321 protein-coding genes, 9 tRNA genes, 5 rRNA genes, 1 pseudogene, 1 riboswitch and 4 other annotated features (2 of these 341 running past the window's edge) are annotated in these 461,373 nt (G+C 41.8%); of the genes and pseudogenes, 176 read left to right on the top strand and 160 right to left on the bottom strand.

The features are described 5' to 3' along the window. A protein-coding gene (locus tag HZL42_RS01925) for a PLP-dependent aminotransferase family protein (RefSeq protein ID WP_219054024.1) crosses the window boundary here: on the bottom strand, positions 1-863 show its 5' portion. 322 nt of this gene lie to the left of the window's left edge; only the first 863 of its 1,185 coding nucleotides appear in the window; its start codon is at positions 861-863; its stop codon lies beyond the left edge, outside the window. A 148-nt stretch (positions 864-1,011) separates the two neighbouring features. Further along, positions 1,012-1,617: a nitroreductase family protein gene (locus HZL42_RS01920; RefSeq protein WP_219054023.1), complete on the bottom strand. Its 606-nt coding sequence runs from the start codon at positions 1,615-1,617 to the stop codon at positions 1,012-1,014. A gap of 169 nt (positions 1,618-1,786) precedes the next feature. Here HZL42_RS01920 and HZL42_RS01915 point away from each other — a divergent pair, with 169 nt between their 5' ends. After that, the gene (locus tag HZL42_RS01915) at positions 1,787-2,110 is read left to right on the top strand and encodes a multidrug efflux SMR transporter (RefSeq protein ID WP_219054022.1); all 324 of its coding nucleotides are present in this window, start codon (positions 1,787-1,789) and stop codon (positions 2,108-2,110) included. A gap of 39 nt (positions 2,111-2,149) precedes the next feature. Here HZL42_RS01915 and HZL42_RS01910 read toward each other — a convergent pair whose 3' ends face one another. Both HZL42_RS01910 and HZL42_RS01905 read right to left on the bottom strand, forming a co-directional pair. Continuing rightward, on the bottom strand, positions 2,150-2,803 hold the full coding sequence (locus HZL42_RS01910) for a hemolysin III family protein (RefSeq protein WP_219054021.1): 654 nt from the start codon (positions 2,801-2,803) through the stop codon (positions 2,150-2,152). Positions 2,804-2,909: 106 nt separating this feature from the next. Then, on the bottom strand, positions 2,910-3,251 hold the full coding sequence (locus HZL42_RS01905) for an aggregation promoting factor surface protein (RefSeq protein WP_219054020.1): 342 nt from the start codon (positions 3,249-3,251) through the stop codon (positions 2,910-2,912). Between the two features lie 226 nt (positions 3,252-3,477). Here HZL42_RS01905 and HZL42_RS01900 point away from each other — a divergent pair, with 226 nt between their 5' ends. The 6 genes from HZL42_RS01900 (at position 3,478) to HZL42_RS01875 (ending at position 9,691) form a co-directional block, all read left to right on the top strand. Next, positions 3,478-4,386 (top strand): ABC transporter ATP-binding protein, encoded by a 909-nt coding sequence (locus HZL42_RS01900; RefSeq protein WP_219054019.1) that lies wholly within the window; start codon positions 3,478-3,480, stop codon positions 4,384-4,386. Then, positions 4,386-5,135: an ABC transporter permease gene (locus HZL42_RS01895; protein ID WP_219054018.1), complete on the top strand. Its 750-nt coding sequence runs from the start codon at positions 4,386-4,388 to the stop codon at positions 5,133-5,135. The genes HZL42_RS01900 and HZL42_RS01895 overlap by 1 nt, the downstream gene beginning before the upstream one ends. A gap of 137 nt (positions 5,136-5,272) precedes the next feature. Beyond that, a complete protein-coding gene (locus HZL42_RS01890; RefSeq protein ID WP_219054017.1) occupies positions 5,273-6,028 on the top strand; it encodes a hypothetical protein in 756 nt (251 codons plus the stop codon). Between the two features lie 67 nt (positions 6,029-6,095). Further along, positions 6,096-6,545 carry a MarR family transcriptional regulator gene (locus tag HZL42_RS01885; protein WP_219054016.1) on the top strand — a complete coding sequence of 150 codons (450 nt, stop codon included), beginning with the start codon at positions 6,096-6,098 and terminating at the stop codon, positions 6,543-6,545. 255 nt (positions 6,546-6,800) lie between these two features. Then, on the top strand, positions 6,801-8,168 hold the full coding sequence (locus HZL42_RS01880) for an amino acid permease (RefSeq protein WP_219282832.1): 1,368 nt from the start codon (positions 6,801-6,803) through the stop codon (positions 8,166-8,168). Between the two features lie 164 nt (positions 8,169-8,332). After that, positions 8,333-9,691, top strand: coding sequence for an amino acid permease (locus HZL42_RS01875; RefSeq protein ID WP_219282831.1), 1,359 nt, complete (start codon positions 8,333-8,335; stop codon positions 9,689-9,691). 50 nt (positions 9,692-9,741) lie between these two features. On the opposite strand, the gene HZL42_RS01870 is transcribed toward HZL42_RS01875, so the two are convergent. The 10 genes from HZL42_RS01870 to HZL42_RS01825 all read right to left on the bottom strand — a co-directional run bounded on the left by HZL42_RS01870 (position 9,742) and on the right by HZL42_RS01825 (position 136,032). After that, positions 9,742-10,161 (bottom strand): hypothetical protein, encoded by a 420-nt coding sequence (locus tag HZL42_RS01870; protein WP_219054015.1) that lies wholly within the window; start codon positions 10,159-10,161, stop codon positions 9,742-9,744. A gap of 1 nt (position 10,162) precedes the next feature. Beyond that, entirely contained in the window at positions 10,163-11,398 is a 1,236-nt protein-coding gene (locus HZL42_RS01865; protein WP_219054014.1) for an MFS transporter, read from the bottom strand. 164 nt (positions 11,399-11,562) lie between these two features. After that, the gene (locus tag HZL42_RS01860; protein WP_219054013.1) at positions 11,563-37,959 is read right to left on the bottom strand and encodes a DUF5776 domain-containing protein; all 26,397 of its coding nucleotides are present in this window, start codon (positions 37,957-37,959) and stop codon (positions 11,563-11,565) included. A 205-nt stretch (positions 37,960-38,164) separates the two neighbouring features. Continuing rightward, positions 38,165-65,305: a DUF5776 domain-containing protein gene (locus HZL42_RS01855; protein ID WP_219054012.1), complete on the bottom strand. Its 27,141-nt coding sequence runs from the start codon at positions 65,303-65,305 to the stop codon at positions 38,165-38,167. A 204-nt stretch (positions 65,306-65,509) separates the two neighbouring features. Beyond that, positions 65,510-81,061 carry a DUF5776 domain-containing protein gene (locus HZL42_RS01850; protein WP_219054011.1) on the bottom strand — a complete coding sequence of 5,184 codons (15,552 nt, stop codon included), beginning with the start codon at positions 81,059-81,061 and terminating at the stop codon, positions 65,510-65,512. A gap of 156 nt (positions 81,062-81,217) precedes the next feature. Beyond that, positions 81,218-107,332: a DUF5776 domain-containing protein gene (locus HZL42_RS01845; protein ID WP_219054010.1), complete on the bottom strand. Its 26,115-nt coding sequence runs from the start codon at positions 107,330-107,332 to the stop codon at positions 81,218-81,220. A 227-nt stretch (positions 107,333-107,559) separates the two neighbouring features. Beyond that, complete coding sequence (locus HZL42_RS01840; RefSeq protein WP_219054009.1) at positions 107,560-132,060, bottom strand: DUF5776 domain-containing protein; 24,501 nt, start codon at positions 132,058-132,060, stop codon at positions 107,560-107,562. A gap of 239 nt (positions 132,061-132,299) precedes the next feature. Then, complete coding sequence (gene ade / locus HZL42_RS01835) at positions 132,300-133,976, bottom strand: adenine deaminase (RefSeq protein WP_219054008.1); 1,677 nt, start codon at positions 133,974-133,976, stop codon at positions 132,300-132,302. Positions 133,977-134,101: 125 nt separating this feature from the next. Next, complete coding sequence (locus HZL42_RS01830) at positions 134,102-135,121, bottom strand: NADP-dependent oxidoreductase (RefSeq protein ID WP_219054007.1); 1,020 nt, start codon at positions 135,119-135,121, stop codon at positions 134,102-134,104. A 32-nt stretch (positions 135,122-135,153) separates the two neighbouring features. Continuing rightward, positions 135,154-136,032: a LysR family transcriptional regulator gene (locus tag HZL42_RS01825; RefSeq protein ID WP_219054006.1), complete on the bottom strand. Its 879-nt coding sequence runs from the start codon at positions 136,030-136,032 to the stop codon at positions 135,154-135,156. Positions 136,033-136,172: 140 nt separating this feature from the next. Between HZL42_RS01825 and HZL42_RS01820 the strand changes: the two genes are divergently transcribed. From HZL42_RS01820 to HZL42_RS01805, 4 genes are all read left to right on the top strand, one after another. Then, the gene (locus HZL42_RS01820; protein ID WP_219054005.1) at positions 136,173-137,792 is read left to right on the top strand and encodes a malolactic enzyme; all 1,620 of its coding nucleotides are present in this window, start codon (positions 136,173-136,175) and stop codon (positions 137,790-137,792) included. A gap of 158 nt (positions 137,793-137,950) precedes the next feature. Continuing rightward, positions 137,951-139,291: an NAD(P)/FAD-dependent oxidoreductase gene (locus tag HZL42_RS01815; RefSeq protein WP_219054004.1), complete on the top strand. Its 1,341-nt coding sequence runs from the start codon at positions 137,951-137,953 to the stop codon at positions 139,289-139,291. An 83-nt stretch (positions 139,292-139,374) separates the two neighbouring features. Next, on the top strand, positions 139,375-140,703 hold the full coding sequence (locus tag HZL42_RS01810) for an NAD(P)/FAD-dependent oxidoreductase (RefSeq protein ID WP_219054003.1): 1,329 nt from the start codon (positions 139,375-139,377) through the stop codon (positions 140,701-140,703). Between the two features lie 103 nt (positions 140,704-140,806). Continuing rightward, the gene (locus HZL42_RS01805; protein WP_219054002.1) at positions 140,807-142,483 is read left to right on the top strand and encodes an alpha-glucosidase; all 1,677 of its coding nucleotides are present in this window, start codon (positions 140,807-140,809) and stop codon (positions 142,481-142,483) included. A gap of 41 nt (positions 142,484-142,524) precedes the next feature. Here the strand turns inward: HZL42_RS01805 and HZL42_RS01800 are convergent, their stop codons facing one another. Further along, entirely contained in the window at positions 142,525-143,547 is a 1,023-nt protein-coding gene (locus HZL42_RS01800) for a YeiH family protein (protein WP_219054001.1), read from the bottom strand. 116 nt (positions 143,548-143,663) lie between these two features. Between HZL42_RS01800 and HZL42_RS01795 the strand changes: the two genes are divergently transcribed. After that, positions 143,664-144,482, top strand: coding sequence for a LysR family transcriptional regulator (locus HZL42_RS01795; RefSeq protein ID WP_219054000.1), 819 nt, complete (start codon positions 143,664-143,666; stop codon positions 144,480-144,482). A gap of 84 nt (positions 144,483-144,566) precedes the next feature. After that, positions 144,567-145,385 (top strand): DUF975 family protein, encoded by an 819-nt coding sequence (locus tag HZL42_RS01790; protein ID WP_219053999.1) that lies wholly within the window; start codon positions 144,567-144,569, stop codon positions 145,383-145,385. 57 nt (positions 145,386-145,442) lie between these two features. Here the strand turns inward: HZL42_RS01790 and HZL42_RS01785 are convergent, their stop codons facing one another. Continuing rightward, positions 145,443-145,712 (bottom strand): hypothetical protein, encoded by a 270-nt coding sequence (locus tag HZL42_RS01785; protein ID WP_219053998.1) that lies wholly within the window; start codon positions 145,710-145,712, stop codon positions 145,443-145,445. Between the two features lie 271 nt (positions 145,713-145,983). Between HZL42_RS01785 and HZL42_RS01780 the strand changes: the two genes are divergently transcribed. Continuing rightward, positions 145,984-148,635: an HAD-IC family P-type ATPase gene (locus HZL42_RS01780; RefSeq protein WP_255552528.1), complete on the top strand. Its 2,652-nt coding sequence runs from the start codon at positions 145,984-145,986 to the stop codon at positions 148,633-148,635. A 77-nt stretch (positions 148,636-148,712) separates the two neighbouring features. Further along, on the top strand, positions 148,713-149,405 hold the full coding sequence (locus HZL42_RS01775) for a DUF975 family protein (protein WP_219053997.1): 693 nt from the start codon (positions 148,713-148,715) through the stop codon (positions 149,403-149,405). A 35-nt stretch (positions 149,406-149,440) separates the two neighbouring features. Here the strand turns inward: HZL42_RS01775 and HZL42_RS01770 are convergent, their stop codons facing one another. The 4 genes from HZL42_RS01770 to HZL42_RS01755 form a co-directional block, all read right to left on the bottom strand. Further along, entirely contained in the window at positions 149,441-149,767 is a 327-nt protein-coding gene (locus tag HZL42_RS01770) for a hypothetical protein (protein ID WP_219053996.1), read from the bottom strand. After that, the gene (locus HZL42_RS01765; RefSeq protein WP_219053995.1) at positions 149,755-150,216 is read right to left on the bottom strand and encodes a VanZ family protein; all 462 of its coding nucleotides are present in this window, start codon (positions 150,214-150,216) and stop codon (positions 149,755-149,757) included. Before HZL42_RS01765 ends, HZL42_RS01770 begins: the two co-directional genes overlap by 13 nt. A gap of 89 nt (positions 150,217-150,305) precedes the next feature. Then, positions 150,306-150,734 (bottom strand): universal stress protein, encoded by a 429-nt coding sequence (locus HZL42_RS01760; protein ID WP_219053994.1) that lies wholly within the window; start codon positions 150,732-150,734, stop codon positions 150,306-150,308. Positions 150,735-150,764: 30 nt separating this feature from the next. Next, positions 150,765-152,372, bottom strand: coding sequence for an Nramp family divalent metal transporter (locus HZL42_RS01755; protein ID WP_370629277.1), 1,608 nt, complete (start codon positions 152,370-152,372; stop codon positions 150,765-150,767). A gap of 228 nt (positions 152,373-152,600) precedes the next feature. Here HZL42_RS01755 and HZL42_RS01750 point away from each other — a divergent pair, with 228 nt between their 5' ends. The 3 genes from HZL42_RS01750 (at position 152,601) to HZL42_RS01745 (ending at position 155,095) form a co-directional block, all read left to right on the top strand. Then, positions 152,601-153,980, top strand: coding sequence for a class II fumarate hydratase (locus HZL42_RS01750; RefSeq protein WP_219282828.1), 1,380 nt, complete (start codon positions 152,601-152,603; stop codon positions 153,978-153,980). Positions 153,981-154,001: 21 nt separating this feature from the next. Then, positions 154,002-154,130, top strand: a complete 129-nt coding sequence (locus tag HZL42_RS08945; RefSeq protein ID WP_255552527.1) for a hypothetical protein — start codon at positions 154,002-154,004, stop codon at positions 154,128-154,130. Between the two features lie 182 nt (positions 154,131-154,312). Next, positions 154,313-155,095 (top strand): GH25 family lysozyme, encoded by a 783-nt coding sequence (locus HZL42_RS01745; protein WP_219053993.1) that lies wholly within the window; start codon positions 154,313-154,315, stop codon positions 155,093-155,095. A gap of 96 nt (positions 155,096-155,191) precedes the next feature. On the opposite strand, the gene HZL42_RS01740 is transcribed toward HZL42_RS01745, so the two are convergent. From HZL42_RS01740 to HZL42_RS01675, 14 genes are all read right to left on the bottom strand, one after another. After that, positions 155,192-155,662 (bottom strand): NlpC/P60 family protein, encoded by a 471-nt coding sequence (locus HZL42_RS01740; RefSeq protein WP_219053992.1) that lies wholly within the window; start codon positions 155,660-155,662, stop codon positions 155,192-155,194. Between the two features lie 196 nt (positions 155,663-155,858). Further along, positions 155,859-156,089 carry a PspC domain-containing protein gene (locus tag HZL42_RS01735; protein WP_219053991.1) on the bottom strand — a complete coding sequence of 77 codons (231 nt, stop codon included), beginning with the start codon at positions 156,087-156,089 and terminating at the stop codon, positions 155,859-155,861. A gap of 11 nt (positions 156,090-156,100) precedes the next feature. Next, positions 156,101-156,808: a CPBP family intramembrane glutamic endopeptidase gene (locus HZL42_RS01730; RefSeq protein WP_219053990.1), complete on the bottom strand. Its 708-nt coding sequence runs from the start codon at positions 156,806-156,808 to the stop codon at positions 156,101-156,103. A 188-nt stretch (positions 156,809-156,996) separates the two neighbouring features. Next, complete coding sequence (locus HZL42_RS01725; protein ID WP_219053989.1) at positions 156,997-157,824, bottom strand: energy-coupling factor transporter transmembrane protein EcfT; 828 nt, start codon at positions 157,822-157,824, stop codon at positions 156,997-156,999. Continuing rightward, the gene (locus HZL42_RS01720) at positions 157,817-159,523 is read right to left on the bottom strand and encodes an ABC transporter ATP-binding protein (RefSeq protein WP_219053988.1); all 1,707 of its coding nucleotides are present in this window, start codon (positions 159,521-159,523) and stop codon (positions 157,817-157,819) included. Before HZL42_RS01720 ends, HZL42_RS01725 begins: the two co-directional genes overlap by 8 nt. Before the next feature lie 2 nt (positions 159,524-159,525). Next, positions 159,526-160,083 carry an ECF-type riboflavin transporter substrate-binding protein gene (locus HZL42_RS01715; protein ID WP_219053987.1) on the bottom strand — a complete coding sequence of 186 codons (558 nt, stop codon included), beginning with the start codon at positions 160,081-160,083 and terminating at the stop codon, positions 159,526-159,528. A gap of 127 nt (positions 160,084-160,210) precedes the next feature. After that, on the bottom strand, positions 160,211-160,612 hold the full coding sequence (locus tag HZL42_RS01710; protein WP_219053986.1) for a DUF3021 domain-containing protein: 402 nt from the start codon (positions 160,610-160,612) through the stop codon (positions 160,211-160,213). Next, positions 160,609-161,064 carry a LytTR family DNA-binding domain-containing protein gene (locus HZL42_RS01705; protein ID WP_219053985.1) on the bottom strand — a complete coding sequence of 152 codons (456 nt, stop codon included), beginning with the start codon at positions 161,062-161,064 and terminating at the stop codon, positions 160,609-160,611. Before HZL42_RS01705 ends, HZL42_RS01710 begins: the two co-directional genes overlap by 4 nt. Further along, positions 161,054-161,929: an ABC transporter permease gene (locus tag HZL42_RS01700; protein ID WP_219053984.1), complete on the bottom strand. Its 876-nt coding sequence runs from the start codon at positions 161,927-161,929 to the stop codon at positions 161,054-161,056. The genes HZL42_RS01705 and HZL42_RS01700 overlap by 11 nt, the downstream gene beginning before the upstream one ends. After that, positions 161,929-162,819, bottom strand: a complete 891-nt coding sequence (locus HZL42_RS01695; protein WP_219053983.1) for an ABC transporter ATP-binding protein — start codon at positions 162,817-162,819, stop codon at positions 161,929-161,931. The genes HZL42_RS01700 and HZL42_RS01695 overlap by 1 nt, the downstream gene beginning before the upstream one ends. A 175-nt stretch (positions 162,820-162,994) precedes the next feature. Continuing rightward, positions 162,995-163,321, bottom strand: a complete 327-nt coding sequence (locus HZL42_RS01690) for a carboxymuconolactone decarboxylase family protein (RefSeq protein WP_219282827.1) — start codon at positions 163,319-163,321, stop codon at positions 162,995-162,997. Next, the gene (locus HZL42_RS01685; RefSeq protein WP_219053982.1) at positions 163,318-163,755 is read right to left on the bottom strand and encodes a cupin domain-containing protein; all 438 of its coding nucleotides are present in this window, start codon (positions 163,753-163,755) and stop codon (positions 163,318-163,320) included. Before HZL42_RS01685 ends, HZL42_RS01690 begins: the two co-directional genes overlap by 4 nt. A 14-nt stretch (positions 163,756-163,769) precedes the next feature. Continuing rightward, positions 163,770-164,177: a MerR family transcriptional regulator gene (locus tag HZL42_RS01680; RefSeq protein ID WP_219053981.1), complete on the bottom strand. Its 408-nt coding sequence runs from the start codon at positions 164,175-164,177 to the stop codon at positions 163,770-163,772. Positions 164,178-164,470: 293 nt separating this feature from the next. Further along, entirely contained in the window at positions 164,471-166,027 is a 1,557-nt protein-coding gene (locus HZL42_RS01675; protein WP_219053980.1) for a glycosyltransferase family 39 protein, read from the bottom strand. Positions 166,028-166,152: 125 nt separating this feature from the next. Between HZL42_RS01675 and HZL42_RS01670 the strand changes: the two genes are divergently transcribed. Beyond that, on the top strand, positions 166,153-166,884 hold the full coding sequence (locus tag HZL42_RS01670) for a gamma-glutamyl-gamma-aminobutyrate hydrolase family protein (protein ID WP_219053979.1): 732 nt from the start codon (positions 166,153-166,155) through the stop codon (positions 166,882-166,884). Between the two features lie 106 nt (positions 166,885-166,990). Continuing rightward, complete coding sequence (locus HZL42_RS01665) at positions 166,991-167,437, top strand: hypothetical protein (RefSeq protein WP_219053978.1); 447 nt, start codon at positions 166,991-166,993, stop codon at positions 167,435-167,437. A gap of 119 nt (positions 167,438-167,556) precedes the next feature. On the opposite strand, the gene HZL42_RS01660 is transcribed toward HZL42_RS01665, so the two are convergent. Further along, positions 167,557-168,246 (bottom strand): class I SAM-dependent methyltransferase, encoded by a 690-nt coding sequence (locus tag HZL42_RS01660; RefSeq protein WP_219053977.1) that lies wholly within the window; start codon positions 168,244-168,246, stop codon positions 167,557-167,559. 104 nt (positions 168,247-168,350) lie between these two features. Further along, positions 168,351-169,004 carry a YdhK family protein gene (locus HZL42_RS01655; RefSeq protein ID WP_255552524.1) on the bottom strand — a complete coding sequence of 218 codons (654 nt, stop codon included), beginning with the start codon at positions 169,002-169,004 and terminating at the stop codon, positions 168,351-168,353. 170 nt (positions 169,005-169,174) lie between these two features. On the opposite strand from HZL42_RS01655, the gene HZL42_RS01650 reads away from it, so the two are divergent. After that, entirely contained in the window at positions 169,175-170,155 is a 981-nt protein-coding gene (locus HZL42_RS01650; RefSeq protein WP_219053976.1) for a hypothetical protein, read from the top strand. 44 nt (positions 170,156-170,199) lie between these two features. Here the strand turns inward: HZL42_RS01650 and budA are convergent, their stop codons facing one another. Both budA and HZL42_RS01640 read right to left on the bottom strand, forming a co-directional pair. Then, positions 170,200-170,910, bottom strand: a complete 711-nt coding sequence (budA, locus tag HZL42_RS01645; RefSeq protein WP_219053975.1) for an acetolactate decarboxylase — start codon at positions 170,908-170,910, stop codon at positions 170,200-170,202. A gap of 130 nt (positions 170,911-171,040) precedes the next feature. After that, positions 171,041-172,147 (bottom strand): C40 family peptidase, encoded by a 1,107-nt coding sequence (locus HZL42_RS01640; protein ID WP_219053974.1) that lies wholly within the window; start codon positions 172,145-172,147, stop codon positions 171,041-171,043. A gap of 270 nt (positions 172,148-172,417) precedes the next feature. Between HZL42_RS01640 and HZL42_RS08940 the strand changes: the two genes are divergently transcribed. The 7 genes from HZL42_RS08940 to HZL42_RS01610 all read left to right on the top strand — a co-directional run bounded on the left by HZL42_RS08940 (position 172,418) and on the right by HZL42_RS01610 (position 173,328). Continuing rightward, the gene (locus tag HZL42_RS08940; protein ID WP_255552523.1) at positions 172,418-172,546 is read left to right on the top strand and encodes a hypothetical protein; all 129 of its coding nucleotides are present in this window, start codon (positions 172,418-172,420) and stop codon (positions 172,544-172,546) included. Positions 172,547-172,672: 126 nt separating this feature from the next. Beyond that, positions 172,673-172,744, top strand: a tRNA-Asn gene (locus HZL42_RS01635). Positions 172,745-172,789: 45 nt separating this feature from the next. Next, a tRNA-Asn gene (locus HZL42_RS01630) sits at positions 172,790-172,861 on the top strand. 45 nt (positions 172,862-172,906) lie between these two features. Further along, positions 172,907-172,978: transfer RNA gene (locus HZL42_RS01625), tRNA-Asn, on the top strand. Positions 172,979-173,022: 44 nt separating this feature from the next. Further along, positions 173,023-173,094: transfer RNA gene (locus tag HZL42_RS01620), tRNA-Asn, on the top strand. A 44-nt stretch (positions 173,095-173,138) separates the two neighbouring features. Continuing rightward, a tRNA-Asn gene (locus HZL42_RS01615) sits at positions 173,139-173,210 on the top strand. 46 nt (positions 173,211-173,256) lie between these two features. Beyond that, positions 173,257-173,328, top strand: a tRNA-Asn gene (locus HZL42_RS01610). Positions 173,329-173,380: 52 nt separating this feature from the next. On the opposite strand, the gene HZL42_RS01605 is transcribed toward HZL42_RS01610, so the two are convergent. From HZL42_RS01605 to HZL42_RS01595, 3 genes are all read right to left on the bottom strand, one after another. Next, the gene (locus tag HZL42_RS01605; RefSeq protein ID WP_219053973.1) at positions 173,381-173,632 is read right to left on the bottom strand and encodes a hypothetical protein; all 252 of its coding nucleotides are present in this window, start codon (positions 173,630-173,632) and stop codon (positions 173,381-173,383) included. A gap of 82 nt (positions 173,633-173,714) precedes the next feature. Beyond that, complete coding sequence (locus HZL42_RS01600) at positions 173,715-174,080, bottom strand: TIGR02328 family protein (protein ID WP_219053972.1); 366 nt, start codon at positions 174,078-174,080, stop codon at positions 173,715-173,717. Further along, positions 174,049-174,459, bottom strand: coding sequence for a YbgA family protein (locus tag HZL42_RS01595; protein ID WP_219053971.1), 411 nt, complete (start codon positions 174,457-174,459; stop codon positions 174,049-174,051). The genes HZL42_RS01600 and HZL42_RS01595 overlap by 32 nt, the downstream gene beginning before the upstream one ends. 254 nt (positions 174,460-174,713) lie before the next feature. Between HZL42_RS01595 and HZL42_RS01590 the strand changes: the two genes are divergently transcribed. Both HZL42_RS01590 and HZL42_RS01585 read left to right on the top strand, forming a co-directional pair. After that, complete coding sequence (locus HZL42_RS01590; RefSeq protein WP_219053970.1) at positions 174,714-175,070, top strand: hypothetical protein; 357 nt, start codon at positions 174,714-174,716, stop codon at positions 175,068-175,070. A gap of 23 nt (positions 175,071-175,093) precedes the next feature. Next, a complete protein-coding gene (locus HZL42_RS01585; RefSeq protein ID WP_219053969.1) occupies positions 175,094-175,957 on the top strand; it encodes an aldo/keto reductase in 864 nt (287 codons plus the stop codon). Positions 175,958-176,007: 50 nt separating this feature from the next. Here the strand turns inward: HZL42_RS01585 and HZL42_RS01580 are convergent, their stop codons facing one another. Next, positions 176,008-177,408 (bottom strand): flavocytochrome c, encoded by a 1,401-nt coding sequence (locus HZL42_RS01580; RefSeq protein WP_219053968.1) that lies wholly within the window; start codon positions 177,406-177,408, stop codon positions 176,008-176,010. Between the two features lie 138 nt (positions 177,409-177,546). Here HZL42_RS01580 and HZL42_RS01575 point away from each other — a divergent pair, with 138 nt between their 5' ends. The 6 genes from HZL42_RS01575 (at position 177,547) to HZL42_RS01550 (ending at position 184,827) form a co-directional block, all read left to right on the top strand. Continuing rightward, on the top strand, positions 177,547-177,990 hold the full coding sequence (locus tag HZL42_RS01575) for a CopY/TcrY family copper transport repressor (RefSeq protein ID WP_219053967.1): 444 nt from the start codon (positions 177,547-177,549) through the stop codon (positions 177,988-177,990). Between the two features lie 107 nt (positions 177,991-178,097). Beyond that, a complete protein-coding gene (locus HZL42_RS01570) occupies positions 178,098-180,161 on the top strand; it encodes a heavy metal translocating P-type ATPase (RefSeq protein ID WP_219282825.1) in 2,064 nt (687 codons plus the stop codon). Positions 180,162-180,392: 231 nt separating this feature from the next. Further along, the gene (locus tag HZL42_RS01565; protein ID WP_219053966.1) at positions 180,393-181,421 is read left to right on the top strand and encodes a CAP domain-containing protein; all 1,029 of its coding nucleotides are present in this window, start codon (positions 180,393-180,395) and stop codon (positions 181,419-181,421) included. Between the two features lie 209 nt (positions 181,422-181,630). Continuing rightward, positions 181,631-182,974, top strand: a complete 1,344-nt coding sequence (locus HZL42_RS01560; protein ID WP_255552522.1) for an aspartate aminotransferase family protein — start codon at positions 181,631-181,633, stop codon at positions 182,972-182,974. 20 nt (positions 182,975-182,994) lie between these two features. Beyond that, entirely contained in the window at positions 182,995-184,449 is a 1,455-nt protein-coding gene (locus HZL42_RS01555) for an APC family permease (protein ID WP_370629276.1), read from the top strand. Positions 184,450-184,647: 198 nt separating this feature from the next. After that, complete coding sequence (locus HZL42_RS01550; protein WP_370629275.1) at positions 184,648-184,827, top strand: helix-turn-helix domain-containing protein; 180 nt, start codon at positions 184,648-184,650, stop codon at positions 184,825-184,827. Positions 184,828-185,587: 760 nt separating this feature from the next. Here HZL42_RS01550 and HZL42_RS01545 read toward each other — a convergent pair. The 3 genes from HZL42_RS01545 to HZL42_RS01535 form a co-directional block, all read right to left on the bottom strand. Further along, positions 185,588-185,758 (bottom strand): hypothetical protein, encoded by a 171-nt coding sequence (locus HZL42_RS01545; RefSeq protein ID WP_219053964.1) that lies wholly within the window; start codon positions 185,756-185,758, stop codon positions 185,588-185,590. A 202-nt stretch (positions 185,759-185,960) separates the two neighbouring features. After that, the gene (locus HZL42_RS01540) at positions 185,961-186,824 is read right to left on the bottom strand and encodes an NAD(P)-dependent oxidoreductase (RefSeq protein ID WP_219053963.1); all 864 of its coding nucleotides are present in this window, start codon (positions 186,822-186,824) and stop codon (positions 185,961-185,963) included. 102 nt (positions 186,825-186,926) lie between these two features. Then, complete coding sequence (locus HZL42_RS01535; protein WP_219053962.1) at positions 186,927-187,778, bottom strand: hypothetical protein; 852 nt, start codon at positions 187,776-187,778, stop codon at positions 186,927-186,929. Positions 187,779-187,917: 139 nt separating this feature from the next. Between HZL42_RS01535 and HZL42_RS01530 the strand changes: the two genes are divergently transcribed. Beyond that, positions 187,918-188,472, top strand: coding sequence for a TetR/AcrR family transcriptional regulator (locus HZL42_RS01530; protein WP_219053961.1), 555 nt, complete (start codon positions 187,918-187,920; stop codon positions 188,470-188,472). 211 nt (positions 188,473-188,683) lie between these two features. Here HZL42_RS01530 and HZL42_RS01525 read toward each other — a convergent pair whose 3' ends face one another. From HZL42_RS01525 to HZL42_RS01490, 8 genes are all read right to left on the bottom strand, one after another. Then, positions 188,684-189,157: an S-ribosylhomocysteine lyase gene (locus tag HZL42_RS01525; protein ID WP_219053960.1), complete on the bottom strand. Its 474-nt coding sequence runs from the start codon at positions 189,155-189,157 to the stop codon at positions 188,684-188,686. A gap of 36 nt (positions 189,158-189,193) precedes the next feature. Next, entirely contained in the window at positions 189,194-190,063 is an 870-nt protein-coding gene (locus HZL42_RS01520) for a MetQ/NlpA family ABC transporter substrate-binding protein (protein WP_219053959.1), read from the bottom strand. A gap of 13 nt (positions 190,064-190,076) precedes the next feature. Beyond that, the gene (locus HZL42_RS01515) at positions 190,077-190,748 is read right to left on the bottom strand and encodes a methionine ABC transporter permease (protein WP_219053958.1); all 672 of its coding nucleotides are present in this window, start codon (positions 190,746-190,748) and stop codon (positions 190,077-190,079) included. Next, positions 190,738-191,778, bottom strand: coding sequence for a methionine ABC transporter ATP-binding protein (locus tag HZL42_RS01510; RefSeq protein ID WP_219053957.1), 1,041 nt, complete (start codon positions 191,776-191,778; stop codon positions 190,738-190,740). The genes HZL42_RS01515 and HZL42_RS01510 overlap by 11 nt, the downstream gene beginning before the upstream one ends. A gap of 57 nt (positions 191,779-191,835) precedes the next feature. Beyond that, positions 191,836-192,050 (bottom strand) — a binding site (T-box leader). Between the two features lie 6 nt (positions 192,051-192,056). Beyond that, positions 192,057-193,202, bottom strand: coding sequence for a 5-methyltetrahydropteroyltriglutamate--homocysteine S-methyltransferase (locus tag HZL42_RS01505; protein WP_219053956.1), 1,146 nt, complete (start codon positions 193,200-193,202; stop codon positions 192,057-192,059). A 58-nt stretch (positions 193,203-193,260) separates the two neighbouring features. After that, positions 193,261-193,492: a binding site (T-box leader), on the bottom strand. 80 nt (positions 193,493-193,572) lie between these two features. Beyond that, entirely contained in the window at positions 193,573-193,866 is a 294-nt protein-coding gene (locus HZL42_RS01500) for a DUF3923 family protein (protein WP_219053955.1), read from the bottom strand. A 5-nt stretch (positions 193,867-193,871) separates the two neighbouring features. Next, positions 193,872-195,023, bottom strand: a complete 1,152-nt coding sequence (locus tag HZL42_RS01495) for a PTS sugar transporter subunit IIC (RefSeq protein ID WP_219053954.1) — start codon at positions 195,021-195,023, stop codon at positions 193,872-193,874. 301 nt (positions 195,024-195,324) lie between these two features. After that, complete coding sequence (locus tag HZL42_RS01490) at positions 195,325-196,287, bottom strand: NAD(P)-dependent oxidoreductase (RefSeq protein WP_219053953.1); 963 nt, start codon at positions 196,285-196,287, stop codon at positions 195,325-195,327. A 268-nt stretch (positions 196,288-196,555) separates the two neighbouring features. On the opposite strand from HZL42_RS01490, the gene argF reads away from it, so the two are divergent. From argF to HZL42_RS01465, 5 genes are read left to right on the top strand one after another with little or no spacing between them, the layout of a single operon-like run. After that, positions 196,556-197,593: an ornithine carbamoyltransferase gene (gene argF / locus HZL42_RS01485; RefSeq protein WP_219053952.1), complete on the top strand. Its 1,038-nt coding sequence runs from the start codon at positions 196,556-196,558 to the stop codon at positions 197,591-197,593. A 21-nt stretch (positions 197,594-197,614) separates the two neighbouring features. Beyond that, a complete protein-coding gene (argC, locus tag HZL42_RS01480; protein WP_219053951.1) occupies positions 197,615-198,643 on the top strand; it encodes an N-acetyl-gamma-glutamyl-phosphate reductase in 1,029 nt (342 codons plus the stop codon). A gap of 11 nt (positions 198,644-198,654) precedes the next feature. After that, entirely contained in the window at positions 198,655-199,842 is a 1,188-nt protein-coding gene (gene argJ / locus HZL42_RS01475) for a bifunctional glutamate N-acetyltransferase/amino-acid acetyltransferase ArgJ (RefSeq protein WP_219053950.1), read from the top strand. 5 nt (positions 199,843-199,847) lie between these two features. Beyond that, positions 199,848-200,573 carry an acetylglutamate kinase gene (argB, locus tag HZL42_RS01470; RefSeq protein WP_219053949.1) on the top strand — a complete coding sequence of 242 codons (726 nt, stop codon included), beginning with the start codon at positions 199,848-199,850 and terminating at the stop codon, positions 200,571-200,573. A gap of 12 nt (positions 200,574-200,585) precedes the next feature. Continuing rightward, a complete protein-coding gene (locus HZL42_RS01465) occupies positions 200,586-201,716 on the top strand; it encodes an acetylornithine transaminase (RefSeq protein ID WP_219053948.1) in 1,131 nt (376 codons plus the stop codon). Between the two features lie 57 nt (positions 201,717-201,773). On the opposite strand, the gene HZL42_RS01460 is transcribed toward HZL42_RS01465, so the two are convergent. The 5 genes from HZL42_RS01460 to HZL42_RS01440 form a co-directional block, all read right to left on the bottom strand. Beyond that, the gene (locus HZL42_RS01460) at positions 201,774-202,196 is read right to left on the bottom strand and encodes a hypothetical protein (protein ID WP_219053947.1); all 423 of its coding nucleotides are present in this window, start codon (positions 202,194-202,196) and stop codon (positions 201,774-201,776) included. 95 nt (positions 202,197-202,291) lie between these two features. Then, positions 202,292-203,185, bottom strand: coding sequence for a tyrosine-protein phosphatase (locus HZL42_RS01455; RefSeq protein ID WP_219053946.1), 894 nt, complete (start codon positions 203,183-203,185; stop codon positions 202,292-202,294). A gap of 113 nt (positions 203,186-203,298) precedes the next feature. Continuing rightward, positions 203,299-203,529: an SHOCT domain-containing protein gene (locus HZL42_RS01450; protein ID WP_219053945.1), complete on the bottom strand. Its 231-nt coding sequence runs from the start codon at positions 203,527-203,529 to the stop codon at positions 203,299-203,301. A 55-nt stretch (positions 203,530-203,584) separates the two neighbouring features. Further along, on the bottom strand, positions 203,585-204,283 hold the full coding sequence (locus HZL42_RS01445; protein WP_219053944.1) for a hypothetical protein: 699 nt from the start codon (positions 204,281-204,283) through the stop codon (positions 203,585-203,587). 212 nt (positions 204,284-204,495) lie between these two features. After that, positions 204,496-206,310 carry a DUF262 domain-containing protein gene (locus tag HZL42_RS01440; RefSeq protein ID WP_219053943.1) on the bottom strand — a complete coding sequence of 605 codons (1,815 nt, stop codon included), beginning with the start codon at positions 206,308-206,310 and terminating at the stop codon, positions 204,496-204,498. Positions 206,311-206,662: 352 nt separating this feature from the next. Between HZL42_RS01440 and HZL42_RS01435 the strand changes: the two genes are divergently transcribed. Both HZL42_RS01435 and HZL42_RS01430 read left to right on the top strand, forming a co-directional pair. Then, entirely contained in the window at positions 206,663-206,989 is a 327-nt protein-coding gene (locus tag HZL42_RS01435; RefSeq protein WP_219053942.1) for a helix-turn-helix transcriptional regulator, read from the top strand. Continuing rightward, positions 206,979-207,590 (top strand): cation transporter, encoded by a 612-nt coding sequence (locus HZL42_RS01430; RefSeq protein ID WP_219053941.1) that lies wholly within the window; start codon positions 206,979-206,981, stop codon positions 207,588-207,590. The genes HZL42_RS01435 and HZL42_RS01430 overlap by 11 nt, the downstream gene beginning before the upstream one ends. A 3-nt stretch (positions 207,591-207,593) precedes the next feature. Here the strand turns inward: HZL42_RS01430 and HZL42_RS01425 are convergent, their stop codons facing one another. Continuing rightward, a complete protein-coding gene (locus HZL42_RS01425) occupies positions 207,594-208,175 on the bottom strand; it encodes a TetR/AcrR family transcriptional regulator (RefSeq protein ID WP_219053940.1) in 582 nt (193 codons plus the stop codon). A 131-nt stretch (positions 208,176-208,306) separates the two neighbouring features. On the opposite strand from HZL42_RS01425, the gene HZL42_RS01420 reads away from it, so the two are divergent. Continuing rightward, positions 208,307-209,749, top strand: a complete 1,443-nt coding sequence (locus HZL42_RS01420) for an MDR family MFS transporter (RefSeq protein WP_219053939.1) — start codon at positions 208,307-208,309, stop codon at positions 209,747-209,749. A gap of 13 nt (positions 209,750-209,762) precedes the next feature. Then, positions 209,763-210,554 (top strand): DUF4811 domain-containing protein, encoded by a 792-nt coding sequence (locus HZL42_RS01415; RefSeq protein ID WP_219053938.1) that lies wholly within the window; start codon positions 209,763-209,765, stop codon positions 210,552-210,554. Positions 210,555-210,591: 37 nt separating this feature from the next. Here HZL42_RS01415 and HZL42_RS01410 read toward each other — a convergent pair whose 3' ends face one another. The 4 genes from HZL42_RS01410 to HZL42_RS01395 all read right to left on the bottom strand — a co-directional run bounded on the left by HZL42_RS01410 (position 210,592) and on the right by HZL42_RS01395 (position 214,139). After that, positions 210,592-211,110, bottom strand: a complete 519-nt coding sequence (locus HZL42_RS01410; RefSeq protein WP_219053937.1) for a GNAT family N-acetyltransferase — start codon at positions 211,108-211,110, stop codon at positions 210,592-210,594. 15 nt (positions 211,111-211,125) lie between these two features. Then, positions 211,126-211,563 carry a GNAT family N-acetyltransferase gene (locus tag HZL42_RS01405; RefSeq protein ID WP_219053936.1) on the bottom strand — a complete coding sequence of 146 codons (438 nt, stop codon included), beginning with the start codon at positions 211,561-211,563 and terminating at the stop codon, positions 211,126-211,128. A gap of 254 nt (positions 211,564-211,817) precedes the next feature. Next, positions 211,818-213,221, bottom strand: coding sequence for a glucose-6-phosphate isomerase (locus HZL42_RS01400; protein WP_219053935.1), 1,404 nt, complete (start codon positions 213,219-213,221; stop codon positions 211,818-211,820). Positions 213,222-213,245: 24 nt separating this feature from the next. Further along, positions 213,246-214,139 (bottom strand): ROK family protein, encoded by an 894-nt coding sequence (locus HZL42_RS01395; protein WP_219053934.1) that lies wholly within the window; start codon positions 214,137-214,139, stop codon positions 213,246-213,248. Between the two features lie 241 nt (positions 214,140-214,380). Here HZL42_RS01395 and HZL42_RS01390 point away from each other — a divergent pair, with 241 nt between their 5' ends. Then, on the top strand, positions 214,381-215,277 hold the full coding sequence (locus HZL42_RS01390; protein ID WP_219053933.1) for an ROK family protein: 897 nt from the start codon (positions 214,381-214,383) through the stop codon (positions 215,275-215,277). A gap of 37 nt (positions 215,278-215,314) precedes the next feature. On the opposite strand, the gene HZL42_RS01385 is transcribed toward HZL42_RS01390, so the two are convergent. Further along, a complete protein-coding gene (locus HZL42_RS01385; protein ID WP_219053932.1) occupies positions 215,315-216,505 on the bottom strand; it encodes an amidohydrolase family protein in 1,191 nt (396 codons plus the stop codon). A 483-nt stretch (positions 216,506-216,988) separates the two neighbouring features. Here HZL42_RS01385 and HZL42_RS01380 point away from each other — a divergent pair, with 483 nt between their 5' ends. Continuing rightward, on the top strand, positions 216,989-218,344 hold the full coding sequence (locus HZL42_RS01380; protein ID WP_219053931.1) for a glutamate--cysteine ligase: 1,356 nt from the start codon (positions 216,989-216,991) through the stop codon (positions 218,342-218,344). 44 nt (positions 218,345-218,388) lie between these two features. Here the strand turns inward: HZL42_RS01380 and HZL42_RS01375 are convergent, their stop codons facing one another. The 3 genes from HZL42_RS01375 to HZL42_RS01365 form a co-directional block, all read right to left on the bottom strand. Then, the gene (locus HZL42_RS01375) at positions 218,389-218,745 is read right to left on the bottom strand and encodes a MerR family transcriptional regulator (RefSeq protein WP_219053930.1); all 357 of its coding nucleotides are present in this window, start codon (positions 218,743-218,745) and stop codon (positions 218,389-218,391) included. Beyond that, on the bottom strand, positions 218,745-219,488 hold the full coding sequence (locus HZL42_RS01370) for an SDR family oxidoreductase (RefSeq protein WP_219053929.1): 744 nt from the start codon (positions 219,486-219,488) through the stop codon (positions 218,745-218,747). Before HZL42_RS01370 ends, HZL42_RS01375 begins: the two co-directional genes overlap by 1 nt. 75 nt (positions 219,489-219,563) lie before the next feature. Beyond that, positions 219,564-220,088 carry a GNAT family N-acetyltransferase gene (locus tag HZL42_RS01365; RefSeq protein ID WP_219053928.1) on the bottom strand — a complete coding sequence of 175 codons (525 nt, stop codon included), beginning with the start codon at positions 220,086-220,088 and terminating at the stop codon, positions 219,564-219,566. Between the two features lie 164 nt (positions 220,089-220,252). Here HZL42_RS01365 and rpmJ point away from each other — a divergent pair, with 164 nt between their 5' ends. Together rpmJ and HZL42_RS01355 are read left to right on the top strand one after the other, a co-directional pair. Further along, entirely contained in the window at positions 220,253-220,369 is a 117-nt protein-coding gene (gene rpmJ, locus HZL42_RS01360) for a 50S ribosomal protein L36 (protein WP_219053927.1), read from the top strand. A gap of 68 nt (positions 220,370-220,437) precedes the next feature. Further along, entirely contained in the window at positions 220,438-221,790 is a 1,353-nt protein-coding gene (locus tag HZL42_RS01355; RefSeq protein ID WP_219053926.1) for an NAD(P)/FAD-dependent oxidoreductase, read from the top strand. A 68-nt stretch (positions 221,791-221,858) separates the two neighbouring features. On the opposite strand, the gene HZL42_RS01350 is transcribed toward HZL42_RS01355, so the two are convergent. Beyond that, positions 221,859-222,653, bottom strand: coding sequence for a zinc-ribbon domain-containing protein (locus HZL42_RS01350; RefSeq protein WP_219053925.1), 795 nt, complete (start codon positions 222,651-222,653; stop codon positions 221,859-221,861). A 29-nt stretch (positions 222,654-222,682) separates the two neighbouring features. Continuing rightward, positions 222,683-223,510, bottom strand: coding sequence for a zinc ribbon domain-containing protein (locus HZL42_RS01345; RefSeq protein WP_219053924.1), 828 nt, complete (start codon positions 223,508-223,510; stop codon positions 222,683-222,685). A gap of 277 nt (positions 223,511-223,787) precedes the next feature. Between HZL42_RS01345 and HZL42_RS01340 the strand changes: the two genes are divergently transcribed. The 3 genes from HZL42_RS01340 (at position 223,788) to pnuC (HZL42_RS01330) (ending at position 227,997) form a co-directional block, all read left to right on the top strand. After that, positions 223,788-225,128, top strand: coding sequence for an NAD(P)/FAD-dependent oxidoreductase (locus tag HZL42_RS01340; RefSeq protein ID WP_219053923.1), 1,341 nt, complete (start codon positions 223,788-223,790; stop codon positions 225,126-225,128). Positions 225,129-225,440: 312 nt separating this feature from the next. Beyond that, positions 225,441-227,075, top strand: coding sequence for a peptide ABC transporter substrate-binding protein (locus HZL42_RS01335; RefSeq protein ID WP_219053922.1), 1,635 nt, complete (start codon positions 225,441-225,443; stop codon positions 227,073-227,075). Between the two features lie 157 nt (positions 227,076-227,232). Next, on the top strand, positions 227,233-227,997 hold the full coding sequence (gene pnuC, locus HZL42_RS01330) for a nicotinamide riboside transporter PnuC (RefSeq protein ID WP_219053921.1): 765 nt from the start codon (positions 227,233-227,235) through the stop codon (positions 227,995-227,997). A gap of 76 nt (positions 227,998-228,073) precedes the next feature. On the opposite strand, the gene HZL42_RS01325 is transcribed toward pnuC (HZL42_RS01330), so the two are convergent. From HZL42_RS01325 to HZL42_RS01315, 3 genes are all read right to left on the bottom strand, one after another. Further along, positions 228,074-228,991, bottom strand: coding sequence for an NAD(P)-binding domain-containing protein (locus HZL42_RS01325; RefSeq protein WP_219053920.1), 918 nt, complete (start codon positions 228,989-228,991; stop codon positions 228,074-228,076). A gap of 48 nt (positions 228,992-229,039) precedes the next feature. Further along, positions 229,040-229,519: a 23S rRNA (pseudouridine(1915)-N(3))-methyltransferase RlmH gene (gene rlmH, locus HZL42_RS01320; RefSeq protein WP_219053919.1), complete on the bottom strand. Its 480-nt coding sequence runs from the start codon at positions 229,517-229,519 to the stop codon at positions 229,040-229,042. 367 nt (positions 229,520-229,886) lie between these two features. Next, positions 229,887-231,254 (bottom strand): aspartate ammonia-lyase, encoded by a 1,368-nt coding sequence (locus HZL42_RS01315; RefSeq protein ID WP_219053918.1) that lies wholly within the window; start codon positions 231,252-231,254, stop codon positions 229,887-229,889. A 174-nt stretch (positions 231,255-231,428) separates the two neighbouring features. Here HZL42_RS01315 and HZL42_RS01310 point away from each other — a divergent pair, with 174 nt between their 5' ends. Continuing rightward, positions 231,429-232,190, top strand: coding sequence for a MetQ/NlpA family ABC transporter substrate-binding protein (locus HZL42_RS01310; RefSeq protein ID WP_219053917.1), 762 nt, complete (start codon positions 231,429-231,431; stop codon positions 232,188-232,190). Positions 232,191-232,242: 52 nt separating this feature from the next. Here the strand turns inward: HZL42_RS01310 and HZL42_RS01305 are convergent, their stop codons facing one another. From HZL42_RS01305 to yycF, 7 genes are all read right to left on the bottom strand, one after another. Beyond that, positions 232,243-232,578, bottom strand: coding sequence for a hypothetical protein (locus HZL42_RS01305; protein ID WP_219053916.1), 336 nt, complete (start codon positions 232,576-232,578; stop codon positions 232,243-232,245). A 170-nt stretch (positions 232,579-232,748) separates the two neighbouring features. After that, complete coding sequence (locus HZL42_RS01300) at positions 232,749-234,017, bottom strand: S1C family serine protease (protein ID WP_219053915.1); 1,269 nt, start codon at positions 234,015-234,017, stop codon at positions 232,749-232,751. Between the two features lie 98 nt (positions 234,018-234,115). Beyond that, a complete protein-coding gene (locus tag HZL42_RS01295; RefSeq protein WP_255552519.1) occupies positions 234,116-234,928 on the bottom strand; it encodes an MBL fold metallo-hydrolase in 813 nt (270 codons plus the stop codon). A 26-nt stretch (positions 234,929-234,954) separates the two neighbouring features. Next, positions 234,955-235,779, bottom strand: coding sequence for a two-component system regulatory protein YycI (locus HZL42_RS01290; RefSeq protein ID WP_219053913.1), 825 nt, complete (start codon positions 235,777-235,779; stop codon positions 234,955-234,957). Between the two features lie 12 nt (positions 235,780-235,791). Continuing rightward, positions 235,792-237,096, bottom strand: a complete 1,305-nt coding sequence (locus HZL42_RS01285; RefSeq protein ID WP_219053912.1) for a YycH family regulatory protein — start codon at positions 237,094-237,096, stop codon at positions 235,792-235,794. Beyond that, positions 237,086-238,942, bottom strand: coding sequence for a cell wall metabolism sensor histidine kinase WalK (gene walK / locus HZL42_RS01280; protein ID WP_219053911.1), 1,857 nt, complete (start codon positions 238,940-238,942; stop codon positions 237,086-237,088). Before walK ends, HZL42_RS01285 begins: the two co-directional genes overlap by 11 nt. Before the next feature lie 31 nt (positions 238,943-238,973). After that, entirely contained in the window at positions 238,974-239,675 is a 702-nt protein-coding gene (gene yycF / locus HZL42_RS01275; protein WP_219053910.1) for a response regulator YycF, read from the bottom strand. A 271-nt stretch (positions 239,676-239,946) separates the two neighbouring features. Between yycF and HZL42_RS01270 the strand changes: the two genes are divergently transcribed. Next, positions 239,947-240,019: transfer RNA gene (locus HZL42_RS01270), tRNA-Lys, on the top strand. A 357-nt stretch (positions 240,020-240,376) separates the two neighbouring features. Further along, complete coding sequence (locus HZL42_RS01265) at positions 240,377-240,595, top strand: hypothetical protein (RefSeq protein WP_219053909.1); 219 nt, start codon at positions 240,377-240,379, stop codon at positions 240,593-240,595. Between the two features lie 186 nt (positions 240,596-240,781). Here HZL42_RS01265 and HZL42_RS01260 read toward each other — a convergent pair whose 3' ends face one another. Then, positions 240,782-243,319: an excinuclease ABC subunit UvrA gene (locus tag HZL42_RS01260; RefSeq protein WP_219053908.1), complete on the bottom strand. Its 2,538-nt coding sequence runs from the start codon at positions 243,317-243,319 to the stop codon at positions 240,782-240,784. Between the two features lie 154 nt (positions 243,320-243,473). Between HZL42_RS01260 and HZL42_RS01255 the strand changes: the two genes are divergently transcribed. The 3 genes from HZL42_RS01255 (at position 243,474) to HZL42_RS01245 (ending at position 245,469) form a co-directional block, all read left to right on the top strand. Continuing rightward, a complete protein-coding gene (locus HZL42_RS01255; RefSeq protein ID WP_219053907.1) occupies positions 243,474-243,929 on the top strand; it encodes a LytTR family DNA-binding domain-containing protein in 456 nt (151 codons plus the stop codon). After that, a complete protein-coding gene (locus HZL42_RS01250; protein ID WP_219053906.1) occupies positions 243,916-244,350 on the top strand; it encodes a DUF3021 domain-containing protein in 435 nt (144 codons plus the stop codon). The genes HZL42_RS01255 and HZL42_RS01250 overlap by 14 nt, the downstream gene beginning before the upstream one ends. A gap of 129 nt (positions 244,351-244,479) precedes the next feature. Next, complete coding sequence (locus tag HZL42_RS01245) at positions 244,480-245,469, top strand: D-alanyl-D-alanine carboxypeptidase family protein (protein ID WP_219053905.1); 990 nt, start codon at positions 244,480-244,482, stop codon at positions 245,467-245,469. Between the two features lie 46 nt (positions 245,470-245,515). Here HZL42_RS01245 and HZL42_RS01240 read toward each other — a convergent pair whose 3' ends face one another. The 16 genes from HZL42_RS01240 to dnaA form a co-directional block, all read right to left on the bottom strand. Next, positions 245,516-246,181 (bottom strand): triose-phosphate isomerase, encoded by a 666-nt coding sequence (locus HZL42_RS01240; RefSeq protein ID WP_219053904.1) that lies wholly within the window; start codon positions 246,179-246,181, stop codon positions 245,516-245,518. 90 nt (positions 246,182-246,271) lie between these two features. Continuing rightward, positions 246,272-246,601, bottom strand: coding sequence for a hypothetical protein (locus tag HZL42_RS01235; protein WP_219053903.1), 330 nt, complete (start codon positions 246,599-246,601; stop codon positions 246,272-246,274). A gap of 144 nt (positions 246,602-246,745) precedes the next feature. Further along, positions 246,746-247,234 (bottom strand): GNAT family N-acetyltransferase, encoded by a 489-nt coding sequence (locus HZL42_RS01230; RefSeq protein ID WP_219053902.1) that lies wholly within the window; start codon positions 247,232-247,234, stop codon positions 246,746-246,748. A 140-nt stretch (positions 247,235-247,374) separates the two neighbouring features. Beyond that, a complete protein-coding gene (gene dnaB, locus HZL42_RS01225; protein ID WP_219053901.1) occupies positions 247,375-248,757 on the bottom strand; it encodes a replicative DNA helicase in 1,383 nt (460 codons plus the stop codon). 91 nt (positions 248,758-248,848) lie between these two features. Continuing rightward, complete coding sequence (rplI, locus tag HZL42_RS01220; protein ID WP_219053900.1) at positions 248,849-249,301, bottom strand: 50S ribosomal protein L9; 453 nt, start codon at positions 249,299-249,301, stop codon at positions 248,849-248,851. Between the two features lie 54 nt (positions 249,302-249,355). Continuing rightward, positions 249,356-251,401 carry a DHH family phosphoesterase gene (locus tag HZL42_RS01215; RefSeq protein ID WP_219053899.1) on the bottom strand — a complete coding sequence of 682 codons (2,046 nt, stop codon included), beginning with the start codon at positions 251,399-251,401 and terminating at the stop codon, positions 249,356-249,358. 106 nt (positions 251,402-251,507) lie between these two features. Continuing rightward, on the bottom strand, positions 251,508-251,744 hold the full coding sequence (gene rpsR, locus HZL42_RS01210) for a 30S ribosomal protein S18 (RefSeq protein WP_219282822.1): 237 nt from the start codon (positions 251,742-251,744) through the stop codon (positions 251,508-251,510). Between the two features lie 50 nt (positions 251,745-251,794). Beyond that, positions 251,795-252,382 (bottom strand): single-stranded DNA-binding protein, encoded by a 588-nt coding sequence (gene ssb / locus HZL42_RS01205; RefSeq protein WP_219053898.1) that lies wholly within the window; start codon positions 252,380-252,382, stop codon positions 251,795-251,797. A gap of 43 nt (positions 252,383-252,425) precedes the next feature. Beyond that, positions 252,426-252,716, bottom strand: a complete 291-nt coding sequence (gene rpsF / locus HZL42_RS01200) for a 30S ribosomal protein S6 (protein WP_219053897.1) — start codon at positions 252,714-252,716, stop codon at positions 252,426-252,428. Between the two features lie 219 nt (positions 252,717-252,935). Beyond that, positions 252,936-255,431, bottom strand: coding sequence for a DNA gyrase subunit A (gene gyrA / locus HZL42_RS01195; protein WP_219053896.1), 2,496 nt, complete (start codon positions 255,429-255,431; stop codon positions 252,936-252,938). A gap of 79 nt (positions 255,432-255,510) precedes the next feature. Beyond that, positions 255,511-257,454: a DNA topoisomerase (ATP-hydrolyzing) subunit B gene (gene gyrB, locus HZL42_RS01190; RefSeq protein ID WP_219053895.1), complete on the bottom strand. Its 1,944-nt coding sequence runs from the start codon at positions 257,452-257,454 to the stop codon at positions 255,511-255,513. A gap of 14 nt (positions 257,455-257,468) precedes the next feature. Continuing rightward, positions 257,469-258,584 carry a DNA replication/repair protein RecF gene (gene recF / locus HZL42_RS01185; protein WP_219053894.1) on the bottom strand — a complete coding sequence of 372 codons (1,116 nt, stop codon included), beginning with the start codon at positions 258,582-258,584 and terminating at the stop codon, positions 257,469-257,471. Further along, positions 258,584-258,811: a S4 domain-containing protein YaaA gene (gene yaaA / locus HZL42_RS01180; RefSeq protein ID WP_219053893.1), complete on the bottom strand. Its 228-nt coding sequence runs from the start codon at positions 258,809-258,811 to the stop codon at positions 258,584-258,586. The genes recF and yaaA overlap by 1 nt, the downstream gene beginning before the upstream one ends. Positions 258,812-259,027: 216 nt before the next feature. Next, complete coding sequence (locus tag HZL42_RS01175; protein WP_219053892.1) at positions 259,028-260,128, bottom strand: Xaa-Pro peptidase family protein; 1,101 nt, start codon at positions 260,126-260,128, stop codon at positions 259,028-259,030. A 33-nt stretch (positions 260,129-260,161) separates the two neighbouring features. After that, complete coding sequence (dnaN, locus tag HZL42_RS01170) at positions 260,162-261,295, bottom strand: DNA polymerase III subunit beta (protein ID WP_219053891.1); 1,134 nt, start codon at positions 261,293-261,295, stop codon at positions 260,162-260,164. 230 nt (positions 261,296-261,525) lie between these two features. Beyond that, on the bottom strand, positions 261,526-262,881 hold the full coding sequence (dnaA, locus tag HZL42_RS01165; RefSeq protein ID WP_219053890.1) for a chromosomal replication initiator protein DnaA: 1,356 nt from the start codon (positions 262,879-262,881) through the stop codon (positions 261,526-261,528). A gap of 473 nt (positions 262,882-263,354) precedes the next feature. On the opposite strand from dnaA, the gene rpmH reads away from it, so the two are divergent. From rpmH to lepB (HZL42_RS01125), 8 genes are all read left to right on the top strand, one after another. Next, positions 263,355-263,489: a 50S ribosomal protein L34 gene (gene rpmH, locus HZL42_RS01160; protein WP_219053889.1), complete on the top strand. Its 135-nt coding sequence runs from the start codon at positions 263,355-263,357 to the stop codon at positions 263,487-263,489. A 68-nt stretch (positions 263,490-263,557) separates the two neighbouring features. Then, entirely contained in the window at positions 263,558-263,926 is a 369-nt protein-coding gene (gene rnpA, locus HZL42_RS01155; protein ID WP_219053888.1) for a ribonuclease P protein component, read from the top strand. Then, the gene (gene yidC / locus HZL42_RS01150; protein WP_219053887.1) at positions 263,919-264,755 is read left to right on the top strand and encodes a membrane protein insertase YidC; all 837 of its coding nucleotides are present in this window, start codon (positions 263,919-263,921) and stop codon (positions 264,753-264,755) included. Before rnpA ends, yidC begins: the two co-directional genes overlap by 8 nt. 110 nt (positions 264,756-264,865) lie before the next feature. Then, positions 264,866-265,624: an RNA-binding cell elongation regulator Jag/EloR gene (gene jag / locus HZL42_RS01145; RefSeq protein WP_219053886.1), complete on the top strand. Its 759-nt coding sequence runs from the start codon at positions 264,866-264,868 to the stop codon at positions 265,622-265,624. 189 nt (positions 265,625-265,813) lie between these two features. Further along, on the top strand, positions 265,814-267,211 hold the full coding sequence (mnmE, locus tag HZL42_RS01140) for a tRNA uridine-5-carboxymethylaminomethyl(34) synthesis GTPase MnmE (protein ID WP_219053885.1): 1,398 nt from the start codon (positions 265,814-265,816) through the stop codon (positions 267,209-267,211). Between the two features lie 69 nt (positions 267,212-267,280). Continuing rightward, positions 267,281-269,206 carry a tRNA uridine-5-carboxymethylaminomethyl(34) synthesis enzyme MnmG gene (gene mnmG, locus HZL42_RS01135; protein ID WP_219053884.1) on the top strand — a complete coding sequence of 642 codons (1,926 nt, stop codon included), beginning with the start codon at positions 267,281-267,283 and terminating at the stop codon, positions 269,204-269,206. Between the two features lie 137 nt (positions 269,207-269,343). Further along, complete coding sequence (gene lepB, locus HZL42_RS01130) at positions 269,344-270,000, top strand: signal peptidase I (protein WP_219053883.1); 657 nt, start codon at positions 269,344-269,346, stop codon at positions 269,998-270,000. A gap of 121 nt (positions 270,001-270,121) precedes the next feature. Next, complete coding sequence (gene lepB / locus HZL42_RS01125; RefSeq protein WP_219053882.1) at positions 270,122-270,766, top strand: signal peptidase I; 645 nt, start codon at positions 270,122-270,124, stop codon at positions 270,764-270,766. Between the two features lie 41 nt (positions 270,767-270,807). Here the strand turns inward: lepB (HZL42_RS01125) and HZL42_RS01120 are convergent, their stop codons facing one another. Together HZL42_RS01120 and HZL42_RS01115 are read right to left on the bottom strand one after the other, a co-directional pair. Then, complete coding sequence (locus HZL42_RS01120; RefSeq protein ID WP_219053881.1) at positions 270,808-271,107, bottom strand: hypothetical protein; 300 nt, start codon at positions 271,105-271,107, stop codon at positions 270,808-270,810. 21 nt (positions 271,108-271,128) lie between these two features. Then, positions 271,129-271,968, bottom strand: a complete 840-nt coding sequence (locus tag HZL42_RS01115) for a helix-turn-helix domain-containing protein (protein WP_219053880.1) — start codon at positions 271,966-271,968, stop codon at positions 271,129-271,131. Between the two features lie 304 nt (positions 271,969-272,272). Between HZL42_RS01115 and HZL42_RS01110 the strand changes: the two genes are divergently transcribed. From HZL42_RS01110 to HZL42_RS01090, 5 genes are all read left to right on the top strand, one after another. Further along, entirely contained in the window at positions 272,273-272,695 is a 423-nt protein-coding gene (locus HZL42_RS01110; RefSeq protein ID WP_219053879.1) for a hypothetical protein, read from the top strand. A gap of 131 nt (positions 272,696-272,826) precedes the next feature. Further along, on the top strand, positions 272,827-274,143 hold the full coding sequence (locus tag HZL42_RS01105; RefSeq protein ID WP_219053878.1) for a C1 family peptidase: 1,317 nt from the start codon (positions 272,827-272,829) through the stop codon (positions 274,141-274,143). 21 nt (positions 274,144-274,164) lie between these two features. Then, positions 274,165-275,490, top strand: coding sequence for a C1 family peptidase (locus HZL42_RS01100; protein ID WP_219053877.1), 1,326 nt, complete (start codon positions 274,165-274,167; stop codon positions 275,488-275,490). A gap of 87 nt (positions 275,491-275,577) precedes the next feature. Beyond that, a complete protein-coding gene (locus HZL42_RS01095; protein WP_219053876.1) occupies positions 275,578-275,775 on the top strand; it encodes a DUF6440 family protein in 198 nt (65 codons plus the stop codon). A 24-nt stretch (positions 275,776-275,799) separates the two neighbouring features. Continuing rightward, the gene (locus tag HZL42_RS01090) at positions 275,800-276,162 is read left to right on the top strand and encodes a DUF1516 family protein (RefSeq protein WP_219053875.1); all 363 of its coding nucleotides are present in this window, start codon (positions 275,800-275,802) and stop codon (positions 276,160-276,162) included. Between the two features lie 27 nt (positions 276,163-276,189). On the opposite strand, the gene HZL42_RS01085 is transcribed toward HZL42_RS01090, so the two are convergent. Further along, positions 276,190-276,843 (bottom strand): hypothetical protein, encoded by a 654-nt coding sequence (locus HZL42_RS01085; RefSeq protein ID WP_219053874.1) that lies wholly within the window; start codon positions 276,841-276,843, stop codon positions 276,190-276,192. A 115-nt stretch (positions 276,844-276,958) separates the two neighbouring features. On the opposite strand from HZL42_RS01085, the gene HZL42_RS01080 reads away from it, so the two are divergent. The 3 genes from HZL42_RS01080 (at position 276,959) to cls (ending at position 279,686) form a co-directional block, all read left to right on the top strand. After that, positions 276,959-277,276 carry a toxin-antitoxin system HicB family antitoxin gene (locus HZL42_RS01080; RefSeq protein WP_219053873.1) on the top strand — a complete coding sequence of 106 codons (318 nt, stop codon included), beginning with the start codon at positions 276,959-276,961 and terminating at the stop codon, positions 277,274-277,276. A 17-nt stretch (positions 277,277-277,293) separates the two neighbouring features. Beyond that, the gene (locus HZL42_RS01075; RefSeq protein ID WP_219053872.1) at positions 277,294-278,118 is read left to right on the top strand and encodes an SPFH domain-containing protein; all 825 of its coding nucleotides are present in this window, start codon (positions 277,294-277,296) and stop codon (positions 278,116-278,118) included. Positions 278,119-278,240: 122 nt separating this feature from the next. Then, on the top strand, positions 278,241-279,686 hold the full coding sequence (cls, locus tag HZL42_RS01070) for a cardiolipin synthase (protein ID WP_219053871.1): 1,446 nt from the start codon (positions 278,241-278,243) through the stop codon (positions 279,684-279,686). Between the two features lie 91 nt (positions 279,687-279,777). Here the strand turns inward: cls and HZL42_RS01065 are convergent, their stop codons facing one another. The 5 genes from HZL42_RS01065 to serC form a co-directional block, all read right to left on the bottom strand. Continuing rightward, positions 279,778-280,584, bottom strand: a complete 807-nt coding sequence (locus HZL42_RS01065; RefSeq protein ID WP_219053870.1) for a manganese catalase family protein — start codon at positions 280,582-280,584, stop codon at positions 279,778-279,780. A gap of 565 nt (positions 280,585-281,149) precedes the next feature. Further along, positions 281,150-281,788, bottom strand: a complete 639-nt coding sequence (gene pyrE, locus HZL42_RS01060) for an orotate phosphoribosyltransferase (protein ID WP_255552517.1) — start codon at positions 281,786-281,788, stop codon at positions 281,150-281,152. Between the two features lie 5 nt (positions 281,789-281,793). Beyond that, positions 281,794-282,507, bottom strand: coding sequence for an orotidine-5'-phosphate decarboxylase (pyrF, locus tag HZL42_RS01055; RefSeq protein WP_219053868.1), 714 nt, complete (start codon positions 282,505-282,507; stop codon positions 281,794-281,796). A 177-nt stretch (positions 282,508-282,684) separates the two neighbouring features. Beyond that, a complete protein-coding gene (locus HZL42_RS01050) occupies positions 282,685-283,845 on the bottom strand; it encodes a phosphoglycerate dehydrogenase (protein WP_219053867.1) in 1,161 nt (386 codons plus the stop codon). A 14-nt stretch (positions 283,846-283,859) separates the two neighbouring features. Then, on the bottom strand, positions 283,860-284,942 hold the full coding sequence (gene serC, locus HZL42_RS01045) for a 3-phosphoserine/phosphohydroxythreonine transaminase (protein WP_219053866.1): 1,083 nt from the start codon (positions 284,940-284,942) through the stop codon (positions 283,860-283,862). A gap of 380 nt (positions 284,943-285,322) precedes the next feature. Here serC and HZL42_RS01040 point away from each other — a divergent pair, with 380 nt between their 5' ends. The 5 genes from HZL42_RS01040 (at position 285,323) to HZL42_RS01020 (ending at position 289,822) form a co-directional block, all read left to right on the top strand. After that, entirely contained in the window at positions 285,323-285,946 is a 624-nt protein-coding gene (locus HZL42_RS01040) for a histidine phosphatase family protein (RefSeq protein WP_219053865.1), read from the top strand. 11 nt (positions 285,947-285,957) lie between these two features. Further along, positions 285,958-286,422: a PH domain-containing protein gene (locus HZL42_RS01035; RefSeq protein WP_219053864.1), complete on the top strand. Its 465-nt coding sequence runs from the start codon at positions 285,958-285,960 to the stop codon at positions 286,420-286,422. Then, positions 286,412-287,866, top strand: a complete 1,455-nt coding sequence (locus HZL42_RS01030) for a PH domain-containing protein (RefSeq protein WP_219053863.1) — start codon at positions 286,412-286,414, stop codon at positions 287,864-287,866. The genes HZL42_RS01035 and HZL42_RS01030 overlap by 11 nt, the downstream gene beginning before the upstream one ends. A 146-nt stretch (positions 287,867-288,012) precedes the next feature. Continuing rightward, positions 288,013-289,245: an MFS transporter gene (locus HZL42_RS01025; RefSeq protein WP_219053862.1), complete on the top strand. Its 1,233-nt coding sequence runs from the start codon at positions 288,013-288,015 to the stop codon at positions 289,243-289,245. Positions 289,246-289,366: 121 nt separating this feature from the next. Continuing rightward, positions 289,367-289,822: an ASCH domain-containing protein gene (locus tag HZL42_RS01020; protein WP_219053861.1), complete on the top strand. Its 456-nt coding sequence runs from the start codon at positions 289,367-289,369 to the stop codon at positions 289,820-289,822. A gap of 38 nt (positions 289,823-289,860) precedes the next feature. Here HZL42_RS01020 and HZL42_RS01015 read toward each other — a convergent pair whose 3' ends face one another. The 3 genes from HZL42_RS01015 to HZL42_RS01005 form a co-directional block, all read right to left on the bottom strand. Further along, entirely contained in the window at positions 289,861-290,730 is an 870-nt protein-coding gene (locus HZL42_RS01015) for a GRP family sugar transporter (RefSeq protein ID WP_219053860.1), read from the bottom strand. Between the two features lie 91 nt (positions 290,731-290,821). Continuing rightward, entirely contained in the window at positions 290,822-291,367 is a 546-nt protein-coding gene (locus tag HZL42_RS01010) for a GNAT family N-acetyltransferase (protein WP_219053859.1), read from the bottom strand. A 6-nt stretch (positions 291,368-291,373) separates the two neighbouring features. After that, entirely contained in the window at positions 291,374-292,255 is an 882-nt protein-coding gene (locus HZL42_RS01005; RefSeq protein WP_219053858.1) for an N-acetylmuramoyl-L-alanine amidase, read from the bottom strand. A 156-nt stretch (positions 292,256-292,411) separates the two neighbouring features. Between HZL42_RS01005 and HZL42_RS01000 the strand changes: the two genes are divergently transcribed. From HZL42_RS01000 to HZL42_RS00980, 5 genes are all read left to right on the top strand, one after another. Continuing rightward, positions 292,412-293,314, top strand: coding sequence for a metal ABC transporter solute-binding protein, Zn/Mn family (locus tag HZL42_RS01000; protein WP_219053857.1), 903 nt, complete (start codon positions 292,412-292,414; stop codon positions 293,312-293,314). Positions 293,315-293,316: 2 nt separating this feature from the next. Further along, the gene (locus tag HZL42_RS00995) at positions 293,317-293,985 is read left to right on the top strand and encodes a metal ABC transporter ATP-binding protein (protein WP_219053856.1); all 669 of its coding nucleotides are present in this window, start codon (positions 293,317-293,319) and stop codon (positions 293,983-293,985) included. Further along, positions 293,979-294,776: a metal ABC transporter permease gene (locus tag HZL42_RS00990; protein WP_219053855.1), complete on the top strand. Its 798-nt coding sequence runs from the start codon at positions 293,979-293,981 to the stop codon at positions 294,774-294,776. The genes HZL42_RS00995 and HZL42_RS00990 overlap by 7 nt, the downstream gene beginning before the upstream one ends. 72 nt (positions 294,777-294,848) lie before the next feature. Beyond that, a complete protein-coding gene (locus HZL42_RS00985; protein WP_219053854.1) occupies positions 294,849-295,493 on the top strand; it encodes a hypothetical protein in 645 nt (214 codons plus the stop codon). A gap of 24 nt (positions 295,494-295,517) precedes the next feature. Further along, positions 295,518-296,807, top strand: coding sequence for a GH25 family lysozyme (locus HZL42_RS00980; protein WP_219053853.1), 1,290 nt, complete (start codon positions 295,518-295,520; stop codon positions 296,805-296,807). 114 nt (positions 296,808-296,921) lie between these two features. Here the strand turns inward: HZL42_RS00980 and HZL42_RS00975 are convergent, their stop codons facing one another. Together HZL42_RS00975 and HZL42_RS00970 are read right to left on the bottom strand one after the other, a co-directional pair. Then, entirely contained in the window at positions 296,922-297,317 is a 396-nt protein-coding gene (locus HZL42_RS00975) for a VOC family protein (protein ID WP_219053852.1), read from the bottom strand. A gap of 24 nt (positions 297,318-297,341) precedes the next feature. Further along, positions 297,342-298,352 carry a zinc-dependent alcohol dehydrogenase family protein gene (locus HZL42_RS00970; protein ID WP_219053851.1) on the bottom strand — a complete coding sequence of 337 codons (1,011 nt, stop codon included), beginning with the start codon at positions 298,350-298,352 and terminating at the stop codon, positions 297,342-297,344. 453 nt (positions 298,353-298,805) lie between these two features. On the opposite strand from HZL42_RS00970, the gene HZL42_RS00965 reads away from it, so the two are divergent. Next, complete coding sequence (locus HZL42_RS00965; protein WP_219053850.1) at positions 298,806-299,186, top strand: CrcB family protein; 381 nt, start codon at positions 298,806-298,808, stop codon at positions 299,184-299,186. After that, entirely contained in the window at positions 299,186-299,536 is a 351-nt protein-coding gene (locus tag HZL42_RS00960; RefSeq protein ID WP_219053849.1) for a CrcB family protein, read from the top strand. Before HZL42_RS00965 ends, HZL42_RS00960 begins: the two co-directional genes overlap by 1 nt. Positions 299,537-299,566: 30 nt before the next feature. On the opposite strand, the gene HZL42_RS00955 is transcribed toward HZL42_RS00960, so the two are convergent. Beyond that, positions 299,567-299,794, bottom strand: a complete 228-nt coding sequence (locus HZL42_RS00955) for a hypothetical protein (RefSeq protein ID WP_219053848.1) — start codon at positions 299,792-299,794, stop codon at positions 299,567-299,569. A gap of 216 nt (positions 299,795-300,010) precedes the next feature. Here HZL42_RS00955 and pnuC (HZL42_RS00950) point away from each other — a divergent pair, with 216 nt between their 5' ends. Then, on the top strand, positions 300,011-300,733 hold the full coding sequence (gene pnuC / locus HZL42_RS00950) for a nicotinamide riboside transporter PnuC (protein ID WP_219053847.1): 723 nt from the start codon (positions 300,011-300,013) through the stop codon (positions 300,731-300,733). Between the two features lie 25 nt (positions 300,734-300,758). Further along, on the top strand, positions 300,759-301,385 hold the full coding sequence (locus HZL42_RS00945; RefSeq protein ID WP_219053846.1) for a deoxynucleoside kinase: 627 nt from the start codon (positions 300,759-300,761) through the stop codon (positions 301,383-301,385). A 54-nt stretch (positions 301,386-301,439) separates the two neighbouring features. On the opposite strand, the gene HZL42_RS00940 is transcribed toward HZL42_RS00945, so the two are convergent. From HZL42_RS00940 to HZL42_RS00930, 3 genes are read right to left on the bottom strand one after another with little or no spacing between them, the layout of a single operon-like run. Continuing rightward, on the bottom strand, positions 301,440-302,381 hold the full coding sequence (locus HZL42_RS00940) for a metal ABC transporter substrate-binding protein (protein ID WP_219053845.1): 942 nt from the start codon (positions 302,379-302,381) through the stop codon (positions 301,440-301,442). Between the two features lie 21 nt (positions 302,382-302,402). Continuing rightward, entirely contained in the window at positions 302,403-303,242 is an 840-nt protein-coding gene (locus tag HZL42_RS00935; protein ID WP_219282821.1) for a metal ABC transporter permease, read from the bottom strand. After that, on the bottom strand, positions 303,239-303,976 hold the full coding sequence (locus tag HZL42_RS00930) for a metal ABC transporter ATP-binding protein (protein WP_219053844.1): 738 nt from the start codon (positions 303,974-303,976) through the stop codon (positions 303,239-303,241). Before HZL42_RS00930 ends, HZL42_RS00935 begins: the two co-directional genes overlap by 4 nt. Positions 303,977-304,236: 260 nt before the next feature. Here HZL42_RS00930 and abc-f point away from each other — a divergent pair, with 260 nt between their 5' ends. Continuing rightward, positions 304,237-305,754, top strand: a complete 1,518-nt coding sequence (gene abc-f / locus HZL42_RS00925) for a ribosomal protection-like ABC-F family protein (protein WP_370629274.1) — start codon at positions 304,237-304,239, stop codon at positions 305,752-305,754. 46 nt (positions 305,755-305,800) lie between these two features. Here the strand turns inward: abc-f and HZL42_RS00920 are convergent, their stop codons facing one another. Next, a complete protein-coding gene (locus tag HZL42_RS00920; protein ID WP_255552515.1) occupies positions 305,801-307,111 on the bottom strand; it encodes an NCS2 family permease in 1,311 nt (436 codons plus the stop codon). Between the two features lie 123 nt (positions 307,112-307,234). Then, positions 307,235-308,185, bottom strand: coding sequence for an aldo/keto reductase (locus HZL42_RS00915; RefSeq protein WP_219053842.1), 951 nt, complete (start codon positions 308,183-308,185; stop codon positions 307,235-307,237). Between the two features lie 144 nt (positions 308,186-308,329). Between HZL42_RS00915 and HZL42_RS00910 the strand changes: the two genes are divergently transcribed. From HZL42_RS00910 to HZL42_RS00890, 5 genes are read left to right on the top strand one after another with little or no spacing between them, the layout of a single operon-like run. Next, positions 308,330-308,917 (top strand): NAD(P)H-binding protein, encoded by a 588-nt coding sequence (locus HZL42_RS00910; protein WP_255552514.1) that lies wholly within the window; start codon positions 308,330-308,332, stop codon positions 308,915-308,917. Beyond that, entirely contained in the window at positions 308,917-309,273 is a 357-nt protein-coding gene (locus tag HZL42_RS00905) for a hypothetical protein (RefSeq protein ID WP_219053841.1), read from the top strand. The genes HZL42_RS00910 and HZL42_RS00905 overlap by 1 nt, the downstream gene beginning before the upstream one ends. A gap of 52 nt (positions 309,274-309,325) precedes the next feature. Beyond that, complete coding sequence (locus HZL42_RS00900; protein ID WP_219053840.1) at positions 309,326-312,916, top strand: PD-(D/E)XK nuclease family protein; 3,591 nt, start codon at positions 309,326-309,328, stop codon at positions 312,914-312,916. Next, positions 312,903-316,673 carry a helicase-exonuclease AddAB subunit AddA gene (gene addA / locus HZL42_RS00895; protein ID WP_219053839.1) on the top strand — a complete coding sequence of 1,257 codons (3,771 nt, stop codon included), beginning with the start codon at positions 312,903-312,905 and terminating at the stop codon, positions 316,671-316,673. The genes HZL42_RS00900 and addA overlap by 14 nt, the downstream gene beginning before the upstream one ends. A gap of 20 nt (positions 316,674-316,693) precedes the next feature. Next, a complete protein-coding gene (locus HZL42_RS00890; RefSeq protein ID WP_219053838.1) occupies positions 316,694-317,155 on the top strand; it encodes a hypothetical protein in 462 nt (153 codons plus the stop codon). 34 nt (positions 317,156-317,189) lie between these two features. Here HZL42_RS00890 and HZL42_RS00885 read toward each other — a convergent pair whose 3' ends face one another. Together HZL42_RS00885 and HZL42_RS00880 are read right to left on the bottom strand one after the other, a co-directional pair. After that, on the bottom strand, positions 317,190-317,750 hold the full coding sequence (locus HZL42_RS00885; protein WP_219053837.1) for a biotin transporter BioY: 561 nt from the start codon (positions 317,748-317,750) through the stop codon (positions 317,190-317,192). Between the two features lie 112 nt (positions 317,751-317,862). Next, on the bottom strand, positions 317,863-318,822 hold the full coding sequence (locus tag HZL42_RS00880) for a biotin--[acetyl-CoA-carboxylase] ligase (RefSeq protein ID WP_219053836.1): 960 nt from the start codon (positions 318,820-318,822) through the stop codon (positions 317,863-317,865). A 124-nt stretch (positions 318,823-318,946) separates the two neighbouring features. Between HZL42_RS00880 and HZL42_RS00875 the strand changes: the two genes are divergently transcribed. From HZL42_RS00875 to HZL42_RS00860, 4 genes are all read left to right on the top strand, one after another. Beyond that, positions 318,947-320,410 carry a sucrose-6-phosphate hydrolase gene (locus HZL42_RS00875; protein ID WP_219053835.1) on the top strand — a complete coding sequence of 488 codons (1,464 nt, stop codon included), beginning with the start codon at positions 318,947-318,949 and terminating at the stop codon, positions 320,408-320,410. 97 nt (positions 320,411-320,507) lie between these two features. Further along, positions 320,508-320,599: riboswitch (TPP riboswitch) on the top strand. Between the two features lie 117 nt (positions 320,600-320,716). Continuing rightward, positions 320,717-322,036, top strand: coding sequence for an LLM class flavin-dependent oxidoreductase (locus HZL42_RS00870; protein ID WP_219053834.1), 1,320 nt, complete (start codon positions 320,717-320,719; stop codon positions 322,034-322,036). A gap of 15 nt (positions 322,037-322,051) precedes the next feature. Continuing rightward, a complete protein-coding gene (locus tag HZL42_RS00865) occupies positions 322,052-322,561 on the top strand; it encodes an NAD(P)H-dependent oxidoreductase (protein WP_219053833.1) in 510 nt (169 codons plus the stop codon). An 87-nt stretch (positions 322,562-322,648) separates the two neighbouring features. Next, positions 322,649-323,266 (top strand): L,D-transpeptidase, encoded by a 618-nt coding sequence (locus tag HZL42_RS00860; RefSeq protein ID WP_219053832.1) that lies wholly within the window; start codon positions 322,649-322,651, stop codon positions 323,264-323,266. A gap of 31 nt (positions 323,267-323,297) precedes the next feature. Here the strand turns inward: HZL42_RS00860 and HZL42_RS00855 are convergent, their stop codons facing one another. The 5 genes from HZL42_RS00855 to HZL42_RS00835 all read right to left on the bottom strand — a co-directional run bounded on the left by HZL42_RS00855 (position 323,298) and on the right by HZL42_RS00835 (position 329,443). Beyond that, positions 323,298-323,489: a hypothetical protein gene (locus HZL42_RS00855; protein ID WP_219053831.1), complete on the bottom strand. Its 192-nt coding sequence runs from the start codon at positions 323,487-323,489 to the stop codon at positions 323,298-323,300. Continuing rightward, positions 323,482-324,474: a Ppx/GppA family phosphatase gene (locus HZL42_RS00850; RefSeq protein WP_219053830.1), complete on the bottom strand. Its 993-nt coding sequence runs from the start codon at positions 324,472-324,474 to the stop codon at positions 323,482-323,484. The genes HZL42_RS00855 and HZL42_RS00850 overlap by 8 nt, the downstream gene beginning before the upstream one ends. A gap of 3 nt (positions 324,475-324,477) precedes the next feature. Further along, complete coding sequence (locus tag HZL42_RS00845; RefSeq protein ID WP_370629272.1) at positions 324,478-326,613, bottom strand: RNA degradosome polyphosphate kinase; 2,136 nt, start codon at positions 326,611-326,613, stop codon at positions 324,478-324,480. Continuing rightward, positions 326,610-328,148, bottom strand: coding sequence for an exopolyphosphatase (locus HZL42_RS00840; RefSeq protein ID WP_219053829.1), 1,539 nt, complete (start codon positions 328,146-328,148; stop codon positions 326,610-326,612). The genes HZL42_RS00845 and HZL42_RS00840 overlap by 4 nt, the downstream gene beginning before the upstream one ends. Positions 328,149-328,273: 125 nt before the next feature. Beyond that, positions 328,274-329,443, bottom strand: coding sequence for an acetyl-CoA C-acetyltransferase (locus HZL42_RS00835; RefSeq protein WP_219053828.1), 1,170 nt, complete (start codon positions 329,441-329,443; stop codon positions 328,274-328,276). A gap of 452 nt (positions 329,444-329,895) precedes the next feature. Between HZL42_RS00835 and HZL42_RS00830 the strand changes: the two genes are divergently transcribed. The 6 genes from HZL42_RS00830 to HZL42_RS00805 all read left to right on the top strand — a co-directional run bounded on the left by HZL42_RS00830 (position 329,896) and on the right by HZL42_RS00805 (position 336,443). Continuing rightward, a 16S ribosomal RNA gene (locus tag HZL42_RS00830) occupies positions 329,896-331,471 on the top strand. An 88-nt stretch (positions 331,472-331,559) separates the two neighbouring features. Continuing rightward, positions 331,560-331,633 (top strand) — tRNA-Ile (locus HZL42_RS00825). Between the two features lie 35 nt (positions 331,634-331,668). After that, positions 331,669-331,741 (top strand) — tRNA-Ala (locus HZL42_RS00820). Between the two features lie 173 nt (positions 331,742-331,914). Continuing rightward, a 23S ribosomal RNA gene (locus HZL42_RS00815) occupies positions 331,915-334,829 on the top strand. Positions 334,830-334,900: 71 nt separating this feature from the next. Next, positions 334,901-335,017, top strand: a 5S ribosomal RNA gene (rrf, locus tag HZL42_RS00810). The 16S, 23S and 5S rRNA genes sit together here with 2 tRNA genes alongside, the layout of an rRNA operon. A 154-nt stretch (positions 335,018-335,171) precedes the next feature. Then, on the top strand, positions 335,172-336,443 hold the full coding sequence (locus tag HZL42_RS00805) for a dicarboxylate/amino acid:cation symporter (protein WP_219053827.1): 1,272 nt from the start codon (positions 335,172-335,174) through the stop codon (positions 336,441-336,443). A 522-nt stretch (positions 336,444-336,965) separates the two neighbouring features. Here HZL42_RS00805 and HZL42_RS00800 read toward each other — a convergent pair. The 3 genes from HZL42_RS00800 to zwf all read right to left on the bottom strand — a co-directional run bounded on the left by HZL42_RS00800 (position 336,966) and on the right by zwf (position 341,681). Next, the gene (locus HZL42_RS00800) at positions 336,966-338,510 is read right to left on the bottom strand and encodes a multicopper oxidase family protein (RefSeq protein ID WP_219053826.1); all 1,545 of its coding nucleotides are present in this window, start codon (positions 338,508-338,510) and stop codon (positions 336,966-336,968) included. Positions 338,511-338,650: 140 nt separating this feature from the next. Beyond that, positions 338,651-340,075: an NADP-dependent phosphogluconate dehydrogenase gene (gndA, locus tag HZL42_RS00795; RefSeq protein ID WP_219053825.1), complete on the bottom strand. Its 1,425-nt coding sequence runs from the start codon at positions 340,073-340,075 to the stop codon at positions 338,651-338,653. 130 nt (positions 340,076-340,205) lie between these two features. Beyond that, positions 340,206-341,681, bottom strand: a complete 1,476-nt coding sequence (zwf, locus tag HZL42_RS00790; protein ID WP_219053824.1) for a glucose-6-phosphate dehydrogenase — start codon at positions 341,679-341,681, stop codon at positions 340,206-340,208. 277 nt (positions 341,682-341,958) lie between these two features. Between zwf and HZL42_RS00785 the strand changes: the two genes are divergently transcribed. The 3 genes from HZL42_RS00785 (at position 341,959) to HZL42_RS00775 (ending at position 345,291) form a co-directional block, all read left to right on the top strand. Continuing rightward, positions 341,959-342,741 carry an Ig-like domain-containing protein gene (locus HZL42_RS00785; protein WP_219053823.1) on the top strand — a complete coding sequence of 261 codons (783 nt, stop codon included), beginning with the start codon at positions 341,959-341,961 and terminating at the stop codon, positions 342,739-342,741. 93 nt (positions 342,742-342,834) lie between these two features. Beyond that, on the top strand, positions 342,835-344,010 hold the full coding sequence (locus HZL42_RS00780; protein WP_219053822.1) for an MFS transporter: 1,176 nt from the start codon (positions 342,835-342,837) through the stop codon (positions 344,008-344,010). A gap of 54 nt (positions 344,011-344,064) precedes the next feature. Continuing rightward, positions 344,065-345,291, top strand: a complete 1,227-nt coding sequence (locus tag HZL42_RS00775; protein ID WP_219053821.1) for a zinc ribbon domain-containing protein — start codon at positions 344,065-344,067, stop codon at positions 345,289-345,291. Between the two features lie 40 nt (positions 345,292-345,331). On the opposite strand, the gene nrdI is transcribed toward HZL42_RS00775, so the two are convergent. Together nrdI and HZL42_RS00765 are read right to left on the bottom strand one after the other, a co-directional pair. Further along, entirely contained in the window at positions 345,332-345,805 is a 474-nt protein-coding gene (nrdI, locus tag HZL42_RS00770) for a class Ib ribonucleoside-diphosphate reductase assembly flavoprotein NrdI (RefSeq protein WP_219282817.1), read from the bottom strand. 72 nt (positions 345,806-345,877) lie between these two features. Then, positions 345,878-347,251 carry a hemolysin family protein gene (locus HZL42_RS00765; protein ID WP_255552512.1) on the bottom strand — a complete coding sequence of 458 codons (1,374 nt, stop codon included), beginning with the start codon at positions 347,249-347,251 and terminating at the stop codon, positions 345,878-345,880. Positions 347,252-347,426: 175 nt separating this feature from the next. Between HZL42_RS00765 and HZL42_RS00760 the strand changes: the two genes are divergently transcribed. From HZL42_RS00760 to HZL42_RS00745, 4 genes are all read left to right on the top strand, one after another. Continuing rightward, positions 347,427-347,774, top strand: a complete 348-nt coding sequence (locus HZL42_RS00760) for a hypothetical protein (RefSeq protein ID WP_255552511.1) — start codon at positions 347,427-347,429, stop codon at positions 347,772-347,774. Positions 347,775-347,908: 134 nt separating this feature from the next. Further along, positions 347,909-348,331: an Hsp20/alpha crystallin family protein gene (locus HZL42_RS00755; RefSeq protein WP_219053820.1), complete on the top strand. Its 423-nt coding sequence runs from the start codon at positions 347,909-347,911 to the stop codon at positions 348,329-348,331. A gap of 175 nt (positions 348,332-348,506) precedes the next feature. Continuing rightward, the gene (locus HZL42_RS00750) at positions 348,507-349,739 is read left to right on the top strand and encodes an ammonium transporter (protein WP_219053819.1); all 1,233 of its coding nucleotides are present in this window, start codon (positions 348,507-348,509) and stop codon (positions 349,737-349,739) included. Between the two features lie 81 nt (positions 349,740-349,820). Beyond that, positions 349,821-350,135: an SWEET family sugar transporter gene (locus HZL42_RS00745; protein WP_255552510.1), complete on the top strand. Its 315-nt coding sequence runs from the start codon at positions 349,821-349,823 to the stop codon at positions 350,133-350,135. Positions 350,136-350,209: 74 nt separating this feature from the next. On the opposite strand, the gene HZL42_RS00740 is transcribed toward HZL42_RS00745, so the two are convergent. Beyond that, the gene (locus HZL42_RS00740; protein ID WP_219053818.1) at positions 350,210-351,058 is read right to left on the bottom strand and encodes an aldo/keto reductase; all 849 of its coding nucleotides are present in this window, start codon (positions 351,056-351,058) and stop codon (positions 350,210-350,212) included. A 130-nt stretch (positions 351,059-351,188) separates the two neighbouring features. Here HZL42_RS00740 and HZL42_RS00735 point away from each other — a divergent pair, with 130 nt between their 5' ends. After that, the gene (locus HZL42_RS00735; protein WP_219053817.1) at positions 351,189-353,537 is read left to right on the top strand and encodes an HAD-IC family P-type ATPase; all 2,349 of its coding nucleotides are present in this window, start codon (positions 351,189-351,191) and stop codon (positions 353,535-353,537) included. A gap of 156 nt (positions 353,538-353,693) precedes the next feature. Continuing rightward, complete coding sequence (locus tag HZL42_RS00730) at positions 353,694-354,332, top strand: HD domain-containing protein (RefSeq protein WP_219053816.1); 639 nt, start codon at positions 353,694-353,696, stop codon at positions 354,330-354,332. On the opposite strand, the gene HZL42_RS00725 is transcribed toward HZL42_RS00730, so the two are convergent. Together HZL42_RS00725 and ybaK are read right to left on the bottom strand one after the other, a co-directional pair. Further along, positions 354,329-355,078: a hypothetical protein gene (locus tag HZL42_RS00725; RefSeq protein ID WP_219053815.1), complete on the bottom strand. Its 750-nt coding sequence runs from the start codon at positions 355,076-355,078 to the stop codon at positions 354,329-354,331. The genes HZL42_RS00730 and HZL42_RS00725 overlap by 4 nt on opposite strands. A 2-nt stretch (positions 355,079-355,080) precedes the next feature. After that, the gene (ybaK, locus tag HZL42_RS00720; RefSeq protein ID WP_219053814.1) at positions 355,081-355,581 is read right to left on the bottom strand and encodes a Cys-tRNA(Pro) deacylase; all 501 of its coding nucleotides are present in this window, start codon (positions 355,579-355,581) and stop codon (positions 355,081-355,083) included. Between the two features lie 118 nt (positions 355,582-355,699). Here ybaK and HZL42_RS00715 point away from each other — a divergent pair, with 118 nt between their 5' ends. Both HZL42_RS00715 and HZL42_RS00710 read left to right on the top strand, forming a co-directional pair. After that, the gene (locus HZL42_RS00715) at positions 355,700-356,422 is read left to right on the top strand and encodes a GntR family transcriptional regulator (RefSeq protein WP_219053813.1); all 723 of its coding nucleotides are present in this window, start codon (positions 355,700-355,702) and stop codon (positions 356,420-356,422) included. Positions 356,423-356,648: 226 nt separating this feature from the next. Continuing rightward, entirely contained in the window at positions 356,649-359,045 is a 2,397-nt protein-coding gene (locus tag HZL42_RS00710; protein ID WP_219053812.1) for a phosphoketolase, read from the top strand. A gap of 65 nt (positions 359,046-359,110) precedes the next feature. Here HZL42_RS00710 and HZL42_RS00705 read toward each other — a convergent pair whose 3' ends face one another. Further along, positions 359,111-359,977: an RluA family pseudouridine synthase gene (locus HZL42_RS00705; RefSeq protein WP_219053811.1), complete on the bottom strand. Its 867-nt coding sequence runs from the start codon at positions 359,975-359,977 to the stop codon at positions 359,111-359,113. Between the two features lie 97 nt (positions 359,978-360,074). Here HZL42_RS00705 and HZL42_RS00700 point away from each other — a divergent pair, with 97 nt between their 5' ends. Then, the gene (locus HZL42_RS00700; RefSeq protein ID WP_219053810.1) at positions 360,075-360,476 is read left to right on the top strand and encodes a hypothetical protein; all 402 of its coding nucleotides are present in this window, start codon (positions 360,075-360,077) and stop codon (positions 360,474-360,476) included. A gap of 15 nt (positions 360,477-360,491) precedes the next feature. Continuing rightward, entirely contained in the window at positions 360,492-360,974 is a 483-nt protein-coding gene (locus HZL42_RS00695) for a hypothetical protein (protein WP_219053809.1), read from the top strand. A 32-nt stretch (positions 360,975-361,006) separates the two neighbouring features. Here the strand turns inward: HZL42_RS00695 and HZL42_RS00690 are convergent, their stop codons facing one another. Next, the gene (locus tag HZL42_RS00690) at positions 361,007-361,726 is read right to left on the bottom strand and encodes an SAM-dependent methyltransferase (protein WP_255552509.1); all 720 of its coding nucleotides are present in this window, start codon (positions 361,724-361,726) and stop codon (positions 361,007-361,009) included. 135 nt (positions 361,727-361,861) lie between these two features. Continuing rightward, entirely contained in the window at positions 361,862-362,299 is a 438-nt protein-coding gene (locus HZL42_RS00685) for a helix-turn-helix domain-containing protein (RefSeq protein ID WP_219053808.1), read from the bottom strand. 132 nt (positions 362,300-362,431) lie between these two features. On the opposite strand from HZL42_RS00685, the gene HZL42_RS00680 reads away from it, so the two are divergent. Together HZL42_RS00680 and rny are read left to right on the top strand one after the other, a co-directional pair. Next, positions 362,432-363,115, top strand: coding sequence for a type 1 glutamine amidotransferase (locus HZL42_RS00680; RefSeq protein ID WP_219053807.1), 684 nt, complete (start codon positions 362,432-362,434; stop codon positions 363,113-363,115). A 50-nt stretch (positions 363,116-363,165) separates the two neighbouring features. Continuing rightward, entirely contained in the window at positions 363,166-364,767 is a 1,602-nt protein-coding gene (gene rny / locus HZL42_RS00675) for a ribonuclease Y (protein WP_255552508.1), read from the top strand. A gap of 45 nt (positions 364,768-364,812) precedes the next feature. On the opposite strand, the gene HZL42_RS00670 is transcribed toward rny, so the two are convergent. Then, a complete protein-coding gene (locus HZL42_RS00670; RefSeq protein ID WP_219053806.1) occupies positions 364,813-366,366 on the bottom strand; it encodes a bifunctional UDP-sugar hydrolase/5'-nucleotidase in 1,554 nt (517 codons plus the stop codon). A 284-nt stretch (positions 366,367-366,650) separates the two neighbouring features. On the opposite strand from HZL42_RS00670, the gene spx reads away from it, so the two are divergent. Beyond that, on the top strand, positions 366,651-367,049 hold the full coding sequence (gene spx, locus HZL42_RS00665) for a transcriptional regulator Spx (RefSeq protein ID WP_219053805.1): 399 nt from the start codon (positions 366,651-366,653) through the stop codon (positions 367,047-367,049). Between the two features lie 73 nt (positions 367,050-367,122). Beyond that, on the top strand, positions 367,123-367,926 hold the full coding sequence (locus HZL42_RS00660) for a Cof-type HAD-IIB family hydrolase (protein ID WP_219053804.1): 804 nt from the start codon (positions 367,123-367,125) through the stop codon (positions 367,924-367,926). Between the two features lie 39 nt (positions 367,927-367,965). Here the strand turns inward: HZL42_RS00660 and HZL42_RS00655 are convergent, their stop codons facing one another. Next, complete coding sequence (locus HZL42_RS00655; protein WP_219053803.1) at positions 367,966-368,928, bottom strand: nucleoside hydrolase; 963 nt, start codon at positions 368,926-368,928, stop codon at positions 367,966-367,968. Between the two features lie 107 nt (positions 368,929-369,035). Here HZL42_RS00655 and HZL42_RS00650 point away from each other — a divergent pair, with 107 nt between their 5' ends. Beyond that, positions 369,036-370,106, top strand: a complete 1,071-nt coding sequence (locus HZL42_RS00650) for a PrsW family intramembrane metalloprotease (RefSeq protein WP_370629268.1) — start codon at positions 369,036-369,038, stop codon at positions 370,104-370,106. Between the two features lie 33 nt (positions 370,107-370,139). Here HZL42_RS00650 and HZL42_RS00645 read toward each other — a convergent pair whose 3' ends face one another. Beyond that, positions 370,140-370,934 (bottom strand): alpha/beta fold hydrolase, encoded by a 795-nt coding sequence (locus HZL42_RS00645; protein ID WP_219053802.1) that lies wholly within the window; start codon positions 370,932-370,934, stop codon positions 370,140-370,142. Positions 370,935-371,007: 73 nt separating this feature from the next. On the opposite strand from HZL42_RS00645, the gene HZL42_RS00640 reads away from it, so the two are divergent. Continuing rightward, positions 371,008-372,021, top strand: coding sequence for an NAD(P)/FAD-dependent oxidoreductase (locus tag HZL42_RS00640; RefSeq protein WP_255552507.1), 1,014 nt, complete (start codon positions 371,008-371,010; stop codon positions 372,019-372,021). On the opposite strand, the gene HZL42_RS00635 is transcribed toward HZL42_RS00640, so the two are convergent. Both HZL42_RS00635 and HZL42_RS00630 read right to left on the bottom strand, forming a co-directional pair. Then, positions 372,018-372,764 carry a potassium channel family protein gene (locus tag HZL42_RS00635; protein ID WP_370629288.1) on the bottom strand — a complete coding sequence of 249 codons (747 nt, stop codon included), beginning with the start codon at positions 372,762-372,764 and terminating at the stop codon, positions 372,018-372,020. The two genes, HZL42_RS00640 and HZL42_RS00635, sit on opposite strands and share 4 nt — an antisense overlap. Before the next feature lie 56 nt (positions 372,765-372,820). Continuing rightward, positions 372,821-374,914 (bottom strand): LTA synthase family protein, encoded by a 2,094-nt coding sequence (locus HZL42_RS00630; protein ID WP_219053801.1) that lies wholly within the window; start codon positions 374,912-374,914, stop codon positions 372,821-372,823. A 223-nt stretch (positions 374,915-375,137) separates the two neighbouring features. Here HZL42_RS00630 and HZL42_RS00625 point away from each other — a divergent pair, with 223 nt between their 5' ends. Next, the gene (locus HZL42_RS00625; protein WP_219053800.1) at positions 375,138-375,422 is read left to right on the top strand and encodes a hypothetical protein; all 285 of its coding nucleotides are present in this window, start codon (positions 375,138-375,140) and stop codon (positions 375,420-375,422) included. Positions 375,423-375,458: 36 nt separating this feature from the next. Beyond that, positions 375,459-376,112 (top strand): histidine phosphatase family protein, encoded by a 654-nt coding sequence (locus HZL42_RS00620; protein ID WP_219053799.1) that lies wholly within the window; start codon positions 375,459-375,461, stop codon positions 376,110-376,112. Between the two features lie 84 nt (positions 376,113-376,196). On the opposite strand, the gene HZL42_RS00615 is transcribed toward HZL42_RS00620, so the two are convergent. Continuing rightward, positions 376,197-376,667 carry a C40 family peptidase gene (locus tag HZL42_RS00615; protein WP_219053798.1) on the bottom strand — a complete coding sequence of 157 codons (471 nt, stop codon included), beginning with the start codon at positions 376,665-376,667 and terminating at the stop codon, positions 376,197-376,199. A 227-nt stretch (positions 376,668-376,894) separates the two neighbouring features. Here HZL42_RS00615 and HZL42_RS00610 point away from each other — a divergent pair, with 227 nt between their 5' ends. After that, positions 376,895-377,359: a MerR family transcriptional regulator gene (locus tag HZL42_RS00610; RefSeq protein WP_370629267.1), complete on the top strand. Its 465-nt coding sequence runs from the start codon at positions 376,895-376,897 to the stop codon at positions 377,357-377,359. 51 nt (positions 377,360-377,410) lie between these two features. Here HZL42_RS00610 and HZL42_RS00605 read toward each other — a convergent pair whose 3' ends face one another. Further along, positions 377,411-380,107: an MMPL family transporter gene (locus HZL42_RS00605; protein ID WP_219053796.1), complete on the bottom strand. Its 2,697-nt coding sequence runs from the start codon at positions 380,105-380,107 to the stop codon at positions 377,411-377,413. 26 nt (positions 380,108-380,133) lie between these two features. Continuing rightward, positions 380,134-381,027 carry a magnesium transporter CorA family protein gene (locus HZL42_RS00600; protein ID WP_219053795.1) on the bottom strand — a complete coding sequence of 298 codons (894 nt, stop codon included), beginning with the start codon at positions 381,025-381,027 and terminating at the stop codon, positions 380,134-380,136. Between the two features lie 190 nt (positions 381,028-381,217). Here HZL42_RS00600 and HZL42_RS00595 point away from each other — a divergent pair, with 190 nt between their 5' ends. From HZL42_RS00595 to nhaC, 4 genes are all read left to right on the top strand, one after another. Continuing rightward, the gene (locus tag HZL42_RS00595; RefSeq protein ID WP_255552505.1) at positions 381,218-381,916 is read left to right on the top strand and encodes a glycoside hydrolase family 73 protein; all 699 of its coding nucleotides are present in this window, start codon (positions 381,218-381,220) and stop codon (positions 381,914-381,916) included. A gap of 92 nt (positions 381,917-382,008) precedes the next feature. Continuing rightward, complete coding sequence (locus HZL42_RS00590) at positions 382,009-382,770, top strand: TerC family protein (protein WP_219053794.1); 762 nt, start codon at positions 382,009-382,011, stop codon at positions 382,768-382,770. Next, entirely contained in the window at positions 382,760-383,083 is a 324-nt protein-coding gene (gene trxA / locus HZL42_RS00585) for a thioredoxin (RefSeq protein WP_219053793.1), read from the top strand. The genes HZL42_RS00590 and trxA overlap by 11 nt, the downstream gene beginning before the upstream one ends. 318 nt (positions 383,084-383,401) lie before the next feature. Beyond that, complete coding sequence (nhaC, locus tag HZL42_RS00580) at positions 383,402-384,790, top strand: Na+/H+ antiporter NhaC (RefSeq protein ID WP_219053792.1); 1,389 nt, start codon at positions 383,402-383,404, stop codon at positions 384,788-384,790. Positions 384,791-385,256: 466 nt separating this feature from the next. On the opposite strand, the gene HZL42_RS09055 is transcribed toward nhaC, so the two are convergent. Next, entirely contained in the window at positions 385,257-385,394 is a 138-nt protein-coding gene (locus HZL42_RS09055) for a hypothetical protein (protein ID WP_370629266.1), read from the bottom strand. Between HZL42_RS09055 and HZL42_RS00575 the strand changes: the two genes are divergently transcribed. Together HZL42_RS00575 and HZL42_RS00570 are read left to right on the top strand one after the other, a co-directional pair. Continuing rightward, entirely contained in the window at positions 385,393-385,956 is a 564-nt protein-coding gene (locus HZL42_RS00575; RefSeq protein WP_370629287.1) for a LysM domain-containing protein, read from the top strand. The two genes, HZL42_RS09055 and HZL42_RS00575, sit on opposite strands and share 2 nt — an antisense overlap. A 143-nt stretch (positions 385,957-386,099) precedes the next feature. Then, positions 386,100-386,954, top strand: a complete 855-nt coding sequence (locus tag HZL42_RS00570; protein WP_219053791.1) for an SDR family oxidoreductase — start codon at positions 386,100-386,102, stop codon at positions 386,952-386,954. A 598-nt stretch (positions 386,955-387,552) separates the two neighbouring features. Here the strand turns inward: HZL42_RS00570 and HZL42_RS00565 are convergent. Next, on the bottom strand, positions 387,553-388,947 hold the full coding sequence (locus HZL42_RS00565) for an aspartate aminotransferase family protein (RefSeq protein WP_219053790.1): 1,395 nt from the start codon (positions 388,945-388,947) through the stop codon (positions 387,553-387,555). A gap of 359 nt (positions 388,948-389,306) precedes the next feature. On the opposite strand from HZL42_RS00565, the gene HZL42_RS00560 reads away from it, so the two are divergent. Together HZL42_RS00560 and HZL42_RS00555 are read left to right on the top strand one after the other, a co-directional pair. Continuing rightward, positions 389,307-390,713: an APC family permease gene (locus tag HZL42_RS00560; RefSeq protein WP_255552504.1), complete on the top strand. Its 1,407-nt coding sequence runs from the start codon at positions 389,307-389,309 to the stop codon at positions 390,711-390,713. Positions 390,714-390,800: 87 nt separating this feature from the next. Further along, on the top strand, positions 390,801-391,193 hold the full coding sequence (locus HZL42_RS00555) for a tautomerase family protein (RefSeq protein WP_219053789.1): 393 nt from the start codon (positions 390,801-390,803) through the stop codon (positions 391,191-391,193). Between the two features lie 304 nt (positions 391,194-391,497). Here HZL42_RS00555 and HZL42_RS00550 read toward each other — a convergent pair. Next, positions 391,498-391,644, bottom strand: a pseudogene (locus HZL42_RS00550) (GMP reductase); the annotation flags it as partial. Positions 391,645-391,777: 133 nt separating this feature from the next. Here HZL42_RS00550 and HZL42_RS00545 point away from each other — a divergent pair. Beyond that, entirely contained in the window at positions 391,778-393,712 is a 1,935-nt protein-coding gene (locus HZL42_RS00545) for an ABC transporter ATP-binding protein/permease (RefSeq protein ID WP_219053788.1), read from the top strand. A gap of 71 nt (positions 393,713-393,783) precedes the next feature. Here the strand turns inward: HZL42_RS00545 and HZL42_RS00540 are convergent, their stop codons facing one another. Together HZL42_RS00540 and HZL42_RS00535 are read right to left on the bottom strand one after the other, a co-directional pair. Then, positions 393,784-394,743: a GMP reductase gene (locus HZL42_RS00540; protein ID WP_219053787.1), complete on the bottom strand. Its 960-nt coding sequence runs from the start codon at positions 394,741-394,743 to the stop codon at positions 393,784-393,786. A 44-nt stretch (positions 394,744-394,787) separates the two neighbouring features. Next, positions 394,788-396,083, bottom strand: a complete 1,296-nt coding sequence (locus HZL42_RS00535; protein ID WP_219053786.1) for an adenylosuccinate synthase — start codon at positions 396,081-396,083, stop codon at positions 394,788-394,790. Positions 396,084-396,313: 230 nt separating this feature from the next. Here HZL42_RS00535 and purB point away from each other — a divergent pair, with 230 nt between their 5' ends. The 8 genes from purB to HZL42_RS00495 all read left to right on the top strand — a co-directional run bounded on the left by purB (position 396,314) and on the right by HZL42_RS00495 (position 407,252). Beyond that, positions 396,314-397,612: an adenylosuccinate lyase gene (purB, locus tag HZL42_RS00530; RefSeq protein WP_219053785.1), complete on the top strand. Its 1,299-nt coding sequence runs from the start codon at positions 396,314-396,316 to the stop codon at positions 397,610-397,612. A gap of 87 nt (positions 397,613-397,699) precedes the next feature. Beyond that, the gene (locus tag HZL42_RS00525; RefSeq protein ID WP_219053784.1) at positions 397,700-398,056 is read left to right on the top strand and encodes a nuclear transport factor 2 family protein; all 357 of its coding nucleotides are present in this window, start codon (positions 397,700-397,702) and stop codon (positions 398,054-398,056) included. A gap of 27 nt (positions 398,057-398,083) precedes the next feature. Next, positions 398,084-400,039: a protease pro-enzyme activation domain-containing protein gene (locus HZL42_RS00520; RefSeq protein WP_219053783.1), complete on the top strand. Its 1,956-nt coding sequence runs from the start codon at positions 398,084-398,086 to the stop codon at positions 400,037-400,039. 114 nt (positions 400,040-400,153) lie between these two features. Further along, positions 400,154-402,166 (top strand): glycoside hydrolase family 68 protein, encoded by a 2,013-nt coding sequence (locus tag HZL42_RS00515; RefSeq protein ID WP_219053782.1) that lies wholly within the window; start codon positions 400,154-400,156, stop codon positions 402,164-402,166. 27 nt (positions 402,167-402,193) lie between these two features. Beyond that, positions 402,194-404,203: a hypothetical protein gene (locus HZL42_RS00510; protein ID WP_219053781.1), complete on the top strand. Its 2,010-nt coding sequence runs from the start codon at positions 402,194-402,196 to the stop codon at positions 404,201-404,203. A 133-nt stretch (positions 404,204-404,336) separates the two neighbouring features. Beyond that, positions 404,337-404,570: a binding site (T-box leader), on the top strand. Between the two features lie 75 nt (positions 404,571-404,645). Then, positions 404,646-405,461 (top strand): MetQ/NlpA family ABC transporter substrate-binding protein, encoded by an 816-nt coding sequence (locus tag HZL42_RS00505; protein ID WP_219053780.1) that lies wholly within the window; start codon positions 404,646-404,648, stop codon positions 405,459-405,461. An 18-nt stretch (positions 405,462-405,479) separates the two neighbouring features. After that, the gene (locus tag HZL42_RS00500) at positions 405,480-406,562 is read left to right on the top strand and encodes a methionine ABC transporter ATP-binding protein (RefSeq protein WP_219053779.1); all 1,083 of its coding nucleotides are present in this window, start codon (positions 405,480-405,482) and stop codon (positions 406,560-406,562) included. Next, complete coding sequence (locus tag HZL42_RS00495; RefSeq protein ID WP_219053778.1) at positions 406,563-407,252, top strand: methionine ABC transporter permease; 690 nt, start codon at positions 406,563-406,565, stop codon at positions 407,250-407,252. 56 nt (positions 407,253-407,308) lie between these two features. Here HZL42_RS00495 and HZL42_RS00490 read toward each other — a convergent pair whose 3' ends face one another. Then, positions 407,309-408,247, bottom strand: coding sequence for an alpha/beta hydrolase (locus HZL42_RS00490; protein WP_219053777.1), 939 nt, complete (start codon positions 408,245-408,247; stop codon positions 407,309-407,311). 28 nt (positions 408,248-408,275) lie between these two features. Beyond that, positions 408,276-409,058 carry a tyrosine-protein phosphatase gene (locus HZL42_RS00485; protein ID WP_219053776.1) on the bottom strand — a complete coding sequence of 261 codons (783 nt, stop codon included), beginning with the start codon at positions 409,056-409,058 and terminating at the stop codon, positions 408,276-408,278. A 187-nt stretch (positions 409,059-409,245) separates the two neighbouring features. Between HZL42_RS00485 and HZL42_RS00480 the strand changes: the two genes are divergently transcribed. The 5 genes from HZL42_RS00480 (at position 409,246) to HZL42_RS00460 (ending at position 411,945) form a co-directional block, all read left to right on the top strand. Then, positions 409,246-409,842, top strand: a complete 597-nt coding sequence (locus tag HZL42_RS00480) for a TetR/AcrR family transcriptional regulator (protein WP_219053775.1) — start codon at positions 409,246-409,248, stop codon at positions 409,840-409,842. A gap of 1 nt (position 409,843) precedes the next feature. Beyond that, entirely contained in the window at positions 409,844-410,752 is a 909-nt protein-coding gene (locus HZL42_RS00475) for an ABC transporter permease (protein ID WP_219053774.1), read from the top strand. Then, positions 410,740-410,916 carry a hypothetical protein gene (locus HZL42_RS00470; RefSeq protein WP_219053773.1) on the top strand — a complete coding sequence of 59 codons (177 nt, stop codon included), beginning with the start codon at positions 410,740-410,742 and terminating at the stop codon, positions 410,914-410,916. The genes HZL42_RS00475 and HZL42_RS00470 overlap by 13 nt, the downstream gene beginning before the upstream one ends. Positions 410,917-410,920: 4 nt before the next feature. Then, positions 410,921-411,616 carry an ABC transporter ATP-binding protein gene (locus HZL42_RS00465; RefSeq protein ID WP_219053772.1) on the top strand — a complete coding sequence of 232 codons (696 nt, stop codon included), beginning with the start codon at positions 410,921-410,923 and terminating at the stop codon, positions 411,614-411,616. Positions 411,617-411,696: 80 nt separating this feature from the next. Beyond that, positions 411,697-411,945, top strand: coding sequence for a hypothetical protein (locus HZL42_RS00460; protein ID WP_219053771.1), 249 nt, complete (start codon positions 411,697-411,699; stop codon positions 411,943-411,945). Positions 411,946-411,990: 45 nt separating this feature from the next. Here the strand turns inward: HZL42_RS00460 and HZL42_RS00455 are convergent, their stop codons facing one another. Then, the gene (locus HZL42_RS00455; protein ID WP_255552503.1) at positions 411,991-412,380 is read right to left on the bottom strand and encodes a hypothetical protein; all 390 of its coding nucleotides are present in this window, start codon (positions 412,378-412,380) and stop codon (positions 411,991-411,993) included. A gap of 72 nt (positions 412,381-412,452) precedes the next feature. Next, entirely contained in the window at positions 412,453-413,850 is a 1,398-nt protein-coding gene (gene rlmD, locus HZL42_RS00450) for a 23S rRNA (uracil(1939)-C(5))-methyltransferase RlmD (RefSeq protein ID WP_219053770.1), read from the bottom strand. A 123-nt stretch (positions 413,851-413,973) separates the two neighbouring features. Here rlmD and HZL42_RS00445 point away from each other — a divergent pair, with 123 nt between their 5' ends. After that, positions 413,974-416,061, top strand: coding sequence for a hypothetical protein (locus HZL42_RS00445; protein ID WP_219053769.1), 2,088 nt, complete (start codon positions 413,974-413,976; stop codon positions 416,059-416,061). 53 nt (positions 416,062-416,114) lie between these two features. Here HZL42_RS00445 and HZL42_RS00440 read toward each other — a convergent pair whose 3' ends face one another. From HZL42_RS00440 to HZL42_RS00430, 3 genes are all read right to left on the bottom strand, one after another. Continuing rightward, entirely contained in the window at positions 416,115-417,344 is a 1,230-nt protein-coding gene (locus HZL42_RS00440) for an MFS transporter (protein WP_219053768.1), read from the bottom strand. Between the two features lie 87 nt (positions 417,345-417,431). Beyond that, positions 417,432-418,010, bottom strand: a complete 579-nt coding sequence (locus tag HZL42_RS00435) for a TetR/AcrR family transcriptional regulator (protein WP_219053767.1) — start codon at positions 418,008-418,010, stop codon at positions 417,432-417,434. A gap of 185 nt (positions 418,011-418,195) precedes the next feature. Beyond that, on the bottom strand, positions 418,196-418,639 hold the full coding sequence (locus tag HZL42_RS00430; protein ID WP_255552502.1) for a GNAT family N-acetyltransferase: 444 nt from the start codon (positions 418,637-418,639) through the stop codon (positions 418,196-418,198). Between the two features lie 266 nt (positions 418,640-418,905). On the opposite strand from HZL42_RS00430, the gene HZL42_RS00425 reads away from it, so the two are divergent. After that, entirely contained in the window at positions 418,906-420,849 is a 1,944-nt protein-coding gene (locus HZL42_RS00425) for an ATP-binding cassette domain-containing protein (RefSeq protein ID WP_219053766.1), read from the top strand. A 44-nt stretch (positions 420,850-420,893) separates the two neighbouring features. Here HZL42_RS00425 and HZL42_RS00420 read toward each other — a convergent pair whose 3' ends face one another. Together HZL42_RS00420 and HZL42_RS00415 are read right to left on the bottom strand one after the other, a co-directional pair. Beyond that, on the bottom strand, positions 420,894-421,787 hold the full coding sequence (locus HZL42_RS00420) for a LysR family transcriptional regulator (protein ID WP_219053765.1): 894 nt from the start codon (positions 421,785-421,787) through the stop codon (positions 420,894-420,896). Positions 421,788-421,800: 13 nt separating this feature from the next. Next, positions 421,801-422,409 (bottom strand): SGNH/GDSL hydrolase family protein, encoded by a 609-nt coding sequence (locus tag HZL42_RS00415; RefSeq protein WP_219053764.1) that lies wholly within the window; start codon positions 422,407-422,409, stop codon positions 421,801-421,803. 266 nt (positions 422,410-422,675) lie between these two features. On the opposite strand from HZL42_RS00415, the gene HZL42_RS00410 reads away from it, so the two are divergent. The 16 genes from HZL42_RS00410 to HZL42_RS00335 all read left to right on the top strand — a co-directional run bounded on the left by HZL42_RS00410 (position 422,676) and on the right by HZL42_RS00335 (position 444,268). After that, complete coding sequence (locus HZL42_RS00410; protein WP_219053763.1) at positions 422,676-423,506, top strand: phosphopentomutase; 831 nt, start codon at positions 422,676-422,678, stop codon at positions 423,504-423,506. Between the two features lie 105 nt (positions 423,507-423,611). After that, on the top strand, positions 423,612-424,865 hold the full coding sequence (locus HZL42_RS00405; protein WP_219053762.1) for a NupC/NupG family nucleoside CNT transporter: 1,254 nt from the start codon (positions 423,612-423,614) through the stop codon (positions 424,863-424,865). Between the two features lie 143 nt (positions 424,866-425,008). Next, positions 425,009-425,689, top strand: a complete 681-nt coding sequence (locus HZL42_RS00400; protein ID WP_219053761.1) for a helix-turn-helix domain-containing protein — start codon at positions 425,009-425,011, stop codon at positions 425,687-425,689. A 131-nt stretch (positions 425,690-425,820) separates the two neighbouring features. Further along, a complete protein-coding gene (locus HZL42_RS00395) occupies positions 425,821-427,848 on the top strand; it encodes a hypothetical protein (RefSeq protein ID WP_219053760.1) in 2,028 nt (675 codons plus the stop codon). A gap of 142 nt (positions 427,849-427,990) precedes the next feature. Then, a complete protein-coding gene (locus tag HZL42_RS00390; protein ID WP_219053759.1) occupies positions 427,991-430,627 on the top strand; it encodes a glycoside hydrolase family 70 protein in 2,637 nt (878 codons plus the stop codon). 12 nt (positions 430,628-430,639) lie between these two features. Beyond that, on the top strand, positions 430,640-434,635 hold the full coding sequence (locus HZL42_RS00385; protein WP_219053758.1) for a glycoside hydrolase family 70 protein: 3,996 nt from the start codon (positions 430,640-430,642) through the stop codon (positions 434,633-434,635). A 354-nt stretch (positions 434,636-434,989) separates the two neighbouring features. Next, on the top strand, positions 434,990-435,718 hold the full coding sequence (gene rsmG, locus HZL42_RS00380; RefSeq protein ID WP_219053757.1) for a 16S rRNA (guanine(527)-N(7))-methyltransferase RsmG: 729 nt from the start codon (positions 434,990-434,992) through the stop codon (positions 435,716-435,718). A gap of 14 nt (positions 435,719-435,732) precedes the next feature. Beyond that, positions 435,733-436,512, top strand: coding sequence for a ParA family protein (locus HZL42_RS00375; RefSeq protein ID WP_219053756.1), 780 nt, complete (start codon positions 435,733-435,735; stop codon positions 436,510-436,512). Then, on the top strand, positions 436,502-437,380 hold the full coding sequence (locus HZL42_RS00370; RefSeq protein WP_219053755.1) for a ParB/RepB/Spo0J family partition protein: 879 nt from the start codon (positions 436,502-436,504) through the stop codon (positions 437,378-437,380). The genes HZL42_RS00375 and HZL42_RS00370 overlap by 11 nt, the downstream gene beginning before the upstream one ends. Positions 437,381-437,395: 15 nt before the next feature. After that, positions 437,396-437,584 (top strand): DUF951 domain-containing protein, encoded by a 189-nt coding sequence (locus tag HZL42_RS00365; protein ID WP_219053754.1) that lies wholly within the window; start codon positions 437,396-437,398, stop codon positions 437,582-437,584. A 24-nt stretch (positions 437,585-437,608) separates the two neighbouring features. Further along, positions 437,609-438,709 (top strand): redox-regulated ATPase YchF, encoded by a 1,101-nt coding sequence (gene ychF / locus HZL42_RS00360; protein ID WP_219053753.1) that lies wholly within the window; start codon positions 437,609-437,611, stop codon positions 438,707-438,709. A 15-nt stretch (positions 438,710-438,724) separates the two neighbouring features. After that, positions 438,725-439,477, top strand: coding sequence for a DUF1129 family protein (locus HZL42_RS00355; protein WP_219053752.1), 753 nt, complete (start codon positions 438,725-438,727; stop codon positions 439,475-439,477). A 187-nt stretch (positions 439,478-439,664) separates the two neighbouring features. Further along, positions 439,665-440,804, top strand: coding sequence for an IMP dehydrogenase (locus tag HZL42_RS00350; protein ID WP_219053751.1), 1,140 nt, complete (start codon positions 439,665-439,667; stop codon positions 440,802-440,804). A gap of 252 nt (positions 440,805-441,056) precedes the next feature. Continuing rightward, positions 441,057-441,746 carry a response regulator transcription factor gene (locus HZL42_RS00345; protein ID WP_219053750.1) on the top strand — a complete coding sequence of 230 codons (690 nt, stop codon included), beginning with the start codon at positions 441,057-441,059 and terminating at the stop codon, positions 441,744-441,746. Between the two features lie 18 nt (positions 441,747-441,764). Continuing rightward, positions 441,765-442,994: a cell wall metabolism sensor histidine kinase WalK gene (locus HZL42_RS00340; RefSeq protein WP_219053749.1), complete on the top strand. Its 1,230-nt coding sequence runs from the start codon at positions 441,765-441,767 to the stop codon at positions 442,992-442,994. A gap of 2 nt (positions 442,995-442,996) precedes the next feature. After that, entirely contained in the window at positions 442,997-444,268 is a 1,272-nt protein-coding gene (locus HZL42_RS00335) for a D-alanyl-D-alanine carboxypeptidase family protein (protein ID WP_219053748.1), read from the top strand. A gap of 110 nt (positions 444,269-444,378) precedes the next feature. Here HZL42_RS00335 and HZL42_RS00330 read toward each other — a convergent pair whose 3' ends face one another. Next, on the bottom strand, positions 444,379-445,569 hold the full coding sequence (locus HZL42_RS00330) for a cyclopropane-fatty-acyl-phospholipid synthase family protein (protein ID WP_219053747.1): 1,191 nt from the start codon (positions 445,567-445,569) through the stop codon (positions 444,379-444,381). Between the two features lie 141 nt (positions 445,570-445,710). On the opposite strand from HZL42_RS00330, the gene HZL42_RS00325 reads away from it, so the two are divergent. The 4 genes from HZL42_RS00325 (at position 445,711) to HZL42_RS00310 (ending at position 450,010) form a co-directional block, all read left to right on the top strand. Then, positions 445,711-446,352 carry a hypothetical protein gene (locus tag HZL42_RS00325; protein ID WP_219053746.1) on the top strand — a complete coding sequence of 214 codons (642 nt, stop codon included), beginning with the start codon at positions 445,711-445,713 and terminating at the stop codon, positions 446,350-446,352. Between the two features lie 16 nt (positions 446,353-446,368). Beyond that, positions 446,369-447,451, top strand: coding sequence for an AI-2E family transporter (locus HZL42_RS00320; RefSeq protein ID WP_219053745.1), 1,083 nt, complete (start codon positions 446,369-446,371; stop codon positions 447,449-447,451). Between the two features lie 63 nt (positions 447,452-447,514). Further along, a complete protein-coding gene (locus HZL42_RS00315) occupies positions 447,515-448,207 on the top strand; it encodes a 2,3-diphosphoglycerate-dependent phosphoglycerate mutase (protein WP_219053744.1) in 693 nt (230 codons plus the stop codon). Positions 448,208-448,288: 81 nt separating this feature from the next. Then, positions 448,289-450,010: a hypothetical protein gene (locus HZL42_RS00310; RefSeq protein ID WP_219053743.1), complete on the top strand. Its 1,722-nt coding sequence runs from the start codon at positions 448,289-448,291 to the stop codon at positions 450,008-450,010. Between the two features lie 43 nt (positions 450,011-450,053). Here HZL42_RS00310 and HZL42_RS00305 read toward each other — a convergent pair whose 3' ends face one another. The 4 genes from HZL42_RS00305 to HZL42_RS00290 form a co-directional block, all read right to left on the bottom strand. Then, positions 450,054-450,944: a polysaccharide deacetylase family protein gene (locus tag HZL42_RS00305; RefSeq protein ID WP_219053742.1), complete on the bottom strand. Its 891-nt coding sequence runs from the start codon at positions 450,942-450,944 to the stop codon at positions 450,054-450,056. Then, on the bottom strand, positions 450,925-451,236 hold the full coding sequence (locus HZL42_RS00300) for a hypothetical protein (RefSeq protein WP_219053741.1): 312 nt from the start codon (positions 451,234-451,236) through the stop codon (positions 450,925-450,927). Before HZL42_RS00300 ends, HZL42_RS00305 begins: the two co-directional genes overlap by 20 nt. A 2-nt stretch (positions 451,237-451,238) precedes the next feature. Beyond that, on the bottom strand, positions 451,239-452,453 hold the full coding sequence (locus HZL42_RS00295) for a glycosyltransferase (protein ID WP_219053740.1): 1,215 nt from the start codon (positions 452,451-452,453) through the stop codon (positions 451,239-451,241). A 209-nt stretch (positions 452,454-452,662) separates the two neighbouring features. Further along, positions 452,663-453,121: a MerR family transcriptional regulator gene (locus HZL42_RS00290; protein WP_219053739.1), complete on the bottom strand. Its 459-nt coding sequence runs from the start codon at positions 453,119-453,121 to the stop codon at positions 452,663-452,665. A 175-nt stretch (positions 453,122-453,296) separates the two neighbouring features. Here HZL42_RS00290 and HZL42_RS00285 point away from each other — a divergent pair, with 175 nt between their 5' ends. From HZL42_RS00285 to HZL42_RS00265, 5 genes are all read left to right on the top strand, one after another. Next, a complete protein-coding gene (locus HZL42_RS00285; protein ID WP_219053738.1) occupies positions 453,297-454,769 on the top strand; it encodes an MDR family MFS transporter in 1,473 nt (490 codons plus the stop codon). Next, positions 454,769-455,566, top strand: coding sequence for a DUF4811 domain-containing protein (locus HZL42_RS00280; RefSeq protein WP_219053737.1), 798 nt, complete (start codon positions 454,769-454,771; stop codon positions 455,564-455,566). The genes HZL42_RS00285 and HZL42_RS00280 overlap by 1 nt, the downstream gene beginning before the upstream one ends. A 44-nt stretch (positions 455,567-455,610) precedes the next feature. Beyond that, positions 455,611-455,811, top strand: a binding site (T-box leader). Positions 455,812-455,866: 55 nt separating this feature from the next. After that, positions 455,867-457,126, top strand: a complete 1,260-nt coding sequence (tyrS, locus tag HZL42_RS00275) for a tyrosine--tRNA ligase (RefSeq protein WP_219053736.1) — start codon at positions 455,867-455,869, stop codon at positions 457,124-457,126. A gap of 414 nt (positions 457,127-457,540) precedes the next feature. Beyond that, positions 457,541-459,116 (top strand): 16S ribosomal RNA (locus HZL42_RS00270). Positions 459,117-459,336: 220 nt separating this feature from the next. Next, a 23S ribosomal RNA gene (locus HZL42_RS00265) occupies positions 459,337-461,373 on the top strand; it runs 878 nt beyond the window's last position.

Raw genomic sequence — 461,373 nt, 5'->3', positions numbered from 1 at the left:
GCCTGCATATCATATGTTTCCATGTAGCGAGCAATAACAAACTGGGTAAGGTTATCAGTATGCACATCTTCAAATTGCTTTAGTAAAAGCATCTTCGCAATTAATTCTGGAGCGGCACTGGCCCACCCTAATCGTAGCCCGGGTGCTAAAATCTTAGAGAATGTTCCCGTGTAAATCACTCGACCATTGTGGTCAAGGGAACGAATTGGTGGGATGGATTCGCCTGCGTATCTAATTGCACCGTATGGATCATCTTCAACCACTAAGACGTCATATTCATCGGCGAGTTCAACTAACCGCTTTCTCCGGTCCAATGACATCGAATTACCGGTCGGATTTTGGAAGTTGGGAACTACGTAAACCAACTTAGTTTCAGGGTTTTGCTTCAAAGTGGCTTCTAAGTCATCCATCTTCATCCCGTGTTCATCAACGTCGACCCCAACTGTTTCTGCTCCATAGGTCTTAAAAACATCTAAGGCACTCAAATAAGTTGGGCGTTCGCTGATGACCTTGTCACCAGGGTTAATCATCATTTCAGCAATTACATCCAGTCCCTGCTGAGACCCAGTCGTAATCAACATATTTTGGGGGTCATCGTCCAAGCCACGGGTCTTCATGTACTTAGCGATTAGCTGACGAAGGTGTAAATTTCCTTGCGCAACGCTATATTGAAGAACGGTTTGGCCGTATTCATCAAGAACAGCTTCCGCGGCGGCCTTAATCTCCTTTACTGGAAATAGCTCGGGCGCGGGTAAGCCCCCTGCAAATGAAACGATGCTAGGCTTGCTGGCAACGGTCAATACCTCCCCAAAGGGGTTATCATTCGTCAATGGCACTCTGCTTGAAAAGTTATACTTTGTCATTTTAATCCTCCTAAATTGAATCAATTTCATGTTAAACCAAATTATATTACATTTCTTCAATTATTACTATCTTTTTTCATAAAAAAAACCAGAATATTTAAATTCTGGTTTTTCCTAATTATTTATGGGTTAATAATTTAATTAACGATTACTTGAAGACACGGAATCTTTGGCTATCTTCCATGAATTCCTTGTCGCCAGCTGGTGCTTCAATGGACCCAAAGTCCATTTCGGCACGAAGACGCCAACTCTTAGGAATATCGAATTCCTTAGCAATGTCTTCATCAATTAGTGGGTTGTAATGTTGAAGGTTAGCACCAATTCCGTTTTCAGCAAGGGCAGTCCAAACTGAGTATTGAGCATTTCCTTGGGCTTGTTCTGACCAGTCGTAGAAATTATCCTTGTAAGATGGGAATTGTTCTTCTAATCCATGAACAACATCCATGTCAGTGAACCAAAGGATTGTTCCAAAGGCCCCCTTAAAGCCATCGATCTTAGCCTTAGTATTCTTTTCAAATGCTTCGTCACTGCCCATGACCTTCTTTAAGTTATCAGCAACGATGTCCCAAACCTTGTCTTGGTACTTGCCAAAAGCAAATACGGCCCGAGTGGATTGGCTATTAAAAGCCGAAGGAGCTTCCTTAATTACTGATTCAAGGAATGGTACTAATTCTTCTGGTGATTGGCTAACGTCCCGTCCTAATGCGTAGATTGTGCGACGTTTCTTTTGTAAATCTAAAAATTCGTTTTTCATTATGGGTTCCTCCCTAGATGGTTAATAATTTAATTGATGAATCTATCATAACACACATACTTACTTTTTGTTAGTGAAAAGCACTAAAAAGTTCAATTCTTTTTCTGGCAAGGTTTTCTAATTTTGTAATATAATGAAAATGTTATGATAATTAAGGAGCCATGCAATCATGTACTACTATTTGTTTTTATTCCTAGCAATTGTGGGTGAAATGATTGGAACCAACTTACTAAAGGCTTCAATGGGCTTTTCCCGTTGGCTACCAGCATTGGGAGCTATCGTTTCGTTCTCATTATGCTTTTATTTCTTATCCATTGCAATGATTAAGATTCCGCTTAACGTGGCATACGCAACTTGGAGCGGGGTTGGATTAATCCTAGCCACCATCGTGTCAGTCCTGATTTGGAAGGATCAAATTACCCTCATTACGGTACTGGGATTAACACTAATTATTGCTGGAGTGGTAATTCTAAACCTATTTGAACCGAAGTAAAAAGCTTTGGTCGCAGTCACTCTGTGATCAAAGCTTTGCTTATACATAAAAGTAAATTGAAAAATACATTAAAATCGTCCCCAGGAGTACGAATAGGTGCCAGATTACGTGCCCGAATGGAATCCGCTTAAAACTATAAATAACTGAACCAGCGGTAAATGCAATCCCGCCCGCTAACAGGAGATTAAATCCCGTCCAACCAAGCCCTTGAATTAAGCGGTGAATCCCTAGCACACAAAACCACCCCATTACAACATAAATTACGGTCGAGGCAACCCGGTACTTTCCCATCCAAATCGACTTATAAACAATTCCTGAGATAGCCATTAGCCAAATTACAACAAAGATCATCCAACCGAGTTTCCCACCAATCGTCACCAGCGAATATGGGAGGTAGGTCCCAGCAATCAAAAGGTAAATTGCCGAATGGTCAAAAATCTGAAAGACGTGCTCGGCCTTAGTAAAGTACAGGCTGTGGAAGAGCGTTGATGCAAGGTAAAACAAAATTAACAGTCCCCCATAGATCGAAAAGGTCGTGATTCGCATTGCACCACCCCGGTGGACACCATGCACAATTAAGACAATTGCCGCTGCAATGCTCAGCCCTACCCCGATTCCATGGGTGATTGCACTCATAATTTCATTTATCAGTAAGTATTTTTTATTGCTTAAAAAGGCAGGCACTCTTTTCATTATGAACCCCTCTTAAAATAATCATTTGGATTAATTATACTAAAAAAGGAACCATGTTTATTAATAAACATGGTTCCTTAAGGTTTTATTTAAAGATTGGTAAAGATTAATACCAGTTGTGTGATAACCAATGACGCTTCGCATTTGTCCAACTACCATAACGGCTAAGAACGTAATTATCAGCAACTTTTTCTTGGTTAGCAGCTGAGTAGTTACCATGAAGTAACCCAACCCCCAGTTGGTATTTACCATAATACTTACCATTTCTGGCAGTGTATGAGTTTTTGGATTCACGCCATGCAATCCACTTTTTAGCAGCAGCGTCACTCTTGGATAAGTTAGAAGTAGCGGCACTTGCTGTTTGTTGAGTAGCTTCTGAAGTAGCAACGAACGCACCAAACATTGATACGGTAGCTAGGATTGAGTAAACAAATTTTTTGATTAGCATATAAAAACGAAATTCCTCCTTGGGATTAGTGGGTATTAGTTTAATTAATTTCTTTTTTCCTCGTTTGTTTCAATGGTTACTACTTTACAATAGTAATCTTACGCAACGATTATCAAAATATTACAGATTAATTACATGTTATTACGATTGTGAAATAAAAGGGTTGCTATTTAAAATCAGTATGTTATAGTTAGTTACATAAGTAATTAACCAAAGGAGAGGTATAATGGCAGTTCTAAAGATAACCAATTTAAGTAAGAACTATGGTAGAAAGCACGTTTTACATAACGTCAGCTTTGAAATTCCGAAGGGCCAAATTTTAGGATTAATTGGACCTAACGGAGCTGGAAAGTCCACAATTATGAAGACAATCGTTGGATTAACTAGCTACTCATTGGGTGTAATTTCCATCGATGGCGAAGAATTAAGTAAGAATAACCGCAAGGCGTTGGCCAGTGTCGGAACGATGATTGAAACTCCAGCCCTCTATGACAATTTAACTGGAGTGGAGCATCTACACCTATATAATGAAGGATCGACTACCAATGAAGAAATTCAAGAAATCATGGAAGAGACCCAAATTGAAAAATTCGCAAAGAATAAAGCCAAGAAATACTCACTGGGAATGCGGCAACGACTAGGAATTGCAATTACGTTACTTAATCATCCCAAATTATTGATCCTAGACGAACCAATGAACGGGCTCGACCCCCAATCTACCCATGACCTCAGAGATTTACTATTGAAGCTTGCGAATCGCGGCATTAGCATCCTCATCTCCAGTCACCTATTAGATGAACTATCCCGGATTGCCGATTCGTACGTTGTAATTAACCATGGTCGGGTCGTTAAGCAAGCTTCGGCCAATGAATTTATGGGGACTGATAAACAATTAATTAAGTTTGAAACTGATAACATGGCCCAAACCGTTTCTGTCTTGACAGATGCTGGAATGAAAGTTCATGTAAACGATCGTAAAGTGGAAGTTCCTGATACTGATGACGCTTTAAATCGGTCATTAGTAGCCCTAGTTAATGCCAATATTAAAATTAATGACGTCCAGAAATCACAAGCTGACTTAGAAGAATCACTGTTGAAGCTACTAACCGCTGATAATCAAAAGGAGGAAAAATAATGCTAACGCTATTAAGACAAGAAGGCTATAAAGTCATTAAGGGCAAGGCACTGTGGGTTTCGTTAATCCTACTATTTGGATTCCAACTACTAATTGCCATCGGTACCAAGCAGTTTAACTTTATGACCGAGAAACAATTCATCACTTCATCCGGAGCATCGGATGACATAATTGAAATCATGATGGTTGTAATCGCAAGTACGATTATCACAAACGAGTTCGTTCACAAAACAATCAAAAATCTACTCTCTAGGCAGTATTCACGCCTGCAGGTGTTCCTTAGTAAGCTGATTACCCTGGTCTGGATGTACGTTGTGCTCGTCTTTGTGAACTACCTCTTCACGTTAGTCTTGAAGGCCATCTTCTTTAGCTCAACTGAAGTGACTGCTCATATGATTCACCAAACCGTCCACTATGGAATCGGACTAACGCTATATGTATTTATAATTACTAGCTTTGTAGTATTGATCAGCAACGTTGCCAAAAGTTCTGGAGCGTCAATTGGAATTGGAGTGGCGTCCATATTTGTAACCCAAATCCTAGCGACCGTGATTTCAATCCTCATTGCTAAAGCTTCATGGGTAAAGTACAATCCGTTCAACTTCTTCTTGGTTGAATCCCAATACAAGACGGCAGCAATTAAGCAATTAACCTCATTGAACCTAAATGCAATGACGGTGGGGACCTTGCTTTATGGACTATTATTTTTAATCATCGCCTACATCATTTTTAATAAACGTAATATTTAATCGTGACATAGCTTAAACCATTTCATAATAATGATTTAAGCTTTTTATTTGCCGTCTAATCACTATTGACTGGATACTAAAAAGTGATAAACTCTAAATATTATATTAGATTTTACCAGGATCAGGAGGTCCACGTTTTGTTAACTGCAATTAAAGAAACGTTTGCCAAAAAGGGCAAGCTCACTCTTATCTTCGGTGCGCTATTAGCACTTTACATTATTGTTGTAGCTGTATGGGGAGCATTTGGGAACTTAATCGATGCTGATAACTTCTTTCAGGCATTGGGAACCGCAAACGTCATCATTGGACTATTAATGATGATTCTCGCAAGCCTGTCATTTGGTAGTCGTGATACTCGTGAATTCCTTACCGCACTAATTGATCGGGGACATCATAAAATAACCGTCTTCTTTGCCCAGATTATTGTCTTAGCGCTTTCGTATGCTTTTTTCTTAATCCTAAGCGTGCTGTTGGTAATTGGAATGCAACTCACCGTCTTTAAGGGCCAGGGAATGAGTTCGTTTACCCAGTTCAACATCGTAATTTACGGAAATATGATTCACATGTTTATAATGAGCACGATGATTATCTTCTTTATGGTGATGTTCAGGGGCATTAAAGGTCGCCTAGCAGCAATCGCTACTGGAATTGGAATCAATTATGGTGGATTAGGAATTGCCTGGATTGGCTTTTTATTTGTTTACCACCACCGGTTCTTAAAATGGGAACCATTTAACTTCTTGATGGTTGAAAATCAACTAATCAAACCCATTAACCACACTTTAACCAAATTATATCGCCCCGAAGCAATTTCTGGGAGTTTAATTTACGGAGTTATATTCACACTTTTGGCATTATGTCTCTTTTTGTATATGAAGCCGATAAAGCGTTAATCTAATCCTTTTTTCTGGTATAATTAATAGTAATTTCTGATTTTAATTACGCTAGGAGGAAATAATTGTGGACTTTAGTATCGATTTAGACAAACAACTCTGTTTTCAAGTATCGAGAACCCATCAATTGTACAATAAGCTATACCAAAAACCATTAAAACAGTTTAACTTAACGTACGTTCAATACATTACGTTACTAACCCTTTGGAAAAAGGATGGCGTGACCGTAAACACCTTGAGTAAAGAATTAGACCTTACTAATGGGACCCTTACTCCCCTACTTAAACGGCTTGAAAAAGCTGGTTGGATCACTAGAAAACGTGATAAGCAAGATGAACGGAGATTAATTGTTTCCCTTACCCCACATGGGAAGGAACTGCAAGGTAAGATTACTAATTGTACTGAAATGTGTCTAAACGAAATGGGTTATTCTCAATCAGAATTTCTAGATGCCCTCCATAACATTCAAGACATCCAGAAGCGCCTGCAAATTGCAATTGACAAGCAAGATGAATAATTAAGTGTTCCCTCGGGAACGCTTTTTTTTTGCAATTTTTTCAGTTTTTTCCGTACTATTTAATTAATATGTTTAAATTTATTCGTTTTTAGGATAGAATAGAAATGTTGAGTTTTAATTTTGTAGTTTTTATGGGCTTGACTTAATAATAGCTTTTCTTGTAAGATACTATTACAATTTTTAAAAATTTTTAAAGAAGGTGTAAATGTGTCAGAAAAAAACGAAGAACTAGAACGTAAATTAGCTCCTCGTCATATGCAAATGATTGCCCTAGGTGGGACAATCGGGGTTGGACTGTTTATGGGAGCTTCCTCCACAATTAGTTGGACCGGTCCTTCCGTACTGTTAGATTATGCAATCGCTGGGGTCTTCTTATACCTCATTATGCGGGCATTGGGTGAAATGCTATATGTCCATCCCGTTACCGGTGCGTTTTCACAATTCGCAACCCTTTACATGCATCCTGTCTTTGGTTACCTTACCGCCTGGAGTAACATCTTCCAGTGGGTCTTGGTTGGAATGAGTGAAGTGATTGCCATTGGGACCTATTGCCACTTCTGGTGGCCAAACCTACCCGGCTGGGTTCCTGGAGTGGTTGCAATTATCAGTCTTTGTCTAGCAAACCTCTTCTCCGTGAAATCATTTGGGGAATTGGAATACTGGTTTGCGCTAATCAAGGTGGTTACAATCGTATTGATGATCGTTGCCGGCCTTGGGGTGATCATCTTCGGATTTGGTCACAATGGCCATCCAGTTGGGATTAGTAACCTTTGGAAGAACGGTTTCTTCGCTGGTGGAATCAAGGGCTTCTTATTCGCCCTTGCCATCGTGCTTGGTTCTTACCAAGGGGTCGAATTAATCGGGGTGACTGCTGGGGAAGCTGATAACCCTAAGAAGTCAATCGTCGAAGCCATCCAGTCCACAATTGGCCGGATTTTGATCTTCTATATCGGAGCAATCTTCGTAATTGTTTCCATCTATCCATGGGATAAGATTGGAACGCTCGGTTCACCATTTGTATTGACGTTCTCTAAGTTAGGAATCACTGCTGCTGCTGGAATCATTAACTTTGTGGTATTAACTGCAGCCCTTTCTGGTTCTAACTCAGCAATTTACAGTTCTAGCCGGATGACTTACCTGCTCTCAAAAGAAGGCAAGCTTCCTAAGAAGTTCCTTGAACTTACCAAGAGTGGGGTGCCGCTTTACACGGTGTTAGCCGTTTCCGGTGGAATCTTCATCGGGGTTATCCTAAACGTGATTCTCCCTTACTTTGTTAAGAACGCTTCTGATATCTTCGTGCTAGTATACAGTTCTAGTATCCTTCCCGGAATGATACCATGGTTCGTAATCTTGGTCAGTGAAGTGCGCTTCAGAAAGATGCACCCTGAAGAATTAGAAAACCATCCATTCCAAATGCCGCTTTCACCATACACCAATTATATTACCCTCTTCGTATTGTTCATTACTTTGATTTTCATGGTAATTAACAACGATACTAGAATTCCGGTAATCATTGGTGCAATCTTCTTGGTAGTAATGACGTTGATTTACTTTGCAAAGTATAATAAAACTGATTTAGAAGAACGCCGGAAGAATCAAGGCAAAGAAATATTTGATAAATAAACATTTAATTAATAACGGCGCTGGGTTTCCAGACCGTTATTTTTTGTTTTTCATTGACAAATGAACACTTGTTCAGTAATATTGAACTGTTGACTTTATTCGAGGAAGTGTTAATTGTGTCAGAAAAAGATTCAAACTTAAAGCGGGGGCTCGCCCCTCGCCATATGCAAATGATTGCATTAGGAGGAACAATTGGGGTCGGCCTATTCATGGGATCATCATCCACGATTGGCTGGACAGGCCCCTCAGTATTAATTGACTACGCAATCGCTGGGATTTTCCTGTATTTAATTATGCGTTCACTGGGTGAAATGCTATACGTACATCCAGTTACCGGATCATTCGCCCAGTTTGCCAATAAATATATGCATCCCGTATTCGGTTACCTCACCGCATGGAGCAATATTTTCCAATACATTGTGGTCGGAATGAGTGAAGTAATTGCAATTGGGACCTACTGTAAGTTTTGGTGGCCAAGCTTGCCTGGCTGGATTCCAGGGCTAGTGGCAATTGTTTCGCTAGCCATTGCTAATTTAATTTCGGTAAAGGCCTTCGGTGAACTGGAATACTGGTTCGCCATGATCAAGGTGGTTACAATCATCCTAATGATCATCGCTGGACTCGGGGTAATTATCTTCGGGTTCGGTCATAATGGCCACCCGGTCGGCATTAGTAACATTTGGAAGTACGGCTTCTTTACCGGTGGCATTAAGGGCTTTTTCTTCGCCCTCGCCATCGTCCTGGGTTCATACCAGGGAATTGAGTTAATCGGGGTGACCGCTGGAGAAGCAGAAAATCCTAAGAAGTCGTTAATCGAAGCCATCCAATCAACGATTGGGCGGATTTTAATCTTCTACATTGGAGCAATCTTCGTAATTCTAAGTATCTATCCATGGGATAAAATTGGTGAAATTGGTTCCCCATTCGTGGAAACCTTCGCAAAGCTAGGAATTACCGCAGCTGCCGGAATCATTAATTTTGTGGTATTAACTGCTGCGCTTTCCGGTTCTAATTCTGGAATTTACAGCGCAAGTCGGATGACGCTCTTGCTTGCCGAAGACCACAAGCTCCCAAAGCGGTTCTTAAAGATTAATCGCCACGGGGTTCCCTTCTACGCAGTCGGGGCCATTTCACTAGGAATCTTCATCGGAGTAATTTTAAACTTCGTATTGCCAATCTTCTTTAAGGATGCGGGTGAAATATTTGTAATGGTTTATAGCTCGAGTGTGCTCCCTGGAATGGTGCCATGGTTCGTAATTTTGATTAGTCAAATTCGATTCAGACAGCTCCATCCAGAAGAAATGAAGGACCATCCATTTAAGATGCCCCTCTCACCATATACGAATTACATTACCATTTTCTTCTTGGTATTAACACTCATCTTCATGTTCTTTAACAATGCAACTAGGGTTCCGCTAATCATCGGAATCATCTTCTTGGCAGTAATGACCATTATCTACTTTGCTAAGTACAATCAAAGTGACATTGAAAAAGCAAAAAAGAGCAGTGACGATTTATATTAATTCAAAAAAATAGGTCTCCCTTTTATTATTAGGGAGGCCTATTTTTGAACTTATTTAAGTGCTTTTAATTCTTTTTCATATCCGTCAACCATCACCAGTGAATCTGAATCCTGATGGTTTTCAAACTTCCGGTGGAGCTGGGCAATGAACAATTCAATGTAATAACCAACTGACATTTCCCGATGAAAATGTTGCTCAGCCGCTTTACGAACCCCTTCAAAATCAGCTAAATAGGCGTCAATTGCATGATCTAGATATTGATCATACGGTTCTTCGGCATCGTAGGTATCAGAGTCTGGATGATAAGATGCATGTTTAGCAATGTAAATCCCCTGATTTTCGGACTTATACTGACTTTGATATAGTAAGTCGTGTAATTTAGCCTTATCCACATTAATAGCGGGCATAGCCATTAAATCCACTGGTAATCCACTGTCTGCTAATTCCACAATTCTTAAATTCTTCGCCATATTAGCGTTCCTCCTTCGGATGGGGATTCTTAGAATTCCAACGCAGTTCGGGAACCCGCCACATAATTAAGATTAGTACAATCAATAGCATTGCAGCATTAAATATGAAGACGCCCCCATAATCAAAGATGTTGGAGATTAGTCCTCCAATCATCGAACCAACCACGGCCCCCATCGCTTGAGCCGCCTGGTTTAAACTGAAGACCATCCCCGTCAACGAGCTTGGGGTTTCCTTCGCTAGCATTGTCTGGATCGTGGGATATACCGCAGCGTTAGCGGCCCCCACTAGGAACCGTAAAACTCCCAAAATGATAATACTAGTCGTAAACGCCTGGGGGAAGTACAACAACCCAGAAAATATAATCCCCAGGATCAATACCCGGTTCGTCCCGTGGGTATCACCCAAGCGACCCCAGATTGAGGACGTAATAAACATCGAAATTCCAGGGAGCGAAGCAATTAATCCCGCCACGATCGTCACCGGACCCTGGTTATGCATTAGTTGTTTTACCAACAAACTAATAATTGGATAAATGGAGAATAGTCCGGCTTGCACGATCACCGTGGCTAACAGCATCCAAATCACAAAGTGGGGCTTTGGAAAACCCTTCAATAGGTGTAAATCAAACAGCGGCGTTTTGGCCCGCTTAGGATCCGGCTTAAAGGTTTCCTTGACCATGAACCAGGTAATGAAAAACGAAATCAATAGGAATCCAGCGGTAATAAAGAACGTGATCCGAATGTTAAAAATTCGGGCTAACACGCCCCCTAGAATGGGACCAATTAAGTTCCCTCCTACATAGCCAGTCGTGATAATTCCCATGGCATAACCAGCATGCTCCTTCGGAGTTTCAGTCGCCACCAGGGCCGTTGAATTGGGAATCACCCCCGCAAAGAACCCCTGCAAGATTCGCAGAAGCACTAACTGCCAAACACTAGTTACCAGTCCCATTAGGCCCAATGTAATTGCAGAACCCAGGGCGGTTTGTAAAACCATTCGTTTACGTCCATGCCGATCAGCAAAACGCCCCCAGATTGGTGCGGTCACCATTACCACAATAAACGATGCCGCGTATACCAAACCGCTCAACATTGATAGTTCCCCCTTGGAATAATTACCAAGGTCACTCACGTATAGCGATAAGAATGGGATTACTTCACTAAAACCCATTCCATCAATAAAAGTACCAAACCATAGTACCCATAAATTCTTGCGCCAAGAATCAGACTCAGTCATCTGAAGGATACCCTCTTTTCTAAAATATAATGATTATAAACGTTATTATAGCACACTCAAATTATTAACAATAGAAAAGGCCCACATTGAGGGCACAAAAAAACTCCATGAATCCAGAGTTTTAATTCTGAATTCATGGAGTTTTTAAATTGATTAACTAGGCATTAAACAAACTTCACAAATTTCTTGTTACTTGTGATGTACTTGCCGTTTCCAACATAGAAACGAGTCAAGCCCTTGTATTTAACAACCCGGTCAACGTGAAGCTTGGTTCCGCGCTTGTAGAACTTGCCATTAGCAGAGCTAAATGTCTTGTTTCCGTGAGCCCGGACTCCCTTACTGTTGATTACCTTAACCGTCTTCGAGTTAGCACTGGTCATATCAGCTTTCCGGTAGTAAGCATCAACGATGTACTTCCGGTTAGCAGTTACATAACCCTTCACTTCATTATTACTCAAATGACTCTTGACGTAGTAACGAACTAGGCCACTCTTAGAGATGGCAATCTTAGTGATCTTGAATTCACTAATCTTGTTACGGGCCTTCTTAGCGTAACCCTTAACTCTACCGTCCTTAGTAAATGTTGCCTTACCGTAAACGTAAAGTCCCTTAGTGTTGTAGATATATTGAGGAGCCTTCTTCAACTTAGCGTTGAATTCCTTAACGTATCCATACTTGTAACCAGCTGATTCACCAGCTAAGGATGCCTTAGCATAGAATGAAGCCTTCTTAGCAGCAGCCTTACCAGCAGCAACTTCCTTGAGGTAAGCAGTCCGTCCAGCTTGATATGCCTTAGCATAATCAGTTTCGTAGGCTGCAGCCTTACCGGTGAAGTCCGTCTTAGCAGTCTTACCCTTATAACCATCACGGTAACCATCATAAGCACCTTGGTAAGTTGGTTGACTAGTGTATTCAGGATCCTTCTTGTAATCACCCTTAGCATCGCTTACCCCTTGACTGTAGTAATCACCAGTTTCGGAAGCAGCAGATGCAGCAGAACTGGATGCATTAAAGATAATCTTAGCAGCAAGGATGATCGTTTGATAATCACTTGCGGCCCGACTAGCAGCAGAACTGGCAGTGGAAGTTGCAGAAGTAATTACTGAGTTAGCTGATGATACTTGAGCACCAGCGCTAGCGGCAGCAGATGCAGCAGCGGATGCATTGGCAGCATAGCTACTACCAAGTGCGTAGTCACCACGTGAGTAAGCAAGTGAAGCAGCAGAGTTAGCTGAGTTTGCAGCAGATGCAGCATTGTTGGCAACCGTAGCAGCTGAACTTGCAACCACAGCAGCGGAGTTTGCAATTGCAGTAGCAACGCTAGCTTGACTGTTAGCAATTACAGCATCGGCAGAAGCAGATGCAATTGTTACAGCAGCTGAACTTGCTAATGATGCGTAACTTGCTACTTGTGAGTTAGCAGTGTATTGACTTGCTAAGCTCATTGCGTCACTAGCAGCTTGTTGAGCTGAACTAGTTGGAAGTGATGTTAATGAAGTACTTGAACTAGCAGCAACCGAGTAACTATTAGCTAAGTTAACCCCAGCACTAACGTTACTAATCAAGTTAGCAACCACGCTAGTAGCGTTATTTGCAACTGATGCATATTGACTAGCATTGTTGCTTGCTTGATGGGTTACGAAGTAAACAGCACTTTCAGCACTAACTGCGGTTGAAGCAGCGGATACGACAACTGAAGCAGCGGAAGCATTTACACTTTGGGCAACCGCAGCAGTTGATGCAGCAGAAACCGCAACGCTATTTGCAGCAGATGCATTGTTGTAGTAGCTATTAGTTGCACTATTAGCAGAACCAATCAATGCGTTCAATGAAGCAACAGCTGAAGTATCACCGTTAGCAGCAGCTTGTGAAGCAGCGGAAGCTAATGAAGTAGCCAACGTAGCTTCTGACTTAGCACTACTATTTGCAGCAGATGCAACCACATTTGCGGAGTTAGCAACACTAGCAGCACTTTGGGCAGCAACATTAGCATTGTTAGCAACAATTGCGGCTGAAGCAGCAACTGATCCTGCTGATGAGGCAACGCTATTGTAGGATTGAGCCGCACTATTTTGTGGTGCGCCTGAAGCCATACTATAAGCAGCAGCGGCAGCGGAACTAGCAGCACTACTTGCTGATTGAACTTGTACGTTAGTAGCACTAACTGAACTAGCAATTACAACGGCAGCAGAATTAGCAGCAGCAGCACTAGCAGCCTTAGATGTAGCAGCATTACCTTGGGCAGCAGCGTTACTTCCAGCAGCTGAAGCAGATTGAGCAGCAGCACTTTGCGCGCTAGCAGCACTAACCGCAGTAGCATTAGCTGAATTTGCTGTCGATAATGCGGCACTAACCGCAGCAGCATCGTTAGCAGCTCTTACTGAAGCACTGGATGCTAATTGAGTTGCAGTTGAAGCGGCCTTAGATGCATCGTTTGCTTGTGATGTAGCAGTTGAAGCACTAGCAGCGGCATTGGATGCAACCACATTTGCAGAATCAGCAGCTGAATTGTTTCCAGCATTAGCGAAACTCTTAGCAGCAGATGCAGCAACACTAGCAGCACTATTTGCGGAACTAACAACAGCACTTGCGGAAGTTGCTGAAGCAGCAGCAGCACTGGCAGCAGCCTTAGCTGATTGAGCAACTGAGTTAGCAGTTGAAGCATCAGCAGTAGCTGAGCTTGCAACTACGGATGCTGAAGTTGCAGTTGAAGCAGCTGACTTAATAACCGCATTGGATTGGTTAGCAGCAGCAACGCTATTAGCTTGACTTGCGGCACTAGCAATTAGTGAATTACCAGATACAGCTTGACTAGTTGATGAGCTTGCTTGACTTGCGTACTTAGAGGCTAATGCAGCGTCGCTATTGGTACCACTAGCAGCAGTACTTACAGCCGTATTAGCGCTATTAGCAGTAGCAGTTGCTGAGTTAGCACTAGCTGAAGCTTGACTACCATTCTTAGCAGCATCAGATGCAGCAGTTGAAGCAGCGTTAGCACTGGTAATTGCAGCGGATGCGGCAGCGGCATCATTAGCGGCTCTTACTGAAGCACTAGATGCTGATTGAGTTGCGATTGAAGCAACCTTAGATGCATCGTTTGCTTGGGATGCAGCGAGTGATGCATTAGCAGCGGCATTCGATGCTGCAACGTTTGCAGAAGCGGCGGCAGATTCATTTCCATCGCTAGCAAAGCTCTTTGCAGCAGATGCAGCGAGTGATGCAGCATTCGATGCGTTGTTAGCACTTACACTAGCAGCTACGGCAGAAACAGCTGCAGCACTGGCAGCAGCCTTAGCTGATTGAGCTTGTGAGTTAGCAACTGAAGCATCGTTAACAGCAGCACTAGCAACTGATGCAGCTGAGTTAGCAACTGATGCAGCTGATTGAACCACCGTGTTACTTGGGTTAGCAGATGCAACGCTATTAACTCCGGAAGCAACACTTGAAACAACCGTGCTTGCACTTGCAGTCGCACTGGTAGAATCACTAGCTTGACTTGCGTACTTGGATGCTAAGGTAGCATCGCTATTTGCACCACTTACAGCATTACTTGCAGTGGCAGTCGCACTAGCAGCACTAGTGTTAGCGGCATTGGCTGAACCGTCAGCAGCAGTCCCGTTCTTAGCAGCATTCGATGCTGCGTTATTAGCGTCAGCAGCTTGACTAGCAGCAGTGGCTGCAATTGATTGATCCCGGTTAGCCCGAGTAGCAGCGTTCGATGCAGCATTTGCGGCATTGTCAGCGTCGTTAGCAGCAGCTGAAGCAATCTTTTCTTGTGCAGCCGCACTATTAGCAGCGTCAGCAGCATCGGCACGAGCTGCGGACCGTTGTGCAGGAGTTTGAGTCGAGTCAGCAGCAACAGATGCAGCTGATGAAGCCTTTTGGTAAGCGGCAGATGCAGCAGATTGAGCAGCACTTACAGTTGATGATGCCGAAGCGATTGCTGTAGAAGCACTTCCTACGATACTATTAGCAACGGATGCATCAGAAGCCGCATTTGAAGCAACTGCTGAAGCAGATTGAGCCGTAGAGTTAGCACTCGCAATTACTGAGTTCTTAGGATGTGCGGATGCTTGGGATGCAGTAGCCACAGCTGCTGAACTTGCACTTGCAGATGCTTGGCTAGTAGCATTGAATGCCCCATTAGTGGTACTTGAAGCACTGGTTACGTTAGCGCTATCTGACTTAACATCTGAAGCGTGACTATCAGTAGCAGAATCAGCATTAGAAGCCCGCTTCTTACTTTGGTTAGCATCGTAGCTGGCGGCTCTGGATTGTGCATCGGAGGCAGCAGATGATGCAACCGAGTTTGCTGAGCTAGCAGTGTCAGATGCTGATTGAGCAGTTGAGTTTGCAGATGATGCAACTGAGTTTGCGGAAGCAGCAGCACTATCAGCAGCTTGAGCAGATGCATTTTGAGCACTGGCTTCATTAGCAGCTGATTGAGCTTGACTGTTGTAACTATCAGCAGCAGCACTGTTACCAGCAACGGCAGCAGCTGAAGCTTGACTTGCATAACTAGTTGCGGTGCTAGTAGCAGCAGCGGCTGCAGAACGAGCAGTGGAAGCACTCGTCGAAGCATTAGTTGCTGCAGCGTTAGCAGCAGAAGCAGCTGAGTTAGCAACTGAGGCTGCATTATTAGCACTTGTAGCTTCATTAGCAGCTGATGATGCAACGGAAACGTCACTCGTAAGAGCAGCGGAAGTTGCAGGATCAGTTGTGTTTTCAGCAGATGCTACGGACGATGCTACGGATGATGCAGTTGAAGCATCGTTAGCTTGTGAACTAGCAAGACTAGCATCAGCGGAAGTCTTAGCAGCAAGTGAACTAGCTGCGCTAGCATTGCTTGAAGTAGCGCTACTGTTATTAATAGCACCGTTATTAGCAGATGAAGCTGCTTCATTAGCTGATTGAGCTGAACTTGCGATTGCAGAGGCCTTAGCAGTTTGTGAGTTTTGCGTTTGCACAGCACTACTCAAATCACTAACAGCACTGTTTGCATCGGAAGCAGCCTTAGAAGCAACTGCTGAATCAGACAATGCCCGTGAATCAGCACTGGATGCAAGATCAGTAGCAGACTTAACAGCAACAGCAGCGGATGAAGCATTTACACTAGCGGTCTTGGCGTTGGATGCAGCCTGAACAGCAGCACTAGCGTATGAGTTTCCACCAGCGTAGTCCTTATTAGCATAGGCAGATGAAGCAGCAGCACTAGCGGAACTAGCCTGAGCAGCAGCCTTTTGAGCCAATGAGTTTTGAACGCTTGCGGTGTTATTAGCAGCATCAGCAGCAGCTTTAGCTGATTGAGCTTGGCTGTTAGCAGTTGAAGCATCAACAGCAGCTGAAGAAGTAACAACGTTTGCTGAGCTAATCTTAGCAGCGGCAGAACTGATAACCGTGTTGCTTGGGTTAGCAGATGCAACAGCAGTAGCTGATGTTGCTTGGCTACTTACAGCAGATGCATTAGCACCAGTTCCGGCATTAGCAGAGCTTGCTTGACTAGCATAACTAGATGCGAGCTTGTCGTTCGCAGCAGCATTGGATGCATCAGTAGATGCCCCGCTTGCGTAAGCACTCGCAGCACTATTAGCATTGGATGCGGCACTGTTACCAGTAGTTGCGTTATCAGAGTTAGCTGAGCTTGCGGATGAAGCAAAACTACCAGCACTGGATGCAACGACAGCAGCACTATTAGCAACCGTTTGAGCACTTGCAGCCTTGGAAGCAGCTGCTGATCCAGCAGAAGCAGCATTTGCTGCAGCCTTGGAAGCATTATCAGCATCGCTAGCAGCTACAGCAGCACTTGCTGCAGCCTTGGAAGCAGCGTCTGCGTGAGACTTAGCAGCTGACATGTTACCAGCAGCAGAAGCAGCATTTGCTGCAGATTGTTCATTAGAAGCAACAACTGAGTAGCTGTTAGTAGCATTGTTTGCTGATGAAGCAACTGCGTTAGCACTGGATGCAGTACTTGAAGCAACCCATGCAGCGTTGGAAGCATCATTAGCATCCTTAGCAGCACTTTGCGCAACTGAGTTGGCTGATGAAGCAACAGAAGCATCGCTAGCGATTGATGAATCATTCGGGTTAGCAGATGCAGCACTAGCTGCCTTGCTTGCAGCATCAGATGCAGTTGAAGCAGCAGTTGAAGCAGCGTCATTAGCGGAACTAGCAACTGATGAACTACCATCAGCATTCTTACTGCTTACAGCAGCGCCAGATGCAGCTTGGCTAGCGTCAGCAGAAGCACTGCTTGCAACTGGTTGAGCAGCCCCGGCTTCATTTGAAGCAGCAGAGTTAACGCTAGCAACTGATGAGTCAAGAATAGTAGCAACACTTGCGGCATTTGAAGCAGCATTGCTAGTAGTGGTCTTAGCACTAGCAGCAGCTTGTGATTGGGTAGTTGCGTCTTGAGCATAGCTAACGGCAGCATTTGCATATGAAGAACCATTAACTGCAGCTTGTGAAGCAGCGGTAACAGCTGAACTGGCTAAGCTAGAGTTAAGTGAAGCATTTGCACTATCACCATTTTGAGCAAAACTGTTAGCAGCATTAGCGTAAGATTGTGCTGCATCAGAAGCTGACTTAGCAGCAACGTACTGACTTTGCGCATTTTGAACAGCAGTGCTTGCGTTAGAACTAGCAACTACGGCTCTGGATGCGGCTTGTGATCCAGCAGCGCTTGCGGATGAGCCAGCAGCAACGTATGAAGCAACTGAACTAGCAACACTTGCAACGTTTGAATCAGTTGGGTTAACTGAAGCGATGCTTGCTACTAACGAACTAGTTGAACTCAATGCGGTCGTGTCAGGAGCAGTAGCAGATGCACTTGCAACAGCATTTCCGGCATTATTGTTAGCTGAACTAGCAGCAGAATTAGCAGCACTAACGGCAACACTTGCAGAAGATACATAACTACCAGCAGATGGAGCAACCGTAGCAGCATTTTGAGCACTGTCTAATGCTTGACTAGTAGCAATTGCATTATCTTCAGCAGCCTTAGCAGCAACTGCTGCTGAACTGGCTAATGATGAATCAATTGCAGCCCGGTTAGAAGCTGATTGAGCTGAACTAGCAGCAACTGAAGCATTGCTTTGAGCAGCAGAAGCATCTGCATTAGCTACTTGAGCAGCGTCAGCAGCACTTGATAATGCTGATGAAGCACTGGAATCAAATGGATTTGCACTGGCCAAGCTCTTTGCAAGTGAGTTAGCATTGGATGCCTTATCGGAAGCAGCACTAGCAGCACTCTTAGCTGATTGAGCAGTAGAGTTAGCAGTTGAAGCTTGGGCCGAAGCAATTGAAGCATCGTTAGCAGCTGAACTAGCAGCGTTATTAGCAACACTGGCAGCGTTATTAGCAGCAGAGATAGCAGCATTGCTTGGGTACTTGGAAGCAATTGAGCTTGTTACATTAGTAGCTGAACTAGCAACGCTTCCGGAAACCATTGCTTGTGAAGTGGTTGGTACAGCACCACTTTGTGCAGATGCTGCAATTGAAGCATAGCTTGAAGCGGCATTAGCGTTAGAAGCAGCATTGTTATCAGCAGTACTTGCCCGATTAGCATTTGGTGTTGGATCAGATGGGTTCAAGCTAGCAGCTTCTGATTGAGCATTAGCAGCGGCTGAACTACCGTTAGCAGCAGCGGAGGCCCCGGCTGAAGCAGCGTTGTTGGCAGCTGAAGCAGCTGAAGCAGCTACTGATGATGCGCTATTAGCCTTTGAACGAGCAGCTGAGGCAGCATTGGATGCATCGGCTGCACTGGATGCTTGTTGAGAAGCAATTGCGCTAGCAGATGCAGCAGCTGAGTTATCACCCTTGGCAGCAGCACTAGATGCAGCATTAGCAGCTGAACGAGCAGCTGAGGCAGCAGCACTACCAGCAGCATTAGCTGAGTTAGCAGCATTCATTGCAGCACTAGCATCGGAACTAGCGGAGTTGAATGTTGAGCTAGCACTTGATACTGCAGAACTAGCGGAGCTAGTAACAACAGCAGCAGATGATACAGCACTAGCGGCACTAGAAATTACTGGATCGTTTGGTTGACCAGCCTTAGACGCAGCAGCACTAGCACTGGTAACCGCGTCATTAGCTGAACTAACAGCGGATGAAGCAGAACTAGTTGAACTACCAGCAGCGCTTACGGTTGAGGAAGCACTAGATACTCCAGGAGCAACGTTAGCAGCGGAAGCATTCGAATTAGCAACTGAAGCAGCGCTAGATGCCTTCTTAGCATCACTATCGGCACCGCTTGCATATCCACCGGCAGCTGAAGCTGCAGATGAAGCATTGTTAAATGCGTTCGTTGCGTCAGTGGCAGCGCTAGAGGCAACAACTGAAGCAGAACTAGCAGTAACGGCAGCGTTGGATGCATTCGTTACGGCTGAACTTGCAGCAGCAGAATCAGCTTGGGCCTTAACAGTAGCGGAACTGGCATCGTTAGCAGCTTGACTGGCTTGCCGAGCATAACGATCACCTGCAGTGGTGCTGCCAGCAGCATAAGCTGAAGATGCAGCGGCACTAGCTGAAGATGCAGCAACGGCAGCTGAGGATGCAATTGAGTTTTGCTTGATTGCATCATTCCCAGCTGAATCAGCAGTCGACTTAGCAGCTTGAGCAGCACTATTAGCAGATGCAGCAACTGAATCAGCAGAGTTAGCAACTACATTTGCAGAGTTAGCAACTGAGGCAGCACTACTAATAACGGCATTCGATGGGTATTGAGAAGCATAGCTATTGGCAGCGCTAGCATCACTGTTAGCAACACTAGTTGAACTACCAGCACTATTGTTAGCATCACTAGCAACCTTAGCATAACTATCAACCGTAGATGCATTAACACTCGTTGGTGTAACAACGGCACTAGTGACCCCGGCAGCGGATGATGCAGCGCTAGATGCGGATGCAGCAACGCTATTCCCTGCTGAAGCAGCAGCGGATGCATTAGAAATCTTAGCCCCATTCATGGAATTAGCAACACTATCAGCATTGGAAGCATCCGTAGCAGCAGCTGAGGCAGCATTAGCAGCGTTAGAACCTGCGATAACGGCATTGGAACCGTCAACAGCAGCACTAGATGCAGCTGCAGCTGCTTGACTACCCTTTGCAGCAGCGGAACTAGCCTTCGCAGCGGCTGAGGCAGCAGCGGAAGCAGCACTAGATGCTAATGCACTATTACTTGCCTTCGCAGCGGAGGCTTCAACAGCAGATGCAGAAGCGTAGTCACTGTTAGCTGAACTAATATCGTTATTAGCACTTGAAACAGCATTAGCAGCGGAACTAGCAACACTAGATGCGCTAGATGCGGTTTGTGAAGCAGCACTAGCAACTGATGAAGCAGATTGGGCAACTGAGTTAGCACTAGCTGCCTTGGCAGCGGCAGATGCAATTGATGAGTTACCAGGGTTCAATGATGCAATTGCGGAAGCATCAGCAGAATCTAATGCAGCATTATTAGCGGCAGAACTAGCAGCTGAACTAGATACGCTAGTTACTGATGATTGTTGGCTAGTTGCCGTACTTGCTGAACTAGTAGCTGAAGAAGCATTTGAACCAGCGGCACTAGCTGACGAAACGGTCGTTGAAGCGGAGCTGTTCACACCATTAGCACTGGAGATTCCAGCAGAGATAGCGCTAGAAGCTTGCGCAGCAGCATTCGTTGCATCACGAGCAGCATTGGATGCCATTGATTCATCACTAGCAGCCCGCAGTGCAGCACTAGTTGCCTTTTGAGCAGCGGAGTTAGCAGCATTGGATGCGATGTTAGCACTTGACAATGCATTATCAGCATCAGATGCAGCAGCAGCAGCTTGGCTAGCTAGAATAGCAGCCGATGAACCTGTAGCACCCTTCGCAGCAGCGGCATATGAATTAGCTCTAGATGCAGCCGTACTTGCAGCAATTGAAGCATTCGTTGCACTAGCAGTTGCGCTATCAGCAGCAGACTTAGCACTTGTGGCATCACTAGATGCACTCGTAGCATCAGCAGATGCGGAGTTAGCAACTGAGCTTGCGGAGGCAACAACTGAACTTGCGGAAGCAACGATTGGGTTGTTGCTGTTGAGGCTATTTAAGCTGTTTACATATGAAGCGGCTGAGTTAACAGCGTTAGTTTGGTCACTAGCTTGGCTAGATGATACGCTAGCTTGACTGGACTTAAGTGAAGCGTCGGTGCCGTTATTGGCAGCGGATGCATTCGCACCAGCAGCAGCAACGCTATCAGCATTCGCCTTGTCAGCAGCATTTTGAGCAGCAGCGGCATAACTATCGTTAGCACCACTACTTACTACGTTAGTAGCACTAGATACAGCAGCAGCAGCAGAACTCATTGCGCTGGTTGCTGAGTTGAAGCTCTTTGTAGCATCATCAGCAGCAGCGGCAGCATTAGAACCATCGCTATTAGCAGCAGCAGCAGAGGCAGCAGCATTCTTAGCAACCTCAGCTTCAGAACTAGCAATTGCAGCTTGACTGGATGCAGTGGATGGATCACCACCAGCAGCAGCACTCGATGCAACAGAACTAGCTAATGAAGCAGCAGCAGCAGCGGAATTGGCAGCTTGGTTAGCGCTTGAAACCGTAGCTGAAGCTGAATCAGCCTTACTCTTAGCTGATTGAACAGTTGAGTTAGCAACTGAAGCAGCGGAACTGGCAGCTGCTTCATTAGCAGCTTCAGAGGCAGCCTTAGATGCAGCTGATTGAATAGCAGTATTGCTTGGGTTTTGACTAGCAGTTGATTGAGCAGCAGAGGCAGCTGATTGAGCTGAGCTAGCAGTTGACTGAGCTGAACTAAATGCACTGGATACACTGGATGCAAGTGCACTTACTGAACTAGCCCGGGTTGAAGCGGTGCTGGATTCAGGAGCAACTGTTGAAGCAGCACTAGATGCAGCAGAACTGGCGGAACTAGCAACGGAGTTATCATTTACGATTGCGTTACTAATTGCAGCCGCATTATCAGCAGCAGACTTAGCAGCAGCGGCAGCCGAACTAGCAATTGAAGAATCAGTTGCAGCCCGATCAGATGCAGATTGGGCAGATGCAGCAGCTTGTGAAGCATTGGCTTCAGCACTAGATGCAGCGTTATTTGCTGAGGCAGCAGCGTCAGCAGCGGAGCTGGCAGCTGATGAATCGTAAGGTTGCGCACTCTTAGCAGATTGAGCAGCAGCGTTGGCAGCGTTGGCAGATGCAACCGCGTTACTTGCAACAGTTGAGGCAGCAAGTGCAGAGTCCTTAGCAGCACTAGCTTGGTTAGCAGCAACTGAAGCATCAGTATTTGCAGAGGATGCAGCTTGGCTAGCATTTTGAGCGGCACTGTTCAAGCTGTTAAGGGCTGAATTACTTGGGTAGTCACTAGCAATTGAACTTGCAGTTGATGCGGCCTCACTAGTTGCGCTAGTTGAAACACTAGTTTGACTACTTTGGGTTTGAGCACCAGCGTTAGCGGATGATGCAACGGATGCATAACTATCAGCATTTTGAGAATGGGTCGCAGCATTTGCAGCAGCGTTGGATGCCCGTGCTGGGTTCAATGAAGTGTCTGAAGAATCAGCATTTGCAGCCTTAGATTGAGCATCGGCAGCAGCAGAACTGGCAACTGCATTTGCTGAGTTAGCTGTAGATGCGGCATCCTTAGCAGCACTAGCAGCAGCAGCGGCAGCAGATGATGCACTTTCAGCCTTAGAACGAGCGGCGTTAGCATCACTTTCAGCTGAAGTAGCAGCGCTAGCTTGTTGTGAAGCAACGACACTAGCTGAGTTAGCAGTTGATGAATCACCCTTAGCAGCAGCAGATGATGCAACGCTTGCGGCATTGGATGCAGCATTCTTAGCAGATGCAGCAGCAGAATCAGCAGCACTAGCAGACTTATTAGCGTCACTAGCATCATTATTAGCAGTAGAAGCAACTGTATTAGCAGAACTTGCTACGCTGTTGGCATTAGATGCAACAACGGATGCGGAAGCAACCGTAGCAGCATCGTTTGCGATTGATGAATCTGGCTTACCTGCCTTAGAAGCAATTGCATTCGCTTGTGAAACAGCAGCGGCAGCACTATCAACACCAGACTTAGCATTCGATGCCACACCAGCAGCAGAACTAGTTGCGGAAGCATCACTTGAAGTTCCAGCAGCCTTACCACTAGTAGCATTTGATTGTGAGCTAGCAACTGAAGCAGCACTAGCAGCCTTAGATGCGTCACTACCAGCACCACTTGCGGCACTGTTAGCACCACCGGCAATGCTATTAGCATTGGATACTGCGTTCGCAGCGTCACTAGCACCCTTAGAAGCAACAACAGATGCTGAAGCTGCAGTTGAGGCAGCGTTAGAAGCATTCGTTACAGCAGCACTAGCAACTGAAGCATCTGATTGGGCCTTGGTAACGGCTGAACTAGCATCGTTAGCAGCTTGTGAAGCTGTCCGGGCGTACTTGTCACCATCCTTGGTGTTTCCAGCAGCATAAGCTGAAGAAGCAGATGCGGATGCGGCAGAGGCAGCGGAAGCAGCGGACTTAGCAACTGAGTTTTGTTGACTAGCATCACTAGATGCAGCGTCAGCTGAAGCCTTAGCAGCTTGTGCAACACTATTTGCACTAGATGCAACACTATTTGCAGAGTTAACAACTGAGTTAGCAGAACTAGCTACGGATGCGTCACTAGCAATCGCAGAGTTGGCTGGGTATTGAGAAGCATAACTATTTACGGTTGAAGCAGCACTACTTGTGAAGCCATTAGCACTTCCTGCCCCACTGTTAGCATCACTAGCAGCCTTAGCGTAGCTATCGGCACTGGATGCGTCAGTACTGGTAGCACTGGCAATTGGATCAGTGGTCTTAGCGGCAGATGAAGTAGCACTGGATGCACTAGCGGCAGTGCTGTTACCAGCACTAGCAGCACTAGCAGCTTGTGAAGAAGTAACACTGTTTAATGAATTAGCAGTATTGTCAGCGGAACTGGCAACTCCAGCGGCTGAATTGGCAGTCGAAGCAGCAGTAGATGCCTTGGCAGCAGCAGATACCCCAGCAGACTTGGCAGCGTCAGCTTGCGCAGCAGCATTACTTGCAACTGAAGCGCCTGATTGAGCCTTGGCAGCAGCGGAAGCAGCCGCACTAGCAGCACTAGCAGCAGCGGAACTGTCGTTAGCCTTGGCAGCGGAGGATTCAGCAGCGGATGCGGATGAGTAATCAGTATTAGCTGAGCTTACATCGGCATTGGCACTAGCTGCAACTGAATCAGCACTGGATGCTACGGATGAAGCAGAAGCAGCATCCTTAGAAGCAGAGTTAGCGTCACTAGATGCTGAACTTGCAACCAAAGCAGCACTAGATGCTTGCGCAGCAGCAGAGGCAATTTGTGGATTCGTTGGGTTAGCAGATGCAATGGAAGCAGCGTCTGCACTGTCAATCCCAGCACTATTAGCAGCAGAACTAGCTTCGGAGCTGTGGCCACTAGCTTGTGATGAGGTCGTGTTAGTTGCCTTGCTATCAGCATCTGCATTAGCAGCAGCATTCGATGCAGTAGTTGATGCTGAAGGAACAACTGAACCGGCAGAGCTTACCACACTGGTAGCGCTTGAGATGCCAGCTGCAACGGCACTAGATGCTTGTGCAGCAGCATTCGATGCCGTTTGCGCAGCACTGGATGCAAGTGATTGATCAGAAGCAGCCCGTTGTGCAGCACTGGTTGCCTTTTGAGCAGCAGAGTTAGCAGCATTAGAAGCAGTATTGGCACTTGATAACGCAGCGTCTGCATCGGAGGCAGCAGAAGCAGCTTGGCTAGCTAGGCTAGCTGCTGAATTACCAGTTGCATTCTTAGCAGCAGAAGCATATGAATCAGCCTTAGATGCAGCATCACTAGCAGCAGTAGAAGCTTGTGCAGCAGATGCAGTTGCACTATCAGCGGCACTCTTCGCGCTGGAAGCATCACTGGATGCACTTGTGGCATCAGCAGATGCTGATTGAGCAACGGAGTTCGCGCTGGATACAACTGAAGAAGCACTAGCTACAACTGGGTTAGCACTATTGTTACTGTTCAAGCTATTAACGGTTGCTGAAGCGGCACTAGCCGTTTTAGCAGCATCACTAGCTGCACTGGATGATACACTGGCTTGTTGAGACTTGAGTGAAGCATCAGTCCCATTGTTGACAGCAGAACCATTCGCACCATTAGCAGCAATACTATCAGCCTTAGCTTTAGCAGCAGCATTGGAAGCTGCTGAAGCGTAACCGGCGGCAGCAGCATTGGATGCCGCTGAATTAGCACTATTAATTGCTGAAGTAGCAGCACTCATTGCGCTAGTTGCTGAGTTGAAGCTCTTTGTAGCATCATCAGCAGCAGCGGCAGCGTTGGAACCATCGTTATTAGCAGCAGCGGCAGAGGCAGCAGCATTCTTAGCAACCTGAGCTTCAGAACTTGCGATTGCAGCTTGACTAGATGCAGTGGATGGGTCACCACCAGCAGCGGCGCTAGATGCTGCAACGCTAGCTAATGAAGCAGCTGAAGCAGCTGAATTGGCAGCTTGGTTAGCGCTTGAAACCGTAGCTGAAGCTGAATCAGCCTTACTCTTAGCTGATTGAACAGTTGAGTTAGCAGCTGAAGCAGCAGCACTAGCAGCGGATTCATTGGCAGCTTCACTGTTAGCAACGGAAGCAGCACTTTGAATAGCCGTGTTGCTTGGGTTTTGGCTGGCCATTGATTGGGTAGTAGCAGCATTGGAGCTGGCAGCACTAGCAGCTGAAGTAGCAGAACTAAATGCACTGGATACACTGGATGCAAGTGCACTTACTGAACTAGCCCGGTTTGAAGCGGTGCTGGATTCAGGAGCAACGGTGGATGCAGCGCTGGATGCAGCAGAACTAGCAGAACTAGCAACGGAATTATCATTTACGATTGCGTTACTAATTGCAACAGCAGCATCTTGAGCAGACTTAGCAGCAGCAGCAGCAGAACTAGCAATTGAAGAATCAGTTGCAGCCCGATCAGATGCAGATTGGGCAGATGCAGCAGCTTGTGAAGCATTGGCTTCAGCACTAGATGCAGCGTTATTTGCTGAGGCAGCAGCGTTGGCAGCGGAGCTGGCAGCTGATGAATCATAAGGTTGCGCACTCTTAGCAGATTGAGCAGCAGCGTTGGCAGCGTTTGCAGATGCAACTGCGTTACTTGCAACAGTTGAGGCAGCAAGTGCAGAGTCCTTAGCAGCACTAGCTTGGTTAGCAGCAACTGAAGCATCAGTATTTGCAGAGGATGCAGCTTGGCTAGCATTTTGAGCGGCACTGTTCAAGCTGTTAAGGGCTGAATTACTTGGGTAGTCACTAGCAATTGAACCTGCAGTTGATGCGGCATCACTAGTTGCGCTAGTTGAAACACTAGTTTGACTACTTTGGGTTTGAGCACCAGCGTTAGCCGATGATGCAACGGATGCGTAACTATCAGCATTTTGAGAGTGGGTCGCAGCATTAGCAGCAGCATTGGATGCCCGATCTGGGTTCAATGAAGTGTTAGCTGAGTCCACACTGGCAGCTCTGGATTGAGCATCAGATGCAGCTTGACTAGCAACTTGATTGGCTGATTGAGCAACAGAGGCAGCAGACTTAGCAGCACTGGCAGCAGTCGATGCAGCATTCGATGCGCTATCTGCGTTTGAACGAGCAGAGTTAGCGTCACTAGTAGCTGAAGTAGCAGTACTTGCCTGTTGTGAAGCAACCACGCTAGCTGAATTAGCTGTTGATGAATCACCCTTGGCAGCAGCAGATGATGCAACTGCGGCAGCAGAGGAAGCAGCAGACTTAGCAGCACTGGCAACGGCGCTAGCAGAGTTAGCCTTCGTGTTATCAGCATCAGCGGAAGCCTTGGCTGAAGAAGCGGCATCATTTGCAGCGCTAGCAACTGATGAAGCAGTTGAAGCAACGCTAGATGCAGAGTTTATTACAACTGCATCGGAAGCAATTGATGAGTCTGGTTGACCAGCCTTAGAAGCAATTGCACTCGCTTGTGAAACAGCAGCGGAAGCACTATCAACACCGGATTTAGCATTTGATGCTACGTTAGCAGCGGAACTAGTAACAACGGAGTCACTAGTTGCTGAACTAGCTTGACCACTAGTAACAGCTGATTGGGAACTAGCAGCTGAAGAAGCGCTAGCTGCCTTAGCAGCATCACTTGCGGCACCACTAGCAGCACTATTAGCACCACCAGCAACGCTGTTAGCATTTGATAATGCATTAGAAACGTCTCCAGAAGCACTAGCAGCAGCGCTAGATGCTGAAGTAGCTGTAGATGCAGCTTCAGAGGCAGTTGCAACGGCTGAACTAGCTACTGAAGCATTTGATAATGCTTCAACAGTTGCGGAACTAGCATCAGTGGCAGCTTGAGAAGCTGTCCGGGCGTACTTGTCCCCGTCCTTGGTGTTTCCAGCAGCGTAGGCAGATGAAGCAGCACTAGATGCTGAAACGGCTGCGGAAGCAGCGGACTTAGCAACTGAGTTTTGTTGACTAGCATTACTGGATGCGCTATCAGCAGCGGACTTAGCAGCTTGCGCAACACTATTTGCACTAGATGCAACACTATTTGCAGAGTTAGCAACTGAGTTAGCAGAGCTAGCTACACTTGCGTCACTGACAATCGTAGCATTAGATGGGTATTGAGAAGCATAACTATTAACTTGTGAATTACCACTGTTAGCAAGGCTAGTTGAATTAGCAGCCCCACTGTTAGCATCACTAGCAACCTTAGCATAACTGTCAACACTGGATGCATTAGCACTAGCGGAGCTAGCTAGTGGTGCAGTGGTGCTAGCAGCTGAGCTTGTGAAACTAACGGCACTGGCAGCAGTACTATTACCAGCACTTGCAGCACTAGATGCATTAGTGGAGTTAGAACTGTTAAGTGAGTTAGCTGTGTTATCAGCAGAACTTGCAACCCCAGCAGCTGAATTAGCAACGGAGTTAGCACTGGATGCCTTAGCAACAGCAGAATCCCCTGCTGACTTCGCAGCGTCAGCTTGGGAAGCAGCATTACTTGCAACCGAAGCCCCTGATTGAGCCTTGGCAGCAGCGGAAGCAGCCGCACTGGCAGCACTGGCAGCAGCGGAACTATCATTAGCCTTAGCAGCTGATGATTCAGCAGCTGATGCTGATGAGTAATCGCTATTAGCTGAGCTTACGTCGGCATTGGCACTAGCTGCAACTGAGTTAGCACTGGATGCAGTGACTGAAGCACTAGCTGCAGTTTGTGAAGCTGAGCTAGCATCACTAGCTGCTGACTTAGCAACACTTGCAGCACTTTGTGCTTGACTAGCAGCGGATGCAATTGAAGAGTTGCTTGGGTTGGCAGATGCGAGTGAAGCAGCATCTTGACCATCGATGGCAGCACTGTTAGCAGCAGAGCTAGTTGCAGAACTAAGGGCACTAGCTTGGGATGAGTCTGCATTAGTGGCAGAACTAGCGTTGTTAGCATCCTTAGCAGCACTAGATGCGGTAGTAGATGCAGATGGCAATACTGAACCTGCAGAACTTACTGCACTGTTAGCACTGGAGATGCCAGCTGCAACGGCACTGGATGCTTGCGTAGCAGCGTTAGAAGCAACTTGTGCAGCGCTAGATGCAGCAGCTTGATCAGAAGCAGCCCGTTGTGCAGCACTAGTTGCCTTTTGAGCAGCAGAGTTAGCAGCATTAGAAGCAGTATTGGCACTGGATAGTGCAGCGTCTGCATCGGCGGCAGCAGAGGCAGCTTGGCTGGCTAAGCTTGATGCAGATGGTCCTTGGGCTGACTTAGCAGCGTCAGCGTAGGATTGTGCGGCAGAGGCAGCATTGGATGCAGCAGTCGATGCCTTAGCAGCGGATGCAGTTGCACTATCAGCAGCACTCTTCGCGCTGGAAGCATCACTGGATGCACTTGTGGCATCAGCAGATGCTGATTGAGCAACGGAGTTCGCACTGGATACAACTGAAGAAGCGCTAGCTACAACTGGGTTAGCACTATTATTACTATTCAAGCTGTTAACGGCTGCTGAAGCGGCGCTCGCATTCTTAGCAGCGTCATTAGCAGCACTGGATGATACGCTAGCTTGGCTAGATTTAAGCGATGCATCGGTCCCATTATTAGCAGCAGAGCCATTAGCACCGTCAGCAGCAGTACTATCGGCCTTAGCCTTAGCAGCAGCATTAGCGGCAGAAGAAGCATAGCCAGCGTTAGCAGCATTAGCGGCATCATTAGCAGCATTTTGGGCAGCTGCATTGGCAGCTGAAGCAACTGAAGAAGCCGTGGATGCCTTTGCTGAAGCATTACTTGCATCGTCGGCAGCACTAGCTGCATCGGCATTAGCATTCGATGCAACACTGGCTGCGGATGATGCAGTCGTAGCAGCAGCTTGTGCGGACTTAACTGCAGCGGATGCAGCGTCTGAGTTGCCAGAAGCAGCAGCTTCACTAGCAGCTGCGGATGCAGAACGAGCAACAGATGCAGCAGAACTTGCAACCGTATTGGCACTAGCAGCAGTGGAACTATCAGTATCAGCCCGACTCTTTGCTGATTGGGCTGCTGAATTAGCAGCGGATGCGTCAGAAGATGCTGAAGTAGCAGTTGATGCAGCAGAATTTACCACACTATTAGCACTCGAAATAGTTGCATTACTTGGGTTAGCAGATGCGAGTGACTTAACCGTATCTGAGAACGAGTTTGCAGATGAAGCATTTTGACTTGTTTGTGAGTTGTTAGATGCAGTGCTAGATGCAACCACACTAACTGAATTAGCGTGGGATGCAGCATTAGATGCATCAGCAGATCCATTAGCAGAACCGCTAGCGGCACTGGATGCTTCGCTGGATGCCTTATCAGCATTTGCAGCAGCTTCACTAGCAGCACTGTTAGTTCCTGAGTTAGCAGCTGACTTAACCGCATTATTGGCATCATTAGCAGCATTTTGGGCAGCTGCATTGGCAGCTGAAGCAACTGAAGAAGCCGTGGATGCCTTTGCTGAAGCATTACTTGCATCGTCGGCAGCACTAGCTGCATCGGCATTAGCATTCGATGCAACACTGGCTGCGGATGATGCAGTCGTAGCAGCAGCTTGTGCGGACTTAACTGCAGCGGATGCAGCGTCTGAGTTGCCAGAAGCAGCAGCTTCACTAGCAGCTGCAGATGCAGAACGAGCAACAGATGCAGCAGAACTTGCAACCGTATTGGCACTGGCAGCAGTAGAACTATCAGTATCAGCCCGACTCTTTGCTGATTGGGCTGCTGAATTAGCAGCAGATGCGTCAGAAGATGCTGAAGTAGCAGTTGATGCAGCGGAACTTACCACACTATTAGCACTCGAGACAGTTGCATTACTTGGGTTAGCAGATGCGAGTGATTTAACCGTATCTGAGAACGAGTTTGCAGATGAAGCATTTTGACTTGTTTGTGAATTGTTAGATGCAGTGCTAGATGCAACCACACTAACTGAATTAGCGTGGGATGCAGCATTAGATGCATCAGCAGATCCATTAGCAGAACCACTAGCGGCACTGGATGCTTCGCTGGATGCCTTATCAGCATTGGCAGCAGCTTCACTAGCGGCACTGTTAGTAGCATTTCCACCATTAATGGCGCTGTTAGCATCACTCGCTGCAGCACTGGCTGCTTGTGCAGCGTTTGAAATTACTGCGGAAGCACTAGCTGCCTTAGATGCAGCACTTGATCCAGCGGAAACTTCATTATCAGCTGCCTTGCTAGCGTTTTCAGCAGCATTTTGATAGGATTCAGCGCTACTTTGAGCTGACTTAGCAACAATCGCAGCACTAGCAGCAGCACTTGTATCTCCATTGGATGCAGCAGTACTAGCAACAACCGCAGCGCTAGAAGCGGTATTCTTAGCGTCATTGGCAGCACTAGCAGCAGCATTTGCAGCAGAGGCGTACGAACTAGCAGCAGCACTGGCTGAATTAGCAGCACTCGAAGCATCATTAGCATCACTAGATGCCGATGCGGCAGTACTGGCAGCCTTTGAAATCGCTGAAGAAGCACTACTTACAACTGGGTTGCTAGCATTACTACTATTTAAGCTATTGATTGAACTTTGTGCTGAAGTAACTGAACCCATTGAATCCTTAGCAGCGCTAGATGCAGCACTAGCTTCGCTAGAGTACTTGTTAGTAGCAGAAGAGGCACTATCAGCTCCACTAGAATCATTTGAAGCAGCATTATTAGCAGCACTAGCGGCAGAGCTAGCAGCATTTGCAGCACTATTGGCATCAGTTGTAGCATTATCACCATTAACAGCATTATTAGCAGCACTGGCTGCGTCATTTGCAGCTTGTGCAGCATTAGAAATTACTGCGGAAGCACTAGCTGCCTTAGATGCAGCACTTGATCCAGCAGTAGCAGCATTGTCAGCTGCTTTGCTAGCGTTTTCAGCGTCATTTTGATAGGATTCAGCACTATTTTGGGCTGACTTAGCAGCATCAGCGGCTGCACTAGCGGCAGAAGTATCTCCAGCAGCAGAGGCAGAATGAGCTTCTGAAGCTGCCTTAGATGCAGCATCACTAGCTGACTTAGCAGCAGATGCAGCACTATTAGCAATCGATGCTTGGTTGCTAGCTTCGACAGAAGCTGAATTAGCAGCACTGGAAGCATCATTAGCATCACTAGATGCCGATGCGGCAGTACTGGCAGCCTTTGAAATCGCTGAAGAAGCACTACTTACAACTGGGTTGCTAGCATTACTACTATTCAAGCTATTGATTGAACTTTGTGCTGAAGTAACTGAACCCATTGAATCCTTAGCAGCGCTGGATGCAGCACTAGCTTCGCTAGAGTACTTGCTAGTAGCAGAAGCGGCACTATCAGCTCCACTTGATGCATTAGATGCAGCATTGTTTGCTGAGGTAGCAGCCTTAGATGCAGCAGTTGCTGCACTATCGGCTGCAGAAGCGGCACTTGAAGTTCCACCAGCAATACTATTAATCACGTCATTAGCTTTTTGAGCATTATTATTAGCACTAGTTGCACTATTAGCAGCACTAGCAGCGGCATTTGATGCAGCAGAGGCATCAGAAGCAGCACTAGCTGCGTCTGAGTTAGCATCAGAAGCTGATTGAGCTGCAGCGGAAGCACTATTAGCTTGGTTACTTGCCTCACTAGCAGCACTAGCTGCTGCTGATTGATCACCACTAGCTGCAGCTTCACTGGCAGCAGCGGAAGCGGAAGCAGCCTTAGATGCAGCTTCACTGGCAACTGAATTTGCAGTTGACGCCTTAGCATTATCGCTATCAGCCCGACTCTTTGCTGATTGAGCTGCAGAACTTGCAGATTGCGCTGTAGAATTTGCAGTCGAAGCAATTGAATTTGCTGAACTTACTGTTGATGCAGCACTAGAGATAACTGAATTTCCAGGATTAGCAGATGCAATTGATTGTGCATTGCTGTTAGCTGACGAAGCATCTTTAGCTGCAGAACTAGCAACTGAGGCATTAGAAGAAGCCCCTGATGCGTCAGCACTGGTTGAATTTGCGTGCGATGCAGCATTAGATGCATCTGAAGCACCATTAGCAGAACCAGTGGCAGCACTGGATGCAGCTTTAGATGCATTAGCAGCATTGGAACTAGCACTATTCCCAGTACTATTAGCAATACTAGTGGCAACTGAGTTTGCATTAGAAGTAGCATCAGAAGCAGCACTTGCGGCAGCACTGGCAGCCTTCAGGTTATCAGCAACAACTGATTCAGCAGAAGAAGCCTTTACGTTAGCAGCAGATGCAGCAGAAGTGTAAGCATTCAAATTACTATCAGCAGTTGAAGCATCGTTGCTTGCGGAGGAAGCAGCAATTAATGCTGTTTCAGCAGAGGCACTATTACCGGCTGACGCATAACTTTGGGCCGCTGATAATTGAGCTGCAACCGTTGAGACAGCAGTAGAAGCACTAGCAGCTACAGATGACGCGTTACTTTCAGCAGCATCAGCAGCTGACTTAGCTACTTGTGCATCCGAATTAGCAGATGAACCAGCTAATGCAGCGGATGACAAAGTAGCAGAAGCTGAAATTGCAACTGATTGATCATTCTTAATATCTGCATTGGATGGATAAAGACTAGCAATGTTGCTGACACTGGTAAAGTCTGAGTCAACAGCAGCCTTATTAGAGTTGATTGTGCCATCTTCAGAACTGGCCTTGTTTGCTAATGAATCAGCACCAGATGCTTGGAGACTCGTATAAGCTGAACTAAGTGCAAATGCGGCAATTGCAGCGCTCATTTCATCTGAAACTGCCTTAGATGCAGCTAACGAACCATCGGTATTAATTGAAGTAACGGCGGATGATTGGCTGTATGCAATTGCTGCAGCTGAAATAGCTTTAGCAGCATAACTAGAAGTAGCATTGTTGACAGACGTTTGAGCAGTGGCACCAGAAACGTTCGCAAAATTAGTTGCTGCTGAAGAGGCTAAGACTGCATACGAACTAGCAGCGCTTGAAGCCGCAAATGCAGATGCAATCGCATTGCTTGCAGCAGCACTGGCAGAATTAGCTAGTGATGATTGTAGACTGGCATCTTTATTAGCTGCACTAATGACAGAAGCAGCCGAGCTAGCAACTGCCGAATAACTAGAGTCCTTGGCAGTATTACTACTATCGCTAGCTAGTGATTGAGCGGAGCTATTAAAGCTAGCAACAACGTCAGATGCAGAAGATGCGACACTGGAGTATGAAGTCATATTATCAGCAACTGATTGTGCCCCAGCAGCATATGAACTAGCACTAGCAGATGCTGAAGTAGCAGAGCTAGTGTATGAACCAGTGTTGTCAGGAGCCTGAGCATTTTGAGTAATGGTCCCGCTAGCAGTAGTACTATTATTTGTAATTGCTGAAGTAGCAGGGTTATGAGTGGTATTGGTAATTATAGTATTGCCGTTACTATTGGCAAGTTCTGTTTGGTTATTAGTAACTTCATATTGCGCATTAATCTTAACGTCAGTTGGAGTAGCACTAACGGCATTCAATGCCCGAGTATACTTGTAGGTATAAGTGCCGTCTGAACCAGACGTAAAGTCTGAAACTGGGATTGCAACGGTATAAGCATTCCGGTAGTCAGCATCAGAAATCCCCGAAGCCAATGAAGCTTGTCCAGAATCCACTAACATGCCATTGCTATCAGTTGCGGCACTCGCTGGATTATCATTGGTGCCTGGTGTTTCATCCTTATTGTTAGTGGTTACACGTACATAAACATAACCACTTTTATCAGAATCTGAATTAACATTCGTAAGCTCTAAATTAGTAACTACAGAATATCCAGTTAAGGAATTGCTACCACTAACCAAGTATGGTTGCCCACTGATGTAAACGGTTGGAACGGCATTAAAGGCCAAGTACTTAGTGGAGGTGTTATTGAATGGATTTAAAACTGAATCAGGGACAGTGGTTCCATCTGCTTTATAAGCTAATAGATTCCCGGTATTTTGTTGGACTTTAACCATGTATTGTGGTGTCGTATCCTTACTATTATCAACCTGCCCTAGAACTGAGTAGGCAGTGATTTTCCCAGGATTATTGAAAATCGTTCCAACTCCGTTACCACCCTTGTCGTTGTTTAATCCATTTAAACTGAAGACAATGTTAGAACCAGGGTTATTGATCACAACGGATCCACCATTATTAAGGAGCGTCGTCCCAGTAGTAGTAGTAGTCCCATCGGTATAAATTTCCAAGTTCCCACGGTTTTGAACGTTTAAGTTCCCGGAAACAGTAAGTAAGTTCCCACTGTTAAAGTTGGTGGCATTGGAGTTAGCGTGGGCGATTAAGTAACCACCATTTTGAACGTTAACGTTCCCGTTTAAGTTCGCGGGATTCTTATCAGCCGGATTCCCATTATATTCAAGATCCAGGGTTCCACCATTAATGTTAACAGTTGATCCACCATAGGTGAAAATAGCGGAAGATAGGTTAGTACTATTAGCTAATCCTGGTCTAATTGTTAAATTAGCCCCCTGATTAATATTAAGCGTACTACTGGAGTTAAGGAGCATTAACCCTTCATTAACAGGACTGGCACCGTTTAACCCAACGTCTTCACCACTAGATCCTTGTGGAACTAGGTACATGTATGAACCATTATCCATGGTTAAGTTACCACTCAGTTCAATTACGTTCCCATTATTAGTAGTCCCGTAGTAACTGGCATTCGGTAATAATTCCATACTATTAGTCTGGATATTTTGTTGATTGGTCCCACCTAAAGTGACTTGTGTCTTATAAGGACTCTTATAAGAAGCTTCACTAAGTGCATTCACACTACCATCAATAACTAACTTTACAGAACCAGTATTTGAATTAAATAGTTGAGAACCTTCAAAGTTAATGTTCCTCATAATCATGGTTCCAGTACTACCAGTTTTCAAGTTAATCGGACCATAGTAGTCATATGCATAAACTTTACGCATGTTTTCTAGGGTCACAGAACCTGGATTAGATAGAGCTCTAGTAGTAGTCCCAAAGTCAACCACATGGTTTTGCCCGTTAAAAATTAAATTAACTCCATTATTACTAGCATAGTCAAGTTCTCCATTATTACCTAAGTTAATATCAGCAGTAAACCGTAGTTCATGGGTTCCACTTGAGCCATTATTAGAACTAACAAAGTTACTGTAATTAGAATAAGCATTCGTACTATCAACAAAGACAATATTTTGGTTATTAACCTTATTTGCTACGTCATTGTAACCATATGAGTAATTATTGCTTGGTGAGTTAGTGAGGGCACTAACTTGGAAAATATTTCCCTTTTGGTTACTACTGATGGCGGCAGTTGCCCCTTGGTAGGCTTGGATATAAGGATTATTACTATTAGCTGACTGAGTGGCACTCGTTAATACGGATGAACCATTTAGTCCATTCCAACGCCCAGTTTCAGCATCATAAGCCCCCTGCCGACTAAGCAAGAAGTCAATTGCGTAGTTATAAGCTAAGCTTTGGTCTGGAGCAGCAGTGTTAATTCCAGTTCCAGCTAAATTACCAGTAGCTGAAGACTGCGCATTAACCCCATTCGATGCCTGAGCGGAGTCACTAGGTGAGTTCACAACGGTGGCACTCTTCGAAAGATCAACAGAACCACTCGTTTGATTAATGGCATTCGTGTTTGAGCCATAAGCAGCCGCACCGGATAAGGTCCCAACGCCAGAGTTAGCACTACTGTAGGTCGTAAATGCATTAATTGTAGCATTGTAACCTTGCACGTAGAACGCATTACTTGCGGTAAATGAATCGGTCGTATCAGTTGCGGACTTCAAATCATCTGGATGGAGTGAGTTCCATGCAGCCACTGCTCCGGCATTGGTAGCGTAGTAGGCCATAATCCCACTATTAAAACCACTATCAGAACCACTAGTTGCAGAAGCACCATTGAGTGCAGCTGAAGTAGCAGCAGAGAACCCGTTGCTAAATGCAGAGCTGTATGAACCATACGCACTATTTGCAGAAGCGACCGCACTTGCGATGTTAGAGTCGCTACCAGCGTATGAATACGATGATCCATTTGAAGAAGCCGTGTATGCAGCTGAATAAGCCGAGCTATAATTTACGGATGCGGTATAACTAGCTACCCCACTATTGAAGTTAGTATCAGAGCTACTAGCAACTGTCTTGCCAGCTTTAGCTGCAGATGCAGCTGCTGAGAAACCAGCACTAACGGCAGCACTAATTTGCGCGGCAGTGGATGAAGCAGTATCATTCGTTCCTAAACGAGTACTTAATCCATTCGCAGCGGCAACTGAAGAGTAGTATTCTGAAACCCCAGCATTAAATGCCGAGTTAGAATTGCTAGCTAATGAGGTCCCTGCTGCATCAGCAGATGAAGCCGCAGCAAAACCAGCGCTGGTGTCATCAGATGATGCTGAAGTAGCAGCTTCGGATGAATCGAATTCCAAAACACCCTTATTGAAGTTATCATCATCACTAATAGCTACACTAGTGCCGTTAGCCTTTGCTAATGAAGCCGCAGCAAAACCAGCGCTTTCAGCTGATTTTGCTGAAGCACTGGAATCATCGCTACTGGAAGAACCACTCTTACTATCAGAAGAGCTTGCACTGCTACTGTCAGCAGAACTAGCATCGCTGCTCGTCTTACTATCAGCAGAGCTGCTACCACTAGTACTTGAACTAGTAGTACTACTATCAGCAGAGCTACTACCGCTAGCACTTGAACTAGTAGTACTACTATCGGCAGAGCTACTACCGCTAGCGCTTGAACTAACGGTACTGCTACTATCAGCAGAGCTACTATCAGCTGATGAGTTAACAGTACTTACTGAACTGGAACCAGTTGAACTAGATGAAGCGGTGCTATCACTAGCACTAGTGGTACTATAACTAGTATCACCATCATCGCTGGTACCATATGTACCGTTAGCGGCAGCCTTTTGACTCACATTTGAATCAGAACTATTCGCATCTGCTTTAGCAGAAGTGGATTGTCCTAAGACTGTTCCTCCACCAAGTAAAGCCAACATGGATAGCGAAACGACTACCCATTGCTTCTTTACCTTGCGGAGAACTTTTTTATCATTCACTTTATTAAATTTAAATTTATTATAAAGCATAAAGTATCCCCCTTAAATATTGACAGGAATTATAGACATTGAACAAATAATCTAGTACATAATCTACACCACTATATTTTATCACTTATTTAATAATAATTCATATATTAGCCTTTAGTTTCATTAAATTCATTTAAAAAAATAGGCTGTTGAAAGCCGATTTAAAATCGATTTCAACAACCTATTTTTTATTATTTAGGGGTAGTTAGATAAACTTCACAAATTTCTTGTTACTTGTGACGTACTTACCGTTTCCGATGTAGAAACGAGTTAAGCCCTTGTAGTTTACTACCTTATTAACGTGAACCTTGGAACCGAGCTTATATAGCTTCCCATTATTAGAACTAAAGGTCTTGCTACCATGAACCCGGATGCCCTTACTATTAATTACCTTAACCGTATTAGACTTAGCACTCGTCATTTCACCCTTACGATAGTAAGCGTTAACGATGTACTTCCGATTAGCAGTTAGGTAACCCTTGATGTTCGTGTCACTTCCATGACTCTTAACATAGTAACGAACCAGACCACTCTTGGAAAGTGAGATCTTAGTTACCTTAAACTCAGAAATCTTGTTTCGAGCCTTCTTAGCAAAGCCCTTCACAGTTTCACCCTTGCTAAAGGTAGGGTTAGTGTGAACGTAGAGTCCCTTTACATTGTAGATGTAAAGTGGGTGCTTCTTCAACTTCGCATTGAATTCCTTAACGTATCCAGCCTTGTATCCAGCAGACTTACCAACTAAGGATTCCTTAGCATAGAAGGTAGCTGAATTGGCTGCAGCCTTCCCAGCAGCAACCTGCTTGAGATAAGCAGCATGCCCCACTTCGTATGCCTTGTTGTAGTCAGTTTCATAAGCAGCAGCATAGCCGGTGAAGTCCTTCTTAGCACTCTTACCCTTGTAAGCATCCCGATATCCATCGTAAGCCCCCTGGTAAGTTGGTTGGTTAGCATATTCAGATGCCTTCCCACTACCAGCCTTAGCAGCGGCTAATCCTTCATCGTAATAGTTAGAATCAGCAGCAGACGAAGCTGATGAACTTGCACTAGATTGACCTGAGAAGATGATCTTAGCAGCAGCGATAATCGTTTGATAATCACTGGCCGCCCGGCTAGCAGCAGAACTAGCTACGGACGTTGCTGATGAAACTACCGAGTTAGCACTTTGTAGTTGTGAAGCAGCAACGGCAGCACTAGATGAGGCAGTAGATGCAACGGAGGCATAACTATTACCAAGTGATTCTTCACCACGTGAGTAAGCTAATGAAGCAGCATTAGCGGCTGAGTTAGCAGTAACGGCAGCACTATTGAATGCAGCAGCAGCAGCCGATGCCACGGTAGCAGCGCTATTAGCGACTGCTGTAGCGACACTTGCCTGGCTGTTAGCAATGATTGCATCTGCAGATGCAGAAGTAATCATTACAGCAGCCGATTGAGCAGCTGAAGCATAACTAGCTAATGAGGAGTTATTAGAAGTCTTAGCTGCAAGACTAACGGCTTGGCTAGCAACTTGTTCAGCAGAACTAGTTGGTAGTGAAGTTTCAGAAGTACTGTAGCTAGCAGCCACTGAGTAGCTGTTGGCCATGTTTACATTCGCACTTGTTAAGCTAATGCTTTGAGCAACATAACTAACTGCAGTGTTAACTGACGATGCGTACTGACTAGCCAAGTTAGGCAGGTTAGTAATGTACTTAGCACCAGAAAGTGCACTTTGCGCAGCAGAGTTTGCGGAGGTAACCACTACAGATGCAGATGTCGCAACTGATTGAGCAACACTAGCGGCAGCAGCAGCGGAACTAGCAATCGTGTTGGCAGCTGAAGCAGCACTGTTATAAGCACTAACAGCACTATTAGCTGAATTAATTTGGGAATTCAACGAAGTAACTCCTGCATAATCACCAGCACTGGCAGCCGAAGCAGCTTGACTTGCAAGTGATGAAGCCACCTTAGCTTCTGAGCTAGCTTGACTATTAGCAGTCGAAGCTTGGGCATTAGCTGAACTAGCGACACTCTTAGCTGATTGAGCAGTGGCGTTCGCACTAGTAACTTGACTAGCAGCAGATGATGCAACCACAGCATCTGAAATAGCTTGGCTAGCATATGATTGGGCACTGGAGTTTTGTTGTGCACCAGATGCAATCACTAAAGCAGACGTAGCAGCGCTTTGAGCAGCACTCGATGCGACCTGTGCTTGTGAATTATTAGCACTAACCGAACTAGCAATTACGGTTGCGGTCGAGTTAGCAGAAGCCGCGCTAGCAGCCTTAGCAGAAGCAGAGGTATTCTGAGCAGCAGCATTAGATGCAGCAGCGGATGCTGATTGAGCATCAGCACTTTGCTTATCTGCAGCAGCATTGGCAACTGAGTTAGCGAGGGAGGCAATTGCAAGTTGGTTATTAGCAATTGCATTATCACTAGCAGCCCTTGCAGAAGCGCTGGATGCCGATTGAACAGCAGTTGAAGCGACCGCAGAGGCATTGGATGCAGCTTGAGCAGCGGAACTAGCTAAGCTTACCTGAGCAGCAGCAGAGGCGTTTGTAGCGGATGCAGCTGATTCATTTCCGGCACTTGCGTCGCTCTTGGCAGCAGAGGCATAACTAGCTGCAAGTGAAGCAATAGAACTAGCAACAACCGCAGCGTTACTTGCTGAATTAGCAGCGGAACTAGCAGTACTCTTAGCTGACTGAGCCTGTGAATTTGCAATATTAGCATCACTAGTTGCTGAGTTCGCAACGGAAGCAGCGGAACTGGCAACGGAGGCTGCCGAGGTAATTACCCGGTTGGCAGAGTGAGCAGCAGCAGTACTGCTAGTTTGAGCAGCATAGGAGTTAACCTTAGCGGTTGTCGAAGCAGCTTGGCTAGTTGAAGCACTGGCTTGACTAGCATAACTGGATGCTAATGAAGCATCGTTGTTAGCGCCACTGGCATCACTAGCGGCCTTACTGTTATTAGTAACGGCAGCTGATGAGGATGCATCAGCACTTGAGGCTCCCTTGCTACCTGCAATCACTGCAGAACTAGCAGCTGAATCAGCAGAAGTAACGGTTTGAATAGCACTTGAAACAACGGCTGCGTCACTAGCAGCTCTTGCAGAAGCACTCGCAGCTGATTGAACCGCAATCGAAGCAACATTAGAAGCACTAACGGCTTGAACAACAGCAGAACTTACTAGGTTAGCAACACTATTGGCAGCTGAATTAGCACTGTTAGCAGCTGATTCAGATCCAGCACTGGCGTAACTCTTAGCAGCTGAGGCATAGCTAGCGACAATTACTGCATTGGAGCTAGCAGCAACACTGGCAGCATTAGCTGAGGCAGCGGCAGCACTAGCAGCAGCCTTAGCTGATTGAGCTACCACATTGGCTACCGCAGCATCTGAAGTAGCGAAGCTAGCTACTAATGCAGCTGACTTAGCAACTCCAGCAGCTGAGGCAACTACTTGGTTGGCTGAGTTTGCAGATGCAATGCTACTAATCTGGTTCGTGGTGCTATTAACAGTACTATCACCACTAACCGCTTGACTATTAGATGCACTAGCCTGACTAGCATACTGGGATGCCAAGACAGCGTCAGCATTGGCGCCACTAGCAGCACTGGATGCTAATGCGTTATCACTATTAGCCTTCGTTGCAGTGGAGTCAGCGTTTGAAGCGTCTTGACTACCAGCTGCAGCAGCGGAGTTAGCAGCGGAGGTAGCGGAGGTAACGGTTTGAAGCGCATTGGAAACCACAGCAGCATCGCTAGCAGCTCTAGCAGATGCACTGGCTGCGGATTGAACCGCAGTTGATGCAGCCTGACTTTGAACGACAGCAGTTGATGCGGCAGCACTAGCAGCAGCAGCTTGTTGTGAAGCGACGACGTTGGCACTAGCGGCAGCAACGGAGTCCCCTGCTGAAGCAGCACTCTTAGCAACTACAGCGGCGGATGCAGCAGCAGATGCGGCGGTGCTTGCGTTGGCACTAGCGGTGTTAGCGGAAGCAGCAGCATCACTAGCAGCACTCTTAGCCGATTGGGCAGCGGTGTTAGCTTCGCTAGCATCAGTGGTAGCAGAACTAGCAACTACTGATGCAGAGTTAGCAACGGAAGCTAAACTGCCAATAACGGTGTTAGCTGAATGAACAGCGGCAACGCTATTGATTTGAGCAGTCGTACTAGTTACTACGCTATCGTTAGATGCGGCTTGACTATTAGATGCACTAGCTTGGCTAGCGTAACTAGCAGCCTTAGCAGCAGCAGCGTTAGCTCCACTCGCAGCAGTTGAAGCAGCAGCGTTGGCACTGGCAGCTTCTGATGAGGAAGCACTAGCACTGGCAGAACCTTGGTCGCCTGCATTAGCGGCGGATGAAGCAACCGCATTGGCAGAACTAGCTAATGTGGCAGCATCAGTAGCAACCTTAGCGTCGCTTGCGGCTCTCACTGAAGCACTGGAAGCGGAGGCAACGGCAGTCGATGCAGTTTGACTATCAACAACTGCTTGGGATGCAGCTGCACTAGCATTAGCTGCTTGAGATGCAGCAACTGAGTTAGCAATTGAAGCTGACTTAACATTTCCAGCAGCAGCATAACTATTCGCACTAGCAGCAGCTGATGAAGCAGCTTGCGCCGCTGTTGAAGCTGTTTGAGAAGCGCTATTAGCATCAGCGGCAGCGGAACTAGCAAGGCTCTTAGCTGATTGAGCATCCGCATTAGCAGAGTTGGCATCAGTATGAGCGGAACTAGCAACGGAAGCAGCGGAGCTAACCACTGCAGCAGCCGAACTAACCACTACGTTGCTTGGATGTGCTGCAGCGTAGCTATCTGCAGAGATAACGTCGTTGGCAGCAGCGCTATCAGCGTTAGCAGCGATGCTAGTGGAAGAACTAGCTTCACTGGCATAACTAGCAGCCTTAGCAGCATCGGAGTTAGTGCCACTCGCAGCGTTCGAGGCCGCCGTATTAGCACTGGCAGCTGCGGATGAGGAAGCACTAGCACTGGCAGATCCTTGGTCCCCTGCGTTAGCGGCGGATGAAGCAACCGCATTGGCGGAGGTAGCAACGGAAGCAGCGGAAGCGGCAACTTTGGCATCACTTGCAGCTCTCACTGAAGCACTAGCTGCGGAAACAACGGCAGTCGATGCAGCTTGACTTTGCACAACCGCAGTTGATGCAGCAGTACTTGCATTGGCAGCTTGTTGTGAAGCCACGACGTTAGCACTGGCAGCAGAAGCACTATCTCCAGCGGAAGCATAACTCTTAGCAGCGGAGGCAGCGGAAGCAGCAGCAGTGTTAGCACTAGCGGCAGCAGCACTGGCGTTGTTAGCTAAGCCAGCAGCAACACTAGCGGCAGCCTTAGCTGATTGAGCGTCCACATTAGCGGAATTGGCATCGACATGGGCAGAACTGGCAACGGAAGCAGCCGAGTTAACAATTGCAGCAGCCGAACTAACCACAGTGTTGCTTGGGTGGGCTGAAGCATAGCTGTTTGCAGAACTGGCGTCGTTAGCAGCAGTACTATCCGAATCAGCAGCAGCACTAGTGGACACACTCGCTTGACTAGCATAACTAGCAGCCTTAGCGGCATCGGAGTTGGCACCACTTGCAGCGTTGGAGGCCGCCGTATTAGCACTGGCAGCTGTGGATGAGGAAGCACTGGCACTGGCAGAACCTTGATCCCCTGCGTTAGCGGCAGATGAAGCAACCGCATTGGCGGAGGTAGCGGTCGTCGCTGCATCAGAAGCAACCTTAGCATCGCTTGCAGCTCTCACTGAAGCACTAGCTGCGGAGACAACGGCAGTCGAAGCAGCTTGACTTTGCACAACCGCAGTTGATGCAGCAGTACTTGCGTTAGCAGCTTGTTGTGAAGCTACAACGTTAGCACTGGCAGCAGAAGCGCTATTTCCAGCTGATGCGTAACTCTTAGCGGCTGATGCAGCAGCTGATGCAGCATCATTTGCACTCGCAGCAGCAGCACTGGCGTTGTTAGCTAAGCCAGCAGCTACACTAGCGGCAGCCTTAGCTGATTGAGCATCCGCATTAGCTGAATTAGCATCAGTGTGAGCGGAACTAGCAACGGAAGCAGCGGAGTTAACCACTGAAGTAGCCGAGCTAACTACTGAGTTACTTGGGTGAGCTGAAGCATAGCTATTTGCAGAACTGGCGTCGTTAGCAGCCGTACTATCTGAGTCAGCAGCAGCACTAGTGGATGCGTTAGCTTGACTAGCATAGCTAGCAGCCTTAGCGGCATCGGAGTTAGCACCACTCGCAGCGTTGGAGGCCGCTGTGTTAGCACTGGCAGCTGCGGATGAGGAAGCACTAGCACTGGCAGAGCCCTGGTCCCCTGCGTTAGCGGCGGATGAAGCAACCGCATTGGCTGACGTAGCAATCGTCGCTGCATCGGAAGCAACCTTAGCATCGCTTGCGGCTCTCACTGAAGCGCTGGATGCGGAGACAACGGCATTCGAAGCAGCTTGGCTTTGAACGACAGCCGTGGATGCAGCAGTGCTTGCATTGGCAGCTTGTTGTGCGGCTACAACGTTAGCACTGGCAGCAGAGACGCTATCTCCAGCGGAAGCGTAACTCTTAGCGGCTGATGCAGCAGCTGATGCAGCAGCATTTGCACTAGCGGCAGCAGCACTAGCGTTGTTAGCTAATCCAGCAGCTACACTAGCAGCAGACTTAGCTGATTGAGCATCCGCATTAGCGGAGTTGGCATCAACATGAGCAGAACTAGCAACGGAAGCAGCGGAGTTGACCACTGAAACAGCTGAGCTAACCACTGTGTTGCTTGGGTGAGCTGAAGCATAACTGTTTGCAGAACTGGCGTCGTTGGCAGCAGTGCTGTCTGAGTCAGCAGCAGCACTAGTGGATGCGCTAGCTTGACTAGCATAACTAGCAGCCTTAGCGGCATCGGAGTTAGCACCACTCGCAGCGTTGGAGGCCGCCGTATTAGCACTGGCAGCTGTGGATGAAGAAGCACTGGCACTGGCGGAACCTTGATCCCCTGCGTTAGCGGCGGATGAAGCAACCGCATTGGCGGAGGTAGCAGTCGTCGCTGCATCGGAAGCAACCTTAGCATCGCTTGCAGCTCTCACTGAAGCGCTGGATGCGGAGACAACGGCAGTTGAAGCAGTTTGGCTTTGAACGACAGCATTAGAAGCAGCAGTACTTGCATTAGCAGCTTGTGCGGCAGCGGAAGCATTTGCGTTAGCAGCTGCAGATTCATCCCCATCACTAGCGTAACTCTTAGCAGCGGAGGCATAACTGGATGCCAGACTGGAAGCGTTAGCAGCATTAGCACTTTCAACTGCAGCTGATTGAGCAGCATCACTAGCAGCACTCTTAGCTGATTGAGCATCCGAATTAGCGGAGTTAGCATCAGCATGAGCGGAACTGGCAACGGCAGCAGCAGAGTTAACCACTGAAGCAGCCGAGCTAACCACTGTGTTGCTTGGGTGAGCTGAAGCATAGCTGTTTGCGGAAGTTGCAGCAGTGGAAGCTGTGCTGTCCGAGTTAGCGGCAGCACTAGTGGATGCATTAGCTTGACTAGCGTAACTAGCGGCCTTAGCGGCATCAGTGTTGGCACCACTAGCAGCGTTGGAGGCCGCCGTATTAGCACTAGCAGCTTCTGATGAAGCAGCAGCGGCACTTGAATCATCCTGAGTCCCAGCGTTAGCAGCGGCACTAGCAGCAGCATTAGCACTAGCGGCTTGACTAGCAGCCGTCGAGGCAATCGATTGATCGTTGTTGGCCCGACTAGTAGCAGCGGAAGCATCGTTAGTAGCGTTGCTTGCGGCAGCGGCAGCATTGGATGCAATTTGTTCTTGAGCAGCAGCACTATCAGCATCGGCGGCAGCACTAGTTCTAGCAGCATTCCGTGATTCTGGTGATAGGCTTGGGTTACTTGCATCAGCAGCGGCACTAGATGCAGCACTCTTAGCAGCAGAAGCTGCAGTTTGAGCTGAACTAATTGCAGCTGAAGCAGAGTTAACTACTGAAGATGCGCTGGATACAATTCCATTCGCAGCACTAGCATCAACAGCAGCTTGACTAGCAACTACTGAAGCAGAGTTAGCAGTGGAGTTAGCACTAGCAATAACTGAATTCTTAGGATGAGCTGAAACTTGAGCCGCGGTTGCACTAGCAGCGGCACTGGCACTAACTGAATCCTTCGTAGTGTTAGAAACAGCAGCACTGGTTGCAGCAGAATCACCACTAACCGCGGAGCTGTTGCCAGCAACAGCGGTAGCATAACTATCGGTTGCGGAATCAGCATTGGAAGCCCGCTTATTACTTTGATCAGCATCGTAACTAGCTGCTCTAGATTGAGCATCCGATGCAGCACTCGATGCAATTGCTGAAGCTTGACTTGCGGCACTCGATGCAATTGCAGCATTGGAAGCAGCAATTGAAGCAGTAGAACTGGCACTGGCTACAACGTCATCTGCACTTTGCGCAGCACTATTTTGAACATCAGCTGAGTTGGCAGCAGACTTGGCTTGCCCATTATAACTATCAGCAGCGGCGCTATCTCCGGCGGAAGCAGCGGAAGCAGCTTGACTAGCATAGTTGCTAGCAGCACTGTTTGCTGCGGTCGCATTACTTCTGGCAGTCGACGCAGCGCTGGAGGCAGCATCAGCGGTAGATGCAGCACTCGATGCTTGGTTGGCCGTTGAAACAGCCGATTGAGCAGCAGCACTGGCTACACTAGCAGCAGATGAAGCAACCGTTGAATCACTAGCAAGGGCTGAAGCAGTTGATGAATCAACTAGACTTTCTTGGCTAGCAACCGATGAGGCCACTGCAGAAGCACTTTGTGCATCGTTTGCTTGAGAACTAGCAAGACTAGCCACCTTCGCATTTTGAGTCGCAATCGAACTAGCAACACTGGCGTTATTAGAAGTAGCAGCGTTGTTCTTACCAGCACTAGTGTTAGCGTCAGAAGCAATACTTTCAGCAACTGATGCGGAACTAGCGATTGATGAAGCAACACTAATTTGTGAGTTTTGAGTTTTAACAGCTTGACTAATTGCAGCACTGGCGGCAGATGCAGATGCAGCAGCATTGGATGCTGCACTAGAATCGGCCTGTGCTCTTGCCGCAGCACTTGATGCAGAATTAGTTTGAGATTGAACAGTGACAGCAGCGGAAGCAGCAGTTGCACTAGCAGCAGAAGCACTATTAGCAGCTTGAACCGCTGCACTTGCATAGCTGTTTCCAGCTGAGTAGTCCTTAGCAGTATAAGCTGAAATTGCATTGGAGTTAGCAACCGAAGCATCACTAGCTGCCTTTTGAGCGAGTGAGTTTTGGTAACTAGCTGTGTTAGTAGCAGCGTCTGCATTGGACTTAGCAATCGATGCTTGAGCATTGGCAATTGAAGCGTCGGATGAAGCACTGGATGTAACTACATTTGCAGAGTTAATTACGGAAGCAGCTGAACTAACAACAGCGTTACTTGGGTTAGCTGATACAGCGCTACTTGCGTATTGACTAGCTGCATTAACTGCGGAAGAAGATACTACTGTTTGTGAATTAGCAACTGAAGCTTGACTTGCATAGGTAGAAGCCCATGAATCATTAGCAGCCGCCTTAGATGCACTTACGGAAGCCCCACTTGCATATGATGGTGCAACTGAATTAGCACTCGATGCAGCACTAGTGTTAGCAGAAGCAGCAGCTGAGTTAGCATTACTGCCCTTATTAGCATCACTACCTGCAGCAGAAGCAACTGCGTTTGCTGATTGAGCAACGGAGTTTGCAGCACTAGCAGCGACGGCGGCGTTTGAGGCGTCCTTAGCTGCTTGAGCGGCAGCAGCGGAGGCATTGGTAGCAATCACTGCTTGAGCAGCAGCGGCAGCAGCGGCACTCGACGCAGCATCAGCATTGGACTTAGCAGCTGACATGTTTCCAGCAGCAGAAGCAGCATCAGCAGCCTTAGCATAACTCAATGCAGCAGCAGAATCGTTGCTGGTTGCGTTATTAGCAGATGAAGCAACGGAGTTCGCACTATTTGCCGTTGATGATGCAGTAAACGCATCACTAGATGCACTGAGTGCAGTTCCAGCAGCACTCGATGCTACCTTAGCAGCAGATGAAGCAACGGAGGCATCACTAGCAATTGTTGGATCAGTTGGGTTGTTAGATGCAGCATTAGAAGCGGCATTAGCAGCATTTTGAGCACTAGTTGCAGCAGAACTGGCAGCATCGTTATCGGAACTAGCAAGTGAAGAACTGGAATTGGTTGCGGAACTGTTAGCTACGGTTCCTGATGCAGCAGAACTAGCAGTTGATGATGCACTCGATGCGAGTGGTTGAACGGATGCAGCTTCACTAGATGCAGCCGTATTAACAGTAGCAACGGAAGCAGCTAGGCTAATCTTCACATTGGAAACAGCATTAGCAGCACTATTGGTAGCGGCCTTTGCTGAAGCAGCATTTTGTGATTCAGTAGTTGCTTGTTGAGCAGCAATCACTGCTTGGTTAGTATACGAGGAACCATTGGAAGCAGCTTGACTTGCAGCAGAAACTGCTGAAATTGCTTGGCTAGCAGCAGTGGAAGCATTAGCGCTATCCCCATTAGCAGCATAGCTATTTGCAGCCTTAGCATAACTTTGGGCAGCACTAGATGCAGTGACCGCAGCGGCATATTGAGAAGATGCCAATTGAGAAAATGAATTTGCATTCGAACTATCGCTAGCAGCATTAGCAGCAGCCGTTGATCCAGCAGCAGATGCATTCGAAGCATTTGCTGAATATGAAGCAACGAGAGCAGCATCAGAAGCAACTGAAGAATCAGTTGGGTTAGCAGATGCAATGCTGTTAACGACTGAACCATTAGCACTCAAGTTAGCAACATCACTACCGGTTGCGGCAGAACTAGTTGCAGCATTGGAAGCATTGGAAACAGCAGAACTAGCAGCAGCACTACCATTAGTTGAAGCGGTAGAAGCAGCACTAACGAAATTATCAGCTCCAGCAGCAATGGTTTGAGCATTCCCAGCACTAGCAACGGCTTGACTAGCAGCAATTGCACTAGCAGTGGCAGCACTAGCAGCGGAAGATGCATCAGCAGCAGCCTTGGAATCGGCAGCAGCCCGAACTGAAGCACTGGTAGCCCGACTATCAGCATCTGAAGCAGCTGTTGAAGCCGCTTGAGCACTAGATAATGCAGTATCAGCGTTTGATGCAGCGGAAGCAGCTTGACTAGCAAGACTCTTAGCACTATCACCATGAGCGTTAGAGGCAGCAGAAGCATATGAATTGGCCTCTGAAGCAGCCGTTGAGGCAGCAGTAGAAGCAGACACCGCGTTGGAAGAAGCAACGTCAGCATCTGACTTAGCCTTAGATGCATCAGCAGAAGCGCTGGTTGCATCGGCGGAAGCAGAATTAGCTGCTGAACTAGCTGAGCTAACCACTGAAGAAGCACTAGCAATTACAGCGTTACTACTGTCGTTACTAAAGATACTATTAACAACGGAAGCAGCTGCGTTAACCCCACTGGTTGCTACACTGGCTTGGCTAGATGAAACATTCGCTTGACTAGACTTAAGTGAAGCATCATTAGCAGCATTAGAAACGCTTGCATTGATTGAGCCAGCGGCGCTACTATCACCCTTGGCACGATTAGCATCACTACCAGCATCTGAAGCTTCACCACTATCAATTGTGTTCCCAGCTGAATTTTGGGCGCTGGCAGCAGCACTGGCAGCTGCAGATGCATTGGCTGAATCAGCAGATGCGGCAGCAGAGGCCGACTGAGCAGAACGGTTTGCATTGTTAGCAGCTTGGTTTGCGGCAGCAGCGGAGTTAGAAGCAGCAATTGCATCTGAAGCATAGGATTTAGCAGCAGAGGCAGCACTAGAAGCAGCAGCTGAATCTCCAGCTACGGAAGCAGAACTAGCAGCGCTTGATTCCAAAGCAGCATTGCTAGCAGCATTTGATGCAGCAGTCGAAGCAGCAATTGCATTACTGCTTGCAGCTGAAGCAACTACAGATGCTGATTGAGCAGCTGAATTTTGAGCACTGGCATCCTTAGATGCGGAAGTGGCAGCTGAAGTAGCACTTGCAATCGCTGAAGCAGCGGCTGAAAGTGAACTATTGGATGGGTTAGCAGAAATCATTGAGTTAACCACTGAAGCCGCCGAGCTAGTTGCAATTGAGTTACTGTTAACAGCTTGTGATGAAGCAGCAACACTGTTAGCAGCAGCTGAAACCGCAGTTGCGGCAGAACTTGTGTTGATCGTTTCAGATGGAACTGGGGTTGCAGCACCACTTGCCACGGCATTAGCAGAACTAGCAACACTACTGTCGTTAACAACTTGACTAACGTTAGCTGACGCAGTTTGCGCAGCTGAAGCAGCAGCTGAAGCAGCACTTGAAACCACTACTTCGGCACTCGATGCAATGCCTGCTTGTGAACTAGCAACTAATGCAGCACTTGATGCTGAATCACGAGCTGCACTGGCAGCTGAGTTAAGACCCTCAGCTGCCTTTTGAGCAGCAATCGCATTAGATGCATCGGCAGAAGCAGATGCAACATTTCCGGCATTCGCATCAGATTGAGCCGCAATGGCAGCAGAGGATGCAACTGAAGATTGCACACTAGCAGCACTGGCAGCTGAAGAAGCGGCGATTGCAAACGAACTAGCAGCTGTCGATGCTGAATCTGCAGCGCTGGATGCATTGGTAGCATTCGTAGATGCTGAATTAGCAGCCGTTGAGGCAGCACTAACCACACTAGCAGCACTACTTACGACTGTGTTGCTAGGGTTAGCACTTTGTAAGCTAGCCACCGTACTAGATGCGTTAGTGACAGAGCCCATGGAATTATTAGCAGCATTCGATGCAGCTTCAGCATTGCTAGAAGCAAGTGATGCATTGGATGCAAAACTACCTGCTCCATTGGCGGAACTTCCGGCAGTTACCCCTGCTGAGCTAGCAGCAATTGAAGCTGCCCGAGCAGCACTTTCAGCTGAAGTAACGTCATCATATCCACTTCCATTAATGGTGTGAATGTAGTTATTTGCTGATTGAGCAGCAGAGTTAGCTGTAGATGCATTGGTGCTTGCTGATTGAGCAGCAGCACTCGCACTACTCATATCGTTAGCAGCAGACGAAGCATCCTTGTTTGCGGCACTGGCATCAGCGGCTGCAGAAGTAGCAGCTGAGGCAGCTTCACTAGCAACCTTAGATTGAGTAGCAGCAGTTGAAGGATCACCGTTTGATGCAGCATTTTGAGCAGCAGCGGAAGCAGATGCGATTGCACTGGCAGCACTGGATGCTACTGAGTTAGCACTAGCAACCTTGGCACTATCACTGTTAACCCGTGATTGAGCTGATTGAGCAGCAGAATTAGCACTCGATGCAGCACTCGATGCAACTTCAGCACTCGATGCAGCAGTTGACGCAGTGGTAGCGGCTGATTGCATTGCTGAGTTATCAGGATGTTCACTGGCCATTGAGGCAGCAGCGGAGGCAGCGGAGCTAGCAGCGTCCGCACTATTACTTGCACCAGTACTACTGTTTGCTACACTGTTAGCCACAGAACTCATTGAGCTTGCAGCTTGGGAAGTGTTAGCAGAATTGCTTGAAATTGCATTTGAAGCCGTAGATGCCTTTGCAGAGTCGCTGGCAATGCTATTAGCAGTGTTAATAGCAGCACTAGCAGCTTGCGCAGTGCTTTGAGCGGCACTGGCAGCTTGCGCAGCGGAGCTAGCAATTGATGAATCAGTAGCAGCCCGATTTGAAGCTGATTGAGCAGCTGAGGCAGCGGCTGAAGCATTATTTTCAGCATTCGATGCAGCACTATTAGCGTTTGCAGCGGCACTGGCAGCTGAATCAGCAGCACTAGAGTTATATGGACTAGCACTGGCAGCACTGTTTGCTGCAGCATCAGCGCTATTTGCTGATTGAACAGCAGCGGCAGCAGATGCAGCGGCAGCAGATGCAGATGCATTTGCAGCACTGGCCTGACTAGCAGCAGTCGAGGCATCAGCACTAGCTGAAGCAGCGGCAGAACTAGCTTGAGTCGCAGCACTATTAGCGTTTGAAATTACTGAGTTGCTTGGGTAATTGCTTGCAATTGAACTAACAACTGCTGAAGCTGAATTAGTAGCAGAAGTAGATGAACTAACTTGGGAACTAGCATTCTGAGTCCCACTATTTGCAATTGAGGCAGCACTTGCGTAGCTACTTGCATTGTTAGCGTGGGCAGATGCGGCACTGGCAGCGTTAGAAGCCCGGTTAGAATTCAATGAAGCATTTGATGAATCAATCTTTGCAGACCGACTTTGTGCATCAGCAGCGGCAGAACTTCCAATAGAGCCTGCAGAACTAGCAACGGATGCAGCGGAACTAGCAATTGAAGCAGCAGTAGAAGCCGCATTAGATTCACTATCAGCAGCTGAACGAGCGGCATTCGCAGAATCCGCAGCATTTGAAGCGATAATTGCTTGAGAAGAAGCAACGGATGCAGCGGAACTTGCGGTAGAAGTATCACCAGCAGCTGCAGCACTCGCAGCTTGGCTAGCAGCAGTAGAAGCCGCTGCCTTAGCACTGTTAGCAGTAGCAGTTGCAGCATTTGCAGAAGCAACCGCACTTGTCACTGCGGCACTCGCAGCACTAGCACTATTAGTAGCATTAGATGCAACTGAATTGGCACTCGATGCAACTACGGAAGCTGAGCTAGCGATGGATGCATCAGACGCAATCGAAGCATCACTAGAATGACCAGATAATGCAGAGTTTGCAATTGAATTGGCACTAGCGGCATCAGAATTAGCATTGGATGCAATTGTGTTAGCACTAGATGCAACACTAGATGAGATTGATGCGTTTGAGGCATCATTAGAAGCAGCTGAATTAGCATCGTTAGTCCCATTACTGTCGGTTGCAGCCTTAGAAGCAGCAGTAGATGCGGCACTCGCAGCACTAGCGGCACTAGAAGCGTATGAATTAGCAGCATTAACTGCACTAGTTGCCGAGTTCAAAGCCCCATTAGCAGCGTTAGCAGTATTGGAAGCCACAATGGATGCTGAAGTAGCAATGGATGCAGCGTTAGATGCGGTGGATCCGGCAGCGGAAGCAGCAGTTGAATCAGCTTGCGCTGCGGTAACAGCTGAACTAGCGTCAGATGCAGCTTGAGTTGCGCTCCGGGCGTACTTATCACCATCAGAGTAACTTCCTGCTGCGTATGCAGAAGAAGCAGCAATGCTGGCAGCCTTAGCAGCAGATGCAGCAGAAACGGCAACTGAATTTTGTTGAACAGCATCGTTGGAAGCGGAATCAGCAACCGATTTAGCATTTGAAGCAACTACATTCGCACTAGATGCAACAGTATTTGCTGAGTTAACAACTGTAGTTGCTGAGCTTACGACGCTATTAGCGCTAGCAACAACCTTATTTTGTGGGTATTGAGAAGCTAAGCTATTTAGTTGAGTTGCATCATTTGAAACAACGCTAGTTGAACTCCCGGTTCCACTATTAGCGTCGCTAGCAACCTTCGCATAGCTATCCGCATTGGAAGCAGCAGTGCTGGTGGCGCTAACAATAACGGAAGTCGTGTTAGGAGCAAGTGAAGTCGTAGCACTAGCTGTTTGAGCAGCATTATTACCAGAAGTAGCATCAGATGAGTTAGCAGATGAAGTGGCACTACTCTTAGCATTGGCATCACTATCTGCAGAACTAGCTACGGCAGCGTTTGATGCAGCGGCACTGGCGGCACTTGAAGCAGCGGCAGCAGCCTTTGAACCAGCATCCTTAGCACTAGCAGCTGCAGCAGATGCGGCACTAGCTACGCTCGCAGCGGATTGAACCCTTGCAGCAGCACTGGCAGCAGCACTGGCAGCACTGGCAGCTGCAGAGCTGTTATTAGCTTGGGCTGCGGAAGATTCGGCAGCGGATGCAGATGCAAAGTCGCTATTTGCTGAACTAGCAATAACATTTGCGCTAGCTGCAACCGAGTTAGCATTCGATGCAGTTGAAGAAGCACTAGATGCAACTTGGGAAGCTGAACTAGCGGTGTTTGCGTTGGATTTAGCAGCACTGGCAGCTGATGAAACTACGCTAGCATCTGAAGCAAGTGAAGCATCAGATGGGTTAGCAGAAGCAATTGAGGCAGCATCTTGTGAATCAATTGCAGCACTATCAGCAGCTGACTTAGCATTAGAGTTAGCACTACTTGCAACTACTGAATCATTGTTAGTAGCTGAACTTGCATCACTGGTTACCCCAGCAGCATTTGAAGTTGCAGTTGATGCTGAAGGAATGACGCTCCCTGCAGAACTAACTACACTATTAGCACTCGAAATTCCGGCTGAAATAGCATTCGAAGCATCACTAGCAGCGTTTGAAGCCACTTGAGCAGCACTAGAAGCAACTGACTGATCAGAAGCAGCTCTTTGAGCAGCACTAGTGGCACTTTGTGCAGCTGAGTTTGCAGCATTGGAAGCGTTATTTGCACTCGTTAATGCAGTATCAGCATTCGCAGCAGCAGATTCTGCTTGACTAGCTAATGACGAAGCTGTGTTCCCCTTTGCAGATGCGGCCCGGGATGCATATGAACTAGCCGTTGAAGCAGCGGTGGAAGCAGCAGTTGAGGCAGCCTTAGCACTAGCAACGGCAGCATCAGCAGAAGTCTTAGCGGCACTAGCAGCACTATTAGCAATCACAGCGTCAGAAGATGCTGATGAAGCAACAGCAGAAGCTGATGCAATTGCAGACGAAGCGCTGGATACCACTGGGTTAGCACTATTATTGCTGTTTAAGCTGTTAACTGCAGAAGAGGCAGCATTAATTGAACCGGCAGCATTACTAGTAAGTGAGTTTGCTGAACTTGCATCAGCAGAGGCCTTGGATGCGGCATTGGAGTTTAATTGTGCAGAACTATATGCCTGTCCTGCAGCGGTACTATCTTGTCCCGCCTTGGCAGCAGCTGAGGCAGCGGCAGATTGATTCCCACTATCTAGCGCATTGGAAGCAGCTGCAGCGGCCGATGAAGCATCGTTAGCAGCCTTGGATGCAGCGGTACTGTCGCCGGCAATTGCAGAATTAGCAGCATCAGCAGCCTTACTTGCGGCTTCAGCAGAAGCACTTGCGGAGTTAGCAGCGTTACTATCGGCAGAAGCTTGGCTTGCATATGAAGCAGCAGTGCTGGCAGCAGTTGAAGCAGCACTGGTGTCCCCTGCCTTAGCAGCGGAACTAGCAGCTACGGATTGAGCAGCGGCCTGACTGGCAGCATCAGCGGCGGCTGAATTAGCAGAACTGGCCGTAGAACTAGCAATGGAAGCAGTCGTGCTTGCTGATTGGGCGATTGAGTTTTGATGTGATGCGTCAGCACTCGCAGCACTCGCAGCTGAATAAGCACTACTTACAACCGAAGTGGCACTGTTAACGGCACTATTACCAGGATTATTGGATGCCATTGAAGCAACGGAATCCTGAGCATTGGAGGCGCTGGTCGTAGCTTGTGAAATGGCACTGTTAACTGAACTAACGACACTAGCAACTGATGAAGCACTCGCAGCGCTTGAAGTTGCAGAACTAGCCACTGATGGAACGGAACTAGCAGTAGTTGAAGCAGCGGTGGAAGCGTTCGCTGCAGATGAATTAGCAGCATTCCCACTAGCAACGTTAGCAGCGGCAGCATCAGCAGCGGCCTTAGCAGCAGCGTTGGCGCTAGATGCAACTGATGAAGCTGTGTCTGCCTTAGCAGAAGCTGTATTAGCGTCAGAAGCGGCACTGGATGCATCTGAGTTAGCACTAGATGCATCATCAGCAGCACTTTGGGCAATGCTTGCTTGGTTACTAGCAGTTGAAGCAGCAATGGATGCCGCAGCAGAATTACCATTAGCAGCAGCGGAGCTTGCAGCTATCGACGCAGAACGCGCAGCAGAGGCAGCAGAACGGGCAACACTATTGGCACTGGATGCCTTAGCATTATCTGAACTAGCCCGGGTATTAGCAGAGCTTGCAGATGCATTTGCATTCGAAGCATCGACAGAAGCTGAACTTGCAGCAGCACTTGCAGCACTGGCTACTGAATTAGCACTGGAGACAACAGTATTAGATGGGTTAGCAGAGGCGATTGATGCGGTCGTGCTTGCGTATGAAATTGCACTAGAGGCGTTATTGCTAGTTGCAGCAGTAGAATTAGCAACGCTAGCAGAGGCTGAAGCAACGGAGTTCGCGTGGGAGGCAGCATTCGATGCGTCAGCAGATCCATTAGCAGAACCAGTTGCAGCACTAGATGCTTCAATAGAAGCCTTGTCTGCATTATCAACAGCAGTAGATGCAGTACTATTGGCAGCTGAACCCGTATTGGTATTGGCAGCTGCAGATGAAGCAGCAGCACTAGCAGCTTGCGCAGCATTAGCAATTGCAGTAGATGCACTGGCAGCCTTAGATGCAGCAATAGATCCGGCAGCAGCTTCACTAGCAGCGGAGGCAGATGCAGCGGAGGCAGCACTGTTATCAGCATCAGCGCTAGTTTGGGCGTTTTCAGCTGAAGTAGCGGCAGCACTAGCCCCAGAAGCATCTCCAGCAGAAGCCTTAGAATGGGCCACGGCGGCAGCAGAACTAGCAATTGAAGCTTGGGTGCTGGCATCAGTAGCAGCTGAGTTAGCAGTAGCAGCATATGAACTGGCAGCGGAACTGGCAGAATTAGCAGCACTGGATGCATCGTTGGCATCCTTAGAAGCAGATGCAGCGGTTGATGATGCACTTGCAATTACTGCGGAAGCGCTACTTACTGCAGTATTGCTTGGGTAAGCGCTTTGCATGCTGTTAACTGCACTCGAGGCATCCGTAATTGAACTAATCGATTGAGCAGCCGTGCTTGATGCAGCACTAGCAGCCTTAGAGTAACCATCAGCAGCAGATGAAGCGCTAGTGGCTCCACTAGATGCGTTTGAGGCATCATTAGCAGCAGCGGAGGCATCACTCTTAGCAGCGCTAGCGGCGCTATCCGCAGCGTTAGTAGCCTTGTCACCATTCGCTGCATTCGCTGCATCTTGAGCCGCCTTTTGAGCAGCAGCATTCGCACTGGCTGCAACTGAAGAAGCAGTGGCTGCCTTTGCGGAGGCAGCATTCGCACTAGCAGCAGCGGAGGCAGCGTCAGAATTCGCATTAGATGCGTCATTTGCAGCACTTTGGGCACTGGAAGCTTGTTGACTCGCAACGTCGGCAGCACTTTGGGCAGCAGATGAATTCCCATTCGCAGCAGCTACACTGGCAGCTGCGGATGCAGAACGGGCAGCACTGGCTGCGTTGCTTGCAACAACGTTAGCACTAGCTGCTTTTGCGTTGTCTGAATCAGCTTGCGATTTAGCAACTGAGGCAGTAGAACTGGCATTATTGGCATCGTTGGATGCGGAACTAGCTACAGTAGCAGCAGATTGAGCCACGGAGTTAGCACTTGAAACCACCGTGTTACTTGGATTTGCAGACGCAATTGAAGAAGCCGTATTAGCGTACGACTGTGCAGATGAAGCAGCTTCACTAGTGGCAGTGCTAGAACTAGTAACACTGGCAACATCTGAAGCAACGGAGTTTGCGTGGGAGGCAGCATTCGATGCATCAGCAGATCCATTAGCCGAACCAGTAGCAGCACTGGATGCTTCACTAGATGCCTTGTCAGCATTGGAAACGGCAGTGGAAGCTTCGGCGTTAGCCCCTGATCCAGCCTGGGTATTCGCAGCAGCGGTACTTGCAGCTTCACTAGCAGCTTGGGCGGCACTAGCAATTGCGGAGGAAGCACTAGATGCCTTTTGGGAGGCAGCCTTTCCGGAAGCCACTTGAGAATCAGCAGCGGTACTTGCGGCTTCAGCAGTTGAACTATCGGCCTCGGCTGATTTTTGAGCGGTTTCAGCAGCGGAAGCAGCGGAACTAGCTAATGCCGTGTTTCCAGCAGAGGCAGCAGAGTGTGCAATAGAAGCAGCATTACTTGCAGCGATACTTTGAGCATTAGCATCTGAAGCAGCAGAACTAGCAGTTGAAGCGTAAGAACTAGCAGCAGCACTAGCCGAGTTAGCGACACTGGAGGCATCGGTGGCGTCCTTAGTAGCAGCACTAACTACCACAGCGGCACTAGAAATTGTAACAGCAGCACTACTTACGGTTGCATTACTTGGGTATTGACTCGTCATTGCGCTGATTGAATTTTGTGCGGAAGCAACTGAAGTTGCTGATTGAGCAGCAGTACTAGAAGTAGCACTGGTTTCAGATGAGTAGTTATTTGCAGCTGTGTTAGCACTGGTAGCCCCACTAGTAGCATTGGATGCTGCCTGATTGGCAGCGGATGCAGCTATACTGGCAGCCTTAGCGGCAGAATCAGCAGCATTAGCAGCAGAATTCCCATTATTAGCAATCGAAGCGGCAGCAGCATCAGCAGATTGAGCAGCAGCATTGGCACTGGATGCAACTGATGAAGCTGTATTAGCTTTCGCAGAGGCAGAGTTAGCATTAGATGCAGCTGAAGAAGCATCGGCATTCGCACTCGATGCGTCGGTAGCAGCATTGGATGCTACGATGGCTGCGGATGCAGCTTGACTAGCAGCGGTCGATGCCCCAGCTGAATCACCGTTGGCAACGGCTTGGCTAGCTGCAGTTGAAGCAGAACGGGCAACGCTGGCTGCGGAACTAGCAGTATTATTAGCAGTAGATGCTTTTGAATTGTCAGAATCAGCTTGACTCTTAGCAGCAGATGCAACTGAACTAGCGCTATCAGCGTCCTTAGATGCAGAGGCAGCATCAGAGGCAGCAGAATTGGCAACGGAGGCAGCACTCGAAATGGCTGGATTACCGGAGTTTGCATTAGCAATGGATTGTGCATCATTAGCATATGAGTTAGCAGATGATGTGTCATTACTAGTAGCGGTACTAGAATTAGTAACACTGGCAACGTCTGAAGCAACGGAGTTAGCATGGGATGCAGCATTCGATGCATCAGCAGATCCATTAGCAGAACCAGTTGCAGCGCTAGATGCAGCAATAGAAGCACTATCGGCACTCTTAACAGCGTCGCTAGCGGTATTATTAGCAGCGGAACCACCATTTACGTTAGCAGAAGCAGCAGAAGCAGCTGAGGAAGCAGATTGAGCAGCACTCGAAATTACTGCGGAATCACTTGCTGCACGGTTGGCAGCACTCTTGGCCTTTTCAGCTTCACTGGATGCAGCGGAAGCTTCTGAAGTAGCGTTACTACTGTCAGCAGATGCTTGAGCAGCAGCTGATTGGGCAGTTGAGTTAGCAGCACTGGCAGCATTGGCATTCCCAGCATTAGCAGCTGAAGAAGCATCAGCAGCAGCTTTAGATGCAATTGCAGCTTGCGAACTAGCATCAGCAGCAGCTGAACTTTGTGCAGCAGCATGTGAACTAGCAGCTGCGCTGGCAGAATTAGCGTCACTTGATGCCGAAGTAGCATCATTGGCAGCAGAACTAGCAGTTGATGCAGCACTTGAAATTACCGCAGATGCACTCTTGACAGCTGCATTACTTGGGTAAGCACTGTTCATGCTATTTGCAGCATTTTGGGCTGGAGCAATCGATGATGCAATTGATGAACCAGCGGCTGCAGAGTCTGCACTCGCAGCAGAAGATGCACTCTTCGCAGCATCGCTGGCACTATTAGCACTTGATGATTGTGTAGCAGCACCAGAAGCATCAGCAGCAGCCTTAGCTGCAGCAGCAGATGCGGATTGAGCATCAGTAGTAGCAGAGCCCGCAATTGAATTAATCGTATTATTTGCAGATTGAACAGTGTTATTTGCTGATGAAGCAACTGAGTTAGCACTGGATGCAACAACGGATGCACTCGATGCGATTGAAGCCTGAGAACTGGCATCGTTATTAGCGTTGGATGCGTCATTTGCAGCATTAGAAGCATTTGATGCTTCACTAGCAGCGGTACTTGCTTCAGCACTGGCGGTTGAATGATCACCAGCAGCAGTAGCAGATGATGCGGCAGCAGATGCGGAGTCAGCAGCAGACTTGGCAGCACTAGCGGCAGCATTTGCAGATGAAGCCTTAGCATTATCACTATCAGCCTTACTCTTAGCATCTTGAGCAGTAGAATTAGCATTCGATGCAACACTAGCAGCAGAACTAACTACTCCGGTGGCAGAAGATGCGACACTAGCGGCGCTAGAAACTGCTGAATTCCCTGAATTAGCAGCAGCAACTGACTGGGCATTACTATTAGCAGAAGATGCAGCGGCAGATTCTGAATTAGCTGACGAATTATTAGCTGATGCACTAGATGCATCAACACTAGCGGAATTAGCTCGTGAGGCAGCATTCGATGCATTTGATGAACCCCCATTAGCAGCAGTTGAGGCAGCATTAGCAGCACTGGATGCAATTGAACTAGCACTATCACCAGTACTTGCAGCAATACTACTTGCAACAGAACTAGCATTAGCTGCAGCAGAGTTGGCAGCAGTAGCAGCAGCACTGGCATTCTTTAGGTTTAAAGCAACCACTGATTCAGCTGACGAAGCCCAACTATTAGCAGATGATGCAGCTGAAGTGTAGGTATTAAGATTATCATTAGCAACAGAAGCAGTTGAACTTAAAGTTGCAATTGAAGATAGCTCAGATTGAGCAGCTGAACTATTTCCGTTTAATAGGAACTGTTGTGCAATTGAAGTGGCAATTAAAGCAGCTGAAGTAGCACTTGAAGCAACCACATAGGCACTGCTTGCGCTACTTTGCGCAGCGTCGGCATTGGACTTGGCTGATTGGGCATCCACATTAGCAGATGAACCAGCTGAAGCAGCAGTTGACAAAGTAGCTGAAGCTGAAGCAGCAACTGATTGATCATTAATAATATCTGAATTGGATGGGTAAAGACTGGCGATACTATTAACACTGGTAAAGTCTGAATCAACGGCAGCCTTGTTGCCATTAATTGTGCTATCTTCGGTGCTAGCTTGACTGGCTAATGAGTCAGCACCAGAAACTTGGAGACTCGTGTAGGCAGAGCTAAGGACAAACGCAGCAATTGCGGCACTCATTTCGTCAGAAACCGCCTGGGAAGCAGCAAGTGAACCACTGGCGTTAATAGAAGTAACCGCTGATGATTGATTGTATGCAACGGCAGCTGCCGAAACGGCCTGGGAAGCATAAGTTGAAGCTGCATTATTAACTGAGGTTTGTGCAGATGCTCCTGAAACCAGTGTGAAATTATTAGCTGCACTGGAAGCTAAGCTAGCGTAAGAACTTGTAGCAGAGGATGCCGCAAAGGCAGATGCAATTGCTTTGCTAGCCGCAACACTAGCGGAACTGGCTAATGATGATTGTTTAATGGCATCGCTATTAGCAGCACTAATGGCAGCAAAAGCGGAGCTCACCGTAGTAGAATAACTAGCATTCTTAGCAGTTGTACTACTATCACTGGCTAACGATTGTGCGGAACTATTAAAACTAGCAACCACAGTAGATGCACTTGAAGCCACACTAGAGTATGAGGTCATATTGCCAGCAACTGATTGAGCCCCAGTTGCGTACGAACTAGCAGCAACTGATGCAGAATTAGCGGAACTATTGTAAGAACCGGTACTATTAGCAACTTGTGCATTTTGAGTAATCGTTCCACTAGCAGTACTACTATTATTTACAATGGATGTAGTAGCTGGGTTAAGGGTACTATTGGTAGCGACTGTACTACCACCACTATTAGCAATTTCAGCCTGGTTATTAGTAACTCCATATTGAGCATCGATTTTAACATCAGTTGGCTGTGCAGAAGTGGCGTTTAAAGAACGTGTGTAGGTGTAAGTGTAAGTTCCATTGGAATTAGATGTGAAGTTTGCGACTGGAATCGCAACCGTGTATGCATTCCGATAGTCAGATTCAGAAACCCCGGAAGATAAAACAGCTTGGTCAGGATCAACTAGCATCCCACTAGTGGTAGTAGCAGCACTAGCCGGATTATCACCAGAGCTTGGCGTTTCATCTATCCCATTAGTCGTTACCCGAACGTAAACATATCCATTATTGCTGTTAACATTAGCTAATTCAAGATTCGTAGAAACTGAAAACTTACTCAATGAACTACTATTGACAACTAGGTATGGTTGCCCACTGATGTAAACAGTTGGAACGGCATGGAATGATAGATACTTGTTATTAGCATTGTCAAATGAAGTTAACGTGTTATCAGCAACCTTTTGACCTGCCTGGTTCATAACTGAAATTACACTTCCTCCGTTACCGGAAGTAGTATCAATTTTAACCACGTATTGTGGTGTAGAATCGGTAGTCCCATCAATTTGACCAATAACAGAATAAGCAGTAATTGGCGTAGTGTGGAAGAAGTTACCAGCACCTGGTTGAGTTGAATCATAGGTTAACCCAGTCTTACTAAAGATAACGTTATTCCCAGGATTATTGATGGTAACGGTACCAGTATTATCAAGCAATGTCATTGCCTTATTAGTATTAGCACCATCAGCATAGATTAATAAATTCCCACGGTTTTGAACGTTCAGGTTCCCAGAAAGGGTAACTAAGTCGCCACCAATATTGCTAGCATTATTAGTAGCATGAACACTAAGGGTTCCTCCATCTTGAACCATAACATTACCGGCGATAGAAATAGGGTTGGTATCAACTGGGTTATTATTATAAGTGACGTTTAGTGAACCACCGTCAATATTAACGTTCCCACCAGAAGCAACATAAAGCGCAGATGATGCCCCGTTTCCAGGAGTAATATTTAAAGTGGCCCCCTTCCCAATCGATAGGTTAGAGTTATTACCAGTTAGCAATAGTCCTCGAGAACCCCTTGCTCCATTACCAGAATAGTAATTTTCAGGACTTCCATTGGCTAAGTTTGTATTAGGAACTAAGTTCATGGTAGCTCCTTGGTCTAGCTTAAGACTTCCCCCTAATTCAATATTATTTCCATCTTGAGTTTGCCCATAGTAATATGCATTTGGCAATAACTCCATGTTAGTAACTTGGAAGTTTTGTTGCGTAGGTGCGTCAGTGATCTGATTGGTTCTAAATGGACTTGTGTAGTAGTATTCACTAATTACACTAACCCCACCATCAATGTATAGGTTAGGCAAATTAGGTCCATAGAATAACTGAGAGCCCTCAAAATTAAGGTTTCGATAGGTTAAACTTCCCGAAGTTGAATTATAAAGGTTAATTGCACCATATTCATTGGTCCCATACAGCTTAGCGAAGTTTTCAATCGTTAAACTCCCAATATTGTATGGGTTCTGGTGCATTTGGTATAAATCAGCAATATGATTTTGCCCGTTAACAACGATGTTAAGATTGGAATTAGATGGAGCGTAAGAACTAGCTGAAGAGTACTTATAGTCACTAGTGAATTTAATCGTGTTCGTTCCACTGTTACTAAGCGCAAGAATCGAATCCAACGTTCCATTAGGAGTGTTATAAGTAATAAAGTAATTATTTTGATTATTAACCTTATTGGCAACATCATTATAACCATATTGGTAGTTATTAGTAGTGCTGCTCTTTTGCGAGGTCGTTAGGGCCGTAACACTTGAAAGGTTAGTGTGTGACTGTTCATTAGTAATCGCAGCATTCGCCCCAAGGTAGGCCTGAATATATGGATTATTAGTATTCGTGGAAGTATTCAAAACGGTGTAACTTCCGTTACCATCGGCCCCATTCCAACGCCCAGTTTCAGCATCATACGCCCCTTGACGACCCAAAAAGTAATCAATCGCGTAGTTATAAGCTAGGCTTTGGGTTGGTGCTGCAGTGTTAATTCCAGTTCCAGTTAAGTTTCCGGCAGTACCGCTCTTAACGTTATTTCCAGAAGTCGCCTCAGCACTATCACTTGGCGAATTTACTACTTGTGCTGAGTTACTACGGTTAACAGAACCACTGGTGTAACTAGTGGTTTGACCTAGGCCACCAGAACCATAAATTGCAGAACCAGATTGAGTTCCGGCACTAGCGTTTAAGCTATTGTAAGTGTTGTAAGCATTAATAGTAGCATTGTACCCTTGAACGTAAAATGCATTACTGGTCGTAAACGTATCAGTAGTATCATCAGCTGACTTTAAGTCATCTGGATGAAGGGAGTTCCAAGCAGCCACCGCTCCGGCATTGGCAGCGTAGTATGCTTGAACCCCATCTGAGAATCCACTAGCACTTTGTGAAGTAACACTGGTGCCAGAAAAGGCAGCGGTCGAAGCAGCTGAAAGTCCACCAGCAAATGCTGAACTGTATGCACTGTAGGCGCTAGATGCAGAAGCAATCGCACTTGCAATTGCAGTGGAAGTAGCGGAGTTGCTATTGCTGCTTGCTGAATAAGAGCTTCCATTTGAAGCTGCTGAATAAGCTGCAGCATATACGGAACTAGCAACTGAAGAATTATAGCTATTTGCATAACTAGCAACCCCACTATTGAAGTTAGCATCGGAACTAGTAGCAACTGAAGTGCCAGCTTTAGCTGCAGATACAGCTGCTGAGAAACCAGCACTAATGGCAGCGCTAATTTGGGCGGCAGTGGATGATGCAGTTGCACCAACTGTCATCCTTACACTTAATCCATTCGCAGCGGCAACTGAAGAGTAGTATTCTGAAACCCCAGCATTAAATGCAGAGTTAGAATTGCTAGCTAATGAGGTCCCTGCTGAATCGGCAGACGAAGCTGCAGCAAAACCAGCACTCATTTCATCAGCTGACGATGAAGCAGCAGCTACGGATGAATCAAATTCCAAAACACCCTTATTGAAGTTATCATCATCACTGATTGCAACACTAGTACCATTTTTATTAGCTAAAGAGGCAGCAGCAAAACCAGCGCTTTCAGCTGACTTGACTGCTGCACTTGAATCATTACTAGTCGATGAACCACTATCAGCACTGTCTGAAGAAGTTACAGAAGAACTGCTATCCTTGCTATCAGAGCTAGCTGAACTGGTTGCTGAACTTGAACTAGCACTACTGGAGCTAGTACTATCAGCACTACTGCTGGTCTTAGCATTAGAACTAGCTGAACTAGTTGATGAGCTTGAGCTAGTAGTATCATTACTACTGCTGGTCTTGCTATCGGAACTAGCTGAAGACTGACTACTGGAACTAGCTCCACTAGTAGCCGTGGAAGTGTTACTAGTAGTACTTCCGTCTGACGCACTAGTGGTGCTATTAGATGTGCTAGTTGTCGATAATGAATCACTTACGTTTTGATCATTACCACTAGCAGAATCTGATCCATATGTAGAGCCAGTATTTACATCGGCTTTAACTGTGATGGCCTTCTGACCAACCAGTGCCGAACCCCCTAGTAAAGCTAACATGGATAGGGAGACAACTACCCATTGCTTCTTCACTTTCCGGAGAATTTTTTTATCATTTACTTTATTAAATTCAAATTTATTATAAAGCATAAGGACATCCCCTTCGATATCTAAACATAATTCATAGGACGAGTTAATTTATAATTCAACCCACTTATACATATTGCTAGTGTACCACTTATTCAATTGATAATCATTGATTTAATTCTATTAGTTTAATAAAATTTTAATGATTAAAAAAGGGAATCAATCCGTTATTTTATCCGGATTGATTCCCTTTTAATTATTAGTGAATTAAATCAATTGAACTAGCTTTTTATTACTGGTAATGTAACCACCATTTGATATTTCAAACCTAGTTAGTCCCTTGTAGTTAACTACTTTGGTAACCGTTAACTTAGTTCCTGGTTGGTAATATTTACCATCCTTCGTATCAAAAGTAGTCCGATCATGCACTCGAATCCCCTTCTTACTAATTACCTTAACGGTTGCTTGTGCTTTCTGCATATCATGCTTATCGTAATACGCCTGTTTAATGTAATCACGATTAGCAGTCATGTAGCCCTTAACCGTTTGATCGGCTAGGTGTCCCTTGACATAGTAGCGAACCAAGCCCCGCTTATTAACGGTAATTCCTAGCACCTTAAACTCATGAATTTGGTTTTGGGGTTGCTTAGCGTAGCCCTTAACCCGCTTCCCCTTACCAAAATCAGCCTTGGTGTGTAGATAGAGACTCTTCGTATTGTAAATATATAACGGTGCTTTCTTTAGCCGCGCGTTGAACTTCTTAACGTACCCATCACGGTAACCAACCGAACGATCAACTAATGATGCATCAGCATAGCGCCCTGCATTCTTAGCAGCGGCACGCCCTAGGGCAACTTCCTTAATATAGTCAGCATGTCCTACCTGGTAAGCCTTAGCGTAATCATTCCGATAAACCGCCGTCTGTCCAGCAAAGTTCGTCTTCGCTGTCCGGTGGTTGAACCCATCTTGATAACCATCATAAGCAGCTTGATAGGTTGGCTGACTTGCCATTTGCGGATCACGTTTAACTTTGGCCTTAGCATCGTTTAACCCATCTTGATAGAAGTTTCCAGCACTAGCGGCAGCTGAGGTAGCCGCAGAATTAGCACTGAAGACTACCTTAGCCGCTAAAATAATCGTTTGATAATCACTAGCAGCACGAGCAGCAGCAGCACTTGCCATCGATGCAGCAGAAACTGCAATGGAGTTATAACGTTCAACGTCTGCATTCGCACTCGCTGCACCAGTAGCTGCGATTGAAGCCTCGTGGGCGTAACTATCGCCTAACGCGGCATCTCCCCGATTATAAGCAGCAGCTGCTGCTGAATTAGCAGAGTTAACAGCAGCGACCGTATAGTTCGCAATCCGAGCGGCAGAGGCAGCCGCAGTTGCTGCACTGTTAGCAACTGCAGTGGCCGCCCCTGCAATTTGGTTAGCGATTACTGCATCGGCAGAGGCAGCTGAGATCGTTATGAAAGCAGAACTAGCAATTGTTGCATAGCTAGCTAGTGATTGGTTATCTGGATATTGACTAGCTAAACTAATGGCTTGGCTAGTTAATTCCTGAGCAGAATTAGTTGGGAATGCCGTTTGCGAGGTACTACTGCTGGCGACAATTGAATACTGCGTAGTAACACTAGCTGCCGAACTAGCAATCATAGCAGCCTGAGAAACATTTGGATTAATTTCAGCAGTATTCGATGCGTATTGGCTAGCTTGATTAGTCAAATGAGTCACTTGATATGCTAATGCAGCTGCACTTTGCGCAACTGAATTGGCAGAACTAGCTACAACGGCAGCCGCGGATGCCACCTGTTGAGCACTAGCAGCAACACTAGCTGCGGACTGGGCACTATGCTTTTCAGCACTAGCAACATGATAGTAGCTATTAATGGCAGAAGTAGCGGAACTTAACGCTGAGTTAAGTGACGTTACCGCACTCGAGTTTCCGTCAGCAGCAGCGGATGACACAGCTGAAGCAAGTGACTGGGCTGATTGAGCCGCCGTACTTGCCTGACGATTGGCACTCGCCGCAACCGAGTTGGCAGCACTAGCAGCTTGATTAGCACTTTGCGCAGTTGCATTCGCGCTACTTGCCACCATTGCGGCAGAAGAAGCAACTGAATTAGCTGATTCTGCAACCTTTGCAGCGGACTGCGCACTTCCGTTTTGTGGGGCACCAGAAGCAATTGCACTAGCAACTGCAGTGGCAGAGCCAGCAGCACTATTATTAGACTGCGTATTCGAGTTATCCGAATTAACGGCGTTGGTATTAGCTGCAGTGTTGGCATTAGCTGAAGATGTCCCTGCAGCTTCACTTGAAGTTGCATTACTGATGCTAGTGGCCTGACTATTAGCAGAGTTAGCAGACTTAATAGCGTTACTCTGGGCATCCGCAGCTGATTGAGCTGCAGATGCAGCGCTATTTGCAGTCGATAAGGCCACCTTTACGATTGCAGCATCACTCGCAGCCCTTACGGAAGCACTGGAAGCTGATTCAGTTGCAACGCTAGCGGCATTGCTAGCAGCAACAGCTTGACTAGCAGCTGAAACGGCAGTAGCGGCTTGACTAGCGGCAACAGCATTAGCACTAGCTGCTGAAGTCGAGTCTCCATCATCCGCATAGCTTTGCGCTGCTGAAGCAGCAACATCCGCATTTGAATTTGCAACCGCAGCATTACTAGCAGCTAAAGCGGCAGCACTTGCGGCAACGCTAGCAGCGGCTTTAGCAGCAGCAGCCTGTGAATTGGCGATATCTGCATCGGAAGTTGCAGAACTAGCCACTGATGATGCGGAGTCTGCAACCGATGCAGCGGAACTTACGACTTGGTTCTTGGGATGACTGGATAAGATGGAATTAGCCTGACTAGTTGCACTGGCCACTCCAGAGTTATCACTGTGGGCCGCACTCGTTGAATCATTAGCTTGGCTAGCATACTTAGCAGCTTGGTTAGCGTCATTAGCGGCTCCACTGGCGGCTTTAGATGCGACAGCATTGGCACTGGCTGCGGTTGAAACGGCAGCGCTGGCAATAGCGACACCTTGATCACCATCTTGAGCAGCGGAACTAGCCACAGAATTGGCGGAACTGGCAGTTGCGGCAGCGGAACTGGCCACGGTCGCGGCACTGGCGGCTTGACTAGCCGCACTAGATGCAACTTGGCTGGCATTAGCAGCAGTTTGGGAAGCAGCTGCGGCAGAGTTTTGCGCTGCCTTAGCACTATCAGCGGCAGCTGATGCGACCGAATTAGCACTTTCAGCGCTCGCACTATCCCCGGTAACAGCGTAGCTCTTGGCAGCGGATGCGGCGGAACTAGCAACGGAGTTAGCGGAACTGGCAGCGGAACTCGCGGCACTTGCTGATTCAGATGCTGAATCGGCAGTTGACTTAGCTGATTGAGCGGTTGAGTTGGCAGCGCTGGCTGCGGAATGAGCAGAGCTAGCAACTGAGGAAGCAGAGTTTACTACTGAATCTGCGGAACTAATTACCTTATTCTTTGGATGATCAGAGAAGACGCTATTAGTTGCAGATGCATCACTGGATGCGAATTGATCATCGTTGGCAGCATTGCTAGTGAATGAACTGGTTTGGGCTGCACTTTGAGAAGTTTGCCCTTGATTACTGTTGGTGCCACTAGCGGCACTCGTTGCGGCAGTGTTAGCGCTGCTTGCAGCTGATGACGAATCATCGGCGCTGCTGATTGCCTGTTGTTCAGCGGATGCTGCGGAGTTAGCAACTGAGGTAGCGGAACTGGCAGTTGCCGCTGCGGAACTAGCTACGATTGCAGCACCGGCAGCTTGACTAGCGGCATTGGATGCAACTTGGCTGGCGTTAGCAGCGGTTTGAGAAGCAGCTGCGGCAGAGTTTTGCGCTGCCTTAGCACTATCAGCGGCAGCGGATGCGACTGAATTAGCGCTTTCGGCACTGGCACTGTCCCCGGCAGAAGCGTAGCTCCTGGCAGCGGATGCGGCAGAACTGGCCGCGGAGTTGGCAGCACTGGCTGCGGAACTAGCAGCACTTGCCGATTCAGATGCTGAATCGGCAGTTGACTTAGCTGATTGGGCAGTCGAGTTGGCAGCGCTGGCTGCGGAATGAGCGGAGCTGGCGGTGGCGGCAGCAGAGTTTACCACCGATGCAGCGGAACTAACTACCTGGTTCTTTGGATGGTCAGAGAAGACGCCATTAGTTGCAGATGCATCACTGGCTGCAGATTGATCATCGTTAGCAGCATTGCTAGTGGATGAACTCGTTTGAGCCGCACTTTGAGAAGTTTGCCCTTGATTACTGTTGGTGCCACTAGCGGCACTCATTGCGACAGTGTTGGCACTGCTTGCAGCTGATGACGAATCATCGGCGCTGCTGATTGCCTGTTGTTCAGCGGATGCTGCGGAGTTAGCAACTGAGGTAGCGGAACTGGCAGTTGCGGCAGCAGAACTGGCCACGGTCGCTGCACTGGCAGCTTGACTAGCGGCATTGGATGCAACTTGGCTGGCGTTAGCAGCGGTTTGGGAAGCAGCAGCAGCAGAGTTTTGCGCTGCCTTAGCACTATCAGCGGCAGCGGATGCGACTGAATTAGCGCTTTCGGCACTAGCACTTTCCCCAGCAGAAGCGTAGCTCCTGGCTGCGGATGCGGCGGAACTGGCCGCGGAGTTGGCAGCACTGGCTGCGGAACTAGCAGCACTTGCCGATTCAGATGCACTATCGGCAGTGGACTTAGCTGATTGGGCAGTCGAGTTGGCAACACTGGCTGCGGAATGAGCAGAGCCAGCGGTGGCGGCAACAGAGTTTACCACCGATGCAGCGGAACTAACTACCTGGTTCTTTGGATGGTCAGAGAAGACGCTATTAGTTGCAGATGCATCACTGGATGCTGATTGATCATCGTTGGCAGCGTTGCTAGTGGATGAACTCGTTTGAGCCGCACTTTGAGAAGTTTGCACTTGATCACCATTAGCGCCACTAGTGGCACTCGTTGCGGCAGTGTTGGCACTGCTTGCAGCTGATGACGAATCATCAGCGCTGCTGATTGCCTGTTGTTCAGCGGAAGCTGCGGAGTTAGCCACGGAATTGGCGGAACTGGCAGTTGCCGCTGCGGAACTAGCTACGATTGCAGCACTGGCAGCTTGACTAGCGGCAGTGGATGCGGCTTGGCTGGCGTTAGCAGCAGTTTGGGAAGCAGCTGCGGCAGAGTTTTGCGCTGCCTTAGCACTATCAGCGGCAGATGATGCGACCGAATTAGCACTTTCAGCGCTCGCACTATCCCCGGCAACAGCGTAGCTCTTAGCAGCGGATGCGGCGGAACTGGCCGCGGAGTTGGCAGCACTGGCTGCGGAACTAGCAGCACTTGCCGATTCAGATGCACTATCGGCAGTTGACTTAGCTGATTGGGCAGTCGAGTTGGCAACACTGGCTGCGGAATGAGCGGAGCTGGCGGTGGCGGCAGCAGAGTTTACCACCGATGCAGCGGAACTAACTACCTGGTTCTTTGGATGGTCAGAGAAGACGCTGCTGGTTGCGGAAGCATCACTGGCTGCAGATTGATCATCATTAGCAGCATTGCTAGTGGATGAACTGGTTTGGGCTGCACTTTGAGAAGTTTGCCCTTGATTACTGTTGGTGCCACTAGCGGCACTCGTTGCGACAGTGTTGGCACTGCTTGCAGCTGATGACGAATCATCGGCGCTGCTGATTGCCTGTTGTTCAGCGGATGTGGCGGAGTTGGCCACGGAATTGGCAAAACTAGCTACAGCTGAGGCAGAGATTGCCACAACTGCATCACTAGCAGCCCGAATAGCGGCACTGGATGCAGCTTGGTTTGCTGCAGAAGCAGCTTGTGAAGCTAGCGCAGCTGAAGTAGCAGCGGCACTGGCGACTGATGCCTGAATGGAAGCAACCGTAACGGCGCTGGCTGCGGAATCCTCATTCCCCTCACTAGCGTAACTCTTGGCTGCGGATGCTGCAGATGCTGCGGCAACGTTTGCCGAACTAGCGGTTGTACTAGCAGAATTAGCAACTACAACGGCTGAGCTAGCGGTAGCCTTAGCACTTTGTGCAGCATCGTTGGCAACTACCGCATCGGAAGTAGCAGCACTGGCAACGACTGACGCTGAACTAACAGCGGTGGCGGCAGCACTAATCACTTGGTTTGCTGAGTGAGCAGCAGCAATGCTATTGGTAGTACTTGTGATTCCACTAATAATGGCGCTGTTACTACTGGTAACGCTAGTGGATGAACTGGCTTGACTAGCTGCCTGATCAGCTTGATTAGAAGCATTGGCCGCACTAACTGCAGCAGTTGATCCCGTTGCATTCGCGCTAGCAGCAGCTGCAGCTGCTGAATCAGCAGCAGAATCATATTGATTTCCAGCGTTCGCAGCATTTTGAGCAGCTTGTTGAGCATCCTTTGCTTGCTGAGCAGCAGTAGCAGCAATTGATTGATCCTTCGTTGCCCGAGCGGCAGCCTGATCTGCAGCACTCGCAGCATTACTAGCATCATTGGCAGCTTGCGATGCTACTTTTTCTTGAGCAGCAGCCTGATCTGCAGCATTCGCAGCAGCAGATTTGGCTGTTTCCCGTGCTGCTGGTGAAAGATTTGGATCACTAGCAGCTGCAGCAGCACTACTGGCCGCGTAGTTAGCAGCATTCGCAGCAGCTTGAGCAGAACTAGCTACTTCAGAAGCGGAACTAACGGTGGTAGAAGCACTTGCCACAATTTGACTAGCTAAACTAGCATCTGCACTAGCTTGACTTGCTACTATGGCTGCTGACTGGGCTGTTGAATTAGCAGTAGCAATAACTGCATTCTTAGGATGGTCAGAAACTAACTGATTAGTGGCAGTTACAGCACTGTTTGCAGCGCTAACGGTTTGGGAAATTGCACTAACGGCCTGGCTAGTGGTGGTCGCATCACTAGCAACATCGGTACCGTTAGAAGCAATTGCGGCACTATGGCTACTGGTAGCAGAAGCGGCATTGCTTGCCCGTTGCTTGCTCTGGTTAGCATCATAACTAGCAACCCGTGATTGTGCATCTGATGCAGCGCTGGATGCCAATGAATTAGCTGAACTGGCAACGCTTACGGCAGTCTCTGCACTTTGCACGGCGTTAGCAGCAACCATGCTTGCATTTGCAGCAGCACTATCGGCAGCCTGAGCACTAGCATTTTGAGTTGCAGCGCTATTAGCAGCGGTCTGCGCCTGTTGATTATAACTATCAGCAGCCGAACTATCCCCAGCTACCGCTGCGGCAACTGCTTGGCTAGCAAAACTAGTGGCAGCTGTAGTTGCCGATTGGGCTGCAGAACGGGCAACTGAGGCACTAGTTGATGCTAAATTAGCAGCATTGTTAGCACTGGTTGCAGCCTGGTTGGCCGCACTAGCATTATTATTAGCAGCGTCAGCTTGGTTGGCAGCAGCAGTAGCTACAGAAGCATCACTGCTTAAGGCGGATTTAGTGCCCGAATCAGCAGATGGTTCCAAGTTCAAAGCAGAATTAGCAATGCTGACCGCATTGTGAGCATCAGAAGCTTGCGAACTTGCTAGGCTAGCAGCAATGGAAGTTTGTGAAGCTAGCGAGCTAGTGGCACTGGCGTTACTAGACGTAACCGCACTGTTGGTTTCGGCGTGATTACTTGCAACGGCAGCAGAACGATTAGCAGCAACGGCAGCACTAGCAATGGAATCAGCAGCACTTACCTGGTTGTTCTGAGTGGAGACAGCCGTATTCAATTCGGCAGCCGCACTTGATGCAGCAGTGGACGCCTGGGCAGCGGTTTGCGAATCTGTTGTTGCACGCACAGCGGCACTGGATGCCAAGTCAGTTGCCGCCTTAATCGCACTCGCTGCAGCACTCGCTGCTTGACTAGCAGCTTGGGCGTTGCTGGCATTCTGAATAGCAGTATTAACGTAGCTATTGCCGGCAGCATAGTCCTTTGCAGCATATGCAGAGTCAGCTTTAGAGCTAGCAATGGAAGCATCAGTCGCTGCCTGTTGAGCTAGTGAATTTTGCACGCTAGCAGTGTGACTGGCAGTAGTCGCTGTCACCATTGCAGCAGCGGCTTGTTCGTTAGCAGTTACCGCATCAGCAGCGGCACTGGCAGCTACAATATTAGCAGAATTAACCTTAGCAGCGGCACTACTAATCACCGAATTGCTGGCATTAGCACTCGCAACGGAGTTCGCTGAAGTTGCAACTTGGTTAACGGCACTCGCAGATTGACTAGCGCCCGTATTGGCAACGCTAGTTGTATTAACATCGCTAGCAGCTTGTTGATCATCCGCATCAGCATTCGAAACACTAACGGAAGCCCCACTAGCGTACGAGTGAGCAGCTGAATTAGCACTAGAAGCTGCAGAACGATTAGCAGCGGCGCTAGCGGCATTCGCTTGGCTGTCCTTAACCGCCTCGTTTTCAGCACTTGTGGCAACGGAATTTGCTGATTGGGCAACATCGTTCGCACTTTGGGCCAACGATGCAGCACTGGAAGCGTCTACAGCAGCTTGACTGGCTGCAGTGGATGCATTTTCTGCAACGGTTGCTTGGGCAGCCGCACTCGCAGCTGCATTGGAAGCGGCATCAGCATGGGACTTAGCGGCAGACATGTTTCCAGCACTAGCTGCCTGAGCAGCAGCTACTGATTCACCTGAAGCAACGGTCGCGTAGCTATTGGTAGCAACACTAGCACTTTGCGCAGCTGAATTAGCACTATTGGCGGTTGAAGATGCCGTCCAAGCCGTTTGGGAAGCCTGGTTGGCAACCGTAGCAGCACTGCTTGCTACCACAGCAGCTGAAGAGGCCACCGTAGCAAGGCTTGCAATTGTGGAATCAGCTGGGTTTTCTGCAGCTGCTTGACTAGCTCCAGTGGCAGCATTCTGGGCACTTCCAGCAGCCATTGAGGCTGAACTGGCAGCTGAACTAGCAACTGAAGAACGCTTATCAACCGCTTGTGAATTATCAGCAGTTCCTGCAGTAGCTTGACTAGCATCATTGGTAGCTTGTGATGCCACTGGTTGGGCAACGCTAGCTTCACTATTCGCAGCCGAGTTAACAGCAGCTACTGAATTGACAAGGCTCACTTGCAATTGAGCAGCCGCATCTGCAGCTGATTGGGTAGCTGTTTTAGCACTTGCGGCACTCTGTGATTCAATCGTTGCTTGCTGAGCCGCACTTACGACTTGGTTAGCATAGGAAGACCCATTGATGGCGGCTTGGGAAGCAACAGCAATTGCTGAACTAACTAGACTAGCGTTTTTTGAAACCGTAGCACTATCACCATTTTGAGCCGCACTGGAGGCAGCGGTAGCGTATGACTGTGCAGCAGCACTCGCACTGGAAGCTACTTGGGATTGACTTGCGGCTTGTTGAGCAGCAGAACTGGCGGTCGAACTTGCAATTGCAGCCTGAGCAGCAGCGTTCGATCCAGCAGCACTCGCACTAACGGCAGCGGATTGATAAGCAGCCACCGAACTAGCGATGCTTGCGACCACTGAATCAGTGGCGTTGGCTGATGCGATGCTAGCTACTACTGAATTAGTGGAACTTAGGGCTGCGGTATCACTGGCAGTTGCTGAAGCACTATTAGCAGCATTGACCGCATTAGAATTAGCAGATGGAACGGTCGCACTAGCGCTACTATTAGCAACGGAAGCTGCGGTTACGTACTTAGCAGCCGTATTAGCATCGCTTTGGGCGGCACTCGCGTTCGCAATTGCCTGAACAACGGCAGCGGCACTCGCTTGGGTAGCACTAGCGACCGAATTAGCACTTGCCGCAACTGAACTGGCGCTGGCGGCAACACTAGATTGAGTTACAGCGTTACTGGCAGCAGTTGAAGCAGCGGAATTGGCATTCGTAGCTTCATTCGCAGCACTATTTGCCACGCTAGCAGCGGAAATCGCCGTACTCAATGCGACTGATGCAGCAGAAACATCCCCATTCACAGCCGCTTCACTAGCAGCTTGGCTAGCACTACGAGCAACAGCAGCAGCGGAACTAGCCACTCCATTGGCACTGGCAGCCGTAGAACTATCAGTATCAACCTGGTTCTTAGCTGACTGAGCGGCACCATTGGCACTGGCAGCAGCGCTAGCAGCCGATTGAGCAGTTGAAGAAGCCCCGTTGACAACCGTATTTGCACTGGCAATGATTGAATTATCAGCATTTTGGGCTGCCATTGAATTAACGTTTTGGGCGATCGAACTAGTGGCAGCCGCCGTTTGACTGGTTGCAGTATTGCTATCATTAGCCCCGTTGGCAGCATTAGAAGCGGTTGTAGAATTACTTGCAACCCCGTTAGATACACTAGTAGCAGTATTGGAAGCAGCATTAGCATTCATAGCTGCACTAACAGCCCCGCTACTGTCACTGTTGACCTGGCTGACGTTTGAAGCAGCTTCACTAGCAGCCTGACTGGCGGCAGTTGCAGATGCTGAAATTGCTACTGCCATGTTAGAAGCAACGGTACTAGCAGTAGCAGCAACTGATGCTGCGGATTGAGCGCTAATTCTGGCGGCACTAGCCGAACTATTGAAATTAGCTGCGGCACTGGCAGCATCCTTAGCCACTGAATCAGCACTCTTAGCGGTAGCGGTATCTCCGGTACTAGCAGCCGCATTAGCAACAACAGCTGCTGAACGAGCAATGCTAGCCTGGGTACTTGCCGCCTGCGCAGCCGCATTAGCACTAGCGGTATTAGCACTCGCAACCGCACTAGCAGATTGGGCTTCTACGTTAGCGTTACTTTCTATCACGGCGTTAGAATTAGCAGCCGTAGTAACACTAGCAATTACACTAACTGCGCTGCTAACGATAGCATTACTTGGGTTAGAACTTTGCAATTGGTTCGTAGCTTGTTGGGCAGTACTAATTGAACCCATCAAACCACTAGCTTGACTAGCCGTTTGTGCCGTTTCACTAGCATATTGACTTGCCATTGTAGAAGCACTATTAGCACCACTGCTTGCATTCGTAGCGGCGTCGTTTGCCTGACTGGCACTAATCGATGCCTTGCTAGCGTACTGGTTAGCTTCATTGGCAGCACTTTGCGCATCCCCAGCAGTGGCATTAATAACCGCATTCGCAGATTGAACTAATGAGTTAGCACTGGATGCCACACTAGTTGCACTAGCGGCAGTTGAAGAAGCATTAGTGGCATCATTGGCAGCCGCAGCGGCATCAGCATTCGCATTCGAAGCGGCAACTGATGCGGCAACTGCAATTGATGCAACAGAAACAGCCGTACTTGCGGCAATTGATGCGGCAGATGGATCCCCATTTAAAACGGCAGTAGAAGCAGCGATTGATGCAGCAATCGCAGCCGAAGTAGCACTTGAAGCAACTGCATTGGCACTAGCAGCAGTGGAATTATCATTCGCAGCGCGGCTATTTGCGGATTGGGCAGCCGAATTTGCACTGGCTACTTGACTAGCAGCATCACTAGCAACCGTCGTCGCGGAATTAGCAACCGAAGCAGCTGATGAAACTACCGAATTCGATGCATTACTTGAAAATGCAGATTGGACCAGACTGTTCGTTGATTGGGCAGCATTCGCATCTGAGGTCGCGGAATTATTATTATCCGAAGCAGTGGAAGCAGCGGCACTAGCTAATGCTGAATGGGAGGCAGTATTAGAAGCGTTAGAACTCCCGTTAACAGAACCAGTAGCAGCACTTACTACTGCATTGGATGCACTTGTGGCAGAAGCAACTGCGCTAGCGGCAATTGAATTAAAGTTATCAGCTAGCAGTTTATTATAAGCGGTTGTAATTGAAGCCATTGCTTGAGCAGCTGATTTTTCATCATTCAATGCTTTTGAAGACGCTGTCGCCCCAGTCATATTAGCTGAAGCCGCAACATTTGAATATGAAGTAGCCAATGATGCTACACTAGTTGCCCTACTTGCTGCACTCGAAGCGGCAGAGTTAGCTGAATTTTGTAATGAAATGGCCGATGCTAACGGGTAAACACTACTGGCACTGCTAAACTGAATCACTGTATTAGCCGCAATTGATGCATATGAAGATGCTAAAACGGCTTGACTCATTGCATTCGCAATTGCAACACTGGCGGCTGAACTCGCGGAGTCAGCAATTGATGACTGTACGTTAGCATCCACACTATAGCTACTAATTGAAGTAGCAGCTGATTTAACCAATGATGCGTAGGTAGCATCCTTAGCCAACGTAGCAGAATCATTAGCATATGACTGCGCAGTTGAGTTATAGCCACTTACCGTATTTGCAGCAGAATCGGCAACACTAGCATATGAACTTAACCCACTTGACGCCTGGTTAGCAACATCATTGGCACTGGTGTTTGCGGATTGAGCAACGCTATTGTACTTGCCTGTATTATCAACAACCACCACGTTTTGGGTAATCGTCCCAGGAGTTGAGTCCGTACTATTACTAATTGCTCCTGGTGACGCCGGATTATGCGATTTATTGATAATTTGGGTTTGGCTACCATTATTTTTAACTTCAATACTATTATTAGTAACTTCATACTGAGCAGTTACGATTACATCAGTTGGCACTTGGGTAGTAGCGTTAATTTGATGCGAGTATGAGTATGAATACAATCCGTCACCAATATTAGTAAATGCAATCACTGGAATTGCAGTTGTATAGGCATTCCGATAGTCAGCATCTTTTCCATTCCCGGTCGGTTGATCACTATCCATTATCATTCCACTGCTATTAGTTGTAAAATTAGCTGGATTATCCCCACTGGCTGGTTTTTCATCCTGACCATTCGTTTGCACCCGAACGTAAACATATCCGTCAGTGGAGTTCAGATTGGTCAACTGTAGATTAGTGGTGACGTCATACTTGGAATTAGCTGTGGAATCATTCTTCAAAACGGGCGTACTGTTAATATAAACGGTTGGAACCGCATCAAACGCCAAGTATTGGTAAGTTAAATTATTAAAGTTATTTAGCGTTTCATCAGTAACTTCATTATTAATCGGATCCCAAACCGTAATGATATTGGAATCACTCTGTCCATCACTAGAGATTTTAACCATATATTGTGGACGACTATCAACTTGGTCATTAGCTTGGCCGATAACTGAATACGCTGTAATTGGTGTCGTATTAAAGAATCGTCCGGCTCCATTCCCACCTTGGTCATTGTTTAAGCCATTCTTACTCAAAATAACTGATTTTCCAGGGTTACTAATCGTAACGTTCCCACTGTTGTTCATTAAATACATGTTTTTATTGGTATTGGCACCATCAGCATAAATTTGCATAGTGGCTAAGTTAGTAATTGATAGGGACCCACCCTTTGCGATGGTAAACAAGTTCCCGCCAAAATTGGTAACGTTTGTAGTCGCGTGAACGACAATTTTACCGCCATTTTTAACATAAACATTCCCTTGAATTAAGGTTGGGTCAGTATCAGTCGGATTGTAATCGTAAATAGAATTTAATGATCCACCGTTGACTGTCACCGTTCCACCTGAATTAATAATCATCGCATTGGCACTGGAATCCCCAGGAGCAGCAGTTAGACTTGCACCCTTATTGATGTTAACGTTCCCACTCACTACTAATCCACGATCACCACCACTAGCGTTTTCACCGCCACGACCACGGGGAACTAAGTACATACTAGCACCCTGGTCTAAGACTAGGTTGCCCCCTAATTCAATATTATTCCCCTTTTCAGTTTTACCGTAGTAGTAAGAGTTAGGGAGTAATTCCATGTTAGTAACCTGGATGTTTTGTTGATTATTATTGTCGGTCTTATAGCCATTGGTATTGAACGGACTCGTGTAACTACCTTCACTGATAACACTAACCCCACCGTCAATATAGAGATTGGGTAGACTAGGGCCATAGAACAACTGGGAGCCTTCGTAGTTCATGTTTCGGTAGGTCAAACTACCAGAAGTAGAATTCCAAAGGTTAATTGGACCGTAAACATTAGTTCCATACATCTTAGCAAAGTTCTCAACTGTTAAACTCTTGATGTTGTATGGATTCTGGTGCATCCGTTGCCAATCAACGATGTGATTTTGTCCATTAATAATCATGTTCATGTTCGCACCAACGGCTGTGTTACCAGTGGAAGCAGTATAGTTAAAATCGCTAGTAATCCGAAGCTCACTATTGCCGTTAATGTAACTACGCGAAAAGAACTTATCAATATTTGAATTGGTAGTATTATAAGTCACAAAGGCAATATTTTGGTTATTGACCTTATTTGCAACGTCATTATAACCATACTGGTAGTTGTTAGTGGTACTGCTCTTTTGATCACTAGTTAAGTTAGTAACGCTAAAGAAACTGCCAGTTTGTTCATTGTTAATCGCATCCTGGGCCCCATTGTAAGCCTGAATGTATGGATTATTAGTATTATTAGTCGTGTCCAAGACGGAGTACGCTCCGCTTGCAGTCGCTCCATTCCACCGCCCAGTTTCAGCGTCGTAAGTCCCTTGACGGGTCAGAAAATAGTCTACAGCGTAATTGTAGGCCAAACTTTGATCAGGAGCAGCGGCGTTCACTCCCGTTCCAGATATCGTTCCAGATGTACTAGACTGCACATCATTGCCAGAAGTAGCCTCAGCACTATCACTTGGTGAATTAACAACCTGGGCGGAGATGTTTTTATTGACGGAACCACTGGTAACGCTAGTTTGTTGCCCAAGGCCGCCAGAACCATAGATTGCAGATCCCGATTGAGTTCCGGCGCTGGCATTTAAACTACTGTAAGTATTAAATGCGTTGATGGTTGCATTGTACCCCTGAACATAAAAGGCATCCTTGGTGTTGTACAAACCAGCAGAGTCTGCTGACTTGGTATCATCAGGATGAAGGGAGTTCCAAGCCGCCACCGCTCCTGCATTTGTGGAGTAATAAGCAGTGATCCCGCTAGTATACCCAATGGAAGAATTAGTCGTGACGGTGGTTCCGGCAATTGCTGCAGATGAAGCAGCGGTAAAACCACCACTAAAAGCCTTGACGTAGGCGCCATAAGCAGATTGTGCTGCTGAAACCGCACTTAAGAAGGTTGCATCACTGTTCCCACTGGTGGCAAATGATGAACCAATTTGCGCAGCAGAATAAGCCGCTGCATATGCAGAGCTATAAACTGAGCTTTGATTAGTGGCAGTCGTGTTATTATCATTAACGGCATCCAAATTGATTCGATCACTAATTCCATCACTATCGGTATTTAATAGGATCAACCCACTGGTCTGGGTTGCGGAGCTGCTAGTAGCGGTGGAGGTCCCACTTTTACTATCGCTGCCGCTAGCATCCCCACTGCTGGTAGTGCCATTTGAGATAGTACCAGATGCTGAAGAACTAGTGCCACTACTCGTTGTCGAACTACTAGTGGTAGTACTAGCTGCGCTCGCATTATTAGAACTACCTACCGAACTACTAGTGGCGACACTTGATTTGACATCAGTGGTAGCGTTACTGCTTGAGGCACTCACACTCGTGCTGGTCACAACACTACTAACTGAGTTCGAATCGGTACTGCTAGTGATGGAAGGACTACTAGATGTGCTTACTCCGCTTAACGTAGCCGAAGTCGATGAAGTACCATTATCAGCATCCTTTCCACTAGCTGCAATTGAGCTAACTGACGTCGTTGCTGAACTATTTGTGGTCGTGCCAGCTGATTCGGCTTGGGAAAGTGAAGTATTTGCATTAACGTCCGCATCCGCCCGTGCTTCCCGCTGGGTAAATGCAGTTCCCCCCATTAAAAATAGCATTGATAGTGATACGACTACCCATTGCTTTTTAACTTTACGGAGTATCTTTTTATCATTTACTTTATTAAACTGAAATTTATTATAAAGCATCCAAATCCCCCCATGTTCATAAACGATTATTAATAATATAAGTTTACCACTTACTAATTTGATAATCATTGATTATATTTAACTATCTGTTCAATTAGCCCAAAAAAAGAAATCAAACCGCAAGCATGTGGTTTGATTTCTTTTTTGATTTAAATCTTAAACGAATTTAACGAATCTCTTGTTACTGGTAATGTAATCACCACTACCAATGTAGAAACGCGTTAATCCCTTATAATTAACAATCCGACTAACCCGAACTTCTTTGCCTCGTTGATAGTGCTTACCAGTGTTAGAACTAAAGCTTTTATCACCGTGAACCTGAATCCCCTTCGAGTTGATTACCTTAACCTTCTTACTTTTAGCGGTAGCCATTTCTTGCTTGCTGTAGTAGGCATTAACCGTAAACTTACGATTAGCAGTAATGTATCCACTTACAGCCTTACTTGATAGCTGGCTCTTAATGTAGTAACGAACTAAGCCGCTCTTTGATAGTGCAATCTTAGTAACCTTAAATTCAGAAGCCCGATCAAGTACTTTCTTAGCATAGCCCTTAATCCGACCAGCATGTGTAAAGGACGCGGTCTTATACAGGTAAATGCCCTTGGTATTATAAACGAATTGTGGATGACGCTTGAGCTTTGCATTAAACTCACTCACATATCCATATTTATAACCAGCGGATTTTCCAGCTAATGATGCCTTTGGATTAGTAAGTTTCTTAGCCGCAGCTTTTCCACGAGCAACCTCTGCCTTATAAGCCTTTTGACCAGCTTGGTATGCCTTTCCATAGTCAGTTTCATAAGCGGTTGTTTCGCCAGTAAAATCATTCTTGGCAGGTTTATTCTTATATCCGGCTGAATAACCATCAAAGCCAGCTTGATAAGTTGGTTGATCAGCGTAAGCAGCGTTCTTCTTTGACCCCCGCTTAGCATCTGATACCCCTTCGTTAGAGTAATCAGCTGAAGAGCTAAAAATCATCTTAGCAGCATAAACAATGGTTTGATAATCGCTAGCGGCCCGACTTGCAGCGGAACTAGCAACTGAAGTAGCAGCTGCATTAACTGAGGTGGCACTGTCAACTGTAGAAGTAGCAAGCTTGGCAGCGGAAGCGGCTGAAGCAGCAATTGAAGCGTAGCTATCACCGGCAGAACCATTTCCCTGCGAGTAAGCAACTGCAGCAGCTGAATTAGCGCTACTAGCAGTTACGTTAGCGTTATTAGCAAGCGTTGCAGCAAACCTAGCTACCGAAGCAGCAGAGTTAGCGACGCTGGTAGCAGAACTGGCAATGCTATTAGCAATTGTAGCATCAGCTGAAGCCGAAAGAATGGTCTTAGCGGCAGAGCTTGCCAATGAAGCATAACTAATTGATGATTCATCAGCACCAGACTTGCCTCCCTGACTAATAACTTGACTAGCTAGCTGAATTGCTGAACTAGCTGGCGTCACCGTTTCAGAATTACTATAACTAGCGGCACTAGCATATTGGGTGGCACTTGATACGTTCACGGTCACTAAGCTAACGGCTTGGGAAGCATAACTAGCGTAAGAACTAGCTAACGAAGCGTATGGTGCAGCAGAATTAACTAGGCTAGATGGAGTTGCAACACTAGCAACCGCCACCGGCTGTGCAGATGATGACGATACCGGCTTGTTTTTAACCGTCTCATTAGCAGCATTATTGGCTGAAGTAGCAGTCGAAAGAGCCGCACTAACAACCACAGCGTCACTAGCAGCACGGGCAGATGCACTTACTGCTAATTGAGCAGCATTCGATGCAACTGCAGATTCACTTACGGTCTGAGCAGCCGCAGAACTAGCCACATTGGCTAAACTAGCTGCTTGAACGTTCGCACTATCAGCAGCTGATTGCGACCCAATGGTTGCATAGCTACTAGCAACCCTAGCGTAACTAGATGCCAATGCAGCTGTGGACTGCGCAGTAGCACTAGCTGAAATAGCAACCGCAGTCGCAGATTGAGCTACGTCCTTAGCTGATTGGGCAACCGAATTAGCGCTAGCGGCATCCGCACTAGCTGAATTAGCGGTCGCAGCCGCTTCATTTGCAACCACCGCAGCAGAGGAAATCGCTACGTAGGTTGGGTTAGCAGCTGAAACGATACTTGTGGCTGACGCTAACGAGTTCACTAGGACCGTGTTTGAGCTAACTTGACTAGTTGTTCCACTGGTTTGGCTAGCAGCTGTAGTTACCAATGAAGTAGTAGGATTAAATCCACTAGTGATCTGGGTACCGACTGCGCTGGCACTTGCTGCCTTGACGTTGGTAGAACTAGCACTTGCAATTGCTTGACTTTCATTAACAACGGCAGTCGAAGCAGTTGAGTTGGCTAGGTCCACAGCAGACTTAGCAGCGGCAACCACAGCGGCATCACTAGCTGCCCTAGCAGAGGCAGTGGCGGCAGTGCTAATTGCTGAAACAACGGTAGCAGAAGCAGAACCTGCTTGGGTAGCAGCAACGCTAGCACTATTAGCCTGAGCAGTAGCGGAAGCATTAGCATTGGCAGCGGAAGATTCATTCCCCGCACTTGCATAGCTCTTGGCAACTAACGCATAGCTATTCGCAAGCAAGGCAGCGGAACTAGCCGCTTCACTCGCAGCCTTAGCCGAACCATCAGCGGTAATTGCTAGTGCCTTTGCGGACTGAGCAACGCTATTAGCCTGGCTTGCATCATCATTAGCTGACTTAGCAGTTGCTGAAGCAGCGTTAGCAACTAAAGCAGTTGATTTAATAACCTGGTTAGCTGGGTAGGCTGAAGCAATGCTATCTACCGTAGAAGTAACGGTTGCGACATCACTGTTAGTGTTAGAAGCAATGAGGTTTGAAGCACTAGTTTGACTTGCATATTGAGATACAAGGGTGACATTTAAATTAGCATCACTAGTTGCTACGGAAGCAACGCTGTTCGCACGATTGGCTTCAGCGGTTGCTGCATCAGCACTAGTATCATTATTAGCCCCGTTAGCAGCAGCAGAACTAGCTGCCACGTTGGCACGATTAGCTTGATCAGATGCAGTGGTGGCAATTAGTTGGTCCTTGTTAGCCCGCCCAACAGCATTAAAACCATTGATTGCGGCTTGGGAGGCGTCAGCAGCTGCAATCGAAGCAATTCTTTCCTGTCCAGCAACGCTATCAGCAGCAATGGCAGCGATTGACTTAGCATCACTCCGCGAAGCAAGCGGCAGTCGTTGGTCTCCGGCATTCGATGCATTGACGGCAACGAGACTGTAGATACTGGAAGCTGCGTTTTGCGCGCTTTTGATAACAGAGGCAGCGGAACTAACGACGGCAGAAGCACTGGATACGATTCCACTAGCAACCACAGCATCAGACAAAGCATCAAAAGCAATTAATGAAGCAGATTGGGCAGCTGCATTCGCACTGGCAATAATTGAGTTCTTAGGGTGGGCTGATAGTTGCGTATTAGTAGCAATTGCGGCCTGCGAGGCAGCCTTAGAAGCATCATAGGCAGCACTAGCAGCAAGTTTCACATTTGCCAAATCACTGGCAACTGATTCTTTGTCCACCGCAACGTCACTCGCATGACTATTGGTAGCGGAGGAAGCATTGGAAGCGCGCTTCTTACTCTGACCAGCATCATAACTAGCAGCTCTGGATTGCGCATCGGAAGCGGCACTAGATGCCACGGCCGACGCTTGACTAGCAACACTAGAAGCCTGGGTTGCGGATGATTCAGCAGCAGCAGCACTTCGACTGGCAGCACTCGCAATATAATCAGCAGATTGGGCTTTATTATCTTCAGCAGTTGCGGTATTCGCAGCCGTATTAGCTTGATCATTGTATTGATCAGCAACGAGACTGTCACCGTTCAGAGCAGCTGAAGTAGCTTGACTAGCCAACTGATCAGCAGCGTTTTTAGCTGACATGGCAGCACTTCTTGCATTCGAAGCATTGGTAGAAGCCTGCGTTGCCACGTTAGAAGCACTATCAGCAATCGATTTAGCATTATTGGCAGCGGAATTGGCTCCAGCAGCACTTGCAGCAGCCTGTGAGGCAACTGCAGTATCCCGGTCGAACTCAGCCTTAGTTGCCGAATCAGCCTTATTTTCTTGAACGGCAACGGATGATGCAATGCTAGCAGCATTCATTGCATCGCTAGCCTGAGAGCTAGTAAGGCTAGCAACTAACGCCACTAAGCTGGCAATTGAGTCCGTTAAACTAGCATTGGTGGAAGTAGCAGAATTATTCTTACCAACGCTAGTATTAGCAGCCTCCGCCTGACTTTCAGCCACAAATGCAGAACTAACAATCGACGCAGCAAAGCTCGTCTGAGAATTTTGAACCTTCACGGCGACATTTAAAACATCAGCAGCAAAGCTAGCGTTAACCGCGGCATTCGATGCAGTTGCTGAATTCAACTGCGCTTGTGAATTAGCACTAGCTGCAATATCAGTAGCTGAGCTAACGACTGCATTGGCTGCAGCAGCGCTGGCGCTAGCAACCGAAGCAGTTGAAGCAGCCCGCACTGCAGCTGCAGCGTAACTATTTCCAGCCGAATAATCCTTAACAGCGTAAGCGGAAGCAGCAGCTCCACTAGCTGAATTAGCCGCTTGCGAAGCAACTTGAACCAATGAGTTTTGGGTGCTAACTGCATTAACCGCAGCATCCACATTTGACTTAGCGGTAGAAGCTTGTTGATTAGCGGCATTCGCAGCTACAACAGCATTCGATGCATCAACATTCGCAGCGGCAATCTTATCAACTGCCAAAGCAACAGCTTTATTGCGTGGATTAGCAGCTGCCACCTTAGCAGCAGAACGATTAACTTCACTGACGTATGCTAAAGAGGCAATTGCTCCATTAGTAGCAACACTAGCTTCACTCGAGTCATTAGCTGCTTGTTGATTATTAGCACTTGCTTGAACGGAGTTAACCGAAGCGCCACTTGAATAAACTGGTACTACTGAATTAGCACTGGATGCAGCAATGGTGTAAGCAATGGCATTCGAAGAGTTAACGAGACTATTCTTAGTAGCATCATTTCCTGCAGCGATTGCAATTGAATTCTCTGATTGGGCAACCGAATTAGCCGAACTAGCTTGGTCAGCAGCATTTGATGCATCCTTAGCGGCCTGAACTGCTGCATCCGAAGCATTATTAGCAACCACTGCTTGAGCATTAGCAACAGCTGCCGCACTAGATGCAGCATCTGCATTTGATTTAGCTAATGACATATTACCAGAAGCTGAAGCAGCATTCGCAGCATTCGCATAGCTCAAAGCAGCAGCAGAAGCGTTAATCGTTACGGAATTAGCATATGAAGCAGCATCATTAGCGCTTGAAGCGGTGGATGAAGCTAACCGGGCGTTACTTGATGCAGTCTGGGCAGTATCAGAGGCACTGTTGGCTACTGATGCGGCACTGGATGCAACCACTGCATCACTAGCAATCACTGGATCGGTTGGGTTGTTCAATGCTGCTTGAGATGCAGTAGATGAAGCAACCGTTGCATCAGATGCCGCATTCGATGCAGCATCATTATTGGAACTAGCAATCATGGAACCTGCAGCGGCAGCAGAACTGCTAATTGTAATGGCAGAAACAGCATTGCTGGTCCCAGATGCAGCACTTGCTGCAATTGGTTGCGCAGCGGCAGCTTCATTGGATGCAGCTGCATTAACTTGGGCGACTGAATTGGTAAGGGCATTTTGAATACTATTTACGGCATTCGCAGCACTGTTAGTTGCGGTCTTTGCTGAAGCAGCATTTTGTAATTCAATCGTTGCTTGTTGAGAGTAGCTGATGGCATTACTGTTTGCAATTGAACCATTTACAGCAGCGCTCGATGCAGCGGAAACTGCTGAATTAGCCTGACTAGCAGCAATTGAAGCGTTAGTGCTATCGCCACTAGCGGCATAACTAATTGCAGCGTTCGCATATCTTCGGGCAGCATTCGATGCAGCCACTGCAGATGAATATTGACCAGCAGCCTGTTGAACAGCCAAGTTAGCACTAGCACTATCATCCGCTGCATTCGATGCAGCAGTTGATCCAGCGGCAGAAGCATTTGCTGCATCATTGGCGTATGAACTAACCAGGCTTGCAACGGCAGCAACCGAAGAGTCAGTTGGATTAACTGATGCAATGCTATTAACGATGACACCGTCACTGCTTAAGCTACTAATATCAATAGCAGTAGCAGCAGAACTAGTCTCTGCATTAGTAGCGTTAGTGGTAGCTAACTTAGCAGTAGCAGCAGCAAAACTACTGGATTGCTTAGCGCTATTGACGTAATTAATCGCGGTCGAAGCATTCGTTGCTGCAGCATTGGCACTTGCAACAGCTTGACTAGTAGAAATTGCAGTTGCAACCGCAGAACTGGCAGAATCGGCAGCAAGCGAAGCTGCATTAAGGTCAGCTACCGCCCGTGCAGAAGCACTAGCAGCCCGAAATTCTGCTGAAGAAGCAACAATAAAGGCAGCTTGGGCACTGGCTAATGCAGAAGCAGCAACGAGAGCAGCAACGAAAGCTTGACTAGCAAGTTGCTTAGTATTAGCTCCGTGGGCCTTGGATGCAGCAGCAGCATAAGAGCTAGCTTCTAGAGCAGCAGTGGATGCGGCACTCGATGCGGAAACAACACTTGCAAAAGCAGCAGCAGCAGTGGACTTAGCATTATCAGCATCAACTGAAGCACTGGTTGCATCAACTGAAGCAGCGTTAGCAACCGAACTAGCTACACTAACTACTGATGAGGCACTAGCAATCACAACATTCCCACTATTATCATTGAAAATGCTATTAACAACCACCGTATTTGAATTTACCCCAGTGGTTGCTTCACTAGCTTGAATTGAGGAAGCACTTACTTGACTGGACTTTAATAAGGTATCATTGGCAGCGGTTGAAATGGTGGCGCCAATTGAACCAACAGAAGTACTATTTCCACTAGCTTGAATCGCATTGCTACCAGCTTCAGATGCTTCACTGCTATCAATAGTGCTTCCGGCAGAACTTTGGGCACTAGCCGCAATGGATGAAGCTGCACTTGCTTCAACAGAAGCATTCGCAATCGCAGCTGAAGCAGCAGCAACCGATTGCTGAATCACAACGACGTAAGAGTTAGCAGCAAAGGCAGAATTAGCAGCAGTAATCGCATCAGATGCGTATGATCTTGCAGCAGATGCAGCTAAGTCAGCAGTACTGGTATCTCCAGCAATTGAAGCTGATCTTGCCAATGTAGATGCAGATTCCGCACCCACAGAAGCAACTGAGGCTGCAATTGAAGCTGAAACTCCATTACTATTAGCAATTGAAGCTGCAACCGAGGCAGACTTGGCAACTTGGTTTTGAACACTAGCGGTATTTGATGCCGCGGTGGCATTATCAGTAGCACTAGCTACAACAGAGGCCGCAAACGATAATAAACTATTAGCTGAATTAGCTGAAATCATTGATTGAACGATTAGGGTAGCCGTACTAGTTGCATCAGAAGCATCAGAAATCGCTTGCGATGAAGAACTAATGCTATCAGAGATACTTGAAACCGCTGTAGCAACGGTACTCGTCCTTATCGTCCCAGATGGAACCGAAGCAACAACGCTAGCAGCAATCGCATTATCTTCACTGGCAGCCGTGCTAGCAGCAGCTAGGTAACTAACATTATTAATGGCTTCAGAAGCTGCACTAGTAGCTACCTTAGCAGCAGCAGCAACAATCGACTGAGCACTAGCCGCAATCATTGCCTGTGTAGCTGCAACTGCTTGAGCACTAGCTGCAGAATCACGTGCAACGCTGGCATTTAAATTAAATTGATCAGCCGCATTTTTAGCAGTAACAGCATTTGAAGCTGCAATCGAAGCAGCGTCTACATCCCCAGCATTGGCAGCTGACTTAGCAGCAGCAGCAGCAGTAGATGCAATTGAAGACTGAGAATTTGCTGATTCAGTTGCTAAATTAGCGGCGGAAGCGAATGAACTAACAGCTGCACTAGCAGCATTGGCAGAACTATTAGCCACACTAACATTAGTTAATGCAGTATTAGCATAACTGGATGCAGAACTAATCAAGTTAAAATCATTGCTTACAACTACGTTTTGGGGATTATTACTGGAAAGTTTACTAATTGTATCATTTGCAGAATTAACTGAATCCATTGATTCACTAGCACTCTGGAACGATACTGAAGCCGCATTAGATGCTTTAGCTGCATCAGCAGAGTAGCTATTAGCACCATTCGAAGCCCAGCCAGCGTTATCACCAGCATAAATAGCTGCTAGTGAAGCAGCCATTGCGGCGCTTTCTGCTAATTTAACGTCAGCATACCCACTTCCATTAATAATATGGATAAAGTTATTTGCAGATTGAGCAATACTGTTAGCAACTGAACCGCGATCACTAGTGGAGGCAACAGCAACGCTAGCCCCACTGATATCAACGGCGGCACTAGCAGCATCGTTATCAGCACTGCTTACGGAAAGCACAGCTGCTGCTGCTTCAGATGCAGCAGCACTTGCAACCATTGATTCCATAGTAGCAGTTGAAGAATCACCATTTGATGCAGCATCTTGCGCAGCAGCGAAAGCGGATGCAATTGCACTGGATGCACTGGATGCTAATGAATTAGCACTAGCAACCGTTGCATTATCAATATTAAACCGTGATTGAGCAGATTGGGCAGCAGCATTAGCCTTATCAGCAGCAATTGACTCGTTAGCGGCACTGGAAGCAGCTCCCCTAGCCTTAGAAGCAGCGATGCTCATAGCTGAATTATCTGGATGTTGACTAGCAATGGAAGTAGCAGTGGAGGCAGCTGAAGAAGCCGCATCAGCACTGTTACTTGTTTCAGCACTACTGTTTGCAACACTGTTAGCGACTGAATTAATTGAATCAGCAGATTGTGAAGCATTAACAAAATTACTTGAAATTGCAGCTGAAGCTCCAGATGCCTTTGCAGAATCACTGGCGATTCCATTAGCCGTATTAATGGCTTCATTTACGGCTTCAGCAGTACTCTGGGCAGCAATCGCAGCACTAACGGCAGAATTGGCAATTAGTGAATCAATATTTGCACGATTAGAAGCAGACTTAGCAATTGATGCAGCTGTTGATGCGTTGTTAACAGCTACGGAAGCAACGTTATTGGCAATTTCAGCAGCACTAGCTGCGCTATCAGCAGCGATCGAATTGTGAGGCCGATTATTCGCAAATGAACTAGCAACTAAATTGGCAGAATTAGCAGAATTAACAGCATCACTAGCAACTAATGCAGCAGAGTTAGCAACAACACTAGCATTGTTAGCTTGATTGGAAGCCATTGAAGCATCTGAATTAGCTGATATCGCAACTGAATTAGCTTGGCCAGCAGCACTAACTGCGACAGAGAGTACTGAGTTGCTTGGATAATTTGAAGCAATTGAATTGACAACCGTGTTAGCCGAGTTAGTGGAAGTTGCAATATCATTAATCTGAGCGCTAGTAACTTGCATCCTAGCTTGGGCAACCGATGCAATTTGAGCATAACTATTAGCATTAGATGCGTTAGTTAATGCAGCTGAGGCGGCATTGTTAGCTCGATCAGCATTTAATGTAGAATTCGATGAATCAACCTGAGCGGCCCGACTCTGTGCATTAGCGGCGGCTAAACTACCAACTACCCCAGCAGAGCTAGCGATAAACGCAGCGGAATTAGCAATTGAAGCAGCTTGAGATGCAGCATTCGATTGAACGTTGGCATTCGAACGAGCAGCCCTAGCGGCAGATGCAGCGGAAATAGCAATAATGGCTTGAGCAGAAGCAACCGCTGCAGCGGAACTAGCGGTTGCCGAATCACCGGATGCAGCAGCTACAACGGCTGTCCTGGCAGCTTGAGATGCAGCTTGATTTGCATTGGTAGCATTAAGCGTATCATCATTAGCTAATTTAGCGGCACTGGCAGCACTAACTGCTGCTAGTTGGGCGGTGGAATTAGCATTCTGTGCAGTATCGTTGGCACTCAGCGCATCTGCACTTGCGGTATTTGCAAGTGCTACATCAGATAGAATTGAAGCATCATTGGAATGCCCAGATAGCGCAACGCTTGCAATTGAGGCTGCACTCGAGGCGTCGACTGCAGCTTTACTAGTCGTCTTATTAGCACTAGCAGCAACACTAGAAGCAGTCGCTGCATCGGATGCATTACTCGAGGCCGCTGAACTAAATCCACTAGTGACGCTTTGATCGTTAACGGTAGATAAGGCGGCAGCGGAGGCATCATTGGCAGCGTTAATGGCAACCGAGGCGTAAGAATTAGCAGCGCTAGTAATTGCAACTGCAGAAGTTAAGGTTGCATTAGCACTCTTAACTGCATTAGCGGCAACGACTGATGCCGAATTAGCAGTTAAAGCAGCAGCAGATGCACTCACAGTTGCTGAAACAATCGCATTAGAGTCGGACTGAGCCTTAGATACTGCTAAGGAAGCAGCAGTAGCGGTAAGTGAAGCTTGTTGCGCTAACTTATTTCCAGTAGCATAATCACCATTTGCATATGCCGATGAAGCAGCAGCTTGAACGGCAGTAACGCTAGATTGGAGCGAACTTATAATTGCGTTTTGGTTAGCCACATCAGCAACTGCGGAATCAGCAGTTGACTTTGCAGCAGAAGCAACAAAATTAGCGCTGGATGCAATTATACTTGCAGAGTTAACAACACTGGTTGCAGAACTAACCAAGGTAATGGCATTTGAAATCACCTGATTTTGTGGTTCCTGAGCAGCAAAACGATTTAAATCATTCATATCACTAGCCGCAATGACTGCAGCAACCCCTGCTCCACTGTTAGCATCGCTAGCAGCTTTAGCATATTCATCAATGGCACTTGAATTCGTGTTGCTAGTAATTAGTTTAACCGTATTAACGGCTGTTGATACAGCGCTTACGGCATTAGCAGCTGCCCTATTTCCAGCACTGGATTGTGCAGCATTTTCAGCAGAAGTAGCGCTGCTCTTGGCAATCGCACTTTCATCAGCTGCACTAGCAACGCTAGCGGCTGATGAAGCATTACTAGCAGCAATGTTAGCAGCATTAGCAGCCTTGGATCCAACTAGCTTAGCAGTTGAAGCAGCTAAAGATGCCGCACTTGCAACACTCGCAGCTGAATTAGCTTGAGCAGCAGCTGATATTGCAGCACTAGCAGCACTAGCGGCATCAGAGCTATTATTAGCTTGAGCAGCAGATACTTCAGCAATGAATGCAGATGAAAAATCAGCATTAGCTAATTTAGCAACGCTATTTGCACTTGATACGGCCGAGTTGGCACTAAAGGCGGTTGAAGAAGCACTAGATACCACTTGGAAACCAGATCTAGCAATATTAGCCTGTGAATTAGCCACTTCGGCAGCTGACGATGCATCATTAGCGTACGAAGCAAGAGAATCATCGGATGGATTTGCAGCGGCAATTGATGCGGCATTTACATAATCAACATTAGCATTACCAGCAAAGGAGCTAGCATTTGAACTAGCTTCTTTTGCACTAACATAGTTAAGGCTAGTTGATGAGCTAGCATCAATAGTTACGCCATTAGCATTTGAAGTAACATTTGCGGCAGTCTGAACAACAATCCTTGCAGAACTAACCACACTGTTAGCACTAGAAATGCCGGCTGAAATAGCATTAGAGGCTTTAATAGCAGCAACGGATGCGACTTGAGCAGCACTGGAAGCAACCGATTGATCAAAAGCAGCTCTTTGGGCAGCACTAGTGGCACTTTGCGCAGCTGAGTTCGCAGCATTCGAGGCATCGTTTGCATTTGCCAGTGCACTATTAGCACCATCAGCAGCTAATTTGGCTTGAACAGCTAATGATGAGGCAGTATTTCCACCTGCAGATAGTGCTTGAGCAGCATAAGAAGATGCATTTTGAGCGGCATTAGAAGCAGCAATGGATGCGGCCTTGGCACTATCAACAGCAGTGTCTACAGCAGATTTAGCAGCACTCGCAACATTATTAGCAACCACCGCATCAAAAGATGCTGATGAAGCAACAGCGGATGCAGATGCAATTGCAGATGAAGCACTAGATACCACTGGGTTAGCACTATTATTGCTGTTCAAACTATTGACTGCAACTGAAGCAACGTTAACCGAGTTATTTGCATTGTTGGTGAGCGAGTTAGCTGAACTAGCGTCAGCAGAAGCCTTGGTAGCAGTATTAGGGCTCAATTTTGCTGCACTGTATGCCTGACCAGCAGCACTACTGTCTTGGTCTGCATTATCAGCGGCGGTTGAGGCAATCAAGTGGTTTTCCAAATCTAATGCATTGGAAGCTGCTGCTGCTGCTGATGAAGCATCATTAGCAGCATTGGATGCAACGGCACTATCGCTAGCAATCGCAGAGTTAGCGGTATCGGCAACTTGACTTGCAGCTTCAACAGAAGCGCTTGCTGAGTTAGCAGCGGTACTGTTGTCCGTAGCTTGACTTGCGTATGAAGCAGCCGCGCTGGCAGCAATGGAAGCCGCGCTAGTATCCCCTGCCTTAGCAGCAGAACTAGCAGCTGTGGATTGGGCAGCGGCTTGACTTGCCGCATCAGCGGCAGCTGAATTGGCAGAACTGGCAGTAGAACTAGCAATGGAAGCAGTAACGCTTGCAGATTGGGCAATTGAGTTCTGGTACGATGCGTCAGCACTCGCAGCACTCGCAGCTGAATAAGCACTATTTACAACGGAACTAGCACTTTTAACGGCATTATTACCAGAATTATTAACTGCCATCGAAGCATTGGAATCCTGAGCATCAGAAACGCTATTCGTAGCTTGGGAAATGACACTGTTAACTGAACTAACGACACTAGCAACTGATGAAGCACTTGCAGCACTTGAAGTTGCGGAACTAGCCACTGATGGAACGGAACTAGCGGCAGTGGAAGCAGCGGTGGAAGCACTTGCTGCAGATGCATTAGCAGCATTCCCACTAGCAACGTTAGCAGCGGCAGCAGCCGCAGCCGACTTAGCAGCGAACTTAGCACTGGATGCGACTGATGAAGCAGTGGCAGCATCTGCTGAAGCTGTTGTAGCAGCATCGGCAGCACTGGCGGCATCAACATTTGCATTAGATGCAACGCTAGCAGCAGTTTGGGCACTGTCAGCTTGTTGGCTCGCAACATCAGCAGCGCTCTGAGCAGCGGATGAATTACCACTAGCAGCTGCTAAACTAGCGGCGGTGGATGCAGAACGGGCAGCACTGGCGGCAGCATTTGCAACAACGTTAGCACTGGAAGCAACGACGTTGTCTGAGCTAGCCCGGGTATTAGCAGCATTTGCGGATGCATTTGCATTCGAAGCATCAATGGAAGCTGAACTAGCAGCAGCACTAGCAGCGCTGGCTACAGAATTAGCACTGGATACAATTGAATTATCTGGATTAGCAGAAGCAATTGATGCAGTCGTCACTGCGTATGAAGTTGCAGCAGCGGCATCACTGCTGTTTGCAGAGCTATAATTAGCAACGCTTGCAGCGGCTGAATCGACGAAGTTCGCGCGGGAAGCGGCATTGGATGCATCGGTAGAACCATTAGCTGCACTCGATGCGTCAGCGGATGCCTGGTTAGCTCTATTGACAGCGTCAGAAGCCTCCGCGTTAGCCCCAGCTCCAGCAGCAGTATTATCAGCAGCAGCACTTGCAGCTTCACTAGCAGCTTGCGCAGCACTATCAATTGCAGAAGAGGCACTAACAGCCTTGGCTGCCGCAACTGATCCAGCTGCGGCCTCATTATCAGCAGCTACAGAAGCAGCGGAGGCAGCACTGTTTTCAGCAGCAGCACTATTTTGGGCGTTTTCAGCTGAAGTAGCAGCTTCACTAGCACCAGATGTGTCACCAGCAGAAGCCTTAGAATGGGCCACGGCGGCAGCAGAACTAGCAATGGAAGCTTGGGCGCTGGCAGTATTTGCAGCAGAGTTAGCGACAGCAGCATATGAACTAGCAGCAACCCTAGCGGAGTTAGCAGCGCTGGAGGCATCGGTAGCATCAATAGATGCGGATGCAGCAGTTGATGAAGCACTTGAGATGGCAACAGCAGCGTTACTTACAGCAGCGTTACTTGGGTAAGTACTCTGCATACTGTTAACTGCACTCGAGGCATCCGTAATTGAACTAATCGATTGAGCAGCCGTGTTGGAGGCAGCACTTGCGACTGAGGAGTAACCATCAGCAGCGGTAAAGGCACTAGTGGCACCACTAGCCGTGTTAGAGGCAGTGTTTTCAGCAGCCGTTGCAGAATCCTTAGCAACCTTGGCAGCGGCGTCAGCATTGCTAATGGCAAGTGTGCCGCTACTTATATTGGCAGCGGCTGATGCAGCTGCATCACTAGCAGCTTGGGCAGCGCTGGCAATTGCGGAAGAGGCACTGGCTGCCGTTTCTGAAGCAGCCTTTCCTGAAGCCACTTGAGAATCAGCAGCGGTACTTGCGGCTTCAGCAGCAGCACTGTCGGCCTCGGCTGATTGTTGAGCATCTTCAGCAGTGGAAGCAGCGGAACTGGCTAATGAAGGGTCCCCAGCAGAGGCAGCGGAATGCGCTACGGATGCGGCAGAACTAGCAGCAACACTTTGAGCATTAGCATCCTGGGCAGCGGAACTAGCAAGCGAAGCATAAGAACTAGCAGCAACGCTGGCTGAATTAGCGGCACTAGATGCATCGGTAGCGTCCTTAGTAGCAGAAATAACTACCCCAGCGGCGCTAGCAATCGTAGCAGCAGCAATACTTACGGTTGTGTTGCTTGGGTATTGACTCGTCATTGCGCTGATTGAATTTTGTGCAGAAGCAACTGAAGTTGCTGATTGAGCAGCCGTGCTTGATGCAGCATCTGTTTCAGATGAATAGCTGTTTGCAGCAGTGTTAGCACTGGTGGCTCCACTAGATGCGTTTGACGTAGCATTATTAGCAGCAGCTGCGGCTTCACTAGCAGCCTTGGCAGCGGCATCAGCATTGTTAATGGCATCTGAACCACTACTTATATTGGCAGCGGCTGATGCAGCTGCATCACTAGCAGCTTGGGCAGCGCTGGCAATTGCGGAGGAGGCACTGGCTGCCGTTTCTGAAGCAGCCTTTCCTGAAGCCACTTGAGAATCAGCAGCGGTACTTGCAGCTTCAGCATTAGCACTAGCAGTTTCAGCAGCTTTTTGAGCAGTTTTAGCTTCATTAGCAGCAGAACTGGCTAATGAAGGATCCCCAGCAGAAGCAGCGGCGTGCGCAACGGATGCGGCAGAACTAGCAGCAACACTTTGAGCATTAGCATCTGAAGCAGCGGAACTAGCAAGCGAAGCATAAGAACTAGCAGCAACGCTGGCTGAGTTAGCGGCACTAGATGCATTGGTGGCGTCCTTAGTAGCAGAACTAACTACCACAGCGGCACTAGCAATCGTAGTAGCAGCACTACTTACAGTCGCATTACTTGGGTATTGACTCGTCATTGCGCTGATTGAATTTTGTGCAGAAGCAACTGAAGTTGCTGATTGAGTAGCCGTGCTTGATGCAGCATCTGTTTCAGATGAATAGCTGTTTGCAGCAGTGTTAGCACTGGTGGCTCCACTAGATGCGTTTGACGTAGCATTATTAGCAGCAGCTGCGGCTTCACTAGTAGCCTTAGCAGCAGTATCAGCATTGTTAACAGCATCTGAACCACTACTTATATTTGCAGCTGCAGATGAAGCAGCAGCACTAGCAGATTGCGCAGCATTAGCAATTGCAGTAGATGCACTGGCAGCCTTAGATGCAGCAATAGATCCGGCAACAGCTTCACTAGCAGCGGAGGCAGATGCAGCGGAAGCAGCACTGTTATCAGCATCAGCGTTAGTTTGGGCGTTTTCAGCTGAATTAGCGGCAGCACTAGCCCCAGAAGCATCTCCAGCAGAAGCCTTAGAATGAGCCACGGCGGCAGCAGAACTAGCAATTGAAGCTTGGGTGCTGGCATCAGTAGCAGCAGAGTTAGCAGTAGCAGCATATGAACTGGCAGTGGAACTGGCAGAGTTTGCAGCACTAGATGCATCAGTGGCATCCTTGGATGCGGATGCGGCAGTTGATGATGCACTTGCAATTACTGCGGAAGCGCTACTTACTGCAGTATTACTTGGGTAAGCACTCTGCATACTGTTAACTGCACTCGAGGCATCCGTAATTGAACTAATCGATTGAGCAGCCGTGCTTGATGCAGCACTAGCAGCCTTAGAGTAACCATCAGCAGCGGATGAAGCGCTAGTGGCTCCACTGGATGCGTTTGAGGCAGCGTTGGCAGCAGATGAAGCGTCATTTCTAGCAGCTGAAGCAGCAGTATCTGCAGCACTAGTGGCCTTATCACCATTCGCGGCGTTAGTAGCAGCAGACACAGCTAAGTTAGCAGCAGCATTCGCACTGGATGCGACTGATGATGCAATGGCTGCCTTTGCAGATGCAGCATTTGCACTAGCGGCAGCAGATGAAGCATCAACATTGGCATTGGATGCGTCAGTGGCAGCACTTTGGGCATTGTCAGCAGCATATTTAGCAACGTCAGCAGCACTTTGGGCAGCGGATGAATCACCATTCGCAGCAGCTACACTGGCAGCAGCAGAGGCAGAACTGGCTACAATTGCTGCGGAGCTAGCAACATTATTAGCACTAGCTGCCTTTGCACTGTCAGAATCGGCTTGAACCTTGGCATCCGAAGCAGCAGCACTGGCACTATTTGCATCGTTGGATGCAGAACTGGCTACAGTAGCAGCAGATTGGGCCACGGAGTTAGCACTTGAAATCACCGCATTACTTGGGTTCGCCGATGCGATTGAAGCAGCAGCAATAGCGTAAGATTTAGCGGATGAAGTAGCTTCACTAGTGGCATTACTTGAATTATTAATATTGGCAACATCTGAAACAACGGAGTTTGCGTGGGAGGCAGCATTCGATGCATCAGAAGCACCATTAGCAGAACCGACTGCGGCACTGGATGCTTCAACGGATGCCTGGTTAGCTCTGCTTACAGCGTCAGAAGCTTCATTGTTAGCACCTGATCCAGCTTTAACGTTATCAGCAGCAGCTTGAGCCGCCTTTTGGGCAGCAGCATTCGCACTGGCTGCAACTAAAGAAGCAGTGGCTGCCTTTGCAGATGCAGCATTCGCGCTAGCGGCAGCAGATGAAGCATCAAAGTTTGCATTGGATGCGTCAGTGGCAGCACTTTGCGCACTGTCAGCAGCAGACTTAGCAACATCAGCTTCGCTTTGGGCAGCAGATGAATTCCCATTCGCAGCAGCTACACTGGCAGCTGCGGATGCAGAACGGGCAGCACTGGCTGCGTTGCTTGCAACAACGTTAGCACTAGCTGCTTTTGCATTGTCTGAATCAGCTTGCGATTTAGCAACTGAGGCAGCTGAACTGGCATTATTGGCATCGTTGGATGCGGAACTAGCTACACTGGCTGCAGATTGAGCCACGGAGTTAGCACTTGAAACCACCGTGTTACTTGGATTTGCAGACGCAATTGAAGAAGCCGTATTAGCGTACGACTGTGCAGATGAAGCAGCTTCACTAGTGGCAGCGCTAGAACTAGTAACACTGGCAACATCTGAAACAACGGAGTTTGCGTGGGAGGCAGCATTCGATGCATCAGCAGATCCATTAGCCGAACCAGTAGCGGCACTAGAGGCTTCACTAGATGCCTTGTCAGCATTGGAAACGGCAGTGGAAGCTTCGGCGTTAGCCCCTGATCCAGCCTGGGTATTCGCAGCAGCAGTACTTGCAGCTTCACTAGCAGCTTGGGCGGCACTAGCAATTGCGGAGGAAGCACTAGATGCCTTTTGGGAGGCAGCCTTTCCGGAAGCCACTTGAGAATCAGCAGCGGTACTTGCGGCTTTAGCAGTTGAACTATCGGCCTCGGCTGATTTTTGAGCGGTTTCAGCAGCGGAAGCAGCGGAACTAGCTAATGCCGTGTTCCCAGCAGAGGCAGCAGAGTGTGCAATAGAAGCAGCATTACTTGCAGCGATACTTTGAGCATTAGCATCTGAAGCAGCAGAACTAGCAGTTGAAGCGTAAGAACTAGCAGCAGCACTAGCCGAGTTAGCGACACTGGAGGCATCGGTGGCGTCCTTAGTAGCAGCACTAACTACCACAGCGGCACTAGAAATTGTAACAGCAGCACTACTTACGGTTGCGTTACTTGGGTATTGACTCGTCATTGCGCTGATTGAATTTTGTGCGGAAGCAACTGAAGTTGCTGATTGAGCAGCAGTACTAGAAGTAGCACTGGTTTCAGATGAGTAGTTATTTGCAGCTGTGTTAGCACTGGTGGCTCCACTAGATGCGTTTGACGTAGCATTATTAGCAGCATCTGCGGCTTCACTAGCAGCCTTGGCAGCGGCGTCAGCATTGTTAACGGCAGCTGAACCACTATTTATGTTTGCAACAGCTGATTTCGTAGCGGCAATGGCTACTTGGGCAGCTCCAACAACTGTGGAAGAAGCACTAGTTGCTACGGTAGCAGCACTCTTAGCCTTGTTAGCCTCACTATTGACAGCTACTGATGCTGCATTCGCACTACTGATATCAGAATCAGCTTGCACTGATGCTGAACTAGCAACCATGTAAGCTGACACAGCTGTCGATGCATCTCCAGCATCGTCAGCGACGCTTGCTGATGCTGATGCACTGGCAGCCAAACTAGCAGCACTGGAAGCTGCAGCAACAGCAGTGCTATGAACTAATGCATACGAGCTAGCAGCAATACTGGCTGAATTAGCAGCACTAAGTGCTGAATTAAAAGTGGTGACGGCAGCACTTGCGGTAGATGAAGCATTAGAAATGACCGTAACAGCACTATTAATAGTCGCGTTACTTGGGTTAGCACTCTGCATACCACTAATGACACGCTGAGCTGCAGTAACTGAAGCCGTAACTGTCGAACTTAATGCAACAGAATTACCACTAATTTGACCTGCCGTACTAGCGGCAACGTTATTATCGCTATTCACACTTGTTGCTTCATCACTAACGGATGAAGCACTACTAGCGACAGAGCTAGCAGCATCAGAAGCAGCACTAGCAGCTTCATCAGCAATATCATTAAGCATGATTTTATTGGTAAATTGAGCAGTTGAGCTAGTACTTACTACAACTCTGGATGCAGAGGCTGCAACTGAAGAGGCGTTTAAAGCATCAACAGCGGCTGAACTAGCATCAACATTAGCATTGCTAGCATCGGTAGCGGCACTAGTGGCCACACTAGCAGCTAAAATTGCAGCGGAAACAGCACTTGCGGCAGCAGATTGATCACCATTTGCTGCAGCACTTGCAGCAAATACAGATGCAGAAGTTACCGCTACCATGGCAGAACTAGCTAACGAATTAGCTGATGAGGCCTTATTATTATCCGTAATGACCCGACTATTAGCAGCGGAAGCCTTTTCTGTAGCATTCGAGGCATCACTAATAGCATTGCTGGCCTTGATTAGTAATGCATTATTACCCGTACTGTTCTCTTCAAGTATGGTATCTGTAGGTAATTTTAATGCCAGTGAAGTAGCATTACTAATCTGATTCGACATCGCTACATAATTAGCAGATGCTGATGCAGTATTATTTGATGTACTTGTAGCTGCTGAACTAACAACAGTCGCATGCGAGTTAGTATTAGACGAGATATTGGAGCCAGCCAAAGAGCCAATTGCCGCACTCGAAGCCAATACGGATGCACTTGAAGCTTGGTTGAGTGCTGAATTTAAGGAGTTATTAATATTTATAATAAGATTAGATTCTGAAGAAGCGACAACCACAGCCGAACTAGCTGATATTGCAGCTCCAACAACTGTGGAAGAAGCACTAGCTGCTACGGTAGCAGCACTCTTAGCCTTGTTAGCCTCACTATTGACAGCTACTGATGCTGCATTCGCACTACTGATATCAGAATCAGCTTGCACTGATGCTGAACTAGCAACCATGTAAGCTGACACAGCTGTCGATGCATCTCCAGCATCGTCAGCGACGCTTGCTGATGCTGATGCACTGGCAGCCAAACTAGCAGCACTGGAAGCTGCAGCAACAGCAGTGCTATGAACTAATGCATACGAGCTAGCAGCAATACTGGCTGAATTAGCAGCACTAAGTGCTGAATTAAAAGTGGTGACGGCAGCACTTGCGGTAGATGAAGCATTAGAAATGACCGTAACAGCACTATTAATAGTCGCGTTACTTGGGTTAGCACTCTGCATACCACTAATGACACGCTGAGCTGCAGTAACTGAAGCCGTAACTGTCGAACTTAATGCAACAGAATTACTACTAATTTGACCTGCCGTACTAGCGGCAACGTTATTATCGCTATTCACACTTGTTGCTTCATCACTAACGGATGAAGCACTACTAGCGACAGAGCTAGCAGCATCAGAAGCAGCACTAGCAGCTTCATCAGCAATATCATTAAGCATGATTTTATTGGTAAATTGAGCAGTTGAGCTAGTACTTACTACAACTCTGGATGCAGAGGCTGCAACTGAAGAGGCGTTTAAAGCATCAACAGCGGCTGAACTAGCATCAACATTAGCATTGCTAGCATCGGTAGCGGCACTAGTGGCCACACTAGCAGCTAAAATTGCAGCGGAAACAGCACTTGCGGCAGCAGATTGATCACCATTTGCTGCAGCACTTGCAGCAAATACAGATGCAGAAGTTACCGCTACCATGGCAGAACTAGCTAACGAATTAGCTGATGAGGCCTTATTATTATCCGTAATGACCCGACTATTAGCAGCGGAAGCCTTTTCTGTAGCATTCGAGGCATCACTAATAGCATTGCTGGCCTTGATTAGTAATGCATTATTACCCGTACTGTTCTCTTCAAGTATGGTATCTGTAGGTAATTTTAATGCCAGTGAAGTAGCATTACTAATCTGATTCGACATCGCTACATAATTAGCAGATGCTGATGCAGTATTATTTGATGTACTTGTAGCTGCTGAACTAACAACAGTCGCATGCGAGTTAGTATTAGACGAGATATTGGAGCCAGCCAAAGAGCCAATTGCCGCACTCGAAGCCAATACGGATGCACTTGAAGCTTGGTTGAGTGCTGAATTTAAGGAGTTATTGATGTTTATAATAAGATTAGATTCTGAAGAAGCGACAACTACAGCCGAACTAGCTGATATTGCAGCTCCAACAACTGTGGAAGAAGCACTAGTTGCTACGGTAGCAGCACTCTTAGCCTTGTTAGCCTCACTATTGACAGCTACTGATGCTGCATTCGCACTACTGATATCAGAATCAGCTTGCACTGATGCTGAACTAGCAACCATGTAAGCTGACACAGCTGTCGATGCATCTCCAGCATCGTCAGCGACGCTTGCTGATGCTGATGCACTGGCAGCCAAACTAGCAGCACTGGAAGCTGCAGCAACAGCAGTGCTATGAACTAATGCATACGAGCTAGCAGCAATACTGGCTGAATTAGCAGCACTAAGTGCTGAATTAAAAGTGGTGACGGCAGCACTTGCGGTAGATGAAGCATTAGAAATGACCGTAACAGCACTATTAATAGTCGCGTTACTTGGGTTAGCACTCTGCATACCACTAATGACACGCTGAGCTGCAGTAACTGAAGCCGTAACTGTCGAACTTAATGCAACAGAATTACTACTAATTTGACCTGCCGTACTAGCGGCAACGTTATTATCGCTATTCACACTTGTTGCTTCATCACTAACGGATGAAGCACTACTAGCGACAGAGCTAGCAGCATCAGAAGCAGCACTAGCAGCTTCATCAGCAATATCATTAAGCATGATTTTATTGGTAAATTGAGCAGTTGAGCTAGTACTTACTACAACTCTGGATGCAGAGGCTGCAACTGAAGAGGCGTTTAAAGCATCAACAGCGGCTGAACTAGCATCAACATTAGCATTGCTAGCATCGGTAGCGGCACTAGTGGCCACACTAGCAGCTAAAATTGCAGCGGAAACAGCACTTGCGGCAGCAGATTGATCACCATTTGCTGCAGCACTTGCAGCAAATACAGATGCAGAAGTTACCGCTACCATGGCAGAGCTAGCTAACGAATTAGCTGATGAGACCTTATTATTATCCGTAATGATCCGACTATTAGCAGCGGAAGCCTTTTCTGTAGCATTCGAGGCATCACTAATAGCATTGCTGGCCTTGATTAGTAATGCATTATTACCCAAACTGTTCTCTTCAAGTATGGTATCTGTAGGTAATTTTAATGCCAGTGAAGTAGCATTACTAATCTGATTCGACATCGCTACATAATTAGCAGATGCTGATGCAATGTTAATTGCCGTACTTGAAGCTGCTGAATTAGCAATCACCGCACTCGAAGCCAATACAGACGCACTCTTAGTAGCACTAACAGCCGAAGCAGCAATGCTATTAATCGCTGATCCATTAACGGCATTCGATGATACTAGCAACGCGGCATCACTAGCCGCATTGGAAGCAGCAGTTGAAGCATTACTAATTGCATTGAAAGCTGATTCGGCAGCAACGTTAGCACTACTTATAACTGATGAATCCAATTGAACACTCGAAAACGCAGCACTAGCCAATGAAGCATAGGTGCTGGCTTGCGAAGCATCACTATCAGAAGGTTTAAAGTCATCAGACTTAGCCTCTGAATTATCATTAGATGTAACGTTATTTGCATATGAAGAAGCTAATACAGCATAACTGGCTACTGCACTAGACTTAATAGTGTAATCAGAAAGTGCACTGGAGGCAGCAACTGAATTAGACTGTGCAATTGTATTTTGAGAGGCAACCACCGAAGAAGCAGATGAAATAGCAGCAACGGCACTTGCCATTGAACTAGCATCGCTAGCCGCCTTTGAATCACCATTGCTAGCGGATGAAGCGAGTGCATTAGATTGACTAATAACTAAGGAGTACTGACTATTAACCTTGTTATTAAATGAAGAAACTGATTTAGCAAATGCATCAGTGGAGCCAGCTTCATTACTAATCGAGGTCCCATTTGCACTACTGAAACTAGCCATACTAGATTGAACAGCAGTAGCAGAATTAGCAGCCGAATTGGCCGAGTCAATCGCTGGTTGATTGATCAATGCAATTGCATTTGCATCTGCATTCTTTCTAATGTCGGAGTATGGGAGCGTATCAGTGCCAGTTGATAGTGTTGAAGTGGTTGGGTTAATGATAGATCCCGATTGAGTAGCATTATTCCCACTAATCGTTGAATCTTGGATTTCCGCTTGGATGGTTGAAACGAAGTAATGGGCAGTAACTGCAATTGAGTTTCCAGTAGTTTGTAGCTGACTAGCTGGAAAATTATATGAAAATGGAATTACCTGTGCGTCGCCCTTACTTTTATCAATTGTAACTGGAATTTCATATGTGTATGTGTTCCCATCACCAGACAATGGATCGGTAGTAGTATCATTAACAACCCCATTATTTTGTAACTGTTGAACCCCATTTACAACCACATTGATATAAATTGGTTTATTGGTTAAATTATCGGGGATTTCGGATACATTGTTAATACTTAAATGCCCATTAACTTGATATTGGTCAGTACCATTTTTCTGTAAATTCAACGGACCTTCAAAACTAGCAGATGGCGATGATGCAAATGCAAGGTACTTAGAATTAGAAATTGAAGTATTTGATCCACTTAAGTTTTCAAACTTCTTATCAACAGAATTGTAGTATTGAATGGTTCCAGAGGTTGGGATATTAACGGCGTAATAAGCCCCTTGGGTATTGCCATTATTGTTAACACTAACTGAGTATGCATTAAAAGGAGCATTAGAAATCGTCCCCTGACTACTCTTTTGAACATAGTCAGAGTGCGAAGTATCCAAATCAAAAACGACCGTTTTACCAGGGTTATTAATTGTAACCGTTGAATTATTACCAGTATCCAAAAGGGTGGGGTTGCTGGTCCCATCGGAAAGTAATTCTAGATTTCCTTGGTTAACAACGTTTAAGTTAGCATTATCAGCCAACTTCAAAGCATATGGGTCCCCAGTTCCGCTAACGTTATTAACTGCAATATGAACTAACCCACCAGTTTGAGAAGTAATCGTCCCAGCAATGTAGGTTAAAATATTTCCATATGTGCCTAAGTTATTCCCATTAACGTTAAACTGTCCATTATTTTGAACGGTTAAGATTCCTTCAACATCAACTGGATAGGCAGCAGGAGTACTATTTAAATTAACGTTAACCTGCCCACCATCAATATACATATTAGCACCAGAGCTAATGTACATTGCACTAGTGCCTGAGCCGCTGTTTCCAGAGTTAGCAGTGTTCCCGTTAGGATCTGATGACGGATTAATGTTAACAGTTCCATAAACATGCACGTCACCCTTAGCGTAGAGTCCTTGGGCACGAGAACTATTAGAACCATGGGCAATGTTAGGCCCACCATTGTCATCACCACGAGGGGTTAAATTAACCGTTGCCCCCTTTTCAACTGTAAAACCACCACCGAGTTCCAAAACGTTTCCATCATAGGTTTGCCCATTATATGTCGCACCAGACTGAACCGTTAAGGAGTTAACTTGCATGTTCCGTTGATTTTGATCGGCAGAAGCAACTCCACTATAGCTAGTGGTATCACCAGGGATATTAGTTGGCGTATAGGTATTAACAGAAGAAACGCTAACTTGATTTTGAATGTAGATATTGGAGCTTTTTGCGTATAGTGCTTGGCCACCAACATAATTTATATTGTTCAAATAGATGGGGATATTAGCCAGCGATGCCTGACCGTTATCGCTAATAAATCCATAGCCACTGGTCCCAAAAACATTTTGATTTTGAGCAGTAATGGATTTAACATTTTGAATGTCATAACCTACCCCCATATAATTAACCGATGACCAGGTTTTGTTATCAGATTGAAGTCCATTAATTACAAAATCCTTTGTAGCATCGTTTTTATTAACCTGGACGGTAGTATCACTACTGGTATAACCAGCATCAGCATCCTTCAAACTAATGCTATTCAATAGGTTAACGTGATAAACATTCGGATTTTTAATCGCCTGGTCAAATTCTTGCGCGGTTGTGACGTTAACAGTGGTATTGGTAGTCGTTCCAGCATTTTGGCCAGCAGAGTCTGCCAACGCATAAGCAGTAGAAGTAGCTGAATACTGACTATTTAAGGTAACGATTGCATTGCTAGCAATCACCTGAGCGTTACTCATTAATGAAAAATAACTAGCATTTCGGTTTACTAATGAATCAACATCTGATTGATAAAAACTATCGTTACTCCCATTTAATTTAGAACCATAGGAGCTAGCTTGGCTCCCTTCTGAACTACCTTCGGCGTAGTACGATTGTGCAGACTGATATGCATCAGTAAAGACGGAAGCAGTGCTACTCATTGCAATTGCTGAATCCAATAATCCCGCACTATTACTTACGTATGTACTGTAAGAAGAAGCAACTACGCTCATGGATGAAATTGCGGAACTCCAGGCTGACATTTGACTAACGTTGTTGGTAACAGAGGAAAGAGAAGCGGTCAACGAACTAACGCTAGCAGTGTCACCGATTCGATCTGTTAATTGATTGGCAGATGAACTAGCAACAGAATTCTCATAGCTTTGAACCCCACTATTAAAATTAGCATCAGCACTTGATGGCACTGATGAACCAGTTTTAGCTGCTAAAGCGGCTGCAGAAAAACCAGCACTAAAAGCGTTACTTGCTTCATAGCTATCTGCGCTAGAAGCATTTGAACTATTAGTGCTGCTTGAACTATTAGTGCTATTTGAATTTACTAACGATTGATTTTCATTTGTGGAACTACTAGTTGCATTGGCGCTACTTGATGTAGGCTGATCAGCAACTGATTCACCATTTCCGGATTGCGATTGTTTATCGTTAGATTTACTCCCTGCATCACTGCTACTTGACTGAACACTACTAGTGGAACTACTTGAGCTGCTAGTAGCTGATTGCGCGTCACTGGATTGGTCACTAATGTTACTCCCAGTGACCGTAGCTGAACTACCTGAACTAACCAAGCTATCTGAAGCGCTGGTAGTTGATTGATTATTTGTAGTAGCGGAACTACCTGATCCAGAATTATCTGAAGAACTAGCCTCAGTGGTGGCCCCACCGTTTAAGTTAGTTACCTCATCATCATCATTACTAGAACCATATGTAGAACCCATATTAGCATTAGCTTTAACCGTTGTTGTCTTTTCACTAATCGCCACTCCACCAAGCAAAGCTAGCATTGATAGAGAAACTACCACCCATTGCTTCTTTACTTTCCGGAGAACTTTTTTATCATTTACTTTATTAAACATTAACCGATTATAAAGCATCACGACATCTCCTTTAAATATCTCTAAAAACCGTTTTAAGTAATTATTAGTTAGATCTTATAAAACTTAATAATATATACAGAATTAGTGTACCACTTATTTAGTAGATAATCATTAAATTTAAACTTACTAACTGTACTTTTATTCAATAAAAAAATAAGGGAATCAAACCGCAAATTATGGTTTGATTCCCTTATTTAATTTAAATATTAAACGAATTTAACAAACTTCTTATTACTGGTAATGTACTTACCATTTCCAACATAGAATCTAGTGATTCCCTTGTACTTAACAATCCGCTTAACGGTTAGCTTAGTAGATTTCTTAACGTAAGTAGAAGTCTCCCGGTTAAACTTAGTATCGGAATGAATTCTAATCCCCTTACTGTTAATTACCCTTACTTGCTTAGTCGTTGGCGTGCTTTGGTAGTAAGTGTTGACAATGTAATTCCGGTTAGCAGTGATGTAGCCACTGTACTTAGTGGATTTACCCTTGTTATCCGTAATTGCATCAATATAGTAACGTACTAATCCAGATTTAGCAATCGTAATCCGTTTGATCTTGTACTGGATTGCCTTAGTTCTTGGTTGCTTAGAGTGAAGAATCTTCCGAAGCGACTTACTGAAGTTAGCACCCTTGTATGAGTAGATTGCCTTAGTAGCGTAAATATACTTAGGATACTTCTTCAATGATTTGTTGTAAGCCTTAAGGTAGCCATCACGATATCCCTTAGAACGATTCTTAAGTGAAGGAGTCGCAAGATAAGTGGTCTTAGCCTTTTCTTCACCAATAGCAACTTGTTTCTCGTACTTAACGTAACCAGCACTAGCTCCGGAAGCATATGCTCTTTCATATTGAGTAGCATTGCTTGCTAATGATGCTGGTTTCTTACCATTATAACCAGCCTTACTACCAGATAGGTAACCAGTTCGTCCAGCAACGTATGCACTATCAGAAGCAAGAGCTGAATTATTAGTGTTACTCTTAGCATCACTAATTCCCTTCAAGAAGTTATCGTCAGCAGCACTGCTATTGGCAGCAGATGCAGATGAGTTTGCTGATGAACTTGCTGAAGAAGTTGCTGATGAAGCAGCTGAGGAACTAGCTGATGATGCAGACGATGACTGACTAGCAGAAAGTAATTGGGTTGCTGATGAAGCAGCAGAAGTAACCAAGTTAAGTTCATAACGAACTGTGTTAGCAGCACTAACGGCAACGCTAGCAGCACTACTTGCAACTGAAGTAGCATAATTGAACTTGCTGTACGCTACTGAAGCATCGTAGTTGGCACTAGCAGCAACACTAGCGTAACCACGGAACGTGTTAACGTAGCTATCACCCAATGCGTAACTACCAGCTGCGTAAGCACTAGAAGCTGCCGCGTAGGCACTGCTTGCGTTTGAACGAGCCGTAGATATAACTCCGTTAGCATTTGATAGTGCACTGGCAGCACTAGCTGCTTGACTAGTGTAAGCAACGGCTTGACTCGCAGCACTATTAGCAACTACGCTGGCTGAATTTACAATTACGTTAGCACTATTGGCAGCGCTAGTTAAACTGTTAATTTGAGCATTTGATGCGTTTGCTGATTGATAAGAGTTCAACTTAGCAATTGCGGAAACAACCATCGAGTGATCAGAATTAACTTGGTTCGCAGCTGATTGAGCTACTGATCCATAGTTATAAGCACTCACTAATGACTGCCCAACTGCTGAGCTCATTGCACTAACTTGACTACTGTAAGCACTAACGGCTTGATTAGCAGATGCTAATGATTGTGCCCCACTATTAGCGCTGGCAATTACAGCAACTTGAATAGTAGCAGAGGCAACTTGTGCTGCTGCAGATGACGTTAACGCAATTGCAGAGACACCCGTTGCAGCATAACTAGCGGCAGCCTGACTTGCAGCAGAAGCAGCCTGACTGTTTTGCCGTGCAACAGATGCTTGCCCAGCAGCAGCAGAAGCAGCTTGACTAGCGACTTGACTGTACTTCGTAGCATTAGTCGTATCCCCTAGTGCAGCGTAGCTATTGGCAAGCGAAGCGTTATCAGCGTTCACCTTTGCAAAACTACTTGCAGCACTGGCGGCAGAGTTAGCAGCACTAGCCGCTTGACTCGCCTTTGCTAATTCACCTTGGGCAGCACTATTAGCGCTAGTAGCAACTGCATTAGCAGAACTAACCACTGCCAATGCAGAGTTGGCAGCTGATTGAGCAGCACTCATGCCAGGTACGGAAGCATTGTTGTTAGCAATTGAATTAGCAGTGGCAGCACTACTATTAGCAGTTTGTGCAATACTATTAGCAGTTTTGGCAGCGCTATTAGCTAATGAAGCGGAGGAACTAGCATGGTTAGAAACGCTAGCATTTCCACTGTAGTCCCGATTAGCACCGGAAGCAGCAGCACTCGCATCGTTCGCAGCGGTTGAAGCAACGGAAACGTCACTAGCAACCGACTTATTATTGTCTGAAGCGGCACTGGCAGCAGATGAAGCACTTTGCAATGCTGATTGAGCAGCATCATTAGCTGATTGAGCAGCACTATTAGCTAAACTAGCAGCTTGAGAAGCTTGGGTAACTAGGTTCCGAGCAGCACTAACTGCGGATGAAGCAGAATCAGCTTCATTCGCCTTTACAACTGCAAGGCTAGCGGCAACACTAGCTGTTTCTGGATCAAAGTTCTTAGCAGCAGCGGCAGCGGCATCAGCGTATGAACTAGCAGCATCCCGCGCGTCATTTGCAACCTTTGTTTGTTGGTCAGCAATTACGCTAGCTGATGATGCTACTGAAGCAGCAGCACTTGCGGCCTGAGTAGCTGAATTAGCTTGACTAACGGCTGAGTTAGCAACACTAACCGCACTTAAAACAGATTGGTTTTGTGGATGTGCTGATAGAATTTGTGCAGCAGCACTTGCAGTACTAGTAGCACTTTGTGCATTGCTCTTAACAGCACTAACTGCTGAATTAATTGCACTAGCAGAACTAGTAATTGCTTGACTATCACTACCAGCAGCACTTGCAGATTGCTTAGCTCGTTCAGCAGCATCAGAAGCTAACGATGCGCTAGAACCAGCGTTGAAACCATCAGCAAGGAGTTGAGCATCACCCACCGCGGACTTAGCCTTATCAGTGGCACTAGCTGCAACAGAAGCAGCGTTAGAAGCAATCACAGCGTAACTAGCTGCGGCAGAACTAGCAGTTGAGGCAGCTTGACTATTAGCTTTCGCAATTGCAGCCTGATCAGCAACAAAGTTAGCGGCTTGACTCGCAGCCAAGCTGTGCGCAGTTGCACTCGCAGTATCACCTTGGGCAGCATAGCTATTGGCAAGTGAAGCGTTATCGGCATTCACCTTTGCAAAACTACTTGCAGCATCCCGAGCGGAGTTCGCAGCACTAGCCGCTTGACTCGCCTTAGCTAACTCACCTTGAGCAGCACTGTTAGCGTCAGTGGCAACAAAGTTAGCGGAACTAGCAGTTGATAATGCGGCAGAAGCGTCCAGAACCGCTTGGTCCATTCCTGAGACATTAGGATGCTTCGTAGCAATTGAGTTAACTGCATCGTTAGCAGAACTAGTTACAGCCATGGCACTTGAAGTAGTGGTAGCAGCACTATTAGCTAGCGAAGCAGAAGAACTAGCGTGGTTGGAAACGTTAGCATTACCACTGTAATCACGGTTAGCTCCCGAAGCAGCAGCACTAGCGTCATTTGCAGCGGTACTTGCCCGTGCAAAGTCGCTTGCAACGCTGCTAGTGATCGTTCCAGCGTGTCCTGCAGCGGAGTTAGCACTATCCAATGCAGCGTTAGCAGCTTCAGAAGCAGCAGCAGCGGCAGATGATGCTTCACTTGCCTTTTGAAGGGCTTGCTCAGCAGCACTCCGGGCGGAACTAACTGCAACAGAAGCAGCAGCAGCTTCATTTGCCTTATCAATTGCAAGGCTAGTAGCTACGCTCGCGGTTTCTGGATCGAAGTTCTTAGCAGCCGATGAAGCAGTTGCTGCGTATGAACTAGCAGCATCCCGCGCATCATTAGCCACCTTCGTTTGATCTTCAGCAACTACACTTGCGGATGATGCTACAGCTGCAGCTTCACTGGCAGCTTGACTAGCAGAGTTAGCAGCACTAGCCGCTGACTTAGCAACACTAGCAGCGCTGCTAATCGTCTTGTTTTGTGGATTTGCAGAGAGCAATTGATCCACTGATGATGAGGCACTTGCCACGCTCTGGGCGTTATTGGAAGCAACGTTAGAGGCTGCATCAATCGCAACTGAATCACTACCAATTGCTTGGCTGTCATTGCCAGCAGCGCTGGCAGACTGCTTAGCCCGTTCAGCAGCAGATGAAGCTAAAATTGCACTTGACCCGGCATTGAAGCCATCAGCAAGTAATTGTGCCTCATCGGCTGCGGACTTAGCACGGTCAACAGCACTGGTAGCCATTGTTGAAGCATCGTTCGCTAGGTTTGCATATCCTTCAGCAGCTTGGCTGGCTGAAGAAGCAATTTGACTATTGTTCTTAGCAATATCTGCTTGTGCCTGAGCTGAATCAGCAGCCTGACTAGCCGCTAGGCTGTGGGCAGTAGCACTCAACGTGTTTCCTTGAGCAGTGTAACTATTTGCAAGGGATGCGTTATCAGCATTCACCTTCGCAAAGCTACTTGCTGCATCCCGCGCTGAATTAGCGGTACTTGCAGCTTGGCTAGCCTTCGTTAATTCACCTTGAGCGGAAGAATTAGCAGCACTGGCCACTGAGTTAGCTGACTGAGCAATTGAATTTGCAGCACTAGCGTTACTCAATGCTTCACTCATCCCTGAAACTCCAGAATGCTTAGTAGCAATTGAGTTTGCAACGGAGTTAGCAGAACTAGTAACCACTGCAGCACTCGCAGTGGTTGTAGCAGCACTACTTGCAAGCGAAGCTGATGAACTAGTATGGTTACTTTCTGATGCAGTTCCGCTGTAATCACGGTTAGCACCGGAGGCAGCAACACTCGCATCGTTTGCAGCAACACTTGCCCGTGCAGAGTCACTAGCAACACTAGTGTTGGTTCCACCAGCATGGCTAGCGGCTGAATTGGCACTGTCCAATGCTGCGCTTGCTGCAGAGTTAGCGGCAGAAGCAGCGGCAGAAGCGTCATTTGCACTTTGTAATGCCTTTTCGGCATCAGCCCGAGCTGAACTTACCGCAATTGAAGCGGAGTTCGCAGCAGATTCCATTGCGATTGCATTACTAGTTGCAACACTAGCCGTTTCTGGATCAAAGTTACCAGCAGCAGATGAAGCTAATGCTGCATAAGAACTAGCCGCATCGCGAGCAGAGTTGGCAACCTTAGTTTCTTGGTCAGCAACTACACTTGCGGATGAAGCAGCAACCACTGCAGCACTCGCAGCCTGAGTTGCAGCACTCGCACTGTTAACAGCTTGGTTAGCAGCACTTACAACACTCGCAACAGAGCTGTTTTGTGGGTGCGCAGATAGTAATTGAGCAGTAGATGAAGCAGCAGCTTCAGCACTTTGTTTGCTAGCATCAGTAGCAGTAGAAGCGGTGTTAATTGCTGAAGAAGCATTTGTGATTGCTTGACTATCATTTGCAGCGGAACTAGCAGCTTTAGATGCATTCTCAGCTGCTTCGGAAGCCCGCTGGGCATTAGAGCCAGCGTTGAAGCCATCAGCAAGGAGTTGAGCATCTGAAACAGCGTTGTTAGCCGTAACCGCAGCACTAGCGGCTACAGAAGCAGCATCAACTGCATTCTTAGCATAGCTTTCTGCGGCAGCACTCGCAGCTGAAGCAGCCTGACTATTAGCCTTTGCAATCGATGCTTGAGATGCAATAGAATCAGCAGCCTGACTAGCAGCTAAACTGTAAGCAGTAGCACTTAAAACGTTACCTTCTTTTGCAAAACTATTTGCAAGGAACGCATTGGCAGAGTTTGTAACTGCGTAACTTTCTGCAGCAGACTTAGCAACATTCGCATTTGAAGCAGCTTGACTGGCCTTCGCTAATTCTGATTGAGCAGCTGAGTTGGCAGAACTAGCAACCACTTGTGCTGAGCTAGCGATTGAATTAGCAACGTTTGCATCGCTAACCGCCTTACTCATTCCAGAAACAGATGCGTGTTTATCAGCAATTGAATTTACAGTGTTAAGTGCTGAGCTAGTGGTTGCAGATGCACTATCAGCATTTACAGATGCACTAGCTGCCAAGGAAGCGGAAGAACTGGCATGATTACTTTCAGTAGCAGTCCCGCTGTAGTCACGGTTAGCACCAGAAGCAGCAGCTCCCGCATCGTTCACAGCAGCATTTGCCCGATCAACATTACTATTAACAGAACTATTTAAATCACCAGTAGTATTAACCACGTCCTGGGCAGATTGAAGGGCCTTTTCAGCAGCATCATTTGCAGCACTCGCAGCGTTGGATGCGTCAGTAGCAGATTGCGCAGCCTTTTCAGCATCAGCTCGTGCAGACTTAACGGCATCGGAAGCACTAGCCGCAGATTGGGCCTGAATTACTGCTTGGCTAGTGAGGTAATCAGCAGTAGCTGGGTCGTGGTCGTCAGCAGCTGATTGGGCTAATGAAGCGTAGTAGCTAGCTGAGTCCTTAGCCGTTTGAGCAACTTGGTTTTGTTGATCAGCAACGGAACTAGCACTCTTGAAGGCATCCTGAGCAGCGCTAGCAGCTTGGCTTGCGGTGACTGCTTGACTAGCAGCAGAGTTGGCAGCGGAAGCAGCACTAGCGATGGAACTATTCTGTGAGTTTGCTGAGAATAACTGACTAGCTTGGCTGGCAGCATTAGCAGCTTGACTAGCATTGCTTGAAGCAGCACTAGTGGCCGTGCTTACAGCACTAGATGCATCGACAACCGCTTGATTATCAACAGCAGCGGAACTAGCAGCCTGCTTAGCCTTTTCAGCAGCATCAGCTGCTTGCTTAGCACTAGCATTAGCATTAAAGTCATCGGCAAGTGATTGGGCAGCACTTGTGGAACTAGATGCGTCATTTGCAGCACTGGAAGCGACTACGGCAGCTGAGACAGCAATTTGAGCGTAGCTATCGGCAGCTGAGCTAGCAGCAGAAGCGGCATTACTCTGGTCCTTAGCAGTGGATGCAAAACTTTCAACATTTGATGCAGCCTGGCTCGCAGCCTGGCTGTACTTAGTAGCGTTTTCAACGTCACCAAGTGAAGCGTAACTATTTGCAAGTGAAGCGTTCGTTGAATTAACAACCGCAGCACTAGCAGCACTATCACGAGCAGCATTAGCTGCAGAAGCTGCATCGCTAGCCTTACCCAATTCAATTTGAGCATTTGAATTAGCAGCACTAGCAACCGTATTAGCAGAATTAGCAACACTGGAGGCTTGGGTAGCAGAGTTAACCGCAGAAATTACGCCTGGAACATTGGAAGCGCTATTCATTAGACTATCAGCTGACTTAACAGCACCACTAGCAACGTCATTAGCATTAGCAGCATCATCAGCAGCACTACTTGCAAGTGAAGCAGATGAACTGGCGTGGTTACTTACACTAGCGGTTCCACTGTAATCACGGTTGGCACCGGAGGCAGCAGCGTCAGCATCGTTAACCGCATTGCTAGCTTTCGTAACATCGTTTGCAACGTTACTGTTAGTACCACTAGCCTGGCTTGCAGCAGAAGAGGCAGCATCCTTAGCCTTACTTGCAGCATCGTTAGCAGCACTCGCAGCATTGGATGCATCGGTAGCAGATTGGGCAGCCTTTTCAGCATCTGCCAATGCTGATTTAACAGCATCAGATGCAACACTAGCGGCCGATTCTTGTGCAATTGCAGAATTAGTCATTTCTTCAGCAGTCTTAGGATCGTGGTTATCAGCAGCTGATTGCGCTAAGGAAGCATAATGACTGGCTGAATCACGTGCACTGTTAGCAGCACTAGCTTGTTGGTCAGCAACAGCACTTGCAGACTTGGCAAGCGAAGAAGCAGCATCAGCAGCTTGACTTGCAACAGCAGCTTGACTTGCAGCATCATTAGCAGCCTTAGCAGCACTAGCAACGGAACTGTTTTGTGGGTTCGCTGAAGCAATTTGATCAGCTTCAGAAGCGGCATCCTTAGCACTTTGAGCACTGGAAGCAGTGGCTTCAGAAGCCTTAGCAACGTTGTCAACTGCGCTTGTAATGGCTTGGCTGTCAGTTCCAGCTGAACTAGCTGAATTTTTAGCATTTTCAGCAGCCTCGGAAGCCCGTTGAGCACTTGACCCAGCGTTAAAGTCATCGACAAGCGATTGAGCATCCTTAACAGCATTAGTTGCATCAGTAGCAGCACTATTAGCAACGCTAGCAGCATCATTAGCAGTTTGTGCATAGCTAGCTGCAGCTGAACTAGCAGCAGAGGCTGCATTGCTTTGCTCCTTGGCAATTGAAGCCTGAGTTTCAGCAGCATTTGCAGCGGCACTAGCAGCTTGACTGTACTTAGTAGCGTTTTCAACGTCACCCAGCGCAGCATAACTATTTGCTAATGAAGCGTTCGACGCATTGCTTGCAGCAGCAGCAATTGCACTATCACGGGCAACGTTAGCATCACTGGCAGCTTGTTGCGCCTTACTTAATTCAGCTTGGGCGTTCGAAGTCGCAGCACTAGCGGCAACGTTAGCAGAACTAGTCTTAGCATAAGCATCACTGGCAGCAGCAACAGCAGAACTCATTGATGGGACGCTTGAGTTTTGAGCAGCAATACTATTAGCGGATGCTAGGGCTTTGCTTGCACTTTGGTTATCTGCGCTAACTGCAGCCGAAGCACTATTTGCCAATGAAACGGATGAACTAGCATGGTTGCTTTCAGTAGCAGTTCCACTGTAATCTCGGTTGGCACCAGAAGCAGCGGCACTGGCATCTACAACTGCGTTAGAAGCCCGTTCAACATCATTAGCGACATTACTATTAGTATTCACGGCCTGGTTAGCAGCATTTTCAGCAGCCTTCAATTGATCAGTAGCATTAGAAGCAGCGGCAGAAGCAGCGGAACTTGCAGAGTTAGCATCCTTAGTAGCCTGATCAGCTTCACTTCTAGCAGCGCTAGCGACACTAGATGCTTGGCTAGCAAGACTCGCTTGTTCAACTGCAGAGTTAGCAAAATCAGCAGCTGCGGACGAGTCATGGTTCTTAGCAGCGGATGCAGCTTGACTTGCGTACGTACTAGCAGCGCTCGAGGCAGCGCTAGCAATACTTGACTGTTGGTTAACGGTGCTGTTAGCAGCACTAACCTTATCGTTAGCTGAACTAGCAACACTTGAAGCGGAGTTAGCAACACTTGAAGCGGAGTTAGCAGCGCTAGCAGCACTTGATACAGCACTATTATTAGGGTGCTTAGCAAAAATATCGTCAGTCTGACTAGCAGTAAGTGAAGTGCTATCACTATTAAGGGATGTTGCCTTGGAATCATTTGAAACAGCATGGCTATCAGCAGTCACTACATTACTATTTGAGGAAACAGCAGAACTAGCCAGACTAGCTTCATTAGCGGCGTTTGATGCCCGTTTAGCACTTTGGTCAGCATCAGCAGATGCAGCAAGATCTTGAGCCTTTTCAGCAGCACTGATTGCTGCACTCTTGGCAGCGCTGGCAGCATCATTGAAGTTACTTGCTTGACTAGCGTAGCTACCAGCAGCATTACTATGATCAATGGCGGCCTGACTAGCAGCACTAGCTTGGTTAGCAGCTTCAACTGCACTATTTGCAGCTTGACTAGCAGCAAGACTGTAAATATTAGCATTTAAGCTATCACCACGGTTAGCAGCATCAATAGCAGCAGATGCAGCCGTTGATGCAGTGGTTGCGTACGAAGTAGCATTGCTTGCAGCAGAACTAGCCTTAGAATTAGCGTTCGAAGCTAGAGTAGCTTCTGATTGGGCATCTTGGTTAGCTGAGTTAGCCGCACTGGCAGCACTTGAGGCAGCCTGATCAGCATCCTTAGCAGCTTGCACAGCAGAACTCATGCCATCAACTTCACTATGCTTAGCAACAGCTTCGGAAGCTTCAATGGCTTGGTTGTAAGCTGAGTGAGCATCATTTGCACTTTGCGAAGCGGCCGTATCGTTTTGACTGGCAATTGAGGCAGAGTTAGCTGCATTAGAAGTAGCTTGGTTGGCACCACTATTAGCGGAACTAGCTTGACTGGCAGCATTAGAAGCCCGACTATTGTTGTCATTTGCTTGACTGATGGTAGCACTTGCTGAGTTTGCCGCACTAGCAGCAACTGAATTAGCAGAAGCAGCGATTGAAGCTTGACTACTTGCACTGTTAGCTAATTCTACAGCAGCGTTAGAAGCACTAGCGGCGGAATCAGCAGCAGCACTAGCCTGAGCCTTGTGATCAAGTACAGCTTGGGCAGCACTACTTGCTTGATCTGCTAATGAAGCAGCAGCGGTCTTATCTTCTTGCTTAGCAGCTTCATTGGCTTTCGAAGCATAATCATTTGCAACACTAGCAGCTGAACTGGCAAGCTCTGCTGCACTAGATGCAGCTTCGAATGCAGAACTAGCGGACTTGGCTTGGTCATTAGCACTACTCATTGCTTGGCTAGCAGCTTGGTTAGCACCACTAGCAACTGATGCAGCAGAGCTAATCACACTGTTTTGAGGATGACTAGCAGCTTGATCAGCAGCTTCAGAGGCAGCACTCGATGCAGTTTGTGAGAAACCACTCGTGCTAGCGTTAGTTTGATCAGTTGCCTTTGAAGCCGTTTCAGCAGCTGATGCGTATTTATCTGCATCGGTAGCTGCATCAGTAGCTAAACTAGCAGCTGAGGAAGCCCGGTCTCCATTTTGACTTGCATCGATGGAGCCTGCCAATGATTGAGCGGCTTGGGCAGCAGACTGGGCAATTGAGTTCGCCTGACTAGCAGCCGTACTTGCTTGCTTAACCTGGTCTGCTTGTTGACTAGCCACTACACTTGCAGAATTAACGGTGCTTAATGCTGAACTAGCAACGCTAGATGCAGCATTAGCAGCATCAGTATTACTCTTGACTGCACTACTGTACCGGTCAGCAGTTGATTGGTCCCCTGCTTGGGCAGCACTAATGGCCTGACTAGCAGCACTTGATGCAGCATTGTAGTAACTAGCTGCAGATTGGGCAGCGGTGTTGGCATTACTGTTAGCAACGCTGGCGTCTTGGAATGCACTATCGGCAGTAGACTTAGCGGCACTAGCCTGACTAGCAGCATTAGATGCATCAACAGCAGCACTATTGGCAGTGGAATTAGCAACACTGATGGCAGAGTTATCGCTATAACTATTTGCAACCCCACTAGCAATAGAAGCAGCCTTAGAAGCTTCTGCAGCAGACCTGGCAACATCACTAGCATCATTTGCAATCGAGTTAACCGTATTGCTAGTAGCGTTAAATGACTGACCAGCTTGTTGTGCCTGGCTAGCAGCTTGGGAACTAGCACTAGCAGCTTGATCAACGTCATCATTAACACCATCAGAAGTTTGAACAGCTGAGCTAGCAGCATTATTTGCCACATTATAAGCACTTTGCGCTAATGAAAGGGCATCGTCAGCAGCGTTAGAAGCACTAACGGCCTGACTAGCAGCAGAAGCAGCATCAGCAGCCGCTTGACTAGCGGCTGAAACAGAACGTTTTGTTTCACTAGCGTAGTGACTAGCTTGATCTGCAAAGCTAGCTGCAGTACTTGGATCGTTAGCTAGCGCAGCTGAACTAGCCTGAGCAGCCAATGAGTCGGCGACTTCAGCATTTGAAATCGCTAATGAAGTTGCTTCGGCAGCCTTACTATTGGCGTTACTTGCAGTGATGCTAGCTTCGTTTCCAGCAGCGTATGCGGAACTAGCTTGGGAATTAGCAGCACTAGCAACCTGAGCAGCGCTTGAGATGGTAGCGTTACTTGGGAAGTTAGAAGCTAAGTCATCAATTGCTTGTGAGTTTTGAGCCACACTATCAACAACTGGGTTTAATTCACTGACCGTATCATTAGTTAGTGAAGTTGAACTATCAGCCTTACTTCTATATTCGTCAGTAACGTCTGCATTGCTGTGGGCAGCATCAGCAGCATTACTTGCCCGATCACTACTTTCGTTGGCATTAGCAGAACCCGCTTCTGATTGTGCAGATTGAACGGCATTACTCATTGCCTCGGCAGCTTGACTTATTGCAGATGCAGCGGATGCAGCTTCGCTAGCGTAACTAGATGCAGCTTGACTAGCAGTTGTCACTGCATTAGAAGCAGTTTGAGCAACGTTAGATGCACTCATTGCTGAGTCAGCAGCTTGACTAGCAGCGGTGCTAAAGCTATTAGCGGCTGATTCATCACCAGCTAATGCCGCTGAGTTAGCAGCACTAGCGTTAGATGATGCATCGGCAGCATATGAGTTAGCATCGTCTTGAGCATAAACAGCAGCATCTGCAGCAGATTGGGCAGCACTTAACGCTGAATTAGCGTTACTGTTGGCAGCAGAAGCAGTATCAGCGGCTTGACTAACAACAATTGCATTGCTGCTAACGACTGATGCGTATGAACTCATTGATGGAATGTCATATTTAGCAGCATTGCTAATGACATTTTGCATGTCCACAACTGCTTGACTAGCAACCGTAGATCCATTATTAGCAGCAACAACCGCCTGACTGGCCTTATCGCTATCACTAGCGGTTGAGAGGTTCGTATCAGCAGCATTATTGGCAGAGTTAGTAGCACTATCGGCAGCAACGGAAGCTCGTTGTGCGTCGGAATCAACACCATTATTCAACTTATTAATTGAATCAACTGCAGCACTAACTGACTGAGCAGCAGCCTTAGCCTTATCAGCAGCTTGACTAACAACAATTGAAGCTGAACTAGCTTGGTCAGCAGCTGAAATAGCACTGGAAGTAGCACTATAAGCAGAATTAGAAGCTACTTCGGCACTTTGTTGGGCCAGTGAAGCTTGGTCAGCAGCAGATGCGGCAGCAGAAAGATCACCATTACTTGCTGCAACGCTGGCTTGAGTAAGGTAACTAGCAGCATTAGATGCTGCGGAGTTTGCAATCGAGGCTTGTTGACTAGCAGTATCCTTAAAAATGGATGCAACCGCACTGGCATCATTTGCACTTTGTTGAGCAGAACTTGCTTCGCTTGCAGCAGTGGAAGCAACCGCAGCGTTACTATTAATTGCACTGTGGTTTGGATATTGACTAGCAAAGCTATTAGCATCTGCAGCAGCATTTGAAGCAGCGGTATTATCTAATGCGGCACTGGATGCAGCATTACTTGCATTCTTGGATGCAGTTGCAGCTTTATCAGCATCAACGTTAGCTTGATTAGCTTGATCCTTAGCAGTCGAAGCTGCATCTGAAGCCCGGTTTACACTAGCATCAGCGTCTGCAGAAGCAGCAATTGAATTGGCATCGTTAATCGCCTGGTTTGTAGCATCACTAGCGGCACTGGCAAGCTTAGCTTGATCAGCAGCACTTTGCGCAAGGTCTTTGATCGTAGAACTAGCACTGTTAGCAAGACTTTGGGCAGCATCAGCGGCATTAGACGCAATTGCAGCACTATCAGCATTTTGCTTAGCAACTGAACTAGCGGATTGAGCAGCTGATAAATCACCATTGTTATTTGCTGAAAGCGCAGCTGAAGCAGCACTCGATGCTAACGCAGCATAACTATCGGCATTTGATTTCGCCTGACTAGCACTAGAATTAGCATTGTCCATCTGGGTAGTTGCAGATTCCACCCCACTATTGGCACTAGCAATCGCATTTGAAGCTGAACTAGCAACACTTTGAGCACTAGCAATTACAGAAACTGCACTGCTCATTCCTGAATGAGCACTTAAACCTGCACTGGAAGCCATTGAAGATGCAATTTGGGCTGCACTAGCAGCACTATTAATGTTGTTAACTGTATCCGAAGCAGCATGACTATTATCAACTACTTGGTTAGACGATGTTTGTGCGTTGTTAGATGCAGACTGAACGGCAGTATTGTCATCATTAGCTGAACTAGCTGCAGCACTGGCCCGATCAGCATCACTCTTAACCCCATTTACTAATCCATCAGCAGCTGAAGCAGCTGAATTGATTGCAGAACTAGCAGCATTAATTAAATCAGCTGCAGAACTAGCAACTGCTAAATCACTATTAGCCCGACTAGCGGCGCTAGCAGCAATTACGGTAGCATTACTTGCATCAACGGCAGCTTGGCTAGCTAACTTTTCAGCAGCAACGGCTGAATTAGCAGCGGCAGCGGCAGCATCTGCATCGTTATTTAAAGCAGCTGAACTAGCCGCATGGTAGTAACTTTGAGCATTGATTTGAGCAGTGAAGACAGCACTCGAGGCAGAATCAACAGTTGCCTTAGCTGAAGATGCAATCGAATTAGCTACACTTGCATCACTATTAGCCCAACTTGCTTGGTCCACTGCATGACTAATTGCTACAGTCGCCGAATTAATGATTGGATTGTTTGAATATTGATTTGCTTGCGAATTGGCAGATTCAGCAGTTGAAGTGATTACATCATTAATTGAAGTAACCGCTGAACTAGCTGAACTAGCATTGGAGGAGGCACTGGAAGCTGCAGAAGAGTTTACATTAATTGTAGAACTGTCCTTGACAACTGCATTCGAAGCGTTACTTGCCCGTTTGACACTTTGGTTCGCATCTGCGGATGCAGCAAGTGATTGAGCATCATCAGCAGCAGAACTGGCAATAACTGCATTATCGATTGCTGACTGGTATGCAGAATTAGCGATTGACTCAGCAGCGGATGCACTACTATTCGCTTGATCCGCTAATTGATAAGCACTAGATGCCCCGGAAGCTGCAGCTTCAGCGGAGTCAGCAGCTTGGCTAGCAGCCGTACTATAGGAATTAGCAGCCGCACTATCACCACGATTATTAGCATCAATGGCAGCAGACGCAGCAATCGATGCATTGTTAGCATAACTAGCAGCACTAGAACTAAAGTTTTGTGCATCCTGAGTAGCACTACTTGCAGTACTAGATGCCTTTTGAGCATCGTTATTAGCTGAATTTGCAACAGAAGCAGCAATGGAAGCCTGTTCGGATGCACTAGATGCAGCTGAAACTGCAGAACTCATTCCAGAAACATCTGAATGACCAGCGGCAGCTGAGCTAGCAATTGAAGCAGCTTCGCTAGCGGCACTGGACGCATCTCGAGCCTGTTCAGCAGCTTCATTGGCATTACTAGCTGCAGCGTAAGCGTTGCTAGTTGATTCTGAAGTTTGCGCATTTTCACTTGTTGCCTTATCAGCGTCACTCTTAGCTGATTGGGCAGCACTGGAAGCTCTGTTAGCATCGCTAGTGGCGTTCTTAGCAGCATTCGCAATGGAATCAGCAATTGATTGAGCGGCTGAACTAGCACTGAGCGTCACAGAGGTAGCTGAGCTGATCGTCTGAGCAGCTGAACTAGCAGTGGAGGCAGCATTCTTACCATTAACTAAGGCCGCATCTGCCGTTGAGGCAGCTTCAGAAACCTTACTGTATGCATTAGCAGCATCATTAGCAGCATTGGTTGCAGTTTGGGCATAGCTATTTCCAGCAGCAAAGTCTGATTTAGCGTATGCTTCTGATGCAGCTTGACTAGCTGCAGTGGCTGTGCTATTAGCTGAGTTTGCAATTGAGTTTTGGTAGCTAGCAGTGTTTGTTGCAGAGTCCACAACTGACTTAGCAATCGAAGCTTGTTCACTAGCTGATTGAGCAATCACACTAGCACTATTTGCAGTTGAATAAGCATCGCTAGCACTTTGGGCAACCGCACTTAATGCCGGATTGCTTGGATAGTTACTAAAGTGGGATTGAACATCACTATTAGCACTGGCAGCAACACTAGTTGAAACAGTCGCAAAGGAACTAGCATCACTGGCATTTTGTGAGTATTGGTTAGCAGCGCTTACAGCACTACTATTAAGTGAGTTGTAAATTGAATTAGCTTGATCTGCATTTGATGAGGCAGAAGTGGCTGCATTACTTGCGGCACTGTTTCCTGATTGAACATCATTAGTGGCGCTAGAAACGAAGCTGTTAAGGTCACTTGCCGTTTGTTCAGCAGACTTAGCAGTTGAAGCAGCCTCAGAGGCAACTGATTGAGCTGAACTAGCTTGACTAGCCGCACTAGAAGCCTTTTGGTTTGCGGAACTAGCGGCATTGCTAGCATCCTTCGCAACTTGAGCAGCAGAGTTAGCGGCATTTGCAGCATCTTCTGCGGCAGAAGCATGTGAGGAAGCAGCGTTACTATCACCCTTGGCAACGGCTTCTGAAGTAGCAGCATTTTCGCTAGCAGCAACGGATGCTGCAGAACTGGCAGCATTGTTAGCTGAGTTAGCAACGTCAGCTGCGGAGCTCGCAGTTGAATAAGCGTTGGAAGCATCATTAGAAGCTTGGCTAGCAACGGTTGAAGCAGATTGGGCATTACTATTAGCTGAACTGGCAACACTAGCAGCGGATGCAATTTCAGAATTATTAGGGTTATTAGATGCAAAGTTACTTGCATTTTCAGCAGCATTTGATGCTTCAGAAGCAAGCCCACTGGTTACCCCGTTATTAGAACTAGCTTGACTATTTAAGTCCTTAGCTGAATCAGCATTTTGATTCGTTCCTGGAGTTGATCCGGAACCATTAGTGGCAGCACTAGCTTCGCTCGCAGCGTTCGATGCAGCTGATGCAGCTGATGATGCCTTATTGCTATCACGGTTTAAACCATCAGCAATCGCTTGTGAAGCAGCACTAGCAGCATTCGACGCTGTCTGAGCAGCAGAACTGGTAATGTTGTTTTGGCTTTGAGCATCTTGAGCAGCACTAGTGGCTGTTTGAGCAGCAGAGTTAATCTTGTCAGTGGCAGATTGAACTTGATTAGCTGCATCACTAGCAGCATTCGATGCAACTGCAGCATTCGATGCAGCAGTTGATGCAGCTGATTGGTCACCACGGTCAGCAGCCTTTTGAGCTTCACTAGCGTAAGACGAAGCATTGCTTGCTGCTTGGCTCAAAGCAATGTTTGCGGAACTAGCCGCTTCACTCGCAGCATCTGCATCCAAACTAGCTTGATTAGCGATACTAGATGCTTGAGAAGCCTTGGCAGAAGCACTAGCAGCTTCGCTAGCGGTATTACTAATAGCAATAGATGCACTAGAGACAGTCGGATTATTGCTATTAAGCGCATTTAAGCTACTTACAACGCTAGTAGCACTATTAACAGTTGCTGTATTTGGCGTTGTAGCGGCAGAAGCTGAACTAGCTTGGGATGAGGCATCCTTAATTTGTGTTAAATCATTTTGAGCATTGCTAATTGCATTAGAAGCATTTTGACTATTTTGAGCAGCTTGGGAATTAGCTGTTGAAGCAGAGTTAGCATAACTAGCTCCACTTCCAGCATTATTTAAAGCATTGTCAAATGCACTTTGCGCCGCATCACGAGCTGCACTGGCTGCGGAACTAGCATTATTGGCCTTGTCTAATGCAGAACTGGCAATCGATTCTTGTGCAGCAGCCTGTGAATTAGCTTCACTAGCTTTAATTGCTGCAGAACTAGCACTACTTGCAACTAATGATGAAGCATCAGCAATTGATGATGCTAGGTCAATATTACCGCTAGCAACTGCGTTAGAAACAGCTACTGAAGCGCTAGCAGTGTAAGAAGCAGCGCTTGAAGCAACGGATGCAGCAACAGATGCAGCTTGGGAATAATCCGCAGCAGACTGCTTAGCTTTATTAGCATCGTTAACTGCTTGGGAAGCTTCAGAGTCAGCCTGAGTAGCAACACTATTAGCAGAGCTAATCGTGCCAGCAGCGCTCTTAATTGTTTCATTATTTGGATTATTAGCAACCATTGAGTTTACGTTATCTGAAAGACTAGCAGTAGCACTGTGGTCACTAAATACGGATGGATAAACATCACTAGTAGAAGTTGCTAACTGAGCAGTTGAATCAGCATGTTGACTTGCACCTGACGCATCGGATGAACCAGAAGCAGCTAAACTAGCAACACTATTAGCAACCGAGGCAACGCTACTAGCCTTGCTAGCCTTATCATTTGCGTTATTATTAGCTGCATTGACAGCGTCACTAGCAGCATCTTGCGCGTCCTTAGCAGCTTGCGCAGCGGCAGAACTAGCAGAAGAAGCATTGTTATAAGCAGAACTAGCTTGATTATTAGCATTTTCAGCTGCACTGTAAGCATCATTAGCTACACTAGCAGCATTACTTGCATCAATTTCAGCAGAACTAGCTTGGTTAGCGTAGCTGTCAGCTGCGGAGTGATCACCGGCTAGGGCAGCACTAGAAGTTTGAGAAGAAGCTAATGAAGCTCTTTGTGCAGCTTCACTCGCCTGACTAGCAGCAACGGAAGCGTTTGAATATGCAATTGCTGCACTACTTTTAGCAGTTTCAGCCTGATTAGTTGCATCAGATGCAACACTAGCGGCAGAACTAGCAACTGAATTGGCGGAACTAGCCTTGCTATTAGCTGAGGAAACGGCCGAATTATCAGGATGGGTAGTTACCAGACTATTAGTAACCTGGTTAGCATCGTTTGCAATCACAGCATTGCTATTGGTAGCAACGTTATCATTAGCCACTGCGCTAGCGTATGAGTTAGTGGAATCTGAGAACTGACTAGCTCCAGCAGCGTTAGAAGAACCAAATGCTGCATGGCTAGCGGCACTATTTTCACTAGTTGCTGCTGAGTTAGCAGAACTAGCTTTACTATTAGCAGAACTATTAGCCCGTTCGTTAATCACATCAAGCGCAGAGCTTGCGGTCTTAAATGCATTAGAAGCGTTAGTTTCAGCCTGAGAAGCAGCTAATGCCTGTTGCTTAGCAGTATCACTAGCTGCTGCTGCAATTGCACTAGCGCTTTGCGCACTGGCAGCCGCAATACTTGCTTGAATTACAGCTCCACTAGCAATTGATGCGTATGATTGAGCAGCTACATGATCATTAATGCTTAGCGCTGATGATGCTAAACTAGCCGCACTTTGAACGGCACTAGAGGCATCATTAGCACTTGCATAGTATGATGATGCAAGTGATGACTGGGTAACCGCTTCATCAGCAGCGGATTTAGCACTAGTAATTGCAGCAGAAGCACTCTTAGCAGCATCGTTAGCACTACTGAGGGCATCAACAGTTACCTTAGCAGCACTCTGAATTACATCGTCAGATGGGTAAACGGAAGCAACTGATTGTGCTTGAGAGTTCTTGTCGTTAGTTTGAACTGCATATGAACTAGCTGCATTTGAAAAGTCAGAAACAACCACAAAGTCTGACTGGGCAGAACTAGCATTACTATTTGCACTGGTAGCAGCACTACTTGCGACATTAACGTAAGAGCCGGCCTGACTATTGTATCCAGACAGAGATACTTCTAAATCACCAGATTGGCTATTAAGAGCGTTCACCCGATCATTAATCTTATTCAATGCATCATTAGCTGCATTAGCTGCATCTTCAGCATCCTTAGCAGCTTGTTGAGCAACGGAATTTTGTTGACTTGCATTTTGATTAGCTGTAGAAGCTGAATTCTGAGCATCCTTAGCACTCCCCGCAGCATTACTTGCGTTACTTGCAGCGGTACTAGCTAACGATGCGTAGGAACTAGCAAGTGAGTGATTGCCATTACTGAGGGCTTCATGAGCTGCATCTGAAGCAGCCTTAGTAGCACTATCTTGTGTAGCAGCCTCAGACGCATAGGAAGCAGCGATTGAAGATTGGGTTGCGGCCTCATCACGCGCACTTTGGGCAGCACTTAAAGCATCACTAGCAGCTTTGCTTGCGTTTGATGCCTTATTAGAGGCACTGCTTACTTGTTGATAAGCACTACTAATTACGGCGTCGCTTGGATATTGACTGGCGATTGATTGGGCATTAGTAGCGGTACTACTAGTGTCGGCTGCAAAAGAACTCGTCTTATTTTGAGCAGCAGCGGTACTATCGGCATTGATCTGGGCAGAACTAGCCTCTTGACGAGCACCATCAGCAGCACTACTTCCATAAGCTGCATAACTAGCAGCGGAAGCGGCAGATGATGCTTGAGAGCTAGCTGAATCCAAAATCCCGGTATTAATTTCCTTTACCCGATCAGCAGCTTGGCTAGCAGCATTACTAGCTGCTTGGGCAGCGTCAGAAGCTAAACTTTCGGCTGAACCAGCATTAGATTGTGCAATACTAGCAACGTTAGCTGCAGTATTCGCTGCATCGTTAGCCTGATTAGCTGCAGTAGCGGCATCGCTAGCACGAGCAGCAGCGGATGATGCTTGAGCGGCGTATGAACTAGCTAATGCATGGTCACCATTTTGCACTGCCTGGTCAGCAGCAGCAATTGCTGATCTAGTTGCAGAATCTTCATTAGAAGCAGTTGCTGCATGGCTAGCAGCAACTGAAGCCTGGCTATTAGCATCGGCTTCGGCACTCTGTGCTAAACTAGCAGCGCTTGATGCAGCTTGTGATGCAGCATTTGCATCAGATTGGGCACTGTTAACTACACTTAAGGCACTATTAATAACAGCGTCACTTGGGTAGGCGCTGGCCATCGATGAAACCTGTGAGTTATCTGAACTAACTTGGGTAGCATAGCTACTAGTTTGCCCACTTTCGGTCACTGCACTACTTGCGTAGTTAACAGCGGAATTAGCATGTTGGCTAGCTCCATCAGCTCCAGACTTACCAACTGCTGCATAACTAGCGGTTGAAGAGGCTAGGGATGCAATTGAACTGGCGTCGTTATTGCTACTACTAATTAGCGTAGCTGCTTGAGAAAGAGCCTGCGAAGCTGCTTGACTTGCTGCTTGACTTGCAGAAAAGGCAGTACTACTTTGTTGGTTAGCACTATTTAAGGTATCGCTGGCAGCCTGCGAAGCTGTATTAGCACTAATAATTGCTTGTGATGCAGCTGAAGCAGCTGAACTAGCAATGCTTGCTGCATTTTGTGCTGATTGCAATGCTGAGGACGCTTGAGCTGAGTTCCCAGCAGCAGAATAACTAGCAACTGCACTAGAAGCATTAATCGCACTCTGCTTGGCAGCATTAGCACTATTAACAGCACTCAATGCCGCTTGACTAACTGCGGATGCAGAATCTGCAATCGACTTAGCAGCAGAACTAAGCGCCGTTGCCTGACTGGCAGCACTAGCAGCATCTAGCGCTGCTTGACTAGCAACGCTATTGGCACTACTAATTACTGCATCACTTGGGTGAAGCGATGCTAAACTAGCGGTAACGCTAGCAGCAGAACTGGCCCCACTATTAGCAATTGCTACCCCATTTGATGCTGATGAAATTGCAGTTGAGTCAGGAGCAACACTACTTTCAATCGATTGAACCTGACTTTGTGCATTTTGGGCATTAGATGCAGCTAAAGAAGCGTCCCTAACGGCCTCACTGGCAGCAATGTTATAATCCTGTGCAGTTGCTGATGAGAATAGGCTGGAAGCGGTGCTATAAATAGAGCCTACCGAACTAAGTGCATTGCTAGTATTAGCAGCTGCCTGTGATGCAATCGAACGTTGCACGTTAGCAGATGATGCTGCCTTCGAAGCAACTGAGTCGGCAGACTTAGCTGCTGCTTCTGCTGACACTGCTTGACTGGAAAGCGCCGCATACTGACTATCATCCTTAACCGAAGCAATCACACTAGCCAAACTGTTGGCAACTGAAGCAGCTGAACTAGCAATGATTGCCTGACTACTTGCTGCATCAGCTAATTGACTCGCAACTGATTTAGCAGAAGATGCTGATGAAGCTTGAACGCTAGCCGCACTTTGGTAACTATTAATAGTGCTTTGGGCACTGCTTAATGCTGATGATACGGATGCATAGTCACTTCGATTAACAGCATTGCTATTTTGATCTAAGTCACCAATCAATGCATCTAATGAGTCTGAGTATTCGTTAATTGCATTTGAATTTAAGCTAGTTTGCTCATTAAACTGATCGGCACCACTATAGGTCTGGGTTACCCCATGGGCAGCTTTGCTGGCTTCTGCAGCGTGGCTACTGGCATCGTTAGCGTAACTAACTGCTAAGCTAGCGTTAGAACCGGAAGTATCCTTCTCTGCATTGTCAGTAATGGTCCCAGAATTACTCCCAGTGTCCGCAACGTCAGGCGTTTTCCCAGGGTTATTAATGGTGGTTTCAGTTGACGTATTCTTACCACTATTCTTGATGGTATTACTTTGGTTAGAAACCCCAAATTGTGCTGTAACCGTAACCGAAGTTGGCAGAGTTGCACCAGCCGCGTTTAATGGTTCAACAAGCGTGTAGGTGTAACGACCATCAGCCTGTTTAGTAAAAGCAGAAAGTGGCAGTTTAATCGTGTATTGATTGGAATAACCAGAATTTCCGGAAACCGTACTTGATGCTGGTTGGTATGGGTTGGTAACCATTCCACCATTACGAACTTCGTTCTTACCATTAGTAGTAACCCGAACATAAACTTCCTTTGATGAAGCTGGTAAATCACTTAAATTAGAAGGAATATTAGCTAAAATCAGCTTAGTAACCACATCGTATCCGGAAGAAGCATTATTAACGGTGGTTCTAAGGTTTGAATTACCGTTAAAGAACACACTTGGTACGGCAGAAAACTTAAGGTAGGTAGTCGTACCGTTACTAAATCTACTTAATACACTATTAGTAACTTCTTTCCCAGATGCATCTAGCACTTTAACGTTGTTATTATTAACGCTAACGTAGAATTGAGCAGTACTATCAACATCCTTATCTACTTGGGTCACAACTGAATAAGCGGTTAACGGAATTTTAGCAAATAAAGTTCCGGCCCCCGTTGTATACTGATTGTCGACCCCGTTTAAACTAAAGATAACCCGATTACCAGGGTTATTAATCAAAATACTCCCTTGATTACTCAATAACGTAAATTTAGAGCCAGTCGCTCCATCGGTCGAAATTTCAGCATTCCCATCATTCAGAATGTTCAAGTTCCCGGAGATGCTAACTAGCGAACCGGAATTAGAATTAACGGCAGAACTCCCGTGGGCAATGAAGGTCCCCCCGTTGTTAACGAGCAGCGTCCCAGCAATAACATTTGGTGTCGTAGAATTAGGATTATCAGTGTGTTCAATGTCTAAGACCCCGTTATTGGTAACGGTAATGTTCCCGCTAACGTTAATCCCAGAAGCATTGGCTTGGGGCGTTATGTTTAACTTAGCGTTGTCAATTGTCACGCTAGCACCACTACGAACGATTAAACCTACAGAGTTGGTTCTATCAACTGTATTTTCAGGCGATCCGCTACCATTCTTAGGCGTTAGGTTCATTGTCGAACCCTCGTTCAACGTTAGTCCACCAGATAAATCAATTACGTTCCCCCCGAAGTCATACCCGTTATAGGTACTGCCCTTCATTAGGGACATTTGCGATATTTGGAGGTTTTGTTGGTTAACGGAGCCATCAGATCTAGAACCTTGGGTATTAACCGTCTGGAAATCAGAACCGTTGATGACACTAGTGTATCTTCCGACGGAGTTAACGTTTACGGTTCCAAAAACCTGGACGTTGGCGTTGGTTGCATTAACCAATTGTGATCCGGTATAGGTGATGTTGGAATAGTTAATCGTTCCAGCTTTATTGGTCCCGCTAGTTCCGATTTTCACCGGCCCATAGTAGTTGGTCCCGTACATGGTAAGATTCTTAACCGTTACAACAGCATTAGAATCTCCACCATTGAATCCATAACCAGCTGCCCCAAAATCAATTGAGTGGCCCTGACCATCAATGGTGATTGATGACTTACTGCTCAGGTTAATATTTGTCCCACCAGTACCCTTATTTCCAAAGTCATTCGTCACCTTAATCACACTGACGTTAACACTTCTCATGGCAGCATCAAAGGCACTCCACGTTCCCACGTAGGCCACGCTTCCAGTTTCAGCAGGAAGACTGCTGTAATCAGCACTATCAGATGTGCTTGCTGCCCGGTCAGTCAAACTATTAGTAACTACGTCTGCATCTGATACTGATTCAACATCGAGCGCCCGGGTAAGCAAATCACTAGCACTATCAAATTCTGATGAACCATCCGCACTAACAACCACTGCTGATAGCTGGTTTATACTAGAAGAGGTATCGCTAGCAGAACTTGCGTTATTACTAGCGTCAGCACTACTGCTGGATGTGGCTGATTGAATAGCTGCTGATTCGCTATCAGCTGAGCTACTTTCAGAGTTATTGCTATCACTGGTGCTATCGTTATTGCTAGAAACAACTGAAGACACGTTAGCTGAATCTAATTGTTGTTTTAAAGCGCTAATCGCTGCACTGTCATCATCTGAAGAAGACGATTGAGCAGTAGAAGATACACTGTCCCCCTGAGCTGATTGCGCACTAACGGTAACGTCCGCAATTGAACTTTCAGCAGCAGAACTATCAGTTGCTGAACTAGAACTAGCTGTGCTATTAGAACTAACTGATGCTGACGATGAATCTGCACTCGTTACGGTCGCACTGGTGTTACTTGCAGAAGATGAGTTTGCGCTTTGATTTCCAGATGAAGATACTGAATCAGCCGAGCTGGATTCATTATCATCATTTGAATTTAAGTAAGTTACACTGGCATTTGCGTGTGCAGTCGCTTTTTCACCATAGACTGTCCCCGCACCAAGTAACGTAAACATGGATAGCGAAACAACCACCCATTGCTTTTTAACTTTCCGAAGCACTTTTTTGTCATTTACCTTATCAATTTGAAATTTATTATAAAGCAAAGTTATAGCTCCTTTCTTTTTTCGATAAATCTTTTCCAATTTAAATATCGATTCGAATCCTTTTAATTTGCGTACTTAATTTTATCATTTTATTGCTAGTTTGACTATACAAACAGTTCAAAAACCCTATTCTCATTCCAAAAATCATAAAATTAAATTTAAATTTATAATTTTTATTAAAGATAATAAATAAAAATAATGAGCAGGGTTAAATATTCTTATCAATATTTTAATCTTTATTAATTGCTTTGTACATGAATAAATTTTTGGTTTGCAAAATCATACAGACCTTGATCAGTTAACTTAATCGTTGGAATAACAGTCAGGGTTAAAAATGATAGCGTAATAAACGGATTAAAATCAATTGGTTCGCTGATTTGATGATAGGCCTTTGTAACCGCAGTTAAACCTGCGCTAGCTGATTTCCAGTCCTGACTAGACATTAGTCCCGCTACTGATAGCGGCATTGTGGCTAGTGGCTTTTGATCATCAACAACGCTAATGCCACCACCAACTTCCGTCACTTCCTGGATGGCGCGGTAGATGGCATCATCGTTGGTCCCGACCACTACTAAGTTATGCGAATCATGGGCAATTGTGGTCGCAACGGCCCCCGCCTTCAAATTAAATCCATGTACTAAACCAACCCCAACAGTTCCCAGGTCGTGATGCCGTTCAACTACCACCATTTTTAAAACATCATGATCTAAATCTGCAATGAAGTGCCCATCAGCTACTGGGACTTCTTGGATTAAATGGTCGGTCTCAATGTGGTTATTTTGAATGCCAATCACATTACAAATCGGGTGTTCACCCTTCAGTGGTAGCACTAAATCTGTCTTGTTAACGTGATGGTGCATCGTGTTTGCACTAAATTTTAACGGTTTCGTTTGTAAGTCAGCCTCAGTAATAAATTTACCGTCCTTCATGACCCGTTGAATGTCAACCTTATATGGATCACCAATCACAATTAAATCTGCAACCGCATTCGTGGCAAGGGATCCTAAGTTAGTAATCCGATGGGCAATCGCTGCATTATAGCTCGCCATCGTGTACGCCGTTTCCGGACGAATTCCGGATTGAATTGCCAAGCGGATACAATGGTCAATCCCCCCTTCTTCGAGGATCGTGTTCACAAACTTATCATCGGTACAAAATGAAAACTGATGAGCGTTGCCCTCGTTAACCACTGGAATCGTATTCAAAAGGTCCCGTTCCACGGTCCCCTCACGTAAAAAGATATTAAATCCCTCTGCCAAGCGGTCCTTAATTTGTTGCATGTCAACACTTTCGTGGTCGGTGTTAATGCCAACTTGTCGATACGTATCCAACATGGTACGGGTAAATCCAGCGCCATGCCCATCAACTTGATAGCCTAGACTAAGTGCGTCGTTAATCTTTTGCATAATCCCAGGTTCACGGTTTAAGACGGCGGGATAATCCATTACCTCGGCCAATCCCTTGACCTCTGGCTCGTCGTAAAGTGGTCGTAAGGAATCTGCATCTAACGTTGCGCCATTATTTTCAAATGGAGTTGCAGGAACCGAAGATGGTAACATTACATTAACGGATAGTGGCGTTTGGCGGGCGTCGTTAATCATGTACTGCACCCCAGGAATTCCAACAACATTGGCGATTTCATGCGGATCAGTAAAAATAGTCGTTGTTCCCTTAGGCAGGATGACCTTCGCTAATTCTGACGGAACCACCAATGAACTTTCAACGTGAACGTGGCTATCAATAAATCCGGGAACAACATATTGTTGTTCAGCATCATACGTCTTTTTAGCAGTTAGTGGTTGATCACCAGTGGCAACGATTCTCCCATGATCAATCCATAATTGGTTCGGTTCAAAACGACGGGCAAAAACATTTAAGATGTTAGCTCCTTGTACCAGTAAATCAACAGTTTTCATTTTTAATCCCCATTCCAGCAATGATTAACGCTTTAGCATTTATTTAATAATTATCAGCCATTCAAAAAACGTTGTCAACAAGCGCCATTGCGGCAAAATAAAAACACCACTTTTACAAAGTAGTGTTATCTTTCTTCATTATATTGGCCGTCAAAATCCATTGTTAGACAAATCTTACCATTAATTGAATTCTTAATTGCGTATTTTATTGCATCTTGAATGTAGCGGATGGAAAAGTTGGCATCAATTTCCGGATGCAAGACATTTCGCTGAGCAAGGTTAGCCACCTTCCAAAGCCAGTCCGGACGGACAAAGAGGTGTTCAAAATGTCCCTGGTACCATCGAAAACCAACTTCCATCATGTCGCCAAACGGATTGGTAGCAATTTCATTTTTGCCTTGGTGCACTTCAACGTAGTAACCATTAGGAGTTAAGAAACGTCGAATATAGCTGGGGGAGCGATGGCCGTTAATGATAATAATACTATCAAACTTCCCCTTTAACTGCTTTTGCCAATGTGGTTTCGCCTCGATTAAATCTTCAAAGAAGTACTTGGTAGCAAAGCTCATCCCATCTGGATAACAAACTCCAGTAACATTGGCCCCTAGCGACTGGGCATACTGAAGAGCAAACAGCCCGACTCCACCGGTAATCCCAACAATCAAGACCCGCTTATTCATTTCAATCTTTGCCCCATTCACCGCTGTGACTGCAGTTCCAGCAGCCATCGGTAGGGTGGCACAATCTTTAAAGCTTAAATTGGACGGTGTAAAAGCAACGTTTCTTTCGTCTGCACACACATATTCAGACCATGCCCCATACTGAAAATTATCGGTAATTCCAAAGACCTTGTCGCCAACTTGAATATCCTTAACATCGGCACCAACCCCATCAACAACCCCCGCAAAGTCACAACCAAAAACCTGGTTTAACGATGGGTCAATAAACCGGCTTAAAAAACGTTGTCCAATAAAATGACGGGGCTTTTTATTAAATTGTTTTTTAAATGGAACGTAATCTAAATAGTTAATTGACGAGTTCTTAACCCTTACCAAAACTTGATTCGGTTTTGGTTCCGGCCGCCGAATCGATTGAATTTTAAGACCGTCTAACATCCCAGGTTGAGTATATACGACACCCTTCAAATTTTTCACCTCCACTATACATTGGGTTTGCGTTAAATTAAAGCCGCTCGAATTTGATTTAAAATCTCAGTTTGCAATTGATTAAATTGATGTGATTCGCGATAGACAATGCTAGTTACGAATTGGGGGACGTCTCGGTCAAGCAATTTTACCTTCACGACATCTGAATTAGAATCGGACATTAGGGTACTAAAAAAGCCAATTCCAACGTTTTCCCTAATCATATTAATAATGCTGTGAATCCCGCTTGATTTAAAAACGACATTGGGCCGAAAATGGCTCCGCTTTGCCATTGAACTAATAACTTGATTATGGATAAACCCACTTTTAAATAAAATAAAATCCTCATGTTTCAAATCCTTGAAGTAAACGCCATTTCCATTTGCCAACCGATGCTGCTTAGAAACGTAAATTGCAAAGGGCCGGCGGTCAAATTCCTCAGAAGTGATGTTGGATTCTGCAAGTGGGTTAATCGAACCTAATAATGCCAAGTCCAGTTCCCCATTCTTTAAGGCGGTTAAGGTCGCTGCAGAGCCTAGCTCCACGGCTTCAATTTTATTCAATAACCCATGTTGCTTTAATTTGGTGGAAACCACAGCAAAATAACGATCTTCAATAGTGGGTGGTAATCCCAACCGCAGCTTGGCATCTTTAAGATGCTTAATTTCTGAACTAGCCAACTGCCCGTGTTTTATAATTGCCCGAGCATGTAAAAGAAGCTGCTCACCACTATCCGTAATGGCTAAGTTATGACCACGACTACGTAAGATTAATTTACTATCCAACTCTCGTTCAAGTCGTTGAAGAGCAAACGTAATCGTGGGTTGGCTAACTTTAAATTTATATGCTACCTTTGAAAAATTTTTAATTTCAGTCAATGCAATAAAATATTCTAAATCACGTGTATTCATTTACATCCCTCTCTAGTAACGTTTCTCACTTGATTATAAAAATATTTTATCATATTTTAAACTTTTGACTATCTAATATTGACAGGTTTAATATGAATTTACAAATAAATATTTTAGCATCTTTTAGAGGAGGATTTGCAATGGGATATAACATTTTAAACGATCCATTCAAAAACAAAGGAACTGCCTTTACAATGGCGGAACGAAAGGAACTGGGCATCACCGGATTGCTGCCCCCATTCGTTCAATCATTGGATGAACAGGCAGATCAAGCCTACGCTCAATTTAAAACTAAGCCTTCCAATATTGAAAAGCGGATTTTTTTAATGACCCTATTCAATGAAAATCGGGTGCTATTCTACAAGCTTTTTAGTCAACACGTAGTGGAGTTCATGCCCATTGTTTATGATCCAACCATTGCTGAATCAGTTGAAAACTATAGTGAGTTATTTGTTCAACCTCAAAATGCAACCTTCCTATCAATTGATGATCCAGAATCAATTGACGAAGCGTTAAAAAATGCTGCTGGTGACAGGGACATCCGACTGATTGTTGTTACCGACGCCGAGGGCATCCTAGGAATTGGTGACTGGGGGACGAACGGAGTGGACATTGCAGTTGGAAAACTAATGGTTTACACTGCCGCTGCTGGTATCGACCCATCACAAGTTCTTCCCGTTGTATTAGATGCCGGGACAAACAATGAACAACTATTAAACGACCCCCTCTACCTAGGTAATCACCACCGCAGAATTTACGGTGATCAGTACTATCAATTTGTTGATCAGTTTGTGAAAAGTGCTGAACGCCGTTTTCCAGATATGTACTTGCACTTTGAAGACTTCGGCCGTTCTAACGCTGCTAAGATCTTGAATCAGTATAAAGAACAGTACACCATTTTTAACGATGACATTCAAGGAACTGGAATCATTGTCCTTGCTGGTATCTTAGGAGCCCTCAACATTTCTGGTGAAAAATTAACCGACCAAAAATACCTCTGTTTTGGAGCTGGAACCGCTGGGGCTGGAATTGTTTCTAGGGTGTGTGAAGAGTTTGTTCAACAGGGATTAAGTGAGGAAGAAGCTAAAAAGCACTTCTACCTGGTTGATAAACAAGGACTATTATTTGATGATGACACCACCTTAACCCCTGAGCAAAGACCATTCGCCCGCTCCCGTTCAGAATTTAGCAATGCTGATGAATTAACCAACTTAGCAGCGGTAGTGAAGGCCGTTCACCCTACCATTATGGTCGGCACTTCCACTAAGCCCGGTTCCTTTACCGAACCCATCATTAAGGAAATGGCTGCTAATACTGACCGGCCAATCATTTTCCCCATTTCAAACCCAACTAAATTAGCAGAGGCCAAGGCCGCCGATCTATTAAAATGGACGGATGGCAAAGCCCTAATTGGAACCGGAATTCCAGTGGATGATATTGAATATAATGGGGTGACCTATCAGATTGGACAGGCCAATAATGCACTAGTTTATCCAGGACTTGGATTGGGTGCAATTGCTGCCACTGCAAGTGTTCTTAACGATGAAATGATTTCAGCGGCTGCCCATTCGCTCAGTGGAATTGTTGATCCAACGCAACCAGGAGCAGCCGTCTTACCACCAGTTTCTAAACTAGCCGTGTTCTCAGAAACGGTAGCCAAGGCCGTTGCTAATAGTGCCATTAAACAGGGGTTGACCCGTGAAGCCATTTCAGATGTTGATAAGGCAATTCAAAATACGAAATGGGATCCCAAATACTAAGCTAATGGATTCATAAAGGACTCGGCTGGATAACCGGGCCTTTTTTTGGTATTAAATGAGCAAATACTTTGTACGCTACTAAACTAAATGCTAGAATATCATTGTACTAAAAATGTAAAGTAAAAATTTGCATAAAAACTTAATTGGAGGCTTTTTTTATGGCTACAAATTACGATTATGATGTTCTTTATTTAGGTGCCGGTCACGGTACATTTGATGGTGCAATTCCATTAGCAGGAACTGGTAAAAAGGTTGCTGTTGTTGAAGCAGAAGCAATTGGTGGAACTTGTCCTAACTGGGGTTGTAACGCTAAGATTGCTTTAGATGCTCCAGTTGCTTTAACTCGTGAACAAGAAAGAATTAAAGATCAATTAAACGGTGAACAACTTACAATTAACTGGACTGCCAATATGGCACGGAAGCACTCCATCATTGATGTCTTACCAGGTGCCATTGAAGGACTGATGACAAGCGCTGGAATCGACGTTATCAAGGGTTACGGTAAGTTAACTGATCCTCACACCGTTGAAGTTGACGGCGAAAAGAAGACCGCTGACAAAATCGTAATTGCCACTGGATTAACTCCACACAAACTTAACATCCCTGGAACTGAATTAGCTCATAATAGTAAAGACTTCCTCGCATTATCACACCTTCCAAAGCGCATTACCATTGTTGGTGGTGGATACATTGCAATGGAATTTGCAACCATCGCTAACGCTGCCGGTGCTGACGTTACCGTAATGCTTCATAGTGATGTTGCACTTCGTCCTTTCTACCAACCATTCGTTAAGAAGGTCTTAGTTGACTTACAACGTCGTGGCGTTCACTTTGTTAAGAACAGTAACGTTCGCGGATTTAAGAAGGATGGCGACGCTCTTGCTGTTGAATACGGTGAAAACGATACCCTTGCAACTGACTGGATCTTAGATGCAACTGGTCGGATTCCTAACGTTCATGGCCTTGGCCTTGAAGAAGTTGGTGTTAAGTTTGATGAACGTCATGGAATTGACGTTAATGACCACCTTCAAACTAGTGTTGAAAACATCTACGCATCTGGTGATGTTATTAACAGTAAGCAACCTAAGTTAACGCCTACTGCAATCTTTGAATCCACTTACTTAACTGGATTACTATCAGGACAAAGCGATGCTCCAATCGACTTCCCTGCAGTTGGTACAAACGCCTTTACTTCACCACGGATTTCAGAAGCTGGGGTTTCAGTTGCTGATGCTGAAAACGATGATAACTACAAGGTTGTTAAGACCGACTTAAAGGATGACTGGTACTACCAAGTTGATAACGATGCCATTGCAGAACGAGCATTGGTATTTGACAAGGAAGGCCACTTAGTTGGTGCTTCTGAAGTTAGTTCCCATGCAGTTGAATCAATCAACACATTATTACCAGCAATTGAATTTAAGTTAAGCAAGGAACAAATCGGGCGGATTATCCAAATCTTCCCATCTGTTGCTAGTGATGTATGGGCAACCATCTAATCTTAAATTTAATTAATTAATAACCACTTAAAAACGAGGTGCCTTTGCACTTCGCTTTTTTGTATCTTCAGGAGGAATGCTAAATGGCAAATTATGACTATGATGTATTATTTATTGGTGCCGGCCACGGATCTGACGGTGCCCCCCTACTTGCCAAAGCTGGCTATCGGGTTGCCAAGGTGGAAGCCGAACGGGTCGGTGGTACCTGTACTAATTGGGGCTGTAACGCAAAGCTGGTTTTAGACGGTCCCGTTGAGTTGACCCGGCAACAAGAACGGATGGCAGAGGTAGTTTCTGGAAGCTTAACGCCAGATTGGGCCGCCAACATGCGCTATAAGCATGCCGTAATCGATCCCCTCGCCGATGGACTAGCGGACAAGTTCGTTAAGATGGGGATTGACATGCTTCATGGGTGGGCAACGCTGGTTGATCCTCACACCGTAAGTATCGATGGCCAGACTAAGACCGCTGACAAAATTGTTATCGCAACGGGCTTGCACCCCAATCAAATTGATGTTCCCGGGACTGAATTAGCCCATAACAGTAAGGACTTTTTAGCACTCGACAAACTTCCTAGTGACATTGTGATTATCGGCAGTGGCTACATTGCAATGGAATTTGCAACGATTGCAAATCAATTCGGTGCCCACGTTACTGTGATGATGCACGGTGACAAGGCCCTGCGTAAATTTTATCAACCATACGCTCAAGCCGTGGTAGACGATTTAAGTGCCCGGGGCGTTGACTTCATCTCCAATGCTAACGTCAGCGGCTTTGCCAAGGATGGCAACCAGTTGACCGTTAAGTATGGTGATGGACAATCCACAACTACCAACTGGATTTTAGATGCAACCGGCCGGGTGCCAAACGTTACTGGCTATGGATTGGCAGAATTAGGAATTGATTTTGACCGCCATGGAATCAAGGTTAACGACCATCTCCAGACTAACATCCCTAACATCTTTGCGGCTGGTGATATTACCGCTACAAAGTACCCTAACCTTACCCCATCCGCAACCTTTCAATCTAAGTACATTGCCCGTTTCATCAGTGGCGACACTTCCGAGCCAATCGAAGATCCTGTCATTCCGTCGGTAACCTTTACCTCCCCACGAATTGCTGAAGCTGGGGTTTCAATCGCTGAAGCTGAAGCAAGTGATCAATACCAGGTTGTTTATACCGACCTAACTAAGGACTGGTTCAGACAAGTTGATCACCAACACCTCGCAAAGCAGGCCCTCGTGTTTGATAGCCAAAAGCGGCTCGTGGGGGCTACTGAAATGAGCGAACAGGCTGATAACGCTATTGATTCGCTGTTACCAGCAATCGCACTGAAAATGAATCAGCAACAAATTCAATCCATCATTCCCCTCTTCCCATCAATTACCCACGAGGTTTGGAAAAAGTTGTAGATTAATAATTAATGTAAGCGCTTAAGACGTTTAATTTGAGCCATTTTCTACAACTATGCTAAAATAAAAGCGTGATTATATCTAGCAAGGAGGATTTTAAATTATGTCAAAAAACGATTGGTTCAAAGATTCAGTTGTTTATCAAATCTACCCAATGAGTTTTCAAGATAGTAACGGTGATGGAATCGGTGACCTTAAGGGAATCGAAAGCCGGCTTGATTACATTAAAAAGTTAGGGGCCAACACCATTTGGTTAAACCCAATTTACAAGTCCCCAAACAAGGATAATGGGTACGATATTGCTGATTATGAAGCAATTCAACCAGCATACGGAACCATGGATGACTTCGATTCCCTCCTAAGTGCAATGCACGAAAAGGGAATTAAGTTACTAATGGACTTGGTGGTTAACCACACTTCCGATCAACACGAATGGTTCCAAGAAAGTAAGAAGTCCCGTGATAATAAGTACTCCGACTTCTACATCTGGCGGGATCCAGTTGATGGCCATGAACCTAACAATTGGGGATCAAACTTCTCTGGTTCAGTTTGGACATTCGTACCTGAACGGGGTCAATACTACCTTCACTGTTTTGCAGAAGGTCAACCAGATTTAAACTGGGCAAATCCTGAAGTTCGGGAAGCAGTATTTGATTTAATGCGTTTCTGGCTTGATAAGGGCGTTGACGGCTTTAGAATGGACGTTATTAACTACATCTCTAAGCCTGAAGGCCTCCCAGATGGCACCGTTCCAAAGGGTTCTGAATTTGCTCCATGTGAACCCATGACTACTAACGGTCCCCACTTGCTTGAATACCTAAATGAAATGAACGATAAGGTGCTTTCCAAGTACGATGTGATGACAGTTGGTGAAATGCCATCTACGAACCCTGAAGATGCCGTTCGTTATGCTAACTTGGACGGTAGTGGCTTGAACATGATTTTCCAATTCGAACACGTAAGCCTCTCATTTAGTGCTGATAAAGCACTCGGTAAGTGGAACGACGCTCCGGTTAAGCTAACCGAACTTAAGCACTCGCTTTCTAGATGGCAAGAAGGGCTTGATGGTAAGAGTTGGAACAGTCTCTACTGGAACAACCACGATCAACCACGGGCCGTTTCCCGCTTTGCGAACGATGAACCAGAATTTAGAGTGCGGGCTGCTAAGATGCTCGGTACCACCCTGCATATGCTTCAAGGAACTCCTTACGTCTACGAAGGTGAAGAATTAGGAATGACTAACGCCCACTTTACTAGCATTGACCAATACGAAGACATCGAATCAGTTAACGCTTACAAGCAGTTAGTTGACCAAGAACACCTCGTTAGTGCTGACAAGATGCTTAGCTTCCTTGCTTCTCGGTCTCGTGATAACGCCAGAACCCCAATGCAATGGGATAATAGTAAGTACGCTGGCTTTACCGATGCTGCTAGACCTTGGTACCGACTAAATGCTAATTACCCTGAAATCAACGCTGCTGACGAATTAGTGGATTCCGATTCCGTTTTCTATTACTACCAAAAGTTAATCCAACTTAGAAAAGATAACGATATCATTAGATACGGTAGTTTTGAAAAGTTAGATCCAGAAGACGATGAAGTTTTTGCATACAAGCGCCACTATAACGATTTAACCTTGGTATCGATTAACAACTTCACCGCTGAAGATGTTTCTCGTGACTATCAAGTTCCAGCAGACGCCCAGTTATTAATTGGCAACTATGCTGATGACCAAGGGTCAGACTTACGCCCATACGAAAGTAAAGTTTACCTATTCTAATTTAGAACGTAAAAAAAGGCATTCAACCGAATGCCTTTTTATTATGCATGAATTAATAATTTAATGAGAACTAATGCAGCTACCACTTGAATGGCTCCCACTCCTAAACTGTAAATGGCAAATCGTTTGCCGGCCTTCAAAAAGGCTTGGAGGTTTAGCCGTAATCCAATTGCTGCCAATGCAATAATTTCACACCAACTACTTAGGAAATGGGCGGTTCCACCAATCAACGTTGGTAAATGAACCAAACTATTTGCAATGCAGAAAATCAAAAACCACATCACATACCATGGTAGGAAATCAATTTTATGCTTCTTAACGTCCTGCTCAACTTCTTCAACCACTTGCTTTTCGCTCACGTTGTGCTGATGAATTTTAGCAAACACCATTACGATTACCACCAACATGATAATCCGCATAATTTTGAATAGCGTTGCAAACTCAACGGTAGACTGGTTAACCATCGTGGCACTGGCAATTACCTGCCCCACTGATTGAACGGTTCCCCCGATTAAAGCCCCCCGGGTCATATCAACGTTACCAAAAACCACCGTTCCTAAAATTGGTAGCAAAATCATTAATACGGTCCCCATGAGGTTAACTAGGGTGATTGCCATTCCGGCATCCTCATCACTAGCATTAATCACCGGCTTAATGGAGGCAATGGCAGAAGATCCACAGACCGCATTTCCACCGGCCATCGAAAGGTAGATACCATCTTCGAAATGCAACCACTTCCCAATCATAATCGCCGCCACAATTGTAATACTCATCTGAAGAACTATGAATAATAATCCGGTCCAGTGCAGTTTAATAATCGTTTGGAAGGTAATTGTTAACCCCAGTAACATTACTGAATATTCTAGTAGCCGTTTTTCAGCAAACTTAGTTCCGGCACTTAAAACTGGTTGTTTAATGAACGTGTTCCCTAGGATAATACCTAAAATAATCGAGATTGTTGCCGCGCCCACATCTGGAATTATTAGTGTTAAAAACTGACTTACAATCGCTACTATTAAGGCCACCGCGAATCCCGGCGTCCGTTGCTTAATTGTATTTACCATCTTTATCGTCTCCCGCAATCATTGAATAACTAAATTATAACAACCCGCTTTTAATTAGAGAAGTTAATAATTATAATAGTTACTATTACTAAATCGAATTAAAAGGTGGAACCAAAATGTTTAAATACTTTCTTGCATTCCGGGCGGTATATGAGAACCGTAACTTCTCGCTAGCCGCCAAACAAATTTTTGTCTCGCAGTCGTCAGTCTCCCAACAAATCAAAAAGTTAGAGGAACTGCTGGGCGCCAGGCTTTTTACTCGTAACTCAAGAAGCCAGGTAACCCCCACCGGGCTTGCTGATCAACTCTATAATTCAGGGGTTAGTATTTTTGAAAAAGAGCAGGCCCTGCAAAGACAGCTCACCAATCATCACCCCCATCGAATTCAGTGCCGAATCGGTATTTCCAACACCACCGCTGACGTAGTGATCGCAAACGTGTTAAAGCAACTAAAGTTAAGTGCTGCCGTCAGCCTTAAGCTAACGGTGACTAACTCGACTAGAATTGCGGAGCAAATGGCTAACCACCAGCTAGAATTTGGCTTAATTGAAAAAGCAATTGTTACCCCCGGAATTGAACGGACTGCTTTTCACACCGACATCTTAGTGCACGCTGGTAACTTTACTAGTGACACTTGGCTGGAACGCGAAAACGGTTCGGGAGTTTATCATTATACAGAGGAATTCTTTAAGCAACGCAATTTGAAGCCCATGAACCGAATTATGATTGATAATAATGACCTGATTGTCCGTTGCTTAGCAGCTGGAATTGGGCAGTCGATTATTTCTAAAGATGTTTTACCAGTTGGCATTCCATTTGAGCCCCTTGATAGTAATTTTGAACGCCAGTTTTTCTTTTTAAACCGCCCTAGCTATCCATTTCACGAGTTAAGTGAATTAAAAAACCGGTTAGTTGAATTACTCCGGGTGAATTAGAAACCCCTGATAATTATTAAGATTACTTTAAATTGTCCGTTAAGTTCGTTATAATTAAACGGTACTTATTAAGGAGGAATTATTTTGAAATTCGCAGATTTAAAATCAGAAGCCAAGGCCCAGTTGAATCCACACTATGGGTTCTTCCTGCTCCTTTTGATTCCAACATATGCTGTAAGCGGATTGAATGCTTGGCTTTGGTCTAGTCAGGCTAGTCAATTATTTAGCTCAATTCTTGTTGAAAATAGTAACGTTGCCAACGGCAGCATCAACAACGTTAACAGTGTTAATACATCCAACTATGTTAATAATGTCCTATCACTGCTTGCAACCTCACTATTGCTTAGTGCGATGTTCGTGATGATCAAGGCGATGCGGGGACAGGAAAGCGACTTCACCGGAGGATTCTCCAAGGCGTTCAACATCTTTACCAAGGGTGATTATTTCTTTGGCGCCTTCGTGGTCGGATTGTTGAAAAACATTTACATTTTACTATGGTCAATTTTATCAACTGTAATTTCAGTGATTGCCATCGTATGTGCAGTGTTACTTGTTAAGCAGGGAATCCTGTTCGCAATCCTGTTGTTCGCTGGAATCCTAATTGCAATTGCGACGATGGTTCTTGTATTTGCAAAGCAGTTAGCCTATTCCCAATCTCAATACATCTTTAGAGATGCAATCGATAGCGGTAACCCCATTGGATACAATGAAGCAATTACAAAGAGTCGCAAACTGATGAATGGACACAAGGGAGAATTATTCCTGTTGATCCTAAGCTTTATTCTCTGGTACTTGCTAAGTGCAATTACCCTTGGCATTGCTGGCGTTTTATATGTTACGCCATACACCAAGTTAACCTATGCTAACTACTATGTAAAATTAGTGGATTCAGAAAATAAATAGTTTCTATCATTAGATAGTAAAAAGGCCAACCCACTGGGTTGACCTTTTTTAATTTAACTATTTAACGTTAGTTTGGCTCGGGTTACTTGAACGGTTCACCTTATTTGCATTTCCTTGATTATGAAATTGGCTTAAGATCGCTAATTTCTTAGACATGTTAAAGTGGCTCATTCTTTGGGGCCGACTGTTTCTTTTAGTCCGACCAAATTGACGAGGTTGCCCTTGGTAAGTCGTTGCTGCGTGAACACTAGTAGTACCCTCAAAAACCGGTGCAACAGCCAATGGCAATGCAAGTAGTAAGCCGATTAATAGTCTCTTTGATTTCATAATTGTACGCTCCTGTATTTTTAATACCCTTATTTTAACAGTAACCATTACTAAAGACCAGCTATTTTATTAAAAATATCTTAAATGTATACCAAAAGTTCATTATTTCTGGTAAGATTGTGTTTACTATTAATAAGGAGGTGTAGCACATGGATAGTGGCCCTGATCTCTTGAGACCAAGGTATATCATTGCTCTTCATTATTTTCTCATTGAGTAATCACTTCAAGGTAGCGATTCACACTTTGATTTATACTTAAGGAGATTAATATTATGAAGGATTTTAAATTAACTGACGAGGAAATTCAGAATAAGTATCAGATTAAAGATTTTGAAAGCGGACTGACAAGCTCACAAGCAAGTGAACGATTAGCCCAAAATGGACCCAATGAACTTCAGTTCAAAAAGGACTCCAAATTAAAGCTATTTCTGCGCCAATTTAATGAAGTCATTATCTATGTACTAATTCTTTCTGCCATTATAACCCTGTTGATGCGTCACTATTCTGACTCATTGATTATTACGTTAGTGGTACTAGCTAACGCCATCATTGGTTATTATCAGGAAGCAAACGCCTCAAACGCATTGGACAAAATTAGATCGATCTTAGCAACTAACTCGACGGTTTACCGTGACGGCAAGCGAATCGACATCCCCACTAATGAAATCGTGGTCGGTGATGTTGTCTTCCTTGAGGCCGGCGACCGGGTCCCAGCAGACTTAAGATTAGTTGATACCGATAACTTAAGAATTCAAGAATCCGCCCTCACTGGTGAATCGGATTCAATCGAAAAGGACGCTGCGGTCATTACTGAAGACCACCCGTCACTAGCTGAACAAGCTAACATCGCCTTTTCTTACACTTCCGTTACTTCTGGAAGTGGGACCGGGGTGGTAATCGCGACTGGGAATGACACCGAAATCGGTCAAATTTCACAGGAAGTTAATAACACGACCGAAAGAAAGACCCCGTTAATGAACGAATTGGACCAACTTGGAAAGTGGGTCTCATACGTAATCATGGGGGTTTCCGTAATCCTGTTCTTAATCGGGCTTTATTTCGAAACCTACTCTGTTTCAGTCCTCGCCTTAGCCGTGGTTGCCATGGTTGTGGGTTCAATTCCTGAAGGCCTTCCCGCTACGACTTCCGTGGTCTTATCACGAGGCGTTAGCGATATGGCTAAGAATAAAAATACGATTGTAAAGAGTTTGCCGGCCGTTGAAACACTGGGTTCCGTGGACGTCGTAGCAACTGATAAGACGGGGACGTTAACCCAAAATGAAATGACTGCGACGGACGTGTTGCTACCAAGTGGGACCTACCACGTTACCGGAACTGGTTACCAACCAGATGGCCAAATCCTAGATGATAACGACCAACCGGTAAAAAGTAAGGAGCTTCAGTTATTCTTAGATGCTGGATTTGAAGCTAACGATACGACCCTAAACCGCGAAGATGGTCGTTGGGAGATCAACGGTGAACCAACCGATGGAGCCTTCTTGACCCTATACCACAAGGGAACTCAATCAATGGACAATCCACAGTACCAAGAAGTGGACTTGCTACCGTTCGATTCCGCATTTAGATACATGGGGAAGGTCGTCGTTAACCCTGCTGGTCAGAAGTTCCTATTCGTTAAGGGGGCTCCTGATAAGGTGTTAGCACTAGCTAAGAAGACCGATCCAAACTTTGATACCCAGGCTTGGGAAGATAAGGTTCACGCCCTTTCTAAGACTGGAAAACGGGTCATCGCAGTCGGTTACAAGCCCGTTGCTGATAATGTTAATGAAATTAACCACGAGTTAATTACCTCTGGAATTCAATTCCTAGGGCTAGCCGGAATTATTGATCCACCCCGTGAAGAAGTTGTTCAAGCCCTGAAGGAAATGAACGCTGCCGGAGTGGAAGTTAAAATGATTACTGGTGATAACCCTGTAACCGCTAAGGCAATTGGTGAAAAACTAGGCTTAGCTCCTGAAATTCACGCTATTACGGGTGCTGAACTTGATCAATTAAACGATGAAGAGTTCACCAAGGCCGTATTAGAAAACCAAGTATTTGCTAGAACCACTCCACAGAACAAGCTCCAAATTATCAAAGCCCTTCAGGCTGCCGGCAAGGTAACTGCCATGACCGGTGATGGAATTAATGATGCCCCCGCTCTGAAGCGAGCTGACATTGGGGTTGCGATGGGAATCAAAGGAACTGACGTTGCCAAGGATTCTGCCGATATGGTGCTAACCGATGATAACTTCGGAACCCTATCGACGGCCATCCGTGAAGGCCGCCGAATTTACGATAACATCAAGAAGAGTATTCGATTCTTGCTTCCAACTTCATTCGCTGAAGGATTAATCATTGCCTTTACAATTCTGACTAAGAACGACATGCCGTTAAATGCGACCCAGTTACTCTGGATCAACATGGTTTCCGCAATTACAATTCAATTCGTGTTCATCTTTGAACCAGCTGAAAAGAACATCATGTTGAAAAAGCCACGGGATAACAATAGCTCCCTGCTAAGCAAGGCTGACATGGTTCGAATGGCCTACATTTCTTCGGTAATGGCCATCTGTGGAATCGTCGTCTTTGACGCCTTAATTGCTGGTGGTTGGAGTATTGAAGTGGCAAGTACGGTTGTGGTGAACGTAATCGTGTTCGGTAAGATTTTCTACCTATTCTACATTCGAACTAGTGAACCACTATTCTCCAAGTCATTCTTTAGTAACCCCGCTGCATTCTGGATCATTGGATTAATGATCTGCTTCCAATTCATATTAACTTACGTTCCATTCATGCAAGACCTATTTAAAACGGATGGGATGCCACTATCTGGATGGTTAATTTCAATTGCTGCCGGAATCGTGGTCCTCGCCCTTTCCGAAGTTGATAAGCTGGTTTCTAAACGACTCAAAATTGACTAATTCAAAGGACTAGTGAGCAAACGCTCGCTGGTCCTTTTATGTTAAAATATTAGTAAATTAAACTTTTGGAGGAAACCATGAATTTTTCAACGTTAAAACAAAATGCAAATCAAGAATTTCTGAAGCATTTTAGTTTCTACTTTATCTTATTTTTACCATACCTGATTCTGCAGTCGATTGGCGGATTGCTATCAAGTAAAACTTCCAGTGATTTAACAAATGCAATCGCTAATGGAACCAACGGCTTAGCGGACGTTTATAGTCGATGGGAAATTAACCTATCCTATTTAATTTTATTCCTGATTGCAATCGTTTCAGCTGGGATTTCACTTCAGGTTTTAAGCATCATTCGGCATCAATCTGATCATCAACACCCGTTTGATAAATCAACTAAGATCTTTAGTAGTCCAATGCTATGGGGATTAATTGGTACCATTTTATTACAATTCATATTCATCATTTTGTGGATGTTCGTCCTAATCGTTCCTGGGCTTATTAAATCCTTTTCATATTCACAGGCAATCTACATCTACCGTGATGCCTACGTAAGTGGTCAAAAAATTACGCCCCTTCAAGCCATTACCAAAAGTCGTCAAATGATGAACGGGCATAAGGGCGAATTATTCATTCTCCAATTAAGCTTCATTGGATGGTTCTTATTAATGGGAATTGCTAATTCATTTACAATTATCCCAATCCTAGGAATCTTCGTGTTGCCGTATTTCCAAATTACAATGGTCAATTACTACGACCAATTAAGACAACTATAAAATATAAAAAGTGTTGAGTAACTGGGTGCGCCCAATCACTCAACACTTTTTTTAATTACTTGACCCTCAGCGGTAACTTGAAAGGTCCCAATTTCACCATCAGCCCCGGCTTGAACGGCCTGCCGATCCAATCCCTGAACAATAAATACTAGTGATGCTGGATCAAAAGCAATTGGCACTAAGATTGCATCATTCTCCGCTAACTTTAAGTGTTGCAGCAAAGCACGCTCAGCATCGTTAAATGATTTAACTGGATGCTCACCAGTTAAATTCGTTGACGGCCAAAAGTAGCCAAATTCTCCCCGATATTTCACCTTAATTAAATTGTGGTGCCGTTCTAATACTTGAATTAATTCTGCCATTGTTTAATTCCCCCAATAATGAGTTTAGTGAGGTAGTAACCAATCACCACCCCTAACAAATTTGAAATTACGTCATTAATATCGACAGTTCGTTGAAAATTGGCTAGGTTATCCAGAAATAGTTGCCCAAATTCAATGAATCCACCAGTCAACGCTCCTAGCCCGACCACTGCACTAATCGTCATTGGATGCGGGTTCAATCTCATCACGAATCCACCTAGTGGAATCGTCATCGCTACGTTCAACCAAAAACCCTCGGTAAGCAGCTCTTGAAATGGCATGTAAACAATTTGGGCATGTCCATAGGTAAACGATGATAGCTCCGGATAACTGCCCAGTTGAACTGCAATCGGAAAACGGGGAGTAAAGCAGAGAAGTGCAACTATCATTAGATAAATAACTAATAATCCCTGTGTTACTCGTAGCTGCCAATGATTTAAATTTGTCATTCTCATCAGCTCCTTTACTTTAAACCCAATTATAAACAAAAAGGATCACCATTCCATAACAGAATGATGGTCCTTGAGATTAATTTAAACTATCTAATTACCATTACTGAAGTTGGTGAGTACTTCGCCATGTAAGCAGCTTGACTTCCAAAGTGACGGGCAATTCCCTTCTTGGATTGAGAACCAATCACTAGTAGATCTGGTTCAACATGGGGAATTACATCCTTTACGATTGTTTCACCGGCATCACCGGAGGCAACAATTGCTTGAACGTCCTTAACCCCAGCTTGCTTAGCTTGTTCAACATACTTTTGCATATGTTCTTCTAAGTCTTTCTTTTCACCGTGCATGTAGTCCCTGGTCAACGCCTCATAAACGTTAATTTCTTCAGTTTCTAAAACGGAAACTAGAATTAACTGTGCATCGTCGCGTTTGGCTCGTTCAATGGCATACCGAAAAGCTAAAATTGCGTCGTCGGAATCATCAACTCCGACTAAGATTCTTTGAAATTGATCCATTAATTACACCTCTTATTTAAAGTTGGTTAATTATGCGTTGCCCTTTTGTTGTGATTCTTCAGCACTTTTTGCTGATAGCACCCGTTTATTACCAAAGTAAAATTCAACTAGGGTCCAAATCAATAGTGCTAAGATAAAGAAGTCTAACGTGTAAGCAATTCCGTTAGCTAAGTGGGTTTGTGCAGTAGTAATCTTATCACCAAAGAATCCAGCAACTGCAGATGGTAGTCCGTTTAGGTTCAAATAAATCAATCCTAAAACTGAAATCCATCCTAAAAACTTAACCCAAAGCGTATTTTTGAATTCATTTCCCATTTGATGCTTATTATCAGTCATTAGAATCAATGGCAACATTGAGAATGGTAATGCTAATGCTAAGAAAATTTGCGAATTTTCCATTAAGTTGTTCAATGCGGTATGTTCCTGTAGTTCTGATTCACCACTGGTAAGTGACACACAGATAAGCACCGGAACCACTGAAATTAAACGGGTAATTAACCGCCGGAGCCATAATGGCATCTTCATGTGAATAAACCCTTCCATGATTACTTGACCAGTTAGGGTTCCAGTAATCGTGGAGTTTTGCCCGGATGCTAACAGTGCAACGGCAAACAAAGTTGATAGAATTCCTGACTTAGCAACACTAATCAAGACTGGGTTACTTAAGGTGGAAGTGTTGTTCAAGGCGTCAAACAATCCGAAGAATGATGAATCCTTAACGGCACCGGTCTTAAATACGGCAACCCCCATGATTAATAGTAATGCGTTAACGAAGAATGCGAAGGTTAATTGGATGTTAGAGTCCCAAGTCGTAAACTTGATTGCTCTTGCAACGTCCTTCTTATCCTTTGGATCATAATCACGAGTTTGTGAGATGGCTGAATGTAAGTAAAGGTTATGCGGCATAACGGTTGCTCCAATAATTCCCAATGCTCCAGCATAAGGAGTTAAGCCATCAGAAGCTTTTCTAGATTGTGAAAGCGTATCAGCAGTTGGAATCAAGCCCTTGAATACGCCACCCCAGTCAGCGTTTGACAATGCCACTTGGTAAGCAAACACAACTAGGATTACTATGATTAAACAAACAACAATTGCTTCAATCTTTCTAAACCCAATCTTAGTAAGTAAAAGTAATAGTAAAACATCAAAAACAGTAATGAACACTGAAACTACCAATGGAATATGGAATAACAGGTTCAATGCAATCGCACCCCCGATAACTTCAGCAATATCGGTTGCCATGATTGCAAACTCAGTCATGATCCATAAAACAATTCCAAGCGATTTGGAGGTTCGGGTTCGGATAGCTTGCGCCAAATCCATTTGCGTTACAATTCCAAGTTTAGCCGCCATGTATTGTAGCAACATCGCAATCAAACTTGAAATCAAGATAATCGACATTAGTAGGTATCCAAAATCTTGACCACCAGTGATTGAGGTCGACCAGTTTCCAGGATCCATGTAACCAACAGCAACTAGTGCTCCTGGTCCGGAATAGGCAAACAACGTCTTCCAGAATCCCCAATCTCTAGGTACTTTAACGGTATGGTTAATTTCCTCCAACGAAGGACCGTTAGCGTAGTGAATCATACTTTGTTTTTCACTCACGTGAAACTCCACCTTTCTGTAAGGTATCATTTTAGGATTGATACAATTTGAAAATATATAAATTTTTCTTAACCAATGAATATTGTACACTAATTTAAGAATTTTTAAAGTCTTTTTTAGGTCAGTCTAAAATTTTAATTTTTTTAGTTAACAATTTCACTAAAACTGATTAACTATTTAAATTTAATTTAATTCAACGTAACTTTTGACATCCTTTTAAATCCCTAATTATAATTAGAAGTAAAGTAATTGAAGGGACTGTTGAAGTTGGAATATCGGATTGAAAAGGATTCACTTGGGGAAGTCAAAGTCCCTAAGGATGCCCTCTGGGGCCCGCAAACTGAACGGAGTCACAATAATTTTAAGATTGGCCAAACCATGCCATTGGCAGTGGTAAATAATCTCTTGCAAATTAAAAAAGCGGCTGCAATCGTAAACCATGAAATTGGTAATTTAAGTGCAGATAAAGCTGCGTTAATCAGTAGCACCGTTGACCAAATCCTAGCAACTGATCACCAATCGGCATTTCCACTGGTTGTTTTTCAAACTGGAAGTGGGACCCAAACTAACATGAACGTCAATGAGGTGATTGCTCACATCGCTAACCAAAGGGCTGGGGCTGCCAGCATTCATCCTAACGACGACGTAAATCAATCACAAAGTTCAAACGATACCTTTCCAACCGCAATGATGATGGCAGCCACCCAAGCCATTGATAAGTTGATTCCAGCAATTGCTTCATTAATTGAAGCCCTTCAGAAAAAGGAAGCTGAGTTTAAAACGGTGGTTAAAATTGGGCGGACCCACCTCCAAGATGCCACCCCAATTACGTTTGGTCAGGAAATTAGCGGTTGGGTCAGCGCACTAAAACACGATCTCGACTACCTCAAAACTAACCGGGCAACCCTTTTGGAACTACCAATTGGTGCCACCGCGGTCGGCACCGGACTCAACACGCCGAACGGATTTGACCAGGCGATGGTGGCACAACTAAGCAAGCAAACCCAGCTTCAATTCACAGTCGCCCCTAATAAATTTCAGGGATTAGCTAATCATTCTGGAATTACAATGGTGCATGGAATCCTAAAGACGCTTGCAACCGACCTAATTAAGATTGGTAACGACGTCCGGTTCCTTGCTAGTGGTCCTAGGGCTGGTTATGATGAACTGAACATCCCTAGTAATGAACCCGGTTCATCAATCATGCCCGGCAAGGTTAACCCTACCCAAGTAGAGGCGCTCACCATGGTCAGTGCCCAGGTGATTGGCCACGACACAACGATTAACATCGCTAACAGTCAGGGAAACTTCGAAATGAACGTTTACAAACCCATTATTATTTACGACTTCTTAGATAGTAGTAACCTATTAACGGAGGCAATCGAATCGTTCAACCATCATCTTGTCCAGGGGCTAACGGTGAACCAATCTAGAATGACCGAATTACTGGATAATTCATTGATGTTAGTGACCGCCCTTAGTCCCCATATCGGCTACGAACGAAGTGCAAAGATTGCTCAAAAGGCTCAACATGATGGTTCAACCCTCAAGGCTGCCGCCCTCGCAAGTGGAGTCACCGAGGCAGAATTTAACCAGTGGGTCAATGCGCGTGCAATGACTAACATTGATAGAAAATAATAAGGAAATGTGGTATTAAGATTGAAATACTTTGCCGGTAAAAATCAAGAACACCGCGCTAAAAAGATTGAAGCTAAGGATCGAATTCAAAGCTTTTTATGGGCTGCCCTCGTCACTGGAATCGTCTTTTTATGGCGCTATATTGAATAGTTCAACCAAAGTAAGCATCCAAAATGACTGGATGCTTACTTTTTCTTAATAATTTTCAGAAAAAATAAAACTATTACCAACAAGTTACAATCTGGTTGAAAAACGATTGCAGGCGTTTTTTAGCTGGATATTAATGGTAAACTACTCTATAGGAATTAAAATAATATGGAGTGAGAGTAATAATGAAAAAGTTAAAAATGTTTTGCAGCTTGGTCGTAGTTTTAGGGCTCGCCATTGTTGCACCGTTCTTTACAACTACCGCTAACGCGGCTAAACCGGTATATGACCTATCTGAATGGCAAGGAAACATTACAGATAGTCAGGCAAAAAAACTAAAGTCTGAAGCAGAGTTTCTAATCCTGCGGGTTCAATACGGGTCTAGTTATAAAGATCGCGTATTCCAAAACAATGTAAGGATTCTTTCTAAATATGGCGTTAAGTATGGAGTTTATAGTTACAGTCTTTATAAAAACGCTAGTGGCGCCGCAAATGAAGCTTCCACGTTAATTAAAGCAGCACCCAAGGCATTATTCTACGTTAACGATGCCGAATCAAATAACGTTACCTCAGGTAGTTTAAACGGTGCCACCGTTGCCTGGGCTAATCGTGCCCGGCAGCTAACTAGTCGGCCAATTGTTCTTTACAGTTATCAATCATTCATGGGTAACTTCACCACTGCTAAGAGTGCCTATGATGCAATTTGGTTAGCTAGCTACACTTCAGTTAAGCCAAGCACAAATTACAGCTATGCATTGTGGCAATATACTGACAAGTATTATAGTGCCGCCCTCGGTAAGCGGGTTGATGCTAGCAAGTTAACCGGCACCAAGTCACTCTCATTCTGGTTAGGCGGTAGCACCACTTCTAGTACCGCTGGTGAATCGACTTCTACTAAGCAGGTCAGCACATCAGTTGACAAATCAGTTAAAAATCCACACGTGGTTAGATTAAATAATGCTCAATAATTAATAAACGGATGCTAATGATAATTGGCGTCCGTTTTTAGTTTACAAAAAAATGAGACTGAATCAATCAGTCTCATTTTTAAATTGGCATTTTAATTATGGTCTTGAGTACCCAACGATTGTCCACCAAGGAGCATCAATTTTTTCGGTTACCACACCGTTATTCTGAGCATCGATCATTTCACCATTTCCAATGTAGAAACCAACATGTGAAATTGAGGTTGCGTCATCTCCAAAGTATACCAAATCGCCCTTTTTAAGATTACTCCGGAGAACCGGGGTCGTGGTGTTATATTGACCTTGGGCAGTCCGAGCAAGGGTTACGTGTGCTTGTTCGTATATGTACTGGGTAAATCCTGAACAATCGAATGAAGTTGGTCCAACTGCACCATAAACATATGGTGAGCCTAGCTTTGATTCAGCAACTTTATAAGCTCGACTAACTGCTTTTTTACTTGCAGCGTTTGCCGATGATTCATGACTGGCATTAAATCCTGTAAAAATAGTTACGGACGCCAGTGGAACTAAGATTAATTTTACTAGCTTTTTATAGTTCAATCTATTCATCCCCAAATAAATGATATTATTATTAATTAATTTTTATTATTTTTAACTGGTTTCATTATAGGAAAGAAATAATACTAAAATAAAACAGAACTATTACAAGCTAATTGCATATTTGTTACATTAATGTAACAAAACCATTTTATGAAACAAAACCCCCATTAACGTATCATTAATGGGGGTTTTGAGGATTTAGAGACTATTTATTTGAATCAATTTCTTCCGCATCAATATCCCTACGCTCAGGTTGGTTTGGGATAATAAGTGCTGCAATAATGTAGAGTACTAAGCCGGGCATTCCAAAACTAAAAATGGTCAAAGCGGAGTAGATCAAGCGAGTCCAGGTCTTATCCCAATCAAAGTAATCAGCAATTCCTCCTAGTACCCCTGCAAAGATTCGATTATTGGATCGATATAACTTCTTATTCATTTTTTACCCCCTCATTTAATTAAAACTATAATAATACTAATTGAAGCTAATGTGTTGTTTAACATATGAAAGAAAATATTGGCCTTCAACGTCCCTGTTTTACGATAAATAAACACCATTCCAGCACCCATTCCACCGTAAACTAAAAATAAAAATGGGTTACTAAAAGCATGTGCAGAGGCGAACGCCGCCCCACTTACCAACATTGGCCAAATTAGTTTTGCGTTTGGAAATAATCCATCAACAATCATTCCACGAAAAACAAGTTCTTCCAAAATTGGTGATAGAAATATTATCCCAACCATCATAACACATAGAACCAACGAGTTTGATGATAATAAACTCTGAATCGCAACGTTATTACTGGATTGGGACTGATGAAAAATAACCGTCGATAATCCTACCATCGCCGTGCTAAAGAAATAATACAGCACGTATACCCCAATGGCAACTACGATGTCATTCCCGGTCAGTTTGCCCAGCGGCTTTGGATGGTACTTTTTATAAAAGTGCCATGCCGCACCAATCAAAAGCGCGTAACTAGCAAAATATATTAGAATCAACAATCCTTGTTGTATTGGATGGTGAGCCTTAGCCAGGAAAATAACCGGAAGTTGAACAAATTCAATTAGAATTACCAAAATAACAATGTTTAAAATCCGGTTGAAATATTTCAAACCACTTTTAAATCGCGTTTTAAAACTTAAATTATTTTTCATCTAAAAACTCCTTATATGACTATTATAATTGCCATTAATATCATAGTCGTTCCCATTATCGGACGCAATATTTTAGTAACCCGCTAGGATCAAATAAATTTAGAATGGTTAGCAGCAAAGCAGCACTACCAATCATTGCCATAATAAAATTAACAGCCACCCCGCAACCAGAGTGACTGTGTTCAATCCTATTTAAACGGGTTAAAGAAACGACTGCCATCAATGTGGAAAAACCAGCCGCCAATAATAACGATTACGATTGTTGCAACCCAGACTAAGTCATCGTTTTTAGTCATCGGGCGTTGCATATACCAACTCCGCTTTTTATTTCTTCCGAAACGGCGGAGTTCCATCGCCTGACTGATCGTATCAATCTTAGCAATACTAGTGAAAATCAACGGCATAATAATGTGCACTGCTCCCGTTAGTCGGGCCATCAACTTGCCCTTCTTGGAAATTTCATATCCCCGTGCTTGTTGCGCCCGACTGATTTCTTGGTAGTCGTTTTGCACGTCCGGAATATACCGTAACGCCAGTGATACCGAATAGCTGATTCGATAGGAAACCCCCAGCCGGTTTAAACTAGCTGCAAATTCACTCGGGTTAGTGGTGATTAAGAAGATTAGCGCTAGTGGCACGGTTACAAAGTACTTCAGTGCCAGGTTAATCTCATAGAATAGTTGTTCTTGGGTTAATGCATAAAAACCACTCCCAAAGATTACGTGCTTGGTCCCGTAAATAGCCACCCCATTTTCTGGTGAGAAGATATAAATCATCACTAAGTTCAGGAGTGAGAACGCAACAATTAGCTTCACCACCAGGCGAATTTGGGCCCATTTAATGTGTGATTGCTGCAATAGGACCAATGATAGCACCAATACCAAGCAGATAAAGCGGGTGTCATAACTGACCATTGCAATAATTGAAACCAATAGGAAGAAAAAGAGTTTACTGCTTCCGCTTAACCGGTGGATCCAGGTGTTTTGATGGTCATAACCAAACAGATTGTTATTCATGGCTAGCACCCCCTAATTCAGATTCGATTACCAGATCCGTAAAGGTCTGCGGATTTAAATTAAAGCGGGTCGCCAGTTGATATAGGCTGGTTGGTCTTAGATCAGCCTGTTGGCAAAGATCAGTATCAGATAGGACCGCCACTGGATTCGTATCTGCCAATATTCCTTGATTCCCGAGTACGACCGTTCGATTAGCATACTCTAGCATTAAGTGCATATCATGGGTAATGGTAATTAAAGTGGTTCCCTGCCGGTTAAGTTGGGTCAAGAACTGCATCATTTCAGTGTAATGCCGGAAATCCTGTCCGGCGGTGGGTTCATCTAAGATAATAACTGCAGGTTCTAAAATAAGAATACTTGCAATTGTTACCCGTTTCTTCTGTCCAAAGCTAAGTGCTGCGATTGGCCAATTCCGGTATGGATACAGCCCACAAATTTTTAAAATGGCGTTTACCCGGGACTCAATTTCTGCATCACTCACCCCACGCAGTTTTAGGCCCAGTCCTACCTCAGCTTTCACCAAGACCTGACTGATCATCTTATCGGGATCCTGCATTACATACCCGATGTGGTCAGCACGCTCCTTAATCGAATCGTTCATCAATGGTTGCCCATTCAAACTAATCTGACCACGATTGGGCGTCAAAAATCCGGTAATCAGCTTACTAAGCGTTGACTTCCCAATTCCATTCTGGCCCACCAGCGCCAAGTGGTCCCCCTGATTAATGGTTAAGTTTAAGTCCTTAAACAGTGGCTGTTGGTCGGCAAATCCAAACTTAAGATTTTGAATTGACAACAGTGGTTGGCTCGCAGCATGCGGCTGCTTTGGATCACCAGTAGCCAGTTTTGCTAATTGCTGTTCAAGGTGCGGTGCTGCGAGTTGCTCCACATCATCCAAATGCGTTACCTGGTTTAAATCAACGTTGGCGGCCTTCAAAGCCTCAATGTACAGTGGTTCGCGAAGCCCCAATTTCTGCATTACATCACTTTTCAGAATTGCATCCGGGGTATCGTTGGCAACGATTTGCCCATCGTTCAACACAATTAAGCGGTCCACGGACTGGGTGAGCACTTCTTCTAAACGGTGTTCAATGATTACAACCGTCATTTTAAATTCTGAGTGCAGTTGGTCAATTAACTTAATCGTTTGGTAACCAGTCGCCGGATCCAACGCTGCTAATGGTTCATCAAAGAGCATGATGTCGCCCTCATCAATCAATACGTCACCCATCGCAACCCGTTGCTTTTGGCCACCGGAAAGACTTTGGGGGGCTTGGGTCAGATGGTCCTTTAAATTTAGGTAGTCCGCCCATTGGTTTACCCGCTGATGCATTTCGGGAACCGGCGTATCATCGTTTTCCATCCCGAACGCCATGTCTTCAGCCATCGTTAGCCCCACGAACTGGTCATTCGCATTTTGCAGCACCGTCCCGACCTTAAGTGAAAGGTCGAAGACACTCGATTGAGCAACGTTGATTCCGTCTACGGTAACGGTCCCGGTTAAATCCCCCCGGTAGTTATGTGGAATAATGCCGTTAATTAAGTTTCCTAAAGTTGATTTACCAGAGCCGGAAGGCCCCACGATTAATACCTTTTCGCCGGCGTTAATCGTCAGATTAATATCCCTTAGAGTGGGCTCTGCTTGGCTATAGTATTGGAAACTAACGTGGTCAAACTTAATTCCAGATTGTTCACTCATCGTTAATCCTCCTTTCGTAAGCTGCCCTTTTTAAGCTTGGTTGCAGCATATGAAGCAAGCAGGATTGTTCCAATTACCCCGGTGGATAAACTATTGGTGATGGTGGAAACAAATCCCTGTAAGAACACCTTATTAGCTGGTTCAGCGTAAATTAAAATATCACCCATCGGCGCAATCAACGACCACGCAATCAGGTTGATCAAGACTTGCCAGACGTTATAAAGTACCATCTTTTTGGTGGTGAACATGCCGTCTTCAATTCCAAGGTGGTTATGTAGGACCCCCATTCCGAGGCCCACAAATCCGGTCGAAATGACCCAGCTCCACCATGGCATTCCGTACATTGTGAAGTCGGTCAGTGCATGGCCTAAAAAGCCCATGAATAGTCCAGCAATCGGCCCAAAAAGGACCGCAGCAAACCCTAAAAAGCCGTATGATGTATCAATATTGGTGTTAGGGACTCCACTTGGAATTGAGACCCACCGCTTCAATAAAAAGACAATCGCAGTTCCGATTCCAATCGCAACCACCGTTCGAATGCTTAAGTGTTTTCTATTCATTTTATCCCCCATCGCAATTAGAAAAACCCGCTCCTTTGATTTAAGAAGCGGGTCGCTCTAACTATCAAGTCTTTAAGAAAGTTTTAATATAATGATAGCTAGTTACTATTTAAAAGTCAATTTAGGATTAATGGTGGTTTTGCTTCCGCTTTTGAATCAGGCGGTTAATATCACTGGCATCGCGAGAATAGATTTTGTATTGCACGATTACGATGAATGCATAAATAATCGTAACCATAATAAAGTACGAAAACCAATTATCAATCCAGTGGTTGTACAATCCAGTTACAATCACTAAAAAGCTGGTGCCCAGGTAATGAATAATTAATTTAACTAGGTATGGGCGGTGGCTATACCGAAAAATCATTGAGATTTCACCAATCAAGAAACTCATCAATAAATTACTTAGTACCTCTGACCGGGTAATAACGAATTGCCGGTAAGCAGTTATAGACAGTAAAAAAACGAATGAACCAATGCACATCCCAATCAATCCAAATCGAACGCAATCTTTGATTATTTTTTTCACATTCGCAACCTCGCTTTCAACTCTGGTAGGTACTTTCGACTGACGTTCAATTTTATCTCATGGTCTAAAAATGCAGTCATGTTACCGGAAAAGCCTGCCTCTAGGGAATTTAAATGGTCAATGTTGATTGCGGTTCCACGGGCAATTTGGATAAATCGATCGTCGTTGATCTTGGCTAGAATCCTTTTCAACTGACCATGAAATGAGTAGTCATGGCTCAAAGTTGCAATCGTTAAATCGCTACCGAAAACTTCAATTGAAACAATGTCGTTTAAATTCACCATTTCGACCCGGTCGTCAATCGATAATGGTAGCACCGAGGCCGAATGGGTCTCTAGCTGGGCAAGCCGATTGATCAATGCAACCACGTCAGGCGTTAACTGGTTAGCGCTTACTAATAATTTAATTTCATCTGGTGATAATTGATCATCTTGATGAAAATCAACGTGCATGGCCCGCCACTTCTTTCGTTCTGAGATAGTTTGCTAATAATAACAATACAATAAATATTAATAAGAAACCACCTAAAACGAGAAAAATGTCTGTCATCGTTAGTTGAGTACTGCCAACTTTCAAATCGATGCCAAGCGCTAATCTAAAGCTCTTTAGCTCAGAAGTTGGGAGGTGCTTGAATGAATCATGAAGTTGTTGTTTCATTACAACGTCCCGAAACGCTGCTGAAACGTAAGGGGCGGGTGTAAACTTCATAATCGTTTGGGCAACGCTAGGCATGGTGCTGATTGGAACGTACACACCAGCCATAAAACCAGAAACCGTCCCAATGATTGAAGAGATGGTCGAAACTGATTGTTGTCTATTGATAAACGAGTAAATCAAAAGGTTAAGGGCGGTCCAAACCAAACTACTGAAAACAGCAATTCCTAAGATTGCGGCACTTTGGTCCCAGGCAATGCTAACCCCATCCGCAATTTGAAAGTAAAAGCTCATGATTAAAAAGGCAATGATTTGGTTTAGGGTCCCAATTAGAACCGCGCCCACTAGGTAACCAGTTTGAATTTGTAGCGTTGATAAATCAGTCATTTCAAGGTCATTCAAGCGGTGTTGTTCACGGTCAATCACCATTTGACTGATTGCCGCTCCAATTGAGGTCAATCCGGTTACTGATAGCGTCCCACCAATCAACCACGGATCAAGTAGTTTGCCCGCACCAGGAACCGCTCGCCAACCTTGTTGCATGCTATTTTTCAAAAATAGTAGGTACAATACAAATGAGATTAAAGCTGCAAAGACGGAGAAGAACACCACGCTCCGGTTGGCAAAATAAATTGATAGGTTTCGTTTAATTAAGTTAATCATTAGCGAATCTCCTTTCCAGTCAAAGCAACAAAGATATCATTCATGTCGCCCCGTTTGAGCTCCATTTCTTGAATGAACGGCTGCGCTGCATTCAAGAATTGAATCGTCGCATTCACATCTGGGACCATTATTTTAACCTTGTTTGCTTCGGCGGTCGTCGGCCAATCCTTGTTAACCAGCGCCTTCACCTTTGCAACATCACCAGTCGTAATTGTTAAAACGTCCTTAGCGTACTTGGCCTTAAGGTCATCCACGGTGGCATTAGCAATGATTTCCCCGTGGTCAATTACGTAGACGTAATCAGCAATATTAGCCTCTTCCAGGTAGTGGGTGGTTAAAATAATCGTAAGTTGGTATTCAGCTCTGAGTTGGTTCAAAACTGCCCAAATCTTATTTCGAGTTTGAATATCCAATCCAGTTGATGGTTCATCTAAAAATAATAACCGGGGTTTATGTAACAAGGCGCGTGTGATATCAACCCGCCGGCGTTGCCCACCCGAAAGCGAACCGTACTTTTGCTTAGCAATCGAAGTAATATCAAACGCTTGCATTAGCCGGTTAATAAAATCATAATCAACGTTTTTGTACATTCCCGCCCGCCACATCAAGTTTTGCTTAACGGTCAGGTCGCGGTCTAAAACGCTATCCTGGAATACAACCCCAATTTGGTGCCGGTATTCGTGGTTACTGGGCTTCAGCCCGTCCATGCTAATCGTCCCTGACTTAGGCCTGGTAATTCCAGTCAGCATGTTGATCGTGGTGGATTTCCCCGCTCCGTTTGGACCTAAAAATGCAACTAATTGACCAGTTTCGATGGTCAAGTTAATGTGGTTAACGGCAATTTTACTGCCGTAACGCTGGGTTAAATCACTTACTTGTAATAGTGCCATTGTGCAATCCCTCATTTCGATTTATTGTGGTTATTATAGCTTTTAAATCAGTATTTAAGGGGGCATTCATAATAAGTGGTTCAAATTAGCAAATAAGTGGTTCCAAGGGGCAAATAAAAAAGCGGCGACTGCCAAATTCGGCTTCTGTCTCCACTTTCATTCGATTAATATTCAATTATTTCGTTGCCCCATATACTTCCTTCGCAATTCCAAATGCTGACCATGCTTTTGGCCAACCAACGTAAAAGGAGAGGTGGGTAATCATTTCATAAATTTCAGATTGGGTAATTCCGTTTTGCTTTCCAATCGTCATGTGCGCCTTTAACTGGGCGAAGTTGCCACCAGAAATCAACGCGGAAATGGTAATCATGCTCCGGTCATGGGCGGATAGCTTATCGGTCCGCGACCAGACTTCCCCGAATAAAACATCATCGTTCAGTTCAGCAAACTTAGGCGCAAAGTCCCCTAAATTATCGTGTCCAGCGGTTTGTTTAGCCATTATGCATTCTCCTTTCCCTGCTTAAATGCAGTTGCGAATTCTTCATCTGAAACGGGTTCGAGCCATTCAGGAGTTCCAGTGGTAATTGCCACGTGGGCAAACCAACTATCAGGAGTTGCACCGTGCCAGTGTTTTACCCCATCATGGGTTACGACCACGTCACCTGGGTGCAAAAGTTGGGCGGGCTTGCCAGCTTCTTGATATAATCCTTCGCCACCGGTCACTAACAAGATTTGGTAACCATCATGATGGATGTGCCAGTTGTTTCGACAACCTGGTTCAAAGGTAACATTTCCAACTCCAACGTTGACTTCCTTTTCAGGACTAACCAATCCGTTCAAATAGCTTTGACCAGTAAAGTACTTTGCGTATGCATCGTTCTTGGCCCCTAATCCAAATAGGCCACCGTTTTGTTTAACATCTTCATTTTTTGCCATCATTAAACATCTCCCTAATTATTAAAGCGTTGTAAGTAGTGTTCAAAATCTTCTGAGACCGTATGATTGAGCTTGCCGTCATACCAATCAATCTTATGGGATAAAACAGTTAAATTGGCCTGCATTTCACGGATTTGAGCCAGACTCCGTTCCTTTACCGTTGCCAAAAGTTTCCGGCGTTGGGCAATCGTACCATCGCCTTGCGCCCGGAGTTGAACGTAGTGCTTAATCTCTTCCATTGACATCCCAGTTCCCTTAAGGTGCAGTAAAAAGCCAATCCACTTAATATCTTGATCGGTATAGTAGCGCCGGTCATTTCCATCCCGGCTCGGAATAATCAAACCCTCTTTTTCGTAGTATCTCAGAGTATAGGTGGTTAACCCCACCAAGCTAGCGAATTCGCCAATTGAGTATTTTTGCATCGATGAACTTCCTTTAATCAATTGATTAACTATAATTTACTCCTTAGAGTTAACTTTAAGTCAAGGAATAATTCAACTTTTAGGGTAACATGCCTTCGCTTCCCGGTTGATTGATCCCAACACTAGCCCGATTATCAAGATCTTGATCGTTAAATAATTTCATAATGTAATCAGCAATTACTTAATAACAATACTGTATTCCTTATAGTTAACTAGAGGTCAAACCATTTGCATTTATCATTTTGAAATGGCGCGCAACAAAACAGCCCTCTTCATATGAAGGGGGCTGTTAATTAATCGTTTCGTTCGTAGAGGTAGTACTTTAAGCGGTACTGTTGAACGGACGAAGTATACTTTAATACGGTTGCTGTATCCACTAGGTGGTAGTGGCGTTTGAGCGTCTTATTCTGCAGTTTCTTTAACGACCGGCGTGTTGCAATCCCAGGTTGATCAGGGGGCAACGAAATCGTTAAAACAAATTTGTTCTTTAATGATTTTAATTGCTTTGCCTGGGATTTCTTCATCGGCGGATAGGTTAAGTTATTTTGAACGAAGTACTTATTGTTAGGCAACGTTCCCAGCACGGTGTACAAGCTAACGTCAATCGTCCGGTACGCCAGTAGCGAACGGTCGTTACTTCGGTTGATTATCCGTGCAAACCGGGTTTGGTATGGCTCGGTTTCACGATGACTCACGCTATAAATTTCGTTATGTGGAAAAAAGCTAGAGTAGCGATAATTCTGATTCGTAGCAACGATGCCCCAAAGTGAAATTACGACTAATAAGCAGATTAAAAATGGGTTTTCGACTGCTAACTTGGGCAGCCCGGTTTGGAGGATAAAACCCACCAGAGCCAAAATGAAAATGCCAAATACTGATATCAAAGTGTAATAATAGGTCGCAGTAACCTTCACGGTAATAATGGATAGCGCCTCTAAAATCAGACTCACCATTAAAATAACCTTCACGGACCATTTAATCCGGGGGACTAGCATAATTGAAGCTAGCGTCACAACAATCATAATTTCAACCCACAGCGCAACAATATCCGTTTGCGGAAGTTTGATCAACTGGGTTAAGTCAAAATTACTGTGTTGGTAGTACTTAACGTTAAACCAGAAGTAGACCTTCAACATCACTGCGAGACTATGGTGGGCATGGTAGAGCATTAACGTAGGGGCCGTAACTAAAACAAACCCAAGCAGGCCCCAACCCACTAACTTAAACAAGTCCCTAAAGCGTTTTTGGAATAGGTAGATGATGCTTAATCCGAGTCCAATTCCAAACCAGGGGAAGAGGAAGGTGTACTTAATCCAAAATGCAATTCCCACGAAAATCCCCTGAAACAGCAGGGTCCACCACGAGAAGTGCAAATCCTGGTGTTTAATCAACTGGTAAATCATCAGCAGTAAGAATGGAATGACGATGCTTTCCGGCGTGTCTCCATGTTGAAAGAAATACTCATTAAACATTAGTGGAATGATGAATAATGCCAGTGGATAAGCTAACCGCCTGCGCATGAATAGCCTCAGGATAAAGTAACTAATGGTTAAGTCAAAAAACAGCAGCAGCGATTCTAAAATATAGATCAAGATAAACGAATGGTAGCTCACCAACGCTGCTAGTGAGTATAGCAGGTAAATCAGTGGACCCCGGTTATCAAATAAATTTTGATACGGCATCAAGCCGTGCAAGAAACCCTTTCCCACGGTCATCATAATGTTCGCATCTGGGGAAGGATTCACCGCGTATAACGGTGAAGAAGTAGAAAGGAATAACATCACTAGAAAGCTTAACAACAGCGTTCCAATGATTGTTGGCCAGTGTAGCCGTCTTTTTTGTTGTTTCATTAGTATAGCGCTCCAAATTTTAATATCAATTCTATTATAATCTAAAAGAAGCTGGATTGTCTTTACTTTAATGGAGATGGTCTTATAATTAATTGAGAATACATACATTGAAGGGGATTATTAAAATGAGAATCGGAATTACAGCAGATGTTAATATGGGGCAAAGCGACACTTTTAGAATGACCAGAGCACACATTGCGCAACGGACGTTGGTGAACGCCTTGATACATAACGGGATTACCCCGATTGTATTTCCAGTTGCTAAGCCAGAAATGGCTGCGGAACTACTGGAAGCGGTGGATGGCGTTATTTTTACTGGGGGGCCAGACGTTGCACCAATTTTTTATGATGAAGAGCCAACCGTTAATACTGGTATATCATACCTGCCCCGTGATTATTTTGAACTTCAATTAGTGAAAGATGCTGTCAAGATGCATAAACCGATCCTGGCAATTTGTCGGGGGCTCCAGGTAGTAAACGTCGCCTTAGGTGGAACGTTGTATCAGGACTTAAATAGTCAGTTCAAGGCGACCGAACAGCCGTTGATTCAACATACCCAACGGGCGAAGGTATTCATGCCCACCCATCATGTTGCCGTTGATAAAGATAGTGCGATGGGCAAAAGTGTTGGCGTGCACCCATTAGTGAACTCCATTCATCACCAAGCTGCTAAAAAAGTTGCCCCATTGTTACACGTTACCGCTACTGCTCCGGATGGGGTTATCGAGGGCTTAGAAAATGCCGATACATCAATTCAATGTGTTCAGTGGCATCCTGAAAACATCTGGAAACACATGCCAGAAGAAAATCAATTGTTTGTGGACTTTTTCGAACGCGCCCGTAAAATGAGTCGTTAATTTTGAAGCAATTCATGACTAACTGTCCGGTTTCCCAATATTGGTCAATGATTCATTGATATAATATACACTTTCTTGTATAATTTGCTCTTGTAATATATAAGGAGTGTTACCCATTATTCAACCCGATAAAGATGTCGAAACATACCAAAATAAACACATTAAAAGAATTAAGGCCCTCCAAATTGGATATTATCTAATTGCAATATGGATTATTCCTAGTTACATGGAGTTTCTCCATGTAGGTGGAATGCGGCTGCCGATAATATCAGTAATTCTATCTGTTCTACTGGCTACCTTTGCAACTACCCACAGACAATACCTAACTAAGGCCGGGGAACGGGTATCCGGAACATTTATCTTTACATGGATCATTACTTGTATTATTAACCTAATCATTAAGTTATTAACTGATATCCTGTTATACGATGTCAGCACTCAGAACCTAGACTTTCAAATTGGTTCATTAATTGGCCTTGGCTTTTTCACCATTGTGATTTCATATGCTATTGCAATTCTAATTTTTTATGAACCCAACCACTTAAAAAGATAACCGTCAATATTGACTAATTCGAATATTAATAGTATGATAATATCAGAAAGACAAACATATGTTCGTTTAGATAAATAAAAAAGGTGATTTCCCTCCCCCAAGGAAAATCACCTTTTTTATTATTTAATTGCACTCACATCTACTTTTAAAGCCACGTAGCCAAATTTAAATTTAAGTTCGGGATCAGCAATGTACACCTGAAATCCTGTTTTTTTACTGAATTCCACTGCATACTTATGGATTTGACGTTTAGTATTAACCATTAAAATACTGCCATTCCCGTCCTTGCTAATCAAGCGTGCAACTTCATTACAAATCGCTTGTCTTTTTTTATGACTATTAACCGTTAGTTCAGTTTGTTTAGAATAACTCCCAGTAATCACATCAAAGCTGTCATTTGGGAATGGAAGGCTTCTGATGTCACCACGCATAACATTGACCCGACTACCGACCCCACGCTTATAAACGTTATTTCTAGCGTGGTTCCCACTTGTCTGGTATTGATCTTCAATTCCAGTAATCTGGCCATTCAATGCTGCCCTAGCAAGTCTAACGGTTGAATAACCAGTTCCAACACTCAAATCTAATCCGCGTCGAACTTGTAATAACGCCTGATCAGTTAATAAACTGTTAATAATTTGAAACTTTCGAATCGTTTTAAATACCGTTAGAATGGTAATTAATAAAAATAATCCAGAAAGCCACCAGAGGTGCTTAAAGTCAACAGCTGCTATCACCACTGCAGAAACAATTCCGATGTAGAACCAATACTGGTCATCTACCCCGTACCTCAATAAATTCGTTATCATTCTTAATCACTCTCGTTTATAATTTTATAAACTTATCATACCAAATTATTTACAATTGCACCAAAAAAGCCACTGTAAAAGTGGCTTTTAAATTAAATATTAAATTATTTAACACTGGCTAAATCTGATTGAGCAAGCCATTTGTGGTTCTTATACACGGTACTACTATTGGTAGCTTTAAAGGTTACCATGTAAGCAGGACCCTTTTTAATTGAAACAATTTTACCCTTAGCACCCTTCATGCCGGTCATGTGATCGGCTTCAACGGTAATTTTTGAACCAACCTTAAGTTGGCCCTTTTTAGAAGCCTTAATCTCTTTAGAGACCACGTACTTGTGATTCTTAACTTCCTTCCCACCATTGGTAGGAGTGTAATCAATAGTGTAAAGATCAGTATTGTATGCCCCCACAACCGTAGCAATTGCACCCTTCATTCCTGACATGTGATTTGCTAGAATTTTTACCTTAGTGCCCTTCATGTACTTGGCATTCTTAGCCATCATAAGTCCCTTAGGAGCCTTGCCACCATTGGTCTTCATCATCATTCCGCCCATATCCATGCTACTCATGTTGCTCATACTGCTAGAGCTATCCATGCTCATTTTAGATGAAGAATTCATTGACATTGAGGAACTCATCGACATTGAAGAAGTCGTCTTCTTAGCTCCGTTGCTCATTGCATTAACTCCGACTGGAACCACCAGTAAAGCTGCAACTGCAGCTGCAGCAATTCCAAGAATCATTTTATTATTTTTCATTGAAACCCACTCCCATAAATGATTAATTTAATTTATGTTTACCATTGTAGACCAATCAACGTGAACTTGCAAATAGGTTGTACACAAACAATTTAAAATAGTCCCCCTTAGACGTGAGGTAGTATCCATGTTAGAATGAACAGGCAACACAAAAAAATGGAGGTATTTATATGAACTACAAAAATATGTTAGTGGCACTAGCCGCTACTGTAACACTAGGAGTTACCCCTGCATTATCAAGCGTAAACGCGAATGCAGCAAGTACTACCAAGACTACTACTAGTACTAAGACACCCAAGAAGACCCCTAAGGCATCATCCAGTTACTGGACGAAAAACCAAGCCTACGTTTCAATTGTTAAAGATACTAAGGTAAATAAAGCTAGTATCAAGACTGTTAATAAGCAAAACACGCTTGTTATGTCAAAGAGTACCAAAACACTAAAGAAGGGTACCAAGATTTATGCTAGAAAGAATAATGGCGCTTGGATTCTATACACCATTAATAGTAAAAATAAGGTATCTTACTACGTAACTACCAATTCTAAGCTAGTTAACTCCACTAGCTGGTTAAAGCTAGTTCCAACAACTACTGATAACACTACGAATAATAGTAGTAACAATAATAATACAACTAGCAATAAGAAAGTTGTTACTGTCAAGGGTGCTTATAAGACTGCAGATACCGACTATTACCAAGGCACTGACTACGGAACTGCTTTCTTCTCACCAGACTCAAAAGCATATTCAGCAAACGGAGCTACGCTAAACCCTGGTGATAAGGCTCAAGTTAAGGTTGTAACTACTGGATCATCAGCATCTTACCAACTTGAACTAGGTGGTCAAACGGTAACGGTACCACAATCAGATACATTCAAGTTTACTAACATTAACGTATTCCCTAGCCAGTCTAGTTCATCTAGTTCTAGCACCTCTTACCCAGTATACGTTTCAACTTACTCACCAGATTCTTCTGATGCCGTTGTTTCAAAATCATTTAAACTTCAAAATGGTACTAGATGGGTAACTATTGATAGCCTTTCATCATCCAGTCCTAAGACTATCCACATTTACATTTACAATTCTAGCACTAGCAGTTGGGACCAAACTTCAATCAACTCTAGTAACCAATTGGTTTATGATTACCAATAAAATTAATAAAGCGCTGATGGCATCGCCATCAACGCTTTTTTTGTTTATTCAGATTCTTTAATCGCTGCTTCAATATCATCCTTCGAAAAGTCATGGTTTTTGAATTCAGCATTATTAGTTGGTAGTGATTGATCTAAATTATCAAAAACTTGTAATTCAACATCACCAGTAAAACCAGTAAAGTCCAAAATGTGACCACCTTGAGAATGGTCGTCAGCTAGGAAATGACTGTGGAAGCCACCCACTGCTGCCCCGTTAAATAGTTGCGGAGCGTAGTATGCGATTACAGTCCCACTCTTATCTTCACCATCAAACACGTGTTGCTTACTTGCACATTGGGCAAGCGTTGGGTATGGCTTACTTTGCTTATAAACAGAACGGGTCTTCATTGTTTTGAACGTTCCATGAAGTTTAACTGAGAAGAAAACGTTTTCCAATCCCCCAGCACTAAGAATGGTCTCGGGGAATTTAGCAAAGTCTAAGTCAGAAAGTTGCTTAAATGGCTTATAATCAGCGAAATGCAGGTTTCCGAATGGTAACGTAAAGCTACTATCTAGTTCATTAACGTTTCCAGACCCATCAATTTGGTAAGGCGTCCCATCGACAACGATTAATTCACCATCAAGGCCTTCACCGGTTCCAATCCCGGTGTCGCCATGTTTCATAAAATCATCCATTTTAATGGTTCCATCGAATAATCCAGGAACTAGAAGGGCTAACGTCCCATGTTGAAATAAAGTTTTGGTGTCTTTCATTCTTAATCCTCCTAATTTAAACGCCTATAAACAAAGGCTGTTCTTTTATTGTTTCATAAATTACAGTAAGATACAAAAATTTAAACCATCAGCAATAAAAAACACCGCTCAATGGCGGTGTTTTTTAGTCCTAAACAATCCGTCTCACAACGTGATTGAATCGTCTTGACCAATGTGGATCTTGTAAACTAGAAATACCAACTCCGTGGGTATCAGTAGATGGAGAATCATTTAAGAATAATCCCCGTCCTAGATAAATTCCAACGTGACAAAAAGCCCCTTCCTTCTTATCGTTAAAGAAGAAAATATCCCCACGTTTCATAGCCTTATAGTTGACCGAGCGGCCTTGGCTAGCCAATGTATATGTCGTTGTTGATCCAACTGGACCAACGTAAACGCCAGCCTTGGCATAAATGTACCTAATAAATGATGAACAGTCGAAGCGCCGCGCAGCAATACTAGCGGCAGTTCTTCCGCCCCCCCATGAATATGGCGACTTTCCAATTAGTGCTTCGCCAGCTTTAATTGCTTTTTCAATTTTAGCATTCCCACTGCTTAAGCCACTAAGGTTAAATTCCATGTATTTACCATCAATATAGTAATTAGTTCCATCCTTGGTTACACGGAAATAACCTTCTTTTTTATTAGTGTATTTACGGTAATTAACGGTTAACCACTGATCAGTTAGGCCAAGGCTACTTGCGGTTCCTAGCTTTTCAGCCCCGTTAGTTTTGGCTGGTGCAGAATAAACGGGAGCAGCAGCATTCGTAACCTTCATTTTTTCGTTCATACTACCCTGTTCTTTAACGTATTCTTTCGCTTTATTAACCGCGTTAGACTTATAGGTCGTTTTTTGAACATTTTGGCTAGTAATTTCACTTAGCTTATACGACTTAGAGTAGGTAACGTTTGCACTCGCTTTTTGAGTCGTAGCACTGGTAGCAGTATCTTGCTGACTACTATTAGCTGAAGAACTGGCTTTTTGAGTCGTAGCACTTGCGGTCGTACTATTTGCAAGTGAATTTTCATTAACGGTTGAAAAATTACTCGAACCGCTAGTAGCTACGCTAGAACTACTACTTGCAGAACTATTAGCTTGAGAAGCACTAGTCTGTAAATTATTGGCGGCACTGGTGGTATCAGCTAACGCATGGGTCCCATCCACAGCCATCGCCCCCATCAAAGCTAGGGTTGTAATTGATAACGTGCAGAACGCACGTTTAAGTTTATAATTCAAAATAATGATCACTCCTGTAATTATCGAACATATAATGTAAATATTATATAATGCACAATATAATCTAATAAAGCTTAATTTTACAATGTAATCAGAATGTAACATCTATAATTAAAAGCGTTAATTATCATCAACCAAAAAACTAGCTTGGAAATATTCGGCTCCAATCAGTGTAAGTGAAAAAATGATTACACTAAAATAAGCCTTGACATTCATTTCTAACCATATTATTATATAAACATAAATTAAACGAGATAAGGAGGCGTAACCATGTTAAAGGCAAATATGATGTCAGCATTTTCATCATCAAATAATAATACCAATTCAAATTACAATAATAATAATCGAAATAATAATTGTAATTCGTATGGGTATTTCTTTAGCGTGGTAGCCGCCTAAAAATAACTTGTATCCATACTCAAGTAATCGAAAGTGTGGATACCCTTTTAAATTCTGTAATACCAAAAGGACCCGCATTTCAGCTTACTTAAAGAATGCGAGTCCTTTTCTTTATATCAAATTTATTGCCCCGTAGTTCAATGGTAGAATACCGCACTGTTAATGCGTAGGTTGTTGGTTCGAGTCCAACCGGGGCAGTCGCTCTTCCCCACCTGGGAAGGCAATTAATTTAATATTTCTTTTTGCCCCGTAGTTCAATGGTAGAATACCGCACTGTTAATGCGTAGGTTGTTGGTTCGAGTCCAACCGGGGCAGTCGCTCTTCCCCACCTGGGAAGGCAATTAATTTAATACCTCTTTTTGCCCCGTAGTTCAATGGTAGAATACCGCACTGTTAATGCGTAGGTTGTTGGTTCGAGTCCAACCGGGGCAGTCGCCCTTCCCACCTGGGAAGGCAATTAATTTAATACCTCTTTTTGCCCCGTAGTTCAATGGTAGAATACCGCACTGTTAATGCGTAGGTTGTTGGTTCGAGTCCAACCGGGGCAGTCGCCCTTCCCACCTGGGAAGGCAATTAATTTAATATTTCTTTTTGCCCCGTAGTTCAATGGTAGAATACCGCACTGTTAATGCGTAGGTTGTTGGTTCGAGTCCAACCGGGGCAGTCGCCCTTCCCACCTGGGAAGGCAATTAATTTAATATCTTTCTTTTTGCCCCGTAGTTCAATGGTAGAATACCGCACTGTTAATGCGTAGGTTGTTGGTTCGAGTCCAACCGGGGCAGTAAAAAATCCCATGCTATTGATCTCAGGCATGGGATTTTTGTTTGCGATTGTTTATTTAATTGCGTTCAAAGCATGGGTAAAACAGTTTAAAGAGCAGTTGATTTCAGCCTTAATGATTGAGTAGTTGTAATCAACGTCCTTTTCTGTAATCTGATCCAATGGGGTTTCATTAAGGAAATTAACGAAACGGTCAATATCCTTAATTACATTACTTTTTTCATTCGTTCCATCTAAGGCGTTAATGATGTGTGAACGAGTTCTCCGTAATGAAGTTAATACTTCTGCTTGTCTTAATTGATCCATTATAAAATCCCCTTTCATAACTATCCTTGTTACATTATAAATAGATATGAAGATTTATCAATTAATTAGCACACAAACTATTTTAGAAGAATTTGATTCCCTTATCCCAAAGATTTTCCAAACATTCAGTCAGGTAGTTATTATCATGTTCTGGATAAATAGGCTTAGTTAACGGAATTGCTTTTAAATCTACATATGGATCACAATTACTCCCCCGATAATTAGGATCAAACCATCGTTTGTCCGGATAATAATCACGGGAAAGCATTTCCTTCATTACCAATTCATGAAACTGGAATAACTTATATGGAGAATAATTAAAAACGTAGTCCACAGTAGCGTGCTTCTTCCCCCAGCCATTTCCGCGAAGTGCACAGAGTTCACGGTGCTGGCCAAGTAGCTGTTGACGAGGTAACTTATGAATTAGATTTTGATGCCATAGTCTCATTGGGATAACTCCTTAATTCTTGAATAATTCTTGATGATAGTAGATACGGATCCTGATACTTATCAGTCATGGTTACTAAAAAGGGGCCTAACAAATCATTAGTCGGAGTCAGCTGCTCAAGTAACTGCAGATACTGTTTCCGTTCTGATTGTGAAGCCACCCGCTTAAAGTAACCCCAAATATGCTGATAAGCAGTAGTTAACGTTGCTCGAGTGGGCTGTTGGTCAACTAAGGACGCTAATAGCTGCTGATACTCAGCCTGACTTTCATCCGTCCACTCATTATTGCGGGCTAACTCGCGGATGCGATTATAGGCATGCTGCGAACGAGCCATTACCCAGTATTTATTATGGGCCCATTCACTTTGCCATTGTTTCATGTGAAACACCCTTTCAATTTAAATCGGTAAAAAAATAACAGGTAATAGTGACTTAACACCGTTTACCTGTTATAACCCTTAGCCGATATTATCGATTCGTTTGTTACTATCTCTATCATAACTGATTTTATTAAAATGTCAAACTAAATTCGCCCTTTTTTATTATTTAATGGTAGAATTCATATTAATATAATCTCGTTTGGGTCTGTGATAAACTAAAGATAAATTCAATCTCAAATAGTAAGGTGATAAATATGTCATACAATGACGATGATTTTGATAACGTTGATGATTTAAACGACGTTTTCGACGAAGATAATTATGGTGATGAAGACTCAGACCCGCTTGAAGATTTAAGTGGCGATGGCAATCGGATGATTGATGATAACGCCCCAGATGATAATAATGACAATTGGGATGATAATCTCGATGACACTACTGATGACTTTGATACTGATACTGCGGATGATGATGACCGTGATATCACAGATGACATTGGCGAGGATACCGCTGAAGATCGTGATGATTACGATAATCCAGTGGATGACGACCCAGATGATTCAGACGATCAAAACTTTGATGATCCAGACGAAACCGATGCCTGGAATTAATTATTAGTGGAGGAATGAGTATAATGGAATACTTTGAATTAAATGATGGTAACAAGATGCCCGCAGTTGGGTTTGGAACTTATAAGTTAACCGACCCTGAGGAAACCCCTAACACTGTTGATGCCGCAATCAGCGCCGGTTACCGTTTAATCGATACCGCCCGGGTTTACACAAATGAAGCCCTAGTTGGCAAGGGGATTAAACAAAACGGAATCCCTCGTGACCAATTATTCGTTACTTCAAAGGTATGGATTAGTGATAACGGCTATGATAAAACTAAGCAAGCCATTGATAGTTCCCTCGAAAAGCTTCAATTAGACTACCTCGACCTTTACCTCATTCACCAACCATATGGTGATAACTACGGTTCGTGGCGTGCAATGGAAGAAGCTCAAGCTGCTGGTAAAATTAAGTCGCTAGGGGTTTCTAACTTCCCAGACTATCAAATTACTGATTTAGCTCAATTTAACAAGGTTAAACCAGCAATCAACCAAATTGAAATTAACCCTTGGAACCAAGAAAAAGCTACGGTAGACTACCTGAAGAGCTACGGAATTCAACCTGAAGCATGGGCTCCATTTGCTCAAGGTTACGACCACATCTTTACTAATCCCACCCTTTCACAAATTGCTGAAAGTCATGGCAAGGGGGTTGGGCAAGTAATGCTTAGATGGCTATTCCAACGTGGCATCGTTTCAATCGCTAAGAGTGCTAAACCAGCAAGAATTAAGGAAAACGTCGATGTATTTGACTTTAACCTTTCTGATGATGAAATGAAACAAATTAGTGAGCTTGACCGTAAGGAAGGCGTTTCAGCTGACCATACTGATCCAAAGACAGTGCTTCGGCTTAGCAAATATACAACTAACTTAAACGGTTTGGACTAATCAAATCAACCCAAAAACGTGGATTCCGCAATTACGGAACCCACGTTTTTTTATTTCCTTAATTTTTGAATATAGCGATAGGTTTGTTGACCAGCTTGACGCCCAAAAATAACCGTTTCAGCAATGGAATTCCCACCAATTCGGTTATAACCATGTAATCCACCGGCAACCTCGCCACCCGCAAACAGACCACTAATTACATCTCCATCATCAGCTAGTACCTGGGTCAAATGGTTTACCTTTAAGCCCCCCATGGTATAGTGCACCGCTGGCGCAATGTGAATCGCAAAGAATGGCTCGTGGGTTAACTGCCGATCCATTCCAGTCGTGCGCCCAAACTGATGATCGGAATGGCTGGCAACAGCTTGGTTCCAATCCTGAACTGTTGATTCAAGCGTTTTGGCATCGACCCCAATGTGAGTCGCTAATTCTGATAAACTAGGGCCGTGCACCACTAGCCCAATCGAATCATAAAACTCAATCGCCTGCGCATGTTCCCGAACCCCCTGGTCTAAGATTAAATAGGCACTTTGTTCGGGCAACTCATTAATTGCTGCGGTAACGTTTTTACGGGTCGCCAACTCATTCACGAATCGATTGCCGTTCGCATCAACTAGAATGGCGCCCTCCCCCCTGACCGCTTCGCCAATTAAGAACGCATGGTCCGTATCCTGTTGAACGGTTGGGTGCACCTGAATTTTATCCATGTCAACCAGCGCTGCTCCAGCAGCAGTTGCTAACTTCAGTCCATCCCCAGTTGCTCCTGGTTGATTCGTAGTCCGATAATGAACGAGGTCGGGGCGGTACCGCTTAATAATCTGCTTACTGGCACCAAAGCCACCGGTAGCAAGAACAACTGCGTCCCCAGCTACCTGCTTTTCACTTCCATCCACTAACTGGACAGCAACCCCGGTGACCTGTCCGTCATTCTGGTTAATCTTTTGCACGTCAACCTGCGTAAAGACTGGAATTTGGGCCGCTTGAATCAACTTTAAAAACGAAGTGACCAGAAAGTTACCAATTGGTGCCATGCTACTAGGCCGGTGGGTCCGCTTGGTTCCCATTCCACCAGTTATGGTTATATCATCTAATTTGATGCCGTGATCAGCTAACCAGTCGATTGCCAATGCCGCATGCGTGGTAAAGTAGCGTAGCAACTCCTGGTTATTCTGTCGATCACCACCGTTGAAGGTATCATTATAAAACGCATCAAAACTATCAACGACATGATGCTTCAACTGAACTTCCGTCTCAGCAGCATTCATCCCGGAAGAAGCCCGGTTCGTATTACCACCCAATCGTTCCATTTTTTCTAAAATTACTGGACGCAAACCTAGTTCATGAGCTTGAAGTGCCGATACTAATCCGGTCGCTCCTGAACCAACCACAATTACATCGTATTTAGCCTTAAGTTCATTAATTGGGGTTGGGTTAAAAATTTCCTTTCCCATTCCATTGCCTCCTAATTCCAAATATTATCCCTATTTTATATTAAATCCACTGAAATTGCTGGTTAAGCGTTTTAGTTTACATGTGTAAACCGCAGTGTTATATTATACATAGTTAATTCACAAATGGAGAGTGATTTTATGAGTGATAACGTTAGCATCACGGATTCAGAGTGGTGCGTAATGCGAATCGTCTGGACACTAGGGCAGTGTACTAGTCGCCAAATTATTGATGAAATGGAAAGTAAGAACGATTGGAAACCATCCACTACAAAAACTTTAATCACCAGGTTGAAGAACAAGGGGTACCTAAATACCAAAAAGCAAGGTACAGGTTATCTCTACTCACCTAACATTAGTGAGAAGGATGCAATGAACGCCGTTTCAGTATCGTTATTTAATAACATGTGTGAAATGAAAGTTGGTAAAGAAATCGGTACCATTATTGATAATTTTGCCATTAGTAAAAGCGATATTCAGCTGTTAATCGATAAACTAACGGCGAAACAAAAAGATGCTCCTGAAAAGGTAAATTGCAATTGCCTCGAAAATCAATATAGGAAATGCGGAGATGATATGAAATGAGTGACAAAGATATGAAGGGCATGAAAATGAACGGTAAGAACATGAATGACATGGACATGCACAAAGATGGTCATCACATGAACATGCATAAGGACGATCACAAAGCCATGGGCAACATGGATATGAGCCACATGGACATGGGCCACGGTGGCCACGACATGAGCGGTATGAACATGAGCGGTGGTGGCATGATGATGATGCATGGTGGCCACATGATGAACATGGGTAACCTCAAGCACAAGTTTTGGGGATCCTTTGCATTAATGATTCCCATTTTAATCATGTCACCAATGATGGGAATGCGACTGCCATTCCAATTCTTCTTCAAGGGCTCCGACTGGATCGTTGCCATTCTAGGAACCATCCTGTTCTTCTACGGTGGGAAACCATTTTTCAGCGGTGCCAAAGGTGAACTAGAAGCTAAGCAACCCGCAATGATGTCGTTAATTTCAATGGGGATTTCCGTTGCGTACGTTTACAGTATTTACTCGGTAATTCATAATAATCTAACCAACAGCGGAACGATGGTCAGCAATTTCTTCTGGGAATTATCAACCTTAATTGTCATCATGCTATTGGGCCACTGGATTGAAATGAATACGATCATGAATGCCGGATCTGCAGTCGATAAGCTTTCCAACTTGTTGCCTAACACCGCAAGTGTTAAGCAATCAGATGGCAGCTTTAAGAGCGTTTCGTTAACTGATTTGCATAATGGCGATATGGTATTGGTCAAGGCTGGTGAAAAAATCCCAGCTGACGGAATCATTACCGATGGTAGCGGCAAGGTCAATGAATCACTGGTAACTGGTGAATCGCGGAGCGTTGAAAAGAACGTCAACGATAAGGTCATCGGTGGTTCCACTAATGATGATGGTAGCATCCAATTCAAGGTTACTGGAACTGGTGATTCAGGCTACCTATCTAAGGTTAAGGACTTGGTTTCTAGCGCCCAAAATAGCAAGTCCAAGAATCAAAACCTAGCTGATAAGGTTTCTGGATACCTGTTCTATGCTTCCCTATCAATTGCAATTGTTGCTTGGCTAATCTGGAGTTTGGTAAGCGGGGTCTCATTTGCAACCACCACTGCCGTAACCGTCCTAATCATTGCATGTCCCCACGCTTTGGGACTGGCAATTCCACTCGTTGTTTCACGAACCACTTCACTAGCGGCAACGAACGGCCTGTTAATCAGAAACCGAGACGCACTTGAAGGCACCAAAAAACTAAAGTACGCTCTCATGGACAAGACTGGGACCTTAACCCAGGGGCAATTCAAGGTCAACTTAGTGAAGAGTCTTTCAGATCAACTTTCTGATGACGACGCTCTTAAGCTAATTGCCAGTGCTGAACAAACTTCTAGCCATCCACTAGCCAGTGGGATTCTGGCTGCAGCTAAGGCTAAAAACCTGCAGTTAGAAACGGCCGAAAACGTTAAGCAAATTACCGGTGCGGGGCTAGAGGCCAACATTAATGGTAAGCAATACCAAGTGGTTTCCAGCAAGTACCTAACTGAAAATCAAATTGATTTTGATGAACAAAAATTCAACCAGGTGGCATCCCAAGGAAATACGGTTAGCTACCTAACCGCTGACGGTAAGGCCCTCGCGCTGGTTGCCGAAGGGGATCAAATCAAACCCGATTCAGACAAGATGGTCAAATATCTGATTTCACAAGGGATTCAACCAGTAATGCTGACTGGTGATAATCAACAAACTGCTGATAAGGTAGCTAAAACGTTAGGAATCACTAAGGTTGAAGCCAACTTAAAGCCAGAGGATAAGCAAAAGCTAGTTACCAAGTACCAACAAGCTGGTGCCGTAATGTTCATTGGTGATGGGGTCAACGATGCGCCAAGTTTGGCCAAGGCCAACCTTGGGGTCGCAATTGGTTCTGGAACCGACGTTGCAATCGACTCAGCTGACGTTGTCTTGGTTAATAGCGATCCTAAGGACGTAATCGCCCTACTGAAGCTCGCCCGTTCATCAGAAAATAAAATGGTGGAAAACCTTTGGTGGGGAGCTGGATATAACATTATCGCCCTCCCATTAGCTGCTGGAATCTTAGCGTTTGCTGGGATTATTCTAAGCCCAATGGTTGGTGCCATCCTAATGTCATTGAGTACCGTAATCGTTGCTATTAATGCGATGACGCTTCACATTGAGAAATAGAGCGTTTTTGCTTGATGTTTATCATAAAATGTTTAGTATAGAACTAAACAGGACATTTAATATACCGACAAAAATGTAGCCTACCACCACTGGTGGTAGGCTACATTTTTGATTCAAAATATCAATAACTACAATCAATAATTAACTGCAAAATTTCGAAATTAAACTTAAATTACGTTATACTAAGCACAGTTGGAAAATATAATTTATCTATATTAAGGAGTCTTTCATATGAAATCCAATCATTTTTTAATTGCTGGAGCGACGTTACTATCATTGCTGGCTGGTAGTCAACTAACTGCCAGTGCTAAAGTAACTACAACTGTTACATATCAAGCTAAGACTAAGACAACTACCCTGTACAAGAGCCTGCCCACTTCTAAAAAGAGCAAGGGGACTAATAACTACAAGCTTTCAGGATCATTTAAATTGGAATCAACTGCGAAGACGCGGGGAATTAAATACGCCCTCCTAACCCAAAATGGTAAAAAGGTTGGTTGGGTTAGACTCAGCTCCCTTTACAAAGTCACCACCAAGACTACCACTACCGATAAGGTGAAGAAGACCCCAAGCAGCACCAGCAAATCTAGCGATGGGACCACGGCCTCTTCAACCCCTACTACTAGCACTAGTACGGGTACTACCACCCAACAAAATACTGCTAATACCACCACTAATACCGATCCAAATGCATCAACTGCCATTGCTAACATGGACTACTCACGTTCTGCAACCAATAACCCATCTAGCACGGTTCAGAGCCTAATGAATCAAACCAACGTTGATTGGAACGACTCTAATACCCTTTCAGCAATTGCGCAATCAGCGTTGAATCAAGTTAATAGCGCACGAACTGCAGCTGGATTACCAGCATTAACCATTAACGACCAACTAACTAAGATTGCTCAACTAAGGGCACAACAAATCTCATCTAACTTTGATCACTGGGATGCAAGCGGCCAATTAATTGCATATGACGATGCACAGCAATTAGGCCTAGACGTTAGCAGCCATTCCAGTTCACTATCCGAAAACCTAGGAAAAAGTTTCTACACTGATGGCGACACTCCAAACACGGTCAGCAATAAAATCATTGGTGCCTTCCAAGCAGAAGGCCCCGAAAACGGTGATGGCCAAGAACATGGTCACTATGTAAACGATATGGATTCAAGTAATAAACAAGTTGGAATCAGCGTCTACAGTGTGGCAGGAAGCAATGATATTTACCTAGCTATGGAATTCGGGAACTACTATAAATAATTATAAATGTTTCAATATTAAACAATCCAAGTTGCTCAATTGCAGATTGGATTGTTTTTGTATCAGGATTTATAATTTAAGCAACCGCTAAATTACAAAAAGAGATTGACATTTAAACTAGTTAATATATAATTAGAAACTGATTAGAAAAAAGCTTATTTTAATCCATATCACATTTTATGGATAAAACACTAGAGGAGTTGTTAAATATGTCTAATGAAAATAAGCATTTAACTAAAGAAGAACGTAAATACTTTGCCAAGGGTTCTCGAATCAAATATTTTGATATCGTAATTGAATCTGGCAAGGGTGCGATTCTAACTGATGCTGATGGAAATAAGTATATCGACTTTCTATCGAGTGCTTCCTCTACAAATACCGGTCACTCACACCCGACGGTGGTTAAAGCAATTCAAAATCAAGCTGCGAAGTTAATTCAATATACACCAGCTTACTTTGCAAATGAACCGGCCACTAAGCTAGCTAAACGGCTTGCGGAAATCGCACCAATTGATGGCCCTGCCAAGGTTACCTGGGGTAACTCTGGATCAGATGCTAATGATGCAATCATTAAGTACGCAAGAGCCTATACGGGTCGACAATACATAGTTAGTTTTACTGGCGCCTACCATGGTTCCACTTATGGTTCCATTACTACTTCTGGGGTTAGCCTTAATATGACCAGAAAGATCGGTCCAATGTTACCAGGGGTAATTAAAGTTCCATTTCCTAGTCCTTGGTATAAAAAAGATGGCGAAACGGAAGATGAATTCATCGATCGGATGTTCGATGCCTTTAAGTTACCATTTGATACCTACTTACCGGCAGATGAAACTGCTGTAATCGAATTAGAGGCCATCCAAGGGGATGGTGGTTTTGCTAAGGTGCCCGAACGCTACTTAAACCAAGTTGCTGCGTTTGCCCGTGACAACGGCATTTTATTAGCAATCGACGAAGTTAACCAGGGAATGGGCCGGACTGGTAAGATGTGGTCAATCGATCACTTCCCTGAAGTCCACCCTGACTTAATTGCGGTTGGGAAGTCAATTGCCTCCGGTCTGCCATTAAGTGCAGTTGTGGGTCGGAAAGAAATTATCGATTCACTGGACGCTCCTGGAAACGTATACACTACCGCTGGAAACCCAGTTACGACAGCTGCTGCTAATGCTACCCTGGATGTGATTCGCGATGAGAAGCTAGTTGAACGAAGTCACGACTTAGGTTTATATGCCGAAAAGTACTTCAAAGAATTGCAAAAACAATTTGACTTCATCGGCGATGTTCGATTATATGGCTTAAATGGCGGAATTAACATTGTTGATCCTAAGACCGGAAAATCAGATAGTAAGGCTGCAACTAAGTTAATCTATCGCATTTTTGAATTAGGAGCCATCATGATTACTGTACGGGGGAATATCTTACGATTCCAACCACCGTTAGTAATCAAGAAGGAAGAACTTTACGAAGGTCTTGAAATTATTAAGCATGCCATGCAAGACCTTAAAAATGGTAACATTAAAGATTCAGCCGAACTTAATGGCATCGGCTGGTAAAATTAAAAGGAGTTTTGTGTATGTCAATTTGGAAAAAAATGAATGAAAAAGTGGACTTCCGCTTTTATCAACAGAAGGATAAAGCCCTTGAAAAGAAGCTAACCGTTAAGGACTTCTTGGCTTTAGGACTTGGAACCATCCTTTCAACATCAATCTTTACGCTGCCCGGAATTGTGGCTGCATTGCATACTGGTCCAGCGGTTGTGTTCTCGTATTTAGTTGCCGCCGTGGTTGCTGGTTTAGTTGCTTTGAACTATGCTGAAATGGCGTCATCACTACCATTTGCTGGATCTGCTTATTCATGGGTCAGCGTGGTATTTGGAAAGTTTTGGGGCTGGATCGTCGGTTGGGCGTTGCTAGCTGAATACTTAATTGCCGTTGCCTTCGTGGCGTCTGGACTATCAGCCAATGTGCAAGGATTAATTTCCCCATTAGGCTGGAAGTTACCAAACGCACTTGCATTTGGACTAGGAACTAACGGTGGGGTGGTTGATATCATCGCCGTTCTAACCGTTGCAATTGTTTCCTTCATCCTATTCTTAGGTGATGACAAGAGTTCCAAGGTTGCAAACCTATTGGTTGTTCTAAAGTTACTTGCCATCGTTACGTTTATCGTTGTTGGTGCTACTGCCATCAAGGCTCAAAACTACGTTCCATTTGTTCCTGCTCATAAGCCAGGAACTTCCTTCGGTGGTTGGCAAGGAATCTACGCCGGGGCTTCCACCATCTTCCTATCCTACATTGGATTTGATTCAATTGCTTCTAACTCTGCTGAAGCAAAGAACCCTAAGAAGACAATGCCACGTGGAATCATCGGTTCACTAATTATCGGTACCATCTTCTTCGTTTTAGTATCATTAGTATTGGTTGGAATGTTCAAATACACTAACTACGCTAACAACGCTGAACCAGTTGGTTGGGCATTGAGACAACAAGGTCACGTTATCATCGCCTCAGTGGTTACTGCAGTTGCCGTTCTTGGAATGTTCACTGCATTGATTGCCATGATGATGGCAGGTTCACGGTTGATTTACTCATTCGGTCGTGACAAGATGCTTCCTAAGGGTGTTGGTAAGCTTAACAAGAACCACTTGCCAAGTACTGCTCTTTGGATTATCACGATTGTTGGAATCGTAATGGGTGGGGTCTTCCCATTCACCTTCTTGGCTGAATTGATTTCAACTGGGACTTTGATTGCATTCATGTTCGTATCACTTGCAATGTACCCACTTAGAAGACGTGAAGGTAAGGACTTGCCAGTTGCTCCATTCAAATCACCATTCTATCCTGTCTTCCCTGCCCTTGGTTTCTTGGGTTCTCTTGCAATTTTCTTGGGACTAGATGCTGATGCTAAAATTTATTCAGTGGTTTGGTTTATCATCGGGGTAATCATTTACTTCACTTACAGTATTACCCACGCTAACTCAGCAATTCCTGATCAACGGGATTCTGAAACTAGTGAAGAAGTTAAATAGTTAATTTATAGGGGCCATCACATTTTTAATGTGGTGGTCTTTTTATGTATAATTTACTTTTACGGAAAGAAGATAACGCGCCCAGTATCTAATATTTAAAATTAAAAAGAATTGAACCAGTTGCTAATCGGCATTGATTCAATTCTTTTTTAGTTTGTTTGTAAGTTCATTAAAATCATCGTTATGATTATAGATATAATGATTTTAAAACGACAGATGTCATCAAAAGAACTCGCAAATAAAATTGGAATTACTCCGGCTAACTTATCCATTTTAAAGAATAATAAAGCTAAGGGAATTCGTTTTGAAAAGCTCACTAAGATTTGTGAAGCTTTAGATTGCACCCCAGGTGACATTATTAAATACGAAAAGGAATAATCAAAAAGTCACCCGTAAGATTTTTAGTAAATCCTACGGGCGACTTTTTGATCTAATTTCCTAGCAAATATAACGATAAACCGGTTAGCGCTAACCCTAAAATCGTTACCCAAATACCAGTTTTAATTATTTTACCGCCAATTCCATCCCAAGCTGGTTTGTTTCTCAACGCGCGAAATTTAAACAGCGACCAGCCCACACTGAGCATGATGATTCCGAATAGTAGGACTAGGTATGAGATGATAATTGCAATACTTTTAAAGTGATCGATTATAAACCATTCCCTTATTGTTTAATAGTGATAGTTTAACATAGCTAATTTAAAACTATTCAATATCACCAACCTTAAGTCTTAATTGCATAGGAAATTATTGCTCCTAACCCAATCGTTAAATCTAATGATGAGTACTGGAATCAGTTTTAATGGCCAAGTTAAGATTTAGACCTAGCCCTGAATTCCATGATCATCAGTTATCTTACTAACTAAGCGATTACAGGGAATTTCACATTAGAGATACTCCTAAGGGATGTAAATCAAATCCATTGAATGATATTATAGTCACTTATTCTATTAACTATGGTGATTTAATTGTAACTGCTATCAACATCGGAACTCATGATAAAATGTTTGGGGATAATTAATTTAATAAAAAAGTCGTCCCAACCTTTTGGTGAAGTTAATTGGGCGACTAATTCATTAGTTTGCTTTTAGTTAAATAAGCCACTGCTCTTAACGCAGCTTGCTAATTAAGGAATCAAATTAATTACTACCAGCTTTAAATTTTTCCTTTAGGAGTTTAAAGCCCTTTATTAAAATTGCAAATGATAGAAACATTGCGACGAGCTTAACGAATAAATTACTAGATCCAGAAGATACTAATGCAATATTTATAAGCAACATTAATCCTAAAATAGCCTTATCTTTTTTCAATTCTATCACTCCAATAAAAATTAAAATCATGAAATAGTTAAGAGAATTCATCATTAAATAGAAATTGAGTACTTAAATAACAATCAGCCACACAAAAAATATTTTTTAGACCATTAATAAATAATAATTGGTATGACGAAACACCCATAACATTTAACATTCATTACTATTATAGTATAGGAAAAAATTATTTTAATTCAACCTATTTCTCATACAACTTCACTAACCCCTGGGTTCCATCGTTTCCCAGGTTCATTTGATCAACCATCTTTTCATAGAGTTCCTTGGCCTTTTCAGTAGCTGGTAGTGGCACATCCATCTTTTCAGATTCTTGCAGGGCAATCCGCAAGTCCTTCAAGAAGTGCTTAGCAGCAAACCCTGGCTTGAAGTCACCAGCGAGGATTCGGGGACCATAGTTATCAAGGCTCCAGTTATCACCACTACCTTGGGAAACGGTCTTGACCAATGCGGAAAGATCCAAGCCAGCTGACTTCCCGTAGGCCAACATTTCGGATAATCCGGTCATGGTTCCCGCAATCATAATTTGGTTGGCCATCTTGGTGTGTTGACCCTTTCCGTGACCCCCAAACAAGTTTACGTTGCTACCCATGGCGCTCAAAACCGGCTTCATTTCATCAAAGACAGCCTGTTCGCCACCAACCATGATGGTTAAAGTCCCGTTCTTCGCGCCAACATCTCCACCAGAAACGGGAGCATCCAACGTCTTAATTCCCTTAGCATCAGCAGTTTCAGCAATCTGAACTTCTAAACTAGGTTTGCTGGTGGTCATTTCAATCAACGTTTGCCCCGCTTTAGCAGACTGGAACAATCCATTATCACCATAGTAAACTTCCTCCACGTCCTGGGGAAAGCCCACAATCGTTAGGACTACGTCAACTTCAGCTGCCAATTCTTTTGGTGAATCCGCCCACTTAGCCCCAGCATTCATTGCATCCGCGGCGTGCGCCTTGGTCCGATTATAAACGGTTACATCATAATGATGCTTAATTAAATTGAGAACCATGCCGGTTCCCATAACCCCGGTTCCAATAAATCCAATTTTCATTTCAATGCCCTCTTTAATTTATTTAATGTCCATATTATATGCAGGTAAATCCACTAATTTCAATTAAAAAGGCCGCTCCCAATCACGGGCGCCGCCTAATTATTATTTCTTCATATCTTTTTTAAGTTTCTTAAGGACCGTTTTAAAAATCATTTTTTGGAAGAAATTAGGTTGCTTCTTAACGGCGAAATGAAGCCCGTTATTAAATTCAACCATCAAGTGCCACTTATGACCTTCCAAGATTTCCTTTGGTGCCGATTGAGGAAGAAAGACCCCTAGTTTAACCTTCATCCCATTCGGCTTGTTCTTCAATTGGTGCATTCCAACGATCGTAGTATTAATGCCACTATCAGCTAAGAAAGTATCTCCAGCCATGATTAAATCATCGTCCGCATCGGGCGTAATTGGGTATTTCTTAATTGCTGCTGGTTGTAAATCCAAGTAAGAAGGATCCTTGTACATCCCAAAGGTTTCCATGATTACTTGGCGACCGCCCTTTTGAGCATCAAAGTAGTAGTGTTCTGGATGAATCATCGATGGGAGGTAGAGGTTGTTTTCCTTTGCCAATGATTGGTTGAATAACATGAATTGAATCAACGAGATGTTGTCAGTTTCAACTTCCACGATTGCTTGTTGGAGGGGTTGATTAGGATCCGCATTCTTAGCGATAGTCTGCCACATTTCATCACTACGTTCAATTTCAGGTTTGAAAAGTTCCAATGTCTTAGGCTTACCAATTGATTCTCTCGTTTGAGCTAGTGCTAGTTTAGCATCATCCAAACTAAGGGCCTTCAGTTCGCTCAATGATTGCTTCTTACCATTCAAATTAATATCAATGCCCTTGGAAGCAAATACATCGAATACATGGTGGTAACGACTAAGTTCCATGTCTAAAATTTCTGACTGTAAAATTGTCCGCCCGTCAACGCTGAATTTAATTGTGTAATCTGCCATTTTGCAAAACCCCTTGTCTGTTGTTAGTTGATGATTATATCTTAAATGATGAATTCAGCTTCAACAATGGTTAAAATTGTCCGCTGCATTACTTAAGTAATATAATGGTGGTATCTATTACATAACTGGGAGGATTCAAATGGACTTAAGAGTAAAACGCACCCTTCGTGAAATTGAAAATAGCTTTATTGATTTGGTAATCAGCATCGGTTTTGATAAGGTTACCGTTATTCAAATTGCTAAGAATGCAGAAATCAACCCGAAAACATTCTACGATCATTTTCAAGATAAGTATGACCTAGCCAAACATATTGGTGATAAGTTTATTGAAGAGTATTTTGAAATTGTTCAAAATCACTTTAAATCAATTGAAACTAACTCTGATGCAGACCGAGATGCCGTCGTCAGCATTGTTAAATCAATGATCAACGATAATTCACTCCGTAAATCATTTTTAGCGTTACAAATGATTAAGGTGGAGGATATCGACATTAATCTAGAAATGAAAAAGATGATTGCAGGAGCTTTGAATTCACGGCACGTCTCTAACGACCCCCTCGTAATTGAACTAATGGCGGTCATAGTGTTGAAGGCCATTAGCTACTACATCCAAAATCCGGAAACGTTTTCGGTTGAACATCAACTGGAAGTGATTAAGGAGCTCCGTGCCATCCTAGGATCATTCAGTGAATAGCGTTATCTAACTAAAAAGATGAACCCCGCACCTAAGTCGGACCGGGTTCATCTTTTTTACTTTCGTTTACATTTATTGTGCGTTGGTTTTTTTCGAAATACAAACTTAACCAGTGCTAGGTATGCCACCCAAAAAGCAACAATTAAAAATGTTCGAAAAATATAGTTGTCAAATAGTGCCATCCCCATCACTCCTAAGTTAAGTTAGTCAATTAAATCGTTTTTCGAACGTATGGGTCGGTACTAATCTTTTGCTCTAAGATAGTATTTGCCCATGCCTTAGCTGAAAATAGCGAATGATCACGCCAATTTCCACAACTTTCTGCAGTCGTCCCTTGAACGTCCTTCCATTCCACGTTGTTAGCAATTTCTTCTAATGAACTCTTCAATGCCTTAGCAACGTCTTCGGTGGAATGTGAACCCCAAGTAATTAAATGAAAACCGGTCCGACAACCAAATGGCGAACAGTCAATCACACCGGTCAAGCGGTCACGAAGTAATCCTGCCAGGAGGTGTTCAATCGTGTGTAATCCAGCGGTTGGAATTGCTTCTTCATTAGGTTGTACTAATCGTAAATCGTAGTTAGAAATCACGTCACCGTGTTCCCCAGTTTCTTCAGTAATTAAACGAACGTATGGTGCTTGAACCTTAGTGTGATCAAGGGTGAAACTTTCTACTTTAGCCATAAATAAATCAACCTTTCTATTTTTAAATATATTAAATTAGTAATTAAATGCTGGGACATCAACGCCCTTGTATTCTTTCTTAATTAAATCATAAACAGATTTAGAATTGTATGCTTTAACCACCTTCTTAAATGTAGCATTGTTCTTTTCTGATTCACGAGTTACCAAAACGTTAATCCAAGGCTTGTTGTATGGGTCCTTAAGGTCTGGTGCAATTTGGAAAATAGAATCCTTTGCTGGGTTCATGTGGTTAGCTTGCACATAGTTAGCATTAGTAATTCCAGCTGCAAAGTTTGGTAATAACTTCAAAATTGCAGCAGGGTCAACTTCAATAATTTTGAGGTGCTTAGGGTTGCTAGTAATGTCAGTTAAGGTTGGTGAATATCCCTTTTTAGGGTTGGTTTTGATTAAACCAGCTTTCTCAAGTACTTTCAAAGCCCGACCAGCATTGGTAGGATTATTGGGAATCGCTATCTTATCGCCATCCTTTAATTCCTTAACGCTCTTGATTTTCTTGGAGTAGATGTTCAATGGCTGGATGTATGTTTGACCAATCACAGCAAACTTATAGTGCTTCTGTTGTTCTTCTTGCTTTAGAAAGGCATAGTGTTGGAATGAGTTAATGTCAATTTGCCCATTGGAAGTAGCTTGATTCAACGCATCCCCATCACTAAAGACCTTTACCTTTGCATAGATATGTTCCTTAGCTAATTTCTTATTGATTTCCTTCCAAATTGGGATATCGGTGGAACCAGTAACACCAATATTAACGACCTTTGTCTTACTATTATTAGAACTACTGGACGATGAATTCCCTTTTCCTGAGAAAATGATAAATCCTAAAATAACTACTAATACTCCAACAATACTTAAGGATGTCCACTGTAATCGTTTCTTTTTACTCATTTGCTTACATCTCCTAATGTTTTAGTGTTTCAGATATTAATGTTCCTAAAATTTGAACGATTGTTACGATAATCAAAAGCACGATAATACATGCTAACGTAACGTCGAATTGGTTTTGTTGATAACCATATTGAATAGCAAAGTTTCCTAAGCCTCCTCCACCAACAACACCAACAATGGCTGTCAAACCGATTAAACTAACAATAGTCGTGGTGGTCATTCTGGTTAATCCAGAAATACTTTCATGTAAGTAAATTGATCTGATGATTTGAAAATTAGTTAACCCAATTGCCTCGCCAGTTTCAATTAAACCAGAATTGGTATCGTTCAGTGCTGATTCAATTTGTCTGGAAAAGAAGGGGGTGATTCCGATTACTAGTGGGAAAATCGTCCCACGAACCCCAATTGCAGTTCCTGAAATAACGGTCGTCAATGGAATCAGGGCTACAATCAAAATAATGAATGGAATTGATCTAAAGAGGTTGATCAATTTATCAATGATGTTCCAAACAACCCGGTTAGGTGAGATTCCATCCTGTTGGGTAACAACTAAGATAATTCCTAATAATAAACTAACTACGAAGGAGATTAATCCAGCGATAATTACCATTTCAATCGTTTCTAAGATTGACTCTGTAAATGCTTGCCAGTTTGCAGCAACGTTTGGGAAATACTTATCTAGCATGATTAATCACCTCCACTTCAACATCTTTTTGTTGTTGTAAGTATTGTTCAGCTGAATCAACAGCCGCCTTGTCACCATCTAAGACGATAATCAAACCACCCAGTAACTGCTTTTGAATCAGTTTGATATCACCAATAATGATGTTGGCATTCACGTTGAATTGTCGTGAAATATCTGAAATCAAAGGTGTTACCGTCTCACCGTCCCGATAACTCAATCTAATCAACTTCTGTCCAGGTCTCAAATTAATGGTGTCGACAAGTTCTTGAGAAATCTTCAAGTTTGAAGTCGTATTAATGAACTTCTTCGTCAACTCTTCCTTCGGATCAGAAAAGACCGCATAAACATTTCCTTGTTCAACGATGCTTCCCTTATCCAAAACTGCAATATCATCACAGATTGATTCAATTACGTGCATTTCATGGGTAACAATTATAATCGTAATCCCATAGTCCTTATTCAACTGCTTTAGTAAGGTCAAAATTGAATCGGTCGTTTCAGGATCCAAAGCACTAGTTGCTTCATCACAGAGTAGTACTTCTGGGTCATTGATCAACGCACGTGCAATCGCAATCCGTTGCTTCTGGCCACCTGATAATGATGATGGGTATGCAGAATATTTATCTGGTAACCCGACCAAGTCCAAGAGCTTGCGGACCTTACTTGAAACCTCTTCCTTGGAAAAACCCTGGTACTTAATTGGTAAAGAGATATTCTCAGCAATCGTTCTTCCTGGCATCAAGTTGAACTGTTGGAAGATCATACTGATTTTGCCGCGCAAATTTAATAATGATTTGTGGTCTAACTGATTGACTATTTGATCATTGAACGTCACTGTACCATCAGTTGGTTTTTCTAAGCCGTTAATACAACGAATTAAAGTTGACTTACCAGCTCCACTATAACCAATCACTCCGAAAATCTTTCCCTTCGGAATTGAAAGGTCAATATCTTTTAAAACATGGTTAACACCTTCATCAGTATCAAAAGATTTATTAACTTTTTTAAAATTAATTACACCTGTTGCCATTTACTCACCTTCGTTTACTAGCAATTAAAAAACGCCCCCAGGTTCATATTTAATGAACCTAGGGGCGTAATTCATACGCGGTACCACCCTACTTAATGATTCTTTTGACCACCATCTCTTTCGTTGGTAACGCGTTCGACGCGTCGTTAACTTACTTAATCGCTCGTTAACAATTATTGATCCAGGACCATTTTCACTAACCCTTCCGTACTACTTTCCATCAACAGCAGCTTTCTGTAACGGGGCAATTAGTTACTCATCCCTTCAGTGAATGCAAATTAATTTTGGACCGTTTGCCAAACCTCATCCGCAGTATCGATTACTAACTTAATCTTCTTCCATTGTTGCTTTTCAGTTAAGTGATTGCCTTCTTCAGTTGAAGCAAATCCACATTGGGTGCTTAATGATAGGTTTTCCAATGGCACGTACTGGGCAGCTTCGTGGATGCGCTTAACCAAGTTAACTGAATCTTCTAATTCTGGCTTCTTACTAGTTACCAACCCTAATACAACTTCCTTACCAGGGGTAACTTCCTTTAATGGTGCGAAGTCACCTGAACGGTTATCATCGAATTCCAAGTAGTAGGCGTCAACGTTTTCTTCAGCGAAGAGGGTGTGGGCAACTGGTTGGTAACCGCCACTAGCTGCCCAGGTCGAAGCATAGTTTCCCCGGCAAACGTGGGTGCTAATCCGGAGGTCGTCTGGAAGATTCTTAATCGCTTCGTTATTGAAGCGTAGGTAGAGCTTTTGAAGGTCTTCAATATCATCGTAATTATCCGTCATTGTCTTCCAAAAGTTCTTATCAGCAAGCATGCCCCAAGTACAATCATCCAGTTTAACGTCCCGACAACCAACTTCGTATAGGGCAATGATTAAGTCATGGTAAGCCTTTCCGATATCTTGAACCAATGCTTCGGTATCCTTCCCATAGAACTTTTCTAGTGCCGCAATATTTTCAGGTCCCCGGACAAGTTCAGCGTATAGCTGTGCTGGTGATGGAATACTTTGCCGCGCAACGATTGAATCGTCATCCTTAGTTAAGTTGTAGAGGAATTTGTATGCTTCCAAGTCAGGATGGCTGGGGTTGAACTTAATTTTGCCTTCCACTTGTGCAGAATCATTTCGCGTCTCAACATCATGGAAGATGTAGCCGTGTTCCTGCTTAGTATGCTTGATGCCCTCGAAGCCCCAGAACGTATCGAGGTGCCAGTAACTCCGCCGGAATTCACCATCGGTCACAATCTTTAGGCCGACTTCCTTTTCCTTAGCAACTAATTTTGTAATTTCTTCGTTTTCAACCTTAGTTAGTTGATCATGATCAATTTCATGGTTTTCAAAGTCTTTTCTAGCATCTTTAAGTTCCTTTGGTCTTAAGAAACTTCCGACGATATCGTAGTGTAGTGGTTGTCCGTTAAATTTTGGCATATTGATTAGCTCCCCTTCAATTAGTAATTCAAATAAAAAATCCGCTTCTAGTTTTAAAACTAGAAGCGGATTTCCGCGGTACCATTCTATTTCGATAATTGTTTACACAATTATCCTCACTAACGTCTAACAACGTGTGCAGTGAATAATGGTTGCCACCCCATCGGCGTTTAAATATCAACGCCGCCAAATTACAGGCCATCTTCGTGATTATCGAATCGACCTACTCACAGCAAATGTAGGCTTTCTGAACCATCTTTAATCATTACTCTCCTGATCATCTTGTTTATTTGAATTCGTTTTGATTAATTGATTACATTTTACGAAGTTCATGTGTGAATGTCAACACTTTTTCTAATTAATTTTTAATTTATTCATGACGAAGATGGTAATGCCCCCCCACTAGCATTAGCATTAATATCGAAAAGCCCAGTCCTTGAGACCACTTTCGTCGTTTAATTAAATTAGTCCAAAATTGGAAAAAGAACTCAATTATTTGAATGATTGCCATAAAAATTGAAAGGATTGCCACCGATGCCATCTTAATCGTCGTGGTTTGTTCTACGCCACTCCCGTCATATTTACGGGTTAGCAGTAAATACATCCCCACCAAATAAACGATGATTTCAATTCCATGGAAAATATCTCTGAATTTATTATTCATTTTCATTATTTAATTTCCTGCTTCAAATCACTCGCTGAATATAGTTTAAGGACCCTTGTGAATAGTAGGTTGACTAATAATCCTGCTATGACGGGCACAACCAACCAGGTAATTAACGACGCCCCCATTCCAATCGTATGGGTAATAAACTTTTGCTCACTTTCGTTAACTAACATGGATTGAATTGGCGACACTAGACCAATCCACCCAAATCCAGCCGAGGTAGGCGTTCCTTGAACGTCGAACAGCGCTACTGGGATTGCGGAAATGGCTGCTGAAACCATGAATGCCAAGATCATCACTGGCTTTTTGAAAATCGAGGGCATCATTCCCTTCATTGCTCCCAATAGGATTGCAATGGTCGTTCCGGGCTTATTAACAAAGAGCGAGTTCACTAGTAATACCACCGTGGTTGCAACGACCCCAACTCCAGCGGCACCAGAGCCGAGACCCGCTAGTGAAATCGAAAGCGCAATCCCCACCGTTGAAACTGGCGTGATAATGATGAACGAAAACGCCATCGAGATCAAAATGCTCATCATTAGCGGTTGGAGCTTGGTAAACGTTTCGACAACGTCCCCTAATTCACTGGTAATTAAGCCCACTGCGGGGGCAATGTTTAACCCCAATAGCCCAACCAGTCCCCCGATTAGTAGCGGGGTAAAAATAATCGCAACCGAACCAAAGCCATTTAAATACCGCGCCACCAGTTTAACAGCGATTACAGCAATTGAGGCGACCAACATGGCATTAATAATATCACCAGAGCCGTTCGCAATATACACGGTGCTTGCAATCGGATTTTTGACGTTTGTAATCGGATTAACAAAACCAGGTTGAGCTAACGCCCATTTAATAGAACCAGAAGCCACCCCGGTTGCAATCATAATAGTCCCAATATCCAACGGCCGCATTTTAAACTGACTTGCGATTGCCATTCCAATCAACAGTGGAATGAAGGAGCCAAACAGAACTAAAATGGAGTTGAGTTGAATTGCCCAGGTAACGCCATCCTTAATCAGCGGCGCTAGAATATACTTAAGAATTGCAGATGGTAAGACCCCAATTAAGATTCCCTGTGCAGATCCGTTCAAGACCTTAAAGAGAAAGTCCTTGATTGGATGTACCTGCTGCTGTACGGTTGCCTCTTTATTCATTAAATAATCCCCCTAATCCACCTTACATTGTGAATAAAATAACATTGTACACTAATATAATAAATTATCACTCTTAAACATAAATCAAAACAAAGTGAAATCATCAATTAATCGTAATTAGCAAATTGATAATAATTTCACAACATGTAGCAATTATATCACTTTCACTTTGAACTGACTATGTTAGTAATTAATAAGTAAGCCTAACCTAACCAACAAGTAGTCAGTAATAATTAACTAATCGCTAAATTAAAATAAGCTCCTTCAGGAAATTCCCGAGGGAGCTTATTTTTTGTGGTTATTAATAACCCTTATCATAATTTACTTCATTAATTACAACTGTTCCATCCTGTTTAAATTGAGCCGCATTTTGATTCAAGATCTGTAATGCTTCTTCTAAATATTCAGCATGAATTCCTGAGATGTGGGACGTAATTAACACGTTATCGCGATGCCATAGTGGATTATCAGCTGGTAGTGGCTCTGGATCAGTAACGTCTAATCCAGCTGCGCCTAGCTTCCCGTCATCAATCGCGGCCAAGAGCGCATCAGTATTGGTACTAGGTCCCCGTCCAATACTGATAAAGATTGGCTGGTTAGTCAGGGCTTCAAAAAAGGCTTGGTTAAACATTCCCGTGGTGGCCTTCGTCAAAGGTAAGGCGTTAACAATAATGTCAGCTCCGGTAATTTGAGGCGTCTGTAAATCAGCGGTACTAACGGTGGCCTTAAACCCTGCTGCCGGGTGCCCGCTATGGTTAACCCCTACCGTTTCAGCGCCAAAGGCTTCAAGTAATTCAGTAATCCGACTTCCGATGTGCCCAGTTCCAAAGATTGCCGCCCGTTTGCCCTTAATCATGTTCAAGCTGTGGGTTGGTTTAATCCAGCCTTGTTTCCGTGCGGACTCCACTAGGAACCGGTACTGGCCCAGAATCATTCCAATTGTTGATTCTGCAATTGGTTCCGCATGAATTCCGTTCACCGTAGTTAGTAGGATTTGCTTAGCTTGCAATTCTTTTAATGGGTAGTAATCCACTCCTGCTGACAAAGCTTGAATCCACTTTAAGTGCGCCGTTGGGCTAGCTAGAATTTGATTTAAAACTTTCTGATCGTATCCAATCATTACGTCAATTTGATCTAAATCAACATCTGGAGAATCAAATTCATAGTAGACTTGATTTCCCGCCAGAGCCTGATCAGTATCAAAAATATGTTTAATTTGTTCATTATTAAAGTTTTCATTTGATATTGCGACTAAAATATTCATTCTATTTCACCTCAAAATTAATTTACGCCCATTAAATATTGCATGCAATTATTTTGATTCAATTATCAACTATTCATTATTAAGGAAATTATTAGGTCTATAAATGCATATCTAAGCATATATATACAAAATAACTAAAATAAACAGAATAAAAATACAAAAATAGGTTGAACAATCAATTGGAGAGTGTTAGTATAATGGATATAAATACGTAATAATAACGTTATATACATAATAAATGTATATCAAATCTAATGGAGGAATCAATATGCAAAATCAATTTAACTTCTTCTCAAACCAATTTCACGGTAAGAGCATCCTTGCCGAAACCGATTTAACCCCTAGTGAAATGAACTACCTAGTTGACTTTGGACTACACTTAAAGGCTGAAGCAAAGCAAAATAATTATACAAAATACTTAGAAGGTAAGAACCTTGCCCTCATTTTTGAAAAAAACTCCACTAGAACTCGATCTGCATTTACTACCGCTGCATTTGAATTAGGTGCTAACCCCGTTTTCTTAGGGAAGAATGATATTCACCTTTCCCATAAGGAATCAGTTGCTGATACTGCCAAGGTCTTAGGCAGCATGTACGATGGAATTGAATTTCGTGGTTACAAGCAATCAGACGTTGAAACGCTAGCTAAGTATTCTGGCGTTCCAGTTTGGAATGGATTAACTGATGAATGGCACCCTACTCAAACGATTCCAGATTTAATCACCATCAAGGAAAACTTCGGTACTTTTGATGGCGTTAAACTCGCCTACCTTGGTGACGGTCGAAACAACGTTGCTCACAGCCTCCTTGTTGGTTGTGCAATGGTTGGAATCGACGTTGCCATCGTTAGTCCAGAAGCCCTTACCCCAGCAGATGATATTATTAAAATCGCTAACCAATATGCCCAACAAAGTGGCGCTAAGATTGAAATTACTTCTGATCTTGCAAGCGGCTTAAAGAACGCTAACGTGGTTACCACTGACGTTTGGGTATCAATGGGTGAAGATAACTGGAAGGAACGAATCGACCTCTTAAAGCCATACCAAGTTAACATGGCTGCCCTTGAAATGACTGGTAATTTAGATGGTAAGTTAATCGTAATGCACTGCTTACCAGCATATCACGACTTAAATACAGAGGTTGGTCAGGAAGTATTTGAAAAATACCACCTCAGTGAACTAGAAATTACCGACGAAGTTTTCAATAGTAAGTACGCCCGTCAATTTGACGAAGCCGAAAATAGAAAGCATGGAATCAAGGCCATCATCGCCGCCACGCTCGGTAATATGTATATCCCGCAAATTTAGAAATCGAAAGGTTGTTTTAAAATGAACGTTGCAATTATTGGAATCACCGGTTACGCAGGAATGGTCCTCTTTGGCCTTCTTCAGAAGCACCCCGGCATCATTAAGATCAATATTTACCAACATGATATTGAAGAATCCATTCCATTGAAGACGCTGGCACCTCAATATGAATACTATACTAAGGCTGTTAAGCCATATGATGCCCAAAAAATTATTGCTGAAAACGATGCCGTTTTCTTCGCTACCCCAGCTGGAATCACTTCGAAGCTTGCCAAGCCATTCTTTGATGCCGACTTTCCAGTAATTGACCTTTCAGGTGACTTTAGATTAAAGGACCCTAAGGAATACGAACACTGGTACCAAAAACCAGCCGCTCCTCAATCAGAACTAGATAATGCATACTACGGATTAGCTGACATTACCCCTAACCCAGGTAAGAACTACGTTGCTAACCCGGGTTGTTACGCTACCTCAGTTCTATTGGGCCTTGCCCCACTGGTTAAGGCTGACATCGCTGATTTGGATAACATCGTTATCGATGCCAAGTCAGGATTATCAGGTGCCGGTAAGAAATTATCAGATTCCAGCCACTTCGTTCAAGCTAACGACAACCTCCAGATTTATAAACCTAACGAACACAAGCACATTCCAGAAATTATGGCAATGCTCAAACAATGGAATCCAAAAATCGACCACATTCAATTTATGACCACCCTAGCACCATTTAACCGGGGCATCATGAGTTCTATTTACGTTAAGATTAAGGATGGCGTTGATGAAGCCACCATTAAGAAGGAATTTGATAACCTGTACCACGACCACCCATTTGTAAAGGTTTCACAAGACACCCTCCCAACGGTTAAAAGCGTTGTTGGAACCAACGAATGCCACATTGGACTCAGCTACAATCCTGTTACTAAGTACCTTCTGGTCGACAGTGTAATTGATAACATGATCAAGGGCGCAGCTGGTCAAGCAATTCAAAACTTCAACCAACTTTTTGCCTTTGATGCTGACTACGGGCTTAAATTAACGCCAGTATTACCATAGGAGGAGCTCAGATGAAAATTATTGAATTTAAATGGCCTAAGGGCTTTAAATCCGGTGCCGTTCACGCAGGATTTAAGGATGATAATAAACTCGACATGTGCTGGCTCGTTTCTGACGAGCCATGTGCCGCTGCTGGGGTCTACACTAAAAACCAATTTCAAGCTGCCCCAGTAATCGTTACTAAGCAAAACATCAACCAAAACCATGAGTTAAAGGCCGTTGTTGTGAATAGCGGAAATGCTAATTCATTTACTGGTAACCAGGGAATGAAAAACACTCACACTGAAGCTCAGATGGTTGCCGATCAACTCGGGGTGGCACCAGACCAAATCGGGGTTGCCTCCACTGGAATCATCGGTAAGCAACTCCAGATGGACTTAATCGAAAATGGAATTGATCACCTTACGTTATCTGATAGTACGGATGCTCCAGAAGCCATCATTACTACCGATACCACTTCTAAGAAGGTCTGTGTAGAAACCACCATCGACGGTAAAGCCGTTACCATTACTGGTTTTGCCAAGGGTTCTGGAATGATTCACCCAAACATGGGAACCACCCTTAGTTTTATTTCTACCGATGCTAATATCGATGGGGAAACCCTTCAATCAATCCTGAGCGACAAAATCATAAGTTCCTTCAACCAAATTACCGTTGACGGCTGTATGTCAACTAACGACATGGTAATTACCCTCGCCAATGGCGCAGCTCAAAACGAACCACTCACGACTACCCACCCTGATTTTGCAGAATTTGAATCTGCATTCAACTACGTTCTAACCGGCCTCGCAAAGCTAGTGGCCCGTGACGGAGAGGGATCATCTAAATTAATCGAAGCGGATGTCTTCCACGCCGCTAACCAAGAAGACGCTAACCACGTAGCGAGAGCGATTGTGGGTTCAAACCTAATTAAGGCCATGATTTTTGGTGAAGACGCTAACTGGGGGCGGATTGTTCAAGCCCTCGGCCAAACCGAAGCCAAGATTAGCTTAGACCACCTCGCAATTAGCATTGAAAATACAACCATCGTTGAAGATAGCACCATTCAAAACTTTGACATGGACGAACTTAGAAAGCAACTTGGCAAAGATGAGGTTAACATTACCGTTGACCTTGCCGCTGGTGAATATAACGGCGTTGCCTGGGGTTGTGACTTAACTTATAAATACGTTGAAATTAACGCAGCATACGAGGAGTGATGACAATGATCGTAATTAAAATCGGTGGGAACATGGTTAAAAATTTAACCCCCGCCTTCTTCGAATCAATTAAACAGCTACAAGCCCAGGGTGAACAGATCTTAATCGTTCATGGTGGCGGGAATTTAATCTCAGAATGCGGTAAGTTTGTTGGTCAACCAGCCACCAAAATCGATGGAATTCGGGTTACCGATCAACAAATGATGGCAATTACTGATAACGTTTTAACTAAAATTGTTCAACCAGAACTACATAATCAATTTACGGCCCACTCAATTGATAGTACGATGATGAACGATGGCGACTACCCATTCCTAATCGGTGATTACATCGATCAAGCTACCTATGGTGAAGTGGGTGCAATCAATGCAGTTAAAGCAAATTACATTGACGTAATGACATACCAATCCGTTGGATTATGCGCTCCCATTACCCTCGGCCCAGCCGGTCAAAAGTTAAATGTAAACGCCGATACAGCGGCAGAAGCAATTGCTAGTTTGATTCACGCTGATCAACTCGTCTTGTTAACTGACGTTCCCGGCGTAATGTTAGACGACCAAGTCCTAAACCAATTGGACTGTCAGACCGCAACGAAACTATTCGAAACCAAGAAGTTGGTTAACGGAATGGTTCCAAAGGTTAAGGCTGCATTTAAGGCCCTCGACAACGGGATTCAAAATGTTTCAATTACTAACGACCTCAGTAAGGTCGGCACTGCAATCGTTCACTAGGAGGAACCATTAATGACTAAATTAATTCACACATATGCTCAATTCCCCATCGAACCAGTTGATGGGCATGACTACCATTTAATCGATAAAAACGGTAAGGAATACGTTGATTTAACTGCTGGGATTGGGGTTTGTAACCTCGGTTACAGTAATCAACCCGTTAAGGATGCGGTAAAAAAGCAAATTGACCACGTCTGGCACATCTCCAACCTATACGAAAACAGCAAGGCTGAAGAAGTGGCTGAAAAGCTTTGTCCAGCTGGCTACCTCGCCTTCTTCTGTAACTCTGGAACTGAAGCAAATGAAGCAGCTATGAAGTTAGCCCGGAAAGATACTGGTAAGTCTAAGATCGTTGCCTTTAACTACGGTTTCCACGGCCGGACTTACGGATCATTGTCAATGACCGGCTACCCGCACATCAAGGATGGTTTTCAAGCATTAGTCCCAGATATTCAATTTGAAGAATATAATGATGATGCTTCACTAGCTGCCATCACTGCAGATACCGCGGCCGTAATATTGGAAGTCGTTCAAGGTGAAGGTGGCGTTAACGTTGGTAATAAAGAATGGCTCCAAGCAGTTCAAGCTAAGTGTCATGAAACTAACACCCTCTTAATCGTTGATGAAGTACAATCTGGAATGGGACGGACTGGTTATAAGTTTGCCTTTGAACAATTTGACCTCCAACCTGATATCATCACGGTTGCAAAGGGCCTCGCTAACGGACTGCCAGTTGGTGCAATGTTAGCTAAGGAATCCGTTGCCAAGGCGTTCCAACCAGGTGACCACGGAAATACATTCGGTGGTAACAAAGTGGTAATGGCTTCTGCTAGCGCTGTGTTAGATCAACTTAACCCTGAATTCTTAAAGACGGTGCAAGCTAAGGGCGATAAATTAGCGGAACTACTCAATGCTGAAATTCTTCCATTGGACCACGTTAAGAACATCACTGGGAAGGGCTTAATGATTGGAATTCACCTCACCGATGATGTAAAGGTTGGAGACGTAATCAAGACCCTTCAAGATAACGGGGTCTTAACCCTTTCAGCCCGTGGCAATACCTTAAGATTGTTGCCACCACTAATTATCGATGAAGCGGCATTAAAGGATGCGGTTGCCAAGATAAAACAAGCAATTGGATAAAAATTAAAAGCATTGTGAAGGAGAGTTCCTTCACAATGCTTTTTTAGGATTAATGGATTATTTAACTTTAGAAATCCAGTAGGTATTATAAGGATTTTTCTCGTTTTTAATACTAGGGTTAATTATCCATTCATTTGGATTCTTTTTAGAATATGGCTTAATTCCGTCTCCCTTGTAAATTTGAAAACCACCTGGAACCGTAATACTAAAACTACCCTCTATAATACTTCCCTTAGGAATAATTTTACTTTTAGTAGCATAAACATTTTGATTATTATCAGCTTTAATATCATAGGCACGAATTGGCTTAGAAGTCTTAATAGTCCGGTCTTTACTTGTCCAATAATGGCTGGTACCATTATTTTTTCCCTGCTTAACTTTATGATAAGTGCTGTTAGCACTAACAAATAAGTTAGTGGTTATGCTTAAAAATCCTAATAGTGTAGTACACGTTATTAACTTTATTACGAATTTTTTCATTTTTAACTCCTCCAACGATATATAATCATTTTAAATATAATCCTACTAAAGCAAAAATTCCACTAATACAATATATTAGTAGAATTCAAAATAGATTATTTCGTTAAGTATTTGCTTTGGAGTTTTTGAATATCAGCGTTAGTTAACCCAAGCCCCTTCTTAAGGTAGCCCATCATTGAACCGTACTTCTTTTCAGCCAGTGAATAAGCCTTATCTAAGTATTGTTTTTCAACGATGTCATTGTAGTATTCGTTCTTGAGTTCCTTTTTGGAAGCCCCGTTCTTCTTCATTTCATCTAAATCAGCCTTAGTTGCGGCAGCTCGGTACTTGTTAGAAAGTAAGTAGTCCTTGTAGATAGTCTTCTTATCGAACCCGAGCGCGGTTAAAATCAACGCCGTTGCAAATCCAGTCCGGTCCTTACCGTAACTACAGTGGTAGAGGACGGCCTTATTTGCAGGGGTGCTTAGGAGTTCATCAAATAGCTTCCGGTATTCAGTCCGCCCCGTTTTGTTAACGAAGTAGGTGTAGTAAAGAATCATTCCCTTTTCTCCGTCCTTATTGAATACCTTGATGTCTTCTTCGTTTTCCTTATCAGAAACTACCGGTGCCTTTACATACTTAACACCCTTGATTTTAGGATCCTTAGCCTTAGCAACTTCCTTTGGCGTTCTGAAATCAACGTCAACAGCAACCCGATAGGTCTTAGTTAACTTGTTAATGTCGGCCTTAGTTAATTTATTTAACTGGGCACCCCGAATTAACATTTTAGATTTGATGGTTTGACCCTTACTATTTGTGTAACCACCGAGGTCCCGAACGTTCACGGCACCGGAAAGCTTAATCTGCTTACCGGCTTGCTTCTTCAGTGCGCTAGTGGAACTTGCGTTAGCAGTCGTGGTAACGACGTTAGTTAATGCTGGGGCGAGGCTCCCAAATAAAGTTAATGATGTTGCTGATATAAAAACAAATTTTTTGAATGGCTTATTCATTACTAGTTTCACTCCTAAGTTATTATGGTGTAATTATAACTGAACAGCTTAAATTTAAGGTAAAGGGTATGTAAAAATTATGTATTAAAAAAGACGGGTTCCCCCGTCTCAGATTAAATCTTATTCTTCAAAATTCTTTGCTTGGATTGTTGATAATCTTCCTTATCAATTACACCAGAGTCAAGCAATTCTTTTAAGTGTTTCAGTTGGACATCGTTGTCATCACTATCATTAATAACGTTTAACCGATGATTAACGTTTTGAGCTTGCTTGTGCTGATGCCTGCTAGCCCTCCAAATATAAAGTCCGAAGAGGATTACTAAGATTATTACTACGTATACCATTAAATAAACTCCCCCTGTTCGTTTATATTATATATGAATTCACACTAAGAGTGAATTAAAAATCTTCATTCTCATAGCACTGATAAATATCGTTGGGACTCATTGAGTCAACATCAATTTCTGACTCGTAATACCATGCTAAGTTCATTGCAATTGTGTTAGCAATTTGCTTTTCCAATCCACTGGCACTGGTAAATTGGTACTTATGCCAGACCTGATTCAATAGGTTGATTGTGGCTGAATCTAGCTCATAGTCACACTGGGCAGGTGGTAGCTGTTGGTATTTACCATGATTATCCTTAATCCACCTAAGTTTTCTAAGACAGTTCGGTCCCTGGGCAGAAACTTTAATCTGGCGACTAAACAACAGCCGTTTAATCTGATCTTTACTCTGGTTATTACAGATTAGATAATCAACGAACGCCAGGTAAATCAAGTAGTTCAACTTACGGTGGCTAATACTAGCCTTACTCAAAAAGAATTTGGCAATCTCAATTGAAGTGCTAGCATAGTAAGGTCGGTATGGAAATAAACGCCGCTTAATGTAATTATCCTCATTCAGATCCGCCGTTTTGACTTCCCCAATTTCGGATAGTGGAATCCTAATCACACCATCCCTTGCTTTTAACGCGTAAGCAGATAGCACGTAGGATGGGACGTTAACCCCATCCGTGCCTAGTGCCAAACTATTCGGCAATGAAATTAGCCCGTCATCGTTCATTAAAATTAGCACGTAACTATTAGCCGTTCGCAAAATGATCCACCCTTTCATCAAATCACAATGAAACCAACCGTTTAAAAAACAGGCGTTTAATTCCGCCTGATCATTAAATCAACTCTGTTTAATAGTAGCCGATTATTCATACTATTATTATAATCAGCACTAGTATAAACAACAACTGAAAAGCGGTGCGTTTTAATCATCCTCTGATGCTATAAAAAGGGTTAGGACTCTGCTTATTAATTTTAATCCCGTTTCAAGTGATCTTGTTGGGTATGATTGGCACTAATTTTATGAAAGAAATCGTTATTCGGGTTTAGTCCGGCAACGATTTGGTCAGCCATTTTGTATGCTCGATTATCAATAAAATTATTAACGTTTTCAAATTGCTTTTCATCTAACTTATGAAAAATGGTTTCAAATTGTGATTCCGTAAAGTAATCGGATTGTTTTCTCAGTAACCGGTAGTCAACGGTATCCGCATCCTTATTGAACTCGTATAGTGTTTTACTACTCTTACTGTTGTTTAATGACTTGGGTAAAAACATTCCATTCCCTAAACTACTAAGGTGCACGACACTAGGGCCTGCATCATTTTCTAAAATTCTAGCCTTTGGGATAACGTGCTCAAATTCATAGTCCTCACTTGCTGATAAACCATTTGCTAGGTAGGTCCGGTTAGCATGAATTGTAATTAAGGTTTGAATTTCCTTGCTAAACCGCTTTTTAATTCCGGGATTGTCAGAAATCCAATTGTAAAAGACCGTTTTAAATTCATTCTCCGGGATTGGCTTGGTGTAATTTCGTTTACTATTGGAGCGGTAGTAGCTAAATAATCGTTGATCACCATGTGCGTTCCATGCCATCGCAACGTAATCATAGACATAATATGAAGGAATATTTTTCATGGAGCTCTGAATATAACTATCATCCCGATCCCACAATGCTGCAAAGTAGGAGAGAATCTTAAAAGTCGTTGAAATGCCATTTAAGTACTGATTCTTTTTCGCCTTTTTATGCTTTCCAAACGCGATATTTTGCTTCAATAGCTCGTCAAAAGGAGCGTTAATCACCTTCGCTAATTTATCCAACTGGGTTAAGATTTCAACTACATTGGCTTGAATTTCACTGTTTTTATTATGGATGGTCGCGATTTTCTTATTATCGGTGTTAGTAATAATGCCAAGTAGGCCAAATCCCATTTCATTGACCAACTTCGGGGTTTCAGAAAGTAGTGACGGCATTCTATTAACAACCAGCTTTCCAATTGAACGGGCAAACTCAGCGAGGTTAATTTCACGGTTCATGGTAATTTCATCTTCTGAAAAGTTTTCAATATCAAATGAACCATCGTTCTTAAGTTGATTATAGTATTCCTTGACTGAGTTTAAAATCGTGTCCCCCAGCTCAAAGTGACTCGGGATTTTAATTTTCTCATCCGACCACGAGGCGTTTAGCACCTCATATTTAGTAAGGGGCACCCCACCACGGTTAAGATTCTCGTAGACTTCTGGTAGATCAGCCTCATCTCCCGTGAATTCAATCACCGGAATTAACAGGGTATTTAAATGAATATAATCGTTGATTACATCCTTAAATTCACCGATAAGGTTCCGGATGCGTTTTCTATCAACTGGGTGGCTATCTTCACTCTCCAAGCTGTCGGTCCAATCTGCCACTTCAAAATCATCATCAAGTATTTGATCAAACTGCTTTTCGTTAATTTTATTCAAATGATTAGTTAATAGGACTTCATTAATCCGGTTCAACATTTCGATATATTCATGCTTGTTTAATTCTTTCCAGTAGCTAAGCCGGTGTTGTTCAAAGTCACGAATCGTTGATAGTCTTTGTTGCCCATCTAACAGTCGATAGGCCTGCTTATTACCATTTACTGGGGAAACCAACAGTGCTCCGAACGGGAAGTTTTTATGAAGCGTCTTTAGGAGGTCTAACTTTTTTTGTTTATTCCAAACTAATGAACGTTGAAACTTAGGCACCTTTACATACTTAAGCTGTTCTGCATATGATAGATTATTATAATTGTAATTATTTTTCATTCAGTTACCTTCTCTAATGGTTCTATTATGATAATTATGGATCGATTGTCTTTGTTTTGTTTACTTAAATTCTATCAAAGTTAGATCTGGAGCGCTAGATCAGGAATTAAAATTATTATCGCAACGAAGGCACGAAAAAAAGGCCAAGCCCCACTAGTGAGAACCGACCTTAGACATACCATGAATTAATATTTGTCCTGTATTAACATACTGGTATACCAATAATGATACTATATTTTTTCCATAAACGAAAGGAATTAAGGCAATGTAAAGTTCTTTTAATATTCTTTCAGAAGTTGTTTTGCAATTGTAATATTTTTATGATAAGTTAATCATATGAGGAGTGATTCATATGAATTCTAAATTTAAAATTGATCAACAACACCTTTTAGAGGTTCAAGATATTTTCAAAATGCTCAGTAATATTAACCGGCTCAAAATTCTCTACCTATTAGATAACGAATCTAAAACCGTTAACGAACTGGTGGAATTATTGGGATTAGAGCAATCGGCGGTTTCCCATCAGCTAAGAATTTTGCGTGATTTTCAGCTCGTTAGTGTTAAACAAGTTGGTAAAACTAAGGAATACCGAGTTGATGACCCCCATATTTTTGATATCATCAATGAAGCAGTTGAACATTCAGATCACGTTATGAGAGGTGCTAACCATGGAGAATAATAATAGTAGAATTGCTAAAAAAGCATTGGTCGTTGAAATGTTTTCAATTAGTTGGATGTTAGTTGAATTTCTAGTTGGCTTCATTGCAGGTATTAAGGCCCATTCAATATTATTAATTGCATTCGGACTCGATAGCATCTTAGAAGTAATTGCTGGTTCCATCTTAATTTGGCGTTTACGCAAGGAATTTAATGGTAATAATGTAACTGGAATTAAACGCGCGGAAGAGCAAGCTGAGAAATTAATCAACTGGATTCTAGTGCTTCTTTCAATCTACATAGTTGCTAATTCAATATTTAACCTTGTTACACGTGAAACATCTGATCGCAGTACCAGTGGAATCATCATTTCAATTGCTTCTTTAATCATCATGCCGATTTTAATTGTTTTAAAGCGGCGCCTGGGCCATCAATTAAATTCAGAAGCATTAATTGAAGAAAGTATGTGTAACGTTACCTGTGCAGCCCTAGCTGCAACGGTCTTAATTGGGATTGTCCTGACCCAGTTATTCAATCTCTGGTGGGCCGAATCAGTTGCCGCTTTAGGAGTGGCATTCTTAATTGCGAAGGAAGCCGTCCCAGAATTAATCACAAAGGATTAATTCTCACAGATTCTGAATTTCGTTATTCCGAATCGTTAATATGAAATTATAAATATCTTCCTTGGAATAATCATCATAGTTGTCAACCCACAGTTTGATGGTAGCAATAATAGCTCCAAAACTGTAGTAGGCAAACAGCTTCCGATCGATTTTCTTACGGTTAGGTAGTAAGTAATCCCATGATTCGTATGTCATCTTTAAAAATAAATCAATTAGCTTGTAACTAAAACTGGAGTCACTTTTATTGCTCAAAAAAAATGAAATGATTTCGTGATTATCATCAATAATCGTTAGGAATGTTTTTAAAGAAAACTGTTGTTGGTCCGTCATCTTTAGATATCTTAATTTTGTACTGACCATTTGATTATGATAATCATAAATGCGATTTAAAATCATGTTTTCAGACTTTTCAATTAAGTCATCCTTATCAATAAAATGACGGTAGAAGGTACTCCGATTAATATGAGCCTCTGCAACAATGTCACTAATCGTAACTTTATTTAATCCCTTTTGCTTTGCAAGGTTAATCATGCTATTAATAATCAGATTATCGGTTTGGGTTATTTTATTTAAGTATTGTGCCATAAATCCACCTCTACGGTTAATTTTATTCATTAAATTCTAAAATGCAACAAAATGAGTTATTTTGCTGATTGTAATCAATCTAAGTGAAACATAGAATAATGAATGTAAATATTGATATAAGGAGAAAAGTTATGAATAAAGTGAATAAAGAAGCTAAGAGTAGCGGAACTGGAATCATTTCTGCAATCTTACTAATTGGGACGTTTGCCTGTGTCCTCTCACAAATGTTATTAACCACCGCACTGCCAAAGTTAATGACAGCATTTGATATTAATACATCAACTGTTCAATGGTTAACAACTGGATTTTTGATGGTTAATGGAATTATGATTCCCATTTCTGGGTTCCTGGGTCGGAGAATTAATACCAAGTGGTTATTTATCGGTGCAATGACTGTGTTCTTAATTGGTTGTATTATCTCATACGTTGCCCCTAACTTTGCAACCCTATTTATTGGCCGGATCGTGCAAGCCTTCGGGACTGGGATCATGATGCCACTGCTACAAACAATCATGTTCTCCCTTTTCCCACCTGAAAAACGGGGGGCTGCGCTAGGGTTAGTCGGAATTGTGGTTGGGGTTGCTCCTGCTATTGGGCCAACCCTTTCCGGATGGATCGTTGATTCATTTAACTGGCGGGACCTATTTGGAATGGAAATTCCAATTATCATCGCCGTTATCATCCTCGGGCTTATTTTTATGCGGCCCGTCCTTCCTACCACTAAGGAAAAAATTGACCTTGTCTCCATCCTATTATCAACAGTTGGATTCGGGGGCTTACTATACGGATTTTCATCGGTTGGAAATGACGGCTGGGGATCTGCAAAGGTAATTTCATCATTAGTTATCGGTGCCATCGTGGTTGCTATTTTCGTTTGGCGTGAACTTAAAATTAAGAAACCATTCTTGGAAATGCGGGTATTTAAATACACTCGCTTTACCCTTGGAACCATCCTAAGTACAATCATGATGATTGCCATGTTCGGAGTTGAAACCATTTTACCTATCTACCTCCAAAACGTTCACGGACTAAGTGCCTTAGACTCCGGTTTAACACTATTAGTTGGGGCCCTTATGATGGCTTTAATGAGTCCAATTACTGGGAAGGCATTTGATAAATTTGGTGCTAGACGATTAGCAATGGTCGGAGTATTGCTCCTGACCGTTGGAACGATTCCATTTATGTACCTAAACGCTACCACTCCAGTAATGTTCATCGTATCATTCTACACCCTCAGAATGATTGGAATTGCAATGGTATTGATGCCCGTTACTACTTACGGAATGAACGCCCTTCCTAACGATTTAATTTCTGATGGAACCGCTGCTAACAATACGGTTAGACAAATTGGTGGTTCAATTGGTTCTGCCATAATCGTATCAATCCTTTCCAACGTTACCTCAAATGCAAAACCTGCACACCACCTGCTAACTGAAAACCCAATTGCATATAAGGTTCAAGCCATCAGTGCCGTAATTGATGGGTACCACGCTGCCTTCTTATTCGCAGCCGTATTCTGTGTGTTGGGCCTAATCGTAACGTTCTTCTTAACTGATAAGAAGAAAACTAAGTAGGGAGGAATATTAAATGATACTAGTTACACTATTAATTGGTGTATTTGGAACGTTCATTAGTTTTGTGTACGTAAAAAACATTCCATTGAGAGCATTGTTAACTGCAATTTGCTTGGTCATTCTATTTGGTTCCACCTGGGCTTCCATCGCAAATGATAATAACCACTTCATGATGGAAAAGAAAAACACCACCAGTTCAAGAACCATCTATGCCACCAATAGTAACAACGGACTCAACCTAATGGTATACCAAAACTTAGGGACCCAAAAGAAGCACACCGTACAAACTTACAAAAAGACCAAGAATCAAAAGACCCCTAGCCACACTCAAGTTGATGAGTTTACCACTAATAAGATCAAGTACGTAAGTGGAAATAAGGCCACTTTAAAGACCACTACCACTAACTGGGAATTTACTAAAGCTGGTAAGTTCTGGTTTGGGATTAACGACTGGAAACTGGGTAATGATAAAAGCGACTTTAAGATTGTGAAGCGAGTGAACACCTTCTCAATTCCAAAGCGCTGGATTCACCTATCCAAAAATCAAGCGCAACAGCTTAGCAAGGAACTAAAGAAGTCTCAATCTGGTGCCAGCGCTAAGCAACAACAAGCAGCCATTAAGCAACAAGCTCAAACTTTTGTCCAAGCTAAGGTGAAGGCAGCCGTAACTGCAAATCCTAAGCTAGCTACTGACAAATCTGCCCAACAAAAATTAGCTAAGCAAGCTGCTGCTGAGTTCCAAGAACAACTAGTTCAAAAGAAAGTTACCCAAATCAAAACCATGCTTAAGTCAATTAAAGAATAATCAAAAAAGGATGTGCAGATTGCACATCCTTTTTTAGTTATAGATTTAATTCGTATGCTAGTCGCTTGGGGTCGTCAGGATGATCTACTTCGATAATGCCACGGTATTTAAAATTAAAGCCCTTCCCGACTGCCTGCATCGCCTTGTTTAACCGGTGGGTGTCAAAGCGAATGTTTTGGATCCCGTTAAGTTCAGTAATGGTAATTAAATTGGACATGAAGTAGGAACTCAGGTGTTGGCCCCGAAACTTACTCGAAATCGCAATTCGATGAATGGTTGAATATTGTTCATTAGGATTTTGCCAAGCGCCGTCAATATCTAAATATGTCGGTTCCTCAGTAAACATCAATGAGGCCGTCCCCGCAACTTCACCATTATCAATCAAAACGTAGTTAATTCCATTTTTAATATCCGCTTGTAGCGTCGATTCATATGGATAGCCGTCTTGCCATTGTGAACTACCACTGGCCTTCAACAATTGCTTAGCCTCATCGATTACCTGCATGATTGATGGTAAATCAGCTAGCGTACCCTTACGAACATAAATATCAGCCATTAATCATTCCCCCAATTATTCCCTTACCATTGTAATGTGGGGCGTTTGCGCATGGATAAAAACATCCCCCTGGGTCTTGAACCCAAACTTTTCATAGAAGCCCTGTTTATCAGCTTGTGCGGTAATCACAATCTTTCGCTTCCCTGGGAAGACCAGCTCCATTTGGTCTAACAAGTAGTCCATTAGTTGCTTGCCCATGCCAGTCCCACGAACGGAAGGCACGGTTAGAACCCGACCAAAGTCTAAGGTCCCATCCACTTCATAAAAACGAGCGTAGGCAACTAATTTTCCTTGAGCATCAAAGCCCAGAACGTGATAAGCAGTTAGGTCCTGTTCATCTGCATCCACCGTCGTTCGATTTTGTTCCACACAGAACGTTTCAGCTCGAATATGGTACATTTCCCAAATCTGGTGGTTCGTTAGTTCATCAAAGCGTTTGCAAATCCATTTCATTATTAAAACCTCTTTCTATTAGTTAAATTAGTCAAATATTTGAAAGAGGCTTTAACACCGCTCGGACCCGATCAATTACAATTACAATCACGTTCATCTTTTTCGCAATGATTAATCGATGCAGCATCTTTAATTGCATTTGACCAGCCCCCTTCTTAAATTATTATTTGTATTATAGCGCAATTCCCCACCCTTGCATATCAAAAAAACCAGCTAACGAATTCATTAGCTGGTTTTTAGTTCAGAAGCGATAACTACTTAGCAGCATCTTCTGATTCTTGACTCTTAATTGATTGTTTCTTATTTTTAGCAGCAGCATTAATTTCAATTTGGTGCTTTAATTCTTCGTAACCAGGCTTACCAAGAAGTGCAAACATGTTCTTCTTGTAATCTTCAACCCCCGGTTGGTTAAATGGGTTAATGCCATTTAAGTATGCGGAAACAGCAATTGCAAATTCAAAGAAGTAGATTAATTCACCTAAACTATATGCGCTTTGGTCCTTCACGTTCACAACCATGTTAGGAACGCCACCATTGGTATGAGCAAGAATCACACTTTCAAAGGCCTTCTTGTTAACGTAGTTCATCGTCCGCCCTTCAAGGTATTCAATTCCATCACCATTGTTACCAGTCTTTGGTACATCAACGTCAAATGATGGTTGTTCGATTGTTACAACGGTTTCCATTAGGTTCCGAATTCCTTGTTGAATGTATTGACCTAGTGAATGCAAGTCGGTTGAGAAGTTTGCGGAACTAGGGTAGATACCCTTATTATCCTTTCCTTCTGTTTCACCAGCTAGTTGCTTCCACCATTCTGCTAGGAACCGTAAGTTTGGTTCATAGTTTTCTAGAATTTCATTCGTATAGCCCTTCCGATAGAGGATGTTCCGATAGGCTGCATATTGAAGAGCGCCGTTTTCAGCAAGGGGTTTCTTAGTGTAGAAGGATTGCGCATCAGCAGCCCCCTTCATTAAGTCTTCGATATTAGCACCAGAAGCGGCAATTGGTAATAGCCCAACTGGACAAAGAACGGAATAACGACCCCCAATTCCATCAGGAATAATGAATGATTCATAACCATTTGCCTTTACTTCTTGTCTCAAAGCACCATTCTTAGCATCAGTAGTAACGTAAATCCGCTTCTTAGCAGCTTCTTCACCGTACTTTTCAACTAGTAATTTTCTGAAGACCCGAAAAGCAATTGCGGGTTCAGTAGTGGTCCCAGACTTAGAAATTACGTTAACTGAGAAGTCCCGGTCACCAATTAGCTTTACTAGGTCATGAACGTATGAGCCACTGATTGAGTTTCCAGCAAAAATCACCTGTGGAAATTCACGTTGATCATCTGGAGTGGATTCATAGAAATTATCATGTAGAAAATCGAGCGCCATCTTAGCTCCAAGGTATGAGCCACCAATTCCAATTACTACAAGTACTTTGGAGTCAGATTGAATTTGTTTTGCGGCTTTTTGAATCCGGGCAAATTCTTCCTTGTCATAATCAGTAGGGAGGGTTAGCCATTCACGCATTTGGCTTTCAACCCCAGTTCCGTTAACTAATTCATCCCGTGCCGTGTCGAGCATTGGCTTGATTTCCTTTAGTTCGTTTGGTTCAACAAAGTTAGCTAATGCTGATTCATCAAATGATACATTTGTCATAATAATCACCTCATAGTTATTGTATTAAATTTTAACGATGTTTTCTTTGTAGTATTGCTTAAGGGCTAGTGAGAAGTTCCCAACGGTTGCTGAACCATTATGTTCAACCTTTGGCATTTGAATGTATTCGTTCAAATCACCCACTGCAACGTAATCGTTGAAGATGTTCTTAAAGTGAACCCGTACCATATCGAGGAATGCTTCACTAACGACACCACCACCAAAGATAATTCTTTCGGGACGAATGAATAATGTAGCTTGAACTGCAGCTTGAGCAACGTAGTAAGCAACGTAGTCCCAGGAAGGATCAGTTAGCGGAACGTCCTTCCCTTTTTTACCAGTCCGCGCATCAAAAGTGGGCCCAGCGGCAAGTCCTTCCAAACAGTCGCCGTGGTAAGGACAAATTCCCTTAAAGTCCTTGTCTCCTTCAGCACGCTTCATCTTAACGTGACCAGCTTCAGGGTGGCCGATGTAGCCAAGAAAATGACCATTATTAACGATCCCGGCACCAACCCCGGTTCCAATCGTGTAGTAAACTAACGAATGAACTGGATTGTGGTTCTTAATGGAAGTAATGTATTCACCATATGCTGAACCATTAACGTCGGTTGTCCAGTACATTGGAACGTCGAAGTACTTCTTCATTGTTCCGAGAAAGTTTGTATTTGACCAATGCTTCTTAGGGGTATCGGTAATGTAGCCAAACTTGGGATTATCAACTCTGACTTCAATTGGTCCAAACGATGCAATTCCAATTGCCTTGATTTCAGGAAACTTCTTAAAATATTCCACACATTGGCCCAGGGTTTCCTCTGGAGTCGTTGTTGGAATGTGAATACTATCTTTAATTTCAAAATCTTCATTGCCGACCGCACAAACAAATTTAGTTCCGCCAGCTTCAATACTTCCAAATAGCATGATAACCACCTCACGTTGGTTCAATTTTTTATAGTAAATTAAATGCAAATTCATAAAATTCATAGAAATTTATTTTTCTACAATTACAAGATAGCATTACTTGAAAGCGTTTTCAATAAAAAAGGCTTTTTTTTTTGCTATTTTTATAATTTTAAGTCAAAAGGATTGAAAGCGCTTTCTCAATGTGCTATTTTTAGAGTGTAAAAAATTAAAATTAACCTGTGAAAAGAGGGACCGTCTCATGTTATTGGGAAGCATTGAATTTCGTGATGATGAAGTAACTTGTGCCGTTGGCGATGGACACGTAAATATTAAAGATAAAGTTGATTTTCCACTATCAAGTCCTAAGGAAACGCTAAGTAAGGTTGTTAAGTACTTCCAAAATTTTGATCAAGTAAAGGCAATTGGGGTTTCTTCATTCGGTCCCCTAGAACTCCGTAATTACTCATCTAAGTATGGTTATATTATGGATTCTTCACGTAAAAACTGGTCAAACATTAACCTACTCGGAACTTTAAAACAATACATTAAAATACCAATGTCGTTTACTACCGATGTTAATAGTACCGCTTACGGTGAATACATTGACTCAATCATCAATGATAAACCCGTTTTATCATTGGTTTACATTACGATTAGTAAGGGGGTTGGAGCTGGAATCGTTAATGACGGGGACTTAATTGGTTATCAAGGTAGTCCTGAAATTGGCCATATTTATCCAGAACGCCATCCAGATGATCAAACCTTCCCAGGAACCTGTCCATACCAAGGCGATTGTTTGGAAGGCTTAGTTTCAGAACCCGCATTTGAAGCCCGGTTCGGGAAGAGCTACAAGGAAATTTCGATGTTCAACCCCATCTGGGATATCGTAGCTTACTACATTGCTCAATCAGCAGTGCAAGCAACCCTCCTGATGCGTCCAGAAAAGATTATTATTGGTGGTGACATCATTAATGAAGTCGAACTTGAAAAAATAAAGGTTCAATTTAATAAGCTTTTGGATCACTACGTTGACGTAGGTCCAATAGATGACTACTTGGTCCTACCATCAAGCTCCAACCGGAAGCTTTCCATCGTTGGTAACCTATCACTGGCTAAGAAAGCCTACTATTCAGAAGCAGATTCATATAGTGAATAACCCAAAAAAAGACTGAATTTTATTCAGTCTTTTTTATTTAAAATTCTTTAACTCCATTTTTATAAACAGCCTTATCAACTTGTTGAACGGCCTTTACATCATCCAGTGGGTTATTATCTAAGATGATAAAATCAGCGAATTTACCAGCTTCAATTGAACCGTAATCGTGGTCGATTCGCATCAATTCAGCTGAAACATACGATGTATGAAGCGCATCAAAGTTGGTGAAATCTTCCTTTTCTACTAACAATTCCAATTCTTTAGGGGTTGTGGTGTCGAAGTAATTAAATGGGGTTCCAGCATCGGTTCCCAATGCAATCTTGGCCCCCATCTTGTAAGCCCGTTTGATGTTTCCATAAACTGCATCCATTGCGTTATCCATCTTTTGGTGTTCCCACTTTGGTAGGTCCTTAGCCCCAAAGGTAACCACTGACCAAGTCGCAACAATGGTTGGCACAATGTACATTCCGCGTTCCTTAACCTCTTCCACTTGTTTTTCAGTTAAGTAAAAACCATGTTCAATGGAATCAACCCCCGCATCAATTACGTTTTGAATTGAAGGATTCCCTTCAGCATGGGCGGCAACAATCACGTGCTTATTATGGGCTTCATAAACAGCAACCTTCATTTCATCAACCGTGAGTTGGGCCTCATCCATCGCATCACCGGGTGACATAACGCCACCACCGGCCATGATCTTGATACAGTCAGCACCGAGCTTAAAGTCTTCACGGACCTTTTTGCGCATTTCATCTTCAGAATCAACAATATAACCACCGTTTTCGTAGTCACCATGGCCACCAGTCATCGTAAACGCCCGTCCGGATGCCATCATGTTTGGAACGTGCTTGATTTTCCCCTTTTTAATTAGTTCATTTAGGGTAATGTCAATTCCGTACGTACATCCACATTGCCGAATGTAAGTGCACCCAGATTTAAGTAGCTGTTGAAGAAAGTGAATTGCATCCACTGCGGTTTCAGTAATATTACGACCAACGTTTCCATCACTGGTTTCCGGATCATTTGTGATATGGGTATGTGCATTTATCAAACCAGGCATTATGTACTTACCTTTAATATCAACCACTTGATCGGTAGTTGGTACGGCACCATCCCCAGTATCAACAATGCGTCCAGTTTCGTTATCAACCACCATCCAAGCATTCCGATGAATCGTGTTATTAACCCCATCAAAGATATTTGCATTTATAAATCCAGTTTTACTCATCGTTATTAAAAGCTCCCTTCTAAGCAAAAAGCGCCCATTAGCAATAACGCTAAGGGACGCTCAATACGTGGTACCACCCAAACTCAAACCATCCTCACAGACGATTTCTTATCAGGACCAGATGATCCTGCCGTGTAATAATGGTCACCACCAGTCCACCCTGCGTAGTGAACGTCATAATCAATATTTAAGTCGTTAATTCTAACGCCCTCTCAGGTAACGGAATTCGCTTCTTAGAAATGACGATCGACTCAATTTAATTAATGGATTTTATTTAATGTTTACTTCAGTCTTAATGTTTAGTATTTTATAGTGTCGCTGCCAATAAGTCAATCTAATTAATTAATCGTGGTAAAACTATTAAAATCGTCCACAATATAATATAATTAATTGTAATCCATAGATTAGATAAATTAATTTTACTTATATTGAATCTAGGAATATGATTAACGTAATTATACGCGTTTAAAGGGAGGAATTACTATGTTTAGTAAAATTGGCCAAGTTATTTTTGATAATGAAGCTGTTTCTAAAATTTCCGACTTTAAGATGGGCCTTGAAGTTGAAATGGATCGGGCCGATGAAACTGGTCACCTAAGCGTTGAACCATACCCCAATACAATTGGTGATGAAATCACGAACCCATGGATCACAAACGACTTTCTAGAAGCCATGTCCGAAGTCGTTACCCCACCAGCAAATAACGCCATTGATGCTGTTCACTACCTATACAGTATTAATACAGCATTAAGAACTGCATTGTCACCTGGTGAGATCTTATGGCCACTATCAATGCCCCCAATTATGCCTAAAGTTAAGGATAAGTCCTTAATTGCCCATACCACACCTAAAAAGCAAAAATACTTTGAAACCTGGTTAAAAAAGCACAGTATTTCCGAAGGAGCTCCTTGTGGAACCCACGTCAATTTAAGCATTAGTCCCCATATCATTAGAATTATTCATGAAAACTTTCCGAACCGATTTAAATCGGAACAAGAGGTTAAAAACTACTTATACATGACAATCGCACAAGGTTTTATTAGATACCGGTGGTTAATCACATATCTCTTTGGCGCAAGTCCCATTGCAGAAGAAAATTATTTTGATAATGAAAACCGTCCTAAGCATCCGGTACGGAGCTTACGGCAAAGTACCAGTTTCGGGTTTGGAGCAAAGTTTTTTGCTGACTATACGAATCTAGACTCATACGTAGATTCGATGAATGAAGCCGTTAAGAATAAGACCTTGTTAACCACTGCTGAAGGACAAGGCCCCGTTAGATTACGTGGTGATAACGATCTAGATAAGATGAAGCAGTCTGGAATTCAATATATTGAACTACGGATGCTCGATCTGGATCCAAGCAGTTCGATTGGAATTAGAACTGGAACGATTCGGTTCTTACGGCTGATGGCAACCTACTTTATCATGACCCCTTCATTAAAGCCAAGTGAGGTGGTTAAGACATTGAATCGGGCAAATGAAATGAACGATACAGTTGCCCTCGAAAAGCCCGATGAATGTACCTACCGGACTCATGCAACATCATTGATTCGGCAATTAAAGTTCTTTGTTAACTCTATTCAAGCTGGTCCTGAATACCAAGAAATTATTCAGGATATGGGACTACGGGTTAAGTACCCTCAATTAACCCCAAGTGGTCAGCTTCAGGAAAAAATTAAGGATAACTCACTAGTTGAATACGCAGTTAAACTAGGTAGTGATTACCAAAACGGTGCGCTACAAGCATTAAGACCGTTCCGTGGTTTTGAAGATAATGACCAACCGAGTGCCGAAGATTTAAAGGAATATCTATTTGGCGGTAGCTGGGAAGTATAGCAATTAAAAATAGAGTGTGGAGCAAAATGTTCTCCACACTCTATTTATTTACCAAATAATTCATCATAATGCTCTAATTTATAACTTAGCATTTGCTTCGCTTCATTTAATGAATCAATTTGATGATCAATATTGTAGATTTGATCTCGAATGATTTTTTTTCGTTTACCTAATGTTGCGGGACCCTGTTTAAATAGTGCTAGATAATTTTGCAGGGCGGCAATAGACATCCCGTTATTCCGCATGCAAGTAACGAATTTTAATTGTTCCAAATTATCATCATCGTAATTACGGTAACCACTGGCGTCCTTTTTAACGTTCGTTAACAAACCAATCCGTTCCCAGTAGCGAAGGGTCTGGGTGGTAATTGAGAATCGCTTTGCGACTTCGGTAATCCGCATTAGATGCTTTGCCCTGTTGGCCGGACGATAATTTCATTTACATCAACGGTTTGTGGCTGGCTCATCATGAAGATTGCAGCGTTAGCCACGTCTTCTGGGCTCAATGCCATATTTTTGTCTTCAGCCATCTTTCTTAAACCAGCTTCGATATCCTTGTTACCAACACTATCAAAGAGGTTCGTATTAACCGCTCCTGGTGACACAATTCCAGTCTTAATGCCATTACCATGTTCTTCTTGACGGAGCCCTTCCATGATTGCCCGAACGGCAAACTTAGTTCCATTATAAGTAGCTGAACCAGGGTATAAAACATGCCCTGCAACTGAGTCGGTTGCCATAATCAATCCATACCCCTGCTTGTGCATGTATGGAAGACTAGCCTTAATTCCATTTAAAACCCCGATGATATTAGTATCCACCATTTGTTGCCAAGAATTTGGATCACTGTCAGCAATCGTATCTTGAGGCATAATTCCAGCATTATTATAGATGATATCTAATTTTCCAAATTCATCCACCGCTGTTTTAACCAGTGCTTCAACTTGGGCTAGTTTGTAAACATCGGTAACCTTAGTAACCACGTTTTCTGGATGACTAGTGGATTGTTTCAAAGCGGAGAGTTTTTCGTTATTCCGTGCACCAATCACTACTTTAGCGCCTTGTTCAACCGCTAACTTAGTCGTAGCAGCACCCATTCCAGAGCTTGCCCCCGTAATTACAATTACCTTATCTTTTAATGTCATATTAGTATGGCCTCCTTAACTATTTGGTAATAGCATAAACCTTATAGTTAACTATAGCGCAAATAAAAAGAACCATTAAATTGATTTAGCCATTAAAATATCCCGTTGTCGATCTGAGCCAACGATAAAATCGTGGTCGCCAAATGGTTTAAATCCTTTGTGGTCGTAAAAGCCCTTGGCAGCTTCGTTATGTTCCCAGACGCCTAACCAGATTTTATGCTTGTGGTGTTGCTTAGCTTCTGCAACTGCCTTATCAAGTAATTGGCCCCCAAGCCCCTGGTGTTTGTAGTTAGCATCGATATAAATCCGCTCGATTTCTAGAGCCTCTGGCCCCATGTCTTCGGTTTGGGCGCTATCCATATTTAATTTAAGGTATCCAGCAATGCTCTGGTCGACCCTAATAAAGTAAAAAAATGAATTTGGATCTTGAATTTCACGCGTTAATTTATCGATATTATAAGCTGCTTCAAGATACCTAGCCATATCCTTAGGTGTATTATCCGCACCAAATGTATCAGCAAAGGTATTCCGACTAACCGTTTGTAATTGTCGAACATCATTTACCGTGCATTGTTCGATTAAAGCCTCGATATTAAACATCTCCAATCTATTATATTATTATATCAAATTTTGTTACTAAAATAACCACTCTAAATTTGGTGTGAGCTTTTTAATTGTAGATTTGATTACGGTTGTGTTAATATACTTAACAAATACAAAAAGTAAGTACACGATGGATTTGTTTTAAAGGGGGCTATTAAGCAATGAAAGTTAAAGCATCTGTTAAAAAACGGGATGAAAATAGTCAAGTGGTTCATAGAAAGGGCCACGTATACATTATTAATAAGAAGAACCCTAAGCTAAAACAACGGCAAGGTTAGGGATTAAACGACTGCTAGATCAATAAGATTTAGCAGCCATTCTTTTGGAAAGAGAAAGGAAGCTTAGAATGAAAAAATACGATGTTATCTTTATTGGGAGTGGCCATGCTACTTGGCACGGTGCTGTTAAACTAGCCAAAGCTGGTAAATCGGTTGCGCTTGTTGAAGGGGACAAAATTTTTGGAACCTGTACCAACTACGGATGTAACGCCAAGATCCTATTAGACGGTCCTGCAGACGTTATCCACCAAGCAAATGCATACCAAAACACTGGATTAACAGGCGAATTAAAGATCGATTGGCCTAGTTTAATGCAATACAAACACAAAATTTTGGATTCAGATCCCGACCACAAGGCGATTAGAGAAGCATTTCCTAAGATGGGAATTGATATCCTAAATGGCTGGGGCCAAATTAGTGACCCCCACCACGTTAAAGTTGGCGACGATGAATTTGAAGCTGACTACATCGTCATTGGGGCTGGACTTCGCCCCGCTAAATTAGATATTCCAGGAAAGGAATTCCTTCATGATAGCCGTGACTTCCTCGATATTCCTGAAATGCCAAAGCGGATTACGTTTATTGGAGCTGGGGTAATTTCATACGAATTTGCCGACCTTGCCCGGGCTGCTGGGGCAGAAGTAACCATCGTTCATCGATCGGACAAACCGCTCAAGGCCTTCTATTCTAAGTACGTACAAAAGCTAACTAAGCAACTTAAAAGCCACAGGATTAACTTTGAATTCAACCAAAACGTTGAATCCGTAACTAAAGCTGAAGATGGCCTCGTAGTCAAAACCGATGCAGGGAAGGAAATCTCAACAGACTACGTGCTTGATGCAACCGGTCGAATTGCTAATTACGAACAACTGGGCCTAGCTGAACTAGGTATCAAGGCCGACTCTGCCGGAATTGAGGTTGATGACCACCTAAGAACTAGCGTTGAAAATATTTTTGCTAGTGGAGACGTAATTAAGAAGTCAATTCCAAAGCTCACCCCTACCGCAGCATACGAATCTAACTACATTGCTAAGCAAATCATTGGCGAATCTAGCGAAGCAATCAATTACCCGCCAATTGCCGAAGTTCTATTTTCACTACCACGGCTTTCTCAAGTGGGGGTTAAGGTTGAAGACGCTAAGGATGACGACCGTTACCAAGTTAAGACCATCCCATACGGCATGCTTGTTTTTGAAACTAAGAACGAGCCAAGGGCCGAAGCTACGGTTGTTTTAAACCAAGCAAACGAAATCGTGGGCGCCACAATTTTAGGAAACCAAGCCGTTCAATTGGCGAACCTATTGGCAGTCATGATTAGCAAACACATGAAACCAGAAGATGTGGATGAAGAAATGATTATGGCATTCCCAGACGAAAGTTTTGGGCTATTCCAGTTATTAAGTGGTGGCTTACCAGGATAGTCATTATTGGTAATCAAAAAGCACTTTCCAATTGATTTTTGGAAAGTGCTTTTGTGTTGTTAAACGAATTATTCATAATAATCAGATGCTGCTGTATGGGAACCAGTTAATGTTTGAATCATCAATTGGCCGTTATCATTTTCCATCTTACCATGCCAATCAAACACTTGGATGTGATCCCGTTCCCCGTTAGTATGTGAGAAATCATACTTAACTTGGAAGTTTACATCGTTGCCACGAGTCGTGAGATTTTGAACATTCATCGTTACAGAGCTAATACTATCACTACCGTTCTGGCCTTTCACCCAGCTTGCTAATTGTTGGTAACCAGAATTTCCAGTTCCTCCGACAAAGTTACTAGCAATATCACTAGCATCGCCATCACCTGAAATATCATCAGCTGCAGAGCTAAACACCCCACTTAAAACATCATTGGCATCGTTAGCTGAAATCGTGGTATTAGAGGCACTACTTTGTGAATTGGATGCCGAGCTAACGCTGGCTGCAGAACTACTACTTGCAGAAGATGTACTAGCGGAGCTGGAACTAGAACTACTCTTAGCTGACTGTTGATTTCCTGGGGTTAAGACCAACTTGTAAGCAGCAAAGCCACCCACAGCTAGTAGTAACACGATAATCGCAACCAATGAAATCACTAGTTTGTTTGCCTTCTTTTTCGGTTGGGTACGCATTTGGCTCTGGTCATTAACATTGCTATTTGCACCAGCATCGTTGCGTTCAGCGCTATCATAAATATGATTTGGCTGTGGTTGATCAGCTACGTCTTTAAATTGGTAACCACAATTTGGACAAAATTCAGTATTATCAGTAACTTTGGTGCCACAATTTGGACAAAATTTCATTTGTAATTCCCCCTCTTATTCAAATAAAGTTAAAATGCAATTCCAACTGATATAATCATAATTAGCAATGTTTCAACAAACAATCCAATTAACACTGCATAAATCCGGTCTAATCCATTTCTTTCATTGGTAGAGAAAATGGAGAATAGGAATGCGATTAAGTAACCTAATGAAACAATTGATAATAAGATTGATGAGAAAATTACAAACACGCTTAACGTAAAGAAAATTAATGCTAACAGTTCAATTAACAAGACGTAATTGGAATAGGATGCGAATTGATTAATGAAGTTCCATAAGGAAATTCGATCCTTATAAAACGCCTTTCGAATTGCAAATGGAATTAAAACCGTTATTAATAGTGCTAACACTATGTAGACAAATAAGTGAATAAAAACTGATGATACAATATTCCCATACTCAGAACTGCCGGTAATTGTTGATAGTGATGAAGTCGCATCCAGTCCGCTAGTTGCTCCACCCAAGATTCCACCGGCCATCCTAAGTCCAAGTGCAACGAATGCACGGAACCCTTGGATAATATTCAAGGCAATCAATACCAATGAAATAATCAACGATGTAAGTCCAAAAAATTTATGGGAACTATCATTCAACGCAGTTGGGTGTTTTAAAGTATCCTTAAACCATTGAAAGTAGTTCTTCGAGAAACGCTTTGCCTCTTTGGTTTTCTCATCCCAATGCTGATTTGATTGCTGACGGGATTGAGATTGTGATTGCTTGTTTTCAGGATTACTCACCACTGAGTCATTGCTTGGGTCAATAAATTTATACCCACAATATGTACAAAATTTTGAATTATTTTCAACTTGTCTTCCACAATTTGGACACGTTTTCATTATTTAAAATTCCTCCAAAAAAATTAATATATTCTAATTTTAGTTGACAATTTAATTTTATTCAACATTTAATTAATAAATCAATTTTCCTTCTCAGATTTTAGCAGGAAAGCATAATATAGTTAGGGACATAACTTGTGTACAAACTATTTTATGATATTATAAGAATTGAAATAGAAGGGGAATCATCCCCCGATTGTTATTAAAAACAAAAACAGAAGCGCTCTTGGTAACGCTCCTTTTTTGTAGCAAGTTATCGATTTAAGGAGGAATTGCAATGCAAAATCCGCAATATGACTACGATGTAATGTTCATTGGGGCCGGCCATGCTTCAGATGGGGCTTCCCTACTGGTTAAAAACGGCTACAAGGTCGCTAAGATCGAAGCCGAACGCGTGGGTGGCACATGTGCAAACTGGGCTTGTAACGCCAAAGTTGTCTTAGATGGGGCCGTTGAATTAGCCCGGACGCAAGAACGGTTAGCCAAAATTGCTCAGGGTAATTTAAAGCTTAGCTGGGACGCTAATATGGAACACAAGCATCAGGTAATCAGACCACTTGATAAGAACATGGAAAAGCGGTTCGTTAACGCTGGAATTGACGTTATTCGTGGTTGGGCAACATTAGTTGATGCCCACACTGTTGATATCGATGGCAAGAAATACACTTCAGATAAGTTCGTTATCGCAACCGGGTTACACCCTAATAAGTTGAACGTTCCTGGCGTTGAACTAACCCATGATAGCAAGGATTTCTTGGACTTAGAACCGCTTCCAAAACACATGACTATCGTCGGTTCAGGATACATCAGTATGGAATTTGCTACGATTGCAAATGCATTTGGTAGCAATGTCACCGTCATGATGCATGGCGACCGGGCACTGCGTAAGTTCCACCAGCCATACGTTGAAAAGGTAATGGCTGATTTAACTGACCGGGGCGTTCGGTTCATTAAGAACGCTAACGTAAGTGGATTTACCAAGGATGGCGACCAGTTATTCGTTGAATATGGTGATGGCCAAAAGCTAGCAACTGATTGGATCTTAGATGCAACCGGTCGGAACCCTAACTTAACTGGCTACGGACTGGACGAATTGGGAATCGATTATAGTGACCGGGGCGTTACCGTTAATGGTAAGCTGCAAACCAACGTTGCCAACATCTTTGCTGCTGGGGACGTTGCCAATACCGATCAACCCAAACTAACCCCAACCGCAACCCACCATTCTAACTACATTGCCCACGTCATCATGGGTGACACTAACGCAGATATGAAGCCATACGTGGTGCCAACGGTAACGTTCACATCCCCACGAATCGCTGAAGCCGGGGTTTCAATTGAGGAAGCTAAGGCTAACCCTGACAAGTACCAACTAGTCGAAAGTGACGTTACAGGGGCCTGGTTCCGCCAAATCACTCAGGATCAAATCGCTGATCAAGCGTTGATTTTTGACCACGATGACCACCTTGTTGGTGCGACCGAAGTTAGTGAAGAAGCCGAAGATTTCATTAATGGGGTTCTTCCTGCCATCGCACTGAAATTAAACCGGGAACAACGGGAACAACTAGCACCCCTATTCCCATCAATTATGCATGAGGGTTGGAAAAACTTAATTTAATGAAAATAGAGGGTTGCTTTAATTAATTCTTAATGATATATTAATAATAATTTAAAACGAACGGAGGAAATATTGCTATGTCATTTAAATTCGCCAAAACTGAATGTTTGATGTGTTCAATTTTAGTCGACATTGACGGTAGCAATGTTTCTAAAATCTTTTTGTGCTAGTTTTGTGGATTAGTTGAACACAGTTTTGAATTAGGACAATTGAGAATATTTAGAAGGGTTCCGTTGGATGTCGCATTGCGATATTCAATGGGCCCTTTTTTGTTTGTTAAAATTAATTTATTGATATTGGAGTGAGAGATTTATGGAAACCCGTTTCAAGCAAGTTAGTAAGTTAGGATTAACCGCAGTCGCTGCAGCTTTGGTGCTTGCAGGCTGTGGAAGCACTAAAAACTCATCAGATGCAACTTCAAAGAAGACCCTCAACTGGATGAGTCCGGCATCAATTACCACTTTGGACCCATCCAAAGCAGTTGATCAAACTAGTGATCAAACGTTATACAACAGTAACCAAGGGTTATTAGTGCTTGCCGGTGAAAATAAAGTCGCCCCTGGAATTGCAAAGAGCTACTCCGTTTCAAAGGACGGCAAGACGTATACGTTTAACCTCCGCCATTCTAAATGGAGTGATGGCAAGCAATTGACCGCCCAGGACTTTGTTTATGGAATTCAAAGAAGTGCCAATCCTAAAACTGCTTCTCAAATGGGGTATTACCTTGGCAACATTACTGGATACGACCAGATTCAAAATCAAAAGGCCGCATTGAGTACCCTAGGGGTTAAGGCTGAAGGAAAGTACAAGCTGGTCTTCCACCTGGTAAAACCACAGACCTACTTTAAGACATTGGTAACCCTCCCGATTTTCTACGCCCAGAGTGAAGCTGCCGTTAAGAAATATGGCAATAGTTACGGGACCACCAGCCAAAAGATTGTGTCAAACGGACCATTTACGGTTACTAAGTGGACCGGAAGTAACGACAAGTGGACACTAAAGAAGAATCCATACTACTGGAACGCCAGCGCCACTAAGTTGAACAACATCAATTATCACGTGGTGAAGGATCCCCAAACCGGTTTGAATCAATACCAAACTGGTAAGTTAGACGAACTACAACTCTCCGGTAAACAACAGGTTAAAAACTTCAAGAATAGCAAACAACTAGTTACCCGGCCTACACTTTCAATGAACTACCTCTCAATCAACCAGGCAAAGGCTCCTGCATTTAAGAACTGGAAGCTTAGACGCGCCCTCTCGCTTGCAATTAACCGAAACCAACTGGTTAACGACCTTCTAGGTGATGGATCGCTAGTTGCTAAGGGATTCGTCCAAGAAAACCTTGCTTCCCGAAATGGAAAGGACTTCGCAGATGCATCCTACGTGCCCGCAGCCGCAAGCTACAACCTCAAGCAGGCTAAGCAACTCTGGAACGAAGGGTTAAGAGAACAGGGCCTCAAAACGGTTAGCGTTTCAATCATGAACAGTGATGATGACGCTAGCAAACAACTAAATGAGTTCCTCCAAAGTCAGCTTGAAAAGCTCCCCGGTTTGAAGGTAACCAATGAACTCCTTCCCCACACTACCGCATCTGGCCGCTCACTTAAGTCCCAATACCAGATCAGCGTCTCTGGTTGGAACCCATCAATTACCGATCCGGTTTCACCATTACAAACTAAGGTCTCCACTAATCCGATTAACACGTCCAAGTGGTCAAATAAGCAATACGATGAACTGGTTAACCGTTCTAAGGATCAAGATGCAAATAATCCTGCTAAGCGCTGGGACGACCTCGTGAATGCTGAAAAGATTATCATGCAAGACCAAGGGGTAATCCCACTCTACCAAAAGAGTATGCCTGAAGTTATCAAATCCAACGTTAAGGGAATTAAATACTTCCCGAACGGACCAATTTGGGATTTCGCAAATGCATATGTAAAATAACCGCCCCGTTCAAAACGCCGCTAATTTAACATTAGTGGTGTTTTTTATTTGTCTGCAATCATGTATAATTAGTACCAATTAATTTGCTGTAATTTTAATTACACAACCAGCGTTGCTTCCGAACACGGCTGGCTAAAAACAACAAGGAGATTTTTATATGCAAACACTTGGAATCACCTCATTTTGGAATGGCGTTCGCCGCCTTCCGAATGATTTAAAGGTCATTTTTGACCCCCAGCGAATTATTAACGAGTTGGTATCGCTCCGCCCGTTTACCCTAATCTTATTAGTGTTGATGACCATTACTAACATGATTGTCTTCATCTTTGCTAAGGATTTTTCATGGCTCGGGTGGGTTGGGTTAGCAACCACCATCTCAACGGTTATCAACCTCATCCTAGTTGATCAGGGTCGCATCACCAATTACTTTTGGGGATTAATTAGCGTCACCGTCTGGCTCATCATTGCCGCTGTGAACCATCTAATTGGCGACATTGCCGCCCAGTTATTTTATTGGATCATGCAATTTGTCGGGTTATCAGTTTGGAACGCTGAAATAAATCACCAATCAGACAATCAGGAATTAACTGCTCGTAAAATGACATTCGTCCAGGGAGTCTGCTGGGCAATTGTATGTATCGTTAGCTACCTGATTGTCCTCCACTTTAGCAAGGCCCTAAACGGGACCCAAATTTATTTGGACGCCGCCCTCCTTCCACTAGGAATTGTGGGGCAGATTCTAATGACGTATGGGTACAGCTCCCAGTGGGTGGCATGGATCATTTTAAACGTCATCAGCTTAGTCATCTGGTTTAATCAATTCCAGGCCCTTAGCCCCGCATCCACCACCATGCTAGCCCTCCAGATAATGAAGCTTATCAACTCCATTTATGGTTACTGGCTCTGGCGGCATAACGAATAATCAAGTTTCAACAGCAAATTAATTAACTTTAATCAAACTAAAATAGCCACCAGATTAAGTTCTGGTGGCTTTATTGTTAATTTTTAAACTTATTAAAGTTATCGGTAATAAATTGAGCGGACTTAGCTAATTTATCGTGCTCATCAGCGGTTAAATCGATTGGCACGTCTTCAATGATTCCATGCCGACCAACAATTACTGGGTATGACATGTAGTTATTGAAATCAGGACGATAGTTTGAAACCACCACTTCGGTATTTCCGTCGTTTAAAACGATGGTGGCTAACCTAGTTGCGGCAGCAGCAATTGCGTAGTTTGTGTAGTTCTTCCCGAAGAATACTTTATCCCCATCAATGATTGATTTTTTAGAAAGGGCCTCTAAATCCAAGTGCCCATCTTGATTTAATTCCGCCATTGAATGTCCCCGGACAGATACCGTTGACCAAGCTGTGAACTGTGAATTACCGTGTTCACCAAGGTTAAATCCATTTACTGAACGGGGATCAACATTAAATTCCGCCCCCACAATGGTTTTCATCCGGGCAGAGTCAAGCATCGTTCCAGTTCCAAAGACCCGTTTTTTATCAAAGCCAGTAAACTGTTGATAAGCTTGGGTGATAACGTCACAGGGGTTGGTAATCACAATTAGTACTCCTGAATAGTTAATCTGCTTTAAATTGGCACTGACCTGCTTAACCTGTTTAATATTAAACGCCAGCTCACCAAACCGATCACCATCTTCCTCAACCCCAATGTTCCCCAATGCAGAAATAACAATATCCGCATCGCTTAGTGCTTGATAATCATTCATAATAATGTTGGTTTTAGTGGCTAGGTTTGGCATTGCCTGAAGGTAATCCAACCCGTCCGCTTGTAATTTCTTCTCATTTGTATCAATCAACACTAGATCATCAACCAATCCAGAAACGATAATCTGGTGGGCAACGGTTGATCCAACGTGTCCTAATCCAATAATTCCAATTTTTCTAGCCATGAAGTCAGCTCCTTAACGTCTAATTGGATTCATTATAGAACAAACTAGCTACTTATGGTAAGGAGAACCCGCATTAATCATAAAAGCCCGGTAAATTTGCTCTGTTAAAACCAACCGCATTAACTGGTGGGGCAACGTGAACCGGCCAAATGAAATCTGGGTATCTGCCCGTTTTAGAACTGCAGCGGAGAGGCCTAATGAACCCCCAATTACAAACGTAATGTCAGAATGCCCGTAAGTGGTTAGCTGGTCAATTTCCTTTGCAAATTCCTCAGAGGAACGTTCCTTCCCTAAGATTGCCAATGCGTATACATATTCTCGATCACTGATTTTCCCCAAGATTCGAGAACCTTCCTTTTCAATCACTTCATCCATTTGCGCCTGACTTAAAGATTCAGGAGCCTGTTCGTCTGGTACTTCAACGATTTTAAACTTACAAAACCTAGAAAGGCGCTTCGCATATTCTTCAATCCCAGCCTTAAAGTACTTCTCCTTTAGTTTGCCAACAACGACTAATTTAACGTTCATTTTTTATACATCCCCTTCTAGTTATCCACAGAAATTTATCAACCTGTGGATAACTTGTGGATAACTCTGCCTGTATTTAGTATGTCTCCTATCCACAATCCCTATATATTGATTGTGGATAAGTGATAATGTTTTAATAGCTCAATTATGAATAAACACTGATAAATCAACGTGAAACCTAGTTGTTTCACATTTTATCCCTTGATAATTCACAAGTTAATTATTTTAATTCTTTGTAACCACTAGCATATTTTACCATTTTAGAAAAATTTTTTCACAAACAATTGGGGTTAATCACTAGAATGAATATTTAAGCGCAAAAAAAGAACCAATCATTCTGATTGGTTCTGATAAAGCTTTAGTTTAATTATTTTTCATCATTAGTTAGTACGGCTGGTGAAAAGAGATGTTCAATTTCATCAACTGGGAGGAGGTTTTCTTCAATTGCGATGTTTTTAACTGACCGGTTCTCAGCAAGCCCCTTTTTAATCAGGTTGGTGGTGTTTTCATACCCAATCTTAGGACTTAGAACCGTAGCTGTAACGGCTGAATTATCGACATCACTCGCACATTGTTCAACGTTAACCTTAAGTCCTTTCAAACAGTTATCAACCAGTGTCTTGATTGCTCCAGTTAGGTGTTCCTCACCGGTTAAAATACTCTTGAACATAATTGGTTCGAAAGCATTTAACTCCAATTGACCAGCTTCAGCAGCCATGGTAACGGTCGTATCAAACCCTGCTACTTCGAACGCAACCTGGTTAACTACTTCTGGAATAACCGGGTTAATTTTATCAGGCATGATTGAGGAACCAGCCTGACGCTTTGGTAAGGCAAGTTCATTTAATCCAGCCTTAGGACCGCTTCCCAAAAGACGAAGGTCATTACTTACCTTGGAAAGATCCAAAGCCAATGTCTTTAACACTCCGGAGAAGGTAATAAAGTGGTCACTATTTTGAATTGCATCGATTAAGTCAGTGTCAGTACTTAATTGCAAGCCTGAAACAACGTTCAACGCATCAACGACGTGCTCTTGGTAATACTTAGTAGTATTAACTCCAGTTCCAATGGCGGTTCCACCAAGACTAACGGTAGTTAGCTCATTCATAGCTGCCTTAATTCGTTTAAAGTCCCGGGTAAATAGTGTTGCATAAGCATGGAAGCTCTTCCCATATGTAGTAGGAACGGCATCCTGCAACTGAGTCCGACCAACCTTAATGGTGTCACTGTATTCTTCGCTTAGCTTAGTAAACTGGTCAATTAGGCGTTTTACCTGATCACAAAGTGGCGGTAATAATTTTAACATTGCCATCTTCCCAGCTGTAGGATAGGTATCGTTAGTAGATTGACTCTGGTTAACGTCATCATTTGGGTGAACCTTAACCTCTGGATGCAGACGCATTGCAACATTTGCAATTACTTCATTCGTGTTCATGTTTGTAGATGTTCCGGCACCACCCTGAATGGATGGAACGATAAATGCAGATTGATCACCATCATGTAATAACTTATCACATGCATCGACAATTGCGGCTGCTTTTGCCTGATCCAAAGTTCCAGCATTGGCATTCATTTGAGCAGCTGCTTTCTTGATTTCAATGTAGCTTTCAATTAGTAATGGGTCCGTCTTTTCCTTTGTTATCGGGAAGTTTCCCACTGCCCGTAGTGCATGAATTCCATATAAAGCATCGTCAGGTACTTCCATTTTGCCAACACAATCTTTTTCAATCCGCATCTAAATGCATCTCCTTAATTCACCTTATGTTATAAAACGTTACATTAAGTATACATTCCTAAAAATATTTGTCAATATGAATGCTCACATTTATGTTAAAATATTGGTATCAATATTTTAACTATCGAGGGAACTACTGTGAAAAAAACGATTAGATTGACTAGTATTTTAATTATGTTTTTACTTATCATTACTAGCCTAGCCGGTTGCGGTAAAAAATTAACCCGCGTCAAAATGGGCATTATTGATACGGACGTTAAAATATGGCAGCCAACGGTTCAAAAACTAAGGCGCCAGGGGATTGATTTGGAGCTTACCCAGTTCAATTCATACGGACAGCCAAACAACTCCCTGTTTCATAATGAAATCAATATTAATGCATTTCAAACTACCGCCTTTTTAAAGGCCTGGAACCGTGAAAATAAAGGAAACCTGGTCTCAATTGGGAAAACATACGCAGCTCCAATGCGAATCTATTCTAATTCAATTCACCGGCTTAGCCAGCTTAAAAGCGGTGATACCATTGCCCTACCAAATGATGATGCCAATAAGGCCCGAGCACTACGCTTACTTCAGTCAGCTGGCGTACTCAAATTAAACCACGCGAATGTTCCACAGGTAAGCGACGTCACTAAAAATCGGCATAAATTCCGTTTCTTCACAGTTGATGCAGCCCAAACGGTTCGTGATATGAGTGATTCCACCATTGCGGTCGTTAATAATAACTTTGCTATGGAAGCTGGGCTAAGTCCTAAAAAGGCCCTCTATTCAGAAAATCCTGCTAAGTTAACTGATGCCGATGTAAACGTAATTGTAGTTAATAAGCAGGATCGGCATCAAAAAATATACCGTAAAATTGTGCGCGCGTTCAGAAGTACTGCTAACAAGAAATACATTCAAAAGAAATCAGTCGGTTCTAATATTCCAAAGTGGTAAAAAATAACCATTCCTAGAAAAATAGGAATGGTTATTTTGATTTAACTATTTATTAAGCAATTGGGTCAACGGTGCCGTGATCATCTACATGATCACCGTGGACATGTTGGAGGCGTGCATTAACAATGTAATCTACATGGTCACCATGAATTACCTTTTGGTGGCCGCAATTATCATTATGAATTTCAGAATCAATTACAACTGATTCTTGGTCTGGGTTGTTACTATCTACTGCAATTTCACATTCATCAAAATGGTCACCATCACGATGATGTAAGTGCCCATTACTTTCAACAAAGTCTACATGCCCGTTGTGTAATAACTTTGTATGACCACACTTCATTGAATGTACGTGTTCGCCGTTTGTTTCCGCAACTTTATGTTCCATCAATATCTCCTCCTTGAATATAACAGTTCATAATTAACATATAAACATATGTTTATATGTTAATTATATTATATGTACTAATTATCTAAAAGTCAATGTAAATAAAAAATGGTTCGATAACCAATTAGTTATCGAACCACTTCTTTCCTTACTATTATAAATGATATTTTTTATTTTGCAGAACTACTACTACTGCTACTATTCTCGTTCATCTTCAATTGAGAAGACTGTTCAGTTAGCTTAACATTAGTAGTCTTCTTTTCACCATCACGGTAATAGGTAAGTGAAACCGTATCACCTAGCTTGTAAGTGTAAAGAATATTTCTAATTTGATCCTGGTTGGTAATCTTCTTACCACCTAATTCGGTAATTACATCGTACTTCTTAAGTCCAGCATTAGCAGCTGGGGAATTAGAATTGACGGTCATAATTGCTGCACCGGAAGTAACGCTATCTGGTAACTTCAAGACTGACTTCCGATCAGCACTAGAAACGTTTGAAATATCAACGTATTCAATTCCTAGTGCGGGCCGAACAATTTTACCACTCTTAATCAACTGGTTAATGATCTTAATCACTTCGTTACTTGGAATGGCAAAACCAATTCCTTCAACGCTGGTTCCAGAGGTATCAGAGGATAACTTCATTGAATTAATCCCGATAACTTGTCCCGCGAGGTTAATTAGCGGTCCACCAGAATTTCCAGGGTTAATTGCAGCATCAGTTTGAATAACAGAAGCATAGTTTCCAGTTGACTGACCACTTTCAGTTGTTAATGGGACCTGTCTGTTTTTCGCAGAAATAATCCCTTGGGTCAGTGAAGATGCATACGTTGTCCCAAGTGGTGACCCAATTGCAAGGGCGGTTTCCCCCACTTTAACATTGTCAGAATCGCCAAAGGAAGCAACTTGAGTTACCTTACTGGAACTAATTTTAATCACTGCTAAGTCGGTCACTGAGTCTCGACCAACAATCTTAGCCTGCATTTTTTGACCGTTACTTAAAATAACCTGCAGGGCTGATGAACCAGCAACCACGTGATTATTAGTAACAATATAGGCAGTGTTACCACTAGTCTTATAGATTACTCCAGATCCCTCACTACTAGTCTGTAAACTGGACTTAGATGAGCCTGAAGAACCACCAAATAACGATGCAAAAGAGTCACTAGATGAGCTAACTTTTTGCAAATTAATTACTGAAACTACTGAATTTTTAACCGTTTTGAAAGCCGTTTCAGCTTGGGTTTGGACGTTCACTTTTAGGTTGCTATTTTTAGTGGTCCCGCCTGAATTGGAACCAACTGGGGCAGCCACTTCACTGCTAAGGGGGTTATAGTCTTGAAAATATGAGATTCCACCATAGGCGATCCCACCACCAACTAACCCCGTTACTAATGAAGTAAGCCCAACTTTGAATAGTAATGATTTAGATTTCATAGTCAGCGCGTTAGTATAACGCTTCCTCCCTTGTTTTTATGAATATCATACCTAATTTTTAATTGAAAATGACGCTTTTTTAACGGATTTTTACCATCTTATAATTTTATTAACTTTGTAGGTTCACAAATATCCGTATCATACAAATTAAAATCAACATCAACGTTTAGTCCTCGATCAGTTAAAATTTCGGAAACTGTTTGATGGGCAACTAACTTAGTATTATTGTGATGGCTACGGTGTGTAAGAAAAACTGCCTTTGTATCATCACCGATCACATTGGCTAATACCTCTGCTTCATCTTCATTAGACATATGTCCAGTATCACATAAAATCCGCTGCTTTAACGGCCATGGATACGGACCGTTCATTAACATTTCAACATCATAGTTACACTCTAAAGCGAACGCAGTTGAATCTGCAATGTAATGTTGAATTGATTCTGAAATATATCCCGTATCAGTAATTAAGACGAATTGCTTAGCTCCCTGTTTAAATACATAGCATTGTTCCAGCGCTGCATCGTGAGAAACTCCGAAACTTTGAACTGTTATGTCACCAAACGCTTGAATCGTCCCAACTGGAAAGACTACCTGTTGATTAGCTGGAATGACCCCGAGTGAGTCCGGAAGTGAATCCCAAGTCTCCTGATTGGCAAATACTTTAATTTTCGGGCAGCGTCTTGCTAAAACACCGACCCCCTGGGTGTGATCGGAATGTTCATGTGAAATAAATAACATGTCAATATCATCAATCGACCGCCCAATTTTTTTCAATAGCTTTCTAATTTTAATTCCACTTAATCCAGCATCAAGTAAAATTTGGTGCTGGTCAGTTTGGATATATGCAACATTTCCAGAACTTCCACTAGAAAGAATGGAAACCTGAAGTGAATCTAAATCTGTATTCAATTTAATCACGCGTTCCTAATTAATTTCTACATATTCTCAACCGCACTCTTGGAATTTTCATCATCAATAATTGAGCCACTAAATGCATTAATACACTTAATTTGAACACTAGATGAATTGGATGTTTTATATGCAACCACCCAAGTTGGAATGAAGATATAGTTTCGCTTTACCGAAATATATTTAGTATATGATAAACTAGTCCATTCAATTTTAGAGTTATTTGGGATTTCATTGTATTGGTAGAGTGCACTTAACGCTTGTTCCTCAGAAATGGTTTGTGCTTTTTCACGCAACGAAGTTAGGTTATTTAAATAGGTCTGGGTATAACTTTCCAGTCGCTTATCTCCATTATTATCACTAATGCTGAATCGAATCTCACCATAGCTGGAGTAAACCTGTGATCCATAGGCTTTTTGGGAATAAACAATTGTAGAGCTAGTGGATAACTGACTATTATATTGGTATTGATCTCCGTTAATCACAAACGAATCGCTCTGAATTAATTGATTTAACTTTTCTTCCGGATGGGATGAGTACATTGCAATTGGACGCTTAAAAGTACTTTGTAGCGTATACCCTGAAAAGTGGGTGGTTTGATTTTCCAACTGCCCCACCGATTGTCTAATTAGATTATCACGAGCCCCAGAAAGGTAGTAACCAGTCCCATGGTTCTTAGTTGGCGTTTTAAGCGTAATTTGATCATTCCGCATCTCCTTAATGATGTTGGAATCACCAGAACCATCAGTTTGTGACTGTGGATTAATATTTTGGTTCATAATGGAAAATAACATGATATCAATAATCACAAAGGTAATTAGAAAAATAATCTGAATTCTTTTAAAGTTCATTTTCTACCCCCACTATCGATTAGCCAAAATATCATTGTAATTAAGCCATGTGTTTCCATAACGAATGTACCAAGTTGGAATTAAATTCACTAAAACATCGGTCTTAGAGCTTCCCTGCCAGCTATACCCTAGCTCAATTCCATTAATCTTATTCGTTTTATACCCCATTAACTTTAGACTCTTTAAAACGTCTTCAGTACTTGGTAACTTAACATCGGGGACCCCACTAGGAACTGGAATTTGAAGGCTCGCCAATGAGAATTGGTATCGCAAGGAAGAATGGTCAACAACCTGCATTTTAATAAAACCGGAATTAATGTTGTTAAAAATCGGGAATCCTTCAACGTAGCCACGATAAATCGTAGTTTGATCATCTTGGTTATACCCAAAGAACTTAACATTATCCAGCGAAATCCCTGAGTTAAGTAGGGCACTATAGTTATTGTATAGTAATTGATTCAAGTCACTTGGAATTGACTTAGGCCGTTCATCGACATACTTAACATCATTATTGTTATAGAAGGTTAGTTGCTTAGAGTCCTGGTCATTATAAACGGTCCCATTACTCCGGTGTTTAATATTGAAGTTTTGCGATTCTCCCATTAATCGAATCACATAGTAATTTTGTTGTTGAACGTTCACTAAATAAGCATACTGTGGCATTGCCTGATCCTTTTTAAAGTAGATCAACGGACGATTGTTAAATAACTTAGTGGAAACGTTAATCCGCTTCATCTTAGTATCCAAGAAATCATTTAAGCTCTCAAGATTATGCCGCTTTACAGAAACCGTATAGATTTTGTAATCATCATCCCCCAGTAGATAGATGTGCTGTGAATCATCCAGTGGAATCACAATCCGATTCACATTATGGTTAGGAAACTTACTGAAGCGCTTGTTCATAAATTCATTTAAAATCGGCATTGAAACCGCACTAGAGTAATTCAGCACGTAAGAATCAGGCCGCTGAATCATTTTCAGGTACTTATTCTTTGAACCCTCACTGGTTGATTGTAACTTGACGTTTTGGAAGTTTTGAATATCTTCCTTAATTTCACCAATTAAGTTAATCGACTGGTTAACCAGTAGGTGTTGCGACCCACTTTTATCATTATGCATCAATTGAGTTGGCGAATACACATCATAAATAGGCTTATTATTTAGCTGGTTCTTAATATTAGTCCCTGCACTACTGGAAGCATTGTTTTTATAATGCGATGGATTTAGCCACAATGATCCAGATAGCACAATACTAATCACGACTGCAGAAGTTAATAGTGTAGGTAGTAAGTACCTTCCTAAACGGTTAATTCTCATCCCATAAATCCTCCTCCATTGGTTCATAAGGGAGCGAAATAAAGAACGTCGAACCCTTACCATCCTCACTTTGAACCCAAATTCGGCCGCCCTGCGCTTCAATCACTTCCCGTGAAATGGAAAGCCCTAATCCAGTTCCACCTTGCGCTCTAGAACGGGCTTTATCCACCCGATAGAAACGGTCAAAAATATGGTCAACCGCATTTTTAGGGATTCCTAACCCCTGATCAGCAATACTTAAAATAACTTGATTGTGGGTTTCATAGAGTGAACATGTGATTTCACCACCATCTGGTGAATACTTCATCGCATTATTCATAATATTATCAATTACCTGGGTAAATCGATCCGCATCAATCTCTACCCAAAGGGTTTGCTGGGTAAATTTACGAATGATTTTATAGTTCTTGCTAACGTCAATCCCCCGTTCGGTCTTATTACCATTCTTAATGATCATGTCGAATTGGTTCAAAATGTAATTAAATAGTTCGTTTAGGTTAATCATTTCCTTATTGATCTTTTGGGTTCCAGAATCCATCCGTGAAAGTGTAAGCAGGTCGTTAATCATCCTAATCATCCGATCGGTTTCATCTTGCGCCACCTTTAAAAATTGTGGGGCAATTTCCTTATCCTGCCATGCACCATCCTGAAGTGCCTCAATGTATGAATGAACGCTGGTTAACGGGGTTCTTAGTTCGTGTGAAACATTAGAAACGAATTGTTTCCGATCCTTATCGATTTTTTGTTGTTCGGTAACGTCACGCAGAACACAAACCAATCCACTAATGAACCCAGATTCCCTTTGGATGGAGGTAAAATGGGCATGCAAAATTAAATCACGCCCCTCTTGGGTGTAATCAAGCGTTACTTCTTCTGGTTGTTCTAGCAGTTGTCTTAGTGAGTATTGATCCTGAATCCCCAAAATATCAAGAATTGAATGCCCGATAATGTGTTCTTCCGCAATATCTAAAAACTTGGCAGCTTCATAATTGGCAATAATAATGTTTCCGCGGCGATCAGTAGCTAGCACCCCATCGGTCATGTTTGACAGCACTGAATCAAGCCGGCGCCGTTCTGATTCGGTTGTTTCTTGCGATTCTTCAACTTTTACGGAAAGGTTATTAACCGCCATTGCTAGTTGACCCAATTCATCTTTTCCATAAACCTGAACTTGCCCGGAGTAGTCCCCCCGTGCAATTTGGAGGGTCTGCTTCTTCATTTCGTCAATTGGCCGTGTAATCGCCCGTGAAATCACAATTGACATTAAAATCCCAAGGAGGACCGCAATCGCAGCAGCTGCCAAATAGATGATCGTAATATTATTAATTGTCGTATAAACCGGATTTAGACTCGCCCGAATGTAAATTGCTCCTACTACATCCCCATTTTGGCTTCTTAATAGTGGGGTAATTTTAATAAAGTACTTATTACTATCAGGCTGAATCGTCTTTGTAACCGTCTTATTATTATGAATTGCATCTTTAATTCCAGAATCAACTGATTTTTGACCGACAATTGATTGATTATTAACCTGGTTAGTTCCCCTGATAATCCCCTTACTATCAACGACTTGAACCTGATCATCATTACTATTATCAACATCAGAAAGGAGTGAACGAATCACAGAGTCAGCCTTCTTAGTATTAGTCTTAGAGAGCTGATTAGTTAACGAATTATTAACATAGGTCGGCAATTGGAGTTGGTTTTCAAACGTTTGCACATTTTTCTTTTCTAGTTGGGTAACAAAAACCCCACCCACAATTTCCAGTGTTACTAACAGCATTAAAACGAACACCAATGCCATTTTAAAATCAATTGATTGAAAGAACTTGAATCGCTTATTCAAAACAGGAATACCCCTTTAACAGCTAGTCTCCCTACTCGTTTTCAGAATTTCTAAGGTAGTAACCAACACCACGCCGGGTTACTAACCATACGGGATGACTAGGATTATCTTCAATTTTTTCACGTAAACGTCTTACCGTTACGTCAACGGTGCGGACATCACCAAAGTAGTCATATCCCCACACCGTCTGTAATAAATGTTCCCGGGTCATAACTTGCCCGATGTGTTGTGCTAAATAGTGTAATAATTCAAACTCACGGTGGGTTAATTCAATGCTTTCGCCCCGCTTGGTAACCGAGTAAGCTTGCGGATGAATAACAAGATCCCCAATCTTGATGTCTTGATTATCATCATCTGAAGAACTATCATTTGCAGTTTGCCGGCGAAGATTAGCTTTAACCCGGGCGACCAATTCCCGATTGGAAAACGGCTTAGTAACGTAATCATCAGCCCCTAGTTCGAGGCCTAACACCTTATCTAGTTCAGAATCTTTTGCAGTTACCATGATGATTGGGGTGTCATGATTCTTCCTAACTTGCCGGGCCACCTCTAGTCCATCAACCTTAGGTAGCATTAAGTCCAAGATGATTAAATCTGGATTTTCTTCGTCTACCTTTTCGAGTGCTTCTTCACCATCATAAGCTACTGAAACATCGTAGCCTTCCTTCACCAAGTTAAACTTCTCGATATCAGTAATTGGCTTTTCGTCATCTACTACAAGTATTTTTTTCATATTTAATTTACCTCTTAAAAACGATTTCTAGTTGGATTAATTTCTCTTTATATTAATTGTTTCTTGTTTGCGATTTCTTTTAGGTTAGAACAGCTAATCTTAGATTAGCTTCAAGATAAATTATATCACGGACATACCCTTTGTTCATGGTATTCAAATTGAATTAAAGAACTTTTTTAAACTTTTTTTGAAAAAAGGGTTGCCAACACCTTGAGTAAATGATATTATATAAATCGTTGATATTTAAGAGATATCAAAAAGCAAGTCTTATGGGCAGTTAGCTCAGCTGGCAGAGCAACGGACTCTTAATCCGTGGGTCCAGGGTTCGATCCCCTGACTGCCCATCATTTAAAAAACAGCTTACAATTTTATAATTGTGAGCTGTTTTTTTATTGTGCACACTTTCTATTATCTAAATCATAGCAGCATTATTTCAAGAATGCACGAAAAATTAAAAAATAGTGAATGATTAAAATTAGTAATTATCTTAGTCACTCACTTAGTCATTAATTTTATAAATATAATAAATACTATCGTGGGGGGGGAGTGGGATGTAAGGTTACTCAATTAATTTTGGGTGGCCTTTTTATTTTGCCTAAATCAAGAAGTGTTATAGGAAGTCCACTACCAATTATGGTAGCAAACTGGTTTTTGGATTATGATTAGGTAGCTACATAATCTTTTATTGGAAGTGTTTTATAATGAAAAAAATTATATTGTGTTTACTAGCTGTTGCTAGTCTATCAGTTACAACACCAGTTATTTCTCATGCTTCATCAATTAACGGCTATTGGCACAACAGTGATTTAAAAGTTTATATTAGTGGTAATCACGCTACTGCTAATGGCTATTACGCTAAAATTAAAAAGACTGGATATAATAAATGGGTAAGCATATATAATAAGAAAAATCCTGGATAATCTTTTGGCCTTCATAAATTTGGGAACGTATTAAAGTTCCGTTCAGGACTAGATAAAGAAACACTATATAAATAACTTAAATTCAAAAAGCCCCCTAATTTAAAAAATCAGGGGGCTTTTTGGTATGAGTAAAGATAAAAATATAATGACTAACATTGGTAGATAAACAATATGAAATAAATCATTTTATAGTAAATGATCCAACTTCATCCGTTTAGCCAAGTAAATTCCAGTCTGACTATCATTAGCCCTTGCAATATCAGCAGGAGTCCCAGTAGCAACCACCTTTCCACCAAGGTTACCGCCCTTAGGACCCAAATCAATTACATAATCAGCATTCATAATTACGTCTAAGTCGTGTTCAATTACCGCAAGCGTTGCACCCTTATCGATTAACTGTTGAAAAACCTGGTTCAAAACTTCAACATCCTTAGGGTGAAGTCCGACCGATGGCTCATCGAAAACGAAGAGTGTATCATCCTGCTTACGTCCCATCTGGGAAACCAATTTAAGTCGTTGGGCTTCACCACCAGACAGAATTGGCGTACTTTCACCTAAAATTAAGTATCCTAAGCCCATTTGATCAAGTGCTTCTAAGGTGTTTAAAATTTTAGGTTCGGCTTTGAATACCTGCTCGGCTTCAACAACTGACAACCCTAAGATATCAGCAATACTGTATTCATGCCACTTTACAGCCAACGTATCTGGAGCGTAACGCTTCCCGTGGCAAACTGGACAAGTCATCGTCATATCTGGAAGATACTGGACATCAAGTGAAATCGTCCCAGTTCCCTGACAGTTAGGACAAGCCCCATCCTTAACATTGTAAGAGAAATGCCCCTCATTCCAGTGGTGCCGTTTAGCCAACGGAGTGCTGGCAAATAATTTTCGAACTGAATCCCAAATCCCACAGTATGTCGCCACTGTAGACCGGACGTTTTTACCGATGGGGACTGAATCAATTTCAATTACCCGACTTAACCCGGCGCTGTTAAATTGATCAATGTAGTCCGGAAGCGGTTGATCATTAGCTTGCCGTTGCATTGCGGTTACTAGTCCACCCATTACCAATGTCGACTTCCCAGCACCAGAGTAACCAGAAAAGACGGTTAACCGGTTCTTTGGAATCTTAACTCCAACATCGCTTAGGTTATGCCGCTTGGTAATGTGGAGGTCGATTTGCCCATGTTTAAAAATCTCATTTTCGGGCGCTTGGGGCCGTTCAATAATTTTCCCCTGGCCCTTTAAAAATGGCGCAATGATTGAATTGGGTTTTTGCTTAACTTCAGCTGGTGTTCCATAATCAATCACCTGCCCACCAAGGCGTCCTGCCTTGGGACCAATTTCAATGATGTAATCGGCGGCCGCAATAATATCAATATTATGGTCAACGACAACAAGCGAATTTCCCTGACTCACCAATTGATGCAAGATATTAATCAATCCGGCTACGTTAGCTGCATGTAGCCCGACTGATGGTTCATCCAGTACGTATAAAACTCCGGTAGTTTGACTTCGTAACGTTCGCCCTAGTTGAATTCGTTGTAACTCACCAGTTGACAGTGTATTCCCCGCTCTAGACAAGGTTAGGTAATCCAACCCCAGATCGTAAAGCGGTTTGATGGAACCCTTAAATTCGTTGATTAAGCTGGTTGCTAGTTCGTGCATATCATTAGGAAGTGCCTTGGCGAGCTGATCCATAAACGGAATTAAATCCAGCAACGACATGTCACTTACTTCCGCAATGTTTTTCCCCATTAGTTTGGTCTTGTAGACATCCGGATCAAATCGGGCCCCATGACAACGGGGACAGGTGCCAAACTCATAAAAGCGGTTTAAACGCTTAATTGAACGCGGATTTTTAGTCGTCTTCATGCTATCTTCAACCGCAGCAAATGCATTTTCATACTTAGCGTTTAAATTAAATACCCGTCCGGTTCGTGATGGCATGCTAATTTGATATTTATTGGCAGGGCCGTTAAAAACCAAGTCCTTTTCATGATCAGTTAAATCCTTAAAGGGAATGTCAATACGAATGCCGACTTCACGGGCAACGCTAGGCATAAAGTTTCTTCCTGGTAAATGCCATGAAGCCACCGCCCCCTGTTCAATGGTTTCATTTTCATCTTCAATCAGCGCAGACTTCAAAATTTGGCGGACCTTTCCAGTTCCCTGGCACTCCTTACATGCCCCCTCTGCGTTGAAGGCGAACGACTCCGCACTAGGGGCCGCAAATTTCACCCCACAGGTAGGACACTTGATTTTACCCATCTCATGGCCCTGAACATCCATCGCCTGAGCAACCTTAATTGTTGGTGGAACTGTGTGGCCATTTGGACAGGTATAGGAACCCAGACGGGAAAACATCAGCCGCAAAACATTCAATCCCTCTGACATTGTACCGACCGTGGAACGATTTCCCGGCACGGTTGGCCGTTGGCGGAGCGCAATTGCTGATGGTAGGTATTCAATTTTAGTAACGTTAGGATGGGCATCTTGACCAATTCGCCGGCGTGTATATGTAGAAAGGGCATTCAAATAACGCCTAGCTCCCTCTGCATACAGGGTCCCCATCGCAAGTGAGGATTTGCCTGAGCCAGACACCCCGGTAATTGCGACAAAGGCGTTCAGTGGAACTGATACATCAATGTTTTTTAAGTTGTTGACCTTGGCACCATAAACCTTAATATCGTCAGGAATGGTTTCCTTATGTTGAATTGACATTGTTAATCGACCTTCTTTATTTTTATCGTAACACATTGAATGAAAAAGCAGTCAAAAAAGGTTAACCAAATATCAGCAATAATCAACCGATTATTTAGAATTGATTTAAATTGGAATTAAAATGGAATAGTCTATTAATCAAGGGGGTGCAAAAATGGAAATCAAAATCAACATATCGAAGCAATTTAAGATCCCATTCATATCAATTAATTCTGCCGAACAAACCAGTGAAATTAATTCCGTATATGAAAATATTCAAATTATTAATAATTCATGGCAACTAAGGGGAGCATTATCTGATAAGCTAAAAACAATTTATTTATATCAGATTATTAGTTTTCACACTGAAGGATCAAAAGTTGTCTGCGAAACTTGGCATGATACTTACCAGGTTCAATTTAGAATCTATGAACTAGCCAATAAACTTCCAGCAAATTTATTCATTCAAATTTCTAGTTCAGAGATTGTGGCAATCAGTTGTATAAACAACCTTGAATTAACTAAGTCTGGAAGCTATAAGGTTTACTTGAAAAATAAAAGAATTACCTATACTTCTAGAAGGTACGTTAAAAAAATAAGGGAGCATCTTTTAAACAATGAAATTAATTAAACTAATTTTCAATGGATGTGTGATTGGCATTTCGATCGGCTTTATCATCGCACTATTCTTTTCATTAGTAGCTGGAAGTTCACAATTCGAACCATCCGCACCAGTTTTCACAAGCAAGTTTACATCAAATGTCAGTGCAACCATGGTTTCACTATTTCTCTGGGTATTAATGGGGTTAATATTTCAATTCTCATCATTAATATTCAAAGCTGAAAGATGGAGCATTACCAAGCAAAGTATTATTCATTTCTTGATTACCTATTCATCATTAACCGCTTTAGGAACGATTGCTGGTTGGTTCCAATTCATCCCGCTTATCTCATATACAATTACATTTATAATTATCTACTTAGTAATTTGGATAATCTCAATGAAAGTTGCTAAGCAACGTGTTGATCAAATTAACCATTTAATTAAATAAAGCAATCACGGTTATGAATTTAATATTTCATAACCGTGAATTTTTATTTACAAAATTATAACATTCCTAAAAATTAACTAAATTAAGCATATGATTAAGTTGATTACATACTTTTTAGAGGTGAATTTAATGTCTTATAACCATCGTTTTAAACAATTGGCAATTACCCTCGTAACAACAGTTACGTTTGGGGCGGTTGCTTCAACTTCAATTGTAAATGCTAGCTACACTCCTGACTATTACGCCAGTGATTCAACCACTCAACTGGGTCAAAATCGGCTAATCACTTCCGCAACTGCACTGGGGCAATTAAAGAATAACGCCCGGGCGGCTGCAGCAATGGATGCTGAGAGTGGTCAATTCGTTTACTCTAAGAATGGTACTACTAAATATGCCATTGCTTCCACTACTAAGTTGCTCACTTTATACTTAGCAATTCAAAAAGCCAAGAAGCTTAACCAATGGGGCCACTTAGTTAGAATTTCCGGGAGCCTCAGCAGAATGAGTAAGAGTTCTGACTTAGGAAACTTCAGAATGAACACTGGTAGTAGATATACTGTTAGAAGTCTTTACAAGGCGGCCATAATTGCTTCATCCAATAGTGCTGCAATTGCACTTGGCCAATACGTCGCTGGTTCTAATAGTAAGTTTATTAAAATGATGAACAAGCAGGCTAGTGCATGGGGAATTGCTAGCCAAGCCCATTTTGTATCCGCGTCCGGGTTGGAAAACTCAGATCTTTATCGGTACGGATTCAAGGTTGGTAGCAGGGGTGATTACAATAAGGTTAGTGCTCGCGCTTTAACAATTATCGCTCAACACCTCTTGAAATTGTATCCATCAATCGTTAATCAAGCTAAAGTTCGTTATGCTACATTAGATGGGCAGACCCTTAAAAATGAAAATGAATTGCTCCCGGGTGGCAAAAATTATCACTCATCACTTAAAGTTGATGGTTTAAAGACCGGTTACACCCCACTCGCTGGCTATTGCTTAGTAAGTACCAGTAAAAAGGGAAACCACCGATTGATTCTTACCACCCTTAACGATAGAACCGGATCTAAGGATCAAGCGAAAATGATTGCAGCAATTTACAAATACTCATCCCTTTTTAACTAAATTAACGCCAAATTAAAAGAGCTTCCCTTTTGGGAAGCTCTTTTAATTATGATAATGGTTTTAAAATGGTATCTAGTTGATCAAAAGTCTTGAAGCGATCGCCAATCAAAACGCCATCAATGCCAAGTTTCTTAGCTAATTCGGCTTCACGTGGTTCCACGTGTCCCCCTAGTACCAAACGATACTTAACGTTATCGTACTTAGATAGAATCTTTTTTAATTCTTTAAAGGTCCGTTCCGCGGTTTCATCCGTGTATAAACGCTTGCCTTCAAGGGTTGATTTAATGGATTCCCATGAAATAATTACTTCATGGTTACTTAGGTCTAAGTCCCCAACAATTTTATTAAATTCTTCTTCAATCCCGTCTTCATCGTTTTGTGAACCCATACAGATAATGGGAATAATTTTATGACGAAGGGCATTTTCCAATTTATTATGGATAATGTCATATCCTTCATGAAGCTGAATCCGCCGTTCTAAGTGCCCTACAAAAGCATACTTAATTCCTAGGTAGTGGAGTTCATCAGCTGATGGCTCTCCAACCGTTCGCTTAGTAATCGTAATGTTTTGGGATGCTTCTTGGAAGTTTTTAAAGTGATTAGGCTGTAACATAACTGGTGAAATAATCAAATCGGGTGCGAAAGTATGTTGTTCAACATCTTCCATCATTTTTTGTTGTTCTCTAACTGGCATTAAAGTCTTAAAATTCATAATACATAGCATATTAAATTACTCCCTTAATTATGGAAAATCCTTAATACACTAATGATAGCACATCTGTATAGGTTACAGATAATATTTTCACTTATGAATTGCCCAGATAACAAGTAGAATCACAATTAAAATCAAAAAAATATTTCGTTTGGTATGACCACCATTGTTCTTAATAATCCAATTGTTGATTACATATAGGTTCAACTGCCGCGCTAAGTTAGGGTGGTTATTGAGTAACCACCGCCATCCAATATAGATTATGTATAAAACTAATAAGACTAATGCTCCATAAAATACTAGCCATGCGGCAACAAATATTAATGCAATCAAGATTATAATTACTAGCGCCGTCCCTAAGCAGCTAAAGAAGAAAGATAATCCACCAAAAAGTAATAACAATAATAGTAGAACAATCATTTTTTCACCACCGTTTCAATTCATTTTACAATAACCACCAGTAAAATAGTAGCAATCCACTAATTAAATGCGTTCTAGAGCCAATATTACAAAATAAAAATAGGAATCAATGCTGGACTAGCAATGATTCCTACTTGGTAATGATTACATATTTTTTTGCATTCCAAACCATTCGATGCCACCAAAATTGGAATTTGAGCGGCCAACAAGGCCAAAGCCATGTTTTTCATAAAATGGAATTAAACGTTCCCGACAATCCAGAATTAAGCCGGATAGTCCTGTTTGTTTAGTTAACTCTTCAAGCTGTGCTAATAACTTAGTCGCAATTCCCTTCCCTTGGTGGTCAGGTGAAACTGCTAGGCCTAAAATCCCAACGTATTTATCATTCGGCTTTTGATCTAAGTCCTTAGAATAGCTATCGTTGTTTAGTAGGTTTTCACTAGTGGTCCGTCCAATAATCATCCCCGCCACTTCACCGTCAATATCAGCGATAACGGTCGTTTTAGCAACGTGATTGATTAAGTCAACAAACTCATCTTCGCTAAGCCGTTCTTCCGGTTCGAAACAACTTTGTTCCACGTGTAACATTCCGTCTAAATCATCTTGAGTCGGTGGTCTAAATGTAATTTGCATATGGTAATTGCTCCATTTCTGTTAGTTGATTAACTTTAGTTTAACAGAACCACCCACTAAAAATATACTGTATTTAAACATCCTTAACTATTCAAGCTCAATTGTAAATCAAAAAAGACGCCCAGAATCAGCGCCTTAGTTTATTGTCCATCCTCCATGTACGAGATGGAGGAGAATTTATTATGCGATTTAACAAACAACAGCTTAACCGTTCCACGAGCTCCCGAACGGTTCTTTTCAATAATTACTTCAACTTCACCGATGTCATTGTTACCATCTTCTTGACCACCATTACTATCGGCATCGTCACCATCCCGTTCATAATAATCATCCCGATAAAGGAAGGCAACGATATCGGCATCCTGTTCAATTGATCCTGATTCACGAATGTCGGAAAGAACCGGCCGCTTATCCTGGCGTTGTTCAACCCCCCGGGATAATTGGGAAAGCGCAATTACTGGCACTTCTAGTTCGTTCGCTAACTTCTTCATCTGTCGTGAAATTGCAGAAACTTCCTGTTGGCGGTTTTCCCGATTGCCCCCTTCAATTAGTTGAAGGTAATCAACCACAATCAGACCTAGGTTACCCTTTTCCTTAGCAAGCCGCCGACTCTTTGCTCTAATCTCTGACATTCGAATTCCAGGTGTGTCATCAATGTAAACACTAGCGTTTGAGAGGCTCCCCATTGCAACCACCAAGTTGTTCCATTCATCGTTAGTTAAATTCCCCGTCCGTAAGTGGTTCGCATCAATGCTTCCTTCGGCACAGATCATCCGGTTAACTAACTGTTCGGCCCCCATTTCCAAACTGAAAATAGCAACCGTTTTATCCGACTTAGTAGCAACATTTTGGGCAACGTTTAACGCAAAGGCGGTCTTCCCCACGGCAGGCCGGGCGGCCAGGATGATTAACTCCCCTCCGTGTAATCCCGTCGTAATATCGTCGAGCCGCTTAAACCCAGTTGATAACCCGGTAACGGTGTCGGTATTTTCAGAAAGGCGGTTAACTTCATTAAACGACTCCTTTAAAACATCGTCGATTGCTTTAAATCCGGATTGATCACGATTATCAGAAACACTTAGAATCTTAGTTTCAGCATCGTCTAACAATGAAGTAATATCATCATTATTATTGTAACTTTCGGTTGCAATGCTAGTCGCCGTTTCAATTAACTTTCGAGCCACCGCCTTGTTATGAACAATTTTTGCATAGTAAATGATATTAGAGGCCGTCGGAACGGACTGGGCTAATTCAGTTAGATATGGAACGCCTCCGACATCTTCCATTTGGTGGTTGGACTCTAAATAGTTACTAATGGTTAACAGATCTATTTTTTCATCCCGATCACTAAGGGTTTCCATCGCCTGAAAGATAATCCGATGAGCATTTTTGTAAAAATCATCAGACTGCAGCTGTTCCATGGCATCTGGTAACGATTCCGTATCCAGGAAAATCGCCCCTAATACCGCCCGTTCAGCATCGATATTCTGTGGAGGGACTTGACTCATTACTTCATTACTCATAGGATTCCTCTTTTTTATTTTTAATCAAAAAGGACTGGAGCGAAAGGGCTCCAGTACGATTTTTTACCAGTAATATTAACGAATTAAATGATTATTTTTCACCAACGTGTACTCTAATCGTAGCAGTTACGGTTGGGTGTAGCTTTACAGGTACATTTGTGTAACCAAGTGAACGAATGGGGTTGGATAATTCAATCTTTCGCTTGTCCAATTTAATATTAAATTGTTGGTCTAGCGCTTGGGCAATTTGCTTACTTGGGATGGAACCGAATAACCGACCGTCAGAACCAGCCTTAGCAGTTAACTCAACAACTGTTTTATCATTTTCCAAAGTCGTCTTAAGTTCCTTAGCATTAGCAAGTTCTTCTGCTTCGTTTTTAGCTTCAGCTCTTTGTTCAGCCTTAAGCTTCCCAATTGCAGAACCAGTAGCTTCCTTAGCCTTACCATGCTTAATCAAAAAGTTTTGTGCATATCCTTGTGGGACATCCTTAACTTCGCCGCGTTTTCCCTTGCCGCGAACATCTTCTAAGAAGATAACTTTCATTGAGAATCCACTCCTTTTTAGTGCCCTTAAATTAAAAGTCACACTCTTTAAATCTTACTCATCTATTTTATCATTACTATCCGAATCCGTCTCGTCTGAAAGAACATCTTTAATCGTTTCCACCAAGATTGGTTCAACTTCAGATACTGTCTTATCATTAATTTGGGTAGCCCCACTAGAAAGGTGGCCACCACCACCGAGTCGTTCCATAATAATTTGAACGTTAACGTCACCATTACTCCGGGCAGAAATCCCAACGGCTCCGCTTGGCCGCTTCGTTGCAACAAATGAGGCCTCTACGCCAGCCATGGTTAAAATCGAATCAGCTGCTTGAGCAGCAGTGACTGGATCGTAATCATGATCATCCTCACCAATTACTAGCGCAATATGGCGGTCCTTATCAATAAACTTAACCAGTGAAATCAAATGGTTTCTGGATAAGTAATCATCAACGTTTTCCTCCATAAACTGCTGCATTTCTTCAGAATCAGCTCCCGCTGATCTTAAATAGCTAGCTGCATCGAAAGTTCGCGTTCCAGTTCGCATTGAGAACGATTTGGTATCAATGAAAATCCCGGTCAACATGGCAGTCGCCTCTAATTTATTAATTGGCTCAGCATCTTGAGATTGATATTCAAACATTTCAGTAATTAATTCACAGGTTGATGACGCATATGGTTCAATGTAAACCAAAATTGGATTTGGTGGGAATTCCTCACCCCGACGATGATGATCAATAATAACCACCCGGTTAGCTAGTCGCTTATAGAGATCCTCTGAAATACTCATTGACGGCTTCGAATGGTCAACCATAATCAATAGACTATTATCGGTTGCCTTTTGGATAGCTTCCTCAGGGGTAATAATTGAGTCGTATATTTCAGGATAATCCTTACTGGTCTCAATCAACCGTTTTACATCAGAATGAAGTTGTGATTGATCAACCACAATCCAGCATTGCTTATTATTCATCTTAGCAATTCTTCTGATCCCGAAGCAAGCTCCAATCGCATCCATATCAGGACGCTTATGGCCTTGAACAAAGATTTGATCTGATTCTTTCATGATTTCTTGTAACGCTTGAGAAGTCATTCGAGCTCGAACCCGCGTCCGCTTTTCCATTGGGTTGGTCTTTCCACCGTAGAAACGGGCCTCTTGGTCCTTGGCCTTAACAACAACTTGGTCCCCCCCACGGCCTAGTGCAAGGTCCAAATCGCTTTGGGCCTGGTCAGCTAAGTTGTTTAGGTTACTATCATCATAAGCAATCCCAACACTCAACGTCAATGGGAAGTTTTGCTTTGAGGTACTTTCTCGAATTTTATCCAAAATCTTGAATTTATCCTCTTCAATTTCCCTCAACGAACTGGCGTAGGCAATAATCATAAAGTGATCATCGTCAATTTGCTTTAAGTACATCCCGAATTCACGCGCCCATGAAGTTAATTCATTCGTAACGTAATTCAACAGATTCGAAATTTCCTGATCGGTCATTGACTGTGTAATTTCGTCATAATTATCCAGGAAAATCTCCCCAATTGAGACCTTTTCGTTATTATAACGTTCCTGAATGTCGTAGTACTTAGTAACATCCATTAAGTAAACAGTATGAAATTCCTTTTGAACCAGCAGTGAAAAGTGATGGTGATTCCACGTCACATCGTTAGGTTCAGTAGCGCTCCAATATTTGGAAATCAATGAATTCAAGCCAGGAGCCACATCAACGACTGGCTTCCCTAGCACATCTTGATCCCCAAAGTATGGTTGTAAGTATGGGTTTACCCACTCGATTTTTTGGTCATTACTTAGAATCATGACCCCCATTGGCATCTCTAACATCGTTTCACTTTCACCACGGTGAATTCGATACGATAAATCTGAAATATATTCATCCCGGTTAGCACTTAGGTGGTTCAGGAGACTAAATGTATATGCCAACCCTAAACAGACAATTGCCAACAGGATAACTCCAGTAATACTACTGTAGAGAAATGCGATTACGGTTCCTAAAATCGATAATACGGAAGTAAATAAAGTTACCCACCTTAAATTCTTATTCCTAAGAAATGGTGGAATATTCTTGAATGAAAATTTTTTATTCATTATGATACCTCTTATATTTTGAGATAACTATATTTTATCACAATCTGATTTTGATAGTAAAAAAGGAGCAGGACCAATTGATCCCACTCCTTTTTCAACTAATCTATTAGTCTTCGCTTACAAAGGCCATTAAGCCCATGATCCGAGCACGCTTGATAGCAGCAGTAATTTTACGTTGGTTCTTAGCGCTGGTACCAGTAACTCGACGAGGTAAAATCTTACCACGTTCTGATGTAAAGCGGTTTAATAAAGCTACATCCTTGTAATCGATGTAATCGATGTGGTTAGCAGCAATGTAATCTACTTTACGACGACGACGTCCGCCTCTTCTTTGTGCCATTATTTTCACTCCTCTACGATTTATTTTTTCAGGTTTACGATTTTAATTTTAAATTAGAATGGTAAATCATCGTCAGAAATATCAATATTCCCGTCATCTTTATTATCGGAGAATGGATTTTCATTATTCGAACCATTATTAGGGGTCGGATTATTGAAAGGCTGGTTTTGTTTAGCACCGTTATTGGCGTTGCCACCGCCACCATTTCCGGTATTAGGGAAGTTATTCATATTACCGTTATTACGAGGAGCATTGTTGTTATTCATTCCTCCGTTACCGAAGTTATTCACACTCGCTGCCCCACCACGTGAGTTAGCAGAGTTCCGTGATTCTAAGAATGAAAAGTTTTCAACAACAACTTCTGTTACGTATACACGGTTTCCCTGGTTATTTTCATAACTCCGGGTTTGAATCCGGCCGTCAATGCCGACTAAATTCCCCTTGTGTACATAATTTTTGAAATTTTCAGCTGACTGTCCCCAGATGACACAATTGATAAAGTCGGCTTCTCGATCACCGTTTCCATTTTTAAAACGACGATCAACAGCTAGTGTAAAACTACCAACAGCTCTGCCGCTTTGGGTGTATCGCAATTCTACATCCCGGGTCAAACGACCAGTTAATGTGGCTCGATTAATCATGCTGAAAAACTCCTCTCAATATTTAAAAAATTAACTATTTTAATTATCTTAAAACAGTCATTTGACGTAAGATTCCATCACTGTACTTGGATAAACGATCAAATTCTTGTAATGCTTCGTACTTGTCAGTAGTTAAGTTAACAATGTGGTAAGTACCTTCATTGAAACCGCCAATTTCGTAAGCAAAACGACGCTTTGACCAATCCTTTGAGTCAATAATCTTAGCACCATTATCAGTCAAGATTTTGTCAAAACGATCAACTAATTCCTTCTTAGCTGGTTCGTCTAAATCAGGCCGAATGATGTAAGTAATTTCATATTTCTTTTCTTCCATGAGTTACACCTCCTTGTGGTCTTTGGCCCCATAGCCAATCTATGGAGCAAGGAGAACATTAGCACATAATATGCCAATATTCACAAATAAAAATTATAGCATGTTTGTTCCTATTAATCAATAAATTATAGTAACGAGATGAAGAATTGCGATTACTAAGTTAAAATACGTAATCAAATAAAAAAACGGCGCACGGCCGCTTTTTATTTTTAAATTTTTTTATGATTCGGAATTATCATCAGACTCGGGTTCATCGGATTCATCTTCCTTATCAACCTTTGCCATTGTAGCAACCTTAGAATCATTATCCATTCTAATTAGATGTACCCCTAGGGTTACCCGGCTACTTTCAGACACGTTGTTAGCGTCAAAACGAATCGTGACCCCTTTATCAGTAATCAACATAATATCCTCATCACCATCAACGGTTGCTAATCCAGCAATCGGACCGTTTTTAGCACTGATTTTGGCAGTCTTGATTCCTTTTCCACCCCGCCCCTTAATTGCATACTCGTTTGCAGGGGTCCGTTTTCCATATCCCTTTTCAGAGATAACGAAAACGTAACTATCGGGAGTCAATACATCGGCACCAACTACGTAGTCATCAGGATGGAGGTTGATTCCCCGTACCCCACTGGCAGTTCTTCCCATTGAACGGACATCCTCGGCCTTAAAGCTGGCGGCGTATCCCTGGTGGGTTCCAATAATGATGTTATCATCCTTATTAACAACTGAAACGCGAATTAATTCATCATCATCCTTAAGACTAATTGCCTTTAGCCCATTACTTCGAATGTTGAAGAATTCATCAATTGAAGTCCGCTTCGAACGCCCTAGTAAGGTGGTAAAGAAAAGGTACTTATCTTGATCCTTAGCCTTAGCAGATACGTTAATTACTGCTTCAATCTTTTCTTCGGGTTTGATTCCTAACAAGTTGATAATTGGAATTCCCTTCGCCGTTCGACCGTATTCTGGAATTTCATAACCCTTCATTCGGTAAACCTTCCCGGCGTTAGTGAAGAATAGTAGGGTATCATGGGTTGAAGTCGCAACGAGGTGTTCAATAAAGTCATCATTATGAACCCCCATTCCTTGAATTCCTCGACCACCACGGTTTTGGGTCTTAAAGTCAGAGGTTGGTAGCCGTTTTACGTAACCGTTATGAGTCAACGTTACCATTACGTCTTCTTCAGCAATTAGATCTTCATCCTCAATGCTCAAAACTTCCCCAACCAGTAGTTCAGTCCGGCGTTCATCACCAAATTTATCCTGAATTTCAAGTAATTCATTATAGATAATTTGATTAACCTTTTCGCGACTAGCTAAAATGGCCTTAAATTCTTCAATATCCTTCAAAAGCTTTTGGTGTTCTTCTTCCACCTTTTCGCGTTCAAGACCAGTTAACCGAACTAGTCGCATATCAAGAATTGCTTGGGCCTGCTTATCTGATAGATCGTAGTTATCAATCAACTGGGCCTTTGCAATTGCACCAGTTCTGGATTCTCTAATAATCCGGATAATTTCATCAATGTGGTCCAGCGCAATTAACAGTCCCTGCAAGATGTGATCACGGTTTTCAGCACGCTTCAAATCATGTTCAGTCCGCCGCTTGATAACTTGAACTTGATGTTCAAGGTAGTTTTGCAGAATTTCCTTTAAGCTAAGCACCTTAGGCGCTCCATGAACGATTGCTAGCATGTTAAAGCTGAATGAAGTCTGAAGAAGGGTTAGCTTGTAGAGGTTGTTTAAAACCACTTCCGCACTGGCATCCCGCCGCACGTCGATGGTAACTCGTAATCCTTCTCGGTCGGATTCATCCTTAATATCGGTAATTCCATCAATTCGCTTTTCACGAACCAAGTCAGCAATTCGTTCAATTAACTTCGCCTTGTTAACCATGTATGGCAGCTCCGTTGCAACGATTTGTTGATGGCCCTTAACTTCTTCAATGTCGACCTTAGCACGTAAGACAATTGTCCCTTTTCCAGTTTCATAGGCTTTCCGAATTCCGGATTTTCCCATTACAACTCCCCCAGTTGGGAAGTCGGGTCCTGGGAGGGCCTCCATTAAATCAGCAGTGGTTGCATCAGCGTTACCCATTAAAATATGAATTGCGCTAATCACTTCACTTAAATTATGAGGTGGAATGTTCGTTGCCATCCCAACCGCAATCCCTGAGGCCCCGTTTACTAATAAGTTCGGGAATCTTGATGGTAACACGGTTGGTTCCTTTTCAGTTCCATCGTAATTATCTTGGAAATCAACGGTATCCTTATTGATATCCCGAAGCATTTCCAATGAAATTTTGCTTAGCCGTGCTTCCGTGTAACGCATTGCGGCAGCTCCATCCCCATCGACAGACCCAAAGTTTCCGTGTCCATCAACTAGCATGTAGCGATAACTAAAGTCTTGGGCCATTCTTACCATTGAACCATAAACCGCAGAGTCCCCATGGGGGTGATACTTACCTAGCACATCCCCAACCACTCTGGCTGATTTCTTATATGGCTTATCAGGAGTAACCCCTAATTCATGCATATCATAAAGAATTCTTCTGTGCACCGGCTTAAGCCCATCCCGTGCATCTGGTAACGCTCTGGCAACGATAACACTCATTGCGTAATCTAAAAATGAAGTTTTCATTTTTTTAGATAAATCAATATCAGTTATGCGGTGATTTACAATCTCTCCGTTTGCCACTTTATTTGCCTCCATTCATGATTTATTTTGAATTATTGTTACACGTGAAACATTTTTGAAGTAATCATTTGAATGTTACACGTGAAACATTCTGTTAAACATCCAAGTTTTCAACAAACTTAGCGTTTTCTTCAATGAATTTCCGCCGTGGTTCAACTTGGTTCCCCATTAACATTGCAAATACCTGGGCAGCGCCAGCAGCGTTTTCTGAATCAACCCGTAATAAATGCCGATTATCTGGATTCATGGTTGTTTCCCATAACTGTTCAGGATCCATTTCACCAAGCCCCTTGTAACGTTGAATCTGTGGCTTTGGTGATCCTGGTAACTCGCTTAATAACTTGTGTAACTCCTGATCAGTATCAATATACCGTTGTAATTTACCCTGCTTTAAGCGGTACAAAGGTGGCTGGGCAATATATACGTATCCAGCGTCAAGCAGTGGCCGCATGTAGTTGTAAATTAAAGTTAATAGCAGCGTTTGAATATGAGCTCCATCAACATCGGCATCGGTCATGATAATTAGTTTATGGTAGTGAACTTTAGAAATATCAAAGTCATCCCCAAAACCAGTTCCCATCGCCGTGAATAGTGAACGAATTTCTTCATTTGCTAAAATCCGATCCATACTGGCCTTTTCAACGTTTAAAATCTTCCCCCGAATTGGAAGAATTGCCTGGGTCAATCTAGAACGCCCCTGCTTAGCAGATCCACCAGCGGAGTCCCCTTCGACGATGAACAATTCTGAAATTGCGGGATCATTACTGGTATTATTAGCCAGCTTCCCAGGAAGGTTACTAATTTCTAACCCACTCTTTTTCCGGGTAACTTCACGGGCCCGCTTAGCAGCAACCCGTGCTCTAGAAGCAATTGAACCCTTTTCAACAATCTTTCTAGCAATGCTTGGGTTTTCCAATAAGAACCGATTAAAATGTTCACTAAAAATCCGGTCGGTTGAAACCCGGGCATCAGAATTCCCCAACTTCGTTTTGGTTTGGCCCTCAAATTGTGGATCTGGATGCTTAATGCTAATTACGGCGGTTAATCCTTCTCGAACATCATACCCAGTTAATTTAGCATCCTTTCCCTTAAGGAGGTTGTTTTTACGGGCGTAGTCGTTGATTACACGTGTTAAAGCTCGCTTAAATCCTTCTTCATGGGTTCCACCTTCAATGGTGTGGATATTATTGGTGAAGGTTAATAGATTACTGTGGTAATCATCGGTGTATTGGAGGGCCACTTCAACGTTAATGTCGTTTTCATTACCTTCTACGTAGATTGGTTCATTAAATAAGGTATCCTTATTTTCATCTAAGTATTCAACGTAGTGCTTAATTCCACCTTCATAGTGGAAGTCGTGTTCGATTGGCTTTTCCGGACGGTTATCACGAATCGTAATTCGAAGCCCCTTGTTTAAGAAGGCTAATTCACGTACCCGGTTGGTTAATGTATCCATATCGTAGGTAGTTGTTTCGGTGAAGATATCTGGATCAGGAACAAAGTGCACCTTAGTCCCGTGGTCTTCTTCAGAGGTGGTGCCGATTTGCTTCATCTGATCTTGAACGTGGCCACGTTTAAAATCGATGTAGTAAACTTTACCACCCCGTTTAACGGTAACATCCAATTCTGTTGAAAGGGCATTAACAACTGATGCCCCCACCCCGTGGAGTCCACCAGAAACTTTGTATCCGCCACCGCCGAATTTTCCACCGGCGTGCAAAATTGTAAATATGGTTTCTAGCGCAGGGCGTCCGGTCTTGGTCATGGTATCAACAGGCACTCCCCGTCCATTATCGGTAACGGTAATGCTGTTATCCTTTTCCACAGTCACGTGAATTGTGTTCGCAAAACCAGCCAGAGCTTCATCAATCCCGTTATCCACAATTTCCCACACTAAGTGGTGTAATCCTTGAACGCTTGTGGATCCAATGTACATCCCTGGTCGCTTTCGAACTGCTTCCAGCCCTTCTAGGACTTGAATCTGACTAGCATTGTACTTTTCAGCCTCTTTTTCACGGCGTTTTTCTTCGTCAGTCACCTTGAACTCCTCCTTTAATCAACCCTTAAACTACCATCATTAATTTGAAACACCTTTGGATCATGAATTAAATCCCTAGCAATTCCACTTAAACTAGTCGTTGTTAAAAACGTTTGAACCTTATCTTGAATTGCCTTTAACAAGTGGGTCTGCCGATTATCGTCTAGTTCTGATAACACGTCGTCCAACAATAATACTGGATATTCACCAGTTTCTGCCTTCATTAAATCAATTTCAGCTAATTTAACGGATAATGCAGTTGTCCGTTGTTGCCCCTGGGAACCAAAGGTCTGCACATCATTATGATTAATTTGAAACTTTAAGTCATCCCGATGTGGCCCTAACACAGTAGTCCCCATTCTAATCTCACGATTTCGCTCAGATTGAAAAGCATTTTTTAATCCCTCGTAAATACTATCAACGGAGTGGAGTTGGGTTTGCTTTAATGCAGTAACGTACTTAAAAGTCAACTGTTCTTGATTTTGTGAAATTGTTGAGTGAATTGCACTCGACCAGTGCTCAAGCTGTTTTAGTAACTTGAGTCGCTGATAGATAATTTCAGAACCATAAGCTGATAATTGGTCAGATAAAACGTCCAGGTAAACCAAGTCAGATGCCCGTTTAATTTGCAGTAACTTGAGATACTTGTTTCGTTGCTTTAAGACCCGTTGATATTGGACGGTATTGTATAAATACTGGTTACTCATTTGTCCAAATTCAATATCCATAAACCGTCTCCGGACCTGTGGAGAACCCTTCACAATTGAGAGGTCTTCCGGCGCAAACAAAATTACGTTTAACTGACCAACATAGGTGGAAAGCTTTGCTTGTTCGATATGATTAACCTTAGCGCGCTTTCCCTTTTTGCTAAGGTCTAATTCTAAATTCAACTGTCCAGAATCCTTTGTAATTAGGGTTTTTAGCTGGGCATTTTGGTGTTTCCATTGAATCAGATCAGAATTATTATTGGTGCGATGGCTCTTAGTAAGGGCCAAGACGTAAATTGACTCCAGGAGGTTTGTTTTCCCCTGGGCATTATTCCCCAATAGGACATTCACTCCTGGGGCAAAATTAATATCCACATGTTCATAATTTCTAAAATGATTCAATTTTAGTTTTGAGATTTTCATTAATCATCCTGCTTTGCTCGAATGAAGAACATCCCTACATCTGGGATTGAAACGTTATCACCATCGTACAACTTCTTTCCACGACGGTTTTCTGGTTCATCGTTTAGTAACACCGTATTTTCACGTAGGTACCACTTGGCCTGACCACCAGAGCCAACGATTGTCTCCTCCTTTAACATTTGTCCCAATGTTATATACGGAGTGGAGATAAAAACAGTTTTTTTCAAATTTTCACCCCTCTTTTACAATCCTTATTATAACCTTAAAATGATAAAAAGTACACTTTAATCACATTATCAGGCGTTCTCAGCAATTTTAAGTGAATTAAATGTAATTAGTCTAATAAATCATAAATCGCCTTAAATCGTAAATTTTGGCTGAAATTACGCAAAAAAGAGTGGAACTGAAAATTTCAGTTCCACTCTTTTTAACTTTAATTCTTTTTACTTATCAACATAGGTTAATTCTTTTGAGGTGTGTGTAAATGGCTCAGCACCATTTTCAGTAACATGAACACAATCTTCAATTCGAACTCCAGCAACGTTTGGAATGTAAATTCCCGGTTCAATTGAAAAGCACATTCCCGGCTGTAATTCCATTTGGTTTCCTTCCATGATCGATGGAAATTCGTGTTCACTCATTCCCATTCCATGACCAAGCCTGTGGATAAAGTATTTCCCGTAACCAGCATTGTCAATAACTTCTCTAGCAACGGCGTCTAATTCTTCAGCAGTAATCCCCGGTTTAGCTGCATCCATTGCCTTTAGCTGGGCTTCTAGACATACCTTGTAGATATCTAATTCCTTATCAGTAGGTTTACCCACGGCAACGGTTCTAGACGCATCTGAGATATACCCATCATGAACTGTTCCTAAATCAAAGAGTACCAATTGATTGTTTTGCACCTTAATTTCACTAGTATCCCCATGTGGATTCGCTGCGTGGGCCCCGGCTTGAACCAGGGTATCAAAACTCATGTTACTAACCCCGCGCATCTTTAACTCGTATTCCAGCTTGGCTGCAATGCTCATTTCAGTTACTCCTGGTTTAACAGCAGCAAAGCCTTGTTCAAAGGCAAAGTCAGCTTCCCGACCGGCGGCATCTAACTTCGCAATTTCATCGGCAGTCTTAAATAGCCGCATGTTGTTGATAAATGAAGTGACGTCAGTATCAAATGAAGCTCCAGGCAGTACTTGTTGTAAGGCTTCTTCCCTTGCAACTGGTAAATATGCCTTATCCAAAGCAACCCGTTTAGGATTAGCCACCCGTTTTTTAACTTGGTCGGCAATCATTTCCCATGGATGTTCATGATCCAGATACCCGTAGACGGGATGACTAAAGCCGGTCCCCTTAATTACCTCAACTTCTAGCGCTGGTGCAAACATAAATGGTTCCTGATCAGCAAATACAACTAGGGCCAAAACCCGTTCAACTGGATCACTAAAGAATCCGGTTAAGTATTCAATCGTCTTTGGATCACTGATATATGTGAAATCAACACCCTGGTCAGCAGTCCACTTTTGAACTGATTCTAATTTTGACATTTAAACCACCCCACAAAAGAATTTTTTCAAACCCTAAAAGGTCCGAACTGGTGTTACTAATTGGATAAAGCTATCGCCATCTTCAGTTGGCTTTAAGGTAAACGGTCTTAAAGCAGATGAGAATGAAATTTCAATCATCGTCTTCCCAAATGAGTGCAAAGCATCCTTAACGTAATCAGGGTTAAACGAAATTTCTAATTCATCACCAGTTACTGATTCAGGTTCTAATTCTTCTTCCACAGTCCCAACATCAGGGGAATCACCAGTAATTTCAATTCTACCATCACTTGGGGTAATCGTTAATTTAACCACGTTGTTTCTAGAAGCGTGGGAAAGTAATGATGCCCGTTCAATTGATGCAAGTAAGGTTGGCGCTTCTAATTGAACTTGAGTAGTGGACTCTTCTGGAATCAAACGGGAAGTATCAGGGTAGTTTCCTTCTAACAACCGTGAGTAGAAGAACGTATCCCCAAAGATAAATAGCACTTGATTTTCAGCAATGCGCATTTCAAGGTCTTGGTGTTCTTCAATCATTCTCGAAAGTTCATTCAAACTCTTTCCAGGAATAATAAAGTTATAGTCCCGATCGCTACCAGAGAAGTTAATTGACCGTTGGCTTAGTCGGTGACTATCGGTTGCGACTGCCAACAGTTTTCCCGCACTAAGTTCAAAGTGGACCCCAGTTAAAATGGGCCGACTTTCCTGGGTGGAAACCGCAATTACCGTTTGGCCAATAATTTCCTTGAAGATATCCCCAGAGAAAGTTACTGAGTCGTCAGTATCAATTTCTGGAAGGTGTGGATAATTACTTGCGTTTAAGCCGTTAATTGTGAATTCTGATTGTCCAGACTTAATGGTGGTCTGTAAATCGTTGCTAACTGATAAATCCATTTTTTCATCTGGTAACTTTCTAACGATGCTAACGAAGAATCCAGCAGTTAAAACGACTGAACCTTCTTCTTCAATCACCAGTTCGTTTTTAGCATCATCAATTTTAATTTGGGTTTCAATTGAGATGTCAGCGTTACTACCAGTTAGAATTAAACCTTCGCTATCAGCAGTAATTTTAATTCCAGTTAGGATGGGAATGGTGGTTTTTGAAGAAATTGCTCTTGATACAGTATTTAAACTTTGGATAAAAGCAGATCTTTTAATCGAAAATTTCATTTTTGAGTTCCTCCTGCTCTACAACAATTAATTAATTATATAAATAGTAGTAATAAGCGTTGTGGATAAATGGGTTATTTTGAGCTTAATCACTTGCTATTACTGATATTAAGCTTGTGGATAGCTTGTGGATAACTGCGAATTTCTGTGGATAATGTGTGGATAAGATCTTTTCTAAATAAAACACATGTTGAAATTATAACATTATTTTACCGGCTAAAAAATTAAAACTAACGAAGGATTTCTGTTTTTAGATCAGCCACTTCGTCCTTTAGTTGAGGATCGTTATTATCGAGAGCCCGTTTAATTTTATCGTAAGCATGAATAACGGTAGTGTGATCCTTTCCACCAAACGCCTTTCCGATTTTAGGAAGGGAGGTTTTAGTGAGTTCACGAGACAGATACATTGCAACTTGCCGAGGGGCAACAATTTCCTTATACCGTTTCTTGCCTTTAATATCATCAACTGAAACATCATAATAAGATGCGACTTTTCGGAGGATGTCATTAATATCAACAGTGCGTTCGATTTTATTTGAAAAATCAAGCCCTGCCATTGCGTCTTCCACCAATTCGGTATTAATCCGCAGTCGGTTCCCCTTAAATTCAGAGTACGCTTTTACCCTGGAGAGAGCACTTTCTAGCTCCCGAACGTTAGAATCAACCTTTTCGGCTAGGTATTCCAATGCTTCATCCGTTATTGCAATGTTGGAATACTTCGCCTTACTTTGTAGAATCTTGGTTCGAGTCGCTACGTCAGGTTCATCAATACTGACTGCAAGGCCCCAATTAAATCTTGAAACTAAGCGATCTTGTAACTTTGCAATTTCATTTGGGAGCCGATCAGAAGTCATGACAATTTGTTTGCCATCCTTGTGTAAGTCATTGAAAGTGTGAAAGAACTCTTCTTGAGTTTTATCCTTACTGGAGAAGAATTGAATGTCATCTACCAATAAAAGGTCGACATTTCGGTACTTCTCTTTGAAGCGTTCCATTTCGCTACCACCATGAGCATCCTTTTTGACCGCACTCACAAATTCATTTGTAAATTTCTCGCTAGTAATAAATACGACGTTTTTGGTCGGATCCTGTTCTAACATGTAATTTCCAATCGCTTGCATTAAATGGGTCTTTCCTAATCCCACCCCTCCATAAATTAGGAGTGGATTATAGGTAGTCCCTGGATCCTCTGCAACAGAAAGGGCAGCCGCTTGGGCAAACATATTGGGCTTACCGACAACGAACTTATCGAAGGTGTAGTTAGGATTTAATTGATTATTTTTTTCTTCAATCGGTGAATTTCTTTGGCGTTCTGCTTGTTCTTGTTTTTCATCGTTAACTTGGTTTTCAGTTACTAAAATAGGAGTAATGTCATTTCCAGTAATTTGAAAAGCATATTCGATTACTTTACTAGTGATGTTTTTTTGCCAATATTCAACGTGTAAATCAGAAGGAAGTTGAAGCGTTAATCGATTATGATCCAACTTGATTGGTTTAACGTGATCAAACCAAGTTCGATAACTGACTGGGGTAAAATCATCTTTTAAAAGGGAATTAATTTCATTCCATAATGAATTAGCATCCAAATTGATTGCCTCCTTTCTTAAAAATACAAAAATTATTTTAGCATTAAAATAATGAGTTTTCCACAGGGTTATTAACAGTATTAATTTGTTTCACAACTTGTGGAATTCTTTATTAACACCCTGTGGATAAAATAAAACCACTGGGGTTTTTAAGGTACTTATTAACAACAATTGTGGATAAAAAAATACTGTTCAAGATTGATAAATAAGGGTTTATAAAAACATATCCACAGCTGTGACTAATTTTATTAACAGGGTGTGTACATGTTAATAACGGTGTTGATAACCTGTTGATAAATGAATACGATTTACTGGTCAAAATGTTGCGTAACATTTTTTATCCACAATTCCTGGATAAAAAATAATAGCGGTTTAATTAAATAACTATTTAAAATTGAAAATAAGTGTGTTATTATATTTAGGAATTGTATTTAAACTTAATAGAAATAGAACAAGTCTAAGGAGGGTTAGTAATGAAGAGAACTTACCAACCAAAGAAACGTCATCGTGCTCGTGTACACGGTTTCCGTAAACGGATGTTAACCAGTAACGGACGCAAGGTGTTAGCACGTCGTCGTAGAAAAGGCAGAAAATCATTGTCTGTATAGATCACTGACCATTCAGTGGTCTTTTTCATTATTTATGTATATTTTGAATCGTTACTTGGAGATGAATTATGCGAAAATCATATCGCGTTAAAAAGGAAGCTGACTTCCAGACGGTATTTGAAAACCATAACTCAGTGGCTAACCGGATGTTTGTTATTTATCAAATGGCCAAACCTAGCCAGCCTCATTTTCGAGTTGGGATTTCTGTTGGTAAAAAAATTGGGAACGCAGTTCATAGAAACTGGGTTAAGCGTCGAGTTAGACAATCATTGTTAGAATTAAAGCCATGGTTACGTAGTGACATTGATTTTCTAGTGATTGCCCGACCCCATGCATCTGGCCAATCGATGAAAGCCATCAAGTATAATTTGATTCATGTTTTAAAATTAGCAAATTTACTTAGTCCTGATTATAGTGAGGATCAAAAAATTGAATAAAAAACTAAAAAAATACTTAACGTTAGCTTCAGTTTTTAGTTTAGTTTTCCTATTGAGTGCATGTAGTACCACTCCCATTACTAATCACAGTACTGGAATTTGGGATGGCGGAATTGTTTTAAACTTCTCCCGTGCAATCATTTGGCTATCTAAAATTTTCGGGTCTAGTTATGGAATCGGAATTATCGTTTTTACGATTATTATCCGAATCATCATTTTACCTTTGATGATTTTCCAAACCCGAAGTATGAAGAAAACACAAGAAATTCAACCACAATTAAAAGCATTACAAAAGAAGTATTCATCAAAAGATACTGAAACAATGCAAAAGTTGCGTGAAGAACAACAAAAGCTTTATTCAGAAGCTGGAGTGAATCCAATTGCTGGTTGTTTACCATTAATTGTTCAATTACCAGTTATTTACGCACTTTACCAATCAATTTCTAGAACTGAGATTTTAAAATCAGGTCAATTCTTGTGGTTAAGACTTGGTGATAAGGATCCATATTTCATATTACCAATCCTAGCCGCCCTACTGACGTTCGTCAGTTCATGGCTTGCAATGAAATCCCAACCTGAAAAAAACAGCATGACGACTGTAATGACATTCGGGATGCCATTAATTATTTTCTTTACCGCTTTAAGTGTTCCATCCGCCCTATCACTTTACTGGGTAATCACTAATGCTTTCCAAGCAGTGCAAACCCTAGTATTGCAAAATCCATGGAAGATCCAACGTGAACGTGATGAAAAGGAACGGGCTCAAAAGGAACAGGAACGAAAAGTCGCAAAGGCAATTCGGAGAGCTAAGAAGAGCCGTCGTAAATAAAGTTAAACCTTAATTAAAAGACACCAAATCTACGGATTTTGGTGTCTTTTGTTGTTATTGTTGTGCTATTATTATAATGTTAAGCAAAAATTAATGGGGGATTCATATTCATGAATACGTTTACCGGAAAAAATGTTGATGAAGCGATTCAAAACGCACTCAACAAACTAGCAATCGAAAAAAATCAAGCAAACATTAAAGTGATTCAAACCGAAAAAAAAGGATTTCTGGGCTTTGGCAAGCGCGATGCAATTGTTGAAGTTACGGTAATCCAAGAACCAGAAACTAAAACACCTAAGTCAGCTGCTGATGATCAAGATATTAATACTAAGGCATCAAATGCAGCAAAGTCAGCTAGTATTGAATTTACAAAATCAAAGGATGAAGAAGCTGAACCAGAAAATGATGCTGAAGATACTAAGCAAGCAGTTACAAATTTACAAAATTATTTAGATGCAATCGTTACTCAGCTAAGCATTCATGCTACATCAGAAGTGGTTTTTAAAAATAGTAAAACGATTAAGATTAATTTTGATACCAAAGAAGAGGGACTGTTGATTGGGAAACATGGTTTAACGATTAACGCACTCCAGACTTTAGCAGAAATTTATTTAAATCGATTAGGAATTTACCATGTTGTGGTTGAATTAGATACTGCTAATTATCGGCAAAGGCGGTTAGATATTTTAGAAAAATTGGCTGAAAAAACAGCTCGGGATGTCGTTGCAGAAGGCAAACCAGTTTACTTAGATCCAATGCCATCATTCGAACGAAAGAAAATTCATAAGACGTTAGAGAATCACCAACATGTTAGAACTTACTCGGCTGGACGTGAGCCATACCGCGCCGTTGTGGTAGTTCCCAAGTAATAAGATAATTAAGCCGCTAAATTGACAAACCGTTTATATCACTATATGATATAAATGTTATTTGTCGTGTAAAAATTAATATAGCTAGATAAAGTAGTGAAAGTGCTTTGTCCACGTGTGTTAAGGCGTGGAGTGGGCACTTTTTTTGTATTGTAAATCGATTTTGAATTATGGAAAGGAAGTCATCATATGGCATTAACAACAACTGAATTTGATACCATCGCTGCGATTTCAACCCCCCCTGGTGAGGGAGGAATTGCAATTGTACGGGTTAGTGGTGAAGATGCAATGAAGGTAATTACCGCTATTTACCGTGGGAAGGATCTAAACAAAGTTGCGAGCCATACCATTAACTACGGTCACATTGTAGATCCTGCCAACCATAATGAAACCGTCGACGAAGTCATGGTTTCTGTAATGCGGGCCCCCAATACCTACACCAAAGAAGACGTAATTGAAATTAACTGTCATGGTGGAATTGTTGCGACCAACCGAATTTTACAAATTGTGCTCAGTAACGGAGCCCGGATGGCAAATCCAGGTGAGTTTACAGAACGAGCATTTTTAAACGGGCGGATTGATTTATCACAATCGGAAGCAGTTATGGATTTGATTGAAGCTAAAACCGACCAATCGATGAAAGCAGCTTTGAATCAATTAGATGGGAACCTTTCCCATTTAATTCGGAATCTTAGACAAGCTATTTTAGATGTATTAGCAAATGTTGAAGTGAACATTGATTATCCAGAGTACGATGATGCCGAAACGATTACTACTAAGTTACTCTTGGATAAAGCGAAGGAAGTTCGGGCTAGTGTCGAACAACTATTAAAAACTGCCAAACAGGGAAAGGTCCTTCGGGATGGTTTGGCAACCGCAATTGTCGGTCGCCCAAACGTTGGAAAGTCCAGTATCTTAAACCATTTATTGCACGAAGACAAGGCAATTGTTACCAATGTTCCTGGAACCACTCGCGACGTTTTAGAAGAATACGTTAACGTTAGCGGAGTGCCATTAAAGTTGATTGATACTGCTGGAATTCGTAAGACTGACGATCAAGTTGAAAAAATTGGGGTCGAGCGGTCACGAAAGTCAATCAACAGCGCAGATCTCGTGCTCCTAGTTTTAAATTCGAGCGAACCATTAACGGCGGAGGATCGAGAGCTATTAGCACTAACTAAGGATACGAAGCGGATTGTAATTTTGAATAAAACCGATCTACCAATGGCGATTGAATTATCCGAAGTAAAGCAACTGGTTGGCGATGAAAACATTATCTCCACTTCCGCAATGAAGGCTGACGGACTTAGTGCATTAGAGCAACGAATTGCGAAACTCTTCTTCGAAGAAGGAATTGAAAACTCCCAATCAAACGTAATGGTTACAAATGCTCGCCACATTAGCTTGTTGAACCAAGCCCTTTCAGCATTGGATGATGTCATCAATGGGATTGACAGTGGTATGCCGGTGGACTTAGTTCAAATCGACATGACTAGATGTTGGGAACTCCTGGGTGAGATTACAGGGGATAGTTATAACGACGAGTTACTAGATCAGTTATTTAGCCAATTTTGTTTAGGAAAATAATTGTGGATAAGTGTAAAAATGGAATTAAATGGAAAATAATTAACATGTGGATAACTTTTGGAGGCAATTATGAGCGAAATTTTTAGTCATGTAAAGCAGACCTACCAGGGTCCCGATTACGATGTGATCGTAGTTGGAGCCGGCCATGCTGGCTGTGAAGCAGCCCTAGCAGCTGCAAGAATGGGAAATCAGACTTTATTATTAACCATTAATTTAGAAATGGTGGCATTCATGCCATGTAACCCATCAGTTGGGGGCCCTGCTAAGGGCATTGTGGTCCGGGAAGTGGACGCTCTTGGTGGTGAAATGGGTCGGAATATCGACAAGACCTATATTCAAATGCGGATGTTAAACACTGGAAAGGGTCCCGCAGTGCGGGCCTTACGTGCACAAGCGGATAAGCATGCGTACCACCGGGCAATGAAGGAAACAATTGAAAACCAACCTAACTTGACGTTGCGGCAGGGAATCGTTGATTCCTTAATTACGGAAGATGGGGTTTGTAAGGGCGTAGTTACCAATACTGGGGCTAAATATAATGCCAAAACGGTCGTTTTATGTACTGGAACTTCCGCCCGCGGTAGAATTATTATCGGGGAACTACAATACTCCTCAGGGCCTAATAACACCCAACCAGCCCTAGAACTTTCTAAGAACCTAGAAGACCTTGGATTTAAACTAAAACGGTTTAAGACTGGAACTCCACCACGGGTTGATGGAAATACGATTGACTTTAGTCAAACCACCGAACAACCTGGGGATAAGGAAGTGAACCACTTTAGTTATGAAACTCCAGATAGTCAGTATCTTGAGCTTAAAAATCAACTTTCCTGTTGGCTAACTTATACAAATGAAAAGACGCACGCCATTATTCGGGAGAACTTAGATCGGGCTCCGATGTTTAACGGAACGGTGGAAGGAATCGGGCCTCGTTATTGCCCTTCAATTGAAGATAAGATTGTGCGATTTGCTGATAAGGACCACCACCAGGTCTTCCTAGAACCAGAAGGAAGAGAAACACAGGAATACTACGTCAATGGAATGTCGACTTCGATGCCAGAAGAAGTTCAACAAAATATGATTCATTCCGTTGCCGGAATGCAAAATGCAGAATTGATGCGTCCAGGATACGCAATTGAATATGACGTTGTGGATCCATACCAACTGAAGCCAACTTTTGAGACAAAAGTAGTAAAGAACCTTTATACTGCTGGTCAAACAAACGGGACTTCTGGATATGAAGAAGCGGCTGGTCAGGGGATGTACGCTGGAATTAATGCGGCTTTACGGGCCCAGGGGAAGGATCCATTAATCCTAAAGCGTAACGAAGCCTACATTGGGGTAATGGTGGACGACTTGGTTACCAAGGGGACCAACGAACCATACCGGTTGCTAACCAGTCGGGCTGAATACCGGTTATTATTACGGCATGATAATGCTGACATGCGACTCACTGAAAAGGGTTATGAATTGGGATTAATTTCAGAAGAGCGTTACCAAGCATTCCTAGCTAAGAAGGCTGCTGTGGAGGGTGAAATCGAACGGTTAAATAAGATCCGAATTAAACCTAATGATGAAGTGAACCAGTTCATCCAAGAACATGGGGATAAACCCCTTCAAGACGGTGTCTTGGCGTCAGTATTCTTACGGCGGCCGTATGTAACTTACAACATTTTGAAGCGGTTCATTCCTGAACCAGCTAAGCCACTCGGCCGGCGGGTAATTGAACAAGTTGAAATTAGAACTAAGTATGCGGGCTACATCAAAAAAGCCGAGGAAAACGTTGAAAAATTAAAGAAAATGGAAGCTAAGAAGATTCCAGAAAACATTGATTATGATGCGATTGACGGATTGGCAACTGAAGCGCATCAAAAGCTAAAACAAATTCAACCCCATAGTATTGCACAGGCCTCTAGAATTAGTGGGGTGAATCCTTCTGATATTGCAATCTTAAGTGTTTACATCCAACAAGGTCGAATTGCTAAAACTAAATAAAAATTTGAAAGCCATAATGATGGGTAACCACCATTGTGGCTTTTTAATTTTTTCTTATGAAAACTAAAATTATTACTGGTTCTTAAAAAAATGTTATATATTATGTTTAATATTACATAAGTATAGGAGTTTTAAAGTTGAAAGAGAAAAATAGGACGCTTCAGTTTTTGATTGATTACGTAGTTCCCGTTGTCATTGTTTTTGTGATTTATTTTGTTTTAAACACCTTCGTATTTGGTCGGGTACGGGTCAGTGGGCCTTCAATGCAGCCCAACCTAAATGATAAGCAAGCATTGATTGTATGGAAAATGGCACCAATTAAACACCAAAGCGTCGTTATTTTTGATGCTAACGGAGTTGATCCCAATGCTACGACTAGTGATGATTACTATGTAAAACGGGTTATTGGGATGCCAGGGGATAAAGTGGCATTTAAGGATGGCACCGTCTACGTTAACGATAAAAAGGTGCCTCAAACCTTCATTAGTAAGTATGAAGCCACGACTGGAACCCAGGTGCAAAATACTGCTACTGGGATTCCGGCCTTTAAGAATTGGGATCTGAAGAAGCTCTCTAAGTACTGGAAGGTGGATCAAGGTGCCGTTACGGTTCCTAAAGGAAAGTACTTTGTGATGGGGGACCACCGGAGTGTCTCTAACGACAGTCGTTACTGGGGCTTTGTACCAAAGGATAAGATTATGGGGGTTGCCAATGCGTATGGTTGGCCATGGCCATTTAATAAGTACAATACTGATAGTCAGGAACGACATAACGTTAATTCATTAGGATATTAAACACCAAAACCGTTGGGAATCTTTCCCAGCGGTTTCTTAAGAAATTGTCTATATCGCAATGCAATCTAATAAAATGTTATAATATGATTAATTTTTAAAAAATGAAACAGGGGACATTATTGTGAAATCAGAAAATAGAGTACTTCAATTCATCTTTGACTACATTGTACCAATCATTGCGACCCTAGCGGTGCTATGGTTAGTTAACAATTTCTTAGTTTCAAAGGTACGGGTAAGTGGGCCCTCAATGGAGCCTAACTTAAGAAATAACCAATCGATTGTTGTTTTACGCCAGGCTAAAATTAAGCACCTAAGTGTAATTGTGTTTAATGCCACTGGTGAGGATCCACAGGCATCTGGGAATCCAGATTACTATGTTAAGCGGGTAATTGGACTCCCAGGGGATAAGGTAGCGTTTAAAGCCGGAACCATTTATGTAAATAATAAAAAGATTCCCCAAACGTTCATTAATAAGTACCAACGGACTAGTGGAACCCAAGTTCCAGCCTATAAAATTACTAACTGGGATATTAAAAAGCTAGCTGCTAACTGGCCAAAGAATAAGCAGGCGGTAACGGTACCAAAGGGTGAATATTTTGTTTTAGGGGATCATAGAAGTGTTTCCAATGATAGTCGTTACTGGGGCTTTGTACCTAAGAATAAGATCATGGGAGTTGTTCACGTATTTGAATGGCCATGGCCATTCAATGGGAACAATACTAACAAGCAACAACAGAAAAATATTAATTCATTAGCATATGAATAAAAAAATCAGCCAATCAATTATTGATTGGCTGATTTTTTGACTTATTTAATATTTAATTTCATTAAAACATTTTGCATAATTGAATTGAAGTTAGCCTCAGTGAACTGACCTTGCCAGATGGTGGTCCCCTTAGAATTAAGGACCTGGTAATCATCAGAATTAACTACTGGTGCGAGGATTACCTCAATTTTTTGACCATTCCCCTGGAAATTTTCTATGGCAACCCGCCATGTTTTATGATCCGCTTGTGCTAATGATTGGACGGATTGAGTGGTCATTAAATCATTATTTTTAACAGCTTCTTCAGCATACATACGAATGTGTTGTTTGATGTTAATCATAATCTAATCACCAGTCCTCATCTAAGCGTTAATACTTTCGAATCCATTGTATTCATTGAATAGACTAGCGAATTGTTGGTACTTTTTAATTAGTCTAGGATCTAACTTTAATTCAGTTCCAGCTTCGAACGCAATGTTGAATAGTGAATTCATAAAGTAGGTGGTGTGAAGTTGGTCATTTAACTGAATCCCGATTTTAGCAATTTTCATTGTCTTTTTGAAATCCTTTGTTAAAACATAGTACTTAGCAAGTTGGTTGCAAATGAAGATGACCTGAATGGAGTTATAATCAATTTTGGATGTTAATTTATAATTATTAATGAATCCATCTGCAATGTCAAAATAATATTCAGCTTTGCTGATTTTATCAATCTTTTTGTATGAGTCACCCTTAACTGTGTATGCTAAGGTTGTGTAGACATTATCCTTAGCACTATGGGTACTAGCTAATACCTTATCACATTCAAAGATGGCGTCTTCAAATTGACCCTGACGGAACTTGAAGAATGCAACGATAAATTGGTATTGAACCAAATCTTCGTCTTCGATTTGGGACTTAGATAACTTTTTAATGCTAGCCTCAATTTGCTTAGCTTCATTATCATTGTAGCTATATAATGAACGTTCGATGCTTTTTAACTGTTCATTTAAGTCACTATCTGGTTGACTAAAATCAGAAAAAACATCATTTAAAGTTAAATCAATTCTTTGACATAACTTGATTAAAATTTTAGTGGTAGGAGGAACGTTGTGCTTTTCAATTTTACTGATCGTATTTTGAGTACAAATATCATTTGCTAAATCAGTTTGAGTGATGTTCTTCTCCTTGCGTTGTTGAGCAATTTTACTTCCTAAAAACATATTTATACCTCTCTCATTAATCCATATTTTTACTAAAAAGTTCTCAACTTTCAATAAAGAAAGTTTTCATTCATTCATCTATCATTCACAAATTAATATACTATCACAAATATGAAATAAATAACATGCGAAAGCAAGCACCTTTATAAATTTTTTTGATAATCTTTATTTAATATAGATAATATTTAGAAATATGTTTCAAAAGTTTGTCATAAACCTACAAAACTAACATATAATAGTAATTATTTTTAAATTATGATGTTATAATCAAATATGTATTATATTGAGGAAAGGATATGATTTCATGAAGATGATTGATACAATTGAAAGTGCTGTTGACGCTGTTAAGAAAAACAGTAACTACAGTATTTCAGACTTAAAAATCATCCCTGAAACACCTTATTGGGCTATGGTAGGACTTGTTAACGATGGTGACTGTGAAGTTCAATTCCAAGTTCATAATGACCACCAGGTACGGGTTTTGATTCCACTACAATTGGAAGATTGGGGCGTTTTTGATATTAGCGACTACCCTGAGTTATCCACTGTGGAAAACTATTTTGAAAAATTGCCTAATCATCGGGTTGATGGTAGTAACTTTAAAGTTTATTACTATCGTCCATACCATTGTTTAACAACTACGGTTAATTTAAATGATGTTAATTTAACTGAAGTGATTGAAAAAATGATTAGTACTTTTGATGATATTGATAAATCAAATGACTAGTTGATGGTTATAAGAAGGCTCCTTTTAGGAGCTTTTTTTATTTACCATTATTTATTTAATCATTTTACTTTAAACCAATCTATATTATTATTATAGACAAGACTAAATTAATTAAGAGGGGGGAATGACTAATGGCAAATGAATTAACTGCAAAGGAACTATCCTATTTGAAGGATGACTATTTACGGCAACCATTAGCTGATGTTGTTTCAAGGGCAATCCAGGAAAATGGAATTAACAAGACTGCCATCGATAGTCAATCTAAGGTTAGATTAAATCCGACGTTCTCAATTGATTTAAAAGCAAGTGAAAACGATAAGATTACCGACCAAAAGCAAGCTGGCTTTTGCTGGATGTTTGCACTAATGAACGTCTTACGTCATGAATTCGTAAAAAAATATAACGTAAAGGGATTCGAGTTATCCGCTAACTTTCTATTTTTCTGGGATAAAATTGAACGAGCCAATGCATATTATTCGCGGATTATCAGGACTGCTACCAAGGATACTAGTGATCGTGAAGTATCCTTATACTTATCATATCCAGACGATGATGGTGGCGAGTGGGACATGGCAGTTGCACTTGTTCAAAAATACGGAGTGCTACCTGATTCTGCCTTTCCAAGAACTTCGATTGCTAACCGCACTGCTGAATTTAACAGTGTATTGTCACTTAAGTTACGTCGTGACGGAATGAGACTTCGGAAGTTAATTAATAGTGGCGTTGAACCATATGGAATTAATGCGTTACGTAAAAAAATGTTAACTGAAGTTTATCGGATGGTCGCAATGAGTATTGGAGTGCCACCAAAGACGTTCGACTTTGAGTACCGTGATGATAAGGGTGAATACCACATTGACCAGGCCATCACACCAAAGGACTTCTATGAAAAATACTTTGATGTTGACTTAGACCAATACATTTCAGTATGTAATTATCCCCATCGTAAGTATAATCAATTATATCAACAAACCACTGCTGATAATGTGATTGGCGGTCCGCATATCCACTATTTAAACTTGCCAATGGAAAATTTAAAACGAATGGCAATTCAACAACTTACTGATGGTGAACCAGTTTGGTTCGGAAATGATGTAGGGGCTCAATCAGCAAATAAGCCAGGGCTATTGGATAGCAATTTATACCATTGGGATCGGCTATTTAATATTGACTTGGATATGACTAAAAAGCAACGTTTTGACTATGATGAGGCACAGGCTTCCCATGCAATGACGCTTACTGGTGTTGATATTATTGATGGACAACCAACCAAATGGCAAGTTGAAAATAGCTGGGGGAGTAAGGTTGGTGAAGATGGATACTTTACCATGTCAGATGACTGGATGGATAATTTTGTCTATGAGGTTATTATTAAGCGTGAGTACCTAACTGAAGAACAACAAAGAATGCTTACCGAAAAACCAGTTGAATTAGAACCATGGGATTAATAGTAATTTGGAGGAATCGCAATGACAGAAATTAATAACGAATTAAATGCCGAGGATATCGCTGCCCTTGAAGCTGATTTTGCAAAACAACCACAAGCTGATGTAATTTCACGGGCAATTCAACAAAATGGGATTAACAATGCCGCTCGGGATCCCAAGTCAGTAGTGCGGACGAACCACGTTTTTTCAGTGGAAGTCAAAACCGGCGGGGTTACTAATCAACGCCAAAGTGGACGGTGTTGGCTATTTTCATTAACGAATAACCTTCGCCATCAATTTGCTGAAAAATACGGGGTAAAAGATTTTGAACTTTCCCAAAGCTACCTCTTTTTCTGGGATAAGATTGAACGTGCCAACATCTTCTATGACCGGATGATTAGTACTGCTAATTTACCAACCACTGATCGGACGGTGGATTTTTACCTTTCAGGCCCTGGCAACGACGGTGGTCAATGGTCCATGTCTGCAGCGTTAGTTCAAAAATACGGGGTGGTTCCACAATCAGTTTTTCCAGAAAATAACGTAACTAAGAATACCCGGGACTTGAACTCAGTCTTGAACTTAAAGCTACGTCGAGATGGAATGCAACTACGGGACTTAGTGAATGATGGGGTTACCGATGAAGAACTTGCTAACACTAGACAAAAAATGCTTAGTGAAGTTTATCGGATTGTTGCATACTCAATTGGAGTGCCACCTGAAACATTTGACTTTGAATATCGGGATGATAAAAATAATTATCACTTAGATCAAGGCTTAACTCCTAAGGAATTTTTTGATAAGTATTTTGATGATAATTTAGATGATTACATTGTGCTTACCAATGCGCCTGATAAAAAGTATAAAAAACTTTACAGTCTTCCAAGTCAAAATAACGTGGTGGGTGGTAAGCCAATTCAATTTTTAAACCTACCAATGGAAGTTTTAAAGGAAACTGCAATTAGTCAATTAAAGGATGGAATGACGGTCTGGTTCGGAAATGACGTTGTTGAACAATCAGCTCGTAAGGATGGAATTTTAGATGCTAATCTTTACCATCGGTCCGAACTATTTAACGTGGAACTTTCAATGAAAAAGGCTGACCGGTTTAATTACCATCAAGCTGAAGTTTCCCATGCAATGGTATTGACGGGGGTTGATTTAGTTGATGATAAGCCAACCCGCTGGAAAGTTGAAAATAGCTGGGGTGAAGATAACGGTGAAAAGGGTTACTTTACCATGGCTGATAGCTGGATGGACGATTTTGTTTACGAAGTGGTTGTAAACAAGAAGTACCTGTCTGAAGATCAACAAACACTTTTGAAGCAAGTTCCAGAGCCACTGGAACCATGGGATTCACTAAGCTAAAGAAATAAAAGCGTATAATCTGTTAAATCCAGATTGTACGCTTTTTGTGGTAAAATGGTTAGGAAAGACAACTTGGAGGCGACTTAATTGGCAAAACGCTTTAAATTATTGGAAGAATCCTTTACTGGCGTTTCAGTATACGTTGACCGTGAAACCGGAGTTGAGTATGGTGGATACGGAAGCTCTCTGATTCCATTGCTTGATGCAAATGGATCAGTGAAAATTAATGCTAAAACTGCTGAAAAGCTATTAGCGGATAAGCGCCGTAAAACAAAGGATAACTAAAAATAAATTGTTGGGGGAATTATGATGGTCCTATGGCTTCATGTTATCTTCGCTTTGATCCTATTGATTTCTACCGTAATGGCATTATCATTGAAGAGCGGAAATCAATTTTATGTAATGTTAGACCGATTCTGTTACTTAATTTTTATCGTTAGTGGAATTATTTTATTTCCACATGCGTGGAATCGATCACCGATTCTTGCGATTGCGAAGGTAGTTGCAGCAGTTGCATTAATCGGAATTTTAGAGGTTTCATTTGCAAAGCAGAAGCGTAACCAGCTCACTAAACAGTGGATTAGCATTCTAGTGGTATTAGTGATATTAGTGATTCTACTAGGGGTTATCATTGCTGGTGGACATCCATTTATCAAACCAGATATGAAATAAAAAAAGCACTCTCTAATGAGTGCTTTTTTAGCCCCGTTTAATAACGGCAACTCCTTTGTTATCGGGCATTTCTTCATTATTAAGGAGAAATACATTGCCACCAAATCCAATAACGGTAATTGCGAGGTCATTTAGGATGTGATTTTTAGCTTCCTGAGAAGCAGCGGTATTAATAATCAAGGCATCGATTCTACCAGCTGGGGCCAATTTAACGATATCATCCAACTTATCGCTAGTGAGATCCATCTGGCTGGCTTCATGGTAGTGAACCTTGATGTTTTTAATTGCAGCATCAAACAGGTGGTGGGATCTTTGAATGTGCTTAAATTGAGTATCCACAATTAATTCAATGATTTTCATGGTATCATCCATAACGATGGTTTCATTAACTTCATGGTTTAATTTAAAGACCTTCAAAATGGTGGGTCCAACATAGATGGCGAGGCCCTTGGTGCTTCGTGCTCCTAACATTCTAGGCACCTTCATTTTGTCAAATTTAGCTTGGTATGGCGACCAATCATTATCAGGGTATTTATTTTTAAACGAAAGTCTGACCCGATTACTTAAATTAGTTACGAAATCACGGTTACGAACATTATCTAGTGGAACGAAAATTGAAATAAATGGTCCTGGTTGTGATTCAAGCGTCAACATACTGCGTAATTGTAAATTAGTAGCCATTGCTTATCCTCCAAGTCTAATAATTATTATAATTTAGTATATCACGATTTAGATTTTGGTTGTAATAATAATAGTTAATGTGATAATGTTACACGTGAAACAATTGAGGGGGATGTTGGAAATTAAATTTACAGTTGATTTGGATGCCCAACTAGCTGATCAAGTTAAAAGGGCTGCTGATGTTGAACATCGCACCGTTGATGAATATATCAAAAACGTATTGAGAACAACGGTCAAAAGTGGTACTTTAGAGCAACGTCAGTTTGTGGGCCGCACCATTAGTGGTCGTGAAATTAACGAAAAGAGTCGGTTAGTATTAATGCAAGGGATTTACTATCGCTATGATTTATTAAATGAATCCCAACCATCTGATTCTGCAGATTATGAGGTAGTCGGAACTAACGGCAATGTTTTATTACTGCGCCAAAAATAGTAGAGGAGCGAGTCAAAATGCCATTTGGATTAAAAATTGTGAAACAAAATTGTGAAGGGCTAGTTGAAACCCTAGGTAAGTATAGCCGAACCGTTCAATCTGGATTAAACATCTACATACCGTTTTTACAGAAAATTAGAACGGTCAGTCTAGCAATGAAACCACTCTCACTTAAGAAATATTCAATTATTACTGAAGATAATGCTGAAGTTTCTGCTAGTGTAACTTTGAATTACCATGTTACAGACTCCGCTAAGTACCAATATGAAAATACGGACTCCGTTGAATCAATGTCCCAGCTAGTCCGAGGCCACCTTCGTGATATTGTTGGCCGAATGGATTTAAACGAAGTGTTGGGCTCAACTGCTAAGATTAACCAAGATTTGGCTGAAGCAATTGGGGACCTAACGAATACCTATGGAATTAATGTTGATCGAATCAATATTGATGAATTAACCCCATCAGTTGCAATTCAAGAGGCGATGGATAAGCAACTAACTGCGGATCGAGAACGAAAGGCAGAAATTTCCAAAGCTGAAGGAGATGCGCAATCCATTCAATTACGCACCAAAGCTCAAAACGAGGCCTTAATTGCAACTGCCAATGCTAATGCTAAAGCAACTCGAATTAAGGCGGATGCTGAAAAATATCGAATTGACACCATCCAATCTGGATTAACTAATGCTGATGCTAAGTATTTTGAAAATCAATCAATTAACGCATTTGCAGAACTAGCTAAGTCAGATAGCAATCTAATTGTGACCCCGCTTGATCAAGCTGATCAATACGGACGAATGGCTAGTTTAAAAAAAATCTGGGACGCTAGCGATTCTAAAAAGTAAGGGTACAAAAAGTGGATTATTATCTCAATAATCCACTTTTTTGAATTAAAAACCCTTAATATTTTGCCTTATGAGAGTATAATTGGCAATATTAAATGATTAGGAAGGTGAGGAAAAACTAGATGCTAGAGATTATTCTAAATGTAATTATATGGATAAACGTGGGATTAGCAATTCTGACCGTTTTTAGACAGAAACGAGATATTGCCGCAACCTGGGCCTGGTTATTGGTACTTTCATTCCTACCAGTAATTGGGTTCATTATTTATGCCTTTTTAGGACGGAAGTTACCAAAAAAACGTTTGTTTAGATTTCAAGCGCAAAACGTTGCGAAAATGCGTAAGATTTTAGATAAACAACTGGGAATGTTTAAAAATGTTCAGACAATCCCGGCTGACAAAGTGGCTTATAAATCGAAGGGGCTAATTCGGCTATTTGACAATATGGATGATGCATTTTTAACCCGGCGGAACGATGTAACCATTTTTACAAATGGAAACGACCTTTTTGACCGGCTATTAGCTGAAATTAACGCTGCAAAAGAGAGTATTAACATCGAATTCTACACTTTTTATAGTGATCAGATTGGAACTCAAGTTCGGGACCTCTTGGTAAAAAAAGCTCAACAGGGGGTAACGGTAAGAGTTATATATGATAGCTGGGGTTCGATGGGAACAACTGCAAAGTTCTTCAAACCGTTAACCGATGCTGGTGGATTAGCAGAGCCATTCTTACATACCCACTCAGCAATTATTGATTTCCGGATTAATTTCCGGGATCACCGAAAAATTATTGTAATTGATGGCAGAATCGGGTACGTCGGTGGATTTAACATTGGAGATCAATATTTAGGGCGCAAGAAGAAGTTTGGGAACTGGCGTGATACCCACATTCGGGTTGTTGGTGCCGGGGTATTCGGACTCCAATCCCAGTTTATTTTAGATTGGAATGCGACTGATGATAAACATCAAATCGATGATAGTGATCCGGTTCACTTCCCAGTAACTGAGGTTGATGGGAGCACTGATATGCAAATTGTGACTAGTGGTCCTGACTCAGATATGGAACAAATTAAATTAGGCTACATTAAGTTGATTCAAATGGCAGAACGAACATGTTGGATTCAATCACCATATTTGATTCCGGATGATAGTATGATTGATGCACTTAAAATTGCTTCAATGGCCGGAATTGACGTAAGAATTATGGTGCCATGTAAGCCTGATCACCCATTTGTTTACCGAGCAACTCAATATTACGCCCGGCAATTAGCTGATTATGGGGTTAAGATATATTTCTATCAGAATGGATTTATCCACGCTAAGACCATGGTAGTGGATGAACGGGTTGCTTCGGTTGGCTCCGCTAATTTGGATTATCGAAGTTTTAAACTGAACTTTGAAATTAATTCATTTATGTATGATGAACGGATTAGTGAGGAATTAGTTGCCATTTACAAGCAAGACATTACCAATAGCAAGTTAATTACGCCAGAAATGTTTAGACAACAGCCAGCTTGGACGAAGTTTAAACAACAGTTTAGTCGACTGTTGGCACCAATCTTATAGCAAAAAACCGTTCCTAAAATTGATTTAGGAGCGGCTTTTTTAATTATTATGAGGATTTATGATTCATTTGATTCATAAACGATTGAATTAATTATCCTTGGTTATTCTTGAAGCGTGGATCAGCTGGCTTAGTCTTTGGAATGCCACCCATTGCTTCTGGGTTTTCTTGGAATTCAAACTTGTGACCATCCTTAGCAACTTGACCTTCAAATGCACGTGAACCTTCGCCATCAGAGAAGTTCATGATCGTGTGAGCAAATTCTGAGTGTTCAATTTCACCCATGTCACCAGGAACGATAACCCCGTATTTTTCTTCTAATTCTTCTTGGGCCTTCATGAATTGTAATTGGTGTTGAGTTTCACGAGCTAATAGGAACTTAAGCATGTCGCGAACCCCTTCATCTTCAGTCATGTAGTAAAGGCGGCTCACTTGAAGGCGGGCTTCTGATTCACGAACTACGTTGAAACGCATATCAGCAACTAGGTTACCACTGGAAGTAACGTAACCAGCGTTCCAAGCAGCCCCATTAGGGTTGTTAAGACTAGCAGTCATTCCGTGAACAAGGCCGTGTTCTGGATCCATTCCACCGATAACGGCAGCAAGTGAAGGATCCTTTTTGATTTCTTCTTCAGTTGCAGTGGTTGGTGCTCCTTCTAGGAGGTAACCAATCATAGTGGAGATCATTTCAACGTGACCAATTTCTTCTGTTCCAGTATCAAGAAGTAAATCTTTATATTTTTCATCTCCAGTTGATGCCCAACCTTGGGAAAGGTATGACATCATACCGGTTGTTTCTCCCCATTGACCACCAAGAGCTTCTTGTAGACGACGTGCCATTAATGGATCTGGACGATCTGGCTTAGCGTTGTATTGCAATTTACGAGTGTGTTTAAACATAAAGATTTTCCCTCTTTCTTAAAATATTAGGTTCTGAAGCACAAATTACAAAAGCAAATTAATTAATTGCTTTGTGTACGATATAATATACCACGATGTATTTTTGGTGTCTATGTTTATTAACCATAAATTAATCAAAATAGGTTGATTCGCGGAAGAATAATTACGTTTAGGTGCATCATATTAGTATTTTTAGAACCGTCAAAAAAGTTAAAAATTTTTATTAAGACATTTAAAAAAACCAGCTCGAAATAAGTTCGAACTGGCTTTATCGCTACGCTTGCTTGCGAGTTGCACAATCACAATGTCTAGAATTTTTAGTTTGTGCCTGTTTTTGATTGATTGCCACTGCTTTTTCCATTTTAACCTTACTCATGAAAAAGCCTCCTTCATATTAGTGATAAAAAAACTACACAGCCCCGTGTAGTTTTTTTATGTATCATGAAAGCAAATTTTTAGGATAGTAATAATTTACAGTGAATGCTGTTAGCCAACAACATCCAAATGAAATCATATTACAAAAAAAGGACAAATTCAAGTGAATTGTCCCTTTTTAAAAATAATCCTATTTGCCCCAACTCCAAGGGTCTTCGCGCCACTTAACTAGTGATTCATGGTCTTCAGGAGTAATTAATGATTCATCTTTAGCTTGTTCAATTAGGCTGGAGTAATTGGTGAGGGTGGTCAATGGAATCTTGGCATCGCCAAAGTTCTTAGTACTGTCTGATAATTCATAGGTAAAGATGGCAGCTACTCCGATGACCTTAGCATCAGCTTCCTTATCAACAGCCTTAGCAGCATCTAATACGCTTCCACCAGTTGAAATCAAGTCATCAATTAAAACGACCTTAGCATTTGCTGGTAGCTGGCCTTCGATTTGCCGTCCCTGGCCATGATCCTTCGGTTTAGAACGGACGTATACCATTGGCAGGTTTAATCGATCAGCAACGAGTGCAGCATGGGGAATTCCGGCGGTTGCCACTCCGCCAATCACGGTGGCTTCTGGGTAGGCAATCTTAATCATGTTTGCTAATCCATCTGCAATTTGAGTCCGGAGTTCCGGGTACCCAATCGTAAGACGGTTATCGGTATAAATTGGTGACTTAATGCCACTAGCCCATGTAAATGGATCCTTAGGTGATAGGGTCACTGCGTTGATTTTTAAAAGTCCTGAAGCGATTTGTTTTTCAATTTTAAGTGCCATGTTAATTATCCTTCCCATTCTTGTTTAATAATTTGGTATGCAGCTTGTGGATCTTCAGCCTGGGTGATTGCACGGCCAACAACGATTCCGTTACTGCCCAATTCGCGCGCTTGAGCAGGGGTTGTAATCCGTTTTTGATCGTCAGTGCTGTTGTTCTTGAGGCGAATTCCAGGATTGATACATAGGAATTGATTGCCGGCGGCTTCATGAATTAAGGGGGTTTCTAAAGCGGATGAGATGGTTCCGTCAGCGCCATTGGCAGCGGCCAATTTGGCAAGGTGAGTAACCGACTTCTTAAGGCTAACCGATACCAATTGTTCTGATTGCATTTGAGCTTCTGATGTGGAAGTTAATTGGGTAACTGCCAATAGTTTGGCGGGAGTACCATTAATCGCCTTACTACCAGCAACGAGGCCCCGTTTGGCAGCCTGAATCATTTCAGAACCACCAGCAGCATGAATGGTCGTCATTTGAACGTCCAAACGGCCTAATTGTTCCATTGCTTTTTCAACCGTGTGGGGAATGTCATAAAGTTTTAAATCTAGAAAAACTTTCACGCCCATCTTACGTAATTTAGTTATGATGCTTGGGCCTTCGAAGTAGAATAGTTCCATTCCGACCTTTACAAATAAATCCTCGGGATGCGTAAAACGATTCAAAAAATCGAAGCAAATTTGTTGGTTCTTAAAATCCAATGCAATAATAATTGGTCTCATCATTTTCCCCTTTCGATATCAAAAAAGCCAGCCAGTCCATAAGACTAGCCGGCTTTTAGCCGCTCCCAATAAGCACGGGAGGGCAGAAAATATGCACCGTCAATTGCTAGCCTCACAGGACTAATTTAAAATGCTTTTAATTACATGTATTCTACCGTGAATACCTTGATTAATCAAGGCTTATTTTTGGTTCTTGATTACCCGAACTCTAATCACCGCATTAATTTGTGATAACTTATCAATTACTTCTTCAGTGGGTTCTTGATCTAAGTCAATTACAGTGTATGCAGTGTGTTCCTTAGCGGCGTTGCTCATTCCTTCGATATTTAAGTCGTAATCAGCAAGCATCGTTGCGATTTGACCAACCATGTTTGGAATATTTTCATGAATTAAAGTAATTCGGTAGGGGGTGGTAAATGGAACGTTCAAATCGGGAAGGTTTAGTGCACCCTTAACGTTTCCAGTTTCCAGGTAGGTCATGATGATGTTAGCACCACGAATAGAACCATTTGCTTCGGCTTCGACAGTTGATCCACCGATGTGGGGCGTTACAACAACGTCATCTTTATTCCAAAGAATGTCTTGACCAAAGTCGGTAATGTACGACGCAATTTGCTCTGCATCAATTGCATCAACAACAGCCTGGTTATCAACGATGCCGAGCCGGGAGTAGTTTAATAGGTGGACCCCCTTCTTCATTTCCTTGATTTCTTCAGCACCAATTAATCCGGTAGTATCTTCCTTCTTTGGAACGTGGACGGTTACGAAGTCAGCATCCTTGATGGCAGCCTTCATTGAACTAGCCCGTTCGATTTGGTTCGAAACGTTCCAAGCAGCATCAGATGATAGGAATGGGTCAAATCCGATTACTTCCATCCCAAGATCTCGAGCAGCATTAGCAACTAATGAACCAACGTGGCCGAGTCCGATTACGGCTAGTTTCTTACCCAATAACTCAGTTCCTTTAAAGCGATCGTTCGTTTTCTTCATTAGGGAAATATCCATATCAATGTGTTCGGCGGTGAACTTAGTTACTGAGAAAAGGTGTCTAGCAGATGCCACGAGCATTGCAATCACTAATTCTTTAACAGCGTTGGCATTACTACCAGGGGTATTGAAGGCGGCGATTCCTTCCTTTGTGACCCGGTCTAGTGGGATATTGTTAAATCCTGCTCCAGCACGGGCAATCACCTTTAAGTTAGCTGGAAATTTAGCTTCATGAAGGTCAACTGAACGAATTAGGTATGCATCAGCATTGTCAGTTTTGTTAACTTGGTAGTTATCGGTTAATTTTTCGATTCCAGCATCTGAAATTGCGTTATATGTTTTTACGTTGTACATTTTTAAAATTCCTCCTAGTGGGTTTGTTCAAATTTGTGTAGACAATCAACTAGTGCTTTGGCACCTTCAATTGGCATTGCATTGTAAAGACTGGCTCTGAGGCCACCAACACTGCGGTGTCCCTTAACACTAACGAGTTGGTTTTGAGTTGCAAAATCAACAAATTGAGCATCTAAATCTTCGTTACCAGTTGAAAATGTGATGTTAGTTAATGAACGTTCTGATGGTTTAACGTGGTTGTGGAATAGCTTTGATTCATCAAGGTAGTCATATAAAACGGCGGCCTTCTTTTGGTTAATCCTTTCCATTTCATCAATTCCACCTAAATCCTTAAGCCACTTAGCAACCAGGCCAGCGACGTAGATTGGGAATACTGGTGGGGTGTTGAACATCGAATCCTTCTTAACGTATGGTGCGTAGTTAAGAATTTTAGGAGTGTGTTCAGCAGGATGAATCAAGTCTTTTCTAACAATTACGATTGTGACTCCGGCGGGAGCAAGGTTTTTTTGAGCTCCGGCAAAAATTAACCCAAAGTCACTAACGTTGTATCGTTCTGCCATGAAATTAGAAGACATGTCACCAACGAGGGTAATGTCCTTATGGTCTGGAAGAATTTGGTTATGATAAGTAGTTCCTTCAATTGTGTTATTGAGGGTTGTATATAGGTAGTCATATTCACTAGATGATAGTTCACGGTCTGGGTATGGTAGGGATTGATACTTGTTAGCTTTGGTATTTCCAACAATATCCACCGTATATCCTAAGTCAGCAGCTTCATCAGCGGCTCCAGATGCCCAGTGACCACTGTCGAGCAAAGCAATTTTACGGTGATGGTTAGCTAAGTTTAGTGGTACGGCAGCAAATTGGCCGGTTCCACCACCCTGGCAAAATAGCACTTCATAGTTATCTGGAATTTGAAGCAAGTCCTTTAAATCCTGCTTGGCGGTATCCAAGATATTTTGAAAACGATCGGAACGGTGTGAGATTTCCAAAATGCTCATTCCGCTACCTTGAAGCGATGGAAGCTCTCTTTGAATCTGATCCATTACCGGCTTTGGTAACACCGCTGGACCAGCTGAAAAATTATAAACTGTCATCATTAAGACCCCTTATGTGGATTTTTATAAAAAAGTGGAAACAAAAAGCCCCCGCAGTAATTCACTACGGGAGCTTCTTCAGGGTATTATTATTCCCGGTCCCGCAGTGATGTAGAAAGACATCTATGCAAGACCAGACTAAAGTGTCATCTTAAATAAGGCCTACATAAATGTCACTGTAGACCGAGAGGAACTCTTTGAACTAACAATATTAAATTTATTAAGATTATAAATTACAATATTCATTAGAAATCCTCCCCTTCTTTATAATCTAAATTTAACACACTCCTTTTTAAAATGCAATATAAATTTAAAATGCTTTTGTTTTGCGTAATTAGATATGAGATAATTATATAAAATGAATTCTGGAGGCACTAATGATGACTGACTTTTATTTTGTACGCCACGGCCAAACGGCTGCAAATGCTGCGGGATTAAAACAGGGTTGTATTAATACGCCCATTACCTACCTATCTGAAAAGGGGAAACAACAAGCCCAAACCCTACACGACCATTTTGATATTTCTTTTGCCGATCGAATTATTTCTAGTCCGTTGAAACGAACCCAAGATACGGCTGCCTATTTAAACCAAACTGCTAAACTACCAATTAGCTTGGATAAACGGGTGTTAGAAATTTCATACGGAAATTGGGATGGCAAAAAGAATGCGGATCTACAAAAAGCCCATCCGGAAGTTTTCGACCCCGTTTTAAACGACGTGTTACCTTCATATGCAACCCTAGCAAAGGGAGAAACATTTGATGGGGTAATTGAGCGGGTAAATGATTTCATGCTCGATGTTAATAAGCAAAGTCCCGATGAAAAAATTATTGTAGTTACCCATGGGTTCACAATTAAGGCAGCGGTCCTTGCTGCAATGGGAAACCCAATCGATGTAATGGTAATTCAAGAACCTGATAACACGACCGTCACTAAGATTACGCTTGCCAATAATAATTACTACGTAAAATACTTTAACCGAAGTGCAAACGCCGCGTTTTAGGAGGATTTGAAATGCAAAGCTTACCCATTCGCGTTAAAACCGTATGGTTATTTAGCATCCTGATTGAAGCGTTGTTTTGGGCTTCCGGAGCAGTTGCCTATTTAATCGGACTTAGGTTTTGGGATTGGTTGCCACAGATGGGGCTCTTGATTATCATTGGTTTGGGTCTAATTTCATTAATCATCCAACTCCTATTAATTCCGTACCGATACCGCTTTTACCATTTTCAGGTGAATGATACCGACGTTGAAATTGAAAAGGGGTTCTTTTTTCGACATCACATTGCAATTCCGATTGCGCGGGTTCAAAACGTTGATTTGAATCAGGGACCGCTTTTGATTAGTCAAAGTCTATATCAAGTTGTTATTGATACCGGAGGCTCCAGTCACAAGATTGATGCACTGAATAAACACCATGCGGAGAAATTGAAGGAGCGGGTCATGCAACTAGCAATGGAGGCTAAGAATGCGCAATAAACACTTGCATCCATTGGCGTTATTAATGTTTTTAGGGCAGTTGATTAAGGCATTCTTCTTCTCCTTTATTTTTATAGTCCTTGGTTCGAAGAATATTGTGCTACTTACTAGCATTGTATTGGGGCTACTTGTTGTCTTTGCAACTATCAACTACTTTACGTTTACCTACTCAATCTTACCAAATGAGCTGTTTATCAAAACTGGTTTGATTTTTAAGAAGCAACGCCACATCCCGTACGACCGGATTCAGACGATTCAAAATCGGCAGTGGTTTTTCCTCCGTCCGTTTGGGGTGGAAGAGGTAATTGTTAATACGGCGGGGTCTGATAAGGACAAAAGCAGGGTAAGCCTGCTCGCTGTGAAAACAACGATTGCGCCAATAATTGAAAAATACCATCTAGCAGCGACCCACCAAACACCGAATTTACAGTCTAACTCAGAGCAGCCAACTTCTAACGGGGCAACGAAGCCAACTCAGTATCAAATCAAGGGAACTGATATCTTTGTTTTCGGCCTTACTGATATTCACTTTATTGGTGAGTTGCTTGCACTGTTAGCGATTATTGATCGCATTCACATTAGTTTTAACCAAATTGCTAACTTTTACAGTAGTTTTGCGACTAGTTTCTACCGGGTATTGGAATCAATTATTACGTTCATCATTTTATTAATGGCGATCGGGGTCGTTAAAACGGCAATTAAATTTTACAAGTTTACGCTTACGAAGAGTGGAAACCACTTGATAATTGAAAAGGGCTTTTTTCAACGCAAAACGATTAACCTCCCAATTGATAAGATTCAATCGGTGATTTTTAAACAAAATGCGATTCGCCAGTTATTCCACCTAACAACCGTTCAAATGGACCTCGTTACTGACTCTGATAGTGACGATGAGAAACAGGTTATTACCGTTATGCCGGTGGTTAAGGATCACCTTGCATACCATGTGGTTAACCAGTTTATCGGTTTAATTCCAAAACAGCAGGTGGCTTTCAGAAGTGGCGATGGTTATAGTCAGTGGCTCTTTGCTAGAAACGGCGTGTTTTTTAGCTTATTATTCTTCGGGCCTTTGACGGGACTAGCTTTTTGGACCCGAATCTGGCCGCTTTGGAGCCTTGTACTTACGCTATTCGTCGTTAGCTTAGCGATTGGAAACGGCATCTACAAGGGCCGTGTAACCGCCGCTAAGCAAATCAGCACTACGCAGATTGCAGTTCAAACCGCTAGGCTGTTCACTAAGGAAACCCAAATTGTGAACTGGCATCAGATTCAAAGCATGAACCTGCGACAGTCGATTTGGATGGAACACTCCGGCCGCGCGCACCTGTCAATTGCGATTCGTCGTGGTTATTCGGCCCGGATGATTACGTACCGTTACCTGCCAAAATCGGATGGACAACGGATTTTTGACTGGTACCGGAATTTTGCCAATAAACAGCTTTAATGGCCGTTAATTATAATTAATGAGGAATTGCAAATTAATTTGCAATTTGAAAATTTCTGTGTAAGAATAAGTAAGAATTTAATATCTCGCAGAAAACCGAGAAATAAAAGGTGCCCGTGAGCACCAATTTGGAGGATTAATTTAATATGGAAATACTTAAAGATGAATCTCGTTCATTAACAACGAATCAGAAATTGACGCTTGCATCCAGCACTGCTGGGTTTGGATTGGAAAACATGGATGTCATGTTCCTCTCCTTTGCTTTAACTTCAATCATTGCGGACCTGCACATTAGTGCCGGGGCAGCTGGATTTATATCGTCAGTTACTAATTTAGGAATGTTACTGGGCGGGATTTTTTTCGGGATTCTGGCAGATAAGTATGGGCGCGTTAAGATTTTCTCCCATACCGTGTTAATTTTCGCGGTTGCAACCGCTGCGATGTACTTCGCGAATAATATTTACCTAGTGTTCTTGTTTCGGTTCATTGCCGGAATTGGGGCTGGTGGTGAATACGGTGCGGGAGTAACGTTGATTGCCGAAAACTTCCGGCACGGAAAGATTGCTAAGTGGACTTCGATTGCTGCCATCGGTGGTCAAATCGGTGCAATTGTTGCAGCGTTGGTTGCAGCCTGGGTACTACCTAACTTCGGTTGGCACGCATTGTTTTTAGTCGGGTTGGTTCCAATCATCTTCGCCTACTTTGTGCGTAGAAACCTTAAGGAAACCCCTGAATTTGAATCCGAAATGCAGTCAACTGATGCCCAACCAAAGGTTTCAATTAAAGAATTATTTGCTACTCCTAAGTTGGCATACCAAACTCTAGCACTAATCGTAATGGTAATTGTTCAAATTTCTGGATACTTCGGATTGATGAACTGGTTACCATCAATTATGCAAAAGCAACTCGGCTTAAGCGTTTCCGGTTCTTCCACTTGGATGATTGTTACAATCATTGGGATGAGCCTTGGAATGCTGACCTTTGGAACCATCATGGATTTCTTCGGGCCTAGAAGGGCGTTCGGAATCTTCTTATTTGTGGCTGCAATCTCAGTTTATGCAATCATCTTTGCGTTTAACGCCTGGACATTGCTATTGGCCAGCACGGTGGTTGGATTCTTTTCTAACGGGATGTATGGGGGCTACGGAGCGATTATTAGCCGGCTCTACCCAACTAAGATTCGGGCAACCGCTAACAACATGATCATGAGTGTTGGTCGGGCCATCGGTGGTTTTTCACCAATGGTAATCGGGATGATGATGGAACATTACTCACTAACGGTGGTGATGGCAAGCTTATCAGTGCTATACCTAATTAGTCTGGTTACAATGCTCTCCATTCCAGCCCTCAAGACGTTTCACGAGGACATTGTTAAGTAAGGATTAAGTCAATTAAGTAACAATTAAATCAATTAACATCAACTAAAGATGCCATCAGGAGCCTTCCTGATGGCATCTTTTGGTAATATAATAACTAAAAATAATCAAAGGGGGAATTGATATGATAACTGAAAAAATTGAACATTACTGGCGTCAATTTGCATCCGCCACTGGACTAACCGGGGTTAAATATTTCGATGTTTCTGAATACGGGGATAGTAAAAAGAAGAGTGACGAACTAGCAGCCTTAATTGCTAGTGGGGTTAAAACTGCTAATTCATCTGCGGTAGGCCTCTACGAACCAGATGAAGTTGTGCCTAAAGTGGGCGACTACAACATCATTTTGGACGGCTCAGGTTCACCAGTTTGTGTTACCAAAACAGAATTAGTTGAAACGGTTCCGTTTAATCAAGTTTCAGCAGAACATGCTTACCATGATGGTGAGGGAGATCGCTCCCTTAAAAGTTGGCGGAAAGCGCATATCAATTTCTTCCAACACGAATACGCTGAAGAAGGGCGTCAATTTAACGAACAAGTCCCATGCCTTTGTGAAATTTTCAAGGTCGTTTATAAATAAAAAAATTGCTATGCCCTGGTTGGCATAGCAATTTTTAATTACTCTAAGCGGCTAATCATAAACGCACTTCCAATTACCAGCAGTAATCCGATAATGGTAAACGTAAGTTCCTTTTTATTCTTATGTTCATGAAGAATAATGATTCCACCTAATGTAGAAATAATAACGTTCAATTGAGTTAGTGGGAAGGCAGTTGCCACTCCGTTTAACTTCAATGAAGTTAAGTATGCAAGCACCCCAAATCCACCGGTAATCCCAATGGTAGTACTCTTGAATGCTGGCTTGGTAAAGAATAGTGGCTTGTGATCCTTAGTTTGTAAGAATAAGCCTAGCACAACTCCACCAAAGAACATTCCAAGGGTTTGTGGGAACAAGCTAGATAACCCGGATGCATTTGGCACCCGTGGGAACACTGAACAGGCTGTGTAGCCAAGTGAACCTACGATCAAGAGGGTTAATCCAGATTTATAATCCATCTTAGGGCGTTCAACACTACCATCTTGAATACTGGTAAGCGTAATCCCAACAATCAATACCAAGATACTAATGAAACCAATTAGCTTAGCTGTTGCTGAGCCCCATTCGCCCCATACAATTACCCCGATTAACGGAATTTCAACTAATTGAAGCCCGGTTGAAATTGGCATTGCGGTTGAGACGTTCATCTTCGTAAATGCAGCGAACTGCATTAATTGCGCAATCGACCAAAGTGCTCCCCCAGCAAAACACCAAATGAATCCACTTAGCGTCAGCTCGGGTCTAAAAATGATGTAGAGCACTAGCCCAACGGCTACTTGACCATAAACGGTCCCCATAAGTTGATCGATTGGGCGGCCACCAGCTTTAGTGGCGATTAGCGGACCAATCCCCCACAAAAGCGCTGGCAAAATTCCAATCAAAATTGGCATATAAACCCTTCCTTATATTAAATTTGAAAATATACTAACGCTTTAATTATATATTATTTCAAAGTGAATAGTAAATTAATTATGATCGTTCTTAATTATTGAATAGACGAATGTAAGTATCAGCATCGTGATATTGACCGTTAGAAAAAATAGCGTCCCTCAGAACGGCCTCGTGGGTAAAACCTAGTCTTTGGGGAATCGAACGACTCGCAAGGTTATCAACGTCAGCGAGAACCGTGATTTTATGCAGCTGGAGTTCTGGTTGAATGTTAATAATCATTTGCTTCAATGCGTTTGTCATGATTCCTTGCCCCTGGACATGACTAGCTAACCAGTAGCCAACCTCAGCAGAGCGGTTATCAAAATCAATTTTATGTAGATCAATCATTCCTACAGGTTCGTCGTTATAAGTGATCACAAATAAAAGAAGTTTATAATCCACAAATTGTTGTCGGGCAGACTGGATGAAGTGCAGCTCATCTTCAGGACTGTTGATTGCATTTGCCCATGGTAAAAAGCGGGCTAGCGATTCACGGTCTTGGTCAATCAGTCTGTAAATCGATTCTGCAAATCGTTCCTCGGGCATTACTAACTTAACTTCCGCTTCATTTAAATTAAACGTACATAGATTCATCATCATTTATCACTCCGCATCAAAATATTGTTTCATTGATTTTACCACGTCGTTAGCAACTGTATTGCGATAATCAGCGCTGCGGATGTATTGGAGGTCCCTGGAATTATCCATAAAGCCCATTTCAATTAGTACTGCTGGGCGGGTGTTATTCCTCAATACCAGGTAGTTACCGAAGTCAATTCCCCGGTTAGTTAATGGTAAATTGCTAAAACTATTATTCAAAATTCCAGCAAAGGAATCCGCGTTATGGTGATACTTAAAGACTTGGAATCCAGTTGCGTCGTTAGCAACGTTAGATGAGTTATAGTGAAAACTCATGAATAAATTAGCCTTTGAGTTATTAGATAAATCAGCACGGGCTTGTAATCCCACGGTCTTATCGGTGGTTCTACTCATGATCACCCGCGCAAACGTTGGTTTAAGTAAATCGCGAACCCGAAGGGCTAGCGGTAAGGTGTAGGTCTTTTCTTCATTATCAGCACCACTACCAAAGTGGGAAAGGGTTCCCGTATCCTGTCCCCCGTGGCCAGGATCTAAAACGATGGTAGCCTCAGAAATGTTACTGGCGGTTTTGGCATTGTACTTTGGTTGATCGATTAGCCACGAAGCAATCCAACCAGTGTGTCCCTTGGCTTTTACGTACCACCAGTCGGTCTGGGAATCCTTTTTAATAACCTTTAACCGGGTCCCGTTGTTAATTCGACTGACTAACTTAGCTGATAGCTGCGGATTAGAGCGGAGATTAACTGATTGTGCGGTTACTAGTGGACGTGCAAAGTAGAGTCCAAGTTCAATCACGATGATTCCAATAATACATGCGGTAATAATGAGCCGGACCATCCATACCCCCGGGGAAGCCATTAGAAAAGAGGTAATTTTTTTATTCATAATCTTTGCCACCCTTGTAATTTTCAAGTAGAATAATGATTATTGGTTAATTATAGTAATTTTAACCTATGTTAAGATTATCTAGCAAATTTTATCTTAAATCAATTTTTATTGCTTTTGGGGGTAATAGAAAATTGAAGGAGTGAACATTTTATAATGTTTAAATTTGTTAGGAAATCATTGTTAGGCTTGGGATTAGTACTGAGCTTAGGATTAGTTTTAGCTGGTTGTAGTAGCTCTAAGAGTGAAAGTAGTAAGGGGATTCACGTTGTGACCTCGGTTGACTTTTATGGTGATGCGGCGCGTGCAGTTCTAGGGAATCACGGAACTGTTAAGTCGATTATCAATAAGTCAACCATTGATCCACACGATTTCCAACCCACTGCACAAACTGCAAAGCAGGTCTCTGGAGCTGACTTTGTTATCTACAATGGACTAGGGTATGATTCATGGATGAACAAGCTAACTAGTAATGGATCCGATGATTTAAAGTCTATTAATGTTGGTAGTTTGATGGGCAAGCAAACTGGTGATAATCCGCATATCTGGTATAACAGCAAGACAATGCCTAAGTTAGCGAATGAACTAGCCGCTCAGTTTGGGAAGAAGGATCCTAAGCACAAGGCAGAATTTAAAAAGAATGCTGCTAAGTACATTAAGACCCTTGATTCCAACATGAAGTTGGTTGATGAAATTAAGGCTAATAACACTAAGAACAAGTTAGTTGGGGTTAGTGAACCCGTATTTGATTACTCATTACAAGAAATGGGTTACAAAGTTGCTGATAACGGCTACGCTAAGTCAGTTGAAAAGGGAACCGACCCATCACCATCCGATATCAAGGAAATTCAAAATGATATCAAGAACAAGAAAATTGCGTTCTTCGTTGATAACAGTCAAGCTAGTGACAAGGTTGTTCAAAACTTAGTTAAGATGGCTAACCAATATAAGGTTCCAGTTCTAAAGGTTACTGAAACAATGCCTGATGGAATGGATTACCAAGAATGGATGGCATCTCAATACAAGCAATTATTGGCAATTCAAAAGGAGAATAAGTAATATTGAAATCAAAAGTGTTGACTGTTGAGCATCTCAATGTTGCAGTTGAAGACCGGACTTTGATTAAGGACCTTTCGTTTTCCGTTTACGGTGGCGCACTCACCTGTGTGACCGGGGAAAACGGGGTTGGTAAAACGACCCTAGTAAAGGCATTGTTAAAGTGCAAACGGCATTCAACAAAACAAGTCCACTTTTTGGTTCGGCCGGATGAAGTTCAATACGTTCCCCAATTTCGGAACGTGGATGACGATTATCCACTTAAAATAAAGGATTTTGTGAGCTTGAGCTTGCAAAATTCTTTTTTACCATGGTTAACAAAGTCCGAAAAAAACCGAATTCAAAAAGTGCTTGAGATGACTAAACTAACCGAAATTGAGAATGAACCGCTTGGCCGGGCCTCCGGTGGCCAAAAGCAACGCGCTTACCTGGCGCAGGCGTTAGTGACCGATCCTAAGCTATTGATTTTGGATGAAACCACGGCGAGTTTGGATAAGGAATCGCGGATCTACTTACTACAAGTGGTTGTTGATATTATCAAGCGCACTGGAGCGGCAGTTATGTTTATCACCCATGATCCCGAATTAATTAGAAGGTTTGGGGATTATAACTTGGAAATTGCAAATCACCATGGTGTGATGCACGAAGTGAAGGGGGATCAAGCATCGTGTTAGAATATGCATTTATGAGGTATGGATTCATTGCCAGCTTCTTTATTTCAATTTTATGTGGATTTATGGGCGTTTTCGTTGTTTCTAGACGGACGTCATTCTTTACCCACACGTTATCTGAAATTGGGTTTGCCGGAGCGGCATTTGGTCTATTTATTGGGACATCTCCAGTAATTGGGATGTTAATATTTACCATTTTAAGTTCATTAATGATTGGAACGGTTGGAAATAAAGTTAGCCGCCGTGAATCATCAATCAGTGTGTTTTCGGGGTTATTTATTGGGTTAGGGATTCTATTTCTCTCACTAGCCAATACCCAGTCTAGTTATGCAACCAATATATTATTTGGTAGTATTGTTGGAATTGGGGTTAACGACTTGAAGACGTTGATTACACTGAGTGTGATCATCATCATTGCCATTCTACTGATTTATAGACGTTTGAAATATAACTCCTTTGATGGTACCGGATCGCACTTTAATGCCGGCTACGATACTGCAATTTCCATTATCTTTTTGATTTTATTAGCTTCAACGGTTAGTGTAACCGCTCAGATTGTGGGATCACTATTGATTTTTGCGCTATTAACAATTCCAGCATCCGCAGCTAAGTTTTTCGTGCATAACGTCTGGGGAATGATATTCTTAACGTTTATCTTTTCATTGGTGGGCACCTGGGCCGGCTTATATTTCAGTTATATTACAGATTGGCCGGTGAGTTTCTTTATAGCCGCAATAGAAAGCGCTTTTTACCTAGTTGCAATTAGTTACGATAGATTAAAAAATCATGACTAAGGTTTATTTTATAACACAATTTGGTATACTAAGTACAAAGTTCTTTTACCGTTCAGGAGGTAACATTTAACAATGAAGACATATCAAAAATTAATTCCAGTGGCCATTTTAGGATTGCTATTAGCTGGCTGTGGAAGTAAAGACAGTGAAAATCAAAACGCATCAATGAAAAATAGTCACTCGGTAACTGTAAAGAAGAGTAGCCGTGAATCTTCGAAGGCATCATCAAGTTCTTCTAGTTCCGAAAGCTCAAGTAGCATGAGCAGCACTGAATCAGCTAGTTCTAGTAGTAGTGATTCAAGTAGCAGTCAGGTATCTTCTAAGACTTACGCTAGTGATTCTACTGCGAAGGCAAAGGTTGGTTACCAAACTAAGGCATCAACTTCCGGATTACCAACCGTTGATTTAGGAAGCGGCGTTACCGGAGTTAAGGATGCAGGGGCTGGACAAGTTTTTGTTAGCTTTAATATGGGGCGTTGGTCATTATCAGTGCGGGGAACTGAAGTAAATACAAGTGACACCGCAACTCCTGCTGCCAAGCAAATGGTTGCCTACCTACAATCACATACCTTACCAGTTCCACAAGGATACGGACATGTATCTGCTGATATTGACTCTAACGAAACTACTGTTAGATGGCAGGAAGGTAAGACTGTGCATACCGTTTCTGGAAGTACTCCAGAAGCTGCATTGCAATCCGCAATTGACGCTAAGTAATTAAGCAAAAAAGGGATCCTATATATGAAGAAGATAAGACATGTACTAACGCAAGCAGGACTAGTATTATCAACTGGAATCGTGACCTTGGGCATCGTTAATGTTGCGACATTAGGACGACCTAGTTCTACCGTAAGAGCTTCTGTTCAAATGAATCCAGCGTACGACTTGTCAGAATGGCAAAAAACGCTGACCGATGCTCAGGTTCAAAAGTTGAAATCAGAGGCTAGTTTTGTAATTATTCGAGTTCAGTATGGAAGTAACTATGCTGATAAGGTTTACCAAAACAATCTGAAGTTATTAGATAAGTATAACGTTCCATACGGGGTTTATAGCTACAGTCTATATAACTCCGTTGCACAAGCTCAGGGTGAGGCGCAAACGCTTTATAATCGGGTGCCAAACGCTCGGTTCTATGTTAATGACTTGGAACAAACGAATGGGATGAGTAGCGCAACCTTAGATGCTGCAACATCGGCATGGGCAGCGAAAATGCGGACTCTAACTACACGACCGGTTGTATTGTACAGTGGCCTTTACTTTATGAGTAATACCATTGGTGATTCTAAGAACGATTATGATACGCTATGGTTGGCTTCCTATGGAGCTGGTGAACCAAACCCATCATATACTTACGGATTATGGCAATTTACTGACAGTTATCATAGTACGGCATTGAACCAAAACATCGATGCATCAGTCATTCCAGATGGTGGAGAACCATTATCATTCTGGGTCGGTAGCGGTGCCACTAGCTCAACCGCAAGCAGTTCTGCATCCGTTTCCAGCAGTGCTGCATCATCCGCTAACTCTGCCGGATCATCAGCAATTTCTTCAAGCGTTAGTGCAGCTTCTAGCAGTGCTAGCGTGAGTTCAAGTGCTGCTTCTAATAGTTCTAGTTCTGCTACCACTAGTTCTGCTGCTAGTTTGAAGTCGAGTAGTTCGACTTTATCATCAAGTAGTGCTAAATCCACTTCAGCAACAATCCCTAGTACTGCTTTTAGTAACAGTACTACTAATAATGGTTCAAAAGTTAGTGCCCATTCGATTAGTAAAAAGAAGACCATTAATGTAATGAAGCCTAAGATTAATACTAAGGTTTATTATTCTTCCAAGAAGGTTAAAAAATTAATGGTAACCGCTAAGAATGGAATTTATGTTTATGATAGTACTAACAAACGGGTAGAACACCTTAAAAAAGGTGCTACGATTGAAGTGTTATCATTTAAGCAACAGGGAACCAAGACAATTGCACTTGGGACTAATGATACCCACTTTACTTCTAATAAGAGTTACGTTAAAGCTGTTAAATAGGGCTACTAAATTAAAAGCAGTGCTTCCCAATCTGGGCAAGCACTGCTTTTTAGTTTAGCTAAATACTAAAAAAAGCGTCCTGATGATTTTATTCACCAGGACGCTTTTCAAATATTATTTGTCTAAGATTTGACAGAATTCAATGGTTTCGTGGTTTGGTCCTAAGATGTTAAAGAACCGAATTCCGTGATCCCAGAATGATGGGATTGATTGAATTTCGTCGTTGACCATGTCAAAGCCTTCAGCCTTAGCAGCTTCAAAAGCCTTGTCAACGTCAGTACAGTTCATTGAGAAGTGGTTAATGGCACCGTTCTTCATGGTAACGGGGTCACCTTCCCAAGTTTCAATTGTAAGGTTATTGTATTTCATGAAAGCACAACGGTTTTCGCCATTGTGGAATAAACCAGCTTGTTCAAAACCTAGCTTTTCGTAAAAAGCAATGGTCTTGTCTAAATCTTTTGAAGGAATTCCAATGTGTTGAAGTCCAGTAAAGTAATCTTGTAAAGCCATTTTATTTGCCTCCGTAGAAATTAATTATTTCAAGCTTCCGTCAAGTTCAACAACTGACTTACCAGGACGCTTGTCAGAACCATCAAGTTTACCAACAACTTCATCAAGTTGAAGAACGTTCTTGATAAGTGGTTCAACATCAATCTTGCCACTTGCCATTAATGCAAGTGAGTCATCGAATGAGTATGGGTTAATGAATGAACCCTTGATGTCTAATTCCTTTTGGAATACTTCGTAAGTGTTAACAGTGAAAGTTTGATCTGGACGACCAACACCAAACATAAGGATTTGACCACCCTTACCTGCAACTTCGATTGCCTTTTCTTGAGTTTCTGGACGACCAACGGCTTCGATAACGATGTCGTATTCTTCAGTAATGTCACCAGATTCAGTGTTGATTACGTGATCAGCGCCAGTAAGCTTTTGTTCTTCAGCTAACTTGTCGTCGTGACGACCAGTTAAGTCAACGTGTTGAACACCGTAGGCCTTTAATAATTCAACGAATAAGAGACCCATGTAACCATCACCCATAACAAGAGCCTTGTAATGTGGTTGTAAGCTAAGACGACGAATACCGTGAACTCCACATGAAACTGGTTCAGTTGAACAAGCAGCCTTTAATGAAAGGTTAGCTGGAACGTGGTATACAACTGATTCAGGAGCAGTGAAGTATTCTTCCAAACCACCATCACGAGTAACACCAACAGCTGATAATGATTCAGCTAATTGGGGACGGTCAACACGGAAGTACTTGTCCTTAGGGAAGTAGATGTTAGGGTCAACTGCAACACGATCACCCTTCTTGAATTGGGTAACGTTAGCACCAACAGCAGCAACAACACCTGAGTTTTCGTGACCTAAAACGATTGGAGGAACAGCATCTGCTGAACCTGGAAGACCGTTGTATAATGCATCGTCGGTACCACAGATACCAGCGTATGCAGTCTTAACTAAAACTTCGTCAGGCTTTGGAGTTGGAGTATCTAAATCTTGGATTTCCATTTGTTTAGTACCAGTTAATACTAATGCTTTCATGTGTAAATATCCCCTTTTAATATAATAAATTTTTTAACCCAATCAAATGACCAGGCTTCAATAACTATTTTATATGAAATAACCATCTGATTCCAAACATTTATTGTTTAGTTCAATTGATTACACCTATAATACTAATGATTATCGTCAAATAATCAACTGCCATTTTATCTAAATATAACGATAATTTGATTTATAAATGAATAAAGTCACATTAACTTAGCACCCAGTAAGCAAAGATAAATGCTGATTTAAGGCCAAGGATAGTTAATAGTTTCACAAACTATAAAACGCTAATTACATCTTTTTAGATTAATATTCATAATGCAACCGGTTGCATGAATAAAAAATAAATCCAGCTAATTTTTAAATATTTTGTGAATTTATTAACTAAAGTATAAGAAACCCTAATTGTGATACGATAAAAGGATAATAATAAGGGGGCAATTTAAATTGCGTAAGGTTATTTATATCATCATTTTTGGCTTTTTAGGTGGCGCACTCCGTGAATGGTTAACGCTATTGTCGGGAAATGAGCATCTGGCAATGATTATTGCGATTAATTTAGTAGGAACGTTCCTGTTAGCGTTTCTCGTTAGCATCCTACCGTTACTGTTTGAAATCTCAAGCGAACTACTAAGTGGGATTAGCGTTGGGTTTATCGGTAGTTTTACCACTTTTTCCACGTTTATGGTTGATTTTGTGAAACTGTTCAAAACTTCACTAATTAATTCTTTTTGGTACCTTTCAATTAGTTTAGTGTTTGGATATATATTCGCATTGATGGGGGTTAAGCTTGCTGATTATGTGATTGCAAGGGTGGGTGAAAAATAATGCTTTCTAAAATTGTAATTGTGGGGCTTGCTGCTTCATTTGGTGCGGTCATTCGTTATGGAATGATTGAACTAATTGGTAATAAAATGGGGTGGAAGGAGTTTCCATTAGCCACCGTTATTATCAACGTCTCCGGGGCATTCTTGCTCGGGCTATTGGCGGGCCAGCTTGCTGATGGTTCCATGGCATATCTAATCGGTAGTGGAATCTTAGGTGGCTATACCACGTTCTCTACGTTTATGAATGAAACGGTTAAACTGCAGATGAAACGGCCTGCATGGGCTGGATTATATTTTATTTCAACGACGTTGTTAGGGATTCTAGCAGCGTTTGTTGGAATGGCGATTTAATAAATAAGAGGATGGGAGCGCCCCATCCTCTTATTTTTGCCTTCTTTTATGCCGTGTAATAATGCTTTCACCGATTTGAATTAAAATAGCGGATACTAATCCCTTAATAGCATAATTGCCCATTTCAGAAATATAAAATTGGATGTCGTAAGTATGATTAACGATTAAATCGAAGCATCCACGCATTATAAAAACGATCACGCTAGCGATGATCATTAGGATTAGCCATAAAAAGGCAGTTCCTTTGATAAAGTGCATATTATTACCTCCAATGTTGATATGTATGATTGGTTTGTTTTTGGTTATTTTAACACAGGGACGATTTTAAAAATAGCCAGTTCCCGATTGAATCGTATCATCGGTGTGATTGAAATTCATTTTAACTTCTGTATAATAGAACGAGTTGACTAAAATAACTATATATAGTGATTTAATATGTTTAATACACTATATATAGTAATAGGAGCTTTTTTGATGAATTATTTGAAGTGGCTATGGAGCCAATTATTAGGTTGGAACGTCCAATCGTACATTCTATTATTCTTTGGGTTGGGATTTAACTTAGCCTTGACGCTGAGCAGTCCGATCACAACCATTAGTATTGTAACGTTTATTGCTGGTGCTTTAGGGCTGACCTGTGTCCTAGCGATTAACAATGCCAAACCCATCAACGGTTGGTTAGGCTTAATTAGTGCGATCTTATTGATTACGGTTGCGTTCACCGCTAAGAATTACATGGAAATTGTGATGCAACTTAGCTACATTGTGTTGTTAGATGTTCCAGTATTACTAATGCCAAGTTGGAACCGGGACGCCGAAAATAAAATTTCCGGATTGCGGGGAGGAAGCGCAGCCGCAACTTTTAAAAACTGGTTACCATACTTAATTGGCTTTGTGGGAGTGGTTTTAATCATGCACACCCTGTTGACGAGCTTAACCGATAGCCCGCGGCCACTGATTGATTCAATTTCCGCAACGACTGGAATTATGGGGGCCATCCTGACCACGTTGAAGAAACGCGAAACCTACTACTTCTGGTTAGCGCAAGGCGTGCTATCAGTGATTCTATGGGGGATTACCGCTGCGCAGGGTGGTGCTTCACCAGTCCTATTCGTAACTTACATGCTCTACATTGCAAATGATATTTTAGCGTTCACCAAGAGCCCGTGGTTTGCCAAGCGGTTAGCTACGAACTAGTAGTCAATTTAGAAAGGGGCAGATTATGACAATGATTGTATTAGCTGGAACCATCGGAGCTGGGAAGTCATCACTTACCGAGCGCCTATCAAATCATTTAGGGACCCAGGCATTTTACGAACCAGTGGGGGATAACCCGGTACTACCGTTATTCTACCAAGATAAAGAAAAATACGGCTTTTTGCTGCAAATCTATTTTTTAAATAAGCGCTTTGAAATGATTAAGCAGGCCCAGCGAGATGATAATAACGTTTTAGACCGTTCAATCTATGAAGATGCACTATTTACGGATTTAAATCATCAACTGGGCAATATTAACGACACTGAGGCAGCGATTTATCATGAACTATTGGATAACATGATGGAGGAACTCCCTTACGCTGCCAAAAAGAAACGCCCTGATTTACTAGTTTACATTGAAGTAAGCTTGGAGACCCAGTTAAAGCGTATTCGCCAACGGGGCCGGGATTTTGAGCAGTCCGACGATTTACTGGAATACTACCGCGGATTGCAAGTTGCATACCAAAAGTGGTTTGAGAATTACGATATTAGTCCGAAGATTAAAATTGATGGCAATAAGTATGATTTTGTGAATAATCAGGATGATTTAACCACGGTTTTGAATCAAATTGATGCAAAATTAGATCGTTAAATGAAAAAGGGGGCGGGGCTCATTGTGAGCCCCGCCCCCTTTAAGTTACGGAGATTACTTTGCTAATCCATCGTGAATTTTATCTAAGTTCCACTTCATCATTGAATAGTAGGTGTCACCAGGGGTGCCTTCCTTCGCTAATGAATCGGTGAAGATCTTGGAGTAAATCTTGATACCAGTTTCAGATGAAACCTTATCCATTGATTTTGGTGATACGGATGATTCAACGAATAGGTGCTTGACATCGTACTTACTGATTGCGGCAAGCACCCGGCGCATTTGTTCCGGAGTTCCTTGCGATTCAGTATTAATTTCCCAGATGTAAACTGGTTTAACATGGTAGGCCTTGGAGAAGTACTTGAATGCTCCTTCAGACGTTACCAATACCCGTTGCTTAGCTGGAATGTCTAAGAACTTCGACTTTGCATCCTGATTCAACTTGGAAAGCTTAGCAATGTAAGCATCCGCATTCTTTTGGAAGTAATCGGCATTCTTAGGATCCTTTTCCTTTAGGACCTTGGTAATGGTTTTAACGTATTTAATTCCGTTAGCAAGATCAAGCCAGGCGTGGGGATCCACTTCGTTTTTATTAGTAGTAAGGTGCAGCGGCTTCACGCCTTTGCTGGCTGCGAAGACCTGCTTACCGAACTGCTTGTTAGCGGTTTTAACTAGCTTTTTGAACCAACCGTTACCACCGGTTTCTAAGTTTAAACCATTGTAGAAAATGGCATCGGCGTTTGTGGTTTGAGCAATGTCTTCGGGACGCGGTTCGTATTCATGTGGATCAGTGCCCCGTTTAACCATGCTGTAAACGTGGACGCGATCCTTTCCCACGTTTTTCACCATATCTTCTAGAATTGAGTTGGTAGTTACAACATTGAGTTCCTTGTTACCGCTGGTGGTGGTTGATTTACTAGCACTACGTTGGTTGATGAACAGAAATACACCACCAATAAGGATAATTACAGATGCCAGTGCGATTAAGATACGCTTCATTTAAATCCCTCTTTCTGGATGTTATTTCTTCAAGCGAATGAGCCCCTGTTTGGGTGAGAAGATGAATGAGAATAAGAATAGAATGGCTGCTACAACAACGATTGCAGGCCCAGATGCCCAGTTGAACGTGTAACTGAGGTAGAGACCAACGATGGATGCAATCGTTCCAAACACGGCGGAGAATACTAGCATCACGGATAAGCGGTTTGTCCAGAAGAATGCAGTTGCGGCAGGGGTGATTAACATTGCCACCACTAAGATGATTCCGACTGTTTGCAATGCAGAAACCGTCACTAGCGTAAGCACTAGCATTAATGAGTAGTGAATAACTTGTGTTTTCAACCCGTATGTTTTGGCAAACGTTTCATCAAACGAAGTGATTAATAGTTCCTTGTAACCAATTGTTACGAATAGAATTACGATTCCGAGTACGACGGAAGTAGTCATCATATCGGAATTACTTACGGCCAGGATGTTCCCGAATAGGATGTGGTGTAGGTTAGTTGAACTTTCGGTCATCGAAATCAGGATGAACCCAAGTGCGTAGAATGAACTGAACACCACCCCGATGGATGTATCAACCTTAATTTTACTGTGGGTTGAGACGAATCCAATCAGTAGGGCAGCTAACACCCCGAAAATGGAGGCTCCAACCAGGAGGTTAATTCCCAGCATGTAGGCAACGGCCACCCCGGGAAGAATGGAATGGGAAATGGCGTCTCCCATTAATGACATTCCCCGCAGGATGATAAAGCTACCGATGATTCCGGACATTACTCCCACCATGATTGCGGTCAACATTGCACTTTGCAGGAAATCGTATTTTCCTAATGCACTAATAAATTCTGCAATTTTCATTATTGGCCCTCCTTTTGACTAAACAGGACAGAAGAAAGGTCGGCACTAAACGCCTTACTGATGTTTTCAGGGTTGTAAACCATTTCAGTCGGTCCACTAGCAACGATTCCGTGGTTCATAATGATCAAGTCATCGAAGTAGTTATGCACCTTATTTAGATCATGGTGGACCACTAGGATCGTTTTGTTTTCGTTCCGCCATTGCTTTAAGATGGCCATGATTGCATTTTCACTTTGCAAGTCAATTCCTACGAAGGGTTCATCTAAAATTACAATGTCTGCTTGTTGAAGAATTGCACGTGCCACGAAGACCCGTTGCAATTGCCCTCCAGATAAATTACCAATTTGGCGGCTGGCAAATGCTTGCATCTTCACTTGATTCAACGAATCCATTGCGGCGGCTTTTTCCTTCTTGCCAGGCATGTTGAAGAGCCCGAGTTGGGCGTAACTACCAGTCAATACAACGTCAAACACACTAATTGGGAAGGTTAAATCAATGTCCTTCCGTTGTTCTACGTAAGCAATCTTCTTTTGAATTGCTTTAATGGGTTTGCCATCATAGTCACTGGTCCCTGATTGAGACTTGATCAAGCCAAGCACAGCCTTGATGAACGTTGATTTTCCGGCCCCATTTGGACCGATGATTCCAGTAATTTTACCAGAATCAATTTGAATCGATAAATCTGAAAAAACTGGGGTTTCTCCATAAGAAACTGAAAGGTTCCTAACTTTGAGCATTATAAGCACTCCTTTGGATACTAATACAGGGGGTATATTCTAGACTGATTGAATATATTTAACTATCATCAATCATATTTTTAGGATAACCTAATAAATATAACGCTTAGTAGTATACATAAACTTTTACCATTTAACAATCTTTTTTATAATTTATTAATGATTTATTTTTAACCATGTGTCTAAAAATATCTAAATGATTCTTGAAATTGAAAGTGTGATTAAAAAATGGTTAAATAATTATTAGAGATAATCAGGAGGTGGTTACAACGGGAACGATTAAAATTCAAAATTTATCCTTCCGCTACGATAAAATGACCAGTAATATTTTTGACCGCTTTAATTTAAACATTGATGAGAGCTGGAAACTGGGGCTAATTGGTCGAAATGGGCGTGGAAAGACCACTTTTTTAAACTTATTACTAGGTAAATTTAGTTACCATGGTGAAATTCAATCAAGCGTTAATTTCAAATATTTCCCACAGAAAGTGGTTAACCCAACTCAGTTGACCCGCGATGTATTAATGCAATTGGCTGGGGTTGGCGAAGAATCATTTTGGCAGGTAGAAATTGAAATGGATAAGCTGAAGATAGCTGAAAAAGTTCTGGACCAACCATTTGATACCCTGAGTCCAGGAGAACGAACAAAGGCACTTTTGGCAGTAATGTTCATTGATGAAAATGCGTTTCAATTAATTGATGAGCCGACCAACCACTTGGATATTGACGGGCGTGCGATGGTTGCCAACTACCTCCAGGGGAAACAGGGGTTCATCGTAGTTAGCCATGACCGAGCGTTCATTGATCAAATCATTGACCACGTTTTATCAATTGATCGGGCCAAGGTGCAACTCTTTAACGGAAACTTTGCCACCTGGCAGAAACAATACGACCGCCAAAATGCAGCTGAATTAGAAAAGCAATCGCAAATTAAAGCGGATGTAAAAAAGCTGACCGCCTCCGCCAATCGGGTGAAACAATGGGCTGACCATGCGGAAGGGAAAAAGAATGCCAAAAATTACCGGGGCCAAAAGAACATGGATTTAGATAAGGGGTTCTTGAGTCATAAGGCTGCTAAAATTATGAATCGGAATCATAGCACGTTAAATCAGATTGATGATGCGATTGATGAAAAACAGGGATTACTACGCAATATTGATAAGATGCCGGATTTATCGTTGAACTATGTGAAACCGCACCAAGAACACCTGCTAGCCGTTGATCAATTACAGGTTGCAAGGAATCAAAGGAAATTAAACCAACCATTTTCATTTGACTTAAAACGTGGAGATCGGTTAGTTCTGGAAGGCGCGAACGGGCTTGGGAAAACCACCATTCTAAAGGCGATTCTAGGGCAGGCCAACTTGATTGAAAGCGGGCGGATTAATCTAAATCAAGTAATTCGCATTTCGTACTTAACCCAAAACTTTGCGGGACTCAGCGGTCAAATTGAAGACTATGCCTTTGGTTATAGAATTGAACTTTCGTCAATTATAAACATGCTACGTAAGTTGGGCTTTGAGCGTGCGGCGTTTAAGGAGGATATTGCCAACATGAGCATGGGGCAGAAACGAAAGGTTGCATTGGCACGTTCACTATGTGAGCAAGCCAACCTCTATATTTGGGATGAACCACTAAACTACTTAGACGTAATTACCAGACAACAAATTCAGGATTTAATTTTAAGAATCCAACCTACAATGTTGATTATTGACCATGACCTTGATTTTATTAAGGCGGTCCAGACGAACGTAGTTGAATTAACCCGGGCAAAATAAAAAACCACGAAACGGTCAATTTCCGTTTCGTGGTTTTGTAATTTAACTATTCATTTAATACCCAGAAGAAGATTAGGAAGACAACGCCTAATACGTACATAATTGGGTTAACGTCCTTACCACGCTTAGCAGCAAGCATGGTGATTGGGTAGATAACGAACCCAAGGGCAATCCCATCTGAGATACTGTAAGTCAATGGCATTCCTAAAGTGATTAAGAATGCTGGAGCAGCAATTTCGAATTTTTCCCAGTGGATGTTCTTAAGTGAACGGGCCATTAAGATTCCGATAATTACTAGTGCTGGAGCGGTAACTTGGTCGGTAATCACACCAAGTAGTGGTGAGAAGAACGTTCCTAAGATAAAGAGAATCCCAGTAACGATTACCGTAAATCCGGACCGGCCACCCACGGCAATTCCGGCAGATGATTCAACGAAAGCACCAACTGGGGAAGTTCCGAGTAATGAACCAGCCACCATTCCAGTAGAATCAGCAAGCAATGCGCCACCAATTCGTGGAATTTTATTATTCTTGATGAACCCAGCTTGTTCAGCTAGTCCAACCAACGTTCCTGCAGTATCGAAGAAACTGACTAATAAGAACGTTAGCACAACGATTAGTAATTGTGCGGTGTTGATATCAGTGATGTGCTTGATCGATTGTAAGAAAATTGGCTTTAAGCTTGGAACAGCAGCTACCCATTGATTAGGTAGTGCAATCAAGTGGGTTGCCATTCCCAGAATCGCAGTTGCTACCATTCCGATAAAGATGGAAGCGGGAACCCGTGCTGACATTAATACCAATGTCAATACCAATCCAAAGATGGTTAACCAAGTGCTTCCAACGTGGAAGGAGCCTAGTTCGACAAGGGTACTCTTGCTGGCGGTAACAATCCCTCCTTGGTTTAAACCAAGAAAGGCAATGAACAACCCAATCCCACCACTAATGGCACTCTTGAGGTCGTTTGGAATTGCATCGATAATGATTTCTCGAATCTTGAACAACGTCAAAACTAAGAAAATCAAGGATGCTAGGAACACCCCAGCTAATGCCGTTTGCCATGGAACTTTCATTCCGATACAAACAGAGTAAGCAAAGAATGCGTTCATTCCCAAACTAGTCGATAGTGCAATCGGGTAGTTGGCAATCAATCCCATTAAGAAACAGCCGATGGCGGTTGCAAGGGCGGTCGCAGTAAAGACGGCCCCCTTTTCCATTCCTGATGCGCTCAATACGTTTGGGTTTACGAATAAGATGTAAACCATCGAGACGAAGGTGGTTAATCCGGCAATTGTTTCGGTCCGGAAATTAGTCCCTAGTTCGTCAAAGTGAAAAAAGTTAGCTATTTTAGCTCCCATTAAGGCCACTCCTTGTTAAATATTCGGTTTTCAATAAAATCACAAAATCCATCTTAACATAATGTTAATCTTTTATCAAATTCACGAACGATTAGTTCAATTTAACAAGTGAACGATCCGAAATTATTTAAAATCACTAAATGCGTCGTCAATTTGCTTAGCTTCTTCATCAGAAAGGTTGATGTTCATTGCCTTTGCATTATCACTAACTTGTTCGGGGTGCTTAGCGCCTGGAATAACAACTGCAACATCTGGATTTTGAATGTACCATGCCAATACAAGTTGGGCGACTGAGGCGTTATGCTTTTCCGCTAACGGTCTAATTTGATTAACAGCGGCGATGATTTTAGCAAACTTAGCTCCCTGAAAGTTTGGATTTTTACTTCTTGGATCATCATCCGCAAAAGTAACTGAAGAATCATCGTATTTACCAGTTAGGAGCCCAGAAGCGAGTGGGAAGTAAGGAACGAATGAAATATCATGGTCTCTTAAGTATGGGAATAACTCCGTTTCGGCCTTCCGTTCAATCAAGCTATACTGATCTTCAACAACGTCAACTAAGCCGTCCTTATTAGCCGCTTTTAATTGGTCCATTGAGAAGTTGGAAACCCCAATTGCCTTAATTTTACCCTCGACCTTAAGTTCATTTAATGCAGCAATTGCCTGATCCTTTGGGGTGTGATCATCTGGAAAATGAATGTAGAAAATATCCAAGTAGGTGGTGTGCAAACGTTCAAGACTGGCTTCCACACATTGTTTTAAAAATTCGGGGTCGTTATTAATGGTGATATTGCCATTTACTAATTCCTGTGCCCCCTTGGATGCAATCGCAAAACTTCCCCGGTCGTAACCCTTGATGGCTTCCCCAATTAGTTCTTCAGAGTGGCCCATTCCATACATGAATGCAGTGTCTAACAACTTAATGCCAGAATCAAGGGCCGTTTTAACGGTTTCAATTCCAGTAGCATCTTTAAGGTTAGGGAATAGATTATTGCCACCAACCGCATTAGTTCCTAAACCTAATGGGGTGCTTAATACCCCTGATTTACCAATTTGGACGTTTTGCTCGTTCATGAATGATTCCTCCTAAATATAAAATATCTTTTAATAACTCTATTATGATACGAATGTAGCTAATTTAAAAATATTTTGCTATTTAAATTTAGGTTCTAAATTGGGTATAATTAATATAGGAAGATTAATGAGGAGGGAATTGAATTGAAAACCGTTTTAATTCTAGGCAGCCAAAAGCCAATTGCAAGGATTGCCATTGAAGAGTTGAGTCGACATAAGGATCTACGTTTAATTGAAATCGATGATGAACAAGTTGACGTTACATACGAGAAGCTATATTTACCGTTTATCTCAGAAGTTAATTTCGTTCTTTCGTTTTTAGGACCAATGGACGTTGATTTGGCGTTTGAAGGCTTATTCGATGCAATTCGCTCAAGCCAAGTTAAAATTGAAGATTTTGTAATGCTATCCACTGCGGGAATTGATAACGAAGTTGAGGGGACAATGAAGTATCCAGATGACGTAAAGGACGTTGATGAATACCTAAAGCAACAACGATATGCAATTAAGGTTGTCGATGAAGCTGAAATTCCATACACGATTTTACGGCCAGCAACATTAGTGTACCAGGCCGAGGGGGAATTACAGATTTATGATGAAGGACAACCAATGCCAGCTGGCATTGTTTCACGTGAAACAGTTGCCCAGGTGGCAGTTTCAGCAATTACTTCACATCAATATGTGAACCAGTCAATTGGATTGGTTCAAGATACTAAGGGAGCTGATGAATAATGGAATTGAGTCGCGAAGAATTGGACCAAGTTAAACTGCAATTGTCTCGGGCACAACAAGTTTCACACTTTGTAATTTTCGAAACTTTTGATCCATCATTAAACGAAAAGGTCCGGATGGTAATTGACCGCAATGGTTATGAAAATATGAAGCGGGCGCGCAATAGTCAAACCCCAATGAGAATCATTCGGGACTTCGTGCCGGTAACCGATGCACTCGCTCGTTGGGCGGTTGCAGAACACGATGCCGCTGCCGCCAGCATGAAGGGTGATGGCGATATCGAAGCGTTGGTTCAGTTAATGGATGAACGAATCAACGAAGTATTAATTGAAAATAAAATGGAACCAAATAAATAGTCATTGGCAAATCGTCAATGACTTTTTACATATTTGAAAAGGAGAAATGATAATGGCCCTGCAATTTATTCTAGGAACCGCTGATAAAGACCACGCCAAGGTGCTAACTGACCAACTACTAAAGATGGTGCATGAACGTCCGGATGATCATTATTTTTACCTGGTTCCTAATCACATTAAGTTTGAATCAGAAGTCAAAACATTGGAACGGCTGAACCAAAATAATGATGATGCTTATGCTCAAACTAACGTTCAGGTTTTTTCATTAACCCGGCTAGCATGGTTCTTTTTAAGCCATGAAGCAGCATACCAGATTCCTAGACTAAGTGCGGCGGGAGTTAACATGCTGATCTACCAAATTATTAATGATCATCAGGATGAGTTGACCGTTTTTAGAGGGGAAAGTGGGCAACCTGGTTTCATCAATCAAATTGCAAGCCAAATTGCAGAGATGGAAGCAGGGCGGGTTAGTGCAGCGGACTTAGCGAACCTATTTGAAACTCAACAAGCAGATTTAAACCCTAACTTGCGTGATAAGCTCCATGATTTTACGGTTATTTACCAGGCATTTGAGGCAGCCACGATTGGCAAATTCTTACACCAAAATGACACACTGGAGCTACTCTGTAACTACTTTCTCGACCACGACCTATCGCAAATGCATTTCTTCATTAGTGGTTTTTCACAGTTGACCGCGAAGGAACGCCAATTAGTGATGATTATGATGCAACGGGCGGCAAACGTTACGATTGACTTGAATCTAGACCGTCCTGCCGGAGTGAAGCAACCAGAAGCACCAACCCTCTTTTTCCAGTCAGCAAAGCTATATCACCAGTTATATCAATTCGCTAGTGACAACCAAGTTCCAATCATGACGGATCTGTATGCCCAGACCGAACGGGTTAATAACGATTTGTTAGCCTTAAGTAACTACTGGATTCAATCGACGGGGTTAGACCCCATCAAACCGGTGCAATTAATTGATGATCAATCCGTTCAGGTGGTAAAGGCTGATAACTTCTATTCTGAACTGGCCGCGGTTGCAATTAAAATTCGCCAACTAGTTGCGAGTGGTCAGTATCATTACCGTGACATTTTAGTTATGACTAGGCATTTGGATAAGTATCAAAATATCATTCAACCAATTTTTAACATGCAACAAATCCCGTACTTTAATGATGTGCAAAAATCGATGGTCGACCACCCACTAGTGCAGCTCATTGATGCATTATTTAGTATTGCACCCGAAAATAGCCGGCGGACATACCGCTATGACGACGTGATGCGGTTATTAAAAACGGAACTACTGATTCCGCGCGATGCCGATGGTAAATTCATGCCAATTACCCAGTTTCGGGATGCGCTAGCGCTAACTGAAAACGTGGTCTTAAAGAACGGTTATGAAGGCGCCAAGTGGCTGCAAGATGAGGATTGGCACTATATTTGGTTGAACGAAAGTGACTTTGGAATTCAATCCCAGCCAAACCAAGCAATTGATGATCAGGTTAATCGAATTCGTCACTATGTTAAGGCGATCTTGCCACCATTTTTCAAGCGGATGCGCCGGGCGAAGGACGTTACTGCGGGTGTGAAAGTGTTGTATCAATTTTTGGTTGAGCAGGGGGTCGTAGACCGACTGAAGCAATGGCGGGATGCGAGCGTTGACGATGGCGATTTATCACAAGCTGCCCAACCAGAACAGGTATGGCAAACTTTTTGTGATTTACTGGATGATTTCGTAACGGTGCTAGGGGAACGCCAAGCATTTAAGCTAAATGACTTTTTAGCGCTACTCAAGGCTGGTTTCGAAGGCGCTAATTACTCACAAATTCCGTCCACGTTGGACCAGGTAACCATTTCAGAAAGTGGAATTGTTCAGATGCCAGACTACCGGGTCGTGTTCATGGTGGGCTCGACCGATGATGTAATGCCAGACCGAATTACCAATGAAAACCTATTTAATGATAGCGACCGCGACGACCTTGCACCCCACTTTACTGAGGAACAATACCTGCGCGACACTAGCGAAAGTCAAATGGCAAATGATCCTTACTTAAACTACCTCGCATTTATGAGCGGGAGTGAACGGCTAATTTTTTCATACTGCCTAGCTAACGACAGTGATACTGAGACGGGGGTCCAAATTTCACCATACGTTGATCGAATTAAAAAGCACTTTGCAATTAACGAAATCCACTATGTTGATACTCCCAAAGCTGATAGTGAATTGATTTTACCTTACATTGGGACGAAACGAACAACGCTTCGCCACCTGGTGCAAGCTAGCTATGATCATAAGTACAACCAACACAAGCTGGCGAATTCATGGCACTTAGTTTATCAGGAATTAGTGACCACCAGCCGGGAATTTCAAGCACTCACTGAAAAGCTATTGGGCGGTCTTAACTACAACAATACGCCAACTAAGTTGACCAATGACATTATTACCGGTTTATATGGGAACTCGATTAATACCTCAATTTCGCAGTTGGAACAGTTTTATTCTAATCCGTATGAATACTTCCTAAAATACGGCTTAAAACTCCATGAACGGGATGTTTTCGAACTATCCCCCGCTAGCACGGGGGAATTTTACCATGCCGCATTAGACCTGTTGGTCAAGAGAATGCATGATGAGCACATTGACATTCAATCGTTAGATGAACAGGCGTTAGATCAATTCGTCAACGAAGTGGCAACCCAGTTGTTAAATGACCCCAATAATTTCCAATACGCGATTTTACAGAGTTCACACCGGATGGAATATTTAAAAGGGCAGCTTATCAGAACGGTAAAGCGAATGGCCCTTACCATGCACTGGCAAAGTCAAAGCACCCCCATGCGGCCTAGTAGAACCGAAATTTCGTTTGGGCGAACTAATAATGCGAATAGTTTAGATCCGCTCACCTTTGATATTTCTGATCAAATCGTAATTCCGGGAATTCAAACCGTAAGTGTGCGGGGCCGGATTGACCGGATTGATACCATGGAAACTGCTGATAAGCGGTACCTGGAATTGGTTGACTATAAATCTGGGGATAAGATGATTGATTTTGGGAAGGTCTATGATGGAACCGCAATGCAACTAATTACCTACCTAAACGTAATTAAGAAGAATCTTGCCCGATTTAGTGACCAACAAAAGGCCGAACTGGCGGGGGCCCTATACTTTCACGTGTTCAATCCCAAGCTATCGCCGAAAGATTTTGGAAGGGATAGCTTCCAAGCTGCGATGATGAAAAAGCAGCGTTATAAGGGGATTCTGGTTGATGATAAGGAGTTAATCCACCTGATTGATAGTAAGATTCAAGACGGGGGGACCTCGTTGATTTACCCAATTGGGGTGAAAAAGGACCACCAATTAACGAAGGCAAGTAACGTGATTGCTCCTGATGACTTAGAACTCATTTTGGAACATACCGAGCAGTTGATTCAAGAAGCGGGAGTGCGAATTTTCAGTGGGGATGTCCGGTTAGCACCAACAAAGGATCGTTATACCAGCGCCCTTCAATACTCGCCATTTAAATCAATAATGCAGTTCGACCCGTTGTTGAATGAAAATAACTACCGAAATGTGGAAACAATGGATATGCAAACCGTGATTGAAAAACTAAGGGAGGAACAGCAAAATGGACTACACTAAGGCACAGGCCGAAGCGGTAACCGGCACGTTTAAGGGCAACGTATTGGTATCGGCATCCGCAGGATCTGGGAAAACACGGGTGTTAGTTGATCGGGTCATCAATAAATTGGTGCAGTATCAAAATATTGATCAAATGTTGATCGTGACGTTTACCAGGGCGGCCGCTAAAGAAATGAAGGATCGGATTTTATCAGCACTTCAGGCGAAGGTCCGTAATACTGATGATAAGCGACTGAAAAACCATTTGAACCTCCAAATTCGTAAATTACCGGTGGCAGACATTAGTACCCTCGATTCATTTTGCCAACGGGTCGTTCAAAGCTACTACTACATCATCAATTTAGACCCGGATTTCCGAATTTTAACTGATCAAACTGAAACGGCGATGCTACGCGACTTAGTATGGGATAATGTGCGGGAAGAATACTATGCTAACGATGAGGATGGTTCATTTGCCAACCTGACGGAGAACTTTTCGGATGACCGGTCTGATGATGGACTGACCCAGTTGGTCTATAACCTCTATGATTATGCTAACGTTAACCGGGACCCCCAGCAGTGGATTGAGCAACTCCCGAATTTGTATCAAGTCGCTGGTTCAATTGTCGACAGTGATTTTTACAACCAATTTCTGAAACCCGCGCTATTAAATCAACTCGCTCAGATTAAAGTTAATTTTCAGGCGGCATTAGACCTTGCCCAAGAGCAGCAATTAACCAAGGAAGCGGAGTTTGAAACCGGGGAACTCGACCATATCAATGAACTAATGCAATCACTAGGTACCGATTCCTGGAATCAAATTCGTGAGAAAATGAACATTGGTTTTAAGCGCTTCCCGTCCGTTCCGAGGGGGTCTGACGAACTAGTAAAGGATGCGCATGACCATGTTAAAGCATTACGGGATGCCGGCAAAAAGCAATTGACCGACAAACTCGTTGCCAGTTACTTTACCAGCGATGAAGAAACGAATTTAATGGTGATGAACGGATCGGTGGAGTTGATCAACAAGCTTGTGGAAGTGGTTACCGCCTTTAGTGCCCACTACCGTGAGTTGAAACAGCGCCGTCATGTGATGGAATTTATCGATATTGAACATGCCGCGCTGGATATTTTTAACCAGTCTGCCGGCAAGCAAAACGTTCAAGAAGCGTTGCAAAAGCAGTACCAAGAAATCATGGTTGATGAATACCAGGATAATAATCGGTTGCAGGATGCAATTTTAACCACGATTGCCAGGCATGATGATGCGGGGCAGACCCAAAATATGTTCATGGTGGGGGATGTTAAGCAGTCCATCTACCGGTTCCGGTTGGCCGCGCCTGAAATGTTTTTACAACGGATGGATCGGTACCAATTAACCGCAAATGATGACCGCACAATTTTACTAAAGGAAAACTTCCGGTCCATGTCGAATGTTGATGACTTTGTCAACTTGATTTTTAATCAAGTTATGAGTCGGGAGGTCGGTAAGATTGAATACCAGGGCGATAACAACCTGGTGGCCGGAGCGCAGTACTACCCGGATGATTTACATTCTAACGTCGCCATCATGCTTTATCGCAATCAACCGAATAAACAGGATGATACTGAAACTGCCGATGGTGAACCGGTGAATGCCCAGTTTCAAGTTGAAGATAGTGCCCACGGCCAAATTGAGTTGATTGCTCAAAAAATAATTGAGCTCACCCAAAACGGTCAGCAAGTATTTGACCGGCACCTGGGGAAACTGCGGCCAATGAATTACTCCGACGTGGCCCTGATTGCGGCCACTCGAAATAACAACCTCGTAATTTCAGATGTCTTTGCTCAGCACAATATTCCAGTTACAATTAACGGCACTCAGAGCTACTTTAAAACCACTGAAATTCAAATTATGATGGCACTGCTAACGATTATTGATAATCCATACCAGGATATTCCATTGGTTGCGGTGTTACGCTCCCCAATCGTGGGCTTAAATGAAAACCAGTTGGCATACCTACGAATTAATTCCAAAACTGGCGATTATTACCAGGCAGTGGTTAACTTTGTGAATCAGTATCCCCACCAAGAATCTACTGAATTTGGCGATCAGGTGTTTAACCGAGTTAAACGGTTCTTGAATCAGTTGGTGCAATTTAGAGACATTGCCCAGCAAAAGGAGTTAGTCCCATTAATTTGGAGTATCTATGAGGCAACTGGGTTCTTAGACTACGTGGGTGGGATGCCCGCAGGAAAGCAGCGGCAGGCCAATCTACATGCTCTTTATGACCGGGCAGCCCAGTACGAAAAAAGTAGCTTTAAGGGGCTCTTCCAGTTCGTCCGGTTTATCGAACGGATGCAAAATGGGAATAACGACTTAGCTGAGCCAGCTGCCAATCCGGATGATAATACCGTTTCGGTAATGACCATCCACGGTAGTAAGGGGCTGGAATTCCCAATTGTCTTTATCGTTGATGCTAACCACCAGTTTAATATGCAGGATTCAAAGGGTGAATATGTATTGGATGATGAGTTAGGATTAGGAATTACCTACTTTAATGATGCTAAGCGTGAAAAGATTGCAACGCTGCAAAAACAGGTGGTGCAAAGCCGAATTGACGATGACACCATTGATGAAGAAATGCGTAAGTTGTACGTTGCATTGACTAGGACTGAGCAACAACTCTTTATCGTGGGGGCTATTAAGGATACTAATAAGACGGATGCCGATGTGTTAGCTGAATGGGCGCATAAGGCAACCCAAAGTGATCAACTGTTGCTAACCCCTGCGCTACGCAGAAGTGCGAAGAGCTATTTGGATTGGATTTTACCAGCGGTTGCTCGGCACCCCAAGCTTCAAGAGCAGTTCTTAGCTGATGATGCTAATTTAAAGGATGATGAAACGAATCTGACCCTTAACTTTTATCATCCTGAGGACCTCCTAGCGCATGCCCCAGATGAACTGGAGACTGCTGCAAACAACTTTATTGAGCAGCTAGAACAGCCGGTAACGGCGGATTTAAATGCTGATAATGTTGACCAAATTAAACACATTATGAATTACCAATATCCAAACCAGGTGGCCACGACCACGACTGCTTATCAAGCCGTTTCAGAAATTAAGCGGGTATTTGATGACCCGGATACAATTCAAATGGGGCAATTTGAAGGGCTGAGTGACGATGAAAAGCAAACGAATCGTTACGTCGCAAGTGATTTTGCTCAGCCGGAGTTCTTACAGAAGGTTACGCAGCCCCAGCCAACTGAAATTGGAACCGCGACCCACTTGGTTCTTCAACAGTTATCCCTAGCCACCCCACCCACTCTGCAGTCAATCGATAACTTGATTGGTCACTTAGTTGCTGACCGGGTAATTACGGACCAGGTAGCAGCAAGAATCGACCGGCAAGCAATCTTACAATTCTTTGCGAGTGAACTGGGTCAAATGATTTTAGCGCACCCTAATGCACTGCATCGGGAAGCACCATTTTCATTAATTATGGCGGCTAATAAGCTCTTTAAGGGCTTTAATCCTGTCGCAAATGAAAAAATATTAATTCATGGGATTATCGATGGGTACCTGGTTCTCAACGATGAAGTAATTTTATTTGATTATAAAACCGACTACGTAGGGAGCCGCAATCAAGCTCAACAGGTTGCTCGAATTGTTGATAAATACCGGGGGCAGGTGAATCTGTACGGATTAGCATTGGCTAAAATCTTACAACGTCCGGTGGAAAAGCGGTTCTTATACCTACTATCAATTAATAAATTAGTGCCAATTCATGAAGTTTAATTGGCGAGGAGTGATTAATTTTGTTATTTTATTTAATTTTATTAACGTTAACCTTTGTGTGTCCAATTGTTTCAGTTCTGATTTTAGTTGCCCTTTGGATAAAATACTGGCAGTTTATTCGGGCTACCGGGATTCAGGCCGGCGCAGTTGATTTTGATAATCTCAAGCGCAAGCAGGGGTTGATCTATCAGTTAGTTTGCTTAGTTGTGGAAAGCCTGATAATGGCGTTGATTCCATTTAGCCAGGGACTAAAGGCCCTCTTCCTAGCGGTACTAATTGTGGTGGCGCTATTACTGCTGATTCAAACCCTGATTGCAACTTATCGGGAACACGTGAACGTTGACGTTCAAGCAATTGAGAACGATAATGACATTGATGCGGACACGGTTCGAATATTTATTGAAAAGCGGAGTTTGTCATTCTATGCTTTGACGGTGACGATTGCGTTAGTTAACGTTGGAATTCTGCTGAACTTACTATAATAAAAATCCCTGAATTTGAATTCAGGGATTTTTATTATTGATAATCTGGGTTCAGTTTTAACGAGCGGTTCAACCGGATTGCAATGGCAACTGCAACGATTGATTTAATTACATCCCCGGGGATGAACAGCACGTTCGCAGATAGAGCCACCGCAAATGGAATGTGACTTTGGATACTTAGCCAAGTAACCGCAATTAAGTAAATCCAAATAATGCTGACTGACAGGGTAACCAGCAATAGCCATGTAAAGTTAAGGGGTTGATTGCGCCATTTGCGCACAGTTTTGATCCCAGCTGCCAATAGGGCGGGGGTGGTTAACCACGCGAAGATATACCCGCCAGTGGGGCCTAAAATAACGGCTAAGCCACCCCGAAATCCTGATAGGATGGGAAGGCCCACTGCTGCTAGTAGGATGAAAATAGCAATCGTAATGGTTCCATTACGTCCGCCTAATAAGAGGCCAGCAAGAATAATTGCAAAGTTCTGCAATATGATGGGGACGGGGATGATGCCGACCGGGATACCAGGAATTATTCCTAAAACAATGATTAGTGCAATCATCAGTGCAATTTGGGTTAAATCTTTGGTTTTCATTTTTGCCTCCGTTAATAGTTAACCTATTTATTATTTACGGTTAACTATTATACAGAAATTAATTTAAAATGTAAAAAACCACTTGGCATCCCTGCCAAGTGGTGGGTATGATTTATTGATTAATTCTGACCTTAGTTACTTCACCGGTCATTACGTGGTGGATGGTACCATCAGCGGTTCTTAGAACGAGCGCTCCGTTGTCAGCAATGTTTTCAACCGTTCCGATTAACGGATTCGTTCTGGTGCTAACTGTAACCTGTTTGCCAATAACGACTGATAGTTTACGGTAGTTGTCCATTTCAAATCCGGTCTGATACTTAGGATAACTAGCCATGAATTGATTGATGATGTCCACTGCGATTTGGTTTCGATCAATTGGGTTAGTACTAATGGCGGCTACTGGTTGATCAATATTAACGGGAAAATGGCTGGTGGTAAGGTTAATCCCGATTCCTACGATGATTACCGATGGTTGCATTAGTTCCACATCCATTATTGATTCGGTCATGATACCGCCGACCTTTTGATTATCGACCCAGATATCGTTGATCCACTTTAATTGAAACGCGACGGTAGGGTAGCTCTTCTTTAGGGCTTTAACGACCGCAACTGCAGTGGTGGTCGTTAGTAATCCGGGATTAATGGTGGAGTCATGGTTAACCGGGACCGCAATTGTAAGGTACAGTCCAGAATCTGCAGGGGAGTAAAAGGAACGTCCCCGTCTTCCGTACCCATCAGTTTGGTGGTTAGCAATGATTGCAAATGGTTCGGATATTTGATGCCGGTTAATGATTTCCTTTGCGTATTTATTAGTGGAGTCGATTTGTTCAAATACCATTACTTGAACGGGTGCGCACTGATGCTGGATTGCTGCAGCACTGAGCTTGGTGGTACCAATGTATCGATAGCCCCGGTTGTGTTTGCGTTCAATTTGATGGCCGGCTTCCTTAAGGGCGTTGATTCGTTTCCATACCATGGTTCGGCTAATTGACAGTTTTTCAGCAAGGCTATTGCCAGATATCCACTTATTCTGGTGGCTTAAGAAGATATTTAATAACTCATTATTTGGCATGGCGACCCCTTCTTTAAGTAATTTTTATATTATTATCATACCATATTGTTTTTTCAAGTATTGGTATGAACCATAATTATGGTAAAATATAGTTAAATTTATTTTTTATGAAGGAGCTTAAATTATGGATAAATCATATTGGAATACAGAACGCTTAAATCGTTTGTATAAAGACTGGCCTGCTGAACGAATTACCGAACTAAAGGTCCAGATTGCAAAATCAAACTGGCGCTTGGGATACCACATTCAAACGGAAACTGGTTTGTTGAATGACCCCAATGGTTTTTCTTATTTTAATGGTCAGTGGCACATGTTCTTTCAAGCATTTCCATTCGGTGGCACCCATGGTCTAAAAAGTTGGACGCACATGGTTTCTGATGACTTAGTTCATTGGAAAAACACTGATAAGCCAATGGTTCCAGATACTAAGTATGACCGCCATGGTTGTTATTCAGGATCAGCAATTCCCGTGGGGGATAAGCTATTCCTAATGTACACTGGAAACGTGTGGGAAAAGATGAACGAAGTTAGACACCCATATCAAGATGGAGCATGGATGGATAAGGATAACAACATCACAAAGCTATCCGAACCACTTATTGCGAACCCACCAAAGGGAGTTACTGGACACTTCCGTGATCCACAAGTGATTAAGCACGGTGACTACTACTACGCCTTTATTGGTGCCCAAACCACTGAAGAAAAGGGTGAAGTGGTTGCATACCGTTCCAAGGCTGTTGATCATGGTTGGGAATTCTACAGTAAGTTAGATATTGGAAATGACAACCTTGGATACATGGCTGAATGTCCTAACCTATTATTTGTTGATGGACACCCAGTGTTAACGTTCTGTCCACAAGGTGCAGACAAGAGCTCCTTTAAGTACGATAACGTCCATCCAAATGCCTACATCGTTGCTGATGATATTAATTGGGAAACCATGAAGTTGATTAATCCATCTAAGATGCGTCAGTTAGATGATGGATTTGATTTCTATGCTGCACAAGGAATTAACGCTCCTGACGGCCGGACTTTGATTTGTGGTTGGTTAGGATTACCTGATACCACTTATCCTTCTGATGATGAAGGCTGGGAAGGTGGTTTATCCATGATTCGTGAACTTAGCTTGTCAGATAACTATCTGGTTCAACGGCCGGTTAAGGAAACGAAGTCATTAGAACTAGGTTCTGCGGATACCTTCAATGGAATGGAACTAGGCAAGCAAAGTTTGGTTAAGTTCCGGACGAATCCTGAAGCTGACAACCAAGTTGCAATTACTGCTGGAAATACCCACTTAGTAATTGATATTGATAATGACTCCCAAAAGCTAACCCTTCACAGAAAGGACGTTGAAAACGGCGGAAAGGATGAAACGAGAAGTATTCGTTTGAATTCTAACAAGATTGAAAGCTGTGAACTTTACCTTGATAACACCGTTTTTGAACTCTACATTAACGGTGGGTTTAAGACCATGACCGGGTTCTTCTTCCATGAAGGCAACCACCTTAACCTTAACTGGACTGAAGTTGAAGATATCGAAGTAACTAAGTTAGCAAACATTGATATTAACGGTTCTGAAGAAGAATAGTTAGGTTAGCTAAGTCAGACCGATTCAAATTTATCTTGACAATTGCCGGGATTTCGAATTAGAATTAGGCTGTAATTTTAATTAAATATAATTTCATGATTGTGGTATGGGGTGCCTTAATTGGCTGAGAGAAACCCATGGAACCTGATGCAGTTAGTACTGTCGAAGGGATTACCAACAATGTTTTTTTGTAATCAATAAAATTCCAGAGCCCACTTTTACTTTTAAAAGGGGGCTCTTTTTAATTATTGATCCCCTGAAGCAATTTGAGATTCTGACTTTTACTCATTAATTGGAGGCGTTTTTATGAATCGGCAAATGCATTTAGGGGCTCTTTTATTTAGTTCTGGACATCATGGGGCAGCTTGGAAACGACCTGGAACGACAATTGACCAGGTTGGACAAATCGAATATTTTGAAAAATTGGGGCAACTAGCTGAACGCGGTAAGTTTGATACCATTTTCCTAGCTGATGGCCAGTCAATTATGGGCGGTTATTACGGCGGGGTATCGTATTTTTTGGAACCCATTACATGCCTAACTGCTATTGCCGCTAAGACGAAACATATTGGATTGGTTCCGACCGTTTCATCAACGCTGTATGATCCATATAATCTGGCGCGATTAATATGTAGTTTAGATCACGTTAGCCACGGTCGAGCAGGAGTAAATATTGTTACTTCAATGTTCGATGCAGAGGCACAAAATCATGGGATGGAAAAGCTCCCTAACCACGCTGATAGATACGGTCGGGCGGATGAATTTATTCAGACAATGATTGAGTTATGGGACTCATTTCCCCTTGAATCAATTATTGATGATTTTAGCAACAATGCATGGCTAGATCGAACGATGATTCACCCAATTAACCATGATGGAAAGTATTTTAAGGTCCGGGGACCGCTAAACATTCCGTCTTCACCTCAAGGGCGGCCGGTATTAATGCAGTCAGGACTATCCGAACAGGGAAGAAACCTAGGTGCTAAGTATGCGGAAGCAATCTATTCCGTTGCCTGGGATTTAAAGGAAGCCCAATCGTATTATCAGGATATGAAAAATAGGGCCCATCAGCTATCAAGAAATCGTGGAATTCCAGTAATTATGCCTGGATTGGTACCGTACGTTGGGAGTACCCATGAAGAGGCAGTCAGAAAGCAAAGGGAATTGGATGAGTTACTTCCTTTGGACGAGTCGGTTGCTCAATTAGGGGCGTTTTTAAATGTTGATGTTACTAGCTGGGACCTAGATGCTCCCGTTCCAGAGTTACCTTCCGTAGCCGAATTTGCTGGTCCAAAGGGACGTTTCGAGGTAATTAAGCGAATTGTAGATACGGAGCATCCTACAGTTAGACAACTATTTCAACGTCTAGCTGCTGGTGGTGGACATGCAACCGTTGTTGGAGCGCCAGAGGAAATTGCGGACATGATGCAAGACTGGTTTGAAAACGGTGGTGCCGATGGATTTAACCTAATGGAACCAACTTATCCGGAATCGCTGACCGACTTTGTTGACCAAGTTGTACCCGTACTGCAGAAACGAGGAATATTTAGAACTGAATATTCTGGAACGACGTTGCGGGATAACTTTGGCTTGGGTGCACCGCAAAAATACGATTTTAAAGAATAGCGGGGAAATGACACGATGAAAAAAGTGATAATCGTATCAGGACATCCGGTTGAACATCCTTCTAAGTCAAACGAAGCGATCATTAAGCGGTTGCACCAGTTACTACCTAATTCTGATTTTGATATTTTAGGCCCCCTTTATCCTGATTACCATTTTAATGTTGACTCCGAACAAGCAAAGTTGGCAAAAGCTGATGTTATAATTCTCCAATTCCCAGTATATTGGTATTCAATTCCAGCGTTATTGCAAAAATGGATTGAAGAAACATTTACCTACGGGTTTGCTTATGGGAAGCAACCTGGTTCATTATCGAATAAGACCCTCCTGGTTTCATTTACTTGTGGTTCAGACTGTAGTATTAACACCATCGATAAGATTGTGTTTCCGCTTAAATCAACAGCAAGTTACTGCCATATGAACTGGGGTGGAGCGGTTTATACAAAATCGATTGCGAACCAGAAAGCTTCTGATGACGCTTACGATCAACATTGTAATAAAATCGTTCAATTAGTTAATCAAATATAACCACACCAAAGTCGGGAATAATCCATCCCGACTTTTTGATTTTCCCATCAATCCATTATAGAATGTGTTCACAAGAGGGGTGTCAAAATGAAAAAACGACTTCTAATGATTCCGATTTTAGCGCTACTGGTGTTAGCTGGGTGTAGTAATAGCAGCCAACAAACAAGCCAGCAGTCTTCCAGTCAAAAGATTACTAAGGTGGCTAAATCAAAAACTAGCTCGAGTGCAAACACGAGTTCCGAAAGCAAATCCACAGCAGATCGGCAGATTAATTGGCATAGGCCTTCCGAAAGTAAGCCGTATCCGAATATGAAGTTAAGCAACCATAACTGGTTAAAGGTTTCCATTAAACAACAACGGGTATTCGTGATGAGTCCCAAAAATCAGGTTCTCTACACCATGAATGCATCAACCGGGGCTAATAACTCAACACCACGGGGCACTTACCATATTCAAGCAGAACGGGGAACCTTCTTCTACAATAAGTCATCGAAGGAAGGCGCCCGTTACTGGACGTCTTGGAAGGACCATGGGATTTATCTCTTCCATACCGTTCCGACGAATGCTAAGGGCAAGTACATTAAATCAGAAGCCGAGCAACTTGGTAAAACCGCTAATTCACATGGGTGTATCCGGCTTTCCATTCCAGATGCAAAGTGGATTAACCAAAACGTTCCAACTGGCACCAAAGTGGTCATTAAATAATAAAAAGCAGCCATGCGGCTGCTTTTTATTATTATGAGAGTCTGATTACGGTAACCAATACGTAAATCATAATCAATTCAACAATCATTAATGGAGCTGTAAACTTAGTGAATATCTGCTTGTGTTTATGGATCAAGAATCCTATAAGTGCCAATACCACGATAACTCCAATGATGTACATAATCATTAGTTTTACTTGAACGTCAAAATCGGATTTAATCATTGCGATCCTCCGGTTTTGGTTGATTATCACTTTGCAATATTTTTTCTGGTGGAACATCGTTTCTAATCTTAGCAATATGTTCGTATAGCACCCCAAATCTCAGCCCCTGCTTAGAAAAAATCATTCGATCTGAATTGAGACGCCAAATTAATGACATTGCTGGTGCTAATCCCCCAACGATAATATCAGCCCGTTCCTTAGAAAGGCCAGGGATGTTTTTCCGTTCTTCTAAGGTTGAGTCCATTAGTTTTAAGAAGATGGCCTTAACTTCAGTTGCGCTTAAATGAAAACCGTGGATGTCATCCCAGTGAAGCTTATCAGGATCGTTTCGCCGCTTGATTTTAGCAAGGGTTCTGTTTGAACCGCCAAGCCCGATGATTGGTAAGTTAGTTCCCCTGTAAAGCCACCAGATATCGTTATAGATGTCGTTTAATTGATCAAAGACCCTATAAATTTGACCAGCAGACGGCTTGTCAGCATTAACATCAGCTTCAGAGAGGGTAACCGAACCAACTGGAAGACTAATCAAATTAACGATTTGTTTGTTTTGGACCAGAATTAGCTCGGTGCTGGCACCACCGGTATCCATGATGATTCCATTAACAACGGGAAGGGAGTTAATAACCCCCAGGTAGTCATAGTATGCTTCCTTAGTACCAGGAATAACTTCCAATTGAATCCCGGTTTTATCGAATACTTCCTTCAAAAAATCGGCCTGATTAGCAGCCATTCTTGTGGCAGCGGTTGCCACTGCCCGAATTTCTAGGTTGGGAAGGTCTTTGAAAACATCTTTAAATGACTCTAATGCTTCAATCGTTCGATCAATTGCTGGTTGTTTTAAAACCTTTTCTTCCCCCATATTTTCAGAGAGACGAACGGCTTCCTTTCTTTCAGCAATGTTTTCAAACGTTCCGTCATCATTAATTTTAGTAACGGCGAGTCTAGCTGAATTTGAACCTAAATCAATTACTGCAAAATATTCCATTAACTAAAGCTTCCTTCCATTGTGATTACGAATTGGCATAAACTTAGTAGTTTTTCTTTTTTCAGGGGTACCAAAGTCACGGTTAAATAGGACGTTAGCAATCCGTTTTCGGTTACTAATTAGGTATGACTGTGCGTTTAATGGGTCATGACCTTCTCGTTTAACGTGTAACCAATTATCGTCAGGTTGTAATACCCGTGTTTTAACATTGTCTTTCCATAGAATATCATAAATTTTAATGATGTGTTTACGAATATCGTCTTGAAGCACTGGAAATAGGAGTTCTACCCGTCGACTAAGGTTTCGTTTCATCAAGTCAGCGCTGGATAAGAATACCTTTTCTTCCCCGTCAGCATAGAAGTAGTAAATCCGACTGTGTTCTAGTAACTGGCCAACTAATGAGTGCACAGTAATATTATCACTAACGCCCTTAATGCCAACCCGGAGGTTACAAATGCCTCTTACTAATAGATTAATTTTAACCCCAGCAGCACTTGCTTCATATAGTTTTTTGATAATGATGGTGTCTGAAAGGGAGTTCATTTTCATTTGAATAAACCCTCGCTTACCAGCCTTCACATTTTCAATTTCATCGTCGATTCTCTCCATTAGGTAGTTCCGAATTCCGTTAGGGGAGATGGTCAACTTATGGAAGTATGGTGGTTCTGAGAATCCGGAGAGCATGTTAAAGATATTAGTGGCATCAATTCCCATTTCTTGGTTATCCGTAAAGATTCCCATGTCAGTGTACAATTTAGCAGTAACGTCGTTGTAATTACCGGTTCCCATGTGCATGTAGCGCTTAATGCCGTCCTCTTCTTTTCTAACGATTAGGGTAAGCTTACTGTGCACCTTTAGTCCCACTAGCCCATATATAACGTGACAACCAGCCCGTTCTAGTTCATCTGCCCAGTGAAGGTTGTTAGCTTCATCAAAACGAGCCTTAAGTTCAACTAGCGCAGTAACCTGCTTACCGTTTTGAGCAGCTCTTTTTAGTGATTTAATAATTGGTGAGTTTGGTGACACTCGGTAGAGGGTCATCTTAATTGCCAGCGTATCTGGATCGTTAGCCGCTTGGTTAATGAAATTTAACACCGGTTGAAATGAATCGTATGGGTGATGGACGAAAACATCACTCTTAGAGATTGCATCAAACATGCTTTCATCTTGAAGTGGTGCTGGAAAGTAAGGGGTAAAACTAGGGTAGAGTAAGTTCTTGTGGTAGCTAACCTGTTTGATTAATTTACTTACCATTGTTAGGTTGATTGGACCCTTAACAACATAGATGGCATCATCGTTTAACTTATATTCATTGATTAATCGTTCACGGAGTTGATGACTCATCTTGGCTTCAATTTCTAGTCGCATTACTTGGCCCCGCTCCCGTTGCCTTAGTTCATGCTTGATTTCGCGCATTAAATCGGAAGTATCTTCATCAGCTTCGATATCCATATCTCGGGTAACCCGGAAGCAAGCCATATCATGGGCTTTATAACCAACGAATAGCTCACCAGCATAGTATTTGATAACTTCTTCTAATAAAATAAAGTCGTTATCGGCACCGGGCAACTTAATTACCCTAGAAAAGACGTCTGGAACTTGAACGGTTGCAAATGATTCCTGTTTACTCTGGCCGTTTTTAGTAATAATTAGTGCGATGTTTAAAGTATTGTTTGCGATAAATGGGAAGGGTCTAGAAACGTCAACGGCAAGGGGGGTAAGAACTGGATATAGCTTTTGATGGAAGTAGTCATCTAAGAAATCCATTTGACGATTGCTAAGTTGATCGATTTTTAATAGATGGATATTTTTATCTGATAACTTAGGAAGTAAGTCATCAAAAAGAATTCGATACTGTTCGTCAACAAGCTTGTGGGCTTTTTTAGATACGCCCTTTAATTGCTGTTCTGGGGTTAAACCAGCAGCATCTGGTTGTTCGTATCCAACTGATACTAGTTTGTGAAGTGAAGCTACCCGAATGTTGAAGAATTCGTCCAGGTTACTTTGCGTGATTCCTAGGAATCGAAGTCTTTCAAGAAGGGGGTTGCTTGTATCATTAGCTTCGTCTAGAACGCGGCTATCAAAGTCCAGCCAGCTAAGTTCGCGACTGTTAAAGTATTCTGGATTATCAAACTTCATAGCTTTAATCTTCCTTTCAATTTTGGCTTAACTCCGAATACAGATTCGAAGAACGCACCTTTGCGATCAAAATTTAATTTTTCAAGCTCAATTTCCTGATCAGCAGTTGCTGTAACGATAACCTGAGTAGGATCACTGGTACCAATTTCAATGGACTTAATCTTTTGCTTGCGACTAGCATCTAGTGCGTCCGCAATTCTTAAAATGGCTGCTAACTTCATAATTACCATTCGTCGATCGATGCTCATGTTATTAAGATGTTTCAATGCAGAAGAGGTGGCTTTGTGACTGTGGTATCTTGAAATAGCGGCAACCATGTTTAACTCTGATTCTGACAACCCGATAATTTCAGAGTTTTTAATAATGTATTCTGAATGAACATAGTGGTCGTGGTTGTTAATGAATGAACCAACGTCATCAACGATTGCTGAGATTTCCAATAGTAGGCGTTCACGTTCGCCCAATCCATGGAGGCGCTTTAGTTCATCAAAGAGTTGGAGGACAAATTCGCTCACGAACCGTTGGTGTTTTGGTTCCACTTGGTATTGCTTGGCTAGGTTATTTGCGGAAATTAAAATTTGTTGTTTGAGTACCCGATTTTTACCATTTCCATTGGTTCTAGAGATGAGATCATAGGATAGACCATCGATAAACTTCAAATCTGAAACCCACATGTTTTTAAGGTCAAAGTTTTTAAATAGTTCGTGAAGCATGGTCATGATTGGTAATATTTGGGGGACATCACCTTCATCAACGTCGTATTTTTGAACCAACATTTGATCGTTACTAGCCTTAATTTCACGATAGAGTTCGTTGAATTCATTGGTTGAAATCCTTAGGGTCTTATGAAGGCCACTAATTAGTGGTTTGAGAATGGCGATTGATGAGCCCATTAAAATAACGTTTTCAATCTTTTCAATGTCCGGGAGAAACCGGACAAAGTCAATTAAGCGACTATCAACATAATCCCGAAGAATTGCAAAATAATTAGGCTCTGATTCTTTTATATCCCGCATTGATTCATAAACCCGAAGTGGTCCTAATTTTAGGGTTCTTGAAGACGTGAACTTACCGTGTTTATATGCTATCAACTCAACACTTCCTGAACTAATATCAATCAGGAGTGCGTTCTTCTGGGTAATTTGGTCAAAGCCTTTTAAATACGTATTAGTAGCTAGGTTTCGGTATAGCGCTTCTTGACTTTGACTAATCCATTTAATGTTAAAATGGCTTCGTTCTTCTAGCTGTTCCCTGACGAATTCTGAATTCTTGGCTTCATGAAAGGCGTGGGTAGCAAAGAACTGGTAATCACCCACTTGATATTCATCAAGGAGGTCCCTAATCACTTTTAGTGCAATTGCAATTTCATTAACGGTGTTACTATGCACGACCCGTTCGGAGAAAACATCTTCTCCCAGGTCAATGTCATAACGGGTATCTTCCACGATTTGCGAGTGTTTTAAATCAATTACTTGCACGTAGATATTTTGGGCGCCCATTACAATCATTGCTGAAAAATTAGTGTTGACTGGCATGTGCTTAATCACCTCGATAGATATATTTAAGTCACTCAACTACCTTAATTTTACCATGCAGCAAGGTTTCTTAACAGAAAGTAGGTAAACAAAAACCGCTGAATACTGATTCAACGGTTGATTGTTTATTGAACTGAAATATCCATTGCCATTCCCATGCCTCCACCGATGCAGAGGGATGCGAGACCACGGTGTTGATGATTTCTTTTTAGATTATTGATTAGGGTCACAATGATTCTAGACCCCGAGTCACCCAGTGGATGCCCCAAGGCAATCGCACCACCGGTTGTGTTAACGCGGTTCCGGTCGATTTTAAGATCGTTAATTGTGGCAAGGGCCTGTGATGCAAAGGCTTCGTTTAATTCAACCTGCTCAAAGGCATCGACAGAAATCCCCTGTTGTTCAACGAGTTCTTTAACCGCATAGTAGGGGGCGTATCCCATAATCGAAGGGGTAATTCCAACTTCTTTGTAACCATTAATAGTAGCAAGGGGTTCAATTCCGAGTTGCTCAGCCTTAGAACTAGTCATCAAAACAAGAGCGGAGGCACCATCATTTAGACTAGCAGCATTTCCAGCGGTGATGGTTCCGTTCTTTTTGAATGCACTTCTTAGTTTAGCAAGTTTTTCCTTTGTTGTATCTCGTCTTACGCTTTCATCCTGGGTAATGACGGTCCCATTTTGTAACTGAATCGGAATAATCTCGTTATGGAAGTAGTCGTTATCCTGAGCAGCAATTGCTTTTTCGTAGGATTGAAAAGCAAACTCATCCTGCTTTTTTCTGGAGATATTGAATTGTTCAGCAACGTTTTCAGCTGTAATCCCCATGGGTTCACCAGAAAATGCATCCGTTAATGCATCTTTTTGAATGGTATCTTCTATAGTAGCAGCACCCATTTTATGCCCGAAACGCATGTTGCTATTTATAAATGGAGCATTGGACATGCTTTCTGTGCCACCGACTACCACGATTTCTGCATCACCAACTGCAATGGCAGCTTGTCCGGATCTGACAGCTCGAAGTCCAGATCCACAGACCTGGTTAACTGTGAAAGCGGTTTTAGATTCTGGAATTCCGGAATTGATTTCAATTTGTCTAGCAATGTTTTGTCCCGCTCCAGCAGATAAAACGTTACCAAAAATGACTTGATCGATTTGCTCTGGCTTAAGATGGGCACGTTTAATAGCTTCCTTAGTAACAATCGTCCCCAGCGCTACTGATGATAAACTACTCAATGCGCCACCAAATTTTCCAATGGGGGTTCTAATAGCACTAACAATTACAACTTCTTCCATGTATAAACTACTCCTTTGATGATAATAATTATTTCAGTATACAATATTTATATTATTTTAGATGTGAACTACAATTAAGTTTGTAAAAAATTAACAGAGTGTAAATTGAAATTTAAAAATAAATCAAAAAAAGTTTATCAAAAGTGTTGACTTATATTTCCACAATTGATATTATATAAAACGTTGTCAATTAAGACATGTCCAAAGGACGTGTGATTGGCAGTTAAAATTTAATTTTAAAAAGTTGTTGACATCCAGTTGATGATTTGATATTATTAAATAGTTGTCGTTACGAGCGACACATTCAAGTAGATCTTTGAAAACTGAACAAAATTATGACAAAAATGTGTAAGGAACTTCATATTTAATATGAAGTACAAAAATCTTATGCGAAGTCAATTCGCTTAAAAGTAACAATATTTAAAGAAGAGCTAACGTTGAGCTTTTCATCTTAAGATGAGAGTTTGATCCTGGCTCAGGACGAACGTTGGCGGCGTGCCTAATACATGCAAGTCGAACGAACTTCCGTTAATGATAGTTGATGCTTGCATTAACTTGACTTAACATCGAAGTGAGTGGCGAACTGGTGAGTAACACGTAGGTAACTTGCCCTAAAGCGGGGGATAACATTTGGAAACAAGTGCTAATACCGCATAACAACAAAAACCGCATGGTTTTTGTTTGAAAGATGCGTTTGCATCACTTTAGGATGGACCTGCGGCGTATTAGCTTGTTGGTGGGGTAATGGCCTACCAAGGCAATGATACGTAGCCGACCTGAGAGGGTAATCGGCCACAATGGGACTGAGACACGGCCCATACTCCTACGGGAGGCAGCAGTAGGGAATCTTCCACAATGGACGAAAGTCTGATGGAGCAACGCCGCGTGAGTGAAGAAGGGTTTCGGCTCGTAAAACTCTGTTGTTAAAGAAGAACGGGTGTGATAGGAAATGATCACATCGTGACGGTATTTAACCAGAAAGTCACGGCTAACTACGTGCCAGCAGCCGCGGTAATACGTAGGTGGCAAACGTTGTCCGGATTTATTGGGCGTAAAGCGAGCGCAGGCGGTTTTTTAAGTCTGATGTGAAAGCCTTCGGCTTAACCGGAGAAGTGCATCGGAAACTGAGAAACTTGAGTGCAGAAGAGGACAGTGGAACTCCATGTGTAGCGGTGAAATGCGTAGATATATGGAAGAACACCAGTGGCGAAGGCGGCTGTCTGGTCTGTAACTGACGCTGAGGCTCGAAAGCATGGGTAGCAAACAGGATTAGATACCCTGGTAGTCCATGCCGTAAACGATGAATGCTAGGTGTTAGAGGGTTTCCGCCCTTTAGTGCCGCAGCTAACGCATTAAGCATTCCGCCTGGGGAGTACGACCGCAAGGTTGAAACTCAAAGGAATTGACGGGGACCCGCACAAGTGGTGGAGCATGTGGTTTAATTCGATGCTACGCGAAGAACCTTACCAGGCCTTGACATCTCCTGCAAAGCTAAGAGATTAGCCGTTCCCTTCGGGGACAGGATGACAGGTGGTGCATGGTTGTCGTCAGCTCGTGTCGTGAGATGTTGGGTTAAGTCCCGCAACGAGCGCAACCCCTATTATTAGTTGCCAGCATTCAGTTGGGCACTCTAGTGAGACTGCCGGTGACAAACCGGAGGAAGGTGGGGACGACGTCAAATCATCATGCCCCTTATGGCCTGGGCTACACACGTGCTACAATGGACGGTACAACGAGTCGCAAAACCGTGAGGTTAAGCTAATCTCTTAAAGCCGTTCTCAGTTCGGATTGCAGGCTGCAACTCGCCTGCATGAAGTTGGAATCACTAGTAATCGTGGATCAGCATGCCACGGTGAATACGTTCCCGGGTCTTGTACACACCGCCCGTCACACCATGAGAGTTAGTAATACCCAAAGTCGGTGTAGTAACCTCTTTTGAGGAGCAAACCGCCTAAGGTAGGACTGATGATTAGGGTGAAGTCGTAACAAGGTAGCCGTAGGAGAACCTGCGGCTGGATCACCTCCTTTCTAAGGAATAATTCGGAACCTTATGCAGTCATAGTTTTGTTTAGTTTTGAGAGGTCTACTCTCAAACTATTGGAACCACGCTTCTTTTGGGCCTATAGCTCAGTTGGTGAGAGCGCACGCCTGATAAGCGTGAGGTCGATGGTTCGAGTCCATTTAGGCCCATTATTAATCAAATTATTGGTTAGTTTAAATGGTATGGGGAATTAGCTCAGCTGGGAGAGCACCTGCTTTGCAAGCAGGAGGTCAGCGGTTCGATCCCGCTATTCTCCATTGGCACATTCGTGTCAAACTTGGTTCTTTGAAAACTAGATAATATTTTAATTTTTCCAAATTATTGAATTGTATTAAATACAATTTCAACCGAGAACACCGCGTTATTTTGAGTTTTTTATATTAGTTTATTCGTATTTACTCAATTAACCAAATACCACTTCGTGGTAATAGGTTAAGTTATTAAGGGCGCATGGTGGATGCCTTGGTACTAGGAGCCGATGAAGGACGGGACTAACGCCGATATGCTTCGGGGAGCTGTACGTAAGCTTTGATCCGGAGATTTCCGAATGGGGAAACCCAATGAACTTTATCGTTTATTATTCAATGACGAATTCATACTCATTGAAAGGCAGACGTGGGGAACTGAAACATCTAAGTACCCACAGGAAGAGAAAGAAAATTCGATTCCCTCAGTAGCGGCGAGCGAACGGGGAACAGCCCAAACCATTGAGTTTACTCAGTGGGGTTGTAGGACTGAACATTTGAGTTACCAAAGAATTAGATAGTCGAAAGATCTGGGAAGTTCTGCGACACAAGGTGATAGCCCTGTAGACGAAATCTAATTCCCTCAGTTCAGGATCCTGAGTACGGCAATACACGTGAAACATTGCCGGAATCCGGGAGGACCATCTCCCAAGGCTAAATACTCCCTAGTGACCGATAGTGAACCAGTACCGTGAGGGAAAGGTGAAAAGCACCCCGGAAGGGGAGTGAAATAGTTCCTGAAACCATGTGCCTACAAGCAGTTAGAGCCCGTTAATGGGTGATAGCGTGCCTCTTGCAGAATGAACCGGCGAGTTATGATAACATGCAAGGTTAAGATGAGAAGTCGGAGCCGTAGCGAAAGCGAGTCTGAATAGGGCGTTTGAGTATGTTGTGATAGACCCGAAACCAGGTGATCTACCCATGTCCAGGCTGAAAGTGTGGTAAAACACACCGGAGGGCCGAACCCGTGTACGTTGAAAAGTGCTGGGATGAGGTGTGGGTAGCGGTGAAATTCCAAACGAACTTGGAGATAGCTGGTTCTCTCCGAAATAGCTTTAGGGTTAGCCTTGGAGTCGAGAATCATGGAGGTAGAGCACTGTTTGGGTGAGGGGCCCGTCTTGGGTTACTAAATTCAGATAAACTCCGAATGCCATTGATTTATATCCAGGAGTCAGACGATGAGTGATAAGATCCACCGTCGAAAGGGGAACAGCCCAGACCACCAATTAAGGTCCCTAAATATATGCTGAGTGGAAAAGGATGTGGAGTTGCATAGACAACTAGGATGTTGGCTCAGAAGCAGCCACCATTTAAAGAGTGCGTAATAGCTCACTAGTCGAGTGATCCTGCGCCGAAAATTTACCGGGGCTAAGCATATTACCGAGATTGTGGACGTAACTTTGTTACGTGATAGGAGAGCGTTCTAAGGGCGATGAAGTCAGACCGTAAGGACTGGTGGAGCGCTTAGAAGTGAGAATGCCGGTATGAGTAGCGAAAGATCAGTGAGAATCTGATCCACCGAATGACTAAGGTTTCCTGGGGAAGGCTCGTCCTCCCAGGGTTAGTCGGGACCTAAGCCGAGGCCGAGAGGCGTAGGCGATGGATAACAGGTTGAGATTCCTGTACTAGTTAACTATGTTTGACCGATGGAAGGACGTAGGAGGCTAAACGTAGCATCCTGTTGGATATGGATGTTCAAGCACTAAGTCAGGTATTGAGTCAAATGCTTAATACCGGGTTGACAAGGTGTGATGAGGACCGAAATTTAGTAGGGAAGTCGTTGATGTCACACTACCGAGAAAAGTTTCTAGTTAGTAGTTAACTACCCGTACCGCAAACCGACACAGGTAGTCGAGGAGAGAATCCTAAGGTGAGCGAGTGAACTCTCGTTAAGGAACTCGGCAAAATGACCCCGTAACTTCGGGAGAAGGGGTGCTGCACTATGTGCAGCCGCAGTGAAAAAGCTCAGGCGACTGTTTATCAAAAACACAGGTTTCTGCAAAATCGTAAGATGAAGTATAGGGGCTGACGCCTGCCCGGTGCTGGAAGGTTAAGTGGATGAGTTAGCTTCGGCGAAGCCCAGAAACGAAGCCCCAGTAAACGGCGGCCGTAACTATAACGGTCCTAAGGTAGCGAAATTCCTTGTCGGGTAAGTTCCGACCCGCACGAAAGGCGTAACGATCTGAGCACTGTCTCAACGAGAGACTCGGTGAAATTGAGATACCTGTGAAGAAGCAGGTTACCCGCGACAGGACGGAAAGACCCCATGGAGCTTTACTGTAACTTGATATTGGGTGTTTGTATAGCTTGTACAGGATAGGTAGGAGCCATAGAAGTCGGAACGCTAGTTTCGATGGAGGCAATGGTGGGATACTACCCTCGCTGTATGAACACTCTAACCCGCACCACTGATCGTGGTGGGAGACAGTGTCTGGTTGGCAGTTTGACTGGGGCGGTCGCCTCCTAAACAGTAACGGAGGCGCCCAAAGGTTCCCTCAGAATGGTTGGAAATCATTCGACGAGTGTAAAGGCAGAAGGGAGCTTGACTGCGAGACATACAGGTCGAGCAGGGACGAAAGTCGGGCTTAGTGATCCGGTGGTACCGTATGGAAGGGCCATCGCTCAACGGATAAAAGCTACCCTGGGGATAACAGGCTTATCTCCCCCAAGAGTTCACATCGACGGGGAGGTTTGGCACCTCGATGTCGGCTCATCGCATCCTGGGGCTGTAGTTGGTCCCAAGGGTTGGGCTGTTCGCCCATTAAAGCGGTACGCGAGCTGGGTTCAGAACGTCGTGAGACAGTTCGGTCCCTATCCGTCGCGGGCGTAGGAAATTTGAGAGGAGCTGCTCTTAGTACGAGAGGACCGGAGTGGACATACCGCTGGTGTACCAGTTGTGCCGCCAGGCGCATCGCTGGGTAGCTATGTATGGATGAGATAAACGCTGAAAGCATCTAAGTGTGAAACCCACCTCGAGATGAGATTTCCCATTCCTTTATGGAAGTAAGACCCCTGAAAGATGATCAGGTAGATAGGCTGGAAGTGGAAGTGCAGTGATGCATGGAGCGGACCAGTACTAATTGGTCGAGGACTTAACCAAGTAAGGTAGTTCTCAGGGAAGAATAAAATATTATCTAGTTTTGAGAGAACGAAGTTCTCGCAGTTAAATAGTGTGGTGATGATGGCCAAAAGGATACACCTGTTCCCATGTCGAACACAGTAGTTAAGCTTTTGAACGCCGAAAGTAGTTGGGGGATCGCCCCCTGCAAGGATAGGACGTTGCCACGCAAACTAAAAGCATTCGTAATTAATTTTACGGATGTTTTTTTGTATAAATAATCACCATTTATGCATAATTAACGATTATTTATGATAAAATGGAATAAACCTTTGTAAATTAAATATACATAATTTACAGTTAATATATGAGAAGAGGATTATTATGAAGAGATTTAAGCTCACAATTGGCTGGCAAATAATGATTGGTTTATGTTTAGGAATTATTCTAGGAATTGTATTTTATCAAAATAAAACTGCAATTACTGCGATGTCCAACATTGGAACCATGTTCATTAATTTGATTCAGATGATCGTACTACCCATTGTGGTTTCTTGTTTAACTGTTGGAATTGCAAGCATGGGGGATATTAAAAAGTTAGGTCGAATTGGTGGTAAAACCATTATCTACTTTGAAGTCATGACTACGATTGCAATTGCATTAGGATTAGTGGTTGCTAATCTTGCCCATCCAGGTGACTTTATTAATATTCATGCACTGAAGGGTGAGGATATTAGTAAGTACGTATCAACTGCCAACGCAGCTAAGGAAAGCGGTGGCTGGGGAACCGTGATGAACTTGATTCCTACTAATATTTTTAAGTCATTAAGTGATGGAAATATGATGCCGGTAATTGTATTTTCAGTATTCTTTGGACTAGGAACTGCGGCAATCGGAGAACGTGGTAAAATTATCGTTGATTTTTTAACCGCTGTCTCTGAAGTTATGTTTAAGGTTACAAACTGGGTAATGAGTTTAGCCCCGATTGGAGTATGTGCATTAATTGGTGCAACGCTTGCTCAAATGGGAGTTGGGGCACTGGCTCCGTTAAGTTACTTTGTATTCTTAGCTTATGCAACAATGGTAATATTTATCATTGTCTTTATGGGAATTGCTGCTAAATTATTTGGATTTAGTCTTAAAAATCTATTGTTTGTGATTAAAGATGAAATTGTACTAGCTTTTTCTACCGCTAGTTCGGAAGCAACACTACCTAGATTAATTGATAAAATGCAAAAATTTGGGGTAGATAAATCGATTGTTTCATTTGTGATCCCAACTGGATATACATTTAACCTAGATGGTTCAGCAATTTATCAATCATTAGCAGTTATTTTCTTAGCTCAGGCATATAATATCCACCTATCCATTGGTCAACAAATAATGGTATTATTAGTGTTAATTATTACGTCTAAAGGAATGGCAGGAGTACCGGGAGCATCATTTGTAGTGCTGCTAGCAACTGTTTCAACTGTTGGAATTCCAGTAACGGGATTAGCATTTATTGCCGGAATTGATCGATTGGTTGATATGGGGCGGACTGCTGTTAATGTGGTTGGCAATTCATTAGCCACTGTAATTATAGGTAAATCAGAAAAAGAATTTAATCGGGAACAATCAGATCAATATGTAAAACAGTTTCTGCCAAATAAGTAAAATAAAAAAAGACCTTTAAATTTACTTTGAAGGTCTTTTTAGATAAAAATGTTAAATTAAAATTTAATATCGAATTAAATTGTTGTTCAGTACCTCCCCAAGTGGTTCCCCACAAGGTAAAGCATCATAAGCAACGTGATTACCTTTTCAATTATAAGTACGTCAATACCCTGGAATAATTGAAGATACCGAGATAATCAACAACAACTAATTTTCCTACATACACGCTTCACAACTGTTTTAACCAGCGATTACTGGATAATTACTTCTTCATATTGAAAAAGATTGATTAGATTAAAACAATTAAATTAATGTTTTTTCGGGAAAATCGGTCGTCATCAATTATCTACCATGAAAGCTCCTTGGCGATTTATGAAATGACGTCAACTTTCCCATCATCGACTCACTCGTCGCTCCAGGATCAAATGTTAATTCTGTCATTTTTTTCACCTCCGAAATTAATATCTTCTTTTCCATCAATAAATAATATAATACATATAAAATTAATTGTCAAACATTTAATTACATTTTCATATTCATTTTATGGTAAGATTCCATCCCACCTAGATTGAGGTCTTCCATTTTAACACCCCGTTCCTTCGCAAAGGCGCTCATTAGTGTATGGTGATCCATTAATGGTTGTGGTAATTCATCCGGATGTTTTGGATCAGGAACTTCAAATTGAAGCATCATTCCACCATCTTCATGTTCAATAATGTGGCAGTGATACATAAAGACCCCAACACATGGGAACCAAACTTTAAGCCGGACGGTTTCACCAGGGTCAACTTCAATTGTGTCCTTAAGACCCAGTTCATTTGGATGGGGCGCCTTTCCATTTCTAGAAATGACCCTGAACACACACCCGTGCATATGGTAAGGATGCAACATTCCCCCTTCCATATCATTGGAGTTTGTAACGTCCCAGTATTCAACGTTATTTAACTTAGTCTTAGTATCGATTCGGCTCATATCAAATTTTTTACCATTAATGGCAACCGATTCATCCATTCCGGACATAACGACCTTCCGAATTGGTGCATCGGGAGTGATTTCTGGATCGGGAATGGTAGTAGTCAACGTGTCAGGAATCTTAGTGTCATCCTTAGCAAATTCGTGAATTCTGAAACGGACAATTGGCACATCATCAGAATATAGGGCAACCTCATCACCAGGTTTGTATTGGCCAAAATCAACAACAAATTCCATTCTTTCAGCACAGCCGATTAATACCTTAGTAAAGTCAACTGGATGGGGTAATAGGCTTCCATCACCAGCAATTTGGGTTAATTTAAGATCATCATCAAAATGAAGGCGCCATTCACGACGATTAGCACCATCTAATACTCTGAAGCGAACTTTTTGAGTGGTTACATCAAAGTAGGGGTTAATTGTTCCGTTAATCATTGGAGTAGGACCAGCGACACCATCTGGATCGTAGTCTGCCTGGTAATCCCATTGATTATTTTCATGGAACCGCCGGTCTTGAAGAATCAATGGAATATCATCGACACCGTAGTTTCTTGGGAGGGGTAGTTTAGCTTCCTCTTCATCTTTAACTACGACTGCAGTTGCAAGACCGTGCCAAACCTGTTCAGCAGTTGATGGACAGGGGTGAGCATGCATCCAAAGCGTAGCTGCAGGTTGGTCAATATCAAAATCAATTTGCTTGGTTTCACCAGGATAAACTGGGGTATGACAACCACCATCTGCAACGCCAGGAATTACAGAGCCATGCCAATGGTATGTAGTAAGTTCAGGTAGTTCATTTTTTAGGGTAATGTGGATGTGCTTACCACGTTTAAAAATAATGGTTTTACCTAGAAGGGGGGCGTTATATCCCCAGGTCTTAGTTTTTTGTCCGGGAAGTAATTGAACTTCCCCGGTCTGTGAAACAACAGTGTAGTACATATCAGTATCAGTTTCTTTGTCTGGAGTTAATATTTCAGGAATATTTAATTTCTGTTGGGGAACCTTTGGCTCTTCTAACGGAACATACCCACCATCTTGGGTGTCGTAGTCTTCCTTACTATAGAAATAATCAGTAAATAATTGTCTTTCACTCATATTGATCATCCTTTCAATTTATATTCACTTATATATTACACCGATTTAAATCGAAATTAATTTATAATGCTTATAAATTAATAAAAAATAAAAAAAGAAATACCGATGACGGTATTTCTTCTTAAATTCATAGTTAAATTTTATTGTTCCTTGTACCATGGGTAGTGGAACGTACCTGGACGATCTACACGCTTGTAAGTGTGAGCACCGAAGTAGTCACGTTGAGCTTGTAGTAAATTAGCAGGAAGAACTTCAGTTCTGTATGAATCGTAGTATGCTACAGCTGCTGAAAGGGTAGGTACTGGAATACCAGCCTTAGTAGCAAGTGCAACAACTTCACGAGCTGAGTCTTGGTACTTCTTAGCAATGTCAGTAAAGTAAGGGTCTAATAGTAAGTTAGTTAACTTAGGATCCTTTTCAAAGGCATCAGTAATGTTTTGTAAGAATTGTGCACGAATGATACAACCTTCACGCCAAATTTGAGCTAATTGACCAAACTTGAGATCCCAGTCATAGTTTTCGGAAGCAAAACGTAATTGTTCGAAACCTTGTGCGTAACTCATAACCTTACCGAAGTAAAGTGCTTCACGAACCTTTTCAACAAGTTCTTTCTTATCAAAGTCTAACTTGAGACCTGGCTTTGGAAGAATCTTTGAAGCAGCAACTCTTTCATCCTTAAGCATTGAGATGAAACGAGCGTAAACTGATTCAGTGATAACTGATTGAGGAACACCTAATGCTAAAGCATCTTCTGAACTCCACTTACCAGTACCCTTGTTAGCACCTTCATCTAGGATTAAGTCAACGATTGGCTTACCTGAACCAAGGTCATCCTTACGGCTTAAGATATCACCAGTGATATCGATTAGGTAACTGTTAAGTTCACCCTTGTTCCATTCCTTAAAGATGTTTGAAAGTTCATCAATATCGATTCCAGCAACCCGACGTAAAATGTCATAACTTTCATCGATTAATTGTTCATCACCGTATTCAATACCGTTATGAACCATCTTTACGTAATGACCTGCACCGTTAGGTCCGATGTAAGCAACACAAGGCTTGCCATCTTCAGCTTTAGCAGCAATCTTTTCCAAGATTGGGGCAACTAAGTCATAGGCTGACTTTTGACCACCAGGCATCAATGATGGACCGTGCAATGCACCAAGTTCACCACCGGAAACACCCATTCCGATAAAGTTAATACCGGACTTATCTAGACGAGCATTACGAGCCATAGTATCGTGGAAGTTAGTGTTACCACCATCGATTAAAACATCACCCTTATCAAGAAGTGGTAATAATTCATCGATAACAGCATCAGTAGCCTTACCAGCTTTAACCATGATAAGAATCCGACGTGGAGTTTCAAGTGATTTAACGAAATCTTCCACAGAGTAACTTGGAACTAACTTCTTGTCACTATGATCCTTCATAACTTCTTCAGTTTTTGAACCAGTACGGTTATAGATACCTACAGTGTAGCCGCGGCTTTCAATGTTAAGGGCAAGGTTTTTACCCATAACAGCCATCCCAACAACACCAATATTTGCTTTTTGATCAGCCATTGAAATAAACCTTCCTTTATAAAAGAATTCATCAAGTAACGTAAACGCTTACTTTGATATTATTATTTATTTTAATACAATTCTATTTTAACATTTAGAGCGTTAAAAGTGAATTAACTTATGCAAATCATTAATCTTCAGCTCTGAATGCCCAATTTCGTCCGGAACGAGTGAGCAATTCTTCAGCAGCCTTAGGCCCCATTGTCCCTGGAGTGTAGTTAGGGAAATCAGCCTTAGTACTGTTCCAAAGCTTTTCAATTTGATCAACGAACTTCCATGCTTGACCAACTTCAGCCCAACTAGCAAAGTTAGTGTGATCACCCTTCATTGCGTCGTTGATTAGGCGTTCGTATGGAAGTGGCACTTCCTTCATTTCAGCATCAGTGAGATCATGGGTAAACTTGAAACTGTCAGTTGTGTAACCTTGACCGACATGCTTTTTGTTTAATTGCATTTCAAATCCAGAATCAGGTTCGATCTTAATGGTAATTACACTAGGTACTAATTGAGGATCGGTCCCGTTAGCACGTGCAAAGTCATCAAGCGCAGGTTTTTTGAATACCACGTCAATCCGAGCGAACTTATCAGCTAATAACTTTCCAGTCCGAACGTAGAATGGTACGCCAGCCCAACGATTGTTTTGGAATTCAAGCTTTCCAGCAACGAATGTTTCGGTGTTGGAATCCTCTGGGACGTTGTCTTCGTGACGGTAGTCCTTTTGGGCCCCCTTAGCACCGTATTGACCACGAACGAAGTTCTTAGCCACTTCTTCTTCGTCGTAAATGTGAAGGGATTGAAGGGCCTTAACCTTTTGCGCACGGATTTCAGTATCCTTGTACTTGTTAGGTTCATCCATTGCCAATAGGCTAAGGATTTGCATAATGTGGTTTTGCACCATATCACGTAGGGCACCGGAAGTGTCGTAATAGCCAGCTCGTTCACCAACCCCCATGTTTTCAGCAAGGGTAACTTGAACGTTATCAATGAACTTGTTGTTCCAAACTGATTCAATCATTGGGTTTCCAAAACGAAGGGCGGCAATGTTTTGAACCATTTCCTTCCCTAAGTAGTGGTCAATTCTAAATACTTGATCTTCGTCAAAAGCAGAACTTAGTGAATCGTTTAATTCTTGAGCTGACTTAAAGTCATGACCAAATGGTTTTTCAATAATTAAACGGTTAAAGCCATTATCTGAGAAAACATCTTGTTGCTTTAAGTTGTTAGCAACCAAGCTGAAGAAGCGAGGAGCTAATGAGATGTAGAAAATTCGGTTACCTTTTAGTCCGTACTTAGCATCTAATTGATCTGCTAATCCCTTTAATACCTTGTAGTGTTCAGGATTAGTAACATCGTGTGCCTTGTAGTAAAAATGACTAGCAAAGTCACTTACTTGTTGATCATTTTCAGCAGCGCCTTTAACTGAATCGGAAACAACGGAACGAAATTTATCGTCATCCCATTCTCTTCTACCAGTACCGATTAATGCAAAATGTTCCTTAATTTCTCCCTTTTTATATAAATTGAAAAGGGCAGGATACAACTTCCGTGAAGCTAAGTCACCAGTTGCACCAAAAAGCGTTAGCAAAGCAGTTTGTTCAGTTGCCAATACTGTCACACTCCCTAGATTTAAATTATAAATTCAATATTTATCATACAGAATACACGTTGCTTATTATATACCACATGTAAAATCAAAGAAAGGGTTTACACTGATAATATGTAAACGCTATCTTTCTATAATTTAACAATTTTAAATTAATTAAATTTACATAATATAATGGCGATTTTAATTATTTTTATTGCTATTAAGTGAAAAAATGATTAATATAGATGTAACTAGATTTTTAATGATATCGAATAATTATGGTAAAAGGAGAAACACTATGAAAAAATCATTATTATTTACAATTGGTACATTCGTACTTGCAGCGTTTACACTGGGCGCTGGAGTAAATGCTGCCAAGGTCAACACCAAGACACCATCACTTAAGGTGCCAAATGTTACTACCTCTGACACCACGATTTCTGGAACCGCTACTAAGAACGTAAATGTTTACGTTAAGCTAAATAACAGTAAGAAGGTTGCTTCAACTACTTCTGACAGTAAGGGAAAGTACACGATTAAGCTTCCTAAGAAGTATTCTGTAAATACTAAATTATATGTCTATGCACAGGCTGATAACTCTTACAACTACTTCTATCGAATTGTAACGGTTAAGAGCGCTTCAACTACTAGTTCAAGTAGCGCTAGCAGTAGTGCCGCAACTGCTAGTTCAGCCACTAGTTCTTCAAGTTCATCCAGTAGCTCCAGTAGCGCAACCACGGCCAAGGTAAGTGACTTGATGGGTAGTTGGAAGTCCAGTGCGAGCGGTAAGTATACTCAGCTCTGGGAATTCGATAACGATACTGGATTTAATCAAACCCTTTACAAGAACAAGACTTACGATAGTAAGTTACTTAACAACGCCGTGTTCAACATTAAGAAGGTTGACGGTAAGGTGATTACTTTAACTTATCGTGGAAAGGGTGTTAGTAAGACTAGTACCATGTACATTCGGCTAGTAAGTAAGAATAAGTTCTACCTAGTTACTAGTGATAATAAATTAGCTAGCGTTAAGGTTGGAAATGCACCAACTGCTACCTACTCATTTACAAAGGTTAAGTAATGATTGTTTGACTTTTGTGGCCACTCCAGTAAGTACTGGAGTGGTTTTTTTGTTAAAATTAATTTCACCTAACGATAGAAATGGAGTGATAAGATGGCAAAACCAAAAGAAGTGGGGATGAAATCAGTTCTGGTTTATACCACCCTTTTAAATGCAGGATCATCATGTTTATGGCCGTTAACTACAATGTACATGCATGATTATTTACATCGTTCTTTGACTGAGTCAGGGTTGATTCTCTTTTTGATGTCGATGTTTATGATTCTAGGGAATTACGTCGGCGGTTTCTTGTTTGATCACTGGTCTGCATATAAGACGGCACTGATTAGCATTTTAATTTCCACGGTTTCAATTATATTATTAATCTTTTTTCATGGTTGGCCAACGTTTGCCATTTTGTTGGTTGTTCATGGCTTTGGTGATGGGGTTAGCTTAACTTTAATCAATTCTTATGCATCAACGATTAAATCCAAAAGCCCACGGTACGTTTTTAATACGCTATACGTTGGTTTAAACATTGGGGTGGTTTTAGGAACTGCAATGGTTGGCTACCTACTAAAGTATGGAGTAACTACAGTGTTTACTGTAACGGCTGGTTTTTACTTAATTTTATTATTGATGGCCATTCGGCTATTCAACATTGACTTTACTGGCTATGATCATAATCGACAGGTCAAAAGTTCTGATGAGACCAAATCTAAAACAATGGGCTTATTATTAGCCATCTGCTTTTTGATTTTTAGTATTTACTTAATCTATGCCATCTGGGAAAGTGTAATGCCAATTCATATGACCCAGCTTGGAATGTCATTTGAAGAATACAGCTCTGTTTGGACGGTTAATGGACTTATGATTGTATTTGGACAAACGATTGTTAGTAAAATTGGACGAAAGTTTGCAATTGATCGCCAAATTGCGGTTGGGATTTTTATTTTTGGGCTCGCATTTTTATTCCTGGTCTTTGACCGAAGCTACATTAGTTTCATTTTAACGATTGCCTTCTTAACGATTGGCGAGATGATTGGGTTTCCAGACTTGCCAGCCTGGATTGATTCGTTAGCTAGTGATTCACAAAAGGGACTCTACCAATCTTTTTTCAGCATTTCAATGTCCCTGGGACGTGCAATTGGGCCTCTTTATGCGGGTGCATTCGTTGAATACTTGAATTATAATTCGTTATTTATCTTCTCGTTTATTTTAATTGTGGTTGCAATTTGGTTGGTTTTATTTAGAAACCAAATTTTAAAACGGAATGAGAAATCTGAATAATTATAGTATAATTAATCTATCTATAGTCTTTTTAGTAGGGGGGAGGGATAGTCAATGGTTACTAAGCAACGGGTTGCATGCCCACGGTGCGGACATAATAATGACATTGAAAACGTTTTTTGCGACTACTGCGGATTTAACTTAAAGCAGTACTTTAATAGTGGCAAGGATGATGATGAGTTTACTAAGTCTGAATTATATGAATTTAATAATTTTAAACCACGGCTTGAAGAATACAGTAGATCCAATCTCGATCCTAAAAAAATTGACTTAGACTTTAAGACGTTTAAGAACAAAAAAGCATGGGCATTTGCAACGGTTGCATTAGTCCTGATTGTTGGCGGATATAGCTATGGCCATTATTACTATTCAAGATCAGCTACTTTAAATCGGGTAGTTAAAAGTGTTACCAATTATAATTCGAACCACTATTTTGTTTCTCAATATAATCATCAGGATTCTACCAAATTAGTAGATGGTTACTTTAGATCAAACCCCAAACTAGTTGAAAACTTAAAAAAAGAATTAAATTCTAGAAACCATACTAGTGATGGTTTCTTTACATATCAAAAGACTGGAACCCATTTTGGCATTTTTCCGAAGTATCAAGTGGTGATTAATAATGATTTAATTACTAAACATACTTATGCGGTTAAAATTAAAACGAAACCTTATGCGGTAATAATGCTAAATGGGAAGGTATTAAGCTATGCTGATTCTGATGGGAATTATAATCTAAATCACTTAACTAGTGATGAAATATACATTAACGCAAAGTATCAAGAATCGAATCAGGGGATTACCACTAAGCCGATTAAAATTACCCCTAATGATAATAAGCAGCAGATTACGTTACTTGGAACTGAGCCCCAAATTGGCTCGCGGCTACTTACCAGTGCTAGTGCTCAGTCAACACTCGAAGAGATGTACGCCAGGGTTCGTGAATTAACTAATCGGGGGAATGTTAAAAATGACTTAGCAAGTTTCTTTATTGGTGGTGACGAAAACCGTTTTTATCAAAGCATTCATCAACTTGGCCTTATCTTCCAACAGAATGGTTCCACTTCTGACTATGAACCACAGGTGAAAAGTTTGACTCGCACTTCCACTAATCAATACGAGGTTAAGTATAATTTGACCTACCGTTTTGACAACGGAAAGCGAGTTCATATCCAAACGTTTGAAACGATTGCGGTGATGCAACGTGAAAATGGCAAGTATCAGATTCTTTCAGTCATTTCTAGTGGGACTCCCATCAAGGATACCCACTATCAAAAATAAAAGATTTACCGGCATTTAATGTCAGTAAATCTTTTTTCGTTTATTCATCTTGAACGGCCTTGATTCGATTGACCATGCTGTTATAAATTCTTTCTACGTCTGCTGAATTACCACGTAACTCGTAGTTATTCAAGTAGGGGAATCCATAATCATGGGCATATCTTTTAGCGGTAAGACAGTACTGCTCATTAAAGTTTTTATTGCCGCTCCCAATGATACCAAGACATTTGGTGTGATTATCACCATAGCCGATGTATTCCCCTAGCGAATTAGTCATTAATTCCTTGACGCCATTATCGATTCCATTTCCACCATTTAAGTAGGTGGGGACGAATGCGAAGTATGGATCTGGTTCTTCAGCTAGGTCGGTAACGTCACTAATTTCAACCGGTTTAAATAGTGGTAAATTAGGATCATTAGCATTTTGTTGCTTGGCATAGTCAACCAGTGAGTCCATAAAACTACGGGTGTTACCACTAATTGAAATGAAGCGGGCTTGAATTGTTTTCAATATTATCACGGTCCTTATTTAAAAATGAAATAAAAAGCTAACGAATTCAAAATTCAGTTAGCTTTTTAAGATTTGTTATTTGTTTGTTTCGCCTTTTTTAACCTTATCTAGGGTCGATTCTTGAATCTTAGGCTTGGCTTCGTTTAAGTTAGTAACTTCAAACCAGTTAATGAATGAGTTTTCATAATCTAAAATCTTAAATTCGAAGTTTACAATCTTAATTACCTTGCCAACCTTTAAATCATCGTAATTATCAATGATGAAACCAGCAATCGTAACAATATCGGACTTATCGAAGGCCTTGATATCGGTATTAAAGTACCGTTCAAAATCATAGGTGGTTAGCTTACCATTAACTTGATAGGTTCCCTTAGGCTGCTTGAAGATGAACTCATTCGTCGCTGGATCAATTTCGTCGCGGACGGTTCCAAATAGTTCTTCGTAAATATCCTTATCTGTGATAATTCCGGAAGTCCCCCCGTATTCATCAACAACAACAACGATGGGAGCCCGATTTTTGATCATTTGTTGAAGGACTTCTGTAATGGGAGTCGTTTCCGACGTGGTGGTAATATCACGAAGAAGTCTATCAATACCAATATTAGGATCCACTCTTGATTGACGAACCAAGTCATAATTATAAACGTAACCTAAAATTCGGTCCTTGTCGCCATTGGCAACCACTGGGACCCGACTGAATTTCATTTGAAGATAAAGGCGTAACCCCTGTTTTACAGTGGAGTTAATATCTAAAACGACTAGTTGGGTTCGGTCAACCATGATGTCACGAGCAACCTTGTCGTTTAAATCAAACGCCCGTTGCATGTAAAGATAATCATTTTTTTCCAGTTCTCCGGATTGAACGGCATTTTTAGAAAGCATTAAAATTTCGTTTTGTGAGTAAGTATCGTCATTTTCATCTGCCATCTTAATTCCCATCATCTTAACAACTGCTCCAGCAGAAGCATTTAGTAGCCAAACGAATGGGTAAAACATCGTGTGCAGATAGTGAAGTGGACCAGCAACGATGTCTAACATCTGTCGTGGCTTATCAGTACTAAGGTTCTTTGGAACCACTTCAGTAAAGACCACTTCTAAGTAAGTTAGTAATCCAACCCCGATAATAACACTAATTCCCCGTGCGGATGATTCATTGATATGAACGAGATTCAAAACATCTGATAAGAGGTGATCGATGAAAGGTTCACCAATCCACCCCAAGATAATTCCGGCAAGTGAAACACCCACTTGGGTGGTGGATAAATAATCATTAAGGTGCGTAACCATGTAAATTTGACGGTCTAACTTCTTAGGATTACCCTTTCCATTAGATTTGTCGTCTTCCAAGGAGCTAAGGCGGGTCTGAACCAACGCAAATTCACTTCCAACGGAAAATGCGGCAAAGAAAAATGTAAACAGAATAATTATTAATTGTATCCCACTAGACAATAAGGTTCCCTCATTTCTGAATCTAAGTATATATTTATATAATTGTTTCTATTATACAGCTAAAATATGAAGATTTAAATTAAATATGATATTACGAACCGCTTTTCTTAACTAATTACTACAATAGTGCTACATTAGAGACGTATAAATAATTTAACGATTAGGGGGAATTGTTATGGCAGATCAAAAAAATGACAACCTAACAGAAGATGAAAAACGAGAAGCTGAAATGAGGTTTGAAGATAGCGACATTCAAAAGGGAATCGATCTAATTGAAAGCCAAGGCTACATTACTAAGAAGGACTTTCCTAAGATGAAGGATGACGTTTGGGCGGTTGCATTCGAAAAGAACCTTGACGTTAAGTTCCGGGATGAAGATAGCGATGATCCATACCTTTACGTTGAAAAATTTGACTTTGTCGGTGGAAACATCGATAGCATTATTTTTGATATGGATAAGGTTCCTAATCGTGATGCAGCATTGAAAAAGTTAGCTGAAGCCACTGGTCAAAAAATCGGTTAATTTTAGCACTGTTAATATTAGAGTGCTAAATGTTTGAATTCTGAAATAAACATACTATCATAGATAATGTAATTAAGGTTACGAGATAATCAATTACAAATAAACAATTTAATGACAAAAGGAGTCTTATGATTATGACAAACGATTTAAGAAATGTTGATGCTGCTTTGGATCCAATGGATGCGTTCTTTGGGAACTTCGGTAAGAGCTTCTTATCTTCTGTGTCAGGTAATCAAATGAAGACTGATGTTGTTGAAAATAATGATAACTATGAAGTTGATTCAGAATTACCAGGTTTTAAGAAAAATGACATTAAGCTAGATTATAATGATGACACACTTAGCGTTCACGCTGTTCATGATTTAACCAAGGAAGATAGTGACAAGCAAGGTAACGTCTTGCGCCGTGAACGTTCTTCAAGTAATGTTGCGCGTTCGTTCTACATTCCTGGTATTGATGACTCTAAGATTTCTGCCAGCTACGATGGTGGAATCTTGAAGATTACCTTACCAAAGCGCGTTAACGATAAAAAGAATACGCATATCGAAATTCAATAATTAAATTCAGTTAAATTAAGCGGGTTGTTAGCCAATTAATGGTTAGTAATCCGCTTTTATGTTACTTCTTGTAACATTACCATTGAATTCCTTAAATTTTTTATTAGATTAGTGGTGCTAAATCAAAAAAATGGTGTTATAATATCTAACATAAAGAAAAAGGATGTGGATTGTGATGAGTTTAGGAAGTACGGTCTTTGTATTGATTTCTGCAATACTAGTGTTATTAATGACCCCCGGGTTAGCATTTTTCTATGGTGGTTTAGTTTCCAAGAAGAATGTTGTTAATACTATGTTCTTAGTTTTCATCATGACTGGAATGGTTGCCTTAATGTGGGTGATCTTTGGTTATGGATTTTCATTTGTTGGAAACGGAGCATTTATTGGAGACTTCAAGCACTTCTTCTTAAGTGGGCTTGATTTGAACTCCCTTCAGCCAACGAAAATTCCAACTGGGGTTTACATGTTATTCCAGATGATGTTTGCGGTAATTACCCCAGGATTATTTATTGGGGCAATTGTTGGAAGAACTAAAATGAAGTTTATTTTACTATTTATCTTTGTTTGGTCAATTGTTGTTTACTACCCAATGGTACATATGGTTTGGAGTCCAACCGGATTCTTAGCTAAGATGGGTACCCTTGATTTTGCAGGGGGAACTGTTATTCACATTAACGCAGGGGTTACTGCGTTCGTGTTAGCTAAGTTGATTGGGAAGCGACTCAATTATGGCAAGAAGATTCAAGCTTACAGTGTTCCGTTAGTTTTGATTGGGACTACGCTCCTTTGGATTGGGTGGTACGGATTTAATGCTGGATCAGCATTAGCAATGAACGACGTTGCAATGCAAGCAGCAGTTACCACTACGGTAGCAACTGGGGCTTCCATGATGACCTGGTTCTTCATGGATGTGATTTTCAACAAGCAGGCTAGTTTGATGGGGGTTTGTACAGGAACCCTTTGTGGGCTAGTTGGAATTACCCCCGCAACTGGATTTGTAACCGTTGCTGGAGCATTCTGGATTGGAATTATTGCTACGATTGCTAGTTTTGCATTCATTAATTACGTTAAACCACGGATTCAACTGGATGATACTTTAGATGCATTCGGTTGTCATGGAATTAGCGGGATGGTTGGCAGTATTGCTACTGGACTATTTGCAACTAAGCTTGCGAACCCATCAATTGCTGATAACGGTTTATTCTACGGTGGCGGTGCTCACCAAGTGCTAGTTCAAATTGGCGCAACCCTATTTACAATTGTATTCGTTGCAATTGCAGCGTTTGTTATTGCTAAGTTAGTAGGATTAATTACACCAATGAGAGCGACCGCAGAAGAAGAAGAACAAGGAATGGATCTTACTGACCACGGTGAAGTTGTTGACGATTCAGTGCACATCAAACAATAGCTATTTCAGCCCAATGGGAAATTATGTTATAATTAAACTATATATGATTTAAACTTGTTTCCCAGAGGGGAGGATTATTACTTGAAAGTAGACAACTATGTCCCAAAAGACAAGCGCAAGCAGGTCTCTGAAAAAAAGGTTAAGCGGCTAAAAATGTTGAGTAAGGTAGCAATCGTTACCTGTTCACTAATGTATATTTTTTATTTCCCCCAGATTATCTCTAATCTAAATGGGCAGCCTGGTTCACCAATTCAATATGCGATTGCGACAATTAATGCATCCCTTTGGGTTTACTATGGATGGGCTAAGACATACCGTGATTGGCCACTAATTATTTCGAATATTCCGGGAGTTATTTTTGGATTAATAACTTTCATTACAATTTATATTCACTAATTAAAAAAACGATTCAGCACCTTCAATGGTTGCCGAATCGTTTTTTAGTTTAAGCGGTCTAAAAAGACATCTTTTTAATGGTACTGGTGTTCCAATTCGTACACTAATTCTGGATCATCACCAGTTCTTTGGTTCTTATTTAGTTCGTTAATTAATTTCATTTCTTCATCTGAGAGGGTAAAGTCGTAAATGTCAGCATTTTGTTTTACCCGTTCTGGTTTGTTGGACTTAGGAATGATTGCGACACCACGTTGTAAGTGCCATCTTAAAATTACCTGAGCGGTTGACTTATCATGAGCAGCCCCAATCTTTGCAATGACTGGATCATTTAGGACTGCTCCGCGCCCGAGGGGACTCCAGGCTTGGGTTAAAATGCCGGATTGCTTATTGAAATCAACCATTGTTGGTTGACTTAGGTAGGGATGGTCTTCAATTTGATTTACAACTGGCATCTCTCGAGCTTGGGTTTTAAGGAATTCCAAGTGGGTCCGGTGGTAATTGCTGACCCCAATGGATCTGATCTTGCCAGCAGCCTTAGCATCTTCTAATGCGCGCCAGGTATTGAAAAATTCAGAATGAATTGGCCAGTGAATTAATACGAGGTCAAGATAATCAGTTTGAAGTCGGCTAAGGGATTCATCCACGGCTTTAAGGGTGGAATCATAACCCTGTTTTGGTTCCGGAATTTTAGTAGTGATGAAGACGTCACTCCGGTTTAAACCAACGTTTTTGATGGCTTGGCCTAAAACCGCTTCATTCCCATAAAATTGGGCAGTATCAAACAAGCGGTAGCCCACCTCATAAGCCATTTTGATTGCAGCATCCATATCATCTTGTTCATTAATTTTATAGGTTCCAAATCCCTCCATTGGAATTTCGTTCCCATCACTAAGCTTAAAAGTATCTCTAATTGAATTTACCATCAAGCAACCTCCTTTGATTTCATAAGAATATAATAAGACCAATGCTTTTATAATCGCAAACATTTTCACCTAAGTGTTAATATATTATACAATAGGTATTAGTAAATACTATTAGGAAGGGTGGTCATCTATGGCTATCGATTGGCGTCAGGTTGATGCTGATCGCGGATTAACCGCAGATCAAGTTAAATCAAGAATTGAAGCTGATGAAATCAATCATTCGCCCAAGACCCTTACGAAGAGTGTCTGGGCAATAATTAAAATTAATACGTTTACGTTATTTAATTTAATTAACGTGGTTTTAGCAGCGTTTGTTATTTACACCGGAAGTTATAAGAACTTATTATTTTTGGTGGTTGCAGTAATTAATACTGTAATTGGATCGTTTCAAGAAATTCGGTCAAAACGTCAAATCGATAAAATGACCCTATTGTCAAGAGATAAGACATCTGTTGTTCGGGATGGCCAGTTAGTTACAATTGATCCCGACCAAATCGTGGTTGGGGATGTAATTGAGCTGTCACGGGGGAGTCAAGTGCCCGTTGATGGAATTGTGTTGACTACCAGCGCCTTAGAAGTGGATGAATCCCAAATTACTGGTGAATCCGACTCCATTTCAAAACAAGCGGGCGATGAAATTACCTCCGCTAGTTCAGTCGTAAGTGGAAGTGCCAAGATGGTTGCCGTTAAGGTTGGTCGGAAGTCGTTTGTGAACCAGATTTCTGCAGTGGCGAAGGATGATGGCGATTCCAATGGTAAGATGCTTAAGACCATTAATAAAATTATTCAAATTCTAACTTTTATTATTATTCCACTGGGAATCATTCTATTCACTTCCAAGATTTTACGGGGAAGTGATATTAATAACGCAATTTTAGGAACTGTTGCTTCCGCTACTGGAATGATTCCAGAAGGGCTGGTGCTACTATCCTCCATGACCCTGGCGGTTTCAGCAATGAAGCTAGCTCGAAAGCGAGTGTTAGTCCGGAACCTTCCGGTAATTGAAACGCTGGCTCGGGTCGATACGATTTGTTTGGATAAGACCGGGACGATTACCAGTGGGCAACTAGCATTTGAAAAGTTAATTCCGTTTGCAGGGCATTCAACTGATGATTTAAAGACCATGGTGGGGGCAGCCGTTCACAGCATTGGTGATGATAATGAAACTGCAACGGCGTTAAAGGCCGCAATGCCTAACCCAGGGTGGCAGGCAACTGAAGTGCACCCATTCTCATCCGCGCGGAAGTGGAGTGGGGCTTCATTTGATAATGGAAGTTACATGGTTGGAGCCCCCCAATTCGTGGTTGATCAATTAACCAGTGATCAAGCAGCTCAGGTTAAGAAGTACGCCTCACAAGGAAATCGGGTGCTTGCGATTGCTAAAGCTGACCGGTTTGATGGCGAACATCCGGTTAATCCACAGATTATCGGGTTGATTTTAATCTCAGACGTGATCAGACCTAATGCTGAACAAACATTGAAATTTTTTGCTTCACAAGACGTTGATATTAACGTGATTTCTGGTGATGATCCGGTTACCGTTTCAAGCATTGCCCGGCGGGTTCAGATTAAGGATGCCGATAAGTACATTGATATGTCGACCGTGGGTGAAAATCCTGATTACAATCAGTTAACAAAGCAATACACTGTTTTTGGCCGGGTGACACCAAACCAAAAGCAGAGTTTAATCAAGGGTTACCAAGAGGATGGACATACGGTTGCGATGACTGGGGATGGAGTTAATGATATGCCAGCATTGAAGCAATCTGACTGTGGAATTGTAATGGCTTCCGGAAGCGAAAGTGCAAAGAGTATTGCTAACTTCGTTCTGATTGATTCAAACTTCGATTCAATGATTGATGTTTTAAAAGAGGGTCGACGGGTAATTAATAACATCGGGAGTGTGGCTTCGCTATACTTAATTAAGACAATCTATTCCACGATTTTAACGTTGCTATTTATCTTTGCGACCCATGATTATCCATTTCTTCCAATCCAGTTAACCCCGATTTCTACGTTCATGATTGGGATTCCATCGTTTATTTTGGCGTTCGAACCTAACTACCAACGGGTAACGAACCAGTTTACCGCTAAAATTATTGATGTTGCTGGACCGACTGCAATTAGTATCGTGATTTACATTTTAGCGATTCTCTTTGCCGCTCGGGAATGGCCAATGAGCTATGCACAAACTTCTACCCTAAGTGTTCTAGCAACTGGGGTTTGTTGTTGGATTGCATTGATTATGGTTTCACATCCATTAAATTTATTTAAGTCATTGGTAGTGGCAGGAACCGGGTTGATTTTCCTATTTACGTTTATCATGGTTGGGAAGTTCTTCTCGTTGGTTTCAATTTTTGTTAGCCCACTTTGGGTAGTGGCACTATTGATTGTCCTAACTGCCTATCCGTTAATTTTAGCGATGCAGTGGCTCCGGGCTAGATTGGCATTGCTGGTTCCTAAACGCAAAGTTAGTTAACGCTGACGATTTCAAACTGAATGAATAAAAAAAGCAATCGATTCGGCTAATTGCCGAGTCGATTGCTTTTCATTTTGAATGGGTATAACTTATAAAATAATAATTCTAGTATGTTAAAATTAGGAATATTTATTATTGAGAAGGAATGAGCAAAAAATGGAAATTGCTTTTGATCAAGTTGCACCATACGTAAAAAGTCAGATGCAAAACGACCACACCGGGCACAACTATGACCATATTGAAAGGGTCGTTAATAACGTCCAATCAATTTTAGTTAATGAATCTCGTGCTAATGCGTTAGTTGCGCTCACAGCTGCTTATATGCATGACTTAATTGACGATAAACTTTTTGAAAACCCCGGCAAGCAGATTGCAATCGTTAAATCAAAGCTGCAAGAATGGCATTACTCTGGCGATAAAATTGATGCAATCATGGATATAATTGAACATATGTCATTTAGTAAAAACCTTGATTACCATTACGAATTATCAGTTGAAGGGCAAATCGTACAAGATGCTGATCGATTAGACGCCATTGGAGCAGTTGGGATTGCCCGGGCTTTTTATTATGGTGGCCACGTTGGTGAAAAAATGTATGACCCTGGATTAAAGCCACGAACCGAGTTAACCCAGGATGAATATCGAAATCCTACCACCATTGTTAATCATTTTTACGAAAAATTGCTGAATATAAAAAATAGTTTAAACACCGATACAGCTCGTGAAATGGCTCGGGTTCGCCAAAAGGTAATGCAAGAATTTTTAACTGAATTTAAGGTTGAGTGGGGCAATTAACGATTGGTAATGATCCTGATTAAACCGTTACTCAATAGGGTCACCACTAATGAAAAGAACATGATTCCATTAAACGTGGTGCTTACATTATGCAGCCAGGCTAAATATGCTGGAGCGACCCCTAAGACAGTCGCAAAGCTCGATGTAAAGATGGTAATTCCAACAATTACGATTAGCCCAAATTTAATGTTGCTAAGGTCGGCACTGCTAAGGTCGAATCCACCAATTGAAATTGAACTGGCAATGAAGATTAATCCGATTAACTTCCAAATCGATTCGAGTGTGAAAATGCCGACCGGGAACCTTAGGTTAGGCAGGGTGTTAAAGCTGGTAATGATTTGAGGTTCTAAAAGCCAGGTGGTGAACATTAATGCTGCTGCACACCCAAAAATGGGAGCAATCCCAATGAATAGATTGCCCATTCTTTGATAACTACTTTGGGGGTTGAAAGTATGGTTAACGTACCCCAATGAATTATCATCATTACCCCTGGGAACGTGTAGCAGTCTAAAGCTAGTGATTTTATGCCCGAAGATAATTGCAATTATTAGGTGGCTAAATTCATGAATGATAATCCCAATTCCACCAAAGATGATTTGCCCATGAATGCCATAACGGTCCGCAATCAATTGTTTACAGCTATGGCTAATTCGCCGGAGGGTAAAAATTAACAGGAATGGGAATAAAATCAAATCAATTAGTGCCGTTAAGTTAGTATGAAGTAGCGTTTGACCTAAATTATTCATCGCTAGTCATCCGTTGCAATGTCCGCAAATTCAGCATGCACTAGGTTCTTTAGGTCGGTTGCGTTAATTTCAACTGACCGACCAATTTTTCCGGATGATACTAGAATTGAACCTTGCTGTTCTGCTGACGCATCAATGTAGATTGGGTATTCGAATTTTTCCCAAATTCCAATTGGGGTGTTAGCGCCGTGTTCATAGCCAGTGGTTTTTTCAAGGTCCCTTAATGGAACCATATTCACCTTTTTATTTCCAGAAACCCGGGCTAATTCCTTTTCGTTGAGGTGCTTATCGAGTGGCACCACCCCCACGACAGGACCAGTGGTTTTACCACTAAGGACTAGCGTTTTGTAGACCCGATGCTCATCCACTTCACCGTGGTTAACATCTAATTGAGCGACGTCACCTTGCATGTGCGTTTCAAATGCGAATTGTTTATAATCAACCTTCGCCTTATCTAATATTTTTTCGACGAGGGTCTTTTTTAACTTTGATTTTTTAGACATAGTAAGACCACCTTTAACTATATTTTAGCATAACCGCTTTTCATTTTTTAAAAAGTAGTTGAGATTCTGTTATACTAGAAATGACATGATTAAACGGACGTTTTCGAGGAGTAGTGAAATGGCAGATTTAGTTTATCATAAAGTGATGCAGGATTTAAAAGCACGAATTAGTCGAAATGAATTTCCTAATAACCGATTGCCAGATGAACGTTCTTTGAGCGAATCCTACGGGGTTAGTAGAAGCTCAATTAAACGAGCACTAGCTTTTCTCGCAGATCAGGGAATTATTTTTAAGAAGCGGGGCTCTGGAACGTTTGTTAACCCGCTATATATGAAGTCTAAAACCATTTTTCACTATGATGGTTCTAACATTGGAATTACCGATAGCATGGAAAGCATGGGGGAAACCCCTCAAATTGATTTGCTCGATTTCAAAGTGGTTCCAGCTAGTAAGGAACTTGAACAGGACCTCTTTTTGGAAGATGATGACTTTGTTTACGAAATTAAGCGGCTACGATCATTTGGTGATCAGCCGTTTATGATTGAGACGGGATACATTCCAATTAGAATTACCCCGAAGTTGACTAAGCAAATTGTATCTGGTTCAATCTTTAATTATTTAGAAACAGAAATTGGCAAAACGGTCACTCGGTCATTTATGTCAATCATGGCAGCGCCATCGACAAAAGAAGACCAAAGACTATTAGGCCTGAAACCAAATGAACCAGTGGGAATCATGGAGGGAATTTTCTTCCTCGATGATGGGACGCCATTTGAGTTCTCAAATATGCGCCTTCATTATAAATATTTGAAGTACAATACTTTTGTTCAAATCACTTAAGAAAAGTTAATAATTTAAATAAAAGATTGGACTATTTAACCGTTTTCATTCATAATATACGTAACAATTAAAAGTCTACTTTTAAATTGGTGCGTATCAATTTGCAAAAAGGTTGACTTTTGATTTAAATCTATTATCATAGTGATTGTAAATAAAATTAGCTGTTTTGGTTAATTTTATGTTGACGTTAATCTATGTATCTAATTTACTAAAGGAGTGTTATTAAATGGCAGAAAATTTCGATTCCAAAGAATATTTGGAAGAAGTTGACAAGTACTGGCGTGCTGCTAACTACTTATCAGTAGGTCAACTTTACTTGCGTGCCAATCCATTATTAAAGAAGCCTTTGACTTCTGATGATGTTAAAGTTAAGCCAATCGGACATTGGGGTACTATTACTTCCCAAACTTTCATTTACGCACATTTAAACCGTGCAATTAAGAAGTACAACCTTAACATGTTCTACATCGAAGGTTCCGGTCATGGTGGCCAAGTTATGGTTTCCAACTCATACCTTGATGGTAGTTACTCAGAAATCTACCCTAACATCTCACAAGATGAAAAGGGTATGGCTAAATTGTTCAAGCAATTCTCATTCCCAGGTGGGGTTGCTTCACATGCTGCTCCTGAAACTCCAGGTTCAATCCACGAAGGTGGGGAACTTGGTTACTCACTTTCACACGGTGTTGGTGCAATCCTTGATAACCCAGACGTTATCGCTGCTACTGAAATCGGTGATGGTGAATTCGAAACTGGTCCATTAGCTGCTGGTTGGTTCTCAAGCAAGTTTATCAACCCAATCACTGATGGTGCTGTTTTACCAATCATTAACTTAAATGGGTTCAAGATTTCTAACCCTACTTTATTAAACCGGATGACTGACGAAGAAATTTCCGATTACTTCAAGGGTCTTGGCTGGAAGGCTACCTTTGTTGAAAACGGGACTGACTTCGACGATCATATGGCTTACCACGAACAAATGGCTAAGGTATTGGATGCTGCTATCGAAGACATCCAAGCTATCCAAAAGCATGCTCGTGAAAACGAAACTCCAGATAACGTTAAGGAACCAGTATGGCCTGTTATCGTTGTTCGTACTCCTAAGGGTTGGACTGGTCCTAAGAAGAACCTTGAAGGCGAACCAATCGAAAACTCATTCCGTGCTCACCAAGTTCCACTTGACATCTCTGCTGACAAGATGGAACATGCTGACATGCTTGTTGACTGGTTGAAGTCATACAAGCCAGAAGACTTCTTAAACGATGATGGTACTATCAAGCAAGAAGTTATCGACATGGCACCTAAGGGTGACCAAAGAATGGCTATGAACCCTATCACTAATGGTGGAATCAAGCCAGAACCATTGAAGTTACCTGATTACCGCGACTTCGCTGTTGATATTGCAGCTGAAGGTCATGGTCAACCAGTTGCTCAAGACATGGTTGTATGGTCAAACTGGTTAGGTGAAGTTGTTAAGTTGAACCCAACTAACTTCCGTGCATTTGGTCCTGATGAATCAATGTCAAACCGTCTTTACGGTGTGTTCGAAAACACTAACCGTCAATGGATGGAAGAAATTGAAGAACCAAACGATGCTTACATGGCTAACCATGGTCAATTAATTGACTCACAATTGTCAGAACATCAAGCTGAAGGTTGGTTAGAAGGTTACGTTCTAACTGGTCGTCATGGATTCTTTGCTACTTACGAATCATTCGGTCGTGTTGTTGACTCAATGTTAACTCAACACTTCAAGTGGTTACGTAAGGCTGCTGAACAACCATGGCGTAAGCAATACCCATCATTGAACTTTGTTGATACTTCCACTGTTTTCCAACAAGATCACAATGGTTACACTCACCAAGATCCAGGTATGCTTACTCACTTGGCTGAAAAGAAGCCTGAATTCATTCGTGAATACTTGCCAGCCGATGCTAATACTTTATTAGCTGTTGGTGACGTTGCATTCAGAAGTTACGAAAAGATTAACTTAATCGTTACTTCAAAGCACCCACGTCCACAATGGTTCTCAATCGAAGAAGCTACCAACCTTGTTAAGGATGGTTTAGGTTACATCGACTGGGCATCTACTGACCAAGGTGAAGAACCTGACGTAGTTATTGCTGCTGCTGGTACTGAACCTACTTGGGAAGCTTTAGCTGCAGTTTCATTACTACACGATGAATTCCCAGAAATGAAGATTCGTTTTATCAACGTTGTTGATATCTTGAGACTTCGTACTCCAGAAAACGATCCTCGTGGTTTAAGTGATGCTAAGTTCGATCAATTATTCACTACTGACAAGCCAGTTGTATTCGCATTCCACGGCTTCGAAGACATGATTAAAGGATTCTTCTTTGACCGTCATAACCACAACGTTCACGTTCATGGTTACCGTGAAAATGGTGATATTACTACTCCATTTGACATGCGTGTTCTTAACCAACTTGACCGTTTCGATCTTGCAATCGAAGTTGTTAACGACGTTCCAGAATATGCTGTTAAGGGTCAATCATTCGTACGTCGGATGGAAGACATGGTTGCTAAGCACAATGCTTACATCCGTGACGAAGGTACCGACTTACCAGAAGTTAACGAATGGAAATGGAAGCCTTTAAAGTAATTAATCCTAACTATTAATTGCTAATAAGCAAAAAATGCTGAACCTTAATTGGTTCGGCATTTTTTTTACATAATGAAATCATCTGGAAGTGGGGCTTTAATTAAGTGGTGGTTCATTTCAAATGGTTGAATGAGGTCTAATTGAAACGAGTGGAGTTGGAGGGGGAATTCGCTGTCCTGATTATAGAGCGGATCACCCACTAGTGGATGGTGAATGGCTGCAAAATGAACCCGAATTTGATGGGTTCTGCCGGTTGCTAACGTAATTTGAACTAGCGTTCGATGATTGATCGTCCGGATTACCTGGTAGTGGGTAACCGCTGGGACGGCGTTAATGCCGTTGACCAATCGTTTCCGTTGGTCGTTAGGGTCCAGCCCAATTGGCAGGTCAATGGTTCCGTTGGCCGGTTTGACGATTCCATCAACCCACGCCAGGTAATTCCGCTGGATTTGTTTTTCACTGATTAAGCGGGTTAGAATTGGAACCACTACGGGATTCTTACCAAAGATGATGGCACCGGAGGTTTGTTGATCCAGCCGATGGATAATGTAGGGTTGTTGATTCTTTGGCGCGAGGTAACCAGCGACTTGGTTAATGGTTGCTCCGGATTCTCCCGGTTGATTGGGATGGGTTTTATCGCCCCGTCGCTTATTTACCACAATCAAATCATCAGTTTCATAAATTGGGGTAACGTAATCTGGAGCAGCAATAATGGGAGTTTGAACGGCTTGAAAATCAGACTGGTTAAAGGTTAAATCTACCGAATCTCCCGGATTGACCTGAAAGTTCATGGGTAAGTAGCGATGGTTAATCTGGACCCGTTGTTCCTTCCGGAGTTTATAAATAAGGTGTTTTGGAATTAAAAGTGACTGGCTGAGTAGCTCGCGGACCGTACTATTAGTCAGAGCAATTAGATGGTATTGCCAACTCAATTGAATCCCTCCTATATAAAAATAAAAATTAATGGTTGTGTAGCTGGATTGATTGTGGCATTGTTAGAATAGATAAATTGCAGAATGGATGGGACAAATGAATAATCGAGAATTGAATATCGGAGCGCTTTGCTCGTTGTTTATATACGTTTTGATTAATGTTACTATGTGGCTAGGTTCCTCTTTAATCACGGGAGAAGCCTTAATTCGCACCGTCTTAATTTCAGCTGTGTTATACTTAGTGCCGATTGGACTAGCTTACTTTAGAGCTCAATTTGCATATCATATATTGGGATTAATTATGGTTTTTTACACGTTAACGTTTGTGACTTCGGCCATTTTAATTACTGATTCTGCATTAAGCATCTGGGTGCGAATCATTAATTTATTGTTGGGTGTAGTTGGGGTTTTTGTTAGTATCGTCTGGTTCCGGATGGTCTTTAAGAATTCTCAAAAACGAGTTGCTAAACGTTTACGAGAACAACAAAACAAGAAATAGAAATTGGTGAAAAAAATGGAAATTGATGTTGAAAAATTTATTGATCAAGTTACTGATGAACAATTTAAGGCCACTAATTTTACCATTAAAAAAGCGGCCTTAGAAGCGGACCTATCAAAGGCATTCGCTCCCATGGTTAGCTTCATTGCCGAACAGATTCAATCGGATCAGATTGCGCAAGCACGGTTAATCGTGGAGGATGCGGATACGGTTTTTAAATTGGAAACTAACGTAATTAACTTACCATTTGATTACGTGAAGGCGATTAGTAAAATTATGTCGGGAGAAGGGGTTCAACCGGTGAACGTCTACATGATCGTTGAATCACCCGAGGTAAATCGCTCAAAGTTAAGAATTGATGAAACCGCAACTGCTGATGATTTTGTAGCTAGTCAGGCACAAATGGTAACCAAGGTGGTTGACTGGGCGCAAACGCAGTTGCATAAAATTGATTCTGAAGACGAAGCCAGTGAAGAAGAGGCTGACGAAACTAAATAGTTCAAAAAAACCTTGTCTTAGACAAGGTTTTTTTACTCTACAATGTACAGTTGATCCTTAATTAGATCAAATGGCTGATGGTGCAAATTAAGCTGCTTAGCGGCTTCTAAATCAACAAATTTAGCATTTTGCCAGAATTCCTTAGAATTAGTAGCGCCGTCCTTTTCACCAATTACAATTAAGCGGATTTTCCGTGGTGATTGCCGAATTGCTTGTAATAATTCCCAATCAACTGGAACCCCGTCTGGTGACCAACACATGATAATCGTGTCAACCGTGTCTTCATATTTATGAAAGGCCGCTAACGCATCCAATTTTTCAACCTCAGTCACTAGGTGTTTACCGGTTTCGTTTTCATTGACCCATGCCAGGCTATCGGTAACGTTAACGTTAACGTTGTTATTACGCAAACCCTTTGAAATATAGCCATTGCCAGCCATTACTTCTAAAACCATGTCGTTGCCAACGAAGTCCGCAATGGCCTTAGTAAACGGAGCGGAAATATATGCCCACATGCCGTATTCATTTTCTAAGTAGTCTCTGTATGAACGAAGCAGTTTATCTAATTTAGGTAATGCTTCTGAGTATTGATTCCAGAGTCGATCGCCATCCTTACTATCGGCTGGGAATTGACTATTAACAGCCGCAAAAATGGTGTCTTGGATATTATCCGGAAGGAGTAAGTATGGCATGTCTTGAGGTAAATTTCCGGCGTTTAGTAGTCGATCACTGATCAGGATGTTGTTAATCAAGAACTTAATTTCACCAAAGGCGCTAAATAAATCGGCGTACCGAGTGAGTTGCTCAATATAGCCGGGTTGATGGACAACTTGATGGTTCTTTTTTAGCTTTTTAATTAATTTTTTGCGATTAATAATGAACGCTCCTTATTCCATTTCTTCTGGACCGAAGTCAAGGTTTAATTCTTCTTGTTGGTTGTTTGATTGGCGCTTATTACTGCGACCTTCCTTGCCTAACATGTAAGCGTGAATTAATTCAAAAATTTCACGCTTGTCGTTTCTGGTAAGCATTTTTTCATCGAATTGAAGGTCGTTAGCACTGATTAATGACTGTGCAAGATCCTTAACGTTATCGTCATTTCGTCCAACTAAAAAGTCAATGCTGACGTCGAAAAAGGTGGCCAGTTTGATTAGTTCTGGAATGGAAGGTGAACGAAGGCCAAGCTCCCATTTCCCTAACTGGGCCTCTGTATTTGGATGTGGTTTAGCATTAAATTGTTTGTTTAATGCTGCTGCTAATTGACTTTGCGTCAAGTTATGTCCCCGTCGTAGGGCCCGTAGTCTTTGACCAAAAATAGATAACATAAAATCACTCCTTCATCTCATTATACAGCCAAAATGGCTTTCTGAATACTAGAAGGAGCCAAGTAATCGACCTGATAGTTAATTTTAGTTATAATTAAAGGGTACGAACTTAAATTAAAGAGGGTTATTAAAATGAAAATGTTAGTTTTACAACATAATGAAGTAGAAGGGCCGGCCTTAATTCAAGATTGGGCCGAAGAAAACGACTACGATGTTTTCACGGTTCGTCCTGATATGGGTGCTCGGATTGACAGCATTCGTTCCGATCAATTTGATCTATTAGTTATCATGGGTGGGGGCAACAGTGCTGAAGATAGTGATTCCTGGCTTGCTGATGAACGAGATTTAATTCACCGGGCTCATGCCGCTCACAAACCTATTTTTGGGGTGTGTTTAGGAGCACAACAAATTGCGCTAGCCTTTGGGGGAATGATTAGTAACGTAATCGTTCCGGAAATTGGCTGGTTTCCCGTCCATGCTTCTAAGCAAAGCCCAGTTGAAGTTCCAGAAGAACTAACGGTGCTCCATTGGCACGGTCAACAATTCACCCTGCCACCAGATGCTAAGCGGCTCTTTGCAAATGATATCGACCATAACCAAGGTTTTATGCTAGGTGATAACATTATTGGACTGCAATTTCACTTTGAAATGAAAGCCGAAAATATGGATGCCTTAATTGATTTTGACCATGATTTCATCTCCGCTACAGATGCACCCAACCAAGTGCAACAAACACCGTCCCAAATTAGTTCTGTATCAATTGATGGACAAAACAAAATGGTTCTTTACCAACTCTTGGACTCAATCACAAAGTAATTATGTTATCATGTTATATAGGAATTTAAAGTCGAAAGGGGGGAGTATTTTTGTATTTATTAGTCGGATCAGTGATGGTTATTTTAGGTGCAATCGGTGGAATTATTGCTAGCAACCGGCAAACAGATCAGAAGTTAGCCGCTGCCAAGCAAAAAGCCGATGATTACCTAAAGGCTAAGCTAACCCACATTCAAAATAAAAAACGGCGGATTATTCAGAAAAATCGGGAGCAGACAACTGATTACCAGGAAACGATTTTGGAAGATTTGGATACCCAACGAGCTGATAATCAGACCAAGGCAGTTCGGATTCGTCAACACGATGAATATTTAAAACAGTTAAGTGCCCGAATTAATGATGATGAGCTTCGCTATAATGAGCTTAAGGCCATTAATGCCCAAAATAAGGCGGGGGTAAAACAAACATTGATTGATGCTGATCAGCTAGTTACTAAACGCCACCAGGTGTTAAATGAAAATAGTCATTTGGATGATGACACCGTTAAGCGAATGGTTTTAGATAATACGGCTAACGAATTAAAGCGTGAACGCGACATCGAGGTGAAGTACCTTCGTGAGTCGACTGAAACTTACGCTAACCGAATTGCTGATAATGTTATTATTGAAGCAATTCAACGGGGCCCAGAAGATGTTCCAAGAAGCCACATCGAACGAAATGTTAACGTGCCATCAGCAGAAATTAGGAACCGGCTACTAAGTCATGATGAGCAGCACCTTCGTCTAATCGAAGCTTTAACCGGAACGAGCTTAATTTTTGACCCGGATGATTACTTGACCCTCCACATTGTTACCCATGACCCAATCAGACGGGAAGTGGTTCGACGGGCGCTCAATGCCTTGATTGTTTCACGGCAAATTAACAATGCTAACATTGAAACCCAGGTTAATACTGCTCGTCACAACGTTAATGACGAACTGCGTGAAACTGGTGAAGATGTTGTTCTTTCGTTAAAATTAGGGACAATGCATCCCGATTTAATGAAGATTATTGGTCGGTTGAAGTTTCGGACTAGTTATGGTCAGAACGTGCTTTACCATTCGATTGAAGTGGCCCAGATTGCAGGCGTAATTGCTAGTGAACTAGGGTTAAACCCTAAGCTAGCGCGCCGTGCGGGAATGCTTCATGATATTGGGAAGGCAATTGACCACGAAGTAGAGGGTACCCACGTTGAATTAGGGGTCAAGATTGCTGAGACATACCATGAGGATCCAATAGTCATAAATGCAATTGCAGCTCACCACGGGGACGTTGAACCAATTAGTTTGATTGCAACGATCATTTCTACTTCTGATGCCATTTCGGGTGCCCGGCCAGGGGCCCGGAGCGAATCAGTTGAAGAATATGTAACCCGGCTTAAGAACCTTGAAAAAATTGCGGATACCCAACCAGGGGTTAAGGAAAGTTACGCAATTCAAGCTGGGCGTGAAATTAGAATTATCGTTGACCCTAAGAATCTAAGTGATGATGCAATGTTGCAGATGACCACCAAGGTGAAGGATCAAATTGAAAATGATTTGACTTATCCTGGTAAAATTAAGGTTACGGCAATTCGGAAACTAAATGTGATTCAATACGTTGGTTATAATCCTAACCATCCGAAACGGAAGAAATACGCTAATGCGGCCAATTAAAAAGAAGGAACCATTATCGACTGATGATGGTTCCTTCTTTTTAATTTATTCAATTACTTTAAAATTGTGATTATTGGTTGCTTTGATGAATGGGTGTCTACGAAGGTAATTTGCAATTAGCTGACTCATCATTACTGAATCCTTCGCAATTACCTTATCGTTACTGTACATTGGGAAGTGGCCGCCCCCCGATGCGCGGTACTGGTTCAAAACAATCTTTAACTTCTGATCAGGACGAACCGGTTGGCCATGGTAGGTTAAATTAATAATGCGTTGACCCACGGGGTTGCTAACCTTAATGGTGTAGTCGACGCCCTCGTACATGTCGTAGTTATAATGCCTTGCTTTCGGGTAAACGAACGCCTCGTTAACAACGATGTGATGGTCCTTAATTGCAAAGTATTTCGCACTAATTTCCATGGCAGCTTTTAGGTCTGCGCCACTGATTTCTAGGACTGCTAATTTATTAGGATAGACGTAATTAGTCATGATATTACGCATCGTAATTGGATTTTCAAAACCATGGGCCTCATTATTAAATAGTGCGGTTGCGGAAATATCGACCCCCATGGTTTCCATTTGGACCTTTTGAATGAATTCAATAAAGCTAGTCTTATGAATGCGAGCTTCAAAGGCATCATCAAAATAGAGGGAACCTTCAATTTTAGAAAGGGGCTCGTCTAACCAATCATTGACCTTATGGCTAAGTGGGGCAATGTATTCTTGAATCTGTTTGTCAGGTTCATAATCAGCGGTTTTGACCAATTCAGCACTACTATCAACAACTTGATAACGGGCACCGACTTTTTCAATGTCTAAATCAATTTTACCCACAAATTCGCCCCGGTGCCCCGGCTGGGTCACGGGAACATCGAAGAGTTTTTCCGCAATCTTACGGTGTTGGTGACCAGTTACTAATGCATCAATTCCGGAGACATTCTTTAGCATCGCATAGCTTTCATTTTCAGAATCTTCAAGGGGTTCGGTCGCTTCGCCCTTACTATTACGTTCGAAGCCACCATGGTAAGCAATGATAACAACGTCGGCTTTTTCGCGAACGATGGGGACGTACTTTTTAGCTGATTCTTCAACGGATAGAAATTTTAACCCGATGATATTTTCAGAAGATTCCCACTTTGTTGCACCCCGGGTGGTCATCCCAATAATTCCGACGTTTACACCATTAACGTTTTGAATGGTGTAGGGGGCGCCCAAAACGTGTTGGTCGTTTTGGTCGACAATGTTGGCGCATAGAATTTGCCGGTCAGTATTGTGAATTGAAGTCTGCATATACTCCAATCCGTAGTTAAATTCATGGTTGCCCAACACACCGTAGTCATAATTCACCATGTTAAATGCATGGTCAATTTGGTCAGGTCCCGCTTGTTTTTTTATTTTTGCAATGTAATACGCCAGTGGGGAACCTTCCAAGTAGTCGCCATTATCAATCGTAATGGTATTATCATTCTCGATTTGTAATTTGTTAATGCATGAAGCTGCTCGTTCTAGTCCGAATGGTTTATCGTTTTGAGCACTAACGTAGTTAGTAGGCTCAATAAATCCATGGGTATCACTAGTTGATAGAATCGTTAATTTCATACATACACCTCCATTACATTAATGTTTAGTTATTTAGAATTATAATCGGAATTAACTTTAATGTAAATTTTTTTTATACCAGACATTCAAATTAGCCGTTATTTTAACCGTTAGTTTTTATAATTTACTAAGTTAAAATTTTTAATAATTAAGTGCCAGATTGGCTTGACTATGTGATTATCTATGATAATATAAACTTGATTATAAGTTAAATTTGGCTTATTGCACATTTTTGACTTATAATCGTCGGTATATCCAGTACACTTATAAAGGAGTGGATGTTCATGTTAAATCTATATGTAGCACCTAGTAGTGCATCAAGTCGGAAAGCTCGCGCTTGGCTTAAGGAACACGATATTCCTTTCAAGGAACGTAATATCAATTCCAATCCATTGAACGCTAATGAAGTAAAACAAATTCTTCGCTTAACTGAAAATGGTAGTGAAGATATTATTTCAACTAGATCTAATATTTTCAAGAAGCTAAACCTTAACTTAGATGACTTATCAGTTTCTCAACTTATTAAATTGGTTGTGAAATATCCTGATTTAATCAGACGTCCAATCATCTTTGATGATAAGCGCCTAGAAGTTGGTTATAACGAAGAAGAAATTCGTCGCTTCTTACCACGTAAGGTTAGAGAAGCTGAATTACGTGAATTAGAAGCTCAATTGGGCGCCTAATTCCGTAGTTTGACCCTAAGCATTAATTTCTTAAATGAAATTAATGCTTTTTTTGTAATAGGAGAGATTAAAAATGATCAAAATGATTGCCTTAGATTTAGATGCGACATTGTTAACTAGTGGGAAAACAATTAGTGAATTTAATACCCAGGTCATACATAGGCTCCACGCTGCGGGTCTAAAAATTGTTATTTGCACTGGTCGGCCAATTAATGTAATTCAAGGCTACCTCGAACAGCTCGGGTTGAACCAACCCGATGACGATACGATTACATTCAATGGATCACTGGTGATTAATAATGATACCCGGCAACCACTGTTTAAATCTGGACTGCAAAAAGAGGACTTTCAACCCATCTACGACTTTGCACGAACGAATGATTTTCCGTTGAACATTCTCGACTTTGATTCCATTTATGACCTAACCGAACTGGTGCCATCCCAATACCACACCGTGATGAATGCAGACGTTCAGTTTATTGCCAAGACATTTGCAACGCTCCCAGATGATCAACTATATAGTAAGGCGATTATGTCTGATGACCCAGCAATCCTGGATCGGGCTAGAAGTCAGTTTAATAACGCCGGCCATTATCACATCGTGCGCTCCCAGCCGAACATCTTAGAATTTCTTGCTCCACACATGAATAAGGCGGTGGGCCTTAAGGCGCTATTAGACCATTTTAACTGGACGTTTGATAACTTAATGGCGTTCGGGGATGCTGAAAATGACTTAGAAATGCTTCAGTCAGCTGGAGTTGGGGTGGCAATGCAAAATGCCCAACCAGCGATTAAGCAGATTGCCAATCATACCACGGAATTCGACAATGATCATGACGGGGTAGGACGCTTCTTAGAACGATTTTTTGCTAAATAAAAAACCGCCTTTAATCGGGCGGTTCATTAGCTGAGGACTTTATTTATTATTCTTAAATAGGGTGGTTAAGTAATCCATAAATGTGGCTAGATAACGATCAGCATCAACTTGAATTGCTGCACTAACTGACGGATGCGGATCATCTAGTCTGGTGTTATCACCAATTGTCCGACCATATGTTTCATTGTCGGTATTAACGATCATGTCAATGTCTAACGTTCGAACGAATGATGGATCTTCAGCAACCCCAACTGCTAGTGGGTCATGAAGGGAACATCCATCTAAATGGGGGTATAGTTCAGCGTAGATATCAATGTAATAATCAACGATGTCAGCGAACTTAGCACCGGCGTTGGTGCCTAAATCACGCCATTGTTGGGTTTCTTTTTTGGTTAATAGGGTTCTAAGGGTAACGTCTAGTCCCACCATTGTATCATGAAGTGGACTAGTCAAGACCGTATTTGCTGCTTCGGCATCTTGATTGATGTTAGCTTCCGCAAATGGCGAAACGTTTCCTTGAACCGTAAGGGCTCCACCCATTAGGGTAACGTCACCGATTAAATCGACGATGCTGGGGTCCTTTTGAATTGCAGTTGCAACGTTAGTAAGGGCTCCGGTCGGAATAATTACTAAGTCCTTTCCGTATTTATGAGCCGATTCAATCATAAAATCAACGGCACTTTGTTCTTCTGGTTGGCGGGTTGGTTCTGGTAGTTCAACGTCCCCAATCCCATTTTCACCATGAATGTGGGCGCTAACTGGCATCCGGTCAAAGTGATCTTCATTAATAGCATGGGCTTCCCCAACAAATACCGGGATATCTGTGTGGCCAAGTAGTTCTAAAATTTTTAATGAATTTTTGGCGGCACCACGAACCACTAAGTTCCCGTAAGAACTGGCGACTCCGATTAGATCTAATCTAGGGGCCGCAACCGCGTAAGCGAGTGCCATTGCATCATCAATTCCAGTATCTAAATCTAAAATTACTTTTTTATTCGTCATCATCATTCTCCCAAATCAATTTTGAACATAAAAATTAACTATCCAATGTAATAATACTTTAAAACGAACTTAAACACAAACAAAAATCGTATGAAAGGGATATTTAAGTGGTAAAAAACAAACTAATTTCGCTGGTTCACCAAAAAATGATGTCAACCACCTTAATGGGAGTCCAACGGAACTATTCTAGAATCAAAAATGATATTAAGCATGAGGCCCACCGTAGTAATGATTTTGTTGAAATTCATCTTTCATTGCTGTTTCAGCAAGTATTTCACCGGCATTCTAGGGATGAGGCGGATCGGATTATGATTGCCGGAACCAAGTTAACAACGCCGTCACTTGCAAAGGTTTCTTCAGCGCCTGTTAAACCGTGGCTATTTTCACGATTCTTTTCAATTCTAACGGTTAGCTTCGCACTTCTTACTATGTTGTACCTGGTTTTTGGCAGTGATAAAGCAATTCCAGGAATGATGGTGGTGGGATCACTAGTGGTTCCCTTTTCAATTCTAATCATGTTTTATGAAATGAATGTTTACCGCAATATTTCATTAATGCAGGTTAATACTACCTTTTTAGTGGGTGGGGTGGCTTCACTGATTGTAACGATGATGCTATATGATGTGATTCCATCTGGAAACGGAATTTCACTAGGGTCCGCATTGCTAGTGGGGATAATTGAAGAAACTGCAAAAACCATTATCATTGTGGTTTTTATTAACCGGTTTAAGTTGAATTATATTTTGAACGGAATTTTGATTGGAGCTGCAATTGGAGCTGGATTCGCGGTCTTTGAAACCTCTGGTTACACTAATGAATTCGGATTATCAACCATCTTTGTCAGAAGCTGGCAAGCAATTGGTACGCACACCATTTGGTCCGCCATTGTTGGGGCTGCGGTTATTCTTGGCAAGCGACGGTATCATCAATTTACGCTTCAGGATGCCATCACTAATTTTCACTTTATTGGATTTTACCTAATTGCAGTTTTACTACATGCTTTTTGGGACTGGCAGTTGCCAATTAGTTGGTTCAGTGATTTTTACATCCAAAAATTTATCTTAATCGCGGTTAGTTGGATTGTCATTTTTATTTTAATTGATTCTGGATTAAGAGAGGTTAGAACCCTTCAAGGTCAAATTATCCGGCGTCATCAACCTCGGCATAGAAAAAAATAGTAAACCAAACGGAAGCTTGGTTTACTATTTTTATTACTTTTTGAAGCCGAATAGGAATCCGGCAATGTGTTTATCAATGACTGGGTTTTCATGAAGCATTGAATGTTCTGCACTTAGTGGACTGCTTCGGTAAAGCCAGAACTGGTATGACTTAACATGTGGTTTTACCAATTCACCCATTGGTTTAACAATGTCAACAGCTTCTTCGGCGTCACTCTTTAAGTTCCAAATTTCCCCAGCGATATTTAAGACTTCAAGATCTTTTGGAAGATTTTGGGGACCACCCTTTGCGTATGGATCGTTAGTCGGATAGTCATTAGCAATGGACACGAACTTAGATACCTTGGGAACATCCTTTAGGTGGGGATGGTTAACCATGTAGTAATAAGCAATACTACCACCGGATGAATGACCAATTAGATTTACATGGGTGATATTATACTTTTGCTTCAGGTACTTCATCACGTTAACCATCTGGTTACTTTCCTTGTATGGATGGGTATTATCCTTAAATACTAATTGGACTAAGGGGTTATCACTTTCCACCTTCTTATATTGTTCGGCAGTGGAAACCACCCCGTTCTTTGAAATATTAATTTTCAGGGTTCGGCTAGCGATGTTGTGTTCACTATACTGTTGAATAAAATCATCGGTAGAAACCGCATTCCCAGCAAATCCAGGAATAAAGACGGTTGCGGTCCGGCTTTTATTAACTGAAACGTTGTTTAAAACGTTTCCCCGGAATTGCCAACTAACCGTAAAACAGAAAATAATTGCTTCAATAAAAAGGATAATTGAAATCCCAATGTGTTTTTTGCCAATACGCATGATAAACTTCCTTTACTTATATTAGGTTTCAAACCTATGTTAATATAATATTAACATGATATTATAAAACATTATGAAAGAAAAGGGTAATAATAAAATGCAAGATAATCTTTACGATATTACAATTATTGGTGGCGGACCGGTTGGGATGTTTGCTGGATTTTACGCTGGGTTGCGGAATTTAAAGGTCCAGTTGATTGAAAGCTTGCCAGAGCTAGGCGGACAGTTGAATGCAATCTATCCGGAAAAGACGATTTTAGACGTAGCTGGATTTACTGGGGTGACTGGCAAACAGCTGGTCGAAAAATTAGCGGATCAACTGGCGACCATGTCCGTTGACGTTAAAGCCGGTCAGGCCGTTGAGGGATTAGAAAAGGACGCTGATTCGTTTTTGATTAAGACCAACCAATCCACGACCCGTTCTAAAACGGTCTTAATCGCAACCGGGGGTGGTTCCTTTGAACCCCGGAAATTAGCGGTTCCTGAAATTGAACAATTTGAGAAGCAAAACGTTGTTTATAGCATTCAAAATTTAGCTGATTTTAAGGGCCAGACGGTAATTGTTGCTGGTGGGGGGAATTCAGCAGTTGATAACGCCCTGTTGTTAGAAAGCGTTGCTAAACAGGTTTACTTGATTCATCGGCGCAGTGAGTTTCGCGGAATGGAACACATGGTAGACACATTGAACCAATCCACCGTTAAGTTAGTGACTCCGTACCTAATTAAAAAAATATCCGCTCAGGATGATCAAGTGCTAGTCACTGCCAAAAAGATGCGGACAACAGACGATACAATTGATATCTTAGCGGATAAAATTTTAGTTAACTATGGGTTTATTTCGAGTAATAAAGTTTCAAAGGGCTGGGAGCTAGACTTAGACGAGTCCCACCACATGTTTAACGTAGACACGGAAATGGCTACCAGCGTTCCGGGAGTTTATGCAGTTGGTGATAGTGCCACCTACGAAGGAAAGGACACGTTAATCGCAACCGGCTTTGGGGAAGTTCCGTTAGCAATTAACCAGATTGCCAAACGGTTGTACCCAGACCGCCATGAACCAATTCACAGCACCTCAATTAAACGTTAATTACTTTTACGCTTCTTAGGTCGTTTCGGGTCCTTTGGAGCGTTTTTTTTCGCTTGGTCTAATTCCTGGCGCATAGAGTGGACTTCCTTATTTAATAGCTCTACTTGCTCCATTAACCGATCTAATTTATCAGACGTGCCCTCGTTCTCCGCATTATTCTTCGTGAAGAAGTCAGTGATTGAAGACGTCAATAAACCGATGAAGCCGACCCCACCAATCATTAAGACAGCAGCATCCAGGCGGCCCCCAGCGGTCTGGGGAGCAATATCCCCGTACCCAACGGTAGTGGCAGTAGTGATTGCCCACCACATTGCGGTTTTTAGTGGGTAGTGTTCGAAGTGTGAAAAGATTAGGGCGGCAATGATTAAGATGATGATACTAACTGAAAAAATGTAAATGAAACCAGTATCATAGATGAACTGGTGAATTTTTTTAGTGACCTTCCCATCCCAACCTAGGTGCCAGAAAATATGATAGCCCCTTATAATACGAATCACCCGATAAATCCGAAAAAATACAAAAACGGGATGGCCAGGAATCAGTGAAACGAGGTCTAAACAGGTTGAAATCAGAAACCGGCGTTTATTGTGACTAAAAATGAGGTTAATGATGTAGTCTAGGATAAAGGTAATCCAAACACCATAGTAAATAACCATTAACCAGCCCCGGTAGAGATAGATAATGTGCAAATAATCTAGAATTACCATCACAATTGAAGCGAGTGCTAAAATAACGATGGCGATATTATAGAATACTTGCCATTTCTGCTTGTTAGTTTTAGTAATGATAATTCACTTCCTTATTTATTTGCGTCCGGGTTGGTAACCTTTAAACGGTTCGAGTCGGTTGACTTATGACCAACTTCAGGAGCGTCGGTCTTGTAAAGATCAACAGTGGATTTGTCATGCCGCTTTGATAATAAACTGGTTGATTTTTTACCAAGGAGCTTTTCAATCTTTTGTGCTTTTTGCAGTCCATTAGCATAGTTATAGTCACTAGCATCAACGGTCTTGAATCCCTTTGGTTTGTAGAACCGCAGGAGGTTTTGCTCGTTTAATGTATCTGAAAGTGATAACTCTAAGGCCACCTTATCCTTAATCTTTTGAATCTTTTTAATTTGGGCCTTATTTAGTTTTGCAGGTTTACCAGTTTTATTATCGTAAATGGTCCCGCTAATTGAAGTGTATTCTGGATCAACCCAGTCCCGATTTCTAAATGCAACGACTTGGTCGTGCTTGCTGGAGAATAAATCGGTTCCAAATTGAACGAACGGCTTGGAATTAACCCCTAAGACATGCAATAGGGTAGGCAGAACGTCGATTTCACCACCGTACTTATGGCTAATGTACCCCTTTTTAGTTCCAGGAATATTTAACATGAACGGAACCCGCTGCATTTGGGCGTTATCGAAGTCATCCCAATTGGATGGGTCCTTGCTAACCACCTTAGCAAGATTTTGGTTCTCAGAATCAGAGATTCCGTAGTGATCACCATAGATCATAATAACGGATTTCTTTAGCAGGCCGGTTTTCTTCAGGTATGCGTAAAATTCCTTGATTGATTGGTCTAGGTAATGGGCGGTTTTAAAGTAGTTATCAACGATTGAGTCACCAGTATTAGTCGACTTGAAGTTATCGTCGTTATCTTCCGAATCCAAGGTGTACGGGAAGTGGTTGGTAACCGTAATGTATTTTACATAGAACGGTTGTTGTAGGTTTTGAAGGTACTTAACCGAATCCCTGAACAATAACTTATCCTTGAGTCCGTAACCGGTTGATTTATCACCAGAAACGTCATAATAACTAGCATCAAAGAAGTATTGATAGCCCATGTTTTTGTAGGTGTTATTCCGGTTCCAGAAACTAGCAACGTTTCCATGGAAGACCGCACTGGTGTAGTTACCATTTTGTTTTAGGATTGCTGGGGCTGCTTGGAACGTGTTATCACTACCTAGTTGGGCAAAAAGTGATCCTTGGGGAAGCCCGTAGGTACTAGTTTCTAACATGTTTTCAGCATCGGAAGTCTTTCCTTGCCCCACCTGATGAAAGAAATTATCAAATGAAAAGGTAGACTTACTATGGTAAATTTTATTTAAAAATGGAGTCACTTCTTTACCATTTATTTTCTTATCAATTAGGAATTGTTGAAAACTTTCTAGATGAATAACGATTACATTACGGCCCTTCCCAATCCCCTTAATTTTAGGGTTAGCAGGTGCATAATGGTTACGGGTAAACTTGAGGACCGTTTTTAATTCCGACTTAGTAGCCATGGCCCGTAAGTCTTTAGTGTGTTGGGACTTAGCAGCATCGTAGCCCGTAAAAGCATCGATTCCTAAGTATTTAACAATGTAAGTTCGATCAAAGGTCCTGGTAATTAACTGGGGCCGATCCATTTCACCCAATGTTAAGTTAAAGGCGAATAGTAATACCCCCACTGAAGTGATTGTAAACCCAACCCGTGGACGAAGGGGGCGATTATCAATCTTGATGACCCGAATTGCGATTAGAATTACCACCATGACGATATCAATCCAATAGATAAAATCGTGACCATTAGTAAGGGCTAGGGAACTGCCACTAAGCCCTTGATTAACCTTAGAATAACCAGTCATTGTACTAATTGTCATAAAATCGGTAAACTCACGAAAATAGATTACATTTAAGTACAATAACAGGGTGTTTAAAATATCTAGAATAATAATTAACGGGTAAAAAATCCGAGAACGTTTAAAGTATAGTGCAATTCCGAAAATTAGCACGGTAGTAGCCAGTGGATTGAGCAATGCAATGAACATCTCAAAGCCACCAGTGATTCCGAGTTGAAAGTCTGCAAAGTATGCAACGAGGGTTTTAATCCAGAATAAAGTAACAAGGAGCCAAAAAAGGCCCATTCTGGTATTAACTTTAGAAATTAAATTTTTGAGAAGTGACAAGACGAAGTCTCCTTTTGCTTATAACTTATTTAATATTATCAAAATATTTGCTAAATAGCATGATTTGCTTACGAAATATTAAAAAAATTAATCTAATCAGTGCGTAAGACACAAGATATTGTTATAATAAGAAGAGATTATCCTATATATAGAAACGAATTGATAAAAAGGAGGGTTATTTGTGGATTTAGCTAAATCAATTACTAATGCTAAGCTAAAAGTGGTTCAAAACGATGGCACTGTAATTGAATTTCATCCCGAACAATTACGGACTACGTTAAGTGAATTCACCGATAACCCTGAAGTGATTAGACGTTCCGAAATGCTGATTTTTGCTCAATTACTATCTTACACTGAAATTAAGCAATTCGACTTAAAATGTATCGTTTATCGAACCCTTCGACAGCTTAGATACTCCAAGGTTGCAAATCAATATTATCGAAAGAAACTTGCTCATGAATTATAATTAAGTGGTTGTTATAATTCATGGGGAGATGAGAAAATGGCTTTTACTGTGTATATTGTCCGGCATGGGCAGACCTACTACAATATTTATAATAAGCTTCAGGGGTGGAGTAATTCACCGTTAACTCAAAAGGGAATTGACGGTGCTAAGCAGACCGCTGAAAAGTTATCGAATGTTAAGTTTAAGGCTGCATACTGTAGTGATACCACTCGGGCTGAGCAAACGGCTAGCATCATTCTATCCGCTAATCAGGTTTCAGACCCTAAACTTACCGTTTCACCTTTTTTTCGCGAGGAATTTTACGGCTACTTTGAGGGAACGGACATGAATCAAGCCTGGTATCTGGCTGGGGCGCCGCATGGCAAGCCAACCTTTAAGGACATCGTCGAAAGTGACTCAATCGGAACCGCCAAGGACTACCTTAAGGAAGCCGATCCATTCCACCAGGCTGAAAATAATGAAGAGTATTGGAAGCGTCTTGATCAAGGCTTAGACCTAATCAAGGGAAATAGTAGGATTAAAGATGGTGATAACGTTTTAATGATTAGTCATGGGAATACCGTTCTAAGCATCGTAGAACGATTTGGACGTGGTAAATATGACGTTACCGAACGGCCAGCGAATGGCAGTATTACGAAACTAACCATTGATGATGATAATGCAGAGATTACCGCTTATAATGTTCAATAAAAATAAAAATGGCGTAACGATTGATAAATAATCGTTACGCCATTTTATGTATCTATCATAGTAATAACTATAGATAAGTTATAATTAGTCACCAACCCGTGCGGCACCAACAAGGTTCCACCATGATGAGTAGATGCTTTCTTTGATCACACCACGATTTTGGGCGTCAATCATCTTACCACTACCAATGTACATACCGACATGGGTAATACTTCTAGAACTGGAACCAAAGAACACTAAGTCGCCCTTCTTAAGGCTTGAAACTGAAACTTTTTTGTTAGAATTATATTGTGCTTGAGCGGTTCTTTGTAAGTTAACCCCTAAAGCTTGCTTGTAAACGTACTTAGTAAATCCTGAACAATCAAATGATGAAGGACCATTAGCACCCCAAACGTATCTAGCATTCATGTGAGTGTCAGCTTCGTCAATTAATGATGAAGCTTCGTCACTAGTGGCAGCATGGGCAGGCTTAATGTTAGTTAGTGAAGCTCCTGCTGTAAATAGGGTAAATGTAGTTGCGATGCTAACGAATACTTTCTTCAAACGATTATTCATGATTGGTTAAATTCCTTTCGATATCTTGTTTTTTTATTATTATTGTTTTATTTATTTTTTAATTTCTCAAATCAACAGTTATAAGAGTACCAATTTTATGTTACAGAAATATAACACGGTCGTTTCAAGTCGGTTAAATCATATAACAGGCTTGTAATTTAAGTGGTAATTATAAATGTGGTTCTATTTTAACCAGAGTATGATAAAGTATTGTTATATATATTTGAATGGAGAGAATGCGTATGAGTGGGAATCATAAATTTTTCAGTCCCATTGATATCCATAAGCTAATATTTAGAATTGGTGAAGTGAGTAAAATTTGTAATGTTTCGCCACGTCAATTACGTTATTGGGATCAAAAGGGGTTTATCAAGTCCAGTCGCCATGACGAAAGTAGTTCCCGTGTTTATGACTTTATCAACCTAGTTAGAATTGGACTGATTAAGTCGTATCTTGACCAGGGATACACGTTAAAGGCAGCTGTTGAACATACTGATAATAAGCAGGAAACGATGCGTAATATTCACCGTTTTTTGGACCATACCGTTTATGGGGTTAAAAATACTAACGGGCACACAATGATTAACTTGGGCTACTTTGATAAAGAGAAGACAAGCTATCTCTATGGTTACTTAGATGATAATAATGATACTGTATATAAAGTGGTCCCAGTTGATAAAAAACTAGACTAAAAAAAGGAGCTGATATTTTTAAAATATCAGTTCCTTTTTAGTTGCTTAAATTTAATTATCATGACGGGCTGGAAGTTGTTCAGCCAGCTTGCTAAATGCAATTGCCAAAATTGGGAAGACGAGGTTAAAGATAATGATTCCATATGAAATGATTATTCCTGATTGCTTCACAACTTGACCGGTAGAGCTAAATAAAACTAGTCCGAAAACAAGCGTAAATCCAATGAAGTAACGAATGATCATTCCTAGATCATTAAAGGTTGCACCGAGGAATTCGAAGAACGGCAGCTCCCGTTTACGATAATTGATGGCAATGATGATGATTTCACTAATTGTGACCATGCCTAATGCAATCATGCTGATGATAATGGTTTCCCAACTAAATTGTTCAATTCCCATCGCATAGTGGGTGGTTAAATTAGTTAATTGGAAGCTAGCTAGTAAACTAAGAGCAAGACTTCCGACCCAGTAAATTGGGTGTAAAATCGAACGGCTAATAATGAAGATTACTAAGATTGCAAATAGGGCAATTAATGCAAGGCTAATTAGGCCGTACTTTACAAAGTTAGTTTGTAAATCATTTTGTTGGGCTGGTTGACCGGCAATCGCTACCGTTGAGTTTTGTAAGGCGGTCCCGCGCAGCATCACATTAGCAGTGTTTTGAAGATCCTTAATTGTTTTACTAGTCTGCTTAGCATCGTTTGGATCCGACTGTAAAACAACGGTCAACTTAGTCGTTTTATTATTGGCACTATTGTAGTTATATAGTGATTGTTGGAAATCAGTATCCGCTAATTGAGTTGGCGTAATGTAATAGACGGCTCCGACGCTACTCTTAGCAAGGCCATCCAAGTAGTCGTAAATCGAATTTAATTTCTGATTAACGGCGGTTGTAGCAGAACTAATGTTGCTAAAAATGGTTTTAGCTTCTTGAAGTTGCGATGCGTATTTGCTTAACTTAGTTGAAATGCTATCTGATGAACTTGCAATTTGTTGTCCCTTTGCTTGAATGGAGCTAAGGCTATCCGAAGCATTGGAAATGGTTCGGTTTAATTCATTAACTTGGTTTTGATATTCCCGAAGATTTCTAGAAGTGGTTCTACGGTTAGCGATATTAGAACGGGATGCCGTTCCAGAAAGTTGACTGGATAGTTGACTATTTTCGGCCAGAAGTTCACTAGCAGCGGACTTTAATTGGCTAACGGTACTAATTTCTGAATCTAATCCATTTGGATCAATTTCTTGTTGCCCCTTATTAGCCTGCTTAATCGTTTGGGTTAGGCTTACCTGAGCCTGGTCGATCTTCTTAGTGATGCTGTTCAACTGACTTTGAACATAGTACTTATTAACCGGAACCCCACTAGGTTGGGTAACCGAGTAGACGGCATTAACGTTATCAACTGACTTAAGCTTAGTAGTTAATGCGTCAATTTTTTCGAGGTTATCCTGTTGATTAAGTGGTTCATCATTATGAATATAGATGGTAATTGGAGCAGCCTTACCCTGACTAAAGTGGGCCTGCAGAATGCGCGCCCCAATCATAGCTTGGTCATTACTGCTGGCATCATCAAGATTGCCGTATGTTACGTTATCCCGATATGAGTATGCAAATGGTCCCACTAAATAACCAACCAATATAATGCCAACCACTGGTTGCCATAAGGATAACCGGGTTAGTTGATGCCATAGTCGGTGTCGTTCCACATGGAGGGGGTTATGGCGTGGCCAGATAATTTCTGGACCCATTAAACTAGTGAAAATGGGATTAATTGTAAATACTGCCACCAATAAAATTAAGAACACGATTGAAAGTGATGCAAGGGCCTTTAATGGATAAAATGGAACGAAATAAAGGCCAGCAAAACTAACGGCGAGCACTAAACTAATGGTAATGATGGGATATGCGACCCTTCGCAGACCACTAGAAGTAGCGTTGAAGGAATCCCGGTGGGTTGCTACTTCCTCACTAACCGCTCTGATGATCATAAAGTTAAAGATGCTTCCAAGGACCACCGTAATCAAGGTTACTAGGAGGGGGGTTAATTCTGAGAATGCGAAGTTTTTAGCAATCGTCAGGTTCCCGATTAAACTGAGTGCGGTCAATTCAGTAATTAATAGCGTAACTGCAGAAATGATGGGAGCAACGATCGATCTAAAGAATAGTGCCATCAGTACAATGGCAACGATAAATGCAATCATCATAATCTGTTTCGAGGTGTTAGCAAATTTTTGTGAATTTTCATTTGCAATTAGGGCAGGATTAGTGACGTATGTATTTAATCCTGAGACATTGACCTGTTCTTGAAGCTTATTAATGGCTGAATTGGAAGTTAAGTAGCCCTTATCAACCGTTACTTTGACGACTTGAGTAGTCTGATCATTAGAAAAGAACTGTAATTTACCATTGGGGTTGTTGTTAATGGAACTAATTTGTTTGATGCCCAAGGTCCGGTTGTTCTGTAACTTTCTGATTACTTTATTAATTTGAGACTGCTGTTGGTTGCCAATCTTACCGTTCGGATTATTGTAAACAACATCAAAGGTAGTTGAATTGGAGATTCCACGCCCCCATGATTTTTGGAGGGCCTCAGCCTTAATTACCTGTGATGATTGACTATATTGGGGTTGTCCATATTCGGTAATTAAATTACTTACATTGGGTAGTTTGGTTAGTGCAAAAAAGACTGCCACTAGCCATAGAACAATCACAATTAACCAATTTTTGTTAATTCTTTTTAGTAATTGCATTTAAAAGACTCCTTTATTACTAGGTTTTATGAAAAATGTTTATGGTATAAGATCCAAATTAGGATACAGATAATGATTGAAATCAAAATCGAAATGATCCAACCAATTGGTGAACTTGCAAACGGTAATCTAACGTTCATTCCGTAAAACGCAAACACGATATTTGGAACTGATAAAATTAACGAAAAAATTGTTAGAAACTTCATTGTCGAGTTTAGATTACTATCCAGCAAATTGGAATATGCATCTGCAACCTCACGGGTAACGCTACTGGATACTTGTGCCATCGATAGTCCCTGATTAACTTCGATGATGATATCCTCTAGTCGATCTCCTTGAAAATCAGTCAGCTTTCCTTTGAAAATTCGCTGCATCACTGAAAGCATTTCTTGGTTAGATGTGAGTGCGGTTAAAAAATAAACTGTTTTGGTCTGTAACCCCAACAACTGATTAATTGAATCCCGATTAGCCTGATGGGTTAAGTGCGATTGGATACTAGTCCGCTCACGATTGGCACTATTAATGTAGTCAAAAAATTTAACGGTAACCTGGAGCATGGTTTCCAATATTAAATCGAAAATGAAACTAGGATCCTTAATGCTTGGATTATTGAGAATGTTTTCAATCATTGGAACAACATATTTAGTTCGTTTCCTGGTAAACGTAAATAACATGTGATCACTAATCAACAGTCCAATTGGTTCAACACTAATGTCCCCCTTGAACTTAGGCTCAATTGGTGAATCATAAATAAATAAGCGGTAGTTACTTTCAGTATCTATTTCTACCCGTGGTCTTTCATGAATATCCATTGCGTAGTCTAAAATATCACGACGAATTTCATAGGTGTCGCGTAGAATTGCACGATCTTTTTCATCTGGATTTTCAACCTTCACCCAATTGAATTTGTTATTGACCATTTGAGTTGTTATCAAGATAATCTTTCCTTTATATTGTAATTATCTATTATTATAGATTATCGAACTGTGGTTTTGGTGTTAAATTCATAAAAAAGTTGAAAAAACCTAAAATTTTGTTTTAGTTTTGCAGATTTATTACTATAATAAAAGTTATCGTTTAAAAAAGCACGACTGATAGAGGGGAAAATAATTGAATAATAGAAAGCAACCTAAAAAAAATGATAAAAAAATAAGCATACCACCAACATCAAAAGAAACAAAAAAGAAGGGGCATGGCCATTGGATTGCCATTTTGATCATTATTGTGGTATTAGCAGTGCTTGCCTTTGGATTTACAATTCGAAAGATTAGCAACCGTTTAGAAAACTCACAACAACAATCACAATCAAGCACCTCTCTGACTTCCGAAGAAATTCAACAAATTAAGCAAAGACGAGCATTTGTGAAGCAAGTTGCTAATTCATCCATTAAGGTGTATCAAAATGATTTCCATGTGCTCCCAAGTATTGTAATTGCGCAGGCAATTTTAGAATCTGACTGGGGGAACTCCAAGCTATACCAAGTTGCAAAGAATCCTTTTGGAATCAAGGGAACCTATAACGGACAGTCAGTTTCCTATGACACGACTGAGTATGTGAATGGGAAGAAGGTTACCGTAGTGGGGCAATTTAGAAAATATCCTAACCTAGAAGCAGCGATTAAGGACCATGATAAATCCATCAAAACCCACTTTATTAAAGAAGATAACGTTACTAGTTACGTAAAAGCTGCTAATCTATTGCAAAAGAATGTTTATGCTACTGATCCGCAGTATGCAAATAAGCTAATTAAAGTAATTAAGCAGTATAACCTCAGTCGTTATGATCTACAGGCGTTGAATAATAATTAAACAATTAGACTAGAAATCGCTTGATAGTTTATATTATAATTAAGTTGTGTTAGATTTAATTTGAATAACGTTATTTATTGAAGGGAAGATCAATGCTGGAAATATTATCTAAAATGTACGGGCCGTTTTTTGATCCCCATAACTGGACTTCAGTTATTACTTCGGGGAGCGACTGGCTAGTTATACTTTCGTTGGTTTTAATTGAGTGCTTATTATCAGTTGATAATGCAGTGGTTTTGGCAGCTCAGACGCAGTCACTCCCCACTAAGAAACTCCAGGAGGAATCATTGTTTTACGGAATTTGGGGATCTTACATCTTTAGGTTCTTGGTGATTGGGTTAGGGACATTTTTAATTCACCTCTGGGAAATTAAGGTGATTGGTAGTTTGTACCTGCTATACCTCGTATATAAGCACTTCTTTAGTCGGGGGAGTAAGAAGAAAAAGGTTGAAAAACCACGTTCTACTGATCCTAAAAACCACCGAAAGCTGTTTTGGATGGTTGTGATTCAAATTGAAATGATGGACATTGTCTTTTCAGTTGATTCAGTGTTAGCATCCCTTGCGATTTCTCCCAACCCGGTGATTGTTTTAATTGGTGGGATGATTGGAATTCTATCCATGCGGGGAGTGGCTGAAATAATTATGTTATTAATGAAGAAAATTCCAGAATTAAAATCAATGGCGTACGTATTGATTGGAATCATTGCAGTGAAACTCTTTATTTCAATCCCGGCAATTGATATTGAATTGCCACCGCTGTTATTTAGTGGAATTGTGCTAGTGACCGTAATGATTACGATGCTGATTCATTTTATGAGAAAGAAACGGGGGATTAGTTCTAATGATAACTAAGGTTACTCGTGAGAACTTAGCAGACTTTACCGCCGCACCGTTGACCATTATTGATTTCTGGGCCCCTTGGTGTGGGCCATGTAAAATTATGGATCGGATTATCCGGAACTTAGCCGAAGAGTATGGTGATCAGGTTCAATTCGGGAAGTTTAATGTTGACGACAATCAAGATATTGCCGAAAAATACAAGGTTTTCAGCATTCCTAGTTTAGTCGTCTTTCGGTCTGGAAAGGGCGTTGAGAAGGTATCTGGAATTTTCCCGGAGCCTAAGCTAGCTGAATTTATCGAACAAAAAATTGCAGAAACCAATTAAGAATTAAATTGACATCTAGTTTAAGAAATGCTAATATTTTTAATAAATCAATTAAGAATAATGTAAGTTCCACTTAAGTAGAGCGGTATCTGGGTGTCAGGAAGTCGGTGGTTGCTGCGAACCGATCAGGATATTGAATTCGAAATACCGGAACGTTTTAATTAATCGGAATTTAGACCCGTTACCATCTAAAGAGTGAATAGCGATTTAACTATGGCTATTAAGTCGGGTGGTACCACGGTATAAAAGTCGTCCCAATTACAGTTATTTGTAATTGGGGCTTTTTGTTTGCTTAGTTTTAAGAAGGGATTTGTGATTATGGAAAAGAAACGACCAAAAATTAGCTTAAAAGAGGGGATTGCAGTTTTAATTGTTTTATTAGCAATTATGGCTGCTGGAATTATTGGGCTTAAAATCAGTCCAGAAGTGCCAATTTTAATGGGTATCATGCTATTAATTTTTTGGGCCAAGTTAAGAGGATTCTCGTGGGATGATATTCACGAAAGTTTCATGATTGGGATTAAAAATGGAATCGTTCCATTATTTATCTTCCTATTGATTGGTTCACTGATTGGGGTTTGGATTGCTACTGGAATTATCCCGAGCTTGATGGTCTTTGGATTCAAGTTGATTAGTATCCGTTGGTTTTTACCATCAGTATTTGTTGTGTGTGCGTTAGTCGGATCAATCATTGGAAGTGCGTTTACCATCATCTCCACACTGGGGATTGCGTTTATGGGCATTGGGCTTACGATGGGAATTAACCCGGCGATGGTTGCTGGAGCGGTTCTTTCCGGAGCTGTTTTCGGTGACAAGTCTTCCCCACTATCAGCAACTAATAACCTCTCCGCTGCCGTTGCTGATGCTGATTTAATTACGCATATTAAAAACATTATGTGGTCGACTTTACCAGCTAGTATCGTTGCTTTTATCCTGTACGCATTTATGAGTCATGGGGATGGTCACGCTAATTTGGATCGCATTCAAGGCACTGTAATGACTTTACATGATAATTTCACCATCTCAGCATGGGCTGCGGTTCCAGTGTTACTACTATTCATTTGTTCTTGGTCTAAGATTCCTACGATTCCAACTCTGTTTATTAATATTGTAGTTTCTTCAATTATTGGACTAATCCAAAATCCACAGTTGAATTTAGTGAAGCTAAATAACGTAATTCAAAGTGGGTACGTAGCACATACTCGCAATCCTCAAGTTGACGTACTGTTAACTAGAGGGGGAATTGCTGGAATGATGGGGACAATGTCATTAATCTTCGTTGCCCTTGCCCTGGGGGGGATTTTAATGCACTTAGGGATTGTGGATGCGGTAATCAAACCACTAACTGACAAACTAAAGACCGATGGTAATTTGATTACGACTGTAATTGCTACTTGTATTGGGGTTAACATCTTTATTGGTGAACAATACCTTTCAATTATTTTGCCAGCAAATGCCTTTAAGAAGACTTTCGCTGAAAATAACCTAGCACCAGTTGCATTGAGTCGAGCTCTCGAAGATGGGGGGACCGTTATTAACTACCTGATTCCTTGGGGGGTTGCTGGAGCATTTGCTACTAATGCATTAGGGGTTCCTACCATTCACTATCTACCATTTGTGTTCGTTAGTTTACTATCACCTGTATTTTCCATTATTTCAGCTTACACGGGAATTGGAATTAAACATTTAAAACCAGTTCAAAAATAAAAAAATCGGTCCATGCTGTTTTGCAGTATGAACCGATTTTTAAATTGAGGGGATGGTTTAATAAAATTAATGAACACCATACGGTTTATTACCCATTAAGATTGAACAATCCAGCTGGTTGTTTTAACATTCTTTACACAAAATATACAATTTTAGGGATGGATAATTAATTAAAAACTGATTAAATAAGCATTCTAATAAAAATAATCTAGAGAAATATTACAAAATATGCAGAAATGCACCCTTAAAATGTATATTTTGCGTCGATTTATAATCAGCAATAGCGCCTTTAAATCAACGAATTATTACAAAACTATTACAATGTTACAAAAACAGTGGGTTTATTTAACACTCACGATATTTATGTGTAATAACATCTAGGTAGAATACTCACAGTTAATCAAATTAGATTAGCTGTTTTCATGCAAACGATCTAGAAAACGATATCAAGGAAACGATATCCAGATTATGTTTTATATACAGAAGGAGAGATTTTTATCTTACGGAATAAGAATTTAAAGAGAATTTTAGCTTCAACTACTGTTGCTGCCGGATTATTTGTTGCTGGTGTTAGTACAACCCATGCTGATGCATCTACTAACATTACTGTTAAGACAGGTGATACCCTTTGGGGAATCGCACGTCAATACAACGTTGATTTAGTATCATTGGAAAGTGCAAATAACCTAACTGATAATTCAATTATCTACGTTGGACAAAGATTAGTATTACCTGATAACGGTAACGCTACTAACACTACTGCAAATGCTACTGCATCTGCAACCACTGCTACTACTCCACAAACTAGTGCTGTTGCTCAACCAAGTGCAAGCAGCAACTACCAATCAAACGTTGCTACTAGCTCATACAACAACACTACTGCTGCAACTACTAGCACTAATACTGCTACTACCACTACAGCAACTACTACTACGACTTCAGGTGACGATTCTTCTGCTAAGGCATGGATCGCGAACCGTGAATCAGGTGGTTCATACACTGCTACTAATGGTCAATACGTTGGTAAGTACCAATTATCTTCATCATACCTTAACGGTGACTACTCAGCTGCTAACCAAGAAAAGGTTGCTGACTCATACGTAGCTTCACGTTACGGTTCATGGGCTGCTGCTAAGTCATTCTGGCAAAGCCACGGTTGGTACTAAGATTTAGGACCAATCTCGAAATTTAAATTAATTGTGAACGTCGGACTGCGGTCCGGCGTTTTTTTTGATTAAAATACTTGTAAGCTTACAAATAGTAAGTTAAAATGACAGTATTAATTAAATTTACTAAGGAGCCATTAAATATGAAATATGGAATTACCGCTGCGACCGGGCATTTCGGTCAAGCTGCATTTAAATCACTATCGAAGTTAGTACCCGCATCAGACATTGTTGCATTAGCTAGAAATGTTGATAAAGCTAAGGATTTTTTCCCTGCTGGAACTGAGGTTCGGCCAGCAGACTATACCAAGCCAGATCAACTAGCTGAATCATTTAATGGAATCGACAAGTTACTATTTGTTTCTTCTCAACCGGGTCCCGGGATGCCTCGTGATGAACAGCACCATAACGTTGTTAATGCTGCTAAGCAGGCTGGCGTCCAATTTGTCGCCTACACTAGTTTTCCAGATGCTGACCATGCGCAATCATTCTTAGCTGCTGATCACAAGAAAACTGAGCAGTGGTTAAAAGAATCCGGTGTTAATCATGCGTTCTTACGTAATAACTGGTATTTGCAGAATGACTTGGCAACAATTCAAATGGCCCTTAAAACCGGCAATTTCCCTTATTCTGCTGAAGATGGTAAGGTTGGTTGGACCCGTGAAGAAAACTACGCTGCAGGGGCTGCAAAGGTATTAACCCTAGCTGATCCAAAGGAAGTTTATGAATTTGGTGGCAAGCCAATTTCTTACCCCCAATTAATTGATTTCTTGACTGACGGTACGGGACAAGAAATTGCACCAGTGCCATTAACTGATGACGTTTACAAGCAAGAATTATTAAAGGCCGGGCTAGACGAACAAACTGTCGGATTTGTAATTGGGGTTCAAGACCTCATTAAAGCTGGCGAATTAGATGTTCCATCTAATGACTTAAATGATGTTTTAGACGGTAATTTAGAAGCACTACCAGAAGGCATCGCAAAATTATTGAAATAATTGGGCTTAACTAAAGAGCCAAAAACGTCCCGCTTAAAAATGAACGGGGCGCTTTTTAATATCTACAGTTATGAAATTAATTTGTTTTTAATCTCACTTTATGATCAATTTAAACGTTCATTTAATATTAGTAATCTGGGAGGAATAATATGAAGAGCCTAATCATTTACTTTATTATCGGCGTTATCGATGCTTTATCTCTGATGCTATTTGATAGAATCGGATTATCAACCACAGTTTCATTTACACTCGTCATTATTGAAAGTGTAATCATGGGGTTGGCAATTAAATCTATAAAGAGCAGGCAAAAGAGTAAGTAAATAATGGTAGGCGAATTAATCAAACTGTCCTTTAACAATAAGAAAAATAAGGATTTAGTTATTAAATTGTGAATCTTCATGATTTTATGAAAAAGTTGTTTTGGGGTCAGGTTATTAAATAGATGTGATTAACAATTGATTCCGCATTATATAACTTAGATTCATTAATTCATATTGGCATTTAAAATAACTTACTATAATAAATCCGCTCCGTTTCACAGCAAAAAAGGTAGCACTGAAAAATATTAATCAGTGCTACCTTTTAATTTACACATTAATTATTTTAATTCGTCCAATGATTCTTTAATAGAAGCATCTAAAATATCCATCCCAGCATTTAATTGATCTTCAGTTACTACCAATGGACATAGGAAACGAATAACATTACTTTTAACTCCAGCCATTTCAATTACTAATCCCTTTGAAACAGCTTTTTGAATGACTTTCGAAACTAATTCTGGATATGGTTCCTTACTGTCACGATCTTTAACAAATTCTAATCCGACCATGCTACCAATTCCACGAACATCACCAATTTCTTCATACTTGTCTTGAAGTGATAAGAATCCGTCTTTGGCTAACTTGCCGATTTTTAATGCTCTATCAGCTAGATTTTCTTTTTCGATAATATCCATAACTTGTAAGCCAGAGGCACAAGCTAGTGCATTACCACCAAATGTACCACCAATTCCACCTACAATTACATCTTTTACTTTATCCATAATATCAGTACCAGCTGTTACTCCAGATAACGGAACTCCAGCTGCAATTGACTTAGCCATTGCAATGATATCAGGAGCACAGCCATTTTCTTTCCAATAATTAGATACAAATAGACGTCCAGAGCGAGCAAATCCAGTTTGGACTTCATCTGCAATCAACATGATGCCATGTTCGTCACAAATTTTACGAAGGGCTTTTACATATTCAAATGGTGCTGGAATAAAGCCACCTTCACCTTGAATGGGTTCCATAACAAACGCAGCAACTTGGTTAGCGGGCACTCCTTGTTCAAAAATGTATTGAATATTGTCTAAATAGTATTGAATGCTTTCTTCTTTAGAATATCCTTTTGGTGCACGATATAAATATGGGAATGCAGCACGATAAACGCCACCCATTGCTGGTTCGATTCCAGCAGAGAATGTTTTCTTAGCGGTTAAGGTTGATGTTAAAGCGGTTCTACCATGAAAGGCTCCTGAAAAGGCAATGATGTTGCTTCTGCCTGTATATGCTTTGGCAATTTTAACCGCATTTTCAATAGCTTCAGCTCCAGAGTTAACAAACATTGTTTTATTAACACCTTGTTTAGTTGGAGCTACAGCATTGATTCTTTCAGCTAAATCAATATACCCCTTGTGTGTGCTGATATTAGCCATGCTGTGGAAGAAATTATTAGCTTGTTCTTTAACTGCTTCCACTACTTTAGGTTGGCTGTATCCAACGTTCATAACTCCAACACCACCAACCCAATCAACAAATCGGTTGCCATCAACGTCTTCAATCATAGCACCTTGCCCACGTTTGATAACTAATGGGTAATTACATAGAACGGCCGATGGAACATTTTTAGCACGGCGATCTAAGATTTCCTTTGCTTTGGGTCCTGGAAAAACATCAGTTACGCTAGGAAGTGAATCTCTTAAACTTGTTACGTTTGCAATTTCTGGCATAAGGCAACACACCTTTCATTTAGAGGGTTAATATTCATCAACAATAAATTTTTATTCATCAAATTGCTAAATTAAGAATTTGAATTAATAAGAATATTACCACGAAAAAAATTAAAAGCAAGATATAAATTATAAAACGATTAAAATTTAATAATAAAAAGATTGCAATTAGCTAATTTTAATAATATAATTCTCAAAATAAATGAATTATAGCTATTCTAAATAGTTATTGTTCGTGTTTATGTAAATATTGTTTTATTGAAAAGTTGGTGGATCAACAATGCACTAATAGAATAAAAATTCAATATATTGTGCATTATTGATTATAGTACTTGATAATGAAAAAGAGGTGCTTTTTTATGAATGAGAAAGTTAGTTCTGGTGAAGTTATTCAAACAACTTATGTAGATGAAAATGAAGAGTCAAATTTAAAGCCGAATTCACTATCCTTCTTTGAGGTGATAGGGGAATCAATTGCGAATATTGCACCGACTGCAACTCCAGTAATGAACATTGCAGTAGTTTTTGCGCTAGCTGGTAATAGTACTTGGATTGCCTATCTGTTTGCAACCATTGCGTGTATCTTATTAGCTAGCCAAATTAATGTTTTTTCGAAACGATATGCAACGTCTGGAAGTATCTATACTTACGTTAATAAAAGTATTGGTAGAAGATCAGGCTTTGTAGCGGGATCAAGCATCTTTTTCGCATATATCACAACTGCCGTTTCAATGCTTGGTGGTTTTGCTATCTATCTTCATAACTTATTAGCTTATTTAAATATCTCAGTTCCATACTATCTTCTTGCCACGATTGGTATCATAAGTGTTTGGTTTATGGCCCAACGTGGGGTTGAACTTTCAACTAGAGCGATGATGGTTCTTGAAATGACCTCAGTATCCTTAATCTCAATCTTAGCTTTTATAATCCTATATACACATCATTTTAATATCAATCCTAATAACGTTGATTTTACACATGTTTCAATGGGGAATGTAACTTCCGGACTTGTATTAGCATTCTTTGGTTTTGTTGGGTTTGAAGGAGCAGCTTCAATGGGTAAGGAAGCCAAAAAACCACTCAAAAACGTACCGCTCGCAGTCATGATTAGCCCAATCCTTGCCGGGATTTTCTTTGTTATCATGTCAATGGTAATGATAATGGGCTTCAATGGCAGTGGGCATAATTTAGGGGCCTCTACTAACCCACTCTCATTCTTATCAGAAGCAAATCATGTTGGTTTCTTTGGGTACTGCATTACTTTAGGTGCAACGATTAGTTTTTGGTCTGGAAGCGTTGGTATCATTACAGCCGGATCTAGAATTATGATGCGGATGGGGAATGAACACTATCTTCCTAAAATCGTTACTAAGGTTAATGAAACTAAAAGGACCCCAACGATTGCAATTGGAATTCTAAGTGTATTGATTGGTTCTTTGATTGTTGGATTCTCAGCTTTCACTCAGATTAGCGATGCATATGATTGGTTCAGTACGATTGCTGTTTGGGGATTCTTAGTACCATATTTGATGGTAACTATTAGTGCTCCTATTTTTCTCCATAAGATAAAAGAGCTCAGATTAAAAGACATTGTATTATCATTTATTACTGGTGTTTTACTTATAATTCCAATCGTTGGTAGCGTTTACCCTCAGCCACAGGGAATTGCTAAAATCTTCCCATACATTTTTGTTGGATGGATCATTATTACTTCTATTATTGGTGAATATCGTTATAAGAAAGATAAATTAAAATCTACCAATTAATTTAAGAGTCTGTGAAGGGATGTGGTAAACAATCAACTTTCTAATAGTTTCTTTATACTTTAAATAAATTGAAAAGGATTTGATAATATGCCACTTATGAGAATTGATGTTATTAAAGGTCATGACGAAAAATATTTACAATCACTATTAGATACATCTTATCAAGTTTTACTAAACACTTTTGGGGTTCCAGAAGGAGATCGTTATCAGATTATTACCCAGCATGAGCCATTTGAAATGAACATTCTGGATGCAGGTCTAGGAATTCAAAGAAGCAAAGACGTTGTTGTATTCCAAATTACTACTAGATATCGAAATGTAACTCAAAAACGAGCATTCTACGAACAACTAGCAAATGGGTTAAAATTAAAAATTGGTTTAGATCCTAAGGATTTAATGATAAGCCTATCCACGAATGGTGATTCAGATTGGAGCTTTGGTTATGGGAAAGCACAATTTATCGATGGTCCTCTCCATTAAACTATTAAATTAACTACTCCATCATCATTTTTTGTATATTTGGATCATTCAAAAATCATAATTAATGCTAAACTAATAATAGCTTTTAAAATAAATCATAAATTTAATAAACAATAAAAAGTACGCTGCATACCGTTAGATTTTGTCTAATAATTATAGGATTACTTTTTTACGACTAAATATTACTCATAGGATCCAACTTTGGATAAAATCTTTAATATCAATTTCAATAATGTAATTTGCCTCATCTATAAAAAAATAGCCCCAACAACGCCATTCAGCGTTATTGGGGCTATTTTATATTTTAATCGTCTGAGTCTAAAACAACGTAGTTTACAGTCTTGATGGCAGAAATATCCTTACCACCAGCATATGAAATTGATGATTGTAAATCTTCTTGCATTTAGCGAGGGGGATCCTTAATACCGCCTCGGTATGGGATTAGCATTTTAAGAAGATAAAAATTTTTTTAATAATTTATGATTATCTTTTTACTAATTATGAAAATTTATTTGATTAATAATATATTTTGATATACTATACTATATTGAATATACTATTAACTGTTTAAGGGGTTTTTAATTGTGGACATTTTAGAACTGAATGACATACATAAGTCTTATTATATAAATGATAAAGAATTTAAAGTTCTTAAGGGAATTGATATATCATTTAACCAAGGTGAATTTGTTTCGCTACTTGGTGAATCAGGTGGTGGAAAGTCGACTTTAATGAACATTGTTGGTGGCTTAGATAGTAATTATCAAGGAGATGTTTTATTAAACGGGAGTTCCTTAAAACATGATACAGATAAACAATTAGATGAATATCGTCGTAAGACAATTGGGTTTATATTTCAAAACTTTAACTTAATTGGACATATGACAATTTTGGATAATGTACGTGTGGCTTTGGAAATGAGCAATTTATCACATGCTGAACAAAACAAACGATCAGAAGGGCTATTAAAACGAGTTGGATTAGGTGAACATATCCATAAGCATCCAAACCAATTATCTGGTGGTCAAAAGCAACGGGTTGCGATTGCTCGAGCATTAGCATCTGAACCAGACATAATCATTGCTGATGAACCAACAGGTGCTTTAGATGCACAAAACACGGATGAAATACTTAAGCTACTAGATGAAATCGCTTCAGAAGGTAAGTTAGTAATTACGGTTACTCACTCTGATAAAGTTGCGGCTTATGGAACCCGAGTAGTTCACATGGCTAATGGTAAAATAGATAGCGATAAGCAATTACGTGAACCGTATAAAACTGAGCCATCTAGTGGAATGAGTCTACGTCCATTAAGAATGTATCAGGCGTTTTTAATGGCATTTCAACAAATGATGTACAATATTAAAAGAAATTCATTAGTTATGATTGGATCGTCCATAGGTCTTTTCAGTGTAATTATTATGTTGGGGTTAGGTAGTGGAATTAAGGGATATATTAATGAACAAATATATTCTCAAGTAAATCCTAATTCTGTTCAAGTTCTAAATGGTGATCCAGATAATACTACTGATATTCTAAAGTATGATATGTCTAGCAAGGATATTGATAAAGTTAAAAGTGTTAAGGGTGTTAAATCAGTTGAAAAAGGTGCAATGGAGTTATCGGTACAACTTAACTACAATAAAAAAACTTCAGTAGCGCAAGACTTTAATACTTATAACTCAACATTGCTGGATAAAAATATTTCAAAAGGTAAGAAACCTAACAAGTTAAATACAATTATGCTATCTGAAGGTGTTGCTAAAAAATTAAATAGCAGAACTAAAGATTTAATCGGTAAAAAAATCAGAATGACCTTTACTGCAATTGGAAATGACGGAAAACAAGTTCCAATGAGTAAGGAATTAACGGTTAGTGGGATTTCTAATATTGATTATTCTTTAATATCAACTAGCTACGATACACTTAAGAAAATATATAGTAGTAATAATCAAAAAATTAAGACTAATTTTATTACTGTTAATATTTCAGGAGGAGTATCTAATGTTAAAGCTACTCAGAAAAGGATTGAAGATTTAAAAAATTCAAATGGTAAAAAGAATTTTACAGTTACTGGAGCAAATGCTGAAGTTTCTACTTTAAATACATACGTTAATCTTGCAGTTAATGTATTAGCTTCAATTTCCGGAATTTCACTATTGGTATCTGCAATTATGATTATTGTAGTTTTATCAATAAGTGTGTCTGAAAGAACTAAAGAGATTGGGATTCTAAGAGCTCTTGGTGTCACTAAGGGAAACATTAGAGAATTATTTTTCAGTGAGGCTATATTGCTTGGATTATGTTCATCACTATTTTCAATTATCATTGCTGGATTGTTAGAATTTTTAATTAATAATATTTCAAACCAAGCAATTAAATATCCAATTATACAGATATCACCTCTAAATATCGTATTTATTATTTTTGTTTCTCTATTTATTAATATTCTTGCTGCAATTATCCCATCAGAACGTGCAAGTAAACTAGATCCAGTTGATAGTCTGTCAGCAGAATAGCTTTTTATGAAATATGTATTCAAAAAGAGCCCCAACAACGCCATTTAGCGTTGATGGGGCTCTTTTATATTTTAATCATCTGAATCTAAAACCACGTAGTTTACAGTCTTGATGGCAGAAATATCCTTACCACCAGCATATGAAATTGATGATTGTAAGTCTTCTTGCATTTCGCGAAGGGTATCCTTAATGTTACCCCGGTATGGGATTAACATTTGACGACCTTCCACGTTCTTGTATTCACCCTTTTGAGTGTCAGAAGCAGAACCCCAGTATTGCTTGTATTGCTTACCATCAATGGTAATAACACTACCAGGTGATTGTTCGTGCCCTGCAAAGAGGGAACCAATCATGGTCATCGTAGCACCAAAACGAATTGACTTTGCAATGTCACCGTTGGTTCTCAAACCACCATCAGCAATGATTGGCTTTCTAGCAGCCTTGGAACACCATTTGAGGGCGGCTAATTGCCAACCACCAGTTCCAAAACCGGTCTTAAGCTTAGTGATACAAGCCTTACCAGGTCCGATTCCAATCTTAGTGGCATCGGCACCGGCGTTTTCAATTTCACGAACGGCATCCGGAGTTCCCAAGTTACCAGCAATCAAGAAGCTGGCTGGGATTTTTTCCTTAATGTACTTGATCATCTTAATTACAAAATCAGAGTGACCATGTGCAACGTCGATGGTGATGTATTCTGGCGTTAAGCCTTCGTTAACTAGTTCGTCGATAAAGTCGTATTCGCTATCCTTAATTCCAACACTAATGGATGCGAATAGTCCCTTTGATTGCATGTCTTTGATGAAATCAACCCGCTTTTCAGGTTGAAATCTGTGCATTACGTAGAAGTAGTCGTTAGATGCTAACCATTCTGCTAATTCTTCGTTAATTACAGTTTGCATGTTGGCAGGCACTACCGGCAATTTAAACGTCTTAGGACCAAATTTAACGGTCGTATCGGCATCGTGCCGGCTTTTAATAATACATTTACTAGGGATTAATTGGATGTCTTCATAGTCAAATACTCTCATTTGAACGCCTCCATAATTCTAAAAAACAATAGGAACAATAATTATTACTTGTCAGCAGTATCCCATGCATTGATCATGATGTTGGTAGCATCACGGTCGGGACCAACGGCAAAAGTATCAAGTTTGATGCCAACAAGTTCGCTAACCCGCTTTAGATAATTCTGTGCATTTACTGGGAGTTCATCAACCGTCTTACACTTGGTGATATCTTCGTCCCATCCAGGAAGTTCTTCGTACACTGGCTCACAGCGTTCGAGAACGGAATTATTAGCAGGGTAGTTTTCAATCACTTCACCGTCAACCTTGTATTTGGTAGCAATTTTAACGGTCTTTAGTCCTGAGAGCACGTCTAAACAGTTTAAGGAAAGGTAAGTCAATCCAGAAACCCGCTTAGCATGTCTCAAAACAACGGCATCTAACCAGCCAATTCGGCGGGGCCGTTTAGTAACGACACCATATTCATGAGCGATATCACGAATCCGATCAGCCACTTCATCATGAAGTTCAGTTGGGAATGGACCATCCCCAACTCGGGAAGTGTATGCTTTACAAACCCCGATGACTTCGTTGATCCGACTAGGACCCACACCAGCACCAACTGCGGCACCACCGGCAATTGGATTAGAGGATGTAACAAATGGGTAAGTCCCATGATCGACATCTAACATTACCCCTTGAGCACCTTCGAATAAAACATGCTTGCCTTCGTCTAAGGCATCGTTGATTAATAGTGAAGTATCAACAACGTATTTCTTAATTTTTTGACCATATTCGTAGTATTCATCAAAGATATCATCGAATTGCAATGGTTCTTCTTCAAATAGCTTGGTCAATAATTGGTTTTTAATCTTAAGGGCTTGGTGTAATTTTTCAGCAAAAGTATCCTTATCAATTAAGTCCGCAACTCTAATTCCAATTCGTTCGACCTTGTCCATGTAGGCAGGGCCGATTCCCTTGTTAGTAGTTCCAATTTTTTCATCCTTAAGCTTTTCTTGTAAGCCGTCGAATAAAATATGATAAGGCATAATTACATGACTTCTACTGGAGATGCGGAGGTTGTCAGTATCAATTCCATTATCATTAAGATATTTCAATTCATTAAGTAGTGACTTAGGGTTAACAACAACCCCATTTCCAATCACACTTAACTTATCATTGAAAAAGATTCCAGAAGGAATTAAGGAAAGATGCAATTCTTTTCCATCGATAACGATTGTGTGACCAGCATTGTCACCACCAGAGTAGCGAACAATCATGTCTGCACGCTGACTTAAAAAGTCAGTGATTTTTCCCTTTCCTTCGTCTCCCCATTGGCTTCCAACGATAACAATTGATGACATATAAACACCTCGTAGAATTTATTGGATTGCCTAAATTTAAGCAACCTATAAGATTTTACCATTAAAAAAATAAAAATCAAGAACAATGGGTCTTTTTTAAAAAATAAAGTTCGGATTTAAATTAATTTTAAACTATCATCAGATTATTATTCGCTTTTTTCCGAAAATTAACCAGAAAATATGTTATAATTAGTTCGAAATCGAAATTTAAATAAAAGGTGATTAAACTAATGATAGATCGATATACACGAAGTGAAATGGGCCAAATTTGGTCTAAGCACAACCAATTTAAAGCTTGGTTAGAAGTTGAAGTTGCGATTGATGAAGCTTGGTCAAAGTTAGGCCACATTCCTGCTGAAGATGTAGAAAAGATTAAGCAGAACGCTAAGTTTGATGAAAAGCGGATTTCCGAAATTGAAGCCGTTACCCATCACGATGTTGTCGCATTTACCAGAAATGTATCTGAATCATTAGGACCTGAAAAGAAATGGGTTCATTTTGGGGTTACTAGTACCGATGTTGTTGATACGGCATATGGACTCCGTTTCAAACAAGCAAACGAAATTTTAAGAAAAGATATTCAAGAATTAATTGATGTAATTGCTAAACAGGCAGTTAAGTACAAAGATACGGTTATGATTGGCCGGACCCATGGGGTGCAGGCCGAACCAACCACCTTTGGATTAAAGATTGCTCGTTGGTATTCAGAAATGAAGCGGAACCAAAAGCGCTTCGAAGAAACTTCCCGTGAAGTTGAAGCTGGTAAGATTTCCGGTGCCGTTGGAACCTTCGCTAACATCCCACCATTTGTGGAAGAATACGTATGTAAGAAATTAGGGATTCGTGCCCAAGAAATTTCAAGTCAAATCCTCCCACGGGACCTTCACGCCGACTACGTGGGAACCCTTGCATTGATTGCCACTAGTTTGGAAGAATTTGCAACCGAAATTCGTGGATTACAACGATCCGAAGTTCACGAAGTTGAAGAACACTTTAATGCTGGTCAAAAGGGTTCCTCCGCAATGCCTCATAAGCGGAACCCAGTTGGTTCAGAAAACATCTGTGGATTGGCACGGGTCGTTCGTGGTCACATGGTAACGGCGTTTGAAGACGTTCCCCTTTGGCATGAACGGGATATTTCCCATTCATCTGCTGAACGGATTATTATGCCAGATACCACCATTCTATTGGACTACATGTTGCATCGTTTTACCACGATCATCAGAGACTTAACCGTCTTTCCAGATCGGATGAAGGCTAACATGCAAATCACCCACGGCTTAATTTACAGCCAACGGGTAATGTTGAAGCTAATTGATAGCGGAATGGCTCGGGAAGCCGCTTACGACTTAGTTCAACCATTAACTGCTAAGTCATGGGACGAAAGCCTTCCATTTAAGGAATTAGTTGAAAACAATAAAGAAATCACTAGTCATCTCTCACAAGCTGATATTGATGACGCATTTGATTACCATTACCACATTCGGCGTGCCGATGAAGTTTTGAAGCGCGTTGGACTACTAAAATAATTATCTTAATAATCATCAAAGAACTTGCCAATTGGCAGGTTCTTTTTATATACTTTGGACAATTATAATGAAAAGAGTTGTTTAGCTATGGCAGAAAAAGAAACCATCTTGATTAACCTTTATCATCAACTATATCAAGGAATGATCAATGCAGATTTAGAACAATTAGACGGAATTTTAGCTAATGATTTCATCCTCACGCACATGACTGGAGTAAGACAAAGCAAGGCGGAATGGTTAGCGGCCATTAAGGACGGATCAATGAATTACTACTCGGAACAAGAAGCTGCGGCTCAAGTAAATGGCGATGCTTTAACCTGTCGCAACGTCGTAGATGCATCAATTTATGGGATGCGTTCTAAGTGGCGACTTCAAATGGTGCTTTCATTTGTTCATCAAGCTAAGGAATGGAAAATTAAGACGGCAATTGCAAGTAGCTACTAGGAAGAAATGGTTTAGGAGTGGATTAAATTGAATCTTAACTTAATTTTACGAGGAGTATTTGGGAGTCTAACGGTTTGTGGACTATCGTTATTTACGGTGCAGCCCCCAGCTAGTGCTAGCCATGTAACCTATAAGCAGGTTAACGCAAATAAACAACAGATCCTAACGTTAGGGCTAAAGGGGCGTAATCAAACTGAACTAACTAAGTTCATTTATCAAACGGTTACTCCTGGAAGTCACAACTACCGTAAGTACTTAACTCCCCAGCAGTTTGGGCTACGGTATGGGTTGTCCGACCGTAAAGTTAAACAGGTTGGTAAGTTTATGCGGGCCCATAACTTAAAGGCGAATACATATCCAGGAAATATCGTCATGACGGTTAGCGGTAAAACCAAAGATATTGAAAAGGTGTTTCACCTTAAATTAATTCAAACCACGAACTTAAAGAAGAATTACCAGACCACGAACGGGCAAGATAAGATTCCGCATCGCATCAGGCCAATGGTGAACTTCATTGACCAACCGGGGTTGCGTGCAGTGGTCACTTCTAAAACGGTTAACCCCAGCAGTTCCGTCAAAAAGATTTTGAGTAAGGTAAGGGATCCGAACATTCGTGACCGGTCTTACAAAAAGTTTGGTCGCACTTATAACACCAGTCCATTGTACGCAAACGGCAATGGTGGGCAGGGTCAAACGATTGGAATCATTGGAAATGCTGATTTTAAGATGAGTGACGTTGAGCAGTACTTAAAAAAATCAGGAGTTCATTCCAATTTCAATCGAATCCACAAAGTATTGGTTTCAAAAGGGTTGTCTAAGCAAAATGACGACCGTGAAGAGGTTACCATGGACGTTGAACAGGCTAGTGCGATTGCACCCAAGGCGCGAGTTAACGCATACCTCAGTGGTGACATTAGTAACGGATTACTGATTAATTCTTATGCTACCGCTATCGGACGGGACAACGTTGATGTAATTTCCAGTAGCTATGGTAGTTTTGAATCCGATACGAAGAGTAAGTCGATTACTAAAGGGGAAGTTAGCTTGTTAAACCGGCTTTTGATGCAAGCTGCCGCCCAGGGAATTACGACCTTCAACGCCGCGGGGGATAATGGTGCGTACGCATTCCAGTCGGGAAGTAAGGCAACGTCAGTGGGGCTACCGGCATCATCACCATACATTGTGGCAGTGGGTGGGACGACCCTCCCCTTTAAGAACATTCTATTTTCTGAATTAGCTGCCTTTAAGTTGACCAAGGATAAGCGGGTTTCATTGCCACGGGAAAGTGCTTGGAGTAATTCCACCAGCGTAACGTCGCTATTTGGGGCTAAGTATATTTACGATCAGACGGTTAATAACCTCTATGCGAATGCTAAAACTGAAGCTGAGAAGGAAAAGGTTAAAAATGAGCTAAATCAAGAATTAGCAAGTATTGCTCAGCAACAAAAAAACATTAGTCCAATCACGTTATATCAATTATATAACGGTAGTGGTGGCGGATTTAGTAGCTACTTTAGCAGGCCTAAATATCAATCTGGGGTAAGTGGTGTGGGGACTTACAAGGCGCGACAGTTTCTTAACCTAACCACCGGACAGTTTAATCCGACTGCTAAACTAGTCACTGGTAAGCATTCAGGAAGAAATTTACCCGATATTTCTGGAAATGCTGATCCGTTAACTGGATATAACGTTTACTTTAACGGCAAAGTGGATCCATTTGGGGATGGAACTAGTGTTATCACTCCACAAATGGCGGCAATGGCCGCCGTCATCAATAGCTTCCAAGGAAAGCGGACTGGTTTTTGGAATCCACAAATTTATCGCTTTGCAAGGCAGGCTAAGTCACCATTTACGAGTTTGAACCACCTAACGGATAATAACCTCTACTATACTGGCCAACCAGGGAAGATTTATAATCAGGCAACCGGATTGGGAACGGTTAACTTTACCCGGTTAAACCAGGCCTTTACTAATGCTCATTAGGGGTGCAATTTAAATTATTAAGATTAGTGGCTTTCCCGATTAAAATAGGAAGTGTTACTAGTTGTATGTTAATATTAGTTAGTTAAAAAGTTTAATTGACGGAGATGAAATAAATTGCAAAAAAGATACCAACACAAACGGTTTGGCCACCTACGATACTGGATTGGTGGCGCCGTTGTGCTATTAATTATTTTAATAGCTGGGGGTTCATACGGATATCACGAATGGAAGTACTCAGTTAATACCTACTATATTAATAGCTCAGCAATTTTATACACTAGTGCAAATGCAGATAGTAAGCCGCTTTCTTATTTAGGGCGGAATTCAAAGGTAACCCGGGTCGGACGTGGATACTCTAAGTGGGTTAAAGTGACCTATAAGAATTCTTATGGGACTAAGCATGGCTACGTTCAAGGAACCAAGCTATCCCGAGTTGGCTTTAAATATGCACAAAAGGGTGCTGCTTACTACAAGAGTGCTGATGCCACTAAGGCTGCTGGAAAGCTTAATGATCACAATATCATTGTTAAGACTGATGCTACTTCAGGGAAGGTGGCTACTGAGTACAATGGGGATAAAGTGTATGTTGATGCAAATAAACTAACTAAGAAACCAGTCACCTTTAGTGATACTTACGGGACGAACCACTACACTCGTGAGAATATGAAGCACATTCCTGCAGCAGCTAAGTTAACTAAGAATCAAGTACCTAGTTTCAAGAACGTTGCCATTTCAGATGTAACGAATGCTAAGGTAACCAATCGGTTGGATAAGAGTAAGACCGACCAATTAGATGTTTGGGATAGCTGGCCCCTTCAAGATGGTAAGGGTAATTTAGTCAACTACCATGGTTACCACATTGTTTTTGCCATGGCGAATGATCCTAAGACCAATGAAGACAATGGTGCTGAATACGGTGCTTCAATTTACATGTTCTATCAAAAAATTGGAACGGATACAAGTGATATTTCATCATGGTATAACGGTGGAAAACTATTCAGATCCAGAACCGATGGTAGCGACGGGAAGAGTAAGTACCTAAAGAAACAAACTGACGAATGGTCTGGCTCCTCGATCTTACAAGATTCCAACCACGTTCGGTTATTCTATACGGCATTTTCTGGTGCTAAGAAACATGGTGGAAATGGTGAAAATCAACAGGTCCTAGCAACCGCTAAGCTCAAGATTGATGTCACAAGCAATGGCCTCAGCATTGACCATAATGCAACGACTGACCATAAGACCATTTTCTTTGGTGACGGGAAGTACTACCAAAACACTAACCAAACCGTTGGAGAAGCATTGCAATTTACTGCCGATGATTTTACGCTGCGTGATCCGCATTATATTGAAGATAACGGCCATAAGTACCTCGTCTTTGAAGGAAATACGGGGACTAAATTTAGTGGCTCAGCTTATAGTGATAATAATAACTATAATTATGCTAATATTGGTGGTAGTAAGAAATACCAAAAGAAGGTTCAAAAGAAGTTAATTAAGAACCGGAATACTTGGAACGGGCTACGAAACCAATACACCAATGGAGCATTGGGCATTCTAGAGCTAAATAATAACTATACGGTTAAAAAAGTGATGAAACCATTAGTTACCTTTAACGGGGTCGATGATGAAACCGAACGACCAAACCTATTCAAGAAGAATGGAAAGTGGTACTTGTTTACTGATACGCGTGGGACCCACCTTTTGAAGAGTACCATTAGTAGGAAGGGGATTTTCATGCTAGGGTTTGTTGCCAATAAGTTAACTGGACCATACAAGCCATTGAATGGAAAGAGTGGGGTGGTATTATCATCTACCGAACTAAACCCTAATAATAGAAGGTTTACTTACTCATACTTTGTTATTAATAATCCCGATAGCAATAATTTAGTCGTAACTAGTTACATGACGAAGGCTGGGGATGCCAAGTTGCGTGGTGGTCATTCAACATTCTCACCTAGTTTCTTATTAAACATTAATGGAGATACCACTAGCGTTGTTGCTAATTCAATTTTGCCACAGGGGGCAGTTACCGACAGTGTCTTTTCTGGAACGACTGGAACTAGTGGGACCACGACCAATTCTGCCACGAATACGACTAGTCCGTTTTCACAAAGTACGAATTAAAATTAACAGTAAGGGTGGGATTCAATTATGAAATTTAGATATCGATATAAAGCTAAGCATCGGATAAAATGGGTGCTCCTTTCAGCCTCTGCATTTGTAGTGTTTGCATTAAATGAAGTTGAGGTTGACTCCACCCCACCCGCTAACGCTGATATTTTACCGGCCTTTAACTTTACTGAAAATGCAGTTCAATTGGCTCAGTCGCAGGTGAATAACGCTGCCGCTTCTGGAGCTGCCGTAGTTGGTCAGGTGGATAAGAAGCAACAGAGTCAGTTCGCAATTGCTGCAAACGCAGCTAATGATACGATTTCAACTGATCCGATGAACGCGGTTTCGTTGGGCCAAAATGCGGCGAATTCAATTGTTCAAACTGCTACTAACATTGTTAACGGAGTGGTTTTGAATAAGCAGTTTAATGATGCCTATGTTGATTCAAATACTAAGCTTTATAACAATCCGGTGAATGGAAATGTTACTGACTCCTTAGTTGAAAATAATACTCAGGTCCAGACTGCTGACTACGTGGTTAAGAACAAGATTCCGGCAATGTATAATAATAATTTGTATTACGTTGACCAGGATTCGTTATCCACGATTGAAACAGCTGCTGCTAACCCGTTAAACAAAAATACGTTTACCCAGCGCTACCATTACAATATTCCAACTGGATTTATGAACGATATTCAATCGATTATTAAAGTGGGCGACGTTTGGAATATTTACTACCTTTCAAATGATCAAAAGAACACTGGGAGCAGTACCGAATGGGAACTAGTTCAAACTAAGGACTTTAAGACGTTTACCAACCGCGGGATTGCCATTCCTAGAAATACTGGCGGCTGGGAATCGGTTGCGACTGGTTCGGTAATGATGAATAATCAAAACGGCCACATTGTTAACAATAGTTTGCCTGATAATGCAATGCTGGCTTTCTTTACTGGTTTTACGAATGGACGTCAAAATGTCTATGAAGCATATTCAACTGACGGAGGATTGACCTTTAAACCAGCACAAAATGCGCCCGTGATGAATCAGTATAATCAAGGGGGCGCTTTTCGGGATCCGAAGGTTTTGTGGGATGCTAATAAACAACAAATTATTATGTACATTGCCCAGGGGAACACAAACAGTGGCGGTGACCAAATTCGGACGTTTACTAGTCCGAACGGGAGCCCAAACACTTGGAAGGACATTGGGAATAGTGCTTCATTTAACCCCGCAATGAATGATAGTGCACCAGGGATGATTGAGTGTCCCAATGTGATTCGGAACGTTTATGACTACAATACCCACAAGGAAAAGTCAGTTCTGTTCTTTAGTGGTGATGGTGGTAGTGGCGGTAAGGGATTGTACTACCAAGTTGGACGGGTTAATTCAGATGGACTGTTTATTGCGGATAGTAAAACCGTTCGTAGAATTGATAATGGTTCTGATGATTATGCCGCGAACTACGAACCACTGGATTCCGATGGAAAGCAAATCATGATGATCGGATGGATTGGAAACTGGGACCGGGGTTACAATAGCTATATGAGTGCTAATAATAACTACCATATTGGTTCGTTTACCCTTCCCCGGATTTTGACCCTAAATGGTGAGGTCCTAAACGAAAAAGTGGTTGAACCTGCCAACCGGAGCTTTTACCATAAGAAGAGCAGTAACGGGTTAACACTGACTGGGACGAACACCAGCAGTAAAATTGTGGTGACCTTTAAAAAGCCAGTTGCTCAAAACGTATTTTCCATGATTCAAAGTGATACCACTACCAATGTGAACGTTTTTTCAAATGGGAAGAATAATAGTCAAAATAATGTAACAATTTCCCAACCATTTAGTCAATTAAGTGGGGCAAGTGATTTGTCTAATAAACTTGATTTTCCTGCCAAGAAGTTCATTTTTTACATTGATAAGAGTTCAATTGAGGTATCCATTCCAGAGCTAGGCAAGATCTATACGATTCTTAAGCTCTCAACTGATAATCAGCTTAAGTTTGTTACTCAGCATAAGGCTGATGTCCATGCTTATCGTTTTAATTAAATTATTATTTTTAAACGGTGATTTTCCTCAAAAATCACCGTTTTTTGATATTTATTAAAAAAAGATTAAAAAAAGGTTGATTTTAGCAAAAAAGGATGTAGAATAATAAGTAATAAATGAGATATAGAGATACATAAACAAAGTGATCAGGAGAGTAGTCATTGATGATGGTTCAGAAAATCTACGTTTAATGTGAGTAGATCGATTCATGATGATGAATATGGCCTGTGATTTGGTGCTATTGATATTTAAATAGCAATGGGTTGGCAACCATTATTAATTGCACGCGTTGAATAGACGTTAGTAAGGATGGAGGAGTAATCTTTCATCAAATTAGAATGGTACCACGGAAAACTCCGTTTCTAGAATAATCTAGGAACGGAGTTTTTTTGTTTACTATCTCTATGTTTCAAATAATATTTGCGCTAAGGGGCGGTTAGTTATGAAGAAATTGATTAAGTACTTATTTTTATTGGGGCTATTAGTAGCCATTCCAGTTACATTAGCAGCATGTGGTAAGTCTGAAAAGACGGTTAAGATTGGGATTATGGGTAATGATTATCGGATTTGGAACCCAATCAAGAAAACCTTGAAAAAGGAAGGGATTAACTTACAACTAGTTTCATTTAGTGATTACTCCCAACCAAATGGCGCACTACAAAACCACGAAATTGATGCTAACGCATTCCAACACCAAGCATTCTTGGATAACTGGAACAAGGCGCACAAGTCCAGTATTGTTTCAATTGGTAACACTGTTTTAACTCCAATTGGTCTTTACTCCAAGAAGATTAGCAGCATCAAGGATCTTAAGAAGGGTGACACAATCTCACTTCCAAATGATCCAACTAATGAAGGAAGAGCACTTCAACTACTTGCATACTATGGTTTGATTAAGGTTAAAGATGCTAGTGGCTTCCCAACTACCAAGGATGTTTACGACAATAAGTTAAATCTTAAGTTCACACCATTAGATGCAGCGCAAACTGCTCGTTCATTAGATGATGTTACTGCTGCAATTGTTAACACTAACTATGCATTGGATGCTAAGTTGAACCCTAAGAAGGCATTGATCAAGGAAAAGGTTAACGAAGAATCGAAACCATACATTAACATCATTGCTACTAACAAATCTGATAAGAACAACAAGGATTTGAAGAAGGTTGTTGAAGCTTACCAAACATCAGCAACTGCTAAGAACATCGAAAAGACTTATGATGGAGCATTTATTCCAGCTTGGAATATTAAGTTGAAATAATCGCTTGAAGGAGGAATTATGATGGCTCAAGTAGAGTTAAAAAATATTGATGTGACTTTCAAACAAAAGCATCAATCTATCAAGGCAGTCTCAGACGTTTCATTATCAATCGAGAAGGGTGATATATTTGGGATTGTTGGCTACTCTGGAGCTGGTAAAAGTACCTTGGTTAGAGTTGTTAACCGCCTCCAAGAACCTTCTTCAGGTGAAGTGATTATTAATGGTGAAAACATCGAAAAAGTTAGTGGTTCTGAACTAAGATCGGTTAGACGTAAGATTGGAATCATCTTCCAACACTTTAACTTAATGAACGCTAGAACGATTGCTAACAACGTTGAATATCCATTACTTGGGACTGGGGTTAGTAAAAAGGACCGGAAGGCTAAGTCCGAAAGGCTTTTGAAGCTAGTGGGCCTTTATGACAAGAAGGATTACTATCCTTCCCAATTATCCGGTGGTCAAAAGCAACGGGTTGCAATTGCCCGGGCTCTCGCCAGTGACCCTGAAATCTTGATTAGCGATGAAGCGACTAGTGCTTTGGATCCTAAAACCACTCAATCCATTTTGAGACTACTTCAAAAATTGAATAAGGATCTTAATTTAACCATCCTATTAATTACTCATGAAATGGACGCTGTGAAGTCCGTATGTAACAAGGTTGCGGTAATGGATTCTGGAAAAGTGGTTGAAAAGGGCAGTTTACTCTCGGTATTTAGCAATCCGCAGAATGATTTAACCCGTGACTTCATTGAAACAACTAATCAGATTAAACCTGCTCTACGGGTGTTGAGCCATCAAAAGGACTTCGTTAATTACGATGATCGACGGTTAGTTGAACTGCAATACACTGGTGATACTACTAGTAATCCAGTGATCATCGAACTATTTGAAAAGTTTAACGTTACTGCCAATATTATTTTTGGAAACGTTGAATTTATTCAAGGGGTGCCACTTGGGCATTTAATCGTTACTTTAAATGGTTCTGATGATGGAATTAAAAAGGCTAAGGACTACTTGCACGACCAAGAAATTCAGGTTTATAACATTGACCTTGCTAAGGTTAGAGAACAAGAAGCGTTGGAAGAAAAGGAGGAAGCATAGATGGGATTATTTAGTCATTATTTTCCGAACGTTGCTGACTCCATTCCGAGCTTCGTTCAAGCAACTTGGGAAACCATTTATATGACCGCAGTTACTGCCATTATTGCGGGAGTGTTTGGGATTTTTATCGGGGTCCTATTAGTAATTACCGGGCCTGATGGAATTGCTAAACAATCAACTTTTTACACGATTTTAGATAAGATTGTTAACATTTTCCGTTCAATTCCTTTCATTATTATGTTAGCGGTAATTGCACCGTTTACCAGAATTATTGTTGGGACTAGTATCGGAACCATTGCTGCAATCGTTCCGTTGATTGTATCCACTACGCCATTCTACGCACGCCAAATTCAGAATGCGTTGTTGGATGTTGATGAAGGAATCATTGAAGCTGCCCAAGCAATGGGGTCTAGCAACCTTGCAATCATCTTCCGGGTATACTTAAAGGAAGGGTTGCCAGCGATTATTAGATCTTCAGTCGTTGTCTTGATTAGTTTAATTGGGTTAACCGCCATGGCCGGAACCGTTGGTGGTGGTGGACTTGGGAACCTCGCCATTATGACCGGGTACCAACGATTTGAAAATGATGTTACGATCATGTCCATGATTATCATCTTGGTAATTGTGTTCATTATCCAAATTATTGGAGACATCCTAGCTAAAAAGACTGATCACGAAAATATAAATTAAAATTTGATTCCAAGCAAAAAGGATTAAATCAATGTTTAAGTTGATTTAATCCTTTTTTAGTTGAAGTAAGTTTTCAAAAAGTCACTAACGCGTTTCCGATATTCAACCGGTTTCTTCCAAAAACTTTCGGCGTGTTTGGCTCCCTTAACAATCCAAAGTTGCTTAGGGGAGTCAGAAGCCCGGTAATTTTCGTATGCCATAAACGTTGGCACGTAGGTATCTTCGCTCCCGTGAATAATTAAGATTGGGAGGTGGTTTTTTGATAACTGCTTAGTAGTGGAAGCGTCGTTTAGGTAATAACCCAAGCGACGTTTATTAATTGAGCTCACTAGCGCTTCAAATGGGTATTCTGGTAAGTTGTACCGGTATTTCAATAGGTACTTTAGTTCTTCTGGAACACTGGAGTACCCGCAATCAGCAATGATGGCTTCCACCTGGGGTGGTAATTTAGAACCGCTGAGCATTGAAACGATTCCGGCCCCCATGCTAACTCCAAACAGTAAAATTCGACAGTCAGGACCAACGCGCTCGATTAATTTTTCAATCCAGGACTGGTAATCTTTTTGGTCTAACCAACCAAAGCTAACGTACTTTCCAGCACTTTCGCCGTGACCCCGGTCATCAGGAAGTAAGATATTGAATCCCATGTCGTAGTACATTTTAGCGTATCCGGACATGGTTTCACGAGTCCCGTTATAACCGTGGGCAATAATTACGGTTTTGGTGGTCTGCTTTTGGTTAGGAATAAAATCCGCTACCATTGTTTCACCAGTGTCAGGATCTGCGTTGTGCCAAGTCTCCTTTGGAACTTTACGGTACCAATTTAAGCACTGGTAGTATTCCTTAGCGTATGGGAGAAGCGTTTTAGAAGGCCTCGGCTTTTTGGTTCTTCTCGCCATTCCCATTCTAAAAAAGTATTCACTAAGTGCGTAAGTTCCCGCAGCTGCGATAACTGGAACGCTTAAAATAAGTGGTAATTTACTGCGTTTTGACATATTAATCCCTCCATAAAGAAATAGTGGGTTATTTAGTTAGGTATTCATCCCTGAGCTTTTTAACGTCTTGATCGCTCAAACCTAAGTATTCATGGATAAAGTTATCCATGTTCCCGTATAGTTCCTTGATTTTACTCATAGCAGCATTGTAATAATCAATTGAGACCGTGTAAAGGGAAGTTATATTTTCCTTACAAATATTATTAATATTGTAACGTTCATATTCTTTAATCTTCTTTTGAACGTATGGAACCATTTGCTTAGCTGAGTCGAGGTAGTTTTCCTGAATGTCCTTTTCATCAACCCCAAGGACGAATAAGAGCATCACGATTCCCATGCCAGTCCGGTCCTTCCCCTGGGAACAATGAATTAATGAGCCCCCATCAGAATCATGAAGGAGGATTTGAAATAAACTACGGTATGAATTACGGGCAATGGGACTCTCAATTAAATTTTCGTAGACGTGTTTCATGTGTAACTTTCCAACAGTGGGGTCCTCTGAATATAAGTTTTTCATTACATCTGCAGTCCGGCGTTCTTTTTGTTCGAAAATGGGATTTTTAGAGTACTTAACACCGTCGGGAACTAAGTCAGGTTCGGAATCGCGTTCCATTTTAGAACGTAAATCAATATCGTTTGTAATTCCATAGGACTTTAGGTAATCCTTATCCGCCTGATCTAATTCAGCTAGGTTACCAGAACGGATAATTTTATGCCACTTAGTAGTCCGGCCATCCTTAGTCGGATAACCACCGATATCACGGAAGTTATAGCCGTTTTTAATCTTCAATAACCGTTCATTATCTGTCATTATTATTCACTCTTTCATAATCATCTAAAATTCTTCGCTAATTCCATTTTAAAAGAAATAGCTTAAATAAGATACTAATATTATTTAGGAATTAAAAAAAGTTTATTATTGACACTGTGTCACACTGATGTTAAGGTGGAAATACAAATAAGGTGACACCGTGTCACCAAAGAGGAGAATTAATACCATGCCAACCAAAACATTTATTAACTTAAACCCAGTTAAACAAGAATTAATCTTTAATGCCCTTTTGAAAGAATTCGCCCAGCATAAGCTACTTGACGCTCAGGTTGCTAGAATTATTAAGGATTGTGGTATTGCACGGGGGTCATTTTACAAGTACTTTGCTGATCTTACCGATAGCTATAATTATACTTTAAAACGAGTTTTAGACGAGGTCCACTTTGATGTTTTCAATATGATTAAGGCTGAAAAGATGAACACTCTCGATAGTTTTTATCAAGCCACCGCCGATTTCATTAATCAAATTAGTGACTCCAAGTATCGTGATTTTTACCGAATGCACGTTGCCTATAATCAGTATAATTTAAAATCAAAACCATTTAACTACCATGAATTAGCGCCAGAACAATTAATAATGATTGTGAACGGCGAACGGGTTACCGACCATAATAAGGTCGCCGTAGTTTATAAAACCGCAACGGCAGCAAGTCATAACGCGATTAGATCCATTTTATTGGGGGCTGATCAGCAAGTAGAATTATCAGATTTAAAAACGCTTTTACAAATTATGAATCAGGGGTTATTGGAAGGGGTTCATTAACATGTTCTTAGGACTAAATGAAATTAAAAAATATAAATTTAGATACGCCTTAATCGGCTTAGTATTAGTTTTAATTGCATACCTCATTTTTGTTTTAACCGGGTTGGCAAACGGACTGGCTAGTTCTAATCGATTGGCAATCGATTCTTGGAATGCTCAGCAAATTGTTTTAAATAGTGAAGCGAATGGTTCACTAACCCAGTCCAACCTTACGAATCAGCAAGCAAATAAGTTCCAAAACATTTCTGGTCACTCTGACATCACTCAGTTAAGTGCAAACGTTACTAGGCCTGGTAGTAGTGATAAGCTAGGAACCCAAATTATTGGAATTAATCCAAATCAATCAATTTACAAGGAACTGCAGATTGAAACGGGACATAAGTTTACTAATAATCACCAGGTAATTGTGGATGATAGTTTGGTTAAGGATAATGGCTATCGAATTGGGGGCTGGTTGAAAATTGCTAACCATGCACAACGGTATCAAATTGTCGGGACCACTAAAAATGCTAAATTAAGCGTGGCGCCAGTAATTTATGCCAGTTCAACTGCGGTTCAGGATGTTAAATTTGATAAAAATGCTCAACCAATGGTAAGTGCAATTGTTTTGAAGCATCCTGCTGACATTTCAAAGGTTAGTGGCACTCAAACTATGTCAATAAACGCTTTTATCAATAAGCTGCCTGGTTATACGGCTCAAAATAATACGTTTAACTTTATGATTGGCTTTTTGCTGGTAATTACGTTGTTCATCATTGCCATTTTCCTATACGTATTAACGATTCAAAAAATTCCATTCTTAGCCGTGATGAAGGTTCAGGGAATTAGTAACTACTACCTTTTAAAGAGCATCGTCAGTCAAGCGTTGCTGCTAGCGGTAGGGGGGGATCGTAATCAGTGGGGGGGCTAACCTTTTTAACCGCCATTGCAATTCCCAATAGTGTCCCAATTCAATTTAACTTAGGGTGGTTAAGTTTAATCGCAATTTTAATGGTGGTTATTACTGCAATTGGTGCAATTGTTCCAATGCGAACCGTTGCTAAGATTGATCCAGCAACCGTAATTGGGGGGTAAAATAATGGAAGCAATTCAATTAACGAATATCGAAAAAATTTACGGGAGGGGCCTTAGTGAAACGAGAGCCCTCCAAGGCATTAACTTCAAGGCAAATCCTGGTGAATTAATTTCAATTACCGGACCCTCGGGTTCCGGTAAAAGCACCTTTTTAAAAATTATTGGTGGAATTCTATCGCCAACTAACGGGCAGTTATTAATTGACGGGCAGAACTATGGTGACATGAGTAAGCGTCAGCAAAGCCTGTTTCGCCTTGATCAACTAGGGTTCATCCTTCAATCATATAACCTAGTACCATACCTAACCGTTAAGGAACAATTTGAACTAGTGGATCGGGTCAAGCCCACGGGAAATTTACCTAACGCTGCGTTTAAACAACTTTGTGCAGATCTCTCACTCGACCAACTAATGAATCAGTATCCTGATCAACTATCTGGTGGTCAACAGCAACGGGTTGCCATTGCTCGGGCAATGTATCCAAACCCTCAAATTATCCTTGCCGATGAACCAACTGCCGCCTTGGACGGCCAACGAGCAGTGCAGACCATGGAAATCTTTAAGCGGATTGCCCACCAGCAAAATAAGACGGTGCTACTGATTACCCATGATTCACGATTAATTAAATATGTGGATCGGAACTATCAAATTGTTGATGGTCAGGGGAAGTTTGTAAGTAAGGATGATCGCCAGTTAGTGTAGCTAAAAGCGTTTTACTTTATAAAATGAACCCAACAAGCTAAAATGAAGTTGTATAATATTTAGTTAAGAGGGTATTTATTATGGAAAATTCAGAACGGAAATTAATTCAAGAAATTTTAAACACGGTTGATGTTTTATACGACTTTGAACACACTGATGATGATAATAAGGAATACACTTTGGTTCTTCATCGTCAAGATAATGACGAACGACCATTGGAAGAAGTTAATTCAGAAATTAAGAATTACTTCAAGGAAGCTGACTTTAGTTATGAAGAACAGTTAAATCCTAATGAAGGCGTTGACATTCGAGTAGAAATCAAGCGTTAATAAAAAATAAGAGCGACTAATCACTACCGTGGTTAGCCGCTTTTATTAATTTGCGCGAATATATTTATGATTAACTAATAACGTTTTAGAACGTTGATCTGTTGGAACATAACCAATATTAGAGAGGTGACGACAATACATTAAGTTGTATAATAGTCCCCAAATTACCTGGCTAATTGGTTCAGTATATCGATAAACAGTACCGATGGGCTGACCAGAAATGACGGATGCAAGCATTGCAATTGCAAAATCAACTAATATGATGCAAAAGAAGTTGTACCAATCACCTCTGAATATAGCAGGAACAAAACCGAAGATTAATGCGGTAAAGGAAAACCCGACCTTACTAATTTTTAATTCACCAGTTTTAGAGTTCTTAAGGGTTGCATAATTCGGTGGAATTGGGATCATTCCATTTCTAAATGGATTTTGCAATTGAAAATCCCCACTTTCTTTTTGTTTATAGAACAGATTAACATTGATTGACCAATTTTAAAAACATTGTGGCTATTTTTTGGTAAATTTAACCACGGCCTCGACCCGAGCAGTTTGGGGCATCATGTCAATTGGTTGAATGAAGTCCACCCGGTACTCACGGCTTAATTCGACTAAATCGCGGGCCATGGTCGCTGGATTACATGATACATAAACGAATTTTTCTGGAGCAACGTCTAAAATTGCATCCAAGAGCGGTTCTGCTAATCCGGTTCTGGGCGGATCCACGATTAGTGCATCTGGTTCCCAACCATCGTCAATCCACTCTGGAATTAATTCTTCGGCCTTTCCAACAAAGTAATGCGCATTTTTGATTCCGTTAATATCTGCATTCTGGTTAGCATCCTCAACGGCTTCTTCAATTGTATCCATTCCCCGAACTTCAGTAACGTACTTAGCCAATGGCAATCCGATTGTTCCGACTCCTGAGTATGCATCAACTAGGCGTTCGTTTCCAGATAAGTCTAATGCATTAATAGCAACTTCGTATAGCTGGGGAGTCATAAATGGATTTAACTGCAGGAATGCCCGAGCGGAAAGTTCAAATTCAAGTCCGCCAATTTTTTCTACGATAACGGGGTCACCAGCAAGGAGGATTGTTTCAGCCCCCCATACTAATGGAGTATCACCAGGATTAATATTTTGCATCACTGACGTTACTTCTGGTAATTTAAGGGCAATTTTGGTTAGGATGCGATTTTGTTTTACGAATTTTTTAGTGTTAGTAATGAAGACAATTTGAACATCATCAGTGTGAAGGGCGGCTCTTACGACCACTGTTTTAATGATTCCAGAATGGTTAGATTCATCATAGACTGGAATCCCCAGTTCTTGAATCATGTCCACAATTGCCCGCATAACTTTCATGGTAACTGGATATTGAACTGAACATGTCTTTAAGTCAACTAAGTCGTGACTGCGGGTCTTATAAAGTCCTGCAATGACTTTACCATCCCGTTGTCGAATTTGAAATTGAGCTTTATTACGGTATCCATAGGGATCCTTCATTCCCATGGTGTTATGAATTTTGTAGCTTTCAAACCCCATTGGTTGATATTTATAAAGGGCCTGTCTGACAATTTCCTTTTTAAATCGTAACTGCGCTGGGTACTCCATGTCTTCTAGTTCAAATCCGCCTACTTCATTAGCATATTCATCGCGAGGGGTGACCCGGTATGGACTAGGTGTGACAATATTAACTACCTTAGCGCGTAAATAATGATGGTAGGTATCTGTAATCTCAATGGTAACTCGTTCTTTGGGCAGGGCCCCTTGAATAAAGACTAGCGTCCGATCCACATAGCCCACCGCTTCACCATTAACCCCCATCCGATCAAACTCGGGTTTGGTGTTTAAGGTAAACTGCTGACCAACATGGAACTGGTCATTAGTATTTTGATATTTTTTCATTAATGTTTCCTTTCGTTGTTAATTATTACTATATTATAACATTTAGAATGAAAATAGGATATTTATGAATATATGTTGTAATATATATATTAAGAATTACATACAGATAGGAGAATCATTTAAATGAACAAATGGGTTAGATTAGGAGCAATTTCCGCAATTTCATTGGGAATATTTGCATTTGGCTATTCACAACAACACACGAAGGTGTATGCTGCTGAACAATTTTACAGTGTTCCAGATGCCAATACTAACATCCAACAAGAAAATAATAGTTCTAACGCAATGGCCAGCTACAATGATAGCTCGATTCAAAACGTTGCTACGACGGCTCCCAAAGTAACCGTCCCTGAAAAATACGTTCACACTAAATTAGACATGAACGCCCAAAACAAGCCTGATAGTTACACTTCACAAGATGGGAGTACTACGTTTAATACTTATTACTATTTGCCTGAAGGATTCCACGTTAAAAGTACTGAACATGGGAACTACCAAAGCTCAGTTCAAGTTGGGAATAATATATACGTAGTTGAATCCATGGGAACTGGAACTAATCAGGGAGCGATTGTGCGTTATAACACTGATGATTTAAAGCAACTGGGTGTTTTAACTGATGACAATAGTGGGGTTGATTTAGTATGGAAGGCATTGAAGTATATCTCACCATATACTAAGTCGGGAAATAACCACTCATCCCTATACGCTAACTATCAATCATACTTAGATGATGCTAACAGCCAATTAAAGAACACCCAAAACCAAGTTGAAAACGCCAAGGAACAGGTAACTAGCGATCAACAAGAAGTGGATGATTATCAAAAGGCATTGGACAAGAGTACTGCCACCGTTACAAAGCAGATTGCAAAGATTCAAGCCCAGCTTAACACTGCATACAAGGCGGACAAGAAAACTGATCCTAATACGCCTAAGCCAGTTAAGTTGACGCCAACTAACTTTGTGTCAACATTCCAAGCAGCTAACAGTGCGTATGATAAGCGGTTGAACAAGTTAGCTACGACTGAACAAGAAGTTCGTCAATCAATGAGTGACTTAAAGGCTGCATACACGGGTAAGACTCCTAAGAAGGTTAAGTCCAGTGTTGTAGCAATTAAGTCGTCTGCAGCTTCATCCGCAGCTGATAGTTCTGACGATAGCAGCGATGATAGTGATAGTATTGCAACAATTAATGGTAGTAGTGCAAGCTCCGCAAGTAGCGCTAGTTCTGATAGTACTGCTAGTGCTGCTAGTGATAGTAGTGCCAGTGACAGTAATGCTACTGGAACCACTAAGCTTAAGAAGATCTCTAAGCAAGAATACCAAAAGAAATTAGCACCACTTACTAAGAAACTTGCTAAAATTACCAGTCAAAAGGCTGATATTAAGAGTAAGAAGGCGACTAACAACAGCTATATTGACCAATTTAACAACGGCTTTGCTAAGAAATGGTTGACGGATACCCAAAATGTTAAGGATGCTAAAGACTTAGTTGTTCAAGACCAACAGGCCGTTGATGATGCTAACCAAGCGGTTGTCAACGCTCAAAAGGCAATTGATCAACTGACTCAAAACCAAGTTGATTTTGCTAAGTATTCCGCAATTGCCCATGCAGCCCAAATTAGTCCGTTGATTAACATTGGGCATGGACAGACGCTTTCTTACAACCCAGTAACTAAGAACCTATACTTGGCTCAAGATGAGACCTCTGGGGACTTGGCAAGTAACGCCAACAATGTGGTTACTGAGTTGGATGCAAATACGCTCCAGCCGGTCAAGCAGTTTAACTTCCAGTTGTTACACAATAACTTGAACTATGCAATCCATACCTTGACGTTTGATAATGATGGGAATGCTTACTTTGGTCGTAAGTCAGGAAGCAAATACCAAATTTTCAAGGGCCAGTTTAACGAAACCACTGGTCAGGTTAACTTTTCACCAGTTCCACAAACCATTAATTGGGGTGGAAAGCATAACCAAGGGTTAACTTATAACCCCGTTAATAATCGTTTATACATTGTTTCTGATGATATTATTACTTCAGTGCCCGCTGATAAGTTAGGCGCTGGGACCGTTCAACCATCAGACATTAACTACATTTCATTTAATACCGGTCGTGAATTTGAAGATTTAACCTTCGATTCACAGGGATATGGCTACCTACTAATGTTATGGAAACCAGAAATCCTTAAAACTACGGCACCAATTAAATAATTTACTTCTAATTAAAAATGTCCGCTACGTAAATTCGTAGCGGACATTTTTAATTAATAACGATTCCGATTTCGTTCATCAACTTCAATCTTAGGTTTTTTATGGTTGAAGATTTGAACAAGGGCTGCTGATAATACCATCAACGCAATGATAACCCCAAAGAGACCAATTCCAGGCTGAGCGCCCCCCATTGGGGAAACTCCATTCAAAAGCTTAACCACAATTGGTGAGAATGCAGTTCCCATGTTACTACCCACTAATAATACTGAGTTAGCAAGGGCGGTTGAATTCTTAGGTGCGATAACGTCCATTAAACTAAATAGGTAGTTACCAGCAAGCGGGAAGGTACAGCCAATGATGGCAATTGAAACGATGATCATTGGGATGCTGTGAGCATAGTTTAGCAAGATCGTTCCAACTGACAAGCATAGTAATCCTAATGGGTAGACGAACTTCCCAAGGATACTAACAAATTTTCCAAATAGAAATCCCATGGTCATACTAACTAATGTAAAGAGAGTAATTACAAAACTACCATCCTGAGCGGTTCCAATCTTGAGTGAAACGATGATTGATGGAACTAAAACACTAACAATGGCCATCCCGATGGTCATTAAGCTACACATGAATCCAGCTCCGATTACCCGTGAATTAACGGTAGCCTTAGGCTTTTCCTTTCTTTCATCATCAATCCCCTCATCGGTGTGATTATCAACTTTTGGCACGATTAGCCAGAAGATAACCAACACGATGAACGCCATTGAATAGGATAGAAATGATGCTTGCCAACCAATACTAAGCAATGCTCCTACTAAAATATTAGTGATACAAATTCCGATTTGTTCGAATGAGCTTCGTACCCCTAACATTTGAGATTGATCATGACCGTCATAGAAGTTATCAATAATGGTAATGGCAAGGGAATTAAACAGCCCGATTCCAATCCCAAAGATAATTCTTAGCCCTAAAATAATCCAGAGGTTTGGGAAAATCGCAGGTAGGACCCCCGAAATTCCCATTAATAGTAGTCCTAATCCAATCATATTCTTCATGCCAAATTTTTTAGCAATGCTTGATGAGAATAGTAGCACGATAAAAGCAGGGATTTGTTGAATTGTTGCCACCATATCAACTAATGATGATGGATAATTAGAAAACGTTTTTTCCATTGCTGGCAATGCTGGTGATATTGCAGTCCCGGTGGTAATAATTAGTGAAATTGAGAGAATTGCAAACCTATGAATTAAAGTTTTAGCATTCCAATTTGATGCGTCTTTACTCATTTTAAACACCTCATTAATGTATTAATAATATGTAAAATATTCCAATATAAGTATAGACCAATATTATTTTTAAGCAACAATTGTTGCTTATTTTTTTATAATTCCGTTACTAATTAGGACTGGTTGAATCATTTTTTGAAAAATAGTGAAAAATTCATCTGGAGTTTCCCGATATCCAGATTTGACCCACTCGTAAATAATAGTGCTAGCAAGTCCAAAGAGGCCTTCGATAACGTAGTTTTCAGGAATGGTAATGTGATCCAATACCTTCATTTCCCTTAATGATAGGCGATTTTGATGAATAATTTTTTGGAGAAACTGTGATTCATCATTATCAATTAATGTTTTGATATATTCGCCATTTTCATATAACACTCGGATGATTCGTTTATGATATTCTTGCCAAGGACTACTGGTTAAAGTGGCGTCGAGTGGAATTCGCTTGGCTTCCTGATTAATTTGGTCAATCAGATCATCCTCCACCTTGGAAAGCAGGGCAGCCTTATTAGCATAGTGATTATAAAAGGTGGTTCGATTAATGTGAGCGGTCTCGATGATTTGCTTAGTGGTCACGTTTTTAATTCCATGGTCGATAATCAGTTTCCAGAAGGCTTGCTTAATTGCATAGTTAGTTTTTTTAATTCTTAGGTCATGTTTTCCCTGCATGTCAGTCTCCTTTGGATTTTAATCAACTTTTGTCTAATAAAAGTCGTTTGTATTTATTTTTAAAAGTAATTATACTCTTATTAATTCAACAGATGTTGATTATCTAAATTATTTAGTTATATTTAGTAAGATGATTGGAAAATAAAAAGGCCTCCTAATGATGAGGAGACCTGATCGAATATGATTTATTTTTCCTTTACCATAAAAATATGGGGAGTATGAATATGGGTATATTCATCACCATGGGCAACGAAACCGAATTTTTCATAGAAATGTTGTTTGTCTGCTTGGGCGTGAATTTTAACTGGTTCACCAGGATAATTTTCCTCGATTGCCTTCATTACGTGGTTCATTAGTTCCTTACCCATCCCCATTCCGCGGGTGTCTGGGGTAGTTAGAACCCGTCCAAATGAAATGTAATCTTCCTCTCGATAAATTCGAGCGTACGCAACAACCTTATCTTCTTCGTTAGTTGCCCAGAGGTGGAATGCGTGCTTATCTAATTTATCAATTTCTTGGAAAGCTCGGTCTTGTTCAACCACGAATACTTGAACCCGCCGAGCATAGATCTGCCAGATTTCATCGTTCATTAAATGTTCAAATGATTCTAGATGCCACTTGATTTCCATATTAATCGCTCCTTATTCATTATCTAATTATAATTAATTTTAATTCTAAAGGTTATAAAATACAAAGAATGTGAAATGCACGATTTTTATATCGTACACTGATATTGTAATTTTTACAAATAAAACTTTGGAATATTGGACTTTAAAATTTCTTAACCTTTTTTTAGGTTAAATCACTTTCAACGTTTATTATATTCTGATATACTATTGGAAACAAAGTTAACAAAGATATTAAAAAATCACTCAATTTGGAGAGGAGAACGAAAATGGCGTTACTTGAATTAAAAGATATTCGAAAGTCATACTACCTCGGTAAGGAAGAATTCAAAGTCCTAAAGGGGATTAGCCTAGAGTTTAACCATGGTGAATTTGTTTCACTGCTTGGAGAATCTGGTGGTGGAAAATCTACATTGATGAACATCATTGGTGGATTAGACAGTAATTACCAGGGGGACGTGCTATTAAATGGTAGTTCCTTAAAGCATGATACTGATAAGCAATTAGATGAATACCGGCGGAAAACGATTGGTTTTATCTTCCAAAACTTCAATTTGATTGGTCACATGACCATCTTGGATAACGTGCGGGTGGCACTTGAAATGAGTGACCTATCACGTTCTGAACAAAATAAGCGTTCAGAAGACCTATTGAAACGGGTTGGGCTTGGTGAACACATTCACAAGCATCCAAATCAATTATCCGGTGGTCAAAAGCAACGGGTTGCGATTGCCCGGGCCTTGGCGTCTGATCCAGATATCATCATTGCCGATGAACCAACTGGGGCTTTAGATGCCCAAAACACTGACGAAATTTTGAAGTTATTGGATGAGATTGCTTCAGAAGGTAAATTAGTGCTTACCGTTACCCACTCCGATAAGGTTGCTGCTTACGGGACCCGGGTGGTTCACATGGCCAGTGGTCAAATCGATAGTGATAAGAAATTACGGGATGCTTACAAGACTGAACCATCCAGTGGGATGAAGTTGCACCCATTAAGCATTGTTGATACGTTCAAGATGGCATTCCAACAAATGACTTATAATCTTAAGCGGAACCTCTTAATCATCTTCGGGGGTGCTATTGGGATTTTCAGTGTGATTTTTATGTTAGGACTTGGTAACGGAATCAAGGGCTACATTAATCACCAAATCTATGATCAAATTAACCCAAACTCAGTTCAGGTTACTAAGGGGAAGGGCGATAGTAGTACTGATGCATCCGCAATTCTTAAGTCCAATGTTACTAATAGTGATATTAATAAGATTAGGGATGTTAAGAACGTTAAGTCAGTTGAAAAGGGTTCAATGGCCCTTAGTCCACAGTTAACTTACAATGGTAAAGCAACTCAAGGACAAATTCTACAGACTTATAACTCTACAATGTTAGAAAAGAGTATTAAGCAGGGTGATAAGCCAAGTAAGTTGAACACCATCTTATTACCAAAGAGTGTTGCTCAAAAGATTAAGAGTGATTACAAATCATTAGTTGGTAAGCAGATTGACCTTTCATTTGCGACTACTGGTAAGAACGGTCAACCAACTCAAATGAGTCGGAAGGTTACCGTTAGTGGGATCTCTGACAGTGCTTCACCAGTTATTGCCGTTAGTTACAATACATTAAAGAGCATTTACAGTTCTAATAACCAAACTCTAAAGACTAATTTTGTGACTGCTAACATTAAGGGTGGGGTAGCTGAAGTTAACCCAACTCAAGATAGTATTAAGGCGTTAAAGGATTCAAATGGTAAGAAGGACTTCCAAATCACTGGTGCTGGTTCAATTGTTTCAACATTGAACACATACATCAGCTTAGCGGTTAACGTTCTTGCTGCCATTGCCGGAATCTCACTATTGGTTTCTGCAATCATGATTATCGTGGTTCTTTACATTAGTGTTGCTGAACGGACTAAGGAAATCGGAATTCTCCGGGCCCTTGGGGTTACAAAGGGGAACGTTAGAGGACTATTCTTTAGTGAATCATTGCTACTTGGATTATTCTCATCAGTTTCCGCTACAATCGTTGCCTACTTGATTGAATGGGGAATTAATTCAGCCGCTAGTGGCGCCATTAATTATTCAATTATTCAAATTACACCAGGAAACGCAATCTTCGGAATTGTTGTTGCGATTGTAATTAATCTTCTTGCGGCACTTCTTCCATCAGGACGGGCTGCTAAGCTTGATCCAATTGAAAGTTTAAGTGCTGAATAGTTAAATTAAGCGATAAAAAAAGGCTGCTCACTGAGTAGTCTTTTTTAGTCTAAAATTCCGGTTGGATAACGAGCTTGGATAAATTCCTTAATATGGTCAAGCATCCTTCTGGTTGCCGGGGTTTTAATCTGAACCGAATTAATTACCAGATAGATAGTGCGGTAGTATTTTTGATCAAATGGATAAATTCTAACACCGGTTGGGATGTTAGTTAAGGCGAGCTTAGGGAGGATTCCCATTCCGAGCTTACTTCGCACCATCGCAAGCATTGATTGATCATCAATACTAAATTGAAGGGCTGCATTGGTAACGTTATAGCGGTCTAACACTTTTTTTGTGTCACCATAGTAGTCACTCCGTTGTAGAATAAAGCTTTGATGTTTAACATCTTCGGTCGTAATGGTCTCACCGTTTAATGGCACAAAGTCACTCGGTGTGATGCAATAAATCTGGTCCTTTACTAGTGGCACCCTTATCAATTTCTCAATAATCGGATCACAAGTAAATCCGATGTCAATCGTGCCTAACTTTGCATTGTTACCGATATCATCATATGAGTCTTGATCAACGGTGATTAAGATATCTGGGTACTGCTCACGGAACGTACTAATAATTTGTGGAAGCCAGTTAATACAAACGCTGCTGAACGCCCCCATTCTAACCGAACCAGCGTTTAAACCAGTAATGTTAGCTGCTTCTTGTTCAAGGCGTTGTTGAGTATTGATAATGTCTTGGATGATTGGAAGAACGTCATTCCCATCAGTGGTTAATTTCACTCCGGAACGATTTCTAATGAATACTGAGAATCCGAGAAACTTTTCGAGTTGATTGATTGCATGGCTAATTGCTGAGGGGGTAACGTCTAATAGCTTAGCAGCCTTATAAAAACTTTTTTCTTGAACCACCGCGCTAAAGGCACGGTATGCAAAGGAAATCATGTCTAAATTCCTCCTAAATTAAGTGGTGATTATTAATGAATCTAGCAATGTAGTCAGCCATGATTCCATAAGTATTAGCATTGGGGTGAAGGTGAGCATCATGGAGTCGTTCTTGGTAGTTATCGTCGGTTAACAATTGCGGCGCTACTTTGCGCCAATCAAGGCAGCTAACTTGATGATTGGCATACGTTTTAGCAATTCCATCTTGCAGTTCCTGAAAGGAATACCCCCCAGCACGAACGATTTGAGCGGAGTTTTGATTGAAGTCCCAACGGTTCATGGGCACAATTCCGAGTAATTGGGCGTGTGGATTTTTAGTTTTAATTGCCTCAATATCGGTGCCTAATTCTTTTTCAACGGCAGCTAATGAGGATTCCATATGGGCGTAGTCATTGGTTCCGTAAAAAATAATCACCAGGTCGTACTTAGTGAAATCGACGCTTTCAACCCGTGGGGTTAAATCACCAAATTGGTGCCGGGTAATCATGGCATTGTTAACGCCGTAATTATCAACCTCACATTTTAGCAATTTGCTAAGTTCTTGTGGATATGTACCGTTAGTGAGGTCTCGATCACCATCGTATCCGTTGGTAATTGAATCGCCTAGTGCAAGTATTTTCAAAATAAATCCCCCTTAAAAATTAATGATTATCTATATTATATAGTAAGAATCTGCAAAATAACATTAAAATTGGTGCTATAATGAGGGTCCTTGGCAGGGGCTACCTATTCGGTCAGCACGAATAATATCACTCCATTTCTTAATAACATTCGGAAATAGAGTGTTTTTTTGGTTTGTTATTGTGAATTCTATTTACTAACAATTGATACACTGATATAATCGTTATAAAGATTTTAAAGATTCTTAAAATTTAAGGAGCTAATTAAATGAACTTTCGGCGAATTATCATTATTGATATGGCTTCACTTGGAATGGGTGAGGCAAGTGACGCGAATCGTTATGACTCTATTGGGGCCGATACAATTGGTCACTTGGATGAGGAATTCGCAGACAAATTAAGGTTACCGACGTTAGAATCATTGGGATTTGGTAATATTCGATGGGACCATGAATTAAAAACGATTCCCATGGTTGACCACCCCAAGGGATTCTTCGGTAAAATGCATGCTCAGGTTGAGGCTAGCCATGCTTCTTCAACGTTACGTGAGATGTTTGACTATTCAGAGCCATTACGGATTGTTAGTATTTTTAATAGTATCGCTAGGCAGGGGTTTTCAAACGTCTTGATTTCAAGGTTTGTTAATTACTTAGAAAATCAAGATGTTTGTAAGCAAGTTCAATGTGCCAGTGATGATGTTTCATTTATTGAAGTCCTTCATCATTTGAAGAAAACTGAGGAGGGCATCATATACAATCAGGTTCCTGGACTAGCAACTTCAGCACGGCAAGGAGATGCTAATGATTACGTCAGTAGATTAATGATCATTGATAAGCAAATTCAACTATTGATGGATACGATGCTTGATACTGATTTATTAATGATTACGTCCAGTTTTGCTAAGGATTTAAAAATTAATAAGCCCACCACCCGAGAGTACCTTCCCATTATCCTATATGCCAACCAATTTGAAGAGGGCCACTCACTAGGAATTAGACGAACTTTGGGAGACGTTGCGACGACCGTAATGGAAAACTTTACTGGTCCTATGAGTAAGGATGAATTTAAACACAGTTTATTACACGAATTAGCTAAGTAATAACTCAACTTGAGAGGAGTGATGTGTGACAAACTGGTGATTTAGTTGCTTTGTTACCTGTTTAGATTTAGTTCTTTATTTATTTACAGAAGGGATTCGTTTTTAATGTATCTATTAATTAACATCCTTGGGATTGTAGTATTCCTTGCGATTGCGGTACTTTTCTCAAAGAACCGTAAAAAGATTAACTGGCGTTCAGTTATCACTGTTTTAATTTTAAACTTAGTGATTGCCTTCCTATTAACTGAATTTTCTTGGGGCCGTGAAGCCGTTAAGGCTGCGGCTGATGGTTTTAGTGGCTTAGTTGAAGTTGCTAATGCCGGAATTGGATTTGCATTACCTAGTTGGCTTGCTTTGAAGACACCTGACTTTGTTACTAGTGCATTACTTCCAATCCTCTTGATCGTTCCAGTGTTTGATATTTTAACTTACATTGGGGTTCTGCCATTCTTGATCAAGTGGATTGGCCGGGGGCTTTCATTCGTTACTGGTCAACCAAAGTTCGAATCATTTTTCTCAGTTGAAATGATGTTCCTTGGTAACACTGAAGCTTTGGCTGTTTCTCAAATTCAGTTAAAGCAAATGAAGGCAAATCGTGATTTAACAATTGCGATGATGTCCATGTCATGTGTTACTGCTTCAATCTTAGGAGCGTATGTTCAATTAGTACCAGGTCAATTTGTTTTGACTGCCGTTCCATTGAACATCTTGAATGCGGTAATTATCACTAGTATCTTAAATCCAGTTGAAGTGAAACCAGAAGAAGATACAATTGCTAAGCTTGGCTCAAGCTCTGATGTTGCTGATGCAACTGCTGAAGCTGCTGATGGTGACTCTGATAAGGGTCGGGAACCTTTCTTCTCATTCTTAGGAGATTCCATCCTCGGAGCTGGAAAATTAATTTTAATTATTACTGCAAACGTGATTGCGTTCGTTGCTTTAGCTGCATTAATTGATAAGCTATTAGGGTTCGTGAACCCATGGCTATCACTTGAACACGTATTGGGGATTATCATGTTCCCATTTGCATGGTTAATGGGACTTGATGTTCACCATGCATTCGAATTTGCTCAATTTATGGGTAAGAAGTTAGTTACAAATGAATTCGTAATTATGCAACAAATCACTAAGACGATTAATAACCATAGCGTCTTTCCACCTCACTACCAAGCTCAATTAGTTGTATTTATTACTTCATTTGCGAACTTGAGTACTGTTGGGATGATCATTGGTGCATTTAAGGGGATTGTTGATAAGGAACACAACGACTTAATCAGTAAAAACGTTGTTTACTTGCTCCTATCTGGAATCTTAGTTTCATTAATGTCAGCAGGAATTGTTGGATTATTCGTTTGGTAAGGTCACACTAAACACCGAAAGGAAGTCATTACTGACTTCCTTTTTTTATACATAGAATGCTGTTATATCAACGATGTAACATGATGATTGCGTTACATTTATAAGCTAATTTGCTATCGTGATGTTTGAAAGGAGTGCTTAATTTGGAATTTGCAACGGTATTAAAAAACAAACGCAAATCAGCTGGGTTAACTCAGCAACAATTAGCCGACCAACTCCACGTGACGAGGCAGACGTTATCACGATGGGAAAATAACTTAAGTTATCCGAACCTGGATACTTTGGTCGACCTGGGAACAATTTTAAATGTGACGTTAGATGAACTATTAAAGGGGAAAAATAACGAGATGGTCAATCAAATTAGTAATGATGTCAGAGCAAAGCAAAGATATAAATGGTACACGGTAATCTTAGCAAGTGGATTGGGAATGCTTAGTATTTTATTGCTGTGGCTGGGGGTTTTAGGTTATGGACGGGCAACTCAAAATGAGTATATTGATGCGGTCAACCCATTTTTAAAAACGCAGGTTGGTTATGCGACCCTTCCCCTAAGAAGTCCAGAAAGCATGAGCAAGGTGAGTGCCTATGTATCTGATGATCAATTTGGCGATGGAAGCTGGCTTAAATTTTATACGGGTGAGTATAGTAAAACGCAAAGATGGGCAGTTGTTAAGCATAAGGGGTCGTACGTTTCATCAATTCGTCTAATTCCAAAAGATCAGATTCCAACTTCAATGCGAGAACAAATTGGTTCGACATACGTGGCTAGAATGAAGGATGAACCAGCAATTTCCAAGCGGGTAGCTTGGTGGCCATTTGATTAATAAAATGAATTGAGGAATTAAAGCCGTTGGTAGTCACTAACGGTTTTTTTATTATTTAATAATTGCTAAAGGATATCTAATATTTTATAATAAAATTAATGTTTTATTGCTTATGCAAAAGGAGCTTACATATGAATAAAAAGAATATTTACAAGGTCATTGCAGTGGCAGTGGTTGCTACTGGTACATTTGGATTATCCAGTACCAGTGTATTCGCTAAGACTAACCACACTAAGCTGGTTAAAAAGGTTAAACTATCCCATGAACAATTAGTTCGTGGTAAAAACGGGGCAATTTACTCTAATTACAAGTTGAATAAGGTGGTAAGTAACCTTAAAAAACATAAATCAGTTATTTTTAAAACTAAGCAAAAGTATATTATTAAAGATCAAAAGGGAAAGAAACACACTTATAGCTTAATTAAGCATAAAAAGCTTAAGGGAGTGGCTTTAAGCAATAAGCTTAAGCTAGTTAAGGTTAAAAAGACAGTTAAGCATTCTAAGAAACTAGTTGCTGATAGTGTTGCTAGCAACAATGTTACCAATAGCAATAACCATAGTTCAAACGCTAGTTCGAGCTCAGCCCAAATGCCAAATAATACCACTAGTAGTGCTGCTTCAAGTACCGCTACTACCACAAATAATCATGAAACTGTGACTACGATTGTTACCCCTGGGACTAGTTTGAGTTCACAAAGTACCACTTCGACATACTTATCTAATGGGGCTTCTTTAAGTAGTAGCACTAGTTCTTCTGCAAATAGTGCCAGCTCATCAGCGAAATCATCCAGCGCAACTTCAAGTGCAAGCAGCAACAAGAGCAATAGTGCTAGCTCATCAGCCAAATCATCGAGCGCAACTTCAAGTGTAAGTAGCAACAAGAGCAGTAGTGCTAGCTCATCAGCCAAATCATCAAGTGCAACTTCAAGCGCAAGCAGCAACAAGAGCAATAGTGCTAGCTCATCAGCCAAATCATCAAGTGCAACTTCAAGTGCAAGCAGCAACAATAGCAATAGTGCTAGCTCATCAGCCAAATCATCAAGTGCAACTTCAAGCGCAAGCAGCAACAATAGCAATAGTGCTAGCTCATCAGCCAAATCATCGAGCGCTACTTCAAGTGCAGGTAGTAACAATAGCAGTAGTGCCAGCTCAGCAGCTTCTAATAATGCAAGTAATGGTGAATTAGCTAACTACTTTACAAGTAGTGAAATTAGTCAAATTAATGAATATAAGAGTGAAGCAGCTGCAATTGGAAATGGAAATTCTGATTCTGACGTATATGATACGAAGCCAAATGTTAATGGCACGTTTAATATTGGTAAACTTAGTCAAAATTATATTGATAATAGTGTGAAGTGGGTTAACTTTTTCCGTAGTATGCTTCACCTAAAACCATTAACAAATTCTTCAGACTGGAATACTGAGGCTCAATATGGTGCGGCCGCACTTGATGCTTTAAATACTAACTTAAAAACAGATGGAATCATTATTCATGAATTACCAGTTAATTATAAACCGTCATATGTAAGTGATCAGGACTGGCAACGGGCTAATAATGCTACAAAGACTAGTAACCTTGGTTATAGTGTAACTTTCCCACCTAGCAATTCAACTCCATACAAGACTGTTACTGGTTTTCTTAATGACGGTGATAATTTGAATGCTTCAGAAGGTCCCGGACATCGTGAGTGGTTAATTGGAAACGTTGATAAAATTGGAATTGGTTATTCAAGAGTTTATAGTGATTATAAACTTTTCAATAATAATAGCTATGATGATAGCATCGTAAATCAAAATCCAGTTAATTTCCCAGGAGATGGATTATTCCCAATTGATTTAGTTAAAAATACTTCATGGTCTGTTTCAGTACCTACTAATTTTAATAACACTACTGTTAAGCCAGCCGTCACTGTCTATGATAATACTGATAAAAAAGCGGTTTCTGTTTCTGATGTTAACATTAATGGTAGATATAATTATTCCGCTACTGGGTTTGTATATGGATCGGGTTATTTCGGTTCTAACGTTTGGTTCACCCCAGATGCTAGCGCAATCAAGGTTAACCACAGTTACACGATTACCGTTAATAACCTTCCCGGGTACAGTCAACCATACACGTACACCACTAAGTTATTTGATTTAGGAATTAACGATAATTAAATTAGTTTTTCAAGAGTCGGCATCCAAGTTCGCTTGAGATGGACGGCTTTTTTTGTGCAAAGTTTGCACGTATAAACATATTGAGATATTATTAATAAAAGTTTAAGGTTTGTGTAGCTTATTAATGTTAGGATGTCTGTTTATGTTAAAAAAATTCCATTTATCGTTATTTATGTTTTTAACCCTTTTTACCGTTATTTTTATTTCTCAGGCATCCTCAACAGCGAATGCAGATGAAGTTACACTAACTTCAATTAGTGATTATAATCGTGCTTATGACCATACCACGAGTTCATTTGATGATACAGCAGATGGATTCTTAACTCCCGATTCATGGTACCGCCCTAAAAGAATATTACGTGGCGGGACCACCTGGGTTAAATCTACCCCAATGGATAAGCGTCCATTATTGATGGCTTGGTGGCCTGATAAAACTACGAAGGTTAATTACTTAAATTTTATGAATGGACGGGGATTTGGAACTACGCCTTCCTGGCATACTACGACTGAATCTAATCATCAACTAGCAGTTGCTAATCGAGCGGTTCAAGTTGATATTGAAAAGAAAATTAGTAAAACCGGAAGTGTTCAATGGCTGAAACGGTTAATGACTAAGTTTGTTAACTCTCAATCCCAATGGAATATCAAGAGTGAGGGCTACGACATTAACGACGGTTTTCAGGGTGGTGCATTACTGTATGGAAATAATAAGAATACGCCATGGGCTAATTCTAAATACCGGATCATCAATCGGTTTCCAAATCAGCAAACTGGTAAATATAAATACTATGATGATGGTGAATCAGATGGAAATGAATTTTTACTAGCGAATGATGTTGATAATTCCAATCCGGTTGTTCAATCTGAAGATTTGAACTGGGTTTATTATTTAACCCATTTTGGCGACATCACTAAGCATGATTCTAATGCTAACTTTGATGGAATTCGGTTTGATGCAGTTGATAACGTGGATGCTGATCTATTAAACATCATGTCCGACTACTTTAAGCAGGAATATCAAGTTAATAAAAACGATCAAAATGCCATTAATCATCTTTCAATCTTAGAGGATTGGGCCGGAAAAGACCCTAATTACGTTAAGGACCACGGAAATAACCAATTAACGATGGATAGTGATCAGCATTTTGCAATGATTAACTCGCTGGCATTGCCGTTAAAGCAAAGAATGAGTATGCAGCATTTAAATGATTATACAATTATTCCTAATCGTAGTAATGACACAACACAAAACAGTGATATTCCGAACTACTCATTTATGCGGGCTCATGATAGTGGAGTGCAAGAAATTCTATTTCAAATCATTAAGGATAAGTACGACCATAATTTTGTTGGGGGGAAGGTAAATCCCGATTACTTAAGTAAGGCATTGAAGGTCTACGATGCAGACGAGCAACTAACCAATAAAAAGTATACCTATTACAATATTCCATCTAGCTATGCGTTTATGTTAACCAATAAGGATACGGTGCCAAGGATTTATTATGGCGATATGTATAAGGATGATGGCCAATTTATGGCGGAACAATCCCCTTACTATGAATCGATTGACGCAATGCTCGAAGCCCGGGTTAAGTATGTTGCTGGTGGGCAACAAATGAAGGTTCAATATGGATTGCTGACTTCAGTAAGATTTGGAAGTGGCGCGAATACGATTGATGATAAGGGAAATAAGTTGACTAGAACTTCTGGAATTGGGGTTATAATTGGGAATCAGCCTAAATTAAAACTATCATCAAAGGATAAAATTACGCTGAACATGGGTGCAGCACATAAAAATCAATTCTATCGGCCGGTAGTTGTACCCACTATTGATGGAGTGAAGGCCTACCTTTCTGATGCTGATGCTAATTCTGATTCAAAACCCATTAAAACTAATTCTAGCGGCCAATTAATATTAGGTAATAGTCAAATTAAGGGATACAGTAACCCTCAGTTATCTGGTTATTTATCTGTATGGGTTCCAGTTGGAGCTAATAATAAGCAGGATGTCAGGACTAAGGCCAGCACTAAGCAACATAATGATAAAACCACCTTTCGTTCAAATGCAGCTTTAGATTCACAGGTAATTTTTGAAGCGTTTTCGAATTTCCAGCCAGTGCCAACTAAGAGCAGTGATTACGAAAACGTAGTTTTACCTAAAAAAGTTAACGATTTTAAGCGGTGGGGAATTACCTACATGCAATTACCACCTCAATACCGATCGGTTAGTGGTAATTCGTTTGTTGATGCAACGGTTCAAAATGGGTATGCATTCAATGATCGTTATGACCTAGGATATGGCAGCCCAACTAAATATGGAACCGCTAGCGATTTGGCAAATACGATTGAAACATTTCATAATGCTGGAATTAAGTCACTTGCTGACTTTGTTCCGAACCAACTTTATGATTTACCTGGAAAACAGGTTGTTTCTGCGACCCGAGTGGACGTTAGCGGAAAGACGGTTAAGGGGACTAAGTTAGTGAACAGACTTTACTTGGCTAATTCCCGTAGTTCTAAAAATACTTATCAATATAAGTATGGGGGAGCTTTTTTAAAGCTTCTGCATCATGAACATCCGAACCTGTTTAGCGTTAAACAAGTTTCAAATGGGAAACGACTAGTTTATGATTCACCACTTCGAATTTGGTCAGCTAAGTATCTAAACGGTAGTAACATTCAGGGACGGGGCATTAATTATGTTCTAAGAGATTCAAGAACCCACAAATATTATCTTATAAATAATAATCATTTCTATTTGCCAGTTGGAATTAAATAAGGAGATTAAAAAATGTTTAGGCAACAATCACCAAAAAAGCACTATAAAATGTATAAATCAGGTAAAAATTGGGTAACGGCGATGCTCTTAACAGCGACAATCGGAGCATTTTATATTGATCAGGCTAACTCAAGTTCAGCTAGTGCTGATGATCAATTAACGGTCAGTGCAACTAGTAGTTCTAGTTCTCAGGTTAGTTCAACAGCTAATGAAAGTAGTAGTTCAGCTAGCCAAAGTTCTGTATCACAGAGTGTTGCCAGTTCGACGGCAAGCTCAACTACTAGTGAAGCTACAGATATGAGTTTAAACTCAAGTAGTAACAGTAGCTCAGCTACTACAAATGGGAGTTCGTCATCTATAAACGTTATTTCCAGTTCAACCGCTAGTGCAAGTTCTTCCTCATCCTCCTCTTCAGCTGCTGTTGCAGCTACTAGTGCAACTCAAGATACTACAACCACTAGTCAACCAATTAGGAGTATCAGTAGTTCTGACGACGCCACGATTAAAAAATTAATTAAAAAGTATGGCGTTGAAAATATTCAGAAGAAAAATGGTAAGTATTACTATGTTGATACTTTTGGGGATCCTCATTTAGGGGTGACTGTCCAATTAGGTAACCAGGTTCTTTATTTTAATGGTAAAACAGGTGCATTAACTTCTAAAAAGGATCTACCAGTTGCTAAAAATGAAACCATTAAAGCTGATGAATTTACTAGTAACAACGCATTCTATAGTGTTGATAGTGCCAGTGTTACAACTGTTGGTGGCTATTTAGTTCCAGATACATGGTATCGTCCTAAGAAAATACTATCTAATGGTAGTAGCTGGACTGCAACTAGTGCATCTGATATGCGACCATTATTAATGTCATGGTGGCCAAATGAGAATGTTGAGGCTAATTACCTAAACTTTATGAACTCAAATGGTTTGGGAGCAACACCTTCTTGGCATTCTGTTGATGATGGATCTGAAAGTTTGAACCAATCAGCTCGACAGGTTCAGGCTGCAATTGAAAAGAAGATTGCAGCTGATAATGGTGATACAACGTGGCTTCATACCCTGATTGATCAATTTATTAAAACCCAATCAGAATGGAATGTCGGTAGTGAAGAGCGTGGTTCAGACGGATTACAAGGTGGTCAATTCCTGTATGTTAACAATTCGCTAACTAGTGATGCTGATTCTAAATATCGACTTTTGAACCGAGGGCTATCTAATCAGGATGGTAAAAACCTAAAGGGGACGATTGCTTCTGGTGGTGATTTTGAATTTCTATTAGGAAATGATATTGACAATTCTAATCCAACAGTTCAAGCGGAAGACTTAAATTGGCTCTACTACGTTATGAATTTAGGAACCATTTTGAAGAATAACCCTAATGGCAATTTTGATGGAGTTAGAGTTGATGCTATTGATGACGTGGACTCTGATTTAATTCAAATTATCGGAAAGTATTTTAATGATGCTTATCAAACTTCTAAGTCTGATCAAAATTCCAATAATCATTTAAGTATTTTGGAAGACTGGGATAATTGGATTGATCCATTTTACATGCGTAAAAATGGAAATCCTCAAATCACAATGAATCCCCAGTTGAAGAATGCCTTGCAAGAAGTTCTTTCTCCTGCTGATCCGACCCAAAGAACCAACCTCGATTTTCTGATTAACGATGGTTTAGCAGATCGTTCTGCGGATTGGAACGAAGTTGATGATGTAATCCCTAGTTATAGTTTCTTTAGGGCGCACGATAATTCTGTTCAAGGGATTGTTGGCCAAATTATCCAAGATAAATTCGATAGTACCGTAAATCCTGATAATCCATCATCTACAATGGATATTTTCCAAAAAGCGCTAAATATATATGCTAATGATGAATGGAAAACAAATAAGAAGTATACCCTTTACAATACGCCAGCTGCTTATGCACTATTACTAACTGATAAAGCATTGGTACCGCGGGTTTACTATGGTGATATGTACATGGAAAATAAACAATTCATGGAAGAAAAATCACCATACTATGATTCAATTGATGCTTTACTGAAGGCGCGGGTTAAGTACGTAGCTGGTGGTCAAACTTCTAACGTCCAAACGATGGTTGGAGCACCATCAATGGCTAAGGCCAAAGATAAGTACACTGGAGTTTTAACATCAGTTCGTTATGGAAAAAATATTTGGGGCCCTAAGAACGTTAACCCATATAATAAGAGTGGAATTGCAATTGTCGAATCTAATAATCCTGAATTAAAACTTTCTAGCACTGATAAAGTAGTTATTAACATGGGAGCTAGTCATAAAAATCAAGCATTTAGACCATTATTAAATACAACTAAAACTGGTCTGGATGTATTTAACAGTGATTCCGATGTTGATAAATCACAGATTAAATATACTAATTCCAAGGGACAATTAATTTTAACCCGTGCTGATATTAAGGGTTATTCTAATCCGCAGGTATCTGGGTATTTATCAGCTTGGGTACCAATGGGGGCTGCTGATAATCAAGACTCTAGAACTACCGCATCCACCAAGAAGACGCAGAGTAAGAATGTAAAAATTAAGAGTAATTATGTATCTAATGCAGCTTTAGACTCTAACGTTATCTTTGAAGGCTTTTCCAACTTCCAATCATTCCCAACTACTGATGACCAACGTGAAAACGTGGTGATTGCTAAGAATGCTAACTTGTTTAAACAATGGGGAATTACTAGTTTTGAATTTCCACCTCAATATAATTCAACGGTTGGAAACTCATTCTTGGATGAAACCTTTCAGAATGGTTACGCTTTTAGTGATCGCTATAACCTAGGAATTAGTGGCCCTAATAAGTACGGAACGGCTGATGAATTGGTACAAGCAATTCAAGCTCTTCATGAGAATGGAATTCAAGCAATGGCTGATTTTGTTCCAGATCAAGTTTATGACATGCCAAATCAACAGTTAGTAACTGTTAAGCGCGTTAATAATTTTGGTCAAGAACTAACTGGAACTAAGATTACCAATCAACTATATTATTCCAATACAGTTGGAAGTGGAACCGATTATCAGTCTAAATATGGTGGTGCATTCTTGGAAGAACTTCAGAAAATGTATCCTAATTTATTTACCACCACTCAAATTTCAACTGGCGTTCCAATTGACCCTAGTGAAAAGATCACTACTTGGAGTGCTAAGTACATGAATGGGACTAATATTCAAGGGGTTGGAACTGATTATATTTTAAACAATGGGGTTACTGGTCAATATTTGAACGTCAATAATCCAAGCACACTACCATTGCAAATGCTTGGTCAATCAGTAACAACTGGATTTGTAAAAAATGGAAATAATGTTAATTATTACACTTACAGCGGATATAAGGCAACGAATACGTTTATTGTTGATGGTAATAATACCTACTATTTTGACATTAGCGGTAACATGGTATTTGGACTCCAAAAAATCAACGGTTCGAAATTCTTCTTCCTACCTGATGGAACGATGCTAACTAACTCTGTTTACCGGGATTCCAAGGGCCACCAATATTACTTTGGTGCCAATGGCGGAATGTACAATTCTGGATTCTTGACCAATCCAGAGACTGGAAACCCAAGATACTTCAATTCAAATGGGGTAATGGCTAAGGGCCGGACGCTAGTCAATGGCAAGTATCAATACTTTGACCTAGAGAATGGTGATCAAGTTGCTGGTGATTGGGGTGGTAAATACTACTACGATGCAAGCACTGGGAATGAAGCTCAAAACCAATTCGAAAACATTCATAATAAATGGTATTACTTTAATAACAATGGAAAGCGGGTTAAGGGAACCAAGACCATTAATGGAGTTGAGTACCACTTTAACCGGAGAGGTGTTCAGACCCGGGGCGCAATCGTCACTAATCGTAAAGGAATTAAAAAATACTACGGTATTGGAGACGGTTCTTTAATTAAGAATAATACAGTCATCTATAAGGGAGTTAAGTACACTGCTAACTCAAAGGGTGTTTTAACTGCTGCCAAGAGCTAAAAAGTTAATGATTTTATTAAAATGCTGACATTGTCAGCATTTTTTTGATTTAATTTTAAAAAAGTTATTTCTTTCTTCATATTTTGTGTTACAATTACACACGTGTCGTGAGTCGAAGATGCCTTTTGATGGATTAGGCGGTCGATGTCATGAATTTGCTTTGTGCAGTGGCTTGCTTAAACTGCATATACATATTAACGATTGCAAAGCTTTTAACCTTTTCAGGTTAAGGCTTATTTTTTTGCTTAAAGATACCGTTCAACTTATCCAGCAGCTATTATTTATGATAAAATAATAATTGACTATCTATATATAATTGGTGATAGAAAATAGAATAATTAATGGAGTAATTAGATGAATCCAGAAGAATTTAAATTACAGTTAGCAACCATGGGAATTGCCCTTAGCGAAAAACAAATGAAGCAGTTTGATACATACTACCGGATGTTGGTAGCAACTAATGAACACGTCAACCTAACAACAATTGTTGATCGCGGGGACGTTTATTTAAAGCACTTTTATGATTCGATTACTCCTGTATTTTATTTTAAGGCTCTCCAAACCGAAGCACTCACTCTATGTGATGTTGGGGCTGGGGCTGGATTTCCGTCACTACCAATTAAAATTCTATTTCCCCAATTAAAGATCACGATCGTAGATTCATTAAATAAACGGATTAAGTTTTTAAACGATTTAATTAACGAACTAGGCTTAACTAACGTAACTGCTGTTCATGCACGAGCTGAAGAATTTGGTGGTAAAAAAGCTGCTACTCGAGAATCATTTGACGTTGTAACCGCGCGAGCAGTAGCTAGAATGAGTGTTTTGGCTGAGCTCTGCCTTCCATTAGTTCGAGTGGGTGGTAATCTAGTTGCACTCAAGGCTGCAAAGGCTAGTAGTGAACTTAACGTTGGTGAAAAGGCTATCCAGACCCTTGGTGGTAAGTTGGTTCAAGACAATGAATTTGAGTTACCAGTTTCGCATGATGAAAGAAATATTATTGTGATTGAAAAAGTTAAAAAAACGCCCAAGCAGTATCCACGTAAAGCGGGAACACCAAATAAGAAACCAATTGGAGAATAAAGGGAGGACTTCAAATGGCATATGTAATTGCATTAGCTAACCAGAAGGGTGGCGTTGGTAAAACAACGACCGCTGTTAATCTGAGTGCTGATTTAGCAGTGCTTGGCAAACGGGTTTTATTGATTGATGCTGATGCGCAAGGAAATGCAACCAGTGGCATTAACATCGAAAAAAGACAGATTAAGCAAAACCAACTTCCCACAATGTATGATGTCTTAGTTGAAGATACACCAATTAAGGATGCAATTATTCATACTGACTATCCAGGTTTAGATGCGGTTCCAGCAACAATTGACCTATCCGGAGCTGACATTAAATTAGTTTCTAAGATGGCTCGTGAAACAATTTTGAGAACTACAATCGCTGAAGTGGATGATGATTATGACTATATTTTAATTGATTGTCCCCCTTCCCTTGGGTTGATTACGGTTAATGCATTCACGGCCAGTAACTCAATCTTGATTCCAGTACAAAGTGAATACTATGCTCTGGAGGGGTTGAGTCAATTGTTGAACACCTTTAACCTCGTAAAGAAATACTTTAATCCATCATTGGGAATTGAAGGGATTTTACTGACGATGTTTGACTCACGAACTAACCTTGGTCGGCAGGTCAACGAACAGGTTCGTGATTACTTTAAAGACAAGGTTTATGATACCGTAATTCCCAGAAATGTGCGGCTATCAGAAGCACCTAGTTATGGAAAACCAATTAACGATTATGACCCTAAATCAAAGGGTGCAATTGTATACATGAAACTTACAAAGGAAGTGTTGGCTGCTCATGGCAAATAAAAAAGGTTTAGGCCGTGGGATTGAGGCTTTGTTCTCAGATAATAATGTTCAATCCGAAGAAACGGTCAATGATATTAAACTGACCGAGTTGGTTCCGAACCCTTACCAACCCAGGACTAGGTTTGACAAAGAGGCCCTTGAAGACCTAGCTAGTTCCATTAAAAAGTCAGGGGTTTTTCAGCCAATTATTGTTAGAAAGGCAAAGAATGGTCAATACGAAATTCTAGCCGGGGAACGTCGGTTTAGAGCTTCCGAAATTGCTAATAAGAGTAGCATTCCAGCAATTATTCGTAATGTTACGGATGAAGAAATGATGGAAATTGCAATTCTTGAAAATTTACAACGGGAAGACCTTACAGCAATTGAAGAGGCTGATGCCTACAATACATTGATGGTTAATTTAAATCTTACACAGGCACAAGTTGCTAGTCGAATGGGGAAAAGTCGTTCATACGTTGCTAACTACTTACGGCTTTTGGGACTTCCCAATGAAGTAAAAACAATGGTGCAAAAAAAGCAGCTATCGATGGGGCAAGCTCGTGCTTTGCTTTCAGTTAGTGATAAGACGGAATTGCGTAAGCTAGCGAAGCGGGTTTATGATCAGACAATGACCGTTCGTCAAATTAATAAAGAAATTGAAGAAATGGGCAACAATAAACGTGCTAAAAAAACAAAAAAGAGCGGCAAGGAAGCTCATAAATCACCATTTTTACGTGCAACTGAGGATCAGCTTCAAGACCGTTTTGGAACTGCAGTGTCAATTAATGGGAACCACTCAAAGCGCGGAAATGGCAAAATTGAGATTGACTACATGTCAAACGATGATTTAAACCGAATTTTAAAGCTATTGGATATTAATGTTGATTAGATTGGAGTTTTTTCAATGTATGAATTACATGATATTGTTGAAATGAAGAAGCCCCATCCATGTGGGACTAACCGCTGGGAAATTATCCGGATGGGTGCAGATATTAAAATTAAGTGTACTAACTGTGGTCATATCGTAATGCTACCAAGACGTCAATTTGACCATAAACTAAAAAAGGTGCTGGAAAAGCACGAAGCAGAATAATATAGAAAGCGAGCGAAATTTTTTATGTCATTAACAGCAGGAATTATTGGGCTTCCGAACGTTGGGAAGTCAACCCTATTTAACGCAATTACAAATGCCGGAGCAGAAATGGCGAACTATCCATTTGCTACGATTGATCCAAACGTTGGGATGGTTGAAGTCCCTGATAAACGGTTAGATCGGATTCAAGAATTGATTCCAGCTAAGAAGATTGTTCCAACTACCTTTGAATTTACGGATATTGCCGGAATTGTTAAGGGTGCTAGTAAGGGTGAAGGACTTGGAAACAAGTTTTTGGAAAACATTCGTCAAGTGGACGCCATTGTTCACGTGGTGCGGGCTTTTGATGATGACAATATTACCCACGTTACCGGTAAGGTGGATCCAATTGCTGATATTCAGACCATTAACCTTGAATTAGGAATTGCTGATTTAGACGCTGTTAATAAGCGGTTAGGGAAGGTTGAACGGGCAGCAAAGGGGAAGGACGATGATGCGCTAGCTGAAAAGGCAGTCCTCGAAAAAATCAAGCCGGTACTAGAAAACGGGGGTTCGGTCCGTTCGATTGACTTTAATGAAGATGAACAAAAAATTGTTAAGGGTGAATTCTTGCTTACTTCTAAGCCGGTATTATATGTTGCCAACGTTAGTGAGGATGACATGGCTGATCCAGAAAGCTCAGAATACTTCAAGCAGGTTCAAGAATATGCAGCAAAGGACGGCGCTCAAGCGATTGGAATTGCTGCTGAAACCGAAGAAGAAATTGCTGAGTTGGATGATGACGATAAGCAAACCTTCTTGGAAGCCGAAGGGGTTGAGGAACCCGGTTTAAATAAATTAATTCGGGCTTCATACAAGCTCTTAGGACTCGAAACGTTCTTTACTGCTGGTGGTAAGGAAACTAAGGCTTGGACGTACCTAAAGGGAACTAAGGCTCCTCAAGCAGCTGGAATTATTCATTCTGACTTTGAACGTGGATTTATCCGCGCAGAAGTAATGTCATTTGACGACCTTGATCAATTAGGCAGTGAAAGCGCCGTTAAGGAAGCTGGAAAATTACGGGTTGAAGGAAAAGAATACGTAATGCAAGATGGTGACATTGTTAACTTTAGATTTAACGTTTAATAACGGAGGAATTGAATGAGTAACGAAAACCGAAAACGAAATGCAGCTGCGGCTGCCCAACAAAAGAAGGCAACCGTCAATGTTGAAGAACGAAACGCCTTCGATAATATGGGCCTAACAAAGCGAAATGCGGATTATATGTTCCGTTTTAAGCAACAGTTAGACCAGTTAAATATGCCCGCTGAAAAAAAGCGTGAGACCGTTGATACAATGGTTAGCGAACTTGTAAAAGAGCAAAAAAGTGGGGCGACTGCGCGGAATTTATACGGAACCGTTGAACAACGGATTGAATTTATCAAGAATCCACCACGTGAAAAAGAAGCGTTATTTACTAATTACTGGCCGAATGCCGGTTATAATTTCTTCATTTTCTTAGCCCTATTTTCAATTATGTACGGGGTAACCCTGCTATTCTCTAAGAATAGCTTTTCAGCTGAACAAGCTAAATCATATGGGGTTGCAGTTATTGTGATTACATCGATTATCACTGGGGCGTTGATGCCAATCTTTACTAGACTGTTTGATCCAGCGGTTAAGCATACTAGTAAGTGGTATTCACGATTGGGTTTAATGGTGATCCTGGCAATCGTCTGGATTTCAGTCTTCTTTGGTTTATTTATTATTATTCCAAACGCCATTAACCCGGTATTACCTGGAATTGTTTACGTCGTGGTTGCTGTACTATCATTTGGGGCATCACTATTCATGCGAAGTAAATTCAAAATTACAACTGGATTGTTCGTTTCTAGAAGACAAATGCAAAAATAGCACTCATCTAACGTTGGATTGTTCGTAAATCCGACGTTTTTTGTTCTAAAAATAAGATAATGATGTGAAATGAATTAGTTTTTTCTTCTTGTAGGAAAGATTTATTTACAATTATATTTATTTTTGGTAAATTAGAAACAATATAATTTTATACAGTTGAATATTTTATAAAGGAGCGCTTTAAACTATGTCTAATTGGGATACAAAATTTGCAAAAGAAGGAATCACATTTGATGATGTTTTATTGATACCTGCAGAAAGTCACGTTTTACCGAATGAAGTTGATACTAGTGTCCAATTAGCTGATAATTTAAAGCTGAACGTGCCATTTTTAAGTGCCAGTATGGATACTGTTACTGAACACGAAATGGCGATTACCTTAGCCAATTTAGGTGGATTAGGTGTAATCCATAAGAACATGGTTATCGATGCTCAAGCTAAGGAAGTTGAAAAAGTAAAAGCCGTTGAAAAAGACGCCAAGCGTTTTCCAAATGCTGCTGTTGACTCAAATAACCACTTACTAGTTGCCGCTGCCGTTGGTGTAACTAGTGACACTTTCAAACGCGCAGAAGCATTGTTAAATGCTGGGGTTGATGCAATTGTAATCGATACTGCTCACGGTCACTCTGCTGGTGTTTTACGGAAAATTAAGGAAATTCGTGATACCTATCCAAAGGCTACTTTAATTGCCGGTAATGTTGCAACTGGTGAAGGAACTAACGCCTTGTTTAGAGCCGGAGTTGATGTAGTTAAAGTTGGAATTGGTCCTGGTTCCATTTGTACAACTCGGATTATTGCTGGAGTTGGGGTTCCTCAATTAACAGCAATTTACGATGCCGCTTCCGTTGCTCGTAAGTGGGGCAAGCCCATTATTGCTGATGGTGGGATTAAGTACAGTGGTGACGTTGTTAAGGCCATTGCTGCTGGTGGAAACGCCGTAATGTTAGGAAGTATGCTATCAGGAACTGACGAAGCCCCTGGTAAGGTATTCGAAGAAAACGGAAAGAAGTTTAAGGCTTACCGTGGAATGGGAAGTATCGCTGCCATGGAACACGGTTCTAAAGACCGTTACTTCCAAGGTGAAGTGAATGAAGCTCAAAAATTAGTTCCTGAAGGAATTGAAGCCCGGGTTGAATACAAGGGGAGTGCTAAGGATGTTATTTTCCAAATGGTTGGAGGTTTACATTCTGGAATGGGTTACACCGGCTCCAAGAACATTCAAACCATGATTGATCGGGCTCAATTTGTACGGATTTCAAATGCTGGATTGATTGAATCACATCCACATGATGTTCAAATTACACGGGCTGCCCCTAACTATAAATAAAATAGTTATTAAATTAGCATTCATCCGCACTAAGTTTGACGCTGTAGTGTGATGAGTGCTTTTTTATTTGAATTGGTTGATTAATCGACTTTCTGGTTTTTTCATTATTATGCTAAAATAGATATGGTAAAATTAAATTTTTATAAATCAAGTAAAGTAGTATTAAAGAATAAACCTTAAGAAAATAATTTTCGTTTTAATTTGTTACACTATAATTAAATAAATCTATTACGGATTAAGGATGATGACATTATGAAGATTTTAGTCGTAGATGATGATAAAGAAATCGCACAATTATTGGAAATTTACATTCGAAATGAAGGATACGAACCAGTCTCAGCTTACAATGGTAAGGATGCTCTATCAGTTCTAAGAACTGAAAATGACATTGGATTAATGATTTTAGACATTATGATGCCTAATATGACTGGGATTGAGGTTCTTAAGGAACTTCGTCGTGATTCTAAACTACCAGTAATTATCCTATCTGCAAAGACGACTGATATGGATAAGATCCAGGGATTAATTAGTGGGGCTGATGATTACGTTACGAAGCCATTTAACCCCCTTGAAATTATGGCCAGAGTTCGTTCATTACTTAGAAGAAGCCAGGACAAGATGACGAACGACGAACCTGATGTTTTGGATATCGGTTCGTTAACGATTAATAAGGATTCCCATGAAGTTAAAACTAACGATGGGAAGGAAATTCAATTAACGGCCTTGGAATTCGGGATCCTATACCTACTTGCTAGTCATCCTAATCGGGTCTTTTCTGCCGACGAAATTTTTGAACGAGTTTGGAGACAAGAAAGTGTTGTTTCAGCTAAAACCGTTATGGTTCACGTTAGTCATTTACGTGATAAAATTGAAGATGCCACTAACGGTGAAAAAGTAATTCAAACCGTTTGGGGTGTTGGTTACAAAATTGAAATGAAATAATCAACGGGGACGTTTATATTGAAGTTAACAACACGTGAAAAAACGGAGCTATTTGGTGAAGGGGTTATTACCCTGATTTTACTACTACTCCTTAATTTATCGATTATCGTACTATTTAGCCAGGCCTTATTTCATAATCCAGGGTTAAAGTTTGGCTTTATCACAATTAAACATTCGATTTTTACTAACCCCTCTGCGCCATTTCAGAATCCAGGTGCAAATGGGAATCCTGCTCCTTGGTGGATGAGCCTTTTAACGTGGCAAAACATTTTAATGGTGGTAATGGGAATTGTTGATTTAGTTGTAATTTATTGGCGGCTACTGAGACGGTACCATTTAATTCAATTGCGGCATGTTATTGATGAAATTCATTACATTGCGGATGGTCATTTTGACCACCGGATTCCATTTAAAATCAATAGTGAAAACCAAAAAGTGGTTGATAGTGTCAACTCACTGGTAGACAGTGTAATCGAATCAATGAATGAAGAACGGGCAATCGAACGCTCTAAAGATGAGTTAATTACAAATGTTTCTCATGACATTAGGACGCCGCTAACATCTATTATCGGCTATTTAGGGTTAATTGAAGCTGGTGGATACCAGAGTAAAGAGGAATTACTTAAATATACCCACATTGCTTACTTTAAGTCTAAGCAGATGAAGTCATTAGCTGATGATTTATTTGAATACTCAAAGGCGCGGACATTACCAACTAATTTGCAGCGCAATCGAATTAATGTTAAGCAGCTGGTTGAGCAGCTGGCAATTAGTTCCGAACTAGAAGCTAATAAAAAGGGAATTCAAATTGTTACTGAATGTAAGGATAATGATATCTTTATCGAAGCGGATGCCGAGAAGTTAGGCCGGGTTTTTAATAATTTAATTTCAAATGCCCTAAAGTACGGAAAGGACGCTAAGCATATTTACCTAAGTGCGTCCCAAGTTAATGCCAACGAAGCCGTTATTTCAGTATCTAATGATGGAGAACCAATTCCGAAGAAGTCCATTAACCAAATTTTTGAACGATTCTACCGAGTGGAAACTTCACGGAACAAGGCTACCGGTGGGACTGGATTAGGGTTGGCAATTGTGCAAAACATTGTTGATAGCCACAATGGGTTTATTAAGGTTGAATCAAACCGTAAGATGACAAGCTTTGCGATTCACCTTCCGATTCATGCTAATCAACCTTTGAAAAAAACTGGCTTTAAAAAATTACAATCTACAGATAAGAAGGATAACTAGTTATGAATTTTACTCACCGATTTTCTAAAATGATTTTGATGATCGGAATGGTATTAATGATGCTGGGGTTACCAATTTCAGCAAGTGCAAGTGCAGTCAAAAATACCAATCAACCTGATATTGATGCCACTACTGGGTTAGCAATTGATGCTAATACCGGTCAGATTCTGTATTCCAAGAATATTAATAAACCGATGGCATTAGCCTCAATGAGTAAATTACTGTCTTTATATATCGTTAGAAAAGCAATTGCAGCTGGTAAAATTAGTTGGGATCAAAAGGTCCCAATTACCGCTGCTTTACATAAATTAAGTGTTGATACAACCTATGCTAATGCTCCATTAGCAGAGGGAAAACACTATACGGTTAGACAAATTTACCAGGCTTCATTTGAGTCTGCTAATGCAGCGATGATGTCACTCGCTAACTTAGTGGGAGGTTCAACCCAAAACTTCACTTTGATGATGCGAAAAACAGCTAAGCAGCTAGGCATTAAAGATGCTAAGTTGTACACTGCCTGTGGGCTTACTAATGGGGAAGTGGGTAAATCATTGGGGATGCCAAATGCGAATGATAACGATGAAAATAAAATGTCTGCTCGCGATATGGCAACGATTGCGCAACGGTTCATTAAACAATTCCCGGATGTTTTGAAAAACACTTCGGTTAGTGAATATACCTTAGGTGGTAAAACGCTCCGTAATGGTGATTATATGTTACCAGGTGGAAGTGAATATGATAGCCAGTTTCCCGTTCAGGGACTTAAGACTGGGACATCCACTACCTGTGGGGGTAGTTTTATTGGAACTACTAATCGAGATGGCCATCGGATTATCACGGTTGTAATGCATGCTTCCAATACAATGCCAACTGATCCAGGCCGGTTTATTCAAACCAAGAAAATTATGAATTATGTCTATAGTAATTATCGTTATGTGAATGTTGCTGCTGATTCAACCACGGCCTACCAAAAAGTTGCGGTGCCATCAGGATCTGATACCAGTGTAAAGGTGAAAACCGAACGTAAATTTAACTACTGGATTCCAAGGGATAAGAATGGTTCTAACGTTAGGTTAGCCATTAATAATAACGTTAAGGACGGTAGTGGCATTAAGGCCCCAGTGAAGGTTAATCAACAGATTGGTAAGTTAGTGTTTAATGATTTTAAAACGATGGATGATAAAACCCTATCGGTACCAATTGCTGCTAGCGCTACGGTTAGTCAGGCTAACATCTTTGTTAGATTTTGGCGGGGGTTAGTTAACCTATTCTAATTGGTGGCCATCCAAAGAAAGCGTCCATAACGTCTACAAAATAAAAAACCAGCTGGATTGGGGATTTCCCAACCTAGCTGGTTTTTTGTAAAAGCATTAAATCATTATTTTTAGTTATTTTTTTCTAAGTCTTCATACATGTATTCACGAGTCATTGGTAGGGCGTGTCCTGATGGCCCCTTTGAGATTAGATACTGGACAACATCGATATTTCCGGCCTTAAACGATGCAGCACATGCTTTTAAGTAGAGGTCCCACATCCGAATGAAGCGTTCATCGAATAGTTGCTTAACTTCATCTAAATGTTCATTGAAATTTTTATCCCAGTGTTCAAGCGTCACTTGATAGTGGCGTCTAAGCGTTTCTAAATCAAAAATTTGCATTCCATTTTCAACAATGTGATCAATGTTTTCAGTGAGTCCAGGAACGTAGCCACCTGGGAAGATGTACTTGTTGATCCAACCATTGTAGGCACCACCTTGTTGTCTAGTGATTCCATGGATTAATGCCACTCCATTTGGTTTTAAATACTTATTTACGTACTTGAAGTATTCGCCAAGGTTTTCCTTTCCAACGTGTTCGAACATTCCAACTGATGTAACATAGTCGTATTGTTCGTTATCATATTCACGGTAATCACGAAGGTAGACGGTTGCAACGTCATCAAGGCCTTCATCTTGAATTCGTTTTTGAACGTAATCATACTGTTCTTTACTAAGTGTAATTCCAGCAACGGTTAGACCGAATTCCTTAGCAGCGGTTAGCATTAACGTTCCCCAACCACAACCAATGTCCAATAGGGTTCTCCCTGGATTGGGATTCAATTTGCGGATGATGTGTCTAACCTTATTCATTTGAGCTTGCTCAAGGGTGTCATTTGGACTTTCCCAATATGCACAAGAATAGGTCATGGTAGGATCTAGCCAGATTTTGTAGAAATCATTTCCAATATCATAATGGCTTTGAACATCCTTCATACTTTCCTTTTCGCTATGCGATTGCTTTGGTAAGAACTTAATGAATTTACTATTCCGCATAAAACTATTAGCGTTTTCATAAGCGGATGTAACTAAGTCTTCAAGATTACCATCAATTTCAATCTTACCATCCATATATGCCTCACCTAGCGCAATCGAAGCGTTTTTAGTGATTTGCCGAATGGGGATTGGTTCCTTAAATGTGATATGAGCTTGTGGTTCGCCCTCACCATAGTCTTCACTTTTACCGTCCCAGTAGGTAACTTTAACGGGCATGTTAAAGCTATGCTTCAAAAATTGCCGATAAAAAGGTTTTTCTAACATAAATAAACAAATCCTCTCGTAAAATTTAACTATAATAAATATTATACTCTTATTTCTTAAATTTTTGTAAGGGATGGGACCCAATTTAGCGGATAAAAAATGTTATAATTAAATAAAATAAAAGATGTAAGAGGGATTATTATGAGAAAAATATTAGTGGCAATCTTTGCCATTATCGTAATTGGATTATTTGGAGGCTTCTTAATTAATGGCCATGGTTCGTCAAATAATGGAGTTAATAATGCCATTGATAAGGGTAATCAAAATATTCAAAATCATCAGTATAATCAAGCTGTAGTTAATTTTAAACAGGCTTTAGATATCCAACCCAATAATACGGTTGCGCAAAAATCACTCCAACAGGTGCAGACAATTCAGTCTGCTGATACTTTCTACAATGCTCAGCATTTTATAACCGCAATCGCCCAATACCAAAAAGTGGTTGATTTAAAGCAATCATCTGTTTTGGTTCAACGGGCCAAGGAACAGTTGAAGAATAATGAGAATCTCTTGAACGGAGCAATTAACTTAACTAACATCTATAACCAAGCACTTCGACTTAATCATGCTGGAAAGTATAGTCAGTCTGCAAAGACCCTGCAGCCTGCATTTTCTGATGCTAACTATCAAAATGGTTATTTTAAGAACATTACTGAACGAATCAATAACCTGCGGACTGCGAATTCTGATAAGAAGTTAGATAAGGCCTCTGTCACCAATCGGTTGGCAATTCGGCCCCAAACGATTAATCAGTTAGAGAGTGGGCAAACATCAAATAATTAAGGATAGGAGAATTTGAATGCATTTATGGGATCAATTTGTTGAAAACGTTAGGCTACGAAGGCTAGTAGTTTTATTGGGAATCATTTCAGTTCTCTACTTAGTTCGTGGAATGATGACAATTATATTATTGACGTTTATATTTACCTTTTTAGTAACTACAATTGTGAATTGGATTCGCAAGTACGTTAAGATTCCAAAATCATTGTTGGTATGTATTATTTATATTAGTATTGTCGTATTAGTTTCCTGGGCGTTGGCCGTATACGTTCCCCAAATTATTGAACAGGCAATTATGGGAATTAAGTCATTGATTAATTTTTACCAGAGCCCTAATAACATCACTGGTCATGACTCTGAAATTCAAACTTACATTACTGATTTTCTTTCCAAGTTTAATGTTGTTTCAGTTTTGCGGGGGAGCGCTAATACGGTGTTTGAATACATTACAAGCATTGGTTCCGTGAGTGTTTCGGTATTTATTTCGTTAATTTTAAGCTTCTTTTTTACCTTAGAAAGCGACCGGATGGCAAGTTTTTCAAAGCGTTTTTTAACTAGCAACGTGGGTTGGTTATTCCAGGATATTTACTACTATGCCCAGATTTTCGTAAAGACATTTGGGGTGGTTTTGGAAGCCCAACTATTCATTGCCATTTGTAATACCGTTTTGACCACAATTGTAATGGCCGTGATGGGATTACCACAACTTCTTATTTTAGCGCTATTAGTGTTCTTCCTTAGTTTAATTCCGGTTGCGGGGGTAATTATCTCTTTCATTCCACTTTCGCTGGTCTGTTATTCGACTGGCGGGCTCTACGATGTGCTCTATATGATTATTACAATCATCGTAGTGCATGGGATTGAAGCCTATGTTTTAAATCCTAAGTTTATGTCTTCTCGAACTAAGCTACCAATTTTTTATACCTTCGTGGTGTTAATTGTTGGTGAGAAAATTTTTGGTGGGTGGGGATTAATTGTATCCGTCCCAATTTTTACCTTTATCCTCCATGTTTTAAACGTGCAACGGGTTGATGATAAACCAGATGATGAAGTTAAAATAATAAAAAAATCTAATCAATCATCTAAATCTACTGAAAAATAATGGTGGATGGTGTATTATTGTTATGAATTATTTAATTATAAAATAGAAAGAGGTTTGGAACTTATGGCAAAACTTGTATTAATTCGTCATGGACAAAGTCAATGGAACCTATCTAACCAATTTACTGGTTGGGTGGACGTTGATTTAAGCGACAAGGGTGTTGAAGAAGCTAAGCGCGCTGGTAAATTATTGAAGGAACACGGTCTTGAATTTGACTATGCTTTTACTTCAGTATTGACTCGTGCTATTAAGACTCTCCACTTTGCTTTAGAAGAATCAGACCAATTATGGATTCCTGAAACTAAGACTTGGCGTTTGAACGAACGTCACTATGGTAAGTTACAAGGATTAAATAAGAAGGAAACTGCTGAACAATACGGGGATGAACAAGTTCACATTTGGCGTCGTTCATACGATACCCTTCCTCCACTTCTTCCAGATGATTCCCCATACTCTGCAAAGAAGGACCGTCGTTACGCTGACTTAGATCCAAACTTGATTCCTGCTGGTGAAAACCTTAAGGTTACGCTTGAAAGAGTTATGCCTTTATGGGAAGACCAAATTGCACCTAAGTTATTAGATAACAAGAACGTTATCATTGCTGCTCATGGTAATTCACTTCGTGCATTAAGTAAGTACATTGAAAGAATCAGTGATGATGACATCATGGACTTAGAAATGAAGACTGGGGAACCAGTTGTTTATGACTTTGATGATAAACTTAAGGTTACTAACAAGACTAAATTAGACGACTAATTTACTAGAAGTAAGGTAATTAATTTGCTAGTCAAATTTAATTACCTTATTTTTTTTAGAATATTAATAGGGAAGTTGATTATGAAATCCATCGAGAATAAATTTCAATGGCGGCATGGATTGCCATATCTGTTTATATTAGTAATTGCTTGTTTAGCGTTGTATCAACAGTGGCACGCTCAATCCGCTTATATTGGACTAGATTCACTATTTCACATGAATCGCTTTTATGATGCAATGATGCAAATTAAAACTGGTAATTACAGTTATTTTCAATCGTTTTTTGGATTTGGACAATCTGGAAGGGTGGTAAACGCTGTCTATGGCCCGCTGTTTGCGTATTTTAATGGGTTACTACTGTTAGTTACTAAAAACTGGGTTAATTATCAAATCGTTAGTTCCATCCTGCTATTTATTATTAGCGGGAGTTTAATGTACCACCTTGCTGTTAAAAACCGTGTGGATCGATTATGGGCGCTTGTTATTTCAGTTTGTTACATGTTTTCCACCCCCCTTTTATATTGGATTAACGGACAGCAGTTCACTGCATGGGGGGCAGCATTCGTTCCGTTACTAATGTTATGTGGAACTAACATGATGAATGAGGAGCGAATTGCATGGATTAAGTTGGCGTTATCGATGACACTGGTGCTACAGATTCATAATGTCACCAGTGTGATTTCTGCACTAGCTTTAATTCCGTTTTTCATGGTGGGATTATTTAAGAGTAGTAATCGCCGTAAAATGATTTTGGACCTATTTAAGGCAATTGGCTTAACATTATTATTGTCATTTAACGTTTGGGGTGGGATGTTAGAGCTATTTTCATCTAATCACTTGTTACCAGTAGCACCGGACTTGCACCTTGCTGCTGATTCGCTTTACTTTATTCATGGTGCAACCAGATTAGAATATAGCGCATTGCTAATGTTTATTTTAGCGGTTCTATATTTGGTTGTTAGATGGCGGCATATCTCACTGTCAACACGGGTGATTATATTGAATGGCTTGTTTTTTCTGTGGATTCCCAGTCATTATTTCCCCTGGAAGTTAGTTGCTAACTTATTGCCAGCAATTGATTCAGTAATTCAAAATCCGATTCGATTTCTAGTGATTCCCTATACTCTTTTGTATCTAGCGGTTGGGTTATTATTATCAGACCGCAGTATCAAATGGTTTCGCTACATTTTAGCTGCCATAACGATTTTGATTATGTTTAACGAGGTCTGGAAGGATGTTCAGCATGTTAAGTGGAAGAATCACCGTTTCAATTCTGATATTGTGCTGATGAGTAATCGCTTTACAGTGGTAAACACTAAGGATCCTGATAAGTTACGTGCAGCGACTCGCTCTGATAATCCTCAAAAGATTCTTAAATTAGCAACCAAGTCGACATCTGATTACTTACCAGTTAAGAAAAAAATATCAGTCTATGATTTCTCAAATTTTAGCCCTTATTATAAGTATCGGAGTCAAATAATTAATCCGGGCTTAGATGCTAACAATCAAGTTAAAAATGGTTTAATGACTGTTAAATGGACGAATTCTAGTTCCAGGGTTAAGAATCATCAACTATCAGTAGTTAAGTATGCCCATTCAATTGTTACATTGAATGGGAAAAGGCTTAATAACGTTAAATTAACTTCGATTGGCGCAATAATTGTAAAGGGAAAACCTGGGGTTAATCGGCTAACAATTAAGTATTCGCCAGCATTGTGGTTCTCATCATTGTTAATGGTTTCCATTATTACTTGGATTATTTTAATAGGTGATGGAATTCGTAGATTAATATCTAAAAAATAGGTACATAAAAAGAATGCCCTTGGTGAGCATTCTTTTTATGTACCTATTTAGTTGAGAACCATTTATGGATACTTGGCCAACTATCATTATTAATAATCATTCGTGGGGTGTACATTAAATTAGTTTTGTCAGTTACGACTCCTGTATTTAGCGTTGCAACCCATTGAAGATTTTGTGAATTTAAGAAGTTGGTCGTTTGATCAGTCCCGCCACCATAAGGGTAGGCAAATGATGTTCCAAACTGACCTGTTTTACTATGCAATACCCGTTGGCTGGTGATGAAGTCACGAGTGAAGTGGTGGTATTCACCGGGACGTTGGATAATTGGAATTAATCCCTTAGTTAAGTAGTGCATGTTATTGGTATGAAGTTCAATGCTTTGAAGATTACCAGCCTTTTTCTTAGCCTTAAGGATGTTTTTCCAAGTTGCAAATTTAGAGCCTTCACGGTACCGACCAGTATTGCCAGTAACGATGAAGGTAGTGAATGGGAATTTATATTTTTCCATTACTGGCATGGCATTTTCAATTGTGGATCGATCAATATCATCAAAAGTTAGCACAGCATACTTCCCCTTAATGGGGGTTTGATTACTGACCATTTCATACATCTGTTGACCACTAATAATCTTAATGTGATGATCTTTCAAAAACTTCATTTGATTTTTGAATTGAGTAGTAGTAACGGCAAAATCATGAAGCTGTGAGTTATCTGATAACGATTTAACAATATTAATGCCCAAATCATCCTTGATGATTCGGTGGTAACAAAAGACTAAAATCCCGTTCTTTTCAGAAAGTGTTTTTTTGTTAAGGGCGTAGTTAGTATTATCACCCTTATCGTATTGAACCGTTCTATGAATTGTAAGTGACATTCCAAAAATAATTAAGATGGCAATAATCCAAACAATAATTTTACGAGTTCTTCGTGTCATTTTCCTGTTTCCTCCTTATCCGTTTAATTCGATAAAAGCTAAAGATAAGGGTCCCAATTGCAAAAACTAAAATTGTTGCCAATAAGCCAAAGTAGAATCCATAGTCTAAATTAAGCAGTAAGTAGTAAGTAACTAGATTGTCAGTATATAAATCAAAGATAAATCCATAGTTAACAACTAAAATGAAGATAACTGCGGCCCACAGTGCAGCAAATAGGCAAAAGTGCCATATTCTTCTTCCGAAACTAGCTTTTTTTCTAATTACGAAATTATATTGTGGTTGATGATCCAATTTTAATGCCCCCGATCTGGACTACGCCAAGTCCCAACGTGTTCTGGATCTAAGAAGAACGAAATCATGGCGTAAATACAACTAATTAAACTAATGATCCAATAGTACATAATGTAAGCAGGAACTAATAAGAAGTCGCCCCAACTCATAAATGTAGTTTTTTTAGAAAACGAGAAACTAATTAAGAACTGGGTAAAACTGACCATCAACATGAATAATAAGATATTTCCATCAAGGGTCAAGTTATGATCTAATATGAACGTTAGGATGTAAGTAATTGAGCTTAAAATGGTAACTACGGCCCATGTATTACTGATGATGGTTTCTGAGAGCAAGAATTTTTCACTGAATGTTCCATGAATTAGCAGATCCCGATTACCAGACAACACTTCTAATCCACCCCGGGCCCATCTTTGCCGTTGTTTAATTAAGTTCCGAACACTTTCTGGCACTAGAATCCAACAAATGATATTGGGATTGTATAAAACGGCCCATTTTTGGCGGTATAGACGCCATGTAATATCAATATCTTCAGTCATTACCTTTGTGTTCCATCCGTTAACGGATTCAACCGCAGTTTTTCTAAATCCAACAATAACTCCGGAAACGGTGGTAATCCGACCAGTTAGGAATGACTCGGCACGCTTGATGATATCGATAACCCCAATGTATTCAAGCAATTGGAGCCGTCCTAAAATGGTGGTTCTATTTCTAACTACCGGCTTACCAGCAACTGCACCTGCTTGGGGGTTTTTATTTAACGTTTTAACAACGTATGATAGGGAATCTGGATCCAAAACTGAATCAGAATCAATCCCTAATAAGTACTCACCATTTGCTACTTTAAGGCCTTGATTCATTGCATTGGCCTTCCCTTGGTTAACTGGAATGGCAACGATTTGGATCTGGAATTTGGACTGGTACTTATCCTTGAGTCGATGCATAATTTCAAGGGTATCGTCATCACTTTTATCATCAATTAAGACAATCTCAAAGTTTGTATAAGTTAAATTAGATAGCGATTTAACGGCTTCTTCCAACGTATCATGCTCGTTGTGAGCAGGAACTAGGATTGATACTAACGGTTTACGATTGGTGTCGTCGACCGGAGCATGTCGGAGCGTCCACTCCTTGAAGATACAACCAACGATCCATACAACTGATACCATTACCGGATACCCGAATATAAAGTCGCTAATCATTTTACTGAACCACATAGATAGTTTTCCTCCTTGAAAACCGGGAGGGGATTCCCCCCAACGAAAGATTCGCATTAATGTAATAAATCCGATTTCATCGTAATAATTTTATTATTGCATAATCCTACTTATCATACCATATTTTAGGTTCCTTATCGCTGGTAATTCAAGAATTTTAATAATGAAAAAACTTCCAATTCCTGGGTTAAGAAATTGAAAGTTTCAAATTAGTTATTATTTTTAATGATGGCCTTAACCTCATCACCGTTATCAATGAAATAAATGGTTTTATCTGGATTACTGTCAATGGTTCCCATGTTAATTGCCGGTTTACTATCAATTGTGCCAATTTCTTGTACCCGAGTCTTTAGCATGTTAGCAATAACGGAGTTGTAATTACTAAACTGAGTGGCTTTGTCAGCGGCGGTGCTTAAAGTGAATCCTGATTCTAGGTAGGATTTTATTAATTGGACTTTCATTAGGGTGTGGTATGAATATTTCCGGTTTTGATTCCGAGAGCATTTTTTTGATTTAATATAACCACATTTTTCCCAGTAGCGGAGCTTGCTTTGTGGGATTTTACTGTAATTAGCGATGTCACCAATTCCAAATGAGAAGTCATCATTTTTAAAGAGGTTAAAGATGCGGCTACTAACTTCTTTGAATTCACTGCTTTCACTATCCATATTAGGGGCTTCCTTTCTGCTTTAATTATAACTATCCTTAATAATATATAATGATTATATAACATTTGATGTATTTGTCAATTTAGTTGACAAATATCTAGTGCGGTGCTAAATTATAAATTGAAGAAAGTAAATGTTTAATTAATGCTATTTTACGGAAAGAAGGAGTTCTCTAATGGATAAGCCGTTAGATCAAAAGGGAAATCCCTATAGCAGAACGCTATTGGTACTGTTCCTTTTAATTGGTACTTTTTGTACCGTTTTAAACCAGACCTTATTGGCCACTGCATATCCTAAGTTGATGGATGTTTTCAATATTGATACATCCACCGTCCAATGGTTAACCAGTGGTTTTCTAATGGTAAATGGGATTTTAATTCCAGTTACTGCTTGGTTATCAAGTCGCTTTAATACTAAGTGGTTATATATATCTGCAATGGTTATTTTTGAAGTTGGAACGGTGATGTGTTTTGCCGCACCAAACTTTGCAACCTTACTATCTGGTCGTTTGATTCAAGCCGTTGGGGTTGGGATTTCAATGCCAATGCTTCAAACAATCATGTTGTCAATTTTTCCACCGGAAAAGCGGGGAACTGCGATGGGACTATCCGGAGTGGTAATTGGACTAGCCCCTGCAATTGGGCCAACCGTTTCAGGATGGATCATTGTTAATGCCCAATGGCGTGATATTTTTGGAATGATCATTCCAATTGTGGCGATTGTAATTATTGGTAGTTTATGGGCGATGAAGCCAATTTTACCTACTAGCAAAACGAAACTTGATTTTCCATCATTATTGTTGTCAACAATTGGTTTTGGGAGTGCGTTGTACGCATTTTCATCAGTTGGTGATAAGGGATGGGGAAGTAGCTTAGTTATATCTACATTACTTATCGGAATTTTATTTGTAGTATTATTTGTCGTTCGTGAATTTAAGACTGCTAACCCACTGGTTAACCTAAATGTTTTTAGATCCAAGCAATTTACCGTTGGTTCAATAATTGGATCACTGGCAATGATGTCATTGATTGGATTTGAAATGATTCTACCATTATATCTTCAAATTGTTCGTGGTTATAACGCCTTTCATTCAGGGTTAACTTTGTTAGCCGGAGCAATGATGATTGGGGTGTTAAGTCCATTTACTGGGCGGATCTTTGATAAGTATGGTGCTCGTTACTTAGGAATTAGTGGATTCTTGCTCCTAACAATTGGAACGATTCCATTCTTCTTCCTAACAACTGACATGCCAATTATGTACGTGGTAATAATTTATGCAATTCGTTCCTGTGGGATTGCAATGTCAATGATGACAATTACTACTTACAGTATGAATGCTCTGCAAATTAATATGATGAACCATGGAACTGCTGCTAATAACACCCTTCGTCAAATTGCCAGTTCAATTGCAACAGCTGTTATGACTTCTGTCTTAACTAATGTTACTAATAACGCCAAGCCAGCTCATCACCTCTTAACTGTCGACCCACTTCAATACAAGTCTAAGATGCTTGATGCTGTTCTTAGTGGTTATCATGCTGCATTCTTGGTTGCGTTTATCTTTGGTTTAATTGGATTAGGGTTTACCTTCATGCTTAAAAAGGGTAAGAGTGTTCCAGAATCATCAGTGGAAGGAGGACGTAAATAATGATTATTATTTTATTAGTTGTCGTTGCAGTCCTGTTCTTCTTATCTTGGAACCTATTAAATAAACAACCAATTCATTTAATTTTAAGTTCTATTTTTACGGTTATTTTGATTGGAACAATGTTCCTCGCGGTGGCGAACTTTAAATATCACTATGGGATGCACAAGGTCTCCTCAACTGAGACGACCACCAAGGTTGCTTCATTATCACCACAAATGAACATGGTGATTGATCAACCAGTTGGGCAAAGCAATAGTAAGGACAAGGCGATTATTTACAAGAGCGGAAGTTCTAAGAAGACGCTGAAACCAGATACTGACGTTACGAACGTAGTAGTTAAGAGTAGTAACCTTACCAAGCCAAAGCTAGTTACCAAGACGGTTCGGTGGGAATATAAAAATAGTTTTGAACGGTTCATGTATGGATTAGCACAGAAGCCATCTGTTTATCATCGGACGAATACGCTCTACGTTCCAAAGAGTTGGTTAGTCCTAAATGCTAAGCAAGTGAAGGCGTTGCCAACCATCATGAAGCAAGAACAAGCAAAAATTCAAAAGGAATCCGCTTCTTCACAAGCACAGCAACAAGCTGCGCTCCAACAAAAGGTCCAATCAGCAGTTCAAAAGCAACTAGCACTAGCTGAAAAGGAAGACCCCAATATGAGTAGTGGTGAAAAGCAGGCGGTCGTTAAACAAGCCACTGCAACTGCTAAAAAACAGGTTCAAGCTGAAGCTCAACAAGCTGCACTCAAGGTATTGTTACCACGAGTTGAAAAGCAATTAGCTAAAATCAAGTAATTATTGACAAAACAGCATTTCGTTATTATGATATTGATAATTAAACAAATGCTGAGAAGTAGTTCTAGTATTAAATAAATTTGAGAATTCAGAAACTTAGCGGTGCTGTGAGCTAAGCGGTTTATTTAAGAAATTACACCTATGGAGCGTGCAATTTATTTGCCGGGTCATTTCGTTATTAATGATTGAGTGATCGTTATTAACGATAACTTGGGTGGTACCGCGGAACTCATTTCGTCCCCTATGGCTTATTTAATAAGTTGTAGGGGATTTTTTGTTATTAATTAAGGAGGAACTAAGATGGATATTATTGATGATTTAAATTGGCGTGGAGCGATTAATCAACAAACCGATGCAGATGGGCTAAAAGAATTGGTATCTGAAAAAAAGATTGGTCTATATGCAGGGATTGATCCAACTGGAGACAGTATGCATATTGGACACTTAATCCCATTCATGATTTTAAAGCGATTCCAATTAGCTGGTTACCATCCGGTAATTTTAGTTGGGGGCGCAACCGGTTCAATTGGGGACCCAAGTGGTAAAAAGGCTGAAAGAAAGCTCCAAACCATGGATCAAGTTAAGCATAACGAAGCGGCGCTTACTGCTCAAATGACTCAACTATTTGGCCAAGACGGTGGATTTACCATTGTTGATAATTATGATTGGTTATCGAAACTATCACTACTTGATTTTCTCCGTGATTATGGAAAAGTATTTAACATTAATACGATGCTAAATAAAGAAGTAGTTGCTAGTCGTTTGGACGCTGGAATTTCATTTACTGAATTTACGTACCAAATTCTGCAATCAATTGACTTCTTGCATCTATTTAAGAACAACGATGTGCAACTTGAAATTGGTGGTTCTGATCAATGGGGGAACATTACCTCAGGAATTGACTTGATTCATAAGATGGAAGGCGCTGATGCTAAGGCCTACGGATTGACGATTCCATTAATGTTAAAAGCTGACGGAACTAAGTTTGGGAAGACTGCTGGTGGAGCAGTTTGGCTTGATCCTAAGAAGACGTCTCCATATGAATTTTACCAATTCTGGATTAATCAAGATGACCGGGATGTTGTAAAGTATCTTAAGTACTTTACTTTCCTTAACCATGAAGAAATTGAAGCCTTAGCCGAGAAGGTGAAGACCGAACCGCAGAAGCGTGAAGCACAACGTAGATTAGCTGAAGAAGTTACTAAGTTCGTTCATGGTGAAAAAGCGGTTGAAGAAGCACAAAATATCACAAAGGCATTGTTTACTAACGGAATTAAGAATCTAACTGTAAGTGAAGTTGAACAAGGGTTTAAAAACATGCCAAGCGTTGACATTAGTGCTCAACCAAACGATATTATCCAGTGGCTAGTTGATGATACTAAGATTGAACCATCAAGACGTCAGGCTAGAGAAGATGTTAAGAATGGTGCAATTAGAATTAATGGTGAAAAGGTTGATGATGTTGAAGCCATTGTTAATCCAAGTGATGATTTTGACGGTAAGTTTGTGGTCGTTAGAAAAGGAAAGAAACGCTACTATTTAGCTCGTGTCACTAAGTAATTACGTTTAAATGGAGTGAGGTTAATGTTATTAGCCTTACTCCATTTTTTGTTTATAATATGGTAACTTTGATTGTAAAGGTATTTAATTCAAAATTAATTTTACTTTTAGGTTGACATTAAACTTTGAACGCGGTATATTATTACTTGCATTATTCATTCCGACTAACGGCTGTTCAAATGGTTGTTCAAATTAATTTTAAAAAGTTGTTGACATCCAGTTGACGATTTGATATTATTAAATAGTTGTCGTTATGAACGACGCATTCAAGTAGATCTTTGAAAACTGAACAAAATTATGACAAAAATGTGTAAGGAACTTCATATTTAATATGAAGTACAAAAATCTTATGCGAAGTCAATTCGCTTAAAAGTAACAATATTTAAAGAAGAGCTAACGTTGAGCTTTTCATCTTAAGATGAGAGTTTGATCCTGGCTCAGGACGAACGTTGGCGGCGTGCCTAATACATGCAAGTCGAACGAACTTCCGTTAATGATAGTTGATGCTTGCATTAACTTGACTTAACATCGAAGTGAGTGGCGAACTGGTGAGTAACACGTAGGTAACTTGCCCTAAAGCGGGGGATAACATTTGGAAACAAGTGCTAATACCGCATAACAACAAAAACCGCATGGTTTTTGTTTGAAAGATGCGTTTGCATCACTTTAGGATGGACCTGCGGCGTATTAGCTTGTTGGTGGGGTAATGGCCTACCAAGGCAATGATACGTAGCCGACCTGAGAGGGTAATCGGCCACAATGGGACTGAGACACGGCCCATACTCCTACGGGAGGCAGCAGTAGGGAATCTTCCACAATGGACGAAAGTCTGATGGAGCAACGCCGCGTGAGTGAAGAAGGGTTTCGGCTCGTAAAACTCTGTTGTTAAAGAAGAATGGGTGTGATAGGAAATGATCACATCGTGACGGTATTTAACCAGAAAGTCACGGCTAACTACGTGCCAGCAGCCGCGGTAATACGTAGGTGGCAAACGTTGTCCGGATTTATTGGGCGTAAAGCGAGCGCAGGCGGTTTTTTAAGTCTGATGTGAAAGCCTTCGGCTTAACCGGAGAAGTGCATCGGAAACTGAGAAACTTGAGTGCAGAAGAGGACAGTGGAACTCCATGTGTAGCGGTGAAATGCGTAGATATATGGAAGAACACCAGTGGCGAAGGCGGCTGTCTGGTCTGTAACTGACGCTGAGGCTCGAAAGCATGGGTAGCAAACAGGATTAGATACCCTGGTAGTCCATGCCGTAAACGATGAATGCTAGGTGTTAGAGGGTTTCCGCCCTTTAGTGCCGCAGCTAACGCATTAAGCATTCCGCCTGGGGAGTACGACCGCAAGGTTGAAACTCAAAGGAATTGACGGGGACCCGCACAAGTGGTGGAGCATGTGGTTTAATTCGATGCTACGCGAAGAACCTTACCAGGCCTTGACATCTCCTGCAAAGCTAAGAGATTAGCCGTTCCCTTCGGGGACAGGATGACAGGTGGTGCATGGTTGTCGTCAGCTCGTGTCGTGAGATGTTGGGTTAAGTCCCGCAACGAGCGCAACCCCTATTATTAGTTGCCAGCATTAAGTTGGGCACTCTAGTGAGACTGCCGGTGACAAACCGGAGGAAGGTGGGGACGACGTCAAATCATCATGCCCCTTATGGCCTGGGCTACACACGTGCTACAATGGACGGTACAACGAGTCGCAAAACCGCGAGGTTAAGCTAATCTCTTAAAGCCGTTCTCAGTTCGGATTGCAGGCTGCAACTCGCCTGCATGAAGTTGGAATCACTAGTAATCGTGGATCAGCATGCCACGGTGAATACGTTCCCGGGTCTTGTACACACCGCCCGTCACACCATGAGAGTTAGTAATACCCAAAGTCGGTGTAGTAACCTCTTTTGAGGAGCAAACCGCCTAAGGTAGGACTGATGATTAGGGTGAAGTCGTAACAAGGTAGCCGTAGGAGAACCTGCGGCTGGATCACCTCCTTTCTAAGGAATAATTCGGAACCTTATGCAGTCATAGTTTTGTTTAGTTTTGAGAGGTCTACTCTCAAACTTGGTTCTTTGAAAACTAGATAATATTTTAATTTTTCCAAATTATTGAATTGTATTAAATACAATTTCAACCGAGAACACCGCGTTATTTTGAGTTTTTTATATTAGTTTATTCGTATTTACTCAATTAACCAAATACCACTTCGTGGTAATAGGTTAAGTTATTAAGGGCGCATGGTGGATGCCTTGGTACTAGGAGCCGATGAAGGACGGGACTAACGCCGATATGCTTCGGGGAGCTGTACGTAAGCTTTGATCCGGAGATTTCCGAATGGGGAAACCCAATAAACTTTATCGTTTATTATTCAATGACGAATTCATACTCATTGAAAGGCAGACGTGGGGAACTGAAACATCTAAGTACCCACAGGAAGAGAAAGAAAATTCGATTCCCTCAGTAGCGGCGAGCGAACGGGGAACAGCCCAAACCATTGAGTTTACTCAGTGGGGTTGTAGGACTGAACATTTGAGTTACCAAAGAATTAGATAGTCGAAAGATCTGGGAAGTTCTGCGACACAAGGTGATAGCCCTGTAGACGAAATCTAATTCCCTCAGTTCAGGATCCTGAGTACGGCAATACACGTGAAACATTGCCGGAATCCGGGAGGACCATCTCCCAAGGCTAAATACTCCCTAGTGACCGATAGTGAACCAGTACCGTGAGGGAAAGGTGAAAAGCACCCCGGAAGGGGAGTGAAATAGTTCCTGAAACCATGTGCCTACAAGCAGTTAGAGCCCGTTAATGGGTGATAGCGTGCCTCTTGCAGAATGAACCGGCGAGTTATGATAACATGCAAGGTTAAGATGAGAAGTCGGAGCCGTAGCGAAAGCGAGTCTGAATAGGGCGTTTGAGTATGTTGTGATAGACCCGAAACCAGGTGATCTACCCATGTCCAGGCTGAAAGTGTGGTAAAACACACCGGAGGGCCGAACCCGTGTACGTTGAAAAGTGCTGGGATGAGGTGTGGGTAGCGGTGAAATTCCAAACGAACTTGGAGATAGCTGGTTCTCTCCGAAATAGCTTTAGGGTTAGCCTTGGAGTCGAGAATCATGGAGGTAGAGCACTGTTTGGGTGAGGGGCCCGTCTTGGGTTACTAAATTCAGATAAACTCCGAATGCCATTGATTTATATCCAGGAGTCAGACGATGAGTGATAAGATCCACCGTCGAAAGGGGAACAGCCCAGACCACCAATTAAGGTCCCTAAATATATGCTGAGTGGAAAAGGATGTGGAGTTGCATAGACAACTAGGATGTTGGCTCAGAAGCAGCCACCATTTAAAGAGTGCGTAATAGCTCACTAGTCGAGTGATCCTGCGCCGAAAATTTACCGGGGCTAAGCATATTACCGAGATTGTGGACGTAACTTTGTTACGTGATAGGAGAGCGTTCTAAGGGCGATGAAGTCAGACCGTAAGGACTGGTGGAGCGCTTAGAAGTGAGAATGCCGGTATGAGTAGCGAAAGATCAGTGAGAATCTGATCCACCGAATGACTAAGGTTTCCTGGGGAAGGCTCGTCCTCCCAGGGTTAGTCGGGACCTAAGCCGAGGCCGAGAGGCGTAGGCGATGGATAACAGGTTGAGATTCCTGTACTAGTTAACTATGTTTGAACGATGGAAGGACGTAGGAGGCTAAACGTAGCATCCTGTTGGATATGGATGTTCAAGCACTAAGTCAGGTATTGAGTCAAATGCTTAATACCGGGTTGACAAGGTGTGATGAGGACCGAAATTTAGTAGGGAAGTCGTTGATGTCACACTACCGAGAAAAGTTTCTAGTTAGTAGTTAACTACCCGTACCGCAAACCGACACAGGTAGTCGAGGAGAGAATCCTAAGGTGAGCGAGTGAACTCTCGTTAAGGAACTCGGCAAAATGACCCCGTAACTTCGGGAGAAGGGGTGCTGCACTATGTGCAGCCGCAGTGAAAAAGCTCAGGCGACTGTTTATCAAAAACACAGGTTTCTGCAAAATCGTAAGATGAAGTATAGGGGCTGACGCCTGCCCGGTGCTGGAAGGTTAAGTGGATGAGTTAGCTTCGGCGAAGCCCAGAAACGAAGCCCCAGTAAACGGCGGCCGTAACTATAACGGTCCTAAGGTAGCGAAATTCCTTGTCGGGTAAGTTCCGACCCGCACGAAAGGCGTAACGATCTGAGCACTGTCTCAACGAGAGACTCGGTGAAATTGAGAT

It is taken from the genome of Lactobacillus sp. Sy-1 (assembly GCF_019303535.1).
In the GTDB taxonomy this organism is placed as follows: Bacteria; Bacillota; Bacilli; order Lactobacillales; family Lactobacillaceae; genus Nicoliella.
The sequence above is the reverse complement of the archived record's forward strand: the minus strand, read 5'-3'. Positions and strand labels throughout refer to the sequence as shown.

Excerpts from the sequence above, each read along its gene's own strand:
- HZL42_RS01770 (WP_219053996.1), bottom strand. The coding sequence starts at position 149,767 with ATGGCAGAATTAATTCAAGTATTAGAACGGCACCACAATTTAATTAAG.
- HZL42_RS01695 (WP_219053983.1), bottom strand. The coding sequence starts at position 162,819 with ATGGCACTATTACAAGTAAGTGATTTAACCCAGCGTTACGGCAGTAAA.
- HZL42_RS01370 (WP_219053929.1), bottom strand. The coding sequence starts at position 219,488 with ATGACATTAAAAGATAAGGTAATTGTAATTACGGGGGCAAGCTCTGGA.
- HZL42_RS01000 (WP_219053857.1), top strand. The coding sequence starts at position 292,412 with ATGTTTAAATTTGTTAGGAAATCATTGTTAGGCTTGGGATTAGTACTG.
- HZL42_RS01085 (WP_219053874.1), bottom strand. The coding sequence starts at position 276,843 with ATGGCTACTAATTTACAATTACGCAGTATGTTGACGCTTGAATCACAA.
- HZL42_RS01395 (WP_219053934.1), bottom strand. The coding sequence starts at position 214,139 with ATGCTATTTGGAAGTATTGAAGCTGGCGGAACTAAATTTGTTTGTGCG.
- HZL42_RS00680 (WP_219053807.1), top strand. The coding sequence starts at position 362,432 with ATGAAAATGTTAGTTTTACAACATAATGAAGTAGAAGGGCCGGCCTTA.
- HZL42_RS01700 (WP_219053984.1), bottom strand. The coding sequence starts at position 161,929 with ATGATTAACTTAATTAAACGAAACCTATCAATTTATTTTGCCAACCGG.
- HZL42_RS00605 (WP_219053796.1), bottom strand. The coding sequence starts at position 380,107 with ATGCAATTACTAAAAAGAATTAACAAAAATTGGTTAATTGTGATTGTT.
- HZL42_RS00630 (WP_219053801.1), bottom strand. The coding sequence starts at position 374,914 with ATGGGCCTTTTTTGGCTCCTTGTTACTTTATTCTGGATTAAAACCCTC.
- HZL42_RS01260 (WP_219053908.1), bottom strand. The coding sequence starts at position 243,319 with ATGTCAATTCAACATAAGGAAACCATTCCTGACGATATTAAGGTTTAT.
- HZL42_RS01660 (WP_219053977.1), bottom strand. The coding sequence starts at position 168,246 with ATGATAACGAATTTATTGAGGTACGGGGTAGATGACCAGTATTGGTTC.
- HZL42_RS00445 (WP_219053769.1), top strand. The coding sequence starts at position 413,974 with ATGAACAAATGGGTTAGATTAGGAGCAATTTCCGCAATTTCATTGGGA.
- HZL42_RS01505 (WP_219053956.1), bottom strand. The coding sequence starts at position 193,202 with ATGCCAAAATTTAACGGACAACCACTACACTACGATATCGTCGGAAGT.
- HZL42_RS01730 (WP_219053990.1), bottom strand. The coding sequence starts at position 156,808 with ATGAAAAATAATTTAAGTTTTAAAACGCGATTTAAAAGTGGTTTGAAA.
- HZL42_RS01685 (WP_219053982.1), bottom strand. The coding sequence starts at position 163,755 with ATGGCAAAAAATGAAGATGTTAAACAAAACGGTGGCCTATTTGGATTA.
- HZL42_RS00405 (WP_219053762.1), top strand. The coding sequence starts at position 423,612 with ATGTATCTATTAATTAACATCCTTGGGATTGTAGTATTCCTTGCGATT.
- HZL42_RS00475 (WP_219053774.1), top strand. The coding sequence starts at position 409,844 with ATGTTCTTAGGACTAAATGAAATTAAAAAATATAAATTTAGATACGCC.
- rpmH (WP_219053889.1), top strand. The coding sequence starts at position 263,355 with ATGAAGAGAACTTACCAACCAAAGAAACGTCATCGTGCTCGTGTACAC.
- HZL42_RS00955 (WP_219053848.1), bottom strand. The coding sequence starts at position 299,794 with ATGCACTTTATCAAAGGAACTGCCTTTTTATGGCTAATCCTAATGATC.
- HZL42_RS00295 (WP_219053740.1), bottom strand. The coding sequence starts at position 452,453 with ATGTGGTTCAGTAAAATGATTAGCGACTTTATATTCGGGTATCCGGTA.
- HZL42_RS01855 (WP_219054012.1), bottom strand. The coding sequence starts at position 65,305 with ATGCTTTATAATAAATTTGAATTTAATAAAGTAAATGATAAAAAAATT.
- HZL42_RS00615 (WP_219053798.1), bottom strand. The coding sequence starts at position 376,667 with ATGAATAATCGTTTGAAGAAAGTATTCGTTAGCATCGCAACTACATTT.
- argC (WP_219053951.1), top strand. The coding sequence starts at position 197,615 with ATGAACGTTGCAATTATTGGAATCACCGGTTACGCAGGAATGGTCCTC.
- nhaC (WP_219053792.1), top strand. The coding sequence starts at position 383,402 with ATGGAAAAGAAACGACCAAAAATTAGCTTAAAAGAGGGGATTGCAGTT.
- HZL42_RS01375 (WP_219053930.1), bottom strand. The coding sequence starts at position 218,745 with ATGCGGATTACCGAAGTCGCAAAGCGATTCTCAATTACCACCCAGACC.
- HZL42_RS09055 (WP_370629266.1), bottom strand. The coding sequence starts at position 385,394 with ATGTTAGTAGATGCATCAGCATGGGTTGTACTAACACCAGCAACAAAT.
- HZL42_RS00660 (WP_219053804.1), top strand. The coding sequence starts at position 367,123 with ATGATCAAAATGATTGCCTTAGATTTAGATGCGACATTGTTAACTAGT.
- HZL42_RS00645 (WP_219053802.1), bottom strand. The coding sequence starts at position 370,934 with ATGCGTATTGGCAAAAAACACATTGGGATTTCAATTATCCTTTTTATT.
- HZL42_RS00695 (WP_219053809.1), top strand. The coding sequence starts at position 360,492 with ATGGAAATTGATGTTGAAAAATTTATTGATCAAGTTACTGATGAACAA.
- HZL42_RS01740 (WP_219053992.1), bottom strand. The coding sequence starts at position 155,662 with ATGAATAGATTGAACTATAAAAAGCTAGTAAAATTAATCTTAGTTCCA.
- HZL42_RS00385 (WP_219053758.1), top strand. The coding sequence starts at position 430,640 with ATGTTTAGGCAACAATCACCAAAAAAGCACTATAAAATGTATAAATCA.
- HZL42_RS00465 (WP_219053772.1), top strand. The coding sequence starts at position 410,921 with ATGGAAGCAATTCAATTAACGAATATCGAAAAAATTTACGGGAGGGGC.
- HZL42_RS00855 (WP_219053831.1), bottom strand. The coding sequence starts at position 323,489 with ATGATTAAATCCGATTTTGACGTTCAAGTAAAACTAATGATTATGTAC.
- HZL42_RS01245 (WP_219053905.1), top strand. The coding sequence starts at position 244,480 with ATGTCTTATAACCATCGTTTTAAACAATTGGCAATTACCCTCGTAACA.
- HZL42_RS01340 (WP_219053923.1), top strand. The coding sequence starts at position 223,788 with ATGCAAAATCCGCAATATGACTACGATGTAATGTTCATTGGGGCCGGC.
- trxA (WP_219053793.1), top strand. The coding sequence starts at position 382,760 with ATGATAACTAAGGTTACTCGTGAGAACTTAGCAGACTTTACCGCCGCA.
- HZL42_RS08940 (WP_255552523.1), top strand. The coding sequence starts at position 172,418 with ATGTTAAAGGCAAATATGATGTCAGCATTTTCATCATCAAATAATAAT.
- HZL42_RS01255 (WP_219053907.1), top strand. The coding sequence starts at position 243,474 with ATGGAAATCAAAATCAACATATCGAAGCAATTTAAGATCCCATTCATA.
- HZL42_RS00410 (WP_219053763.1), top strand. The coding sequence starts at position 422,676 with ATGAACTTTCGGCGAATTATCATTATTGATATGGCTTCACTTGGAATG.
- HZL42_RS00345 (WP_219053750.1), top strand. The coding sequence starts at position 441,057 with ATGAAGATTTTAGTCGTAGATGATGATAAAGAAATCGCACAATTATTG.
- HZL42_RS01120 (WP_219053881.1), bottom strand. The coding sequence starts at position 271,107 with ATGATTAACATCAAACAACACATTCGTATGTATGCTGAAGAAGCTGTT.
- HZL42_RS01585 (WP_219053969.1), top strand. The coding sequence starts at position 175,094 with ATGGAATACTTTGAATTAAATGATGGTAACAAGATGCCCGCAGTTGGG.
- HZL42_RS00395 (WP_219053760.1), top strand. The coding sequence starts at position 425,821 with ATGAATAAAAAGAATATTTACAAGGTCATTGCAGTGGCAGTGGTTGCT.
- HZL42_RS00940 (WP_219053845.1), bottom strand. The coding sequence starts at position 302,381 with ATGAAGCGTATCTTAATCGCACTGGCATCTGTAATTATCCTTATTGGT.
- HZL42_RS00780 (WP_219053822.1), top strand. The coding sequence starts at position 342,835 with ATGGCAAAACCAAAAGAAGTGGGGATGAAATCAGTTCTGGTTTATACC.
- HZL42_RS00490 (WP_219053777.1), bottom strand. The coding sequence starts at position 408,247 with ATGTCAAAACGCAGTAAATTACCACTTATTTTAAGCGTTCCAGTTATC.
- HZL42_RS00525 (WP_219053784.1), top strand. The coding sequence starts at position 397,700 with ATGGCAGAAAAAGAAACCATCTTGATTAACCTTTATCATCAACTATAT.
- HZL42_RS01365 (WP_219053928.1), bottom strand. The coding sequence starts at position 220,088 with ATGTTTAATATCGAGGCTTTAATCGAACAATGCACGGTAAATGATGTT.
- rlmD (WP_219053770.1), bottom strand. The coding sequence starts at position 413,850 with ATGAAAAAATATCAAAATACTAATGACCAGTTCCATGTTGGTCAGCAG.
- dnaB (WP_219053901.1), bottom strand. The coding sequence starts at position 248,757 with ATGAGTAATGAAGTAATGAGTCAAGTCCCTCCACAGAATATCGATGCT.
- HZL42_RS00440 (WP_219053768.1), bottom strand. The coding sequence starts at position 417,344 with ATGAGTAAAGACGCATCAAATTGGAATGCTAAAACTTTAATTCATAGG.
- pnuC (WP_219053921.1), top strand. The coding sequence starts at position 227,233 with ATGCAAACACTTGGAATCACCTCATTTTGGAATGGCGTTCGCCGCCTT.
- HZL42_RS01565 (WP_219053966.1), top strand. The coding sequence starts at position 180,393 with ATGAAATCCAATCATTTTTTAATTGCTGGAGCGACGTTACTATCATTG.
- HZL42_RS01355 (WP_219053926.1), top strand. The coding sequence starts at position 220,438 with ATGAAAAAATACGATGTTATCTTTATTGGGAGTGGCCATGCTACTTGG.
- HZL42_RS01305 (WP_219053916.1), bottom strand. The coding sequence starts at position 232,578 with ATGGAACATAAAGTTGCGGAAACAAACGGCGAACACGTACATTCAATG.
- rplI (WP_219053900.1), bottom strand. The coding sequence starts at position 249,301 with ATGAAAGTTATCTTCTTAGAAGATGTTCGCGGCAAGGGAAAACGCGGC.
- HZL42_RS01715 (WP_219053987.1), bottom strand. The coding sequence starts at position 160,083 with ATGAATAGAAAACACTTAAGCATTCGAACGGTGGTTGCGATTGGAATC.
- HZL42_RS00500 (WP_219053779.1), top strand. The coding sequence starts at position 405,480 with ATGATGGCTCAAGTAGAGTTAAAAAATATTGATGTGACTTTCAAACAA.
- HZL42_RS00495 (WP_219053778.1), top strand. The coding sequence starts at position 406,563 with ATGGGATTATTTAGTCATTATTTTCCGAACGTTGCTGACTCCATTCCG.
- HZL42_RS01765 (WP_219053995.1), bottom strand. The coding sequence starts at position 150,216 with ATGACAAATTTAAATCATTGGCAGCTACGAGTAACACAGGGATTATTA.
- HZL42_RS00710 (WP_219053812.1), top strand. The coding sequence starts at position 356,649 with ATGGCAGAAAATTTCGATTCCAAAGAATATTTGGAAGAAGTTGACAAG.
- dnaN (WP_219053891.1), bottom strand. The coding sequence starts at position 261,295 with ATGAAATTTTCGATTAAAAGATCTGCTTTTATCCAAAGTTTAAATACT.
- HZL42_RS01850 (WP_219054011.1), bottom strand. The coding sequence starts at position 81,061 with ATGCTTTATAATAAATTTCAGTTTAATAAAGTAAATGATAAAAAGATA.
- HZL42_RS00740 (WP_219053818.1), bottom strand. The coding sequence starts at position 351,058 with ATGGTAAATTCAATTAGAGATACTTTTAAGCTTAGTGATGGGAACGAA.
- HZL42_RS00835 (WP_219053828.1), bottom strand. The coding sequence starts at position 329,443 with ATGGAAGAAGTTGTAATTGTTAGTGCTATTAGAACCCCCATTGGAAAA.
- HZL42_RS01430 (WP_219053941.1), top strand. The coding sequence starts at position 206,979 with ATGGAGAATAATAATAGTAGAATTGCTAAAAAAGCATTGGTCGTTGAA.
- HZL42_RS01290 (WP_219053913.1), bottom strand. The coding sequence starts at position 235,779 with ATGAACTTTAAAAGAATTCAGATTATTTTTCTAATTACCTTTGTGATT.
- yycF (WP_219053910.1), bottom strand. The coding sequence starts at position 239,675 with ATGAAAAAAATACTTGTAGTAGATGACGAAAAGCCAATTACTGATATC.
- HZL42_RS01015 (WP_219053860.1), bottom strand. The coding sequence starts at position 290,730 with ATGCCAATTTTGATTGGAATTTTGCCAGCGCTTTTGTGGGGGATTGGT.
- HZL42_RS01815 (WP_219054004.1), top strand. The coding sequence starts at position 137,951 with ATGGCTACAAATTACGATTATGATGTTCTTTATTTAGGTGCCGGTCAC.
- HZL42_RS01090 (WP_219053875.1), top strand. The coding sequence starts at position 275,800 with ATGGTCCTATGGCTTCATGTTATCTTCGCTTTGATCCTATTGATTTCT.
- HZL42_RS01540 (WP_219053963.1), bottom strand. The coding sequence starts at position 186,824 with ATGAAAATTGGATTTATTGGAACCGGGGTTATGGGAACCGGCATGGTT.
- pyrE (WP_255552517.1), bottom strand. The coding sequence starts at position 281,788 with ATGGCACTTAAAATTGAAAAACAAATCGCTTCAGGACTTTTAAAAATC.
- HZL42_RS00420 (WP_219053765.1), bottom strand. The coding sequence starts at position 421,787 with ATGATTTCCTTTGCATACCGTGCCTTTAGCGCGGTGGTTCAAGAAAAA.
- HZL42_RS00930 (WP_219053844.1), bottom strand. The coding sequence starts at position 303,976 with ATGCTCAAAGTTAGGAACCTTTCAGTTTCTTATGGAGAAACCCCAGTT.
- HZL42_RS00905 (WP_219053841.1), top strand. The coding sequence starts at position 308,917 with ATGGAATTGAGTCGCGAAGAATTGGACCAAGTTAAACTGCAATTGTCT.
- HZL42_RS01900 (WP_219054019.1), top strand. The coding sequence starts at position 3,478 with ATGGCAGTTCTAAAGATAACCAATTTAAGTAAGAACTATGGTAGAAAG.
- HZL42_RS01860 (WP_219054013.1), bottom strand. The coding sequence starts at position 37,959 with ATGCTTTATAATAAATTTAAATTTAATAAAGTGAATGATAAAAAAGTT.
- HZL42_RS01010 (WP_219053859.1), bottom strand. The coding sequence starts at position 291,367 with ATGATGAATCTATGTACGTTTAATTTAAATGAAGCGGAAGTTAAGTTA.
- ybaK (WP_219053814.1), bottom strand. The coding sequence starts at position 355,581 with ATGTCTAAAAAATCAAAGTTAAAAAAGACCCTCGTCGAAAAAATATTA.
- mnmE (WP_219053885.1), top strand. The coding sequence starts at position 265,814 with ATGGCATTAACAACAACTGAATTTGATACCATCGCTGCGATTTCAACC.
- HZL42_RS01755 (WP_370629277.1), bottom strand. The coding sequence starts at position 152,372 with ATGATACCTTACAGAAAGGTGGAGTTTCACGTGAGTGAAAAACAAAGT.
- HZL42_RS00485 (WP_219053776.1), bottom strand. The coding sequence starts at position 409,058 with ATGACAGATAATGAACGGTTATTGAAGATTAAAAACGGCTATAACTTC.
- HZL42_RS01530 (WP_219053961.1), top strand. The coding sequence starts at position 187,918 with ATGGACTTAAGAGTAAAACGCACCCTTCGTGAAATTGAAAATAGCTTT.
- HZL42_RS01005 (WP_219053858.1), bottom strand. The coding sequence starts at position 292,255 with ATGAATAAAAAAATTACCTCTTTTCTAATGGCTTCCCCGGGGGTATGG.
- HZL42_RS01455 (WP_219053946.1), bottom strand. The coding sequence starts at position 203,185 with ATGAATAAGCCATTCAAAAAATTTGTTTTTATATCAGCAACATCATTA.
- HZL42_RS01025 (WP_219053862.1), top strand. The coding sequence starts at position 288,013 with ATGGAAATACTTAAAGATGAATCTCGTTCATTAACAACGAATCAGAAA.
- HZL42_RS00555 (WP_219053789.1), top strand. The coding sequence starts at position 390,801 with ATGCCACTTATGAGAATTGATGTTATTAAAGGTCATGACGAAAAATAT.
- HZL42_RS01905 (WP_219054020.1), bottom strand. The coding sequence starts at position 3,251 with ATGCTAATCAAAAAATTTGTTTACTCAATCCTAGCTACCGTATCAATG.
- ychF (WP_219053753.1), top strand. The coding sequence starts at position 437,609 with ATGTCATTAACAGCAGGAATTATTGGGCTTCCGAACGTTGGGAAGTCA.
- HZL42_RS00375 (WP_219053756.1), top strand. The coding sequence starts at position 435,733 with ATGGCATATGTAATTGCATTAGCTAACCAGAAGGGTGGCGTTGGTAAA.
- HZL42_RS01100 (WP_219053877.1), top strand. The coding sequence starts at position 274,165 with ATGACAGAAATTAATAACGAATTAAATGCCGAGGATATCGCTGCCCTT.
- HZL42_RS00735 (WP_219053817.1), top strand. The coding sequence starts at position 351,189 with ATGGCTATCGATTGGCGTCAGGTTGATGCTGATCGCGGATTAACCGCA.
- HZL42_RS00600 (WP_219053795.1), bottom strand. The coding sequence starts at position 381,027 with ATGGTCAATAACAAATTCAATTGGGTGAAGGTTGAAAATCCAGATGAA.
- HZL42_RS00885 (WP_219053837.1), bottom strand. The coding sequence starts at position 317,750 with ATGAAAACCAAAGATTTAACCCAAATTGCACTGATGATTGCACTAATC.
- HZL42_RS00565 (WP_219053790.1), bottom strand. The coding sequence starts at position 388,947 with ATGCCAGAAATTGCAAACGTAACAAGTTTAAGAGATTCACTTCCTAGC.
- HZL42_RS00310 (WP_219053743.1), top strand. The coding sequence starts at position 448,289 with ATGAAATCCATCGAGAATAAATTTCAATGGCGGCATGGATTGCCATAT.
- HZL42_RS00290 (WP_219053739.1), bottom strand. The coding sequence starts at position 453,121 with ATGGATAGTGAAAGCAGTGAATTCAAAGAAGTTAGTAGCCGCATCTTT.
- HZL42_RS01285 (WP_219053912.1), bottom strand. The coding sequence starts at position 237,096 with ATGAGAATTAACCGTTTAGGAAGGTACTTACTACCTACACTATTAACT.
- HZL42_RS01065 (WP_219053870.1), bottom strand. The coding sequence starts at position 280,584 with ATGTTTAAACACACTCGTAAATTGCAATACAACGCTAAGCCAGATCGT.
- HZL42_RS01760 (WP_219053994.1), bottom strand. The coding sequence starts at position 150,734 with ATGGATCAATTTCAAAGAATCTTAGTCGGAGTTGATGATTCCGACGAC.
- argF (WP_219053952.1), top strand. The coding sequence starts at position 196,556 with ATGCAAAATCAATTTAACTTCTTCTCAAACCAATTTCACGGTAAGAGC.
- HZL42_RS00535 (WP_219053786.1), bottom strand. The coding sequence starts at position 396,083 with ATGTCATCAATTGTTATCGTTGGAAGCCAATGGGGAGACGAAGGAAAG.
- recF (WP_219053894.1), bottom strand. The coding sequence starts at position 258,584 with ATGAAAATCTCAAAACTAAAATTGAATCATTTTAGAAATTATGAACAT.
- HZL42_RS01420 (WP_219053939.1), top strand. The coding sequence starts at position 208,307 with ATGAATAAAGTGAATAAAGAAGCTAAGAGTAGCGGAACTGGAATCATT.
- HZL42_RS01725 (WP_219053989.1), bottom strand. The coding sequence starts at position 157,824 with ATGAATAACAATCTGTTTGGTTATGACCATCAAAACACCTGGATCCAC.
- HZL42_RS01820 (WP_219054005.1), top strand. The coding sequence starts at position 136,173 with ATGGGATATAACATTTTAAACGATCCATTCAAAAACAAAGGAACTGCC.
- HZL42_RS00430 (WP_255552502.1), bottom strand. The coding sequence starts at position 418,639 with ATGGAAATCAAGTGGCATCTAGAATCATTTGAACATTTAATGAACGAT.
- HZL42_RS01040 (WP_219053865.1), top strand. The coding sequence starts at position 285,323 with ATGACTGACTTTTATTTTGTACGCCACGGCCAAACGGCTGCAAATGCT.
- HZL42_RS01465 (WP_219053948.1), top strand. The coding sequence starts at position 200,586 with ATGACTAAATTAATTCACACATATGCTCAATTCCCCATCGAACCAGTT.
- HZL42_RS00540 (WP_219053787.1), bottom strand. The coding sequence starts at position 394,743 with ATGAGAGTATTTGACTATGAAGACATCCAATTAATCCCTAGTAAATGT.
- HZL42_RS01745 (WP_219053993.1), top strand. The coding sequence starts at position 154,313 with ATGAAAAAGTTAAAAATGTTTTGCAGCTTGGTCGTAGTTTTAGGGCTC.
- HZL42_RS00880 (WP_219053836.1), bottom strand. The coding sequence starts at position 318,822 with ATGCCAAATAATGAGTTATTAAATATCTTCTTAAGCCACCAGAATAAG.
- HZL42_RS01895 (WP_219054018.1), top strand. The coding sequence starts at position 4,386 with ATGCTAACGCTATTAAGACAAGAAGGCTATAAAGTCATTAAGGGCAAG.
- HZL42_RS01020 (WP_219053861.1), top strand. The coding sequence starts at position 289,367 with ATGATAACTGAAAAAATTGAACATTACTGGCGTCAATTTGCATCCGCC.
- HZL42_RS01800 (WP_219054001.1), bottom strand. The coding sequence starts at position 143,547 with ATGGTAAATACAATTAAGCAACGGACGCCGGGATTCGCGGTGGCCTTA.
- HZL42_RS00915 (WP_219053842.1), bottom strand. The coding sequence starts at position 308,185 with ATGAACGAGCAAAACGTCCAAATTGGTAAATCAGGGGTATTAAGCACC.
- HZL42_RS01215 (WP_219053899.1), bottom strand. The coding sequence starts at position 251,401 with ATGAATAAAAAATTTTCATTCAAGAATATTCCACCATTTCTTAGGAAT.
- HZL42_RS01655 (WP_255552524.1), bottom strand. The coding sequence starts at position 169,004 with ATGAAAAATAATAAAATGATTCTTGGAATTGCTGCAGCTGCAGTTGCA.
- HZL42_RS01390 (WP_219053933.1), top strand. The coding sequence starts at position 214,381 with ATGTTATTGGGAAGCATTGAATTTCGTGATGATGAAGTAACTTGTGCC.
- HZL42_RS00640 (WP_255552507.1), top strand. The coding sequence starts at position 371,008 with ATGAAAGAAAAGGGTAATAATAAAATGCAAGATAATCTTTACGATATT.
- HZL42_RS00700 (WP_219053810.1), top strand. The coding sequence starts at position 360,075 with ATGAATAATCGAGAATTGAATATCGGAGCGCTTTGCTCGTTGTTTATA.
- HZL42_RS01250 (WP_219053906.1), top strand. The coding sequence starts at position 243,916 with ATGAAATTAATTAAACTAATTTTCAATGGATGTGTGATTGGCATTTCG.
- HZL42_RS01415 (WP_219053938.1), top strand. The coding sequence starts at position 209,763 with ATGATACTAGTTACACTATTAATTGGTGTATTTGGAACGTTCATTAGT.
- HZL42_RS01675 (WP_219053980.1), bottom strand. The coding sequence starts at position 166,027 with ATGAAACAACAAAAAAGACGGCTACACTGGCCAACAATCATTGGAACG.
- HZL42_RS00480 (WP_219053775.1), top strand. The coding sequence starts at position 409,246 with ATGCCAACCAAAACATTTATTAACTTAAACCCAGTTAAACAAGAATTA.
- HZL42_RS01435 (WP_219053942.1), top strand. The coding sequence starts at position 206,663 with ATGAATTCTAAATTTAAAATTGATCAACAACACCTTTTAGAGGTTCAA.
- HZL42_RS01425 (WP_219053940.1), bottom strand. The coding sequence starts at position 208,175 with ATGGCACAATACTTAAATAAAATAACCCAAACCGATAATCTGATTATT.
- HZL42_RS01590 (WP_219053970.1), top strand. The coding sequence starts at position 174,714 with ATGTCATACAATGACGATGATTTTGATAACGTTGATGATTTAAACGAC.
- HZL42_RS00460 (WP_219053771.1), top strand. The coding sequence starts at position 411,697 with ATGGAAAATTCAGAACGGAAATTAATTCAAGAAATTTTAAACACGGTT.
- HZL42_RS01845 (WP_219054010.1), bottom strand. The coding sequence starts at position 107,332 with ATGTTTAATAAAGTAAATGATAAAAAAGTTCTCCGGAAAGTAAAGAAG.
- HZL42_RS01600 (WP_219053972.1), bottom strand. The coding sequence starts at position 174,080 with ATGAGACTATGGCATCAAAATCTAATTCATAAGTTACCTCGTCAACAG.
- HZL42_RS01440 (WP_219053943.1), bottom strand. The coding sequence starts at position 206,310 with ATGAAAAATAATTACAATTATAATAATCTATCATATGCAGAACAGCTT.
- HZL42_RS00945 (WP_219053846.1), top strand. The coding sequence starts at position 300,759 with ATGACAATGATTGTATTAGCTGGAACCATCGGAGCTGGGAAGTCATCA.
- HZL42_RS01875 (WP_219282831.1), top strand. The coding sequence starts at position 8,333 with ATGCAAATGATTGCATTAGGAGGAACAATTGGGGTCGGCCTATTCATG.
- argB (WP_219053949.1), top strand. The coding sequence starts at position 199,848 with ATGATCGTAATTAAAATCGGTGGGAACATGGTTAAAAATTTAACCCCC.
- HZL42_RS00280 (WP_219053737.1), top strand. The coding sequence starts at position 454,769 with ATGATTATTATTTTATTAGTTGTCGTTGCAGTCCTGTTCTTCTTATCT.
- HZL42_RS01550 (WP_370629275.1), top strand. The coding sequence starts at position 184,648 with ATGATTTTAAAACGACAGATGTCATCAAAAGAACTCGCAAATAAAATT.
- HZL42_RS01075 (WP_219053872.1), top strand. The coding sequence starts at position 277,294 with ATGCCATTTGGATTAAAAATTGTGAAACAAAATTGTGAAGGGCTAGTT.
- rpsF (WP_219053897.1), bottom strand. The coding sequence starts at position 252,716 with ATGGAAGAAAAGAAATATGAAATTACTTACATCATTCGGCCTGATTTA.
- HZL42_RS01920 (WP_219054023.1), bottom strand. The coding sequence starts at position 1,617 with ATGAAAAACGAATTTTTAGATTTACAAAAGAAACGTCGCACAATCTAC.
- HZL42_RS00655 (WP_219053803.1), bottom strand. The coding sequence starts at position 368,928 with ATGACGAATAAAAAAGTAATTTTAGATTTAGATACTGGAATTGATGAT.
- HZL42_RS00560 (WP_255552504.1), top strand. The coding sequence starts at position 389,307 with ATGAATGAGAAAGTTAGTTCTGGTGAAGTTATTCAAACAACTTATGTA.
- HZL42_RS00870 (WP_219053834.1), top strand. The coding sequence starts at position 320,717 with ATGAATCGGCAAATGCATTTAGGGGCTCTTTTATTTAGTTCTGGACAT.
- HZL42_RS01575 (WP_219053967.1), top strand. The coding sequence starts at position 177,547 with ATGAGTGATAACGTTAGCATCACGGATTCAGAGTGGTGCGTAATGCGA.
- HZL42_RS01240 (WP_219053904.1), bottom strand. The coding sequence starts at position 246,181 with ATGAATTTTAAGACTTTAATGCCAGTTAGAGAACAACAAAAAATGATG.
- HZL42_RS00390 (WP_219053759.1), top strand. The coding sequence starts at position 427,991 with ATGTTAAAAAAATTCCATTTATCGTTATTTATGTTTTTAACCCTTTTT.
- HZL42_RS00370 (WP_219053755.1), top strand. The coding sequence starts at position 436,502 with ATGGCAAATAAAAAAGGTTTAGGCCGTGGGATTGAGGCTTTGTTCTCA.
- HZL42_RS00425 (WP_219053766.1), top strand. The coding sequence starts at position 418,906 with ATGGCGTTACTTGAATTAAAAGATATTCGAAAGTCATACTACCTCGGT.
- HZL42_RS00805 (WP_219053827.1), top strand. The coding sequence starts at position 335,172 with ATGAAGAGATTTAAGCTCACAATTGGCTGGCAAATAATGATTGGTTTA.
- HZL42_RS01385 (WP_219053932.1), bottom strand. The coding sequence starts at position 216,505 with ATGAGTAAAACTGGATTTATAAATGCAAATATCTTTGATGGGGTTAAT.
- cls (WP_219053871.1), top strand. The coding sequence starts at position 278,241 with ATGCTAGAGATTATTCTAAATGTAATTATATGGATAAACGTGGGATTA.
- HZL42_RS01235 (WP_219053903.1), bottom strand. The coding sequence starts at position 246,601 with ATGATTGTTCTACTATTATTGTTATTACTTTTTGGTGGATTATCTTTC.
- HZL42_RS00685 (WP_219053808.1), bottom strand. The coding sequence starts at position 362,299 with ATGTTATCTATTTTTGGTCAAAGACTACGGGCCCTACGACGGGGACAT.
- spx (WP_219053805.1), top strand. The coding sequence starts at position 366,651 with ATGTTAAATCTATATGTAGCACCTAGTAGTGCATCAAGTCGGAAAGCT.
- HZL42_RS01400 (WP_219053935.1), bottom strand. The coding sequence starts at position 213,221 with ATGACAAATGTATCATTTGATGAATCAGCATTAGCTAACTTTGTTGAA.
- HZL42_RS01865 (WP_219054014.1), bottom strand. The coding sequence starts at position 11,398 with ATGACTGAGTCTGATTCTTGGCGCAAGAATTTATGGGTACTATGGTTT.
- HZL42_RS01500 (WP_219053955.1), bottom strand. The coding sequence starts at position 193,866 with ATGAATAATAAATTCAGAGATATTTTCCATGGAATTGAAATCATCGTT.
- HZL42_RS01380 (WP_219053931.1), top strand. The coding sequence starts at position 216,989 with ATGTTTAGTAAAATTGGCCAAGTTATTTTTGATAATGAAGCTGTTTCT.
- HZL42_RS00900 (WP_219053840.1), top strand. The coding sequence starts at position 309,326 with ATGGCCCTGCAATTTATTCTAGGAACCGCTGATAAAGACCACGCCAAG.
- ade (WP_219054008.1), bottom strand. The coding sequence starts at position 133,976 with ATGAAAACTGTTGATTTACTGGTACAAGGAGCTAACATCTTAAATGTT.
- HZL42_RS01230 (WP_219053902.1), bottom strand. The coding sequence starts at position 247,234 with ATGCAAATTACATTTAGACCACCGACTCAAGATGATTTAGACGGAATG.
- HZL42_RS00325 (WP_219053746.1), top strand. The coding sequence starts at position 445,711 with ATGAGAAAAATATTAGTGGCAATCTTTGCCATTATCGTAATTGGATTA.
- HZL42_RS00670 (WP_219053806.1), bottom strand. The coding sequence starts at position 366,366 with ATGAAATTAACGATTCTATCAACTAGTGATACCCATGGATTTATTGAG.
- HZL42_RS00800 (WP_219053826.1), bottom strand. The coding sequence starts at position 338,510 with ATGAGTGAAAGACAATTATTTACTGATTATTTCTATAGTAAGGAAGAC.
- HZL42_RS00365 (WP_219053754.1), top strand. The coding sequence starts at position 437,396 with ATGTATGAATTACATGATATTGTTGAAATGAAGAAGCCCCATCCATGT.
- HZL42_RS01735 (WP_219053991.1), bottom strand. The coding sequence starts at position 156,089 with ATGAATAAGAAGTTATATCGATCCAATAATCGAATCTTTGCAGGGGTA.
- HZL42_RS01595 (WP_219053971.1), bottom strand. The coding sequence starts at position 174,459 with ATGAAACAATGGCAAAGTGAATGGGCCCATAATAAATACTGGGTAATG.
- HZL42_RS01110 (WP_219053879.1), top strand. The coding sequence starts at position 272,273 with ATGAAGATGATTGATACAATTGAAAGTGCTGTTGACGCTGTTAAGAAA.
- HZL42_RS01720 (WP_219053988.1), bottom strand. The coding sequence starts at position 159,523 with ATGAGTGAACAATCTGGAATTAAGTTTGACCACGTTAGTTTCCAATAC.
- HZL42_RS01175 (WP_219053892.1), bottom strand. The coding sequence starts at position 260,128 with ATGTCAAAATTAGAATCAGTTCAAAAGTGGACTGCTGACCAGGGTGTT.
- HZL42_RS01805 (WP_219054002.1), top strand. The coding sequence starts at position 140,807 with ATGTCAAAAAACGATTGGTTCAAAGATTCAGTTGTTTATCAAATCTAC.
- HZL42_RS00315 (WP_219053744.1), top strand. The coding sequence starts at position 447,515 with ATGGCAAAACTTGTATTAATTCGTCATGGACAAAGTCAATGGAACCTA.
- HZL42_RS01670 (WP_219053979.1), top strand. The coding sequence starts at position 166,153 with ATGAGAATCGGAATTACAGCAGATGTTAATATGGGGCAAAGCGACACT.
- HZL42_RS01525 (WP_219053960.1), bottom strand. The coding sequence starts at position 189,157 with ATGGCTAAAGTAGAAAGTTTCACCCTTGATCACACTAAGGTTCAAGCA.
- HZL42_RS01325 (WP_219053920.1), bottom strand. The coding sequence starts at position 228,991 with ATGGCTAGAAAAATTGGAATTATTGGATTAGGACACGTTGGATCAACC.
- HZL42_RS01115 (WP_219053880.1), bottom strand. The coding sequence starts at position 271,968 with ATGTTTTTAGGAAGTAAAATTGCTCAACAACGCAAGGAGAAGAACATC.
- HZL42_RS00320 (WP_219053745.1), top strand. The coding sequence starts at position 446,369 with ATGCATTTATGGGATCAATTTGTTGAAAACGTTAGGCTACGAAGGCTA.
- HZL42_RS00570 (WP_219053791.1), top strand. The coding sequence starts at position 386,100 with ATGAAATATGGAATTACCGCTGCGACCGGGCATTTCGGTCAAGCTGCA.
- HZL42_RS01785 (WP_219053998.1), bottom strand. The coding sequence starts at position 145,712 with ATGAAATCAAAGAGACTATTAATCGGCTTACTACTTGCATTGCCATTG.
- HZL42_RS01265 (WP_219053909.1), top strand. The coding sequence starts at position 240,377 with ATGAAAAAAATTATATTGTGTTTACTAGCTGTTGCTAGTCTATCAGTT.
- rpmJ (WP_219053927.1), top strand. The coding sequence starts at position 220,253 with ATGAAAGTTAAAGCATCTGTTAAAAAACGGGATGAAAATAGTCAAGTG.
- HZL42_RS01650 (WP_219053976.1), top strand. The coding sequence starts at position 169,175 with ATGAACTACAAAAATATGTTAGTGGCACTAGCCGCTACTGTAACACTA.
- HZL42_RS00590 (WP_219053794.1), top strand. The coding sequence starts at position 382,009 with ATGCTGGAAATATTATCTAAAATGTACGGGCCGTTTTTTGATCCCCAT.
- HZL42_RS00760 (WP_255552511.1), top strand. The coding sequence starts at position 347,427 with ATGGCAGATCAAAAAAATGACAACCTAACAGAAGATGAAAAACGAGAA.
- jag (WP_219053886.1), top strand. The coding sequence starts at position 264,866 with ATGAATACGTTTACCGGAAAAAATGTTGATGAAGCGATTCAAAACGCA.
- HZL42_RS00505 (WP_219053780.1), top strand. The coding sequence starts at position 404,646 with ATGAAGAAATTGATTAAGTACTTATTTTTATTGGGGCTATTAGTAGCC.
- HZL42_RS01335 (WP_219053922.1), top strand. The coding sequence starts at position 225,441 with ATGGAAACCCGTTTCAAGCAAGTTAGTAAGTTAGGATTAACCGCAGTC.
- HZL42_RS00985 (WP_219053854.1), top strand. The coding sequence starts at position 294,849 with ATGAAGACATATCAAAAATTAATTCCAGTGGCCATTTTAGGATTGCTA.
- budA (WP_219053975.1), bottom strand. The coding sequence starts at position 170,910 with ATGAAAGACACCAAAACTTTATTTCAACATGGGACGTTAGCCCTTCTA.
- HZL42_RS00730 (WP_219053816.1), top strand. The coding sequence starts at position 353,694 with ATGGAAATTGCTTTTGATCAAGTTGCACCATACGTAAAAAGTCAGATG.
- HZL42_RS00865 (WP_219053833.1), top strand. The coding sequence starts at position 322,052 with ATGAAAAAAGTGATAATCGTATCAGGACATCCGGTTGAACATCCTTCT.
- HZL42_RS01705 (WP_219053985.1), bottom strand. The coding sequence starts at position 161,064 with ATGCACGTTGATTTTCATCAAGATGATCAATTATCACCAGATGAAATT.
- rnpA (WP_219053888.1), top strand. The coding sequence starts at position 263,558 with ATGCGAAAATCATATCGCGTTAAAAAGGAAGCTGACTTCCAGACGGTA.
- HZL42_RS01410 (WP_219053937.1), bottom strand. The coding sequence starts at position 211,110 with ATGGCTGATATTTATGTTCGTAAGGGTACGCTAGCTGATTTACCATCA.
- purB (WP_219053785.1), top strand. The coding sequence starts at position 396,314 with ATGATAGATCGATATACACGAAGTGAAATGGGCCAAATTTGGTCTAAG.
- HZL42_RS01035 (WP_219053864.1), top strand. The coding sequence starts at position 285,958 with ATGCAAAGCTTACCCATTCGCGTTAAAACCGTATGGTTATTTAGCATC.
- HZL42_RS01570 (WP_219282825.1), top strand. The coding sequence starts at position 178,098 with ATGGGCAACATGGATATGAGCCACATGGACATGGGCCACGGTGGCCAC.
- HZL42_RS01490 (WP_219053953.1), bottom strand. The coding sequence starts at position 196,287 with ATGAATATTTTAGTCGCAATATCAAATGAAAACTTTAATAATGAACAA.
- HZL42_RS01915 (WP_219054022.1), top strand. The coding sequence starts at position 1,787 with ATGTACTACTATTTGTTTTTATTCCTAGCAATTGTGGGTGAAATGATT.
- HZL42_RS00920 (WP_255552515.1), bottom strand. The coding sequence starts at position 307,111 with ATGGGAGCTAAAATAGCTAACTTTTTTCACTTTGACGAACTAGGGACT.
- HZL42_RS01105 (WP_219053878.1), top strand. The coding sequence starts at position 272,827 with ATGGCAAATGAATTAACTGCAAAGGAACTATCCTATTTGAAGGATGAC.
- HZL42_RS01460 (WP_219053947.1), bottom strand. The coding sequence starts at position 202,196 with ATGAAAAAATTCGTAATAAAGTTAATAACGTGTACTACACTATTAGGA.
- tyrS (WP_219053736.1), top strand. The coding sequence starts at position 455,867 with ATGGATATTATTGATGATTTAAATTGGCGTGGAGCGATTAATCAACAA.
- HZL42_RS00355 (WP_219053752.1), top strand. The coding sequence starts at position 438,725 with ATGAGTAACGAAAACCGAAAACGAAATGCAGCTGCGGCTGCCCAACAA.
- HZL42_RS00775 (WP_219053821.1), top strand. The coding sequence starts at position 344,065 with ATGGTTACTAAGCAACGGGTTGCATGCCCACGGTGCGGACATAATAAT.
- HZL42_RS00610 (WP_370629267.1), top strand. The coding sequence starts at position 376,895 with ATGGAGAGAATGCGTATGAGTGGGAATCATAAATTTTTCAGTCCCATT.
- rsmG (WP_219053757.1), top strand. The coding sequence starts at position 434,990 with ATGAATCCAGAAGAATTTAAATTACAGTTAGCAACCATGGGAATTGCC.
- HZL42_RS01450 (WP_219053945.1), bottom strand. The coding sequence starts at position 203,529 with ATGGTATACGTAGTAATAATCTTAGTAATCCTCTTCGGACTTTATATT.
- ssb (WP_219053898.1), bottom strand. The coding sequence starts at position 252,382 with ATGATTAATCGAGCCACATTAACTGGTCGTTTGACCCGGGATGTAGAA.
- HZL42_RS00715 (WP_219053813.1), top strand. The coding sequence starts at position 355,700 with ATGGCAGATTTAGTTTATCATAAAGTGATGCAGGATTTAAAAGCACGA.
- HZL42_RS01350 (WP_219053925.1), bottom strand. The coding sequence starts at position 222,653 with ATGAAATTTTGTCCAAATTGTGGCACCAAAGTTACTGATAATACTGAA.
- HZL42_RS01310 (WP_219053917.1), top strand. The coding sequence starts at position 231,429 with ATGTTTTTACTTATCATTACTAGCCTAGCCGGTTGCGGTAAAAAATTA.
- HZL42_RS01405 (WP_219053936.1), bottom strand. The coding sequence starts at position 211,563 with ATGAAATGGATTTGCAAACGCTTTGATGAACTAACGAACCACCAGATT.
- HZL42_RS00785 (WP_219053823.1), top strand. The coding sequence starts at position 341,959 with ATGAAAAAATCATTATTATTTACAATTGGTACATTCGTACTTGCAGCG.
- HZL42_RS00845 (WP_370629272.1), bottom strand. The coding sequence starts at position 326,613 with ATGAAGTTTGATAATCCAGAATACTTTAACAGTCGCGAACTTAGCTGG.
- HZL42_RS01515 (WP_219053958.1), bottom strand. The coding sequence starts at position 190,748 with ATGCTAGATAAGTATTTCCCAAACGTTGCTGCAAACTGGCAAGCATTT.
- HZL42_RS01510 (WP_219053957.1), bottom strand. The coding sequence starts at position 191,778 with ATGGCAACAGGTGTAATTAATTTTAAAAAAGTTAATAAATCTTTTGAT.
- HZL42_RS01555 (WP_370629276.1), top strand. The coding sequence starts at position 182,995 with ATGTCAATTTGGAAAAAAATGAATGAAAAAGTGGACTTCCGCTTTTAT.
- HZL42_RS00850 (WP_219053830.1), bottom strand. The coding sequence starts at position 324,474 with ATGGAATATTTTGCAGTAATTGATTTAGGTTCAAATTCAGCTAGACTC.
- HZL42_RS01880 (WP_219282832.1), top strand. The coding sequence starts at position 6,801 with ATGCAAATGATTGCCCTAGGTGGGACAATCGGGGTTGGACTGTTTATG.
- rlmH (WP_219053919.1), bottom strand. The coding sequence starts at position 229,519 with ATGAACGTTAAATTAGTCGTTGTTGGCAAACTAAAGGAGAAGTACTTT.
- HZL42_RS01795 (WP_219054000.1), top strand. The coding sequence starts at position 143,664 with ATGTTTAAATACTTTCTTGCATTCCGGGCGGTATATGAGAACCGTAAC.
- HZL42_RS00860 (WP_219053832.1), top strand. The coding sequence starts at position 322,649 with ATGAAAAAACGACTTCTAATGATTCCGATTTTAGCGCTACTGGTGTTA.
- HZL42_RS01775 (WP_219053997.1), top strand. The coding sequence starts at position 148,713 with ATGAATTTTTCAACGTTAAAACAAAATGCAAATCAAGAATTTCTGAAG.
- HZL42_RS01520 (WP_219053959.1), bottom strand. The coding sequence starts at position 190,063 with ATGAGTAAAAAGAAACGATTACAGTGGACATCCTTAAGTATTGTTGGA.
- gyrA (WP_219053896.1), bottom strand. The coding sequence starts at position 255,431 with ATGGAGGCAAATAAAGTGGCAAACGGAGAGATTGTAAATCACCGCATA.
- HZL42_RS01870 (WP_219054015.1), bottom strand. The coding sequence starts at position 10,161 with ATGGCGAAGAATTTAAGAATTGTGGAATTAGCAGACAGTGGATTACCA.
- HZL42_RS00970 (WP_219053851.1), bottom strand. The coding sequence starts at position 298,352 with ATGAAAGCATTAGTATTAACTGGTACTAAACAAATGGAAATCCAAGAT.
- HZL42_RS00980 (WP_219053853.1), top strand. The coding sequence starts at position 295,518 with ATGAAGAAGATAAGACATGTACTAACGCAAGCAGGACTAGTATTATCA.
- addA (WP_219053839.1), top strand. The coding sequence starts at position 312,903 with ATGGACTACACTAAGGCACAGGCCGAAGCGGTAACCGGCACGTTTAAG.
- HZL42_RS00725 (WP_219053815.1), bottom strand. The coding sequence starts at position 355,078 with ATGAATAATTTAGGTCAAACGCTACTTCATACTAACTTAACGGCACTA.
- HZL42_RS00875 (WP_219053835.1), top strand. The coding sequence starts at position 318,947 with ATGGATAAATCATATTGGAATACAGAACGCTTAAATCGTTTGTATAAA.
- HZL42_RS01780 (WP_255552528.1), top strand. The coding sequence starts at position 145,984 with ATGAAGGATTTTAAATTAACTGACGAGGAAATTCAGAATAAGTATCAG.
- HZL42_RS01605 (WP_219053973.1), bottom strand. The coding sequence starts at position 173,632 with ATGGATCAATTAAGACAAGCAGAAGTATTAACTTCATTACGGAGAACT.
- HZL42_RS00285 (WP_219053738.1), top strand. The coding sequence starts at position 453,297 with ATGGATAAGCCGTTAGATCAAAAGGGAAATCCCTATAGCAGAACGCTA.
- HZL42_RS00755 (WP_219053820.1), top strand. The coding sequence starts at position 347,909 with ATGACAAACGATTTAAGAAATGTTGATGCTGCTTTGGATCCAATGGAT.
- HZL42_RS01580 (WP_219053968.1), bottom strand. The coding sequence starts at position 177,408 with ATGGGAAAGGAAATTTTTAACCCAACCCCAATTAATGAACTTAAGGCT.
- HZL42_RS01535 (WP_219053962.1), bottom strand. The coding sequence starts at position 187,778 with ATGGCAGATTACACAATTAAATTCAGCGTTGACGGGCGGACAATTTTA.
- HZL42_RS01050 (WP_219053867.1), bottom strand. The coding sequence starts at position 283,845 with ATGTACAACGTAAAAACATATAACGCAATTTCAGATGCTGGAATCGAA.
- HZL42_RS00750 (WP_219053819.1), top strand. The coding sequence starts at position 348,507 with ATGAGTTTAGGAAGTACGGTCTTTGTATTGATTTCTGCAATACTAGTG.
- HZL42_RS00510 (WP_219053781.1), top strand. The coding sequence starts at position 402,194 with ATGAAATTTAGATATCGATATAAAGCTAAGCATCGGATAAAATGGGTG.
- HZL42_RS00305 (WP_219053742.1), bottom strand. The coding sequence starts at position 450,944 with ATGACACGAAGAACTCGTAAAATTATTGTTTGGATTATTGCCATCTTA.
- HZL42_RS01495 (WP_219053954.1), bottom strand. The coding sequence starts at position 195,023 with ATGAATAAAGAGGCAACCGTACAGCAGCAGGTACATCCAATCAAGGAC.
- HZL42_RS00435 (WP_219053767.1), bottom strand. The coding sequence starts at position 418,010 with ATGCAGGGAAAACATGACCTAAGAATTAAAAAAACTAACTATGCAATT.
- pnuC (WP_219053847.1), top strand. The coding sequence starts at position 300,011 with ATGAATTATTTGAAGTGGCTATGGAGCCAATTATTAGGTTGGAACGTC.
- HZL42_RS01030 (WP_219053863.1), top strand. The coding sequence starts at position 286,412 with ATGCGCAATAAACACTTGCATCCATTGGCGTTATTAATGTTTTTAGGG.
- HZL42_RS01910 (WP_219054021.1), bottom strand. The coding sequence starts at position 2,803 with ATGAAAAGAGTGCCTGCCTTTTTAAGCAATAAAAAATACTTACTGATA.
- HZL42_RS00975 (WP_219053852.1), bottom strand. The coding sequence starts at position 297,317 with ATGGCTTTACAAGATTACTTTACTGGACTTCAACACATTGGAATTCCT.
- HZL42_RS00335 (WP_219053748.1), top strand. The coding sequence starts at position 442,997 with ATGAATTTTACTCACCGATTTTCTAAAATGATTTTGATGATCGGAATG.
- HZL42_RS01680 (WP_219053981.1), bottom strand. The coding sequence starts at position 164,177 with ATGCAAAAATACTCAATTGGCGAATTCGCTAGCTTGGTGGGGTTAACC.
- HZL42_RS01315 (WP_219053918.1), bottom strand. The coding sequence starts at position 231,254 with ATGCGGATTGAAAAAGATTGTGTTGGCAAAATGGAAGTACCTGACGAT.
- HZL42_RS01825 (WP_219054006.1), bottom strand. The coding sequence starts at position 136,032 with ATGAATACACGTGATTTAGAATATTTTATTGCATTGACTGAAATTAAA.
- HZL42_RS00350 (WP_219053751.1), top strand. The coding sequence starts at position 439,665 with ATGTCTAATTGGGATACAAAATTTGCAAAAGAAGGAATCACATTTGAT.
- HZL42_RS01560 (WP_255552522.1), top strand. The coding sequence starts at position 181,631 with ATGTCTAATGAAAATAAGCATTTAACTAAAGAAGAACGTAAATACTTT.
- HZL42_RS01810 (WP_219054003.1), top strand. The coding sequence starts at position 139,375 with ATGGCAAATTATGACTATGATGTATTATTTATTGGTGCCGGCCACGGA.
- serC (WP_219053866.1), bottom strand. The coding sequence starts at position 284,942 with ATGACAGTTTATAATTTTTCAGCTGGTCCAGCGGTGTTACCAAAGCCG.
- gndA (WP_219053825.1), bottom strand. The coding sequence starts at position 340,075 with ATGGCTGATCAAAAAGCAAATATTGGTGTTGTTGGGATGGCTGTTATG.
- HZL42_RS01345 (WP_219053924.1), bottom strand. The coding sequence starts at position 223,510 with ATGAAAACGTGTCCAAATTGTGGAAGACAAGTTGAAAATAATTCAAAA.
- pyrF (WP_219053868.1), bottom strand. The coding sequence starts at position 282,507 with ATGATGAGACCAATTATTATTGCATTGGATTTTAAGAACCAACAAATT.
- argJ (WP_219053950.1), top strand. The coding sequence starts at position 198,655 with ATGAAAATTATTGAATTTAAATGGCCTAAGGGCTTTAAATCCGGTGCC.
- HZL42_RS00620 (WP_219053799.1), top strand. The coding sequence starts at position 375,459 with ATGGCTTTTACTGTGTATATTGTCCGGCATGGGCAGACCTACTACAAT.
- HZL42_RS00840 (WP_219053829.1), bottom strand. The coding sequence starts at position 328,148 with ATGCCAGTCAACACTAATTTTTCAGCAATGATTGTAATGGGCGCCCAA.
- HZL42_RS00330 (WP_219053747.1), bottom strand. The coding sequence starts at position 445,569 with ATGTTAGAAAAACCTTTTTATCGGCAATTTTTGAAGCATAGCTTTAAC.
- HZL42_RS00960 (WP_219053849.1), top strand. The coding sequence starts at position 299,186 with ATGCTTTCTAAAATTGTAATTGTGGGGCTTGCTGCTTCATTTGGTGCG.
- mnmG (WP_219053884.1), top strand. The coding sequence starts at position 267,281 with ATGAGCGAAATTTTTAGTCATGTAAAGCAGACCTACCAGGGTCCCGAT.
- HZL42_RS01300 (WP_219053915.1), bottom strand. The coding sequence starts at position 234,017 with ATGAAATCTAAATCATTACTATTCAAAGTTGGGCTTACTTCATTAGTA.